The organism is Rhodoferax mekongensis (assembly GCF_032191775.1).
Lineage (GTDB): Bacteria > Pseudomonadota > Gammaproteobacteria > Burkholderiales > Burkholderiaceae_C > Allorhodoferax > Allorhodoferax mekongensis.
Genome location: NZ_CP132507.1, coordinates 1,268,154 through 1,715,639, shown reverse-complemented (window position 1 = coordinate 1,715,639; position 447,486 = coordinate 1,268,154). Strand labels below are relative to the sequence as shown.

Here is a 447,486-nt window from a genome sequence, read left to right as displayed (position 1 = left end):
GCGCCGGCCGACACGCCTGCCTCGGCCTTCAGCCGGGCCATCGATGCCCGTGGCGCCCTGCCTGCCAGTTTTGCCGACATTGCCGAGCAACAAGGCCCGGCGGTGGTCAACATCAGCGTGCAGGGCACGATCAAGACCAGCGCGCGTGGTGGTGGCCCGCAGCTGGACCCGCGCGACCCGTTTTATGAATTTTTCCGCCGCTTTCAGCCGCCCGCAGAGGCCGACGACGCGCCCACCCGTGGCACCGGTTCCGGCTTCATTGTGAAGGCCGATGGCGTGGTGCTGACCAACGCACATGTCGTGGCCGATGCCAGCGAGGTCACCGTCAAGCTCAAAGACAAGCGCGAGTTCAAGGCCAAGGTGCTGGGCATCGACAAACTGTCGGATGTCGCGGTGCTCAAAATCGATGCCAAGGACCTGCCCACCGTCAAAATCGGCGACCCAAAAACCAGCCGCGTGGGGGAATGGGTGGTGGCCATCGGCTCGCCCTTCGGATTTGAGAACACGGTGACAGCCGGCATCGTGTCCGCCAAATCGCGCAGCTTGCCCGACGAGGGCTATGTGCCCTTCCTGCAAACCGATGTAGCCATCAACCCCGGCAACTCCGGTGGTCCGCTGTTCAATATGGCCGGCGAGGTCATCGGCATCAACTCGCAGATCTACAGCCGCAGTGGCGGCTACCAAGGCCTGAGCTTCGCCATTCCGATTGACGTAGCCATGAAGGTCGAAGGCCAGTTGCTCGCGCACGGCAAGGTCAGCCGAGGCCGCTTGGGCGTGACCATTCAGGAAGTCAGCCCCGAGCTGGCCGAGTCCTTCGGGCTGGACAAGCCCGCCGGCGCCCTGGTGAACTCGGTGGACAAAGGCAGCGCCGCTGACAAGGCCGGTTTGCAGGCGGGCGATGTGATTTTGAAGTTCAACGGCACCGCCATCAGCCAGTCCAGCGAACTGCCGCCCTTGGTGTCTGACACTGCCCCAGGCAGCAAAGCGACGGTGAGTGTGTGGCGCCAGGGCAAGCCCAAGGAACTGAGCATCACACTGGGCCAGATGGATTCGGGCAAGGTCGCCGCTGAATCTGCCGCTCCGCAAGACAAGCAACTGGGCCTGGCGGTGCGCCCCCTGAGCCGTCAGGAACGCGCCGAAGCGCAAGTCGCCGGCGGTTTGGTGGTGGAGGAAGTGGCCGATGGCCCTGCCAAGCGTGCCGGCCTGCGCAGCGGCGATGTGATCCTGTCGGTCAACGGCGAGCTGGCCAGCTCACCCGACACACTCAAGAGCCAAATAGGCCAGGGGCGCAAGAAACTGGCGTTGCTGGTGCTACGCGGTGAAGATCGCCTGTTTGTGCCCGTGACCGTGGGGTAAGCACCCATTCAGCGCGAAATCGGCCTCCAGCGCCCGTCTGATGTGCGCGAGCAGCTATGCTTTCAGGAGCAACTGCGCAAGCACCAGGCGCGCGCTGGACAGGTTGGTGGCACAGGGCACGTCATGGACGTCACAGGCGCGCACCAAGGCATTGATGTCGGGTTCGTGCGGCTGCGGGGTCATGGGGTCGCGCAGGAAGATCACCGCGTCTACCTCGCCCACCGCAAGGCGCGCGCCGATTTGCAAGTCGCCACCCCAGGGGCCGCTGAGCATGCGCTCCACCTGAAGGCCCACCTCATCGACCAAGCGGCCGCCCGTGGTGCCGGTGGCCATCAGGGTGCAAGTTTTCAGGTAGGGGGCGAACTCGCGGGCGAGCGCCACCATGGTGTCTTTTTTGCGGTCGTGCGCAATCAGGGCGATGCGCGGGCGGTCAGACGGGGTGCGGGTAGCGGGCTTTTGGGCAGGGCTGGTACTCATGCCCGCATGCTAAACCAGCAAACGGGACGACGCCGGCACATGCGCCATCAAAAACTCCATCTGGTCCGCAAGAATGCGGCGGTTGCGCAGGATGAAGTCCTCCCACAAGCTGGGCACATAGGGCGTGTACAGCAGCGGCATGTTGGCCTGCTCGGGGGTGCGGTGGCTCTTGCTGTGGTTGCACGGGCGGCATGCGGTGACCACATTCATCCAGTTGTCGATACCGTTCTGGGCAAAGGGGATGATGTGCTCGCGCGTCAGGTCGTTTTCATGGAAGTGCCCGCCGCAGTAGGCGCACACATTGCGATCGCGGATGAACAATTTGGCATTGGTCAGGCCGGGGCGCAAGTTGAAGGGGTTGATGCGGGGCACGCCACGGGTGCCGATGATGCTGTTGACCCGGATGACAGACTGCTGCCCGGTGACCGCGTTATGGCCGCCGTGAAACACCGCCACCTCTGCGCCGGCTTCCCAGCGCACTTCGTCCGCGGCGTAATGGATCACCGCCTGTTCCAGCGATATCCAGGACTGGGGCAGCCCTTGGGCCGACAACTTCAAGACTTTCACGCAACGCCTCCATCAACGGTTCAAACAACCACCAACACAAGTCTGCAAAGGTCTGCAAGTGCGCACCGGACAAGCCGTCCGGGCCCTGCTAGGTCACAATATACCGTGTTTCCATGACAAATTGGCTTCAGGCGCTGATGCGATGTGCGCGGCCTGCTATCAAAAAGATAACAACTCCATGAAGGTTTTTCGCGGTTTCAAGCACCCCGGCGTGTCCGAGGCGTGCGCGGTGACAATTGGCAACTTCGATGGTGTGCACCGGGGCCACCAGGCCATGCTGGCCCTGCTCAAAAGCGAGGCGCAGCAACGCGGCGTGCCCAGCTGTGTGCTGACCTTCGAGCCCCACCCGCGCGACTATTTCGCCAAACTGCACCAAAAACCCGAGCTGGCCCCCGCCCGCGTAGGCACCCTGCGCGACAAGCTGGACGACCTGGCCAAGGCCGGTGTGGACCAGACTATCGTGCTGCCTTTCGACGCCCGGCTGGCCAACCAGAGTCCGCAAGACTTCATCCAGCAAGTGCTGCAAGTCGGCTTGGGCGCCCGCTACGTGCTGGTGGGCGACGATTTCCGCTTCGGCAAGGCCCGCGCTGGCGACTACGCCCTGCTGGATGCCACCGGCGAGGCCCATGGCTTCGACGTAGCACGCATGAATTCCTACGAGGTCCATGGCCTGCGCGTCTCCAGCTCTGCGGTGCGCGACGCCCTGGGCCAGGGGCGCATGCAAGATGCAGCCCGCCTGCTGGGCCGGCCGTATTGCATCAGTGGCCATGTGGTGCACGGGCGCAAACTGGGCCGCACCCTCGGTTTCAAGACCCTGAATTTGCGTTTTGCGCACTGGAAGCCTGCCGCCAGCGGCATTTTTGTGGTGCTGGTCCATGGTCTGGCCGCCAAACCCTTGCAAGGTGTTGCCAACCTGGGTGTGCGCCCTTCGCTGGACCCCAACGATGTGAACCGCGGCCGCGTGCTCCTGGAGACCCATTGCCTGGACTGGCCTGCGGAACTGGGCCCTGAGGGGGCCTACGGTAAAATCATTCGCGTGGAACTGCTGCACAAACTGCACGACGAATTGAAATACGACGGTCTGGACGCCCTGACGCAGGGCATTCAAAAGGACCGGGATGACGCGCGCGCCTGGCTCGCGGCGCACATCAGCCTTCCCGGCGGCACCCGAATTTGACGGGGCCGGCCCTCGCGGCCACCCGACGCACTTTGCCCCGCGTCACCTGCCCCTTCAGGCTGCCTTCGCCCGTGCGACGGTAGCCGCCTCCCCGAATTGCTTGTACAAAGCCTCCAAACCGAGAGTTGGCCATGACAGAACCCGTTGATTACCGTAGCACCCTGAACCTGCCCGATAGCGCCTTCCCCATGCGCGGCGACCTGCCCAAACGCGAGCCGGCCTGGGTCAAGACCTGGAACGAAGAGGGTTTGTACAAAAAACTGCGCGACGCCCGCGCCGGCCAGCCCCTTTTCGTGTTGCACGACGGCCCGCCCTACGCCAACGGCAAGCTGCACATCGGCCACGCGCTGAACAAGGTGCTCAAGGACATGATCGTCAAGAGCAAGCAGCTCGCAGGGTTCGATGCGCAATACATCCCCGGCTGGGACTGCCACGGCCTGCCCATCGAGAACGCCATCGAAAAGCTGCACGGCCGCAACCTGAGCCGCGACGACATGCAGGCCAAGAGCCGCGCCTACGCCACCGAGCAGATCGACCAGCAGCGCGAGGATTTCAAGCGCCTGGGCGTGTTGGGTGACTGGGAGCGCCCCTACAAAACCATGAACCCCGCCAACGAGGCCGGTCAGATCCGCGCCTTCAAGCGCGTCATCGAACGTGGCTTTGTGTACCGGGGCCTGAAGCCGGTGTACTGGTGCTTTGATTGCGGCTCCAGCCTGGCCGAGTTCGAAATCGAATACGCAGACAAGAAGAGCGACACGCTGGACGTGGCCTTCGAATCCAACGACGCGGCTGGATTGGCAAAAGCCTTCGGCCTGAGCGCCCTGCCTGCGGGCAAGCAAGCCTTCGCCGTCATCTGGACCACCACCGCCTGGACCATCCCCGCAAACCAGGCACTCAACGCCCACCCCGAGCTGGAATACGCGCTGGTGGACACGCCCAAGGGCGTGCTGCTGCTGGGCGCCAGCTTGGTAGAAAAATGCCTGGAGCGCTTCGGCCTGACTGGCGCCGTGCTGGCGACTGCCAAGGGCGAAGCCCTGCGCGGCCAGGTGTTCCGCCACCCGCTCTACGACTTGCCTGACAGCGGTAATGAATACAGCTACAAGCGCCTCTCCCCGCTGTACCTGGCCGACTACGTGAGCGACGGCGACGGCACCGGCATCGTGCACTCCTCGCCCGCCTACGGTGTGGATGACTTCAACAGCTGCATCGCCAACGGCCTGAAATACGACCAAATCCTGAACCCCGTGCTCGGCAACGGCGTGTACGACGCCGAGCTGCCCCTCTTCGGCGGCCAGCACATCTGGAAGGCTTGCGCGAACGTCATCGACACTCTGCGCGAACACGGCCGGCTGATGGCCACGGTGGGCATCACCCACAGCTACCCGCACTGCTGGCGCCACAAGACGCCGGTGATCTACCGTGCCGCTGCCCAGTGGTTCATCCGCATGGATGAAGGTGCGGGCGTATTCACCCAAGACAAAGCACCCAAGACCCTGCGCCAACTGGCGCTGGACGCCATTGAACAGACCAGCTTCTACCCCGAAAACGGTCGCAGCCGTTTGCGCGACATGATCGCCAACCGCCCGGACTGGTGCATCAGCCGCCAGCGCAGCTGGGGCGTGCCCGTGCCCTTCTTTTTGCACAAAGACAGTGGCGAATTGCACCCCCGCACCATGGAAATCCTGGACCAGGCGGCGGACATTGTGGAGCAAGGCGGTATCGAGGCCTGGAGCCGCGTGACCGTAGAGGACATTCTGGGCACAGCCGACGCCCCCAGCTACACCAAGAGCACCGACATTCTGGAAGTCTGGTTCGACTCCGGCTCCACCTTCCAGCATGTGCTGCGCGGCAGCCACAAGGATGCCTACGCCGTGCCCCCTTTCCACGCTGAAGGGCCTGAGGCCGACCTGTACCTCGAAGGCCACGACCAGCACCGCGGCTGGTTCCACAGCTCGCTGCTGCTGGGCTGCGCACTCTACGACCGCGCACCGTATCGCGGCCTGCTGACCCATGGCTTTGCCACCGACGGCCAAGGCCGCAAGATGAGCAAGTCGCTGGGCAACACCGTCGAGCCGCAAACCATCACCACCAAGATGGGCGCCGAGATCGTGCGCCTGTGGGTAGCCAGCACGGACTATTCCGGCGACCTGAACATCGACGACAAGATCCTGGCCCGCGTAGTGGATACCTACCGCCGCGTGCGCAATACGCTCAAGTTCTTGCTGGCCAACGTCTCCGACTTTGACCCGGCCAAAGACGCGGTGCCTGCGGAACAGTTGCTGGAGATCGACCGCTACGCGCTGGCCCGCGCTGCCCAATTGCAGGCTGACATCCTCGCGCATTACAAGGTGTACGAGTTCCACCCCGTGGTGAGCAAGCTGCAGGTGTATTGCAGCGAGGACTTGGGCGCGTTTTATTTGGACGTGCTCAAAGACCGCCTGTACACCACCGCAGCCAACTCCAAAGCCCGCCGCTCGGCACAAACCGCGCTGTGGCAGATTACCCAAGCCATGCTGCGCTGGATGGCGCCCTTCCTCAGCTTCACCGCTGAAGAAGCCTGGGCGGTATTGGGTGCTGAAGGCAAAACGCCCGAAGCGACCAAGCTCTCCATCTTCCTGGATGGCTACTCCACGTTTGCCGCGCCGGACGAAGCTTTGCTGGCCAAGTGGGCCCGCATCCGTGCGGTACGTGAGGCGGTCAACAAAAACATTGAGACTCTGCGTGCGGCAGGCCAGGTGGGCGCATCCCTCCAAGCCGAGGTGACGCTCACGGTGCCTGCAGAAGAGTTTGCCATCCTGAGCAGCTTGGGCGAGGACCTGAAGTTTGTATTCATCACCAGCGCTATCACTTTGGTAGCTGGTGGCGCACAATCCATCAGCGTCGCAGCCTCCAATAACGTGAAATGCGAGCGTTGCTGGCACTACCGCGCCGACGTTGGAACAGATGCCGCACACCCCACCTTGTGCGGCCGCTGCACCAGCAATTTGTATGGCGCAGGTGAAGCCCGGAAGTTCGCGTAATGGCCCGCAACAACAAAGGCTTCGGCAAGACCTTCAGCAAGGGTTCCGGCAACAGCGGCGGCATGCTGCAGTGGCTGGGCCTGGCCTTTATCTTGCTTCTGGCGGACCAGTTCACCAAAACGCTGATCGTGGGTTACTACCATCTGGGTGACAGCACTTATGTCACCAGCTTCTTCAATATCGTGCGGGTCCACAATACCGGCGCCGCGTTCTCGTTCCTCGCTTCGGCGGGTGGCTGGCAACGCTGGTTTTTCACGGCATTGGGCTTTGTGGCGGCCGTGGTCATCATCTGGCTCTTGCGTTCGCATGCGGGACAAAAGCTGTTCAGCTTTGCCATGGCCTGCATTTTGGGCGGGGCTGTCGGCAACGTGATAGACCGCTTGATCCACGGTTATGTGGTGGACTTTCTGGACTTCCACTGGAATGGCATGCACTTTCCGGCCTTCAATGTGGCTGACTGTGCCATTTCAGTGGGGGCCATGTGCCTGATACTGGACGAACTGTTGCGGGTCAGAAAAACCTGATCCGGTTTCACTGCGAATTGCTTTAAGGACCCTGCGTGACCCACCTGCTGAATCTGTTTGCCGCGATAGCGTTGTTGGTGTGGGGGACGCAGCAGGTACGAACCGGGATACTTCGGGTGTTCGGTGCCAATCTGCGCACCATCCTGTCCCGCAGCGTCAGCAACCGGTTTGCCGCTGCCATCTCCGGCATCGGGGTGACTGCCGTGGTGCAGTCCAGCACGGCCACCGCGCTGATCGTCTCCTCGTTCGTAGGGCAGGGCCTGATCAAGTTACCCGCGGCACTCGCCGTAATGCTGGGCGCCGACATCGGCACCAGCCTGATGGCCGTCGTGTTCTCCCGCGACCTGTCCTGGCTTTCGCCCCTGTTTATTTTTGTGGGAGTGGTGCTGTTTATTTCCAAACAGTCCACCACACCCGGTCGGGTAGGCCGCGTACTGATCGGGCTGGGCTTGATGCTGCTGGCACTCAAACTGGTCACCCAATCCACCGCCGTCCTCACTCAGGCACCTGCCGTCAAAGCACTGCTAGGCAGCCTGAGCAGTGACCTGTTGCTGGAGCTGCTGGTAGGCGCCACCTTGGCCGTGGTGTCGTACTCCAGCCTGGCCATCGTGCTGCTGACTGCAACACTGGCCAGTACCGCGGTGATACCGGTAGATGTGGCCCTCGGGCTCGTGCTGGGTGCCAACCTGGGCAGCGGCCTGCTGGCCGTTCTGACCACGCTGAACACCAATATAGAAACCCGGCAGGTACCGCTGGGTAACCTGGTGTTTAAGGTTCTGGGCGTGCTGGCCGTGTCGCTATTCCCCGGAGTGTGGATGCGTGTAGCCGGCCCCTACATCAGTGATGCAGCCACTTTGGTGGTGGGCTTTCACCTCGCGTTCAACATCGGAGTGGGCATTGCGTTTATCGGCTTCACCCAGGTTGTGGCCGGGTGGGTGGAACACTGGCTGCCCAAGCCCGACAAAACCACCGTGGCCGGCCGCCAGCGCCACCTCGACCCCACGGCACTGGCCACCCCCAGCCTGGCGATTTCGTGTGCGGTGCGCGAAGCCATGCACCAGGCTGATGTGGTGGAAGCCATGCTGATAGGCAGCATCAAGGTCATGAAGGAAAGCGATGTGAATCTGGCGCAGGAACTGCGCAAAATGGACGATACGGTGGACGAGCTCTACAGCGACATCAAGTACTACCTGACCAAAATTTCCCGTGAGGCGCTGGGCGAGAACGAAGCCAAGCGCTGGACCGACATCATCAGCTTCACGATCAATATGGAGCAAATCGGCGACATCATTGAGCGGGTGATCCAGGACATTGAGGACAAAAAAATCAACAAAGGCCGCCAGTTCTCGGAAGCCGGTTTGGCCGAGATTTGCGAACTGCATGCCCGTCTGCTGGACAACTTGCGCTTGGGCATGAGCGTGTTCCTGAACGGCAATGTGCGGGACGCGCGCCGTCTTCTGGAAGAAAAAACCAAGTTCCGTGATCTGGAGCGCCAGTACGCTGCCACCCACATCGCCCGTCTGGCCGACAACACGCTGCCGAGCATCGAAACCAGCTCGCTGCATCTGGATTTGATCAGCGATCTCAAGCGCATCAACTCGCATATCTGCTCCATCGCTTACCCGATTCTGGATTCAGCAGGCGAGCTGGCCCCCAACCGTTTGCGCTTGCCACAGGAAACCTCGGGGCGCTGAAATAGCCGCCCGGTTTGAGGCGGATCAAAGTCAAGAAACCTCGATGGACAGGGGGATGACTTAAAATCGGTGCCTACTGGCGTGACCGGCTCTTCCGGTGTTGCGCACCTCTCGCACCCGAGTCCCCTATGAGCACCACAACTAGAAAAACCCTGATCCTGGCCGCCCTGTTGGCGCTGGCTCCTTGTACGGCCTCTTGGGCTCAAAGTGTGGTCATAGCCCAGAATGCCCAGCCTGCCCCGGAGGCAACCCCAGCTGCAAACGCGGTGACCACCAAGTTCGACAAAGCCATCAACAAGGATGAGAACTGGTACTTCTCCTGGGGCTACAGCCGACAGCAGTACGCACCATCGGACATCCGGGTTTCCCAACCTGAGCTGGGCAATGACTTCACCATTCGCAAAGCCAAAGGCAGCGACTTCCCTTCCAGCGTCGGCGACACCATCAGCTCGCTGTTCAACCTGGACTTCACCAATCCGCAAGAAAACATCCGGATCGGCAAATTCCTCAACCCCGAAAAAACATTTGCGGTCGAACTCAACATCGACCACAGCAAATACAACGTGGACTACGGCCAGACCGTGGCGGTAGACGGCACTATCAACAATGCCGCCGCGCCTTCCACTTTGGCCATCACACCGCAGAACTTCAACTACGCACTGCACAACGGCCTGAACCACATCATGATTAACGCGGTCTGGCTGCACCGCCTGCGGGGCCCGGAGCAAAAGCCGGGTGACTTGCAGCTGATCAGCCGTGTGGGCGCCGGCATCTTGCTGCCCCATGCCGATAACGTGATCTTCGGCAACGCCAATGAAGTGGGCCCCAAGAACGAAAACGTCTGCTGCTTCAAAAAGAACGATTGGTGGCAAATCAACGGCTGGACCGCAGGTGTAGAGGTCGGCCTGCGTTACCGCGTGTACAAATCCATGTACGTCGAACTGACCAACAAGATTGCCTACGGTGTGCTGCGTGGTGTGCCGGTCTACAAGGGCACAGCCGATCAGGAACTCTGGATGAACGAGCAGGTGCTTTCCGCAGGCTTCTTGTTCTAAAGGGTCAACACCCCAACAAAAAAGGGCACACCATACGGTGTGCCCTTTTTTTATCTATCTGGCTTTACAGGGTCAGAATAGTGCAGCCCGTCGTCAGGCGGGCTTCCAGGTCTTTGTGGGCCTGTTGCACATCCTCCAGGGCATAGCGCTGGGCGATGTGGATTTTGACTTTGCCACTGAGCACCATGTCGAACAAGTCGTCCGCCATGGCCTGCGTGCTTTCGCGCGTGGCAATGTGGGTAAACAGGGTTTGGCGCGTCACATAGATGGAACCCTTGGTCCCGAGGATGCCGGGCGAGAACGGGGCCACGGGGCCGGAGGCATTGCCGAAGCTGGCCATCAAGCCGAAGGGGGCCAGACAGTCCAGCGACTTGTCCCAAGTGTCTTTGCCCACCGAGTCGTACACCACTTTCACCCCTTTGCCGCCTGTGATCTCCTTGACACGGGCCGCAAAGTCCTCTGCTCTGTAATTGATAGCATGCTCCGCACCATTGGCGAGCGCCAGAGCACATTTTTCTTCTGAACCCGCAGTCGCAATCAGGCGCAAGCCCAACGCCTTGGCCCACTGACAGGCAATCAGCCCCACCCCACCAGCCGCCGCATGGAAGAGCACAAAGTCGCCGGCCTGCAAGCCGCCTTGAGGCAGCGTGCGCTTGAGCAGGTACTGAGCGGTCAGGCCCTTGAGCATCATGGCGGCACCGGTCTCGAAGCTGATGCCGTCAGGCAGCTTGCACACGCACTTGGCGGGCATCACCCGTACTTCGCAGTAACTGCCCGGCGGCTGGCTGGCGTAGGCGGCGCGGTCGCCCACCTTGAGATGACTCACGCCCTCGCCCACTGCCTCAATCACGCCCGCTGCTTCCATACCCAACTGCACCGGCAGATTCATGGGGTACAGGCCGGAGCGCTGGTACACGTCGATGAAGTTCAGCCCCACCGCATGATGGCGGATGCGCACCTCACCGGGGCCGGGTTCGCCCACAATGACCTGCACCAACTGCAGCTGTTCGGGGCCGCCATGCTGGGCGATGTGAATGGCGCGGGATGTCACTGAACTCATGGTTTTGTCTCCATCGATGGTGGTTGTTATGAACGCACAACATGGTGCCAGAAATCGGCAACAACCGCAGGCCGGCGACAGCTTTGCACTCCTTGCTACAGTGCAGGCCATGACTCAACGCCTGACCCCGACCGCCGCCCTCCTGTTGGTGATTCCTCCCCTGATGTGGTCCGGCAATGCAGTGGTAGGCCGTATGGTGGCGCCGGTGATTTCGCCCATGACGCTCAACCTGCTGCGCTGGGCCATTGCTTTCCTGATTTTGCTGCCCCTGGCCAGCCGCGTGCTGCGCGCTAACAGCGGTTTGTGGCCGCAATGGAAACGGTTTGCCCTGCTCAGCCTGTTCAGCATCGGTGGATACAACGCACTGCTGTATCTGGCGCTGAACACCTCCACCGCCATCAACGTCACGCTGGTGGGTGCCAGCACACCGGTGTGGATGTTGCTCATCGGCCGCCTGCTGTTCAAGGCACCGGTGTCGCGCAAGCAATTGTTGGGCGCGGTGCTGTCCATAGGGGGGGTGCTGCTGGTGCTGGGCCGTGGCGACTGGCAGGTCATCACCCATTTGCGCCTGGTGCCCGGTGATGTGTATGTGCTGCTGGCGTCCATCGGGTGGGCTGCCTATAGCTGGTTGCTGGCCCACCCCACCCCCGAGTCCGAAGACATCCGCTCCGACTGGTCCACCTTCTTGATGGGGCAGATTGTGTTCGGGCTAGGCTGGTCTCTGGCGTTTACCAGCGGTGAATGGCTGCTCACTCCCGCACACATCGACTGGAGCCTAGGGCTTGCCGCCGCACTGGCATTTATTGCATTGGGGCCCGCGGTCATTGCCTATGGCACTTGGGGGGCCGGCGTCTCTCGTGCGGGCCCTGCGGTAGCGGGGTTCTTCATCAACCTCACGCCCTTGTTCACGGCAGTCCTGTCATCCATCTTCCTGGGTGAAGCGCCCAAGTTGTACCACGCGCTGGCCTTTGTGCTCATCGTCTCCGGCATTGTTCTCTCTTCCCGCAAGTAAGCATCCATGAACGCCCTCACACGCACCGGTACCCCCTGGTGGAAGCAAAGCTCCGTCTACCAGATCTACCCCCGCTCGTTTGCTGACAGCAATGGCGACGGCATAGGCGACCTGCCGGGCATCACGTCCCGCTTGGACCATCTGCAAACGCTCGGTGTCGATGTGGTGTGGCTCTCGCCCATCTACAGCTCGCCCAACGACGACAACGGCTACGACATCTCGGACTACCTCAACATCATGGCCGAGTTCGGTACGCTGGCCGACTTCGACACCATGTTGGCGGCCATGCATGCACGCGGCATCAAGCTCATGATGGACCTGGTGGTCAACCACAGCTCGGACGAGCACCACTGGTTCACCGAAGCGCGCAAAAGCCGCGACAACCCGTACCACGACTACTACATCTGGCGCGAGCCGCAGGCGGACGGATCACCCCCCACCAACTGGGAAGCCGCGTTCACCGGTTCCGTGTGGGAGTGGAACGAGCCTACCGGCGAGTACTACATGCACATGTTCAGCAAAAAACAGCCTGACCTGAACTGGGAGAACCCTGCGCTGCGCCAGGAGGTGTATGCCCTCATGCGCTTCTGGCTGGACCGCGGGGTGGACGGTTTCCGCATGGACGTGATCAACATGATCTCCAAACCCTGGAATGCCGATGGCAGCCTGCCGCAAGCGCCGGTGGTACGCGAAGGCTTTTTGCAGCCGGGTTTCGCCCTGAGCTGCAACGGCCCCAAGCTGGGTGAATTCCTGCGGGAAATGCGCGAGCAGGTGCTGAACCACTACGACACCATCACCGTGGGCGAGGCACCGCTGGCCACCATCCGCCAGGGCGTGGAGCTGACCCACGCGCAGGAGGGCGCGCTCAACATGCTGTTCCAATTCGAGCACATGGACCTGGATTGCATCAGCGGCCACCCCAACGGCAAGTGGGCCCTCAAGCGCCTGCACCTGCCCGACCTCAAAGCCAGCATGATGCGCTGGCAGGATGCACTGGCCGAGCATGGCTGGAACAGCCTGTACTTGTGCAACCACGACCAGCCCCGCCCGGTATCCCGCTTCGGGGACGACGGTGTTTACCGGGTGCCAAGCGCCAAAATGCTGGCCACCTTTTTGCACGGCTTTCAGGGCACGCCCTATGTGTACCAGGGCGAAGAGCTGGGAATGACGAATGTGCAGTTCCCAAGCATCGAGGACTACCAGGACATCGAGATCCGCAATATGTACCGCGTGGCAGTGCACGAGCGCGGCCAGGACCCGCAGCAGGTGATGCAATCCATTTGGGCCAAGGGCCGGGACAACGCGCGTACCCCCATGCAGTGGAGCGATAGCCCCAACGCAGGTTTCACCACCGGTACCCCGTGGCTGGCGCTGAACCCGCGCTACCCGGAGATCAATGCAGCCCAAGCAGTGGCCGATGCAGACTCGGTGTACCACCACTACCGCCAGCTGATAGCCCTGCGAAAGCAGGAGCCTCTGCTGGTGCACGGCCGCACGGAGATGTTGCTGCCGGAGCACCCCCATGTAGTGGCCTACATGCGGACTGCAGAGAGCGACAGTGCCCGCCTGCTGGTGCTGTGCAACTTCAGCGTCGAGCCACAAACTGTGGTGTGGGATGGCGCGTTGAAGTTCGAAACCGCAGAGCTGCTGCTGGGAAACTACCCGACAGATAACGCTGAACTGGCGCAGCGGCTGCAGAGTCCGACCCTGCGCCCCTTTGAGGCACTACTGGTCAAGCTGCGCCCACACTGATCAAGCCGCCTTCTCCGGCACATATCGGGCGCTGAGGGCGAGGATGGTGGCAGCCACCACCACCACCGCCATGGCAGCGGTCAGCGATGCATGCTGCGCGATCACACCAATCAGCGGCGGACCGACCATAAAACCGGCATAGCCGATGGACGAGACTGCAGCAATCGCCGCCGCCGGCGTGGTGCCCGGCACGCGGCTGGCTGCACCGTAGAGGATGGGAACAATCATGGCCAGCCCCGCACCCACCAGCCCGCAGCCCACGATGGCCACCCACGGCTGCCCGACGATGAGCACCACCGCCATGGACACCGCAGTGATGGTGCCGCTCACCTGCAGCAGCCGCTGCTCGCTGTGACGGGCCCGCAGCCGGTCGGCGGCAAAGCGCATCACTGCCATGGCCCCGGCACAGGCGGAGTAGCCCAAGGCCGCCAGCTCGTGTGGCATGCGCACTTCCTGCTGCAGGTAGAGCACGCACCAGTCAAACATCACACCCTCGGCACTCATGCCTGCAAAGGTGAGCAAGCCCATGATGAGCAAGGCGCCACGCGGCCAGGTGAAATGCACTTTGGGCTGGGTGCTGGGCGTCGGCGTGGGCAGCATCCAGCGCGAGCCCACCAGAATGCACAGCGCCACCAACACGGCCACCACCGACAACTGCCAGGTGGCAGGAACCCCGGCGCGCAAGAGGCCGGACGCCAGCGCCGCACCACCCATGGCCCCCACGCTGAACATGCCATGCAAGCTGCCCATGATGGGCCGCCCCCCTGCGGTCTCCAGCACCGAGCCTTCGGTATTGATGGCCACGTCGTACACGCTGAGCGAAGCTCCAAACACCAGCATGGACGCCAACACCCACGGCAGCCCCGGCCAATGCAACACCATGCTCAACATGGCAGCCATTACCACCGCACAAGCCGCCGCAGCATTGCGCGCGCCCAGCCGGCCAATCACTCGGCCCGCGAAGAACAATGCTGCAATTGCCCCCAGCGCGGCCGCCACCAGCACCAGCGAGAGCGCTGCCTCGCCCAGGTCGTACTGACGCTTGACGGAAGGAATGTGCACGCCCCACACCGCGCTGAAGACGCCCAGCACGGTAAACAGCCCCCGCGTCGCCCAAATGGCGCGGCGGATTTGCGCGGGCGTGCCGTGATGTTCAGCTGCGTGCATGGGCAGCCTCCGAAACGAAAATAGCGAAATTCTTAGAAAATTGCGCAGAGTTCAAGATAACTGAGGCTCGCGAAAACAGGTTTTCCATCGCCATAGCGTAATCATTAGACTGATACTCTCGGTAGGAATTCGATACCACTCCCATGTCAAAAGTAGTAAAAATCCTCGATAGCATCGATGGCGATGGCCCCTGCATTGCCGCCATTGCCTGCGATCACCCGGATGCGCCCGTGCACGCCAGCCACATGCGCAGCGCGCTGGCCGGGTTTATCCACGAAGCGGCGTCCGGCACCCTGCCATTGCGTAACCCGCCGCCTTTGCCAGAGGACAGCCTGCGCGGCGCCGGGCACATGCATTTGCACGCGGAGGTGTTTTTGCAACTGCAAGGGCAAACGACATTTACCTTCCCGCACGCGCAGCTCACTCTCATGCCGGGCGAGGTACTGGTGGTACCGCCAAAGCTGCTGCACGACGAGTGGGTGAGCGGAAGTGAGGGACAGGCTTTTTCCAACATGGTGATCTCTGCGGACAGCCAGCGCATGTCCTGCCACCTGGCCCATGAAGACCGGCCCGGCCACCCCGCCAGCTTGTACCTGGAGACTTGCAGCCACCTGGAGGCCATGCGCATTGAGGGCTGGCTGCGCGATGCAGCCCGGCCGCCTGCGCAGGATTCACCCGGGTTGTGGCCGCTGCAACAACGGGCCTTGCTCGCGGCTGCGCTTAGCAGCGTGGCCCGCTTGCTGGATGCTCCGCAAAAGACCCTGTCGCAAGAGCCGGCCTTGTTGAGCCAGCTGCGCCGTTTGGTGCAAAACCGCATGGGCGAGGTGGACCTGACGGTCGCTTCATTGGCCCAGGAGTTGGGCTGCACGGCGGACTACCTGTCGCACCTTTACAGCAGCCACACCGGCGATCACCTGTGGCAGGTCATCCTGCAGCAGCGCCTGGCCCGCGCTGCCCGCTTGTTGACGGAAGGCGATGCTGCCGTCAAAGAGGTGGCATGGTGCTGCGGATTTGCCAGCGCCAGCTACTTCATCCGCTGCTTCCGCCAGCATTTCGGGCTCACGCCCAAGGCCTACCGCACGCGCCGTGTCGCTACAGCCTAGTCGTACACGCGCTCGAAGCAGGCTTTCACGTCCACCACCTGCACCAGCACATCGCCGCCATTGGCCTTGATGAAGGCCCTCACCAGCGCGGGCCGGCCAGCGCTGCCGCCGAAGGGCGTCGGAATGATCTGATCGGTGCGGAACTCGGTGACACCATGCAGGGCATCCACCAGCAGGCCGAGCAAGCGATCCTGATGGCGCAGCACAATGATCTGGCTGCTCTTTTGCACCACTGCGCGACGGCCGGTCAGCAACAGGCACAAGTCAAACACCCACACCGAAGCCTGCTCGCGGCCGTTTTGCGTCCAGGCCATCAGGCCTACCCGCCCGCGGCCATCGTCTACCGGTACCGAGGTGAGCTTGGCCGCCGACACGGCCTCTTGCACATGCTCTGCAGAGAGGGCAAACAATTTGCCATCGCCCCAGAAGGTGGCGTACTCCGCGCGCTCGCCACCTTGCAGGCCTACCAAGGGCAGCTCCAGGTCAGCGCTGCGGCTCTGGCCTTCACGCACTGCACCCAGAGCGTCGTACACCACGGCAATCACGTCATCTCGGTAGCCATCGCTGGTTTTGAACTCCCGGTAGCCCTGGGATGCGGCGCTGCCCATGATGGTGTAGTTGCCGCCGCGCTCCACTACTTTGGACAGGCTGCGCCCGGAAGGCAGCTGCTGCACCTCGGCCTGCAGAGCCAGTTGGCTGCCTACCGGCATGGCCGGGTCGGTGCTGGCAATGACTTTGCCTGCGCGGTCCACAAACAAGGCCTGCATGCCTGGGCGCTCGCCCACACCGCTGCGCAGCATGGCGGTGAATTCCGGTGCCGAATTGAACACAATACCCACACCCCCCACCACCCGGTCCGGGCGCAGCGGGTCGCGCACGGCCGCGTGGTAGGTGTAGGTGGACTGGCCGCCATAAAACGGGTCCGCGCCGAAAGGCGTAACGTAGTAGTCCTGCTCGGTGCGCAGCGCCTTGACCCGGGACAGCGTGAGCGCATCGAGTTGCTCACCGGCGATGCCGGGACCATGGGTTTCATCGAGCTCGGTACTGGCCACAATGCGCCCCTCCGCGTCGTACACAAACAAGCGGGTGTAAACGGTGTAGAGCGAATTGATGTAACGGAGGATGCCGGTCACCTCCTCGGCCAGCGCATCGGTCCACACCGGCGCACTCAGTGCCTGGCGCAGCTCCGGCGTCAGAGCCCACCAGCGGCAGTCGTCGGAGCGCTCGTACAAGTTGCGATCCAACAAATCCACCAGCAAGCGCGCCACAAACTCAGCCTTTTGCAGGCTGGTGTTGAGCACAGTTTCATACAAATCGCCAATTGACTTGGCAAACAGCGCGTTGCTACGCGCACCGGTTTCGCTGATCTGCGCGAGGATGGCCTTGAGCTTGCTCAGGTCGCCCTGCTGACCGGCCGACATGACCTGCCCGTTCCACACCACGCAGCGTATGGTCTCGGCCGCAGCCATGATTTCAAACAAAGGCCCCGAGAGGGCCTGCGCGTGCGACAGCAAACCGCTGCGCATGCCCGCATCCAGCGCGGCCAGGGCTTGGGTGTCGCGCCCGGTGAAGGCGATGTCCACCGGAATCATGACCTGCCCTTGCCAGCCCGGCGGGCCGGGGTAGCCCTGATAGCCGCCTGAGCGGAAGGTGCGTACCAAATACTGCCGCCCCATGAACACCCACAAACGTGGCGATGCGCTGTGATTCACCGGCACCACCGAGCCCAGCGGAATCCAGGTCGGATCTGCGGACTCGATAACCCGGTTATCGCCATCCAGCAGCAGCATGTTGGAGCGTTTGGCCGCATCGCGGTGCGAGCGGAAGATGCCCGCCATTTCCTGCTCGAAATGAAAGCACAGGCACAGCACGCCCACTACCCGCTGCGTCTGGGGGTGCAGCATGCGCTTGGAGTAAATCAGGGCCAGGCGCTTGTTGGGGCGAAGTTGGCTGAAACGGAATGTCTCCACAAAGCCGTCGCTGGCCAGCGTATGCGCGATCAGCGGGTCGTCGGAGCCCTCCATGGGCGTGGTCTCGTCGATCTGGACCAGCACGTTGCCCGCGGTGTCGAGCAACATGATTTCGTCATACACGGTGTATTTGGTGGCATAGGCCCGCAAGCGCGCGCGGGCGGCGGCCTGGTCGTCGGTGATGCCGGCCACAAAGTTGCACAGCTCGTTGTCGGTAGCCAGAAAGCCGACGTCGGCAGTGCGCTCGTACAGATTGCGCACCACGATGTCGATGACGTACTGCGCCTGGGTGCCGATTTCATCAAGCACCGTGCCCACTTTCTCACTGACCAGGCTGGCCACCAGCTCATGCTCCAGCCGGGTAAAGCCCTCGCGGGTGGCGGCCATGGTGGGGAGGATGGCTTGCGCCTCGTCCGGGCAGTTCATCTTGGCGGACGACTCGATCAGCCGCCACATCAGGTTGAGTTCGTGCAGGGCGCCTTCACACCGGATCACATCCCGCATGTAAGGCAAGAAGGTGTCGATATCCAGCCTGACTGCTTCGGTCATGGTTCCAACTCCCTGTGTTCGGGGCCTGGCGAGGCCGCTTGACCTCCATCAAGCAAGTCGGATGCCACAAGTTACAAACGACTAAAAGGTGCCGCCGAATGCCCCGCCGTCCACCAACACGTTTTGGCCCGTCATATAGCCGGCTTGCTGGCTGCACAGGAAAGCGCAGACCTGGCCGAACTCGGCCGGCGTGCCGTAGCGGCCCACGGGAATCTGCGCCTGCTGCAGGCGGCGGATGTCTTCCACGCTCTGGCCGGTTTTGGCCGAAGTGGCCTTCACGGTGGCGGCAATGCGGTCGGTGTCGAACTTGCCGGGCAGCAGGTTGTTGATGGTCACGCCCTTGGCGGCCAGGCTGCTGCGGGCCACGCCGGCCACAAAGCCAGTCAGTCCGCTACGCGCGCCATTGGACAGGCCCAGAATGTCGATGGGCGACTTCACCGCGCTGGAGGTGATGTTCACAATGCGCCCGAAACCCCGCGCGGCCATGCCGTCCACCGTGGCCTTAATGAGCTCGATGGGGGTGAGCATGTTGGCGTCTACCGCCTTGATCCAGGCCTCGCGGTCCCAGTCGCGGAAATCGCCGGGCGGCGGGCCGCCCGCGTTGGTGACCACAATGTCAAAGTCCGCGCGCATGGCAAATACCGCCTCACGGCCGGCCACCGTGGTGATGTCCTGGGCACAAAAAAGCACCTCAGCGCCCGTCTTGTCTGCGTAAGCAGCTCTCAAATTCATAGCGGATTGCTCCAAGGCCTCCGCACCCCGTGCCACGATGAGCAGGTTCACGCCCTCGGCGGCCAGCGCTTGCGCGCAGCCCAGGCCCAGCCCCTTGCTGGCGCCGCACACCAGCGCCCATTTGCCTTTGATTCCTAAATCCATGTCGAGTCCTTCTCTATTGTTGGTACGCGCAGCGTCAGCGCCGGCTGCTCACCACATACACACCCAGTAGCACCAAAACGGTGCCCGCCACCACCCACAGGTTCATGGGCTCGTCCAGCAGCAACACGCCCATAAGGATGGTGGACATGGGGCCCACCATGCCCACCTGCGCGGCCAGGCCCGAGCCGATGCGCTCGATCGCCATCATCACCATCAGCACCGGCACCACCGTGCAGGCCGTAGCATTGAGCAAGGAGAGCCACAGCACCTCTGGCGCCACGGCAAACGCAGTGTCCAGCGGCCGCAGCAGCACAAACTGCGCAATGCACAGCACGCAGGCCACACTGGTGGCCAGCCCCACCAGCCGCAGCGAGCCCAGGCGCTGCACCAGCTCGCCGCTATAACTCAAATACAGCGCATAGCTGATGGCGCTGCCCAGCACCAGGGCGGCGCCCAGCGCCACATGGCCGCCGGCCAAGGTCACTTCGTGGCCGAACACCAGCAGCACGCCGCCATAACTGATGGCCATGCCCACGCCCTGCGGCAGCGTCACCTTTTTGCCATACAAGGCCATACCCAGCAACACGACGAGCGTGGGGTTGAGATACAGAATCAGCCGCTCCAGCGAGGCCGAGATGTAGGCCAGCCCGGCAAAGTCCAGAAAGCTGGCCAGGTAGTAGCCGGTAATGCCCAGGCCCAGAATGCCCAGCTTGTCTTTGGGCGTCAGCGCCACCACGTCCTGGCCCCGCCGGCGTGCGCGCGGCCCGGTCCACCACACAATGGCCAGGAAGAACGGCAATGCCATCAACATGCGAAGCATGATGAGGCTGACTGCATCCACCCCGGGGTAGCGGTAGGCCAGCTTGACGATGATGGCTTTGCCACTGAAGGCAATGGCACCGGCAATGGCCAGCGCCAGACCGGTTGCTATGGATTTAGGAGCTGCTTGCGCAGATTGCACGGGCGCCAATGGCTAATTTCCCTTCGAACCCTGACGCAGGCGCTGCACCAGCGTTACACCTGCCAGCACCAGGGCGCCGGCCACGATGCCGACCAAACCGTCCCACACAAAGCCCAGCGGCAGACCATCCAGCAGGTGGTGCAAAAACGGCAAGCCGTGCACCAGAATGCCGCCGCCCACCAGAAACATGGCCGCGGTACCGGCCACCGACAGCACCTTCATCAGCACCGGTGCGGCGCGCAGCAAGCCGCGCCCCAGCGCCTGGGTGAAGCCGCCTTCGGGCGTGGCGGAGGGCCGACGGGTGAGGTAGAGGCCCAGGTCGTCAATCTTTACGATGCCCGCCACCAGGCCGTACACGCCCACCGTCATGATGAAGGCCACACCGGCCAGCACCATAAGCTGCGTCGTCCAGGCGCTGGTTTGCACCGTGCCCAAGGTAATGGCGATGATTTCGGCCGAGAGAATGAAGTCGGTGCGGATGGCCCCCTTGATCTTGTCATTCTCCAGCGCCACCAGATCCACTGCGGGGTTTTGCAGCGCCTGCAGAAGCTCGGCTTCATGGGCCTGATCGTCTTCCGCGCGATGCAGAAACTTGTGGGCCAGCTTCTCGAAACCTTCAAAACACAAAAAAGCGCCGCCCACCATGAGCAGCGGCGTCACCAGCCAGGGCGCCACGATACTGATGGCCAAGGCTGCGGGCACCAGGATCACTTTGTTCAACAGCGAACCCTTGCACACCGCCCATACCACCGGAATCTCGCGTTCTGCGGAAACGCCAGTGACCTGTTGCGCATTGAGCGCGAGGTCATCCCCCAGCACACCGGCTGTTTTCTTGGCGGCGACTTTGCTGAGTACGGCCACGTCGTCAAGGATGGTGGCGATGTCATCTAAAAGGGCGAGAAGGCTGCTGGCCATGCGGGTCCTGTAAAGCAAGAAAAGCTGGATTGTCACCCGTTTGGCGTACACCCATCAGGGCATACCCCATACGGGCTGGCGCAAAGCTTGCTGGAGAATGAAAAACACAGCGGTAACGCGAACACCATGCCCCCCACTGTCACCTTGGAACGCCCCACCTCCCAACTCATGCCCACGGTGCTCGACATCGAGGCCTCCGGCCTGGGCCGCAACAGTTACCCCATCGAGGTGGGCTATGTGTTGCCGGACGGGCACGCTTACTGCACCTTGGTGCAGCCCGAGCAAGACTGGACCCACTGGGACGACCAAGCCGCTGCCCTGCACCGCATCACCCGTGATCTGCTGGAGGAACGCGGCCTGCGCGCCCGTGAAGTGGCCACCCTGCTCAACACCCGGCTGGCCGGACAAACCGTGTACTCCGATGGCTGGGCCAACGATTTCACCTGGCTGGGCGTGTTGTATGAAGCAGCCGGCACGTCCCCTCGTTTCAAGCTGGAGAACCTGCGCAGCCTGCTCAGCGACGAGGAAGCGGACCAATGGCACGTCGTCAAATCCCAGATCGCCAGCGAGCGAGGCACCCAGCGGCACAGGGCGAGCTCCGATGCGCGCCTGATCCAGCTCACCCTGCAACGCATCAGGGCGCCTTGAAGTACCAGATTTGCCAAGGTCTGACCGGCAATCCTGATCGGCCTGCTGATTACTTCGTTTCAGCCAACTTGGTTTCCAACACGCCTTTCTTGCCAGCGCTTTCATCTACCAGTTGCAACTTGTTGCGCGCGTACATAAAGCCCATTTTGACTTCTTGCCAGATGTAGTAAGCCACTCCCGGCTTGGCATCAATTTCCAAGGTGTCGGTGTTTTCGGCCTTGGACGCGATCACGTGCTTGCCAGGGGCCACTTCCTTGTACAAATAGGTCTTGGCGGCAGTCTGACCAATGGCCTTGCCATCAACTTCCACATCCATCTTGACTGCTCCGCCCATCGACTCATTGCGATAGATATATAGGGCCGCCTTGTCAGCGGGAACAGCGAAGGACTTGACCGCTGCATCCTTGCCGGCGTCGCCCATCTTGACGGATGCGCAACCCACCAGACTGGCGGAAATGAATGCAATGAGAATAAACTTTTTCATGTATTTCTCCCTTGGGGAATGTGTCAACTGCAACGCGCAGCCCCGGCAGTGTAAGTGCGCTCCGATGCTCCAATTCCCCAATCTGGGTACGCGACGAAGCCTCTCTAGACACCAGCCCCCAGTCGGACTCAAAGCAAACAAAGTAACATGCGCCGACGTACCAACCACAAAGAGGAGACAGACCCATGGCCGTTACCGTAGAAATCAACTTGGGTTACGAATTTGATGTGAAGGCCAAGGCCAGCGAGGTCTTTGCGGTGCTGTCAGACGTACCCACCTCCGCCAGCCACTTCCCCAAAGTCGACCAATTGGTCGATCTGGGTGACAACACATATCGCTGGGAAATGGAAAAAATCGGTATCGCCTCCATCACGCTGCAGACGGTGTACGCCTCCAAATACACCTCCAACAAGTCCAAAGGCACTGTGACTTGGACACCCGTCAAAGGCGAAGGCAACGCTTTGGTGGCCGGCAGCTGGAAGATCACCGACAACAAAAAGTCCACCAACATCGTGCTGGAGATCCAGGGCGAACTCACCCTGCCCCTGCCCGGCCTGATGAAGATGGTGGCGGCGCCGGTTGCCGAAGCCGAGTTTGAAAAAATGGTGGAGCAGTACATCGACAACCTCACCAAACACTTCGGCGGGGAAGCGTAAGGGCCGAGAGATTAGGCCGCCAGGCGCTCGCTTCTTTAGCCGAAGATCAGGACAGGGGTACCGTTTTGCCTACCAAAGGCCCATCGCACATCGCGAGTACCTTGGTCCTTGCAGCAGCCCTGTTGTGTCTGGGCGTCTCACTCGCTTGTTGGTATATCTATTTCACGGTGTATTGGCCGTACCGGAACCTCTTCGACGAAACGGGTCGCTATTTCGATGCGCAAACCCTGGTCGTTCACCAGGAACAGAGCGGCTTGTTGATCTGGCCTGCATTGGCACTCTCCATGTTGACCGTCATGCTCGGAGTCGCGTGGAGAGCCATCCGCAGCACCAATGGACCACGCAATTTATAGTCAAAACCGCCGCTAGCGCTCACCGGATATGCGCAAGCAGCTACCAAATCAATAGCAAATTGCGTCAATCCACCCGCTTCTCATAGCGCTGCGCCAATACCGCGCAGACCATGAGCTGGATCTGGTGGAAGATCATGAGGGGCAGCAGCATCATGCCCACTTGCGGGGCTGCGAACAGCACCTTGGCCATGGGGACGCCGCTGGCAAGGCTCTTTTTGGAGCCGCAAAAGACGATGGTGATTTCGTCTTCTTTGATGAAGCCCAGCTTGCGGCTTCCCCAGGTGGTGGCGGCCAACACCAGCGCCAGCAGCACGCAGCACGCCACAGTAAGGGCCAACAGCATGGGCAAGGGCACGTGGCTCCACAAGCCCTCGATCACCGCCGCGCTGAAGGCGGTGTACACCACCAGCAGGATGGAGCTTTGGTCCACCATCTTGAGCGTGGCGGCATGGCGCTTTACAAAGACGCCCACCAGCGGCTGCAACAACTGGCCCAGCGCAAAGGGCAGCAGCAGTTGCTCCATGATATGGATCACCGCATCCAGCGCGCTGCCACCTGACAAGCCACCGGGCACCACAAACCAGCTCACCAGCAGGGGCGTGACAAACACACCAATCAGGCTGGAAGCCGACGCGCTGCACACAGCCGCCGCCACATTGCCGCGCGCCATGGCAGTGAATGCAATGGCCGACTGCACCGTGGCAGGCAAGGTGCACAAAAACAGCATGCCCACCGCCAGCTCGGGGCTCAGCGTCCAGGCGAACACCGGCTTGAGCAGCAGCCCCAGCAGCGGGAACAGCCCGAAGGTAAAGCCCAGCACCAGTAGATGCAGCCGCCAATGGCTCAGGCCCGCCACCACGTTGGCGCGGGAGAGCTTGGCGCCATGCATGAAAAACAGCAGGGCAATGGCGGCGGTGGTGATCCATTCAAATGCCTGGGCCACCGCACCTTGGGCGGGGAACAGACTTGCCAGCGTGACTACGCCGATCAGGACCAGGGTGAAGTCATCAGGGAGAAAGCGGGGGCGTTGCATGGGGGCAGAGCATACCTGTGCAGGCGGCTAGGCAAAGTCCGCATCCAGCACGACTCGGTAGCGGGCGTTACCACTGCGCAAATGGGCCACTGCGTCATTGACGCGGGACATGGGGAAGTGTTCCACCTGTGGCGCAATGCCGTGGCGGGCACAAAAGTCCATCATCTTCATGAGCGTGACCGGAGATGGCGTGGGCGATGCCGAAATGCTGCGCTGCCAGGACAGCAGGCTGCCGGTGCGCAGCTTCATGGCTTCAGTGACTACGCCCACCATGTGCATGCGCCCTTTGGGTGCCAGCGTGCCGAGCAGTGCATCCCACTCCAGGCTGGCACCCACCGTGACCAGCAAAAAGTCCAGTTGGCCTGCAAAGGCCTTAAGTTCTTTCACATCCACACTTGACACCGTGCGGTGCGCACCCAGCGCGAGCGCCTCTTCCCGCTTGGAGGGGCTGGAGGTGAACGCGGTCACATCACAACCCCAGGCTTTGGCGAACTTGACGGCCAGATGACCCAGCCCGCCTATGCCCACCACGCCCACGCGGTCGGTGGGTTTGATGTCGTTGATCACAAAGGGCAAAAACGCTGTACCACCACCGCACATCAGCGGGCCGGCAGCCGCGGGGTCCAGCCCCTCGGGAATGGGCAAGGCCCAGCTCCAGTGCGAACGCACCTTGTCGGCAAAACCACCATGGCGGCCGATGATGGTGGGCTGACGCGTGGCGCACAGGTTTTGCTCGCCCCCCTGGCAGAAGCGGCAGTGCTGGCAACTGTTGCTGTGCCAGCCCAGGCCCACACGCTGCCCCACACTGCGCCCCTTAACCTGCGGCCCCACCGCCACGATGGTGCCCACCACCTCATGCCCGGGCACGACCGGGTAGCTCACCGGAAACCACTCGCTGTCGACCATGGCGAGGTCGGAGTGGCAGATGCCGCAGTACTCCACCGCGATCTCCACCTCTTCAGCGCCCATGGTGCCGGGGTCGTAGTCCAGCCGTTGCAGATCAGCACTTTTGCCGGGGGCTGCCCAGCCGCGAAATGTAGTCATAGGGGTCTCCTGTATGGGTCGTGGCACGCGCGCCATGGCGCAGCGTACCGCGAAGAGGTGACGCCAACTGTCGGCCTTGTAACCCCCGCGACTGCCACCGCTTGAACAGATAATCCACCGGCACGGCCCGTTAGCCTGGCCCAAACCAACCCAGCCCGAGAAGACATTTATGCATCGCGTCGCCATCAGCAGCACCGGAATCTTCACCCCGCCCGAGGTCATTACCAATGCGGAATTGGTGGCCTCGTACAACGCCTATGCGGCCTTGCAGAACGCCCGCCACGCTGACGAGATTGCTGCGGGCACCCGGGTAGCACTCACGGACTCCAGCGTGGAGTTCATTGAAAAGGCCTCCGGCATCCAGCGCCGCTATGTGATGGAAAAAACCGGTGTGCTGGACCCTGAGCGCATGCGCCCGCACTTCACACCCCGGCCTGACACCGAGATTTCGCTGATGGCCGAAATTGCGGTCAAGGCCTGCCAGGACGCACTCACCGCTGCCGGCAAAACCGCAGCCGATGTGGACGGTGTGATTTGCGCCAGCGCCAACATGCAGCGCCCCTACCCGGCCATGGCCATCGAGATTCAGACGGCATTGGGTGTGCAGGGCTACGGTTTTGACATGAACGTGGCCTGCTCTTCCGCCACCTTTGCGCTGGAGCAAGCGGTGAACGCCGTGCGCTGCGGCAGCGCCCGCGCGGTGCTGGTGGTGAACCCCGAGATCACATCCGCCCACCAAGCCTGGATAGACCGCGACTGCCACTTCATCTTCGGCGATGTGTGCACGGCCATTCTGGTGGAGCGCCTGGACCTGGCACCCGCCGGCAGCTTTGAGGTGCTTGGCACCAAGCTGCTAAGCACTTTCAGCAACAACATCCGCAACAACAACGGCTTCATGTCGCGCTCGGAGGACCGTGACCCGGACGACCGTGATCAGCTCTTCCGCCAGGAGGGCCGCAAAGTGTTCAAAGAGGTGTGTCCCATGGCGGCCGAGCACATCGAGCAGCACCTGAAATCTCTGGACCTCACGCCGCAGCAGGTGCGACGTTTCTGGTTGCACCAGGCCAACCTGGGCATGAACCAGCTGATTGCCAAAAAACTCTTGGGGCGGGACGCTACGGTGGACGATGCGCCGGTGATTCTGGACGAATTCGCCAACACGGCGTCGGCGGGCTCCATCATCTCTTTCCACCGCCACCACGCTGACATTGCAGCGGGTGAGGTGGGAGTGATCTGCTCGTTCGGAGCAGGCTACTCCATCGGTAGCGTGGTGGTGAAGCGCCTGTAAGGCCGGGCGCTTCGGACGTGCGTCCCTTAGTTCAGGGGACGCTTGAGGCGCATTTCCTCAATCTTGACGGCACCGATCTGCACCGTCTTGGCCGTGTTCATTTCGCGCTTGAAACCGGCGAGCTCGTGAAAACGCATGGCGCGCTCGTTGGCAATCGGCAGCCAGATGCTCACGTTGGAGCAACCTTCTTCCATCAAACCTTCGCGGGCCGCATCCCAGAGGGCCAGGCCCACACCCTTGTCCCAGTGGCTGGAGGCCACGTAAATGGCCCAAATCTCGCCCATGGTGGGTGGGGTGCCTTTGTCACGGGAACGGTCAAACCCAACGAAACCAACAATCTTGTCCTCGTCCATAGCCACCTGAACCTGGGGCTCAGCGTACTCGATCGCTTCGCGCCAGTAAGCCTGGCGCTTGTCCAAGGGGGTCACGGGAACCGGTGTATCGGCCAGCATGCTTTTGAAGGCTTCGCGAACAGAAGAATTGTGGAGCTCAGCGATGGCTTTGGCATCACGTAATGTAGCGGGGCGAACCTTGAAAGTAGTCGTACTGGACATGTCTAACGCAAACTCAAGCAAAATTGAAAAAAAGAGCGTGATTGTCGCAGCATTCGACAAAGGTCTCTTGCGCTGCCATTTTTCAGGGCTTTGAGTGCCCGACTACCCACCGGATGACCATCCCACATAGTTCCGATTTACCTGCCGTAAAGCATCACGTATCCGTGCTGCCGGACGGTTTGCATTTTGCAAGCAATGGGGTGGACAGTGTGCTGGAGTCGGGTCTTCGCGCGGGAGTGGAGTTGCCAAGCTCCTGCCGCAATGGCACCTGCCGCGAATGCATGTGCCGGCTGGTATCGGGCAAGGTGCGTTACCGGATTGACTGGCCGGGCCTCAGTGCCGATGAAAAGGACGAGGGCTGGTTCCTTCCCTGCGTGGCCATTGCCCAATCGGATCTGCTGATCGAACAGCCTTTCGCGCAAGCACGCTGAATCGGTACAAACACGGGGGTCGCAGGCATGCGGCACCTAGGGTCATCACCATTGCCCCGTCTGTATGCCAAAAGAACAATGCCCTCAAACCACACAGGGACCACCATGACACCCATCACCGTACAACCTGCCGACCTGCCGCTGGCCTGCCTGTACCGCTGGGAGAGGGAGCGCCCCAACGAAATTTACCTCTCGCAGCCCATGAGCGGCGGGCAGGTGCTGGAGATCACCTGGGCCCAGGCCGCCAGACAGGTGCGTTGCATGGCCCAGTGGCTGCAGGCCCAAGGCTGGCCTGCCGGCAGCCGGGTTGCCATCATCGGCAAAAACAGCGCGCACTGGATTCTGGCGGACATGGCTATTGCCATGGCGGGATACGTGTCGGTGCCCATCTACCCGACCTTCAACGGTGAGTCTCTGAGCTACATCCTGCTGCACAGCGAGAGCAAGGCCTTGTTTGTGGGCAAGATGGATGACATTGCCAACCTGCGCACCGGCGTACCCCCTGAGCTGCCACTGATTGCCCTGCCCTTGGCACCCAATATGCATGCCCACCAGTGGCTGGAGCTGGTCAGCGCCACCAGCCCCCTGGCTGCGAGCCCTGAGCCCGCAGGAGAGAACACCAGCACCATCATTTACACCTCGGGCACTACCGGCAAGCCCAAGGGCGTGGTGCACACCTTCAACAGCATGGCCTGGGGCGTGAGCTGCGCCACCCGCCGCTTCCCCATGAGCAGCGCGGACCGCTACATCTCGTACCTGCCTTTGGCGCATGTGGCCGAGCGCATGTTGATTGAGCAGGCATCTCTGCGCTACGGCGGGCACATATTCTTTGCCGAGTCTTTGGACACTTTTTTGCAGGACCTGCAGCGCGCCCGGCCCACCATCTTTTTCTCGGTACCGCGCCTCTGGGTCAAGTTCCAGCAAGGTGTGCTGGGCAAGGTACCGGCCAGGAAGCTGCGCACCTTGTTGAGCCTGCCTGTCATCAGCACATTGGTACGACGCAAGATTCTCAAGGGCTTAGGGTTAGACCAATGCCGCATTGCCGCAGGGGGCGCGGCCCCCATGCCCGCCGATGTGCTGCAGTGGTACCGCAACCTGGGTCTGGACCTGGTCGAGGTCTATGGCATGACCGAAAACAGCGGCGTGTCGCACTCCACTTTGCCCGGCTCGCGCCAGACCGGTTCGGTAGGCAAACCCTATGACGGCGTGGAAAGCAGGACAGACACCGACAGCGGCGAGATACAGATGCGCAGTCCAGGTCTGATGAAAGCCTACTACCGCGAACCTGAGCTCACCGCAGAAACCTTCACCCCGGACGGCTGGCTGCGCACCGGGGACAAAGGTCACATGGACCGCGAGGGCTACCTCAGCATCACCGGGCGGGTCAAGGACATGTTCAAGACCAGCAAGGGCAAATACATCGCACCTGCGCCGATTGAGGACAAACTGGTCACACATAGTTCCATTGAAGCGTGTGCGGTGACGGGCGCCAACTTTGCCCAGCCGTTTGCTTTGGTCATGCTGTCACCCGAAGCCTTGGAACTCAGCAAAACACTGGAAGGGAGAAACACACTGGAGAGGGCGCTGGAGATGCACCTCCATGATGTCAACCAACAGTTGGAACCGCACGAGAAGCTGGATTTTCTGGCTGCTGTCACCACCACGTGGACCGCAGAAAACGGCATGGTGACCCCTACGCTGAAGGTCAAACGCCCTTGCATAGAAACCGCCTACGGCCCATCGTTTGAGCGCTGGTCCCACATGAAAAAAGGGGTAGTCTGGGCTGACAGCCCCGCATAAGGCAGCTGGGGTAAGCTCACCCCATGCGAGCAAGCCTGACCTTCCTCCAGCGCAGTGCGATCACTGCGCTTTTTTGTTTCTGTTGCGTACTACTCGCATGGCCTGAAGCGGGACATGCACAGCCCGGCGGCATGGCAGAACGGACGCGCGCCTGCACAGCCTGCCATGGCGAGCAAGGCAAGGCCGGGCCGGATGGTTACTACCCACGCATTGCGGGCAAACCTGCCGGCTACTTGTACAACCAGCTGCAAAACTTTCAGGAAGGGCGCCGCCAGTACAGCCCCATGCAGCACCTGATTGCCCCCCTGAGCGAGGATTACCTGCGCGCCATGGCGGACTACTTTGCCAGCCTGCATGTGCCCTACCCTGCGCCAGCCACTCCCACGGTAGCCCCTGATGTCCTGGCGCGCGGCAAGGCGCTGGTGCTGCTGGGCGATGAAAGCCGGCGCTTACCTGCCTGTATCGCCTGCCACGGCCAGGCCCTGACAGGACTACAACCCGGTGTCCCGGGTTTGCTAGGTTTACCACGCGACTACCTGAACGCCCAACTGGGCGGCTGGCAAACCGGCCAGCGCAGAGCCCACGCGCCTGACTGCATGGCAACCATCGCCAAGCGCCTGAGCGATGCAGACGTGAATGCCATCTCCCAGTGGTTGTCGTCCCAACCCGTGCCTGCCAATAGCACGGCGGTATCGGCGCGACCAGCGCGATCCGCCCAACTGAGCCCCCTGCCTGAATGCGGGAGTGCGCCATGAAAAAGATTTTTGCCGGACTCTTCGCTGCGGCTTTGTTGTTTGTAGTGGTAGCGGAATGGGTGGCCCCTGCGGTGCGCAAGTCAACGCCATCGCCACAAGCTCTACCCGCGATCCAAGACGCCACTCAGGTGCAGCGCGGCGCTTACCTGGCACGCCTCGGCAATTGCGCCCAATGCCACACCGCGCGCGGCGGACAGGCATATGCGGGAGGAGATGGTTTGCAAACGCCATTCGGTCGTGTTTATCCCGGCAATCTCACTCCCCACCCCACCGCCGGCATTGGGCAGTGGAGCGAGGGCGACTTCTGGCGTGCCATGCACCAGGGCGTGGGACCTCACGGCCGCGTACTGAACCCCGCCTTTCCGTACACCAGCTTCACCCGGGTGAGCCGCGCCGACAGCGATGCCCTATTTGCGTACCTGCGCACTCTGCCTGCAGCTGACACGAAGAACAAGTCGCACGAGTTACCTTGGCCACTCGGCACCCAGACCGCACTCACTGCATGGCGCATCCTGCATTTCAGCGAAGCGGAAACAACAACCATCGCCCGGGTAGATGCGCCCCCTTCGGCACGCCGGGGCTCTGAACTGGTGCAAGGCCTGGGACACTGTGCCGAATGCCACACCCCACGGAACCGGCTGGGCGGTCTGCGCACATCCGCCGCTTGGAATGGTGCCACCTTGCCCGATGGCCGCTGGTACGCGCCCGCCTTGAATGACCCATCGGAAGCCGGGCTCAGCAACTGGGACGCTGCTGACATTGTCACCCTGCTGACGCGGGGGCAGCACCAGCAAGCCTACGTGGCGGGCCCTATGGCCGATGTCGTACGCAACAGCACCCAGTACCTGGAACCCGGGGATGCCCTGTCCATGGCGCTGTACCTGCAAACGCTGAGCAAAGGAGCGGCCGCCCCCAAGCCAGCGCCTGCCTCAGTTCGCGAGAACGCCTTGGGCGCAAAGCTGTACGAAAACCAATGCGCCCAATGCCACGGCAAACGCGGGGAAGGGGTGGAGAACGCTTACCCTGCCCTGGCAGGCAACCGCGCTGTATTGATGGACAACACCAACAACCTGGTCCTGATCTTGCTCAAAGGGGCCTATGGGCCATCCACCACCGGCAAACCGCAACCCTTCGGCATGCCGCCGTACCAGTTTGCACTCAATGATGTGGAGATGGCCAACGTGCTCAGTTTCATTCGCAATAGCTGGGGCAATCACGCGCTGCCGGTGACTGAGTTTGATATAAACAAGATTCGCAATGCACCTGACCGATAGGCCCACCATGCACCCCTCTTTCCGACTGATTTCCCTTTGTTCCGCGCTCGTGTTGGCGGGCTGTGCAGGCCTCCCTTCAACGGGCCCTCAGCCGGACAAGGAGTACGCCATCACCATCCTCCACACCAACGACCACCATGGCCGTTTCTGGAAAAACCGGGATGGTGAATACGGCATGGCTGCTCGCAAAACCGTGGTGGATCAAATCCGCAAGGAAGTGGCGGCCGCAGGCGGCTACAGCCTGCTGCTCGATGGTGGCGACGTGAACACCGGCGTGCCCGAGTCTGACCTGCAGGACGCCGTTCCGGACTTCCGCGGGATGAATCTGCTGGGTTATGACGCGATGGCGGTGGGAAACCACGAGTTCGACAAGCCCCCCGTGGTGCTGCAGATGCAGCGCGACCTGGCGACCTTCCCGATGCTGTCAGCCAACATCTACCGCGATGGCAAGCGCATGTTTGAGCCCTACAAGCTGTTTAACCTGGGTGGAGTGCGCGTAGCGGTGATGGGATTGACCACCGAAGACACCCAGAAGATGGTGCACCCCGACAACATTCGCAATATCGAATTCCGCAATGCGCAGACTGAAGCTGCGAAGGTGGTTCCGGAGTTGCGCGGCAAAGCCGACGTCGTGATCGCTGCCACGCACATGGGGCACTACGAGAACGGCACCCATGGCACCCAGGCACCCGGCGATGTGGAACTGGCACGCGCGGTCAAAGGCATTGACATGATCGTAGGTGGCCACACCCAGAACCCCGCCTGCATGAAGGCTGAAAACGTACTTGACCGCGCGTACGTGCCCGGCAGCGACTGCAAGCCTGATCGCCAGAACGGCACTTGGGTCGTGCAAGCGCACGAATGGGGCAAGTACGTGGGCCGGGCCGACTTCACGTACAAGAACGGTGAGTTCAAGCTGGTGAAATACGCGCTGATCCCCATTAACCTCAAAAAGCCAGTCAAAACGGCGGACGGCAAAACCAGCCTGGTGACCTACACCCCGGAGATCGCAGAGTCCCCCGAGATGCTGCAAATGCTCAAGCCATTCCAGGAATTCGGGCAACAAAAGCTGATGATGGAAGTGGGTGACAGCGATGGCAAGCTCGAAGGCGATCGCAGTGTGGTTCGCAGCCAGCCCGCCGCTTTGGGCGTGATGATTGGCCGCTCCATGATGGAGAAAACCAAGGCGGACTTTGCCGTAGTCAACGCGGGTGGTGTGCGCGATTCGCTGCCGGCAGGCAAGATCACGTACAAAGACGTAGTCACCGTGCACCCCTTCGGTAACACCATTGCTGTGGTGGATTTCACCGGCAAGGAAATCATGGACTATCTGGGTGTAATCGCAAAAATGACTCCAGGCTCCGGTGCCTTCCCGCAATTTGCAGGCATACGCCTTGTGATTGACCAAGGGGTGGTGGTGCAAGCCTCTGTGGCAGGCAAACCCATTGACCCCGCCGGCAAGTACCGCATGGCCATCAACAACTTTGTTGCCGCTGGCGGCGACGGTTACCCCAAAGTGGTGGGGCACCCCAGCTACGTGGACACCGGCTTTGTGGATGCGGACGTGCTTCGTGGCTTTATTGCTGCACACAGTCCGCTGAAAGCTGCTGATTTCCAGCCGGGTGACCAAGTGGTTCGCCGCTGATGCCTTCGTTCCCCCGTAACCGCAGGCCGCAATTCAACCTGCGGACGGTGCCCGCGCCCTGGGCGGAAGGTCGTGCAGGCCAACACATGATCATCGACGGCTATGCGCCGTCTCAGATGATTGAGGACCTGCGCAAATACCAAGCCGAACTTGAAATCCAGAACAAGGCGCTTCGCTATTCGCAACAGGAAGCCGAAGGCGCCTCGGAACGATTTGCCACCCTGTTCTCCAATGTGCCGCTGGCCCTGATGGTGGTAGACGAGGGAGGCCTGGTGCTGGCGAGCAATGCCATGGCACTGCGCTTGTTCCAGCCGCTGGAGAATGACCCTCCGTTGAACTTCCTGCTGCCATTTGTAGGTCCCGAACACACGGACGAGGTGGCAGTGGCCTTCTCCAGCGCGCGCCAGGAGGGCACCAGCGAGGTCCATGAAGTGCAGTTCCTGTCGGGAACACAGGGCACGTTCACCGGCGACCTGCACATTGCCCGCATCGAGAACCCCAGCGATGACCTGGCGCACTTCATTTGCGCCGTGATTGACCAGGGACCACTGCTCACCCAGCGCCATGCTTTGCTGGAAAGTGCTGCCGTCTTGCGCCAGCGCAACGAAGACCTGCTGCTCAGCGAAAACCGCATGGCTGCCATCATCAACTCGTCGCTGGATGCCATTTTGTGCATCGATGACAAGCAGCTCATCACCGTGTTCAACCCGGCGGCTACCACCTTGTTTGAATGCCCGGCGGAACAAGCCTTCGGCGCCCGATTGGGACAATTCTTGCCGGATGTGGAAAAGGCCTTGAGTGAAGGCAACGTGCCGGCGCAAGCCATGCTGGGCGAATTCACCGCCATCACCTTGGGCGGCAAACAAATCTATGTGGAAATCAGCGTGTCGCTTGAGCGCCGCCTGCGGACCCGCACGCCCTTCCGCGCGGATGACCCCAATGCCATCGCCATGCGGGGGCAGCCCGGCATGCAAGGCTCCATCACCACCATTTTTGCGCGTGACCTCACCTCCAAAAAGCTGGCGGAGGCCCAACGTATTGCGCTGGAAACCCAGCTGCGTGAATCGCAAAAAATGCAGGCCATGGGCACCATGGCTGGCGGCATTGCACACGACTTCAACAACATCCTGAGCGCCATTCTGGGCAACGTCGATTTGGCCAAGCAGGACACTCCGGCAGGTTCTTCCGCCTTGGTCAGCCTGGTGGAAATCGAGAAAGCCGGCCGGCGCGCCCGCGATCTGGTACGCCAGATTTTGACCTTCAGCCGCAATGAGCCACCGAAGCGGGTGCCTATCCAGCTGGCCGAAGTGATCCACGAAACCCAGCGCCTGGTGCGCGTGGCCATTCCGCCGGGCGTGGATTTCAAACTGGTAGTGGCCGAGGGCTGCCCCTTGGTGCTGGCCGATGCGACCCAGGTCGAGCAGGCCCTGCTGAACCTGTGCACCAATGCCATCCTTGCGCTGGGACACAACAAAGGCTCCGTGACCATTGAGCTGGGTACTACGACCCTCTCGCTGCCGTTCAATGACCGCATCGGCGTTCCTCCGGGCCGCTATGTGACTTTGCGTGTGCGCGATACCGGCAGCGGCATGAGCCAGCAGACTATTGAGCGCATCTTCGAGCCCTTTTTCACCACCCGCCAGGTGGGCCAGGGCACCGGACTGGGCTTGGCCGTGGTGCACGGCATCATGCAAACCCACCAGGGGGGTATTGATGTGCAAAGCGCCCCCAACGAAGGCAGCGTATTCACGCTGTACTTCCCCGCCACAGGTGCCGCACCCGTAGAGGCACTGGAGCCCGAGCCAGTGACCGAAGTCGAGGGCCGTGGCCGGCACGTCATGTACGTGGATGACGACCAGGCTCTGGTATTTCTGGTGAACCGGGTGCTCACCCGCAAGGGTTTCAAGGTCACGGTGTTTACTGACCCTCTGGAGGCCGAAGCCGCCCTGCGCAGCCAACCCGAGATTTATGACCTGCTGGTCACCGACTACAACATGCCAGGCTACAGCGGCCTGGACCTGCTGCGGGATGCCAAAGCCATCCGTGCGGACTTGCCAGTAGCTGTGGCCTCCGGCTATGTCACTCCGGAAATAGAGCAACGTGCGCTCCAGGAGGGCGCCAGTGCACTTATCTACAAACCCAATGATGTGAACGAGCTGTGTGAAACCGTGCAGCGATTGATCAACCACCCCGATGCACAGCCCTGACGACCATTACAACCCGCCTGTCCAGACCGAGCTGCCTGTGGTGTACGTGGACGATGCGATGCTGGTGCTCAACAAACCCGCCGGCCTGCTGACCGTACCCGGCCGAGGGGAAGCCAAGCAAGACTGCCTGAGCAAACGCGCGCAAGACGTTTATCCGGAAGCCCTGATCGTGCACCGGCTGGACCGGGACACCTCGGGCCTGGTAGTCATGGCACGTGGTGTCAATGCGCAAAGGGCCATCAACCTAAGTTTCGAGAAGCGGCTGGTGGACAAGCGCTATGAGGCAGTAGTGATCGGCCTGCTGTCGGTGAGTGACGATTGGCAGGAGATTGACCTGCCCTTGCTGGTGGACTGGCCCAACCGCCCCAAACGCACTGTGAACCATGCCGAAGGCCAGCAAGCCCTGACCCGCTGGCGCTGCATCTCTGTGGATGAGGTCATTGGCTGCTCCCGCGTGGAGCTGGAGCCGGTCACCGGCCGCACCCACCAGCTGAGGGTGCACATGCAGGCGCTGGGCCACCCCATGCTGGGCGACACGCTATACGCCACTCCGGAGGCCCTGGCCCTGTCAGACCGGCTGCAACTGCATGCCCGCACCTTGTCCATCCCCCACCCGGTCAGCGCTCAGGTGGTGGAATTCACCGCGCCCGTGCCGTTTTAAGCCCCCTGCGGCAGTGCAGGCGGAGGCAGCGCCTAAAATGAAGCGGTGACCAACATACTCAACGCTGACCTCCATTGCCACTCTGTGGTGTCCGATGGCACGCTCACCCCGGAAGCCTTGGCCGAACGCGCCAAGTCCAATGGCGTGGAACTCTGGGCCCTGACCGACCACGACGAGATCGGCGGGCTGCAACGCGCCCGTGACGCCGCGCACGCCCAAGGCATGCGCTACCTCACCGGGGTGGAGATTTCGGTCACGTTTTTGCATCAGACCGTGCACATCGTCGGCTTGGGCTTTGATGCTGACAACGACGATTTGCGCCAGGGCCTGCGGCGCACGCGGGGCGGGCGTAAAGAACGGGCCATGGAAATGTCCGACGGACTGGCCAAAGTCGGCATCAAAGACGCCTTTGAGGGCGCCCTGAAGTTTGTCGGCAACCCCGATCTGATTTCTCGCACCCACTTCGCACGTTTTCTGGTCGAGACCGGAGCCTGCAAAGACACCAATGAAGTCTTCCGCAAGTACCTGACCGAAGGCAAACCGGGCTATGTGCCCCACCGCTGGGCGACCCTGAAGGACGCCGTGCAATGGATCACCCAGGCCGGCGGCATGGCCATCATCGCGCACCCGGCGCGCTACAAGTTCAGCCCGAATGAAGAGTTCGCCTTGTTCACCGAATTCAAGGGCCACGGCGGCCAGGGCGTGGAAGTCGTGACCGGTAGCCATTCCGCAGCCGAATACGTGACCTACGCGAGCACCGCCAGGGAATTCGGCTTGGCAGCTTCGCGCGGCAGCGATTTTCACAGCCCGCTGGAGAGCCACACCGAACTGGGCACCCTGCCCTATTTGCCGGGTGGACTGACCCCCGTGTGGGAATTGCTGAGCACACGCATCCAGTAACCCGACAACCTTTGAGGACCGGCGCTCACCCGCCACCCCGCCATGGCGCAGTATTTCGAAGTTCACCCCGACAACCCCCAGCCCCGCTTGCTCAAACAGGCCATCGCCCTGCTGGAAAAAGGCGGCATTCTGGCGGTACCCACCGATTCCAGCTACGCGCTGGTCTGCCACCTGGACGACAAGGCGGCTGCCGACAAGTTGCGCAGCATCCGCGGGGTGGACGACAAACACCACCTGACCTTGCTGTGCCGCGACCTGAGCGAGCTGGCCAACTACGCACGGGTCGACAACAAGCAATACCGCCTGCTCAAGGCCGCAACCCCCGGCGCCTACACCTTCATTCTGGAAGCCAGCAAGGAAGTGCCACGCCGGGTCAGTCACCCTTCCCGCAAGACCATAGGTCTGAGGGTGCCTGAGCACCAAGTGCTCCAGGAGCTGCTGGCGCACTACGGCTCTGCGCTGCTAGCTACTACTTTGATAGCAAAAGGTGAGGCCGAGCCACTCAACGACGCACAGGACATCCGCGAACGCTACGAACACCAGATCGCGGCCGTCATCGATGCAGGTGCCTGTGCACTGGAGCCCACCACCGTCGTTGACCTGACCGGCGATGAGCCGGAGCTAATCCGCCAAGGTGGCGGAGACCCCGCATTGCTCGGGCTCTGAAGCCGGCGGGGTATCCTGATTTCACCGCCCTCCCCTGACCAACTGAGAAAACCTCCCCTGTGGACATTGCCAACCTGATCCAAACTGTCGCCATCTATGCCTTGCCGGTGCTATTCGCCATCACCGTGCACGAAGCGGCTCACGGCTATGCGGCCCTCTACTTCGGCGACAAGACCGCCGCCATGCTGGGGCGCATCACTCTCAATCCGGCCAAACACATAGACCCGGTAGGCACCATCCTGATGCCGCTGCTGCTGTACTTTGCGACCTCGGGCGCCTTTTTGTTCGGCTATGCCAAGCCCGTGCCCGTGCGGTTTGGCAACTTACGCAACCCCAAGCGCGACATGATCTGGGTGGCCCTGGCAGGCCCGGGTGCCAACTTGGCCATGGCGCTGGCATGGGGTATAGGCATGTACCTGCTGAGCGGTGCCGGCGTGACCGAACCCTTCTTCCTGAAAATGTGCGAAGGCGGTGTGCTGGTCAACGTGGTGATGTTTGCGTTCAACCTGTTCCCCTTGCCTCCGCTGGATGGCGGGCGCATCATGGTCGGACTGCTGCCGCTCAAGCAGGCACTGACCTTCTCGCGCATTGAGCCCTGGGGCTTCTTCATTGTGATGGCACTGGTGATTGCGGGTGTGCTCAGCGCCGTGTGGATGCAGCCCGTGATGTCGCTGACCTTCGGCTTGCTGGACTTGCTGCTCACCCCTTTTTCCATGCTGGCGCGCTGAAACGTCACCCCCCAGATTCGACTGATAGATTTGCACCCATGAGTACTGTTCGCTTCCTCACCGGCATCACCACCTCCGGCACCCCGCATCTGGGCAACTACGTGGGCTCCATCCGCCCCGCCGTGCGCCACAGCAAGGCGCCGGGCGTGGAGAGTTTTTACTTTCTGGCCGACTACCACGCGCTCATCAAAATCGACGAGCCCGAGCGCATCCAGCGCTCCACGCTGGAGATTGCCGCGAGCTGGCTGGCCGCGGGCCTAGACCCCTCGCATGTGACCTTTTACCGCCAGTCGGATGTGCCTGAGATTCCGGAACTCTGCTGGTTCCTGACCTGCGTGACCGGCAAGGGCGTGCTCAACCGCGCCCACGCCTACAAGGCCTCGGTGGACAAAAACACCGCCGCCGGCGTAGACCCGGATGCCGATGTAAGCGCCGGACTTTTCATGTACCCGGTGCTCATGGGCGCGGACATTTTGATGTTCAACGCGCACAAGGTGCCCGTGGGGCGCGACCAGATTCAGCACATCGAAATGGCGCGCGACATGGCAGCCAGCTTCAACCACCGCTATGGCGAGCACTTCGTGCCGCCCCAGGCCGAGATTGAAGAATCGGTCGCCACCCTGCCCGGCCTGGACGGCCGCAAGATGAGCAAGAGCTACGACAACACCATTCCGCTGTTCAGCAGCCGCGAACAGCTCAAGAAGCTGATTGCCGGCATCAAGACCGATTCCCGCGCACCCGGCGAGCCTAAAGACACCGAGGGCTCGGCCCTGTTCCAGATCTACCAGGCCTTTGCCTCTGAAGAAGAGACCGCCAAGCTGCGCCAGGCGTATGCCGACGGTATTGCCTGGGGCGACGCAAAAACCATCCTGTTCGAGCGCATTGACCAGGAAATTGCCCCCATGCGCGCGGCATACGAGGACTACATGGCCCACCCTGAAAAGGTGGAGGCTCTGTTGCTGGCCGGAGCAGCCAAGGCACGCGCCATTGCCACGCCTTTCATGACCCAGCTGCGCAGCGCGGTGGGGCTGCGCCGCCTGAGTGCCGCTGCACAGACTGGTGCGGCCAAAGCAGACAAAGTGACGCTGGCATCCTTCAAGCAGTACCGAGAGAAAGACGGCCATTTTTACTTCAAGCTCGCCGCGGCAGATGGAACGGTGTTGCTGCAAAGCAAGGCCTTCGCATCCGGCAAAGACGCCGGGCAGACCATCGCGCAGTTGCAGCGTGAAGGCTCTGCCGGGCTCCCCGGACTGCAATCCTTGTTGGAGCCCGTGGATGCTGCAGGCGTGGCAGCCGCAAGCGCTGCCTTGGATGCACTAGCAGCCGCAGCCGCTGAAGCCGCCAAGGAAAAGGCCGCCAAGGCACAGGGCTGACTTGCTATTTCTTTGATAGCTACTCGCGCAATATCCACGGGCGCTACAAGCATATTTAACCCCCAACCGGACGGAGCAAGACCATGAGTGACTTTCCCAAAGACATTTACACCGAACCGCATCCGGTTGATGTGAACACATTGGCCAACCTCGGCCCGCTGCGAGGCATGGCAGGCGTCTGGGAAGGCATGCGGGGCCTGGACGTGAAGCCCAAAGCCGAAGGCCCCAAGAAACAGGCGTTTCACGAGCGTATCGAGCTGCAGCCTATCGACCCGCAAACCAACGGCCCGCAGCTGCTCTACGGCCTGCGCTACCACACCCATGTCACCAAGCCGGACCAGATCAAGACCTACCATGACCAGGTGGGCTATTGGCTGTGGGAGCCGGCCACCGGCACCATCATCCATACGCTGACCATCCCGCGCGGGCAGGTGGCCATGGCGGCAGGACAGGCCAGCGCCGATGCCACCGAGTTCGAGCTGGTGGCCACCCACGGGCTGGACACCTATGGAATTTGCTCCGCGCCGTTTTTGCAACATGCCTTCAAGACGACGGAGTTCCGCATCAAAGTGACCCTCCATGCGGATGGCACCTGGAGCTACGACGAAGACACGGTGCTGCAGATTCTGGGGCGTAACGAGCCCTTTCACCACACCGACCGCAACACCTTACACAAGGTAGCGGAGCCCACGCCCAACCCTCTCGCACGCTAAGCGGGCACGGGCATCCGGGCCCTGTCTGAACGCACTCAGGGTGCCAGCACCCGCACCTGCAACAGGCGGCGCGCCTCAGCGCTGCCCTCGCTACTGAAGTTGCCCTGACGGGCCGGCGCGTTGCCGGTAGCCGCAATCGTGACCCACTGGCCCAAAGGCGTGCTTACCGTGGTGCTGAGCTGGTTGCGGGTCTGGCGCGGCATGTCGGCGTTGTTGCGCACTGCCATATCGGCTTGCTGGACATCGACCTCCACCGTCGCATCCTTGTTGCCGCCAGGCCAGCGCGGAATCACGGTGATGCTTTGGCCCACGTCAAACCACTGCACAGATTGCGTGACGCCACCCCCGCTGCTACTGACCGAGGTGCCACCCGCGCTGATGCTGTTGCTTTGGCTGTTGGCGGACTGCACCCACTGCATGGGCACGGACTGGTTCATGCGAAGGCTACCCTTTTCGCCATTGCGGACCTGGATCTTCTGGGGTGCCATCAAAGGCGCATCGGGCTTGGTGCCCAAACGCATGGCGCCGTCTTCCCGCCCCTCTTCCACCTGGCGCAACTCGACCGTCAAATCCCGTTTGGGCAATTGCGCTTGTGCAGTGGCACCCAGCATTGGCAGCGATACCACCAGCGCACACAAGACAGCAGAAGGCAAGTTTTTCAACATGGTCATGGCCTCACAACTCCGGGGGAAGTCCGGTCTGGCTTTGAATGGACAGGCTCTTGAGCCACAAGTCATGCCCATCGAACATCCGGTGGGGCCGCAGAAAGTGCATCAAGCGGGCGCCCCAGCCATGTTGGCTTTCCTCGGTACGCACCAGGCAGCCGCCTGCTTTAGGAATGATGAGCCAAGCGTGGTACACATGCGCCCCCATGCCGGTGCCGTCCCAAGCGATACGCTCACAGGGCACAAACTCCTGAACCCGGGATGTGATGCTGACGCCAAAGGTCTTCCAGTGGAACTGCACGCCCAAAGTAAGGTCACGGCTTTTGTCGCGGATCCAGTCGACCTTGGAGTTGGCGTACCAGGTCGGCCACAAAGGCTCGCGCACCAGCCAGGCCCAGATGTGTTCTGCGCTGGCAGGAATGAACATCTCATTGACCACATGCACCGGCACATTCGCGGGGTGGAAATGCGCGGGCCAGTGGATAACAGGTTCAGAAGCGGGTGATGTCATGCGATAGCCCAGTAAAGAGTTGGCAGGCCTCAGGCCAAGCCGGCATTGCGCTCCAGTGACCAGGTCTGGAACTGCGAGAGCGGCAAGGCCTTGGAAAACAACCAGCCCTGCCCCAGATCGCACCCGGCCTCGCGCAGCAGGGTGCTAGTCATCTCGTCCTCAATGCCTTCAGCCAGCACCTTGAGGCCCAGGTCGTGCCCCAGTTCGATTGACGAAAACACAATCGCTTGCTCTTTGCTGCCAACCACCAGGTTGTCTATGAAGGACTTGTCAATTTTCATTTCCTGCGCCGGCAATTGCTTGAGGTAAGTGAGTGAAGAAAAACCGGCACCGTAATCATCGATAGAGAGCTGAACCCCCAAAGCCATGAAGCTGGCCATGCGGGCCAGGGCGTCCTCTGGGGACTTGAGCAGCACGCTCTCGGTCAGCTCAATGATCACCAGGTGAGGCTCCAGTCCGCTGTTCGTCAAGTGGCGCTGCACGGTTTGCAGCACTTCGGGCTCATGCAGCGCGTCGGCAGACAGGTTGATGGATACGCTGACCCCCGGCAGACGGGTTTGCCAGGCACTGCAGTCGGCCAATGCCCGGGCCACGGTCCAGACGGAAAAGCGGCGCAACAAGCCCGTGGATTCGATGATGGGAATGAACTTGTCCGGTGGAATCATCCCGCCTTGCGCATCACTCCAACGCGCCAGCGCTTCTGCCCCCACCACCCGCCCGGTGCGCAAGTCCAGCTGGGGTTGGTAATGCAGCATCAAGCTGTTTTGCAAGACGGCCTCACGCAGCTTTTCGTAAAGGCGGTTGCGGTCCACAAAATGACTGCGCAGAGCGGAGTCAAACAGTTGGTACTCCAGCCGGTTATCGATCGCAAACAGCAGGGCCTGGCCGGCGTTGCGCATCAATTCGTCGGCCGATGCGTCCCCGTCCAGGCGCTGGGCTGCCACGCCGAACGCCATCTCCACATGCACGGCAAACTCCCCCAGATCGGCGGTATCCCGGAGCTGCGCGATCGCCTGCAGGGGACGCAATGCGTCGGCATCCACCTTCTGGCTGCGCAGCACGATGGCCAACGTGTCCTGGCCCACGCGGCCCATGGCTTGGAGCCCGGCAAGGTGTTTTTCCAGCAAGGTAGCCAGCTGCCGCAAGGACTCATCCACCTTCTCCGAGCCCACAATGCTCACCAGCTCCGGCACCCTGAAAAACCGCACATGCGCCACCAACAAGTAGCCCACTTGGCCGGCATTCAGCGTAAGGCAGTCGGCCAGCTTCGCCGTCAGGCCCTGGCTGTTCAACAGGCCGGAGGGTACGTCATGCAGTGCGTTGTGCTGCAAAGCTTCCCAGTGCCGTTTGACTTCGCTGGTATGGAAGGCCACCTGATCCCACAAATGGGCCTGAAACCGGCTGCGCAATAGATTGAAGTACGCCGCAGTGACGACGTTGAAGAAATAGGCAATGCCGTAGTAGAAGCAATGTTCGTCAAGATAGCGCCAATAGTCCCAATGGTTGGAGCTGTAGTACATCAACAAAGGCACAAGCACTGCATACGCCACACCCACCACCCAGCCCGTCTTCTGGCCTCGCAAAAAGAATACGAGATAGGGAAACACGAAGGTCCAGTAAGGCGAATCACCCGTTTGCCCGCCAAAAACGACGTTGGATGCAAAGATCACAAAGCCCGCGAACACCAACATGTTTTCCGACACCACCGGCGGCGCGTTCCGGCTGGTCAAAAAGATGGCGGGAACCAACAGCAGCCCCACCTCCAGCAACTGAACCACGCCCAGAGTGAACAGGCGTGCATCGGACAGCTGCTGCACATTGCCGATGCCAAAAGCCAGCAAAGTGAGGGTACCAATGATGGTGAAAATCAGCGTATTGCTGCGCCGGCTCGCTGCCGGCATGATCTGCTGTTCACCCACGCCCAGCAGCTGCCACAGGGTCGCGCGCAGGCTTTGTGGCGGCGGTGGCGGGCTCTGCCCTAGCGGCAGTGGGTAGGCATTGGAGTCCATCTTCATCCCTGAACGACGTGTTTTTCAGACTTCCGGAGTGGCTCGGCCCGGTATTCAAAACCGGCGCCCTGTGCTAACTTACTCCGGCTGCGGTTCCATGTCCACCATCACCGCGGCACTACAGGGGAGATGCATGACACAAAAACGCTTTCTGGAAGCGATTATTGTCGGTAGCGGCTTTGGCGGCGCGGTGATGTGTTGCCGATTAGCCGCACGTTGGCCGGGCGAAGTGATGCTGCTGGAGCGCGGCAAACGCTACCCCAAAGGCAGCTTCGCGCGCAGCCCGCATGACTTTGCCAACAACTTCTGGTCCGAGGCCGAGCCGGGCCAACCCCGCAAGCTCAACGGTTTGTTTGATATCCGCAACTACCACCGCATGGACTCGGTGGTCAGCGCGGGCCTGGGGGGCGGCTCGCTGATTTACGCCAATGTGTTCATGCCGGCCCCGGCCTGGGTGTTCGAGACCCGGTGGCCGGCCCAAGTGAATGCAACAGCACTGGCGCCCTATTACCGCATCAGCCAAAGCGTGCTGGGCGCCCGCCCAGTTCCACCTGCCGCGGGAGACCCCCGGCGCACCATCCAGCGCACCACCTTGTACGCCGACTTTGCCAAGGCCGATGGCGCCACCAGCCAACCTGCGGACATCTGTGTGTTCTTCGGCAAAGGCTATGCCGCTCAAGGCAGCGCACCTTTGCCCATTGGCGAGCAGGAGCGCAACCGCTATGGTGCCAGCCAAACGTCTTGCACCTACTGTGGTGAATGCGATGTGGGCTGCAATGTGCACGCCAAAAACACGCTGGACCTGAACTACCTGTTTGCTGCCGAAAAGCAGCATGGCGCGCGGATAGAAACCAGCGCCGAAGCCACCCGCATTACTCCCCTCAACGAAGCCGGCATTGAGGACACCACGGCCGACGGCAGCCACGGCTACCGCGTGGACTTCCGGGACGATGCCGGCAACGCACGCCACGCCCTGACCCGCCGCGTGGTGGTGTCTGCCGGCACCTTGGGCAGCAACGAGCTGCTGCTGCGCTGCCGCGACGAACTAGGTACCCTGCCCAGGCTGAGTCGCAAGCTGGGCCAGGGCTTTTCCGGGAATGGCGACTTCCTTTCTTTTGTGACCGGGGGTGAGCGAGATGCCGACCCCAACTATGGCCCCGTCATCACCCAGTACATTAACTACGGCCTGCAGCAACCGGTGGATGGCAAGCCCGCTTTCCTGCTGGAAGACGCCGCCTACCCCGCATTTGCCGCCTGGTATGTGGAGGGGATTCGCCCTGCGTTGAGCCCGGGCTACATCTTCACCCGCATCGCCAGAACGCTGCGCCTGGCTTGGCGGTTTGCCGTGCAGTCTCTGGGCTCCGGCAAATGGGGCGGTTCAGTGGTGGCCTACTTCCATGCATTGCTTAAAGGCGATGTGTCGTACCGCAGCAGCGTGCTGCTTTTTATGGGGCGCGACGCAGCCGATGGCGTGTTGAGCCTGCGGGGCGGCAAACTGGCGCTGGACTGGCCACAAAGCACCAGCCGCCCGCTGTACGACGCCATCGTAGCCTGCGGCGAGCGATTCAAGCGATTCACCAAAGCCAAGAGCTACATCCCCCAGCCCACCTGGGCCTGGCCGGTGCGCAACAACGTGACCGTGCACCCGCTGGGTGGCTGCGCCTTGGCCGAAGACCCCGCGCACGGCGTCGTCAGCAGTGTTACCGGCAGTCGCGGGCAAGCCTTCGGCTACCGCGGCCTGTATGTAGCGGATGGTTCCATCCTGCCCACCGGCGTAGGCGCCAACCCCAGCGCCACGATTGCCGCATTGGCGGAATGGATTGCAGAAGACATCACCGGCAACACCCCCGACGACACCCTTGGAGTTCCCCATGCCTGAGCAGCACAGCGCGCCGGTCGGCTTCCGGTTTACCGAAGAGATGAAGGGCTTCATCAGCCCCGGCCAGCACACCTGCCAACAGGGTTACGACGAGGGCAAGGCCCAAGGGCTGGCGCTGATGTTCCACCTGACCATCGCCATGGAGGATCTGGACGCTTTCATTGCTGACCCGGACCACCAAGGCAAAGCCATCGGCTACCTGTACGGCAGTTACATCGGAGGGCAGCGTCCGGTACTGGCGGGCGAGTTCAACCTGTTTGCCAACAGCGGCGACGCCGACCGCAAAACCATGTTGTACCGCCTGCATTTCGAGAACGCGGCCGGTGAGCCACTGACCCTGAGCGGGCGCAAAGACATTCGCAATGACTTCGGTTTCGATGCCTGGTCCGATACCACCACGCTGTATGTGAACATCTATGCGGGCCATGTGCGTGCAGAGGCCGAGGGCGCTGCCACGCTGCTGGCCAGTGGCATTCTGCACATAGCGGTGCACGACTTTCTGCACCAGCTCACCACCTTCCGCGCCGATGCTCCCACCCTTTCCGGCAAGGTGGACGCTATCCAGCGTTTCGGCAGGCTGTTCATGGGCAAGCTCTGGGAGACGCACGGGCTGCCACGCCGCCATGGCCGGGAACCGCGCATACGTACCATCCCCCTGCACAGCCTGGAGGGCGTGAAAGGCGCCGAGGTCAGTACCCACTACGCCAGCACCGGCGATGGTCTGGGCATCAGCCTGCTGCGCTTTAAGCGCGCGCCTTGCAAAGATGTGGTGCTGCTGGTGCCGGGGCTGACCGCATCCAGCGACATGTTCATCATGCCCGAGCACCGCAACCTCACCCAGGTGCTGCTGGACGAGGGCTTTACCGATGTATGGACGCTGGACGGGCGCATCAGCAAGCGCCAGCCCTACAACCACACCCGCCACCGCTTCACCGTGGACGACGTGGCGCTCTATGACAACCCTGCCGCGCTCGAGGTGGTGCGTCGTGCCGTGGGGCCGGAGGCGCGCATCCACATCATCAGCCACTGCCTGGGGGCGCTCTCGGTGGCCATGAGCCTGTTTGGCAAGGCTATTCAGGGTGTGCGCAGCGTCATCGTGAATGGGGTGGCGCTCACGCCCAAGGTGGGCACCTTTGCCAAGGCCAAGCTGGCGGTGGGCCCGTTTCTGGCGGAGTCGGTATTGGGGGTGGACTACCTCAACCCGGAGTGGAATCAGCAGGCCGGCATCTCGCCGGGCAAGCTCTTGGCAAAAGGGGTGTCATTCATGCACCGCGAATGCGATGTGCCCGAGTGCCACATGACCAGCTTCATGTGGGGCTACGGCTACCCGGTACTCTTCCGGCATGAGAACCTGCACGAAATCACCCACCGCCGCACCGGAGATCTGTTTGGCGGCAGCGGGGTGCACTACTACCGCCACATCCGCAAAATGGTGGGCGCCAACAATACCGCAGTGAAATTTGACCCCAAAGACGTGCGCTACCGCCACCTGCCCGACAACTACCTGCAAGACGCCGCCGACATCACCACCCCCATGCTCTTGGTGACGGGCCAGGAGAACGCCCTCTTCCTCGACTCCAATGTGCTTTGTCACGAAAGACTGGAGCTAGTAGCGCCTGGCCGGCACCAGCTCGCCGTGATCCCGGGTTACGGACATGCAGACGTGATCATCGGCAAGAACGCCGCGCAGGATGTATTCCCGCGCTTTGTGGAGTTCTTAAAGCAGAACGCCCACTGAAACGACAGGGGCCCGGACGCTTTATTCGATCTTCAGGTTCTGGCTGCGCACCACATCGCGCCAAGCCTGGTAATCCGCCTCGATGAAGCGGGTCTGCGCAGCGGGGGTGCCGGGCATGGCATCTACCGCATCGAGCTTGAAGCGGGCCTGCACTTCGGGCAGAGCGACAACCTTGTTCAGGGCCGTGTTGAGTTTTTCAATCACCGCCGCCGGAGTTCCTGCAGGTGCAGCCAAAGCAAAGAAGTTCTGCACATCAAAGCCCTTGAAGCCGGCCTCCGTCATGCTGGGCACATCGGGCATGGCGCTGGAACGCTTGGCACTGGTCACAGCCAATGGCTTGACCCGGCCTTCCTTGATCATGGGCAGCAAGGCAGGAATGGTGCCGGTGACCAATTGCAACTGGCCCGAGATCATGTCCATGGTGGCAGGCGCCACGCCTCGATAAGGAATGTGGGTGATGAAAGTACCGGTGCGTGCCTTGAGCAGCTCCAGCACCAGATGGTTCACGCCGCCCGCGCCGGCAGAACCGTAGTTCAGCGCGCCGGGGCGGGCTTTGGCTTTGGCAACCAGGTCCTGCATGGAAGCAATGCCGGTCTGAGGCGTAGTCGCCCAGACCAAGGGGCCGCTGGCGATCATGCCGACCGGCGTAAAGCTCTTGATCGGGTCGTAGCCCGCTGTGGGCAAGGAGGCGGCCACCGTCGTGAACGGGGAGGCCACCAGCAGCAAGGTATAGCCGTCCGCAGGCTGCTGCGCCACATACTGGGTACCGATCGCGCCGGACGCACCGGTGCGGTTTTCCACCACGAAGCTTCCGCCCATCACTTCCCCCAGCTTCTGGGCCATCAGGCGGCCCATGGCGTCAGTGCCCGCACCGGGCGCAAAGGGCACCACAATTTTGACCGGCTTGTCGGGGAAGCCACCTTGCGCGAACGCTTGGACTTGGAAGAGTCCGGCACAAAGCATAGTCACCAGGCTGATACGACGAGAGATCGGTGTGTTATTCATGGCTCGAATCAAGTAAAGCGTGTGGGCAAACCCGCAACTGTGCACGTACAGGATTGCAGGGAAATGACAATGCCAGCTACACATGAAAAAAGCCTGCAACCCATTCAGGCTGCAGGCTTCATCATTTGGCGGAGAAGGTGGGATTCGAACCCACGGTAGGGTCGCCCCTACGCTTGATTTCGAGTCAAGTACATTCGACCACTCTGCCACTTCTCCTGAATTCGCATCGGTCGAAACGAAGCCGCGATTCTAGCAGGCTCCGCCAACCGACCACTGCTTCAGGCCTTGAGCACTTCCACACCGCCCATGTAGGGGCGCAGCACTTCGGGCACGGTGATGCTACCGTCGGCGTTCTGGTGGTTTTCCAGCACGGCCACCAGCGCGCGGCCCACGGCCAAGCCGGAGCCGTTCAGGGTGTGCACCAGTTCGTTCTTACCTTGGGCGTTCTTGAAGCGGGCTTGCAAGCGGCGGGCCTGAAAGGCCTCGCAGTTGGAGACCGAACTGATTTCGCGGTAGGTGTTTTGCGCAGGCAGCCAGACTTCGAGGTCATAAGTCTTGGCTGCGCCAAAGCCCATGTCGCCGGTGCACAGGCTCATCACGCGGTAGGGCAAGCCCAGCTTTTGCAGGATGGCTTCGGCGTGGCGGGTCATGTCTTCGAGGGCTTCGTAGCTCTTCTCGGGGTGCACGATTTGCACCATCTCCACCTTGTCGAACTGGTGCTGGCGAATCAGGCCGCGAATATCGCGCCCGCCACTGCCGGCCTCAGACCGGAAGCACGGGGTGTGGGCAGTCAGCTTGATGGGCAGGTCGCTCTCGGCAGACACCACATCGCGCACAAAGTTGGTCAAAGGCACTTCGCTGGTGGGGATGAGGTAGAGCGCGGTGTTGTCATCGCCGCCGTCCTGGCCGCCTTTTTTGGCAGCGAATAGGTCCTCTTCAAACTTGGGCAACTGGCCAGTACCGCGCAGGCTGTCGCCATTGACGATGTAGGGCGTGTAGCACTCGGTATAGCCGTGTTCGCCGGTCTGGGTGTCTAGCATGAACTGCGCGAGTGCGCGGTGCAGGCGGGCGATCTGGCCCTTCATCACGGTGAAGCGCGAGCCGGTGAGCTTGACGCCCATTTCAAAGTCCAAGCCCAGCGGCTGGCCGAGATCCACATGGTCTTTCACTTCAAAGTCGAAGGTCCTTGGCGTGCCCCAGGTACGGGCTACCACATTGCCGGATTCGTCTGCTCCCAAGGGCACGCTTTCGTGCGGCAGGTTGGGCACCGCCAGCAGCATTTTTTCCATCTCGGCCTGGATGGCGTCCAAACGGGTGGCAGAGGCTTCCAGCTCGGCTTTCAGGGTGCCGACTTCGGCCATGGCGGCGTCAGCTTCTGCGTGTTGGCCCTTGCCTTTGAGCATGCCGATCTGCTTGCTCACGCTGTTGCGCTTGGCCTGCATTTCTTCGGTGCGCATCTGGATGGTTTTGCGCTCGGCTTCCAGCGCCTTGAAAGCGTCCACATTCAGAAAAGCTTGGGGGTTCTTGCGGGTCAGCAGGCGGGCAACCACCGAGTCCAAATCTTTGCGCAGCAGGGTAATGTCTAACATGGTTTCTTGTATTCTTAAGTCAATTCAGGCCCAAATAGGCGTTTGGGGCCCTATTCTATTGCGCGAGCAGCTATGTTTTTCATAGCAACCCGCGCTGTGCTCACGCGTCCAGCTTCAGGCCCTTGGGCAGCGGGAACTTCACGGTTTCTTCAATGCCGTCCATCTTGCGCACCGACACGGCGCCCAGCGCCTTGATGCGGTCGATCACAGCCTTCACCAGTACCTCAGGGGCGCTGGCACCGGCAGTCAGGCCCACCCGGGATCGGCCCTCAAACCACTCGGGCTTGAGTTCGTCAGCATGGTCCACCATGTAGCTCTCGGTGCCCAGTTTTTTGGCCACCTCGCGCAGACGGTTGCTGTTGGAGCTGGTGGGGCTGCCCACCACGATCACGATGTCCACCTGCGGGCTCATCACCTTGACCGCGTCCTGGCGGTTCTGGGTGGCGTAGCAAATATCTTGCATCTTGGGCTTTTTGATCAGCGGGAAGCGGGCGACGACGGCAGCGGTAATGTCTGCCGCATCGTCCACACTCAGCGTGGTCTGCGTCACCACGGCCAGCTTGTCGGTCTGGCTGGGCTGCACCTTGGCCACATCGGCCACGTCTTCCACCAAGTGGATACCACTCTCCAGCTGCCCCATGGTGCCCTCCACCTCAGGGTGGCCCTTGTGGCCGATCATGATGAACTCATAGCCCTCTTTGTGCAGCTTGGCCACTTCCACGTGCACCTTGGTCACCAGCGGGCAGGTGGCGTCAAAAATCTGGAAGCCGCGGCGTGCGGCCTCTTTCTGGATTGCCTGGCTCACGCCGTGGGCCGAGAACACCAGCGTGGCGCCCGGGGGCACGTCGTCCAGCTCTTCGATGAAGATGGCGCCGCGTTCTTTCAGGTCGTTCACCACATAGGTGTTGTGCACGATCTCGTGACGCACGTAGATAGGGCGGCCGAACTTGGCCAATGCCTTTTCCACAATCTCGATGGCGCGGTCTACGCCGGCACAAAAGCCACGTGGCTCGGCCAGCAAAATTTCCTGGGGCATGGCAGGCGTTGTCATAGCACCCCGATCAGCTGCACTTCAAACGTGACCGGCTGACCAGCCAGCGGGTGGTTGAAGTCGAACAACACCGCGCGCTCTGCGCCTTCGCCCCGCAATTGCAGCACCACACCGGCAAACTGCCCTTGGCCATCGGGCGTGGGGAACTGCACCACATCGCCCACGTTGTAGGTCTCCAGCGGGTCGCCCATCTGGGTCAGCACCTTGCGGGCCAGCCACTGCTGCATGTCGGGGTTACGCTCGCCAAAAGCGGCCCCTGCGGGCAACTCAAACGTGGCGCGGGCGCCCTCTTCCATGTCCATCAAACAGGCTTCAACGGCGGGGGAGAGTTCGCCGGTGCCCAGACTCAGGGTGGCGGGCTTGCCGTCGAAGGTGTTGATGATGTCCCCGGCGGGTCCGCCCAGGCGGTAATGCAAGGTGAGAAAGGAACCCGGCTGAACCCGGGGAAGCGTGCTGGTCATAAAAGTCCCGATAAACTGCCCTCTATTGTAGAAAGCCAGGCCTGATGACCCCATCCGGCACTGGTTTGGCCCTGAATTCACACTTGCACAGCCTCTGCTGCCATGCCCCTCAAAGACCTCCCTCTGGAAGCCCAACCGCGCGAGAAGTTGCTTGCGCGCGGCGCCGGAGCGCTGAGCGATGCGGAGTTGCTGGCCATTTTGTTGCGAACCGGCATTGCGGGCAAAGGGGTGTTGCAGATGGCTGAAGAGCTGTTGCAACTCAAAAATGATAGCGCTTCACGCAGAGCTGACGGGCGCCAGGGCGGGTTTGGAGGCATAGCCGGCTTGCTGCATGCCACTGCCGACGACCTCAAGCGCGTCAAAGGGCTGGGGCCTGCCAAGCGGGCCGAGATTGTGGCGGTGCTCGAACTCGCGCGCCGCGCCATGGCCCAGCGTCTGCAAGAGCGCGAGGTGTTTGCCGACCCGCAGGCCGTCAAGCACTATCTGCAGCTGCACCTGGCCGCCAAGGGGCATGAGGTGTTTGCGGTGCTGTTTCTCGACAGCCAGAACAAGTTACTGGCCATGGAAGAGCTGTTTCGCGGCACGCTCACGCAAACCAGTGTGTACCCGCGCGAGGTCGTTATCCGCGCGCTGCACCACGGTGCGGCCGCCGTCGTGCTGGCCCACAACCACCCCAGCGGCAGTGTGCAGCCCAGCCGTGCCGACGAGGCGCTGACCCAAACACTCAAAGCCGCGCTCGCACTGGTGGACGTGCGGGTGCTGGACCACATCATCGTAGGCCCCGGCCAGGCACTGTCCATGGCCGAGACCGGACTCATTTAAAGGGCCATCATGAAGATCAACGCCCTTTCCGACCTGAAGCTGGTCAAAAAAGAAATCGAAGCCCAAGCCGCACGCGAAGCTGCGCTGGCCGCCCACAAGGCGCTGGAGGCCAAACGCAAAGCCGCCGCCAGCAACCTGTTTCAGGCGGCCATCGGCAAAGTGAAACCGCTGGAGCCGCCACAACGCGCCAAGCTGACGCCGGAGCCCCCCAAGCCCATTCCAAAGCAGCAAATGCTGGATGACGCGGCGGCGCTGCAAGAAGCGCTGAGTGACGAGGTCGACGTGACCACCCTTCTCGACACCGACGAGCACTTGAGCTTTCGCCGCCCCGGCGTGGGCACCGATGTGACGCAAAAGCTGCGCAAAGGCAAGTGGAGCATCCAGAAACAGATCGACCTGCACGGATACCGAAGTGACGAAGCGCGTGAAGCACTCAGCGCATTCATCCGCGACGCACACCGCAACGGCATACGTTGCGTGCGCGTGGTGCACGGCAAGGGCTTGGGCTCACCCGGCAAGGCTCCGGTGCTCAAGGAAAAAGTGCACAAGTGGCTGGTGCAAAAAAGCGAAGTGGTGGCCTTTGTGCAGGCGCAGCCCGCACAGGGCGGTGCGGGCGCGCTGGTGGTGCTGTTGCAGCCCCAGAACCGCGCTTGAACTGACGGTCGCTCAGTCCCCCGCGCGGGGCATACCGCACACCAAAGCGCCTCTGTCGTTGTGCGCCAAGGCCAGCCCGTCTTTGGCGACGGAGACTTCCATGTCGCGTGGCAGCTTGACGCCGTTCTTGACCGCCAGAATCTCGGCCATCACGCTCACGGCAATCTCGGGTGGCGTTTTGCTTCCGATGTAAATGCCAATCGGGCCGCGCAGACGGGCCAAAGTTTCGGGCGTCTGGTCCAGATGCTCGACCATGCGTTGGTGGCGCGCCTGGTTGTTGCGGCGGGAGCCGATGGCGCCAATGTAAAAGGCTTCTGACTTCAAGGCTTCCAACAGCGCCAAATCGTCCAGCTTGGGGTCGTGCGTCAACGCAATGACGCAGCTGCGCCGATCGGGTTGGAAGGCGGTGACCACGTCATCGGGCATGTCACTCACCACGGTGACACCGGGCACCGCCCATGCGCCGCGGTACTCCTCACGCGGGTCGCACACCGTCACAGCAAATCCATTGAACAAGGCCATGGTGGCGACGTATTCACTGAGCTGGCCCGCGCCGATCATGAGCATGCGGTATTCAGGCCCGAAAGTGTTAACCAGCTCCGTCGCGCTGACGCTCAGATCCGCCGGCTCGGTGCTGGCCTGCAAGCTTGCCGCCCCATCGTCCAGGCACACACTGCGGCGCACCAGTTGTCCGCGGGCCAACTGCTCCACCAATGCCTGCAAAGAGGCTGCATCGGGGTCGAACTCCAGCAGCAGCTCCAGAGTGCCGCCACACGGCAGGCCGAAGCGGTGTGCCTCGTCCGCCGTGATGCCGTACTTGACGAACTGCGGCGGACCACTCGGAATTTGCTGCGCATGCGCGGCCTCGCTGGAGGCTGGCGCCGTATAGGCGCGGGTGAAGCGGTAAATCAGGTCGTCTTCAATGCAGCCACCCGACACTGAGCCCACCACCGCACCGTCTTCGCACATTGCCATGATGGAGCCCACCGGCCTCGGCGAGGAGCCCCAGGTGCGCACCACCGTGGCCAGCAGCGCATGGCGCCCGGCACGCCGCCAGTCCAGCAGGGTGCGCAGCACCACCACATCGAGGTTTTCCATGCCCGGCTACCCGCTCAACGGAACAAGGCAATGGCCGCAATCACCACCACAGCAGCGCCCAAGGCCCACACCCAAGTGGGCATGCCGCTTGAGGCTTCAGCGCTGGCAGCCTCGGTGGGCGCTCCACCACCGGCCAGGGAATCGGCCACCGCCTGCGCAGCGTAAGCGCCGGGGTGTTGTTTCTGCATTTCGTCGTCAAAACGCTTGAAGAAATCTTCGGCCATGGATTTGGCCACGCCGTCGATCAGGCGCTGCCCCATCTGGGCGATCTTGCCGCCCACCGAGGCTTGCACGTTGTAGCTGAGCTCACAGCCGCGGTCATTGGGCGTGAGCTGCACTTTGGCATTCCCCTTGCCGAAACCGGCCGGGCCACCCTGCCCTTCAAAGCTGATGGTGTAGCTGTTCGGAGGCGCGATGTCCGACAGAGTGATCTTGCCGGTGAACTTGGCAGCGACCGGCCCGATTTTGAGTGCCATGCCGATGCTGAACTGGTTCTCACCGCTGGCTTCGACCTTGTCGCAGCCGGGGATGCAGGTCTTGAGCACCGCAGGGTCGTTGAGCGCGTCCCACGCTTGTTGCTGGGTGATGGCGAGTTGGCGGCTGCCTTGCATGTCCATGATGGTCTTCCTTCTTCAAAGTGGTGATTCGGGTCAGCGCCGCAGAATGCCGGCCACGCTGGCGGCCAGGTCTTCCAGCTTGCTGAGGTTGTGCACGGCCAGCATGCCGTGCGCGTAGCGGTTCAAGACGGCGGCCCCTTGTGCCAAGGGCGCATAACCGTCAAAGCGCAACAAGGGGTTGAGCCAGAGCAGGCGGCCAGTGCGGCGGCGCAGTTGGTCGAGCTCGTGGGCGAGGGCTTCAGGTTCGCCGGTATCCAGCCCGTCGGTGATGATGAGCACCAGCGTGCGGCGCCCCACCAGCTTGCGCTGGTGCAGGGCATTCAGTGTGGCCAGGCAGTTGCCCAGCTGGGTGCCACCGGCAAAGTCTTCAATATGGGCGCTCGCCTGGGCTAGCATGGCGTCGGTGTCTGCCTGCGCGAACGCGGCGTTCAGGTCGGTGAGCCGGTTGCCAAAGGCAAATACATGGCGTTGCAAGCGCACCGCACCGCCCAAGGCTTGGCGACTGGTGGCAGCGTGCAAAAAGGCCAACAGCAGTCGCGCATAACGCTCCATCGAGCCGGAAACATCCACCAATATCAGCAAAGGCACCGGCTGCTGCACCCGCTGCATGCGTGGCAGGTGCATGGGCTCGCCACCGGTGCGCACTGCGGCTTGCAACACGCCCGTCCAGCGCAGCTGGCGGCCGTGGGCGCCGGGTTTGTGCCTGCGGCTGGCAAAGGTGGGCAGAGGCAGACGGATATCGCGTGCCAGGCGCTCCACCAACCGGTATTCGCTGGCGCCCAGGGCATTGAAATCCGCATGCTTGAGGCGCTGCAGCTGGCTGGCCGTCATGGCGGCGTCAAAGTCCACCTTGTCGTCTTCCGGCTTGGGCTGTGCTGGCTTGCCGAAGGCGTGCTGGGGCGAGAGTGCTTCGCGCACGCGGGGGCGGCGCTTGCTGGGTTCCGCCTTGCCCTCGGCGCTGGGCAGGAGCTGCGACAGTAGCTTGTGCGCCATGTTGGGGTTGCGAAAAAACGCTTCAAACAACTCGCGGTAGACCACTCTGTCCTGCTCGCGGCTGATGAGCACGGCTTCCAGTGCGGCGCTCAGGTCTTCGCGGTGCTCCAGCCCCACGGTGAGGGCTGCCTCGGTAGCCAGGGCGATGCGGGCTGGGTCTACACGCACACCGGCACGGCGCAGCGTGCGACCGAACGCTGCGAGGTTGTCGCTGAACTTGCCAAGGCGCGCGTCACCGAGTTGCATGCTTCAACCCTCGTCCCCTTCTACAGGTGCGAGCAGCTGGTTGACCAACTGGTGGTTGAGCGCAGATACATCATCGCGCTGCTTGAAAAGAATGCCCGCGGTGTCGGTCAGCAGTTCGGGGTCCAGCACCAGAGTGTCCAGAGCCAGCAGGGCCTTGGCCCACTCCACGCTTTCGGCGATGCCGGGTGCGCGCTGAAAACTGCTCACAAAGGGTTGGCTGCGCAGCCGGCTCACCACGTCTGCCACCTGCGCAGTCAGTGCGTCAGATGCCTCGGGCACTTGTGCGCGGATGATGTCGAGCTCGCGCTCCCTCGCGGGGTAGTCCAGCCAGTGGTACAGACAGCGGCGCTTGACCGCATCGTTGAGTTCGCGCGTGCGGTTGCTGGTAAGGATGGTGACCGGCGTTACTTGTGCCTTGACCGTGCCCATCTCGGGAATGCTGACCTGGTATTCGCCCAGGTATTCCAGCAAGAAGGCTTCAAAGGGTTCGTCAGCGCGGTCCACCTCGTCTATCAAGAGCACCGCGCCCGGCGCCGGGGCCTGCAAGGCTTGCAGCAGGGGGCGGCGGATCAGGTAGCGGTCTTGGTAGACCTCGCGCTCCATGGCTGAGACGCTGATATCGGGGGCCAGTTCTGCCGCACGCATGTGCAGCAGCTGGGCGGCGTAGTTCCATTCGTACAGGGCTTCGCGTTGCTCCAGGCCGTCGTAACACTGCAGACGGATCAAGGCCCGCTGCAAGGCGGTTGCCAAGGCCTTGGCCAACTCGGTTTTGCCCACACCGGGCTCGCCCTCAAGCAACAAGGGGCGCTGCAGCTTGAGCGCCAGAAATACGGCTGTCGCCAGGCGCCGGTCCGCGAAGTAGCCGCAGGATTGCAAGGCGGTGATCAGGGCGTCGACCGTTGGAAACACCATCATGGACACTTTCTTGCTATGGTTTCAGGAGCTTCTCGCGCATATTCCATGAGCGCTGGAGTTAAAAAAGCCCCGCATCCACAAGAATGCGGGGCTTGTGCACTACGGGGCCTCAGCCCAGAAGCTTGGCCACCGCGCGCTGGGTTTGCACGCTGATCAGGTTGGCCCGGTAGGCGGCGGTTGCGTGAATGTCGGCATTGAGCTCGCTCGCGTCGATCTTCACGGCAGCCGCAGAGGCCACGGTAAAGCTCTGGTTGAGCGCGGCCTCCAGCCCTGCGTGGCGGAACACGCACTGGCCGGCACCGGTCACCGCAACCCGCACACCGCTATCGGTTTGCGCCACATACACGCCCACCAATGCAAAGCGCGAGGCCGGCTGGTTGAACTTCATGTACACGCTGCGTTTGGGGATGGGAAAACTGATCGCGGTGATCAGCTCGCCTTCGTCCAGCGCAGTAGTGAACATGCCGACAAAGAAGTCGTCTGCCGCAATCTTGCGCTTGTTGGTGTGGATGGTGGCACCCAGCGCCAGCACAGCGCTGGGGTAGCAGGCTGCAGGGTCGCTATTGGCCACGGAGCCGCCCAAGGTGCCCATGGCCCGGACCTGCTTGTCGCCGATGTGGGCAGCCAGGTCTGCCAAGCCGGGAATGGCGGCCTTGACCTCGGCGCTGTTGGCCACATCGAGGTGGCGGGTCATGGCACCGATGACGATGGCATTGCCCTCGCGCTTGATGCCGACCAGCTCCTTGATGCCGGACAAGTCGGCCACAGCGCCGGGTTGCGACAAGCGCAGCTTCATGGAAGCCAACATGGTTTGCCCGCCGGCCAGCACCTTGGTGCCGCCAGCGGCCAATGCAGCCGCTTCCTGCACGGTGGAGGGACGCTCTAGAGTGAATGCGTACATGGTCTGGTTCTCCTGTGCTTAAGCCTTGGCCGACTGAATGGCTTCCCACACGCGGTGCGGGGAGGCGGGCATGTCAAAGTCCTTGACGCCCACTTCGCGCAGTGCATCGAGCACCGCGTTGATAACCGCCGGCGGCGAGCCGATGGCGCCAGCCTCGCCGCAGCCCTTGGTGCCCAAGGGGTTGTGGGTGCAAGGCGTGCAGATGTTGTCGATCTTGAACTCTGGGAAATCGTCTGCCCGGGGCATGGTGTAGTCCATGAAGGAGCCGGTCAGCAGCTGGCCGGTTTCCTTGTCGTACACACAGTTTTCCAGCAGCGCCTGGCCGATGCCCTGCACCAGACCACCGTGTACCTGGCCCTCCACAATCATCGGGTTGATGATGGTGCCGAAGTCATCGACTGCCGTGAACTTGTCCACGCGGGTCTTGCCGGTCATGGGATCGATTTCGACCTCGCAGATATAAGTGCCGCTGGGGAAGGTGAAGTTGGTAGGGTCGTAGAACGCGGTTTCGTTCAGGCCCGGCTCCAGCTTGTCCAGCGGGTAGTTGTGGGGCACATAGGCAGTAAGCGCCACCTGGCCGAAGGTCACCTTTTTGTCGGTGCCCTTGACGGTGAACTCGCCATTGGCGAACTCCACATCGGCATCGCTGGCTTCCATCAAGTGGGCTGCAATTTTCTTAGCCTTGGTCTCGATCTTGTCCAGCGCCTTCATGATGGCCGCGCCACCCACCGAGATGGAGCGAGAGCCATAGGTACCCATGCCGAACGGCACGCGCCCGGTGTCACCGTGCACGATATCCACCGCGTCTACGGCAATACCCAGGCGTGCTGCCACCACCTGCGCAAAGGTGGTTTCGTGCCCCTGCCCGTGGCTGTGGGAGCCGGTAAACACGGTCACGCTGCCGGTGGGGTGCACACGCACTTCGCCGCACTCAAACAAGCCGGCACGGGCGCCCAAGGCTCCTGCGATATTGCTGGGTGCGAGGCCGCAGGCTTCGATGTAGCTGGAGTAGCCGATGCCGCGCAGCATGCCCTTGGCCTTGCTGGCTGCCTTGCGGGCCTCAAAACCGGCGGTGTCGCCCAGCGCCTGCGCCTTGGTCATGCAACCCAGATAGTCACCCGCGTCGTACTGCAGGGCCACCGGGGTCTGGTACGGCCAGCTGTTGATGAAATTGCGCTTGCGGATCTCTTCCTGCGACAGGCCCAACTCCCAGCCGCAGCGGGTCACCAGGCGCTCCAGCAGGTAGGTCGCTTCGGGGCGGCCAGCGCCGCGATAAGCGTCGACCGGGGCGGTGTTGGTGAACCAGGCGTCCACTTCCACATGGATGAGCGGGCAGGTGTACTGGCCGGCCAGCAACGTGGCATAGAGGATGGTGGGCACCGCGGTCGAGAAGGTCGACAAATAAGCGCCCAGGTTGGCATCGGTGTGCACCCGCATGGCGAGGAACTTGCCATCCTTGTCCATCGCCATTTCGGCGTGGCTTACGTGGTCACGGCCATGCGCATCGGTCAGGAAAGATTCGCTGCGCTCGCAAGTCCACTTGATGCTGCGGTTAATTTGCTTGGAGGCCCAGGTCAAGGCAACGTCTTCGGCATACAGGTAGATCTTGGAGCCGAAGCCGCCCCCCACATCGGGCGCAATCACGCGCACCTTGTGCTCGGGAAGACCCAGCACAAAGGCCGTCATCAGCAGGCGCTCGACGTGCGGGTTCTGGTTGGCCACATGCAAGACATATTCTTCAGTGGCGCGGTTGTAGCTGCCGATGGCCGCACGCGGCTCCATGGCATTGGGCACCAGGCGGTTGTTGGTCAGGTCCAGCTTGGTGATGTGGGCTGCAGTGGCAAAGGCGGCATCCACAGCTGCTTTGTCGCCCAGGCCCCATTTGTAGCAATGGTTGTTGGGCGCCTGCTCGTGCAGTTGCGGGCCGGTAGCGGCATCGCGCACGTCCACCACGGCGGGCAGCGGGTCGTAATCCACCACCACGGCTTCGGCAGCATTTTTGGCTTGCTCCAGAGTCTCGGCAATCACCATGGCCACCTGGTCGCCCACGTGGCGGGCTTTGCCCAGTGCCAGTACCGGGTGGGGTGGCTCGTTCATGGGCTTGCCATTCACATCCGTAATCAGCCAGCCGCAGGGCAGCCCACCCATCTTGCCTTCGAGGTCCTTGCCGATAAACACTTCCACCACGCCGGGCATGGCTTTGGCGGCCGCCAAGTCGATGCTGTTGATGTTGGCATGGGCATGCGGGCTGCGCACAAAAACCGCATAGGTCTGGCGCTCCATGGTGATGTCGTCGGTGTACTGGCCGGCACCGGTCAGGAAGCGGTAGTCCTCCTTGCGGCGGACGGACTCACCAATATGCGGAAGCTTGGAAAAATCTGATGCACCCATGGTGAGACTCCTTAAGTGTTGGCCATGGCAGCTTGACCCTGCTGCACGGCTTTGACGATGTTCTGGTAGCCGGTGCAGCGGCAGATGTTGCCTTCCAGCAGTTCGCGGATTTCGCCAGCCGATGCCTTGGGGTGGTGGGTGCACAGGTCGACAGCACTCATCACCATGCCGGTGGTGCAGTAGCCGCATTGCAGGCCATGGCACTCTTTGAAGGCGGCTTGCATGGGGTGCAGGGTGCCGTCGGGCTTGGCCAGCCCTTCGATGGTGGTGATGTCGGAGCCATTGGCCTGCGCTGCCAGCACATTGCAGGACTTGATGCTGCGCCCGTCCTTGATCACCGTGCAGGCACCGCACTGCGCGGTGTCACAGCCCACGTGGGTGCCGGTGAGGTGAAGGTGCTCGCGCAGCACCTGAACAAGCAATGTATGGGGGGGTACGTCCACCGTGGTGGGCTTGCCATTAACCTTGAGCTGAACCTGCATGGAATATGTCTCCGTTATGGTTGGTAAGGGGTAGCGCAGCAAATTATTGAAGCCGGCCCTGCCCCTGCCCCTAGGTAAAACCCTCGAACCCTTGCCAGCGGTGTCTGAAATTCTCAAAATGAAACACTTGCCAGGCCAAGCCCACTCCGGGCGACCGCAAGCCCCGGACCGGATGGCACCACCCCATGTTGCAAACCCTGATCGACGTTGCAGAGCAGCGCCTGCGCCATATCAGCACGGCCCGCCAAGCCATGCTGCTGGAGGGTCGTGCCCTGCCCGCGCCCTTGTCGTCACCATGGATCGAACGCAGCTGGCGGCGCTGCCTGGACGATGGACTGCGCCCCCAGGAACGCCTGAGTTTTGACATGGTGCCCAGGGCGGCGCTGCAGCGCATAGAAGAAGCCAACCAATCGCTGCTGAGTGCAGCGCGCCCTCTGCTCGGGCGCTTGGGGCAGGCCATTGCCGATACCCGCTACTTCGCCATCCTGACCAATGCAGACGGCGTGGTGGTGGATGTGAGCGGCAACATAGACCGCAGCGACCGCCGCGCTGATGTGATTGCCCGCGTGGGGGTGGACTTGTCGGAACGGCGGGTGGGCACTACAGCCATAGGCGCCGCCCTGAGCGAGATGCGCCCGGTGTGGCTGCACCGCGGCGAACATTTTTTTGATGACAACGCGGCCTACAGTTGCGCGGGGGCACCGCTGTTCGGGCCGGATGGCGCCTGCATCGGCATGCTGGATCTCACTGGCATTGACGCCATGGAGCGCCCCGAGCTGCGGCACCTGGTGGCACGCACCGCCAGCAAGATTGAAAACGCCCTGGTGCTGGCCAAGCCCCACTGCCTGCTGCTGCGCCTGAACTGGCCCGGCAACAGCCTGGGCGGCGATGGCGACGGCATGTTGTGTCTGGATGGTGACGGTTGGGTGACGGCCGCCAACACCACCGCCAGCACCATGCTGGCCGGGCTACAGCGCAGCCATGGCGAGACGGTGCATGCCAACGATTTGTTCGGCCTGCCCTACCAGGCCTTGTTTGATGCGGCAAAACGCCAGGAGCCGCTACCCGATGTACCCCTGTGGAGCGGCTTGCACATCCAGGTGCTGGCGATTCACAGCGCCAACGAGGCACTGGCCGTGCCTGCAACCGGCCGGCCTGCTGGCGCATCCGCAGTGCCACTGAAAGACATGGAAACCGCCCTGATCCGCAGAACCGTGGAGCAGTGCAGGGGCAATGTGTCGGAGGCGGCCAAGACACTGGGCATCAGCCGCGCCACCGTCTACCGCAAACTGGGCCGCCAGGTCTGAATTTCCAAGGTTACAACCACCGAGTCAGGCGGCAATACCCACTTGCAAGTTGGCTGTGTATCCTGCGCCGGCGCTGCCACTTAGGGTTGCCAACTGCAGTACGCCGCTGTCATTTCCGAACACATTGTCTGATGCAAGACTGATAGCAGCAAAGTTGCTAACGCTGGCGGAGTAACCCGTCGTGGCGTAGACAGCGTTGCAGGCAGCACTGGGCAGAGCCAATTGCGAAGTTTTCACTTGGTCACTCGCAGGAGTGCTCGTGGCAGCGGTGAGGCTGCTGTAAACCTCAAAGTGAATGTGCGGCCAACGCCCCGAGTAGCAAGCTGGAAATATGGTGGTAAATGTCACCTCTCCGTTTGCATCGGTAACCTGCACGCCGCGCAAGTAATTCTCAGACGTGACTCCCGACGAATACATGGAGTAGTTGCCATCCCGATCGCAATGCCAAAGGTAAACCGCATACCCGGCCAGATTGGCGCAGCTCGCATTGGTATTGACCAACTTAAGCGTCACCGTCAGGCCCACACCAGGAGCCGTGGTGGTGGTGCCTCCAAAGCTGCTGCGAATGTCAGAGCGCACAACACCGGATTGAATCAGCACATTGGCAATCGTGCCGCCAGAGCTGTTGGAACCGTCCCCCGGATAGGGGCCCGCTGTCTCTGTGGGAATCACCGAACATCCGGATGTGGAGGTACTGCCAGTTGTCGAGACTGCATTGCTGGCTCCCCCTTCACCCCCACCACCACAGGCCACCAGGCCCGTGGCTGCTGCAGCGGCAGCACAAAGCCAGTTCAATGTGTCGCGACGGCTACTAACCGACTGCAATATATGTGGAAGATCGTGACCAAGACGAGTGCCAAAAGGGGGATGTAAGCGAAGTCTTTTTGTCATGCTCCCGACACTACTAGAGCGCGTGCACGCCTCTTTGAACCGCAAGTAAAGTTCAAGTAAATGACCCGGCTCCTCCTTATTGACCTACGTTACGCATCCAGTCAGCGGTCTGGAAGAACGAGGTTTTCAGCCGCTCGCGCAGCACCGGGTCTATGCCCGTGTCACCCATGGACTGGTCCATGCAGGCCAGCCACTGATCGCGCTCCAGAATGCCGATCTTGAACGGCATGTGCCGCGCCCGCAGCCTTGGGTGGCCGAAGCGCTCCACAAAGTAATCGGGCCCGCCCATCCAGCCGCACAGAAACCAGAACAGGTGGTCGCGCGCCTTGTCCAGCGAGCTGCCGTGGGCCGCGCGCAAGGCGGCGTATCCGGGCTCCAGATCCATCAGGTCGTAAAAGCGGTCCACCATGCTGCGGATCACGGGTTCGCCCCCTATCCATTCAAACGGGGTTTTGGCGTTGGGTTCTTGAATCTGCATGTTCTGTAACAAAAAGTACCGCCAGCGCTCATGGAATTGCGCGAGCAGCTATCAAAACCAGAGCAATCAGCTCGCGGCGCGGCGCAGGGTTTCGACTACCGGGCGGCGCAGCACATCGCGCAGCCCCCACCATCCGGCGGCCAGCGCCAGCACGGCACCGGCCAAGGCGCCTACCAGCGGCACCCAGAGCTGCACGGTCCAGTCAAATTCAAACACGTAGCGCGCCAAGGCCCAACCCACGGCTGCTGCCACGATGGAGGCCAAAAAGCCCGCCAGCAAGCCCACGCCTGCCAACTCGGTGCGTTGCACCTGGCGCAGCAAGCTGCTGCCCGCGCCCACGGCCCGCATGATGGCGAACTCGCGCGCGCGGTCTTCACGGGTGGCCGTCACTGCGGCAAACAGCACCACCAGCCCCGCCGCCAGCGTGAAGCCGAACAAGAACTCCACCGCACGAATCACCTGGTCCAGCACGCGCTGCACCTGGTTGATGGTGCTGGTCATGTCCACATTGGTGATGTTGGGGAATTCGCGCACCAGCGCGTTATCGAACCCTTTGGTCTCTGGCGCCTTGAAGGCACCCATGTAGGTGCTGGGCACATCCTTGAGCGTGCTCACCGGAAACATCACGAAGAAGTTGGCGCGCATGGAGCCCCAGTCCACCTTGCGTAGCGAGGTGATCTTGGCTTCGGTCTGCACCCCGCCGATGTCAAAACGCAGGCTATCGCCCAGCTTCAGGTTCAAGGTCTTTGCAATGCCCTCTTCCACGCTGATGGCACCGGCCTCTTCTTCGGTCCATTGGCCGCCCACAATGATGTTGTGCTGCGGATTTTTGGCGCTGTGGGAAATGTTGAACTCGCGGTCCACCAGGCGCTTGGCTCGGTCCTCGGTGTAGTCGTCGGGCGATACGGCCTTGTCATTCACCGCCACCAGCCGGCCGCGGATCATGGGGTACCAGTCGAACTTGGCCACGCCCTTGTCAGTGAGGGCTTTCTGGAAGGCGTCGGACTGCTCGGGCATCACGTTGATCACAAAGCGGTTGGGCGCATCCGGCGGTGTGGCCTTGCGCCAGCTGCTGATGAGGTCAGTGCGCAAAAGCACCAACAGCACCAGCGCCAACAGGCCCACCGACAATGCACTCACTTGCACCACGGTATAGGCGGGGCGTGCAGAAATCTGCCGGGTCGCCAGCACGAGCCAGCGCGGGGCAGTGGTTTCGTTCACGCTCTTGCGCAAGAGCTTCACTGCCACCCAGCTGAGTGAGGCAAACACCAGCACCGCACCGGCAAAGCCGCCCACGGCAATCAGGCCCAGCGTCAGGTCGCTGCTCACCGTGAGAAGCAGCGCCGCAAAGCCGGCCACGCCCACGGCCAGCACGCCCAAAGACGCAGGGCGCAGGTTGCCCACATCGCGGCGAATCACGCGCAGCGCAGGAACCTGGGCCAACTGCAATACAGGCGGCAGGCCAAAGGCCATGAGCAGCGTGAGGCCCATGCCCACGCCCAACAGTGCCGGCCAGATCGATGCTGCAGGTAAAGCGGCATCAACCAAGCCCGCCAACAAAGCCACGAACAGGTAATGCACCCCGAAGCCCACCGCCACGCCCAAGAGGCTGGCAAACAGGCCGACCAGCGCGAACTCAAAGGCATACGCGCTGGCGATAGTGCGCTGGGAGAGGCCCAACACGCGCAGCATGGCGCAGTCATCCAAATGGTTGGCCGCAAAGGCGCGCGCGGCCAAGGCCACCGCCACGGCGCTGAGCAATGCTGCCAGCAGGGCCACGAGACTCAAGAACTTGTTGGCGCGGTCCAGCGTCTGGCTCATCTCGGGGCGACCACTTTGCAGCGACTCCACCCGCACGCCACGCACGTTGCTTTTGACCTGGGCATCAGCCCATTGCACATAAGTTTTTACGGCAGCTTCCGGGCCGGCCACAGCCATACGATAGTTCAGACGACTGGCGGGTTGGATGAGCCCGGTGGCCGCAATGTCTGCCTCGTTGAGCATGACGCGGGGCGCGAAGTTCATGAAGCCGCCGCCACGGTCGGGCTCAATCACCAGAATGGCGCTCACCTTGAGCTGCACATCACCCAGCAAAATCGGGTCCCCCACCTGGATGCCGATGGCGTCCAGCAAGGCTGCGTCCACCCAAGCCTGCCCGGGAGCAGGAATGTCTTTGGTCGGTGTATCGGGGGTGTCAGGGGCCGGGCTGATGCGCAAGGTGCCGCGCAGCGGGTAGCCGTCCTCTACGGTTTTGAGCGCCACCAGCTTGGCCGCCCCGCCCTGCGCGTCACTTGCGCGGGCCATGGTGGGGAAGCCCAGGGTGTGCACCACCTGCAAGCCGAGGGCGCGGGCACGCTCCTCAAAGGCAGCCGGTGGCTTGTTGTCGCTGGAGATGACGGCATCACCCCCCAACAACTGGCGCGCATCGCGCTGGAAGCCGCCCTGCAGCCGGTCGGCAAAAAAGCCCACCGCGGTCAGTGCGGCCACGGCCAATGTGACCGCCAGGATGAGCAAACGCAGCTCGCCGGAGCGCAGATCGCGCCACAAGGTGCGCCAACCCAGGCGCCAGAAAGAAAGGTTCATACCGCAACCTTATCAGCTTGGCAAAAGCCACAAACAATGCGGGTGAGGTTTATGCGGTGCCTCATGCGGTCGCGCACGTTGCCCACTACCCATTGGTCATGACGCGGATACCGATTTCATTAGGGCAAGTTTTTTGCACACCTGAAGCCGATGTAGACAACCGCAGTTGAGGCCGGTTTGGTTTGTAAATGATCGCTATGCATCTGGGTCGCCCCGTACCACCATGAACCGCCGCGCGTCGGGCGATCGGTATCTGCTGCAGGGGACTTACCGTCATCGGTCCACTCCCAGACATTGCCGCCCATGTCCCATAAGCCATTGACGCCAGCTCGCGTACTGCCCACCAAGACATGACCGCTACCTCGGGAAGTGACCAAGCCACCGGAATAGGCTGCAAGCGTATTGGTGGTCCCGCAATCTCCCAGGCAGTTGGCGCCTTCAGGACTGATTCCGGTTGGGTACGGGTAGCGCACATCTTTCACAAAACCAGCAGGTGGTGCGGCCCGTCGTTCCGTGTAGGCGGCCTCCATCCATTCGGAATCATGGGGAAGCCGTTTTCCTGCCCATTGGCAATACGCTTTGGCTTCGTGGAACGTGATGTGTACCGCGGGTTCTCTGTCGTTTGCAGGAACACCGTAAGGACTGCGCCAAGTCCACCCTTTGCGTTGCACCCAACCCCCCTCATAAGTGCTACCGCCCCCGGCTCTTTCGGCAGTGGTCACGACGCCGGTTGCCTGAACGTAGCGCCCAAACTGCGCGATGCTCACTTCACTACGGTCCATCGAAAAACCTCTTATGGGCTGCATGTCATCGTTCGCCGCCCTGGCCATCGAAAAGGCCGACAACCCAAGCAGTGAGAACAGCAGTAGATTTTTCATGGCGGCAATTCTGGAGTCAGTCCAATAACCCGATCATTTGTGGTGGCGAGCAAAAAATAGAGGCTTGGTGTTTATCCCCACCAAAAAGCTCCGGGCAAATTTGGCAAATGGGTATTCCGACAACCCAACGAGCGCACGTCACGTGTGTCTGCTTTAAGTCGCAGAAATTTCAGCGACGGAGGACCGCTTTGGGTCGACCCCTAATTCCAAGGGAGCGTCAAAGGTTGGCTAATAGACAAACGGCAGATTCAGCCACGTCTGCACCAGACCAGCTATTTGGGTTTGGCAGGCTGATCGGAAAATAGGGCTTTTGGTAAGGCGGGAATAGGCTTCGCTCCGCCTCACATTTCCCAGTAACGATACATTATCCGAATGCGAAGAACACTCGTGATCACCCTCATTGCTTTGGCCTTGGCCTTCGGTGCATTGAGTAGCAGCGCCCACAGTACAGCGCGATCTATGCAGAGTGATTGCTGTGAAGATGTGTGTCACGACATGCTCGCTTGCGCCAATATGATATTGTGCCAAGACTGCTCGGCCACAGCGGCTGCGTTGCCTCCAATCGAAGTTTTGGCGTCAGCTTATCGACCATTTCTTACGACCCCGGACCAAGACCGTGTCTACGAGGGCGCGGCCTGGCCCATTTGGACTCCGCCGGACTAACTCATAGTGGTCTTTTCTAGCCCATTTTTTTCAATTTTCGGATAACCACTATGAAAAACAATTTTCTTAAAGTCGCATTTGGCGCTTGCTTGATGTCTGCGTCTGCTCTGGCTTTTGCTTCGAGCGATTGCTGCGGCGAATTGATGGAATGCTGCCTGCAAATGTTGGCTTGCTGCCTGTAGGGTCCATACGCTGAAGGCGGAATACCGCTTAAAGAGATAAGGCCAGTCCACATGGACTGGCCTTTTTCACGCCCGATCAGCGATGAATTCAAATTTAGGTGCGGAGGCATGAGCTACCCACGCGAGGGAGCTACCCGTCACCTGCCGTTTTATGCCTCAGTAGCTGCGGTAATCCATTGATATGCAGAGGTGGGAGATGCATTCAATTGAGCGTCTGCTCTGGAGCGTTTATTTCGAGTCCCGGCACTTCCGCTCTGGGTTAACAGCCTCTTTGTGCGGTGGATTCAACAGGAGAGGAGCAGCCTTTAAGCAATTGGCTATCGCCGCAAGAAATGACAGTAGACAAATTTTTGCTCTGAACCCCACGGAGTTGTATGCACCTCACTCGTATGCTCGAGCAAATCAAATGAAGCACCGAATTCCTGATGAAGGGCTTCGGGTGAATATCTGGCTACAGGCAATCCGCTGCATTGTTCTGGTCCGTCCGGTGCAAACGTAGCGACGATCAAGTGTGCCCCCGGTTTCACTGACTTCAGAACTTGTCCCACATAGGCTGCGCGATCTGAGGGTGTCGTCAGAAAATGGAACACAGCGCGGTCATGCCAGACATCAAACTTTTGGATTGGCAGATCCACATGACAAATATTGCCAGTTATCCAACTCACGCTCTCCCCCGAGGCCCCCAAGCGCAGGCGTGCCACTTCCAGCGCACTACCTGACAAGTCCAAGACAGTGAGATTTCTATAACCGTTCCCGAGTAAGTCATCGACCAATGTCGAGGCTCCGCCTCCAACATCGATCATGTCAGCGCTTAAAGGCGCTCCAATCGAACGAATGAGTTCCAGCGAGCGCGTCGCGTGCTCTTGAAACCAGCTAACTGCAGTTGCCTGCTTGGTGCGGTAAACCTGTTCCCAGTGTTCTTTTTGGTCTTGCATCTGGTGCCTCTTTTCGATGGGTGTTGGTTGCTCAGTGTTTCTTACTGCCAATGTGACCTGCGTGTCCTGCTTTCGCGTCTTTGCCATGGTCGGATAGCAGTGCATCAAACCACTTATGTAATGCCGATACCAATACAGAGTTGGCAGTTTTATAGGTCAGTTGAGCCCCACCCTCGATTTTTTTGTATGAGATGTCCAGTTGCCCCAGCTTTGCGTCTCTCAATTCCGACAGACCAGGCATGTCCTCACCAAGAATATGACCCGGTCCAGAAAAGTCACCATTCAAGAACTGCATCCGAATCTCTTGGAGATGCTGTCGAATCAGCTGCACCTGGGCAGTGTCACTGGCCTTTTTGGCAACCACTTGCTGAGTACCGCCGGCGGCTGTTTTGGAAAAAATATGGGTGGTGGCGGACAGGCTGAAGGGCATCACATCCTTGCCTCTTTTGGACACATCCACCTGACGCTGGGCATCCGCCATCATTTTCATGTCCGCTGCATGATCCATTTTGGTGTGATCTATCGTCTGACTTTGGGAAAGCCCCGCGACAAAGAGCATGAAGATTGGCAGGGCAGGTAGTTTGGGCATGACTTTGTCCAATGATGTTGTTCACCCATGCTAGGTCCCAAGTGTGTTCTGTTTGTATGATTTAAATCATATGAAAGTCAACATCAAGACTCTGGACTGGCCTGAGCTCATCGCATCAACCCCATGTGCGGGATTTGTTCCAAACGCCTTGGGCGCCCTAGGCCAAAGAGTCGATGCGGAAGCTGGCACCAATCTGTTTCGGATTGGGGAAGCCGTTCGCTATGTTTATTTGGTAGTTCGGGGAGAGGCACGACTCATCCGTCGGACAATTCACGGTCAAGAAATCATCTTGCAGCGTTCTCGTTGCGGCTTCATAGCAGAGGCAAGTCTCGAGACAAAGTCATATCACTGCGATGCAATTGCAGCGGAGCCGACCACCTTGCTGCAATTCCCTGTCGGGGCATTCAGAAGCGCACTGGACGATGAGCCTATGTTTTGTCGCGGATGGCAATCGTTATTGGCGAAGGAAGTGCGCAAGCTACGCGCCCAATGCGAGCGGCTTAGCCTCAGTAGTGCCGCTGATCGTATCAACCATTACATTGAATCAGAGGGATCCAACGGTGTCGTCAGCTTGACTCAGACGAAGAAAGCTTGGGCCTCCGAGCTTGGCTTGAGTCATGAAGCGCTTTACCGGGCACTACGAAAGATGCAGGACAAAAACTTGCTGAGAGTAGATGGCAACCAGCTCATTTCTAATCCAGTTCCAGGTAGGTAACTTTCTCTCGTACCAATTTAGCTGTGGCTATAAGGACACCGGCAAAGTCGAAATCTCTTTTTAACAGATGTCTGCTTTGGGGCGCTCGCATTTAGTAGGTGTACTTCCGCTTTGGGTCAACAGCCGTCAGCTGAGCCACTCAGACTTTCAACTAAGCACCTCGCGGAATGCTGCCCAACGAGAGCAAGTGACCGCGTTAGATCACGCCGTCAAACATCATCACGCTGACCAGATCACCCTCTGCCACATTGCCCTGCTCGTGCCCCAGTACGATGAGGCCATTGGCCTGCACCATGGAGCTGAGAACGCCCGAGCCCTGGTTGCCGGTGGTGCGCACCTGCAGCTGCCCGTCGGGGGCGACGGTGACAATGCCGCGTTGATATTCGGTGCGGCCGGCTTTCTTGCGCATGGGCTCCTGGCTGTGGGCCTGTAGCAAAGGTAGCGGCTTGGGGGTAGCACCCATCATCTTGAGCAGCGCGGGGCGTACCAGTGACAGGAAAGTCACCATCACCGCCACCGGATTGCCCGGCAGGCCGAACAGCACGGTGGTGCCGATGCGGCCCAGCGCGAAGGGCCGGCCGGGCCGCATGGCGATACGCCAGAAGGCTACATCGCCCAGCTTGGCCATCATGCCTTTGGTGAAGTCGGCCTCCCCCACGCTCACGCCGCCGCTGCTGATGATCACATCGGCCTGTGCTGCCGCGCTGCGGAATGCAGCTTCGAGCGCAATTGGCTCGTCGCGCACCACGCCCAGCTCGATCACTTCGCAGCCCAGGCGCTCCAGCAAGCTGGTCACGGTGTAGCGGTTGCTGTCAAACACGGCGCCCTCGCGCAGCGGCTCGCCGGGGGACATGACCTCGTCGCCGGTGGACATATAAGCCACTTTCAGCCGACGCAGCACCGGCAAGGTTTGCAGGCCCAAACTGGCCGCCAGCCCAATGGATGCAGGCGCGAGCAGCTCTCCTTTTGATAGCGCAACACCGCCGAGCTGCAGGTCTTCGCCGCGCAGGCGGCGGTTGTCGCCGGCACGCAAACGGTCGGCGGGGATGTGAACCTGATCACCTGCTACGGTGGTCATTTCATGGGGCACCACGGTGTCCAACCCTGCGGGCAGGATGGCACCCGTCATGACCTTGAGGCATTCGCCCGCCTGCAAGCTGCCAGCCCAAGCTTTGCCGGCGAGTGCGGTGCCGGCGATGCGCAGCGTAAGCGTAGCTTGGCCGGCGAGTGCTGCGCCGCTAAAGGCGAAGCCGTCCATGGCCGAGTTGTCGTGCGCGGGCACGGCCATGTTGGAAATCAAATCTTCAGCCAACACTCGGCCCAAGCATTGGCGCAGCGGCAGCCGCTCGATGCCCTGAACGGGCGCCACCAGGCGGTCAATAAAGGTGTTGGCATCTGCCATGCGCAGAGCCTGCGAGTCGTACCCCTGCAGGGAGCGGGCAATGTCGTCCAGCGTTTTCATCAGGATTCGAGCTGGCGCAATTCGTCCAGCGTGTTGGCATTGGCAAAAGCGCGCGGGTCATCACCCGGCGCATCGAAAGGAACTTGCACCAACCGCAAGCCGGCAGTCCATGCATCCACCTTGCGGCCACCAGCAGCCAAAAAGGCGTGCAGACCGGGGGCTACGGCGGTACACATCAAGCAAAATACCGGCTGGCTGCGCAGGGCCATTTGCCCATCGCGCCCGGCCTCGGGAGCCATGACCACGGCCATATCGGCATCGGCTTGCAACAGTGCTGCCAACAGACGCTGCGCCAAGTCCAACGGGAACAGCGGGCTGTCGCATGGCACCGTGAGCATGAGCGCAGTGCTACAAACGTCCAGCCCCGCCTGAAAGCCGGCCAGTGGGCCTGCAAACTCGGCATCGCGGTCCGGTACGACCTGCGCGCGCCCGGCTCCGAAGGTGGCTTCACTCATGGCGAGGTACACGTCGGGGTTGCGGTTGGCGTTGACGATGGCGCCCGCCAAAGCTCCACCGTATACCCCACGCTGCTGGGTGGCCAGGCGCTGCAAGGCGTGCTGAGCCATGGGCACGCCATGCAAGGGTTGCAGCCCTTTGTCCACCCCACCCATGCGCATGCCGCGCCCGCCTGCGAGCACCAAAGCGGTGATGTCAGACAGCGTCAAAGCAGAGGCGTGGGCCATGGAGGCAGACTCAGTTTTTGGCATGGGGGAAGAATAGTTGCTCACCCCCGATTTTGTAGCCAGCGATGACACCTTGGCCGGCTGCCGACGTCACCCAATCCACAAATTTCGCAGCGTCCGCCGCGTTGACGTGCGGATGCTTCGCGGGGTTGACCGGCAACACGCCGTACTGGTTGAAGAGTTGTTTATCGCCCTCCACCAGCACGACGAGGCCGGCGCGGTTCTTGAAGTTGAGCCAGGTGCCACGGTCGGTGAGCACATAGCCTGCGGTGGACGCGGCGATGTTCAAGGCCGGGCCCATGCCGCAACCGCATTCGCGGTAGCCGGCGAACTTGGGTGCTTCGGTGCCTATGGCTTTCCAGTAGCGTAGCTCGGCGGCATGGGTGCCACTACGGTCGCCGCGGGAAATAAAGCTGGCTGGCGACGCCGCGAGCTTTTTGAACGCAGCCAGAATGTCCTTGCCACGCACGCCCACCGGGTCTGCCGCAGGCCCTACCAGCACAAAGTCGTTGTACATGACGGGCAGACGCTTGGTGGCAAAGCCTTCTTGCACCAGCTTTTCTTCGGCTGCCTGGTCGTGCACGAAAAGCACATCCGCGTCCCCACGGCGGCCCATGTCGATGGCCTGACCCGTGCCCACGGCCACCACTTTCACATCTACCCCTGTGGCCGCCTTGAAGGCGGGCAACAGGTGGGCGAACAGGCCGGACTGCTCGGTCGAGGTGGTGGAAGCCATCACCAAGGCCTGGGCGTGCACCGCACCGCTTGCTACCAAAACAATAGCTGCCAGCGCAGAAAACACGGGCGCCAGGGCACCAAAAGACATCAAATTCCTCATGTAACTCCCTCTCCTTTTACAAAACTCGCGGCGTCGGCAGAACGGGTCTGCAACAAGGCATGATCAAAAAACTCATGCACCGGTAGATCCACCAACAGGCGCCCCTGCTCCAGATAGACCACCCGCGTGGCCAGGCGCTTCACCTGGCCGAGGTTGTGGCTGGCAAACACCATGGTGCCTGCAAAGCCCTGCACGGTGGCTTCTACCAGGCGTTTCGAATGCGGGTCCAGGCTGGCGGTGGGCTCGTCCAGCAACAGCAACTCGGGCTTCAGGGCCAGGGCGCGTGCCAGTGCTACCCGCTGCGTTTGGCCGACCGAGAGCTGGCGCCCGCGCCGTTGGGCTACGTCGTCCAGCCCCGCATCGCCCAACACCTGCATCGCACGGCTGCGGGCCTGTTGCCAGGGCGTGCCTTGCAGCCAGAGGCCCAAGGCCAAGTTGTTTTGCACGGTCAAGCGGAGCAATACAGGGCGCTGGAACAGCATGGCCTGGCGCAAAGCGGCATCCAACACAAGCTGGCCGGATACCGGCTGTTGCAAACCGTGGATGACCCGCAGCAGCGTGGACTTGCCACTGCCGTTGGACCCTACCAGCGCCACCCGCTCACCGGCCTGGATGTTGAGACTCACGCCCTCCAGGGCCAAGGGCGCACCGTGGCGCGGGGTGAGCGCTACCGATACTTTGTTCAGCCTGATCAGGCTTGAAGCGCTCATGCGCGCGTCCCTGCGGAAGGGGCGGCTACCGGCACGGCCGCATCCACCTTTTGCAGCCAAGCCCGCAGACCGGCCAATAGCAACTGCAAAAGCAAGACCACGCCCAGCAGCACCAGCCCCAAGCCCATGGCCAGCGGCAGGTCGCCCTTGCTGGTTTCCAGCGCGATGGCGGTGGTCATCACCCGGGTGAAACCGTCCATATTGCCGCCCACCAGCATGACAGCGCCCACCTCGGCGATGGCGCGCCCGAAGGCAGCCAAGGCCACGGTCAACAAAGCGCTGCGCTCATCCCACGCCAGGAGCAAGCCGCGCAGGCGCGGACTGGCGCCCAGGGACCGAAGCTGCTCGCCATGGGAAGCGTCGGCGTCTTCCACCACCTGTCGCACCAGCGCGATCACTATGGGCAAGACCAGCACGGTCTGCGCCAGCAACATGGCTTTGAAAGAATAGAGCCAACCCAGAAAGCCCAGCGGCCCGGAGCGGGAAAGCAACAGGTAAACGCCCAATCCCACCACCACGGAGGGCAAGGAAAGCAGGGTATTGAGCACCGCCAGCACCAGCCCGCGGCCAGGAAAGCGGCTCACTGCCAGCCACGCCCCCAGCACAGTACCCACCACAAAAGCCAACGCACTGGCGGCCGCACTCAAGGCCAGGGAACGCCAGACGATGGACCACAGCACCGGGTCCGCATCTGCAATCAGCCGTACAGCGGCCAGCCCGCTTTCCCCCAAAGAACTCAAACCCCGGCCTCTACAGGTTCAGCCAGGGGCGCAGGTTCCAGCTGCAAGCGGTGCGCACCGCTGAAGCACAGGAAGCGGGTGTTCAGGGCGCGGCCAATGGCGCACAACCCGAGGTCGGTGGCGACGGCGTGGCCCATTTGCGTCATGCCGCTGCGGGAGATGACCACGGCCACGCCCATCTGGGCGGCTTTCATCACCATCTCGCTCGTCAAACGACCGGTGGTGTAAAAGACCAAGCCATTCACGTCCAGCGGCTCCGAGGCCAGGGCTTGCAAAGCCATCCAGCCGGCAATGGTGTCGATGGCATTGTGGCGACCTACGTCTTCCACAAACAGCAATCGCTCGCTGCCACGGAACAGCGCACATCCGTGCACCGAACCGGCAGACTTGTAAGTGCTGTCTTGCAGGCGAATGGTGTTGACGATGGCATAGACCTGCGCTTGGGTGACCACCGTGGGCGGCAAGTCTATGCCTTCGATATGCGCCATGACCTCGCCGAACAGGCTGCCCTGCCCGCAACCGGTAGTGACCACCCGCTTGGCGGTTTTGGCTTCGACGTCCACGATGCCTGCCCGTGTTTTGACGGCGGCGGCGCCCACTTCCCAATCGACAGTGATGGAAGCTATGGCCGCCGCATCCGGCACCAGGCGCTGATTGATCAAATAGCCCAACACCAGCCACTCAGGGCGCTCGCCCAAGGTCATCAAGGTGACCAGCTCCCGCTTGTCCACATACACGGTGAGCGGACGCTCGGCCGGTATATCCAACAACTGGCGCTCGCCATGCTGATTCACCACCTCGATGCTGTGCGTCAGAGGCGCACGCGCTTCGGTGAGGTAGGGAATGGCAGTCATGGGCATCGCTCAGGTTAAAAGGTCACGCAGCCGCTGGTGCAGGGTTGGTCCCGTAGCCGCTGACTGCGGCTGGCTTGCCACCGCGTCGGATGGCCACTGCGCAGTACTTGAACTCCGGGATTTTGCCGAAGGGGTCCAGCGCAGCATTGGTCATCAGATTGGCCGCGGCTTCGTAATAGGCGAAGGGCACGAACACCGCACCACGGGGGGTACCGTCGTCACGCCGCACGTGGATGGCCACGTTGCCACGGCGCGAGGCGATGGTAATGACATCACCCGCCTGCAAAGACATGGCTTGCATGTCGTCCCCGCACATGGAGGCGGTGGCCATGGGCTCGATAGCGTCGAGCACTGTGGCGCGGCGCGTCATGCTGCCGGTGTGCCAGTGTTCCAGCTGACGGCCGGTGATCAGCACAAACGGGTACTCCGCATCCGGGCGCTCATTGGCCGGAATGATGTCCGCAGGCACCAGGTGCACGCGGCCGTCATCGGTGGCGAATTTCTCGATGAACACGGTAGGGGCGCCGGGGTCTTCTGCGGTCAAGCAAGGGTAAGTCACGCTGGATTCGCGCTGCAGGCGTTCCCAGGTGATCCCGGAGATGGCAGCGTGCATGGCCTGGCGCATTTCTTCGTACACCGCAGCCACGCCATCGCTTTCGCCGGCGTAGTTCCAGTTCAGGCCCATGCCCCTGGCGATCTCTTGAATGATCCACAGGTCAGGCTTGGCCTGGCCGGGCGGGCTCACCGCTTTTTTGCCCAGTTGCACCATGCGGTCGGTGTTGCTGACGGTGCCGTCTTTTTCAGGCCAGGCGGTTGCCGGCAACACCACGTCGGCCAGCCAAGCGGTTTCGGTCATGAAAATGTCCTGCACCACCATGTGCTCCAGAGACGCGAGCGCGTGGCGTGCATGGTTCAGGTCAGGATCGCTCATGGCGGGGTTCTCACCCATGATGTACATGCCGCGCACCTTGTGCGGGTCGCTGTCATCGGCCAAGGCCTTGTGCATGATCTCCACCACGGTGTAGCCGGGCTGGTCGTCGAGCTTGGTATTCCAGAAGTCCTCAAACCACGCGTGGGCTGCCTTGTTGGTGACGCGCTGGTAGTTAGGGAACATCATGGGGATCAGGCCCGCATCGGATGCGCCCTGCACGTTGTTCTGGCCGCGCAGCGGGTGCAAACCGGAGCCGGGCTTGCCGATCTGGCCGGTCACGGTGACCAGCGCGATCAGGCAGCGTGCGTTATCGGTGCCATGCACGTGCTGGCTCACACCCATGCCCCACAGAATCATCGCGCCCTTGGCCTTGGCAAATTCACGGGCCACTTCGCGCAGGGTTTGCGCCGGGATGCCGCAAATCGGCTCCATGGCTTCAGGGCTGTAGCCCTTGACGTTTTCGCGTAGCGCTTCAAAGTTGCTTGCGCGCTTGGCGATGAAGTCTTGATCTGCCAAGCCCTCTTCAATCACCACATGGATCAATGCATTGAGCATGGCCACGTCGGTATCGGGCTTGAACTGCAGGGTGCGCCAGGCGTGCTTGCCGATATCGGTAATGCGCGGGTCTGCCAACACAATCTTGGCGCCCTTCTTGGACGCGTTCTTCATCCAGGTCGCAGCCACCGGATGGTTGGCAGTAGGGTTGGAGCCGATCACAAAGATCAGGTCCGAGTGCTCCACGTCATTGACCTGGTTGCTCACCGCGCCGGAGCCCACGCCTTCGAGCAGCGCCGCCACGCTGGAGGCGTGGCACAGGCGTGTGCAATGGTCGACGTTGTTGCTTCCGAAGCCGGTGCGCACCAGCTTCTGGAACAAATAAGCTTCTTCGTTGCTGCCCTTGGCAGAGCCGAAACCAGCCAAGGCCTTGTTGCCGTAGGTGTCCCGCAGGCCGCGCAACTTGCCGGTGGACAAGGCAAGAGCTTCCTCCCAAGTCGCTTCACGGAACACCTCAGACCAGTCGGAAGAATCGCGATTCAGCTTATTGAGCATCTCGGGATCTTTGGAGACGCCGGGCCGGCGGATCAGGGGCACCGTCAGACGCTGAGGGCTGTGCGCGTAGTCGAAGCCGAAGCGGCCCTTGACGCACAAGCGGTTGTGGTTGGCAGGGCCATCGCGCCCTTCCACACTCACGATGACGTCGTCTTTCACGTTGTAAGTCAACAAGCAACCCACGCCACAGAACGGGCATACCGAGTCGACTTTTTTGTCGACCACTTGGGTGCCGATGTGCGACTTGGGCATCAACGCGCCGGTCGGGCAGGCCTGCACACATTCGCCACAGGCCACACAGGTACTGTCCGCCATGGGGTCGTTCAGGTCGAACACGATCTCGGCATGGGCGCCGCGATTGGCGTAGCCGATCACGTCATTGACTTGTTCTTCGCGGCAGGCGCGCACACAGCGGTTGCATTGGATACAGGCGTCCAGATTGACGGCCATGGCGGGGTGCGACACATCCGCCTTGGGTTGCTCGCGTCGCAAGGCTTTGAGTTCGGGGCGCACAGACACATCCATGCGCGCAGCCCAGGCGCTCAGCTCGCCGTGCTGCTGCGATGCATCAGGGGTGGCAGCTGCCGAATCATTCCACTTGTAGCCCTCGTCCGGCATGTCGGAGAGCAGCATTTCCAACACCATCTTCTGGCTTTTGACGGCGCGCTCACTCTTGGCCTGCACTTCCATACCGGCGGTGGCACTGCGGCAGCAGCTGGGGGCCAGCGTCCGCTCGCCTTTGATCTCAACCACGCAAGCGCGACAGTTGCCGTCGGCGCGCAGGCCGTCCTTGTAGCAAAGGTGGGGGATACACACACCACTGCGTTCCGCCGCTTTCAAAATGGACTCGCCTTCGAAGGCTTCCACAGGTTTTCCGTCCAGATGGAAGGTAATCACCTGGGGCGTGAATTCAACGTGTTTGGCAGGCGCGTTCATTTAGCTCACCTCGTGTGCAAAGTATTTCTGGACGCAACGCACCGGATTCGGGGCCGCCTGGCCCAGACCGCAGATGGAGGCATCCGTCATCACCACGTTCAAGTCTTCCAGTGTGGTGTGGTCCCACACGGGCGATTCCATCAGCGTAGCGGCCTTGGCCGTACCTACGCGGCAGGGCGTGCATTGACCACAACTCTCGTGGGCATAAAAACGCATCATGTTCAAAGCGGCATCGCGCGCCTTGTCGTGCTGGCTCAGCACGATGACCGCAGCCGATCCGATGAAGCCGCCGTGCGGCTGCAAGGTGTCAAAGTCGAGCGGCACATGCGACAAGCTGGCCGGAAAAATGCCACCGGACGCGCCGCCCGGCAGATAGGCATACAGCTTGTGCCCGTCGAGCATGCCGCCGCAGTATTCGTCCACCAGCTCAGCCACCGAAATACCGGCAGGCGCCAGCTTCACGCCGGGGAACTTGACGCGACCGCTGACGCTGAATGAGCGCAGGCCCTTGCGACCGTTGCGGCCGAAACTGCTGAACCAGGAGGCACCCTTTTCCACAATGTCTCGCACCCAATAAAGGGTCTCGAAGTTGTGCTCCAGGGTGGGACGACCGAACAGGCCCACCTGGGCGATGTAAGGCGGGCGCATGCGGGGCTCGCCGCGCTTGCCCTCGATGCTTTCGATCATGGCGGACTCTTCGCCGCAAATGTAGGCACCTGCGCCACGGCGCAGTTCAATGACGGGCAAGGGGCACGGCGGGTTGGCCTGCAGCTTGGCGATCTCGGTTTCCAGAATGGCACGGCAGCCGTGGTACTCGTCCCGCAGGTAGATGTAGCAGGCTGTCGTGCCGACCACTTGGGCTGCCACCAACAGGCCTTCCAGGAAGCGGTGCGGGTCGCGCTCGAGGTAGGTACGGTCTTTGAACGTGCCGGGCTCGCCTTCGTCAATGTTCACAGCCATCAGGCGGGGGGCAGGCTGATCGCGAACGATGCGCCACTTGCGCCCGGCCGGAAAACCAGCGCCACCCAGACCTCGCAGACCGGAATCTTCCATGGCCTTGATGACGGACTCGGCGTCCTGTGTGCCCTGGCTCAGGGCGGCGGCCAGCGCGTAGCCTCCCTTGGCCTTGTAGGTGTCGTATCCGGTGTAGCCGGGGGCTACTTCCACCGCATGGGGTTCCGGGGACACGGCGCGTTCCGCATAGGCGGACGCTATAAATTCTGTAGCACCTTCCGCAGAGGGGTGTCCGCCTTTGGCGTCTTTCACCAGCTGCGCAATGGACTCCTCGGTCGCCCGGGGCACAGGGTGCTGATGCACGACTGCGGCAGGCGCCTGTTCGCAACGGCCGATACACGGCGCGGGAATCACGCGAACATCTTCATTTCCCAATAGGGAGGGCAGGCGCGCAAGCAAATCCTTGGCGCCGGCCATCTCACAACTCAAACCATCGCACACCCGCACAGTCAGCTGCGGCACGGTCTCGTCACCCCGCACCACTTCAAAGTGGTGGTAGAAGGTGGCGACCTCGTACACCTCAGCCATGGGAATGTTCATCTCCTTGGCCAGGGCCACCAGATGCCTGTCGTGCAGGCAACGGTAGGCGTCGTTGAGCTTGTGCAGGTGTTCAATCAACAGGTCACGCCGGTGAGGCGCTGCGCCAATCAACGCCCGGACCTCCGCCACAGAAGCGTCATCGGCCTGACGACCTTTGAGTTTGCTTTTGCGACGGATGCGTTCCCGCATGTCTTCCACCGTGGCCAATGCCACTGTGGTGGTCTGCGGAGCAAGGCTGGATGCTGTCATGGCGTTCCTGTTGGTATTCTTGAAAAATTAAGCGAAGAACTTGGCGACGCTCTGCAGGGTGCGATACACGCCCCATGCCAAAGGCAGGCCCACAGCCAACCAAGCGAATGCCACTACCCATGTAGGGATGGTGTCTGCGCCACCGGAGCTCGTACCAACTTCGGCCGCAGCCGCGCGCTCGTGCGCCAGCTTCTTCTCTTCGGCCAGTTCGGCATCGGTCATGAACCACTTGTTGTCCAGCGGTTTGACCAGCAAATTGCAGATCAAGCCCACCACCAGCATGCCCACCAGGATGTACATGGTCTGGTTGTAGACCTGCTCACGCGGCAAGCCCAGGCCCAGCTGGTATTCGCGCATGTAGTTCACCACCACAGGGCCCAACACACCGGCGGTAGCCCAAGCAGTCAACAAGCGACCGTGGATAGCGCCCACCATCTGGGTACCGAAGATGTCAGCCAGGTAAGCCGGCACAGTGGCAAAGCCCCCGCCGTACATGCTCAAAATTACACAGAAGGCACCTACAAAGAGCACGATGCTGCCTGCCGCCGCGCTGCCTGGAACGCTGAAGTACATCAGCCCGCCCAGCACAAAGAACACGACATAGGTCATTTTGCGACCCATCTTGTCGGACAGGCTGGCCCAGAAGAAGCGGCCGCCGATGTTGAACAAACTCAACAAAGCGGTAAAGCCGGCAGCCACCGCTGCAATGGCAGCCATTTGCTTCTTGGCAACATCCACTTGTGCGGCGTCTGTGGACTTGACGAGTGCATCAAGCTCGCTGAATTTGGCTTGCACACCGATCAGGGTGCCGCCGAACACTTCCTGCAACATGGGAGATGCCATACCGATCACACCGATACCGGCGCTCACGTTCATGCACAACACCATCCAGATGAGCCAGAACTGGGGAATGCCCCACACCTTTTTCACGTGCACGTGCTTCTGGGTGATCATGGCATTGCTGGTTTGGGCAGGAGGAGGAGTCCAGCCTGCAGGCTTCCAGCCGGTTTCAGGAACGCGATAGCCGAATGCGCCGGCCATCATGAACACGAAGTAGATCAGCGCCATCACCACGAAGGTCTGCATCACACCCACGTCGGTGGGCGTTGCGAAGTACTTCATGAGGTCAGCAGCCAAGGGGGAGCCGATCATGGCACCACCGCCGAAGCCCATGATGGCCATGCCGGTGGCCATGCCACGACGGTCAGGGAACCACTTGATCAAGGTCGACACCGGAGAGATATAGCCCAAGCCCAGACCGATACCACCGATCACGCCGGAGCCCAGAATCATCAGCCAGAACTGGTGAGTCTTGATGCCGATTGCAGAGATCAACATGCCACCGCACCAGCACACCGCTGACACCACACCGGCCTTGCGCGGACCGGCACGTTCCAACCAGCCACCCCAAGTGGCAGCGCTGGAGCCCAGCAGCACGAAGAACAGGGTGTACATCCAGCCCAGCGTGGAAATCTGCCAGTCGCAGCTGGTAGTGAACAGCTGCCCCCAGAAACCTACGTCAGGTCCGCACTTGATGGCTTCCTTGATGCCCAAAGCTTTGGACAAAGGCAGCCAGAACACGGAAAAGCCATACGCCATGCCGATGCACAGGTGAATAGCGAGGGCGGCGGGCGGTACCAGCCAACGGTTAAAACCGGGACCGGCAATGATCCGTTCCTTGTCGAGTAGTCCAGACATATTGTCTCCTTAAGGATTTATATAAACACTGGCTCGCCGCTGTCCAACGGGGCGGGCGAAGTGTCACAGGTCAAGCAGGATGAGTCCAATGGATTCATCACATGCATTGATTCAAAAACTAAATGCTGCAGTGCCGCATTCAGGGTTGGGTCTTGAAGGTATTCACCGCTTCGATCAGCGTGTGTGCCTGATCACGCATGCGCATGGCCGCAGCGGCGGCCTCTTCCACGAGCGCAGCGTTCTGCTGCGTCATCTGGTCGATCTCTGACACGCTGCGGTTCACGTTCTCAATGCCGGCCCGCTGCTCCTGGCTGGCGTGGGCAATGCCATCGATGTAGTGCACCACTTCGGCGATGGAGCCGGTGATTTGTTCCATAGACTGGCGCGTTTTTTCGACCAGTACGCTGCCGGCGGCGACACTGCTGACAGATGCACTGATCAGGTCTTTGATTTCGTGCGCTGCAGTGGAAGATCGCTGTGCAAGGCTGCGAACTTCGGATGCCACTACTGCGAAGCCGCGCCCTTGCTCTCCAGCGCGCGCGGCCTCTACCGCAGCGTTCAGGGCGAGGATGTTGGTCTGGAAAGCAATGCCCTCAATCAGGGCAATGATGTCGTTGATCTTGTTCGCACTGGCCGATATCTGCCCCATGGTGCTCACCACGTCTTGCACCACGGCGCCTCCGCCACTGGCCACCGACGACACCGAGCTGACCAACTTATTGACTTGCGCCGCCTGCTCTGCGGTTTGGGCCACCGTAGTCGTGAGCTCGTGCACCGCTGATGCTGCGGAATTCACTTCGCCTGCCTGTTTCTCCGTGCGGTTGGCCAGGTCCACATTGCCGTCAGCAATTTCATTGGTGCCCATGGACACCACGTCAGATGCACTGCGCACCTTGCCGATCAAGGTGGTCAAGCCGACATTGATACTGTTGATGGCCATCAGCACCTGCCCGATGTCATCACTGCTGCCCACATGGATTTGGCGCGTCAGGTCACCAGAGGCCATGCGCTGCGATGCACTGCGTCCGGCCTTCAAAGGTGCCGCCACGTAGCGGTTCATCAGGGCGTAGGTGGTGATCCACAACAAAGCGATCATGAACAGGCCCATGCCTACTTCCGCCACACTGTCGAACTTGCCACTCAAGGCAAGAAAGATCACCTCGCCAAAGCCATAGACGGCGGAAATACGCCATGCCATCGAAGCCGAAAGACCCATGCCCGGTGAGGCAGTGATGTCCAGCCCCACGAACAAAACGCCGATCACCTGACCGCTGTTGTCACGGATGGGCTCGTAATGGGTAATGTATTGCTTGCCGAAAATGATGGCGTAGCCGACATGGGCACGCCCCTGCATGACATCGGTGTAGGCAGGCTGTGAGCGGTCGAGAGGGGTGCCCACGGCGCGTTCGCCGTCCAGTTTGCGAACCGACGTGGTCACACGGATGAAATCGTCGCCGTCCCGTGCAAACACGGTGGCAACCATGCCCGTCTGTCCGGTAAAGCTATCGGGCAGTGCGAAATCCAGATTCAAGACCCGGGAACCATTGCGCAAGGTTCCGACGTTACGGCCCTGCACATTCACGCGCTGCGCCGTGTCCAGTGTGAAGGCACCGTTCAATCCTGCGGCCAATTTGCGCGCGCCGTTGTCTACACGGCGCTGTAGCCCGGTGAAAAAGAGCATCGGTGTTGTTCTCCAAAACTGTAGGGGCTTTGCACATCGTAGGAAGCCCCTACAAAATTCCCGACTTAAGGAATTTTGGGTTTGTACACCAATTTCACTGATCTAAATCAAATTAAAGCGAGGTTAAGAGTCCCGTGTGCGTCGCAGCATGACGCAGCCAAGCGCCATCCTGTGCGAGGGAAATAGCTGCCTCCATGGCCCGCGACGGACGCACCGCCGCATGCGCCATGAAGCTGATGGGGGTGAGCACCTGCGGCGTGACAAGCGGTAGGGCTTCCAGCTCGCGATAACCGCGTACGGCCGACACAAGAGCGCCGGGCATCACGCTGCACACCTGCCCTGCCACCACGCTCAGCGCCATGGTGAGGATGGAGTTGGTCTCAATAATGGCGCGTGGCTTGCAACCCGCGGCCGCAAAGGAAGCGTCGACGATCGTGCGGTTGTGCATTTCCGGCGTCAGCAGGCACAGAGGCAGCTCTGCCGCATCCTTCCACCGGATGGGTTCGCCGATCTGCAATTCAACAGCGTGCACGCGCGCAGCTTTTCGTAACAAAAAGTAGTGTTCGTTGTATTGGGGATACGCGGTGAGCTGAACCTCGCGTTGGTCCATGCGCTCGGTGTAGCCCAGAGCCAAGTCGATGGACAAACTCTCCAGCCGCTTTTCCAGTTCGGTCGAACTCAAGGACAACACGACCGGCATCACCTCAGGGTACTTGGCCTGCAACATGGCCGCGAACCGGGCCGCAACCGGTACCGCGGTAGGAACTGCCCCGACCATCAGGCGCCCGGTAGGCTGGTTCGCTGTGCTGCGCAATGACTGCGCCAACACCTTGTGCTCATGCAGCATGCGCCGCGCAGATTCCAGCACCTGCTCGCCTTCGGGTGTAAAGCCCACAAAAGTGCGCCCCCGCCGAACGATGACCACCTCGAACTCTTCTTCCAATGCACGCAGCGCATTGGAGAGCGCCGGCTGGGTGATGTGGCATGCCTGCGCCGCCCGGGCAAAGTGGCGGTGCTCATCGAGCGACACCAGGTACCTCAGGGAGGAGAGCAGGTTCATGCCGCGTCCAGTCCGGTCAGCTGTTTTTGCTGATGGTGATGGTGGGAAACTTGCTGGAGAAGTCTTTGGACTGCGCCGCAATCTTCACAGCGACCTGGCGGGCGATGCCCTTGTAAAGTCCTGCTACTTCGCTCTCCGGATCTGCAATTACCGTCGGGCGTCCACTATCCGCCTGCTCACGGATGTGCAATGCCAGAGGCAACGCGCCCAGGTAGTCCATGCCATACCCGGCTGCCATTTTCTTGCCACCATCAGCACCGAAGATGTGTTCCACATGGCCGCAGTTGCTGCACACATGCACCGCCATGTTTTCCACAATGCCCAGAATCGGCACGCCCACCTTCTCAAACATCTTGATGCCCTTTTTGGCGTCCAGGAGGGCAATGTCTTGCGGAGTGGTCACCACCACGGCACCGGTCAAGGGCACCCGCTGGCTCAAGGTGAGCTGGATGTCGCCGGTGCCGGGGGGCATGTCCACGACGAGGTAGTCCAGGTCTTTCCAGTTGGTCTGGCGCAGCAGCTGCTCCAAGGCCTGGGTCGCCATGGGGCCGCGCCAGATCATGGCCTGGTCGCCATCCACCAGAAAGCCGATGGACATGACCTGCACACCGTGGTTTTCCATGGGCTCCATGGTTTTGCCATCTGCCGTGTCGGGTCGTCCTTCAATGCCCATCATCATGGGCTGGCTGGGGCCGTAAATGTCTGCGTCGAGCAAACCGACGCGCGCACCCTCGGCCGCCAGCGCCAATGCCAGGTTGGCCGCAGTCGTGCTCTTGCCCACGCCGCCCTTGCCGGATGCCACAGCCACAATGTTTTTCACACCGGGCAGTAACTGCACGCCACGCTGCACCGCATGGGGCACGATGTTGAGCTTGGGGGTGACGGTCACAGTACCCACGCCAGCTACCGTGCGTGCTGCCTGGCTTACCAGTTCCACCAGCGCTGGCCATTGGCTCTTGGCGGGGTAGCCCAGCTCCAAGTCCAGGTGCACGTCAGTGCCTTGAAGCTTGATGTTTTTGAATGCTTTGGCGCTGGAAAAGGTGGCGCCGGTGTTCGGGTCGATCAGGCTCTGCAAGGCCTGGGTGATGTCTTGTTCGGTAAACGCCATAAAAACTCCTGAATCCGGCGAGTCTATCCAAGGGACCAAACCCGCGACAGCCCGAGGTGCAATCTGTAGTCCGGATATCGAGGGTTAACCCCGCACACTTTTCTATTTACAAGCGCACCGGGCTTTTCATAATGGACACCATGAGTGCTGCCACGCCCGCTGTCCCCATGACCGGCCTGCTGCTGACCGGAGGGGGCGCACGTGCCGCCTATCAGGTGGGGGTCCTCGAGGCGATCGCCGATTTGCGCCTGGCCTGCGGTGCCGGCTGGCAACCCAACCCCTTTCCCATCATTGCCGGCACATCCGCGGGCGCCATCAACGCCTCTGCGCTGGCTTGCGGGGCAGACGATTTCGACGGGACCGTCCGCAAGATTGCCCATACGTGGCAGAACTTCCACGCCCATGATGTGTACCGTGCGGACCATCTGAGCATGTTGCGCTCCGGAGCCACCTGGATCACCCTGCTCTCTCTGGGCTGGGTGCTGGCGAAGTGGCGGCGCATCAAGCCCCGGTCTTTGCTGGACAACGCGCCGCTGGGCCAACTGCTCCAACAGCTCGTCCCGCTCGAGCGCTTGCCTCAGCTGTTGAGACAAGGCCACCTGCAGGCACTTGCGGTGACTGCATCCAGTTACAGCACCGGAGACCACGTCACTTTTTATGAGGGCGACAAAAGACTGATGCCTTGGGTGCGGACCCAGCGCTACGCCGTGCGCGACCGTATTACCCACGCGCACCTGCTGGCGTCGAGTGCGATCCCCTTTGTGTTTCCGGCCACGCAATTGCACATCAACGGCCGGGAGGAGTATTTCGGAGACGGCTCCATGCGCCAGAGTGCCCCGGTGGCACCCGCTATTCATTTAGGAGCAGAACGCATATTGGTGATAGGCGCCGGGCGCATGCATGAGCCCAAAGAAGAAGCCCACCTGCACATCACCAGCAGCTACCCCAGCATTGCCCAGATTGCGGGGCATGCGTTGTCCAACATCTTTTTGGACGCTCTGGCAGTGGACGTAGAGCGGGTGCAGCGGATTAACCAGACCATCAAACTGGTGCCGGAGGAAGCACGCAAAGGCAGCACATTGCGCCCGGTGGAACTGCTGGTGATTGCGCCCAGCCAGCGCTTGGATGCCGTCGCATCCCGCCATGTGAAGGATTTGCCTCACGCGGTGCGCACCATGCTGGGCGGCGTAGGCGTGTCGTCCGCCAAGGCTGACGTCAAAGGCGCAGCACTCGCCAGCTACCTGCTGTTTGAGAGCGGCTACACCACAGAGCTGATGGCCCTGGGCTATGCGGACGCCCAGAAGCAGCGCGCCGAGGTCTGCAAGTTTTTCGGCTGGAAAGACCCTGCCAACGGTGACCCTGAGCCTGGCGACACAGGGTTCGTGGAACGCCGCAAAGACCCGCTTCGTTTGCGCTGAACCATAGCTGCCAAGCTGCGTCCGGACGCAAAAGGCATAGAAAATAGTCGTTTTGACGTCGAGACACCCCGTGAACCCATCAGCCACCTACCCCGAACTGATAGCCACCTACCGCAGGGCCGCAGCTGATGCGGCTCACAAGCAGGGCTTGATTCAGGCCGTAGCAAAAAAGGGCCCTGCGGCTATCAAAGCAGCCATTGAGACTGCCGCCAAGGCAGAAAAGCGCAAAGCCACATTCGCCAAGAAGCTGGCGGATCTGGGTATCAGCGTTCCGAAATAAATAGGCTCGCACCGCGCTTGCACTGATTTAAAACGGTCTCAGCCGATAGACGGGCAGCCCTCCGGCAGCACGGGCATGCCTTCGTTACTGGTGTGTTCGCCCAGAAAGTCCAAAAACCGCCGTACCGCCGGCACCATGCCGCGCCGTGAGGGGTACACCGCATGGAATATGCCGCGAGGCGGTGCCCAGCCCGGCAAAACATGCACCAGCCGACCTTGTTCTATCTCACGCTGGCACATGTAGTCAGGCAAAAAACACATGCCCGTACCCTGCAGGGCGGCAAACTTGAGCGTTAACAGATCATCAGCCACATAACGCGGCTGGTGCACCAGGGTGTGTGTGGCGCCAGCCCGACCTTGTAAGACCAAGCTGGCACGGCCGTCTACCGCGGACATGGAAATCGTGTCCATGCGCGCCAGGTCATCAATCGAAACAGGCTGCCCCTGCCGCGCCAACTGCAGCGGGCTGGCCACCAGCACCGTGTTGGACTCGCCCAACTTCTTCACCACCAGGCTGCCGCTGTCGTCCAGCGAGGGACGCACACGCAGCGCTACATCCACACCCTCTTCCACCAAGTCCACCACGCGGTTGCTGATCCGCATGTCCACCTTCACCAGCGGGTGGCGCGCCAAAAACAGCGCCATGATGGGCCCCACCGTGCTTTGGGCCAGCGTCACCGGGCAGGCAATCCGAATCGTGCCGCGTGGCTCGGTCTGCACCTGCTCCACTGCCTCGGCGGCCGCCTCGGCTGCATCGCGCATGGCAATGCAGTGGCGCAAATACACCTCGCCCACCTCGGTGACTGAAAGCTTGCGCGTGGTGCGCTGCAGCAGGCGCACACCCAGCCGAGTTTCCAGCTCGGCCACGCGGCGCGAGAGCTTGGATTTGGGAATGCCCAAATGCCGCCCGGCAGCGGCAAAGCCGCCCCGCTCCACCACCTCGGCAAAGTACAGCATGTCATTGGTATCTTGCATTTGCGCCCTTTATCGTCCCATTTTCAGGACAATCTAACGCAAATATGCTGACTTATCAAACATTAAGCTTTCAATGACACTAGTTCCATCGAACCAACCCCATCAAAGGACCTGTCATGAAACTCTTGCACATCGACTCCAGCATCCTGAGCGCTAACTCTGTCTCCCGCCAACTGACCAAAGACACCGTGACCCAGTGGGTCAGCAAACACCCCGGCACCACCGTGGAATACCTGGACCTGGCCGTGGACACGCCCAGCCACCTGTCTGCCGACTCCCTTAGCTTCCGCGCTCCCGCTGGTGCCGAACTATCGGATGTGCAGAAGCGTGAAAACGTCATCTCTGAGGCGCTGGTGACCCAGTTCCTGGCCGCCGATGTGATCGTGGTGGGTGCCCCGCTGTACAACTTCAGCATCCCCAGCCAGCTCAAGGCCTGGGTGGACCGCATCGCCCAAGTCGGCCGCACCTTCAAGTACACCGAAACCGGCCCCCAAGGTCTGGCCGGTGGCAAAACCGTGATCGTGGCCTCCACCCGCGGCGGCGTCTACTCCACCAACGACTGGGGCCGTGCTGCTGAACACCAAGAGAGCTACCTGCAAACCGTGTTCGGCTTTTTGGGCATCACCGATGTACGCTTTGTGCGCGCTGAAGGTGTGGCCATGGGCGACGCAAAGAAGGCGGAAGCATTGGCCGAAGCGGCCAATGGCATTGCCAAGCTGGCTGCGTAGTTAAGCCCCGGCAATCGCTATCAATTCAGGAGCTGCTTGCGCTTTATTTATAAGCGCTAGCAGCTCTTTTCGCTGCTGAAATCGACTGATTCCCCAACGCTTCGAAAACCTTCGCCGCTGCGTCCGCCGCGCTCCAGATTGCGGAATCAATCACGAGCCGCTCACCGGACCATGGCTCAAAGGCGAGCTGTTGAACAGCACTCCAGGTTGGCAGACTGTGCCCCGGAATATCCGCCACACGCGACTCCACGCGCCTGCGGTGTTCACGCGGGTCCGAGCACACCACCTCCACCTCGGTAATGCGGGAACCTGCGCCCTCTGCCACCGCACGCCAGGTTTGGCGCACCACTTGCACAGGGTTCACGGCGTCCACCACCACGGTAGACCCCAGCATGAGATTGGCCTTGGCAATTTGGTAGGCCACGAGATAGCCCCCGATGCCCACCTCCCCGTGCTCCGCCATCGAAGATTTCATCGCCTGCTCGATCGAGTCCATGCGCAAATAGGTAGCGCTGCACCTTCGCGCTAATAGTTGGGAAATGGTAGTTTTACCGGTCCCCGGCAGGCCACTGAAAACGATAAGCATGCCCGTGATTCTGCGCCAGTGGAGCGGTTGAAGACCTTCTTACCGGCAGCGTTACGCAAAGGCGGCTGTTTAATCCTCTTGCAGCACCGCCAACGCCTCCTGCGCCCAGGCAATGCTGCCTTCTTCAAACATGATGCCTTTCTTCAGGATCAGATGCTGCAGCCGCTTGGCGCGTGGCATGGCCTCTTTTCGGGCAAAGTCCCGGGCTTCGATGGCGCGGTAATGCGCCAGCCGTTCGGTGTGCTGGGCAATGCGGGCGCGCAATTCATCACTCAAGTCCACTTCATTCAATGCGGCATCCGCGCGGATTTTGACGGTGAACTCGTCCCGCAAATCCATGGGCGCAGCAGGCTCGCTGGTCCACCGCACCAGTTCGGCCCGGCCGTCCGGCAGCACCTTGTACTCCCGCTTGCGAGTGGCACCGGCGTCGGGCGCGCTGTCAGAGACGATCCAACCCTTCTCTTCCATGCGGGCCAGTTCGCGGTAAATCTGCTGGTGCGTGGCGTGCCAGAAGTAGCCAATGGACTTGTCAAACCGCCGCGCCAGCTCGTACCCTGAGGACGGTTTTTCAATCAGCGAAGTGAGCACGGCGTGGGCAAGCGACATGCGAGCGAGTCTAAGGGCAGCACTCTAACTATGCAACCAGTTGCATAAATCTGGCTAGACTTCTACACTGCAACTGGTTGCATAGCCGCGCGTGCCTTGGTAACGGCCGGCCACCCGAACACATAACAGGAGACACCCATGACTGCTACGCTCACCTACCCCCACATGCTCGCCCCTCTGGATTTGGGCTTTACCATCCTGAAAAACCGGGTGCTCATGGGCTCCATGCACGTGGGCCTGGAAGAAGCCAAAGACGGCTTTACCCGCATGGCCGCCTTTTACGCAGAGCGCGCCAAGGGCGGTGTAGGCCTGATCGTGACCGGCGGCATTGCGCCCAACGACCGCGCCCGCCCCATGCCCGGCGGCGCGGCCATGACCACGCAAAAGGAAGCCGACAAGCACAAGGTAGTAACCGACGCCGTACATGCCGCGGGCGGCAAGATTTGCATGCAGATCCTGCACTTTGGCCGCTATGCATACCACCCTGAGCTGGTGGCACCCAGCGCCCTGAAGGCGCCCATCAGCCCCTTTCGCCCCCATGCGCTGACCACTGAAGAAGTGAGCCAGACCATCGAGGATTACGCCAACGCTGCGGCCCTGGCCCAAAGCGCGGGCTACGACGGCGTGGAGATCATGGGTTCTGAGGGCTACCTGATCAACGAATTCATTGCCAAGCAAACCAACCAGCGCGACGACGAGTGGGGTGGCAGCTATGAAAACCGCATCCGCTTCCCGCTGGAAATCGTGCGCAAGACGCGCGCACGGGTGGGCGCCAACTTCATCATCATCTTCCGCCTCTCCATGCTGGACTTGGTGGAAGGCGGCTCAACCAAAGAAGAAGTGGTGCAGCTCGCCCAGGCTTTGGAAGCCGCTGGCGTCACCATCCTGAACACCGGCATTGGCTGGCACGAAGCCCGCATTCCCACCATCGCCACCAAAGTGCCACGCGCCGCGTTTGCCTGGGTCACCGAGCAGCTCAAAGGCAAGGTGAAGATTCCGCTGATTGCCACCAACCGCATCAACACGCCTGAAGTGGCCGAGCAAATTCTCAGCGGCGGCCAGGCCGATATGGTGAGCATGGCCCGCCCCTTCCTGGCTGACCCGCTGTTTGTGCAAAAGGCGGCCGAGGGCAAAGCCGACCAGATCAACACCTGCATCGGCTGCAACCAGGCCTGCCTGGACCACACCTTTGGCGGCAAGATCACCAGCTGCCTGGTGAACCCGCGCGCCTGCCACGAAACCCTGATGGTGGATAGCCCCGCCCCCAGCAAAGAACGCATTGCCGTGGTGGGCGCAGGCCCTGCAGGTTTGGCCTTTTCGACCGAAGCGGCCAAGCGCGGCTTTGAGGTGACGCTGTTTGATGCAGCCAGCGAAATCGGTGGCCAGTTCAACGTGGCCAAGCAAGTGCCCGGCAAAGAAGAGTTCTACGAAACCCTGCGTTACTTCGGCAAGCAGATTGAGCTGACCGGCGTGAAGCTGCAGCTGAATCAAAAAGTCAGCGCACAAGACCTGACAGCCGCCGGCTTCAAGCACGTGGTGCTGGCCACCGGCGTAACACCGCGCATGCCGGAGATTGAAGGCATCCAGCACCCCAAAGTGCTGGGCTACCTGGACGTGCTGCGCGACAAAAAGCCCGTCGGCAAAACTGTGGCACTGATTGGCGCAGGCGGCATCGGCTTCGATACCGCCGAGTTCTTGCTGCACGAAGGCACCAGCCCCAGCCTGGACCAAGCCAAATTCTTCGCTGAGTGGGGCGTAGACACCACTTATGCCAGCGCTGGTGGCTTGAAGCCAGCGCACATTGAGAAGACACCGCGCAAGGTCTACCTGCTGCAGCGTAAGACCAGCAAAGTGGGCGACGGCCTGGGCAAGACCACAGGCTGGATTCACCGCACCTCGCTCAAGAACCGCGAAGTGGAAATGATCAACGGCGTGACCTACCGCAAGGTGGACGATGCCGGCCTGCACATCACCGTGGGCGACAAGGACATGGTGCTGCCGGTGGACAACGTGGTGGTCTGCGCGGGCCAGGACCCGCAGCGCGCACTTCAGGCTGAGCTGCAAGCCGCAGGCGTGAATGTGCACCTGATTGGCGGCGCCGATGTGGCTGCCGAGCTGGATGCCAAGCGCGCCATCAAGCAGGGCACCGAGCTGGCCCTGGCCTTTGGCGCTGTGCCCGCGCAAGTGGCTGAAGCAGGCGCCGCACCCACGCTGGCGCAGACCCTGCCGGCACCGGTGGCCGCCAGCCTCAAGCTGTGGCACCAGATGATTGCCGAGAACAACCTCGCCGAGCTGCCCACCATCCTGCACCGCAAGGCCGTGTTCCGCTCGCCCATGGCGCACACGCCCTACCCCAGCGCGCAAGCCGTGCAAGTCATCTTGACCAACGTGGTGCAGGTGTTTGAAGACTTCAAGTACCACCGCGAACTGGCCAGCGCCGACGGCCTGAGCCTGGTGCTGGAGTTCAGCGCCAAAGTCAATGGCAAAGAACTCAAGGGCATCGACATGGTGCAGTTCGACGCCGAGGGCAAGATCACCGACTTTGAGGTGATGGTGCGCCCCATGAGCGGCCTGCAAGCGCTGGGCGACGAGATGGGCAAGCGCCTGGCGCCCTACATGGCCATGATGAAACCGGCCAAGACCTGAAGGCTGGATTCATCAACACTATAAAAATAATAGCTGCTCGCGCAGATTCCACCTGCGCTAGCGGTCTATTTGGCACATAAAAGGAGACACACATGGAGTTTGAAACCCTGAAGGTCACGCTGGACGCGCACATTGCCACCATCCGCCTGAACCGCCCCGACAAAGCCAACGCCATGAACGCCACCATGTGGCAAGAGATCCGGCAAGCCTTTGAGTGGGTGGACCGCACGCCAGAGGCGCGTGTGGCGGTGCTGCAAGGCGAAGGCAAGTTGTTCTGCGCGGGCATCGACCTGCAAATGATGATGGGCATCGGCCCGCAGATCGCCAACGACTGCGACGGCCGCATGCGCGAGAGCCTGCGCCGCATGATTCTGGACATGCAAGACACGCTGACCAGCCTGGAGCGTTGCCGCAAGCCGGTGCTGGCTGCCATCCATGGTGGCTGCATCGGGGGTGGCATCGACTTGGTCACCTGCGCGGACATGCGCTACGCCAGCGCCGATGCGTTCTTTACCATCAAAGAGATCGACATCGGCATGACCGCCGACGTGGGCGCCTTGCAGCGTTTACCGAAGCTAGTGGGCGATGGCATCACCCGCGAGCTGGCTTACACCGGCCGAAAGATGGAAGCCGAAGAAGCCAAGAGCATCGGCCTGGTGAACCGCGTGTTTGAAAGCCGCGAGGCGCTGTATGCCGGAGTGCAGGAGATTGCAGCCACTATCGCCGCCAAGTCGCCTCTGTCGATCCGCGGCACCAAAGAAATGATCACCTACGCCCGCGACCACAGCGTGGCCGACAGCCTGAACTACATCGCCACCTGGAACGCCGCCATGCTGATGAGCCAGGACCTGACCGAGGCGATGACGGCGAACATGCAGAAGCGGGCGCCTGTGTTTAAGGACTGAGCTTCCTTTCTAGCGCTTAGTCTTTGCTGGACTCACAGCAGGCTGGGGGTACGTACCTCCGCTCGTGTCCCCCGCCCGCTCCAGCGGGCTCCTCCTTGACCTCGCTGCGGCACGCACCCCCAACCTGCTGCTGCGAAGTAAGGCGAGGCGAGGTGAACTATGTATATTTGCAAGTCACAGCACTTAAGGAGTGGGGCGGCTGCCTGTTTTGCGCAGGTCAAGGAGGAGCGCGCAGCGCGGGGGACACGGAGCAAAACAGGCAGCCGCCCCGCTCCGGCACCTACGTAGCAAAACGCCCAGCCCGACTGATCCCACCACAAAGCTGGCCTACACAACGGCAATCCCCGCCCCGACTAAAATCACCGGTTCCTCTGTGAAAGTCGATTCCCCATGCCTCGCCAACTCTTTGTTACCACCGCCCTCCCCTACGCCAACGGCAACTTCCATATCGGCCACATCATGGAGTACATCCAGGCCGACATCTGGGTGCGGTTCCAGCGCATGCAGGGCAACGCGGTGAACTTCGTAGGCGCGGACGACACGCACGGCGCGCCCATCATGATTGCGGCTGAGAAAGCCGGCGTGACGCCCGAGCAATTCGTGGCCAACATCGCCGCCGGGCGCAAGCAGTACCTGGATGGCTTTCACATCAGTTTTGACAACTGGCACAGCACCCACTCGCCCGAAAACACCGAGCTGGCCCGCCAGATTTACCGCGACCTGCGTGACCGCGCCGATGGCAGCCTGATCGAAGTGCGCACCATCGAACAGTTCTTCGATCCCGAGAAGAACATGTTCTTGCCGGACCGCTACATCAAAGGCGAGTGCCCCAAGTGCCACGCCAAGGACCAGTACGGCGACAACTGTGAGGTCTGCGGCTCGGTCTACGCGCCCACGGACCTGATCAATCCTTACTCTGCTTTGTCCGGCGCAAAGCCTGAGCTCAAGAACTCCGAGCACTACTTCTTCAAGTTGTCGGACCCGCGCTGCGTGGAGTTTCTTGAGAACTGGACGCAAGACGGCAAGCTTCAACCCGAAGTGGCCAACAAGATCAAAGAGTGGTTCTCCGTACGCACCAACCCGGACGGCACCCAGAGCGAAGGCTTGGGCGACTGGGACATCAGCCGCGACGCACCTTACTTCGGTATCGAGATTCCTGATGCGCCGGGCAAATACTTCTATGTGTGGCTGGACGCGCCTGTGGGCTACCTGGCGTCGCTCAAAAACTGGTTCGACAAAGGCGGTCCCAAGGCTAAGCACGGCGACACCCGCAGCTTTGACGAATACATGGCAGCAAGTGATACCGAGCAGTACCACTTCATCGGCAAAGACATCGTCACCTTCCACACGCTGTTCTGGCCCGCGATGCTGAAGTTCAGCGGCCGCAAGACACCCAACAATGTGTTTGTGCACGGCTTTTTGACCGTCAACAACGGCGAGAAGATGAGCAAAAGCCGCGGCACCGGTCTGGACCCGCTCAAGTACCTGAGCCTGGGCATGAACGCCGAGTGGCTGCGCTATTACCTTGCCGCCAAGCTGTCGGCACGCAACGAAGACATCGACTTCAACGCCGACGACTTCATGGCGCGGGTGAACAGCGACCTGATTGGCAAGTACGTGAACATTGCGTCGCGCGCTGCGGGCTTCATCACCAAGCGCTTTGACGGCAAGCTCACGAGCGACTTCGGCTCGCAAGGCTTTGCGCTTGTAAATGAATTGCGCGAAGCAGCTGACAACATCGGTCGCCTTTATGAAGACCGCGATTACAGCAAAGCCACTCGGGAAATCATGCTACTGGCCGACAAGGTGAATGCCTATGTGGACCAGAACAAACCATGGGACTTGGCCAAAGATGCGGCGAATAACCAAGCACTGCACCAAGTCTGCTCTGTGCTTATCAACTGCTTCACCGTATTGACACGCTACTTGGCACCTGTATTACCAAACTTGGCAAATGCTGTAGAAACGTTTACAGGTGCCAACCTGCGAGAGTGGCACTTGGTTCAGCACGACGTAGCAGCCATCCAGCCCTACCAACACCTGATGCAACGCGTGACCCCCGAGCAGCTGGACGCACTTTTTGAACCCAAAGAGCCTCTAGCGCCCGCGGAACCTGCGCAAGCAGCTCCTAAAAAAGTAGCAAAGTCCGCTCCTGCGGCTGTGCCGGCTGATCCCAACGCCCCTGGCGGCGAGGCCTTGGCGCCCACCATCAGCATTGACGACTTCGCCAAAATCGACCTGCGCATTGCAAAGATCGTGAACTGCGAAGCTGTGGAAGGCTCCACCAAGCTGCTCCGCCTGACCCTTGATGTGGGTGAAAAAAACGCCGAGGGCCAACCCACCACGCGCAATGTATTCAGCGGCATCGCCAGCATGTACCAGCCCGAAGAGCTGGTGGGCCAGCTCACCGTGCTGGTGGCCAATCTGGCGCCGCGCAAGATGAAGTTCGGCATGTCCGAAGGCATGGTCATGGCGGCCAGCCATGCAGATGAGGGCGCCAACCCCGGCATCTACATCCTCAACCCCTGGCCCGGCGCCCAGCCCGGCATGCGCATCCACTAAAGCACAGTCGCTTTATCCATCAGGCACAGCACACACCGGTCCCACAGCATGATCCCCCTGATCCGTGGTTGGACCGATGTGCAACGTACCCCGCAAGCCAACACGCGCTTGGGCGTGACCCTCGCCGCCGTGGCTGGGGCTGCCAATGCAGGTGGTTTTTTGGCGGTCAACCAGTACACCTCCCACATGACCGGCGTGGTGTCGGGCATAGCGGACGCTTTGGTGCTGGGCCACACCGGCACTGCACTGGTCGGCTTGGCCATGCTGCTGGCCTTTGTGACCGGCGCCATGTGCACTGCCCTGTTGGTGAACTGGGGCATGCGCCACCACTTGCACAGCGCGTATGGCCTGCCACTTTTGCTGGAGGCAGCTTTGCTGTTGGTGTTCGGCTTGTTTGGTGGTGCCATTGCCGTCGCCGCCCACCTGTTTGTGCCGCTCACGGTGGTGCTGCTCTGCTTCATCATGGGCCTGCAGAACGCGGTCATCACCAAAATCTCGCGCGCAGAGATTCGCACCACCCACATCACCGGTTTGGTCACCGATATGGGCATTGAACTGGGCAAGCTGCTCTACATCAACCCCGCTCCTTCTGAACACCCCGTGCGCGCCAACCGCGACAAGCTGCGCCTGCAGGGCAAGCTGATTGGCGCCTTTGCACTGGGGGCGCTGGCCGGGGCACTGGGCTTCAAGCATGTGGGCTACATCGCCACCCTGCCCTTGGCCTTGGCGCTTTTGGCACTGGTAATCAAACCCTTGTGGAAGGACCTGCACCCTTCCGCTTACCCTGCCGCCTGACCCCGCCATGGCTGCACCCCGCTTTTTCCACCCGCGCCTGATGGATGCCCTGCAGGGCTACAACCGGCAGCGCCTGGCAGGGGACATTGGCGCGGGCCTCACGGTGGGTGTAGTGGCGCTGCCCTTGGCCATGGCCTTTGCCATCGCCAGCGGGCTCAAGCCCGAGGCAGGTTTGTTCACTGCCATCATTGCCGGCTTTTTGATCTCTGCGCTGGGTGGCAGCCGGGTGCAAATCGGCGGGCCGGCCGGTGCATTCATCGTCATCGTGTACGGGATCGTCGAGCGCTATGGCTATGCCAATCTGGTCATTGCAACCGCCATGTCTGGCGTGATGCTGTTCGCCTTCGGTTTCTTCCGGCTGGGCACGCTGGTGCGCTTTATCCCGATTGCGGTGGTCATCGGCTTTACCAATGGCATTGCAGTGCTGATTGCGCTCTCGCAGGTCAAAGACTTTCTGGGTCTGAACACCGGACCCATGCCGGGCAGCTTCTTCGGCATCCTGCACACGCTGAGTGCTTCGCTCTCCACCATCAACCTGCAGGCGACGGCACTCGCATTGGCCAGTCTGGCGGTCATCGTGGCATGGCAGTTCGGTCTCACCCGCCTGGCCAAAGCCAATGCGTGGGCTGCCAAGTTGGCGCTGGTGCCTGGCGCAGTGGTCGCACTGATTGGAGCTACTCTCGTAGTGGGTCTGGCGGGATTGCCCGTGGAAACCATCGGCAGCCGCTTCGGCGGCGTGCCCTCTGCATTGCCCGGCTTTGCCTTGCCCGATTTCAGCTGGGAGACCGTGCGCTTTCTGTTCATTCCTGCCACCACGCTGGCCATGCTGGGCGCCATTGAATCCCTGCTCTGTGCCCGGGTGGCCGACGGCATGATCGGCGACCGGCACGACCCCAACCAGGAGCTGATGGCCCAGGGCATTGCCAACCTGGTCACTCCCTTCTTCGGGGGCATGCCGGCCACTGGCACCATTGCCCGTACGGTCACCAACATCAAGAGTGGTGCCAGCAGCCCGGTGGCTGGCATGGTGCACGCCCTCACCCTGATGCTGGTGGTGCTCGTGGCAGCGCCCTTGGCCAAAAACATTCCGCTCGCTGCCATGGCCGCCATCCTCATGTTTGTAGCCTGGAACATGGGCGAATGGCGTGAGTTTGTGCACCTGCGGCAATACCGCCTCCCTTACCGCGCGACCCTGCTGGCCGTGTTTTTCCTGACGGTAGTGTTTGACCTGACAGTCGCCGTAGAAGTAGGGCTGGTCGCCGCCTGCCTCACCTTCATCTACCGCATTTCCAGCCTCTCGCGTTGCGAGCAACTCAGCGCGCAGGACTACCCGCCGCTGGTGGGCCTTGAACGCGATGTCGCAGCCCATCGATTGCATGGCGCCATCTTCTTCGGCGCGGTCAAGCTGATTGAAAACCTCGAAGACCACCTGCCCACCCGGGTTCTGGTGCTGGACTTCAAAAACGTGCTCTACATAGACTCATCCGGTGCGGACACTGTGCTGGACTTGGTGCACACCTGCCACAAGCGGGGTGTGCGCCTGATTGCATGCGGGCTGGCCTTCCAGCCACAAGACATCCTGCTGCGCTGCGGGGTTACCGAGGCCCTGGGCCCAGCCAACCTCAACCCCACGTTGGCGCAGGCGCTGGAGCTCGCCGTGCATGATGCACAAGCTGCCCGATGCCCGCCACACCCTGATTTTTCCCGACCCTATTAAATGACATCCACGACAAAAACAAGCGCACCCCTGCACTTTGATGTGCTCATCGTTGGCAGCGGCCTCGCCGGCCTGAGTGCGGCGCTGTTGCTCTCACAGCAACACCGTGTGGCTATCCTCACCAAACGTGCGGTGCGCGAAGGCAGCAGCGGCTGGGCCCAAGGCGGCATTGCCGCCGTGTGGGACAAGGACGACAGTTTTGCCGCCCACGTGGACGACACGCTGATTGCCGGTGCCGGCCTGTGCGACCTCAAAGCCACGCAGTTCGTGGTGGAGAACGCGCCCCAATCGATTGCTTGGTTGCAAAAGCTGGGCGTGCCGTTTTCGGAAGAAGCGGGCCACGCGGGCCAACTGCACCTCACGCGCGAAGGCGGTCACAGCGCACGGCGCATCGTCCACGTGACAGATGCCACCGGTGCCGCGGTGCAGCAAACCCTGATCGAGAAGGTGAAAGCCAGCGCCAATGTGACGCTGTTTGAGCACCACACGCTGGTGGACCTGATCACCACCACCAAGCTGGGCCAGGCTGGCCCCAACCGCTGCGTAGGCCTGTACGCGCTGGATGACGACACCGACGAAGTGCTCACCTTCCAGGCGCCCCACACCATCCTGGCCACAGGCGGCGCGGGCAAGGTTTACCTCTACACCACCAACCCCGACACCGCCACTGGCGACGGCATTGCCGCCGCCTGGCGGGCAGGCTGCCAGGTGCAGAACATGGAATTCATCCAGTTCCACCCCACCTGCTTGTTTCACCCGCACGCCAAGAGCTTTTTGATCACCGAAGCGGTGCGTGGCGAGGGCGGCCGCCTTCTGCTGCCCACCGGCGAACGCTTTATGCCTAAGCACGACCCGCGCGCCGAGCTGGCGCCGCGCGACGTGGTGGCCCGCGCCATCGACTTCGAGATGAAGAAAGGCGGCTTCGACTGCGTTTACCTCGACATCTCACACCAGCCGCTGAGCTTTATCCAAGAGCATTTCCCCAACATCTACGCCCGCTGCCTGGAGCTGGGGATCGACATGTCCAAGCAACCCATCCCCGTGGTGCCAGCGGCCCACTACACCTGCGGCGGCGTGGTCACCGACCTGGATGCCCGGACCGATGTGCAAGGCCTGTATGCCGTGGGCGAGACCGCCTGCACGGGCTTGCACGGCGCAAACCGCCTGGCATCGAATTCGCTGGTGGAGTGCATGGTGTTTGCGCGAGCAGCTACTGCTTTGATAGCAAGTGAACTCGCCAATGGCAGCTCTGAGGCACCACGCCTCTTGCCCGCCTGGGACGACAGCCGCGTGACCGATGCGGACGAAAGCGTGGTCATCTCCCACAACTGGGACGAGCTGCGCCGCTTCATGTGGGACTACGTCGGCATCGTGCGCACCAACAAACGGCTGGAGCGCGCGGCACACCGCATCGCGCTGCTGCAAGGCGAGATTGCCGAGTTTTATGCCCACTTCCATGTCACCCGCGACCTGCTGGAACTGCGCAACCTGGTGCAAGTGGCCGACCTGATTGTGAAGAGCGCCCAAGCCCGCCACGAGAGCCGCGGTTTGCACTTCAGCCGCGACTACCCCGGCATGCTGGATGTGGCGGTGCCAACTACGCTCGCGCCTTGAGCTTCTTTTTGGCCTGGAGCGCCGTGCGCAGGTGCTCGTAAAACACCTGTGATGGCGCACTCAGGGTGGCGCCATGCAAAGTGGTGAGGCCCAGTTGTCGCGAGACCGCGGGCTGTCGCAAAGACACCCCCACCAGCGTGGGGTGGTTTGCGGGCAAAGCCAGCCGTGGCACAGCTGCCATGCCCAAACCTGCCTCCACCATGCCCAGCAGCGTGGCAATGTGGCTGACTTCAAAGCGGTAGGAGGGGTTGCAGCCGGCGCGGGCCAATGCGTCGTCCAGTAACTGGCGGTTGCCGCTGCTGCGCGCAACTGCAATCAACTTTTCATCGGTCAAGTCAGCCCACGCGACAGAGCGGCGCTTGGCCATGGCATGCCCGCGGGGCATGGCCAAGACAAACTCATCATCATGAATGGGCAGAAAGTCCACCCCCGGCACCTGGTTGCCCATGAAGGCGATGCCGAAATCGCACTCGCCCGCCAACACACTGGCCACGACTTGGCCGGCCGCCTCATCCATCAAGCGGATGCGGATCTTCGGAAACTTGTCGCTGAAGGAGCTCACCACCGAAGGCAGGAAATGCAGCGCTGCTGAGGGCACGCAGGCCACAGTCACACGCCCGATTCGGCTTCCGGCGATGTCAGAGATGCCGAGCATGGCGGCTTCCAGATCGTCCAGTGCAGCACGGGCGCGCTCCAGAAAAGTGCGTCCCAGCGGCGTCAACTTCACATCGCGGGTGGTGCGGTTGAACAGTTTGGCGCCCAGAATGGACTCCAGCCTCTCGATGCGGCGGCTCAGCGCTGGAGACGACAGGTGAATCTCGTCCGCCGCAGCGCGAAAGCTGCCCCGTTCCGCGACGGCCACAAAAGCCTGAAGTTGCTGCAAGTCGAAATTGATGCGCGCCATGCACCAATACTAGCAAAAGTTGCAATTCACAAAACGACTGGCGAAGCGCAACATCTGCTCCATAACGATCTGGAGACAAGGCTATGCCCATGAAAAATTTGCTCACCGCGACAGTCGCCCTCGGCGCACTGTTGACACCGCTTGCCCAGGCACTTGCCCAAGCATGGCCTGATAAAGCCATCACCATCGTGGTCCCGACAGCGGCAGGCGGCGCCAATGATGCCATCGCCCGCATCATCGGCCAGGGCCTCAGTGCCAAGCTAGGCCAACCGGTGATTGTGGAAAACAGAGCCGGTGCGGGCGGGGCCATCGCATCTGAATATGTCGCCAAGGCTGCACCGGACGGGTACACCATCATGCTTGGCTACATCGCCACACATGGAATCAACCCTGCACTACAAAAGCTGAAGTACGACCCGGTCACCGACTTTGAGGCTATTGGCATGATTGCCGCCTCTCCGACCGTGCTGGTGGTGAACAACAACGTGCCCGCCAAAAATGCCAAAGAGCTGGTCCAGCTGATCAAAGCCAAGCCCAACACCTTCAACTACGCCAGTGCGGGCAATGGCACCGCCCCCCACATTGCAGGCGAGCTGTTCCGCATGTCTGCCGGCCTGGAGATTCAGGGCATTCCTTACAAGGGCTCTGCACCCGCCGTGGTGGACACCATTGCGGGCAGCACCCAACTGATGTTTCCCAGCATGTTTACCGCCTACCCCCAGGTCAAGGGCGGCAAGCTGCGCGCCTTGGGTATCGCCGGCGAGAAGCGCTCCATCGTGATGCCCGAATTGCCAACGCTGGCTGAGCAAGGCATTGCCAACGTGAACATGTCGCAGTGGTACGCGATGTTTGCCCCCGCCAAAACACCCAAAGCCGTCATCGACAAGTTGAACAAAGAGATGAACGCCATCCTGACCGACAAAGCGACCGAGAAGAAGATTGAGGACCAGGGCGCAGAAGTCGAAACAGGCACTCCAGACCAGCTCAAAGCCTTCGTCAAGAAAGAAGCTGCACATTGGAAAGCAGTGGTGACCGCGGCCAAGATTCAAATCGATTGAGCCGGGGAGCACGGAGCATGAATTTGCAAGACTGGATCGGCCGCAGCGAAACCGTGGACGACATCGCGACTGCGACGCCCTACGCAGCGCTGTCCGCCACCCTGGACTGGCCCCCACCCTTGGCAGGGCAACGCCCCGCCCCCGGCACCCCCCTGCCGTACCTCTGGCACTGGCTGTATTTCTTGCCGATGTACGCCCAATCAGAAATCGGCGCCGACGGCCATGCCAAGCGCGGCAGCTTTTTGCCCCCCGTGCCCCTACCCCGCCGCATGTGGGCGGGCAGCGACTTCACCTTTCACGCGCCTTTGTTGGTAGGTGATGCGCTTCGCCGCACCTCCACCATCGTGGACGTGAAGGAAAAATCCGGACGCACCGGCAACCTGATCTTTGTAAAGGTGCGCCACGAAATCAGCCGTAACGGGGAAGGTCAACCGGCCCTCACCGAGCACCACAACATCGTTTACCGAGATGCCCCCAAGCCGGATGACGTGGTGCCCGCACCCACACCGGCCCATGCAAGCTCTGCGTGGGAGCGCCGCATCGTGCCGGACGACGTGCTCTTGTTCCGCTACTCCGCGCTGACATTCAACGGCCACCGCATTCACTACGACCGCAAATACGTCACCGAAGTCGAGGGCTACCCCGGCCTCATCGTTCACGGCCCGCTGATTGCCACCTTGCTGATGGACCTGTTACGCAGCAACAAGCCCGGTGCGGTGGTCAGCCATTTCGAATTCAAGGCCGTACGGCCCACGTTTGACATTCACCCCTTCTCCGTGCACGGAGAGCCGTCTGTAGACGGCAAGACGGTGCGCCTGTGGGGCAGAGACCACGAAGGGTTTCTGACCATGGATGCCACTGCCACGCTTGCCTGAAACCCTGATCCCTCTATCTCATCGCTATGCAACCTCTCAAAGGCATTACCGTTGTCACGCTGGAACACGCCATTGCAGCGCCCTTTGCCACCCGCCAGCTGGCCGACATGGGAGCCCGTGTCATCAAGATTGAACGCCCCGGCACCGGCGACTTTGCCCGGGGTTATGACGAGCGTGTGCGCGGCCTGGCCTCGCACTTTGTCTGGACCAACCGCTCCAAAGAGAGCCTGACCCTGGACGTCAAACACGAGGAAGCGCAAAAGATCCTGATGCGCCTCATCATCGAAGAAGCTGATGTCGTGGTGCAGAACCTGGCGCCCGGCGCTGCCTCACGGCTGGGCTTGTCGTATGAAGCGCTCTCCAAGGTCAAGCCCGGCATCATCGTCTGCGATATCTCCGGCTACGGCAGCGATGGCCCCTATCGCGACAAAAAAGCCTACGACCTCTTGATCCAGAGCGAAGCCGGTTTCGTCTCTGTCACCGGCACCCCCGACACGCCGTCCAAAGCCGGCCCATCGATTGCCGACATTGCCGCCGGCATGTATGCCTACACCAACATCCTGGCCGCGCTGATGCACCGCCAGCAAACCGGCCAGGGGCAGCGCATCGACATTTCCATGCTCGAAGCACTGGGCGAGTGGATGAACTACCCGCTGTACTACGCGTTCGAGGGCGCTGCACCCCCGGCACGCACCGGTGCCAGCCACGCCACCATTTACCCCTACGGGCCCTTTGCTGCCGGTGATGGCAAAACCGTCATGCTGGGCCTGCAAAACGAACGGGAATGGAAAATCTTCTGCGACAAGGTGCTGCTGCAACCGCAACTCGCCAGCGAAGAACGCTTCTCCAGCAATGCAAAGCGCAGTGCCCAGCGCGCAGAACTGTCTGCCATGATTCTGCAAGCGTTCTCCAGTCTCACCGCCGCTGATGTGGCGCAGCGCTTGGAAGAAGCTGGCATCGCGAATGCCCAGGTCAACACCATGGCTGAAGTGTGGGAACACCCCCAGCTAGAGGCACGCCAACGCTGGACCACAGTGGAAACCGCCAAAGGCACCGTCCCCGCCCTGATTCCACCCGGCAGTTGGCAACACGGCGCAGCGCGCATGGACCCGGTGCCAGCCCTGGGCCAGCACACCGATGCCATCCTCGCGCAACAGGGTTACAGCACTGCCCAGATAGACGCCCTGCGCACCGAAGGTGCAGTCTGAGTGCTGCATGAGCATGGCAGCCCCCTACACCTACCTCTTCGTTCCAGGCAATCGCCCGGAGCGCTTTGCCAAAGCGGCAGCAAGCGAGGCCGAGCGCGTCATCCTGGATCTGGAAGATGCGGTTGCGCCTGCGGACAAAGCTGCAGCACGACAGGCGATCCACACCTGGATGCACGCCGCCTCCACCAACTTGCCACCGCAGCGACTGATGGTGCGCATCAACGACGCGCGCAGCGACTTCTTTGCTGACGACCTGGCCCTTCTGCGCACCTTGCCCGCCTGCGGCGTCATGCTGGCCAAAGCGGAACGCGCTGCAGACCTGCAAACGGTCCGTAACGCCATGCATCTGGACACAGAGTTGCTGGCTTTGGTGGAAACCGCAGCCGGTATCGCAGCCTGCCCATCCATCGCCAGCCACGCATCAGTCACCCGGCTCGCGCTGGGCGCCTTGGATCTGATGGTGGACCTGAACATCCCAGCGGACAGCCCTACGCTCACGCTGGCAGCCTCTCAGCTGGTGTTGGCCTCGCGGGCCGCAGGGATTGCCGCACCGGTGGCGGGCGTTACGCCCTCGGTACTGGCCGAGCACACCCTCGCCGATATGCAAGACGCCCTGCGCCTCGGCTTCGGCGCCAAGATGTGCATCCACCCCGCCCAACTGACAGGCGTACGCCGTGCCTTGGCTCCGCTGCCTGCGGAGGTCGATTGGGCGCAGGAAGTTATCACCGCCTGGGATGCAGCTCACGCAGGCAATGGCCCCACGGGTGCGCTCCAAGTGCAGGGAAAGATGGTGGACAAACCTGTCTACCTGCGCGCCCAACGCATCCTGAACCTCCAACAGTTTTCCCAAGCGGCCGCCTGAAGCCGCTCCAAACCCTATTCATTACGTCTCAACAGAAGGAACAACAAAATGTCTTCCACCATCATCGACTCCAAGATCTTCACCGACATGTTCAGCGACACCGCGATGCGCCAAGTCTGGTCGGACGAAAACCGCACGGCCAAGTACCTCGACATCGAGCGTGCCCTGGCCAAAGTGCAAGGCGAGTTGGGCATCATCCCGAAAGAAGCAGCTGACGAAATCGTGAAGAACTGCGAACCCAGCCAGATCGATTGGGTGAAGCTCAAGGCCAAAACCGAGCAGATCGGCTACCCCATCATTGCGGTGGTCAACCAGATCAACGCCAACTGCCGCGACAAGCTGGGTGAGTATTGCCACTGGGGCGCAACCACCCAGGACATCACCGACACCGCCGCCGTGCTGCAGATCCGCGAAGCTTTGGCCCTGGTCGAAGCCGACTTGAAAGACATCTCGGGCTCGCTGGCCAAGCTGGCCAAAGCGCACCGCGACACCCCCATCATCGGCCGCAGCAACCTGCAACAAGCCACCCCCATCACCTTCGGCTACAAAATGGCCAGCATTCTCGCGGGCATTGAGCGTCACCGCGAGCGTTTGGAGCAACTCAAGCCCCGTGTGTTGGTCGGCGAATTCGGCGGCGCATCGGGCACCTTGTCCTCGCTGGAAACCGGCGCCATGGAAACCCAGGCCGGATTGATGAAAGAACTGGGCCTGGGCCAACCGCTGATCTCCTGGCACACCGTGCGTGACAACTTTGCAGAGGTGGGTGCGTTCCTCGGCATTGTGGGTGGCTCGCTGGGCAAGATCGCCATGGACGTGAAGCTGCTCATGCAAACCGAAGTGGCCGAGGTGTTCGAGCCCTATGCCCCCGGCCGTGGCTCGTCCTCCACCATGCCGCAAAAGCGCAACCCGATTTCTTGCCTCTACATCCACGCCAACATCTCGGTGGTGCGCCAGTTGGCCGCGTCCCTGATGGACGCCATGGTGGCGGACCACGAGCGCTCCACCGGCCCGTGGGAAATTGAATGGGTGGCCATGCCCGAGATCTTCTGCCTGATGTCCGGCGCACTCAAGCAAACCAAGTTCATCCTGGCAGGCCTGGAAGTGGACGCCGCCCAGATGCGTAGCAACATCGACATGACCCATGGCCTCGTCATGTCCGAAGCCGTGATGATGGGCATGGGCCCCTACATCGGTCGTGAGTACGCGCACGACCTGGTCTACGACATCTGCCGCGAAGCACTCAAGCAAAAGCGCCACCTGATTGAGCTGTTGGCTGAGCACCCAGAGATCAACAAACACGTCACCCGCGAACAGCTGGAGGGCTTCTGCGATCCGATGAACAACCTCGGCCAAGCCGGCGTCATGGTCGACCGGGTACTGAACTCTTTGAAGGACTGAACACTTTCACGTTTCCAAAAATAATGAGTGAGACATAACGTGAAAATCCAAAGTCAAAAAGACTTCTTTGCCGGACTGATGTTCACGGTGGTGGGAGGCAGCTTTGCTGCCGGCGCCAGCCAGTACACGCTGGGCAGCGGAGCAAAAATGGGACCGGGCTACTTCCCGCTCATTCTGGGCATCCTGCTCGCCGTGCTGGGCTGTGCCATTGCCGTTAAAAGCATGATCACCCCCACGCCTGACGGCGACAAGATAGGCAAATTCGCCTGGAAACCCCTGTTCTTCATCATCGCTGCCAACCTGGTGTTCGGCGCATCCATCGGCGGACTGCCCGTGATTGGCCTCAAACCCCTGGGCCTGATCGTGGGCATCTATTTGCTCACCTACATCGCCAGCCACGCAGGTGAAGAACACAAGTTCAAGGAAGTCGCCGTGCTGGCCACCATCCTGGCGCTCTTGAGCTATGTGGCCTTCATCGTTCTCCTCAAGCTGCAGTTCCCCGTTTGGCCTGCGTACTTCACTGCCTGATCACCGCTTAATCACGGCTTATTGAGACTGCAACATGGAACTCTTTGAACACCTCTCCTTAGGTTTCGGTGTGGCCTTCACCGGCCAGAACCTGATTTATGCCTTCATCGGCTGTCTGCTGGGTACCTTGATCGGCGTTTTGCCCGGCATCGGCCCCTTGGCCACCATTGCCATGCTGCTGCCCGCCACCTATGCCTTGCCTCCTGTGGCGGCATTGATCATGCTGGCCGGTATTTACTACGGCGCCCAGTACGGAGGATCGACTACCGCCATTCTGGTGAACCTGCCCGGCGAGTCTTCGTCGGTGGTGACCGTCATTGACGGTTACCAGATGGCCCGTAATGGACGCGCAGGTCCTGCGCTGGCTGCAGCGGGCTTGGGTTCTTTCTTTGCCGGTTGCGTGGGTACCCTGATCCTGGCGGCCTTTGCAGGCCCCTTGACCGAGCTGGCCTTCAAGTTCGGCCCTGCCGAGTACTTCAGCCTGATGATTCTGGGCTTGATCGGTGCGGTGGTGCTGGCTTCGGGCTCCCTGCTCAAGGCCATTGCCATGATTGTGCTGGGGCTCTTGCTGGGCATGGTGGGCACCGATGTGAACTCCGGTGTGGCCCGTTTCAGCTTTGATATCCCTGAGCTCACCGACGGTATCGGCTTCATCGTGATCGCCATGGGCGTGTTCGGCTACGGCGAGATCATCAGCAACCTGGCCAAGAGCGAGAGTGAACGTGAAGTCTTCTCGGCTTCTGTTTCCGGTCTCTTGCCTACCAAACAGGACTTCAAGGACATGTTCCCCGCTGTGCTGCGGGGTACCGCTTTGGGTTCGGTGCTGGGTATCTTGCCCGGTGGTGGTGCGGTGATGGCGGCCTTTGCGGCCTACACCCTGGAGAAGAAGACCAAGCTGCGTCCCGGTGAAGTGCCTTTCGGCAAGGGCAACATCCGCGGGGTGGCCGCGCCTGAGTCGGCGAACAACGCAGGAAGCCAGACTTCTTTCATTCCTCTGCTGACCCTGGGTATCCCACCGAATGCGGTGATGGCCCTGATGGTGGGTGCGATGACCATCCACAACATCCAGCCCGGACCGCAGGTGATGACAAGTAACCCCGAGCTCTTCTGGGGTCTGATTGCTTCCATGTGGATCGGCAACCTGATGCTGGTGATCCTGAACCTGCCTTTGATCGGGATCTGGATCAAGCTGCTTACTGTGCCTTACAGCTGGTTGTTCCCTTCTATCGTGCTGTTCTGTGCGATCGGGGTGTATTCGACCAACAACAACACCTTCGATATCTGGATGGTGGGTCTGTTCGGGGTGATCGGGTATCTGTTCATCAAGCTGGGCACAGAACCCGCTCCGCTTTTGCTGGGCTTTATTCTGGGGCCGATGATGGAGGAGTACTTGCGCCGGGCGCTTCTGCTCTCCCGTGGGGACTGGAGTGTGTTCGTCACCCGGCCACTCTCAGCCAGCCTGTTGGTGGCGGCGCTGGCTCTTCTGGTGGTGGTGATGCTGCCTTCCATCAAGGCCAAGCGGGAGGAGGCGTTTGTGGAGGATTGATTTCAAGCCAGACCGCTATGAAATCAGGAGCTGCTCGCGCACATCCCACGTGCGCCAGCAGCTCTTTTTGCATCAAACCGTATGCTTGCGAAGCATATTGGCCAAGCTGGCAGCGGAGTACGGCTTCGCCAAATGGTCGTCCATCCCGGCGCTTTGGCAATCCAGGAGGTCCTCATGCAAGGCGCTGGCTGACAGGGCAATGATGGGGGTTCTGCGCCCGGCAGGTTCTATCTGGCGAATCAGGAGGGTAGCTTCTTTGCCGCCCATGACCGGCATTTGCAGATCCATCAAAACCAGATCCCAGGGCTTGGTCGGGAAGATGTCCACGGCCTCCTGGCCGTTCTCTGCAATGGTCACGGCATGCCCCCACCGGCCGAGCAGTGTCTTGGCCAGTATCTGGTTCACCTTGTGGTCCTCCACCAGCAGCACCAGCAAGGGCCTGTTGAATACCGGCACTTCGTCTGCCGGCTTTTGCGGTGCGGGGTCTGCCAGCGCCTCCGGCAAGTTGGCATTGGCACCACCAGGCTTCAAGGCAGGCTGCAGGGGCACTTCCAGACAAAAGGTGCTCCCCTGGCCGGGCGCGCTTCGCACTGTCAAAGCGCCCTGCATCAAGCGGGCCAGCTCCGCGCAAATGCTCAACCCCAATCCCGTGCCACCGAAGCGCCGCGTGGTGGACGCATCTGCCTGCTCAAATGCCTTGAATATGCTGGCCTGTTGATTCAGCGGCACCCCGATACCGGTGTCTTTGACCTCAAAAACCAGCGTGTCCTTCGCTTTGGAATACTTGCCCACCCGCACACTCAGGTGCACATGCCCAACTTCGGTGAACTTGACCGCGTTCTCCAGCAGGTTGGTAAGAATCTGGCGGGTTCGCAGCGCATCACCCACGACACATGGGGGTACCTGCGCATCGAGATGGAGTGCGAATTCAAGCTGCTTCTGCACGCAGCGGTTGGTATAGACGACCTTGAGCTCTTCAAGCAACGCGCGCAGATCCCATGCACTGCTCTCGAGTTGCATGTGGTGAGCCTCCAGCTTGGAGTAATCCAGAATCTCATTCAGGATTTTGAGCAAGGCACTCGCGGAGTTTTGCGCCGTAGCCAGGTAATGCTGCTGCTCCTGGGCATCTGAGGAACCCCTAGCCAACTCCAGCATGCCCAGCACGCCATTCATCGGCGTGCGTATCTCGTGGCTCATGTTGGACAGAAACTCACTTTTCACCTGACTGAGACGCTCTGCGTTCACCTTGGCGTGCCGCAGCTCAGAGTCGATCTTGCGCTGTTGCTCAATGTCGCGGACCGTGCCCTCGTAAAACACATAGAAACAGACCACACAGGCCAGCAGTGAGAAACCAACCAAAAACGCCAGCCACAGGTTTCTGGACAGCAAATCCCGCTGGCGCTTGGCCAAGGCAATCTCGAGGGTGTTGGTAACCAACAGGACCCTCGCCTCCAGAAAACCCTGCAAGCCAACCAACGCATCCTGACCCGGGCCAATGGCCTGATTAGCCGGATTCTTGAGCGCCAACAAAGCCTGACGGACCGGTTGAATCGCAGCGGTGTCCAGTGTGACGAAACCCAGGGTGTCGTTCGCCGTACGGGTGTAGCGCTCCAGCGAATCGATTTGCCCCAACACCACCGACACCCAAAACGCGGGGCCCTGCGGGTTGGCTACCCCGCGCTGTATGGCTTTGAGCTCTGCACTGGCGTTGATCAGGCGGGGCATGACCTGGACCGTGATCAGGCTCAGGTACAGGGTGTGCAGTTCGGTGTCGAGAATCAGGCCGGATTCATCACCGATACGGTAGGCCGCCTTCTCCATGCGGGCCAATTCCATCGAGCGGCGCTGCCACTCGTCTCTGGTCATCGGCTCTGCGCCACCAGCCAAGTCAGCGGCCTTCAGTTGGTCCAGAAGCAGTGGCCGGAGGCTTTGTGTTCCCTGAACTTCCGCGGCAAGGGTGTTGCTCTCCTCCAGGTACCTCGCGGTGCTGATCACCGTGAAGAGGAGGAGCGGCACACAGAAGAACGCGAGGACGACCCTCGCCTTCCCTTTGAAAGACAGCGCCCGCATTCGGCGGATGAGGAAGCTGTCATTTTCCATGCTTCAGTGCCTTGGTTGAAAAACCATCAAATTACCTTCCGAGACTGAAGAACTGCTTACTAAGCGACCCGGAAGTTGGCAATTTCGCGCATCAGGCCGTCCGACTGGTCGCTGAGAGCGCCGGCAGCCGCACTGGTTTCTTCCACCAGAGCGGCGTTTTGTTGCGTGCTCTGCTCCAGCAACTGGATGGCGGATACCGATTGGCTCACGCCGTTAGCCTGCTCGCGGGAACCCACAGCGATTTCATTGAGCAGGTCGTTAATGCGATTGGCGTTACCCAGAATTTCGTCCATGGTCAGGCCGGCACCGCTGACCACTTTGGTGCCCTGCTCCACGTTTTGCACGCTGGTGTTGATCAAATCCTTGATTTCCTTGGCCGCCGCCGCAGAGCGCTGGGCCAGCACCCGTACTTCGCTGGCCACCACGGCAAAGCCACGGCCCTGCTCGCCGGCACGGGCGGCTTCCACCGCCGCATTGAGCGCCAGGATGTTGGTCTGGAAGGCAATGCCGTCGATCACCGAAATGATGTCGCCGATCTTTTGCGAGGAGCTGTTGATGGCGCTCATGACCGACACGACATCGCGGATCACCTCGCCACCCTTCTGCGCGACGCTGGCGTTTTCGCGGGCCAGCACGGCGGCATCTTTGGAGTTGTCTGCCATAGCTTGCACCGAGGAGCCAATCTCCTCCATCGTGGCCGCCTGCTGCTCCAGCGCGGCTGCAGCGGACTCGGTGCGCTGTGACAAATCAAGACTGGCGCGCGCGATTTCGCCGCTGGTGCCAGTCAGGTCGCGCGCAGAGTGGCGCACCTTGCGAATCAGCAGGTGCAGCGAGTCGTAGGCCTTGCGCAAATCCACAATGACCGCAGCCGGCTCATCTTTACCCCAAGGCTGGCTGGGTGCGCGGCGCAAATCGCCTTCGGCCATTTCCTGCAGGTGCTGGCTGATCAGGCGCAAACCGCCGCGGGTGACGAGGTAGAAGGTGTAGAAGGCATAACCCGCAAGCAACAAGGTCACGATCAGGATGACGATGGTGATGTTGACCTGACGCTGGGCTGCGTCCACACGCTTCTGAATCAACTCGTCCAGAATGGGCAGCAAGCGGTCCAGCAATGCAGACTGGGCGGCAAAGGCCGCATCCCCTTGGGCGACAAACACCGCCAAGCCTGCAGGATCGCGCTCCGCGGCCATCAGCAGGCCGTTGCTCACTGTGTCCAAAAACTTCTGGGCGCTGTCACGCGCTTCGCCGATCTGGATGCGCGAGCTCAACTCGGGGGTCTGCAAAATCGACTTACCCAGCCCGGCCAGCATATTGGTCTGGTGGAACTCCGAGATAGCCATCGCCTTGTCGATCGCACTATGGAACTCGGGACTGAGCTTGCCATCCCGCAAGGCAGCCGCACCGGCTGCACGGATCAGGCCGATGCGCTCCATCAGGTCCGGCAGGCGGAAGGCTGCCGCGTCCATCACGTAGTAGCTGTCGATGTCCGGGTCCAAGGTCAGGTTGGAGCCATCGGTGGCGGTGGTCATGACCGCGATCAGGGCCTGGATGTGGGCCGTGTTTTTGATGAAGCGCTCCAAGGCTTCGCCACCCTGGCTCTTGGCGGCAGTGCGCGCTTGCTTGAGTGCATCGAATGCACTGGCAGTGCCCAGGCTGTCACCCAGCTCGGATTGCACTTTTTCCAGGTTGGCGTAGGCCTTGTCCATGGCATCCGCCAACGGGGCACTGGCTTCGGCCGGCGTGGCCCGCAATTGCAGCGCCTTTTGCAGCACCGGGCTGGCGGCCTGCAAATAGCGCACGCCGTCCCGCTCTTTCATGGAAAAGTCGATAGCCGCCTTTTGGGCCGAAAAATAGCTCCACGACAGCCAGGCAATGGGGAGCGCGAACAAAAGAGAAACGATCAGTGCCTTGGCTGCGAAGTTGATGCTTCGCATGATGTGAACACCCAAGGCCCAGATGCCATGGGCGCCAAAAAGGCCGATGGGGGCAGGTTTGCTGGCAGGCGCAGCCGATACGAGGCTGACGGAGGTCTTATTCATTGATCACGGCTCCAAACGATGACTCAATCTAAGCAAAAACTGTGACAACTAACACTCAACCGTACACAAGCTTACGTGGATTAAATCACTTTAGGTGAAATATGTGACTCAAAACTGACGGGGTTTGCCCCTATGGTATTTGCCTTATCAAAGAGAGCCCGCGTTGCAAATTTTCCCGGGTAAGTGGCTTGGGAATCAGCCCTTTGGCGCCAAGTTCGCGGAAACGGGCCACATCTGACGGTAAATCGTTGCCAGTGACCATCATGATGGGGGGTACCAGTTTGCCGGTGGCTCGCCACTTGGCCACTTCCTTGAGCACACCGGTACCGTCCAGGTTGGGCATGCTCTCGTCCAGCAGCACCCCGTCAAACTGGTGGGCCTGCAGGGCGGCCAGCGCCTTGAGGCCGTCGTCCACCAGCATGCCGGTGTAACCGGCCTCCTTGAGCAGGCGGGCGGCCATCATGCGGTTAATGGGGTTGTCATCCACCACCAGGATGTGCGGCGCCTGCGCACTCATGCCGGAACCGCCAAGCCCCGCACCACGGCAGGGCGTGCCACAAACGCAGCCAGTACGCGGGCCACTTCAGGGAAATCGGCAAAGCCCACCAGATCGCCCGCTTCGTAGAACCCCACCAGGTTGCGCACCCACGGGAAGATCGCAATGTCGGCCACGGTGTAGTCGTCCCCCATCAACCAGGTGCGGCCCTTGAGGTGCTGGTTCAGCACGCCCAGCAGGCGCTTGCTCTCGGCAACATAGCGGTCGCGCGGGCGCTTGTCTTCATAGTCTTTGCCGGCGAATTTGTGGAAGAAACCCAGCTGCCCGAACATGGGCCCCAGGCCGCCCATCTGCCACATGAGCCACTGAATGGCCTGGTAGCGCTGCGCAGGGTCGGCAGGTAGCAGCTTGCCGGTTTTGTCGGCCAGATAGATCAGGATGGCGCCGGACTCAAACAGCGCCAGCGGCTGGCCACCGGGGCCTTGCGGGTCCAGGATGGCGGGGATTTTGTTGTTGGGGTTGAGGGACAAGAACTCCGGCGTGGTCTGGTCGTTGGTCTGAAAGCTGACCTTGTGTGCCTCGTAGGGCAGGCCCAGCTCTTCGAGCGCAATGCTCACCTTCACGCCGTTGGGCGTGGGCAGCGAGTACAGCTGCAGGCGGTCGGGGTGTTGGGCGGGCCATTTGGCGGTGATGGGGAAGGTAGATAAATCCGTCATAAGAACATTCCAAATTTGCTCTGTTTTTGATAGCTGCTCGCGAACATTCTACGGGCGCCATAGGCCTAAAAGCCTTAAACTTTTGACCTTGGCCTTCCCTGGGCCTGCACCGCAAACCTTATGCCAAGCACCCCAACTCCCCACAGCCCCGACGCCCCGCAAGCGGTTTCTTTCTGGCAGGCATTGCTGTTCTGGTGGAAGCTGGGTTGGGTGAGCTTTGGCGGGCCCGCTGGCCAGATTGCCATGATGCACCAGGAGCTGGTGGAGCGCAGGCGGTGGATTTCCGAGAAGCGCTTTTTGCACGCCCTGAACTACTGCATGGTGCTGCCCGGCCCGGAGGCGCAGCAGCTGGCCACCTACATAGGCTGGCTTATGCACCGCACTTGGGGCGGCGTGGTGGCAGGTGGCTTGTTTGTGCTGCCCTCGCTGTTCATGCTGGTGGGCCTGTCATGGGTGTACATCGCGTATGGCGATGTGGCCTGGGTGGCGGGCATCTTCTACGGCATCAAGCCGGCGGTGACGGCCATCGTGGTGCAGGCCGCTCACCGCATCGGCTCGCGCGCCCTCAAGAATGGCGCGCTCTGGGCGATTGCAGCGGCATCGTTTGTGGCCATCTTTGCCTTGCAGCTGCCCTTCCCGCTCATCGTGCTGTCTGCGGCTGCCATCGGCTGGGCGGGCGGGCGCTGGGCGCCGCAACTGTTTCAGCTGGGCGGCGGGCACGGCGCTGGCAAGGCCAGCCAGGGCCCGGCGCTCATTGATGACGACACCCCCACACCGGCGCACGCGCTCTTTCGTTGGAGCCGGCTCGGCGTGGTGGTAGCAAGTGGTGCCGCGCTGTGGGCACTGCCCATGGGCTGGCTGAGCCTGCAGTTCGGCTGGGACCACACACTGACCCAGATGGGCTGGTTCTTTACCAAGGCCGCGCTGCTCACCTTCGGCGGGGCCTATGCGGTGCTGCCCTATGTGTTTCAGGGCGCGGTGGGCCACTACGGCTGGCTCACCCCCACCCAGATGATGGACGGATTGGCCTTGGGCGAAACCACGCCGGGCCCGCTGATCATGGTGGTGGCCTTTGTGGGTTTTGTGGGGGGCTATGTGAAAGCGGTGTTCGGGCCGGACCAGCTGTTTCTGGCCGGCGCCGTGGCGGCCACGCTGGTGACCTGGTTCACCTTTTTGCCCTCGTTTGTGTTCATTCTGGCTGGCGGCCCGCTGGTGGAGACCACCCACAACAAGCTCAAATTCACCGCGCCGCTCACTGCCATTACCGCTGCCGTAGTGGGTGTGATCCTGAATCTGGCGCTGTTCTTCGGCTACCACCTGCTGTGGCCGCAGGGCTTTGCCGGCCGGTTTGACGCGGTGTCTGCCGCGATTGCCATTGCGGCGGGCGTGGCGCTTTTCAAGTACAAGCGCAGCGTGATGCAGGTGATTGCTGCGTGCGCCCTTTTGGGGCTGGCGCTCAGCGCAGTGCGAGCACTGTAGGTGCCTGCAGTGTGGGGTGCTGCTTGCTCAGTTTGAAGAAGGCCACCGACTCCACCAACTGCTGCGCCTCATGCCGCAGGCCGCTGGCCGCAGCGGCTATTTCTTCCACCATGGCGGCGTTTTGCTGCGTAGTCTGGTCGATAAGCGCAATCGCTTGCCCCACCTGTTGCACGCCGGTGCTTTGCTCCGTACTGGCTGCGCTGATCTCGCCCATGATGTCGGTCACATGGCGGATAGAGCCCACCACCTGCGACATCGATTGCCCTGCCTTGGCCACGAGCGCGTTGCCACGCTCCACCCGCTCCAGGCTCGCGTCGATCAGGCTTTTGACTTCTTTGGCCGCAGCCGCAGAGCGACCGGCCAACGAACGGACCTCAGAGGCCACGACTGCAAAGCCCCGCCCTTGTTCACCGGCACGCGCTGCCTCCACCGCGGCGTTCAGCGCCAGGATGTTGGTCTGGAACGCAATCCCGTCGATCACACTGATGATGTCCACAATGCGGCGCGAGCTGTCGTTGATTTCCTGCATGGTGCTCACCACATTGGCGACCACTTCGCCGCCTTGGGTGGCTGCGTTGGACGCAGTGCGCGCCAACTCATCTGCACGCGCAGCGCGTTGGGCATTCACCCGTACGGTATCGCCCAGCGCCTCCATGGAAGCGGCCGTTTGCTGAATGGCCCCCGCTTGCTGCTCGGTGCGACTGGAGAGGTCGTGGTTGCCGGAGGCGATTTCGACACTCGCACCCGACACCGCTTCGGACGACTGGCGCACACGCGCCACCACCTCGCTCAGGCTGTGTTGCATCTCTCCGAGTTGTGCCATCAGGCTGTGGGGGGCCGCCGCGGTGCGCAAATCCGCGCTGAAATCGCCTGCGCTCAAGCGCTGCGCAACCTCGTTGGCTTGCGCCGGCTCGCAGCCCAGTTGTGCGGTGATGCTGCGCACGGTGCTCCATCCGAACGTGATGGCGCAGAGCAGCCCGAAACCGATCAGACCCACACTGCCCCACCACAGCGCACGATAGCGGGTGCCAGCGGCTTCAAACTCCGTCCTGGCGCCTTCAATCTGGATTTGTTGCAGCGCCTGAATACTGCGGTTCACGGGCGCAGACAAGGGCGTCATTTTCTCCACCATGGCGGCCTGCGCGGTGGTGATGTCGTTCTCCAGCAAGGCGGTCAGGGCGGGCTTGAGGCCTTGATCGTCATACGCTTTGAATGCTTTTTCCCAATCAGCGGCCAAAGCCTCAGCCTCTCCATCGAGCGGGTGCTCGCGGTACTGGGCCCAGGTACCGGCAATTTGTTTTTGGTTGGCGGCAATTTCTTTGACGCTGAACGCAATCACATCGGGCAAGGGGTTGGCCAAGGCCTGTGCCACATGCATGCGGCTGCTGAAGGTCAGCGCATCAATCTGCCCCAGTGCCACTGCGGGCACCGTGCGCTCCTGGTACACCATGCGCAACGCGTCGTTGGACTGCCGCGCCCCATAAACACCAAAGCCGCCTATCACCAGTAACAAGGCCGCCAGACTGGCAACCAACACAAACAGCCGGGTGGATACGCGCATGGCAAACCTCAAGGGTGGAAGCACCCCAGATCGGGGCGGGTAAACCCTATTGAATGACTAGTTTGTGAAGGTTGTATGACGCTTCACCCATTGGTAATGCGCGAAATGCTGAAATCGAATCAGGCTTAGATGAGCACCGGAGGCGGTTGCATTGCGGGTTGTGTCGCCAAATAGCTGTGCAGCGCTTCGCCGGACATGGGCCTGGCAAAAAAGTAGCCTTGGGCGAAGTCGCACCCGGCCGAAAACAAAAGGTCCCGTTGTTCTTGGGTCTCCACACCTTCAGCGATCACCTTGAGGTTGAGTTTGTGGGCCATCACCACAATGGCCTCGCAGAGTGCCAGTTCCTTGGATCCCGGAGAGAGGTTGCGAATGAATACTTGGTCGATCTTGAGGTAATCGATATCGTATTTTTGAAGATAAGCCAGCGACGAAAAGCCGGTTCCAAAGTCGTCCAGAGCAACTTGAACACCTGTTTGCTGAAACTCTTTGAGCCGTGTAGCCACGATTGGCTTGTCCTCGAGCAGCAGCCCTTCAGTAATCTCGGCAATGATGCTGTCACAGGGTAAGCCGAGATGCTCCAGGTGTTGTGACCAAGGGATGTGGGTCTTGTCCACATCATTGAACTGAACGGGCGATTTGTTGACGCTGATTTGGAAACGCCTATCCAACGCCCCACGGATACGTTGAACCTCCAGCGCCGCTTGGCTAAAGACCCATTGCCCCAGCGGCACGATGAGGCCACAGGATTCCGCAACGCCAATGAACTCCGCAGGGCTGATGTTGCCCCGGCTCGGGTGGTGCCAGCGTACCAAGGCTTCTGCTTTGTGGCACGTGCTGGTAGCCAGCTCCACAATGGGTTGGTAGACGACTGAAAACTGCTCGGTCCGCAAAGCCTCATACAACGCACTGGTCAGCCATTGCCGGTTTTGCGCTTGGAGTTGAAGCTCACGGGTAAAAAAGTTAAAGCGGTTTCGTCCCGCCGATTTGGCTGCGTACATCGCTTGATCCGCCGCCTTGAGCAAATCATCAATCTGCGTTTCATCACTGGGGTACAGGGCGATGCCAATACTGGCGGAGACATAGCCTTTGCCAGCGTTGAGTTGAAAGGGGGCCGTGAATGTATCCAAAATCTTCTCTGCGATCCGCTCAACGTCAGGTACATCCTCAATCGCGGTCACAATCACTGCGAACTCATCGCCGCCCAGCCTCGCTGCAACATCAGTCTCCCGCAGGCAGCCACTGACCCGCAAAGCAGCCTGCTGCAGGAGCAAGTCACCTTCGTCATGACCCAACGTGTCATTCACCTCCTTGAAGTGATCGATGTCCAGAAGCAGAACACCCACCTGATGCCCCGTTCGTTTGCCGCGCTGCACTTCAATCTGCAAGCGATCCATGAAAAGGAGCCGGTTGGGCAGGCCTGTCAATTTGTCGAAGTGGGCCAGCCGGCTCACGGCATCCTGCGCGCGTTTTTTCTGGGTAATGTCTTTGCCGATGCCATAGTAGCCCGTGAACGTGCCATCAGGATCGCGGATCGGGATTCCACTGATGCTGGACCAACGCACTTCATTCGACCTGTCTTTTCGAGCAATCTCAAAATCATAAAAAGGCAAATGGGCGGCAAGAGTGGCCTTGTGCGCGCTCCAAGAGGCTTCATCCAGGTTCACAGCGGGTATGTCCCATCGCGTGTGCCCTATGAGTTCGTCTTTGGCCAAGGGATAGGAATTCCGGGATTCATCAATGATCCGCACGAACTTGAACTCGGCATCCTGTTCCCAATACCAATCTGCGGACAGTTGGGTCAGGCTCCGGAACCGCGCCTCGCTGCGCGCAAGGCTTTGGTACACATGTCCCCGCTCGGCATTCAAGGCGGATACCAGCAACACCAGAATGGCCACGGTGTTCATGTATGCCCAGAACTTGGTAATAGCCAGATACAGCTGGGGATCGGCGAAAGGCCCCCACCCATTCACCAAAGCCCATGAGCCGAGTATGGAAAGCCCCAGCACAGCAGAGGCCGCTGGCGACGGTCCGAGCTGAAATGCGATCCATACCAACACCCCCACTGGAAAGGTCAGCGACAAAATCTGGCCAACGGGGTGGTTAGGCACAGTCATCCAGGCGATGCCGATGAACGCAACCCACAGAACAGACACCAACAAGACCTTGCGTTTTGAGCCCCTGATGAGTCGTTTGTAGTGCTCGTGGCGGTATGTCACGAGTGCCATACCCGCCAATACGACTCCCACAGCATCGCCCAGCCACCAAGTGAACCAGGCATATCCGACTTGGGTGGCTGCAATGCTCTGACCGACAAGCAAGGTCATTGCTCCGCCAGACGCGCTTACTGTCATGCTCAAAAGGGATGCGACACCCACAAAAACCAGTACGTCACGCGCGCTACCGATGTCAGGATTGAATCGCCATCGTTGAAGTGCCTTTGCCGCGATCAACGGGGCCAGGGTGTTGCCGATGGATACACCCAAGCTGAGGCCCAGACTCGCACTCACCGAAAAATTGACGGCCAGAGCGCCCAGCCAGATGGCAGGCCAGTACTGCCATCCCCATCGGAAAAGTGCAGCGACGGCGATGCCCGTAGGCATCCACACCAGCGTGACGAGAGTACCGAATGTCGCGAGCTCCAGACCCACTCGGCCCGCCAGGAAATAGCAAACCGCGAGTACCAGCATACGCAACCCGAATTCCCGGGAGAATTGCCAACCGCTTAACCCGCTGATTGAACTCTGATGCGTGACCATGCCCGCCTTTTGGAACGCCGAAAAAGAGGCATGATAGGCGGTAACAACCGCAATTGGGAAGCTAGCCTTACGAGTTGAGTGGACAGTATGTGCAAGACGTCGGCGTTATCCCGTCGGCAAAGAGGACTACCAGAGCACGCCTAGAAAACACCTCGCAATGCTCCATAAACCAGCGCAGCCGCCGCCATCCAAACGGCGACAACCAAGACCAGCCCGGCCGTGCTGCGAGGTTTGGAGCCTTGTTTTTGCATCCATGCATCAGCTTGCTGACGACAGTCGTTCAAAACTTCCTCTGGCAATAACTTGACCGTCAGCCAGATCAGTACCGGCAGTAACAGAACATCATCAAGATAGCCGAGAACCGGAATGAAATCCGGAATCAAATCGATAGGACTCAGTGCATATGCCACTACGAAGGCGCCCAGTGCTTTGGCGTACCAAGGTGTCCCCGGACATTTTGCGGCAAACCACAGGGTGACTCCATCCCGCTTCACCCCCTGCGCCCATAGACGCAGCTGCTTTCCCGCTTCCCACGCCACAATGACCTCAGGCCGCCCCGATATTCGGGATCAATCCGCCCACCGGCTGCCCATTTTTCAGCGCAGCGGTAAACGCCAGCATCCGGTCAATCGGCAGGCGCGCGCGGTCGAGGTAGCGGGCTTCCACATGGACTTCATTCAGTCCGTGTTCCAGCACCCGCGCCACACCGGCCAAGCCGTTCATGGCCATCCAGGGGCAGTGGGCGCAGCTTTTGCAGGTGGCGCTGTTGCCCGCTGTGGGGGCTTCGATGAAGGTCTTGCCGGGGTTGAGCGTGCGCAGCTTGTGCAGCATGCCGTTGTCGGTGGCCACGATGAAGGTTTCAGCGTCCAGGGTCTGCGCGGCCTTGAGGATGGCGCTCGTGGAACCCACGGCATGCGCCAGGGCCACCACCTCTTTCGGCGACTCGGGGTGCACCAGCACCTTGGCTTGGGGGTGCTCCTTGATCAGCGCTTCCAGCTCAAAGGCCTTGAACTCGTCATGCACGATGCAAGCGCCTTCCCAGAACACCATATCAGCGCCGGTCTCGCGCTGGATGTAACCACCCAGGTGCTTGTCGGGCGCCCACAGAATCTTCTGGCCCTTGTCTTTGAGCGCTTTCACGATATCCAGCGCACAGCTGCTGGTCACCAACCAGTCGGCACGCGCCTTCACGGCCGCGCTGGTGTTAGCGTAGACCACCACAGTGCGGTCGGGGTGGGCGTCGCAAAAGGCGTTGAATTCACTGATAGGGCAGCCTAGGTCCAGCGAGCAGGTGGCATCCAGGTCTGGCATCAGCACGGTCTTGTGCGGCGACAAAATTTTGCTGGTCTCGCCCATGAACTTCACGCCTGACACCACCAGCGTTTGCGCGCTGTGGTCGCGGCCGAAGCGGGCCATCTCCAGCGAATCGCTCACCAGGCCGCCGGTATCTTCGGCCAGATCCTGCAGGTCGGGGTGCACGTAATAGTGCGAGACCATGACCGCATTCTTTTCTTTGAGCAGGCGCTTGATCTTGTCTTTGAGCGCGCTGCGTTCATCCGGGGTGGGTTCCACGGGCACGCGGGCCCAGGCATGCTTGGTAGAGCAGGCTGGCTGCTCGTACTCCACGTCGATCACATCACTGGCGCTCATCACAGGTCCTCAAATCGCATGGAAAAGTCGGTCGCCTTGACATCTTTGGTGAGCGCGCCGATGGAGATGCGGTCCACGCCGGTGGAGGCAATCGCCCGCACGGTGTCCAGGTTCACGCCGCCGGACACTTCCAGAATCGCGCGGCCGGCATTGATGGCCACGGCCTGAACGAGGTGGGCCAGCGTCATGTTGTCCAGCAGCACCATCTTGGCGCCGCAATCCAGCGCTTCGCGCAGTTGTTCTAGCGTCTCCACTTCCACCTCGATGAACTTGGCGGTGGCGGCAAACTGGGTGGCGCGTTGCAGTGCTGCGGTCACGCCACCAGCAGCGGCGATGTGGTTTTCCTTGATCAGCACGGCGTCATGCAGGCCGATGCGGTGGTTGGTGCCGCCACCCATCTTGACGGCGTACTTCTGCGCCAAGCGCAAGCCGGGAATGGTTTTGCGAGTGTCCACGATGGCGGCACGGTTGCCGGGCACTTCGTCAACTGCATCCACAAAAGTGGCGGTTTTGGTGGCCACTGCGCTGAGCAGCTGCAAAAAGTTCAGCGCCGTGCGCTCCGCGGTCAGCAGGGCTTGTGCGTTGCCTTCCATCTCGACCACCACTTGGTCTTGCTGGCAGCGTTGGCCTTCGCGCACATGCCAGATGAGGGCGGCCGAGGGGTCCAGAGCCCGCACGGCGGCGGTGGCCCACGGCTCGCCGCAAATGACGGCCGACTCGCGGGCCAGAACGCGCGCACGGGCACGGCGGGTGGGGTCGATCAACGAAGCGGTCAGGTCGCCAGCGCCCACGTCTTCAGACAAAGCGCGCGCCACATCAGCCTGCGCCAGGGCAGCAATGTCGGCAGAAGAAAAGTCAAAAGTGCTCATACATCCGAGGATAACCCGCCTGCCTTGCACCCGGATTGCAGCCACAGGGCATGCCAGAATGCACTCTCTTTTGACTCGCGCACTCGAGGCCCCCATGAAACATGGTTTTTTGAAAGCATTGTTCGCGTTGGCGTTCATCTGGCACGCCACGGCAGGCGCACAAGCTATCAGCAAGGAAGAATCAGAACGCATCTGGGCGGAAGCCAAAGCGGCTGCCCAGGCGGGCCCGGCGCAAATTTCGCTCAAGGTGCAGGACACCGTGCAAGGCACCTTGGCACTGCCCGCGGGCCACACCTACATTCCCCAGCCCCACGCCGCCAGAGTGCTCAATGCCATGGGCAACCCCGGCAATGACGAACGTCTGCAGGGCCTGGTGTTTCCCGATGGCGACGCGCCCTGGTTCATGACCATCCGCTTTGAGCGTTCAGGCTACGTCAAAGACGACGATGCCAAAAACTGGGATGTGGACGAACTGCTGCAAAGCTACAAAGACGGCACCGAGGCCGCCAATGCCGAACGCAAAAAGATGGGCGTGCCCGAGATGGAAATTCTGGGCTGGGCACAAAAGCCCACGTATGACGCCAAGACCCACCGCCTGGCCTGGGCCATGTCGTCCCGCGACAAAGGTGCCGCGGAGAGCGAGCCCCAAGGCGTGAACTACAACACCTTCGCCCTGGGCCGAGAAGGCTACTTCAGCATGAACCTGGTGACCGACCTGAACGTGCTGCCGACCTACAAACCCGCCGCCCACACGCTGCTGGACGCGATGCAATTCGCCGAGGGCAAGCGCTACGCCGACTTCAATTCCAGCACCGACCGCGTAGCCGAATACGGTCTTGCAGCCTTGGTGGTGGGCGCTGTCGGCAAAAAACTGGGCTTGTTTGCCACGCTGGCCGTGTTTCTGGCCAAGTTCTGGAAAGTGGCTGTCATTGCGGTAGTGGCGTTTGGAGGCGGCATCCTGAACTGGTTCAAGAAACGTAAAGCCACATCCGCCAACGATGAGTTCGCCAACACGGTGATGGTGGACCGCGACGCCCCCGAACGCACCGTACCCCAGCCCCTGGCCCCACACCCACACGCAGACCAGGTGCGCAGCGGCCAGAGCACTGACAAAGTCTGAAGCAACTGCAACCGTTAAAATGCCTGCCAACTAGGACATTGCCATGAACATCTTCCGCCGCCCCGACTACCGCTCTGACGCCACCCAGTTCATCGACCAGCTCAAGGTCGCCAAGCCGACCCTGGAAGCCGAGCAGCGCAAGGGCCGCGCCCTGCTGTGGGACAAAGTGGTAGACCGCATGGCCTGGAAAGGCTTCCGCAGCGCCCAAGTCGCGCAAAAGCCTTACGTCTACCAGACCAAGAACGACTAAGCATCCAATCAGGCCCCAGCGCCCGCAGAATCTGCGCGAGTAGCTCCTGATTTAATAGCAACATGACTTCCAGCACCGAAGGCGCATCCTCCGGGGGCGCCGAACTCGGGCACATGCCTGACGTGGTGGACCAGGTGGCTTTGGCGCGCCTGTATGGCGAGCCCCTGTTCGCCATGCCGCAGGACCTGTACATCCCACCCGACGCGCTGGAGGTGTTTCTGGAGGCCTTCGAAGGCCCGCTGGACTTGCTGCTCTACCTGATCCGCAAGCAGAATTTCAACATCCTCGACATCCCGATGTTGAGCGTGACCAAACAGTATCTGGTCTACGTAGACCAGATCCGCAAGCGCAATCTGGAGCTGGCCGCCGAATATTTGCTGATGGCGGCCATGCTGATCGAGATCAAATCGCGCATGCTGCTGCCCCCCAAAAAGACCGCAGAGGGCGAAGAGGCCGAAGACCCCCGGGCCGAGTTGGTGCGGCGCCTGCTGGAATACGAGCAGATGAAGCTCGCAGCCGCGCGACTCAATGCCATTCCCCAATACGGCCGCGACTTCCTGAAGGCCAACGCCTACATCGAACAGAGCCTCAAGCCCCGATTCCCCGATGTGTCGGTGGACGAGCTGCAGAGTGCCTGGCGCGACATCCTGAAGCGGGCCAAGCTGGTGCAGCACCACAAGATCAGCCGGGAAGAGCTCTCGGTGCGCGAACACATGAGCATCGTGCTCAAAAAGCTGCAGGGGCAGCGCTTTGTAGGGTTTGAGAACCTGTTTGATACGACCCAGGGCGTGCCGGTGCTGGTAGTGACCTTTATCGCCCTGCTGGAGCTGGCCAAAGAAACCCTGATCGAAATCACCCAGGCCGAAGCCTTCGCGCCCATTTACGTACGCTTGGCGTATTCACCTACCTGAGAGAAGCCCTCTAAATCGCGGCGGGCAACTGCGGTTAGTATTCGCCCCACTTTCGCCAAACCCTTGGTATTCCCGTTTTTTGGAGTCCTCCATGGCCCTGAACCCGACCGGTGAACAAGCCTCCAGCGCAACCAACGCGACTCCCTATGGCACGCTGCCCCCGGCATCTCCGCCCTCCACGCGCAAGCCCATCAGCCTGCCACGTATCCAGGAGATGCACACCCGTGGTGAAAAAATCACCATGCTCACCGCGTATGACGCGACCTTTGCCGCTGTAGCAGATGCCGCAGGTGTGGAGTGCATTCTGGTGGGCGACTCGCTGGGCATGGTCTGCCAGGGCCGCCACAGCACCGTGGGCGTCACGCTGGACGACATGGCCTACCACACCGAGAGCGTGGCCCGCGGCCTGCGCCGTGCGCAAGGCACCGCCTGGCTGATCGGCGACCTGCCCTTTGGCAGCTACCAGGAATCCAAAGAGCAGGCCATCCGCAGTGCCAGCGTGATCATGCAAGCCGGCGCCCACATGGTGAAGCTGGAAGGCGGCGGCTGGACCACCGAAGTGGTGCAGTTTCTCGTGGAGCGGGGCATTCCGGTCTGCGCCCACTTGGGGCTCACCCCGCAAACGGTGCATGCCTTGGGTGGTTATCGCGTCCAAGGCCGTGGCGATGCCGCTGCCGACGTGATGAAAAAGCAAGCCCACGAATTGCAGGATGCAGGTGCATCGCTGTTGGTGCTGGAAATGGTGCCCGCCCCCTTGTCGGCAGAGCTGACCCGCGAACTGCCGAACTGCGCCACCATAGGCATTGGTGCCGGCAAAGGCACCGCCGGCCAGGTGCTGGTGTTGCACGACATGTTGGGCGTGAATCTGGGCAAAAACCCGAAGTTCGTGCGCAACTTCATGCTCGAGGCCAGCAGCATCCGCGGCGCCATGGAAGCCTATGTGGCCGCTGTGAAAAACGGCAGCTTCCCGGATGACGCTGTTCACGCGTGGTGAGAAACGATGCAACTGATTCACACGATTGCCGAGCTGCGCGAGGCGCTCAGCCAGTACCGTCACCCTGCCGTCGTGCCCACCATGGGCAATTTGCATGCGGGTCACTTGGCGCTGGTGCGTCAGGCCAAGCCACTGGGGGACGTGACGATTTCCACCATCTTTGTGAACCGCCTGCAGTTCGCGCCACACGAGGATTTCGACACCTACCCCCGCACCTTGGAAGCCGACTGTGAACATCTGGAAGCGGCGGGCTGCGATATCGTGTTTGCACCCAAAGAGTCCGAGCTGTATCCGCAGGCGCAAACCTTCAAGGTGCACCCGCCCACCGAATTGGCAGACATTCTGGAGGGCCACTTCCGTCCCGGCTTTTTTATCGGGGTGTGCACCGTGGTGATGAAGTTGTTGGCAGTGACACAGGCCCGCACTGCCCTCTTCGGCAAAAAGGACTACCAGCAGCTGATGGTGATCCGGAATATGGTTAAGCAATTCGCCCTGCCGATTGATGTGATCGGTGGCGAAACCCAGCGCAATGAGGCAGGCCTCGCCCTGTCAAGCCGCAATGGCTACCTGACCCCGGCACAACGCGAAGAGGCACTGCTCTTGTCCCGGACCTTGCGCTACATCGTGGACACCGTGCGTCAAGGAGAGACCGACCTGGCCCGCCTGGAACAGGAGGGTATGCAAACCCTGCGCGCCGCAGGCTGGTTACCCGACTATGTGGCCGTGCGCCGGCAAAGCGATCTGCAGACGCCACTGGCAGGTGATGCCAAAGTCGTACTGGCCGCAGCGCGGTTGGGCACCACCCGCCTGATCGACAACATGGAAATCTGACGCACTGACCCACGTATGACAACACAATTCAACCCCGAACGCCGCGCCTGCCTCACCCGCGGCGCCGCCCTCTCTGTTCTGGCTACAGGCGGCATGCTCACCGCCTGTGCCGCAGGCCAGGACCGCGGTTTGCAGTTCAGCACACTGGCCGCTGCACAAGAAGAGGTGATGCGACTTGCACAGGCGCCGGCCCTGGACAGCGCCGCTGTGTTCAGCTGGAGCCAAACGCTGGAGCATTGCGCCCAGAGTATTGAGTTTTCGATGAGCGGGTTTCCCGAACCCAAGTCGGCCCTGTTTCAAAAAACTGTGGGTGCTGCCGCATTCAGCGTGTTCAGCTGGCGCGGCAAGATGAGCCACAACCTGGCGGAACCCATTCCCGGCGCACCGGTGCTGGCAAGCGATACCCCTGCCGCCGCGGCGGTGGAGCGTTTGCAAAAAGCCATCACAGCGTTTGCACAATCGAGTGGAGAGCTCAAGCCTCACTTTGCCTATGGCGCACTGACCAAACCCCAATATGAGCAGGCGCACGCCATGCACCTCGCGCAACACCTGTCGGGCTTCACCATCAAAGCCTGAGCATCCCAGACCTCATGAGAAAAGGCACCCTCGGGTGCCTTTTTCCTTACAGGAAGCGGTCCAGTACCCGCTTGCTATGGGTATCCATAGCAAACTGGTCGCGCACCAGGTATTGAATGCCGTGGGCATCTGCAATCAGCAAGGCGTTGTCTTTGCCGATACGGCGAATGTCTTCATCACCGCGCAGCACAAACTCCGTGGTACCACGGTCAGTTTCCACGGTCCAGGTACAGGGTGTGGAGTAGCTGGTAACGGACACGATACGTTCAATCACCGGCATGAATTCACGGGTGGCGAGTTCCGCCCTGATCAGGTCTTGGGCGGACTGGGGCACATCGGACAGCAGGTCCACCCAGGCGACCTCCTTGCCATCGGTGCTGACCAGCGAAATACCGTCTTCCGGCGACTGGATCGGGAAGGCGCGCACGGGCACCACGCCCTCAAAGCACTCACCCGACTCATTGGTGAGCACCAGCTTGCCAAAAGGTGTGCGCTCCAAGGTGAAGCGGCTGGCGGTTACGGTGTAGAGCGCGCTCATGCCGCCTCCTCCATCATGTTGTTGCGGGCCTGGGCCTGGTACAGGTTGAAATAGGCACCAACGCTTGCCATCAGAGCGTCATGGGTTCCTTCTTCCACTACCTTGCCGCGGTCCAGCACCACCAGGCGATCAGCCCGGTGCAGCGTGGAGAGCCGGTGGGCAATCGCAATGGTGGTGCGGCCTTGCACCAGGTTCTCCAGCGCCTTCTGAATTTCCTTCTCGGTCTCGGAGTCCACCGACGAGGTAGCCTCGTCCAGGATCAGGATGCGCGGGTCAATCAGCAAGGCACGCGCAATCGAGATGCGCTGACGCTCCCCGCCGGACAAGCCCTGACCGCGCTCGCCGACCATGGAGTCATAACCCTGTGGCAAACGCAGGATGAATTCATGCGCATGCGCAGCGCGGGCGGCGGCGATGATCTCGGCACGGGTCGCATCCGGCTTGCCGTAGGCGATATTGTCGGCGATGGTGCCGAAGAAGAGGAAGGGCTCTTGGAGCACCAAACCGATGTTCTGCCGGTAGTCTGAAATGGCGTAGGAGCGGATATCCACCCCATCCACCAGAATGGCGCCTTCGGACACATCGTAAAAGCGGCAGATCAGGTTGACCAGCGTACTTTTTCCCGAGCCGCTGTGTCCGACCAACCCCACCATTTCTCCGGGCGCGATTTTGAGATTGATGCCACGGTTGACTTCGCGATTACCGTAACGGAATCCCACATCTCGCACCTCTATGCTGCCCTTAACTTTGTCCATGGGCACCGGGTTGACCGGCTCAGGCACGCTGGAGACGTGATCCAGAATGTCAAAAATGCGCTTGGCGGCGGAAGCCGACTTTTGCGTGACCGAGACAATGCGGCTCATGGAATCCAAGCGGCCGTAGAAGCGACTGATATAGGCAATGAAGGCCGTCAACACACCGACAGTGATCTCGCCTTTGGACACCTGCCAAATACCGAAGGCCCAGACCACCAACAAACCCAACTCCGTCAAGAAAGAAACGCTGGGGGAAAACAAAGACCAGATTTTGTTGATGCGGTCGTTCACCGCGAGATTGTGTTTGTTGGCCTCGCGGAATCGGGTGGCTTCGCGACGCTCCTGCGCGAAGGCCTTGACCACACGGATGCCGGGAATGGTGTCAGCCAACACGTTGGTCACTTCACCCCATACCCGGTCAATTTTCTCGAAACCCGTGCGCAGACGGTCCCGCACGAAATGGATCATCCACGCAATGAATGGCAGGGGCACCAAAGTCACCACCGCCAGCCACGGGTTGATGGAAAACAGGATGACTGCCGTCATGGTGAGCATGATCACGTCGGTCGCAAAGTCCAGCAGGTGCAAGGACAGGAACACGCAAATCCGGTCACTTTCGCTGCCGATGCGCGACATCAGGTCGCCCGTGCGCTTGCCACCGAAATACTCCAGCGACAAACGCAGCAAATGCTCGTACGTGGTGGTGCGCAGATCAGCGCCAATGCGCTCAGACACGAGCGCAAGAATGTAGGTCTTCGCCCAGCTCAGCACCCAGGCCAGCAAGGCAGAGCCCAGCAGTCCGCCCATGTAAATGCCCACCAGCATGGGGTCGATCTTCTGGCCGTTCTGGAACGGGATCAGCACGTTGTCCATCAAGGGCATCGTGAGGTAAGGCGGCACCAGGTTAGCGGCAGTCCCTAACAAGGTCAGCACAAACCCCAGCAGTAACTGGCCTTTGTAGGGCCGGGCAAAACGCCAGAGGCGCAAGAGCGTCCAGGTACTGGGCGGGGTATGAACCACCTTGGTACAAACCGGGCACTCTTCCTGATCGGGCTCCAGCGGCGCTTTGCAGCTCGGACAGACGTTGGTCAAAGCCTGCGCGAGCGGCCGGCCTGAAACCGTGCTTTCCAGTTGAGCTTGGAATTGGTCCACCAAACGTATGGCCAGCAGGTTCTGTCCCAGCGTGAAGCGCCAGCTGCCCAACAAGGCATTGGCATCCAGCAAATCCATATGACCCACACCCGCGTGGTCATGATGGAGCAGCTTTTGGCCTGCCTGCAAGTCCCAGGATGTCCACACCTTCTGGGTACCCGCACAGGACAGCAAACGCTGGTTGGTCAGCACGACCAGACCTTTGACAAAGCGCAGCTGCTGGTCAAGGTCAACCTCCAGGGTGGCCAACACGTTCTCTTGGGGGCGGAGTTGTTTTAGGACCGCTTCACGCCAAATGGACGGCATTTCGCCGGACAGCGTGGTTAAAGCAGGGGCTTCTGTGGTCATGGATCGCAAAAAGGGTGAATTTGAATCAGTTTTCTAGGGTGACATGCCCTGCGGCAAGTCCAACTACAGGCCGTAGATACTACGCGCTAGCGTAATCAGGCAGGTTTGCGCATCATCAGTGAGCGAAAATACACAACGCATAAAGCGTAACAATGGTGGACCGCTCTTTTCCCACATTCCAATGACAGCCAAGAAAAATATCGAAATTCTTCGGGTGACCCACCTCCGCGGGCCCAACATCTGGACCTACCGCCCGGTCATCGAGGCCTGGGTTGACATTGGTGAACTGGAAGATTACCCCTCCAACACCCTGCCCGGCTTTTACGAACGCCTGACCACTTGGTTGCCCGGCTTGATTGAACACAAATGCAGTCCCGGTGTCCGTGGCGGATTTCTCGAGCGCCTGCGTGAAGGCACATGGGCGGCGCACATCATGGAACATGTGGCGCTGGAAATCCAGAACCTGAGCGGCATGCAAACCAGCTTTGGCAAGGCCCGCCAGATGTCCAAGCCCGGTGTTTACAAGATTGCATTCCGCACCCGGCAGGAACAGATCGGGCGTAAGGCTTTGGTGGTGGCACGGGACCTGATCATGGCCGCCATCAACGACACCGCTTATGCGCTGGACGCCCAAATCACCGAGCTGCGTGACATGGTGGACTCCCTGTGCCTCGGGCCCAGCACTTCCAATATTGTGGATGCAGCGACCGACCGCAGCATCCCCTCTATTCGCCTCACAGAAGGCAACCTCGTGCAACTGGGCTATGGCATAGCACAGCGCCGCATCTGGACGGCTGAGACAGACCAGACCTCTGCGATTGCCGAAGAGATTGCCAGCGACAAGGACCTGACCAAAAGCTTGCTCAAATCCTGCGGTGTGCCAGTGCCTGAGGGTACTTTGGTCAATTCGCCCGAGAAAGCCTGGGAAGTAGCCCAGGACATCGGTCTGCCTGTGGCCGTCAAACCCTATGACGGCAACCACGGCCGCGGCGTCACTTTGGACTTGTCCGACAAAGCCAGCATCGAAACAGCCTTCCACGTGGCCAAAGAACAAAGCGGCGGCAGCGTGATCGTGGAAAAGTTCATACCCGGCAACGAGCACCGCCTGCTGGTGGTCGGCAAACGGGTGGTCGCAGCGGCACGCGGTGAATCTGCTTGGGTCATCGGCGATGGCACCAGCACCGTGACAGAGCTCGTGAATGCGCAAATCAACATCGACCCCCGCCGCGGCGAGGCTGAAGAACTGCCCCTCTCCCCTATCGAGCCTGAAAAGAGCCCGGAGGTTCAACTGGAATTGCGCCGCGCCGGACTGACGCCCACCTCTGTACCCGCCAAAGACCAGAAAGTCCTGATCCAGCGTAATGGCAATGTGGCATGGGATGTGACCGACGAGCTGCACCCCACCGTGGCAGCTACCGCTGCCCTTGCGGCGCGCATTGTGGGCCTGGATATAGCCGGCATTGACATGGTGATGGAGGACTGCTCCAAACCCATGAAGAGCCAACGAGGCGCCGTGATTGAGGTGAATGCCAGCCCCGGTTTGCTGTTCCACATCAAGCCTGCCATCGGCACCCCGCGCAATGTGGGCAAAGCCATTGTGGAACACCTGTTTGCCCCGGAAGCCGATGCGCGAATTCCGGTCATCGGTGTCACAGGGACCCAGCACACCGGCCGCCTGGCGCGCCTGATCGCCTGGCTGGTGCACATCAGTGGCAAGCATGTGGGCCTGGCTTGCAGCGAAGGCCTGTACCTGGATGGTCGCCAGATCGACGCCAAAGACAGTGCCCATTGGGAGCCCAGCCAGCGCCTGTTGATCAACCGCTCGGTGCAAGCCGCAGTGTTTGAAAACAGCAGCCGCATGATCCTCACGGAAGGTCTGGCCTATGACCGCTGCGCGGTGGGCGTGGTGACCGACATCAGCTGCACCCCTGATCTCGCAGAGTTCGACATTCTCGATGCGGAACAAACCTACAAAGTGGCGCGTACGCAAGTGGATGTGGTTTTGGCAACCGGCACAGCTGTGCTGAATGCGACCGATCCGCAAGTGGTGGAACTGGCCGATCTCTGTGACGGCAATGTTATCTTCTACGCACCCGATGCAGACAACACGGCCATCGTCGCCCACCGCGCCAAACAAGGCCGTGCCTTGTTTGTACGGGATGGCGAAATTGTTCTGGTGGAAGGCACCCACGAAATGGCAGTGCTGCCCCTTGCGACCCTCAAACCCGCCAAGGCCGCCAAACCTGAAATGGTGATGGCCGCCATCGGCGCAGCTTGGGCGCTTGATATCCCCGTGGAATTGATTGGCGCCGGACTGCGCACCTTCGAATCCAACCCCAAGAAAACTCCTTACTGAGCCCACCATGGAAGTCACCCGTATCCGCGCCCTGCGCGGCCCCAATCTGTGGAGCCACCACACGGCCATCCAGTCTGTGGTGATCTGCACTGCCCAAGAGGCAGCGGTATCGTCCATTCCCGGGTTTGAAGACAAGCTGCGCGCCCGATTCCCCGAAATCAGCCCGTTCCAACCGGTAGGCCACGCGGAAAGCGTGTCACTCGCCCGGGTCTTGGAATTGGCAGCCCTGGGTTTGCAGGCGCAAGCAGGATGCCCCGTCACCTTCAGCTGCACGACACCTACGGTGGATGAAAACACCTACCAGGTCGTCGTGGAATACAGCGAAGAAGAGGTGGGCCGCCTGGCCATGGAGTTGGCTGAAAAGCTGTGCAACGCTGCGCTGAACGACACCCCTTTTGACTTGCCGGCCGCGTTGGACGAACTGCGTGAATTGGATGAAGACGTACGCTTGGGGCCCAGCACCGGCTCCATAGTGGACGCAGCAGTAGCACGCGGCATTCCCTACAGCCGGATGACCGAGGGCAGCATGGTGCGCTTCGGTTGGGGCAGCAAGCAACGCCGCATTCAGGCCGCCGAAATGGACGTGACCAGCGCGATTGCCGAAGCCATTGCGCAGGACAAGGAGCTGACGAAAAAGCTGCTGTCCGCAGCGGGCGTGCCGGTCCCCGGTGGACGCTCGGTAGCCGATGCAGAGGACGCATGGGCCGCAGCACAGGAAATCGGTTTGCCGGTGGTCGTGAAACCCAACGACGGCAACCAAGGCAAGGGCGTCACGGTCAACATCACCAGCAAAGAGCAATTGCTCAAAGCATTTGCCGTGGCCAAGGAATTCCGCGACGACATCCTCGTCGAGCGCTTTATGCCTGGCAACGACTTCCGCCTGCTGGTCGTGGGCGACAAGTTGGTCGCCGCGGCACGCCGAGACCCCCCTAAGGTGGTCGGCGATGGCGTACACACGATTGCAGAGCTGGTGGCCCAAGTGAATTCCGACCCGCGCCGCGGATCGGGGCATGCCACGTCGCTGACCAAAATCCGCTTTGACGAGATTGCCAAAGCCACACTGGCGACCCAAGGCTTCAATGCCGAATCTGTGCCTGCCAAGGGCCAACGCGTGAACTTGCGCAACAACGCCAATCTGTCCACCGGAGGTTCAGCTACCGATGTAACAGACGATGTGCACCCTGAAGTGGCCGCTCGCGCCATTGCCGCAGCACACATGGTGGGCTTGGACATTTGCGGTGTGGACGTGGTGTGCGACACCATCCTCCGCCCTCTGGAAGAGCAAGGCGGCGGCATCGTGGAAGTGAATGCGGCACCCGGTCTGCGCATGCACTTGTCGCCTTCCTTCGGCAAAGGCCGCGCGGTGGGCGAAGCCATCATCAGCAGCATGTTCAAAAAAGGACAGGACGGACGCATTCCCATCGTGGCCGTGACCGGCACCAATGGCAAGACCACCACCGTTCGCCTGATTTCGCACCTGCTGACACAAAACGGTTTGAAGGTCGGCATGACCAACACCGATGGCGTGTACGTGAACGGCGACTGCATCGACACCGGCGACTGCAGCGGCCCCAAAAGTGCCAAGAGTGTCCTGTTGCACCCCGATGTGGATGCGGCTGTGCTGGAAACTGCACGGGGCGGCATCTTGCGCGAAGGCTTGGCCTTCGACAAATGCGATGTCGCCGTAGTCACCAATGTCGGAAGCGGCGACCACCTCGGGCTGAACTACATCACCACGGTCAACGAACTCGCAGTGCTCAAACGGGTGATTGTGCAAAACGTGGCGTCCACCGGTGCGGCGGTGTTGAATGCGGCCGACCCCATCGTCGCGTCCATGGCGGCCAAATGCAAAGGGGAAGTCATCTTCTTTGCCGCCGACAAAAATAACGCGGTTATGGCCACCCACCGGGCCCAGGGGCAAGCGGTGGTTTACGTGGAAGGCAAGCACCTGATCGCCAGCAAAGGCGACATGCTGCAATCCATTCCCTTGGAAGATGTGCCCATCACCTTGGGCGGAGCGATCGGCTTCCAGGTAGACAACGTCATGGCCAGCGTGGCCGCGGCCTGGTCACTGGGATTGGACTGGGACGTGATCCGCAAAGGCTTGGCCAACTTTTCGAACGACAGCCACAACGCAGCGGGGCGTTTCAATATGTTCAAGTTCCGCGGTGCTACCGTGATTGCTGATTACGGCCACAACCCGGACGCCATGCTGGCTTTGGTGCAAGCTGTTCAAGCCCTGCCTGCGAGTCGCCGCTCGGTGGTGATCAGCGGCGCCGGCGACCGGCGTGACCAGGACATCCGCCAACAAACCGAAATTCTGGGTGACGCTTTTGACGAGGTGGTGATGTTTGAAGACCAGTGCCAGCGTGGCCGCAATGACGGCGAAGTGTTGGCACTTCTACGGGAAGGCTTGGCAAATGCCAAGCGCACCAAACAGCAATCCGAAGTGTTCGGCGAGTTCCTGGCGATTGATACCGCCATGGACAAGCTCCAGGCCGGCGAGCTCTGCTTGGTGCTGGTGGACCAGGTTGAAGAAGCCATGGCCCACATCGCCGCCAAAGTGGCTGCAGCCCTGTAAGGCCTTGCGCAGCGGGGTTTAGTAGACCTCGGCTGCCGGACCCCGGCCCATCAGTGCCATGACCGCCTGGTGGGCCTGCAGTTTTCCATCCAGAAGATCGACCACGCCTTGGGTAATCGGCATAGCGACCCCGAGGCTGGCTGCGCGCTGCCAGACGGTACGAGCGCTGTAGACGCCCTCTGCCACATGACCAAGCTCTGCCACTGCCTGGTCCAGCGTTTTGCCTTGGGCCAACGCGAGGCCGACTTTGCGGTTGCGGGACAAGTCGCCAGTCGCCGTCAGCACCAAGTCACCCAAACCACTCAAGCCCATAAAGGTTTCGGCTTTGGCACCCAAAGCCATACCTAGCCGGGTGATCTCTGCCAAGCCCCGTGTGATCAATGCAGCACGCGCGTTCAGGCCGAGATTCAAGCCGTCGCACAGGCCGGTGGCGATCGCGAGCACGTTCTTGACGGCACCGCCCACCTCCACGCCCACTACGTCATCATTGGCATACACACGCAAGTCCGCGCTGTGGAAAGCATCCACCAACGCACGACGCACGCTCTCATGCGCACTCGCCGCCACCAGTGCCGTAGGCATGCCGGTTGCGACTTCCTGGGCGAAGCTGGGGCCACTCAAAACGCCGGCGAGCAATCTGGGTGCTACCGCGTGTTGCACCTCATGGCCCAACAAGCCCATACCCTCAGCGACAGGTGCCTCAAAGCCCTTGCACAGCCAGGCAACCGGGCATTCCAGATCTGCGACCAACTGCAAAATACTACGCAGGGCTGCCATAGGCGTGGCAATGATGACCAGGCCCACGGCACGGACACCCTCCCCAAGGCGGGTGAGATCGCGCAACGGCGCTGAGCTGACCGTGAGGCCGGCGGGAAAGCTGCAATCGGGTAGGTAGCGCGCATTGACCCGCTCGGCATTCATGGTGGACGCCGCTTCTGCATTGCGGGCCCACAAGGTGACGTCGTGGCGGTTGCGCGTGTTGCGCGCGGCGCTGATGGCCAGCGCCGTACCCCAGGCGCCGGCGCCGATTACTATGATTTTCATAGCTGCTCGCGCTTATTCAACGGGCGCCAGGGGCCAAAACCCCTGGCAAAAGCTTACTGGGGCAATGTGCCGGCAGCTGCACCTGCAGCTTCCACTTGCTGCTGTTCGTACATGGCCTGGAAGTTGATTTCCGACAGGTGCACGGGGGGGAAGCCGCCGCGCTGAATCAGGTCCGCCACGTTACCGCGCAGGTAGGGATAGACGATTTGCGGGCAAGCAATGCCCATGATTTGGCCCAGTTGCTCTTGCGGCAAGTTGCGGATTTCGAAAATGCCAGCTTGCTTGGCTTCGACCAGAAACACGGTCTTGTCCTTGATTTTGGTTTGCACAGTGGCGGTCACGCACACTTCAAACACGCCTTCAGCCACAGGAGCAGCTTCCACACCCAACTGGATATCTACAGTGGGTTGTTCCTGTTCCAGCAGGATGGCGGGGGAATTGGGTTGCTCCAGCGAAGCCTCTTTCAAATAGACGCGTTGGATTTGGAATACGGGATCTTGGTCAGCCATGGCTATAGTCTCTCTAGATAAACAGAAGCCCGCCGGCACAACACCGACGGGCTACGAAAACAAAATTCGCTGAGGGGAATTATGTCAGGCCGCAGCGCCCAACAATGGCAGCAAGCCGCCTCGGCTGTCCAGCGCCATCAAATCATCACAACCACCGACATGGGTGTCTCCGATAAAGATCTGGGGCACCGTGCGCCGACCGGTGATCTCCATCATTTTCATGCGCTCTTCGGGATTCGCGTCCACCCGGATCTCTTCAATGGTTTCCACGCCCTTGGATTTAAGGATGCGCTTGGCCTGCACGCAATAGGGGCAGACAGCGGTGGTGTACATCTTGACGGCTTGCATATTCCATTTCCTAGGTTCTGGGGCCTGAATCAGGCCTTTTCCAGCGGCAGATTAGCGCCTTTCCAGGATTTGAGCCCGCCCTGTAGCGATTGGGCCTGCTCGTAACCCAGTTTTTTGGCAATGTCGACCGCTTTGGCGGAGCGCGCACCCGACTGGCAGACCAGTACCAAGGGAAGTGTCTTGTTCTTGACAGCGCCTGCAAGCTTGGCTTCCAGCTCAGCCAAGGGAAGATTCTTGGAGCCCACGATATGCCCGGCTGCAAACTCGGAGGCGTCGGACACGTCAACCACATTGGCCTTTTCCCGGTTGATCAACTGAACGGCACCTGCGGGGTCTATGCCCACTGCGGTTGCACCCTGCAAAACCGGCCACATCAGCAAGCCACCGGAGGACAGCGCGATAGCAATCAGCATCCAGTTATTGGTAATAAATTCCACTTTGTTCCTTCTTGGTTACTTCACGCGAAGCTGACATTTTAGAATGACGCGTCTTGACCCGCCGGCCCCCGAGGCTGGTTTTCTCAACCCTTGATCCCTGCACCATGTACAAACTTGTTCTCGTACGCCACGGCGAATCCACCTGGAACCTGGAAAACCGCTTCACCGGCTGGACCGACGTCGACCTGACCCCCACCGGCGTTGAGCAAGCCAAAACTGCCGGACGCCTGCTCAAAGCGGAAGGCTATGAATTTGACGTGGCCTACACCAGCGTCCTCAAGCGCGCCATTCGCACGCTGTGGCACACCTTGGACGAAATGGACCGCACCTGGTTGCCTGTGGTGCACAGCTGGCGCTTGAACGAACGCCATTACGGCGCTCTGCAAGGCCTGAACAAAGCAGACATGGCCAAGCAATACGGCGATGCGCAAGTGTTGGTCTGGCGCCGCAGCTACGACACACCTCCACCCGCTCTGGAAGCCACTGATCCCCGCAGCGAACGCTCCGACATCCGCTACGCCAAGCTGCCGGCCGACCAAGTGCCCTTGACCGAATGCCTGAAAGACACGGTGGAACGCGTGATTCCGTTCTGGAATGAATCGATGGCGCCCGCGATCAAGGCCGGCAAACGCATTGTAGTGGCGGCCCACGGGAACTCCATCCGCGCCCTGATCAAGTACCTCGACAACATCTCTGACGACGAAATCGTCGGCGTGAACATCCCTAACGGCATCCCTTTGGTGTACGAATTGGATGCTGACTTGAAGCCGATCCGCCACTACTACCTGGGCGATGCCGAAGCAGCCGCAAAGGCCGCTGCAGCTGTCGCTTCCCAAGGCAAAGCCTGAGTTTCTGGAGCTCCCTGTTAAAAACGCCCGCCATTGCGGGCGTTTTTGCAGGACATCGTGGGAACCCAGACGAACCAGCGCGCTCCAAGGTGTATATTGGCGCGGCACAGGAAGAACTATGGGTCACAAACTGAAAATCACAGGCTGGGTTGCATTGGGCGTTGTTGCCGGAGCTCTGACAACAGTCTCACTGCAGACGGTTGCGCGCAACTCACTGGCGCCGCTTCCCTTGGAGGAGCTTCAGCAGCTCGCAACCGTATTCGGCATGGTCAAAAGCGACTATGTGGAGCCGGTCGACGAAAAGAAGCTGATTACTGACGCCATCACCGGCATGGTGGCCAGCCTGGACCCGCACTCCCAGTACTTCGACAAGAAATCGTTCAAAGAATTCCGCGAAGGCACTTCCGGCAAGTTTGTGGGTGTCGGCATTGAAATCACCCAAGAAGACGGCTTGGTCAAAATCGTCTCGCCGATCGAAGGCTCCCCCGCTTTTCGCGCGGGTCTCAAAACCAACGACCTGATCACCAAGATCGATGACACTGCGGTCAAGGGCCTGACGCTCAATGAAGCAGTCAAGCGCATGCGCGGCGAACCCAACACCAAGGTTCTGTTGACCATCTACCGCAAAGATGAAAACAGGACTTTCCCCGTCACCATCACGCGGGAAGAAATCAAGCAGCAATCGGTTCGCGGCAAGGTGGTAGAGCCTGGCTATGCATGGATACGCGTCAGCCAGTTCCAGGAACGCAGTTTTGAGGATTTCGCCAAGAAAGTGGATGAGATCTACAAACAGGACCCCAAGATCAAAGGCTTGGTACTGGACCTCCGCAATGATCCGGGTGGTTTGCTGACGTCCGCTGTCGCGATGTCTGCCGCGTTCTTACCCGAAAATGTGACCGTAGTCTCCACCAACGGCCAAACGCCTGAGAGCAAACAAGTCCTGCGTGCCACAGCATCTGACATACGCGGCCTGGCAGGCGCAGACGCCCTGAAGACTTTGCCTGCAGCACTGAAAAAGGTACCCTTGGTGGTTCTCGTCAATGAAGGCTCTGCCTCTGCCAGTGAAATCGTGGCCGGGGCTTTGCAGGACCACAAACGCGCCACCATCATGGGAACCCAGTCATTCGGCAAGGGCTCTGTTCAAACGTTCCGACCTTTGGGACCGGACACCGGCCTCAAGATCACCACGTCGCGCTACTACACACCAAGCGGGCGTTCCATCCAAGCCAAGGGCATCGTGCCTGACGTGATGGTGGATGAAACCGAAGAAGGCAGCCCATACGCCGCACTGCGCATGCGCGAAGCGGACCTCGAGAAGCACCTGTCCAGCGGTCAGGGCGAAGAGAAGAAAGATGCCGCCCGTGAAAAAGCACGCGAAGACGCATTGAAGCGTCTGGAGGAAGAGTCCCGCAAACCAGCCGCGGACCGCAAGGTGCCTGAATTCGGTTCGGACAAGGACTTCCAACTGATCCAGGCGATCAACCACCTCAAAGGCAAGCCTGTGCTGGTGAGCAAAACGCAAGTTGAGCGCAAAGAAGAAGTCAAAGACAACTGATTCCCCATGCAGGACACCGAGCTGCTTCGGTACTCGCGGCACATTCTGCTGGACGACATCGGCATTGAAGGCCAAGAGCGCATTTGCGGCGCCCACGCACTGATCATCGGAGCCGGTGGCTTGGGCGCACCCGCCGCGATGTACCTTGCCGCAGCGGGTATCGGCAAGATCACGTTGATTGACCCCGACACAGTAGATCTGACCAACCTCCAGCGGCAAATCATCCACACCACCCACAGCGTGGGGCAAGCCAAGGTCCTGTCTGCTTCAGCAAGTCTGCAGGCAATCAACCCACTGACGCAGGTTGAGGTGGTTCAAAGCCGTGCCGACGCTGCTTGGCTGGCGGATAACCTCGAGTCGGTGGATGTCGTCCTCGACTGCAGCGATAACTTTACGACACGTCAAGCCGCTAACAAGGCATGTGTGCTCGCACGTGTTCCTCTGGTCTCTGGAGCTGCCATACGGTTTGATGGGCAAATCTCTGTCTATGACAGCCGTGCAGACGATGCCCCCTGCTATGCCTGCGCCTTTCATCCAGACGATGCCCCCCCGCCCACACAGTGCTCGACCATGGGCGTTTTTTCTCCGTTGGTGGGCGTCATCGGCGCCATGCAGGCTGCCGAAGCTTTGAAGCTGGTGCTGGGTATCAGCACCACACTGCGCGGCAGATTGCTGCTTTTGGATGGCTTGCGCATGGAGTGGACGGAAATGCGGCTACCCCGCAATCCCTCGTGCCCTGTCTGCGCCCATTAGCAAACGGCGAATTGCGTCTTCCAAACCTGCCAATTGCAGGCTTTCGCGGTCTGAGCCCCCTCCAACGAACTCAGGCTTCCTGTTAGACTTTCCACACACCATCCGATCTATCGTGGCTAAACCGTTTCCACCGTCTCTCGTCGATCTGCAGCGCCTGCGCTTGGATGATGCACGTGCGCTGTTGGAACACGATGCCACCGTCTCGCTTCCTTCCCCTGAAGAATCGCCCACGGCGTACCTGCAAGCGGTGATTGACGGACTGTGCGAACTCTCCTTGAAAGATCCCCTCACGGGTCTGGCCAACCGTCGCCACTTCCGCGGCGTTCTGGAACGTTCCATTGATGTGGTTGCCCGCTCCGGTGAGCCTGCCCTGCTCTTGATGCTGGATATTGACCACTTCAAAAAAGTGAATGACACCTACGGACATCAGGCTGGAGATCAGGTGCTGCAAGCGATTGGGAAAGCGCTCACCGGCTGTGTGCGCCCCATGGACACGGTGGCCCGGTTCGGCGGTGAAGAGTTTTCTGTCATGCTTCCCAGCTGTCATACCGGTTTCGGCACTGCTGTGGCAGAGCGCATCCGTGCGCATATCGAAGCAATGTCCATTCCCATCGCACCTGGCTTGTCCATCAAGGTCACTGTCAGTATCGGTGGTGCCTTCGCCCCTGAGTGGGTGCGATCCACCGCCACCTTATGGACCGAAAGGGCTGACATGCAGCTCTACCGCGCCAAGAGCGAAGGTCGCAACTGTGTTTTCCTGGACCAACAACAAGAGATTTATGTCAGTGCAGAAGAGAAGAATCTCTTGTTCGGTCACCTGTCCTTGGGTGACCCGGCATGGATTGAGAGCGTTTCCAGCGACGCACAAGGCAGCCATGCCACCGGTGCCATGCAGAGGGTATTTTGATGTCTGACGTGCTGAATCCACCCGAATCCGCCGAAGGCAACCCAGGAGTGCCGCTCAAACCCATCGGTAAAGTCATTGCCGTGACCAGCGGCAAGGGCGGAGTCGGTAAAACTTTTGTCTCCGCCAACCTGGCAGCGGCCATGGCCAAGCGTGGCCAACGGGTTCTGGTGTTGGACGCAGATTTGGGCCTTGCCAATCTGGATGTGGTGCTGAACCTCTACCCCAAGATCACTTTGCATGATGTGTTCACCGGAAAAGCCAAACTGGAAGAAGCCATCATCCGGGCGCCGGGCGGCTTCTCGGTGTTGTTGGCAGGCTCTGGCATGGTCGAGTATTCGCGCCTGACACCGGAAGTGCGGGGTGACTTTCTGCGCATCATGAACGGGCTAGTGCCGCATTACGACGTAGTGATACTGGACACGGGTGCAGGCATTTCCGACGTGGTTTTGTTCGCCGTGTCTTTGGCATCTGAGGTACTTGTGGTGGCAACCCCCGAGCCCACATCGCTCACCGATGCTTATGCCACCATCAAAGTACTGGTGGGCCAACAGAAACGACAAACCATCCGCCTGGTAATCAATCAAACAGCCCGCTTGGGTGACGGCCGGGCTATTACCACCCAGTTGCAACAGGTGCTGGACCGTTTTGTCACCACCGACACCGGCAAACCCGTCCGTTTGGTGCATATGGGCGATATCCCTGCAGACCCCGCTGTACGCCAAGCCGTCATGCGCCGGCAATTGCTACTGCAAGCGATGCCCGGCAGCCCTGCAGCTTTGGCGATCTCCCAGTTGGCGGTCAAAGTGGAAGAAACTGTCGGCCTGCGGGTCAACTAAGCGGAGACGATCCACCCTTCCAAAGGATCCATATCCTGTGGAAGGCCGTACAACAAGTGACCTTGTTGGTGCTGGACTTCCGCCCATGCCGCCAAGAACAAGCACAACACTGCATCGAGACTGTCCCCACTGGCATCGTCGACGAGCGCATCGCGCTGGGCGTGACTCAGCTTCAAACGCACATCCCAACGGGTCTGTCCGGTTTCCAGGGCATTGAGCAAATCTTTGCGGGCGATGAGACGGTCAGGTGTCTGCTTGGCTTTGTCGTCGCTTTTGTAGCTGCGATTGCCCAGAACGGATCGCGCGATCAAGCCGGGGTAAGCCTCCAGCCCTACGCGGACCGATTCCTCCGTCGCAGGAACGGGCCTGGGCTGCAAGCCGGGCAAATAGACACCCGCCTCCAGCAGACGAGGAACGCCCGCGTGCAGCATGAATGCGACGGGCGGGTTGACCCATTTCATGGAAGGGCTGGACTGAGCGGGTGCATCAGTAGCACGGTGGGCGAACTTGCCTCCAGCAGGGCGTGCGTCACAGAAAGCAGCAAACACGCGCCTGATTTCATCCCGCGACAGGCCAGCGTAATGACGCATACAGGCCTCCCATTCGAGAGGCCAGCCCAGCGCAACAACGAGTTCACGCGGCAGGCCGAAGGGAAGGTCAAACGCACCGATCCATGCCGGGTCTTTGCGCAGCCATTGCGAGAAGGCCTCCAGAGAATGGAGCTTGTCCAGTCCTTCCAGCACCAACCGCCCCCGAGCCTGGGAACCCCTTGCACAAACAATTGCTTTACGCGATGTGGGACTGCTCGAAAAATCACACCCGACCAACAAACCCATGGCTCACCCTAACGCCAAAGCGAACACGCCGAAGGCAATGCAGGCGGCACCTGCGAGCCGCGCCATCCGATCGCCCTCGCCCAGCAGTTGCCCACCCAGAAGTGCCGCAAACAACATGGATACCTCACGCGCGGGGGCCACATGGCTCATGGGTGCTGTTTGCATGGCATATAAAACAAGCACATAGGAAATGGGGCTGACGATTCCCACCATCGCTGCGTATTTCCATTGCGCACGCCAGAGCAACCGGGCAGCGGGCAGGTCGCGAACTACCGGCGGGAAGAGAAACACCAATCGCACAAAATTGCCCATGTAATCCAGCAGGATGGGCGACAGTAGCAGCACCTTGACCGCATAGCCGTCCACCACGGTGTAGCTGGCAATAAAGACACCCGTTACCAAGCCGTAGACCACTCCTTTACGCACGCGCGCATTGCGGGCAGGCTCATCTGAGCGGCGGAACAGTGCGGGCCCGCCAGCCACCATGAATACACCACCGACAACGGCCAAGACTCCTGTCATTCCCAGTGCGGAGATATGCTCGCCCAGCACGAGAATGGCAAACAATGAGGACATCAAGGGCCCTGAACCACGTGCAAGGGGGTACACGACCGTCAAATCTGACTTGCGATAGCCGCGTAACAGCACGGTGTAATAACCGACGTGAATGATGCCGCTGGCAATGATAAAGACCCACGCCAGCGCGTCCCACTGAGGCACTTGTTGCCAGCCCAGCCACAGGCCGACAGGTGCCCAGAAGACCATCATCACCACGGCGGTGAAAAACGCAAAGCGGGAGTCACCTCCCGCTTTTTTGGCTGCAATATTCCAACTAGCGTGGATCAGCCCTGCAAAGATCACCAGCCCCAGGGCTGTGAACGTCATGCGCTCAGATCAGGCGCGCCCGATGATGGACGCGGTTGCCATCAGCTCTTCGAGCAAGGCCAGCGACACCTTGCCGGACACCGAATACGGGTCCAGCTCAGGGCGCTCTGCATACTTCAACAAGATATTAGTGTTGATTTTGGACATATTCACTTGCCCCATGGTCCAGCCCCCGAAGCGGCGCTCGGTGATCTCTTCATAGTGCAATAGCACGACATCTTTGTGGCGCGCGTCTTTCTGGATGTGGCCATACAGCTCGCTGACCGCCATGCGGCCACCTTCAATCGCCTGCAGGAAAATGCCGCCACCGTAGCAAAGAATGCCGGTGATGCCGCAGGTAGGGTTGTAATTGCGGGACTGGGCCAGAATGGCTTCGATCGCATCAGGATTGGAATCGATAGCGCGACTGGCGTAGAGCAAACGGACCAACATGGCATTAGCCTTTCTGGGGAATGAGAGAGAGAAATTCGCGGCGCAGATTGGGGTCTTTCAGGAACACGCCGCGCATGACCGAGTTGATCATCTTGCTGTCCATGTCCTTAACACCGCGCCAGGCCATGCAGTAGTGGCTGGCTTCCATCACGATAGCCAAGCCGTCCGGCTGGGTTTTTTCCTGGATCAGGTCAGCAAGCTGCACCACGGCCTCTTCCTGGATCTGGGGGCGCCCCATGATCCACTCAGCGAGGCGCGCATATTTGGACAAACCAATCACATTGGTGTGCTCATTGGGCATGACACCGATCCAGATTTTTCCGATGACCGGGCAGAAGTGGTGGCTGCAGGCACTGCGAACCGTGATGGGGCCGACGATCATCAACTCATTGAGGTGGCCAACGTTGGGAAACTCGGTGATCGTGGGTGCGGGTACGTAGCGGCCGCGGAACACCTCATTGAGGTACATCTTGGCAACACGGCGGGCTGTGTTGTCTGTGTTGTGGTCGTTTTCGATATCGATGACCAGGCTGTTCAAGACGCCACGCATCTGGACTTCGACCTCGTCCAACAAGGTCTCCAGCTCACCAGGCTGGATGTATTCGGCAATGTTGTCGTTGGCGTGAAAGCGCTTGCGGGAAGCCTTCAACCGTTCTCGGATTTTGACGGAAACCGGCGTTCCTTCAAATGTGTCAGAGGAGCTCATAGTAGATTTCTTTTTCATAAAAGTCCGGCCATGGTACCAGCGATTGGCTTTTAGGGTTTTTTGAAATCAGCGCGCATAAACACTGCGCGAGCAGCTATCAAATCAATAGCGGGAACCACTAAAGAAGAGCAAAACCCGCATCAGTCCGAAAGCGAGACGGTCCCGCACCCGCTGGTGCCAGGGTCGTTTTGCGTCTGCCGCCAGATCCCAGCGGCGTGTTGACGTTTGAATGACAGCACACAAGGCTGTATCCAGTTGCTGGGCGAAATCCACGTCATGGACCACCACATTGGCTTCACGGGCTAACAAGAGACTCAAGGGGTCCAGATTGGACGAACCGACCGTCGCCCAAATGGTATCCACCACTGCCACCTTGGCATGCAGAAATCCCGGGGTGTATTCGTACACCTCCACGCCTGCCTGCACCAGCTCGCTCAACACCGGCCGGGAGGCGTGGTACTGCATAAAGTATTCGTACTGTCCTTGCACCACCACCTGTACGCGAACACCACGGCGCACCGCGTGCTTGAGCGCTCTGCGAAGGCGGACACCCGGCAGGAAATAAGCATTGGCCAGGACGATATCGTTCCGGGCCTCACCGATCGCTTTGAGATAGGCCCGTTCAATTCGCGTACGGTTCCGGACATTGTCCCGCAGCACCAACGCAGCCATGCTGCCGGCCAGCGGAGTTGCCACCAGAGGCAGAGCCGGCCTGGGTAGCCACGCCAACACAGGCCAATTCTTGCGTATCTCCCTCCAGTGCAGTTGCTCCAGCTGCAGTTTGGCCTCCAATCGGGCCCAAAACTGCACCATCGCCTGCCTGCATTGCGTCACCAAGGGGCCGCGCACCCGAACCGCATAGTCCAAGCGTGCCACCCGCAGCGGTCCATGGTTGGGGTCTAAGAAATCATCCACCACGTTGATGCCACCGCAAAACGCCCAGTCGCCGTCCACCACACACAACTTCCGGTGCATTCGCCGCCAGCGCCCCGGAATCAACAAGCCCAAATAACCGAGAGGGGCGTATTGATGCCAACGCACTCCACTGGTGTTCCACCGGAGTTGCCAATCCAACGGTACATCCGGTGTGCCCACGCCATCCATCACCAGATACACAGCAACCCCCCGCAATGCAGCGCGCTCCAAAGCCTCTGCCACTTGGATGCCTTGGACATCGAAATGGAAGATATAGGTCTCCAAGCGAACTTCATGCTGCGCGGCATCGACAGCGCTGATCAACGCAGGGAAGTATTGCCCCCCACCCTGCAAAAGCTGCAGCTCGTGACCTGAGGCAAAAGCGGCAGACCTCAACATGCGGGCGTTTCCGATGCCAGCTGCCACTCCGTGATCAAGGGCAGATGGTCCGACATACGCGCCCAACTCATGCCCCGGGGCGCTGTAGCACTTACAGGTGTGAGTCCTCGCGCCAGCACGTGGTCGAGTTGCACCAGCGGCAGGCGGGACGGGAAGGTGACACATGGCTTGCTCACAGGCGCTTTTAATCCGGCAGGGGCCAGTTGCCGGGCCACCCAGGCGGGCAAGTCATTGAAATCGCCAGCCACCAAAAGGGGGACGTCCGGTGGAATCTCCCGTTGAATGAACTGCGTCAGTTGTTGCAATTGACGCCCTCGCCCCGCACGGATAAGCCCCAGATGCACCACCAGCACATGCACCCTCTGCCCCGCCACATCCAGCTCCACATGGAGCAAACCCCGCTGTTCCAGGCGATGGTCCGACATGTCTTCATGCTGGTGCTGCACCACCGGCCACTTGCTCAGCAAGGCGTTGCCATGCTCCCCATGGCGTGTGATGGCGTTGGTGCGGTAGATGGCCTCGTAGCCTGCGGGGGCCAGGTAGTCCGCCTGCGGAGCTTGCGGCCAATGCGGAAAATGACGCGCCTCGCGGTGGTGCAGCTTGCGGACCTCCTGCAGGCACAGCACATCCGCATCCATGAGTTGCATGGCGTGGCTCAGGTTATGGATCTCCAAACGACGCAAAGGCCCCAGGCCCTGAACACCCTTGTGGATGTTGTAGGTCACCACCCGCAAGGTCTTCATGCGCGCTCCCCCTGACCGGCGGATGGCATGTGCATCAGTTGCAATACCGCTTCGGCATTGGATGGAGAAAAACACAAATCGGCTGCCTCTGTATGAGGCAGCCAGCAATAGTGAGTGTGCTCCCGAGGTGCGAGGGTTACTTCACATACTTCAGGAACGAGCAAACCGAACACCCTCTCGGTGTTGTGTGTGACTCCGGGGGCGTAGCGGTGCAGCCAGCGCGGATAGATGGGGTACACATTCTCCAGCTCCCAGTCCGTCAAGTTGTGTTGCAGGGGACCGCCAGTTCTGCAATCCAGCCCTGTCTCTTCCCACACTTCCCGGGCGGCCGTAAACGCCCAGTCCTCTTCCTCCGTGTCTTTGGCGCCGGTTACCGACTGCCAGAAAGGCGGCGCGGCGGGATCAGACTCCACCCGTCGAATCAAAAGCACCTGACGCTGCGGGGTATGGATCACCACCAATACCGACTGGGGAATCTTGAAGCGGTTCGTCATGGGTCTCGCAAAGAAAAAGGGCACTCCAAGAGTGCCCTTTCATTGTGCATGACCCGCCAGAGGTCCTGTTGGGTATCAGGCTGTTTTGGCCAGATCCACATTGCGCAAGCGGATATGCAATTCACGCAGCTGCTTTTCATCCACCGGGCTCGGAGCCTGGGTCAGCAAGCACTGGGCACGTTGGGTCTTGGGGAAAGCGATCACGTCACGGATAGATTCCGCGCCGGTCATCAGAGTCACGATGCGGTCCAAACCGAATGCGAGACCACCGTGGGGTGGGGCGCCGTATTGCAATGCATCGAGCAAGAAGCCGAATTTGAGCTGGGCTTCTTCCGGTGTGATCTTCAGGGCATCAAACACCTTCTGCTGCACGTCTGCACGGTGAATACGGACGGAACCGCCACCCATTTCCCAGCCATTCAAGACCATGTCGTAGCCTTGGGAAATGCACTTCTCAGGTGCAGAGACCATCCAGTCCTCATGTCCTTCCTTGGGCGCCGTAAACGGATGGTGTACCGCGGTGTAACGCTGGCTTTCTTCGTCAAATTCAAACATCGGGAAGTCCACCACCCACAATGGCTTCCAACCGCCGGTGAACAAGCCGTTCTTCTTGCCGAACTCGCTGTGGCCGATCTTGATACGCAGGGCACCGATGGCGTCGTTGACGATTTTTTCCTTGTCGGCACCGAAGAAAATCAGGTCGCCATTTTGTGCACCTGTGCGCTCCAGCACTGCATTCAAGGCTGCGTCGTGGATGTTCTTCACGATAGGGCTTTGCAGACCATCACGGCCCTTGGACAGGTCGTTCACGCGGATGTAGGCCAAGCCCTTGGCACCGTAGATCTTGACGAACTCGGTGTAGGCGTCGATTTCGCCACGGCTGATACCGCCGTTTTCAGCAGAACCACCGGGGATACGCAAAGCCACCACACGACCACCCTTCATGGTGGCAGCGCCGGAGAACACCTTGAAGTCCACGTCCTTCATGACGTCGGTGAGTTCGGCGAATTGCAGGTTCACGCGCAAGTCAGGCTTGTCAGAACCGTACAAACGGGCCGCATCCTGGTAGGTCATGACCGGGAACTCGCCCAAGTCCACACCGATGGTGTTCTTGAACACCGTGGTGATCATGCCTTGGAACATGTCACGGATGTCCTCTTCGGTCAGGAAAGAGGTTTCGATATCGATCTGGGTGAATTCTGGCTGACGGTCCGCGCGCAAGTCTTCGTCGCGGAAGCACTTGGTGATCTGGTAATAGCGGTCAAAGCCCGCCACCATCAGCAGCTGCTTGAACAACTGGGGCGACTGGGGCAGCGCGAAGAACTGGCCATCATGCACACGGCTGGGCACCAGGTAGTCACGCGCGCCTTCAGGCGTGCTCTTGGTCAACATCGGGGTTTCGATGTCCACAAAACCGTTGGCGTCCAGGAACTTGCGCACTTCCATGGCCACGCGGTAGCGCAGCATCAGGTTGTTTTGCATGTAAGGACGGCGCAGATCCAACACGCGGTGGGTCAGGCGGGTGGTTTCAGACAGGTTGTCTTCGTCCAATTGGAACGGAGGAGTCACCGATTCGTTCAGTACGATCAGTTCATGGCACAGCACTTCAATCTTGCCGCTCTTGAGGCTGTCATTGGTGGTGCCTTCGGGGCGCGCACGCACCAAACCCTTGATCTGCACGCAGTATTCGTTACGGATGTCCTCGGCCACCTTGAACATGTCGGCACGGTCCGGATCGCAAACCACTTGCACGTAGCCTTCGCGGTCACGCACGTCCACAAAAATCACACCACCGTGGTCACGACGACGATTGACCCAACCACACAGAGTCACGGTTTGGCCCAACAGGGCTTCGGTCACGAGACCGCAATAATGAGAACGCATAGCCATAGAGTGCTTTCAATTCGCCGCTTGGAGTGCGGCGGGTTAGTAATAAGGTTATTGAGGGGCTGTGGCGGCAGAGGGAACAGGCGCGCTGGGCGCTACCGACCCCATGGAAATGACATAGGTCAATGCCTCATCCACACTCATTTCGAGTTCGATCACGTCTTTGCGGGGCAGCATCAAAAAGAAACCACTGGTCGGGTTAGGCGTGGTCGGTACGTAAACACTGACAAATTCATCCCCCAGATGTGATGCAACTTCTCCGCTGGGCGTACCGGTCTGAAAACCGATGGTCCAGCTTCCTTGACGGGGATACTGGATCAACAATGCAGTGCGGAAGGCATTTCCATTGCTGGAGAACAGGGTGTCAGACACCTTCTTCACGCTGTTGTAGATGGATTTGACGATGGGAATGTTGGTGAACAATTTGTCCCATTGCTTCACCCACCAGCGCCCTGCCACATTGGAGACCAGCGCGCCGGTCACCAACAATGCAGCGAACACCAAAACCACACCCAAGCCTGGAATGCCATGCAGTCGCTCAATGGTTGGCGCGGAGGTCGTAGGTGTGATGGCGGAGATCCCATTCAAGAAACCTGCGAATACCGCGTCCAGCAGACCGACAAGCCACAACAACACCCAAATGGTGATGGCCAGCGGCAACCAGACCATCAGGCCGGTAAGCAGGTATTTCTTAATGGGCACAGGTGCTCCGCTTCACGAGGTGGATGAGGGGGTGCTGGGCGCTGCAGGGGCTGCTGCAGGCGCTTCAGATTTGGCTTCTGCAGGCTTGGCCGCTGGGCTATCGCCTGTGGCTGGAGCCACACCGGTCGCCGGCGCGCTGCCGCCTTTGAAATCTGTCACGTACCAGCCGGAGCCCTTGAGCTGAAAACCGGCGGCCGTCAGTTGTTTCTTGAATGCAGGCGCTTGGCACTGCGGGCAATCCTGCAGCGGTGCATCGGAGATTTTCTGCAATACATCCTTGGCAAATCCGCAGGACTCGCATTTGTAGGCGTAAATGGGCATGGAAGTAGAGCTCAGACCTGAAGTTGCAAAACCCTCAATTATAGGTGCCGCATCAAAACATCCGAATACGCGCCCACAGCTGTACGAGCACCAATCCTACGGAGAAACCGATGACCACTGCCACCAAGGTTTGCAACAGGCGGTTGGTACGTTTTTGCTCTTGCAGCAGCTCTCGCATCAGCTCTTCGTTGCCACCACCTTGGCGCTGGAGATACTGATGCAGCAACCCCGGTAGCTCCGGCAACAATTTGGCATACCGCGGGGCTTGGGCTTTGAGCTCGTGAATCAGCTTTTGCGGCCCCACCTGCTGCAGCATCCATTGCTCCAGGAAGGGCTTGGCCGTCGCCCACAAATCCAGATCCGGATCCAGATCCCGGCCCAAACCTTCGATATTGAGCAGGGTTTTTTGCAGCAAAACCAACTGAGGCTGAATCTCCACGTGGAAGCGGCGGGAGGTCTGGAACAAGCGCATCAGCACCATGCCCAGAGAAATCTCTTTGAGCGGCCGGTCAAAATACGGCTCACACACAGCGCGGACAGCGGCTTCCAACTCATCCACCCGAGTGGCAGCGGGCACCCAGCCGGACTCAATATGCAACTCCGCGACACGCTTGTAATCCCGGCGGAAGAAGGCCGCAAAGTTCTGCGCGAGGTATTCCTTGTCCACTTCGGTCAAAGTGCCGACGATGCCGAAATCCAGCGAGATGTAGCGACCAAAGGTCTCCGGCGCGAGACTGATCTGGATATTGCCCGGGTGCATGTCGGCATGGAAAAAGCCATCGCGAAAGACCTGGGTGAAAAACAAGGTCACTCCATCACGGGCCAACTTGGGTACATCCACCCCGGCCTCGCGAAGTTTGTCGATATGGCTGATCGGCACACCATGCATGCGCTCCATGACCAGCACTTCGGTCGTGCAAAAGTCCCAGAGCATCTCCGGGATCAGGACCAATTCCAGCCCCTCCATATTGCGCCGCAGTTGTGCGGCACTTGATGCTTCACGGACCAGATCCAGCTCATCATGCAGGTACTTGTCGAACTCGGCCACCACCTCGCGGGGTTTGAGGCGCTTGCCGTCTGCCGACAGCCCCTCGACCCAGCCGGCCATCATGCGCATGAGTGCCAAGTCTTTGTCGATCACACCCAGCATGTCGGGTCGCAGCACCTTGACAGCGACCTCGCGCTCACGGCCGGCACGATCCTTCAACACCGCAAAGTGCACCTGCGCAATCGATGCACTGGCCACCGGCGTACGCTCGAACGACACAAAAATCTCGGACACCGGCTTTCCCAGAGCGCGCTCGATGGTGGCGACCGCCACCTCCGAGTCGAAGGGGGGCACGCGGTCTTGCAGCTTGGCAAGTTCGTTGGCGATGTCCAAGGGCAGCAAATCCCGGCGGGTGGAAAGCACCTGCCCGAACTTCACGAATATGGGCCCCAACCGCTCCAGCGCTTCGCGCAAACGCTGCCCGCGCGGCTCATCCAGAGAACGGCCGATGGAGACAATGCGGGCAATCAAGCGCAACCAGGGCTTCTGGAAGCTGGTAAGCACCAGCTCGTCCAGCCCGTATCGCAGAACGACCCAGACGATGAACAGCCCGCGGCCGAGGCGGCTCATGGAGCTTTGCCGCTGGATTCCGACGACGCAGCGCCGCGCTTGCCGACAAACTGCTGCAGGGCTTGGCCCATGGTGCGGCAGGTCTGCATCAGCATGTGGGCAGGAGCATCACCCAAGATCTTGGAGAGATCCTCCTCCACATCCCAGCGCACATGGTCTGCCAGCCAGTTCACTTCGGCTGCCAACTGGACATCACCTTCAATGCGCACAGACGGCTTGCCACCCTGCATAACCGCTTGTGCGATCACAAAAGGTGAGTCTTCAGTAATCGTGAGGGTCAGGTCGGGCTTGGCGTCCGCCCCTGCCAGATCCAGCAAACCGGCGGGGGTAGCCTGCACACGGAAGGTAAATTCACGCCACTGGGTGTGAATGACGCAGCCTTTCTGGCGCGCCAGCCGTTCCATTGCCTGAGGCTCCTGCTGCAGCACATGGTTGAGCAAGAGCACCACCCGGCGGTGACTTTCTTCGATGGCCCAAGCCGGTGGGGTCAGGGCGGAGGGAAGGTTCTGGAAGAGACCTTCCAGCATGGAAAAGGGGGACTGTGTTGCCATAAGGGAATTATGGCGCACCCCCGTGGCGGCGCGCACTACGTGTCGCTTCGCCCTCCCCCTTGCAGGGGGCAACACCTGCGGACCAGCGAAGCCGGTTCCGCGGTGTTTCAGGACGAGGCAGGCGAGCCAGAGAAGTTTTACTGTAAAGCCTGCACACCTGCCACTAACCAGCCACTGCTGCCGTTTTTGGCCTTGGTCATGTTCCAGACTTCGCGGAAAGGGCTCGGTCCTGCAGACGGCTCTTCACGGATCATGCCGGAGAACTCCACGCTGGCCATGTACTCATCAGGCAGCTCTTCAATCCCCAGCAAACGGGCATCAATCATGACAACATCGGTGTGGTTCACGCCGGCACCCGTGTGCGTCTCGCGCTCGGCCAATTGGGTCTGGATTTCGCGGGTCATGTCGTCCGTCATCATGGCGCGAAGCGCTGCCACGTCGGACCGGTCCCAGGCCGCTTGCAGCGTCACAAAATTGGCTTTGGCCGATTTGAGGAAACCCTCAGTATCAAATCCAGCTGGTACGCCCCAGGTTTGCGAACCCATCAACGCCGAGCCGATCATGGAGCCACCTTGGGCCGCAGGCTGCGGCGCCTCGAAAACCATGCTGCTCCGCTCCCAGGGCCGGGCAGAAGCATCATTACCCACGTTCTCGGCCCGGTACTGTTTCAAATCCTGCACCGGAGCTGGGCCAGCACCCTGAAAGGCAAACGGGGAAGCAGCCTGTGCCGCAGGCTTGCGGCTGCGCATGAACATGCCGATGAGCATCATCACACCCAGCGCCAGCAAACCGAACATCAGCACGTTGCCGAAAGCTTCGCCCAGCCCCAGGGAACTTGCCAGCCAGGCCAAGCCCAACCCGGCCGCGAGCCCGCCCAACATGGCACCCCAAGGACGCTTGAGCGCCTGCGCGGCGGCGGGTGCTGCCGCAGGTGCCGGTTTGGCGGCTGCGTTATTCACGTTCTGACCGGGCGCAGCGGGAGATGCCGGCGCCGGACTGGCTGCATCGCGTTGTGTGACGTTGCTCGACTGCTTGCCCAACGACTTGCCTCCGCCCAGGCGTCGGGCGGCTTCTGCGTCAAAGCCCGAGAGGGTCAGCGCGACTGCCAAAGCCAATGCCCAAAGTTTCATGTCTTCTCCAAAATTTGTAGTTATCTCAGCACTTGATTCCAACATGCAAGGCGGCAATGCCGCCAGTCAAATTGTGATAGTCCACATGTCCAAAGCCCACTTTGTGCATCATGGTCTTTAGCTCTTGCTGGCCCGGATGCATGCGAATGGACTCCGCCAGATAGCGGTAACTTGCGTCATCTCCGGCGATCATCTTGCCCAAGCGCGGCAACACCTTGAAGGAGTACCAGTCGTACACTTTCTCCAAGGGGGGCGCCACCTTGGAAAACTCCAGCACCAGCAGCTTGCCACCCGGTTTCAAGACCCGTTGCATTTCTGCCAATGCCACGTCTTTGTGGGTCATGTTGCGCAAGCCGAAGGCCACGCTGACCACATTGAAGTAGTTGTCGGGGAAGGGTAACTTCTCTGCATCGCAAACCAGCGTGGGCAACACGATGCCCGCGTCCAGCAAACGGTTGCGGCCGGTGGAGAGCATGGCCTCGTTGATATCTGTGTGCACCACCTGGCCCGACTTGCCGACTTTCTTGGAAAAAGCCATCGCCAGGTCACCGGTGCCGCCGGCAATGTCCAAGGCCTTGTCGCCCTCTTTGAGGTTGGCAACCAGCACGGTGTAAGCCTTCCAGGCGCGGTGCAGGCCGGCTGACATCAGATCGTTCATCAGGTCGTATTTGGGGGCGACGGAGTCAAATACACCGCGCACATGGCGGGCCTTCTCCGACTCATCGACCGCCTTGAAACCGAAATGGGTAGTACTCATAGTTTTAGTCCAAATGGGGCTCTAGCGCTCATGGAATATGCGCGAGCAGCTCCTGAAACAATAGCAAACAGGTCGAAGCTTAGTGGCTGGCACAGCCGTGGCCGCCCTTGGGAGCCATGACTGCATCGCGCCCAACGCCCGCGGCCTTGAGCTTGTCTTCGTAATCCTGCCACAGGCGAGCCTGCTGGGAACCCAGAAAATACAGGTAGTCCCAGGTGTAGATACCGGTGTCATGTCCGTCGGAAAAGCGGGGCTGCACCGCGTAGTTGCCCACCGGGTCCAGCGCTTCCAGCTCCACGTCGCGCTTGCCGGTTTGCAGGGTTTCCTGGCCCGGGCCATGGCCCTGCACCTCAGCAGACGGCGAGTAGACCCGCATCAGCTCAAACGGAATGCGAAAGCGCGCCCCGTCCGAGAAGCCCACTTCCAGCACGCGGCTTTGGCCGTGGACGGTGATGTCCTGCGGGGTCGGCGCGCCAGCGGTCAAACCTGCCATGGCGCCCCCTTAGACCAGCACGCGCTCAATGCCACCGGCATTGGCGGTTTGCACGTATTCGGGCAACCATTCCTTGCCCAGAATCTGGTTGGCCATCTCCACCACGATGTAGTCGGCCTCCAGCAAGCCGTTGTTCAGGTCGTTGCCGTAGCGGCTCAGACCTTGCAAGCAGCTCGGGCAGCTGGTCAATATCTTCACATTGCCTTCCGCCTTGGGCGACTGTCCCTCGGGCGCGGTCAGGGCACGCAAAGCGGTTTCTCCCTTGCGCAACTCCTCTTCCTTGCGGAAGCGGATTTGGGTGGAGATGTCGGGGCGGGTCACGCCCAGCGTGCCGGACTCGCCGCAGCAGCGGTCATTCTTCAAAACTGCGTCGCCCACGAGGGCCTTGACCGTCTTCATCGGGTCCTGCAGCTTCATGGGGCTGTGGCAAGGGTCGTGGTACAGATAACCGGCACCCGCGCCACCCTCCGGAACCAGGGTAATGCCCTTCTCCAGCAGGTACTCGTGGATGTCGATGATGCGGCTGCCAGGGAAGATTTTGTCGAACTCGTAGCCCTGCAACTGGTCGTAGCAGGTACCGCAGCTCACCACCACCGTCTTGATGTCCAGGTAGTTCAGCGTGTTGGCCACACGGTGGAACAGTACCCGGTTATCGGTGATGATTTTTTCGGCCTTGTCCGCCTGGCCGGACCCGCGCTGGGGGTAACCGCAGCACAGGTAGCCCGGTGGCAACACGGTTTGCACACCCGCATGCCAGAGCATGGCTTGGGTTGCCAAGCCCACCTGGCTGAACAGGCGCTCCGAGCCGCAGCCGGGGAAGTAGAACACCGCCTCGGTCTCTGCCGTGGTGGACTTCGGGTTGCGGATGATGGGCACGTAATCCGCATCTTCAATGTCCAGCAAGGCGCGCGCCGTTTTCTTGGGCAGGCCGCCAGGCATTTTCTTGTTGATGAAATGGATCACCTGCTCCTTGATGGGCGCGGTGCCCACCGTGGCTGGCGGCTTCGCGGTCTGCTTTTTGGCAGCTAGGCGCAAGACCTGATTCGCCAAGCGCTGGGCCTTGAAGCCCACGCCCACCATGGCCGAGCGCATCAGCTTGATGGTCTCGGGGTTGGTGGCGTTCAAGAAGAACATGGCGGCCGCGTTGCCGGGGCGGAAGGACTTCTGCCCCATCTTGCGCAACAGGTTGCGCATATTCATGGTCACGTCACCAAAATCGATCTTCACCGGGCAAGGTGATTCGCACTTGTGGCAGACCGTGCAGTGGTCAGCCACGTCCTCAAACTCTTCCCAGTGCTTCACGCTGATGCCTCGGCGCGTCTGCTCCTCATAAAGAAAAGCTTCCACCAGCAACGAAGTCGCCAGAATCTTGTTGCGCGGGCTGTACAGCAGGTTGGCACGCGGCACGTGGGTGGCGCACACGGGTTTGCACTTGCCGCAGCGCAGGCAGTCTTTCACCGAATCGGCAATCGCGCCAATATCGCTCTGCTGCATGATCAGGGACTCGTGCCCCATCAGGCCGAAGGAGGGCGTGTAGGCGTTGGTCAAGTCGGCGTAGATGGTGGAGCCATCTGCGGTCAAATGCGGTGCAAAGCCTTCCCCATCCTGCGCGGGCAGCTCCTGATTCCGTAGCAGCTTGCCTTTGTTGAAGCGGCCTTCGGGGTCTACCTTGGCTTTGTAGGCAATAAATGGCGCCAGCTCGGCTTCGCTCAAAAACTCCAGTTTGGTGATGCCGATACCGTGCTCGCCGGAGATCACGCCGTCCAGGCTGCGGGCCAGCGCCATGATGCGTTTGACCGCGCCGTGGGCGGCTTGCAGCATGTCGTAGTCATCGCTGTTGACGGGGATGTTGGTGTGCACATTACCGTCGCCGGCGTGCATGTGCAGCGCTACCCAGACGCGGCCTTTGAGCACGCGCTTGTGGATGGCGGTGCACTCCGCCAAGATCGCATCAAACGCCGCACCCGTAAAGATGGCTTGCAGCGGCGCACGCAACTGGGTCTTCCAGCTGGCGCGCAGGCTGTGGTCTTGCAGCTGGGGGAACAGGGTTTCCACCCCATCCAGCCAGCCCTGCCACTGGCTGCGTACTTGCGCGACCAAGTCCAGCGCCTGGGCCACACGGTCTTCCAGCAGCTCGGCCGACGGAATATCGTTGGCGTCATCTGTCTTGCCCAAGGGCAAATCGCTGCGCTCGAAAAACTCGGTCAGCGCGTCGCACAGGGCCAGCTTGTTCTGCAGGCTCAGCTCGATGTTGATGCGCTCGATGCCGTCGGTGTACTCGGCCATGCGGGGCAGCGGGATCACCACGTCTTCGTTGATCTTGAAGGCGTTGGTGTGCTTGCTGATGGCCGCAGTGCGCTTGCGGTCCAGCCAGAATTTCTTGCGGGCTTCGGGGCTGATGGCTACAAAGCCTTCCCCGCTACGACCGTTGGCCAGGCGCACCACTTCGCTGGTGACCCGGGCCACATCGTCGGCGTTATCGCCGGCAATGTCGCCGAACAACACCATCTTGGGGAAGCCGCCGCGCTTGCTCTTGGTGGCATAGCCCACCGCTTTCAGGTAGCGGTCGTCCAAGTGCTCCAGGCCGGCCAGCAACACGCCGCTGCGCTTTTGCTCGGCGAACATGAAATCCTTGATGTCCACGATGCTGGGCACCGCGTCCTTGGCGTTGCCAAAGAACTCCAGGCACACCGTGCGGGTGTGCGCAGGCATCTTGTGTACCACCCAGCGCGCGCTGGTGATCAGGCCGTCGGTGCCCTCTTTCTGAATACCGGGCAAGCCGCTCAGGAACTTGTCGGTGACGTCCTTGCCCAGGCCTTCCTTGCGGAAGGTTGCGCCGGGAATGTCCAGGCGCTCTTTGCGGATGGGCGTTTTGCCGTCTGCCTTGTAGTACTGCAACTCGAAGCTAGCCACTTCCACGTCATGGATCTTGCCCATGTTGTGGTTGATGCGGGTCACTTCCAGCCACTCGGCCTGCGGCGTCACCATGCGCCAGCTGGCCAGGTTGTCCAGCGCAGTGCCCCACAGAACGGCTTTTTTGCCGCCCGCATTCATGGCGATGTTGCCGCCAATGCACGAGGCCTCGGCGGACGTAGGGTCCACCGCAAACACATAACCGCCGCGCTCGGCGGCATCCGCCACGCGCTGGGTGACCACACCGGCTTCCGACCACACGGTGGCCACGTCACGGTCCAGACCGGGGAGGCGTTTCATCTCCACCTCGGTCATGGCTTCGAGCTTTTCGGTGTTGATGACCACGCTCTTCCAAGTCAGCGGAATCGCGCCGCCCGTGTAGCCGGTGCCGCCTCCACGGGGAATGATGGTCAGCCCGAGTTCGATACAGCCCTTCACCAAACCGGCCATTTCCTCTTCCGAGTCCGGGCACAGCACTACAAAGGGATACTCCACGCGCCAATCGGTTGCGTCGGTCACATGGCTTACGCGCGAGAGACCGTCAAACTTGACGTTGTCTTTGGCGGTGAGCTTGTAAAGCAGCTTCTGGGTCTTCTTGCGCAGGGTGGCCACTTCCACAAAGGCGGCATCAAACGCTTTGACGGCTGCTCGGGCAGCCACCAGCAGCTGGCCGACCATGGCGTCCCGCTCGGGGTCGGCCTCTGGGGTGCGGCGCTTTTCCACCTCGGAGAGGCGGTGGTTCAAGGCGTCGACCAACTGGCCGCGGCGCTTGGGGTTGTCCAGCAGGTCGTCCTGCAGGTAGGGGTTGCGTTGCACCACCCACACATCGCCCAGCACCTCGTAGAGCATGCGGGCGGAACGGCCGGTCTGGCGTTCGCCACGCAGCTGGTTCAACAGCTCCCAGCTGTGAGAGCCCAGCAAACGAATCACGATTTCCCGGTCGGAAAAAGACGTGTAGTTGTACGGAATTTCGCGGATGCGCTCTTGCGCGTGAGCGCCCGGCTTGGCGGCGCTGAGGAGGTGGTTGAGCGAGGTGGGAGCGTTCATCAGGGTGTTTAGTAGCTGCCAAAGGCCCCAACACGGCCTTTTTTGGTAGGTCTGCGATGGTACCGCACCGCCTATACACGGGGTTTTCTAATGGAAACCCCTGACCAATCGGTCAAAATTATCAGGTTGTAATGAGAGTGACACATTTTTGACATGCAGCGCATCTAGCATCGCCGCATTCGACATTCAGGAGGCAACCATGTCCATGACCCGCAGAGCTCTTTCCATTGCTGCCGTATCCGCGGCCGCATTCGCCATCCCTGGCATCGCCCAAGCCCAGACCGAAATTCAGTGGTGGCACTCCATGACCGCCGTGAACGGCGAATGGGTGAACGACCTGGCCAAGGAATTCAACGCCAGCCAGAAAGACTACAAAATTGTTCCTACCTTCAAGGGGACCTACGACGAATCCATGACCGCTGCGGTTGCCGCTTTCCGCGCAGGCAACGCACCCCACATCCTCCAGGTGTTTGAAGTGGGCACTGCCACCATGATGGCCAGCAAGGGCGCCGTGGTTCCCGTCGGCAAAGTCATGGCAGACGCGGGCTACAAATTCGATCCCAAGGTGTACGTGCCTGCTGTAGCCGGCTACTACACCGCGCCCAATGGCCAGATGTTGAGCTTCCCTTTCAATAGCTCCACCACCATCTTCTATTACAACAAGGACGCCTTCAAGGCAGCCGGCCTCAACCCAGACCAAGCCCCTTCCACCTGGGGCGATGTGGCTCTGGCAGCCGCCAAGCTCAAAGCCAGTGGCCACAAGTGCCCTATTTCGATTGCATGGCAAGGCTGGACCCAGCTGGAAAGCTTCTCTGCCTGGCACAACGTCGAATTCGCGACCAAGCAAAACGGCCTGGCCGGCACAGACGCCCGCCTGAAGATCAACTCCCCCCTGCACGTGCGCCACATCGAAAACCTGGCCAACATGGCCAAGCAAGGCTTGTTCGTGTACAAGGGCCGCGGCAACGTGCCCGAAGCCAGCTTCGTCTCCGGCGAATGCGCCATGATGACCACGTCGAGCGGCTTTTACGGCAACGTGAAGAAGAATGCCAAGTTTGCCTACGGCATTGCCCCCCTGCCCTACTACAAGGACGTTCCCGGCGCGCCTCAAAACACCGTCATCGGCGGTGCCAGCTTGTGGGTCATGGCCGGCAAGAAAGCGGAAGAGTACAAAGGTATTGCCAAGTTCTTCGACTTCATCTCCAAGCCCGAAGTGCAGTCTGCCAGCCACAAGCGCACCGGCTACCTACCGATCACGACTGCGGCCTTTGAGCTGACCGAAAAGTCCGGCTTCTACAAAGAAAACCCCGGTACCGATGTGGCCGTGAACCAGATGATCCGCAAGGTGACGGACAAGTCCCGCGGCATCCGCTTGGGTAACTATGTGCAGATCCGAGCCATCGAAGACGAAGAACTCGAAAACGTCTGGGCCGGCAAGAAAACTGCCAAAGAGGCCTTGGACGCCATCGTGACCCGTGGCAACGAATTGTTGGCACGCTTCGAAAAAGCCAACAAATAAAGCGTTTTTTGAATGAACGGAGTGGCCGCTGCGGAGGCTACTCCGTTTTTCTATTTCCGGAATCCCAGTTTGGGTCCCCACACCTTGCATAACAACTATGGCTAACGAAAAACGGGTGGTATTCAAATCCGCGTGGCTACCCTGGGTGCTGATTGCACCGCAGGTCATCGTCATCTCGGTCTTCTTTTTCTGGCCGGCGGCGCAAGCGCTGATGCAATCGGTGCAGCAGAGCGACGCTTTCGGCACCTCAGTGGAATTTGTCGGGCTCGACAACTTCCGCAACCTCTGGAACGACGCCTCCTACCTCGCCTCCTTCAAGACCACTGCGGTGTTCTCGGCATTGGTGGCCGTGTTGGGCCTGAGCATCTCGCTGATGCTGGCGATCTTTGCCGACCGCGTGGTCAAAGGCTCGGGCATTTACCGCACCTTTCTGATCTGGCCCTACGCCGTAGCCCCTGCGGTGGCCGGGGTTCTGTGGCTCTTCATGTTTGCGCCCAGCATCGGCATCGTGAGCTACGGCATACGCGCCTTGGGTGCCAACTGGGATCCGCTGCTCAATAGCAACCATGCCATGGCGCTGATCGTGATGGCCGCGGTATGGAAACAGCTCTCCTACAACTTTTTGTTCTTTCTGGCGGGCTTGCAGAGCATCCCCAAATCGCTGATCGAGGCCGCATCCATGGACGGTGCGCGCCCCTGGCGCCGGTTCTGGACCATCCAGTTCCCGCTGTTGTCGCCCACCACCTTCTTCCTGCTGGTGATCAATGTGGTGTATGCCTTCTTTGACACCTTCGCCATCGTCGATGCGGCCACCAAAGGTGGCCCGGGCAAAGACACTGCCATTCTGGTCTACAAGGTGTATTTCGACGGCTTCAAGGCCATGGACCTGGGTGGCTCGGCAGCCCAGTCAGTGGTGCTGATGGTGATCGTAGTCGCATTGACGGTCGTGCAGTTCCGCTTTGTTGAAAAGAAAGTGAATTACTGAAATGACACGCCCCCACGCTCATCACTACGTGTATTCGCTGCCCCCCAAGGGGGCGCATGGCTCCTTTGGGGCGGCCCTGCAGGAGCCATCTCATGGTTGAACGTCGCCCCTGGCTGCACTTTTTGTCGCACGCCATTCTCATCATCGGGGTGCTTATCGTGGCATTCCCCATCTACATCACCTTTGTGGCTTCCACACACACGGCGGACGCGGTGGTGCAATCCCCCATGCCGCTGTGGCCCGGCGCCCACATGTGGGACAACTACGTCACAGCCCTCACCGGTGGGCGCGAGGGCAGCGGCAGCCACGCCTCCGTGGGCCGCATGATGATGGTCAGCCTGATTACCGCGCTGGTCATCTCCATCGGCAAGATCGCCATTTCGCTGCTGTCGGCCTTTGCCATCGTGTACTTCCGCTTCCCGGCGCGCATGTTTTTCTTTTGGGCCATCTTCATCACATTGATGCTTCCGGTAGAAGTGCGCATCGGCCCCACTTACCAAGTAGTGGCTGATCTGGGCATGCTCAACAGCTATGCCGGCCTCACGGTGCCGCTCATTGCGTCGGCCACGGCCACCTTCTTGTTCCGCCAGTTTTTCCTGACCGTGCCGGATGAACTGGTGGAAGCCGCGCGAGTGGACGGTGCGGGCCCCATGAGATTCTTCAAAGACATTCTGGTGCCTCTGTCGGCCACCAGCATGGCGGCACTGTTTGTCATCCAGTTCATCTACGGCTGGAACCAGTACCTCTGGCCGCTGCTCGTCACCACCAAGGAAGACATGTACCCGGTGGTCATCGGTATCAAGCAAATGATCTCTGGCGGCGACGCCCAGACCGAATGGAACATCGTCATGGCCACCGCCATGCTGGCCATGCTGCCACCCGCGTTGGTGGTCATGCTCATGCAGAAATGGTTTGTCAAAGGCCTCGTGGACACCGAAAAGTAATAGGAACAAAGATTTATGGCTTCCATCGAACTCAAAAACGTCATCAAGCGCTACGGCAGCGGCAAGTCGGCCAACCAGGTCATCCATGGCGTGAACGCCCAGATTCAGGATGGTGAATTCATCGTCATCGTCGGGCCCAGCGGCTGCGGCAAATCCACGCTCTTGCGCATGGTGGCCGGCCTGGAAGAAGTCAGCGACGGCCAGATTTCTATCGGTGGGCGGGTGGTGAACGACCTGGAACCCAGCGACCGCGACATCGCCATGGTGTTCCAGAACTACGCGCTCTACCCGCACATGAGCGTGTTCGACAACATGGCCTACGGCCTCAAGATCGCCAATGTGCCCATGGACGAGATCAAGGCGCGAGTCGACAAGGCCGCCAAGATTCTGGAATTGGCCCCCTACCTGGAGCGCAAACCCAAAGCCCTGTCGGGTGGACAACGCCAGCGCGTAGCCATGGGCCGGGCCATCGTGCGCCAGCCCCAGGTGTTTTTGTTTGACGAGCCGCTCTCCAACCTGGACGCCAAGCTGCGCGCCCAGACCCGGCTGGAAATCCAGAAGCTGCACCGCGAGCTAGGCATCACCAGCCTGTTTGTGACCCACGATCAAGTGGAAGCCATGACGCTGGCCCAGCGCATGATCGTGATGAATGGCGGCGTGATGGAGCAGTTCGGCACGCCCGAAGAGGTCTACACCCGCCCGGCCAGCACCTTTGTGGCGAGCTTCATCGGCTCGCCGCCCATGAACCTGCTCAAGAACGCGCCAGACGCCAAGCCCGGCGTCATCACCGGCATCCGCCCCGAGCACCTGGACATCACGTCTGGCGGCTGGGCCCTGCAAGTGGAAGCCGTGGAAATGCTGGGTGCCGAGCGCCTGATCTACGGCAAATGGGCGCATAAATTGAACGCCGTGGATGCGGATGAGACCGTCATCATCCGCATTGAAGAGTCGGCCGCAGTGCCTGCCTTGGGCAGCACCCTGCATGTGACACCGCGCACAGACCGCATCCACCACTTTGACGCTGCCACCGGTAAGCGAATGGAGTCGGTATGAGTGCGGAAAACGTGTTCGACCTCCCCGCCTGGCCCTACCCGCGCTGGGTAGCCCACCGGGGTGCCGGCAAGCTGGCTCCGGAAAACACACTAGCCGCCTTCCGCCTCGGGGCGGGCCACGGCTACCGCATGTTCGAATGCGATGTGAAGCTCAGCGCCGATGGCGTACCGTTTTTACTGCACGATGCCACCCTCGCCCGCACCACCAACGCATCAAATCAGGTGCTGGCGCCCGTGAATCATGCGCAAGTAGCTATCAAAGATGTAGCAAATGAGGCCATCGCTGGCAACCACCCTTGGGCCACATTGAGCCGGCTCGATGCCGGCGCTTGGCACAGCCGCGCCTACGCAGGTGAGACCATTCCCACGCTGGACGGCATTGCCGCCTACTGCATCCGCAACGGCTACTTTCTGAACATCGAGATCAAGCCCACCCCGGGTACCGAACGCCACACCGGCGAAGTGGTGGCACAGCACGCCGCCCGTCTGTGGGCGGGACAGTCCGTGCCACCCCTGCTGACTTCTTTCGCGCCCGACGCACTGGAAGGCGCCCTGGACACACAACCTGAGTTGCCCCGTGGTTTATTGCTGGACGAACTCTGGAGCGGCTGGCTGGAAACGGCCCTGCGCCTGGGATGCCAGGCCATCGTGTGCAAGCACACGCTCTGGGACACCAGCACCGTGACGCAAGCCAAAGCGGCCGGCATGCGCACCCTGAGCTACACGGTGAACGACGAGTCCGCTGCGCAGCGTCTGATCGACTTGGGCACGGACGGCATCATCACCGACCGGGTGGATTTGTTCAGCCCTGCCTGAGCACCCAATCCACCGCAAAAGCCATGTCCGGCACCACCACGGTGGCGGCACTGAAGTCCTGCACCGCAGACATGGCGGTGGGTATCGCCACACAGGCCAGCCCCGCCGCAATCGCCGAGGCTACGCCGTGCTCAGTGTCCTCAAAGGCCACTGCTTCATGGGCCTGCAAGCCCATCTTTTCCAGCGCAAGCAAGTAACACTCGGGCGCCGGCTTGCTGTGGACGACCTCGTCCGCAGATATCACGATCTCAAACTCCGGAGCCAGCGCGTGCGAGCGCAAGGTGGCGGCAATGGCGAACATCCGCGCCCCGGTCACCACGCCCTTGCGTAGACCGGCTGCATTCAAACGGGTCAATGATTCGCGCACGCCGGGCATCAGCGGGAAGGCGTGGGTTGCAAGGTATTCGGCCGTTATGCCGTTTTTGGTATCGGCCAGTTCGGAGGCGTCCGGGGCCAGCGCATAGCGCTTCTTGATGTCATGGCCGTTGGTGATGGCGGGCACACCCGAGAAGTCCGCCATGAACAACTCCACCGGAATCTGCACGCCATAGGGCTGCAGCACCTGATTCCAAATCGCATGGTGCACCGCTTCGGATTCGACCAGGGTGCCGTCGTGGTCAAACAGAACGGCTTTGAAACGTGCGGGCATAAAGCTCCAAAAAATTTGCGGGCTGGGATCAGCGGCGCATCGCCCACCACTGGCTGACGGCACAGGCCAGCACCATGGCGGCGTAGCTGGCCATCTTGCCATCGCGCCCGAAGAATACGAGCCCGCCCACCAATGCCCCCAGACCCGCTACAAAATTAATAGCTGCCTGCGCATATAGACTGCGCGCTACTGGCACTTTTCTATACAAAAGAGGCGCCAGAAGCGCCAGCAACACCCCGACCACCAAGGCAGGAGCCGCAAAATTCAACAGGTGGTTCAGGAGATCGAGTGGGCCCATGGCGGTCATTGCAAAGGCCAATCGAGGCTTTGGCGGGGTGAGTAGACGCTGGATTTTATAATCGGCATCTAAACATATGGCAGTCTGGGCATTAGGCATCAACCACACCACCGCACCGCTGGATATGCGGGGTCGGTTTGCGTTCGCCAGTGACCAGATTGCGCCGCAGCTCCATGGGCTGCGCCAGAGCATGGCACGCCCCCCGGAAGCGGCCATCGTCTCCACCTGTAACCGCACCGAGATCTACTGCGCAGGCGATGAAGCCGCGCTGGACCACACCCTCGCCTGGCTGGCGCAAAGCGGTGGCGTGTCCGCCAACGAACTGCGCTCCCACACCTACCGCCTGGAAGACCAGGAAGCCGCTCGCCATGCGTTCCGCGTGGCCAGTGGCCTGGACAGCATGGTGCTGGGCGAGCCGCAAATTTTGGGGCAGCTCAAAGACGCCGTTCGCGCCGCTGACGAGGCGGGCGCCTTGGGCACCACGCTCTCCCAGCTCTTCCAACGCTCGTTCGCGGTGGCCAAGGAGGTGCGCACCTCTACGGAGATCGGCGCGCACAGCATCAGCATGGCCGCCGCTGCCGTGCGCCTGGCCGGCAATTTGTTTGAAGACCTGGCCAAGGTCAAGGTGCTGTTTGTGGGTGCGGGGGAAATGATCGAGCTCTGCGCCACGCACTTCTGTGCCAAGAATCCCAAAGCCATCGCGATTGCCAACCGCACGCTGGAGCGCGGCGAAAAGCTGGCCAGCCGCTTCGGGGGCGAGGTCATGCGCCTGGCCGACTTGCCCGAGCGGCTGCACGAGTTTGACGCTGTCATCAGCTGCACTGCCAGCACCCTGCCCATCATCGGCTTGGGCGCCGTTGAGCGCGCACTGAAAAAACGCAAGCACCGCCCCATGTTCATGGTGGACCTGGCCGTGCCGCGCGACATTGAACCCGAAGTCAAAGCCTTGGGTGATGTGTACCTCTACACTGTGGACGACTTGGCCGGCGTGGTGCAAACCGCCCAAGCCAACCGCCAGGCCGCCGTGGCTCAAGCCGAGGCCATTGTGGACGCCGGGGTGCAGAGCTTCATGCACTGGGTGGACCAGCGCAGCGCCGTTCCGCTCATCCAACAGCTCAACGCCCAGGCCGAAGAATGGCGCGCAGCCGAACTCGCCCGCGCCCGCAAGGCCTTGGCCAAGGGTGACGACGTGGATGCGGTGCTCGAAGCACTGGCCCGCGGGTTGAGCCAGAAAATGCTGCACGGCGCCATGGCCGAACTCCATGCCGGCGACGCCGCAGCGCGCGACCGGGCGAGTGCGGCGATTCAGCATTTCTTCTTGCGCAATAGCCGTTAGCTGGGCTGAAGCCTTGGGGTCTCCCCCTCTCCCCCACCCCTCTCGCCCCGCCGGGCGAAAGGGGAGCTTGAACAGCCACATTTTGTTTTTTCGCTTCGGCTAGGGCCTTACTGGCGTTGCGATGTTCACTCTCCGATTTTTTGCTTATGAAACCGTTTCTTCGCCAACAACTTGCACGCTACGTTGACCGCCAAGGGGAGCTGGAGTTTTTGCTTTCGCGCGAGGACATCATGAAAGACATGGAGCAGTTCCTCAAGCTCTCGCGCGAGCACACCGATGTGGCAGCCGTGGCGGGACGTTGGGAGCGTTTCCAGCAGCGTGAGGCCGATCTGGCCACGGGACAGGAAATGCTGAGCGACGCAGCGGGCGATGAAGACATGCTCGCCATGGCGCAAGAAGAAATTGACGGCGCAACCGCGGAGATGGCCCAGTTAGAGGCCGAGCTGCAACGCATGTTGCTGCCCAAGGATCCGGACGATGCGCGCCCTGCGTTCGTGGAAATCCGTGCCGGCACGGGGGGGACGAATCCGCCCTGTTCGCCGCCGACCTGGCCCGCATGTACACCCGCTACTGCGACGCCATCGGCCTGAAAACGGAAATTGCCAGTGCATCGGAAAGCGAGCTGGGCGGCTACAAGGAGGTGGTGTTGCGCATTGAGGGCAGCACCCAGACCAGCAGCGGCAGCTGCGGCGCCTACGGCATGTTGAAGTTTGAAAGTGGCGGCCACCGCGTACAGCGTGTGCCGGCCACCGAAACCCAAGGCCGCATCCACACCAGCGCCTGCACCATTGCCGTGCTGGCCGAGCAGGACGAAGTCGAGGCCGCCAAGATCAATCCGTCAGACCTGCGCATCGACACCTACCGCGCCAGCGGTGCAGGCGGTCAGCACATCAACAAGACCGACTCGGCGGTGCGTATCACACACATCCCCACCGGCATCGTGGCCGAATGCCAGGACGGCCGCAGCCAGCACAGCAACAAGGCCCAGGCCCTGAAGGTGCTGACCGCCCGCATCCACGAAAAAGAACGCTCCGAGCGCGCCGCCAAAGACGCTGCCGAGCGCAAGAGCCTGGTGGGCAGCGGTGATCGTAGCGACCGCATCCGCACCTACAACTACCCGCAGGGCCGTTTGACCGACCACCGCATCAACCTGACGCTCTACAAGCTGGACCGAGCGATGGAAGGAGACTTGGGGGACGTGATTGAAGCCTTGCAAGCCTATGAGGCGGCCCAACAACTGGCTGCGCTGGAAAACAGCCTGAATTGAAGTTGCTTGTGGGGGCCGAGTTGAGCCGGCTGGGCGCTCACTGCAAATCACTGAGGGCGTTGGGGCGGCAGCGCGTTTTGCGCAGGTCAAGGAGGAGCCCGCACAGCGGGTGGGGGACACGGAGCAAAGCGCGCTGCCGCCCAAAAGCGCGGCGAGGCACCAATGAGGCCCCTACTTTCGTCAGAGCTTGAACACCCCCACCACCTGCACCAAGTCGTTGGCCTGACTCTTCAAGCTGCTGGCAGCCGCAGCCATCTCTTCCACCAAGGCGGCGTTTTGCTGCGTCGCTTGGTCCATCGAAGTCACAGCCTCACCCACCTGCGCCACACCGGCACTTTGCTCGTTGCTGGCGGCGCTGATCTCGCCCATGATGTCCGTCACGCGGCGGATGCTGCTGACCACCTCGGTCATGGTTTCGCCCGCCTTGTCGACCAGGGCGGTGCCTTGCTCCACCCGTTCGACGCTGGCGTTGATCAGGCTCTTGATTTCTTTGGCGGCCTCTGCACTGCGGCCTGCGAGAGAACGGACTTCGCTGGCCACCACCGCAAAGCCGCGGCCTTGCTCACCCGCACGAGCGGCTTCCACGGCTGCATTAAGCGCAAGAATGTTCGTTTGGAAGGCGATGCCGTCGATCACGCTGATGATGTCGCTGATCTTGCGGCTGGCTTCATTGATGCCCTTCATGGTGTCCACCACCTGCCCCACCACCTCGCCGCCTTGCACCGCCACCGTGGAGGCGCTCATGGCCAATTGGTTGGCTTGGCGTGCGTTGTCGGCGTTTTGTTTGACGGTGCTGTTGAGCTCCTCCATGCTGGCAGCGGTTTCCTCCAGCGCGCTGGCCTGGTGCTCGGTGCGGGCACTCAAGTCATTGTTGCCTTGGGCAATCTCGGCGCTGGCGTTGGCCACGCTGTCGGCACTGCTGCGCACTTGGGCCAAAACCCCATGGATTTTGGCGACGAACTGGTTAAACCCGTTGCCGATGGCGGCCAGCTCGTCATTGCCATGCACAGCGATTTTGGTACGCAGGTCTGCATCCCCGCTGGATACATCGGCCATCGCACGACTCAAAGCCCGCAGGGGTTGCATCAACCGCGACACCACCATAACCAGAATCACCGCTGTGGCCAAGGCGCATACCAATGCGGCACCCAGGGTGTAGAAAGTCAGTTGGCGCGACGCTGCGGTTGCCACGCTCTGCGGAAAGCTCATGCGCACGGCCCAAGGTGCAGTGTCCGGGTAGATCACCAAGGGCTGCAAGAGATGAATGACCTTGCTGCTGTCGGTGTACTCGTAGGTCTGACCTTTTTGCACCGCCTCCAAACCGGCTGCAGGGATGTCCTCTGCCTTCTTGTTCACCAATGCCGCATCGGGGTTGGTGGCGTACAAGCCGCCGTTCGAGATCAGTACCAGGCTGCCGCCATTCATGACTTTCACATCCGCCAGGATGGTGTTCAGCTGTGTGAGCGCGAAGTCGGCACTGGCCACACCTTGAAACTTGCCTTCCACCAGAATGGGCGCCACCAGCGATGCCATCAGCACATCTTTGCCTTCTATCGGGTAGATGTAGGGCTCGGTGAAAAACACCTTGCCGGTTTTCTTGGGTATGTCGTACCAATCATTGGCCCCCGGCGCGGGGTCGAACACAATAGGATCCACATGGAAGCCGCCACCGGCCTTGCGGGTCCAGTAGGGCATATGGCGGCCGGTTGCATCGTAGAGCGGCGCTTTGCCCGCGAACTCGGCATCTTTTCCATCCAGTGCGTTGGGCTCCCAGGTGACGGCGGCGCCCACGAAGTCCGGCGAGCTCATCAGGGTGGACTTCACCATTTCGTCAATTTGCGGTCGTTGCAAAGGCAAGCCAGCCGCCTTGGTAGTGGTCATGGCGCCGGACAGCGCCATCACGGAATACAGATTGGCCTTGATGCGCGATTGCAAGGCCCCCGCCGCTTCGCGGGCAGAGGTGCGGGCCAGCTCCATGGTTGCAGCTTCTGCGGTGGAACTGCTTTTGAAGCCGATCACAGTGGCTGTAATAGCCAGACTGGCGACCACCAGGGCAGTGGCCGCCACACAAATTTTGGCGTTGAGCGACAAGCCACTCAGGCGTGCAGGGCGCGCGGACGAACCGGAGGACAATACAAGGCTCATTTTGAGAACACTCCAACGAAACGGCGCCTCGCCAACGCCAGCTCCAGCCAAGAACGGCCTTATCTATTTGTGGATTCACTGTACTTTATTTGGGTCGAAAGCGCAGCGGGAAATAAGCGGTCTTTCAAACATTTCGTGCATTCATCCATACAAAATATGCGCGAGCCGCTATCAATTTAAGAGCAACCATGCCCACCATTGCGCAAGCGATTTCTCAGCTCCAAAGCCAGGGGCTGGACCTGACAGACAGTCGGCTACTGCTTTTGCATGCAGTCGGGCAGGCCCGGGCGGGGCGGGCCTGGCTGCTGGCACATGACACCGACCTTCTGAGTGAGCAAGCGCTCACCGCGCTGTCGCGGCTGGCAAATCGACGGCTGGCGGGCGAACCCGTCGCCTATCTGACCGGCCACAAAGAGTTTTACGGGCTGAACTTGCAGGTCAGCGCCGATGTATTGGTACCCCGCCCTGACACCGAGACGCTTGTGGAGTGGGCACTGGAAACCCTGGAGCCTACCCCCCATGCCCGGGTGGTGGACCTGGGCACCGGCAGCGGTGCGATTGCGCTGGCCCTCAAGGCCACGCGGCCGGAATTGCAGATGGAAGCCGTGGACTTCAGCCACGCGGCACTGGCTGTGGCGCAAGGCAATGCGCAACGTCTGGGGTTGGAGGTGACTTTTGGCCAGGGCTCCTGGCTCAGCAGCGCAGAAGGAAAGTTCCAAGTCATTGTGTCCAACCCACCCTACATTCGCGAAGACGACGAACACCTGCCTGCCCTGCGGTTCGAGCCCCGGCAGGCATTGACCGCCGGTGCCGATGGGCTGGACGACATACGCACCATCATCCGCCAGGCCCCAGTGCACCTGCTTGCCGGCGGCTGGCTGCTGTTCGAGCACGGCTATGACCAAGCGGGTGATGTGCGCGGCCTCTTGGCTGCCGCCGGTTTCAGTGACGTGCAGAGCCGCCGCGATCTGGCTGGCATTGAGCGCTGCAGCGGCGGCAGATGGTCGCCAACACCACTATAAAATCAGTCGCCAGCGCCCATATATATTGCGCAAGCAGCTACTGAAATCATAGCATTCAGGCTGCTACGGGCTCTGCCGCACCCACGTCCATCAGCCCCAGGCGGTTCACACCGCTGAACAGGGCCTTGACCGAAGCGGTCACGATGTTGGTGTCCATGCCGACGCCGAAGCGCTCACCGCCTTTGCCGGTATCGCCATTCGTCGCTACCAGCTCCAAGAAGGCACAGGCTTGTGCATCACCCGCATCGGTGCTGGCTTTGGTACTACGCTCTTCATAGCTGCGCACCTGCACCTTGACGCCAATCGTCTGCAAGGCATGGACTGCTGCGTCGATGGGGCCGTTGCCCTCACCGCTGATCAGCATGGGCTGGCCGTCCACTTCCACACCAATGCGGATGCCCTGCACATGGGCTTTGCCGGTCTGGCCGGGGTGGTCAAACAGGTGATGCTCCACATAACGCACTTTGGCGTCTGCCGCGTTCAGGTAGGTGGCGTCAAACAGGTTCCAGATGTCTTGCGCGCTCATTTCGCCGCCATGGCTGTCGGTGTAGCTTTGCACTTCGCCCGAAAACTCCACCTGCAAACGGCGCGGCATGACGACGCCGAACTCGGCTTCCATCAAATACGCCACGCCGCCCTTGCCGGACTGGCTGTTCACGCGGATCACCGAGTCGTAGCTGCGGCCCACGTCGGCGGGGTCGATGGGCATGTAGGGCACATTCCACATCGCATCCGGGCCCGCTGCCTTTTGGGCGGCAAAGCCTTTCTTGATGGCATCCTGGTGGGAGCCACTGAACGCGGTGAACACCAGGTCACCCACATACGGGTGGCGTGGGTGGATGGGCAACTGGTTGCAATGCTCGACGGTACGGGCAATGGCGTTGATGTCCGAGAAATCGAGGCCTGGGCTGACACCCTGTGTGTACATATTCAGGGCCAAGGTCACAAGGTCCACGTTACCGGTGCGCTCGCCGTTGCCGAACAAGCAGCCTTCCACGCGGTCGGCGCCGGCCATCATGCCCAGCTCCGCCGCAGCCACGCCAGTGCCCCGGTCGTTGTGCGGGTGCAGACTCAGGATGATGCTGTCGCGGCGGGCCAAATGGGTGTGCATCCACTCGATCTGGTCAGCATAGATGTTGGGGGTGGACACCTCCACGGTGGCCGGCAAATTGAGGATCACCTTGTTGGAAGGTGTGGCGCCCCACTCGGCGGTGACGGCATCACACACTTCGCAGGCGAATTCGAGTTCGGTGCTGGTAAACACCTCAGGGCTGTACTGCAGCACCCACTCGGTCTCAGGCATGGTGGCGGTGATTTCTTTGATCAGGCGCACCGAAGACACGGCAAGCTCTTTCACCTCCTGTTTGCTCATGCCAAACACCACGTCGCGGAAGACGGGGGCGGTGGCGTTGTAGACGTGCACGATGGCGCGACGGGCGCCTTGGAGGGACTCGATGGTGCGGCGGATCAGGTGCTCGCGGGACTGGGTGAGCACTTCAATGGTCACATCGTCGGGCACATGGCCACCGACGATCAATTCGCGGACAAAGTCAAAGTCGGTTTGCGATGCGCTGGGGAAGCCGACCTCGATCTCTTTGAAACCCACTTGCAGCAGCGTGCGGAACATACGCATCTTGCGCTCCGCATTCATGGGCTCAAACAGGGATTGGTTGCCGTCCCGCAAATCCGTGCTCATCCAGATCGGCGGCTGGGTGATGGAGCGCGTGGGCCATTGGCGGTTGGGCAGGTCAATGGCGGGGAAGGCGCGGTATTTGGTAGCGGGGTTGGACAGCACAGTAAAAACTCCTGAAGGGCAAGACACCAATTTCTAGATTGGTATCGTAGCCCCGCAGGACCGGCAGTCGATTGCGTTGTTTGCCTCTATTTCAAAATACTTGGTGATTTATGCCAATAATAATACGAATTCAGCAATCCAAATCATGCAGAGACTAAAGAAAGGCAATCAGTGATGATGGCCGTGGGCACCATGCACGTGTCCGTGGGCGATTTCTTCTTCGCTGGCAGCACGCACTTCCAACACCTTCAGTGCAAATCGCAGTGTTTTGCCGGCCAGGGGATGGTTACCGTCGAGGTGCACCACAGGGCCCTTGATCTTGACCACGGTGAACACGATGGTTTGGCCATCTTCGGCACGGCCTTCCAACTGCCCGCCGACTTTGACGCCCGGGGGAAACTGGGTCTTGGGGATGGTTTGCAACAGCGCTTCGTTGTACTCACCAAATGCATCGGCAGGTGCAAGCTCGATGGTGGTAGCAAATCCGGCAGCTTGGCCTTCCAACGCCTCTTCAATCTTGGGGAAGGTGTTTCCGTAGCCGCCGTGCAGGTAAGCGATGGGTTCCTGGCTTTGATCCAGCAGCTTGCCGGTAGTGTCGGAAATCTTGAATTGCAGGGTGACTGCGGTGTTTTTAGTGATGTTCATGCCCCCAATTATCGTAAAAAGCCTTACCGGCTGTGCGCTGAGGCCACGGAAGGGCGACAAGCAGGGACGAAGGTGAAATAATTAGGGTATCTATTTACTCGGAATTTTTGACATGAGCGACGCACAACAACGCATTGACGAACTGGTGAAGTCCAACGACATCCTGCTGTTCATGAAGGGCACTGCCAGCTTCCCCCAGTGCGGCTTCTCCGGCCGCGCTATCCAGATCCTCAAGGCCTGCGGCGTGGATACCAAGACCATCAAGACCGTGAACGTGCTGGAAGACGACGGCATCCGCCAAGGCATCAAGGAATACAGCAGCTGGCCCACCATCCCCCAGCTCTACATCAAGGGTGAGTTCATCGGCGGCTCGGACATCATGATGGAGATGTACGAATCCGGCGAATTGGTCCAAGTGCTGGGCACCCAAGCCAGCTAACCGCCTCCAGCGGCAAGCCCGGCGCCAATGACCGGGCCACCGCACCCCATGAGGCTTGCAGGGAGTCTGCTGTGTCCAACACCCGTCTTGACGATATGGAGGAGGCGACTATCCGAAGTCGCCGTGTTTTCCAGTTTGCGCTTCTGGTGTTCATTGCCTTCAGCGGCACGGCAGCCCAGTACGGTCTGCAATCCCGCTGGGATGTAGTGCTCTCACTGGGCTTGGGTGCAGCTCTGATGCTGCCCAGTCAGTGGCTCAACCACCGCGGGCATCACGAAGCCGCTGCCGGCATGGTGCTGGCGGTAGCCACACTCTCCCTGTTCAGCATCATGTGGTTCAGCGACGGACTGCGCGACTCCTCACTATTGGGCTATCCGGTCATCCTGATCGGCGCGGGGCAGTTGCTTAGACCTCGGCACTTCTGGTTGCTACTGGCCTTCATGCTCGGATGTGTGGTGTTGTTGGGCCTAGGCACCCTCAACGGCTGGCGCACCGGCATCACGCCGGGCACCGAACTGGACCGCTTGACGGACAGTGTTTCCATCTTGTTGATCAATGGTTTTCTGGTCTGGTTCCTGACCTACGACATGCAAAACGCACTGGTCCGATTGCGGGCCCAGATCGCGCGTTTTCATGCTTCCGAAAAGAACCTGACCTACCTGGCACAGCACGATGGCTTGACCCGCCTGCCCAACCGCATACTGGGCAACGAGCTCTTGACCGAGGCAATGCGCGTAGCCGCCGAAGAGAAAAATCTGGTGGCCATGCTGTTTGTGGATCTGGACAACTTCAAAGACGTCAACGACTCCTTGGGGCATTCCGCTGGCGATGACTTTCTGGTGCAAGTGGCCCAGCGATTGCGTGAGTCGGTGCGCCAAACGGACATTGTGTGCCGGCAAGGCGGGGATGAATTTTTGATCGGCCTGACCGGTCTCCAACACCCCGATGCGGTGGCGAAAGTCAGTCAGGACATCCTGCAGAAGATGCAGGCCCCGTTTCAGTTGCGAGGCATAGAAGTGCTCGCTTCCTGCTCCATCGGTATCGCCCTGTATCCCCAACACGGCAACTCTTTCGACGAATTGATGCGGCACGCTGACCTGGCGATGTATCACGCCAAAGAAGCCGGGCGCAACACCTTCCGATTCTTCAGTGAAGACATCCGCAGCAGTGTGACGGAGAGCCTGCACCTGATTTCCAGCCTACGGCAGGCTGTCACGCAAGAAGAGTTTGTATTGCACTACCAGCCGGTGTATGACCTGCACAGCGGCAGGCTGCTGGGGGCGGAAGCGCTGGTGCGCTGGCAAAACCCCAAGCTGGGCATGGTGTCACCAGGCTTGTTCATCACCTTGGCAGAAAAATCGGGCTTGATTGTGGACATCGGTCAATGGGTGTTGACTGAAGCCTGCCGGCAAATGCAGGCCTGGCGGCAGGAAGGTGCGACGGATCTGTTTGTGTCGGTCAACCTGTCGCCGGTTCAATTCAGTCGGGGCAATGTGGAAGCCGTGATTGCACAGGCTCTACGGGAGACCGGTCTGGATCCACGGCAATTGGAGTTGGAAGTGACGGAGTCCACCCTGATCCATGACACCGAGAAATTCATCACCACGCTTGGCCGGATTCAGCACTCCGGCATCCGGATGTCCATCGATGACTTCGGCACCGGCTATTCCAACCTGTCTTACCTGCAGCGCTTTCCAGTGCATAAACTCAAGATTGACCAGTCATTTGTCCGCCGCTTGATGCAGGGACAAAAAGATGTGGCCATGGTGAGCGCCATCATTCACTTGGCCAAAAGTTTGCAGCTCACCGTGACGGCCGAGGGCGTGGAAAACGAAGCCACCCGCGAAGCGCTTACCCGCATGGGCTGTGATCAGGCTCAAGGCTATTTGTTCGCGCGGCCCATGCCCGCCAAAGACTTCGAGGCCTACTGGCGGACCCGCCCCACCCTGACTCCGATTTCCCGCCAGATTTAGCCCGCCCACTCCCAGTTGCGGCGGGCGCCGAGCACAGCATTCGGATACGGTGCTTTGCCTCGCGAGCCGTTGTAACGACCGAGAGCCATGAACAGGTCGCCGCGCTCCCGCTCCAGGTAGTGGCGCAGAATCACACAGCCGAAACGCAGGTTAGTCTGCATATGAAACAGTTTGCCGGCATCGCCGTCGCCCAGAACGCGGGTCCAGAACGGCATGACCTGCATGTAGCCGCGCGCCCCCACGCTGCTGACTGCAAATTTGCGGAAGTTGCTCTCCACCTGAATCAGGCCGAGTACCAGGGCCACATCCAGACCGGCACGCTTGCTCTCGTACCAGACCGTTTGCAGAAACTCCCTGCGCACGTCCCACTCAGGCTTTTTCTTCTTCAGACGCTCGCTCATGGCCCCCAACCAGCGCAGGTATTTAAGGCGCGACTCGGTGTCCTGAAATTCAGGTATGGGCGGCGCAGAATTGGTAATGGCGGACGACAGAGCGGTACGCACTGAATCCACCAAAGGCTCCTCCACCTGCGCGCCCGCCCATGCGCGTTGCTGCGAAAAACAGAGCAGCCCGCACACGACGGATAAGCGCTGCAGCCCGATTCGCCTTGAAACCAGCGAATCGGAGAGCGGAAGACTCATGCCTTGAGGCGGCCGAGCAACAGCGATGCGATCTCAGCCACGGGCACGCTGGTTGCGGCACTTTCACGGCGGTGCTGGTACTCCACCACGCCTTCTTTCAAGCCACGGTCGCCGATGTTCACGCGGTGCGGTACACCGATCAGCTCCCAATCCGCAAACATGGCGCCGGGGCGCTCATTACGGTCGTCGAGAATCACGTCAACACCCGCAGACAGCAGTTCTTCATAGAGCTTGTCGGCCGCTGCTTTCACATCAGGGAAACGATCCGGATTGATCGGGCACAAGACCACAGTAAACGGCGCCAACGCATCGGGCCAGATGATGCCCTTGTCATCGTGGTTCTGCTCAATCGCAGCGGCGGGCAGGCGGGTGATACCGATGCCGTAGCAGCCCATCTCCATGAACTGGGGCTTGCCGTTCACATCCAGGAAGGTGGCGTTCATCGCCTTGCTGTACTTGGTGCCCAGGTAGAACACATGGCCAACTTCGATGCCACGCTCAATCGCCAGCACGCCCTTGCCGTCGGGCGAGGCATCGCCCTCCACCACATTGCGCAGGTCCGCGACCATGTCGGGTTCCGGCAAATCACGACCCCAATTTACGCCCCGGATGTGAAAGCCTTCTTCGTTGGCGCCACAAATCCAGTCGGCCATGACCGTCACATCACGGTCAGCCACGATCTTGAGTGGCTGCTTGAGGCCGATGGGGCCAAGGTAACCGGGCTTGCAGCCGAAGTGCTCTTCAATCTCACCTACAGTGGCAAATCGGAACTCGGCCAGCCCCGGCAACTTGCCGACCTTGACCTCATTCATGTCGTGGTCACCGCGCAGCAGCAAGAGCCAGACTTGGGTCTTCTTGACCACGCCGTGCTCATCTTTCTCGTCTGTCGCCAAGACCAAAGACTTCACGGTCGTATTCAGTGCCACACCCAATAAAGCAGCCACGTCCTCACAGGTGCTCTTTCCGGGCGTTGCTACTTTTTCCATAGCAGCTTGCGCAGACGCTCTAGGCGCTACCGGCGCTAATGCCTCTGCTTTTTCCATATTGGCAGCGTAGTCACTGGTCGGGCAGTAGACGATGGCGTCTTCACCGGTAGCCGCAATCACCTGAAACTCTTCGCTCAAGTCGCCGCCGATTGCGCCGCTATCCGCCGCCACGGCACGGTAGGTCAGGCCGAAGCGGTCGAAGATGCGGCGGTAGGCCTTGGCCATGACCTGGTAACTGGCCTTCGCCGAAACCTGATCACGGTCGAAGCTGTACGCGTCCTTCATGATGAATTCGCGACCGCGCATCAAGCCGAAACGGGGGCGGCGCTCATCACGGAATTTGGTCTGGATCTGGTACAGGTTTTTGGGCAGCTGTTTGTAGCTTTTGATCTCCTGGCGGGCGATGTCGGTCACCACCTCTTCGCTGGTGGGCTGCACCACATAGTCGCGCTCATGGCGGTCTTTGATGCGAAGCAGCTCAGGGCCCATCTTGTCAAAGCGGCCGGTCTCCTGCCACAGCTCTGCCGGCTGAATCAGGGGCATGGTCAGCTCAACCGCACCGGCACGGTTCATCTCTTCACGAACAATGGCTTCCACCTTGCGGATGACCCGCAAACCCATGGGCATGTAGTTGTAAATGCCGGCCCCCAGCTTTTTGATCATGCCTGCGCGCATCATGAGCTTGTGGCTCACCACTTCGGCATCGGTGGGCGCTTCTTTCAGGGTGGAAATCAGGAATTGGGAGGCTTTCATGGGTCGCTCGGTGAACTACAGGGAGCTTCAGACCTTGATGCACTGCATTCGCTGTGCATAATGAATGAAGTTTAAAAATTGGGGTTTGATTATGCTTGACCGGGACGGATTTCGACCCAACGTCGGCATCGTCCTGCTCAACCAGCGAAATCAGGTATTTTGGGGCAAACGCATACGCACGCATTCGTGGCAGTTCCCGCAAGGTGGCATTGACCGGGGGGAAACTCCCGAGCAGGCCATGTTCCGGGAACTCCATGAAGAAGTGGGCCTCCTTCCGGAGCATGTAAGCATTGTGGCCCGTACCCGGGACTGGTTGCGCTACGAGGTGCCGGACAGGTATGTGCGCCGTGACGCGCGGGGCCATTACAAAGGACAAAAGCAGATCTGGTTTCTGCTGCAATTGGTCGGTCACGATTGGGACCTGAATCTGCGCGCTACGGACCACCCTGAGTTCGATGCCTGGCGTTGGAATGACTACTGGGTGCCGCTGGACGCTGTCGTGGAATTCAAGCGTGGTGTCTATGAAATGGCGCTGACTGAACTGTCACGCTACCTGCCCCGCCATGAGCCGCGCAACCGCTTCTTGCGCCACGGCGGCCCTCGCCAACGGGACGCAGACAGCGGTTTTGACCGACTGCAACCCAACCACATGGAGCTGCCCCCGGGCGCGTCCTTTGAACCGGATCCGGGCACCAACCTGCCCTCCACATCATGAATTTCCCGAAACTTGCAGTAGCGGGGCACGCCCTGATACTGCTCAGCGGCCTGGTCTGTGCGCAAAACGCCCTGGACAACCCCGATTGGGTGGAAGAGAAGGAGCCGCCCGCTCCTGCGTTTTCCGTCACCAAGGTGTTGCCCTTGGAGATGCCGAACTTTGTGACCGTCAAAGTCGGCATAGACCCGAACACCATTTACGTGGGAAATGATGGCATCGTCCGCTACGTGGCGGTAATGACGAACTCCACGGGGACCAGCCATGCGGTGTACGAAGGCATTCGGTGCCTGACCGGCGAAGTCAAAACCTATGCGCGCGCCGGCTCCAGTGGCACCTGGTCACCCGTGGCAACTCCGGTTTGGCGTGACTTGATGGACAACATGGGCTCACAACACCCACGCATGTTTGCCCGACAGGCGGCCTGTTACGCACGTGTGACAGTCAGCAAACCCGAGATCATCAAGGCACTTCAAACGGGCATCAAACCCGGGAACCAGAAAAACGACAACCCGGCATAGCGGGTTGTTCGGCATAGGTTCAGCGGCTGAGTACCAGATTGTCCCGATGCAGCATTTCGGGCTCAGCCGCATAACCCAATAATCGCTCGAACTCGGACGAGGGTTTGCGACATAGCAAGCGCGCTTCTGCACTGGCGTAGTTAGCCAGACCACGGGCAATTTCTTGCCCCGCTTCGTCCCGCACTGCGATGACATCGCCCCGGGAAAAATCGCCTTCCACCTGCACCATCCCAATGGGGAGCAGGCTCTTGCCCTCCTCCAGCACTTTGGTGGCGGCCCCAGCGTCCACTATGACGGCGCCACGCATTTGCAGGTGATCCGCCATCCACTGTTTGCGGGCCTGATTTTTCTGGGTCTGGGCAATCAGCAAGGTACCAATCGCATCGCCCTGCGTGAGGCGGATCAAGGCGTCTGGTTCTCTGCCCCAAGCAATGACCGTGGAAGCTCCGGATCCAGCCGCACGTTTGGCCGCCAGAATTTTGGTGAGCATGCCGCCGCGGCCTATGCTGCTGCCTGCGCCACCTGCCATGAGTTCCAGCTTCGCATCACCCGCAGAGGCTTCACTCACAAAAGTCGCTGAAGGGTCTTTGCGAGGGTCTGCGGTGAACAGCCCTTTTTGGTCGGTGAGGATGACCAAGGCATCCGCCTCCACCAGGTTCGCCACCAACGCACCAAGGGTGTCGTTATCGCCAAACTTGATTTCGTCATTCACCACGGTGTCGTTTTCATTGATCACCGGGACAACGCCCAGCTTCAACAAAGTCAGCAAGGTCGAGCGAGCATTCAAGTAACGCTCCCGATCAGCCAAATCAGCATGGGTGAGCAAAACCTGTGCGCTTCCCAAACCATTCGCACGGAGTTTGGTCTCGTACATCTGCGCCAAGCCCATCTGCCCCACCGCAGCCGCGGCCTGCAGCTCTTGAACTGCCTTGGGGCGAGAGGTCCAGCCCAGCCGCTTCATGCCTTCAGCAATGGCGCCGCTGGACACCATGATGACCTCGCGTCCATCGCGGATCAAATGCGCCAATTGCCGGCACCATTCGCCAATGGCCTGCTCGTCCAGCCCACGACCATCATTGGTGACCAGGCTGGAGCCCACTTTGACTACGACACGCCGGGCATCGCGCAACACCATCGAACTGAATTTAGGGTTCATTTGTGCTTGTAGCGCCCGAGATGTATGCGCGAGCAGCTATAAAAATAGGAGCAAATCAGGCGGCAGAATCAGCCTCAGGATCGGACGATCCGGGGGCGAAGCGGGGATCGACTTCCACGTGCGGCATTTCAGCGATTTGCTGCGCCTTGATGTGCTTGTAGATTTCTTTGATCAGCGGCTCGCAGCCTTCTCGGGTCAGCGCCGAAATCTCGAACACCGGGCCTTTGAACTTGTAGCGCTTCACAAAGTCTTTCACCAATGCCGCACGATCATCCGCCGGCACCATATCCAATTTATTCAGAACCAGCCAGCGGGGCTTTTTGTACAACTCTTCGTCATACTTCTTCAACTCATTCACGATAGCTTTGGCCTGTGCAACCGTGTCTACGCCCTCATCAAAAGGCGCCATGTCCACAACGTGCAACAACAGGCGCGTACGCTGCAAATGGCGCAAGAACTGATGTCCCAAGCCTGCACCTTCCGCCGCGCCCTCAATCAGGCCGGGCAGGTCAGCAACCACAAAGCTTTGCTCAGGGCCTACGCGCACCACCCCCAAGTTGGGGTGCAGGGTTGTGAAAGGGTAGTCCGCAATCCGCGGACGCGCGTTGGAGACGGCAGAGATAAACGTGGATTTGCCCGCATTGGGCATGCCGAGCAGGCCAACATCCGCCAGAACTTTGAGCTCCAACTTCAGGTTACGCTTCTCACCAGGCCAGCCGGGCGTCTTCTGCCGAGGGGCCCGGTTAATCGCGCTTTTGAAACGCAAGTTACCGAATCCGCCGTCACCACCTTTGGCAATGGTGATAACCTCACCGGGCTGCAACAACTCAAACAGAACTTCACCGGTTTCCGCGTCGGAAATGATGGTGCCCACCGGCATTTTGAGGGTAATGTCATCGCCAGCTGCACCGAACATATCGGAGCCCATGCCGTGCTCGCCCCGCTTGGCGTCATAACGACGCGCAAAACGGTAATCAACCAGCGTATTCAGGTTGGGGTCCGCAACGGCGAACACATGCCCACCGCGGCCACCGTCGCCCCCGTTGGGGCCACCAAATTCTTTGTACTTTTCATGCCGGAAAGAGACGCAACCCGCGCCACCGTCTCCCGCGGAGATATCAATGTAGGCTTCGTCAACAAACTTCATGGTCGTACACCGAGGTTAGAAATGAAAAACCCCGCGCGAAGGGCGCAGGGTTTCTCGGGGGAGCCTGTGCAGTTTACGCTGCAGTAATGCTCACTGTGTGCTTGTTCAACGCACCCTTCACTGCGAACGACACTTTGCCGTCCACCAGTGCAAACAGGGTGTGGTCCACGCCCATGCCGACGTTGTCGCCAGCGTGGAACTTGGTGCCGCGTTGACGCACGATGATGGAACCAGCGCTGATCAATTCACCGCCGAAAGCCTTCACACCGAGCATCTTTGGCTTGGAGTCACGTCCGTTGCGCGTAGAGCCGCCGCCTTTTTTCTGTGCCATGACCTATTCCTTTAAGCCTTGATCGCGCCGATTTGCAGTTCGGTGAACTGTTGACGGTGACCTTGACGTTTTTGGTAATGCTTACGACGACGCATTTTGAAAATGCGCACTTTGTCGTGCTTTCCGTGGGAAATTACTGTGACCGTAACGGTCGCACCGGACACCAAGGGTGTGCCAACCTTCAGTTCAGCGCCGTTTCCGACTGCCAGAACCTGGTCGATCACGATCTCTTGGCCTACGTCCGCAGCAATCTGTTCTACTTTAATTTTTTCGCCAGCAGCAACGCGATATTGCTTGCCGCCGGTTTTTATGACCGCGTACATGTTGACCTCTTCGACTAGGAAATTCTGCAAATGAATTTTCGCAGAGCCTTGGAGTATAACATTTCAGCGCCAAAGGTCAAAACCCAAGCTGCAGGATTGGCACGGGGGTAACGGAGCCTCTCTATAATCCTGCAAAACAAACCGGTCTAACGCCTTGCAAGTCTCTACCCCTGCTTCTTCGACGGGCCTTTCCATCGTCGAGTCCGACATGCGCGAAGTTGACAGGGTCATCGCCCAGAGACTGGACTCTGGCGTTCCCCTCGTTGGCAGCGTCTCCCAGTACATCATTTCAGCTGGAGGCAAGCGTTTGCGCCCGGCCCTCTTGCTGCTGTGCTGTGGTGCGCTCGGGTTCAAGGGCGAGCAACGCTTCAACATGGCTGCTGTGGTTGAGTTCATTCACACGGCGACCCTGCTGCATGACGATGTTGTCGACGATTCCGACCTGCGGCGCGGAGCCCCCACGGCCAACGCCCGGTTCGGCAATCCGGCCAGCGTACTGGTGGGCGACTTCCTCTACTCACGGGCTTTCCAAATGATGGTCGATGCCCAAAGCATGCGCATCATGCAAGTGCTGGCCGATGCCACCAACATCATTTCCGAAGGGGAAGTGATGCAGTTGATGAACATGCATAACGCGGCCCTCGATGAGGCAGGCTATTTGCAAGTCATCCGCTCCAAAACCGCCAAGCTGTTTGAAGCCAGCGCGCGTGTGGGTGCCATTCTCTCCCAAGCCTCTGAGGCCCATGAGGAAGCCTGCGCGGAGTTCGGCCAAGCCATGGGAACCGCATTCCAGGTCATCGATGACGTGCTGGACTACGCCGGCGACGCCACGGTTATGGGTAAAAATCTGGGCGACGATCTGCGCGAAGGCAAAACCACGTTACCTTTGATCGCCGCCATGCAGCGCGGCACAGACTCTGAGCGGAGCACGATACAGACCGCAATCGAAACCGGCGACCTCACCATGCTGGAGTCTGTCGTTGCAATTGTCAGAAAAACGGGCGCTCTGGATGTGGCCAAGGCTTCCGCAAGATCAGAGGCAGCCCGTGCCATAGAAGCAGCAAAGCGGCTGCCAGCGAATGAATATTCCGAGTGCTTGATAAACTTGGCGAATCAGCTGCTGGAGCGAAACCACTGAAGAGCCCGGCAGCTTGATTGCTCACTCGGGGTGTGGCCTAGTCCGGTAAGGCGCTTCGTTCGGGACGAAGAGATCGGAGGTTCGAATCCTCTCACCCCGACCAAATTCAATTCGTTCAAATAAAAAAGGCTTGCCCAATGGCAAGCCTTTTGTGCTTTAGCGCCTAAAGATCAGGCAGCGTTTTGCTTACGGCGACGGGCAATGGCGCCCATCACACCCAAACCGGCCAACAGCATGGCGTAAGTTTCGGGCTCTGGAACTGCTGCGACCTGCAAGCCCACAGCGTAGGTACCACCGAATGCGCCTGTTGCAGTGCCAGTGATATCCACATGATAGTCACCAGCAGTAGGCAGGTTAAACGTGTACGAACCTGTACCACCTGCGAAAGATCCGAAGTTAGTTGTGCCAAACGGATGGCTGTTGTTCCAAACGTTCACGGTCAAGCCAGCGATATCCAACAAGCTCAACGAGCCGAAGTTCAATTTCAGGCTGGCTGCTGTACCCGTCAGAGTGGACGGGGAGGCTATAGAGAAATTGACCGTGTCGGCAAAAGAAACGCCTTGAGCAACATTAAATACTGTGGAGTAGCTGCCACTGATCGTGCCCGCGTTCACGGTTGCGGCTTGCACGGAACCTGCCGCCAAAGCAGATACCGCGATGGCGAGCGCTACGCCTGTTTTTTTGAAGTTCATATAAATCCCTGTAGAGTTGAATGCGACTGCAGCAAACATTGCCACCCATCGCAACTCCATTATCAAAAAAAAGCGGATTTCTAACGATAGTCCAATGTGACTACACAGCACGAGTCCGGCACAACGACATGCGCGCGCCTGGATCAACGGCCATAAACGTCCTCAAACCGCACGATATCGTCTTCCCCCAAATAGCTACCGGACTGCACTTCAATCATTTCCAGGGCCAGTTTGCCGGGGTTCTCCAGACGGTGTGTGGTCCCCAAAGGGATATAAGTGGACTCATTTTCAGAGAGCAACACGGTTTTATCCCCAACGGTCACCTTGGCAGTGCCGCTCACCACAATCCAGTGCTCCGCCCGGTGATGGTGCATCTGCAATGACAGGGCCGCACCCGGCTTCACCACTATCCGCTTCACCTGGAAGCGTTCACCATGGTCAATGCTGTCATACCAGCCCCAAGGACGGAACACTTTGCGGTGAGCCTGCCCCTCACTGCGACCGGCTTGCTTGAGGCGGTCCACGATTTTCTTGACGTCTTGTGTTTTGTTCTTGTGCGCTACCAGTATGGCATCTGCGGTTTCCACGACAATCAGATCATCCACCCCCACACAGGCAATCAGACGCCCCTCAGACAAGGCCAACGTGTTGCGGCTGTCTTGCATCAGCACATCGCCCTGCGCCACATTGCCGGCATCATCTTTGGGCAGCACATTCCACAGGGCCTCCCAAGCCCCCACATCCGACCAGCCTGCGGACAATGGAATTACAACCCCCACAGGAAGCCCCTTAACAGCCGCCCCCTTCTGGCCTGCCAAACGCTCCATCACCGCGTAGTCAATCGAGTCACTGGGGCACGCACTGAAAGCCTCTTTACCCACGCGCACAAACTCGCCATCCGTCTTGCCCTGGTCCCACGCAGTCTCACAAGCTTTGGCAATGTCGGCCCGGCATAGCTCAAGGGCGGTCAGCCACACAGATGCTTTCATCATGAACAAGCCGCTGTTCCATGAGTACGTCCCTTCACGCAAGTAAGCCTGCGCAGTTTCCAGATCAGGCTTCTCGACAAAGCGTGCGATACGCTTGGCGGCGCCCGCACCAAAAGCCTCGCCAGAATGGATATACCCATACCCGGTTTCAGGCGCATCCGGCGTGATACCGAAGGTCACCACCGCGCCCTCCTGCGCCAAGGCAGCGCCTTGAATTACAGCGCCCCTGAAAGCTTCTCCATCCATGATTACATGGTCCGCGGGCATCACCAGCAACACCGGATCTGCTCCGTTTTTGATAGCTGCCCGCGCAGCAAGGGTAAGCGCTGGAGCCGTATTTCTACCCAAGGGCTCCAGAATGACAGAACCCGGCTTGCCCATGAGCCGCATCTGCTCAGCGATCACAAAGCGGTATTCCTCATTACACACCACCATGGGCGGCGCAAGCTCAGCCCCCTGGACGCCATCTACACGGCGAATCGTGGCCTGCAACAAGGAGTCATCACCAATCAAAGGCAACAACTGCTTGGGGTACTTTTCACGCGAAAGCGGCCACAAACGCGTACCGGAACCTCCGGACAAAATTACGGGTTGAATCAACATAGGAACTTTCAAAAACAAAAATCAGGCCCGGGCATCGCCCCAACGCAAGCGTGACGTATCGTCTCCCGAATACAGAGTTTCACCGTGACGGTTCACGCAGTACAAGCGGGAAATAATCATCTCGTGGAAATGCATGTCTGGCGCGATACGGGTGTACTCAAACAGAATGCCTCGCGTAATTCGTGCTCCAGACCGGATCACGCTCCCGTGCCCTATCCACGAGGGTCCAATAATGGTCGCCCCCTCTTCAATCTTGACACTGGAGCCGATGTACACCGGCCCTTCAATCTTTACCTTGTCCCAGGGAATGCTGGTATTCAGCCCCACCCACACACCGGGCTTCACTTCCTTGCCTGGCATGGGCATGTTCTCCACTTCGCCTTTGAGCACCCGCTGCAGGACTGTCCAGTAGTCGCTCACGCGCCCGATATCAATCCAGTGGAAAGGCCGGTTCTGCACATAAAACGGCGAACCATCCTGCGCCAGCTGCGGAAACAGCTCGGACCCGATGTCATACACCTTGCCCTTGGGCACCTTCTCCAGAATGGCCGGCTCGAAGATGTAGATGCCAGTACTGGCAAGCGTAGATTTGGCCTCTTCAGGCTTGGGTTTTTCCTGAAAGGACTGAATACGCCCTTCGCCATCGGCCACCACCACTCCGTAGTTCTGCACTTCTTCCGGGGGCACATCAAGGGCCACCACACTTGCCAACGCACCTTTGGCCTTGTGCTCTGCAATGGCTGCGGTAATGTCCAGGTCAATCAGCGCATCACCACAAAGCACCAGGGTGGTGTCATCGAAGAAACCACTGAAATCCTGGATGCGTCGCATGCCCCCTGCAGAACCCATGGGCCTAGGCAGAATGTCCCCGTGCTCGCGCACGCCTTCGTAGGAGTAAGCAATCTCCACCCCCCAACGACTGCCATCCCCAAAATACTGCTCGATACGCTGGTGGTGGTACGCCACATTCACGATGATCTCGCGGATCCCGTGCCGGGCAAGATGCTCAATCAAGTACTCCATCACCGGCTTGCCCAAGATAGGCACCATCGGCTTCGGCAGGTCCTTGGTCAGTGGACGTACCCGTGTGCCTTGGCCAGCAGCCAAGATCATTCCTTTTGCCATTCAATTTACTCCCTTGTAGCCATTCGGATTATTTTTTTGCCAGTTCCACGTGTCTGCACACATGGCATCCACTCCACGCTCGACGGACCAGCCCAGCAATTCCCGAGCCAACGCAGGGTCCGCCCAATAAGCGTCCAAATCCCCGGCGCGGCGTGGTCCTATCTTTACGGGCACGGCTTTGCCACTCGCAAGTTCAAAGGCACGAACCAAATCCAAAACACTGTGGCCCACGCCTGCACCAAGGTTGATGGCATTGCAGCCGGCACTTCTCGCCAGATACTGCACAGCCTTCACATGCCCAAGGGCTAAATCAACGACATGGATGTAATCCCGAACCCCAGTGCCATCAGGCGTAGGGTAATCGTTGCCCCATACATTCAAAAACTCACGCCGCCCCACAGCCACTTGGGCCACGTACGGCATCAGATTATTCGGAACCCCTTGAGGATCCTCCCCCATGCGACCAGACGGGTGGGCACCTACCGGGTTGAAATAGCGCAATATCGCAAAACGCCAAGTCTCATCACTCCGGTACAAATCCCGCAGCATGTTTTCTACGGCCAGCTTGGTTTGACCATACGTGTTTGTCGCAGACAAAGGGTGTTTTTCTGTGTAAGGCAAAAATTGCGGTACACCGTACACGGTAGCCGACGAACTAAACACCAACTGCTTGATGTCGAGCGCCTTCATGGCTTCCAACAATCGCATGGTTCCCACCACGTTGTTGTCGTAATAACGCAAAGGGTCCGACTCTGACTCGCCCACAGCTTTCAAGCCAGCGAAATGGATCACTGCTGTAGCTCCGCTATCGGCCAAAGCGCTGCGCAAAGCATCTCCGTCACGAATGTCACCCGCTATCACCCTCACCGTTTTGCCTGTGATCAACTGCACCCTGTCGAGCGCTTCAATCTGGCTATTGGCAAAGTTATCAAACACGGTCACATCCATGCCTGCGTTCAACAACTCCACGCAGGTGTGCGAGCCAATGTAGCCAGCACCGCCGGTGACAAAAATCATTCTTCACTCCCGTTTTGTTGAGGTGGAGTTTAGCGTTTCGGTCGCAATCCAAATGGACTACGAATAAGCCGTTTGCGCCATGGCACGGACACCAAGAAGGGAGACCCCGTCCACCATTTACGGCTTTCCCCGATCTCTTCTGTGCGCCGCATTACACAAGAGCCTTGGCACTTAAAAACTATAAAAAAATGTGAATTAGTTCACATTGTTTGTTGCGAATAGCACCAATGACTAAAAAATCACCCATTTGGGGGATAGGCGGGTCCGAATGGACTACGTACCATCGCGCACTTGTTACTAAATCAGCAATAACCCTTAGTTATTTTGTTACCTGCCATGTCTTTTCTGCCCTCGCTCTCTACCGAGGAACTCCATCACTACCACCGTGTGGTCACCCACTCGGTGGAGGTGCGCAGCCATTTCGACATGCTGATCTGGCTGCAAGGTGACATGCAAAAGTACCTTCCGCATGACATCCTGATCGCCGCCTGGGGGGACTTTTCTACCGGTGCGGTACAACACGACATCATCTCCGCCATGTCGGGGGTGCGCTCACATGCTGCACACACCGAGCCCCTGACTCCGCTTCTGACCCGCCTGTTCGCCCGCTGGACGGAGTTCGGCAAAAAGCCTTTCAGCCTGAATGCAGGTCAATCCGGCTTCTCTGTGGATGACGCTGGCCTGAAAAGTGCATTGGGTAGCGCTCTGCTCAAAATGCGTTCGGCCACGGTGCACGGCATTACAGACGAACGTGGCAGTCACGATTGCCTCTACGTGGTTTTCAGTACCAAGGAACATTTCACGGAAAAAGAGCGTAGCACCATGGCCATGGTCCTGCCCTACATCGACACTGCCCTGCGCCAGGTTGAGCATCTGCCGCACCAGGCAAGTGTGCCGCCTGGTGCACCTATCACCCCAAACACCAGCCCCATGCCCACAGAGGCAGAAGTCCTGACCGAGCGGGAGGCAGAGATCCTGAAGTGGGTAGCCCTCGGTAAAACCAACCCCGAAATCGGCAGCATTCTGGAAATCAGTGCATTCACCGTCAAAAACCACATGCAGCGAGTCTTCAAAAAGCTCGATGTTTCCAACCGCGCCCAGGCAGTGGGCAAATTCCGTGCTTGGGTCAACCATGTCTAAAGCACATGTGACGTTTTCCGCGGCCGAATTCAACAGAGGAAATGAGCATGCCTCCATGGGACGCGACAACCTGCTTGGCATCCTCGAATCCTGCATCTGCCCCGCGGCACTGGTGGGCTCACTCTGGGCGCTCGCTTTTTTATACGAGGGCGACATACCGCCCGCCTATCTGCTGCTGGCAGTGCTGACTTTTGCACTGACCTTCCCAGGTGAAGCCCGCTTGCAGGCATCCAAAGCAGGAAGCCTGCTCGATATCGGAGTCAACTGGTTCTGGATTGCCGGGCTTCTTGGAATGACCGGCTATGCCACCGGCTACATCCGCCAATTCGACCTGCAAGCACTCGCTGCTTGGTTATGGTTAGCCCCTTGTACGGAAATCGTGCTGACTTTCGGTCTTCGCATCGCAGCGCCTGCCATCATCTCCCTGCAGGGTCCCAGACAAAGGGCACTCATTGTCGGCATGAACGAACAGGGACTAGCCCTTGCCAACAAGTTGAAGGCGTCGCCCTACACCCGCATAGAGGTGGCAGGCTTTGTGGACAGCCGCAGTACAGACCGTCTGAATCGCGACGCCAGCTTTCCACTATTGGGCAAACTCGACCAATTGGCTGCCATCGCCAAAAATGACCGCATCCAGGTCATCTACCTGTCACTACCCATGGCGTCGCAACCCCGCATCCTTCACATCCTGGACGAGCTCAAAGACACCACGGCATCCATCTACTTTGTGCCAGACATGTTCGTCACCGACCTGATTCAGGGCCACCCTAGCGCAGTGTGCGGCATGCCGGTCATTTCCGTATGCGAGACCCCGTTCCGCGGCACCAACGGCATGGTCAAGCGCCTGAGTGACATAGTTTTCTCCCTATGCATCCTGATCCTTATCGCGCCGGTCCTGTTGGTCATTGCCCTGGCCGTCAAATTCACGTCTCCGGGGCCGGTGATCTTCAAACAGCGCCGCTACGGTCTTGATGGCGAAGAAATTCTTGTCTACAAGTTCCGATCCATGACCGTCACGGAAGACGGTGGCGTAGTCACCCAAGCTACAAAGAACGACAGTCGCATCACCCCGCTGGGTGCGTTTTTGCGCAAAACCTCGTTGGATGAGTTGCCACAGTTCATCAACGTTCTGCAGGGGCGCATGAGCATCGTAGGCCCCCGCCCCCATGCCGTCGCGCACAACGAGCTGTACCGCAAACTCATCAAGGGCTACATGGTGCGCCACAAGGTCAAGCCCGGGATTACCGGCTGGGCGCAGGTCAATGGCTACCGGGGCGAAACTGACACCCTCGAAAAAATGCAAGGTCGTATTGACTACGACTTGGACTACCTGCGCAACTGGTCCCTGCGCTTGGACATTCACATCATCCTGCGCACCGTGCGCCTGGTGGCCAAAGACCAACAGGCTTACTAGATCATGCGCAACGTCATTTCCCTTTTGCCCGTGGCGCTGGTCCTTGCGGCTGCGCAAGCGGTACAAGCCCAACAAGACCCGCTGACATTGAGCGCCGGCTACACCCTGCAAAGCGACAGCAACCTGTTCCGCTTGCCTGCCAACGCCAACGTCCAAAACCTGACTGGACAAAGCAGTGCTTCAGAAACCATCGGAGTCACGACCGTAGGCCTCGGATTCAACACACGGCAAAGCCTGCAAACGCTGTCCGTCAACCTCGACCTCGTGGACTACCAGTATCAAAAGTTCAGCTACCTCAGCTTCACGGCCAACAACTACAACGCCAGCTGGCAATGGGCCATCACCCCCCGCGTCACCGGCACATTCAGCACAGACCGCAAAGAAACGCTCAACAGTTTTGCGGACTTTACCGGCTACCGGCAGCGCAACCAGCGACTGGACACCAGCACCCGTTTTGATGCCACCATTCAGCTCGATGGCCCTTGGCGCCTGATTGCGGGCGCCAGCACCACCCGGCAGGAAAACCAGCTTGCGCAAGTCACAGGCAGCGATTTCACCACCAACGCCGTGGATGCCGGTGTGCGCCATGTGTTCAGCTCTGGTAGCTCTCTCAGCTACCAGATGCGGGTTGGTAAAGGCAATTACTTGAACCGCACCGTGCCCAACACGAGTGCCTTGGATGACCAATACACCCAGATCGACAATGACCTGCGTCTGCGTTGGGACCTCGGGGGTGGCACTTCCGCCAGCGCCAATCTCACCCACATCAACCGCACCCACCCGCTGTACGGCCAGCGTGACTACAGCGGCTTCAACACAGGTGCGGGCCTGAACCTCGCACTCAGCGGCAAAACCAGTATCAACCTGGCCTACAGCCACGTGTTGGATGCCTATGCCGCGAACAACAGCAACTACAGCAGCACCGACCGCATCAGCGTCGGGCCCGTCTGGCAGGTCAGCCCCAAGGTAGGAGTTCGCTTCAAGCACGAGTGGGCTCAACGCAGCTACCTCGGCAGCCCCACAGCCGGTACCAGCAGCAACCGCCAGGACATGACCCGGGACACAACGCTCTCAGTGAACTGGCAACCCCATGACCAATTGGCCCTCAGCGCAGCCCTGCAAAGCGCCAGCCGTGGGGTTAACCAAGCCGGCCTCGACTACGACAGCACCATGCTGCTCTTCACCGCACAACTTACCTACTAAGGCAACCGAACCATGAAAAACACCCGTTTTACCGCCACCTTGTTGGCCGCCGCCATCGCAGTCACCCTCGTCGCCTGTGGAAACAAAGACGGCAAGAAAGCCGCCACCCAAGTGGCCGCCAAAGTGGGCAGCGAAGAGATTTCCGTGCACCAGATCAACCAAGTGCTGAGCCGCACCAATACCAATGGTGCCAGTCCTGAGGCAGTGCAAGCCATGGGTAAAGAGGTACTGGAAAAACTCATAGACCAACAATTGGCCGTCGACCAAGCCACCGAGAACAAGCTCCATCGCTCCCCCGATGTGGTGGCTCAAATCGAAGCCGCCCGACGCGACATCCTGGCCCGCGCCTACATTCAACAGGTCAGCGCCAGCGTTGCCAAACCCACCCCTGAAGAAATCAAGAAATACTTCACTGAGCACCCACAGCTCTTCAGCGAGCGACGCATCTTCAATGTGCAAGAGATCGTGGCACCGAACCAGCCCGAAGTTGCAGCACTGCTGAAGAGCCTTGTTGCCAGCGGAAAAACTCCCGAAGAAATTGCTGCCGCGCTGAAAGCCAAAAACATCCAATTCAATGGTGGCAGCAGTACCCGCGCAGCAGAACAAATTCCCCTGGACGTGCTCCCCAAAATCCACACCCTCAAAGATGGGCAGGCTACCGTTCTTGAAGCACCGCAGGCCATCACCGTCGTGCGGGTGGTGTCATCCCAGGCTTCTCCTGTGGGGCAAGAGGCCGCACTCCCGCGCATTGAACAGTTTCTGATCAACCAGCGCGCCGGTGAGGCAGTGGCCGCCAACCTCAAGCAATTGCGCAGCACCACCAAAATTACGTACATGGGCGAGTTCGAAAACGGCGCGGCAGCAGCCGCTGCACCGGCAGCGCCCGCCACCCCTGCCCCCGACGCTGCCCCCACTGACGACAAAACCAAATCTGTGATCGAAAAAGGCATATCCGGTCTGAAGTGAACCTCATACCCCCTGCCCGTCTCCATCCGATGAACACACCATCATGAAAAAACTCTTCACCCTGTTTGCCGCTGGTCTGCTCGCCCTGTGCAGCATGGTCACCCACGCGCAAGACGGCAAGTCCGACTACCCGCTGGGCGCCGGCGACACCATCCGTGTGCAAGTGTTCCAGAACCCCGACCTCACCATTGAAACCCGGGTGTCTGAGAGCGGCATCATCACCTACCCGCTGATCGGTGCGGTACCACTGGGCGGTCTCTCGGTTGCAGCGGCCGAGAAGAAAATTGCGGATGCCCTGCAGACTGGCGGCTTCATCCAGAAGCCCCAAGTCAACATTGCGCTCATCCAAATCCGCGGCAACCAGGTCTCAGTACTGGGCCAGGTAGCACGCCCCGGCCGCTTCCCGCTGGAAACTGTCAACACCCGCCTGAGCGACATGCTCGCCAACGCAGGTGGCGCCACCGCTGCGGGCGATGATGTGGTGGTGGTCACCGGCATTCGCGACGGCAAAGCCTTCCGCAAAGAGATCGACATTCCCTCCATCTTTTTGGACAACAAGGCCCAAGACAACCTGCTGCTGCAGGGTGGCGACACCATCTATGTGCACCGCGCCCCGGTGTTCTTCATCTATGGCGAAGTGCAGCGCCCCGGGTCGTTCCGCATCGAGCGCGACATGACCATCATGCAAGCCCTGGCCCAGGGCGGCGGCCCCAACGCCCGCGGTTCTGAAAAACGCCTGCGCCTGCACCGCAAACTGCCCAACGGCACGGTGCAACAAATCGAGCCCCAGCTCACCGACGCCGTGCAGGCCAATGACGTGCTTTACGTCAAAGAAAGCATCTTCTAAAGAAGGCTCCTGACCATGACACTCCAACAATTTCTGCTGATTTTGCGTGCACGCTGGACGGTTGCGCTACTCGTCTTCGTATTGACGGTGGCCACCACCGTGACGGTGAGCCTGCTGTTGCCCAAACAATATACCGCCAGTGCTGCAGTGGTGGTGGACGTCAAGTCCCCCGACCCGGTCAGCGGCCTCATGCTGCAAGGCATGATGGCTCCAGGCTATATGGCCACCCAGGTAGACATCATCAACAGTGACCGCGTAGCCCAAGCCGTGGTGAAAAACCTGCGCATGGACACCAGCCCCGCTATCCAAGCCCAGTGGCAAGAAGCCACCCAAGGCAAGGGCCAGTTGCGTGATTGGCTGGCCAATTTGTTGCAGAAGAATCTGGACGTCAAGCCCAGCCGCGAAAGCAACGTCATCAGCATCAACTACACCGGTGCAGACCCCGAGTTTGCAGCTGCAGTCGCCAATGCCTTTGCCCAGGCCTACATGGACGTCAACCTCGACCTGCGTGTAGCCCCTGCCCGCCAGTTCGCGGCCTTCTTTGACGAGCAAACCAAAGCGGCCCGCGGCAAGCTCGAAGCCGCACAGCAAGCGCTGTCGGACTACCAGCAAGCCAACGGCATTACATCCGCCGACGAGCGCATGGACTTTGAAACCGCCAAACTCAATGAGACCAGCAGCCAGCTCACCGGCGTACAAGCACTGACTACCGACAGCTCCAGCAAACGCCAGACTGCCAAAGCCGACACCATTGCAGAGGTCATGCAAAGCCCGCTCATCAACGGCCTGAAGGCCGACATCGCCCGCCTGGAAGCCAAGCTGAACGAGTCCAGTGGCAATCTGGGCAAAAACCATCCGCAAATTCAGCGCACCGAGGCGGAACTAGCCACCCTCAAGGCCCAGCTGGACGCAGAGACCCGCAAGATCACTGCGTCGATTGACACGACCTACCAGGTCGGCAAGCAGCGCGAAGCCCAGCTGCAAGGCGCCTTGGCCGCGCAAAAAGCCCGTGTGTTGCAACTCAACAAGCAGCGCGACGAGCTGAACGTGCTGCGCCGTGATATTGAATCTGCTCAGCGGGCGTTTGAGATCGTGAGCCAACGTGCCTCACAAACCAACATCGAGAGCCAAACCAACCAAACCAACATCGCCGTGCTGAACCCCGCCAGCCCGCCACCCACCCCCTCCAAGCCACGTGTGCTCATCAATGTGTTGGCGTCCGTTTTTCTGGGCACGCTGTTGGGGGTGGGTTTGGCATTGACTCTTGAGATCCTGAACCGCAGGGTCCGATCTACAGAAGACCTCGTTGAAGCACTGGAGTTGCCTGTGCTGGGCGCTATCAGCTCCGCATCGGGCATGTTCAAACGCACCGCCATCGGAGTAAGCGCATGAATGCCAATACCAAAACCATTGGCGACATTCTGGTCGCCACCGGCCGCCTGACGGCAGAAGACGCAGCCCGCATCGTCGAGCGACAGCGTAAGGACCAGGTGCAGTTCGGCAAGGCCGCCTTGGCCCTGAAGGTACTGAGCAAAGACGACATTGACTTTGCCCTGAGCAAACAATTCGACTACGCCTACCTCAGCGACCAGGACCAAACCGTCAGCCCCGAGTTGGTGGCAGCCTACAAACCCTTCAGCCGCGTGGGCGAAAACCTGCGCGCGGTGCGCAGCCAACTCATGCTGCGCTGGTTTAACACCGACCCCGCCCGCAAGGTCATGGCCATTGTGAGCCCTGGCAGCGGCGAAGGCCGCAGCTTTGTGGCCGCCAACCTCGCTATCGTTTTTGCCCAACAAGGTGAGCGAACATTGTTGATCGATGCCGACATGCGCTCCAAACCCGAGCGCAGCCAGCACAGTTTGTTCAAGCTGGGCAAGAGCGCAGGCTTGTCTGCCATTTTGGCTAACCGGGCAGGGCTTGAAGTAGCCCAACTCATCCCGGGGCTGCCGGGCTTGGCGGTGCTGCCAGCGGGTGCCACGCCCCCCAACCCGCAAGAGCTACTGGGCCGCCCGGCTTTTGGCGACCTGTTGCGTATTGCCAGCCAGCAGTTTGATGTGATCATCATCGATACACCTGCCGGCGCCGAATTTGCAGACGCAGAAATCACCGCCGCTCGTGCGGGCGCTGCCCTGTTGGTAGCCCGCAAAAACAACAGCCTGGTACCGCTGGCCAGCCAACTTGGCCAACGCCTGCAGGATAGCGGCGTGGCGTTGGTTGGCTCCGTGTTGAATGACGCCTGACAGGTATTGATGTGAGCTCCGTTACCCCCAACGTCTACACGGGCAAGCCCAGCTTGCGCGAGTCTTTTGTGCATTGGTCACCCCTCATCATCGGGCTGGCCGTGCTCTATGTGCCCAGCCTCTATGAGCTGTTCACGGGCATTTGGGCCAAAGACGAACAAATGCATGGCCCCATTGTGTTAGGTATTTCGTGTTGGCTTATTTACCGCAACTGGCCCACCATGCTGGAGGCCAGCTACGGCAACAAAGGCAGCGCCTGGGGCTGGGTGTTTTTCGTGTCTGGTCTCCTTTTGTATGCGCTTGGCCGATCGCAGGACATCTTGCTTTTTGAAATCGGCTCCGTCATCTGGCTGCTGATTGGCATTGCGCTACTGAACTTGGGCCCCCAAGCACTCAAAGCGCAGTGGTTTGCGCTGTTCTTCATGCTGTTCATGGTGCCATTGCCCGGCGCCGTGGTCGACACGGTTACCATGCCCATGAAGATGGCGGTGTCCTATGTGGCCGAGCATGTGCTGTTTTGGGTGGGGTACCCCATAGGCCGCAATGGCGTAATCCTGCAAATCGGTCAGTACATGCTGCTGGTGGCAGATGCCTGCGCTGGCCTGCACACCCTGCTCACCCTGGAAGCACTGGGCCTGTTGTACCTCAATCTGGTGCGCCGCGACTCGCTGTTTCGCAACGTGAGCTTGGCAATTCTGATCGTCCCCATCTCGTTTACGGCCAACGTCATCCGCGTGATGGCACTCAGCCTGATCACCTACCACTTTGGCGATGAAGCCGGCCAAGGCTTTTTGCACGGCTTTGCCGGCATGGTTTTGTTCCTGAGTGCCTTGTTGCTGATCATCAGCTTTGACAACTTGCTCATCACTTTCGAGCAGCTCAAACGCCAGCGCCATTCAACCCTCAAAGGTGCTGTATGAAGCTGCAATTCAAAACCCTTTTGATGCTGGTGCTCATGGTGCTTGCCGCCTGGGTTGCACACGCGAGCAGGCCCACAGAACTCATGGCCAAAACTCGGGGCAATCCCAAGCTTGAGGCCATCGTTCCAGCCAACTTTGGAACATGGCGCCAACTGCAAATGTCAGCAGGGCAAGTGATCAACCCCCAGCAGACTGAGTTGCTCAACAGCCTTTACTCCCAAATCCTGACCCGCACCTACGTCAATGACCAAGGTTCCATGGTCATGCTGTCGATTGCCTATGGAGAAAATCAAAGCGATGGGCTGGCACTCCATATTCCCGATGTGTGTTACCCCGCCCAAGGCTTCAAAGTCAATGGCAGTGGCAACACCCTGCTATCCACCAAGCACGGAAACATTCCTGTCAGGCGCCTGCAAACCGAACTGGGGCAGCGCAAAGAACCCCTCACCTATTGGACGACAATCGGCAACCAAGCAGTTCAGGGCGGCACTGCCCGCAAACTGGAGCAATTGCGTTACGGCTTCCGTGGTCAAATTCCGGATGGCTTGATTTTTCGAGTCTCGAGCATTAACAGCAACACACCCATGGCCTATGAATTGCAAGCGCAATTCATCAGCGAACTGCTGGACGCCATCCAACCCCCACAACGTCAATTTTTATCGGGCCTTTTGTAAGCAAACACTATGAAAAAAGTAGCACTCATCACCGGCGTAACCGGCCAAGACGGTTCTTATTTGGCAGAGCTCTTGCTCAAAAAAGGCTATGAGGTGCACGGCATCAAACGCCGCGCGTCCAGCTTTAACACTGACCGTATCGACCACCTGTACCAAGACCCCCATGTATCTGAGCGGCAGTTCACCCTGCACTATGGCGACCTGACCGACAGCAGCAACCTGATCCGCATCATTCAGCAGGTGCAGCCGGACGAAATTTACAACTTGGGCGCCATGAGCCATGTGGCCGTGTCGTTTGAATCGCCCGAGTACACCGCAGACGCCGACGGCATGGGCACCTTGCGTATTCTGGAAGCTATTCGCATCTTGGGCCTGGAGAAAAAAACACGCTTTTACCAAGCGTCTACCTCTGAGCTGTATGGCCTGGTGCAAGAGATTCCGCAGAAGGAAACCACCCCCTTCTACCCCCGCAGCCCCTATGCGGTGGCCAAGATGTATGCCTACTGGATCACGGTGAACTACCGCGAGGCCTATGGCATTTACGCTTGCAACGGCATCTTGTTTAACCACGAAAGCCCGCTGCGCGGCGAAACCTTCGTCACCCGCAAGATCACCCGCGCCATCAGCCGCATTGCGCTGGGCCTGCAAGACTGCCTGTACCTGGGCAACCTGAGCGCCCTGCGCGACTGGGGCCACGCCCGCGACTATGTAGAAATGCAATGGCTGATGCTGCAGCAAGACAAGGCAGAAGACTTTGTGATTGCCACCGGCGTGCAATACAGCGTGCGCCAGTTTGTCGAGTTTGCAGCGGCCGAGTTGGGCGTCAAGCTCGCATGGAGCGGCGAGGCAGAAAACGAAATCGGCACCGTGGTGGCCGTGACCGGTACGGATGCCAAGTGCAAGGTGGGCGATGTGATTGTGAAGGTAGACCCCCGCTACTACCGCCCTACCGAAGTGGAGACCCTGCTGGGCGACCCCGCCAAGGCCAAGGAAAAGTTGGGCTGGGTGCCCACGACCAGCCTGCAAGAGCTGGTGGCTGAAATGGTGCAAGCCGACTTTACGGCCGCCAAGCGCGATGCGCTGGTCAAGCTGGCCGGCTTCCAAACCTACGACCACCACGAGTAAGCCATGGCAACGATTGCAAAAGACGCGCCCATTTTCGTGGCTGGTGCACGCGGCATGGTTGGCAGTGCCCTAGTGCGCCGACTTCGGGCAGGAGGCTACACCAAGGTTCTTGCGCCCTACCGCGCCGAGCTGGACCTTACGCAGCAGGCCCCAGTTGAAAGGTACCTAGCGCAGCACCAGCCTGCCTATGTCTTCATCGCGGCAGCTAAAGTAGGCGGAATCCACGCTAACAATATCTACCGCGCGGACTTCCTCTATCAGAACCTGCTTATTCAGAACAACCTCATCCACGGTGCGCATCTTGCCGACGTGCAGAAGCTCATGTTCCTGGGATCTAGTTGCATTTATCCCAAGCTGGCGCCGCAGCCCATCAAGGAAGAGTACCTGCTGACCGGTCTACTCGAGTCCACCAACGAGCCCTATGCGATCGCGAAGATCGCTGGCATAAAAATGTGCGAAGCCTATAGCGCACAGCATAAACGCGAATACATCAGCGTTATGCCGACCAATCTGTACGGTCCCAACGACAACTACGACCTGGCCAACAGTCATGTGCTGCCTGCACTAATCCGCAAGGCGCACGAAGCCAAACTGCGTGGTGATAAGCAGTACGTGGTCTGGGGTAGCGGTCAGCCGCTGCGAGAATTCCTCTATGTTGATGATCTGGCAGATGCCTGTGTGTTTCTGTTTGAGAACCAACATACCGACACCCTCATCAACATCGGCTCAGGCAGCGATGTCAGCATCGGCGAACTCGCCGAGACCGTCATGAAGGTCGTGGGTTTCGAAGGTGAGATCGTCTTCGACACGAGCAAGCCCGACGGCACGCCGCGCAAGCTCATGGACTCTTCGCGGCTACGGAAACTCGGCTGGGCACCCAAAGTCACGCTCGAAGAGGGCATCGCCCTGGCCTACCGCGACTTCATGGCCACCATCGCCAAACAAGAATAGGCATGAAGACGTGTTCGGCATCTCTCCAGTGTGGTCTTTGCGCGCGCCCGCCCTATGACAGGAAATGAGCAAAACGATGCATCGGCCTCAAAGTCCAGCTTGGGACACAAAACGGCAGTCGCTTTTAGCTGGGGAGTGTTTGCCAATCTCCTGAAAATCGCTCTGACGCTGGTCGTACAAGGGGCGATGGCCCGCTTCCTAGGCCCAAGTGCATTTGGTCTTTTCGCCATGGGCATCATGGTCATGGGGCTGGCGAGCTACTTCGCAGATATGGGCATCTCGACGCGTCTGGTGCAGCAGCAGACCATCGACAATGACGACATCGCATTCGCGCTAGGCATCAATCTCATGATGTCAGGCCTGATTGCGTTTGGCGTCGTGGCCGGCTCGGACTATTTGGCGCTATTCTTTGGTGCGCCAGAGGCATCGCTCATCTTTAAGACCATGGCCCCTGTTTTCGTCATCAATTCCGTGGCATCGGTCTCAGTGAGCCTGCTGCGGCGCAACCTCGACTACCGCACAATACAACTTGCCAATTTGGGTGGCTATGTCGTGGGCTTCGCGATTGTCGGGATGCTGTGCGCCATCTTTCTGGCCTCGGCCTACGCCTTGGTCGCAGCCTACCTTACGCAGGCACTGGTCAATTTCCTTATGCTGTATCGCAACACACGCCATGCGTTCCGGCTGGATTTCTCCTTTCGGAAGCGCGGCGAACACCTTGCTTTCGGCGGCACCGTGCTGGCGACTAACCTCATCAACTGGTGTGGTGGCTCGATCGACAAGCTCATCGTCGGACGCACCTTCAATGTCCAGAGCTTGGGCCACTATTCGGCTGCCTACAACCTGATCTTCGCCCCGATCGGTGCGCTCTATCAGAATCTCCAATCAACGGTCTTTTCTTCAATGGCGCGCATGGACGCCGACAAGCCACGCATGCGGGAGGCCTACTTGGAACTTGTTCGGGCAATATCGCTGCTAGTCCTGCCGGCCTTTGTCTGCGCCTACATGCTGGCGCACCCGCTCGTTCTTGTCGTCTATGGCGCCCAGTGGAGCGCATCGGGCGCGTTTGCTCAGGTGTTCTGCCTCATGGCACCGCTGCAACTACTTTGGGGCATCTCCACCCCTGTGCTGTGGAATACGGGGCGCAAGTCCGTCGAGGCCAGCGTTCAGATCCCGTTCATCCTGCTCTCCGCAGTGTCCATGGGGCTGGCCGCCAAACATTCTTCGCTAGCAGTAGCGCAAGTGGCCGCCGTCGCCTTCTGCCTAAGAACCGTGACGATAATGATGTTGGCCTGCCAGACGCTGCAGATCGGCGCCCGGCAGTTCGCGCTGGCAATTCTGCCCGCATTGGTTCTGAGCGCCTGCACCGGCGTTGTCGCCTGGCTGGTCGAGACGCAACTCGCTGCGCTGCATGTCCTCGCACTGCTGCGGCTCGTCATCGGGGGACTGGTCTTCGCCGGTACCATGGTGCTGGCTGTTCTGATGGTCCCCAGCCTCATTCCACGTACCCTGGCGGCTATCTTGCAGCGCCTGAGCGCACGTGCACCGCAATGGGCGCATCCCATCCTTAAGCGTATGAACTCGGGCCAGACATGAGCGAAATCGACACCGTCCTGCGCTCTTGGCCATTGCTTGCAGGCGCAATGTTGTTCGCGCTGGCGCTAGTGCTGGGCTTCGCGAGCTTCGTCCATCTGGGCTCCAATACGCGAATGGAACTCCTGGGCGTGTATTTCGTGGGAGTGCCTCTGGCCATGGCGACGGCCGTCATCTTGGGCGGACGCGACCTCACCCGCATGGCTGACTCGCCATTTGAAATCGATCTGAGCGCGGCCGAATCTGGCAATTGGATTTCCAGAGGCCTAACCTTACTCTGTCTCGGTATAGCTGCCGAGCGCCTAGTCAGGTATTACTTAAAAAAGGACTATCGGCACGCGAAAGGCAAGGGCTTGGTATGGGCTGCCCTGTTCTATATCCTAGGATCGAACATGATGCCCGCGCTGCTGGGCACCGCCCGTGGGTTCACCCACCAGACGCTCTATGCGCTGCCCATTTTCATGGCCATCTTCGCCTATGCACAGGGGGAGACCGTTCAGATTCTGCGCTGGACCAGAAACACGCTGCTGGGCTTTCTCGCGCTGTCCCTGCTCTGGCTAGCCATCAACCCAACGCTCGTGGCAGAAACCAACTACCGCGCCGGCATCATTCCCGGCGCCACGCTGCGCTTCTACGGCTTCGCAACCCATCCGAACACCCTGGCGCCGCTGTGCTTGGTGTTGCTGGGCTGCCTACGCCTGCAGCCCTTTGCGCGGACCTCGCTCAACGCCCTGAGCTGGGCCGTGGCCGGTCTAGCGCTGGCTCTGACCCAGTCCAAGACCTCGTTCTTTCTCGTCGGCCTCGCACTGCTGTATTTCTGGTACTTCGATTCCAAACGCCTGCTAGTCGCGCGCGGCTCCATGCACTACCAACGTTGGTCACTCAAGCTGGTCACACTGGCCGTAGGAGGCGCCGCAGCGATTGCGGCCTTTGTGCTGTACTCCTCGCTCAGCGGCGGCTCGATCGGTGACCGCCTTGCCGATTTCTTCGACAATAACCAGTTCGGTACCTTGACGGGACGTACCCAAATCTGGACCGCGACCTTCCAAGCGCTCGCTGACAACCCGGCATTCGGCTATGGCCCCGGGCTCTGGGGCATAGAGTTTCGGAACAAGACCGGCCTGCAATTCACCCATGCGCACAACCAGTACATCCAGACGCTGGGCTCTGCGGGCATCGTCGGTCTGGTCACTTTGATCATCTACCTGGCAGCCTTTGGTCTTTTTGCTTGGCGCGCTAACCGGTGCACCCGGGGAGTCTCAATTGGCCTATTCCTTTTTATCGTTTTTCGCGGTATCACCGAAGTGCCTCTAAAGATGGATAACCCGTTCCAGAGCGAATTCCTTACGCAGATGTTCCTGCTTGCGCTATGCGTCGGTAGTTTCCCCGCTCCCCCTGCCTCGGAGGCAACAGTGCGGTGCGCAGAGCCCGAGTGCGCGTCCACCCCTTCCTAGTCCTTCCATGACTTCCGTACCCACCTTTCCCCAGCGTGCGCCCGGCAAAACCAAGCGCCCTTGCTTTTCCATCATCACCGTCTGCTGGAACGCGCAGGATTCGATTCGCGAGACGGGCAACTCGCTGGCTGCGCAGTCGTTTGACGACTACGAATGGCTGGTGGTCGATGGCGCCTCAAGCGATGGCACGCTCGCTGAAGTCGAGCGCGTAGCGATCCCCAACAAACGCGTTCAGTCCCAGCCCGATGCCGGCATCTACGATGCAATGAACAAGGCCATCCGACTCGCAGAGGGCGAATGGCTCTACTTCCTGAATTCGGGCGACCAGCTTCACGATTCTGACGTACTGCAGGACATCCACGCCTTTGTGCAGACGCGTCCCGACAGCACACTCATATTCGGCAATGCTCGCTACACTGGCCATGGCACAAGTTTCATCAAGCGCTTCTCGCACATCAACAGATGGATGCTGGTATTCGAGGACCTCAACCACCAAGCGACTTTCGCCCATCGCACTCTGTTCGAGCGCATCGGAGATTTCAAGCTGGAGTTCCGCTACAGCGCTGATTACGATTGGTTTTTGCGCGTCTTTCGCTCGGACGCAAAGACACATTACATCGACCGCACTCTGTGCCGCTTCCTCGTAGGAGGTGCGCATTCAGCCAATCTGGAAAAACTAGGACAGGAACGCCAGGGCCTGCGCCTTCAGTATGTTTCGCGACCTTCGCTTTGGCTAGGCAAGCGCCTCGCGGGAATTCGCCGCCACTACTACGAATGGCGGGATGCGCAACTGTCTAAGCAAGAGCAATTGAAATGATCACCGTGTTACCCGAAGGCGGACTCTGCAACCGCATGCGCGTCGTGGCATCGGCTTGGCTGCTGGCCAAGGAAGCAGGCCAGCCCATGCGTGTGCTCTGGCACAGGACACCCGATTTCAATTCCCGCTTCGATGCGCTTTTCGAGAGCCGAGGCCTGCCTTTCGAGGTTGTCGAAAAGAAAGCCATGCTGCGGCCGCAACGCGCAATGTTCCGTGTCTTCGATACGCTCGCTGGTCTGCGTGGCCAGCGCGTGCTCACGCAGGACAATACGAGCCCCGGCCATTTCGACATGGCCTCTTTCGTTTCCACGCTGTCTGGGCGCGACGTGTGGGTGCGCACCAACTCCAGACTCGCCGTAGCGCCTGGCATGTTCTCCCTGTTCCAGCCGACCGGCGAAGCCGCGCAGCGTATCGCGGAATTGCAACCGCAGCTCCAGGGCAGCATAGGAGTGCACATCCGTGGTACGGACAACGTGAAAGCTAGGTCGGAAAGCCCTTTAAGCACCTTTCTGGCGCACATGCACGGCGCGCTGCAAGCCACGCCTGATACGCGCTTCTTTGTCGCAACCGATGAACCGGCAGCGCTCGCTGCGGTGCAGAAGGATTTTGGCGATCGCGCTTGGGAATACCGTAAGCGCGCCTATGCACGCGACGACCAGACCGCCATCGTCGATGCTGTGGTCGACCTATTCGCCCTCGGCGCGTGTGACGCGTTGATTGGAAGCTACTGGAGTTCCTTTACTGATACAGCAGCAGATCTACGAGGTATCCCATGCACCATCGCCAGAGCATGATCACCCTCCCCGCCCTGCTCAGGGTCCTATTGCTGCCGCCCCTGTTTGCGTTGTGGCCCCTAATATCAATGGCCGCGATCACGGCTGAAACTCTAGTTCCCCCCGGCGGAAATGCAGTTTTCGGCAAGGCCTATTTTGGTGGACATGTGCACAACGCGGACAAGCAACGCAACTGGCCAGATGTTCCGCTTGGATCACTGCGCCTATGGGACACGCGCACAGGCTGGCTGCATGTGGAACCGCAGCGCGGCAACTGGCAATTCGAAAGGCTTGACGAGTTTGTCGGCTGGGCCGAGTCGCGCGGTGTCAAAGTTGTGCTGCCGCTGGGCATTACACCGCGCTGGGCTTCGGTACGCCCCAACGAAGAGGGCGCGTATGGTTTGGGCACAGCTGCGGAGCCCGCAGACCTCGAGACCTGGCGCAACTATGTGCGCACTGTGGCAGCGCGCTACCGGGGCCGCGTGGAGGCCTACGAAATCTCGAATGAGGCGACGGAGAAAAATTTCTACTCCGGCTCCATCCCCATGATGGTCGAGCTGGTCCGCTCGGCCAGCCAAGAGATCCGCAAGATCGACCCGTTGGCAAAAACCATACTGCCCTCCGGCGTAGGACTGGATCAGCGACTCGAATGGCCAGCGCAACTCCTGGCGGCGGGCGCAGGACCCTATGTGGATGCAGTCGCATACCATCTCTACCACGGCGGCAGCCCGCCAGAGACGCTGATTGCTCCAATTCGGCGCTTGCGGAGTAACCTTGCAGCGGCCGGATACGAAAAGCTTGAGCTCTGGAACACCGAGTCCGGCTACTGGATGCCAAATGAGACGGCCACCTGGTCGCAATGGGAGCGAAACTGGATGGTGTCCGAGGAGACCGCACAAGCCTATCTGCCGCGCGATCTGCTCCTCGTACGGGCCATGGGATTTGAGCGCTTCTTTACCTACTCTTGGGACAACACCAAGATGGGAATGATCAACCCTCAGACACGAAAGCGCCGGCCGCTTGCCGATGTGTTTGGACAAACGATTTCCATGCTGCTACGCAGCACCCTGCATCGCTGTGACCGCGATGTGCAAGGTATTTGGCAATGCCAGCTCACCGCAGCCAATGGCAAGCGCCAAATCGCCATGTGGCTGGACCCATCTGCCCGCAAGGCCGAGCTGCAGATCGCCCCGCCACTGCCAGGCAAATGGATGGCCCTGGACGGCACGGCCGTCTGGCATGCGCCCACGACATCCACCACAGCCGGCCCGGTAGTGAAACTTTTCACAGAACAACCATGACCCCAACAGCCTCCATCCACATGGCATCGTCTCCGAAGCAAAAGCTCAGTAGCATGCACAGCTCCATTCTCGTATCGCACGGCTTTCAGTCGCACTACGAACTGGGCTTTGCCAATGGCCTGGCCCAGAACCATGTACAGGTCACACTGCTGGGCTCAGACACCACTCTCGCAGACAAGCTTGCCGAGCAGGTTGAGTTCATTAACATCCGGGGCCCGCAATCTCCCAACCGTAGCCGCTGGGCAAAGCTCAAAAACATGGTGGGATACCACTTCAAGTTGCTACGGCATGTGGCCACCCACCGACAAGCCCAGGTATGCGTCATCGGACTGACAAACCCCGAACTACTGGTCGGGATTCTCGAAGGCTTTTTTTTGCGCGTCGTCGCACGGCGCTATTGCCTCACAGTACACAACATCCTGCCCCACGACAAACACACGGCGTGGATGAAATGCCTCTACTGGCTCATCTACCGCCTGCCGCACTTGTTGCTCGTCCATACCCCGGAGACTGCCCAGGCGCTGACACGCGAATTCGGCATCGATAGCCGCAAGATTGTGGTGGTGGAGCATGGGGCCAACGACGCAGTGGAAAAGTCCAGCCTGACCCCTGCACAGGCCCGCGAGTCGCTGGGCTTTGAAGCAAACGACCGCGTGCTTTTGTTCTTCGGCGGAGTGGCTCCCTACAAAGGCCTGGACCTGCTGCTCGACGCACTCGAGCGCCATGCCGGAACCCGACTGCTCGTCGCTGGACGCTGTCCGGACTCCGAGTACGGCCGGGCGATGCGTGACCGCCTGCAGACCCTGGTGCAGAACAAGAAAGCCATCTGGAGGAACGGCTACCTCGATGAATCCGCAATTAGCCTGGTGTTTGCCGCTGCAGACGCCATTGTGCTGCCGTACAGGCATATCGACCAAAGCGGTGTATTGCTGCTCGCACTGACTCTGGGGACGCCATTGATCACCACTCGCGTAGGCAGCTTCAGCAGCCTAGTGACACCGGCGACCGGAGTACTTGTAGAGCCCTTCGACAGTAATGCACTGGCACGGGGAATCACCGAGTTTTATGCGGCCTTGCCGACACTGCAGCCCGAGCACATGGTTGCAATGGCTGAGACCCTGGCCTGGAAGAACACGGTCAAGCCCTTGTTGTTTTGGCTAACTTGACCATGCTGGGTAAACCATTTTTCGCAACACCGCGTTGACGCCTCGAGACCAACCCACAATGCGCGACATCCTTCAAGACTGGAAAGTCAATACCGGCAACACCAAAGGGCGGCTCGTTCTACTTAGCTTTCGCCTGGCCCAAAAAATCAGGAGAGCACCGAAACCCATCTTTTGGCTCGGGATTCCCTATCTGGTCTTCTACCGCTTACTCATTGAGTGGGTGCTCTGCATCGAACTTCCTTGGAACACCCAAGTCGGCCCAAGTCTGCGCCTTTATCATGGTATGGGTTTAGTTGTAAACGACCAAACCGTTATTGGCCGCAATGTAGCCTTGCGCCACAACACCACCATTGGCGTAAAGGAAACCTTACCTTTTGGTACACGGGCTGCACCCACCATCGGGGACGATGTTGATATTGGCGCGCATGTAGTGATACTGGGGCCAATCACCGTAGGCAGTGGTGCACGTATCGGCGCAGGCTCGGTGGTTGTCAAAGACGTGCCGGAGGGGGCCACCGTTGTAGGTAACCCGGCAAGGGTCATACACATTGCGACGATGCCGGAGGCTACTTGTGCATAAAAAAATAGTGGTCGTTCAACGCCGCATGACGCATTACCGCTTAGCGTTCTTCGAGAGCCTTCGCCAGCAAATGACGGAGCGTGGTTTGGAGCTCGTGCTTGCTTACGGAGTTGGCACAGCTGAAGAGCAAGGCAAAAACGACAGCGCAGAGATCGCTTGGGCACACAAGTTAGCCACCAAATACTTCTGGGGTGGGCGCATTTGCTACCAACCACTAAAGAGCGTTTGTAATCAGGCAGAGATGCTCGTCATAGCCTTAGAAAACAAGCTGGTTTGCAACCTGTGGCACCAATTCGCACCCGTACCTTACAAAGTGGCTTTGTGGGGTCATGGTGCGAACCTGCAAGGTAACCCAGGCTCCTGGCGCGAAAAATTCAAGCGCCGCGTGGCTCGCCGGGCAGATTGGTGGTTTGGCTACACCGAGCACAGCAGACCTTTGATCGCTCAAAGTGGCTTCCCAGCCGACCGAATCACCGTATTGAACAACGCAATCGATACGGCGGAAATGCGTAGTCAGTTTGAATCGATCACCCCTTCAGAACTTGCTAATTGGCGTGCAGCCCAAAAAATAGGCAATGGCCTTCTAGGAATATTTCTAGGCTCTTTTTACCAAGAGAAGCGGCTCGAATTTCTGTTCGAAGCGGCAGGGGCCATGCGATCACAGGTACCTGACTTTGAGCTTCTGCTGGTCGGTGCGGGTCCGCAGAAATCATTGGTTGAGGATTTTTGTGCCAAGCACGAATGGGCGCACTTTGGCGGCATGCTGAAAGGTCGCGACAAAGTGCTCGCTTTGGCCAGCGCCACTGTGATGCTCAACCCTGGTTTGGTGGGGCTGGGCATATTAGATTCGTTTGTGTGTGAAGTGCCAATGCTCACCACCGACTGTGGCCTTCATAGCCCCGAGATTGTGTATTTGGAGCCCGGCGTTAATGGCTTAATGACGACAAATTGCCTAGACGACTACGTCAGACAAGCCATTGCTCTTCTCACCGACCCTGCCAGGCTGAATGCCATGAAGCTAGGTTGCAGGAAAAGTGGGGGCGAATACACGGTAGAAAACATGGCTCGTAATTTTGCGGATGGCGTAGAGCGCTGTCTAAAAGTGGGCGATCCAAAATGAAACAAGTTCCTCAAAATGTTGATGCACGTGACGTGCGCAGTGACCCCCTAGGGGGAATGAATAAATTAATCAACTGGGTATTTACAGGCAAGAAGCCCAGTATTTTCCGAAAGCTGGTTGGTCTCGTTTTGCATATTGAATTACCAGCACTCCAAAACCCCGTGAGAATCGCGCACCCTTTCGGTATCACCATCAATCCTGGGGTCAGAATTGGAAAAAACGTAACGCTTTTCCAGTGTGTCACTATAGGCTCTAAGCGCCATGGCAGAAATGCGGGTGTGCCCATCATTGAAGACAACGTAGTTCTCTACCCAAACGCTGTTGTTGTGGGGGGGGGTAGTTGTAGGAGCCGGGGCAACGATAGGACCTGGCGCCGTCGTCGTAACCGACATTCCTGCTGGCTCGACGGCAGTCGGCAATCCTGCACGTGTACTCCAGCCGTCCAATGAGTAATAGAAGTTTGTTACGTGCATTAATGGTCCACAACGCCTACCAGCACAAAGGCGGTGAAGACACGGTCATGGAGGCCGAAGTTGCCCTGTTGCGTAGTAAGGGCCATGAGGTTGAGCTATTCACCCGCCACAACGATGCCATAACCTCAATGTCTAAGGTCGCAGCCGCTGCAAACACCGTTTGGGCGAAGGACGTGGCTTCCGACTTTGAAAACACCGTACGCACCTTCAGGCCAGACGTAGTGCATGTCCACAACACGTTTCCGCTGATATCGCCCGCTATTTACTGGGTTGTAACACGGCTACGGGTGCCGGTGATTCAAACCCTGCACAACTTCAGACTCATGTGCCCCCAAGCCATGTTTCTGCGCAACGGTAAGGTGTGTGAGGACTGCTTGGGCACTGTGCCATGGCGTGGGGCCGCCAGGGGCTGCTACCGTGGCTCGGTGTTGCAGAGCACCGTGCTGGCCGGCATGGTCACGGTGCACCGTGCCATGGGCACCTGGCAAAACAAGGTAACCCGCTACATCGCACTCAACGAGTTTTGCCGCGGCAAGTTTATTGAAGGCGGCCTTCCTGCAGAGCGGATTGCCATCAAACCCAACTTTGTGGACTTCGAACCGCCAGCTCCTGCTGCGCGGCAGGGCTTTTTGTTTGTGGGCCGCCTTTCATCCGAGAAAGGAGTCGATGTGCTGGTCAACGCCCAACGCCAGTTGGCTGGCAGCACGCTTCGAGTTGCTGGCACAGGGCCAGATGCGCCCTTATTAAACGAGGTGCCGGGGCTGACTGCACTCGGCGCCCTTCAAATGGAGCAAGTGCGCCATGAGATGAGTGCGGCCATGGCAATGGTGTTGCCCAGCATTTGGTACGAGAATTTTCCTCGAACGCTGGTGGAAGCGCTGGGTTGCGGCCTGCCGGTGATCGCCAGTCGAATCGGCGCGCTTGCTGAGTTGGTCAAAGACGGCGAAACCGGTCTGTTGTTTGAGCCGGGTAATGCTGACGACTTGGCCCAAAAAATGCGGTGGGCGATGGCCAACCCGGAGGCCATGGCAAGCATGGGCCATAAGGCACGCAAACAGTACGAGGCAGAGTTCACTGCTGAGCGCAATTACCAACAGTTGATAGAAATTTATGAGTCCGCTATTGCGGAAGTGAAAGCCGGGTTGAACCCATGACGATGCTGAAAACAACAGTACAAGTTCTTCGGGCACCGATCGACGCAGTCACTTGGCCCGACGCCCTCTCGCGCATAGCGACTTGGGCTGCCGCACGCGAAAGCCGCTATGTGTGCATCTGCAACGCGCACTCGGTAGTAACCGCTGGGCAAGACCCGGCATTTGGCACCGTGGTGGCGCAAGCCGATATGGCAACACCCGACGGGGCCCCGGTCGCCTGGATGATGCGCAAGCTGGGTTTCGCAAACCAGCAGCGCATTAATGGGCCGGACCTGATGTGGAAATACTGTGCAGAGGCGGCCGGGCGCAACGAGTCGATTTACCTGTACGGCGGCACCGAAGAAACGCTCACCATCTTGCAAGCCAAGCTGGCAGCGACTTACCCGGCACTGCGGGTGGCGGGGGCATATTCGCCGCCGTTTCGCGCACTCACCGCTGAGGAAGATGCTGCGGTGGTAGAGCGCATCAATACATCGGGCGCGGGCACGGTGTGGGTGAGCTTGGGTTGCCCCAAGCAAGAGTTGTGGATGGCTGCGCACCGCGGGCGCATTCAGGCGGTGATGATTGGGGTGGGCGCTGCGTTTGATTACCAGGCAGGCACCATTCAGCGTGCACCGTTATGGATGCAAAACGCGGGCTTGGAGTGGCTGCACCGCTTGGTGTCTGAGCCACGCCGCTTGTGGCGACGGTACTTGGTGACCAACACTTTGTTTATTGCGGGTGCTGCCCGCCAACTGCTGACGCGCCGCCATGCTGAGTAAAGACGTTTTTTTGGGCGTAGTAGACGCGGCACCCCTGGTGGCCATGGACCTGGTGGTGGTGCGCGGCGGCACCGAGATATTGTTGGGCTTGCGTAACAACCGGCCGGCACAGGGCTTTTGGTTTGTGCCGGGCGGGCGCATCCGCAAAAACGAAACCATGCAGGCAGCACTGGCCCGGGTGGCGCACGACGAGCTGGGCCTGCTGCTGGCTGATTTGCCGGTGCCGCCCCGTCATATGGGTGCCTTTGAGCACTTTTACACTGACTGTTTTGCGGGGGATGTGGGGGTGTCCACCCACTATGTAGTGATGGGCAACCTGGTGCAACTGCCTGCTGGCACCGAGCTTGCTGCGGCCGACGCCCAGCACAGCGCGCTGCACTGGTGGCCGCTGGCCGAGGCACAGGCCTCTGCCGAGGTGCACCGCTTCACCAAAGACTATGTGGATACCATATTGCTATCAAAAATATAGCTTCTCGCGCATGTTCCATGGGCGCCATTGGCCAATTTTGTTTAAATTTGAGAGGGAGTGACAGATGAAAATTACTGTGATTGGAACCGGCTACGTGGGCCTGGTGTCAGGCGCGTGTTTTGCGGATGTTGGCAACGATGTGCTGTGCCTGGATGTGGACCCGGCCAAGATCAAGATTTTGGAGGACGGCGGCATTCCCATCTACGAGCCGGGCCTGCAAGAGATGGTCAAGCGCAATGTGGCGGCAGGCCGCCTGCACTTCACCACCGATGTGGAAAAAGCCGCGCACTTCGGCACGGTGCAGTTCATTGCGGTGGGCACCCCGCCCGATGAAGATGGCTCAGCCGACATGAAATACGTGATTGCGGCCGCCCGCAACATCGGCAAGTACATGACCGACTACAAGGTGGTGGTAGACAAGAGCACCGTGCCCGTGGGCACTGCAGACCGCGTAAAGGCCGCCATTGCCGACGAGCTGGCCAAGCGCGGGGTGAACACGCCTTTCAGCGTGGTGAGCAACCCCGAATTTTTGAAAGAAGGCGCTGCCATTGATGACTTCATGCGGCCGGACCGGATTGTGGTGGGCTGCGATGACGAGCAAGCTGCGCTCAATATGCGCGCCCTCTACGCCCCCATTCAGCGCAACCACGACCGCTTGATCGTGATGGACATTCGCAGTGCCGAGCTGACCAAATACGCCGCCAACGCCATGCTGGCCACCCGCATCAGCTTTATGAACGAACTGGCCAACCTGGCCGAAAAGCTGGGTGCCGACATTGAAAACGTGCGCAAGGGCATTGGCTCTGACCCGCGCATTGGCTATGACTTTTTGTATGCCGGTGCGGGTTATGGCGGGTCGTGCTTCCCCAAAGATGTGCAGGCGCTCATCAAGACTGCACAAACCGATGCGGGCATCAACCTCAAGGTGTTGAACGCAGTTGAAGAAGCCAACGACGCGCAAAAACGGGTGCTGGGTCGCAAGGTACTACAGCGCTTTGGTGCGGACCTGAAAGGCAAGCACTTTGCACTGTGGGGCTTGGCTTTCAAGGCCAACACCGACGACATGCGCAAGGCCACTAGCCGGGATGTGATTCAGGACCTGCTGGACGCGGGCGCCACCGTGACGGCCTATGACCCGGTAGCCATGAAGGAGGCGCAACACTGCTTCCCCAATGAGGCCCGCCTGAGCTATGCCGACAACCAGACCGCGGCACTGGAGGGGGCGGATGCGCTCATCATCGTGACCGAGTGGCGCGAGTTCCGCAGCCCCGACTTCGACACCATCAAGGCCAAGCTGAAGCAACCGGTCATCTTCGACGGCCGTAACCTGTACGACCCCAAGATGATCCGCAGCATGGGGATTGAGTACCAAGCGATCGGGCGCTGATCAAGCGGGGTAGTTATGACAGTACTGACCCTCCAAGACATGGCCACGCAGTCCGGCGTGGCCTTCGGCACCAGTGGTGCACGCGGCAAGGTGGCCGACATGACGCCCGACCTGTGCCACGCCTACACCACGGCCTTCCTGAATGCGGTGGTGCCCAAAGCGACCTCCATCGTGCTGGGGCATGACCTGCGCCCTAGCAGCCCGGAAATTGCAGCTGCATGTGCAGCCGCCATCGAGAGCCTGGGCATGACGGTGATTTACGGTGGCGCCTTGCCCACCCCAGCGCTGGCTTTGTACGCTGCGCAGTGTGGCTCGCCAGCGATTGTGGTCACGGGCAGCCACATTCCGTTTGACCGCAACGGCATCAAGTTTTACCGGGAGGACGGCGAGATCACCAAGGCGGATGAGCGGGCCATGCTCGACTTTCTGGTGGGCCTGCCCAAGCAACTCACGCTGCCCAAACTGCCCGCTCCTGACCCGCGGGTGGAGCAGGCGTATCTGGATCGCTACATCCGTTTTTTTGGTGCCAACGCCCTGGACGGGGAGACGATTGCCGTTTACGAGCACAGCAGCGTGGCTCGGGATGTGTTGCGCAAAATTCTGGAGGCACTGGGTGCCGAGGTGATTTCTCTGGGGCGCACCGATGTGTTTGTGCCCATAGATACCGAAGCCGTGCGCCACGAAGACATTGAGCAGGCCCGTGAATGGGCAGAGCTGTATGACTTTGACGCCATTGTCTCGACCGACGGCGATGCAGACCGCCCTTTGATCGGCGACGAAAAAGGCGAATGGATGCGCGGCGATGTGGTAGGCATTTTGACTGCCCAGTACCTGCATGCCACCGCAGTGGTAACGCCGGTGAGCAGCAACAGCGCCTTGGAGCGCACCGAGAGCTTTGCTCAGGTGGTGCAAACCCGTATTGGGTCGCCCTATGTGATTGAGGGCATGCAACAGGCGGCTCATGCAGGTGCGGAATTGGTGGTGGGCTACGAGGCCAATGGCGGCTTTTTGCTGGGCAGCCAAGTGCTGCGCAACGGGCAGCGGCTTGGCCCCCTGCCCACCCGGGATGCGGTGTTACCCATGCTGGCGCTGCTGTGTGGCGCCAAGGCGCAAACGCTCAAAATGTCAGAAGTGGGCTACCGCCTGCCCAAGCGCTTTACGGCCAGCGATCGTATTCAGAACTTTGCGACCTCTAGCAGTCGCGATCTGATTGCAAGCTTGCGCAATGACCATGTGCTGCTGCGCAATGTGATGGCGCCCCAGGCAGGGCCGGTAGAAGCCATTGATGAAACCGATGGCCTTCGAGTGCATTTTGCGTCGGGCGACATTGTGCATTTGCGCCCTAGCGGCAACGCCCCTGAACTGCGCTGCTACGCCGAAAGCACCAGTGTTCGCAGTGCCAAGCGACTGTGCGATGAGTGCCTGCTGCGCATTTTGAAGACCGCCAGCAAGCTGTAAAGCGGATTGGCGGGCCTTCGATCAGTCCGCCCTGCGCCTGCGGCTTGCCGCCGCCAGCAGCCCCAAGCCGGCAAGCAACAATGCATAGGTCTCGGGCTCAGGCACGGGGCTAATGGTGAGCGCAATATTGTCCACCCCCACGTAGCGGGCCGCGTCGGTGCCTATACCGCTGAAGGTGACGGACTTCAGCCCCGTAAAGCCGGTGAAGTGGTTGCTGCCATAGTGGGTGAAGGTGCCGGGGGTCAAACTGAAAGCGTGCAGCCCTCCGACCTGGGTGCCGTCCATGCGGATGCCGCTGATACGGATGGAGAATTGATCCGACAGTTGCCCACCGCCGCTGCCCATCAGGCCGGCCAGGTCCAGACTGTTGAGCGAAAAAAGTGAATTGAGGCTGGGGAGCAGGGTAAGGGTTTCACTGTGGGCTCCGAGCCCATAGTAGGCCAGCACACTGCCACCGCCGGCGTTCGAGACAAAGCCTGCACTCGGCACCACGTAGTGATTGTCGCTGCTGTGTTGTAGCACCACGCCGTAGCTTGCGGCATCAGCGGGGCTGCTCATTTCGTCAAATGTAAGCGTCAACGCGTTGGCGCTGACCGCACTACCCAGTGCGAGGGCTGCGGCGCATAGGGCTTGCATGTATTGAAGTTTCATTTTTCATCTCCCTTATTCAAAGTATGCCGGTCAAGGTAGCGCTGGCAGTGGATCCGTTCGGTCCGTTGAGGGTGCACATCACCTCCGTGCCGGCCGGAACCGGCAAAGGCAAACTGCCACCCAAGCTGTAACCTGAGGGCAAGCCGCCTTCAATGAGCCTCGCGCCGTGGGTGCAATCGCTCACGACTTGACCCTTGCCAGGGTTGACCCTTCGCACGGACACGTTAATGACAGACCCGGTGGTAATGGCGCCCGCCAAGGCTTGCGTGGCTGCCGTTTGCGCATCACCACGCAAATCCACAAACTTGGGGATGGCCACCGCCGACAAAATGCCGAGGATGACAATGACCATGACAAGCTCAATGAGCGTAAAGCCGGACTGACGGATGGGAGTGGAGGGCATTCACTGACACTGGCGGTAACAAGTTGTTACACAATGATAGAGGAAAGCCTTCGGTTTTGGAAATAGTCCGGACGATTGGCCCATACGGACTGACTGGCTAACTGCGGCTGAGGTAAGTTGGGTCAGAAGATAATCAGGACCATTTCCACGTTACGACGCAATTCAATATGACCATTCTGGTAACGGGCGGCGCCGGCTTCATCGGCAGCAACTTTGTGCTGGACTGGCTGAGCGGATCATCAGAAACCGTCGTCAACCTGGACAAGCTCACCTATGCGGGCAATCTGCAGAATCTTGCCTCCTTGGCAGGCAACCCCGCCCACGTGTTTGTGCAAGGCGACATCGGGGATGCAGCACTGATGAACCGCTTGCTGCAAGAAAACCAGCCGCGCGCCGTGCTGAACTTTGCCGCCGAGAGTCATGTGGACCGTTCCATTCATGGCCCAAGCGAGTTCATCCAGACCAACATTGTGGGCACCTTCCACCTGCTGGAGAGTGTGCGTGCGTATTGGGGCGCGTTGCCCGCGGAATCCAAGACGGCTTTCCGCTTTTTGCATGTTTCCACCGACGAGGTGTACGGCTCACTCTCGAAGACTGACCCGGCCTTCTCAGAATCGAACCGCTACGAGCCCAACAGCCCCTACAGTGCCAGCAAGGCGGCTAGTGACCACCTGGTGCGCGCGTACCACCACACCTACGGCCTGCCGGTACTCACCACCAATTGCAGCAACAACTACGGCCCCTATCACTTCCCCGAGAAACTGATCCCGTTGATGATCGTCAACGCCCAGGCCGGCAAGCCCTTGCCGGTGTACGGCGACGGCCAGCAAATCCGCGATTGGCTCTATGTGAAAGACCATTGCAGCGCCATCCGCCGCGTGCTGGAGGCCGGTGTTTTGGGGGAGACCTACAACGTGGGCGGCTGGAACGAAAAACCCAACCTGGACATCGTGCACACGGTGTGCGACCTGCTGGATGAGCTCAAGCCCCGCGCGGACGGCAAACCCTACAAAGAGCAGATCACTTATGTGACCGACCGCCCCGGCCATGACCGGCGCTACGCCATTGACGCCCGCAAGATCGAGCAGCAACTGGGCTGGAAACCCGCTGAAACCTTCGAGACCGGCATCCGCAAAACCGTGCAGTGGTATCTGGACAACCCGCAATGGGTGGAGAACGTGCTCAGCGGTGGCTACCGCGATTGGGTGAGCAAGCAATACGGCCAAGACGCAAGCAGCAAGGCCGCAGCATGAAGATTTTGCTGTTCGGCCGAGGAGGCCAGGTGGGCTGGGAATTGCAACGCTCATTAAGCATTCTGGGAGAGGTGGTGGCGCTGGACTTTGACGCCCGCCACAACCCGCAAGGCCTGTGCGGCGACTTCACCGACCTACCCGGACTGGAGCGCACGGTGGAGGCTGTGCAACCCGACGTGATCGTCAATGCTGCAGCCCACACTGCGGTCGACAAGGCCGAAAGCGAGCCCGAACTTGCAAGAACAATTAACGCCCTGGCGCCCGCAGCACTTGCGCGAGCAGCTATCAAAACAGGAGCATGGCTGATCCACTACAGCACGGACTATGTGTTCGATGGCAGCGGCAACGTGCCTTGGAAAGAGACCGACGCCACCGGCCCCTTGAGCGTGTACGGCCAGACCAAGCTGGAGGGTGAACAAGCGGTGGCAACCTGTCCCAAGCACCTGATCTTGCGTACCAGCTGGGTGTACGCCGCCCGGGGTGGAAACTTTGCCAAGACCATGCTGCGCCTGGCCGGCGAGCGGGATACGCTCACCGTCATCAACGACCAGTTTGGCGCGCCCACCTCGGCAGAGCTGCTGGCCGATGTGACCGCGCATGCCATCCGCAGCCTGCAAACCCAACCTGAGCTGGCCGGGCTGTACCACTGCATTGCTGCAGGCGAAACGACTTGGCACGGGTACGCGCAGTTCGTCCTGGAGCAGGCGGCAGCATTGGGGCTGCCGCTCAAAGCCACCGCAGACAGAGTGGCACCGACGTCCACCAGCAGCTACCCCACACCGGCCCAGCGCCCGCTGAACTCGCGCCTGGATACCCACAAATTCCAAACCGCCTTCGGACTGCGGCTGCCCCTTTGGCAGGAGGGCGTGAAGCGCATGTTGATCGAGATCGCAGGGAAATAACCATGAGCACCACGATTACAAAGCCCCGCAAAGGCATCATCCTAGCTGGAGGCTCGGGCACCCGCCTGTACCCGGCCACCCAGGCGGTCAGCAAACAACTGCTGCCCATCTACAACAAACCGATGATCTACTACCCCTTGAGCGTGCTGCTACTGGCGGGCATCAAGGACATCCTGGTCATCAGCACCCCGCAGGACACCCCGCGCTTTGAGCAACTCTTGGGTAATGGCAGCCAGTGGGGCATTCACATTGAATACGCAGTGCAGCCTTCGCCGGACGGTCTGGCACAAGCCTTCCTGATCGGCGAAGCGTTTCTGGAGGGTGCGCCCAGCGCACTGGTGCTGGGCGACAACATCTTTTACGGGCATGACTTTGCAGGCCTGCTGCAAAGCGCTACGGCGCAGACCACGGGCGCCACCGTATTTGCCTACGCCGTCACCGACCCCGAACGCTATGGCGTGGTGGAATTTGATGCCCAGGGTAAAGCGATCAGCCTGGAAGAAAAGCCCAAGACCCCCAAGTCGCGCTACGCGGTCACCGGCCTGTACTTTTACGACGCGAATGTGGTGGAGATGGCCAAACAGGTGAAACCCTCCGCCCGGGGCGAGCTGGAAATCACGGACCTGAACCGGATGTACCTGGAACGCGGTGCGCTGGACGTACAAACCATGGGCCGCGGCTACGCGTGGTTGGATACGGGCACACATGAGTCCATGCTGGAGGCCAGCCAATTCATCCACACGATTGAGAACCGTCAAGGCCTGAAAGTGGCCTGCCCTGAGGAGATCGCTTGGCGCAGTGGCTGGATTGACGATGCGCAGCTGCAAACGCTGGCGCAACCCTTGGCGAAATCCGGCTACGGTCAGTACATGCTCCGCTTGCTCAAAGAAAAGGTGTTTTGATGCACGTGACGAGTACCGCCATTGCGGATGTGCTGCTGCTCGAACCCAAGGTGTTCGGAGATGAGCGTGGTTTCTTTTTTGAGAGCTTCAACGAACGGGTGTTCCGCGAGGTGACGGGAGTGAGCTTGCCCTTTGTGCAGGACAACCACTCCAAATCCGGATACGGCGTTTTGCGTGGCTTGCACTACCAAGTGCAACAGCCCCAAGGGAAGCTGGTCCGGGTGGTGGCGGGGGAGGTGTTTGACGTGGCGGTGGACATACGCCCCGACTCCCCCACCTACGGCAAATGGGTCGGCGAAATCCTGTCTGGCTCCAACAAGCGACAGTTGTGGGTGCCGCCGGGCTTGGCGCATGGCTTTGTGGTGCTCTCGGAAACTGCGGAGTTTTTGTACAAGACCACCGACTACTACGCCCCGGAGCATGAGCGCTGCATCGCTTGGAACGACCCCACCTTGGCCATTGCGTGGCCTGCCATGAGTATTGCACCCAAACTTTCCGCCAAGGACGCAGCGGGAGCAGCTTTTGGTGGCGGACTGAAAAAACCTTAATCGCGTGCCCGTGGTGTGAAAATCACCACGTTCTGCCTGCGAAAATTGGTAACCGCTTGATTCCGGGGCCCTGAAGGTGCGTGGCTTCGGCTATCCTTGAAGACTTATGGCATCCGCAGACTCCACGACCCGCGACCCCGCTTCCGTAGCCCTTCCGGGCATTGGCCGGGCACTGGTAGCCGCCGGCAAGATTCAGCAAAAAACCGCTGAAGACATTTACCGGAAAGCAGTTTCCGGCAAAAGCAGCTTTATGGCGGAGCTGGTTGGATCGGGAGCGGTATCAGCGGGTGATCTGGCCCAGACGTTGTCGAACGCTTTCGCGGCCCCATTGATTGACCTCGATGCGGTGGACGTGCAAAGGCTTCCCAAAGGCCTGCTCGATGCCAAGATCTGCACCGAATTCAGGGTGTTGGTTCTGAGCAAACGGGGTAACCGGCTGATCATCGCAACCGCAGACCCCTCTGACCAGCAAGCCGCCGAGCGGATCAAGTTCTCCACCCAGATGGGTTTTGACTGGGTCATCGCCGAGTACGACAAACTCTCCAAAATGGTTGATGCCAACACGGTGACTGCCAGCGAGGCGATGGAAGAGATCATCGGGGGTGATTTCGAGTTTGATGAAACGGCCGCTGAAGCTGCGACCGAGACTACACAAGCCGCTACGGCGGAAGTGGAGGACGCGCCGGTTGTCCGCTTCCTGCACAAAATGCTCATGGATGCGTTCAGCATGCGAGCTTCGGACTTGCATTTTGAACCCTACGAGCACCATTACCGGGTGCGCTTCCGGATTGATGGTGAGTTGCGTGAAATTGCGAGCCCGCCGATTGCGATCAAGGACAAGCTGGCCTCCCGCATCAAGGTGATATCCCGCATGGACATCTCCGAAAAGCGGGTACCCCAGGATGGTCGCATGAAGCTCAAGGTGGGCGCAGACCGGGTGATTGATTTCCGGGTCAGTACCCTGCCGACACTTTTCGGCGAAAAGATTGTGATCCGTATCCTGGACCCCAGCAGCGCAAAGCTGGGCATTGATGCCCTTGGATATGAAGCCGAAGAAAAAGAGCGTTTGCTCAAGGCCATCGGCCGCCCCTACGGCATGATTTTGGTTACCGGGCCTACAGGTTCAGGCAAGACGGTGTCTTTGTACACCTGCCTGAACCTGTTGAACCAGCCGGGCGTCAACATCGCCACAGCGGAAGACCCGTCTGAAATCAACCTTCCCGGCGTGAATCAGGTCAATGTGAATGAGAAGGCGGGCCTGACCTTTGCTGCCGCGCTGAAATCCTTCTTGCGACAGGATCCGGACATCATCATGGTCGGCGAAATCCGGGATTTGGAAACCGCAGACATTTCCATCAAGGCAGCACAGACGGGGCACTTGGTACTGTCGACACTGCACACCAACGATGCACCGACAACGCTGACCCGCATGCGCAACATGGGTATTCAGCCCTTCAACATCGCATCCAGCGTGATTCTGATCACGGCACAGCGGTTGGCGCGTCGCTTGTGCCTGAACTGCAAACAACCAGCAGATGTCCCCCAAAAAGCACTGTTGGATGCGGGCTTCAAAGAGTCCGAGTTGGACGGCAGCTGGAAGCCCTACCGCGCTGTCGGGTGCTCGGCTTGCAATAACGGCTACAAAGGTCGGGTGGGTATCTACCAGGTGATGCCGATCAGCGAGGAGATCCAACGGATCATTCTCCGTGACGGTAGTGCCATGGACATTGCGGCCCAGTCCGAATTGGAAGGCGTGCGATCCTTGAGGCAAGCGGGCCTGCACAAAGTGAAACAAGGGCTGACTTCGTTGGAAGAAGTACTTGCTGTGACCAACGAATAAAGATAACCCGGGGGAACTATGGCAACAGCGAAATCTGCGGATACCAAAGACGCAGTGTTTGAATGGGAAGGCAAGGACCGTAACGGCAAGCAAGTGCGGGGGGAAGCCCGCGCCGTGGGTGAGAACCAGGTCAAGTCCATGCTGCGCCGCCAGGGCGTCACACCCACCAAGATCAAGAAGCGCCGCATGCGCTCGGGCAAGTCCATCAAGCCCAAAGACATGGCGATTTTTACACGCCAACTGGCGACGATGATGAAGGCCGGTGTCCCCTTGCTGCAGGCGTTTGACATTGTGGGGCGTGGCAACCCTAACCCGAGCGTAACCAAATTGCTCAACGACATACGGTCCGATGTGGAGACGGGTACCTCGCTGAGCGCTGCATTCCGCAAATACCCACTTTACTTTGACAATTTGTATTGCAACTTGGTCGAGGCAGGTGAATCCGCGGGTATTCTGGACCAGTTGCTGGACCGCTTGGCCGTTTACATGGAGAAGACAGAGGCCATCAAGTCCAAAATCAAGTCCGCATTGATGTACCCGATTGCCGTGCTGGTAGTGGCTTTTGTCGTGGTTTCGGTCATCATGATTTTCGTGATTCCATCCTTTAAGCAAGTGTTTACTTCCTTCGGTGGGGAGTTACCGGCGCCGACACTGTTTGTGATCGCCATGAGTGAGATATTCATTGAATATTGGTGGCTCATTTTTGGTGGGCTCGGCGGCGGCATCTACTTCTTCTTGCAGGCTTGGAAGCGCAATGAAAAAGTACAGGCCTTCATGGATCGACTGATGTTGAAATTGCCCATCTTCGGGGTAATGGTTGACAAAAGCTGCGTGGCTCGGTGGACCCGGACACTGTCCACCATGTTTGCAGCCGGAGTGCCTCTGGTCGAAGCCCTGGACTCTGTAGGAGGCGCTTCAGGGAACATTGTTTATCAAAGCGCTACACAGAAGATTCAACAGGAAGTTTCTACAGGTACATCTTTAACGGCGGCGATGACCAATGCCAATCTATTCCCGTCCATGGTCCTGCAGATGTGCGCAATCGGCGAAGAATCCGGCTCGATTGATCACATGTTGGGCAAGGCTGCCGACTTTTTTGAGGCCGAAGTGGATGACATGGTCGCAGGCATTTCCAGTCTGATGGAACCCATCATCATCGTGGTGTTGGGTACCGTCATTGGAGGCATTGTGGTGTCGATGTACCTGCCGATTTTCAAGTTGGGCCAAGTGGTTTGATGATGACCGGTGTGCAATGGATGGACGCAAGTCTGGTCGGCCTTCTGGGGCTTTTGATCGGCAGCTTTTTGAACGTGGTGATCCATCGCTTGCCCAAGATGATGGAACGCCAATGGGCCGTTGAATGTGCGGAGCTCTCCGGTATTGAGGCCCCTGAGACTGAAAAATTCAATCTAGTGGCACCACGATCGCGTTGCCCCCACTGTGGTCATTGGATAAGGTGGTATGAAAACGTTCCGCTGTTCAGCTATCTGGCATTGCGCGGAAAATGCGCCGAATGCAAAAAACCAATCAGTATTCGCTATCCCATCGTTGAGTTAGTAACCGGCGGTCTTTTCTTCTATTGTGCGTGGCAATGGGGCCCCACACCCACCGGGTTTGCTTGGTGCGCTTTCAGTGCGTGCCTGCTGACTCTGGCATTGATAGATTGGGACACCACACTACTGCCCGATGACATTACCCTGCCACTGTTGTGGCTGGGCTTGGTGGCGGCTGCATTGCAATGGATACCGGTGGGCCTGAGCACCGCTTTGTGGGGTGCCGTGGCAGGCTATTTGTCCCTTTGGTCCGTTTATTGGCTGTTCAAGCTGGTCACGGGCAAAGAGGGTATGGGCTATGGTGACTTCAAGCTCTTTGCCGCTCTAGGAGCGTGGTTCGGGTGGCCGGTTCTCATTCCTATGATTTTGATGGCCTCGGTCATCGGGGCGGTGATAGGTATTGGCATGAAATTCACTTCCGGACTACGGGAAGGTGGATACGTACCCTTTGGCCCGTTCCTGGCGGGTGCAGGCTTTACCGCCTTGTTGCTTGGCCCACAGAACCTGCGCAGCCTGGTAAACCTTTAGCGACATGCACAAGGGTTTTCGCGTCGGACTTACCGGAGGGATGGGTAGCGGGAAAAGCACCGTGGCCCGGTTCCTCAGCCAACGCGGTGCCTACCTGATTGATGCAGATGCCATTTCACGCGAAACTACCTCACGAGGAGGATCCGCCCTCGACGAATTGGTTCTGGCTTTCGGTCCAGACATCATCGGGACTGACGGCGGTCTGGACAGGGTAAAAATGCGGGAATTGGCATTCAATAATCCGGATGCCAGACGGCGCTTGGAATCCATTGTTCACCCCCTGGTCAAAGCATCCATAGAACTGGCCACATTGAGGGCGGACGCCATGTCCGCGCCTTGCCTGGTTTACGACATCCCTCTCCTTATCGAATCCCGCCATTGGCGCCAAACCCTCGAAACCATTGTTGTAGTGGACTGCACCGAAGGCACGCAGATTGACCGGGTGCGGCAACGCAGTGGTCTTACCGAAACGGAGGTTCGTGCCGTGTTGAGGGCTCAAGCCGTACGCGCGAGGCGACTCCGTGCTGCGGATTATGTGATCTTCAATGACGGGATCACATTGAACGAACTTGAGGCCCTGACGCAGCAAATAAGTGTGCAGTTCGGGCTATGATTCGACGTCCGGAAAAAATAGCGTGATCCTCTACGAATACCCCTTCAACGAACGCATTCGCACCTATTTGCGATTGGAGCATTTGTTCCTCCGTTTGGCTGAGTTGATGGGTCGCGCCTCTCCACTGGATCACCATTACGCGCTCACCACGATTTTTGAAGTGATGGATGTCGGCGCTCGCGCGGACTTGAAGTCCGATGTCCTCAAGGACCTGGACAAACAAAAGCAGACGCTCAATGGATACCGGGGCAACCCTGCAATTTCTGAAGCAGTACTGGACAAAGTGATTGCACAATTGGATGGTTGCTTTACGGCGCTGAATGCACTCACAGGAAAAGCCGGGCAGTCGCTGACGGAAAACGACTGGCTCATGAGTATCCGTAGCCGGGTAGGTATTCCGGGTGGAACCTGTGAATTTGATTTGCCCGCCTATTACGCTTGGCAGCATAGAAGCGCAGAGTCTCGTCAACAGGACCTGCAACGCTGGGCCTCCACCCTGGCCCCCTTGGCCGAGTCCATTCACTTGCTGCTCAAAATGCTCCGGGATTCTGGAGCACCACAGAAAGTAATGGCAATAGGTGGCCAGTTTCAGCAGAATCTTCCGCAGGGTCGGACATTTCAGTTATTGCGCTTGGCACTCGAACCCGAGTTGCAAGTCATACCTGAGATCAGCGGCAATAGACTGATGGTGTCCATACGCCTGATGCGACACGATGCAGACGACCGCTTGCATGCATGCGGCCAAGACACCGCTTTCGAGCTCACGCTCTGCTCATAAGAGCCGTGCTGTTTGCAACCCAATGAAACATGGCAGCGACTGAAAAAATCGTCCGATGCCCTGGATGTGGCGGGGACAGCGTTTTTGCTCCGACCAATTTGTACCGGCCTTTTTGTAGCGAACGCTGCAAAAACCTCGATCTGGGTGCTTGGGCCAGTGAGGCCTTTCGCGTCCCCACCGAGGCGCCTCCGGAAGATTTGCCTTTCGGGGATCCGAAACTGCAATAAATCAGGCCCTGCCGCCCGAACAATCTGCCTCAGTAGCTACAAAAACTGTAGCATCAACAAAGTTGCGTTCCTGCGCAAACCAGTCCAATACTGGTATGGTGCCAGGCAGTACCGGGTGCACTCGGACAGGTAATTGTTGCCACGAACACGCTTGGCCCTCACGCATGTCAAGCTCGCCAGTCCAATCACGTACTTTGCAAAAGTGAAGCCGAACCAACGCGTGCGGATAGTCCACCAGCTCCACGCGCCAAGGCGTGGCATTCGCAATCGTGACACCGATCTCCTCTTGAAGCTCGCGACGCAAGGCCTGCTCAATCGATTCATCCGACTCCACTTTGCCGCCCGGGAACTCCCAGTACCCCGCATACGCCTTTCCCTCAGGACGTGAGGTCAGCAGAAAAGCGCCATCAGCTCGGATCAGAACGCCTACCGCCACCTCCACCACTTTGCGATTGCTCCCGCCTTCACGGGCCAGCAAGGGATCAGCGACCAAAGGCTGACTCATGACAAGACGCGCCGGCCGGCAAAGTCACGGGCAAATTGATAGGCGACGCGGCCACTGCGGGCTCCCCGCTCCAGGGCCCAGAGCAAAGCCTCGGACCTGGCTGCAGAAATTTGCTCAGCGCTGAAACCAAGATTGCCGAGCCATTGGCTGACGATTGACAAGTACTCTTCCTGGCTGAAGGGGTAGAAGCTCACCCATAAACCGAAGCGCTCTGAGAGGGAGATCTTCTCCTCAACACCTTCACCAGGGTGCACTTCGCCGTCTTCGGTGTGCTTATAGGTCTGGTTTTCAGACATGTATTCAGGTAGCAGGTGGCGACGATTACTGGTCGCATAGATCAGCACATTGGGCGTGGATGCTGCCACCGACCCATCGAGCACGGACTTCAAAGCTTTGTAACCAGGTTCACCATCATCAAAGCTGAGATCATCACAAAAAACAATGAATTTCTCAGGCCGCGAAGCAATGAGCTCAATGATGTCCTGAAGGTCCATCAGATCCGCTTTGTCGACTTCAATCAACCGCAGACCTTGCGGCGCAAAGGCATGCAAACAAGCACGGATCAGCGATGATTTTCCGGTTCCACGTGCCCCGGTGAGCAACACATTGTTCGCTGAGCCCCCTCGGACAAACTGGGCCGTGTTGCGATAAATCTTCTCCTTCTGATCATCGATTTCGCGCAAGGAGTCGAGGTCCATAGCCCCCACATGGGCAACTGGACTGATAACGCCTTGGCCGGAGGTACGGCGACGGTATCGAAACGCGATTGACGCGGTCCAGTCCGGTGCTGTCAGTGTGTGAGGGAGAGATGCCTCCACACGCTGCATGAACAGTTCAGCACGTGCGAAAAATCGCTCCATGGCATCTGTCATGGTGCCTCCGCTCAGGACCGGTAGTCGGCGTTGATCGTGACGTAATCGTGGCTCAGATCACAGGTCCATACGGTCTGAGTCGCATTGCCACGGCCCAAATCGACGCGCACGGCAATTTCACTCTGCTTCATAACGCGCTGACCATCTTCTTCACGATACGCAGGGTTCCGTCCACCGTGTGTCGCCACATGGACATCATCGAGATACAGATCGATCAGGCCCTGATCTAGATCGTCTATCCCGGCATAACCCACCGCTGCGAGGATACGCCCAAGGTTAGGGTCATTGGCAAAAAATGCCGTCTTTACCAACGGGGAGTGCGCGATGGCATAAGCCACGGACCGGCACTCCGCCTCTGTACGCCCGCCATCGACTTGTATGGTAATGAACTTGGTGGCACCCTCGCCGTCTCGCACAATGGCTTGGGCCAGGTTGCGGGCCACCTCCAGCAGTGCCGATTTCAACGCCATGGCTGCGGGCGAACTCAAATCGGTGATTGGGGAATTGCCTGCCTTATTGGTGGCGATCACGAGCAGGGAGTCGTTGGTCGATGTATCGCCGTCCACCGTGACGCGGTTGAAAGAGCCCTCTGCCAATTCACGTGCCAATGCATACATCACCGACGGGTCAATGCACGCATCGGTGGCGATGAATCCCAACATGGTTGCCATGTTGGGGCGAATCATGCCCGCGCCTTTGCTTATGCCCGTGACAGACACCTGGTGGCCATCTACCACCGCCGTCGCACTGAATGCTTTGGGCTGGGTGTCGGTAGTCATGATGCCTTCAGCGGCCTTCAACCAGTGATCTGCCCGGGCATCTGCAATGGCTGCATCCATCCCCGCCACAATGCGGTCTACCGGAAGTTGCTCCATGATTACGCCGGTCGAAAATGGCAAAACCTGTTCCGCTTGAATACCAAGCTTGGATGCAAGGGCCGCGCAACTTTGTTTTGCGCGAGCCAATCCATCTGCGCCGGTGCCTGCATTGGCATTCCCGGTGTTGATCAAGACGGCACGTGCGGCAGACAAGCCAATGTGCTCACGACAGACTTGGACTGGCGCTGCGCAAAAGCGATTGGCGGTAAACACACCACCCACGCTGCAGCCTGCATCCAACAACATGACCGTCAGGTCTTTTCTGCCTGCTTTGCGTACACCGGCCTCCGTCACACCGATACGGACACCCGGAATTGCCAAAAGATCTGCAGCAACGGGCAAAGGAAGATTGACTGGCATGTAGGGAGTCTCAGTTAAGTTTTCCGTGGCACTGCTTGTATTTCTTACCGCTGCCGCATGGGCAGGGATCGTTGCGTCCGACCCGGGGCACATCGGCTGCTGTGGCCTGAACAGTGCTGGGGTCTACCGTGGTCTCCACATCACCGCTTTCCGTTGGTGCTGTGTAAGTCACATTCGAGAGGCTTTCTCCACGGGTCTCAATAGCGTCGGCCGCCTGCTCCAGCTGTTCGCTGGATTGGACTTTGACCGTCATCAGGATTTTGGTAACGTCGTTTTTTACTGAGTCCAACAGCTGGCCAAACAACTCAAAAGCCTCGCGCTTGTATTCCTGTTTGGGCTGCTTTTGGGCATATCCACGCAGGTGAATGCCTTGGCGCAGGTAGTCCAAAGCACTCAGGTGATCGCGCCAGTGCGTGTCAATGCTTTGCAGCAACACCATGCGCTCGAACTGGGTGAAGTTTTCTTTGCCGACCAAGCCAACTTTTGCCTCGAATGCAGCATTTGCAGCGTGAGTGACCGACTCGACGATTTCCTCATCCGTGATGGAACTGGCGTCTGTGACTTGCCTCTGCAAGTCCAAGTCCAATTGCCAATCATCGACCAATACCTTTTGCAGGGCGGGAATGTCCCACTGCTCCTCAACCGACTCGGCCGGCACATATTGACGGACGATGTCTTCAAAGGCGCCTTCCCTCAGACCCGCAATTTGCGCAGTAAGATCCTCTGCATCCAGTATGGCGTTGCGCTGCTGGTAGATGACTTTGCGTTGATCGTTCGATACGTCGTCGTACTCCAGCAATTGCTTGCGCATATCAAAATTCCGCGCCTCCACCTTGCGCTGCGCACTTTCAATGCTACGCGTCACGATGCCGGCCTCAATGGCCTCGCCCTCGGGCATCTTCAACCGATCCATGATGGCCTTGACGCGGTCACCTGCAAATATGCGCATCAGGGAATCATCAAGACTCAGATAAAAGCGTGAAGAGCCGGGGTCACCCTGGCGACCGGACCGACCACGCAATTGGTTATCAATGCGACGGGACTCATGACGTTCCGTGGCAATGATGCGCAGGCCGCCCAATGCCTTGATCGCTTCATGGTCCTTTTGCCATTGCGCGCGCAGTTCCGCAATTTTTGCCTGCTTCGCCTCTGCAGTGAGCGATTCATCGGCGTCCACTGCTTCGATGGCTTTGTCCATGTTGCCGCCCAACACAATGTCAGTTCCACGGCCTGCCATGTTGGTCGCAATCGTGATCATTTTGGCTCGGCCTGCCTGCGCCACGATATCCGCCTCACGAGCATGCTGCTTGGCGTTAAGCACCTGGTGTGGGAGCTTCTCTTTTTCCAACAACTGCGCGATGATTTCTGAGTTCTCGATAGACGTGGTGCCAACGAGAACCGGCTGACCCCGCTCGTAGCACTCACGGATATCTTTGATCGCAGCTTCGTATTTTTCGCGGGTGGTTTTGTACACGCGGTCCAACTGGTCTTCACGACGGCTGACCCGGTTCGGTGGAATGACTACCGTTTCAAGCCCGTAGATTTCCTGAAATTCGTAGGCTTCGGTATCGGCAGTACCGGTCATACCCGCCAGTTTGTTGTAAAGACGGAAGTAATTTTGGAAAGTGATGGAAGCCAGAGTCTGGTTTTCCGCCTGAATTTGCACACCCTCTTTGGCCTCAACAGCTTGGTGCAAGCCATCACTCCAACGCCGGCCTGTCATCAATCGCCCGGTGAACTCGTCCACAATCACAATTTCACCGTTTTGGACCACGTAATGCTGGTCGCGGTGATACAGGTGATTGGCTCGCAGCGCTGCATACAAGTGATGCATCAGCGTAATGTTGGCGGGGTCGTAGAGCGAAGATCCCGCAGGAATCAAGCCCAATTCAGCAAAAATGGCCTCCGCAGCTTCATGTCCTTGTTCTGTCAAAAAGACTTGATGGCTCTTTTCGTCCAAAGTGAAATCGCCGGGCTTGGTGATGCCTTGTCCCGTGATGGGATCCGCTTCGCCTTCTTGCTTCACCAGACGGGGAATGGCCTTGTTAATAGCAATGTACAGATCCGTATGGTCTTCAGCTTGGCCGCTGATGATCAATGGTGTACGCGCTTCATCAATCAGAATGGAGTCCACCTCATCAACGATGGCGTAGTTCAGGCCGCGTTGCACGCGGTCGTGCGCCTCGTACACCATGTTGTCACGCAAATAGTCGAAGCCGTACTCGTTGTTGGTACCGTAGGTGATGTCGGACGCGTACGCCTGCTGCTTTTCTTCCCGCGGGGCCTGCGGCAGATTGATACCAACGGACAGACCCAGGAAGTTGTACAACCTGCCCATCCAACGGGCATCACGGCTTGCCAAGTAGTCATTTACCGTTACTACGTGAACACCCTTGCCGCTCAACGCATTCAGGTAAACCGGCAATGTCGCTGTCAGCGTCTTGCCTTCACCAGTGCGCATTTCGGAAATCTTGCCGTAATGCAGCGCCATGCCACCCAGCATCTGAACGTCAAAGTGGCGCATTTTCATGACGCGTTTGGAACCCTCGCGAACGACGGCAAAAGCCTCAGGAAGAATGGCATCCAGAGACTCACCCTTGGCCACGCGCTCTTTGAACTCCTGTGTCTTCGCCCGAAGACCGTCATCCGTCAGTGTTTCAAACTGCGATTCAAGTGCATTGATTCGGGCCACTACAGCACGGTATTGCTTGAGCAAGCGGTCGTTGCGACTGCCAAAAATTTTGGTAAGGATGTTAATGGCCATCTATGCAAGCCTGAGTCAAAAGCCCACCATGGGCTCTGTAAACGGCGCTGTCCTTTTACTAATCAGATTGATTTGGTGGCGCGGTTCCGGAAGTCAAGGCTCTCAGTGTGAGGCTCCTACCTGCCGCGCTTAATCTGCCATTTTAGCGTTGCGCTGTGGCAGTCTTTGAACCGGCGACCTGGGATGCAGCCAATCCTTTGCCAGCGTTCAAAAACTTCTGGGGGTCTTGGGGAACGCCCTGTACCAAAACCTCAAAATGGAGATGTGGCCCGGTAGATCGGCCTGTGTTGCCGACCTCTGCAACTCTCTGTCCACGCTTGATCAGATCGCCCTTTTTCACAAGAATCTTCGAAGCATGGGCATAACGCGTTATCAGGTTGTTGCCATGATCCACTTCCAGCATGTTCCCGTATTGCGGATGAAACTCTTGCGTGACGACCATTCCGCCCGCCGCTGCATAGATCGGAGTACCGGGTGCGGCTGGAAAATCCAAGCCAGTATGCAGCGCAGACCGCCCTGTGATGGGATCGATACGCCAGCCAAATGTAGAACCCAAGTTGGCGTCGGGTACTGGAATTTGGGTGGGCACCATCATTTTCTTGATCTTCTGTTCGAAGAGGCGGGACTCTATTACCGTCATAACATCCGTCCGCTGACTGGCAAGTAGATCCAGGGCTGAAAGAGTGGCGTCCAGTTCTTCAATCGTCAAATCGCGTCCACCGATCAAAGCCCCTCCCTGACCTGGCTTGATGGCTATGTCGGCAGGGTTGATGCCGGCCAAACCGGAAACCCGCTCTCCGAGCGACTCCAACTGCAACATTTTGGCCTGCATCTCACCCAAACGTTTGGCCAAAACCTCAATGTTTTCCTTTACGTATCGATCACGTTGTGCAAATTCATCTTTCACAACCAGTCGTACTAGCGAACCAATGATTGGCCACCCCTCACGAGCACCTTTCATGAACACCCAGTGATACATGCCCGCCGATATCAACATCAAGCAAACAGAAAGCAGCAATAGCGAGAACAACAACTTGACGCCGCTCAGGTGAAAAGCCCGCGTTCTGGCCATCCACGCATCCGTGATAATCACTTGCATCCAACCATTCCTTTGTTTTTTAGATTGCTGTCATGATCAGAAACCACCGTTCCGTGACCGCACTGCAAGCCGCACACGAATCACCCACCTTGGCGCATTTGGCACTTTTGGCCGACGAATCAGCCGCGCGACTGAAAAGCATTCAAAGTTTGATTCCCAATTCCTTGCTAAACAGTATCAAGGCCGGACCCATTGACGGACCAGTTTGGTGCTTGATACTGGATAACAATGCAGTCGCCGCGAAGTTGCGCCAACTCATGCCCGCTCTGCAGGCCCACTTGCGATCCAAGGGGTGGGAGGTTACCTCAATACGCTTGAAGGTACAAATGTCGTCGTCATCACTGCAAAGATAACGAGAGGGAGAATGGTGCCGGTTATCGGATTCGAACTGATGACCTACCGCTTACAAGGCGGTTGCTCTACCAACTGAGCTAAACCGGCACGGGCTGGATTCTACCTCAGCCAAAAGCAAGTTCTGGAAACTACGCTTATTTAATTCGCGTTAAAGCCGGGCGTCCGGCTGACGAACCGGACTTGGGTGGCGTGGGTTCAGTACCCGCGCCAGCTGTACCAGCATCCACAGAGGCAATCGCCGGCGATGGAGTATGCACAGCATCTGTGCCAGCTGGCTTCGTTTGCGACTCCTGTTTCATCGCTGGATTGACCGGAAAGGCCATACCCTGGCCGTTCTCACGTGCATAAATGGCCAGCACCCGGCTGACCGGCACCAAAATGTCTCTTGCAACGCCCCCGAAGCGGCCCTTGAACTCGATGTAATCGTTACCCAACTTGAGAGCGCTGGTGGCATCGAAACTCACATTGAGCACTATCTCGCCATCTTTGACGAACTCCATGGGCACGCGGACAGTTTCATCAACCTGGACGGCAATAAATGGTGTGAAGCCATTATCGGTGCACCACTCATAGAGCGCACGAAGGAGATAAGGCCGTGTCGAGGGTGTATCCATGGAGTCCATCATAAGAGTCCACGCAATTACTTGCGCATTACCTTTTCTGATGGTGTCAAAGCTTCGATGTACGCAGGACGGGAGAAGATGCGTTCGGCGTATTTCAACAAGGGGGCCGCATTCTTGCTCAGGTCAATTCCGTAGTAGTCAAGGCGCCACAACAATGGTGCAATGGCCACATCCAGCATCGAAAAATTCTCACCCAGCATGTACTTGTTCTTCAAGAAGACGGGGGCCAACTGGGTAAGACGGTCACGGATGTGGGCGCGCGCCTTTTCCAAGGCTTTTTCGTTGCCCTTGGACGCACGTGCCTCCAACGTGTTGACGTGTACAAACAGCTCTTTCTCAAAGTTCAACAGAAACAGTCGTACGCGCGCGCGGTCAACAGGGTCACCAGGCATCAACTGTGGATGGGGAAAACGCTCATCAATGTACTCGTTAATGATGTTGGACTCATACAAGATCAGATCGCGCTCAACCAAGATAGGCACTTGCCCATAGGGGTTCATCACACTGATGTCTTCGGGCTTGTTATAGAGATCCACATCACGGATCTCAAAATCCATACCTTTCTCAAACAAGACAAAACGGCAACGATGAGAAAACGGGCAGGTTGTTCCTGAATACAGCACCATCATGGCGAGAGACTCCTAAAAAATGAAAAAGAGTGGGACGCGTCAGCGGACCCACTCTGGACCTGTCACTGCCCCCGCCAAGGACGGCAGGACAGCCGGAAGATTTACTTGACGTCTTTCCAGAACGCGGCATTCAAACGCCATGCAAACAGGGTCATAACCGACAAGAACAACAGCACCCACACACCTACACGAACTCGGGTGTTTTGCGCAGGCTCTGCCATCCACTGCAGGTAGTTGACCAAATCACCGATGGTCTGATCGTACTGGGCTGGTGTCATGGTTCCGGGCGTGACTTGCTGCCAACCCTTGAAAACATGCTCCTCATGACCGTGGTTCTCTACAGTTTCATAGATCGGAACACGCTTGCCTTGCAATTCCCAGAGAACATGGGGCATACCCACATTCGGGAATGCCAGATTGTTCCAACCGGTAGCCTTGGTGTCATCTGCATAGTAGGTGCGCAAGTACGTATAAAGGTAATCGGCTCCAGTGCCACCAGAACCTGCACGCGAGCGGGCAATCACAGTCAGATCAGGGGGATTAGCACCAAACCACTCTTTTGCTTGGCGGGGATCAATGGCAGCCTTCATGGTTTCACCCACCTTTTCGGTCGTGAACAAAAGGTTGTCCTTGATCTGCTGATCCGTAAGCCCAATATCCTTCAAGCGGTTGAACCGCATGAATGCAGCGGAGTGGCAATTCAAGCAGTAGTTCACAAACACTTTGGCGCCATTTTGCAAGGAGGCCAAGTCGTTCGTCTTGGAAGGCGCCTTGTCCCACGCTATGCCACCACCGCTGGCCTGCACTCCGGACACCACACCCAAAGCCAATGCCAAAGACAAAATAATTTTTTTCATAATTCGTTTCTCCGGCACTCAGTGAGCAACAAATGTCACGCGGGACGGCACAGGCTTGCTCTCACCCACCGTGCTCCACCAAGGCATCAACAAGAAGAAGCCGAAGTAGAACAAGGTACCCACTTGAGAAACACGCTCACCGATCGGTGAGGGAGGCTGAACACCCAGGTAAGCCAAGATGACAAAGTTAATCACGAAGATACCGTACAGGTATTTATGCCAGTCGGGGCGATACCGGATCGACTTGACGGGGCTGTTGTCGAGCCAAGGCAAGAAGAACAGGATGACCACGGCACCACCCATCACCACGACACCCCAGAATTTGGCGTCGATAGAGAGCATCGCGGCAGAGACCACCACAGCAGCGCCGACGATTGCGCCCTTAAAGATGTTGGGCAACTTGGCTTTGAGTACACCAAAAGCTGCAGCGCCGATCACGCAGGCAATCAGTGCATACATCATCTCGCTGGTAATGGCACGCAGCATGGAATAGAACGGAGTGAAGTACCAGACAGGTGCGATGTGCGCTGGGGTCTTCAGCGGGTCCGCTGGAATAAAGTTGTTGTATTCCAAGAAGTAGCCGCCAAATTCGGGAGCGAAAAAGATGATGGCAGTGAACACCATCAGGAACATGCTGACTGCAAAAATGTCGTGCACGGTGTAGTAGGGATGGAAAGGAACACCGTCCAAAGGATGACCTTGTGCGTCGCGAGGCGCATTCGGCCCCTTGATTTCCACGCCATCAGGGTTGTTGGATCCCACATCGTGCAGAGCCAGCAAATGAGCGACCACCAGGCCCAACAAAACCAAAGGCACCGCGATCACATGGAAGCTGAAGAAGCGGTTCAAGGTGGCATCACCAACCACGAAGTCGCCACGGATCAACAGAGCCAGGTCCGGCCCAATCAAGGGCACGGCGGCAAACAAGTTCACAATCACTTGCGCGCCCCAATACGACATCTGGCCCCAGGGCAACAGGTAGCCCATGAAAGCTTCCGCCATCAGACACAAGAAGATTGCGCAACCAAAGATCCAGACCAATTCACGGGGCTTGCGGTAGCTGCCGTAAATCAAACCGCGGAACATGTGCAGGTACACCACAACAAAGAAGGCTGAAGCGCCTGTCGAGTGCATGTATCGGATCAACCAGCCCCACGGAACATCGCGCATGATGTATTCCACAGAACCGAAGGCCAGATTCGCATCGGGCTTGTAGTGCATCACTAGGAAGATGCCCGTTACGATCTGAATCACCAGCACCAGGAGTGCCAGCGAGCCGAAGATGTACCAGAAGTTAAAGTTCTTCGGAGCGTAGTACTCCGACATGTGCACCTTGTAGGCGTCGAAGGCGGTAGGAAACCGGTTTTCAAACCAGTTGGTGACCTTTTCGCCGGCAGACGCGTTCGGGGAAATGTCCTTGAATTCACGGGCCATGTCTTGATCCTCAGGCTTTCTTGTCTTCACCGATCAGCAACTTGCTGTCGGACAGGAACATGTGCGGCGGCACTTCGAGGTTGTCGGGTGCAGGCTTGTTTTTGAACACGCGACCGGCCATATCGAACGTGGAACCATGGCATGGGCACAGGAAACCACCCGCCCAGTTGTCCGGCAAAGAAGGTTGGGCTCCGGGCTGGAACTTGTCCGACGGCGAGCAACCCAAGTGGGAACAAATGCCGACTGCAACAAAAAACTCGGGCTTGATGGAACGGCCTTCGTTGCGCGCGTACTCGGGGGTCAATTCAGAGGGTTTGCGCTCGGACTTCGGGTCAGCCAGCAAAGCATCATTGCCCGGAAGCGCAGCAACCTGCTCCGGCGTACGACGAACAATCCAAACCGGCTTGCCGCGCCACTCCACGGTAATCTTTTCACCGGGCTTGAGCCCTGCAATGTCCACTTCCACTGCAGCACCGGCCGCTTTCGCGCGCTCCGAGGGCTGGAATGTACTCACGAAGGGAATGGCGGTGGCTACACCGCCTACTGCACCAGCGCAACCGGAGGCTATCAACCAAGTCCGTTTGCTGGAGTCGATCTTTTTGCTGTCGACAAGTGTTTCACTCATGAGAATCCTCAATGAACATCGCTAGTTGGGTAGTCGGGAATTGTAGCTGAGTGCAGTAGGGTTATTCAACGCAACTCAAGGCAGCTTCCGCCGTGTCAATGGCCCCGATTTTCGGAGATACTGCTAGGCCGAACATTTAGAGGAGCTTCAATTCATGAGCATGTTGCAAGAATTTAAAGAGTTTGCCATCAAAGGCAATGTGGTTGACTTGGCAGTAGGTGTGATCATCGGCGGCGCTTTCGGCAAGATCGTCGACTCCGTGGTCGGCGACCTCATCATGCCCCTGGTCGGTGCAGTGGTCGGCAAACTGGACTTCTCCAACCTGTTTTTGGTCCTCGGTAGCGTACCTCCCGGCACAGGAACCACACTGGATGCACTCAAGAAAGCCGGTGTCCCTGTATTTGCTTATGGCAGCTTCATCACCGTTGCCGTGAACTTTGCCATTCTGGCGTTCATCATCTTCCTGATGATCAAGCAAATCAACCGCCTGAAGAAGGAAGCTCCCGCACCGGTAGCAGAACCCGCACCTGTGGTGACTCCGGAAGATGTGCTGTTGCTCCGCGAAATCCGCGACAGCCTGAAAAAGTAATTCGGTACCCAAGGGCAGCTGCTATAAATTTAGTAGCTGCCTACGCATTATCCATAGGCGCCGGAAGCCGATTTAAGTCAAATTAGCGAGGCGCTTGGCCATGCGGACTGCCTCAATCAGGCTTTCCGCACTGGCGAGCCCCCGGCCGGCAATATCAAACGCTGTGCCATGGTCCGGGCTGGTACGGACCAGCGGCAAGCCCAGGGTTACGTTCACCCCCTGCTCTACGCCCATGTATTTCACAGGGATCAATCCTTGGTCGTGGTACATCGCCACGACCACGTCAAACTCAGCAGGATGATCTTCAGCGTGCCTTGCGCGCATGAATACGGTATCCGGCGCGATCGGCCCGTGGACATCAGCCCCATCTGCGCGTGCCGCTGCAATCGCTGGGAAGATCGTCTCGATCTCTTCCCGGCCGAACAAGCCGCCCTCCCCCGCATGCGGATTCAAACCGGCCACCGCGATACGCGGCTCGCGCCCCAGCACATCCCGCAAAGCAATGCGGGTAATGCGTATGGTTTCCAGGACATTGTCAAACGTCACTGCATCCAAGGCATCCCGCAGCGACACATGGATGCTGACGAGTACGGTCCGCAAAGCCTCGTTGGCCAACATCATGCGCACAGGCATTTCTGCCACGGATAAGCCACGGGCTTGCGCCGCCCGCGCCTGCAAAAGCTCGGTATGCCCGGGGTAGTTGTCGTAGGGCGCGCCTGCAGCACTTAATGCCTCTTTGTGCAAGGGCGCAGTGACCAGAGCCGCAATCTCGCCTTTCAAGGCGGCATCAGCCGCCCATGTGACGCAGCGCCCGGCAAACTCTCCGGCGCAAGCCTGCACTTGCCCCATGGCAACCGGCGCCAAGGCATCACCGATCTGCAAAACGGGAATGCATTGCGGGGGCGCAAGCAGCGCCTCCTCAGGAAAACTGATGTGCAAGACCGGCAACTGCAAATGTCCAGCGGCCACCTGCTGCGCAGCCTTCCGCATGGCGTGCACATCCCCGGCCACAAAACAGGCGCGCAGGACTTCAGGCTCCTCGCGGAAAGCCTTGGCGATGATTTCAGGGCCTATGCCTGCCGCATCGCCCATGGTGATGGCAATAGTGTGCGATTTCATGCGGGGTTCGGAATATCGATAAAGGTGTGACGGATTCCGAAATCCGTCGCCATTTTGGACGCCACAGCGGGTGCTCCGTAGCGCTCACTGGCGTGGTGCCCGCAGGCAATGTACGACACACCGCATTCGCGTGCATAGTGGGCTTGAGGCTCAGAAATTTCCCCGGTAATGAATACCTGCGCCCCGGCTGCAATGGCGGGTTCAAAGTAGCCTTGCGCCCCGCCTGTGCACCAGCCCACCTGGCTCACGGGACCAACCCGGCCAGACACCAAGGTTACCGACCGCCCCAGAGCTGCTTCTACGTGCTGTGCCAGTGCGGCGTCTGACTCCCACCCGCCAGAAAGTGTCGTCCCCAACAGCCCCAGCGATTGCTCCCCAAAACTGGCGTGTGCCTGAAGGCCCAAAAGCCGTCCCAGCTGCGCGTTGTTGCCCAGCTCCGGATGTGCATCCAGGGGCAGGTGATAGGCGAACAAATTGATGTCATGAGAAAGCAGCAAGGAAAGGCGTTTACGCATCCAGCCACTCACCTGGCCGTCAAAGCCTTTCCAGAACAAACCATGGTGCACCAGGATGGCATCTGCGCCGCAGTCTATGGCTGCCTGGATCAACGCCTCGCTCGCCGTGACGCCGGAAACCAAGTGTCGAATGTCTGTTCGTCCCTCCACCTGCAGCCCGTTATGGCAATAGTCCTTGAAACGCTCGGGTAGCAGCAGCGTCTGAAGGGATTGGAGAAGTGCGTGACGTTCAATCATGAGTTGGCGGACTAATTTGTCTCTGCTTTGTTCTGCTGGATTGTCCCAGACGGACCCGCCACTTCCAGCGTGCTGTCACACCCCGAGCCGGCCGATATCCAACGGGGGGCGAGCTTTCGCAGCAAAGCAGCCAATGGTTTCTTTGCAAACTGCATCCACCTCGGCAAGCAATGACCCAACATGTGTTGAGGCTCGGTCAACGCGCCACAGCGGTAAACATGCGCTTCCTCCACCCAAAGAAGCGCCTCGCACGCTCCCGTTCGACGCCTGCTCAACACCATCCCCACAGGACAGGGTTCCGCCAGGCAGCAAACGCCGCATCCATTGCAGACCGCACCCCATGCCGGCTTGGCAGGGGCCTCAGGCAGGATAAAGATGATGCTGCGGGGTTTCGCCATAGATCAGGGTAAATGCAAAGCTTAGCAGCCTACAATTTGCCCAAAGCACGCACGGTTGTGTGCCTCTTGCCGAGTGAATGCATGAAAAGACTTTGGTTGCTGTTTTCTCAAACCTGCACGGTGCTGTTGGCAGCCTATTTTGTGGTGGCCACCTTGAAACCGCAGTGGATAGGCCATGGCAGCGGCGCACGGGGCTCGATCTCCCTCTTTGAGACACCTGCTCCGGCTGCTGGTGAAATTCCTCCCGGCAGCCTCCGCGCGGCAGCACAAAAAGCTTCTTCGGCTGTGGTGAGCATCAACACCAGCAAAGCGGCCGTCAAGAACCCCAACGCCAACGATCCGTGGTTCCGCTTCTTCTATGGCGACCAGGGTGACGAACCACAGGGAGGACTGGGCAGCGGCGTCATCGTCAGCCCGGAAGGCTACATCCTGACCAACAACCACGTGATTGAAGAGGCCGACGAGATTCAGGTGTTCTTCAATGACGGACGTAAGGCACCCGCCAAGGTCATCGGTACGGACCCGGATAGCGATCTTGCCGTGCTGAAAGTGGAAATGGACAAACTGCCCACCATCGTGCTGGGCAATTCAGACTCCTTGCAGGTCGGTGATCAAGTGCTCGCCATCGGGAACCCTTTCGGTGTCGGCCAGACCGTGACCAGTGGCATCGTCAGTGCACTGGGCCGCAACCAACTCGGCATCAACACCTTTGAAAACTTCATTCAAACAGACGCTGCCATCAACCCCGGCAACTCCGGCGGCGCATTGGTAGACACCAACGGCAATTTGCTGGGTATCAACACGGCCATTTATTCACGCTCAGGCGGCAGCATGGGCATTGGCTTTGCCATTCCGGTCGCTACCGCCAAGCAAGTGCTCGAAGATATCGTGAAAGACGGCAAAGTCACCCGTGGCTGGATCGGTGTGGAGCCCAACGACCTGTCAGCCGAATTGGCTGAGACCTTTGATGTCAAAACCAAAGAAGGGGTCATCATCACCGGCGTTTTACAGAATGGCCCGGCCGCCCAAGCAGGCATCCGCCCTGGCGATGTCATCGTGAGCATTGCCGGAAAGCCGGTGCCAGACGTAACCCAACTGCTGTCTTTGGTATCTTCGTTGAAGCCAGGCACAGAGGCGAGCTTTGTGGTCCAACGCAAAGACGAGACCTTGAAGCTCAAACTCATACCCGGTGTCCGTCCCAAGCCCAAAGCGCAGAAGCGCTAGACAAAAAAGCCCCCGATTCCGGGGGCTTGCGACCTACGTTGTGGAGGTTGTCTCTTCGGGGGCTTGGGTGTGTTTGATAAACACCTGCGCTGCCCAGATGCCGATTTCGTACAAGATGCACATCGGGATGGCCAGTGCCAGCTGGGACACCACATCCGGCGGCGTCACGATGGCCGCCACCACAAAAGCCAATACAATGAAGTAGCTGCGGAAAGCCTTGAGCTTTTCGATGCTCACCAAGCCCATGCGTGCCAGCACCACCACGACAACAGGCACCTCGAAGGCCAGGCCGAATGCCAAGAACATCGACAGTACGAAGTCTAGGTAGTACTCAATATCCGGAGTGGCTGAGATGCTCTTGGGCGCAAAACTTTGAATGAACTTGAAGACCTGCCCGAAAACGAAGAAATAACAGAACGCGACACCCACGAAAAACAACAAGGTGCTGGATATCACCAAAGGCAAGACCAGCTTCTTTTCATGGCTGTACAAACCCGGAGCCACAAAAGCCCAGAGCTGCCAGAGGACTACCGGCAAAGCCAGCAAAAATGCTGTCATCAGCATGATCTTCAGCGGCACCAGAAACGGGGAGATCACCGACGTCGCAATCAGTTTGCCGCCTGCGGGCAAGGAGGCCACCAAGGGCTGTGCGAGGATGTCATAGAGTGCCGCTGGACCGGGGTACAAAGCCAAGAGGGCTAACGCAACGCCCACCGCAATCAGGGCTTTGACCAGACGGTCGCGGAGCTCCATCAAGTGCTGGACGAAAGGCTGCTCGGTGCCTGCAAGCTCGTCTTGCGGTTGATTTTCAGTGGACATGGGAGAAAAGTTGGGCGCCGCTCAATGGGCGCGAGGTGGACGGAACCGGGCCACCCGTGCAGCCCCTGACAACGCGCGGGTGCGCACACCATTGCGGGCCTTGTACCAGTGCGGCATGGCTCCCTGCTTGAGGCGCCACTTCTTGTTCGGGTGTTTGTAGGCGGGCGCTTCAGGCTCCAGCGCCGCGTCAGTCGCATCGGTCCATGACTTCTCAAAGTCGCTGGCCGAGGTCTGGATCGAGTTCTCTACATTGCGCGCCGCGTCTTCCACGGTGTCGCGCATCTTTTTCAACTCTTCCAGATCCATGGAGCGGTTGACCTCGGCTTTCACGTCGGCCACATAGCGCTGCGCCTTGCCGAGCAAGGCGCCCACGGTGCGGGCGACGCGGGGAAGCTTCTCCGGCCCGATGACGATCAGCGCCACCGCGCCGATCAGCGCCATTTTGGATATTCCTAGATCAATCATGTTTTACCGCCGGGCCGTCCCAAGGTAAAACGCAACCCCTTGGGGGGGCAGCGCAGTACACAGAGTGACAAGCGTGGGGGCCATGTACCTTTAGCTCAGTTCTTTTGCTTGGCTTCCACGTCGATCGTGGTTTTTTCAGAAGCGTTGGCCACTTGCTGCGCAGGGGCTGCAGGCTTGTCTTCCGGCGTAGAGCCGTCTTTCATGCCGTCTTTGAAACCCTTGACTGCACCGCCCAGATCGGAACCGATGTTCTTGAGCTTCTTGGTACCAAAGACCATGACGACGATCAACAGAACAATCAACCAGTGCCAGATAGAAAATGAACCCATGATGTACTCCTAACAATTAATTGAATTCTAGTCCCCACGGGGGAGACTCAACCCCGCAGCCAAGGGCGCGGACCGCCCATGACATGAAAATGCAAGTGATGGACTTCCTGCCCGCCTTCCACGCCGGTATTGGTTACCAGACGGTAGCCGCCTTCGGGGTAAGGGTTGCATCCCTCCTGCAAAGCCAGTTTGGGAACCAGGGCCATCATGTGACCCATCAGGGCACCATGTTCGGCGCCCACATGGGCCATGCTCGGAATGTGCGTCTTGGGGATGAGCAAAAAATGCACCGGCGCCCACGGGTTGATGTCGTGGAAGGCATAGACGTGCTCGTCCTCGTACACCGCCTTGGACGGAATCTGCTTGGCCACGATTTTGCAAAAAATGCAATTTGGATCGTGGGCGCTGTGGGTGTGCTCGCTCATGCACCAATCTCCTGACCTTTGTTCATGGCCACAAAGCCCGTCACGATACGGTAGAGAAACCACACGGATATGACAGCCCAGGCAATCGCTCCGGGAAAGTAGAACAACAAAAACAGCGGGAATGTCAGCAAGTAGGCCAGCCCCGCAAAAATGACAGAACGGATGCGCCACCGGAAGTGGGACGCATGCCAGGTGCCCGCCGCGTCATCGCGTTTGACCATGTCCAGAATCAAGGCAACAACCAGCAAGGTCATGCCGAACTGCCCGCCGGGAATGAAGGCTGCCACAGCCACGATAAGGTGCAGCACATAGCTGATGGTCCCTATGGTGTTGAGCGCCTGCAACTTGAGCAACAGGGCTTGGTCCGGCGTGGTGGGAGTGGTGAAATCCTGGCTCATGGCGACTCCTTACTTGGATTCGGCTTCGCGGGCGACTGCCTTGCGCAAGGCCTTTTCTTCCAGGCCGCTGGTGCCCAAGCGGCGCTCCAGTTCGGTGATGACGTCAGCAGGGCTCAGGCCGTAATGGGATAGCGCCACCATGCTGTGGAACCACAGGTCTGCCATTTCGTAGACGATCTTGGCTTTGTCACCGCCATGGTCCGCGTCTTTGGCGGCCAGCACCACTTCGGTGGCTTCTTCGCCGATTTTCTTCAAAAAGGCGTCAGGGCCTTTGTGCAGCAGGCGGGCCACATAGCTGGCTTCCGGGTCACCCCCATTAGCGGCTTTGCGGCTCTCGATGACTGCCGCCAAATGGGCCAGCGAGTCTTGAGAAGTGGGCTTGTCATGCATAGCTTGAGTACGCGCTTTATTTGTAAATGGATTCAGGGTCTTTGAGCACAGGGTCCACCGCCTGCCATACACCGTCTTTCAACACACTGAAGAAACAGCTGTGGCGGCCGGTGTGGCAAGCGATGCCGGGCTCGTGGCCAAGCTGGGTCACTTTGAGCAAGATAACGTCACTGTCACAGTCCATGCGGATTTCATGGACTTTCTGCACATGGCCGGACTCCTCGCCCTTGAACCAGAGCTTGTCCCGCGAACGGCTGAAATACACCGCCTGCCCCAGTTCCACCGTCTTTTGCAAAGCTTCGCGGTTCATCCACGCGAACATAAGCACATCACCGCTGCTTTGCTCTTGGGCGATGACAGGCACCAGACCCTTGGAGTCCCAGCGGATGTGCTTGATCCAGCTCACTGGAGGGTTTGTCGGAGATTCCATTTGCTATTTCTTTGATAGCTGCTCGCGCAGCATTGACGGGCGCCAGAGCACCAAAAGACTTAAATTCTGACCGGAATGCCCCGCTCCGCCATGCGCGCTTTGGCTTGGCCTACTGTGTATTCACCGTAGTGGAAAATGCTGGCAGCCAACACCGCATCGGCACCGCCCTGCTGCACACCGTCTGCCAAGTGATCGAGGTTGCCTACGCCGCCGCTGGCAATTACCGGCACGCTGACCGCATCGGCCACTGCGCGTGTCAGAGCCAGATCGAAACCACTCTTGGTGCCATCGCGGTCCATGCTGGTCAGCAGGATTTCGCCAGCGCCACGCCGGGCCATCTCTGTCGCCCAAGCAACTGCGTCGAGGCCGGTGTTTTTGCGGCCGCCATGGCTGTACACATCCCAACCGGGTCCACGGACCAAGGCGTCTTCTTCGGAGCGGCGCTTGGCATCTATGGCCACCACAATGCACTGCGCGCCATACTTGAGCGAGGCGTCTTCAATGACTTGCGGGTTGGCTATTGCCGCGGAGTTGAAACTGGTTTTGTCAGCGCCGGCATTCAGCAGACGGCGTACATCGTCCACAGTACGCACCCCGCCACCGACAGTGAGCGGAATGAACACTTGGGAGGCCACCGCCTCGATGATGTGCAGGATCAGGTCACGGCCATCACTGGTCGCGGTGATGTCGAGAAACGTGAGTTCGTCAGCGCCCTGGTCATTATAGCGGGCGGCAATTTCTACCGGGTCCCCGGCGTCCCGCAGCTCGACAAAGTTGACGCCTTTGACGACACGACCGCCGGTCACGTCCAGGCAAGGAATGATGCGTTTGGCTAACACTGTTTAGCCGTTCAACTCGTCAGCGCGTTGCTGTGCTTTTTCGAAGTCGAGATCGCCGCTGTAAATCGCGCGGCCACAGATCACACCTTCCACGCCTTCATCCTCCACTTCGCACAAAGCTTCGATATCAGCCATGTTGGACAGGCCACCGGATGCGATCACGGGGATGGTCAGCGCTTGGGCAAGCTTGACCGTGGCTTCGATGTTGATGCCCGAGAGCATGCCGTCGCGGCCAATGTCGGTGTAGATGATGGACTCGACACCGTAGTCCTCAAATTTCTTGCCCAGGTCCACCACATCGTGGCGGGTGAGCTTGCTCCAGCCGTCGGTGGCTACTTTGCCGTCACGGGCGTCCAGGCCCACGATGATGTGGCCGCCGAACGCGGTGCAGGCGTCCTGCAAGAAACCGGGGTTCTTGACTGCTGCGGTGCCGATGATGACGTAGCGCAACCCGGCGTCCAAGTAGCGCTCGATGGTGTCCAGATCGCGAATACCGCCGCCCAGCTGCACGTCGATTTCGCTGCCCACTTCCTTGAGGATCTTGCGGATAGCCTGTTCGTTCTTGGGGTGACCGGCAAAGGCGCCGTTCAAATCCACCAGATGGAGGCGGCGCGCGCCCTTGTCGACCCAGCTCCGGGCCATGACCGCAGGGTCTTCGCCAAAGGTAGTGGATTGGTCCATATCGCCTTGTTTGAGGCGAACGCAGTGGCCGTCTTTGAGGTCAATCGCAGGAATTAAAAGCATGGTGCTTCAGGGTTGGAGGGAAAAGAGAGTCGCTTTGCCAGGTGCAGAGATGCGGCAAGGATAAAGATTCAAGGATTCCAGTGCAGGAAGTTGCGGTACAGGGCCAAACCGTGTTCAGCGCTTTTCTCGGGGTGGAATTGTGTTGCGAAAATATTATCGCGCGCAATCGCACAGGAGAAGCGTTGGCCATAGTCGGTCTCGCCCGCGCTGTGGCGCGCATCTGACGGTCGGGCGTAGTAGCTGTGCACAAAGTAGAAGTAGCTGCCATCCGGCACATCGCCCCACACCGGATGGCGCGTGGCCGCATCTTGGCCGCCGGTTTGCCACACGCGGTTCCAGCCCATTTGAGGTACCTTGAAGCGGCTGCCGTCAGCCTGCATCTGACCGGCAAGGTCGAACTTGTCCACTTCGCCAGGAATCAAGCCCAGGCAAGGCGTGTCCAGCTCTTCCGAGTGATCCAGCAGCATTTGCATGCCCACGCACACCCCCATCAAGGGTTTGTGCGCTGCAGCGTGCATCACGGCATCGAACATGCCGGAATCATGCAGCTCGCGCATGCAGTCACGCATGCCACCCTGGCCGGGCAGCACCACGCGCTCCGCATCCATCACTTCTTGCGGGGTGCGGGCCCAGACGACCTCGACACCGGTGCCCTCGGCCACATGCATCACCGCCTGGGTGACGGAGCGCAAATTGCCCATGCCGTAGTCAACGACAGCGACCTTTTTCATCAGAGCGAACCTTTGGTGGAGGGAATCACACCCAATGCGCGCGGGTCGAACTCCAGCGCGGAGCGCAGGGCGCGGGCAAAGGCCTTGAACACGGTCTCGGCCTGGTGGTGGGCGTTTTCGCCCTTGAGGTTGTCAATGTGCAGGGTCACCGAGGCGTGGTTCACAAAGCCTTGGAAGAACTCGTGCGTGAGCTGGGTGTCAAACGCGCCGATCATGCCGCTCTTGAAGGGCACATGCATTTCCAACTGCGGGCGGCCGGAAAAGTCGATCACTACGCGGCTCAGCGCTTCGTCCAAGGGCACATAAGCGTGGCCATAACGGCGGATGCCTTTCTTGTCGCCCACCGCCTTGGCAAGGGCCTGACCCAGGGTGATGCCCACATCTTCCACCGTGTGGTGCCCGTCGATGTGCAAGTCGCCTTCGGCTTCGATGTCGAGGTCAATCAACCCGTGGCGGGCGATCTGGTCGAGCATGTGGTCGAAAAAGCCGATGCCGGTGGACAGGCGGCTCACACCCGTGCCGTCCAGGTTCACGCGCACGCGGATCTTGGTTTCCGCAGTGTTGCGGGACACTTCGGCAATGCGCGCGGGCATGGAGGCGGGGACTTCGGTGATCGGGTAATTGGTGCTCATAAGGTTTCCTGCAAGGCCTGAATCAGTCGGGCGTTTTCTTCGGCGGTGCCGACGGTCAAACGCAAACAGCGGGCCAGCAATGGGTGCATTTTAGAAATGTTCTTGACCAGCACCCCGCGCGCCTTCAAACCATCGAATATTTTTTGCGCCGCATCGTCCGCGCCGGGGAAGCGCACCAGCACCATGTTGGCATCGCTGTCCCACGCTTTCACACCGGACATGGCGCGCAATGCTCCTAAAAGAATAGCGCGTTGCGCACATATCTCTTGGGCTTGCACGGCAAAAGCATCTTGATGCTCTAGGGCAAACAAGGCGCACTCGTAATTCAGCACGCTGATGTTGTACGGCGGGCGCACCTTGTCCACCTGGGCAATCAGGGCAGCGGGGCCAGTCATGTAGCCCAGGCGCACACCGGCCAGGCCAAACTTGCTCAGGGTGCGCATCAGCACTACATGGGGGTGGGCGGCAGGGTTGGCGCGGATCACGTCCATGTAGGTGCGGCTGGAAAACGGCTGGTAGGCCTCGTCCACCGCCACGATGCTGCCCGCTTGCCTGGCTGCGGCAATCACGGTGGCCATGGCGTCGGCGTCCCACAAATTGGCGGTGGGGTTGTTGGGGTAGGCCAGATAGACGATGGCGGGCTGCTTCTCGGCAATGGCCTGCACCATGGCATGCACATCGAGGGCAAAGTCTTCGGTGAGCGGCACGCCCACAAAGTCCAGCCCTTGCAACTGGGCGCTCATGGCGTACATCACAAAACCGGGCGTGGGCGCCAGCACCACGGGGCGGGCCGCGCCGGGCTGGGCGGGTACATCGCAGGCCATGGAGAGCAGAGAGATCAGCTCGTCAGAGCCATTGCCCAGCATGATGTCGTGACCAGCGGGCATGCCCACGTACTGCGCCAAGGCTGCGCGTAGGTCGTTGACCCGGCCATCTGGGTAGCGGTTCAAGGCCAGTGCGCCCAGGCGTTGGCCCAGCGCGGCTTGCAGGTCAGGTGGCAGGGAAAACGGGTTTTCCATGGCGTCGAGCTTGACCATGCCTTTGGAATCCTGGACCGCGTAGGCATGCATGCCCTGCACGTCCTGGCGGATGCGGTGCGCAATAAGCGCCTGAACTTCAGCAGCAAAGTCGGCAGAGGTAGTCATGCGAGGGCTTTCAAAAAAACTAGTCGGCCAACGCCAAGTCGGCAGGCGTGGCTTGCAAAGGGTTCAGGATGGTGATGCCGTCGATCTGCTGACCGTGTTGCAGATCGAACGACAGCACATGGCTCGCACCGCTCTGTGCGGCGGCGGCAACGATGAGCGCATCCCAATACGGCAGGCCGAAGCGGGCTTCCACGCCCCAGGCGGTTTCCACCGTCTGGTGGTCAATCTGCCAAGGCTGCCAGAGCTGGTAGCGGCGCAGCTTGGCGCGCGCGTCGCCCTGCGGCATGGCGAAGTGGCGGGTGGCGCCCACGTAATAGGCATTCAGCACCTGCGTGCTCAAGCGCCCTGCCCTGTGCTGCCACAAGGCTTGGAGCCATTCGCGTACGCGGGTTTGGCGAGGAGCATCGAACGCATCATCGGCGGCCAACAGCACGTTGGTGTCTACAAAGACGATGGCGCCGGAGGTGTCGAGCGGGCTAGCCATTGTGTTGCTGGCCCCGTGCCGGGTAAGCCTTGCCACCCGAGCTAAAGCTGGAGGTATCCGCCACCCAATCGCGCTGGGCGCGGGCATACGCGTCGTCATGTTGCATCTTCTCTGTCAACATCTCGCCCACCAGCCGCGACACACTAGTGTTGCGGCGCGCCGCCTCGATCCGCACCCATTCCAGGGTGGCGTCTTCGACGGTGATGGTGACGTTTTTCATCTTGAAGCCAGTTTACACGAAATTCGTGTTGCACGAAGTTCGTGTTAATTTTCAACTGTTTGTTTTCGTTGACATTCCGTTCCGTATCAATGGCTCGTCGGCAAGGTTGGGCATGCGTTTCGCAATGACCACTCATCTGAACCAAGGCTCCACTCCGAATGAGCGCCTGAACAAAGCAAAAGTGGGTTTGTCGCCGGAGATTCATCAAGCCCGGATACCCTACCGGGTTGCAGCCGCTCAGATCAGAGAGTGACCTCTGCATGCAAAACCGACGATCCACATCGACCCGCGAAGGCCCCCATGACCAGACAAGTAGGCTCCGTTGAGATCAGGGCCCAGCACCGTGCCTCATGCCACTGTGGAGCCGTGGTACTCGAGCTTGATTTGCCGGATGGAATCGTGAATGCGCGGCGTTGCAACTGCTCCATCTGCAAGCGAAAAGGCGCTGCGGTGGCATCGGTACCCGTCACGGGCCTGAGAGTTCTTCAGGGGGCGGAATCACTCCAGCTCTACCAGTTCAACACACGGTCTGCCAAGCACTACTTTTGCAAGGTATGTGGCATCCACACGCACAACCAGAGCCGCTCCCAGCCCGGACAGTACGCCTACAACGTGGGATGCTTGGAAGACGTCAATCCACATGAGCTGGGAACGCTACCCGTCAGTGACGGGGTGAACCATATCTCCGACCGCAAGGCCTGAAAATCTACTTCAACCGTTGGAAAACGAATATCTTCTTTAGCCGCTAGCGCCCAGCGCATATGCCGGGGTAGCTACCGAATTGATAGCAAATCCATTACCCCAACACCTCAGAGGCAGGGGTACACCGTCCCCAGCGCATTCACCATCACCAGCTGCACCGGCATGTCGGCCTCATACAGGTCGGCATTGCGCTTCAGTTCGGTGGTGTACAGGTTCTTGGCCATGCTGGGCTCCAGACGGCGGCCATTGAGGCAGATGCCGGCGCTGGCACCTGCGCGTACCGCTTGGGTGTGGGCCTCGAGCGCGCCTTCCATGACACCGACCAGGTAGTAGTCGGTATAGGTGCTGCCTTGCTTTTCCGTCTTCTCCAAGGCCCGCATTTCGCGGATCGTCATGGCTTGGGCCGTCGAAACTGCGACAAGGCCCAGAACAAAACACGCAGCCGCTTGCCGCAGTGTGGAGAAGGCGTGGGGAGTATGAAGTGTAGTGCGCATGTGGATTGGTCGTCCTGATGCGCCCATTCTTACTTCAATCGCATTTCCGCCGCACGTGCATGGGCTTGCAGGCCCTCGCCATGCGCCAGCACAGAGGCAATCTGCCCCAACGCTTGGGCGCCTTGCTCGCTCACCTCGATGAGGCTGCTGCGCTTCTGAAAGTCGTATACGCCCAGCGGGCTGCTAAATCGCGCAGTGCCACTGGTAGGCAGCACGTGGTTGGGGCCGGCGCAGTAGTCGCCCAGGCTCTCGGAGGTGTAGGCGCCCAAAAAGATGGCACCGGCGTGCTTGAGCAAGGGCTCCCAGCGGTGCGGGTCGTTGCTGGAGACTTCCAAGTGCTCGGGCGCAATGCGGTTGCTGATTTCGCAGGCCTCTTCCATGCTGCGGGTCTGGATCAGCGCGCCACGGCCGGTGAGGCTCTTGGCGATGATCTCGGCGCGCGGCATTTCATTGAGCAATCGATTGATCGAGGCTTGCACCTGATCGATGTAGGCCGCGTCCGGGCACAGCAAAATGCTTTGCGCCAGCTCGTCGTGCTCGGCCTGGCTGAACAAATCCATGGCCACCCAGTCAGGCGGTGTGGTGCCGTCTGCCAGCACCAGTATCTCGCTGGGGCCGGCAATCATGTCGATGCCCACGGTACCGAACACGCGGCGCTTGGCGGCGGCCACATAGGCGTTGCCGGGGCCGGTGATTTTGTGCACGGCAGGGATGGTGGCGGTGCCATAGGCCAATGCGGCCACCGCTTGCGCGCCGCCGATGGTGAACGCACGCGTCACGCCGGCCACATAGGCGGCGGCCAGCACCAGGGCATTCTTTTCACCTTTAGGCGTAGGTACTACCATGATGATTTCGCCGACCCCTGCTACGTGGGCAGGGATGGCGTTCATCAACACACTGCTGGGATAAGCCGCTTTGCCGCCGGGCACATAAATGCCCACACGGTCCAAAGGCGTGACCTTTTGGCCCAAGAGCGTGCCGTCCTCATCGCGGTAGCTCCAGCTCTCGCCAGAGGCCTTCTTTTGCGCTTCGTGGTAGCTGCGCACCCGCTTTGCGGCCGCCTCCAGCGCAGCACGCTGATCTGCGGGAATACTATCGAAAGCCGCCTTGAGCTCGGCCTGGGTCAGCTCCAACGCCTTCATGTCGGTGACGTTCAGGCCATCGAAACGGGCGGTGTACTCCAGCACCGCCGCATCGCCACGCTGCTGCACGTCAGCCAGGATGTCGGCCACACGCTGCTCGATAGCCGCATCGGTATCCGCAGACCAATGCAGGCGCGCCTTGAATTGCGCTTCAAATGCGGCATCAGCGGTGGATAGACGTGCGGGAGCAGCTACAAAAGTCATAGCAAATGGAATTCCGGGGTTATGGGGCTACGGCGCCTGCAAAGGCGTCGATGATTTTGCGGATCGGTTCTTGTTTGAGCTTGAGCGCAGCTTGATTCACCACCAAACGGGAGCTGATGTCCATGATGCGCTCCACCTCGACGAGGTGGTTGGCCTTGAGCGTGTTGCCGGTGGACACCAAATCCACAATCGCGTCGGCCAGCCCGACCAAGGGAGCCAACTCCATGCTGCCGTAGAGCTTGATCAGATCCACGTGCACGCCCTTGCTGGCGAAGAAGTCGCGGGCAATGGCCACGTATTTCGTTGCCACTTTCAGGCGGGAGCCCTGCTTGACGGCAGACGCATAGTCAAAGTCCGCGCGCACGGCCACGCTGATGCGGCACTTAGCAATCTGCAAATCCAGCGGCTGGTACAGGCCTTGGCTGCCATGTTCCAGCAATGTGTCTTTGCCGGTAATGCCGAGGTCGGCGCCACCGTACTGCACATAGGTAGGTACGTCGGTTGCACGGACCACCAGCACACGCACGTGGGGCTGGTTGGTTTCCAGAATCAATTTGCGGGACTTCTCGGGGTCGTCCAGCACTTCAATGCCAGCAGCTTTGAGCAGCGGCACGGTTTCTTCAAAAATGCGGCCTTTGGACAGGGCCAGGGTGATCATGTCTGCGCTCATGGCGGGCTCTCGGGGTTGCGTGCGCCTCAGGCGGACTGGGCTGCCCATTCGGTGGGCGAGAAGGTTTTCATGGACAAGGCGTGCACCTCGTCGGTTTGCATGCGGTTGCCCAGGGTGGCGTATACCAGCCGTTGGCGCTGCACGAGGCGTTTGCCTTCAAATTCAGGCGACACGATGGTGGCGTACCAGTGGCGGCCATCGCCTTCGAGCGCGCAATGGTCGCAGGCGAGGCCGGCGGTGATGATGGCTTGGAGTTGGTCTGCGGTCATAGGAATCTCAGCTGCGGATTTTGTAGCCGCTGCGCAGCAATTGAAGGGCAATCAGGCTCACAGCAACGGTCGCGCCGCCGACAACAGACAAGCTCATCCAGGGGGACACATCGCTGATGCCGAAGAAGCCGAAACGGAAGCCGTCGATCATGTAGAAAAACGGATTGAAGTGACTCACCCCTTGCCAGAAAGCAGGCAAGGAATGGATGGAATAAAACACGCCGCTCAAGAACGTCATGGGCATGACCACAAAGTTCTGGAAGGCGGCAAGCTGGTCAAACTTCTCTGCCCACAGGCCTGCAATCAAGCCCAGTGCGCCCATCAAGGTGGCGCCCAGCACAGCGAACACCAGAATCCACAGAGGCGCTGCATAGCTCATGGGCGCAAAAAACGCTGCCACCACGAACACGCCAAGCGCCACGACCAAACCGCGGATCACGGCGGCACCCACGTAGGCTACAAACCAGTTGAAATACGAGAGGGGCGTCAGCAACAGGAACACCAGATTCCCCATGACCTTGCTCATGATGAGCGAGGACGAGCTGTTGGCAAATGCGTTCTGCAACAGACTCATCATGGCCAGGCCCGGCACCAGAAAGGCGGTGTAACTGACCTGGTCGTACACCTTCACATGGCTTTCCAGGGCGTGGCCGAAGATCAGCAGGTACAACATGCCGGTCAGCACGGGCCCGGCAATGGTTTGGGCCGCAACCTTCCAGAAGCGCAGGGTCTCTTTGTAGAGCAGAGTTTGCCAGCCGTTCATGCCTGTGCTCCTTGCTGGTTCATGACATCGAGGAACACATCCTCCAGATCGGCTTTGCGGATCTCCACGTCATCCACCGTGACGCCGGCCTGACGCACCGCAGCGAGGTAATTTTCAATTTCGAGCGCGTTGTTGGCTGGCAACTGAACAATACGGCCGGTGATGCGGGCACGTGCAGCGAGTTCAGGGGGCAGCATATCGGCGGTCTTGAAGCGCAGCACATTGCTGCTGGCCGCCTTGAGCAGGTCGCTGGTTTTGTCCAAAGCCACGATGCGGCCGGTCTTGAGCATGGCAATGCGCCCACACAACGCTTCGGCCTCTTCCAAATAGTGGGTGGTCAGCAACACGGTGCTGCCTTGCTTGTTGAGGTTGGCGACAAACTGCCAGAGCGTCTGGCGCAGCTCCACGTCTACACCGGCGGTGGGCTCATCCAGCACGATGACGGGTGGCTTGTGCACCAAGGCCTGCGCCACCAACACACGGCGCTTCATGCCGCCAGACAATTGGCGCATGTTGGCGTTGGCCTTGTCGGCCAGGCCCAAGCCTTCCAGCAGCTCATCGACCCAGGCGTCGTTGTTCTTGAGCCCGAAGTAACCGGACTGGATGCGTAGCATCTCGCGCACATTGAAGAAGGGATCAAACACCAGCTCTTGTGGCACCACACCCAGCTTGCGGCGGGCGTCGGCGAAATCGCTTTGCACGTCGCTGCCCAAGACTTGCACACTGCCACTGGTGGGGCGGGACAAGCCGGCCAGCATGCTGATCAGGGTGGTTTTGCCAGCACCGTTGGGCCCGAGAAGACCAAAAAATTCGCCCTCTTCGATGTTGAGACTGACGTTATCGACTGCCTTGAAGGTGGTGCCTTTCGGCCCCTTGGGCGAGGGATACGTCTTGGAGATGGATTGGAAGGAGATGGCGGGCATAAAGAACCCGCGATTTTACGCTGCTGCCCTCAGGCGGGCTTGAGCAGTGCGTCAATCCCGTACAGGGCGGCCAGATCGCGCAAACGGGCGGGGAGCTTTTGCACCGCAAATACCTTGCCCGCCTTGGCGCACTCGCGCCGCAGTTCCAGCAAGACGGCCAGCGCGGAGGAGTCAAAGCGCTGCAAACGCTCGCCATCGACAACGACGGTCGCAGCTTCGTGCTGCAGTCCGTCGCGAAGCTCCGACAGACAGGCCGGGGCGACTTCATGTGTCATGGTGGCGGGCAGGTTCAGCACATCAGCCTTTCTTGGCGTTGGCCTTGTTTTGTTCGGCCAAGGCGTCAATCAAACCATCAACACCCTTGGCATTGATCTGCTGGGCAAACTGGCTGCGGTAGGTTTCCACCAGCCAGACGCCCAGAACGTTCAGGTTGTAAATCTTCCAGCCGGCGCCCACTCCGGGAGTTTTCTCAAGGCGGTAGTCCAGCTGGATGGGATCACCCTTACCTTTGATTTCGGTACGAACGATGACTTCTTTATCTTCAGGCGCCATGCGCATCGGCTTCATGGCGATAGTTTGGTCATTGACCTGAGCCAACGCTCCGGCATAAGTGCGAACCAACAGAATCTTGAATTCGTCTTGCAAGCGCTTTTGCTGCTCGGGCGTCGCCTGGCGCCAACCCGGGCCCACTGCGGAGGCCGTCATGCGCTGGAAGTTCACGTTGGGCATGATGCGCGTGTCCACCAATGCCACGATCTTTGCGGTGTCACCAGTGCGGATCGATTTGTCTGCCTTGATGGTATCCAGCACATCGACCGACAAGCGCTTGATCAGTGCGTCAGGAGCCTCGTCATCGGCATGGGCCGCAGGGGCAAAAACCACGCCTGCAACCAGAGCCAAAGAGCTTGCCAACCCCAGAAAACCACGTTTACTCAACATTTTTCATTCCCATCAAACAAGTGCAAATTATGCACATCACCCGATCAGTCTGCACCTGCAGCCCCTAACCCTACGGCTCCTGGGGCTCTTCGTCCGGCGGATTGCCGTCATAGACCTGGTAACGCTGTCGCTGCAAGTAACTGTCACGAATGAAAGAGTACCGGTCCAGTGCCGCACCATTGACGACACCCTCTGAATCCAAAAACGTGGAACGTGTGTCCACAAGATCGACCACAGTCAGGCCGGTTCGCGTACCTTCATCAGCCACCTGATTCACCAAGTTCCCCTGGCGATCCACAGGAAGTGCCGCCACTTCCCGCAAAGTGAAGGGGCCGAGCAAGGGCAACACCACATAAGGACCAGCCCCTACGCCCCAATGCCCCAAGGTGATGTTGAAGTTCGCAGGATGCTTCTCAATATTCAAATCGCTGGCCACATCAATCAGCCCACCCAAACCAAGGGTCGTATTTACCATGACCCGACCTACGCTATCCCCGAAGGCTTGGCGTCTTAACGTCAGCGCGTTGTTAACCGCCGACCAGACATCGTCAAGATTGGCAAAGAAATTGTTAATGCCTGTACGCGTCCACGATGGCAAGGTTTGTTTGTATGCCACTGCAACCGGCTTGACGACCGCGCGATCCACCGCATCGTTGAACCCGAACACCGACCGGTTCATGGACTCCCAAGGGTCACGGGGATCCGGGCTGGCCACCGTAGCGCAGCCTTGCAGTGTGGCGAAAAGGGCCAGCAACGCCAGCCAGCGGAGCGATAAGCGCATCATTTGGCTGATTTGTCAGTGGGGCCGTCCGCCGCCTTGCTGTAAAGAAACTGGCTGATCAGGTTTTCCAGCACTACGGCACTTTGGGTGGTGCCGATCACGTCGCCAGCAGCCAAGTTGGCTGCATCAGCACCTGCTTCGATGCCGATGTACTGCTCACCTAACAAGCCGCTGGTCAAAATTTTGAGGGAACTGTCTTTGGGAAAGGCAAAGCGCTTGTCCATGGACAGCTGGACTTTGGCCTGAAAGGTTTTGTCATCGAAGCCAATGGACTCCACACGCCCCACCACCACACCGGCGCTTTTGACTGCTGCTTTGGGCTTGAGACCGCCGATGTTGTCAAACTTGGCCGTCACAGAGTAGCCTTTGTCCACGGTGAAAGACAGGAGGTTTGCAGACTGCAGCGCCAAAAACACCAGCGCCAAAGCCCCCAGCAGCACAAACAGGCCTACCCACACATCATTTTTGGAGCGTTGCATTTTTCTTCCCCTAGATACTGAACATCATGGCGGTAAGGACAAAGTCCAACGCCAGCACGGTGAGCGATGCCACCACCACGGTACGCGTCGTGGCCCGGGCAACACCCTCGGGTGTTGGCTGCGCCTCAAAGCCCTGCAGCAAAGCAATGAAACTCACGGCAAAACCGAACACCACGCTCTTGATGACGCCATTGCCCACGTCGACCCAGACATCGACACCGCTTTGCATTTGGCTCCAAAACGCGCCGGAGTCAATGCCGATCATGGGCACGCTGACCACCCAGCCTCCCAATACGCCGACCGCACTGAACACCGCTGCCAGTATGGGCATGGCGATCACCGCACCCCAGAATCGCGGCGCAAGAATGCGCGACACGGGGTCCACCGCCATCATCTCCATCGCGCTGAGTTGTTCACCCGCCTTCATCAGGCCGATTTCGGCGGTCAAGGAAGTTCCAGCCCTTCCCGCAAACAGCAAAGCAGTCAGCACCGGCCCGAACTCCCGTACCAGGCTCAGGCTAATCAGCATGCCTACCGAGTCAGCTGCACCGAAGCGCTGCAAGCCATAGTAGTACTGCAAGCCCATAACAAAGCCGACAAACACGCCGGATACCGCGATGATGGCCAGCGAATAGTTGCCCATGAAGTGGATCTGGTCACGCAGCAATGCCGGCCTGCGCAACACCGCGCCCAGCGAGGCCACGAGTCGCCCCATCAGGCGCGCACCCGCACCCCAATCCGCCAACTTGCTACGGACAGCGAAACCCAGCTCGGCGGGATGCAAAAACTTCATCGCGCTACCTCTGTGGAGAAGTCAGCCTCTACCGGCACTGCGGGGTAATGGAAGCGTACAGGTCCTTCAGGCAAAGCATTCACAAACTGGTGCACCAATGGATCCGTACTGGCACGCACCTCTTGCGGCGTGCCCTGGGCAGCAATCTTGCCGTTGGCCAACACAATGACCTGATCGGCAATGTGAAAGGTTTCCTCCAGATCGTGCGACACGATGATGCTGGTCAGCCCCATGGCATCGTTCAGTTGGCGGATGAGCCGCGCAGCAGTACCCAGGGAAATCGGATCCAGGCCGGCGAAGGGTTCGTCATACATCACCAACTCGGGGTCCAAGGCAATGGCACGCGCCAGTGCGACGCGCCGCGCCATGCCACCGGAGATTTCAGAGGGCATCAAATCCCGCGCGCCCCGCAAGCCCACCGCGTTGAGCTTCATCAGGACGATGTCGCGAACCAATGCTTCCGACAGACCGGTGTGCTCCCGCAAGGGGAAAGCCACATTGTCAAACACACTCAAATCCGTGAACAAGGCACCGAACTGGAACAACATGCCCATACGGCGGCGGGCGGCATACAAGGCCTCAGAGCCCAGATTAGAAATGTCCTGTGGCACATCACCCGCGTCGGGGCCGTGGAGCAGCACCTGCCCGCTTTGCACCCGGATTTGCCCGCCGATAAGACGAAGCACCGTCGTTTTGCCGCCACCAGACGCGCCCATGAGGGCCGTCACCTTGCCGCGTGGCACTGTCAAAGACACGCCATCGAGGATGCGCCGCTCCCCGTATCCGAAGGAGACGTTTTTCAGTTCAACCAGAGCAGAGGAAGGAGTGGTAGCCATAAAAGCAACAAGGCCGGGATGTGCCCGGCCTTGGAATGATAAGGGGGAAAACCCTTATCAGCGTGGCAGGTCGGTAAAGCCCATCAAGAACTCGTCCACCGCACGTGCGGCTTGGCGGCCTTCGCGGATGGCCCACACCACCAGGGATTGACCGCGGCGGATATCGCCAGCTGCGAACACCTTGGGCACATTGGTGGCGTAGCCACCAGCGATGTCGGTCGTGGCTTTGGCGTTGCCGCGGGCGTCTTTGTCAATGCCAAAAGACTCCAATACGGTAGCGACCGGATTGACGAAACCCATGGCCAGCAACACGAGGTCGGCCTTGAGCACTTTCTCCGTGCCGGGTACGTCCACCAACTTGCCATCCTTGAACTCGACTTGCACGGTCTTTAGACCCGTGACTTTGCCCTTTTCGCCGATGAACTCTTTGGTGGAGATGGAGAACACGCGCTCGCAACCTTCTTCATGGCTGGAGCTGGTGCGCAGTTTCAGGGGCCAGTAAGGCCAGGTGAGCGGGCGATTTTCTTCAGCCGGAGGCTGGGGCATCACCTCGAACTGGGTCACGCTGACCGCGCCATGGCGATTGGAGGTACCCACGCAGTCGGAGCCGGTGTCACCACCGCCGATGACGATGACGTGCTTGCCGTCAGCACGCAGCTGATTTTTGAGTTTGTCACCGGCATTCACCTTGTTTTGCTGGGGCAGGAACTCCATGGCGAAGTGGATACCGTCCAAGTCGCGGCCGGGCACAGGCAAGTCGCGGGACTGTTCGGCACCACCGGTCAGCAGCACGGCGTCGAAGTCCTTCTTGAGCTGCTCGGGGGAGATGGTTTCCTTGGCCCAGTTGGTGACCTTGGAGCCCTTGGGCATTTCACCTACCAACACACCGGTGCGGATGGTCACACCCTCGGCGACCAACTGCTCTGCACGGCGGTCGATATGGGACTTTTCCATCTTGAAGTCTGGAATGCCGTAGCGCAGCAAGCCACCAATGCGGTCGTTCTTTTCAAACAAGGTCACATCGTGGCCAGCACGGGCCAGCTGTTGGGCAGCGGCCATGCCGGCAGGGCCGGAGCCCACGATGGCGACCTTCTTGCCGGTCTTGACAGCCGCTGGCTGGGGCTTGACCCATCCTTCGTGCCAGGCGCGGTCAATGATGGCGTGCTCGATCGACTTGATGCCCACCGCTTCTTCGTTGACATTCAAGGTGCAAGCTGCTTCGCAAGGTGCGGGGCAGATGCGGCCAGTGAACTCGGGGAAGTTGTTGGTGCTGTGCAGCGTATCGATCGCGGCCTTCCAGTCCTTGCGGAAGACGAGGTCGTTGAAGTCCGGAATGATGTTGTTGACCGGGCAGCCGTTATTGCAGAACGGCGTACCGCAGTCCATGCAGCGCGCAGCTTGCTTGTTAGCCTGTGCATCGTCCAGACCGATAACGAACTCTTTGTAGTTCTTCAGGCGCTCAGTAACGGGCTTGTAGCCCTCTTCGATGCGCTCAAACTCCATGAAGCCAGTGACTTTTCCCATGATGTACGTCCTTGTGCGTTAGATCAGGCTCGCCTTACTTGGCAGCCGCTGCTTCTTTTTTGGTAGCTGCTGGCGCAGACTTGGCGGGCGCTACAGCCGATTTTTGCAAAACCCCAAGTCCGCGTGCATGAATCTCACCCAAGGCACGCTTGTACTCGTTGGGGAACACCTTCACGAACTTGGCGCGGGAGACGTCCCAGTTGTCCAACAGTTCGCGGGCGCGCTTGCTGCCGGTCCAGCGGTTGTGGTCTTCCAGCAGCTTTTTCAGCTGGGCCTCATCGGTTTCACCACGGTGCCAGATGCCCTTGTCGAGGGTGGCTTCCTGCTCGGCGGCAGTCAGCACCTTCTCCAGGCTCACCATGGCGGTGTTGCAGCGCTTGGCGAATTGGCCATCTTCGTCGTAGACGTATGCGATACCGCCGCTCATGCCGGCTGCAAAGTTGCGGCCGGTCTTGCCCAGCACAGCCACCGTACCGCCGGTCATGTACTCGCAACCGTGGTCGCCGGTACCTTCCACCACGGCAGTGGCGCCCGACAGCCGGACCGCAAAGCGCTCACCCGCTACGCCGCTCAGGAACGCTTCGCCGGTGGTCGCACCGTACATCACCGTGTTGCCCACGATAGTGTTGCGGATAGCTTCGCCACGGAAGTCGATACTCGGACGCACCACCACGCGGCCGCCGGACAGGCCCTTGCCGGTGTAGTCGTTGGCGTCACCGATCAGGTACAGGGTGATGCCCTTGGCCAGAAAAGCGCCGAAGGACTGACCGCCGGTACCTTCCAGTTGGATGCGGATGGTGTCGTCCGGCAAGCCTTCGGGATGTACCTTGGTGACCGCGCCGGAGAGCATGGCGCCCACCGAGCGGTTCACGTTGCGGGCCACTTCCATGAACTGCACGCGTTCGCCTTTGTCGATGGCGGCACGGCTCTTGGCGATCAGCACGTTGTCCAAAGCTTTTTCCAGACCATGCTCCTGGGTCAGCACCTGGAATCGAGGCACGTCAGCAGGAACCTGCGGCTGCGCAAACAAACGACCAAAGTCCAAACCTTGTGCCTTCCAGTGTTCGATGCCCTTGCGGGTGTCGAGCAGATCAGAACGGCCGATCATGTCGTCAAACTTGCGGATACCCAGCTGGGCCATGATCTGGCGCACTTCTTCAGCGATGAAGAAGAAGTAGTTCACCACGTGCTCCGGCTTGCCGGAGAACTTGGCGCGCAACACGGGGTCTTGGGTCGCCACGCCCACGGGGCAGGTATTCAGGTGGCACTTGCGCATCATGATGCAGCCTTCGACCACCAACGGTGCAGTGGCAAAGCCGAATTCATCCGCACCCAACAAGGCGCCAATAGCGACGTCGCGGCCAGTCTTCATTTGGCCGTCAGCCTGCACGCGGATGCGGCTGCGCAGACGGTTCAGAACCAGGGTCTGCTGGGTTTCGGCCAAACCGATTTCCCATGGGGAACCCGCATGCTTGATGGAAGACCAGGGCGATGCACCGGTACCACCGTCGTGACCAGCGATCACCACATGGTCCGCCTTGCACTTGGCGACGCCCGCGGCGATGGTGCCCACACCGATCTCAGACACCAGCTTCACCGAGATGTCGGAGTGCGGAGCCACGTTCTTCAAGTCGTGGATCAGCTGGGCCAAGTCCTCGATGGAGTAAATGTCGTGGTGCGGAGGGGGCGAAATCAGGCCCACGCCGGGCACAGAGTGACGCAGCTTACCGATGTAGTCAGACACTTTGCCGCCTGGCAACTGGCCGCCCTCACCGGGTTTGGCGCCCTGAGCCATCTTGATCTGGATCTGGTCGGCACTGGACAGGTACTCGGCAGTGACACCGAACCGGCCGGACGCTACTTGCTTGATGCGGCTACGCAGGGAGTCGCCGGCCTGCAAGGGCAGGTCCACTTCCACGTTCTCGGCACCGATCACACTCTTGAGGCTGTCGCCCTGCTTGATCGGGATACCCTTGAGTTCGTTGCGGTAACGTGCCGCGTCTTCACCACCTTCACCGGTGTTGCTCTTGCCACCGATGCGGTTCATGGCCACAGCCAGCGTCGCGTGCGCTTCGGTGGAGATGGAGCCCAAAGACATGGCGCCGGTTGCAAAGCGTTTGACGATTTCCTTGGCGGGCTCGACTTCTTCCAGCGGAATGGCCTTGGCAGGGTCCACTTTGAATTCGAACAAGCCGCGCAGCGTCAGGTGGCGCTTGGACTGGTCGTTGATGATCTGGGCGTACTCTTTGTAGGTGTTCCAGTTGTTCGCACGGGTAGAGTGTTGCAACTTTGCAATCGCGTCCGGTGTCCACATGTGCTCTTCACCACGGGTACGCCAGGCGTATTCACCGCCAGCGTCCAGCGCGTTGGCCAGTACCGGGCTGTCACCAAACGCCAGCTTGTGCATGCGGATGGCTTCTTCAGCGATCTCGAACACACCGATACCTTCCACCTTGCTGGGGGTGCGGGTGAAATATTTGTCGATGGTTTCGGTGTTCAGGCCGATGGCTTCGAACAACTGGGCACCGCAGTAAGACATGTAGGTCGACACGCCCATTTTGGACATGATCTTGGACAGGCCCTTGCCGATCGCCTTGATGTAGTTGTAGATCGCTTTGTCAGCGCTCAGGTCACCCGGCAGGTCTTTATGGATGACCTGCAATGTTTCCATAGCGAGATAGGGGTGAACAGCTTCTGCACCGTAACCCGCCAACACCGCGAAGTGGTGGACTTCGCGAGCCGTGCCGGTTTCCACCACCAGCCCGGCGGTGGTACGCAAACCTTCGCGCACCAGATGCTGGTGGATGGCCGAGAGTGCCAACAAGGCAGGAATCGCCACTTGCGTGGGACTGATGCTGCGGTCGCTGATGATCAGGATGTTCTTGCCGCTCTTGATGGCATCCACCGCTTCGGCGCACAAGGATGCCAGCTTGGCTTCCACGCCCTCATGACCCCATGACAAGGGGTAGGTGATATCCAAGGTGTAGCTGCGGAACTTACCTTGGGTGTGGTGCTCGATGTCGCGCACCTTGGCCATGTCGGCGAAGTCCAGAATGGGCTGGCTCACCTCGAGGCGCATCGGCGGGTTCACCTGGTTGATGTCCAACAGGTTGGGCTTGGGTCCGATGAAGGACACCAATGACATCACGATGGCTTCGCGGATTGGGTCAATAGGCGGGTTCGTCACCTGCGCAAACAGCTGCTTGAAGTAGCTGTACAGCGGCTTGTTTTTGTCCGACAACACCGCCAATGGGCTGTCGTTGCCCATGGAGCCGATGGCCTCTTCGCCGGCGCTTGCCATGGGGGCAATCAGGAACTTCAGGTCTTCCTGCGTAAACCCGAAGGCTTGCTGGCGGTCCAGCAGACTCACTTGGTCGGTGACACGCTTGGGCTCTACGCCTGCCACTACCGCGGACAAGGCTTTGTCGGTGCGACGCTCGTCAAACGACACATCGTCCAGCTTGATGCGCAGGTTCTCAATCCACTGCTTGTAGGGCTTGCTGTTGGCGAGGCTGGCTTTGAGCTCTTCGTCATCAATCATGCGGCCTTGTTCCAGGTCGATCAGGAACATCTTGCCGGGCTGCAGGCGCCACTTACGCACGATTTTGTTCTCAGGTACCGGCAACACGCCGGACTCGGAGCCCATGATGACCAAGTCGTCATCAGTGATGCAGTAGCGGGATGGACGCAGGCCGTTGCGGTCCAGTGTGGCGCCAATCTGGCGACCGTCGGTGAACACAATAGAAGCCGGGCCATCCCATGGTTCCATCATGGCGGCGTGGTATTCGTAGAAGGCTTTGCGGCGCTCGTCCATGGTGGTGTGCTGCTCCCATGGCTCGGGAATCATCATCATCACGGCTTGGCTGATTGGGTAGCCTGCCATGGTCAACAACTCAAGGCAGTTGTCGAAGGTGGCCGTATCGGACTGGTCTGCAAAGCTGATGGGGTACAGCTTTTGCAGGTCGGCAGCCAGCACGGGAGACGACATGACGCCTTCGCGCGCCTTCATCCAGTTGTAGTTGCCTTTGACCGTGTTGATTTCACCGTTGTGCGCCACGTAGCGGTAAGGGTGAGCCAATGGCCACTCGGGGAAGGTGTTGGTGGAGAAGCGCTGGTGCACCAGTCCCAAAGCTGACACGCAGCGGGCGTCTTCCAGGTCCTTGAAATACACGCCCACCTGGTCAGCCAGCAGCAGGCCCTTGTAGACCACGGTGCGGCTGGACATGCTGGGCACGTAATACTCTTTGGAGTGCTTCAGGCCCAGGGCCTGGATGTTGGCACTGGCAGTTTTGCGGATCACGTACAGCTTGCGTTCCAGCGCGTCCTGCACGATCACGTCGTTGCCGCGGCCAATGAATACCTGGCGCAGGATAGGTTCTTTTTCACGCACGGTGGGCGACATGGGCATGTCACGGTTCACCGGCACATCGCGCCAACCCAACAATACTTGGCCTTCGGCCTTGATGGCGCGTTCCATCTCTTGCTCGCAAGCGAGTCGGGAAGCATGCTCCTTGGGCAGGAAGATCATGCCAACACCGTACTCGCCCTGCGGGGGCAAGGCCACGCCTTGCTTGGCCATTTCTTCACGGTAAAGCGCATCGGGCAGCTGAATCAAGATGCCGGCGCCGTCACCCATCAGGGGGTCCGCACCCACCGCGCCCCGGTGGTCGAGGTTTTCAAGGATCTTGAGTGCGTTCTTGACGATGTCGTGGCTCTTTTCGCCACGAATGTGCGCCACAAAGCCGACGCCGCAGGCATCGTGCTCGTTGGCGTTGGAATACAAACCGTGGTCTTTGAGGTGTTGGATTTCGGCTGCCGTAGTCATGGCGCACTCCTGAAAATTACAGTGGACTTGGAGAATACTGCAACGCAACAAAAGTGCCAAGAAATTTAAATGGGGTCAGACACTGTTTTCGTAGCTCATTAAACAAGTAAACATAAAATGGGGTCATATCAAATTCATAGCACATCGCGCAAATACAGCATTTGCCAGCACCGATATTTAGTCTGAAGCAGTTACCTTACGGGGGCGTCCTGGCGTTTTGCGCACCAAACGTCGCGTGGTACTTTTTTGCAATTCCGCAACGAAATCATCGTCCGCCAACGCCCATCCACGGGTCACCGAGTCGGTGATTTGCTGGAGTTGCACTGAATTGAGGCCCTCCCGGGCCGCCGCTTGGTAGGCTGCCTCGCGCGCAAAGGGCGTATTGCCCAATGCCCAATAGGCGGGGTGGGTCACGATACGCTTGTCGGTGATGACGCCGCTGTAATGCGAGTAGCTGGACCACGGATAGCCTGAAGGCGGCAATCCGATACCGGCGCGCGACGGATGCAGGTCCATAAAGGTCAGTACCGCCAAGGCGTGGCGTGGCTGCAAAACCGCGGATTTGAAGCGCCCCTCCCACAAGGTACCTTTGCGGTCGTATTTGCGGTTGAAGTAGCGCACATAAGTACGCCCCAAAGACTGCATCATGAGCGCCAAGCCCTGCTCGTTGGCAGGCGTCAACAACAGATGGAAGTGATCTTGCAACAGCACATAGCCATGCACAGCGACCTGATGTTGCCGTGCCGCGAGGTGTATCGCATTCAGCAGCTCTTCGTAATCCTCCGTGGCCGAGCAGATGGACTGGCCATGCGCACCGCGCTGCAAAACGTGGTGCAGATATCCGGCAATTGCCAAGCGGGGAAGTCGTGCCATGGGCCGCGATGGTAGCGGATCACAGCACCAAACCGCTTACAGACCCGTCACCGGCAATTGGTATTGAGGCGTGCCCATGAGATCAATGCCGCATGACAGGTTATCCAGCCAATCCAACAACTGGGCAATGGCAGCCCCTTGCAAGGGCGCGCCATGCTGCGGAACGATCATTGAAATCTCCAGCCCACGAACCATGCGCACCCACAGCTTGAGGATTTTGTTGCTGACCATGTAGCGGCGGTGAAACGCCTCCATGCCATGAGGCATAGGCATCAAGTTGGTGATGGGTTTGCGCGCGTCCTGTCCACTGAGCATGGAAACACCTAGGTCGCCGGAAAACAGGATCTTGCTCACGGGGTCATAAAACTGAAAATTGCCCTCGGCATGCAGAAAGTGCGCGGGTAACAGCCACAGCTCGGTTTTGCCGAAGCGGAGTTTGCCCCCCTCATCCGGAATGGGAATGATGCGATCCTCCGTCTTGCCGATTTTGCAGAAGTGGGGGGCGAAACGGGCCCAAAGCTGAGAAATCAACAACTTGGCCTGGGTGGAGGTCATCCAGCGGTCCAGGGAGGCAATGATGTCCGGGTCGGCGTGGGAGGCGATGATGTAGTCGAGGTGCTGAGGCGCTATGTACTTGCGCATCGTCAGATTCAACTCGTTGTAGGTCATATTGCCGCCCGGGTCCAGGATCACCCCTTCTCCATGGTCGACGATAAGAAACTGATTGGCCTGCACCGCTTCGGTTTCGTCGGACACGAGATCCGTGAACATCACACAGCAGTGATGGGCGTCTTTGTAGAGTTCAACAGCCATGGCGGGGCCCTTATGCAAAGTGGGCGCCTATGCGCCCACATGAACCCCGATTGTCAAATCAGCCCGACAACCGGGCTTTGATTCACATCAATTATTTGGGCGCTTTGGTCACTCGAACTTTGCCACCGGTGGTGACAATAATCACGGCATCACCCGCTGCCAATTGCTCTCCACCCTTGGCTTGAACGATGGCACGGCGATCGCCGCCTTTGAGCTGAACAAGGATTTCGACCGCATCTTCTTTGGTTGCCAAACGCTCCAATGCATTGCCCGCTGCGGCGCCCGCCACACCGGCCAATACACCCAGAACTTGGGCTTCGCGCTGCACACCACTGCCGCCGTAGCCGCCAATGGCGCCCACTACGCCGCCTACCGCTGCACCTACCCCGGACTGATTTCCATCCACCACCACATTGCGCACGGATAGGATGACCCCGTCTTGCACCTGGGCCATTCGCTGCGCATCACCGCGCTGGATGACATCTGGGCTGCTGCTCGCGCATGCACCCAAAGTGGCTACTACCAGGGCAATGCTTGCCCATTTCATGATCTGTTGCATATTTCTCTCCGGTTCTGGAACGGTTCACCTCAGCCCAGCTAACGCTTTAGACCACCGCTCCGTTGTCAGCCGTATTGTCAACCGGCAAGGTAAACCGCGTGTCAAGCAGGGATGTGAGCCCGAATTCGCCCAAAATCGCGCGCAAACGCTCCGCAGCAGCACGTTTTTTCTGACCCGTGTAGCGCGCCAGAATCAACTCATTTTTCATGCTGTGCTCCCAGCCCACCAGTTCAGTCACGGTCACCTGGTAGCCGTGAGCCTCCAGATACAGGCAACGCAGCACATTGGTGAGCTGGCTACCCATCTCACGGGTGTGCAAAGGATGGCGCCAGAGCTCGGCCAGCGGTGTGCGCGTCAGGTTCATGGCCTTGTTTTGGTTCAAGTGGCGGGCAAGCTCAGCCTGGCAGCACGGTACAAGTACAAACGCCCTCACCTTCTTCTCCAGTCCGAACGCAATGGCATCGTCCGTCGCGGTATCGCAAGCATGTAAAGCAGTGACGACATCGAAGCTGGGGGAAGCTCTTGCAAGCTGGTGGATTCCGCCACACTCACATTCAGAAAACTCATGCGTTCAAAGTGAAGCTTGGTGGCCAAGGCTCTGGATTTCTCCACCAGTTCAGCGCGGGTTTCAATTCCGTACAAGTGACTGTGCGGGAGGTTCTTGAAGTACAGGTCGTACAAAATGAACCCGAGATAAGACTTTCCTGCGCCATGGTCCGCCAACGTGAAACTGCGCCCTTCTGTTACCTGCAGTTCATTCATCAGTTTTTCAATGAACTGGTACAGGTGATAAACCTGCTTGAGCTTGCGGCGGGAGTCCTGGTTCAACCTTCCGTCGCGCGTGAGGATATGCAGCTCTTTGAGCAATTCCGCCGACTGACCGGGGCGGATTTCAGGCGCGATTTGCCCGGAGGGTTCGGCGCCGGCGACATGCGCAGGCTGTGCTTTGTTTTTTTTCATTGAATGTTTTTGCCCCATCACAAGGGCGCAATGTGAGGACCGACTTGCAGTGCTGCCCACCCTTCGGGGCCCAGCCGCTGCAGTGTGGCAATGTTCTTTTCGTAAATCTGCTCAGCAGCGGGGAATGCTTCTACCGCCTTATCGATACTGGCTTCACGCAGGAGATGAAGTGTCGGATACGGTGCCCGGTTGGTGAAGTTGCCGATGTCATCGGGCTCCGCGTCTGCAAACTGGAATTGAGGGTGGAAGCTGGCAATTTGCAGCTCCCCATCGAGCTTCAATTTGCGGAGTGCTTTGTCCGCGGAATACAAAAAATCGTTGAAGTTCACAAATTCCCGGAATGCATCCGGAAGGATCAGGAGCGTCGTGTCGCGCACCTGCGGGTCCGCTTGAGCGAGTCCCAGAAGCTCTTCGCGCAGCACATCCAGCACATCAGCTGGCTCGGTCGCACGACAAACCACATAGTGCACCTGATTCTTGACGTGCACGGCTTTGGCGAAAGGACACAGGTTGAGACCGATGACGGCCCGCTCCAACCACCGTTGCATAGACTTGACCACTGCGTCATCTGCACTGGGTTGCTGATTGCTCAATTCAGACATGGAACAACCTCTGCCCAGTGAGCCGCTCATGCTCCCGCAAGGCAAATCGGTCTGTCATACCCGCGATGTAGTCACTGACCTGGCGTTGAAGAGAGATGTCATTGATTGCCTCGTCATCCTGGTGCATTTCGGCGGGTGAAGCGACATAGGCATTGAACAACTCCCCCACAACACACTTGGCCTTCCCCATGGTGTCCATCACTTGCTCATGCCGATACAGGTGCTTGAACAAGAAGTGCTTGAGCTCCTGGGTTTGCGCGCGCATCTCGGCACTGAACAGCACTAGCGCCGGCGCTGCACGTACATCGTTCACGCTTTGGGGCCTTAGATCTTCCAATTGAGCGCGGGTTGCAGCCAACACGTCGTACACCATGTCACTGAGCATGAGTCGTATGGTCTCGTAGAGCCAACGCCGCTGTTTATTGGCATGCGCGAAATCCGACTGTTGACTTGCCGCTTGGTCCGCATACTTCCGAAACAAGGGCACTTCCAACATCTGGTCCATGCTGAGCAGTCCCGATCGGACTCCGTCATCAATATCGTGGCAGTTGTAGGCAATCTCGTCAGCCAAATTGCACAGTTGCGCTTCCAGGCTCGGTTGCCCACCTTGCAAGAATCGCTTGGCGACCCCGCCACTTTGCCCGGGGAAGTCAGCTTCCCATAGCTCCAAGGACATCGCATTGTTTTTGGAGCAATGCTTCAAAATGCCTTCGCGGGACTCAAAACAGAGATTCAACCCGTCAAAACCCGGGTATCGGGCCTCCAGATGATCCACTACGCGCAGACTCTGGAGATTGTGCTCAAAGCCACCGTATGAGGCCATGCATTCATGTAGCGCGTCTTGTCCGGCGTGGCCGAAAGGCGTGTGGCCCAAGTCATGCGCCAAAGCAATGGTTTCCACCAGATCCTCATTCAAGCCTAGGGTTCGCGCCATGGACCTGCCCAGCTGAGCGACTTCCAGCGAGTGGGTCAAGCGGGTTCTGAACAGGTCTCCTTCATGATTAATGAAGACTTGGGTTTTGTAGACCAGCCGACGAAAGGCCGTGGAGTGAACGATGCGGTCTCTGTCGCGCTGAAACGGCGTACGCGTGGGGGCTGCCGCCTCAGCAAACCGCCGGCCTCGACTCTGGTCCGGTTGGCAAGCATATGGTTGTAACTTAGACATCAAATCATTCGCCAACGCCCGCTCAATATGCGCGAACAGCTATGTTTTCGATAGCAATCAGGCGCAACATACATCGATCACTTCACGCACCAAGGCATCAGGCGCTGCTCGCATGACCGCGCGACCAGGGCCGTCAATCAAGACGAACCGGATTTCACCGGCCTCGGACTTCTTGTCATGGCGCATGAGTTCAAGATAGCGACCGGCGTTGTCGGAGGCATCCAAGCTGGGGCCACAGATTGGTAATCCGGCCGATGCAATGATCCGGGTAAGCCGTTCGACAAAGGCTATATCCACCAAGCCCAGGCGCTGTGACAGGTGAGCAGCCATGACCATGCCACAGCCAACGGCCTCGCCGTGCAACCATTCGCCATAACCCAAGCCCGCCTCGATTGCATGCCCGAAGGTGTGGCCGAAATTCAAAATGGCACGCAACCCGGACTCACGCTCATCTTGCCCCACAACCCAGGCCTTCAACTCACAGCTGCGCTTTACTGCGTGCGCTAGCGCCTGCGTATCCAGTCGCACCAAACTCTCCATATGGCTCTCTATCCAAGACAGAAACTCCATATCGGCGATGGGACCGTATTTGATAACTTCCGCCAGTCCAGCGCTGACCTCCCTTGACGGCAGACTTTTCAACGCGTCAAGGTCACACACCACCATTTGGGGTTGGTAAAAGGCACCCACCATGTTTTTGCCAAGTGGATGGTTTATTCCGGTTTTTCCGCCCACTGAGGAGTCCACTTGTGCCAAGAGGGTGGTCGGCACCTGAACAAAAGGCACGCCGCGCATATAGCTTGCGGCGGCGAATCCTGTCATGTCTCCGACGACCCCGCCCCCCAAAGCAAACAAGACAGTTTTTCGATCGCAGGTGTTCTGCAACAGCACATCGAAAATCAAGTTCAAAGTTTCCCAATGCTTGTAGGACTCTCCATCAGGGAGTTCCATGGCCAGCACTTTGGAATATTTTCCAGCAAGAGCGACCTTTAGCTTCTCCGCGTACAACGGGGCCACAGTAGTGTTACTCACAATGACTGCTGTGCTGCCATTCGGCAAGCCAGCGAAGATCTCTGGGTTGCCAATGAGTTCGCCACCGATGTGAATCAGGTAGCTGCGTTCGGCCAATGAAATATTTACGGTTTGGTGCGCCTGAATTGTCATAGCCGCTTAGTTTAGGGCTTTCAGGTGCTGGAATAGTGACGCTAAACGTCAGCGGAAGGAAGCGCCCCTGAAAGCTCAAGCTGCATGACGATCATGTTCACCAAGGTCGCCACTGAGGGACGACCGGTCTCCAATACAAAGTGTGCAGTTTCACGGTACAAAGGATCACGAACTGAAAACAGCTCCCGCATTCGAGACAATGGATCAGCAACCTGGAGCAGTGGTCGACTCACATCGTGCCGGAGGCGACGAAACAACTCTTCGGGTGTGGATTTGAGATAGATCACTTTACCTCGCGAATGCAAATGATGCCGATTGTTCGGTCTTAGGACTGCGCCGCCTCCGGTGGAGAGCACGCAATTCACATCTGCCGAGAGGGTATCAAGAACCTCTTCTTCGATATCGCGAAAACGAGACTCTCCCTCGCGGTCAAAAAACTCACGAATCGAGCAACCGATACGCGCCTCAATGGCGTGATCCGAATCTACGAAAGGGATGCGCAAGCGGCGCGCCAACTGACGCCCCACTGTGGTCTTCCCTGAACCGGGAAGACCAACAAGACTGATACTCAAGTGAGGCCCATCTCAACCAAAGCCAGAGTTACCGGCCAACCACCTTGTCTGCAATGACCTTAGGTGTGATGAACACCAGCATTTCACGCTTGGTGATTTCCTTTGCCCGGTTGCGAAACAAGACGCCCAATCCAGGCAGGTCACCGAAGAATGGAACCTTGGTTTCGCTGTCGGTCGAGCTTTCTGTAAAGATGCCGCCGATAACCACGGTGCCGCCGTTCTCAACCAGTACTTGCGTTTGCACGTGCTTGGTATCAATTGCAAATCCTGCTGGAGTGCTTTGGCCGACAGTGTCTTTGGTCACATCCAAGGTGAGGATGATGTTTCCTTCAGGGGTGATCTGCGGCAGTACTTCCAGTTTCAAGTTAGCCTTCCGGAACGCGATCGAAGTAGCACCGCTAGACGAGGCCACTTGATATGGCAATTCCGTGCCCTGTTCAATCAGCGCCTTGATCTGGTCTGCAGTCACGACTCGAGGACTGGACACCACCTTGCCTTTGCCTTCAGCCTCGAGAGCGGAAATCTCGAGGTTCAAGAACCTGTCCGCGCCAGCGCCAAAAATGGAAACAGCAAATTGTCCAGGGGTACTGGAGCCAAGTGCACCCGTAGACGGGAGATTTACAAAGTTGCCAGAAGTTGTCGCTGCCGAACCCACCACATAACTTGAGCCCAGTGCAAATCCGGGCTTATCGCCGGAAGCAGCTGCAGTGCCGCCTCCACCCAATTTGACACCCAGCGATTTTCCGAAACTATCGGAGGCCTCAACGATTCGCGCCTCGATCAAAACTTGTCGAACAGCAATATCGATCTTTGCAATCAACTGTTGAACTTGCTCCAATTTACTAGGAATATCCGTTACGAATAGTTGATTTGTGCGTGTTTCAAAAATCACGCTCCCTCGAGAACTTAGAATTCGACTTGCAGTAACGCCTTGGCCCGGTCCGGAACCAGCTGCAATCAGGCCCGCCGCAATATCTGCTGCTTTGCCATAATTGATTTGGAATGCTTGGGTACGCAGGGGTTCAAGATTCTGTACTGCAACAACGGTTTCAAGATCTAACTTTTCTTTGGCCGCAATCTCATCCTTCGGGGCAACCCACAGAACATTGCCCGTCTTGCGCATACCTAGGCCCTTAGCCTGCAAAATGATATCCAGTGCTTGATCCCAAGGCACATCTTGCAGTCGCAAGGTTACGGACCCAGATACGGAGTCAGACGTAACGATATTGAAGTTGGTGAAATCAGCAATCACTTGCAGGAGAGACCGCACTTCAATGTTTTGGAAGTTCAAGGAAAGCTTCTGACCGTTGTAACCAACACCCTGCGTCAGCTTCTTGGGATCAACCTTCACTTCCTTGATTTCAACGACGAACTGCTCGTCGCTCTGATAGGCGCTGTGCTCCCAATCTCCTTTGGGTTCGATGACCATCCGGACCCGATCACCCGACTGCGTTGTAGAGACAGTCTTTACTGGGGTTCCAAAGTCCGCGACATCCAGTTTCCGGCGCAAGCCATCAGGCAAACTGGACTTCATGAATTCAACAACCAGTCCTTGGCCTTGCTGACGGATGTCTACCCCCACTTGATTGTTGGGCAAAGTCACCACCACCCGGCCCGAGCCATCGTTACCGCGCCTGAAGTCAATATCCTTCAAAGGCGCTGACACCCTGCTGGTCGTTTCAGAAAACGCATTGACGGGTTTGGCGTTGGCGGACTCTGTGGCTTCCAACGAAACCAGAAGAGATTTCCCCTGGATTTCAGCCTTGTACGCAGCAGCCTGCTTCAAGTTCAAAACTACGCGGGTACGCTCTCCCGCTTGAACCACGCTCACCGACTTCAGGTTGCCTTGGTTTATCTCCACGGTGGAGCGGCCCATAGCGTTGGTCACACCGGGAAAATCCAACGCAATACGTGCAGGCGACTGAATCGCAAATCCCGTTGGAAGTGTAGTGAGCGCCTGAGACAAGTCTATTCTCACCACCTCACTTCCGCCCTGAACGGACCCAGACACGGCTTCGATAGACCCTTGGGCAAAAACCGTATGACCAAGCAACATGGACAATACAAAGCCGATTTGTTTCAACATGCGCATTCCAATTAAATTATTTCGGTTTGTCATTTCGCCCTCTCTTGCAACTCAAGAGTCGCGCTACGCTCTATCCATTCGCCCACTGCATCTTGCACAATTTCCCGTAGCAGAACTTGCGTTTCTGTAATCTTGGTCACCTTGCCGTAGTTCTGCCCCAAGTAACTGCCTAATTTCACCTGATACAGCAAGTTATCAACCTTCACCAAAGCGACCGGTTGCCCCGCTTTTGTGAGATTTCCAACCAGAGACATGGCATCAAGAGGAAAAGCTTCCAGTGGCTCTTTGCGCCTTGCCAACTCAGGAGCCACCAAGGCTCCGTTTGTGACGGCCTGTGAAGACTCCCGTTTTAGCGCTTGAGTCAATTTGACATTACTGAAGGGTTCAATAGCCGCTGTGTTGGTATAAGCCTCGGGCACAAACTGTTTTGGAGCAGGTATCGGAGCAACTTTGGGGCGCGTTTGGTTTCGCTCCTCGACAATCCATTGACGGAGCTCGTCCTCACTGCTCGAACCACAACCGGAGAGCAAAGCACCCAAAGTCAAAGCAAACAAACCCAGAAATCTAATCACTTTTTGGCTCCAGTCGCTTTGCGTTGAGCCTGAACTTCGTCCGGATCCAGATACCTAAAGGTCTTCGCTGTGGCATCCAATGTAAGCGTTCCGTCTTGCCGAGGCCCAAGCGCAAGATTGTTCAAAGTAACAATGCGCGAGAGGTTTGCAATATCCGACGCAAAACTACCTATGTCGTGATACTTGCCCGTGACGCGTATGGTAATGGGAAGTTCAGCGTAATATTCTTTGACTGCAACTTGCCCGGGTCGGAACAATTCGAACTGCAGACTCCGACCCAAACCAGCTTGATTAATATCCGAAAGCAGGGCATCCATTTCTGCCTTGCTCGGCAATTGTTTTTCCAACTGTGTCACATACTGCTGGACCTGCTCACGCTGCTTTTTGAGAACATCAAGATTAACCGCCTTGGTTAACTTGGTTTTGTAATCTTCGCGAAGCTTTACTTCCTTGTCTTGTTCCTGTTGCAAAGCCTCTTGAGATCCTGTAAGCCACGTAAACCAAAGTACAACAACGATCGCAACTGCGGCAAAGACAAACAATGCGTAACGCGGGGCAGACGGCCAGAGTGAAGGATCCTTGGGATCCAAATCACGAAACTGCGATGCCAACTTTTGTTGAATCGCTGCAAAATCAAATGAAGGGTTGAGGCTAGTGGCCATAAATACCTATATCGGAGATTTCGCTTTGGTACCAGAAGCAGCGATAGCCGGACCACTGCTGGGAGGTGCCGCGGCTTCGGCGGTTTTGGCACCCAGCTTTTCAGCCTCACTGGCACGCATCAACTTCACTTTGATGGTGAAGTTGTAAACTCTTTTCTGCTCTTTGGGGGATATGTTCGCTGATCCCGACGTGATTTCAATCAATTCCGGCTTGCTGAACCAGGGGGTGTTATTTGCCAGATTACGAAGCAGTTCGGATACGCGCTCATTAGACTGCGCCACGCCGGTAAGGGATACTTGCTGCTCCAACTGAGTCATCTTGTTGATGTAAACCCCGTCCGGCAGCTGATTTACCAGTTCTGTCATTAAATGCACTGGCAAATTTCTGTCGGACTGCAAATCTTCAACGGCTTGCTGCCGAGCTCTCAATGCAGCGATTTCGGCTTCCAAGCCTGCGATATCTTTAATCTGCCCCTCTAATTTTTTAATTTCGGTCTCCAAGACCAGATTATTCCCTTGCTGCTGGGTAATCGCCGCCTGGTACCACAGGAATATGGTGCCGGCAACAATACCTCCCAGTAGCGCTGACACCCCCAAGGAAACGTTGAATAAATCCTTGCGTCGCTTACGAGCCGCCTCGCGATGAGGCAAAAGGTTAATCAAGATCATTGCGAAAACCTCCGCAATGCCAATCCGCACGAAGTCAAGTAGGACGGCGCTTCCCTTGTCATCCGCTTCAGCCGGACGCCGTCTCCGATTTCCATTCCGTCGAATGGGTTCAATAAACTACAGGGGAAAGTGGTGTGCTGAGTAACCGCATTGGTCAAACCCGGTAACGCTGCAGACCCACCGGCCAGCATGATGTAGTCCACTTTATTATGAGGAGTACTGGTAAAAAAGAATTGCAGGGCTCGACCCAGTTCTTGAACCATGGTGTCAATAAATGACTTCAAAACCGTGGATTCGTAATCATCCGGTAGTTCCCCGCTGCGTTTTTTAGTCTCAGCTTCTTCTTGCGAAAAACCATACTGCCGAACAATAAGTTGCGTCAGTTGCGCGCCACCAAACGCCTGATCACGATCGTACAAGACCTCATCATCCCGCATCACCTGCATGCTGGTGGTCATTGCGCCAATTTCAAAAAGCGCCACGATCAAGCCAGCACCTTTGCTGGGCAGGTTTTCAATGAGCCGACCCGCCGCCAAGCGTGAGGCATAGGACTCCACATCCACAATCACCGGAGTCAGACCGGCGGCCTCTGCCAACCCCTGGATGTCTTGCACTTTTTCACGACGGGATGCGGCGATCAGTACCTCTATATCACCCGCCGACGCTGCACTCGGCCCGATCACACAAAAATCCAAGCTCACCTCATCCAGCGGGAAGGGAATGTATTGATTGGCCTCAGACTCGACCTGCTGCTCAAGCTCCAGGTCAGACATACCACCCGGTAAAATGATCTTTTTAGTGATGACCGCGGAGGGCGGCAGTGCCATCGCCACATTTTTGGTCTTGGTTCCACTCTTTTTGACCAGCTTCCTCACAGCGTCTGCGACTTCGTCGAATTTTTCGACGTTGCCATCCGTAATCCAACCGCGCTCCAATGGTTCGATGGCGCAGCGCTCCAGAACCAGATTGCCGGCTTTGTCTCGCCCCAACTCGACCAACTTTACGCTGGATGAGCTGATGTCCAACCCCAGCATCGGAGCGGGTTGCCGGCTGAATAAAGACCCCAATGAGATCAAAATGGTCCCCTGAAACGGACTGACAACAGGCCAGTCAAACTTAAGAATTCACTTGAATGCTATCAGCAAGAGTATTGAGCGGCAAAGGTTTTTTCACTTTCTGACAATTTATAACGTTGCCAAAAGCAGACGTTAAACGCCACCTTTCGGCTACGATTTCACCTTTGCGGCGTCACTGGCATTTCAGAATGCAGGATGTGGACCGCCATCGATCCCAGCCCACTACCCCTCAACGGTGTCATTTTTATAATGGGCCGAACATCCCTGAGTTCTATGTCAGATCCACAAGACGCCGTCAAAACCACCAAACCCCAAAAACGGCATTGGGCATTGGTCAGTCTCTTTTGGCTTGTGGGGCTCACCGCCGCTGGTGTTGTTTCCGTCCTTGCCTTGGTCGCCCTCGCTCTGGCCATGGCCTACCCCAATCTGCCGGACATCAGCGACCTTTCTGATTACCGCCCCAAGCTGCCTTTGAGAATCTACTCCGCCGAGAGTGACCTCATAGGAGAGTTCGGAGAAGAGAGACGAAAGCTCACCCCCATCAAAGAGATACCCAAAGCCATGACGGATGCGATTCTGGCTGTCGAGGATGCCCGGTTTTATCAGCATGGTGGCGTGGACTACATCGGTGTGATCCGGGCAGGTTTGGCAAACGTGGGGCGCGTCAAAAGTCAGGGGGCATCCACTATCACCATGCAGGTAGCCCGCAACGTCTACCTGACTTCAGAGAAAACATTCACCCGCAAGATTTACGAAATATTGCTCACGTTCAAGCTGGAACATCTGCTGACCAAGGACCAGATTCTCGAGATTTACATGAATCAGATCTTCCTGGGGAATCGGGCTTACGGTTTTGCAGCCGCCGCTGAGACCTACTTCGGGAAACCACTGAAGGACATTTCAATTGCGGAGGCTGCCATGTTGGCGGGACTTCCCAAGGCTCCCTCGGCCTATAACCCGATCAGCAATCCGAAACGCGCGAAAGCACGCCAGCAGTACATCATCGACCGGATGCTGGAAAACGGATTCATCACAGAGGCGGAAGCTGAAGCTGCCCGGAACGAAGAACTCAAAGTGAAGAACGGCCAAGCAGCCAATCCGATTCATGCGGAATACGTGGCAGAGATGGTCAGGCAACTGGTGTTCTCGCAATACGGTGACGAGACATACACACGTGGACTGAATGTCTTCACCACTCTCAAATCGGAACAGCAAATCGCAGCCTATCGCGCGCTTCGGCGAGGCATCATGGACTTTGAGCGTCGTCAGGTTTACCGCGGCCCTGAGAAGTTTCTGGAACTACCCGCAAAGGGCCAGGAACTGGAAGATGCAATTGATGAAGCCTTGGACGAACACCCCGACAACGGAGACGTGATGGCTGCCGTCGTGCTGGAGGCAGACGCAAAGCACATCAAAGCACAGCGTCAAGGTGGAGAGATTGTGGAGATCACTGGTGACGGCCTGAAGCCAGCACAGTCCGGCCTTTCCGACAAAGCGCCCCCTAACATCAAACTGCGTAAAGGAGCGTTAATCCGGGTTGCAAAAACGGCCAAAGGAACTTGGGAAATTACCCAACTACCCGAAGTGGAAGGGGCATTCGTCGCCCTGGATCCCCGTGATGGATCGATCAAAGCCTTGGTCGGCGGCTTTGACTTCAACAAAAACAAATTCAATCACGTCACACAAGCGTGGCGCCAACCCGGCTCCAGCTTCAAACCCTTTATTTACTCTGCAGCCTTGGAGAAGGGTTTTGGTCCGGCAACCGTTGTCAACGACGCGCCGCTATTTTTTGATGCAGGCGTAACCGGCGGTCAGCCTTGGGAACCCAAAAACTACGATGGTACTTTTGAAGGTCCCATGACCCTGCGACGCGGCCTGGCCAAATCCAAGAACATGATTTCCATCCGGGTTCTCAACTCCATAGGCGCACCCTACGCCCAAGAGTGGATCACCCGTTTCGGCTTTGAAGCAGACAAGCACCCTGCGTATCTCACCATGGCTCTGGGTGCCGGCGCGGTGACACCGATACAAATGGCAAGCGCTTACTCTGTGTTTGCAAACGGTGGCTACAGAGTGAACCCATGGCTCATTACCAAAATTAGCGAACAACGTGGCAAAGTGTTGGTAGAAACAGCGCCGCCGGTTTTGGCAGACACAGAGCGTGCCATTGACGAACGCAATGCCTTCATGATGAGCAGCTTTTTGCAGGAAATAACCCGTTCCGGAACTGCTGCGCGTGCACAGGCCACCTTAAAGCGACCAGATTTGTACGGCAAAACCGGCACGACCAACGACTCCATGGACGCGTGGTTCGCTGGCTATCAGCCCACCCTTACGGCCGTCACCTGGATAGGTTACGACACGCCCCGTAAGCTGGGTGACCGCGAAACCGGTGGTGGCCTGAGCCTGCCGGTCTGGATCAGTTTCATGGAAACTGCATTGAAAGGCGTACCTGTTTCAGAGCCCACGGCACCGGAAGGCGTCGTGAGATTGGGAAATGAGTGGTATTACGAGGAATTCATACACGGAGCTGGCGTCAGTACTCTGGGATTGAGTGATAAACCGGAGACACCTGCTGAGGCTCCTGCCGCGGCGGACGAAAAGAAAAAAATCCTCGATCTTTTCAAGAACTAGACAGGTTTGAACACCAATGTCATGCCAGCCTGCTGGCTGGCGTTGGCGCTCAAAGCTGCAAAAAATTCACCCTGCCCTTTGGTGTCCAGCCATTCGGTGCCAGACCATTTGTAATGGTAGCCGCCGGACTTGGCCGCCATCCAGACTTCATGCAGGGGTTTCTGCAAATTCACGATGATCTGTGAGCGATTGGCGAAGGTCAGTGTCACCATGCTCCCGACCCGCTGGTTGTCCACATCAGCATCCGATTCGTCGTTGATGCGATCGCATGACAACTCCAAAGCACGCAACAAAGACTCGGCAAGGCTCATGAATTCTGGGTCGGTCATTACAATTTCACTATGTTGAATCGAACGCGAATTCTAGTCAGAGGCTTGATCCCGCTGACTTGTGTGCTTACTTTGGGGGCATGCGGCCAAACAGGCCCGCTATTTCTGCCCAAAGTTCCACCCAAAGTGTCGCCGGCCAGCAGCACAACGCCCCTTCCCGCCACCAAAGCTTCAGACACCACACCTGCACCATGAGCGCCACTCTTCTACCCGGCCAGCCCCACGTTCATTACGAGAACAGCCAGCTCCACGTGGAGGGCTGCTCGCTGGATGCGTTGTCCATCACCCATGGTACGCCGCTGTTTGTGTATTCCAAGGCCTCCATGCTGGACGCACTCGCGGCCTACCAGCGCGGCTTTGCAGGGCGCAATGCCCGCATCTGCTATGCGATGAAAGCCAACTCTTCCTTGGCCATTCTGCAATTGTTCGCCAAAGCCGGATGCGGCTTCGACATCGTGTCCGAAGGCGAATTAGCGCGCGTCCTGGCTGCCGGCGCAGATGCCAGCAAGGTCATCTTTTCTGGCGTGGGAAAAACACGTGCTGAAATGGCCTGCGCCCTGGAGGCAGGCATCGGCTGCTTTAACGTGGAAAGCGAAGCCGAGATCGATGTCTTGAACGAGGTCGCGCTCGGCATGGGCAAGCAGGCCCCTATCAGCATCCGCGTCAACCCCAACGTCGACCCCAAGACGCACCCCTACATCTCCACCGGTCTCAAAGGCAATAAATTCGGTATCGCGCACGAACGCACGCTGATGACCTACCAGCGGGCTGCGGCGCTGCCCGGCCTGAAGGTCGTGGGTATCGACTGCCACATCGGCTCCCAGATCACGGAAGAAACGCCTTACCTCGACGCCATGGACCGCATGCTGGATCTGGTGGAGTCGATTGAAGCCGCAGGCATCCCCATTCACCACATCGACTTCGGTGGGGGCTTGGGTATCAACTACAACGGAGACACACCTCCGGCAGCCGACGCCCTGTGGCACAAGCTGCTCGGCAAGCTCGACGCACGTGGCTTCGGCCAGCGGCAGCTCATGATTGAGCCCGGGCGCTCCCTGGTAGGTAACGCTGGCGTCTGCGTGACGGAGGTGCTTTACATGAAGCCCGGTGAGCAGAAGAACTTCTGCATCGTGGACGCGGCCATGAACGACCTGCCCCGCCCGGCCATGTACCAGGCCTTTCACTCCATCGTGCCTGTGAAGCAGGCGGCCTCTCAATCATCGGGGGCTGAAGTGTTTGACGTAGTGGGGCCCGTGTGCGAAAGCGGGGACTGGATCGGTCACGACCGCACGCTGCAAGTGCAGTCAGGCGACAAGCTGGCCGTTCTGTCGGCAGGCGCTTACTGCATGAGCATGTCGAGCAACTACAACTCCCGCCCCAAAGCAGCCGAGGTGTTGGTGGACGGTGCGCACAGCCACTTGATCCGTCAACGCGACAGCTTTGCCGACCAGATCCGCGGCGAAAAGCTGCTCTAAACGCTATAAAAAGAATAGCTGCTCGCGCATATTCAACGGGCGCCAGCAGTCCTTTTTATCCAAAAATTCCGGGCACGCCACCCGAGCAAAGCACTCAGAATGGCGGCATACACCGCCACCTCGGCAAAGTTGTTTTTGCCAGCGCGCATCCAGAAGAAGTGGAGGATGGCGAATACAGCAATCGCGTACACACTGCGGTGCAATGCCTGCCACCGCCTTGCCCCCATCGCTTTGATCGCCCGGTTGAAGGAGGTGGCAGCCAAGGCAGTGAGCAACACCATCCCTGCAAATCCGACCAGAATAAATGGCCGCTTTACGATGTCGGCAACGATGTCAGCAATCTCCATCCCCATGTCCAGCCAACTGTAAGCAGCCAAGTGGAGAAGTCCGTAGCAAAAAGTCGACACGCCCACCATGCGGCGAATGCGGGCTAATCCGGTCCAGCCAGTGATGACCCGCAGTGGGGTGATCAACAGCGTCAGGCAAAGCAAACGCAAGGTCCAATCCCCGGTGGATCGAATCAAAGCTTCAGCCGGGTTTGCACCCAACTGATCGGCCACCGCTGCCCATACCAAGTAGGCTACGGGAGCGCAAAGCGCCAAAAGCAGGCACGGTTTGGCACCGCGGTGTAGCAACCACGTATTCATCAACGTCTGCCGGATTTAGAAAAACTTCTTCAAGTCCATGCCGGCATACAACTGACCCACTTGGGCCTCATAGCCGTTGAACATCAAGGTCTTGCGCTTTTTGGCAAACAAGCCATCTTCGCCAATGCGACGCTCGGTGGCCTGGCTCCAACGTGGGTGATCCACGTTCGGGTTGACGTTGGAATAGAAGCCATATTCATTCGCCGCAGCCTTGTTCCAAGCGGTGGCCGGTGGCTTCTCGGTGAAACGGATCTTCACGATGCTCTTGCCGCTCTTGAAACCGTATTTCCATGGCACCACCAAGCGCACCGGAGCCCCGCTCTGGTTCGGCAATATCTCACCGTACATGCCAAAGGTCAGCAAAGTCAGTGGATGCTGGGCTTCATCCAAACGCAGACCCTCCACGTAAGGCCAATCCAGGACTCTGGAACCTACAAAAGGCATGGTTTTGGGGTCTGCCAGCGTCACGAACTCCACATACTTGGCACTCCCCAAAGGCTCGACCTTCTTGATCAGCTCAGCCAGTGAATAGCCCACCCAGGGGATCACCATGGACCAGCCCTCAACGCAACGCAAGCGATAAATCCGCTCTTCCATGGGGCTGAGTTTGAGCAGGTCTTCCATCGCAAACTTGCCCGGTTTTTTGACGAGGCCCTCCACCTCCACCGTCCACGGCGTAGTTTTGAGGGTATGGGCGTTGACCGCAGGGTCCGCCTTGTCGGTACCGAATTCGTAGAAATTGTTGTAGGTGCTGGCGTCTTTGTAGAGCGTGACCTTCTCGGACGTGACCGCCCCGTCTACCGACGTGGCTTTGGTGTTGAGCGCAGCCAGCTTGCCGGGCTTTGCGCCCCACCCTGCACCTTGAGCGATGGCTTTGCGAGAAGCCCAGGTCGCCAAACCTGCGCCTGCGACGCCCGTTGCCATGTGTTTGAGCAGGCGGCGCCGGTCTTGATAGACCACCTGCGGTGTGATTTCGCTGGAAACCGGATGTTCGAACCCGTTAGAGGAGGACTTGATATGCATGGTGACTTCCTTGTTTCCAGTTTGGTCGTGGGAGACCGTGTTTTCTTACAAAGTTCCGTAGCTGTGCAACCCGCTAAGGAACATGTTCACCCCGATAAAGGCGAAGGTGGTGACTGCCAGCCCCGCCAGTGCCCACCAGGCGGCTACCGTGCCACGCAGGCCTTTCATCAGCCGCATATGTAACCAAGCGGCGTAGTTCAGCCAGACGATCAGGGCCCAGGTTTCTTTGGGATCCCAGCTCCAATAGCCACCCCAGGCCTCTGCAGCCCACAAGGCGCCCAGCACGGTAGCGATCGTGAAAAATGCGAATCCGACCGCGATGGACTTGTACATCACGTCGTCCAGCACCTCGAAATCGGGCAACTTGGCTGCGATTGCTTTGCGCCCCAGCAATATGCCGGCGACGATCAAGGCAGAAATGCCGAAGTACATGGCCCAGTAGTCACTCAAGCCGGTGACCGAAGACTTGCGAAACACGATGGGCTCAAAGCACAAGACCACGCCTAAGAGCCAGAGTGGCGCCATCCGGTACCACTTGGTCTCAGACGCTTGCTGCTTGATCAGGTAGGCAAAAGCCACCATCGCGGCCAAAGCAAAGGTACCGTAGCCAATGAAGTTGGCAGGGACGTGCAGTTTCATCCACCAGCTTTTCAAGGCCGGAACCAAAGGCTGGATTTCTTGGGCTTGCCTCTCCACGGTGTACCAGAGCAAGAAACCGACCGCAGCACTCACCACCAGCATGACGAAGGCACCCAGCGCGCGGGTGTTGTATTGCGCCTCGAAATACAAGTAAAACACCGCTGTCATCCAGCAGAACATCACAAATACTTCGTAGAGGTTACTCACCGGAATGTGGCCGATATCTGCACCCAGCAGATAGCTCTCGTACCAACGCACCATGGTGCCGATGAGTGCCATAGTCACCGCGGCCCATACCAAGCGGGAAGCGACCAGCTCCAAACCGTCAGCCCGCCCCTTGGCGAACACACCAATCCAATAGAAGAGCGTCGCCATAAAAAACAACATGCTCATCCACAATATCGCCGACTGGCTGGACAAGAAGTACTTCAGCCAGAACACCGTCTCTGCGCGTGCAAGGTCGTTCTGGTAAGTGTTAATTCCTAGCAAAGAGAAAGCGGCAACCACCAGCATAAGTCGTTGCAGTGGCTTCCAAAGCCATCCCAGCCAGATGGCAGCAGGCATGGCCCCCAACAAGATGCCTTTTTCGTACACGTCCATGGCGGACTGGTATTGCACAAAGGCAAACACACCGCCTGCAATGACCAGCACTGCAAACAGCCATTCCCACACCGAGCGCTTGAAATAGCTGGCGTTCAATTCCAAGGTCACCGACCCATCGGTACCTACTGTTTCGTTGGCGGGTAGTGCGCTCATTTCTTATTCCTTCCAGGCTAACAGGCGACGTTTCAGGTGGTCGAACTCTTTGTCGCCATCCATGGTTTTTCTGTTGGTCGACAGGGCCATCGTGGCCGCAGTCACGCCGGAGCCTGTTTCTGCAGGTTCCAACCATATCCACAAACGGCGCTCACGCACATACAACATGGCAAAGACCCCGAGAATCAAGAGTGCACACCCCAGATACACCACGGTCTTGCCCGGCGCCCGGGCCACCTGAAACACGCTGGCCTGGACTTGCGTGAAATCGGTCAACGAGAGCACGAATGGCGCCGGGTACAGAGGCACATCACTCAGGGCCAGCACGGCTTGGGTCATGAAGGTCTGCGTCGCGGCATCAGCAGGCAAGGGCTTTAACCCCGCTTTTTCACGGCTGAGTTGAGCCAGCTCATAAAGGACACCATTCAATATGCGCACCAATACTTCGCCGGCCTTGTTGCGCTCGGTTTCCGGCACATTCCCCTCAATAAAGTCAGAAATCGCTTGTAAACCTGCAGTCGACTTGTCTGTGCCGGCAAACAAGGTCAACGCGCGATTCGCCGAGCCGGCGAGCTGCTCCACCAAGTCCGGACGCTTGGAGTCGATTGCTTTGGTCGCATAGCGCCTGACTGCTTCCTTGCGCAGGTCAGTGTCTGCCAAGGCACGGCTCAAACGCAGGAATCCATCCATGCTGCCATCCGCATCGGCAGGGACCCGGAGATAACGGAATGGTTCCGCAGGGCTCTCCCGCATCCCCAGCAAGAACACCGACGTGCCATCACCCAGATCCACCGGCAGCATGTAGTTGTTAAATTCCCGCGCCTGTCCCGCATTGTCACGAAGCTTGTAGCTGAAGCTTGGGCCGACATTGCGCAGGCTCTTGTTCTCTTTGTGTTTGTTGGCAGCGCCCAGCTGGGCATCTACCGCCGAGCGCAAGTCCACACCTCGCACATCCGTTTTGGCACCGGCATCCGCAGACAGGTTTTCAACGTTGATCACGCGCAGCCCCGTGTATTCCACCGTCAAGTCATCTGTATTGCCGCTGTCGCGGCTGGCAATGGCGCTGCTGCCCCCCACAATACCCTGCAGGTCAAACGCAGCACCTGCGGCACGCAGAGGTTGTGCTTTGAACTTCAGGGCCGAACCACCGTCATCAAAACTGGACTGGTAAATTTCAACGCCCTTGTAGCTCGCCGGATGATTCACTTCCACGCGGGCAGGGATCTTTTCTCCAGTGGCTTTATCGTGAATGACGATGTCACTGGCAAACAGCTTGGGCATGCCGGTGGAGTAGTACTCCACAATGAATTTTTTGAGCTCTACTGCGAAGGGGAGCTCCTGCAACAGAATGCCGTCGGACTGGCTCAGGATGGCAGTGCTGGACTGGGTCCCTTCCGCCACCATCAGGTTACCCCGGAATGTCGGGTTGCGTTCGCTCAGGCGGTGCTCAGGCGGTACATCCGCAATCATCCCGCCGCCCTTGAAAGGAACTTTGCCGGCAAACAGCATTTGCGCACGCACCACCAGATCACCATCCAGCAAGCCCCCCAGGCACACCAGCACGATGGCACTGTGGGCAGCGATGTATCCCAGTTTGTTGGCAGCGCCCGCTTTGGCGGCCAACATCCACCCAGTGCCCTTGGAAGTCTCGCGGGACTGGAGCTTGACCTTCCAGCCACCACCTGCCAGCAAGCCTCCCAAACGACGGGCGGCTGCCTCCGGCGACTCTTGCAGCTGCGCCTGCGCCTTGTGTCCGAAAGCCTTCAGACTTTGCTCCCGGATGTTTTCCTTGTAGGAGCGCAGATCCGCTAGGATTTTGGGGGTGTTGCGAGCTACGCAGAGCGAAGTGCTCACCACCAGAAACGCCAGAATCAGCAAAAACCACCAAGCGCTGTACACATTGAACAAACTGGCGCGCTGAAACACTTCGGCCCAAAACGGGCCGAACTGGTTGACGTAGTTCCCCACCGGTTCATGCTGTTTGAGAACAGTTCCGATGATCGAAGCAATGCAAATCACCGTCAAAAGTGAGATGGCAAACCGCATGGAGGACAGCAGTTCCACGGTGGCACGCCAGGCCCGGGAACCGACATGGAGCTCAATGCCTTGGGTTGAAACAGTCATGGGGAGGTCATCAAAAAAAAGCGGGCCATCAAGTTGATGGTCCCGCCTGTTGGGTTGTCTGCGCTCTCTTTGGTTCCCTCAAGAACCCCAGAAAGCCGACGTCTTAACGCAGCCCGGCGATGTAGTCGGCCACTGCCTTGATTTCGCGGTCATTCAGCTTCGCAGCCACTTGTGTCATTTGCAGGTTGTTCTTGCGGACTCCGTCGCGGAATGCTGTCAGTTGGGCCACGGTGTAATCAGCATGCTGGCCGCTCAAGCGGGGGTATTGGGAGGGAATACCGGCTCCGTTCGGGCTGTGGCAACCGGCACAGGCAGCGACCTGACGGTCTGCAATGCCACCACGGTAAATCCGCTCACCCAAAGTCACGAGCTCTTTGTCTTTCGCGAAGCCGGGCTTGGCTTTCTTGCTGGTCACCCAGTAGGCAATGTTTTTCATGTCCTCGTCACTCAACGCAGACGCAAAGCCTTTCATGACCGCGTTGTTGCGTTTGTCGGACTTGAATTCCTGCAGTTGCTTCACCAGGTATTCGGGGTGCTGTTGGGCCAGCTTGGGGTAGGCGGGCGTACCGGAGTTGCCGTCGGCGCCGTGACAAGCGGCGCAGACGGCGCCATAGCTTGCCTCACCCTTGGCCAGATCGGGCTTTGCAACTGCAGCAGCCTCTTTTTTCGGCTCTTCCGCAAAGGAAGAAACAGCGAGCGTAGCCACGGAGGCTGCGAAGATCAATTGAGCAATCAACTTCATAGGGATGTTGTGTCTGGTGGGCGGAACGGCCCCATTCTACAATGCAGCTCTGGGTTTACCTTCCAAATCAATGACCACAACACAAAACCCAAAGGGCACGGGCCCATCCAAAACGATTCCGGCCTCTCCTGAAAAAAGCGCAGCCACCATCGCACTGGGCTGGCTTCACACCGCCCGATTCCTGACCACGGCTCCCCAGCTGCACTTTTTGCCCGAGCTGGACGTACCTGAAATTGCGTTTGTCGGACGCTCCAACGCGGGCAAGTCCACCTGCATCAACACATTGACACAGCAAAAACAGCTGGCATTCGCCTCCAAGAAGCCCGGGCGCACCCAGCACATCAACTTGTTTGCCCTCGGCAAACAAGGCGCTACCGACGCCGTGCTGACCGACTTGCCGGGTTATGGCTATGCGGCCGTTCCCAAGCAGGACAAAATCCGATGGCAACAGGTGATGGCCAATTACCTGGTCACGCGCAAGAACTTGAAAGGCATTGTGCTCATGTGCGATCCGCGACATGGCATGACGGAATTGGATGAAATCCTACTCGACGTTATTCGCCCCCGCGTAGCAGAAGGCTTGAAATTCCTGGTGGTTTTGACCAAGGCCGACAAGCTGACCCGCTCCGAAGGCGCCAAAGTGCTGTCCATTACCAAGCTGCAAGCAGGCGGGGGGAAGTTCGCTTGTTTTCTGCGACCAAACGCACCGGTATCGACGAAGTGGCAACGCTGCTGTGGGACTGGGCGCACCCCGATACCCCCTCCCCGGAGGCACCAGCAATCCCTGCCACCGACGCTCAGTAAGGCGGCGTCATGCCCAAAGGCTGGTCTTTAAACCGTTTGTGCACCCAGTAATACTGCTCGGGCATCTGTTTGATGTAAGTTTCCAGCGTGCGGTTCATGTGGGCCGTATCTGCCTCCATGTCCCCACTGGGAAAATCCATCCACGCTGGCAGTACTTCGATCTCATAGCCGGTGGACGTCAGTCGGCAAAGAATGGGCACCACCTTTGCCCGCGACAAACGGGCAAAGCGCGACAGGGATGGAACGGTGGCAGCCGGGCGACCAAAAAACGGTACGAACAAGGACTCTTCCGGACCGAAATTCATATCGGGCAAGAGATACAGCGGCTCTCCCGCCTTCAGTCCCGCAATGATGGGCTTCACCCCCTCAATCCGCCCGAACAACCGTCCGCCGAATCGCTTGCGCCCGGCCAATATCCAAGCGTCAGCAACTCTGTTGGCCTGGTCGGTATAGATGGTCGTAAAACTGCGCTTGCCCTGCTGGGTCAAGGCTGTCCATCCGGCATCCAAGCCGACGAAATGCGGGGCGAACAAAACAGTGGGTGCTTCACCTGCCAATTCTTCGAGCGCTCCGCACAAGCGTAAGCGCGCCTGGAGTACCTCAGGACTTGCATGCCATAACCAGCCGCGATCCAGCCACGCTTGGGCGAACGCGACAAAAGTGCGGATCGATTGCCTGCGACGGAATGAGGGTGTCCATTCGGGGAAGCAGATTGTCAGGTTGATATCCACCACCCTCCGCCGTGAGCGAACCAGCAGGTACAAAGCCCAACCAAGCACGACCCCCAAGCCCCGAAGCAAAGGCAGCGGCAACCGGCCCAGTACCTCCATGCAACGCAATATCCAACGACTCATTCTTTTTTGCTTTCCTGTCCGACTGCCAGGTCCGGCCGCCGGGGTTGTTTATAGCGCGCGTAGCCCCACAGGTATTGAGAAGGCAATTCCCTGATGACCTGCTCCATGGCGGCATTGATCTGGGCGGTGGCTTCCGTCAAGTCCAGTGACAAAACCAGTTCGTAGGGCCGCACACAGACCTTGTAACCTGCGCCGGCCGGCAAACGCTCACCCCAAGCCAAGACCAGTCGAGCACCGGTTTGCTGAGCCAACCTCGCGGCCAACGTCATGGTGTAGGCATCGCGCCCAAAAAAAGGAACCCAAGCGCCCTGCCCCTCCGGGGGCACCTGGTCGGGCAACAGACCCACGCACTGCCCTGACCGCAGGGCTTTGATCAGTTGCTTCACCCCTGCCAGGTTGGCTGGGGCCGTGTGCAGACCCGGTCGCGCACGACTGGCCTCAATAATCCGGCGCAACCAAAGCTGGCGGGCGGGCCGGTAAAGTACCGTCATGGGAGCGCCGGATGAGCCAAAGCGGCTCGCATAGGCCTGTGCCGTCACCTCAAAACTGCCCAAATGCGGCGTCAAAAAAATGATGCCGCGTTGCTCAGCCAGCGCTTGCTCAATGTGATGGGCACCGTCCCACATCACCGGCACTAGGGCACCCAGCCATAGCCGGGGAAGCTCCATCACCATTCGACCGGCAGCTGCCACTGCATTACGCCGGTCAGCTTCGTGGACACCTGCTTGACGGGCGTGGTCCTGCAAGCGTTTGCGGTAGCCAGGGGACAGCACGTAAACCAGCCAACCGCACACAGTCCCCAGGCGGTGCAACAACCACAAAGGCCAGCGGGACAGGAATTGAAATACAAAGGCCATGGGTGGGCTAAAATTCACAACGTCACCGAGTTATAGAACTACTTGCAGGGTGACTTCACAGGGGCAACTGATCAAAAAGAAGCCATTGTGCCTCGCCGATTCCGGCGTATCTGCTAAAGCGTTCGCTGAAAGCTCCAAAGCTCAAGCAACGCGTCTTGATGTTTATTTTGGAGAACTACTATGGCGAACGATTTCCTCTTTACCTCTGAATCCGTATCTGAAGGTCACCCTGACAAGGTGGCAGACCAGATTTCCGATGCAATTCTGGATGCAATTTTCAAACAAGACCCCCGCTCCCGCGTAGCTGCCGAGACCCTGACCAATACCGGTCTGGTGGTGCTCGCAGGTGAAATCACCACCAACGCGCATGTGGACTACATCCAGGTGGCGCGCGACACCATCAAGCGCATCGGCTACGACAACACCGAATACGGCATCGACTACAAGGGTTGCGCCGTGCTGGTGGCGTACGACAAGCAGTCCAACGACATCGCCCAAGGCGTGGACCACGCGTCTGACGATCACCTCAACATCGGAGCCGGCGACCAAGGCCTGATGTTCGGCTACGCCTGCGATGAGACGCCCGAGTTGATGCCTGCACCCATCTACTACGCCCACCGCTTGGTAGAACGCCAGGCGCAGCTGCGCAAAGATGGCCGCCTGCCCTTCCTGCGCCCGGATGCCAAGAGCCAGGTGACCATGCGCTATGTGGACGGCAAGCCCCACAGCATTGACACCGTGGTGCTGTCTACCCAGCACAGCCCTGACCAGTCCGAAACCCAGCACAAGATGAAGGCCTCGTTCACCGAAGCCATCATTGAAGAAATCATCAAGCCGGTATTGCCCAAAGAGTGGCTGCAAAACACCCGCTACCTGATCAACCCCACCGGCCGTTTTGTGATCGGCGGACCCCAGGGTGATTGCGGCCTGACCGGTCGCAAAATCATTGTGGACACTTACGGTGGCGCCTGCCCCCACGGCGGTGGCGCATTCTCCGGCAAAGACCCGTCCAAGGTGGACCGTTCTGCCGCCTATGCAGCCCGCTATGTGGCCAAGAACGTGGTGGCCGCCGGTCTGGCGCGTCAGTGCCAGGTGCAAGTGGCCTACGCCATCGGCGTGGCCAAGCCCATGAACGTGACCGTGTACACCGAAGGCACCGGCGTCATCCCTGACGACCAGATCGCCGCCCTGGTGAACGAACACTTCGACCTGCGTCCCAAGGGCATCATCCAGATGCTGGACCTGCTGCGCCCCATCTACGAAAAGACCGCGGCGTACGGCCACTTCGGCCGCGAAGAGCCCGAGTTCACCTGGGAGCGCACTGACAAGGCAGCTGCGCTGCGCGCCGCTGCCGGCCTGAAGTAAGCACGGCCCATGAACATCCAGACACAACGCTTCATTGACCGCTGGGCCGGCCAGCTACTCTGCGGCGGTGTGTCTGCATGGGTTCGCTTGACAGGGCTTTTCGGCACACCGGCCCGTATGCCGGCTGCGCCGAAAAATATCCTGGTCATCCTGCTGTCTGAGATGGGCAGCATCGTGCTGGCAGGCCCCATGTTTGCGGAGTTGCGCCGCAAGTATCCCGGTGCTGCCATCCACATCCTGCAGCTTAAAAAGAACCAGGAAGTCTCCAAGCTGCTGTCGCTCACGGACGTGGAGCACATGCACACGCTGGACGACAGTTCCGGCGGCTCGCTGATTTCGGACATTCTCAAAGTCAGCCTGAAGTTTCGCGGCATCGGGCTGGATGCGGTGATCGACTGTGAGCTGTTTTCGCGGGTGAGCGCCCTGCTGTCTTTCAGCACCGGTGCGCCGGTGCGGGTGGGGTTCACCCCGCACACGCAGGAAGGCCTGTACCGCGGCAGCTTCATCAACTACAGCATTCCGTACAACCCCTACCAGCACATCAGCAAACAGTTTTTGTCCCTAGTCGATGCTTTGGATGCACCGGACAGCATGCCGCGCAACCGCGCCGCTGCGATCCGGAACACACCGGTGGACACCGAGCTTTCCGTCAAGTTCACCGATACCGAGCTGGAAACTTACCGCAGCAAGCTGGAGAGCGACCACCCTGTGACCCGCGAACGGCGCCTGGTGCTGGTCTATGCCGGCGGCGGCATCCTGCCCGAGCGGGCCTGGCCTGCCAGCCACTATGCGCGCGTGGCGCAAGGGCTGTGCAACGCCGGCTATGCGGTGGGCCTGATCGGTCTGAAAGACGACGCCGTGCTGGCGCGTGACCTGCAAGCCCAAGTGGGCGACGCGGCCTGCCTGAACCTGACCGGCTACACCAAGAGCATCCGCGAGCTGCTTATGCTCATGCACGCCAGTGCCCTGCTGATCACCAATGACGGCGGCCCCAGCCACTTCGCCACGGTCACTCCCATCCAGACCATGGTGTTCTTCGGGCCGGAAACCGGCAAGCTGTATGGTCCCTTGGGGCATCGCACCATCATTCTGGAAAGCGGCATTGCCTGCTCCCCGTGCCTGACCGCCTACAACCACCGCCTGACTTTTTGCGATGGCGACAACCAGTGCCTCAAGCGCATCGCGCCCGATCCGGTGCTGGACCAGGCGCTGGCATTTTTGAATAGCGCGTCTGCGAGTGCAGGTGCCGCAGCATGAGCGCTACGCAACGTTTGGTGCTCTGGGCACTCGGGCTTCTGGAGCGCTACCGCTACATCAAGTTCGGCATCGTGGGCGCCAGCGGCACGGTGGTGAACTTGGCAGTCTTGCACTTCGGGCACGAGTACCTGTTCAACCACATTGAAGCCGGCTACAACAAGCCCTACTTCTCGCTGGCTCTGGCCATCGCACTGGCCACCCTGAACAACTTCACCTGGAACCGGCTGTGGACCTGGTCCGACCGGGTCAAGACCCTGGAAGCGGGCGAGGTGCAACCGGTGAGTCTGCGCCTCTTGGGCATGGAATTCGGACAGTACGTCACCGCTTCGGCATTCGGAAGCGGCATGCAATATGTGCTGACCCTGTTGCTGTCTGGCAGCATGGATTACCGCTTGGCGAACATCATCGCCATCGTGGCCGCCAGCGTCAGCAACTTTCTAGCCAACGACCGTTGGACCTTCAAAAAATGATGCCCCCACGCTCCGCCGCTGCGCGGGTCGCTGCCCCCCTAGGGGGCGCGTTTTTGCTTGGGGCGGCCCAGCGCAAAAACCTATGATGCGCCCGCGCTCCAGCACTGCGCACTGGCCCTGGCTGCTGCTGGTCGCGCTCGTCGCCTTGCTCTACCTGTTGGGCTTGGGCAGCAGCTATGCGCCCACCAACGGCGACGAGATGGTGTACATCCACATCGCGCGCATGACGGCCGAGAGCGGCCACTGGCTGCCACTGCAGTCCGAACTGGTGGGCACCCGCAATACCAAGCCGCCCTTGCTGATCTGGCAGGCCATGGTGGCAGGTGGCTGGGGCCAAACCTGGAGTCTGTTCGCACTGCGCTTGCCCAGCATCATTTACACCTTCGCCACCACCGCCTTGCTGGCGTTTTTTGCCTATCGCATGAGCGAGGCATCCAACCGCCTGCGCACTGCCTGCGTGGCGGCTGCCTTGTATCTGCTGTTTTTCTGCACCTTCCGCTACGGGCGGGTGTACCTCACTTCCGCACCCGAAACCTTCTGGCTGGCCTTGCCCATGTGGTGGGTGCTTTGGCTGCGCTTGCGTGACAGCACCACGGGCATGGGGCACCCGGCAGACGCCACGCCCGGCCCGCTCGCCTACACCTTGTTCGGCATCGCGATGGGCTTGGGTGCAGCCTACAAGTCTTTTGCCCTGGTCGCGCCCGCTGCTGCCGCTTTGTGGTGTGCCGTGCTGCTAAGCACGCCCTGGAGCTGGCGCACGGCCATTCGCACGACCATAGGCGCAGGCTGGAGCACGCTGATTGGCGTTGGCATCTTTGCCTTGTGGTTCGTGCTGGACCCGGACCCGGCCAGCGTCTGGCAGGAATTTGTCGTGGCCGAGAACGCGGGCAAGATGTCCAGCAGCATGGGCTACTGGCAAGCTGCCCTCTCCGGCCCTTACCCCATGTGGACCCAGTTGCTGGCTTACCCGGCCAACGGCGGCCTGCTGGCTCTGCCGGTGTTGGGCTTTTGCCTGCTGGCCTTGCGTCACACCGGCAAGCTGCTACAACCCGCCCGCCTGAGCCCGGCGCTTTGGATCTTGCTGGCCTGGGCGGTGGTGTGGCTGGTGGTGTTCACCATCCCCAACCAGCGCTCGGAGCGCTATGTGATTCCGGCCATGCCTGCGGTGGCCATAGCCATGGCGCTGGTGTGGGATCGGCTACCGCGCGTCTGGTTCTGGCTGACGTTGCTGATTACCCTGCCCGCACTGGTGATGCTGGGGCGTATCAGCTGGGTCATGGGCTCGCTGGGAATGGCCTCGACCACTGAAGTTGCTATTACTTTGATAGCTGCTGGCGCAGGTATCGCGGGCGCTATCTCAGGTTTTTATCGTAAATCATGGGCTGCCAACGCCAGCTTGGTGGCCGTGCTGGCGGTGTATGGCTGCTTCACGCTGATGGTGCAACCGATATCTAAAGACGAAGCAGGCTACAGCTCCGCCATCGAAGCGCAGATGAAAAGCCAGCGGGTCGCTGTGCCCAACGGCTTTACCGGGCAGTACGAGCGCTATCACTTCCAGTTGCATGGCGCCCGCATCACGCCCTATGACGCTGAAGGCCGCAACACCGGGGCGCTCTATCCCGAGATGCCGCCCAAGGAACGCTTGGCACGCTTACTGAATGAATTTGATGCCGTGATCTGGCTGCAGGAGGACTTGAACGAGCCTCCGTCTTGCCTGCCCCAGTGCACCCTGCTGGCGCAGCGCTGGCACGTGAAGAGCCGGCACAAGGACGGCGAAGTCACGCTGGACAACCTCTGGCAGGTACAGGACTGGCTGTTCCGCCGCGAGTGGCTGCTCACAGCCACCCGATAACCAACTGCAAAAAGGCCCGCGTGCAGGCCTACTGGTATTGCAGCGTTGCCAGCAAACGCAGCTCATCGGCGCTGGTGCTCGGCAGGCCGAAGAACTCCAGATACGCCGGAATCTGCTCAAACAGCATGTCCGAGCCCACCTGCACTTTGCATCCGCGCAGAATGGCTTCAGCGAGAAACGCCGTAGTTTCGGATTTCATGACCACTTCACCCACAAAGGTGCTGGCCGACAGGCGTGACACATCCAGGGGCATGGGGTCGCCCTCGTTCATGCCCAGAGGCGTGGCGTTCACGACCAGGTCAAATCCTGCCGGATCGGTCGACCCGGTGCTGACGTCAATCTGTGGGTAGTGCTGGCGCAAACGTGCCGCCAACCCCTCCGCGGCCTCTGCATTCACATCGAACAGCGCCAACGCCGACAAGCCCTCGGCTGCCAGGGATGCGGCAATCGCACAGCCCACGCCACCGCTTCCCACCACCAAGGCACGAGCGCCCTTAAGAACCAAGCCTTTACGCAGCACCCCGCGCACGAAGCCGGCGCCATCGAACATGTCGCCTTGCAACTGGCCTTGGGGCCCCAGGCGCACGGCGTTACAGGCTCCTGCAATCTGCGCCGTGGGGGACAGTTCATCCACCAACGTGGTCGTCACCACCTTGTGCGGCATGGTGATCAAAGCGCCCCGGATGTTGGAGAGCTGGAACACGCTGCGCAAAAAGCCGGGGAAGTCTTCGGGCTTGGAGCCCATGGGGACCACCACGGCATTGACCCCGGCTTTTTCAAACCAGGGGTTGTAGATCATGGGCGCCTTGAAGGCGTGGGTCGGGTAACCGAGATGAACAATGAGCTCTGTATTGCCGTTGATGATCATTTTTTCGCAGCTTTCGCCGCAGATACCCCGGCGCGCAGGGCCAGCAGATAGCTGTCCACGCCGAAGCCTGCGATCTGGCCCTTGACGATTTCCGCGAACACTGACTTGTGGCGGAATTCCTCACGGGCATGAATATTGGACATGTGCAATTCCACGATAGGGCAGGTCAGGATGGCCAGCGCGTCGCGGATGCCGTAGCTGTAATGCGTCCAGGCACCGGCGTTGATGAGGACCGCGTCCACACCATCGGTATAGCCCTGGTGAATGCGCTCGCACATGGCGCCTTCATGGTTGGTTTGAAAGGTCTCCACGTCCACACCCAATTCGCGGCCCAAGGCCGTCAGGTCGGCGTTGATTTCATCGAGCGTGATGGTGCCGTACTGCACCGGATCGCGCTTGCCGAACATGTTGTGGTTAATGCCGTGGAGCATCAGGACTTTCATACAAACCTCTAGAGAAGATGGAATCAAACGTGGAGCGCCCCTCGCGGGCCGCTCCACACGGTGTGATTACTTGCGCATCTTGGCCAACTCGGCCTGCACATCAGCCACCACGGTGCCCAGGGCAGCGCTGTGCTTGTCAATCACGGGCTTCATCTTCTCACGCAGCTTGGCGATTTCGGCCGCAGGCAGGGTCGTAATCGTCATGCCGTTCTTCTTGAGCAACTCGAGGTTGTTGTTCAAGGCAGCACGGTTGGCCTCGCGCTGCGCCTTCACGGCTTCGTCTGCGGAGTCGTCGATGATTTTCTTTTCAGCGGGAGACATGGTGTCCCACACCTTCTTGCTGAAGATCACAGACTGGGGGTTGTACTGGTGGTTGGTCAGGGCCACGTTCTTCTGCACTTCCCAGAACTTGTTGGCCGCAATCACGGCAATCGGGTTCTCTTGGCCGTCAATCGCGCCCTGCTCCAATGCGGCGTACACCTCAGGGAACGGCAGGGGTGTGGGGTTCGCGCCCAGTGCTTTCACCCAGTCCACGTTGATCGCGTTGGGAATCACGCGCAGCTTGAGGCCGGCAATGTCGTCCACTTTGGTGATCTGCTTTTTGCCCGTCGTGATGTTGCGGAAGCCCAGTTCCCAATACGACAAACCGATGATGCCCTTGTCGGCCAAAGCGGCGTGCATCTTCTGGCCGATGGGGCCGTCCACGATGGCATCCGCTTCTTTTTCATTGGCAAACATGAATGGGAAGTCGAACACTTCGAGGGCTTTCACTTCGCTGGCCAGAATGCCGGAGTTCATCACGGCCATTTCCACGGTGCCGCCCTTCAGAGCAGAAAGGGTCGCCTGGTCGCTGCCGAGCGCGCCGTTCAGGAACAACTGCACCTTCATCTTGCCGCCGGATTTGGCTTCCACGGCAGATGCGAACTTACGCATGCCGGCCACAGCGGGGTGACCTTCAGGGCTGTTCAGGCCGAACTTGATCGTGCGTTCCTTGATGTCCTGGGCAGATGCCAGCCCACACGCGGCCAATGCCACGGTTGCCAAGACGGATTTGATAAACAGTCGCTTCATGAGTTGTCTCCTGGACAGTTAGTTGGGTAAAAACAGGCGTACGCGGTGAATAAGAATCCTGTGCGTGGCGTACCCATCACGCACAGGCTTGGAATGGGGTCAATAGAACCAGCGGGCCGGCACCATCACCAGCTGCGGGAACAGCACCATCAAAAACATGATGGCGAACTGGGCAATCATGAAAGGCACCACGCCTTTGGTCACCTCGTCCATGCTGACCTTGCCCACACCGGCCACTGCATTGAGCACCGTGCCCACCGGCGGCGTGATCAGGCCGATGGCGTTGTTGATGATGAACAGCACGCCGAAGTACACCGGGTCTATGCCTGCCGCTTTGACCACTGGCATCAGCACAGGGGTCAGCAACAGAATGGTCGGAGTCATGTCCAGTGCTGTACCGACTACGATCACCAGCACCATGATCGCAAACATCAGCAGCTTGGGACTGTCCAGCAGGGGTTCCAGCAAGGCCACCACTTGAGCGGGCAGGTTGGCCACGGTAATCAACCAGGCAGACACCATGGCAGCTGCGACCAGGAACATCACCACGGCACTGGTCTTGGCGGCTGTGATGAACAAAGGCACCAGCTTCTTGAAGTTCAACTCACGATAAATCACGGTGGACACAAACAGCGAGTACACCGCCGCCACTACCGCCGCTTCCGTGGGGGTGAAGACGCCGAACTTCAGGCCGAACACGATGATGAAAGGCAGCACCAGCGCCCAGGTGGCCAGACGCATGGCCTCCAGAACTTCGGCCAGGTTTTTTCGGGGCGGAGGTGTGATGTGCTCTTTGCGAGCCAGCCACCACCACGTCCCGACCAAAGACAGAGCCAACATCAGGCCGGGAAAAATGCCCGCCATGAACAGCTTGGAAATGGAGACATTGGCTGCCACACCGAAGATCACAAATCCGATGCTCGGCGGGATGATGGGGGCGATGATGCCGGCAGAGGCAATCAAGCCAGCAGAGCGCGCTCTGTCGTGGCCGGCCGCCACCATCATGGGCAGCAACAAGGCGGTGAGCGCTGCCGCATCTGCTACTGCGGAGCCGGAGAGCGAGGCCATGATCACCGCGGCCACAATGGTCACATAGCCCAGGCCGCCTTTGACGTGGCCCACCAGTGCCATGGCAAAGTTCACGATGCGGCGGGACAAACCGCCTGCGTTCATGATTTCACCGGCCAGCATGAAAAAGGGCACCGCCAGCAACGGGAAGCTATTGGCACCTTCCAGCAGGTTCTGCGCGAGGATTTGCGCATCGAACATGTTGAGGTGCCACATCAAGGCAGCACCGCACAAGAGCAGAGAGAAAGCGATGGGCACGCCGACAGCCATGGCCGCCAGCAAGGAACCCAGAAAAATAATGATCGTCATGTCAAAGGGCTCCGGGGCTTAGTGAGGGGCTTCTTCAGATTCCTGGATCAGCATCAGGTCTTGGTCGGCGATCTGGCCGGTCACCAGGCGGAACAGCTCCAGTGCCAGGATCGGGAAGCTCAAGGCCGAGAACACCATGCCACCCGCATAGAACCAGCCCATGGACACTTCCATCACCGGGCTCTCAGAGTCCTTATTCACCAGAAATTGGTCGTAGGTGCCTTTGAAGATGAGCCACAGGCAATAGATCATCAACAAGAGCGAGATGCCCATGAAGATGCGCTTGCCGGTCGGGCCAAACTTGCTCACCAGCATGTCGGTGCCAAGGTGGGCGTTATCGCGCAATGCGATCACTGCGCCCAGGAAAGTCACCCACACAAACAGCCAGCGCGACAGCTCTTCGGACACGGTCAAGCCGGAGTTGAACGCATAGCGCATGAACACGTTGCCGAACACCAGCACCACCATCAGCGCTAGCGCGGCGGCGATGACGTAGCCGATCCAACGGCAGTAGGCATCGATGAATTTTTTCAACACAGAAAGCTCCTCAGGGTCGTACCTTCAATAATGTACGAACTAGTTAGTTTTTAAGTTTGCGGGTTTTCCCTAAACCGGTCGGGCATAACCGGGAAAGCTGTTATGCCGGAAAGGAATTACTTGCGCACGAAGCGCACCACCATGTCGGTGATGCTCGCGCGCCGGTCTGCAGAGCGGGCGTTGCGGGCTTTGTCCTTGAAGATCAGCCCGAAAGTGTGGCGGTTGGACACATTGAAGAACGTGAGCGCGGAGATGGAGGCGTGAATATCCACCGGGTCCAGCCCCTCGCGGAACACACCCTGCTCCACGCCCCTTTGGTAAAGCCGGCGAATGGACTCGATGGCCGGCACGTTGAGCTGCTGGATGGACGTGCTTTGGGCCAGATAGGTGCCTTGCTCGATGTTTTCGTTCATCACCAGGCGGATGAAATCTTCGTTGTCGGCGTGCCGGTCGAAGGTGAACTCCACCAGCCGCCGCAAGGCCGCCTCGGGCTCCAAATCTTCCAGGTGCAGCTCCGCCTCGATCTGCCGCATGCGTCGGTACGACTCCTCCAGCACAGCGAGGTACAAGCCCTCTTTGCTGCCGTAGTAGTAGTAAATCATGCGCTTGCTGGTGTGGGTAGCCTCGGCAATCGCGTCGATGCGGGCGCCGCTCAAGCCCTTGTCGGCAAACTCTTTGGTCGCCACTTCCAGTATCCCGGCCATGGTGCGCGCCGGGTCGTTGGTGCGGGTGGGGGCCTTGGCACCGCTGGCCTTGCTGGCTGCCGGAGCAGCACTCGCAGCAGCTTTGCGACGGGTGGGTTTGTCTGTCTCTTTATTGGAATGTACTAACTCGTTCATTCAGCCAGTATAGGAGGGAGCACAGCGCTGCTACAAGTGCGGCGATTCCGGCCACCGTCACCGGACTTATGTATTTAATCAGTGCCTGGCGCCCGTGGAATATGCGCAAGCAGCTATCAAAACAGGAGCGTTTTCGGATTAACCCCAGATCACCGAACGCATGGAGATGGATGCGGACTGAAACCCGGTGTTGAAAAACCGGGGCATCTCGTCCGGACGCGCGGCCCCGGCGGCTACCAGCAAGGGCAGATAGTGGTCATGCGAGGGGTGCGACTGCTGCGCGACCGCACCCAGCGACTGGAATTTGTGCAGCTGGTCGAGCTGGCCCTTTTTGATCTGGTCCTGGACCACCGTATCGAACTCGCGGGCCCAGTCGTAGGTTTCGTTCGGGCCGCTGCCGTTGCGCGTGGCACCCAGGTTGTGCACGATGTTGCCGCTGCCCACCACCAACACCCCGCGGCTGCGCAGGGCATGCAGCTGCCACCCCAAGGCAAAGTGCTCAACCGGCGGGCGGCTGTAATCCATGCTGAGCTGCAGCACCGGTATGTCCGCTTTGGGAAACATGGGCTTGAGTACGGACCATGCCCCGTGGTCCAAGCCCCAGTGGTCCGGGTCCAGCGCCAGTTTGTCACCCGAGGGCACCTTGATCTCTTGTGCCAGAGCGCGGGCCACCGCCGGCGCACCGGGTGCGGGGTACTGCACGTCCTGCAGCGCCTGCGGAAAGCCGCCGAAATCATGGATCGTCTGCGGCTGTGCCATGGCCGTGACCTGCCAGCCCTGGGTCAACCAGTGGGCCGAAATGCAAACAATCAGTTGCGGCGCCGCCTGCCGCGCCAACAGCTCTTTGCCCATGGCCTGCCAGCCCCGGCGCCATGCGTTGTCTTCGATCACATTCATCGGGCTGCCATGACCGACAAACAGCACCGGCATGCGCGGCGAAGGTTTGAGCGACTGCAACAAAGGCTGGGTGGCAGCACCTGCCAGACTGCTGCGAAAAAGGGCGGAGAAAGCGGCAAGCGTTGCCAGGGCGGATCTGCGGTGCATAAAGAAATGTTGAGCGATGGCAGTGATGGAGTCTTTCCTCGGGCCTGAGTTCCTTGCGAATGACATTCCGCCCAGCAACTCACTCTGTGCCCTGCCACACAGCCAGCCAGTCCGGGGAGTTGGACACTGGAATGCCGCGCAGTAGCGCACGCCATTTGAAAGCTCCCCATGCTCTACACCATCGCTCTTGTACTCATCGTTTTGTGGCTTCTAGGGCTGGTCAGTGCCTACACCATGGGGGGATTTATCCACATCCTTCTGGTGGTTGCTGTGGTGATGATCCTGGTGAACCTCATCAACGGCCGCAAGCCGCTATGAAAAAAGGGCCCCTCCGGGCCCTTTTGCTTTGCTGTCAGGTCGCCATCAGCGAGCGTCTGCAGGCACCGCCATGGTGGCCACCTTCTGGTCCAGCAGCACTTCAGGCTCCTGGACTTCGATGGTCGTGGGGTTCGCCAATCCTTGGGTCAGGCGTTCCATGTCGAGGTCGCCAGTCCACTTGGCCACCACCAGGGTCGCCACACCGTTGCCCACCAGATTGGTCAGCGCACGGGCTTCGGACATGAAACGGTCTATGCCCAGGATCAGCGCCAGGCCCGCCACCGGCACATGGCCCACGGCAGACAAGGTGGCTGCCAGCACAATGAAGCCGCTGCCGGTAATGCCCGCCGCGCCCTTGGAGGTGAGCAACAACACCGCCAGCAAGGTCAGCTGCTGGGTCAGGTCCATGGGGGTATCAGTCGCTTGGGCGATGAACACCGCCGCCATGGTCAGGTAAATGGAAGTGCCATCGAGATTGAAGGAGTAACCGGTGGGGATCACCAAGCCGACCACCGACTTGCGGGCACCCAGGTTTTCCAGCTTTTCCATCATGCGGGGTAGCACCGATTCAGACGACGAGGTGCCCAACACAATGAGCAACTCTTCCTTGATGTAGCGCACAAACTTCACGATGCTGAAGCCATGCAGGCGGCTAATGATGCCCAGCACGCCGAACACAAAAACCAGGCATGTCACGTAGAACGCGCCCATCAATTTGCCCAACGAAAACAACGAATCCACGCCGTACTTGCCGATGGTGAACGCCATGGCACCGAAAGCACCGATGGGCGCGACCTTCATGATGATGGCCACGATATCGAACAGCACATGCGATGTCTTTTCGATCAAGTCAAACACCATGGTGCCCCGGCCGCCGAACTTGTGCAACGCAAAGCCGAACAACACCGAGAACAGCAGCACCTGCAGGATTTCACCCTTGGCGAAAGCATCGATCACCGAGGTCGGAATGATGTTGAGCAAAAAGTCCACGGTGCCCTGCATCTTGCCCGGTGCGGTGTAGGCCGCAATGCCCTTGGTATCCAGCGACGCGGGGTCTACATGCATGCCGGAACCGGGCTGCAACAAGTTGACCACCACCAGACCGATGATGAGCGCCACCGTAGAAACCACTTCAAAGTACAGGAGCGCCAGACCGCCGGTCTTGCCGACTTTTTTCATGTCTTCCATGCCGGCAATACCCACCACCACCGTGCAGAAAATGATGGGGGCAATGATCATCTTGATCAACTTGATGAAGGCATCGCCCAGCGGCTTCATGTCTGCCCCGGTTTGGGGAAAAAAGTGGCCAAGGAACACGCCCAGTGCCACCGCGGTGAGCACTTGGACGTAAAGGGATTTGTAGAGCGGTTTGCGCCCGGGAGTGGATGACATGAGGGGTCTTCTGGAGAGGGGTTGATTTGCCGATGCAATGAGCACGAAGCGGGCACGCGCCAGGGCGCGCCGCAGGCTTCAAAACAGGGCGCAACGATACGGCGCCCACCCCTCCACGCCTACTGTGGCGTTCAACAGTAGGGTTAACCCTTAATTTTCCAGTGGCAATACAGCCAGCGCAAAGCCACCGCGTGCAAGGCTACCCACAGCCATGGGTCCAGCACCGCATCAAATGCATTGCCTGTGGGCAGACGCAGCAACACAAACAGCGCCAATGCCACCGGCGCCAACCAGGCACCCACCCGTCGAACGGCACCCACTTGCAGCAGCGGCAGCACCGCCACTACCGACAAGGCCAGCAATACCGCTTGCCCGAAACCCAGCGGGTACAAGGCCGACGGCAACTGCGCAAAAGTATCGAGCAGTAACGCCCAGCCCAACAGCACGCCGCACACCACCAGCCCGGCCTCCCAGCGCAGAGGGCGAGCTGCGGTTTCCGCAGCGCGTGCCACCGTTGGACGCAGTGCCGCCCAGCCCACATACGCGCACGCCAGCGCACCCAACACACTGGGTGCCTGAAAGGCCAGGCCCAGCCAAAAGGCCGGAGACAGGTTTCCGGGCATTAGCACCCACAGCCCCAGCACTAGCGCAATCACACGACGGAACAACAGAGGCATAGAAAGTTGCGCCAGCACTGCAGCACCACCGCCAGCGAGCACCAGCGCCCAGCCCACATGCAGCCACAGCTGCATCACCACCAGATCAGGCAAAGCCGGTGCGCTCATGGTTTGCCTCCCACCGCGAAGCGCTGCCACGACAAGGTAGCCCGGTCTACGGTGTATGCGATCCACAGCGCGTCATCCGCCCAAGCCATGGCGGGGTAAGAAAACTCGGCTTCCTCGCTGCCCTGCCGCAAGGTTTGTTGCGGGGTCCATTGCTGGCCATCCTGGCTACGGCTCAACTCCAGCTTGGCGCGCCCTTCCGGCGTCGGGTTGTGGGCCAGCAGCATTTGTTGCGGCCCCAGCCCGAAGGCGGCTACCGCAGAGTCCGGGTTACCCAGCGCAAGGTCCGGCAGGTCCTGCCAATGGGCGCCACCGTCCTCGGTGCGCACAGCAGTTACTTTGCCGTTATGGCGTTCGTCACGCATGAGCGCTATCCATTCAGAAGGGCTGCGCGCCAGCAGAGAAGGCTGCAGTTGGTAGGCGAGTTGCGACATGCGCGTCAAGCCAGCGAACTCACCGTTCGCATCCAGCCGCACCGCGCTGGGGTACTTGAGCCCCAGCTCAAAGTGAACAGGCAGAACCGCGCCGCCATCCTGCAAGGGCATGACCGCGTTGCGCGCCAGAAAGCTGGTGTTCCACAACCACGACAGGGGCAGCACCCGCACCGGCTCAAACGCCAGGTCATTCAGGTCTTGCGAGGCACTGCTCTGGCGCAGGTGCAGCACGCGGCTCGCAGCCCAGCCGCCCCAGCCGGTCGCCACCACAAACAGGTGCATGCAGCCTTGTCCGTCCATCCATGCCACCGGGTTGCCCAAGCGCCGCAAGCCGTGGCCCAGCACATCGCCCATGGTGTGGCGGTTGACCACAAAGCGCGGCTCACGCCAGCGGCCGTCCGCGCGGTCCCATTGCGTCGCGGCAATCTGCACCAAGGGGCCGCTTTCGCGCTCACCAGAAAACCAGAACAGGCTCAGCGTTGACGGACTTCCGGCAGGCATGGGCAGCAAGCTGCTGGCGTGCGCCGCCGTCGTACCGGGCGGCATGGGCACGTCGCCCATCGCCACACGCTGTAATTTAGCCGCCTCCACCGGCTGGCCTTGCACACTGATGGCCGGCATGACAGCCTGGGCCGGCGGCATGGGAGCCGGACGCACCCGCGCATCCAACGCCCAGAGGCCGACTACCAGGGCAGCCGCCAGGCCTGCACGTGCGGTGAAAGAAGAAAACAACATGGGGGGTGATCTTAGTGGGCGCCGGCAAGGCCTTGGAACTGGCGCGACAATGCGCCCTTATGAAAACCTTGCTCTCCATCGCCCCCTTGGGTTTCCCCTGGCAGACCCTGGACCCCTTCTTGTTTTGCGTGCACCACAACGACGCCTATCCTGCAGGCAACGCACAGCTGGCGCCGGACCCGGCGCTGCTTGCCGGGCGCCACATCGGCCAGGACTTTGCCGGCAAAGACGGCTGGAGCATGTACCACGGCGATACGGTGCCGGGCTTTCCCTCACACCCGCACCGGGGCTTCGAGACAGTCACCATCGTGCGCAATGGCCGCATCGACCACTCTGACTCGCTGGGCGCCACCGCCCGCTTTGGCGGCGGCGATGTGCAGTGGCTCACGGCGGGCAAAGGCATCGTGCACTGTGAAATGTTTCCACTGCTGCATACCGATGCGCCCAACCCCACCGAGCTGTTCCAGATCTGGGTGAACTTGCCGGCCAAAAACAAAATGGCCGAGCCGCACTTCACCATGTTTTGGCATGAAGACATCCCCCGCCTCACTGCCACCGACGCGCTGGGCAAGACCACCGAAGTGGTTTGCATCGCCGGTAAGCTGGACGACAGGCAAGGCCTGCCACCGCCCCCCGATTCGTGGGCGAGCGAGCCCGGCAGTGACCTCGGCATCTACACCATCAAACTCAGCCCGGGAGCAAAGTGGACGCTGCCCGCCGCCCAGAGCGCGGACACCCGGCGGGTGCTGTATTTCTTCAAAGGCGGCGCTTTGCAAGTGGCAGGAGAAGACGTGCCTGTGAAGTCCGTGATGGTGGTGCAAGCCGACCACGACTGCACTTTGGCGAATGGCGATGCCGAGAGCGAGCTGCTGGTGCTGCAGGCCCGCCCCATTGGCGAGCCGGTCGCGCAGTACGGCCCGTTTGTGATGAACACCCAGGCCGAAATCCACCAGGCCTTTGCGGACTATCGCCGCACCGAATTCGGCGGCTGGCCCTGGGGCGCCAACGACCCGGTACACCCGCGCGAGAAAGGCCGCTTCGCCAAGCACGCGGACGGGAAAGTCGAAGAAAGAGGCTAATTCTCCGAAGCACTTTGCGCCCCACGCTCCACCGCTACGCGGGTCGCTACCCCCGTGGGGCCGTGTTTTGCCTTGGGGCGGCCCGGCGGCAAAACCCCTGTTCAGGAGCGTGGAATCAGTCCCGCCATGGTGCGGGCAGCGTCGGTTGCCTGATGCTCCAACCCTTCGCGCACAGTGGTCTGGTTGGCGGGCGGCTGGTTCTGGCTGACCTTCCATTTGCCCACCCATTCGTCCACCACGATCTCAATGCCGACCACCGCTGAAATCATCTTGTCGGTGTAGTCGCGCGGCGCATCGTCCACGGCCCATGGCTTGTCCATGGGCGCTTCCTGTTGGGTCGTGATCTGTTGCATCTGGCTGCGGACCCATGCCGCATCGTCGTGCACGGTCAGCAGGCCTTTGGCATGGACCACCGCGTAGTTCCACGTGGGCACCACCTTCCCGTGCTCCGCCTTGGTGGCATACCAGCCGGGGCTGATGTAGTGCTGCGGCCCCTGGAAGATGGCCAGTACCGGCACGCTCAGGTCCGTGTCTTTCCAGATCGGATTGACCCGGGCTACATGCCCCACCAGCGATGTGCGGCCATCCGCCGCCACCCGCAGCAGCAAGGGGATGTGGTTCGCATCCATGCCCTTGTCGGACAGGGTCACCAGCGTCGCCAAGGGGTGGCTTTGCACTAGTGCATGCAGTACCTCGGGGCGGTTCTCAATGAAGTGGGAGGGTTGGTACATCACAGGCTCCGACGTAGGAAGAGTGGCCTCAGTGTAGCCGCCGATAAATCAACAGATTTGACAAACATTACCGATCAGTTCAGTTTAAATACCGTACAGTTCAAAGGGATACTAAATGGGCTATATTTCGGTCACGTCAGTATTTTCTGACGTTAAACATCGAATTCAACCTCTTGGAGATTCCAATGAAAAAACTGTTGATTGCTTCCGTTCTGGCACTGGGTGTGGCTGTTTCTGCACAAGCTAAAGACATCGTTGACACCGCCGTAGGCGCGGGCAACTTCAAGACCCTGGCTACCGCGCTGGGCGCAGCCGGTCTGGTCGATACGCTCAAGGGCAAGGGCCCCTTCACGGTTTTCGCACCGACTGACGAAGCATTTGCAAAAGTGCCCAAGGCCGACCTGGAAGCCCTGCTCAAGGACAAGGCCAAGCTGACTGCCGTGCTGACCTACCACGTGGTCCCCGGCAAAGTGATGGCGGCTGATGTGAAAGCCGGCAAGGTCAAGACCGTGCAAGGCAGCGAAATCACCGTCAGCACCACCGGTGGTGTGAAGGTAGATGCCGCCAACGTGATCAAGACCGACATCGTGGCTGACAACGGCGTGATCCACGTGATCGACTCCGTGATCATGCCCAAGTAAGACCTTCGCAGGCCTCAACAAAAAGCCCCGGCAGTTTCGGCTGCCGGGGCTTTTTTGTTCTCTGGAGTGAGCTGTCGGTAAGCGAAAGACTTAGTTGCCACCGATCTCCAGCTCGGCTTGCGGTTTGGCTTCCGACGCGGGGCCGCCGGTCTTCACCGCGCCCAGGAACAGGCGCTCGGCGGCCAGCTTTTTGCCGGCGAGATACTCCTTCACCGTTACCGCTCGCTGCAATGCCAGGTTGCGGATGTCATCCTCATTGGCGCTCAGGTTGGCCAACAACAAGGCCTCCATGTCGGCCACCGCGATGTCTTTGGTCAGGCCCACCAGGTTGCGGGGTTTGGTGATGTCGGAGCGGCGGTACACCGAGCGCAGCAACACCGGCATTTCTTCAGTGGTGTAGCTGGCGACCGCAGCGGCATCTTTGCCCTGTGCGCTGGTGGTGCGGCGCTTTTCTGCCAGCAGCAAAGCCTTGAGCTTCTCACGCTTGGCGGCTTCGCGTTCGGCCTCCAGGTTGGCGGAGCCCACCACCGTGAGTTTGAGTGCCGGCCGGTCTTGCAGGGCCTGCGCCACCTTGTCCAGGCCGGCTCGGGCTGAATCACTCAAGCCTGCACTGCCTGGCGCAAACGCCACGCTGCTGAGCTCGGAGCCACCGGCCCCGCCCCCGAAGGCATTGGCCAGCAAGCTGAAGGGCGCGGTAATCGCCTTGGTCACCAGGTTGGTGATCACCTTCCAGATCACCGGGCCGATGCGGAACTGCGGGTCGTTGAGCGAGCCGCTAATGGGCAAGTCCAAATCAATCACGCCATTGCGGTCTGCCAACAAGGCCACCGCCAGCTTCACCGGCAGGCTGGCGGGCGCACCCTCCACCTTGTCACCAAAGGTCAATTGGTTGAGCACCAGTTTGTTGGTCGCGGTGAGCTGGCCATCGGGCTGTACGGTGTAGTGCACATCCACACTCAGCTTGCCGCGCTCGATGCCGTAGCCGGCGTACTTGACCGCGTAAGGTGACAAAGGCGAGAGCTCCAGATCGCGCACCAGCCCCTTCACATCCAGGGCCAGCGGCTGCGCCAGCGGATTGAGCTTGCCCAGAATCTCCAGCGACGCGGTGCCCTCCGCACGGCCCCGCAGTTCCAGGTCGGCCAGTTGCACCACGCCACCGGTGGGCTGGTTGGAGAAGCGGCTGAGCTTACCGGTCAGGTCGGTCAAGTTGGCCGTGTAGTTGGGCTGGATAAAGCGGTCCGAGAACAGCACCCGGCCGTTGACCATGCTGATGGGCCCCATCTGGATGATGGCGGCCGGGCCGGCCAGTGTCGTGCTGGTGGCAGACGCAGCGGCCGCAGGAGCCGCGGCACTGGCCGCCGCCGTTGCAGGCTTGGCGCCATCTGCAGCTGGCGGGGCGGTCTGCCCCAAATCTTGCAGGTTCAGGCGGCCCTGCGGGCTCACGATCAGGCGGGCATAAAAGTCGGACAGTGCAGCCTCGCGCACCTGCACTTTGGTGGCGGTGCCGGGCGCCATGTTGAAGTCGATGCCCGGCACATTCAGCGCCTTCCAGCTCAGTAGTTCTTCGCCCAGGCTCTCTGCGCCTTTGCCGGTGGTGTTGGCCTTGAAGTCTTCCAGCGCGGCATCGCCCTTCACGCTCACCTCGGGGCCATTGGGCAGCGCGGCATACCGCACCTGGCCCTTGAAGCTGGTGTCAGCGCGCAACACATCAAGTTTCAGGACGCCGCCGGCGTAGGCGGCAAAGGCGTGGGCAGGCAAGTCGGTGATGTCCACCTCGCCTTGGGCGACCACCGGGTCCCACATCACGTTGCCGGTGTAGCGCAGGCTGCCGGCCTCGGCCTGGCCGGATTTCAGCTTGGCGGCTACTTGCAGCGGCATGGGCTTTTTGCCGTCGGGTTGTATGTTTTTGGCTTGTACCTGCAGGCCGCTCAGCTCCACCCGCACCGGGCGCTCAGGCAAGCGGTCTGCAAACACCACGTGGCCTTCTTCGAGCTTGAACTCACCTACATTCAGCTTCCAGGGTGCGGGTGACTTGGCCACCTCAGCCTTGGTGCCGGCAGGTTTGCCGGCAGCAGCCTCTGCCACCGGTGCAGCTGCAGCCTCGGTGGGCTTGAGCCAGCTTTCAAACATCCAGTGGCCATCTGCATCGCGGCGCACGCCGCTGCTGGGCTTTTGCAGCAGCACCTTGCTCACCGTCGCACTGCGCGCCAGCGTGTCTACCCGCACATCGCTCACTTCCAGCAGCTTGAACTGCGGCATGTCCGCCGAGCTGGGCCCGTTGTTGGTGGCATTCGCGTTCCCATCCACGCTCCTGTTCGCACGGGGTTCTGCGGCCGGCTTGTCGCTGATCAAAGCCACATCCCGCAAGGCCAGCTTTTGCACCACGGCCGTCTGGCGCTGGCCGTCCCAGGTGATGTTCATACGGGTGTCCGCCTGCCCGCGCAAGCTTGGCACCAGGTAGGGCGACACATAGCCCGACACCAGCCCCAGCCCGAAGTCCGACACGCTGGCCTCGGCTCTGCCGGCGTCCACCGTGCCTTCGCCTTGCAAGCTGATCTGGGTAGCGGGTGCTTTGGCGCCCGCAGCAAGGCTTTGCAAACGCGCCTTCAGGTCCAGCGTGGCGGCTTCCTTCATGGGCCACTGCAACTTGGAGATGGTGACCTGGAAGTCCCGCAGCCCCAGGCGCGTGGCCGGCGCGGTGACCTGATCTATCCAATCCACCGAAGCGTCCTTCAGTGCCAGCGTATCCAGCTGCAAGGCCCAAGGCGTCGGCGCTGGTATTTCAGCATCTTTTTGACCACCAGCGCCCGTGGAATCTGCGCGAGCAGCTACGTTATCAGGAGCGGTTTGTTTTGCCGGCGCAGGCGGCAAAAGATTCAGGCTGCCATCCGCGGCGCGCACCACGTTGAGCACGGGCGCATTCAGGGTGATGCCCGAGAGCTTCACGCTGCGCTCCAGCGGGCGCACATCTGCCAGGCCCACCTGCAGGCTGTCAGCCGAGAACAGCGGCTTGCCCTTGGTGTCTTGCACAGCCAAGCGGCTCACGGTGACTGAGCCGGACAAAGTCACTGCGGTTTGCGGGCTCTGCACAAAGCCCAGTTTGATGTCCGCATCCACCACCGCGCTTTGGGGCTTGACCGGCAAGTTGGCCGGCAGATAAGGCAAATAAGGCGCCAGGTCCAGCTGGCTGATCTTGAGCTCCGCATCCCCCTTGCGGCTTTGCGCGAACGGCGTACCTTCGGCCTCCGAGTCGAAATGGCTGCCATTGAGCACAAAGGCCAGTCGGGGCGACACCAGCGCATCGCGCTTGGAATCGAAGCTGCTCAAAAACGGCAGGCTGATCTGCAAGTCCCGCAGGGTGTGCACACGCTCAGCGCCGCCGGCGCGGTCGGTGTAGTCCACACTGCCCTGGTTCAGGGTGAGGTTGTAGACCGCAAACTTTGGCGTAGGTCCGGCAGGTGTGTCGTCGGGCTTGTTCAGGCGCTGGATGATGTCGTCAATGTCGTAGCGGCCCGCGCCCAGGTGGGTAAGCTGCACCTTGGGCGCATCCACGGTGACTGCGTCAATCACCGGTGCCAGCCGGAACAGCGACTGCGCCTCGGCATCCACATACACCCGGTCCAGCGAGACCTGCACGCCCTTGCCGTCCGCGGTGGCCACCGCAAATTCGCGCACCGTGAGCTCCAGCGACCAGGGCGAAAACGCAATGCTCCCGATGGTCACTTGCCGGCCCAGCAGCTCGCTCAGGCGGCTTTGCGCCTGGCTTTTGGCCAGCGGTGGCACCGCGGCCCAGGCCAGCGCCCACAAAGCCAGCAAACTGCCAAGCCCCCAGGCCAGTCGGCGAAACCAAGGGGAAGAAACAAGAGCGCGTGGATTCATAGGACAGCAAGTTCGTGGAGTAGCGTGCCCCCTGATGGTACCCAAGCCACTGTGGCAAAGCAGCGCCCTGTTGACTTGCATCAAGCTGCCACAGCCCCCGCCATGGGAAGCTCGCGCCCAGCCTGAGGAGCACCCCATGAAACAAAGCAGCCTTCAAATCATCAAAGACGAGCACGCCGCGTTGCGCGCCATGTTGCAGTCACTCACCATGATGCTGGACCGCGGCCCGGGCGATGAGCCCGAAGGCTTTTTTGACGTGGTGCGCGCCATGCTCTTCTACATTGACGAGTTCCCCGAAAAGCTGCACCACCCCAAAGAGTCCAACCTGCTGTTCCCGCGCGTGGCGCGGCTGGCCCCGCAGGCCATGGAAGCCATCGTCCAGCTCGAAGAAGACCACGCGCACAGCGAAGCATCTGTGCGCGACCTGCAGCACCTGCTGCTGGGCTGGGAGCTGATCGGCGAGAGCCGCCGCGCCGCTTTTGACACCGCAGTGCGCCGCTACGTGCAGGCCTACCTGGCCCATATGCAGCTGGAAGAAACCGCCATCTTGCCGATTGCCCAGACCACCCTCACCGACCAGGATTGGGCCGAACTGGACGCCGCGTTTGAGGCCAACCGCGACCCTCTGGCCACCAAAGGCCAGCGCGATCCGGTGTACGACCGGCTGTTCACCCGCATCGTGATGCGGGCACCTGCGCCTATCGGGGTGGGCTGAGCTCGCTCTTGTTAGGCCACCCTAAAGTTGGCGATTTCGCGCATCAAACTTTCTGACTGTTCGTTAAGTGCACCAGCTGCCGCACTTGTTTGCTCCACTAGCGCCGCGTTTTGTTGCGTGTTTTGCTCCAGCAGTTGTATCGCGTGAACGGTCTGGGTAACACCATCTGCCTGCTCTCGCGAGCCGACAGCAATTTCGTTAAGCAAGCCGTTGATCTTCTGAGCGTTTGACAGGATTTCTCCCATTGTCATGCCAGCGCCGCTCACCACGCGCGTTCCCTGCTCGACGTTTTGCACGCTTGCATCAATCAAATCCTTGATCTCTTTGGCGGCGCCCGCTGACCTTTGTGCCAACACACGAACCTCGCTCGCCACGACCGCAAAGCCACGACCTTGTTCACCTGCACGTGCAGCCTCTACCGCAGCGTTGAGTGCAAGTATGTTGGTTTGAAACGCTATGCCGTCAATCACCGAGATGATGTCACTGATCTTTTGAGATGAACTATTGATAGCACTCATCACGTTGACCACGTCTGCGATCACTACACCGCCCTTTTGCGCCACATTTGCGTTTTCTTGGGCGAGTAGCGCTGCATCTTTGGAGTTATCTGCCATGGCCTGTACCGACGTACCGATTTCTTCCATGGTTGCAGCTTGCTCTTCAAGTGCAGCGGCGGCGGATTCTGTGCGTCCGGAAAGATCAAGGCTGGCCCTCGCAATTTCACTGCTGGTGCCACTGAGGTCTCTGGCGGAGTGACGGACCTTGCGGATCAGAAGGTGTAATGCGTCGTAAGCTTTACGTAGATCCGCAATAACCTCGGCGGGCTCATCACGCCCCCAAGGTTGGCTAGGCGCACGTCGCAAGTCGCCCGCGGCCATCTCCTGCAGGTGCTGGCGAATCAGGTTCAGCCCGCCCTTGGTCACCAAGTAGAAGCAAAAAAACAAATAAAAGGCACTACCAACTGTAAATACAATCACAGCAGTTGACACATTGCGTTGCCAAAGCAATTTGTCAATGCGCTGATCCAGCATGCCTTCAAGAACTGGAATCAAATTCTTGGATAACTCAAACTGTGCCGCAACGGCAGCGTTGCCCAAGGATAAAAGTTCGCTCTGGGCCTCTTGCGGGTATTCGGTCGCCGCCAACAACTTGGATTGGGCGGCTTCAAAAAACGCTTTGTCGGCTAAATCCACCTTACCCAAATTGAACGATTTTGAAAGTGATGGCTCTTTGCCAATCACTTTGCCCAAGCCGCTATCCATCGAGTCGCTGTGGAATCTGACGATAGCCATCGCCTCGCTCAAGGCTTGCCGGGTGGTGCTGTCCATGCTGCCGCTTTTCATCGCCGCTAGGCCAGCCCCTCTGAGCATGCCTGTTCGCTCCAGCATTTCTGGTATGCGGAATGCAATCGCGTCCATGACGTAGTAGCTCTCCAGCTCCGGATCCAGCGTCAGGTTAGAGCCGTCGGCAGCAGCCACAATTAGGGCAATTACAGCTTGGGCATTTTGGGTATTTTTAGCAAAAACCGCTTTGGGATCCCCCTTAAATTCCAGCGTAGATCGGTATGTCTGATCAAGCGCCTTAAAGGCCTTGTCCGTACTAATTTGGCTTCCAAGTTCTTGCTCTACCTTACTCAAAGCCGAAATAGCTGCGCTAAGCCGCGTTTTGACATCTTCATACGTAGCAGGAACATTTCCTTGGGCAGCTTGGGTGGCGTCCCTACGTAGCTCCAGTGATGCCAAGAGCACCGGGTAGGCCGCTTGAACATATCGAATGCCCAGTCTCTCTTGCCTAGAAAATTCAATGTTGGCGTTCTGCAGACTGTAATAACTCCACATAAGCCAGAGAATAGGGAGTAAAAAGATAGCGGAAATAATCAGCGCTTTGGACTGAAACCCTATGCGCCGCATCATCAAAACTCCGGGTGCCCACACGCCGTGAGCCCCAAATAAACTGACACTTGCCTTAGCGCTGACAGGGGGAACATCCAAAATCTGCTCTGTTGAAGCTTGGCGTGTTGTCATCATGATTTTCATATTCAGTGGTCCTTCGTTCGCGGGTCGCAGTGCCGTGATATTTCCCAACAAAATTCACGCTATTTAGTTTTTGATTTGGAGGCCATTAGCAAATCAGAAACAACTTTATTGTTGTCGTTGCCACTTTCAACGGATTCATCAAATCGCGCATCCTTGAGGGCGAGAGACAACCTAGTGAGACTGTCCCTCAACCCAAACAACAACTCCGAAAACTGCTGAGCTTGTTGGGTGGAAGCTGCCGATAGATCTTCTTCGTTCATGTCTGATTGCCTCTTTGAGAACTGTGATGTTTTATTGAACGATGGCAAATTTCAATACGTACCGATGCGTACTTTCAATCGACATCGCTCTATCGGCCCCAAAAAGGTGCGAAGCTAATTCCTTGATATGACGAACCAAGTACCCAATCCCATGCAAATGCCGGAAATACATGACGCGCCGAGTGAACTGGCACGACTCGCTCTGGAGCTTCCGGGCTCTGGATCGTTTGATTGGAATTTACTGACCGAAGACCTCACTTTCGCTGGAGCCATAGCCAATGACATGGGCTTGCCAACAAAGACCAAACGGCGACTCCTTGATGGGTTGTTTCCGCAATCGCTTGAACCACACTCAGATTGGTTGGTGTTGCTCCTTGCGAGGATTCCTTCATTTAATGGAATAGCTGCCTTTGACCGTTACCTGAAATGCAAACAGGTGGATGGACATTTTGTATGGCTACGGATTCGAGGTCAGATTGTGTTCACCGATGACACCGTGCGCAGGCGCCCCATACATTTACGCGGCGTAGTAGACGACGTGACCGACCTTTACTCGAAAATCGATCAGTACCACGTCATATTTGAGAGCATTGGCGAGGGGGTCGTTTCGTTTAACAGCGACTGGGCGTATGTCTATGTCAACAAGAACGCTGAAAAACTTCTCGGGCGAAGCGCCGAACAATTGATCGGGAAAGTGTTCTGGGATGTATTTCCCGAAGTCTTGGGTAGCCCGCTCGAAAAAGTCTTCAGGGCTGCGATGGCAGGCGAACACACTTTTTATGAGCACTTTTATGAACCCTGGAATCGGTGGTTCGGAAACTACTGCTCAAAGTCTGCAACCGGTGGTGTCACCGTTGTATTTCAGGACATCACTGACAAGAAGCATGCTGAACAAGCAAGGCAAGCGGCAGAGCACAAAGCTCTGGTTGATCAAACAAGCGTGGCAGCACAAACTGTGGCGGCATTGGCGCATGAACTCAACCAACCCCTCATGGTTTTGGAGGCTAATTCGTCGAGCCTGGCCCGTTTACTCAATGACAAAGAAATCAATCGTGACGTTCGCGCCATCATTTTGGAAAATGAAAAGCAAACTAAAAGAGCTGGCGACATTTTTAAAGACCTAGTCGTCAAAATTAGTGGTTGGCGGAACACTCAAAAAGTCGAGGCACATTACGATGTTCATGCGCTCATTGAAGCCTGCACCCGAGCGACTATGGCGCGGTTCCCTGACACGCACATTCACTTGGATCTGAGCGCAACCCAGCACCACGCTGCTGGAGATCAAATCAAGATTGAAAAAGCGCTTTTGAATGTGCTTGCCAATGCAGCTGAGTCCTTGGGCCCACATGCCATAAAGCCCCCAAAAATCTATGTGATGAGCGCCAGCAAACTATCGAAGCTGTTCATACATGTCTGTGACACGGGCGCTGGATTGAGTGAAGAAGCCAAGGCTGCGTTGTTTACTGAATTCGCATCGACCAAAAAGAATGGGCTGGGGCTTGGCTTGAGTATTGCCAAAAGTCTTTTTGAGGATCAAGGTGGCAAGATTTGGTTTCACGGAAACCTGAGCCCTGGTGCGGAATTCAGGATGGAGCTACCACTCGCCGATGAACACTAAGATCATTTATCTGGTTGATGACGATGAGGCTGTTCTGACTGCCATGGAACGGCTATTGCGCCTGGAAGGCTATGCGGTGCGATCTTTCAATTCAGCGGAGTCATTCCTTAAGAAGTTCGAAAGCACAATGACCGGTTGCGTTGTCTCAGATGTGAGGATGCCACCTGGAATGACTGGCATTGACTTGTTTGTGACACTGCGCAAGCTTCAATCGTCAATGCCAGTCATTTTTTTGACTGGCTACAGCGATGTACCTGCAGCGGTACGAGCCATGAAAACGGGTGCAGTGAACTTTCTTATCAAGCCTGCGAGGATTACTGACTTGCTCTCAGCAATCAGGGAGGCGTTCGAGCTGGATGAGTCGGCCTCGCCGAGCCTTGATGCGCAAGAAAACGGTCAGCGTGCCTCATTACAACTAAGCCGTCGTGAGAGCGAGGTCATCAATCTTGTTGTCGCTGGCGAATCCAACAAAATGATTGCCTCTTTGTTAGGCATTAGCCCAAGAACGGTGGAGATTCACAGGGCCAACGGAATGCGCAAGCTGGGCACAAATACCTTGCATGGACTCATGACGACCTTGGCACCCCAAAACACGACTCCGAACTCAAAAAATCGCACTTCAGCCATCTGAAATTGACGGTCTGCCGTCAGCCAATTGACCAGAAAGTGAACAATGACACGCACTAAATGGCATCAAAAACTGGCCGTCAGGCTGGTCATCTTGGGTACCTTGGCTGTGACTTTCTCGGTACTCTGGACCGTTGCCGTACTGGTTGCACTTGCAGAAGAGGACACATTAAAGCAGCGGCAAGCGTTGGAAGTTTTAGAAGCTGAGCGGACGGCAGCACTGCTGAACGAGAAAACTCGTCAGTTAATCGGCATGTTGGAGATAGTGGCCGGTCAACTACCGATGCAATCACTGAATCAATTTCAAGAAGTTCAATCGCTTTTAGCTCAGCGTCCCCTATTGATTGCTGCTTTTGACACCGTTTTTTTTGCGAGCAAAGACGGTCGCATGCGGGTTGTTCATGACGATCGAGGATTCCGCACTACAGAGATATCGCTTCAAGATCGCTCGTACTTTACCGAGGTGTTGTACTCCGGCCGCCCCGCTATTTCTGAACCGGTCATGGGCCGGCTGAGTGGGGAACCCGTAGTTGTTATTGCAGTCCCCGTCGTGCACGAAAGCCGAGTGGTCGGAGTGCTCGGGGGTGGTATTCGAGTTAGGACTCACCCTTTATTAAATGGGCTACAAGGGCGTGGGTCAGTCGCAGACTATCAGCGCGACAACACTGCCCAGCTCGTCATGGTGACCGATTCCCAAGCCAATATTGTTTGGCATCCGGATGCACAAAAAGTAGGCCGGGGCATAGATCAGGAGCCTGTTGTTGCCGCACTGATGGCAGATTGGACTAGGTCAGGGGGACCTATCAACGCGATTGGAACAGCCGTTTCTTTGCCTGAACAGTTAGGTGCTTATGCGGGAATGACTACGGCTAACTGGATTGTTTGGCGGATCCAATCAAAGGCTAGCGTATTGGAGCCCATCAACCAAGCAAGGTGGATAGCCCTGCGGGCAGGCGCATTTGTGACCCTGACTCTCACTGTGGGTTTGGCTATCCTTCTTTGGTGGCTTCTTGCTCCTCTTCGCCTACTTCAATTGAGAGCATCCAAGATGTTTGACACTCAGTTAAGTATTGAGGAAGGGTGGCCAAAACCAGTTGGCGAAATAGGAGAACTGGGCTCTCTCATCCAGCGAGTTCTTCGGGAAAAAGCGGCCATTGATCTGCAGGCTGATATCAAGGCGGCTCAACTTCAGTCGGTCCTGGGGGCAGCGCCCATCGCCATCCTGCTGACACGAAATCGTTGCTTTGAGCTGGTGAGCCCTGCGGCATGTCGCATTCTGAGACGCACAGAGAATGAACTTGTTGGTCAACTGGCCAGAGTGATCTACTTCTCCAATTGGGAATACGAAAAGCTCGGGCCGCTGGTCGGTGAGGCATTTTCAAACCAACGCGAATTTGAAGGCGAGTTGGAATTCATTCGTGGAGATAGCACCACATTCTGGGGACGCTTGATTGGCAGACCTGTGAGCTGGAGCGATTCTTCAGCCGGAACCATCTGGACCGTCTTTGACATATCCGATGAAAAACGGGAGCGAGAAGCCTTGGAGTGGAAAGCAAATCACGATGCACTGACTGGGCTGGCGAACAGGGCAGCTCTTATCCGCCAACTCGAACGGCACATCGTAGACAGGGGAATGCAAAGGCCCTCTGCATTACTCCTGATGGATTTGGATCGCTTTAAGCCTGTCAACGACCAGCATGGACATGCTGCGGGTGATGCAGTTCTGAAAGGTGTTGCGCTTGCCTTGGTGTCATGCGTACGTGGAGGTGATCTTGTCGCTCGACTTGGCGGTGACGAATTCGCAGTTTTGCTCCGCGACTGCACAACCGAGGTTGCGCTGCGTGTGGCCTCGTCAATTTGCGAGACCATAAAGAACCAAAAAATCCCTTGGGGCGGCTTGAACCTAGAGGTTGGCATCAGCGTCGGGGTCGCGCCACTGTTAGAAGAAGTAACGGAATTTGCTGATTGGATGGCCTGCGCAGACCAAGCCTGTTACACGGCAAAAGAACTCGAAAGAGGAACCGTTGCGCTGTACAAATCCACCGCAGGTTGACACCGCAAGCAGAAAAAACTTGGCAACTGTGGCATCTACAGACCCCGATGTGGAGCCTGCGAGCCCCAAAAAATTAGCCGCTTGTTTTGGCGAACCGCCAGTCGGGTAGACCCCTTGCCACCGTATGGCAAACCAAGGCGCACAACACACACTTCACTAAATCGCCCGGAACAAAAGTGCTGGTCGCTACGAGTGCTTGGGTTGCCGTCATTCCCGCGATCTTCATCAGACCGATCACGCCACTGGCATGTACTACAACAAGTCCACCAGCCAGAGAAGCAATACCTGCTTTGATGGCAATACGATGGGGCGTGTCACCGGAAAGTGCGCGCATGAACCAACCAGTCACGAAAGCACCAACAGGCCAAGCCAAGAGATACCCCGCTGACGGTGTCAAAAAGACCCCGAATCCACCACGCCCGCCAGAAAGCAACGGCAGGCCGATGGCTACAGCTGCCAAGAAAAGCACTAAAGCCTGGAACGCTAGTCGGGGCCCCAACAAACAACCTGCCAGCATGACACCCAAGGTTTGAAGCGTAATGGGTACACCAAATGCAAGATCAATTTTTGGAATTAAACCCAACACGGCCATCAAGGCAGCGAAGAGAGAGGCCAACGCCAAAGAGTGAGAACGCTGCATGATTTTTTCCTGTCTTATAGGTAGTTTGTTTGAGCTGAACAGTTCCAACGATGCCGAGCAGTGTAGTTGCTTTTGTAGGCTCGACAGTGAGTCAAGAGAGGGACGCATTCATGCACCTTTAAGAACCATCAAATCAGACTCCAGCGCCCATGGAATATGAGCGAACAGCTATCTTTTCAATAGCAACCCCACCATCACCACACCCACCCCCGCCGCAAACCACATCAGCGCCACGCTGCTGGTCGCGATCATGGCGCTGCCGGCCACCACCGGGCCGACGACGGCGCTGAGTGAATAGGCCATCGATAGGCTGCTGACGTTCCAGGCCATGTCGCGCGTGGGGGTCTTGGTGGCGGCAATGAGTGACAGCGTGAGGAAGGCGGTGATGAGCCCGAAGGCTTTTTTGACGTGGTGCGCGCCATGCTCTTCTACATCGACGAATTCCCCGAAAAGCTGCACCACCCCAAAGAGTCCAACCTGCTGTTCCCGCGCGTGGCGCGGCTGGCCCCGCAGGCCATGGAAGCCATCGTCCAGCTCGAAGAAGACCACGCGCACAGCGAAGCATCTGTGCGCGACCTGCAGCACCTGCTGCTGGGCTGGGAGCTGATCGGCGAGAGCCGCCGCGCCGCTTTTGACACCGCAGTGCGCCGCTACGTGCAGGCCTACCTGGCCCATATGCAGCTGGAAGAAACCGCCATCTTGCCGATTGCCCAGACCACCCTCACCGACCAGGATTGGGCCGAACTGGACGCCGCGTTTGAGGCCAACCGCGACCCTCTGGCCACCAAAGGCCAGCGCGATCCGGTGTACGACCGGCTGTTCACCCGCATCGTGATGCGGGCACCTGCGCCCATTGGCGTGGGCGAAGCCTGAACCTTTTTGCCCCCGGCCGCCCCTGGGCGGCAAATAAGTAGGCATTTCTCGCACCACAGGCGGTGTGAAAACCCTAGTTGTTGGCATGATCGCCGTTGGTAAATAATTCGACGGTTCAACAAAAGCCTTCGCATCCTGTGCGAGCGGCTCCCCAGATCATGAAAACAACAGGCGACCAACAGCTAGTCAAGCGCATCAACCGCAGTGTGCTGCTGCGGCAGCTGCGGGCGCAACCCGGCCTCTCGCGTGCCCAACTGGCCACGGAAAGCGGGCTCACCAAGTCCACCGTCAGCCTGCTGGTGCGCGAGCTGATTGACGAAGGCTGGGTCACCGAGACCGACGTCACCACCACCCAAAGCCAGGGTCGCCCCTCCACGCCCCTGCACATCGACACCCGCTCGCGCGGGCTGATCGGGGTGGAAGTCGCAGTGGAGGCCCTGCGCGTGGTGGGCGTATCGCTCACCGGCCAGGTGCTGTGCGCAGCCGAAGAGGCACTCAACGGCACCAAGCCTGAAGACGTGTGCCGCCAGGCCGCCCGGCTGATTGCCCGCACCTACAAGCAACTGCAGCAGCGCAATATCGAGGCGCTGGGCGTGGGCGTGGGCTTGCCCGGCGCATTTGACGAGGCCACCGGCATGCTGCGCTTTGCCCCCAACCTCGGCTGGCGCAATGTGGACCTCATGCCCCCCATTGCCGAGGCGCTGGCCAAAGCCAAACTGCCCGAGCTCAAGGTGCACCTGCAAAACGAGGCCGACACCGCGGCGCTGAGCGAATACGAGTTTTCTGATGGCGATGCCAAAGACTCGCTGATCTTTGTGACCTGCGGCGTGGGCGTGGGCGCCGGCATTGTGCTCAATGACCGGCTGTTTACCGGCGTGCAAGGCATGGCCGGCGAAATCGGCCACAACATTCTGCAGATCGACGGCCCCTTGTGCTCCTGCGGGCGTCGGGGTTGTGCCGAAACTTTCTTCGGTGCCCGCACCCTGGCCAAGCTGCCAGACCCCACCCAAGGCGGCCACTACCTGGGCGTGGTGTTGCAAAACCTTTGGACCACCTTCAACCCCAGCACCCTGGTGGTGGGCGGCCCCTCGTGCGACACCTACCCCGGCATCGTCAAAGCCGCGCAAGACACCCTGCAGCGCTACGCCGATGCAGCCGGCATGGCTGCCCCCACCGTGCGCCCTGCGCGTTACGGCCTGCTGGCATCCGCCGTGGGCGCTGCCGCGCTGGTGCTGCACCACGAGCTGCGCCCCATGCACACCGGCACCCCTTTGGCCGCTGCGCGCCAGGCCGACAGCGAACCCCTTTCTCACACCACAACGACAACCGCGGACTAACTATGTTTCTTGGAATTGATATCGGCACCTCCGAGGTGAAGGCCCTTTTGCTCTCCGATGACCATCGCATCATCGGCTCGGCCGGCACATCGCTCAGCGTGTCGCGCCCGCACCCCGGCCACAGCGAGCAAAACCCGGCCGACTGGTGGTCTGCCACCCAAAGCGCCCTGCTCAAACTGCAAGCAGCCCACCCTGCCGACTACGCTGCGGTGCGCGCCATCGGCCTGTCGGGCCAGATGCACGGCGCCGTGCTGCTGGACGCGCAAGACCGCGTGCTGCGCCCCGCCATTTTGTGGAACGACACCCGCTGCGCCCTGGAGTGCACCGAGATGATGGACGCCCTGCCCGGCCTCACCGACCTGGCCGGCAGCCTGGCCATGCCCGGCTTTACCGCGCCCAAACTGCGCTGGGTGGCCAAGCACGAGCCCGAAGTCTTCCAACAAGTGGCCAAAGTGCTGCTGCCCAAAGACTATGTGCGCCTCATGCTCACCGGCGAATACGCCTGCGACATGTCCGACGCCAGCGGCACCCTCTGGCTGGATGTGCAAAAGCGCGACTGGTCTGACGCACTGCTCGCCCTGACCAACCTGAACCGCAGCCACATGCCCCGACTGGTAGAAGGCAGCGCCCCCGGCGGACTGCTCAAAAACGATGTAGCCCGCCTGCTGGGCCTGCACCCCGGCATCGTGGTAGCAGGTGGCGCGGGCGACAACGCCGCCAGCGCCGTGGGCATGGGCGCGGTGGACAGCGGCCAGGGCTTCTTGTCGTTGGGCACCAGCGGCGTGCTGTTTGTGGTAACGCCCAGCTACCAACCCAACGCGGCCAGCGCAACCCACGCGTTTTGCCACGCGGTACCCGGCCGCTGGCACCAGATGAGCGTAATGCTCTCAGCCGCCAGCAGCCTGCAGTGGGTGACCGACCTGCTGGGCGCGCCCAACGCCGGTGTGGTGGCCGAAAAAGCCGGAGCCTTGAGCGCGGCGCAGCGCGCCGCAGCGCCCCTGTTTTTGCCCTACCTGGGTGGCGAGCGTACCCCGCACAACGACGCCAATGTGCGCGGCAGCTTCCACGGCCTGAGCTTCGACACCGACGCCGCCCGCCTGGGCTACGCCGTCATTGAAGGCGTGACTTTCGGCCTCAAAGACGGCCTGGCCGCCCTTAACGCGGCTGGCAGCACCGTGAACCGCCTCTCGCTGGTGGGCGGCGGCGCGCGCAGCACCTTCTGGGCACAGCAGCTGGCCACCGCGCTGGATGTGGAAATCGTCACCCATGGCAGCTCGGCCGTAGGCGGCGCCCTGGGTGCAGCCCGCCTGGGCTGGCTGGCCACAGGCGCTGCGCAGGCCGATGTGTGCCTGAGCCCCGAAGTGGACGCCACCTACCGCCCCGATGCCGCCGAGCAGCCCCTGCTGCTGGAACGCTACGCCACCTTCCGCAGCCTGTACCGCTGATACGGGTAAGCCCTTGATCCACAAGGGCGCCCTTTCATGATTTAATTCGACCACACAACTAAACAACCCCGAGGAAACGCCATGAGCAATTACTTCCCCACCGTCGCGGCGCCCGTTGCCTATGAAGGCCCGCAGTCCACCAACCCGCTGGCCTTCAAGTGGTACGACAAAGACCGCATGGTCCTGGGCAAGCGCATGGAAGAGCACCTGCGCTTTGCCAGCTGCTACTGGCACACCTTCTGCTGGAACGGGCTGGACCCGTTTGGTGGCGACACCTTCCAGCGCCCCTGGCACTCCATGACCGACCCCATGGCCGCTGCCAAGGCCAAGGCCGACGTGGCGTTTGAGTTTTTTGCCAAGCTGGGCGCGCCCTACTACTGCTTCCACGACCGCGACGTGGCCCCCGAAGGCGCCACCCCGCGTGAGAGCGTGAACAACCTGCGCGAAATGGTCGACATCCTGGGTGCCAAGCAGCAAGCCACCGGCATGAAGCTGCTGTGGGGCACGGCCAATCTGTTCAGCCACCGCCGATTCATGTCGGGCGCGGCCACCAACCCCAACCCCGAAATTTTTGCCATGGGCGCCCTGCAGGTGAAAGAAGCCATGGACGCCACCCTGAAGCTGGGCGGCGAAAACTACGTGCTGTGGGGCGGCCGCGAAGGCTACGAAACCCTGCTCAACACCCGCATGGGCCACGAGCTGGACCAGATGGGCCGCTTCCTGAACATGGTGGTGGAGTACAAGCACAAGATCGGCTTCAAGGGCACCATCCTGCTCGAACCCAAGCCCCGCGAACCCTCCAAGCACCAGTACGACTTTGACACCGCAACCGTATACGGCTTCCTGTGCCGCTACGGCCTGGAGAAAGAAATCAAGGTCAACATCGAAGCCAACCACGCCACCTTGTCGGGCCATAGCTTTGAGCACGAAATTGCCACGGCCATTGACCTGGGCATCTTCGGCTCCATCGACATGAACCGTGGCGACATGCAGTGCGGCTGGGACACCGACCAGTTTCCCAACAACATCCCCGAAACCGCGCTGGCGATGTACCTGATCTTGAAAGGCGGCGGCTTCACCACTGGCGGCCTGAACTTTGACGCCAAAGTGCGCCGCCAGAGCATCGACCCCGAAGACATCTTCCACGGCCACATCGGCGGCATGGATGTATCGGCCCGCGCCCTGCTGATCGCCGAGAAGATGATCACCGACGGCAAGTTCGCCCAAGTGACCGAAGACCGCTACGCCGGCTGGAAAGGCAGCTTCGGCCAAGACGTGCTGACCGGCAAACTCGGCCTGGACGCCGTGGCCCAACGCGTGCTGGACCAGAACGTGGACGTGCAACCCGTCTCCGGCCGCCAGGAGCGGATTGAGAACTTGCTGAACAGCTACATCTGAGTTGAGCCGCTAGACAGCGGAAACAAAAAGGCCCCGCAGGTGCATGCCTGCGGGGCTTTTTTTGTCTGCTTTGGGCGGCGGATTCAACCGGTCGATGCAACACACTAAAACCTGCGCGAGCAGAAGGAGTGTTGCAGATGAAGTATCGAACGCGAACCTACTACACAGACAGTCAGAAGGCGCTCATGTGGGAGCGCTGGAAGCAAGGGTGGACGCTGCACGAGATTGGCAAGCTATTTGATCGCCACCATGGATCGGTGCGCCAAATCCTGGCAGAGACAGGTGGAATCCGCCCACCAGAGCGTCGCCGTTCCTGTCTTGCACTGACGTTGGCAGAGCGTGAGGAGATTTCGCGTGCGGTGGTGGCTGGCTTGTCGATTCGAGCGATAGCGACGACGCTCGGACGTGCCCCTTCGACTGTCAGTCGTGAAATTAAGCGTAACGGCGGCCAAGAGAACTACCGCGCGAATCAAGCCGACCAAGCTGCATGGAATCGGGGGCATCGCCCCAAGGTCTGCAAGTTAGTGCATAACCGTGCCTTGGCTCGCATCGTGGCAATGAAGCTGCGGATGCTCTGGTCACCGGAACAGATCGCAGGCTGGCTCAAGCATACTTATCCGTGCGACGAAAGCCATCACGTGTCACACGAGACCATCTACCGCAGCCTGTTCATCCAAGCACGTGGCGCCTTGAAGAAGGAGCTTTTGGCCCATCTGAGGCGTACTCGTGGCATGCGTCGGTCTCGTCACTACACGCAGAAGACGGCAATCCACGGACAGATCATCGACGCTGTCTCGATCAGTGAGCGGCCACTCGGCGTTGAGGATCGAGCAGTACCTGGTCACTGGGAAGGGGACTTAGTCTTTGGCAGTGGCAATAGCCAGATCGCAACACTGGTTGAGCGTCAGACGCGGTACGTGATGCTAGTCAAACTCGATGGAAAAGACTCGCAAACAGTTGTCAGCGCGCTAATCAAGAACGCTCAAAAACTGCCGCAAGAGCTCTATAAGTCATTGACTTGGGACAGGGGTACGGAAATGCATGGACACAAGAAGTTCACCGTAGCCACCGACATCCAAGTCTACTTCTGCGATCCGCAAAGCCCATGGCAACGTGGAAGCAACGAGAACACGAATGGGTTGCTAAGACAGTACATGCCAAAGGGCATGAACCTCTCGGGTTTCTCTCAGGTTCAACTCAATGCAATTGCCAGACAATTGAATGAGAGGCCGCGCAAAACGCTCGGCTTCCATACACCCGCTGAAATGTTCAGCGAATGTGTTGCATCGACCGGTTGAATCCGCCGCCAGATGCGGGTATTGGCGAGTGACTGCTTCGGAGCGGTGCGATCTAAGCTGAAACTTCGCTCATTCCACTAGACCGAGAGTCCGAGTAAGGCTGAAAGCAGTCGTTAACTGCCAAGGTAAGCGGCCCGCAGAATGCGGGTCTGCTTGAGTGATGGGATGGACTCCCCCGTCTTTTTGCGCAAGAGTTGCGTACTGGTCGTCATGGGGATGGGGATCAGATCTTTCAACGTAAGGAGTCCGACATGAATGCTACTACCGTTGCAGTCGATCTTGCAAAGTCCGTCTTTCAACTCGCAGTTGCCGATGAGCACTGGTGCGTGGTGGAAACCCAGCGCCTCACGCGCACCCAGTTCGAGCGCTGGTTTCTCAACCGGGAAGTGAACCTCGTTGTCATGGAAGCCTGCGGCTCAGCCCACCACTGGGCCCGCTGGCTCAATGGCCTAGGCATTGAAGTTCGCCTTCTGCCTGCTCAGTACATCCGTGCCTACGTCAAACGCAACAAGACTGATGCCACCGATGCTGCGGCGTTACTGGAAGCTGCTCGCTGCGCCGATATTCGCCCGGTTCGGGTGAAGTCTGTTGAACAACAAGCACTGCAAGGCATGCACCGCATCCGCAGTCTGTGGATGGGAACGCGCACTTCCCGTATCAATGCTTTACGGGGCTTCTGCCGGGAATTCGGGATTGCGATTCCTGTGGGCGCGCGCACTGGCGTGGAGTCAATCAGCCGGGTACTGGCCGATCCCAACACGGCGGTGCCCGAGCTGATCCGGGGTACTGCCAAACTGCTGGTGGAAGAAATTCATTTGCTGGAGGCACGCATTGCCCAACTGGAACGCGAACTGGCTCGTCTGGCCAAGCTCAGCCCAGCTTGCACCACGTTGCTGTCGATTCCTGGCATTGGATTGCTTACGGCTACTGCGCTGGTGGCGGCAACATCAGGTGATGTGAGCCACTTTCAGGATGCGCGGCATTTCTCCAGTTGGTTTGGCCTGACGCCCAAGGAGTACAGCTCGGGCAATAGCCGTTATCTGGGACGCATCTCCAAGAAGGGGGACCGCTACCTGCGCATGCTGCTCACGCACGGGGCCAGGAGTGTACTGCGCTCAGCCAAGGTAGCCGAAGGCGCAGGCAAGGAGGTGTGTGGGGTCCGTCGCTGGGCGCTGGATGTGCAGTTCAGAAGCAATCACAACAAGGCTGCGTGCGCGCTGGCCAACAAGCTGGCGCGGATTTGTTATGCCACGCTCAGAGACAAGGAGCCGTTTGGCGAACAAACCGTGCGGCTATCCAAGAAGGTCAACAGGGAGACTTTCGTGATGCCGGTTTGACTGCCAACATCCAAAACAGCCGTCAACAAGAAGAAGCTTTGAAAACCCATCACGCGTTGCGACGAGATTGATCGACCATCATGGCCAACCGGGTTCACCCCACACCGATAGACGCCGATAACTCTTCCGGCAGCTTGCCTGCCGCTTGTAGCGTGTGGCGCATCGGTGACGCAGATTCCATGTCGGCACGGACCACAACAGAGTCCACTTTAGATGCCGGATATACGACTGCAGGCGCTTCCCCAACAGCCAAACTATCGATCAGTTTCTTGCGCTTGTGGGGGAGTCCATATACGCAGAGTTAGACCTGCTGGGTTGGGCTCTATCGCGCAAATTCATGCCTCTGGCGAACGAGCGTGCGCAAATTTTTTAACTTACGTGGAGTTCGTTCACGCCACATGATTTCAGCACCGTCTTCAATTTCTTCGTAAATCGGCAGAACCTGAGTTATGCCTTCAAATACCCATTGCACGTCAACTCCCTCTGTGCCGCCTTTGTAAGGATGAGAAGCTTCTTTGGCAATAGCAACGGTTTTGTCATAGGCCTCATCGATTGAGTTGGCTCGGACCAAGACTGTGTTTTCCCAAGAAAGGAATTTTGCTTCGATATCTTCCTTGTGAGGCCAAGCTAACTCCACAAATCGGAGCAAATACGAGCACACATACCAACCGACAGGCGAGATGTTTTTGTCGTGCATGTTCGGTGTCACATCGGGAAGTGAGCAGGCTAACTTGATATAGACCGCAAAAGTGCGGAATAACATGGCTGATGTGTCATGGTGCGCGCCTCCCTTGCAGCAGCTAAGTGATTGTTATCACTGGATTTTTGCCAGTATATGGCCTGCTATGCAATTCATTAACAAACCGTGTAACCCGGCAAAAGCGCCGAATAACATGGCGGGCCGCAGACCGCTGTTTCAGTGTCAGTCCGCTAAGCGTTTGATCTGTATGGGTATTTTCCCGTTTTGCGAGGGTGGTTCACAAATAACAATCTTGCAAACCACGCAAACTCGCTCGCCAGAAGACACGTTGGCAAGCCGAAGGAAACGTCGGCTTCCGCTGCAAAGGGGACCTCGGTAAGCCCGCCTCATTTTTAACAGATCGGATGTCCGCTTTTGGGCAGCTACTCAAGGAGTGCGGAGGACCGCTTGGGGTCGAAAGCAAGCATCAAATTCGACTCCAGCACCCACCGAATATGCGCAACCAGCTATCTTTTCAATAGCAAACCCATCATCACCACACCCACCGCTACCGCAAACCACATCAGCGCAACGCTGCTGGTCGCGGTCATGGCGCCCCCGGCTACCACCGGGCCGACGACGGCGCTGAGCGAATAGGCCATCGATAGGCTGCTGACGTTCCAGGCCATGTCGGGTGTAGGGGTCTTGGTGGCGGAAATGAGTGCCAGGGTGAGGAAGGCGGTGATCAACCCGCCCAGCACAAACATGGTGGCAAACGCCACAGTCACACCGGGCAAGCCCGGGACTTGCGAAGCAAGGGCCAACAGCGCAGCAGCCAAGGCGGTACCCAGCGCGGCCAGTGCGCCGGCGGCGCGCAGGCCCCAATGGTCGGCCATCCAGCCTACGGGGTATTGCAGCAGCAGGCCACCCAACCCGAAAGCCGTGAGCAAATGGGCAATGCCTTCTGCCTCAAACCCGCGGTCGCCCGCGAACACGGCAAACAAACCGGCCAGCGCCGACTCCAGCATGCCACCGCACAGCGCGATCAGCAGCCCCTGCCGGAAGATGCGGTGCGGCCACGCCGCTTGGGCGGACTGGCGCCAACTGTTGACGTGGTGTGCCTCCTCCACGGGCGGTGTGCGGGCAAATGCCAGCGGCACCAGTGCTGACACGGTAAAGCCCACGCCCACCCACAAAATGGTGTGACCTTGCACACCCACCCAGGCGGCAATGGCCGGGGCCACTACGGGGGCCGCGGCAATCAGCGTTTCATGAAAACCCACCAGGCGCCCGCGCGCATGAGCGGGGGCAATGTTGTAGAGCCAGGGCTCCAGCCCCACCCAGCGCAGTCCCATGCCCAAGCCGGCCAGCACGCCGCAGGCCAGATATGCAGGCCAGGGCAAAGACGCCATGGGCACCCAAGCAATGCCCACCAGCGCCACCACCGAGCAGGCCAGCCCCGCCACCACCACGGTGCGCGCACCCCAGTGGCGGCACAGCCAGGGCGCCAGAACCAGACCGGGCATTTGCCCCATCCACAACGAAGCCGCAAAAAAGCCCAGCTGCGCGGCGCTCAAACCCTGCAGGGCCAGCCACACCGGCACGATGACAAAGATGATGCCGAACTGACCGATCTGGGCCAGGGTAGACACGATGTTGAGCGCGGTGATGGTGTGCCAGTCGTAGGCGCTCTGGGTGGGATTGTTGCTGGACATGGAACGAAACCGAAGGCGGGGTTGGGAGTCTAGCCGGTTCAAAAGCCGGGCTGACTCATGGATTTTTCGATCACAGATGATCAATTTAAATCTAAATTTCGGCTAATTCTACTATTTGTGATCACAAATTGACTTTGACGCACTAGAATTTGGCCATCTCCACTCCCGGCCATTCGCATGTCTACACCCAGCGCCATTGAAGCTTTTTTGACCCAGCACCGCATCCACGAGGTGGAGTGCGTCATCCCCGACATGACGGGCATTGCACGCGGCAAGATCCTGCCGCGCAACCTGTTTTTGGCGGCGGGGGAAATGCGCATTCCCAAAAGCGTGCTGCTCAACACGGTGAATGGCCAGCAGCCGGACAACGGCCCCTATGTGGGCGACACCGACCCCGACATGGTGTGCCTGCCCGACGTGAGCACCGCCCGCGTGGTGCCCTGGGCGGCCGAGCCGGTGGCGGTGGTGATCCACGACTGCCAGGAGTGGGATGGCAGCCCAGTGCAAATCTCGCCACGCGGCGTGCTGCGCCGCGTGCTCAAGCTGTTTGACGAGCGCGGCTGGACGCCGGTGGTGGCGCCTGAGATGGAGTTTTATCTGGTGGCCCGCCAGCAAAACCCGCACGAGCCGCTGCAGCCGCCCCTGGGTCGCACCGGCAAGCCCGAGGCGGGGCGGCAGAGTTATTCGATTGACGCGGTCAACGACTTCGACCCCTTCTTCATGGAGCTGTCGAGCTTTTGCCAGCAGCACAACCTGGGCGTGGAGACGCTGATCCACGAGGCCGGCCCCGGCCAGATGGAAATCAACTTCAGCCACGGCAATGCGCTGGAGCTGGCGGACCGCGTGTTTTTGTTCAAGCGCACGGTGCGCGAGACGGCGCTGCGGCACGGCATTTTTGCCACCTTCATGGCCAAGCCCATGGAGCAGGAGCCGGGCAGCGCCATGCACATCCACCAGAGCATTCTGGATGCCGGGGGCAACAACATCTTCAGCCTGCCCGATGGCTCGGCCAGCCCGCTGTTCGGGCAGTGCATTGCGGGGCTGCAGGCCTACATTCCGCAGCTCATGCCCATGTTTGCGCCGTATGTGAACTCGTACCGCCGGCTCTCGCCTTTTATGTCGGCGCCCATCAATGTGCGCTGGGGGCATGACAACCGTACTTGCGGCATCCGCATCCCCAAGTCCAGCCCCGCCAATCGCCGGGTGGAAAACCGGGTGCCGGGCGTGGACGTGAACCCCTACCTCGCCATGGCCGCCACGCTGGCCTGTTGCTATCTGGGCATGACCGAAGGCCTGACGCCCAGCGCCCCCACCACCGACAGCGCCTGGAACGTGAGCCACGAGCTGCCCCGCCACTTGGAAGACGCGATTGCCTCCATGCGCAGCTGCGCGCCCATGCGCGAGGTGCTGGGTGCCGGTTTTGTGGATGCCTTTTGCGCCGTGAAAGAGCTGGAATACGCGACCTACAACCGCGTGATCAGCTCCTGGGAGCGCGAGCACTTGTTGCTGTTGGTGTAAAGGGGGGGACTTGCCATGACACAGACCTCCACACCTAAGTTTCGCCACATCGACCCGCAACGCCTGGCCGCCGTGCGCGAGCGCGAGCGCGCGGCCTACGCAGCTGCCAACCCCACGTCGCACGCCCTGTCACAGCGGGCTGCCAAGCACCTGATGTTTGGCGTGCCCCTGCACTGGATGAGCGACTGGTCCACTCCCTTCCCGCTGCACCTGGCCCACGCGCAGGGCGCGCGGCTGACCGACGCCGACGGCCACCGCTATGTGGACTTTTGCCTGGGCGACACGGGTGCCATGTTCGGCCACAGCCCGCCAGCGATAGCGCGCGCCATTGCAGCGCAAGGGGCGCAAGGCATTACCACCATGCTGCCCGGTGAAGACGGCGTGTGGGTGGCAGAGGAGCTGGCCCGCCGCTTCGGGCTGCCGGTGTGGCAGTTTGCGCTCTCGGCGTCGGACGCCAACCGCTTTGCCATCCGCTGGGCGCGCGCGCTCACGGGGCGCACGCAGGTGCTGATCTTCAATGGCTGCTACCACGGCACGGTGGACGATGTGTTTGTGGACCTGGTGGACGGCCAGCCCCGCACACGCGACAGCCTGCTGGGCCAGGTGGTGGACATCACCCGCACCACGCGCAGCGTGGAGTTCAACGACCTGGCCGCGCTGGAAGCGGCACTTGCCGACGGCCAGGTAGCCTGCCTGCTGGCCGAGCCGGCCATGACCAACATTGGCATGGTGCTGCCCGAGCCCGGCTTTTGGGAGGCAGCGCAGGCCCTGTGCCGCCGCTACGGCACGCTGCTGCTGATGGACGAAACCCACACCATCAGCACCGGGCCCGGCGGCTACACCCGCGCCCACGGCCTGCAACCTGACTTGCTGGTACTGGGCAAACCGGTGGCCGGTGGCGTGCCCTGTGCGGTGTATGGATTTAGCGCCGACGCGGCTGCCCGCGCCGAAGCCGCCAAGCGCAACGCACCGCCCGGCCACAGCGGCATAGGCACCACGCTCACCGCCAATTTGCTGACCATGGCCGCCATGCGCGCCAACCTGGCAGAGGTGATGACGGAGGCGGCCTACGCCCACATGTTCACCCTGGCTACCCGCTTGGCGGATGGCCTGCGCGCCATGATTGCGCGCCACGGCCTGGGCTGGTGTGTAACGCAAGTGGGTGCGCGCACCGAGTTCCAGTTCACCCCCACGCCACCGCGCAACGGCAGCGAGGCGGACCGCATCTTGAACCCGGCGCTGGAGCAGAACATTCACCTCTACCTGCTGAATCGGGGCCTGGTGATCACGCCCTTTCACAACATGATGCTGGTGTGCCCCGACACCACCGCCGACGATGTGGACCGCCTGGTGGCCGGCATGGAGGCGTTTGTGGTGGACACTATCGCCCCATGAGCGAAGCCCCCACCCCAGAGAACGGCACCAGCACCGACCAGGACCGCGTGTACACCACGCTGCGGCAGTGGATCACGGTGGGGCGCTTTCTGCCCGGCGAGCGGCTCAAAATCCGCAATGTGGCGGCCGACATGGGCGTGGGCCAGATGCCGGTGCGCGCCGCCTTGCAGCGCTTGGCTGCAGAGGGGGCACTCATCAACGTGCCGAACGCGGGTGTGACCGTACCCCGCCTCTCGCTGCCCGAGTTTGACGACCTGATGCAAATGCGCTTGCTGCTGGAAGGCGAAGCCGCCGAGCGGGGTTGCCTGCGGCTGGATGCGGCGCAAATTGCCACCCTGCAAGGCTGGAGCGCCGACATGGCCGCCGCCTTGCAAGCGGGTGAAGCCAAGCGCTACCTGGACATCAACGATGACTTCCATGTGATGCTCTACAAGGCTGCCGGCTCACCCCTGCTGTATCAGCTGATAGACACCTTGTGGCTGCGCGCCGGCCCCATCTCCAACCGCCTGTTTGACACCCCGGATGCGAGCGCCGTGCTCAACGACGCCCACGACGATCTGGTGCGAGCCCTCGCCCAGCGCGACAGCGCCGCCGTGCGCCGCGCGGTGGAACGCGACATCTTTGTAGCCGGCCAGTTTTTGCGCGCGGCGTGCGTGGACAAGAAGCGGAAATAAAAAAGGCGACCCGCCGAGTCGCCTGTTTGCTTTCAAAACAGAAGCTGCCCGCGCACATTCCATGAGCGCCAGAGCACGATTTTGCTTGTGATTACTTGGCTGGCAGTTATTTGGCGGTGGGCATCACAAACTCCGCCCCCTTGCCAATGCTCTCGGGCCAGCGCTGCATGATGGACTTTTGCTTGGTGTAGAAGCGCACGCCTTCTTCGCCGTAGGCGTGCATGTCGCCGAACAGGCTCTTCTTCCAGCCCCCAAAGCCGTGCCAGGCCATGGGCACCGGAATCGGCACATTGATGCCCACCATGCCCACCTGCACGCGGCGGCTGAACTCACGCGCCACATTGCCGTCGCGGGTGAAGCAGGCGACGCCGTTGCCGAATTCGTGGTCGTTGATGAGCTGCAGCGCTTGGGCAAAATCGGGAACGCGCACGCAAGCCAACACGGGGCCAAAGATTTCTTCCTTGTAGATGCGCATCTCGGGGGTCACGTGGTCGAACAGCGTGCCGCCGAGCCAGAAGCCACCGCCACAGCCTTCGCCCGCTTGTGTGCCGTCAAAGCCCCGGCCATCGGCCAGCAGCGTGGCGCCTTCTTGCACACCGAGGGCTATGTAGCCGCTGATGCGCTTGTGCGCGGCCTGGGTGACGATGGGGCCCATCTCAGCCGCGAGGTTGGTGCCGTTGAGCACCTTGAGCGTCTTGGTGCGCTGCAGCAATTTGGGGATGACCTTGTCGGCCACATCGCCCACCAGCACCGCCACACTGATGGCCATGCAGCGCTCGCCGGCGGAGCCGTAGCCTGCGCCGATGAGGGCGTCCACCACCTGGTCCACATCCGCATCGGGCATGACCACCATGTGGTTCTTGGCGCCGCCCAGGGCCTGCACGCGCTTGCCGTGGTGGGCACCGGTCTCGTAGATGTAGTTGGCAATGGGTGTGGAGCCCACAAAGCTCACGGCCTTCACATCGGGGTGCACCAGCAGGGCGTCCACCGCTTCTTTGTCGCCCTGCACCACGTTGAACACGCCATCGGGCAGGCCGGCTTGCTTGAGCAAATCGGCAATGTAGAGGCTGGGGGACGGGTCAATCGGACTGGGCTTGAGCACAAAGGTGTTGCCCGCAGCAATGGCGACGGGGAACATCCATGCCGGCACCATGACCGGGAAGTTGAACGGCGTGATGCCGGCCACTACGCCGAGTGGCTGGCGCAGGGTCCAGTTGTCGATGCCGGTGGAGACCTGGTCGGTGAAGTCGCCCTTGAGCAGCTGCGGAATGCCGCACGCGAATTCGACGATGTCGATACCCCGGGACACCTCGCCTTGCGCATCGGTAAACACCTTGCCGTGCTCGGCAGTGATCATGCGGGCCAGGGCGTCTTTGTGCTCGTTCAACAACTGCAGAAAGTTGAACATGATGCGCGCGCGGCGGATGGGCGGTGTGTCCGCCCAGGCCGGGAATGCCGCTTGCGCTGAAGCCACTGCAGCGTTGACCTCTGCCCCGTTGGCAAGCGCTACCGAGCCGGTGACCTGGCCGGTGGCGGGGTTAAAGACATCCTGGGCGCGGCCGCTGGTGCCGGGGGTAACCTGGCCTTGGATGTAGTGGGAGATGGCAGTAACTTGGGACATGGAATGTGTTTCTCTAAAAGGGTCAGGTACCGGCAGCAGGGGCCAGCATCCATTCGTGGGCGGGGTCGTTCTTGAAGACCCAGAAGCGGTTGGGGCCCGCCATCACGTTCAGGTAATACGAGTCGTAGCCGTGGGGTGCCACCACCGGGTGATAGCCCTTGGGCACCATGACCACATCGTGGTTCTCGACGGCGCAGGCCTCGTCGATGCTGCGGTCGTCGGTGTACACGCGCTGAAAGGCAAAGCCCTGTGGCGGGTTGAGGCGGTGGTAGTAGGTTTCTTCCAGCAGCGTCTCCACGGGTGGCTGCTCCACGTCGTGCTTGTGGGGCGGGTAGCTGCTGCTGTGGCTGGCGGGGGTCATCACCTCCACCACCAGCAGGTGGGCTGCGGTGGGGTCGTCGTGCGGCAGGATGTCGCACACATAGCGGGTGTTGGTGCCCTTGCCACGCACACTGCGGCGCATGGTGGCGGGGTCTATCACCCGCACGGTGCGCTCTTGTGAGTCAGTGGGTGCGGTGCACAGGCCGACTTCGGCATTGCGCACACCGCGCAGCGTGACCGTCATGCCCGCAGGCACGTACACAGCGGCGGGGGACTTTTCGTCAAACACGCTGTCGCGGGTGCCGAGGTTGGCATAGGTGGTGCCGTCCACCGTCACGTCCACAGAGCCTGTGAGCACCACCACGCACAGCTCACGTGCGCCGGTAGCTACGATTTCGATAGCACCAGCTTCGAGGCGCACGGCGCGGAAGCCCACGTGCGTCCAGCCTGCGCGCTCGGGAGTGACGTTGACAATCTCGCGACCCGAGGGCGCGGCCTTGGCTAAGAGGGGGCTGACCATGGTGATGTCCTTTGCAAATCAGGCGATGCTTTTGACCAGAGCGCTGAGGGTCTGGTAGCCCTTTTGGGCGTACTGGTAGCTGGGGGCAACAGCAGGGTCTTGTTCGGCCTCAACCACCAGCCAGCCTTCATAGCCCGCGTCGCGCAGCACTTGCAGGGCGGCGGCATAGTCGATGGTGCCATCGCCGGGCACGGTGAAGGTGCCGTTGAGCACGCCGTGCAAAAAGCTCCAGCCATCATTGCGGGCTTGGGCAATCACGGGGGTACGCACGTCTTTGCAGTGCACATGCACCACGCGTTTGACGTGCTTTTTGAGCAAGACCACCGGGTCGGTTGCGCCCCCGAAATAGGCGTGACCTGTGTCGTACAGCAGGAAAACCTTGGCGGGGTCAGTGAGCGTCATCAGCTTGTCGATGTCAGCCGGGGACTCCACATAGGCACCCATGTGGTGGTGGTAGGCCAGCTTGATGCCGTAGGTCTGGATGAGGTGCTCGCCGAATGCGTTCAGGCGCTCGGCGTAGCCTTGCCAGAGGGCCTCGCTTGCGAACTGGGGGCGCTTGTTGACGGGGGTGCCCATCTGGCCTTGCACAGTGCCTGCGCACTCGCCATACACCACCACGTTCACGCCGTTGTATTGCAGCTTGCTCATGTGGGCCTTGCAGCGCTCGATCTCGGCGGCTACGGCGTCGGCATTGCTCTGGCCGGGTGCTACTTCGGCCAAAAAACCGGAGTACCAGCCGGACACGCAGGCCAGGCCGTACTCATCAAGCTTGGCTTTGAGCGATGGGCCGTCTTTGGGGAATTTGTTGCCCAGCTCAAAGCCGACGTAGCCGATTTCTTTGCCTTCGCGCAGCGCGGTTTCCAACGGAGTTTCGCCGCCCAGGGAGGGCATGTCGTCGTTGAACCAGGAGATGGGGTTGATGCCGATGCGGACGTTCCAGGTCATATCAATGCTTCTTTCTGAATCTAAAAATCAAACACGTTGTTCTTGCTTGCCGGCGACATAGCGGGCATGGGCGTCCAGCACCTCGCTGCGCGCGGACACTTCGGGAATCGCCACCTCCCACCAGCAGCCGCCCTCGGTGGTACGGGTGTGGGTGGTGTCGATCACCAGTACCTGGCTGCGTGTGGCAGCGCGGGCTTTGACCATGGCGGCCTTGAGCTCGGCCACGTTGGCCACATGCACGGAGTCTGCACCCATGCTGCGGGCGTGGAGCGCAAAGTCGATGCTGCTGGCCTCGCCGCCCTCGCCAATGCAGTCGTCCAGCAGGTTGTTGAAGGCCGGGCTACCCGACGCGGTTTGCAGGCGCTGGATGCAGCCGTAACCGCGGTTGTCCAGCACCACGACAATGATCTTTTTGCCCAGCATTACGGAGGTGGCCAGCTCGGAGTTCATCATCATGTACGAGCCATCGCCCACCAGTACGATGACCTCTTGCTCAGGCCGGGCCAGCTTGACGCCCAGGCCGCCTGCAATCTCGTAGCCCATGCAGGAATAGCCGTATTCCATGTGGTAGTTGCCGGGCCGGCTGGCGCGCCAGAGCTTGTGCAGCTCGGCAGGCAGGGTGCCGGCGGCGCAAATGGCCACGTCGTGCACACCGCTGTCGCCACCTGCGTCGTTGAGGGAGTCGCGCACGGCGCCAATCACCTCGGCGTCGTAAGGCAGCACGCCTGGCTGGGGCGCGGCGGTGGTGAGCTCGGTGACCCGCGCGTTCCACAGCGCTGCTTGTTGTTGGGCGCGCGCAGTCCAGGCGCTGTCTGCCGCCCATGTGCCCAGCGCTGCGCTCAAGGCTTGCAGACCCACCAGCGCATCGGCCACCAAGGCGGTGCCACTCCACTTGCTGGCGTCAAAACTTTGCACGTTGAGGCTGAGCAACCTGGCGTTGGCAAACAGGGCGTGCGAGCCGGTAGTGAAGTCTTGCAGGCGGGTGCCCACGGCAAAGACCACATCGGCCTCGCGGGCCAGCACATTGGCATTGGGCGCACCGTCCACGCCGATGGCGCCGAGATTCAGGGGGTGGTCCCACGCCAGGCTGCTCTTGCCGCCATGCGACTCGACCACGGGCACACCATGCGCTTCGGCAAAGGCACGTAGCGCCTCGCCCGCGTGGCTGTAGAGCACACCACCACCGGCCACGATGAGGGGCTGCTTGGCTGTCTTCAGCAAAGCGACTGCCTTTTGCAGTTCGCGCGCATCAGGGGGCGGGCGGCGGAACTGGATCAGCTCGGGGTGCAAGAAGCTCTCGGGGCAATCAAACGCATGGGTCTGGATGTCCTGCGGCAGCGCCAGGCACACCGGACCGCAGGCTGCAGGGTCCGTCATGATCTGGATGGCACGCGGCAAGGCGGTAAGGATTTGCTCGGGGCGCGTGATGCGGTCAAAGAAGCGCGTCACCGGGCGGAAGCAATCGTTGGCGCTCAGGTCGCCCTGCTGAAAACTCTCGACCTGCTGCAGCACCGGATCCGGCGCGCGGGAGGCAAAGGTGTCGCCGGGCAGCAGCAGCACGGGCAGACGGTTCACATGCGCTACGGCGGCAGCGGTGACCAAATTTGTGGCGCCGGGGCCAATGCTGGTGCTGACTGCCATGATGCGCTGGCGCATGTGCGCCTTGCTATAGGCGATGGCGGCATGGGCCATGCCCTGCTCGTTATGGGCGCGGTAGGTGGGCAGCGCCTGGCGCTCGGCCCACAAGGCTTCGCCGAAACCGGCCACATTGCCGTGCCCGAAGATGGTGAACACCCCGCCGCAGTAGGGCTGGATGCTGCCGTCATGCATTTCCACCTTGAGGGCGGCGAGATGCTTGACCAGAGCTTGCGAGAGCGTGAGTCGTTGGGTTGTCGTCATGTAAATCTCCGTCCTGCGGGGTTCAGGCTGCTGCCGCTGAAGAAGCGTGGCTAGAACCACGACGTGCTCGCCATGCGTTCACCAGGGTGGTGAAGTTGCCGGCAACCTCGGTCACAAATTCTTCGTCAGACATGCGGCCGGACAGCCATGTTAATGAGGCGTCGGCCCAGAGGCTACGGCCCACCATAAAGCCCTTGACTACCGGGTTGGTGGCCAGCTTGAAGCTCTCTACCAAATGGGGAATGGGCTGGTTCAACCCGAGGATGACGGCCCCACGGCAATACGGGTCGCGCTCGTCGATCAGCGCCTTCAATTCGGCCCAGCCGCTCTCTTGCATGGGGGCCAGCTTCCACCACTCGGGCTTGACGCCCAGGTTGTAGAAGCGCTTGACGGCGCGCAGCACGGCGGCGTCTTCCTCGCCCGCGACCACCAGGGCCTTGGGCAGGATGATTTCGAGCAGCAGTTCATTGCCGCTGGCGCGGGTGGCTTCCCACAGCTCCAGTACTTTTTGCTCTTGCTCCAGGCGCAGGGTGTAGTGGTCGTCCGGGTGGTAGTGCACGAGGCACTTGACCACTTGCTGGGTGGGCCAATGGGTAAGTGCAGTGCCAATGGAGCGGGTGCCGTCAAACCGCAAGGGGCGCGAGCCGGGCAGCTCCACCGGGCGACCTACCCACCAGCCCCGGCCTGTGGCGCTGGCCAATGCGTCGGCACCGTAACTGCCGCCATCCACTAGCACGCCGGTGGCGCCTTGCAAGCAGCTGCCCTGCTCCACACGCTCTGCAGCGGTGACCAGCAGCTTCTTGAGAGCCGGAATGCGGGACTCGGGGGCGCCTGCCTGGCGGCACAGGTCGTAAAACTGGCTGCGGTGGTCAAAGGCCATAACGCACAACTCAATCCACACCGGGCGTGCCGCGGTGACGCGGTGCAGGTGGGCCAATTGCTGGTCCGCATCGACCTGCGGGTTGCGGCTACCGCCGAACCAGTGCACCAGCTCGGGTGGCGTGGGCATGGCGGCAGAGCAGGCGTGGCGGGACACCACGATGGCGCCGCAGGCATTGGCCGTCTGGGTGGATTGCGCCCAGTCTTTGCCCTGCAAGAGGCTGGCCATGAGGCCGGAGAGAAACGCATCCCCCGCGCCGAGCACATTGAGCACTTCAACCCGCTCGCCCTGGAAGGTGGGCGCATCGTCAATCGCAGCGGGAATGGCGCCTTCAATCACGGTGCAACCTGCAGCGCCCCGCTTGACCACCAGCACGGCCTGGCTGTGCGCACGCACAGCGCGCAGACTGGCCATGAGGTCGTTGGGCACGCCACCCGCAATGAAGAACTCTTCTTCGGTGCCGACCAGCAGGTCGAACTGCGGCAGCATTTCTTGCAATTGCCGGGTGACAGCGGCATCGGCCACATAGCGGTTTTCACCTGCGCCGCGGCTGGTCAGACCCCAGAGCACGGGGCGGTAGTCGATGTCCAGCACGCGCACCACGCCATGCTTGCGGGCGAACTCCAGAGCGCGGGTAGACGCAGCACGGGTACCGGTGGTGGAAAGGTGGGTGCCGGTGATGGCCAGTGCACGGCAGCGGGCGATAAAGGATTCATCGATCAGCGCCGCGTCTACCGCCATGTCAGCGCAGTTTTCTCGCACGAACAGCAAGGGGAAGGTGTCGCGGTCCTTGATGCCCAGCAGAACCAGGGCGGTAAGGCGCTGGGGGTCGATCTGCACCTGGCTCACATCGCAGCCATTGGCCTGCAAGGTGGAGGTGAGAAAACGGCCCATCTGTTCGTTGCCCACGCGGGAGATCATGGCGCTCTTGCAACCCAGGCGGGCTACGCCAAAGGCCAGATTGGCGGAGCTACCACCCAGGTACATGGCCATGCTGCGCGCGTCTTCCAGGGCGCTGCCGAATTGCTCGGCGTACAGGTCCACGGCCAGCCGGCCTAGGCAGGCCAGGTCGATGTCGCGCCCCTGCGGAAATTTCAGTTGTGTCATGGTGCTTCCTGATCGAAGAACTTTAGAAAATAGAATTATTTTTCGATTTAGTATAGTTCAATGAACAAATTTTCGTTTCAAAGTTTTTTATTGATGGATAATTTGTTTCAATTACCGACAGCACATGAGCCCCACCACCCCCACCGCCCCCGATAGCGAAGAAGCTCTGATCGCAGCGATTGCGGCAGGCTACGCGTCTTTAAGCCGGCAGCTCAAGCAGATCGGTACGTACGTGGAGCAGCACCGTGGGCAGCTGGGCATTCAGTCCATCCAGCAGGTGGCGGAGCAGTGCGAAGTGCAGCCCAGCGCGGTGATCCGGTTTGCCAAGCACTTCGGGTTTACCGGCTTTACGGAAATGCAAAAGCTGTTCCGGGACGGGCTGGCGCGCCATATCTCGCCCAGCAGGGATTACCAGTCGCGCATCCGCAGTGCCATTGAGTCCGAAGCCAAAGACCTGACAGGTGCTGACATCGTGCATGCCGTCATTGGCGGCGGGATTGCCGGAATGGAAGAGCTGCAAAGCAGCTTGCAGGAGCCCGCGTTTGAGGAAGCGGTGGACCTGCTGTTCCATGCAGACACGGTGTGGCTGATGGCCTCGCGCCGCTCGTTTGCCATCTCCACCTACTTGGCCTATGCCCTGCAGCACACCGACAAGCGGGTGCAGCACATCACCGCCCTGGGCAACATGCAGGACGGGCAGCTGCGCGGCCTGCGGCCCGGGGATGTTATGGTGGCCATTTCATTCGCACCCTATGCGGCGGAGACCGAAAGCATCGTGGCGGACGCCCACGCGCGTGGCGCCCGCATCATTTGCATTACCGACAGCAGCCTGAGTCCCATGGCGCGGTTTGCACAAACCTCGATCCTGGTGAATGAAACCAGCGTCTTCGGATTCCGTGCGCTGACCAACACCATGGCCGTCGTGCAAAGCCTGTTCATGGCATTGGCCTACCGGCTGGAGCTGCAGTACGAACCCACCCGTCCGCGCGCAAGCTGAGCTGCGCGCGTTTTTGTTTTTCCCCTCCACTTACACCCAGACCCCACCATGAAAAAAGTTGCTCTCTTCGGTGCCGGCCGTATCGGCCGCATCCACGCCGCCAACCTCGCCGCCATGCCCGGCATTGAACTCACTGCGGTGAGTGACCCGATGGCCGCCAACGCGGCATCGCTCGCCCAGGAACACGGCGCACGCGTGGACAGCGTGGAAGCCATCTTTGCGGACAAGTCGATTGACGCGGTCGTCATCGGCAGCCCCACCACCACGCACAGCGACCTGATCACCCGCGCGGCCCAGGCCGGCAAGCACATTTTTTGTGAAAAGCCTGTGGACCTGTCTGCCGAGCGCGCACGTGCTTGTGCGGCTGTGGTGGCCCAGGCCGGTGTAGCTTGCATGATCGGTTTCCAGCGCCGCTTTGACCCCACCTTCAATGAAGCCAAGACCCGCCTGGACCGTGGCGACATCGGCAACCCCGAAATGCTGGTCATCACCAGCCGCGACCCCGGCGCGCCACCCGTGGAATACATCCAGCAGTCCGGCGGCATCTTCCGCGACATGCTGATTCACGACTTCGACGTGTTCCGCTGGATTTTGTGTGGCGATGGCGACAAGGCCGCTTGGCTGAGCGCCACCGGCTCCTGCCTGACGGACCCTGCCATCGGCAAAGCCGGCGACTTTGATTGCACTGCAGTGACCATCAAGACCGTCAAGGGCCGCCTGTGCCAGATCAACACCACGCGCCGCGCCGCCTACGGCTACGACCAGCGCTTTGAAGTGATCGGCTCTCAAGGAATGCTGCAATGCGGCAACCACAAGCCCAGCGAAGTAACGCAGGCCACCGCCCAAGGCACCTCGCAAGACAACCCCGAAGCTTTCTTCCTGCAGCGCTACGCAGCGGCTTACCGTCTGGAGATTGAGCACTTCTTCACCCAGCTGCAAAACGGTGGCAGCTTCCGCACCTCGGTGCAAGACGGTGTCGATGCGCAGATTCTGGCGGACGCGGCGGCAGAGAGCGCGGCTGGCAACCGCATCATTACGTTCTGACAATGAAGGAACCTTTCACCACACGCAAGCTGTGGTGAAAGGTTCGTCGCGTGATAGACAGCGGCAAGGGTCTCTCCCTACATACAAGCCCTTTACGTGGCGAAAACCTTTGCTAGCATCCTGACCCAAATAAAAGGGGGGCTGTGTGCGAGGTTTATTCATTCGTTTCGTAGGCGTGTTTCTCGCCTTTTTTGTCCTTGCACTGGCGCTCCCCCATACGTCCCGGGCACAGGACTTGGACAGGGCCAACAAACTCAGTACGGGGCCGGAGCCGGAATGGGTCGAGGCCCGAGAGGCAGTGCCGGCCTCTGTGGTAGCTGTCCCCCCTGGCATTGCGACATTGGGCGCATACATCGAATATTGGGGAAGCGAAATTCTGGCCAGCGGCTCCAGATCAGTGACGTATGAACGCCGCATCACTAGGATCCAGCAAACATCTGCGCTAACCGATGTAGGGGTTTTCCGCCTGGACTATTCGCCGGATTACCAATCGGTAAAGATTCACCGGATTGACCTGATCCGGGGCGGCCAGAGAATCCCGGTCCTCAAATCCATGACCTTCCGCGTCTCCAAGGTGGAAAGCGGGCTTGAGCGGCTGATGTTGAGTGGTAAGTCTGCAGCCATAGGCCAAATCCCAGATGCGCGTGCAGGTGATGTGATCGATGTCGCCTACTCGGTGACAGGCCAGAACCCCGTGTTTGGAGAACATTTTGTTGCCAATGTGAATTGGAACCATCCGCAGTACGTGCACAAGCGCCAAGTGCGCCTACTACACAGCCCGGAAATCAAAATTGCCAGCCAATTCATGGGGCCGCAATTCAAAGAGGCACCGTCCAACGGAAGTGTTTTCGGTGGCCGGTACAAGGAGCAGGTCTTTACCCAGACCCAAGTACTGCCCGCCTTCTACGACAACAAACTACCGAAAGACTACTCTCCGTTTCTGATTCTCCAACTGAGTTCCATGGGAAGTTGGTACGACGTGCACCAGTGGGCCGCGGAGCTCTTCAGGACGGAACCGGCCTCCCCAGCCATCAACTCTCTGGCAAAAGCATTGTCTGCCGGCGTCTCGCAAAAGCAGGCGATCGCCAAAGCTGCCAAGTTTGTCCAAGACGATATTCGCTACTTTTCTGTCTCAATCAGCGAGAACACTCACCGGCCACAGCAACCCGACGTAACACTGGAACGGCGTTTTGGTGATTGCAAAGACAAGGCGCTTTTGTTGGTCACGCTGCTTCGCGCGATGGGTGTCCGGGCCAATCCGGTACTGGTATCCGATTCCATGGGAAGACGCATTTTGGGAAGCCTGCCAACACCATTGGCATTCGATCATGCCGTGGTACAGGTGGTCTACAGCGACCGCTCGGAGCAAATGATTGATGCCACGCTCAATGCCGAGGATTTGCCCCTGGAACACCAAAGCGGAAAGCTGCAACGCAGCGTCGGTCTGGTTATCCAGCGTGATGCTCCCTATTACGTTCACCTCAAGGCCCTGGGCTACAGCCAAGCCAACCTGCAACTCAGCATTCTGGAATCCGTCAAGGTAGGTGGACTGGACAAAGAGTCCACCACAACCATCTCCACCAGTCTCCAAGGAGCTTTGGCGGAAATTACCCGTCAGTCACAAAAACAGCAGCCCGAGTCAACCCGTCTGCAGTTCCTGACCGACAATTACCTGCAACGGTACCCGAGCGCACGCAAGCGCAACGGGTTTCCGGTCAGCAAAGACATTCAGGCCTTGAACCAGTTTGAAATTGAAGAGGCCTACACCATTGAACGATTATTGAGTCGGGACAACACCAGCGGAATCTGGTTCGCGCGCTTCAACGCGCAACAGTTGCTCGGTGCGCTGAGTCAGGGCGGTTTGGACAAAGACCGATGGCTTCCCCTAGGCCTGCCGATGCCTGGCTCCATCCAGACGTACAGGGTGGAAGTTGAGTTTCCGCCGGAAATCCAAGGACAAGACGACCCCATCGAAGACAAGATGGACACCCCTTTTTTCCAACTCAACACTTTCCGCAGCTTTCGGGGCAACGTCTTCACATTTCAAGCGGACCTGAAGGTAATGGCGGACGAAATTCTTCCCGGAGGCATGGCGGACTTCGTCAAGGCCTACCAGGATGCCCAGAAAAAGTTGACAGATATCGTGATCGTTAGAGAAGACAACGTGTCGGCCAGCGTCAACAGCCGGGAAAACTATCGCGACCAAGCGGAAGCCAATCGCAAGAGGGCCATCGTAGCGGCAAGCAAAATCATTGACACAGGAAAGATCGCAGATGAAGACATGGCAGAGGTCTATCTGCAACGAGCCGCTGCGTACATGGACCTGGGTCAGATGCCGGAGGCCGAGGCTGACATCACCCAGGCCGTGCGACGCAGCCCGAACCTGGGGATTGCGTTCCAAGTTCGAGCCACTTGGAACATGCGGAACAAGCGATTACAAGCAGCAGAGAGCGATCTGAACAAGGCCATCGGAATGGGTAGTGAGCCAAGTTCAGCTTATTTGCGACGAGGCCAAGTCCGCTATGTTTCCGGAAACTACGCAGGAGCGTTAAGAGACTTCGAACAGGCGGAAAAATCTTCAGAAAGCGGCCTGAACAACGGCTTCATGCGGGTCTGGCAAGCACTCGCCCGAAAGCAGCTTGGATTGCCCGGCAATACTGATGTGACACAGGCTGGTTGGCCGAATCCCTTGCTCAAGGTGATATCGGGCATTGAGTCTCCTCAGGCCATGCTCCAAAAAATTGAAGCGACAAAATCACGCGAAGAGCGCACGCTCAACCTGTGCGAAGCCTACTTTTATCTGGCGCTGTGGTCTCAGACATCAGGCCGCGAAGGGGACTACCGTCGCTATCTGCAGAAAACCCTGGACACAGGCGTCATTCATTTCATGGAATACGAACTCGCCACGGTGCTGCTTAAGTAATGCCGCAGAACTTCTTGAATGGCCCGAGTACCGCATCACCGCGGAAGGGCTTGACGATCCATCCGGTCACGCCGATGGCACGGCCGCGCTCGCGCATGACCGGGTTGTCCTCGGTGGTGAGCATGATGATGTGCACTGACTTGTTGCCCAGCTCGTTGCGGATTTTGTCGGCCATGGCCAAGCCGTCCATGTTGGGCATGTTGATATCACTGACCACCAGCTTGATGCCGGGGTCAGCCTTCAGCTGGACCAAACCATCGCGACCATCCGTGGCAAGTGCCACATCAAAACCGTGTTTGTTTAAGTAGCCGGAAACGATTTCCCGCATCGTGCTGGAATCGTCCACCACCAGAACATTCGCCATCTCTACCCTCTTCCCATCCGCACCGAAGTTGACGCTTTGAGTTGCTTAAAACAGATCCAGTTCACCGGCATCGCTGGAGCTTGACGCTGCGTATTCTGCGAATTGCTCGGGTGACCAATGGAGGTTGAATATAAACCGCTGCACGATCACCAGCGGCTGGCCACCGCGCCGACCGGACTCCGACAGCGAATAGCGAATACACAACTGCGGATCGGGCGACCCGAAAGAGATGTATTTGTGCGCATGGTTGATCACAATCGGCACCTGGGCCAGCTGCGTGGCAGTACCTACAGGGGCAATGTAGCGGTTTTTGAAAGCACCCCAGATCAGATTGGTGGTTTCGCCCAGCATGTTGTTGAGGTCGCGAAAGTTAAGCTCACCGCCCACCCCCTCGTAGCTGAAACCCTTGAGCATGCCCTGGCGCAGTGCACTTTCTTCGGTTTGCAACATCATGTAGCCGCGGCACCAGGTGCTTTCGATCGGAATGATGGTGGACACTTCGCCATGGATGATGCGGTCGTGCACTACATAAGGTGGCTCGGCCGTCACGTTGGCGTTCGGGAACATGGAGCGCATGGAAGTCAGCGTCAAATCCACAATGCCTTCCACCAGAGCAGTGGGGTAGCGCAGGCTGAATATCGACCGCTCCACGCCGGCGCGTAATTGCTCGACGTCGCCGGTGCTCCATGGGTAACGGATGAATTCACGGTACAGCGCATCCAGGTCTCCACTGGCGGTACGACGGAGAAAGATGGGCAGCTCAGGCCGCAAGCGGTGAATGGACTCAGCCAAGTGCAGCGCGTCACGGTTACCGCAAGGCAGGTCTTCGGCCAGCAGTACACCAGCCAAGTCCTTGTGCTGCTCCAGGCATGCAAGGGCATCGTGCGAGGTACGCAACAAGGGCATCAGGCCCACGGAATCACAAAAATCGGTAAGCACTTTGCACTGCTGGGCATCGTGCTCCAGCAGCAACACCTTGGCTTCCAGTTGGGTGGTATCAGTCATCGCGCAGGCCTCGCAGAGTGGGTGGGACTCCCTGTGGGCATCCTACACCGGCAACAGTGGGCGGCCGTGAAAAAAGCGGGCCGGATGGCCCGCTGATGAGTAAGGCGCAGGTTTGCAGCTTACATGTTTTTGGCCTTACGGCGGCGGGCAATGGCACCCATCAGCCCCAGACCCGCCAACAACATGGCATAGGTTTCAGGCTCCGGAACGGCAGTGATAGAAATCGAACCGTGATATCCCGCCATGGGCGCATTGGTGTAGCCGTTGATATTCAAGATAAAGGGCGGCTGTGTGGTGCCATCCACGTCGAATGAACGCTTGGCGATGTAGCTCACCGGAATCGAGTTCAGGGTCGCTGATGTCACCGTGATGGGATCGATGGTTGGTGTGCTGCCACTCGCCTTCTCCATGAAATTCAACTCGACGTAGTACTGACCGGCCTCCCATGGCACATTGTTTCCCTGGAATGAGATGGTGTCCGTGCCGGGAACACCCACGAACCCGCCCAACAACGGACCGGTCAAATTGTTAGAGTAAAAATCCGCCTGCCAATAACCGGGCGCCGTTTGGTTCAGGGACACGTTCATGGTGCCGGCTTGTACATTGGCCGCAAGGCAGAGCGCCGCTGTGGCGGCAAGGGTGAGGGCTTTCAATTTCATGGGGAGCTCCGGAGGATGGGTTGGTTGAGCTGGCATCAAGGTGGCACCTTGAGCACTCGTGATCATTGTTTTGCCCAGGGCTTGTTGCCTCCGTGCGCTTGCGCACTCTCAGTCTGTCCGTTTGGACTAGGGCAGGCTTCTCCCCGACGAATATGCGGACATTGGAAGTTCCATTTGCGCTAGCCCTTGATGTCTGAATAGCATCCTCCCTATCAACTGCCAATTGCACCTATGCTTCATTTGCTCCGGCCATCGTTGTCCTGGTTGGTATGGATGTTTGTCCTATCAGCTACTACTGCTGCCCATGCCGATGAATCAGACTGGAGCATCGGCGTCTATGCGGGCAAATATCACGATGCGGAGCCCGCCGGTGCACTGGCAGGACGCGCGAACTATGCGGAGCACTACATGCTGGCTGTGACTGGCAGCAAAACGCTGTGGAGGCATAGCGAGTGGCCGATTGCCATTGAACTTGACGGCATGCTGGGTCAGCAAGCCGGCATGGCCAATCTGACCGAGATCGCAGTGGCGCCCGCCCTGCGGTGGAGCGGGCTGCCCTGGCGCGACACGCTACGCACAGACATTCGTCTGGCGCCCTTGGGCTACTCCTATACCAGCCAAGTCGGCCCGATGGAGCGGGGACCCGATGGGCGCGGCAGCCGTACGCTGAACTTTTTGTTTGTAGAAGCCGCGTTTTCGCGCCCTCAATCCAAAGACAGTGAGTTCTTTGTGCGCTTGCACCACCGCTGCGCCATCTACGACCTGCTGAACAACTATGGCGCCAACGGGGAAGATTTTTTGAGCTTCGGCTTCAGGCGCAAGTTCTGATCCGGCGCATACGCCGCACTCAGTGAAAGTCTCGGCTAGTCGTCGCCAGTTCACCCAGCAGGTGCGTCATGTCCACCACGCGCTTGGCAATCACATGGCGGACTTGGCCGCCGGTGGCCTCGTCACGCTGCCACACGCCGTAGACCGCCATCAGCCGGGCGCGGTACACCGCGTCGCGGAACTGCTCTTTCACCGCTTTCCAGACGATGATGTTCACGCTGCCGGTCTCGTCCTCCAGCGTCACGAACACCACGCCTTTGGCGGTGCCCGGTTGCTGCCGTGCGGTGACGATGCCGCAGGCGCGCACCAGGCGACCGCTGGGGTAATCGCGCATCTGGGCCGCCGTGAGCAGCTTCTGTTTTGATAGCTGCTCGCGCAATAGTAGCAAGGGGTGGGAGCGCAAAGTGAGGCCGGTAGCCGCGTAGTCGAAGGTCACTTCTTCGCCCTCGTCGGCCGGGGGCAGCGCCAACACCTCTTCCTCAATCGGCACCCCTTGTAGCAGCGCGGGCGCGGGGCGCAGCGCGGAGGCGTCCCACACCTGCTGGCGGCGGTGACCGCTGAGGCTGATGAGGGCATCGGCACTGGCCAGCGCTTTGAGGTCACCTGCATCGAGGGCGCAGCGCAGAGCCAGGTCTTGGGTGCTGTTGAAGAGTCCGTTTTTCCGCTCCGCGCAGATGCGCTCGGCCACTTCTCTCTGCAAGCCACTCACCATGCGCAGCCCCAATCGGATGGCAGGTTGGGTTTGCAGCGCCCATCCATTTGCGGTGGGGCGTTGCGCTTGCGGCTGTTCCAGCGTGCAGTCCCACGCGCTGTGCAGCACATCGACCGCACGCACTTCCACGCCATGGCGGCGGGCGTCTTGCACCAGCTGTGCTGGTCCGTAAAAGCCCAGCGGCTGGCTGTTGAGCATGGCCGCCAGAAAGCAAGCTGGCTCATGCCGCTTGAGCCAGCAGCTCACGTACACCAACAGCGCAAAACTGGCTGCATGGCTCTCAGGAAAGCCGTATTCGCCAAAGCCCTCAATCTGCTTGAACAGCGTGTCGGCAAAGTCTTGCGTGTAGCCGTTTTTAAGCATGCCGCCCACCAACCGTTCGTAGAACTTGCCCACACCGCCCTTGCGCTTCCAGGCGGCCATGGAGCGGCGCAGCTGGTCGGCCTCGCCCGCCGTGAAGTCGGCAGCCGCCATGGCGATTTGCATCACCTGCTCCTGAAAAATCGGCACACCCAAGGTGCGCTTCAACGCCTCTTCCAAGCCGGGGGATGCATACGTCACCGCCTGCGGGTTGGCACGCGCCTTCAGATACGGGTGGACCATGCCCCCCTGAATCGGCCCTGGCCGCACGATGGCCACCTCCACCACCAGGTCGTAAAAGCACTGCGGCTTCAGGCGCGGCAGCATGCTCATTTGCGCGCGGCTCTCAATCTGGAACACGCCCACCGTGTCCGCCTGGCAAATCATGGCGTAGGTGGCAGGGTCTTCGGCGGGCACGTCTTGCATGCGCATGGGCGTGCCGCGCCACTGGCCGATCAGGTGCAGGCAGCGGCGTATGGCGCTGAGCATGCCCAGGGCCAGCACATCCACTTTCAAGAGGCCCACCGCGTCCAGGTCGTCCTTGTCCCACTGAATGACAGAGCGGTCTGGCATGGACGCGTTTTCCACCGGCACCAGCCGCGTCAGCGGGCCTTGCGTGAGCACAAAGCCGCCTACGTGTTGGCTGAGGTGGCGAGGGAAGCGTTGCAGCTGTGTGGCCAGGTCCAGCCAGAGTTGCAGGCGGCGCAAAGGCGGCAGGGGCGAACCGTCCACCAGCAGACCGCGAGGGGCCGATGCTTGCGAACCAGTCCCAAAAGAACCACCCCGCTCAGCGACGCCACCTGAGGGAGCCAGAGCGGCAGGGCGTTCAGCGTAGGTCAAGGAGGAGCCCGCAACGCGGGCGGGGGACACGGAGCTGGGCGCCCTGCCGCTCTGGCTCCCGGCCCCCACGCTGCACGCCGGAGATTGAGCATCAAAACCACCCCTAGCGCCCGCAGAATCTGCGCAACCAGCTACTTTTTCGATAGCATCCTGCAGCCGCTCCACCAGTACCGCACGGCTGTACATGCCGGGGTGCTCCTTGGCCATGGCCGTAATCAGCACCTCAGGAATCTCCAGCGCCCGCCCCACATCGCGCAGCGCGCTGCGCGGGCGGTAACTTGCCACCACGGCGGTAATGGCGGCACGCTCGCGGCCATATTTGGCGTAGATGTACTGGATGACCTCTTCGCGCCGCTGGTGCTCAAAGTCGACGTCAATATCGGGTGGCTCGTCGCGCTCCTTGGAGATGAAGCGCTCAAACAGCACGTTCATGCGGCTGGGGTCCACCTCGGTCACGCCCAGGCAGTAGCAGACCGCAGAGTTCGCCGCCGAGCCGCGCCCCTGGCACAGAATGCCGCGCCCCCGCGCAAAGCGCACCAGGTCGTGCACGGTCAGGAAGTACATCTCGTACTGCATGTCGGCAATCAGGGCCAACTCATGCTCTACCTGCGTGCGCACGTTGGGTGGCATGCCATGGGGGTGCGTGGCTGGTGGGTAGCGCTCCAAAGCGCCCGCTTCGGTGTACTGGCGCAGGGTCTGCGCCGGGGTGTGGCCGGGCAGCACCGCCTCCATGGGGTACTGGTAGCGCAGCGCATCCAGCGTGAAGCTGCAGCGCCCCGCCACCACCAGCGTGTGGGCCAACTCGTCGGGGGTGAATAGGGCCGCGAGCCGGGCGCGACTGCGCAGGTGGTGCTCGGCATTGGCCTGCAGCGCAAAGCCGCACTGCACCACCGGCAGGCCGCAGCGCACGGCGGTCAGCACATCGTGCAGCGGCTTGCGCGAGCGGGTGTGCATGCGCACCTGCCCGGTGGCAAGTGGGGCCAGCCCGCTCACCGCCGCAATCTGCTGCCAGTGCGCCCGCTCCCAAGCCTGCATGCCGCCCAGACCCGCAGTGACCGACAGCCAAGAATTGATACCAAAAAGGCCTCTAGCGCTCATCGCTATTGCGCAAGCAGCTTCTGTTTTGATAGCAAGGGGCAGATGCAGCAGCACCTCGCAATGCCGCAGCGTGTGCCAGGGCGAGGCGTCTGGCTGCCCCAACCAAGCGACCCGGTAATCGCCCTTGGGCGCCGCCATGCGCGCGCGGGTGATGAACTCGCACAGGTTGCCCCAGCCCTGCAGGTTGTGCGGCAACACCACCACGGTGAAGCTGGCCCCCACCGCCACACCACCCTGCGCAGCCGGGTAAGGCACTGCAAACTCCGCCCCCGGCAGCAGCTGGAGCCCCAAGCGCTGCGCCTCGCCATGCGCGCGCACCACCCCGGCGACCGAACACTCGTCGGTAATGGCCAGCGCCGCATACCCGAGCCGGTGCGCCCGCTCCACCAGCTCCTCCGGCTGCGAGGCACCGCGCTGGAAGCTGAAATTGGAGAGGCAATGCAGCTCGGCATAGGCCGGTGGCGTGGTGGCTACCGGCGGCTGGGGCTTGATGGGCTTGGGGGCTTGCATTTAAACTGTATAAAAATACAGTTTACTAGCGAGGTGCATGCTATGCAAAACACACTTGGAAATCTAAAATACACACAATATCGTGTGTACAAGGGGATTTCCATGACAGCCATCAGCCGCGTCTTCATGAACGGCAACAGCCAAGCCGTGCGCATTCCGCAAGAGTTCCGGTTGGACACCAGCCGCGTCGAGATTTACCGCAACACCGATGGCGACTTGGTGCTGCACCCGATTCCGGCTGACCGAGGCGCGGCACTCCTGCAAGCGCTGGAGGCGTTTGACGACGACTTTGCCAACCTGCTGCTAGCCGACCAAGAGGCACCGCTACCGCTGCAAGACCGGGAGCCGCTGTGAGGTACATGCTGGACACCAACATCCTGATCTACCTGATCAAGAACAAGCCCCCCGCGATTGCAGAGCGCATCAACGCACTCAACCCCCTTGATGCGCTGTGCATGTCCTTTGTGACCTATGCAGAACTGCTCAAGGGCGCGGAGCGCAGCACCCGCAAACCCGAAGTGCTCAAACGACTGACAGACCTCACCCGCTCCATCCCCGTGCGCTACGGCACCAGCGCCAGCTTGTGCGAACACTACGCCACGCAATTCACCCGACTGCGCGCCGCAGGCACCCCCATAAGCGCCAACGACCTGTGGATTGCTTGCCATGCACTTGCAGACGATTGCACGCTGGTGACCAATAACGTCAGTGAGTTTGAGCGGGTGCAGGGGCTCAGGTTGGAGAACTGGGTGGGGTGACGGGGTAAGCTTGACTGCCGGAATACATCGAAAGTCGCACTTATGTTGCGAGGTCCGGTTAGCTATAGTTCCCAACAGCTTTCCCTTTTATGCATCTTTAGATCACATTGAGACCATGATTTTTCTTGACATCCTTGCTCTAGCAGCAGCCTGGAGAATTGTGCTCAGTTGCTTGATTGGTGGTCTCATTGCCTATGGGCTGCATCAAATTGCTCCAGCATTGACTTTTTTCCATCTCCTCGGGATCACAATCCTTGGCCTTGCGGTTGGCGTCGAGTGGCAATCGTTTTCCATGCCACGCCAGTGGGCACACGGGACGCCAAACTTTGAAATTCAACCGACGCCCATGGCACTACTAGCGGCAGTCACTGGATCAATTTGGGGGTTCTTCAATGCTAGTTCGATTAAGGATTTTGTTATCGGCTTCCTTTTGTTTCTAATTGGTGCCATAGCATGGAGACGCTTCTTTATCCGTGAGGGTCTAGAGACGCACATCGCCAATCAATGTGCTGCAATCTCTTGCGTCGCGCTTTTTTTCGGAGCAGGTCTGGCCTGCACTGTTTACTAACCGTAAACGGCATCCAACTTGAGTCCGTCTCTGCGCCCAACTCGTCGGCCGGCAAACCCTCAGCATCCGCTTTGCAAAAAGTCCTCTTCATCTGCAGCATGAACCGCTGGCGCAGCCCTACGGCGGAGCAGGTTTTTTCTGAGCATCCAGGCGTCGAATGCACATCCGCCGGCTTGAATCGTGGGGCAGAGAACCCGCTCACCGCTGAACTGGTCGATTGGGCTGAACTCATTTTTGTCATGGAGCGCAGCCACAAAGCCAAGCTCTCGGAAGAGTTCAAACCCCACCTAAAGGGAAAGCGAGTGTTCTGCCTCGACATTCCCGACAACTACCGCTTCATGGACCCGGCTTTGGTCAAGCTACTGCGCACCAAGGTCACGCCTTTTCTAGCACGCGACTAGCTGCCCCTGCAAGGGGTTACGCCTCAGTACAGCGCCCGCCTGAACAACCCAATCGCCATCTGGTAGCCCAGCAGTTGCAGCTCCGCGTCATAGCGCTCGCCTTCGTCGCGCATGAAGGCGTGCACGCCATTGAACTCGTGCCATGTGAAGTTCACGCCGGCTTTCACCAGCGTGCTGTAGACCAGCGCGCGGCCTTCGGGCGGGATGTGGGGGTCTTGCTTGCCCCAGACCATTTGCAGCTCGCCCTTGATCTCGGGCGTGCGGGTCAGGCTGTCGTTGCCGGTGTTGGAGGGCACCATGCCGGAGTGGATGTCGGTGGCGTAGAAGCAGGACGTGGCGCGGATGGCCGGGTTCATGGCCGCGCGGTAGGCCAGCCCGCCCCCTAAGCAAAAGCCCATGGCGCCCACGCGGCCCGTACAGTACGGCAGCGTCTGCAGGTGGTCGAGGATGGCTTGCGCATCGCTGTCGTGCGCCTCCAGCGTCTTGGCCACTTTGTCGGCATTGCCCTTGTCGCGCCCGGCGTTGTCATAGCCCAGCACGGTGCCTATGGGGTTGAGCTCATGGAACACCTCCGGCACCACCACCACAAAGCCGTGCCCGGCCATGATCTGCGCGCTGCGGCGTATGGGGCCGGTCTGCTGAAAAATTTCGGAATAGAGAATGATGGGCGCGTACTGCTTGGGCGCTGCGGCATCAAGCTCTTTGGGGCGGTACACATAGCAGCGCATCACGCCGGTGGGGGTGGAGAGGTCGACTTCATGAGACTGGATTTGCACAGCAATAACTCCGGTAAACAAACTGCACCGAGTATGACCTCCGCCCTGTCGCGCGGGTTACGCCTGCGGTACAAGAAACGCAGACCGCCACCTAAGATGCCAAGCTCTCATTTGCGGCAAAGGACGATTTCATGCAGATCCGATTCGACAACAAAGTGGTGCTGCTCACCGGCGGTGGCGGTGGCATAGGGCGGGCCAGTGCGCTGGCGTTTGCGAGTGCAGGTGCCAAGGTCGCAGTGACCGACCGCGACGTGGCAGCAGGCGAAGAAACCACCGCACAAGTCAAAGCGCTGGGGGCCGAGGCGCTGTTCATTGCGGCGGATGTCATGCAGGCCGCGCAGGTGCAAGCCATGGTGGCCCAAGTGGTGGCGCACTTCGGGCGGCTGGACTGCGCCTTTAACAACGCCGGCATTGAAGAAGAACACATGCGCCTGGCCGACTGCGAAGAGGCCACTTTCGACCGCATCATGGGCGTGAACGTCAAGGGCGTGTGGCTGTGCATGAAGTACCAGATTGCGCAGATGCTTGCCCAAGGTGGCGGCGCCATCGTCAACACCGCATCGGTGGCCGGGCTGGTGGGCGCACCCAAGATGTCAGCTTACAGCGCGAGCAAACACGCGGTGATTGGCCTGACCAAATCGGCCGCGGTGGAATACGGGCGCAAAGGCATTCGCGTGAACGCGGTGTGCCCCGGCGTGATTCGCACGGTGATGCTGGAGCGCGCCGTGCAAGCCGACCCCAAGGTGGCCGCCACCGTAGCAGGTGCCCACCCGATCGGCCGCATCGGCGAGCCCGATGAAGTGGCTGCCGCCGTGCTGTGGCTCAGCTCGGATGCGTCCAGCTTTGTGACTGGCCTGGCCCACACGGTGGATGGTGGGCTGACCTCGATTTAAGCCGCTGTTCGGCGACGCACCCAACCCACAATGGCCGGGCCGTACATGATCATGGCCAGCGCACCGGCAATCAGCGGCAGTGCCAGGAACACCCAGCCGGTGAGCACTTCTTTACCGATAACTACACCCACCACCAAGGCTACGGCGGGGTTCACAAAAGAGTAGCTGCCGGCCACGGCAGCCGTAGTGTTTTGTAGCAGCCAGAGGTAGGCATTGAGCGCTATGAGCGTGCCGAACACCAACAGGTACCACCAGGCCAACCAAGCTTCATGGGTCACATTGCCCAGCGCACCTTGCGGCTCGATGAGCGAGGCTGCTACCACGCCCATCAACCCGCCGGCCAGCCACTCGGTGGCTGAGGCCATGGCAGGGCCGGGCAAGTCCAGCTTACGGGATGCGTAGGAACCCACGCTCCAGCACAGCGGTGCGCCAAAGGCGGCCAGGGCCCCCAGCCAGCTGGCAGAAAAGTCGCCCTCCATGGCCAGCAACAAAGCCCCCGCCACACCCAGCACCAAGCCTACCCAGCTGGTAGTGGGCACACGTTCGCCGCCCAGGCGTGTCCACAGCGCCAGCCACATGGGCATGGTGGTGATGACGGTGGCCATGAGCCCGGAGCCAATGCCCTGCTTTTGCGCAAACACCACCAGGTTCATGGACACAAACACCATCAGCCCGCCCACCAGCGCGGCATTGCGCCACTGGCGCCAGCTGGGCAGCTTTTCGCCGCGCCACAAAGCCCAGGCCAGCATGATCACGCCGGCCAGCGTGAAGCGGGTGGCATTCATCCACAGCGGGGGAAAGCTGTGCACCGCCACGCCGATGGCAAAGTAGGTGGTGCCCCAGACGATGTACACCAACCAGAGCGCCACCATGAGGCGCCAGAAGGGGGATAAACGCCAGCCTTGCTGAATATTGAGTGCCGAAATCATGAATAGTCCGTAAAATTTACGGCAACTAGCGCCGTTGGGCGTGATATTACCGAAAAACCAGCCCAATGCAAGCAAATATTCAGACAGATGCCATCGACGCAAAAATTCTTACGGCCTTAGGCGAAGACGGCCGACGTTCTTACGCCGAGGTGGGTGCGGATGTGGGCTTGTCTACCGCTGCGGTGCATGAGCGGGTCAAGAAAATGCTGGAGCGCGGCGTGATTCGCCGTTTCTCAATCAGCGTGGACCCGCACACCGTGGGGCTGAACTTCACCGCGTTTGTGGCGATTCGCAACGATGGCGGCGCCCACTGCCGCGACATTGCACCCCGCCTGCGCGAGCTGCCCTCGGTGCAAGAACTGCATAGTGTGGCCGGCGAATACGACCTGCTGGCCAAGGTGCGCACCCCGCATGCCCGCGACCTGGAGGCGGTGCTGCTGCAGATCAAGGCCATCCCCGGTGTAGCGCGCACCACCAGCACCGTGGTGCTGAACACCGAGTTCGAAGACCAGCCCCTGCGCCTGCCCGGCGCCTGAGGCGCAGCCCCTTTGCAGTGTCAGGCTGCGTCGGTGGCCTTGGGGTGTTTGATGCCGTGGAACTTGGCCTCCAACTCCTGACGCAGGGCTTTGCGCATCTGGGCTTCGGCAAAGCGACGCACCTCGTCGGGCGTTTGGGGCTGCAACGGCGGCACCGGGGCGGCCTTGCGGTTATCGTCCACTGCCACCATGGTGAAGAAGCAGCTGTTCACATGGCGCACCTCTTGGGTGCGGATGTTCTCGGCAATCACCTTGATACCCACCTCCATGGACGACTTGCCGGTGTAGTTCACGCTGGCCAGAAAGGTCACCAGCTCCCCCACATGGATGGCCTGCAAAAACAGCACCCGGTCCACACTCAGCGTCACCACATAGCGCGAGGCATAGCGGCTGGCACAGGCATAGGCCACCTGGTCAAGCAGCTTGAGAATGGCGCCGCCGTGCACATTGCCGGAAAAATTGGCCATGTCAGGCGACATGAGCACGGTCATGGAGAGTTGGTGATTGGGGAGGTTCATGGCTTGCGGGTAGCGAAAGGCGTGCCAGTGTAAAGGGATGATTTATCCAGGAATATTCTAAAAATGTGATTTTTTTCACAAACAGGTTTTGAGGACCATCCATTCGGACTATGGGATGAAAGGCGCGGGTCAACGACAATCTGTTACAGATTTACACAAAGGGTGGTTCTTATGAAAAAACTTGCTTCCGTATTCGCCACGCTCACCATGGGTTTGATGTCCTTGGGTGCTCAAGCAGCCAATTCCCTGACCTACCAAGGCGTTACGTTTGAATCCCGTGCACTGGATGCGGACACTCTGGAATTCTCCATACTGAACGCGACCCACGCCACCGGCGATTGGTTCGGAATTAGCTTCCTCAAAGCTTTTGAAATCAAAAACCTTGGCCCTGAAGTGACTAGCGCATCTGTCGTGAGCGGCCCCGGCACATCTGTCTCTACGACCATTAAGGGCTTGGCTGGTAACGGTTTGGGTTGCAATACCGGCAACACAAACGGCGCTTGCTTCTCTTTCGCTGCCCCCTTGAGCCTGACTGACAGCATGACTTGGCGCATCGACTTTTCAGCCAACGGCGCGTTGAATTTCAATACCCCTCATGTCAAAGTGCAATTTATGGACGAATTGAACAGTCGTCGCAAGCAAGGCGACTTGTTGTCACAGAACTTGCCTGTGAGCGCAGTTCCAGAGCCTGAAACCTATGCGATGCTGCTTGCAGGCTTGGGATTGATGGGCGCAGTGGCTCGCAAGCGCAAAGCTGCATAAGCGTTTGTCCTCGAGACAACCGACAAAAGGCCCTTCGGGGCCTTTTTTATTTAATGCGTTAACCCACGAGGTAGGATGGCACGCATGGCTGCCTGTTCATTATTCGATGCCAGCGTGCCGGTGTTCGCCCGCTACCTCCTTCAGCTGCAGGGCTTGCTGGCAAAGGCCGCCGCACACTGCGCACTGCAAGGTACCCCGGAAGCGGCGCTGCTGCAGGCCCGCATAGCGCCCGACATGCTGCCACTGGGCGTGCAGGTAGAGATTGCGGTGAACTTTGTGTTCCGGGCGTGTGCTCCACTGGCCGGCCAGCCCGTGCCACATTTTGGAGAACACCATGAAAGCCTGGCCCGCCTGCAGGCGCGGGTGGAGGCAGCACAAGCATTCCTGCGCACGCTACAGCCTGAGGACTTTGTCGCAGCCGCTAAACGCACCATTCACGACCCGGCCGGCGAAACAACTGTGGCGCTGGATGGCAGCACCTTTTTGCAGCAGTACGCGCTGCCCAACTTCTTTTTCCACCTCAGCATGGTCTACGCGCTACTGCGCCAGCACGGCGTGCCACTCAGCAAAGGTGACTTTGACGGCTGGCATGTGTACCGGGGCTGAGCCGCGCGCCGGGCCGCTGAAGCTGGCGGATTGCTGACTGCGAGACCCGTCCCTTTGCCCCTTCACCAAGGAGGGGATTTATTTTCACAGTGCCGAAAAATTCTTTTCACGCCAAGCCGCGTGTGAGCTTCTTACATTTGCCGCACTGCACAAACAGCCCCATTTTCAGGCGGTGTGCTTCTGCATTCAAAAGTACTTCGGAGACACACATGGTCTGGCAACAAATTTACAACCCCTTTGGCAACATGATCATCTCCACCTTGCTGGCCGCCGTGCCAGTGGTGGTGATGCTGGTGTGCCTGGGCTTTTTACATATCAAGGCACACATTGCGGCTGGCCTGGGCCTACTCAGCGCATTGGCCATTGCCGTGCTCGGCTACGGCATGCCGGCTGAAATGGCAGGCAAAGCAGCCCTACTGGGTGGCTTCACCGGCCTTCTGCCCATCGGCTGGATCGTGCTCAACATCATCTTCCTGCAGCAGCTCGCCGAGCAGAACGGCAGCTTCAAAGTGCTGCAGGACTCGCTCTCGGGCATCACCGAAGACCGGCGCCTGCAACTGCTGCTGATTGCCTTTTGCTTCGGTGCCTTCTTTGAAGGTGCAGCGGGCTTCGGCACCCCGGTAGCGGTGACGGCAGGCATCTTGATCGGCCTGGGCTTTTCGCCGCTGGCCGCCTCGGGCCTGTCACTGATTGCAAACACCGCGCCTGTGGCCTTCGGCGCGCTGGGCACACCGGTGATCACGCTGGCCAAAGTGCACGGCTACGACCTGATGGAAGTGACTGCCATGATCGGCCGCCAACTGCCGCTGTTCTCGTTGATGGTGCCGTTCTGGTTGATCTGGGCCTTTGCCGGGCGCAAAGCGATGACCGAGATCTGGCCCGCCATTCTGGTGACAGGCCTGTCGTTTGCGATTCCGCAGTATCTGGTGTCCAACTTCATCGGACCGGAGCTTGTGGACATCATTGCAGCCATCGTGTCCATGGTGTCGCTGGTGTTATTCCTGCGCGTATGGCAGCCCAAGAAAATCTGGCGCTCCACCTCGCTCAGAGGTCATGAGCACGATGGCGGTGAAGCCAAACCCGCTGCCGCCATGGTGCGTCACTCCAAGGCGGCACTGGTCAGCGCATGGACACCTTGGCTGATCCTGACGATTTTTGTGTTTGTGTGGGGCCTGCCCCCGGTCAAGGCTTGGCTCAACAGCCTGTTTGCCCCCGCCTTCCCCATGGCCGGACTGCACAACCTGATTGAAAAAGTGCCACCCGTGGTCACCCAGCCCACCAAGGAAGGTGCGGTCTACACCCTGAACCTGCTGTCTTCCACCGGCACCGGCATTTTGCTGTCGGCCATCGTGGGCGCCTTCTTCATGAAGTACAAGCCGCTGGAAATCGTGCTCACCTTCGGCCGCACGCTCTGGCTGGTGCGCTACTCGCTCTTGACCATTGTGTTGATGCTGGCCCTGGGCACCTTGACCCGCTACTCCGGCACCGATACCACGCTGGGCCTGGCCTTTGCCAACACCGGTGTGTTCTACCCCTTCTTCGGTACCCTGATGGGCTGGATCGGCGTGGCCATGACCGGCTCAGACACGGCTTCCAACGTGCTCTTCGGCGGCATGCAAAAAGTGGCTGCAGAACAACTGGGCTTGTCCGCCAACCTCATGGGTGCGGCCAACTCGTCGGGCGGTGTGATGGGCAAGATGATTGACGCACAAAGCATCGTGGTCGCATCGACAGCTACCAAGTGGTTTAACCACGAAGGCGACATCCTGCGCTTTGTGTTCTTTCACTCGATTGCGCTGGCGTGCCTGGTCGGCATCTTCGTGACACTGCAGGCCTATGTGTACCCCTTCACCTTGATGGTGGTGCACTAAGCGGCATCAAGTGACGCTGAGGGCACGGGCTACTACGCGAAGAGCCCGTGCAAAAACCAGGCAGCATCCTCTGCCGCCTCCAGCCGCTCGCAGTACACCCACACCAGCCCCGCCTGCGGGCTGCGGGCCATGTAGTAGTCGCGCAAGGCGGGCTCACCTTCGAGCCAGCCCGTCTCCAGACGCTGCGGGCCTGCCAGTAGCGTGAGTTCGCCGTGGTAGTGGGGAATGCTTTGGCGCACCACCAAACGCTGCGGCACCGGCAACAGCCAGGTGGGATACAGGTCTGCCGCGGGCAGCACATCACGCTCTGATTCAGAGTCTTTTGGGCCTCTAGCGCCTATGGAATGTGCGCGAGCAGCTCCTGATTTCATAGCACCTTGGTTTTCCTTGCGTGCAGCATCCGCCCGCCACGGCTGCCAGCGCTGCATGTGTTCGGGCCGGTGGTCGGCCTGGGGAGTGGCGCATTGCACGCTGTGCGCGCCCAGCCGGGCGGCCAAGCGCTCCAGGGTCTGGTGCAGGCTGTCGCCCTTTCGCACATCTTCAGGCAGCAGGCTGTGGCTCTCGCCGCCCAGCGGCTGGGTCTGCAGGCTGCGCAGGCGCAGGTACAGCACCGGCGCAGGCAAGGTCACGCGGGCCAGATGCTCACCCAAGATGCGCTGCAGGTGGCTCATGTCCTGCGTGGCCTCGGCGGTGCGTAGCTCCAATCGGCCTTGCTGGCCGCCCTGGTGGTGGGCGTCCACATGGCGGGTGTTGGCGCGGCGCGCATCCAGCTCCCACAGCAGCTCCAGCGCCAGCACCCCGGACTGGCGGGCGCGCAACCACACCAGCAGCTGCGCCAGCAGGCGGCGCGCGCCGAACAACAAGGCCGGCGCTGCATCCACACTCGCCGCCAGCTCCAGCGGGGCGTCAAACACATCGGGCAGCGTAAGCCAGGGGTAGACCTCGGGGCGCTGGCCATAGGCGCGGTCCAGCGCGTCCACCACCTCGGCCCCAAAGCGCCGCACCACGCCCCCGCGCGGCAGGGCCCGTAGCTGCCCCCAGGTGCGCACGCCCAAGCGGGCCAGCGTGGGCAGGTGGGCCTGGGCCGCCGCCAGGGTGTGCACCGGCAAGGCATCGGGCAGCACCCCACGCACCGGCGCGGCCTGCCCCACCCGGCAGGTGTGCACCTGCAGCGCCGCCAGCGCTATCAAAGAAGTAGCGCCTTGCGCATATTCCACCTGTGCTAGCGGCCTGTTTGGCTCTAAAAGTTGCTGCAGCAAGGCGGTGCGCCCGCCGAACAGGCGCTCGCTGGCAGACACCTCCAGCACCAGTGCTTCGCCCACGCGGGCCACCAGCGGCGTGAAACGCAGGGCCCACCATGCCAGCGCGGTGGAAGCATCCACCAGCGCAGGCTCGGTCGGGGCGGCCGCTGCATCAGGCGACGGCCGCAGTGCGATCCAGTGCATGGCCCGCCTCCGCTTCCATAAGCCCAACCGCATCGGCCCTACCGCGCGCCGCCACGGCCAGCTCGCCCTGCGCGGGCGGCAGCGGCGGCCACGGGAACGCCTGGCTCTCCACGCCGCCCAGCGCCTGCTGCTGAAATGCAGCGCGCGCGGCCTGTGTATCCAACGGCGTGGCAGACAACATGCTCCACGCTGACGCGCCGTTCTGCTCCATGCCCTCTGTCAAGGCACGGTTGGCGGCCAGTAACAAACCCAAACGCGGGCTGCGTGCCTGCAAATGCAAGGGCTCTGCCAAAGGCGGGCCGCGCCGCTTGAGGATGTCGACCTCCAGCCCGTCCAGCAACAGCCCTTGCAGCGGATGCCGGGCGCGGGCTATTGGCTGCACCAAGAGGCGCAACACGGCGGGTGATGCATCACTGCGCGCCCGGTCCGGCCGCATCACAAACAGCAGCTTGTGGTGCTCAGCCGCAGCCAGGTGCAGGCGACGCAGCTGGTCGCCCCGGGCCTGCGGTAACCAGGCCAGCACGGCGTCCACCTCGGCGCAACGCAGCAGCTGCTCGGTAGCCCAGAGGCGACCGCTCGCTTCATCTTTGACGCGCGTGCTCGCCCCTGCCGTGACCGACGCCAGCACCGACAGCAGCCGCCCCGAGCACAAGCCCAGCCGGGAGAGCGCCGGCGCAAACGGCAGCTGCGGCGGCCCCACCATCACCACCGGGCCACGCCCGCACGCCGCCAGCGCAGGCAGCAACAGACGCCACTCGCTGTGCGCACCGGCGGGTTGCAGCAGCTCCACCAAGGCACCCACCGGCCAACCGCCGCCGGGCAAATGCGCATCCAACAAGGCATCCCCTGTGGCCTGCACCGACTGCACCGGGCTCGCCAGAGTGTGCGCGTGCCAAACACCGGCGTGGATGTCCTGAGGGTCCGGCACACCGGTGGCAGAGGTAGTGGAATGGCGCGCAGCGCTAGTCATGGCAAGGGCTTTGACAAATTACTGTATTTTTAAACAGTATATGGAAAAGACCCCTGCTATCAAAATCAAGAACAGGGTTTGCAGGCCTGGCGGGCGCTGGCGGCTTGGCCGGTTTTGCTAGAGTGCCTGCCATGAACACCGCACCGTCTTTGGCCGCCCTGAAACCCCTGTTTGCATCGGCCTGGCACGATGCCGGCGCGCGCACCGACGGCACCGTGTTGTGCGACGCTCTGTTGGCCGCCTACTCCGAGCCGCACCGGCACTACCACAGCACCCAGCATCTGGCCGAATGCCTGCAAGGGTTTGAAGCCGTGCGGCATCTGGCACAGCGGCCTGCCGAGGTGGCGCTGGCACTTTGGTTTCACGACGCGGTGTATGACGTGCAGCGCCACGACAACGAGGCCCAAAGTGCCGCCTGGGCGCGGAATGCACTCACCACCGCCGGTGTGCAGGTCGAGGTGGCAGAGCGCGTCTACGAGTTGGTAATGGCCACCCGCCACACCAGCGTGCCCGCCGCGGGCGATGCGCAGTTGCTGGTGGACATTGACCTCTCCATCCTGGGCGCCGACGTGCAGCGATTTGCCCAATACGAGCAACAGATCCGCGCGGAATATGCCTTCGTGCCCGAGGACCTGTTCCGCACCAAGCGCAAAGAGGTGTTGCAGTCGTTTGCCGACCGGCCCCGCATTTATGGCTCCGACCATTTCCACGCCGCGCTAGAGGTCCGTGCGCGGGCGAATCTGGCGCGGGCGGTGGCTTAACCACACACCTCCATGAACACCCTGCCCGACTTCTGCTCCCCCGTCCCGCCGAACAAGGCGTACCGCCTGCTGAACCATGGCCCCACGGTGTTGGTGTCATCCGCGCACGCTGGCGAACACAACGTGATGGCCGCCGCCTGGTCCATGCCACTGGACTTCCAACCTCCCAAGGTGACAGTGGTCATCGACAAGGCCTAACTCGCAGACATTCCTTCCTAACGGAGCACCATACGTTTCATGCGCCTTCTCACTGTTTTTGTTGTACTACTCGTCTGCTTCATACTGGTTTTTGCTGAATTCAGTGACGGAGTCGTCGGAGATGGTCCCGGCGACTTTTATCGCTTCACCGCGGCGATCATCGCGATTGCATATGGTCTATTCGCCTACTTCCGGAAGATGTAGAAGAAATCAGATCGCCTCTCACGGCCTGCGGTAACTCACCTGCTGCTTGGCCCAGTACGACGAATTCAAGCTATCCAGCCGCACCGTGCCGCCGGTAGACGGCGCGTGCACAAAGCGGCCCTCACCCACGTAGATGCCGGCATGGTTGGCACGGCCGTTTTGCACGAAGACGACCAAATCACCCGTGCGCAGGCTGGGCTCGGGGATGCTGGTGCCCCAATCGATCAGGCCGCCGGTGGTACGCGGCGCCACGACACCGGCGCGTTGTTTGTAGACATAACCGATCAGGCCACTGCAATCAAAGCCGCTGGCGGGCGTGTTGCCGCCGTAGCGATAAGGCGTGCCCACGAGGCCGATGGCCATGACGGTGACGTCATTGGCTTGCTCCACGGTCAAACGGGCAGCAGATTGCGGTGCTGCTGCGGGCGCTGAGGGTGTCGTAGGCGCACTGGAACAACCCACCAACACCATCACTGTGCTGGCAAGCAGCAAACCCCACAGTGTGCGCATCACAGCTCCTCCACGCGCCGTCCGATCTCGGGCCAGCGGCTGCGAATGAACACCCAGGAGCACAGGCCCACGCACATCATCAGCACCGAGGCACTGGCCAAGCCGATGGTGGAATGCATGACCAGAGGCGACACCACCCCGGCCACGATGCCGTTGGCCGTAGAGCCCACAAACATCTGCAAACTCGACGCCATGCCCCGGCGATCCGGGTGCAGGTCCAGCACCAACAAGGTCACCACCGGCACCATGAGCGCCCAACCGAAAGCGAAGATGGCAATGGGAAATAGCGCCCAGCTCACATGTGCCTTGAACAGCAGATTGGCCAGAAGGTTGAGGACGCCAATGGTGAGCATGATGGAAAAGCCGTTACGGATCTGGCGCTTCGGGCTGATCTTGCCGGCCACCCGGCCGCTCACAAACGCGCCGCCCATGATGCCGCCGATAGTGAGCACAAAAAACCAGAAGAACTGCTGGGGCTGCAGCCCCAGGTGTTCGCCCAGAAACACAGGCGCACTCAGCACGTACAAAAACATGCCGTTGAACGGTATTCCGCTGGCCAGCGCCAGCAACAAGAAGCGCGGGTCGGAGCCCAGCTTCCAATAGCCAGCCAACAGGTTTTTGACATGGAAGTGCTGGCGCTGTGCCGGTGGCAAGGTTTCTGGCAGCAGGAAATAGTTGGACGTCCACAGCGCAACGCCGACTGCGGCCAGGAACCAGAAGATGCCGTGCCAGCTGGCGTGAATCAGCAACCAACCGCCCACCATAGGTGCGATCGCAGGCGCCACCCCGAAGAAGATGGTGACCTGGCTCATGACCTTTTGCGCTTGCGACGGCGGGTACACATCACGAATGACCGCGCGCGAAATCACAATGCCCGCACCGGTGCACAAGCCCTGCATGGCCCGGAAGAAAATGAGCTGGCCTATGGTCTGCGACAGCGCACACCCCACCGAGGCAATGGTGAACGCTGCCAGCCCCCACAGCACCACCGGGCGCCGGCCGAAGCTGTCGGAAATGGAACCATGGAACAGCGCCATGAAGGCGAAGCCGAACAGGTAGGCCGACAGCGTTTGCTGCATCTGCACCGGCGTGGCCCCCAGCGACTGGCTGATGCCGGCAAACGCAGGCAGGTACGTATCAATGGAGAACGGCCCCAACATGCCCAGCAAGGCGAGCAGGATGGAGAACGCCCATTGCGGGGCGCGCCAGAGTTTTTGGGCTTCGGGGGTCATGGGTGCAGCAGGCAGATACAGGCTGCTATTGAAACACGCTCCGTGCTGTGACCGGAGAACCCGCCTCGTATTTCCGCCACACGCGACGCAGGTCACGTGCCGACGCAAAACCACAAGCCTCGGCCACCCGCTCCACCGACAGGCCCTGACGTGCCAGCAAGTCTTTGGCGCGGGCAATGCGCAATTGCTGCTGATACACCACCACACTGATGCCGGTGTGCTGCGCAAAGAGGCGGGTCAGGTGACGCGGGCTGACGCAGGCCACGTCGGCCAGATCAGCCAAGGTCCAGTTGCGCTGGGGCTCCCGGGCCATGGCGTCTTGCGCGCGGTGGACCGCAGGGTGCATGTGGTTGCGGTGTGCCAGCCAGGGTGACATTTGGGGGTCGTGGGTGCCGCGGCGCTGGTACATCACCAAGCGGCGGGCCACGCGCGCCGCCAGCTCTGCGCCAGCCTCCTGTTCAATCAAGTACAGCGCAAGGTCAATACCGGTGGTGATGCCCGCACTGGTAAGCACGCCGCCATCGTCCACAAAGATGCGGTCAGACACCACCTGCGCGCTGGGGGCCAGCGCCTGCAAATCGGCAATCAGGGTGTGGTGGGTGGTGCATTGCCGCCCATCCAGACAGCCGGCTTGCGCCAGCAACAAGGCCCCCGAGCAGATGCTGGCCATGCGTGTGCCCGCTTGGGGTACGGCGCGCAGCCACTGCACCACGGAGCGGGCCTCGGGGGTGGCGTAGTCCACCACCTCGTTGCTGTTGCCCACCACCAAGATCAGGCTGCACGCTGGCAGTGTGGCGGGTAGCGCCTCCAGCCCGGACAGGCCCGTCCCCAGAGAGGTCGGGATGTCATTCTGCGGGCCACAGGCATGCAGAACGATAGGTGCCCCCATGTCGCGCGCCATGCGCAGGGCCTCCGCCGGACCGGCATAGTCCAGCATCAGCACATTGGGCGTGAGCACCAGATAAATATGGAGTACTGCGTCGTTCATCCCGCGTTCCGGTGTTGCTGTACACGCGCCATCCACCGCGTCATCAAGGGTCCACCCAATACATTGAACAGCAAGCCCGCCATCAACAGCGCGCCACCGGCAAAGTGCACAGGACGCAAGGCCTCGCCGAACACCAGCCAACCCGTGGTCAAGCCGACCACCGGCACCAGCAGTGTGAACGGCGCGACCCGGTTGGTCGCGTAGCGGGACATGAGATGCGTCCACAAGCCATAGCCCAGCAAGGTGGCTGCCCAAGCGAGGTAGGCGATGGCCGCGAACGTGCTCCAGCCGATGTGCTGCATGGCAGAGGCTATTGCGTCAGGCCCCTCTATCACCACGGAGAGCGCCAGAAACGGCAAGGGCGGCACCAAACTGGCCCACACCACAAAGGCCAGTTGGTTCATGGGGCCGTAGCGGCTGACGGTGCGGGTCACGATATTGCCGCAGGCCCACATGACGGCCGCTGCCACGGTAAGCAAAAAGCCCAGCAGCGGCATGGACACGCCAGCGCCTGCCGGCCCTGCGGCGCTGCCAATCAACACCAAGCCGCAGGCGGCCAGCAACAGCCCGGCCATCTGGTTGGCCTGCCAACGCTCTTTGAGCCACCAGGCCGCCAGCAGCAGGGTGAAGAACGATTGCGACTGCAGCACCAGCGACGCCAAGCCAGAAGGCATGCCTACGTGGATGGCCGTGAACAAAAATGCAAACTGCCCCACCGAAATGGTGAGGCCATAGGCCAGGTACCAGCGCAGTGGCACCTTGGGCGGCTTCATGAATAACAGCGCCGGGAATGCCGCCAAGGCAAAACGCAAGGCACCCAGCAACAAAGGCGGCACCCCGACCACCCCCACCTTGATGACCGCAAAGTTCACTCCCCACACCAGGATAACCAGCAGCGCGAGCGCCAGGTCTTTGGGCCGCATGGGTATGGCCGCGCTCATGCGGATGCCGCCGAGTCAGCCTTCTGTGCGCACCCCAGGGGCTTGAAGACCCGCTCGGTAGAGGGCGGGTTATTGGCCAACTTGGCGGCCGGACGCACCGGGCGGCGCACCAACTCACCTCTGCAATTGGGGCAAATGCCGTTCAACTTGGTATCTGCGCAGTCCGCACAAAACGTGCATTCAAACGAACAGATGCGGGCATTCAGGGCGGCGGGCGGCAAATCAGTATTGCAGCATTCGCAGTTGGGGCGGAGTTGGAGCATGGCGGTTTCGACTGCAAGGACGGCGATTTATTGGGCGGATGGCAAACCGGCTAGGCAGGTAGTTACATCCACGATACGCGCAAACCGGTCTTGCAAGACCAGCTCGGTGCGGGTGGTGATCTCTTCGGCACTGAACGTCCGGCCGCTGCCAGCGTGGGACATAGGGAAGGTCAGGGTGGCTTCAGACACAAAGTCCACTGCATAGCCCAGATCCGAGCCCACACGGGCTGTGGTCTCGCAGCATTGCTCTGTACGGATGCCGGAGATGATGAGCTTGCCCACACCCTGGCGGCGCAGCCACAGATCCAGCCCTGTATCGGTAAAAGCGTTGTGGGTGTGTTTGTCGAAGCGCACATCCGGGTTACCGGGCAACCAGGGCAAGGGCTTCACAAACCCGGAGTCCTCACGGAAGGGGCCGGCCAGCCCCACATGAAAAATGTGCACCACCGGAACACCGGCTGCGCGACAACCGGCCTCCAGACGCAGCAAAGCAGACTCAAACGGGGCATGAATGCCCTGCGACCAGAAGGGCATTTGGGCGAAAGATTGCTGCACATCAATGATGATGAGTGCGGGCTTCAGGGTAGATACGGAGGACATGGAAGGACACCTTTCATTTAACAGTGCCTCAATGGTATTCCTTGCCAAATATGCGCGAAACCACGTTACACGACAAGCAGAGGACAAAAAGCGCCAAACTCATATCTGCCGGATAGACCTACAAATAGTAGCCCCCCTCTATTCAAGGGGGGCTTGGTCACTTAAAGCTCTCTTTTGCGCGCAAAAGCCCAGACAATGCGGCAAACAAACCATAACGAGGAGACAAAAATGGCTCAAGCCAAACTCATGCTGGACTACGTCTATGAGCACGAAATCAACCATGCGGATCAGATTTTTCTGACCCAGCCCACCGGGGGCGGTCAGGTGGTGGACTACACGTGGAAGCAGACACTGGACCAAGCCCGCCGTATGGCCGCGCACCTCAAGGCCCAGAATCTGGAACCGGGTTCGCGCGTTGCTATCCTGTCCAAAAACTGCGCCCACTTCATCATGGCGGAGTTGGCTATCTGGATGGCGGGCTGCACGACCGTGGCCATTTTCCCGACCGAAACAGCCGACACCGTGCGCTACGTGCTGGAACACAGCGAAGCCAGCCTTCTATTCGTCGGCAAGCTTGACACCTTTGACCAACAGCAGCCCGGCATTCCTGCCGGCATGCCCATCATTGCCTTCCCGCTCGCCCCAAAGAACAGCTACGAGGCGTGGGATGCAGTCACCGCACGCACCAAGCCCCTGACCGGTAAGCCTGCACGTGGCGGCAAGGACATCGCCATCCTGATGTACACCTCCGGCTCCACCGGCCAGCCCAAGGGCGTGATGCACAGCTTTGAGCGCATTACCGCCGCAGCTGAAGGCATCAACAACGACACCCAGGCTCGCATCGGCACCAACACCCGCAACCGCATGTTGTCCTACCTGCCCTTGGCGCACGTGTTCGAGCGCGCATGGGTGGAGTCCGCCTCGCTGGTGAACGGCAACACCCAGTTGTTTTTTGCAGAGTCACTGGACACCTTCATTCAGGACTTGAACCGCGCCAAGCCGGTCACCTTTATCTCCGTACCCCGCCTCTGGCTGAAGTTCCAGCAAGGCGTGTTTGCCAAAATGCCGCCCAAGAAGCTGGACCGGCTGCTGAGCATCCCCATTCTGGGCAAGATCGTGGGTCGCAAGGTGCTCAAAGGCCTGGGCCTGGACCACGCTTTGCTGGCCGGCAGCGGCTCTGCGCCCATTCCGGCAGAGCTGATTGCCTGGTACCGCCGCTTGGGCCTGAACCTGATTGAGGGTTATGCCATGACGGAGGACTTTGCGTATTCGCACAACTCCACCGACAAGATCAATGCCCCCGGTTGCGTGGGCGTGCCGCTCAAGGGCGTGGAAGTCCGCATCAGCGAAGAAGGCGAAGTGCTGATCAAGTCTCCAGGACAGTTTGTGGGCTACTACAAGCGCCCTGATCTGGACGCAGAGGTGTTCACGGAAGACGGCTTCTTCCGCACCGGCGACAAGGGCGAGCGCCGCGCTGATGGACTGCTCAAGCTCACCGGCCGGGTGAAGGAGCTGTTCAAAACATCCAAGGGCAAGTATGTGGCCCCCGCACCGATTGAGAACCGCTTGAACGCCTGCCCCCGCATTGAAACCAGCATGGTGTCCGGTGTGGGCCAGCCTTCCGCCTACGCCATCGTGGTGCTGGCAGAAACCGTGCGTCCCCAAGTGAAGGCCGACCCGGCCTTCAAAGCCGAGGTTCACGCGGAACTGGAGCAACTGCTCGATAGCGTGAATGCCGAACTGGCGGACTACGAAAAGCTGCAGATGCTGGTGGTAGCACCGGAGCCTTGGTCCATTGAGAACGGCATGCTGACTCCCACCATGAAGATCAAGCGTGCCCGCATTGAGTCTGCGGTGGAGCCACAATTGGCCAATTGGTACTCCGGCAAAGACAAAGTCCGCTGGGCGTGATCCGCGCTGGGTCACTCCACTGGGGCCTTCGGGCCCCTTTTTCATTTGCGATGCAGCAAACCCTACTTCAATCATTGGATTGAACTAATCAATTAGCACTCGACTCTATCGAGTGCTAATATTGAATCCGAACACAAGGAGGTTCTACATGTCCGCATTGATTGCTGCCCCCCGCACCGCCCTGGCCACCGCCAATCCGTGGTCTTTGGTGCCGCCACTGGGGAATCTGGACGCCTATATTTCTGCTGCCAACCGGCTGCCCATGCTTACGCTTGAAGAAGAGCAGGAATATGCACGCAAATTCAAAAACGAGAACGATCTTGAAGCTGCCGGTAAGTTAGTGCTCTCTCACTTACGTTTGGTCGTGTCAGTGGCCCGCCAGTACCTCGGTTACGGCCTGCCCCACGGCGACCTGATTCAAGAGGGCAACGTGGGCCTGATGAAGGCGGTTAAACGCTTCGACCCCGACCAAGGCGTGCGCTTGGTGAGCTACGCGCTGCACTGGATCAAGGCCGAAATCCACGAATACATCCTTAAAAACTGGCGCATGGTGAAGGTGGCGACCACCAAAGCCCAGCGCAAACTGTTTTTCAACCTGCGCTCCATGAAGCAACGCTTCAAGGGAGAAGACGCTGCGGCTGACTTGGACACCCACCGCGACACGCTGAATACCGAGCAGGTGAACACCATGGCCCGGGAACTGAACGTGAAGCCCGAAGAAGTACTGGAGATGGAAGCACGCCTTGCCGGTGGCGATGTGCTGCTGGACCCCACTCCGTCTGATGATGGCGAAGACGCCTTCGGCCCTATCGCTTACCTGACGGATACCAATCACGAGCCGGTGGCGATGATCGAAGCGCGCCAGCGCGACGTGTTGGCCACCGACGGGATTGCGACTGCCCTAGCCAGCCTGGATGAGCGCAGCCGGCGTATCGTGGAGGAGCGCTGGCTCAAGGTGAATGACGACAACTCCGGCGGTATGACCCTCCACGACTTGGCCGCCGAATACGGCGTAAGTGCCGAGCGCATCCGCCAGATCGAAGTCGCTGCCATGAAGAAGATGAAAGCAGCGTTGGCCGCCTACGCCTGATTGCACAGCTCACGCGCCGCATAACTTCACGCACAATGCCCCTGCCGGCCCCGCCTGCAGGGGCTTTTTCTTGGACACCAAGCTGATGACACACACACGCCGCACCGCCGCTTTTGCTATGCTTTCCATAGTTGCTTGCGCAATATCCACGAGCGCTAACGCCCAAAAAACCTCTCAAACTGCCGCATGGCCGACCAAGCCGGTGCGCATCATCGTTGGCTTTCCCGGCGGGTCTTCGCCCGACCTGACGGCGCGAGCATTCGCAGAGCCGCTCTCCAAAGCCCTCGGCCAGCCTGTGATCGTGGAAAACAAGGTGGGCGCAGCGGGCAACATCGCCGCCGATGCGGTTGCCAAAGCTACCGATGACCACACCCTCGGTCTGATGATCAACGGCAACATGACGATTGCCAAGCTGCTCAACCCCAAGCTGAGTTACGACCCGCTCAAAGACTTGACGCCGGTGAGCCTGCTAGGCGTATCGCCCTTGGTGCTGACCGCACCCGCCAACGCGCCGGGCAACAGCGCGGCTGAGTTTCTGTCCGCAGCACGTGCCTCCGGCGACAGGTGGAATTACGGCACACCCGGCGTGGGCACCGTAGGCCATATCGGCATGGAACTACTCAAAGCCAAAGCCCGCATGGCGCCCCTGCATGTTCCCTATGCCGGCTACCCGCAAGTCGCCACCGCGATGATCGCGGGTGACTTGCAGCTCAGCCTGTTGCCCCCTGCCCTGGCTTCCGCCCAGATCAAAGCGGGCAAGCTCAAAGCCATCGGCATCACTGCCAGCGTGCGCAGTGCGCTGGTGCCGGAGATTCCCAGCCTGTCAGAGGCTGGGGTGAAAGACCTGAATCTGGAAATCTGGAACGCGGTAGCCGCCCCCAACAGCATGCCCAAACCGGTGGTGATGCGGCTGTCTGCTTTGTTCAGCGAGATTGCCCGCAGTCCGGAGATGCGCCAGAAGATGTTTCAGCAGGGTTGGACCGTGCAAGGCACTTCCGCGGAAGGACTGGCTAACCGGGTGAAGGCCGACACGGCTTTGTTGGGCGGCATCATCAGCCAACAGAGCATCAAGACAGATTGACTCCTGCACCACGCGCAGCCGGTCTGCCTTTCAGGCCGGCTGGCAACAAGCGTCAGCCAGCGTCCATCAAGACTTCAGGAGCTGCTGAATATCTGCAGCCAGCACTTGTGCACCACTGCCGTAGCGGGTGAACAGGCGCAAATTGCCCTGGGTGTCGTAGATGTAGCTGCCCGCCGAGTGGTCCATGGTGTAGCTGGTGGTGGTCTGGCCATTGACGCGCTTGTAGTACACCTTGAAGTCTTTGGCCAAAGCTTCCAGCTTCTCGGGCGTGGTGTAGAGCGCCAAGAAAGTCGGGTCAAAGTTTTCCATATAGCCCTTGAGCACTTCCGGCGTATCGCGGGCAGGATCTACCGTGACAAACAAGCCCTGAAGCTTGTCGCCATCGGCCCCCAATGCCTTCTTCACTTCGGCCAGTTCTGCCATCGAAGTCGGGCAAACATCCGGGCATTGGGTGTAGCCAAAGAACATGACAACCACTTTGCCTTTGAAGTCCGCCAGGTGACGGACCTTGCCATTGTGGTCAGTCAGCTCGAAGTCTTTGGCGTAGCTGGCGCCGGTGACATCCACCGAGGAGAACTTGGGCTTTGATTCAGAACATGCACTCAACATGCCTCCAGCGCCCGCCAACAATGCGCCAGCAGCTATGAATTGAATAGCGGAACGTTTATTCATATGAGGTAATGGTCCAGCAGCAAGGCTGCGAAAAGCACGCTCAGGTGAATGAGCGAAAAGCGGAAAGTCGCGCGGGCAAGCTCATCCGAGTAGTTACGCAACAGGCGCACGGCGTACCAGCAAAACCCCAGGCACAAAGCCACTGCCACGATCAGGTAGGGCCAATGGCTCATGCCATACACAAACGGCAGCAGACATGCCGCAAGCAACATGAAGGTGTACAGCAGGATCTGCAAGCGGGTGAACTCACTGCCATGGGTGACAGGCAGCATGGGCAGGCCGGACTTGCGGTAATCCTCCACCCGGTACAAGGCCAGCGCCCAGAAATGCGGGGGCGTCCACAGGAAAATAATCAGAAAAAGAATCAGGGCCTCCGGCCCCACATCACCCGTCATGGCGGCCCAACCCAATACCGGCGGCATGGCGCCCGAAGCGCCGCCGATCACGATATTCTGGGGAGTCAGAGGCTTGAGGATCACGGTGTAGATCACCGCGTAGCCCACAAAGGTGGCAAAGGTCAGCCACATGGTGAGCGGGTTCACCCAGACATACAGAATGGCAGAACCGGCAGCACACAGCATGGCCGAGAAGATCAAAGTCTGGGTGTCGCTGAGTTCCCCGCGAGCAGTGGGCCGCCACGAAGTGCGCTTCATCTTGGCATCAATACCTTTTTCCACAATGCAATTGAAGGCCGCTGCTGCACCGGCCACCAGGTAAATGCCGAGGCAGGCTATCGCTGCCAGCATGACTTGGGCGCCCGTGGGTGCGCCGGGCACGGCTAACACCATGCCGATGAGCGCGCAGAACACAATCAACTGGATGACCCGCGGCTTGGTCAGTGCATGGAACTGGGCCAGCACAGAGGGCTTGGGGGCTGCTACTTGTACGGTCATTCGAATTCTCTTTTTTTCAATTTTTCAGCGGCCGACGGGTCGGGTGCGGGATGCCACGATGACCCAGACCAGCACCATGACCATGGCGCCGGCACCGCCGGTGTGCATGACAGCCGCCAAAAGGGGCCAGCCCAACACCACGTTGCTCAAGCCGGTAGCCAGTTGCATTACCAGCAAGGCGGTGAGCCATTGCGCGGGCTTCTTCAAGGCGGGCTGTTTCCAGAGTGCCCACGCCAGGCTGCCCAGCACCAGCACCGTGAACCCTGCGAGCAGACGGTGCGCCATGTGGATAGCGGTCAAGGCCTGAAAGCTCAGATGGTCGCCAGAGGCTGTAAGCCCCAACGGACGCCAGATCTCCGTCGCAGCCTTCCAATCCATGGGGGGCCACATCACCCCCTGACAACCGGGAAATTCGGCACACGCGAGTACCGCGTAGTTGGTGCTGACCCACGCTCCGGATGCAGCTTGTACCGTCAGCATCACCAAGGCTGCCCAGGCCCAGCGGTGGATCCAAGACGGTGCGGCTTGCGATATGGTTGCCGTAGCAGCTCGGGACACTGCACCCATTGCGACCTGCGCCATTAGCAGGGCCAAAAGCACATAGCCCCCCAGCAGGTGCAGGCTCACAATGGCGGGAAACAGCTTCATGGTCACCGTCAGGGCGCCGAAGGCTCCTTGAATACACACCCAAACCAAGGTCGCTGTGGGCCACCATGGGCTGAGGGCAAATGGGCTTTCCTGTTTGCGACCACGCCACGCAAGAATCACCATCAGCGTAATCAGTGCGCCCACCGAGGTGGCCATATAACGGTGCACCATCTCAATCCATGCTTTGCTGTGGGTGACCGGACCACTGGGTAGAGCACTCTGGGCCATGGCGATCTCATGCGTCGCGCCTAAAGGACTGGCGTTGCCATAGCAACCGGGCCAGTCAGGGCATCCAAGGCCGCTGTCAGTCAATCGGGTAAATGCACCGAAAAGCACAAGATCAAAGGTAAGAAACAGGGTAATCACCACCAGCGCGTGGTACCGGCTGAGTGAACTGCTGCGGCGGTTTCGCAAATACACCCACAGCGCCGGCACAGAGGCCACCAGCGCTCCGATCAGGAGTACCTGGAAAATGGGCGATAAATCGTACAAGGTCGTTTGCATGAGCTTCAATCAGTCACGGCCCGGGCGATCCCAGAATTGGGCAGCCCGCATCAGACGGTCAAGGTCGCGCTTGGCCTTGAGGGCGGTCTCTGTGTTCATTCCGGCAGGGAAACGCATCATCAAGTTACCCAGTGGATCGACCAGAAACAGGTGCTCTTGGATCTCATAGCCTGTTTCGGCAGGCAGCCACTGCGCTAGATCCGCAGCGGGCAAGCGCAAGACGGTCGCGCCTTTGAGCGCTGGCAAGAGTTCCGGCTTGACCGGAGCGTCGTCATTGATCAGCCATACCCAGTCAAGGCGGTCTTTCTCCTTGCCCAGGCCTTCGCGCAATTGGCGTTGGATATACAAATGTTGTTGACATGCAGCGTCACATGCGCCGCCGGCCACACTCACAAAGAGCCATTGGCCTTTCAGGCTAGGCAATGCCACCATCTCTTTAGCCAACCCCTGCGCTTGTACAGCCGGCAAGGGGCGCTGCGGATCGATCAGTTCACCGAAATTCCGGCGACCTTCAGGCCGAATAACGTAGTAAGTGAAATATGACGCGATGACAGGAGCTGCGCACACCAGCATCACCAGCAGCATGCGGATTCTGCCCGCGCGCGTGTCAACAGCGGCTGACTGGAGTTGGCCGGAGGGCTCCGGCAATGAATGAACGGTTAAACCAAGGGGGCGATCGTCGGGGACTGGAGCGCTAGACATGGGTAGAAGAATCCTTGGAAGATACGAAAAGCGGTCGCAATTGAAACCAGACAAACAAACCCACGATTAGCGCTGTCAGTGCAAACCATTGCACGGCGTAACCATAGTGTTTTTCGACACCGATATTGATCGCCGGCCATTCCCGAAGTAATCCTTCGGAAGCTGCACCAATTTGGACGATGGACAAATCGGTTCTCAGTGCTAATCCTGATTCCTTCTGGAATTGCTGCAAGTCCAGATTTTGCCGGATCGGCCCGGTCGATGCCGCTCCGGGCTCGTAAAGCTTGGAAGGTGGCAAGGCGATTCGGCCTGTAATTTCTGCTGGGCCAGAAGTGGTTTGTACCTCTGGCAATCGATCACGCTCAACAAAGTTGCGTGGAATCCATCCTCGCTGGACCATGACGACTGCATCGGAGCCCTCCAGACGCAAAGGCGTCAGGACATAAAACCCTGCTTTGGCCTGCATCTGCCGGTTGTCGAGGTAAACGGTCTTGTCGACCACCCACTGCCCCCGCAAGTTGACCATTTGATGGAGAAGCTGCTCAGATGCTTTGCCCGTGATGACGGAGGAACTCGCGACCGATGGGCCTGACGCACCTGCCGCCATCTGGGCAGCCAAAGCCTCCTTCTGAGCAGCCCGGCGGAGTTGCCAGAAACCCAATGAGACAGTGAGCGCCGTAGCAAGACACGCGGTTATCGCAATCAGCAACCATCGCATTCGGCGGTTCACGTAATAATTCTCCGCATGACGTATCTCGTAATCATCGCTTTCATAGCCATTCTGGGCAGCCTGGCAGCAGCCCTCTATTTCATGTTACGCGGAGGCTCTTCACGAACCGCCAAGTCCCGGAATATGGCAAGGGCATTGGGGATGCGCGTTGGAGTTTCGATCTTCCTGTTTCTGTGCATATTGCTGGCTTGGAAGTTGGGCTACATCCACCCGACCGGCATCCCCGAGGGGCATTGAATACGCTGCAGCAAAAAGGGCACCCGAAGGTGCCCTTTTTTCATCCCGGCAAGGCTTACATCCAGTACACCAAAACGTACAGACCCAACCAAACGACGTCCACGAAGTGCCAGTACCACGCTGCGCCTTCGAAACCGAAGTGACGCTCCGGCGTGAAATGGCCCTTTTGCAGGCGCAAGGTGATGAACAACAGCATCAACATGCCCACAAACACGTGGAAACCGTGGAAACCGGTCAACATAAAGAAGGTGGAACCGAAAACACCGGAGTTCAGCTTCAAGTTGTAGGCCGTGTACGCATGGTAGTACTCGTAGCCTTGCACAAACAAGAAGGTGATACCCAGCAGAACTGTCGCCCACATGAAGGCAATAGTCTTGGAGCGATTGCCATCAATCAACGCATGGTGTGCGATCGTCAATGTCACGCCGGATGTCAGCAACAACGCTGTGTTAATAGTAGGCAACCAGAATGGACCCATGGTGGTGAAAGGCTCGACGATTCCGGCAGGAGAAGCAGTCATGCCAGCAGCCACGCTGGGCCATACCGCCTTGAAGTCAGGCCATAGCAGCGAGTTTTCCAAGCTGCCGAGCGCGGGTACAGAGTGCGAGCGTGCCCACCAAAGTGCAGTAAAGAAGGCACCGAAGAACATCACCTCGGAGAAGATGAACCAGCTCATGCTCCAGCGGTAGGAGATGTCGATCTTGCGGCCGTATTGACCACCTTCACTTTCAGTGACCGCATCGCGGAACCACTGATAAAGAACGAACAACCACCACACCATGCCAAGCAGCAAAGAGTATTTGCCCCACGCGGAGCCGTTGATCCATTGGCCGGCACCGAGAATGACGAAAAACAGACCTGCGGCAGCCATGACCGGATGACGCGAAGGTCCGGGCACAAAGTAATAAGGCGTTCCGCCATGTGTTGTTGAACTCATTTCTGCTCCATTTCTTCTCAAATCCAAATTTGTAATGCGTGACCTGCTTCTTAAGAGCCGACCACCCATTTTGCAAGACTGATCAAGCCTACGACCAGCAGCAACGCGCCAACAATACCAACAAGTACGACATGCAAAGGATTCACCTTCGCCAGGTCATCCCGATAACCCTTGTTGCTGCGAATACCGATAAACGACCAAGCCACCAGTTTGACGCTGTGCAAAAAGGAGGACTTTCTTTGCACCTCTCTCGTCGCCATCAAGAGCCCGCACTTTCCGCTATCACCGGCTTCACGCCTGCAACGGGTGCAGCAGGAGTTTTTCCACCCACCTCGAAGAAAGTGTACGAGAGGGTAATGGTGGTGACGTCTTTCGAAAGCTTGGGGTCAATCACAAACACCACCGGCCAGGATTTCTTTTCTCCCGGCTCCAAGGTGTATTGGTTGAAGCAAAAGCATTCCAATTTGTTGAAATGCGCCGAGGCCTGCATGGGCGCATAACTTGGGATCGCTTGTGCTGACATCCGCCGGTTCTGCACGTTCTGGAACTCATACACCACCGTAGTCATTTCACCGGGGTGAACGGTCAAAGAACGCTGCGCAGGCTTGAATTCCCAAGGACCGCGGGAATTGGCATCAAACTCCACAGTGATGGTGCGGCTAGTGTCTACTTGTGAATTGGCAGGCATTGCCTTATTGCCGGACAAGACTTGTTCACCCAACGCCAGTATGTTGATACCGGTCATCTCGCAAATAGTCTTGTACAAGGGGACCAGTGCATAACCGAACGCGAACATGCCCACCGTAATCACGGCGAGCTTGCCCAACATGCGGCGATTTGCACTGAGATTGGCCATGCCTTACTTACCCAGAAAAATCATTTTGGCCATAAAGCCGATAAAAAAGACCGCTGCGATCGAGGCCAGAATCAGCCCCAAGCGCACATTAGCCTTTTTCTGATCTGCGTTGGCCATTAACCGATCACCTTGGTCGCAGTAGCGTCCAACTTGGGTGGGTTTTCAAAAGTATGGAAAGGGGCTGGAGAGGGGACTTCCCACTCCAAACCTTCTGCAGCTTCCCAAGGCTTCTGGCTGGCTTTCTCGCCTTTGCCCAACATGGCAGGCAAGACAACTCCGAAGAAGAAGTAGACCTGAGCCAAACCAAATGCAAATGCACCCACCGTAGCAATCGCATTGAAGTCAGCGAATTGCATGGGGTAGTCTGCATAACGGCGAGGCATGCCCGCCAGACCCAAGAAGTGCATGGGGAAGAAGGTTACGTTGAAGGCAATCAATGACCACCAGAAGTGCAAGCGACCTTTCCACTCAGGAATCATCACGCCCGTCCACTTGGGAGCCCAGTAATAGAAGCCGGCAAACATGGCATACAAGGAGCCGGCAACCAGCACGTAGTGGAAATGAGCCACCACATAGTAGGTGTCTTGCAGCTGGATGTCGATAGGCGCCATGGCCAGAATCAAGCCGGTGAAGCCCCCCATCGTGAACACAAAAATGAAGCCCACTGCAAACAACATGGGGGTTTCAAAGGTCATGGAGCCCTGCCACATGGTGGCGATCCAGTTGAAGATCTTCACTGCAGTTGGCACGGCAATCAGCATCGTGGCATACATGAAGAACAGCTGACCGGTGACAGGCATGCCGGTAGTGAACATGTGGTGAGCCCACACGATGAACGACAGGATCGCAATCGAAGAAGTGGCATACACCATGGAGGCATAACCGAACAGCTTCTTGCGCGCGAAAGCCGGGACAATCTGGCTGATGATGCCGAATGCCGGCAAGATCATGATGTACACCTCTGGGTGACCAAAGAACCAGAAAATGTGCTGGTACATGACGGGATCACCGCCACCTGCGGGGTTGAAGAAGCTGGTACCGAAATGGCGGTCTGTCAGCGTCATGGTGATAGCGCCCGCCAACACCGGCATCACTGCGATCAGCAAATAAGCCGTGATCAACCATGTCCAGCAGAACATGGGCATCTTCATCAAGGTCATGCCAGGAGCGCGCATGTTCAAGATGGTCACGATGATGTTTATGGAGCCCATGATGGACGACGCGCCCAGGATGTGCATCGCGAAAATGCCGGCATCCATCGAAGGTCCCATTTGCAAAGTCAGAGGGGCATACAAAGTCCAGCCGGCTGCGGGTGCGCCACCAGGCATGAAGAAAGAGGACACCAACATCAACGCAGCAGGAATCATCAGCCAGAAGCTGAAGTTGTTCATGCGGGCAAATGCCATGTCGGATGCGCCGATTTGCAACGGGATCATCCAGTTCGCAAACCCCACAAAGCCCGGCATGATGGCACCGAACACCATGATCAATCCGTGCATGGTGGTCAGTGAGTTGAACAGCTCAGGATTTACCAGTTGCAAACCGGGCTGAAACAATTCGGCGCGAATCAGCAGCGCCAAGATGCCTCCGATGATCAGCATGGTGAAGCTGAACAAGAGGTAAAGAGTACCAATGTCTTTGTGGTTGGTCGCGAACACCCAGCGCTGCCAGCCGGTAGGGGCGTGATGGTGATCGTCGTGGGCGTGATCGTGATGGTCGAGTACGGCGCTCATGGTGAGGTCCTTTTTAATTTTCTAGGTTCTGCCTGAGGTGCATTACTTGCGCAATGCCAGCACTTCAGCGGGCTGCACCAATTGACCGGTCTTGTTGGACCAGTTGTTCTTGGTGTAGCTGATAACAGCGGCAATATCGGTGTCACTCAACGCCTTCCAAGCCGGCATTGCACCGTTGTTCTGTCCATTCAACAAGATGGCAATCTGCTTGGTTTTGTCAGCATCCAGTACCACAGCGGATCCATCCAATGGCTTGATGGGACCGGCGCCCTTGCCATTGGCTTGGTGACAGGCCGCGCAGTTCTGGGCATAGACCTTCTCGCCACGCTTGGTGATGTCTTCCAAAGTCCACACCTTGGTCGGATCATCTGCCTTGGCAGCCATTTTCTTCTGTTCAGCTGCAACCCACTTGGAATAATCCTCAGCGGACAGCACTTTCACGTGAATTGGCATGTACGCATGCTCTTTGCCGCACAACTCCGCACATTGACCGTAGTAATCACCAACCTTCTCAGCACGGAACCATGTGTCACGGACAAAGCCCGGGATCGCATCTTGTTTGATACCAAAAGCCGGGACCATAAATGCATGGATCACATCGTTGGCCGTTGTGATGATGCGGACTTTTTTATCCACCGGAACCACCAACGGGTTGTCAACCTTTAGCAGGTAGTTGTCGACAGACTCACCCTTCTTGGGGCCACCGGCATCTGACATGGCGCGCTGGTCGCTGTCCAGTGTGGAAACGAAACCAATCCCTTCGCCTTCCCCCTTGATGTAGTCATAACCCCACTTCCACTGCATGCCTGTGGCCTTGATGGTCAAGTCAGCATTGGTCGTGTCTTTCATGGCCACCACCACCTTGGTGGCAGGCAAGGCCATGAGAATCACGATGATGAAGGGGACGATGGTCCAGATCACCTCCACAGTGACCGACTCGGAAAATGTAGCAGGCTTGTGCCCGACTGATTTGCGGTGCTTCCAGATGGAATAAAACATGACGGAAAAAACCGCCACAAAAATCACCGAACACACGATCAGCATGAACCAATGCAACCACTGTTGCTCTTGTGCGATCTTGGTGACCGCAGGGGCCAGATTCAGCTGATTCACTGCCGGCCCACCCGGCAGATCGTTCACAGCATGCGCTTGCGTCAACAGGGAAGTGCCGGCAAAAGCACCAGCCGCCCACAGCATAGACGCCAGTTTTTTCGTTGTGTTCTTCATCTCGCTCACTTTTTGATGCCCCAAAATAATCCAACGCACCGGGCTCGCACGCGACCCTCAGACCGCCCGCAAAGCCGAACGTATTTCCTTGGCCAGCTGCGGACGCAACTCCGGCCTGATATAGCGCCCGACCCGGATGGTTCTCCCCCGCTCTGATAACTCAATCAACGATGAGTCATCCGCCCGAGGCTCCACCCTCACCCAGCTCCTTTGAAATTCCGCACGTTCCAATCGCCCCGCACACTCCAACTCCACAACCAGCCGATTTTCCTGCAAGGAAATATGCTCGCCATCAGTCGAATGTCGCGCGTAAAGCAAAAACGCCAGCCCCACAGCAATCAACTCGAGTGACGCAAAAGGGATCACCAGCGTTGCGCCTTGGAACCAGAAGAAAAGCCCGATTCCTATAGACACCGCGCAGAGCGAAACGTAAGTCCATACCAGCTGCAGGGGCGTTACAGAACAGTTTCGCCTTAGAAGCCAATGAACATGCTGCCCTTGTACTGTCGCAAAGCGAAAAACCATATTCGTCATGCGTGTCACCCGAAATTGACCAGCCGTGCACAGGCCCGGTCAAGATTGGAGGGGGGAAATGCCGTCACCTCTTTACATACCATTGTATGACAGTAACGGACTTGACCAGCATCAGCCGCTCGCATCGGCCGAGCGAATCTGTAGGGGTTTTGCCTACTTCTTCAAGACGGCACGCATGTCATCCAGAGAAACCCTAGTTTCCGCTTGCAGCTTGACTTTGGGCTTGGGCTTGAAGGCGTGCCCGTAGACCACCTCGAAGGTCAAGCTCAGCCGGCCATCCTTGGACCGTGCGCCCAAGCGCTTGCGTATCCGATCGAGCAGATCCTGCCTCCAGGATCTGGATCGCAAACCTTGGAATCGGGCAACATGCAAATTACGCCCCAAACCCCGCAGCTCGTCGAGCAACTTTTCAGCCGTGGAGTAACTCAGTGTTATCCGCTCCATGTCCATGACGGGCTCGGCAAAGCCGGCATGCACCAGCATGTCACCCCAATCATGCATATCGGTGAACTGATGGTGAGGTTGTGGCCAACCTGCATCAGCGTAAACGTCCCGAATTTCACGCAAGGTGTCCGGCCCGAGGCAGGAGAACATGGCAAAGCCATCTACCGCCAAAGCCTGGTGCCACCGATTTATCAGCGCTTGGGGGTCTGCGGCCATGTGCAAAGCCATATTGGCCCACAGCATCTGCACCGGCTCGGCGGGCAGCCCGAACTGAACAGTCCCGCTCCCCCAGCGTGCAGGACTCCACCATGGGGGCGACAAGGCATCGCGGCTCATGGCCAAGCCCGAAGGCGATTCCTCATGAACAAATGCCTTGGCTTGCGGGTAACGCTTCCTGACCAACGCATGCGCTTCCAGGCCGCCCCTGGCGGGCGTCCAATCCAGCCATGCGGACGGTTTTTGCACGATCCATTGCAGGCGGTCTTCCATGCGCCGTGCAACCTCCTCGTGCAACCAAGGCGACTGCATGGCAGGCACACAAGCCCAGCGGGCAGCGGCAACGGGATCGATGGTGGGAGGCTTGTGGGTGGTCATGGGCCGGGGATAAGCAAAGCTGGGCGAGTATATTGGGCGGATGTTCAGCGCATGGGCTCGAGGGTTAAGCCGCGCAGTGCCCAGCACCTGCGCCGTCTGTCATGCGTGGCCCGCGCAAGCGGTTTGCGAAGACTGCATTCAGGCATTTGGTCAACCGGTCCACCGTTGCCCGACATGCGCACTGGCCATTCCGTACACACTCCATCAATGTCGCGCGTGCACCCACGCGCCACCACCATGGGACAGCGCCCTGGCAGCCGTGGACTATGCCTACCCGTGGGACCGGCTGATCGCTCACTTCAAGTTTCAGGAGAACCCCGCTTGGGCGGGCCATTTCGCCGCACTCATGCGCAGCGCGCCTTGGGTAGAACCGGCGCTGGAAGCGGCAGACTTTGTCATCCCCATGCCTTTGGCCAGAGAACGTCTGCTGCAAAGAGGCTTTAACCAATCCGCCTTGCTGGCGCGTCACCTCAGCCCTGACAAAACACTGGAGCAAGTGCTCCTGCGCGTTATCAACACGCCCGCACAAAGTGCACTGGACCGCAAAGACCGCCAAGACAATGTACGACATGCTTTTGCCATGGAACCCCTCCGCCAGGGCGCTGTGTCGGGTAAGCGCATCGTGCTGCTGGATGACGTGATGACCAGCGGCGCTTCCATGAGAGCGGCGGCGACAACCTTGCGGCACGCAGGCGCAGCACACATCACGGCACTGGTCTTTGCTCGCACCGGTGTGGATGCCGCTACTGCGTAGACAATGACGGCATGTTTCATATTGTTTTGGTTGAGCCCGAAATCCCTCCCAATACGGGCAACGTGATCCGCCTGGCGGCCAATACCGGCTGTCGTTTGCATTTGGTGGAACCTCTGGGTTTCTCCATGGACGACAAGCACATGCGCCGCGCCGGGCTGGATTACCACGAGTACGCCGAGCTCAAGCGCCACGCCAGTTGGCAGCATTTTCTGGACACAGAACGGCCGGCGCCCGACCGCCTGTTCACTCTTACGACACGCGGAACCCGCAGCCCGTTTGAGGTGGCGTTTCAGCCCGGGGATTGGCTGGTGTTCGGTTCGGAAACCAAAGGCATCTCTGATTTCGTACGTGTGTCCTTCAGCCCGGAACGCAGCCTGCGCCTGCCCATGCGGCCGGATCAGCGCAGCCTGAACCTCTCCAACGCAGTCGCCGTAACGGTATTTGAAGCCTGGCGGCAGAACGGCTTCGGCGCCTGAAGAGCGTCAAATCGCCCTTATTCAGGGGTATTGGCGCACCAAGGCTTCAGCCACACACGCAGGTTTAGCGGCGCCCTCTCGCTCAATGGTGACTTCCCAAGCCTGCTGTACGCCACCGTTGTCGACCGGCAGCACCTCCAGCAACTTGAGATGCGCGCGCAAACGGCTGTTGACCGGCACCGGCGAAATAAAGCGGACTTTGTTCAGGCCGTAATTCACCCCCATCCGCACATGGAGCACGTTCATGCTGGATTCCATAAACCGGGGAATCAGCGACAGGGTGAGAAAACCATGGGCAATCGGTGCGCCGAAGGGGCCTTGCGCTGCACGTTCCGGATCCACGTGGATCCACTGGTGGTCACCGGTTGCCTGCGCGAATTGGTTGATCTGCTCCTGGCTGATGGTCAGCCATTCGCTCACCGCTACGGTGGTACCGACGTGGGCGGACAACTCCGCCAAGGTGTTGAATGTTTTCATGCCGCCACTCTAGCCAGCCGGCACCTGCTCCCTTGTTGCCACGGTGACAGGTGACGGGCAATTACGCATCCAGCCACTGGCAAATGGCTTGCCACTGCTGCAAATCCCGCTCGACTTTGCCGGGCGCGACATCAAAAATGGTCAGCCCCCGTGCAATGGCCTGGATGTAGTTTTGGGTATCGCGTACAAAACCCAGCACCGGCAGGTCCAAACCGTCGACAAAGTGCTGCAGCTGATCAGAAGCCAGCGTCCGCTCATCCACGCGCATGCCGACAATGCCCACCTTGAACTTGCCCGCCCGCGAACTGGCGGCCAGCTCATCCAGGAAAGGCTTGGTTGCAAAGATATCAAACACACTGGGCTGCAAAGGCACCACCACATGGGTGGCAATCTTCAGTATTTCCTTCAGGCGCTTGCCGTGCAGGCCGGCCGGGGTGTCGAGCACCACGTGGCTGGTGCCCTTGGGCGGCTTGGCAACGCCCTCCTCGTTCAACTCCCATCCCGTAATGGGTTTGGCTACCGGCGGGCGAAGCCCCAGCCACAGCCTGGAAGATTGCTGGCGATCCGCGTCGCCCAGCATGACGGCATGCCCCCTCGAGGCAAAGTAACCGGCAATGTGGGTCGACATTGTGGACTTTCCGACGCCCCCCTTGGGGTTAGCAACAACAACCACGGGCATAGACAGCTCCTCCACTCCATGAACTGCGCTATGTTACGGCCATGGTCACTGAAAACCAATCTCACCCCATCTATGTCGTTGCCGCCCACCCCAACTGGCGGAACTCCCACGTCAACCGCCAACTCCGCCAGGCCGCTGCCTCTGCCGAAGGTGTGGCGCTGTGCGACCTGTATGAGAGCTATGCCGACTACGCCATCGATGTGCAAGCTGAACAGGAAAAACTCGCCGCAGCCCGTCTGGTGGTGCTGGTGCATCCGGTGCAGTGGTACTCCATGCCTGCACTACTCAAACTCTGGCTGGATGAAGTGCTGAGCTACGGCTGGGCCTATGGCCATGGCGCCAAAGCGCTGCAAGGCAAAGACTTGTGGCTGGTCGCCAGCACTGGCGGCCCCGAGGCGTCTTACCACCCCCAGGGTTACAACCGCTATTTCTTCGACGCTTTCCTGCCCCCCTACGAGCAAACGGCTGCTTTGTGCGGCATGCGTTTTCTGCCGCCCATGGTGCTCCATGGTGCACATAGCGCGCCGCAAGCCGACGTAGAAAGCCACGTCGCTACCTTCGCAGAGCGGCTGCGCAGCTACCCCGAATGGCCGGAGTTAGCAGAACTGGAAAGCACTGCAACATGCGATGTGCCGGATGCAGACCGGCCTGCCGGCTCAGCATCAGCGCCCTTGCAAGGAGACCTGTGACATGGAGCACGCACCGGCCTGGCTGATCAACAGCCTGATTTACTTGAGTGCAGCGGTGATTGCCGTTCCCCTGTCCAAAGCAGTCGGGCTGGGAGCCATCATCGGCTACCTGGCCGCGGGTATTGCGATCGGCCCCTGGGGCGCCGGGCTGGTCAACAACGTGGAAGACATTCTGCACTTTGCCGAATTCGGCGTGGTGCTGATGCTGTTTCTGGTGGGCCTGGAGTTGGAGCCGCGGCGACTGTGGAGTCTGCGTCGCTCCATCTTCGGCTGGGGCGCCCTGCAGGTGCTGGGTTGCACGGCCTTGCTGATGCTGGTAGCCATGGCCTGCGGTGTGGGCTGGCGCCTGAGCCTGGTGGGGGCGCTGGGGCTGGCGCTATCCAGCACCGCTATCGCGCTGCAGGTGATGGGTGAACGCAATCTGATGCCGACCCAAAGCGGCCAGGCCGCTTTTTCCATCCTGCTGTTTCAAGACGTGGCCGCCATCCCTATTTTGGCTTTGCTGCCCCTGCTGGGTGCAAGTTCAGGGTCAAATGAAGGCCTGGCGCCCATGGAATATGCGCAAGCAGCTATCAAAATCATAGCGGTTATTGCGGGTATTGTGCTCGGCGGCCGCCTGCTGTTGCGCCCCTTGTTCCGTTGGATCGCCCGGTCACGCACCCCCGAGATCTTTACCGCGGCAGCGCTCTTGTTGGTGGTGGGTATCTCGGCGCTCATGTTGTTGGTGGGCCTCAGCATGGCGCTAGGCGCTTTTCTGGCCGGCGTTCTGCTGGCCGAAAGTGAGTACCGCCGGGAACTGGAAACCGATATCGAACCATTCAAAGGATTGCTGCTGGGCCTGTTCTTTATTGCGGTGGGCATGAGCATTGACTTTGGCGTGCTCCTGGCCTCCCCGGGCACCATGGCGCTGGTGGTGGTGGGTTTTCTGGTGGTGAAGGCCGTGGTGATTTACGGGCTGGCCCGCCATATTCAACTGCCGGGGCCGGAGCGCCCGGTGTTCACCTTGCTGCTGGCGCAGGGCGGGGAATTTGCCTTTGTGGTGTTTCAGGCCGCGGCCGGGGCAAATGTGTTTTCTGCGCCAACGGCCTCACTACTCATAGGCGCCGTGGCCGTCTCCATGCTGCTGAGCCCTCTGGTGCTGGTCGCGGTGGACCGGTTGGTACTGCCCCGCTTTGCCGGGCGCAAGGGGCCGGCGCTGGAAGAAATTGCAGAGCCCCAGAGCGCGCCGGTCATCATTGCCGGATATGGGCGATACGGGCAGATTGTGGGCCGCGTCTTGCTCGCCGAGGGCATTCCCGCCACGGTGCTGGACCACGATGCCGACATGGTCGAAGCCGCCCGCAGCTTCGGCTACCGGGTGTTCTTTGGGGATGCCACCCGCCTGGACCTGCTCCGCACGGCCGGCGCCGGGACCGCGCGTGTACTGGTGGTGGCGGTAGACGATGTGGAGCAATCCCTGGCCATTGTGGATCTGGCGCGTGAACACTTTCCCACCCTGCCCATCGTGGCCCGCGCCCGCGATGTGACCCACTGGAACCAGCTGCGCGAACGGGAAGTCACGTTGGTCGAACGTGAGTTGTTTGAGTCCAGCCTGCGCAGTGCCCGCAGCGTGCTAGAGGTGCTGGGCCAACCCGCCCATGTCGCCCGCCAGAGCGCCATGCGCTTTCGCCAACACAACCTGAAGTTGTTCGAGAAAATGCGACCCCATTTCAAGGACCGCACCAAGCTGATTGCAGCTGTCAAACAAGGCCGTCAGCAGCTGGAGGAGCAAATGGCCCAGGAACGTGCTGAACGGGAAAAGCGCAGGGGCCCCGACTGGAGCGGGCAGTAAAGCCCGTGCTAACCTCTGGCCATGTTCAATCCATCCCAAGAAGACGTACGTCGATTTTTCTGCTCCGTTTACGCCAAGTCCCGCGCCGGACAGGCGATGGAAGCTATTGAAACCATAGCAGCCCAATGGATGGACGAGCATCCTGAATACCAGGCGGACTTTGCGGATGTTGATCGGGCCTTGTCGACCATGTACGAGGCGACCGAGGGGCGTACCAACCCCTTCCTGCACGTGAGCATGCACCTGTCCATCAGCGAACAGTGCAGCATCGACCAGCCCCGGGGCATCCGTCAGGCAGTAGAGCTGTTGACGCACAAGCGGAACTCTTTGCACCAGGCACACCACGAAGCCATGGAGTGCCTGGGTACCATGTTGTGGGAAAGCCAGCGCGCCGGACGCCCGCCGGATGGCGATGCCTACATCGCCTGCGTGCAACGCCACGCCACCAAAGACTAGGCCCGCGTTTTCACCAAACCGTCACAGGTCTTGTCACGGCTCTGCCATCAAGTCTGGGTAGCATGAAATTTCCGTTTCCTGGAGACTTCGTGCATGCAAGACTTTCTCACACAACTCAAGATCCAGCGCTGGGATGACCACCGCTATTACCACCACAGCCGCATCAACCAGTCCCTGCACTTGTTGAGCGCGATCAGCTTTCTGGTCGCTTATGCGCTGGTATTCAAAGACCCGGCCATCGCGGCTCTGGTCGCATGGCTGGTGTCCATGACATCCCGCCAGGCAGGGCATTTTTTCTTTGAGCCATTGGGATATGACCATGTCAACAATGCCACCCACGAATACAAAGAAGAGATCAAGGTCGGCTACAACCTCCAACGCAAAGTAGTGCTCATGGCCATCTGGGCCGCAGCCCCGGTGATGCTCTGGATCGACCCTACCCTGTTCGGCTACTACGAAGCCACCACCGGCCTTGAAGCATTTGCCCGTCACACCGGCGAACTTTGGCTGGCAGTGGGCGTGGGCGGATTGATTTTCCGCACCGTGCACCTCTTCTTCATCAAAGACGTGATGTCCGGTCTGGTGTGGATGACCAAAATCATCACCGACCCCTTCCACGACATCAAGCTCTACTACAAGGCACCTCTGGCCCTGATGCGCGGCGAACTTATCGAACCCCGCGGCAACATGGATCACGCACCTACCTGACCGGAACCCGTCGCCAGGTTCCGGCCCTCTGAGGCTCAGAACTTGGCGGCCAGCATCTCCCGCAGGATGCGGCGCTTGATGACCTTGTGCGTCTGGGCGCTATCGGTCCACCACCAACCATCCTGCTGCATCGCCTGACCCGCCGCCACAAACCGGCGGGTTACCTCCTCAAAGTCCGCATCGCTGAAATTCAGGCTGAAGATCATGCGACCGGTTCCCACCCAGCTCAAGGCCAGCCCTTGCAAACGCAAATAGTGCTGAAACAACCAGTGGTAGCAGCCGGGCTGCGTGTAGGTCACGGTCCAGATGGTCGACAGATTGGCCACGCGTGCCGGCAGACCCGCTACCTCCATGGCATGGTTGAGCTGCGATGCTCGGCGGTTCCAGACACCGTCCAGATCGGTGTAGAGCGCTTGTACCTCGGGTGTTTCGAGCCTGCGCATAAAGGCATTCATGGCGCCCATCACATAGGGGTGCGAATTGAACGTGCCGCGGGCAAAGCAGATATCTGCTGGTGCTTCATCGCGGAAGCGGCGCATCCATTCGCGCTTGCCGCACAACACGCCGATGGGCAGCCCGCCGCCCAGTGTCTTGCCATAGGTCACCATATCAGCACGCACGCCGAAGTATTCCTGAGCGCCACCGGGCGCCAGGCGGAAGCCGACAAACACCTCGTCAAAGATGAGCGCAATACCGCGCTCATCGCAAATCGTGCGCAGGGTTTTGAGCCATTCTGTGTAGGCCGCTTTGTCGAATCCGGCTTTGCGCGAACCGTCCAGCAAGGAGCCGTCGCTGGGCGCCGGCATGTTGGGGTGCAGGGCCTGCAAGGGGTTGATCAAGATGCAGGCAATGTCACGGCGCTTGCGCAGCACGCGCAGAGTGCCCTCGCCCATTTCAGACAAGGTGAAGGTGTCTTTGGCCGTCATCGGATTGCCGATGCCGGGCTGCACATCGCCCCACCAGCCGTGGTAGGAACCGCAAAACCGCACCAGCTTCTTGCGGCCGGTGTGGTAGCGGGCCAGGCGCACGGCTTGCATCACTGCCTCGGTGCCGGACATGTGGAAAGACATCTCGTCCATGCCCGAGGCTTTGCGCAGGCGCTGCACGTTGTCCACCATGACCGGGTGGTATGCGCCCAGCACCGGACCCAAATCACGCGCGATGGCAGCGCCTTCGTCAATGCACTCTTTGTAAAAGTCATTGCCCATCAGGTTCACGCCATAGGAGCCGGTCAGGTCGATGAACACATTGCCGTCCAGATCGGTCACGGTGACGCCGGAAGACGACTGCAAAAAGGAACCGATCTTCAAGCCCTGCTTGACCATGGCCTTGAATTGGTAGGGCACGCGGTAGGCACTGACGAACTGCATGTCCGACAAGCCATCGAACACCGAAGCGCCCGCCTCCAGGGTCTTGGGGTGACGCTGTGCAATGCCTTTCACCAGCGCGGCGAACGCCGCTTTGCGTTGCGCCACCACATCGACTGGTGCGCCGTCTACGGCGAGAACCTGGTGCTCGTCGTAGCTGTAGTTGGGCAGCAAAGAAGCCAGCAAACGCGCATTCCGCGGATGGCCTGCCAGCGAGCGGTGCTTGGCCAGCGAGAGCTCGGCGCGCGCCTTCAATTTGCGCAAAGCCGCTATGGCAGCCGCCGTGCCCACGCCGGCCAGCAGCAGGGTTTGCAGTTCTAGAGATTCATTCACGACATTCACCTTTCAATCCAACTTCACTATCAACAATCACCATGCAACTACGTGCACAGATTCAAAAAATCCTCAGCCAGGAAGACTTGAACTTCCTGCTGACCAACCGAATTCCGCGCCAGGCTCTCACCCGCTTTCTGGGATGGTTCAGCAAGATCGAGCAGCCGCTGGTGCGGGATGCCTCTATCGGCATCTGGAAGTTCTTCAGCGACCTGGACTTGAGCGAAGCCAAAAAGCAGCGCTTTTCCAGCATGCATGACTGCTTCACCCGCGAACTCAAAGATGGCGCCCGTCCCGTGGCGCAAGATGTGGATGCCATGACCAGCCCGGTCGACGCCATCATTGGCGCGAGCGGTCCCATTGAAGGCACCCGCGTGTTCCAGGCCAAAGGCTTTCCGTACACCCTGGAAGACCTGCTGGGCCCGGACGCGGACATCGACGAATGGCGCGACGGCAGCTTTGTGACCTTGCGCCTCACATCTAGCATGTACCACCGCTTCCACGCCCCGCACCACTGCACCGTGGACGAAGTGCGCTACTTCTCGGGCGACACCTGGAACGTGAACCCGATTGCCCTCAAGCGGGTGGAAAAACTGTTCTGCAAAAACGAGCGCGCCTTCATCGGTACCCGACTGAGCGGCCCCGGCCCGCTGCAGGGGCAACGCGTGGCACTGGTTCCGGTGGCTGCAGTGCTGGTAGCCAGCATCCGGCTGCACTTTCTGGATGTGTTGTTCCACCTGAAGTACACCGGCCCCAAGAAAATTGCCTGCCACGCAACCTTCGAGCGCGGGCAGGAAATGGGCTGGTTTCAGCATGGCTCCACCGTGATCGTGCTGGCGCCCAAAGGCTTTGTGCTCGATGCGGGCCTAGAGCAAGGGTCGCGCGTGCGAATGGGCCAGCCGCTCCTTCGCTGGCAATCCTGAGGCGTTTGCCCTGCTCGCGGGGACGGAAGCAAACGGCCGGCCGTGGCGCTCCAGTACCGCGCGCAAGGTGTGCAAAAACGTATCGGCCACCGCATCCCAGCTGCGGTCGGCCACGGCCTTGGCAGCCGCCGCGCGGAAACGCGCGATGCGTTCAGGGTCCACCGCCAGTTGCACTGCGGCATTGACGAAAGACACGTCGTCGCCTGTAGGCACCAGTACCCCGTTGTCACCGCTTTCAATCAGTTCCAGCGCTGCGGCACAGTCGTACGACACCACCGCCAGCCCACTGGCCAATGCTTCTGGCACCACGTTGCCGTAGGTCTCTGTCATGCTGGGGAACAAAAACAGGTCGGCCGAGGCATAGTGCGCCGCGAGGTCGCCGCCTTTTTGCACACCGGCAAAGTAGGCTTCCGGGCACGCCTCGGTCAGCGCCTTGCGCAGAGGGCCATCGCCCACAAACACGAGTTTTACGTCCGGCACACGGGCTTTTATGGCGCGGAACGCGGCCACCACCAGTCCCACATTTTTTTCCTTGGCGAGGCGCCCCACCAGCAGAATGACCGGCTCATCGCCCTGCACGCCCCATTGGCGGCGCAGCACATCAGACCGGTGTTGCGGGCCGAACTGCTCCAGCGCAACGCCGCGCGACAGCAGGGTCACGTTCTCGTAGCCACGTGCGCTCAGGTCCTGCACCAGGCTGCGGGTGGGCACCATGGTGGCTTGGGTGCGGTTGTGCAGCTTGCGCAGGTAAGACTCGATCGGCGTCTTCAAGAGGCCAATGCCGTAGTGCTGCGAATAGCTCTGAAAATTGGTGTGGAACGAACTGGTGATGGGCAGCTGCAACTTGCGCGCTGCCGCTACCGCAGACCAACCCAGCGGGCCTTCGGTGACCACGTGCACGATGTCGGGCCGACGCTCCCCCCACAGCTTGAGCAGGCGGTTTTTGGAGGGCATGCCGAACCGCAGCTCGCCGTACGCCGGCAAAGGCACGCCTTTGGAGAGCACTTCATCCAGCCCCTCGTGCTGCAAGGTGGCCTGCTCGCGCGATTGGCGCGGTCGCACCACTTGGACCGAATGCCCCTTTTTCAGCATGCCGTTGACGAGCCATCCCAGCGTCATGGCCACGCCATTGACTTCGGGGGGAAAGGTTTCTGTCACAACGGCAATCCGCAAACTGGAAAGATGCGGGGCGAAGGACTCGATGAGGAGGTCGTCGGAGGTTTTCACAAGCCCGAGACTAGGCACCCCACATAACAGCTTGATGATGCTTTTTTGACAGTTTGACGTCTATCAAGCCAGTCGCGCCGGCATCCACTGCCCACGATAGGCAACGCACACCAGCACCATGCCCACCGTCACCAAAGCACCGAACCCCAATACCAATGTGCTGAGCTGCAAGTGCAGCGCGGTGGCGCCTGCATAGACCGCCAGCATGACCAGCATGCCCGCGTTCTCATTGAAACCCTGGACCGCGATGGAGCGACCTGCCGTCAACAAGGTGTAGCCACGGTGCTGCAATAGGGCATTCATGGGCACCACAAAGAAACCGGCCATCGCACCGACCACCACCATCAACACAGCGGCCATGGGGATGGATTGAACCCACAGCATGAGCGGGATGACCAACCCCAACAGCAATCCCAAAGGCAAGAGGCGTACCGCCCGGTCCAGTGCCACATAGCGGCTGGCGGCTATGGCGCCGGCCACGACACCCATTGCAGTGACACCCTGCAAGTAAGCCGCTTTGTCCAGTGGTAAACCCAGGGCCTCATTCGCCCAACGCAGCACCACCAATTGCAAGGTCGCCCCTACCCCCCACAGCAAGGTGGTCACCGACATGGACATGCCGCCCACGGCATCCCGCCACAAAAGAATGTTTTCACGCCAGAAACGAACCGCAAGGGCACGTGGGTGAATCGAATACGGGTCATACCGCGCACCACTGTCAGGAATGACAAAGCACACCAGCATGGCCACGCTATTCAAAGCCAGCAACACCAGCATGCCCGTCAACAGGGCGGTGCCAGTAGCCCCCTGCCAGCTCCACAACAGTGGCCCTTGCAACACCGGCAACAGCGGGCTGATCAATACACCGCCCAGCACGGTCCCAAAAATCACGGCGCATACCGTGGCACCTTCAAAGAAACCATTGGCCCGCACCAGCTCACTGGACGGCAGCAACTCCGTCATCAAGCCGTATTTGGCAGGGGCATACAGCGCTGCGCCCCAGCCCGCCACCACAATGGCCAAGAGCGGATCCACCCCGTGAAGCAGCAGCACCATAGCCACCACCTTGAGGGCATTCGACAGGACCATGACCCGCCCTTTGGGGAAGGCGTCAGCCACCGGCCCCACCAGAGGAGCCAGCAACACATAAAACAAGGTGAACCCGATTTTCAGAAGGGGGATGCGCCAATCCGCCTCGGCCAGCTCCATGACGCGGGCAATCGCGACGATCAGGAACGCGTTATCCGCCAGGGTAGAAACGAACTGCACCGCAAGCAGCACATAGAAGGCACGGGGCATAGTTCGGGATGTGGCGTGCATGGTTCAGCAAAAGTTGAAGCTGCGCATGCTGCCGTTTGCATGTGAAGGCACAGTGACACCGGATGTGAAAAGGCCATGTCACGGTTTTGCCGCAAAGCTTGCCTAGCATCCGGCATCCAAGACAAAGGGGGCGACTTTGCGACATCACTTGGCACGATGGGCCGCCAAAGCACTGATAGGCTGTGCGTACGTCAGCATTCCAATTGCACCGGCCCTGGCCAGCCTGGTGTTCTGGCGCAAGCGCTACCTGCGGGACTACCGGGGCACCATGCGCAACGCGCACCGCCATATCCGGGCCATACAAGCCGGCCCCGCTTTGCATTACTTTCAAGACGTGGCCGGACGCGAGCGCCAGGTGCCGGAGCACATTGAGGGCGAATGCATCCAGTGCGGCAACTGCTGCATGGACCATCAATGCATGTTTCTGGAACCCGCCGGGCCAAAGCGCTTTCAGTGTGGCATTTACCACTCGCCTTTGCGCAAGGCGTCGAATTGCGGGTCCTTCCCGCTGCACAGCCACGACATTGCGCGCTACCAATGCCCCAGCTACTTTGTGGTGGACACGCGCAAGCCGGTGATCCCTATCGTGCCGGTCACTGCGCACTAGCCGGAAACGAAAAAGCCGCTCATCGAGCGGCTTTTGAATGGGGTAGACGCCAGCGGCTTACTTGAAGCGGCTCTGGGGAACCACTTTCAACTCGGTGGGCAGGGAGCCAATGTAGTTGGCCAGCTCCTTGAGCTCGGCATTGCTGAACTGCTTTGCCACACCGCCCATGATGGCGTTGCCGCGGCCAATGTTGGCATTGCCTTCCACCTTGTAGGCCTTGAGGGCGACATACAGGTAGTCGCTGTGCTGGCCGGCAATCTTGGGGTAGGTGGGGTCGATAGGCTTGCTCAAAGATTCACCGTGGCAAGAGGCACAGTTGCCTTTGGTCAGCAAGGCGTTGACCTTTTCAGAGCCAGGAGCTGCCTTCTCAAGTGCAGGGGCACCCTCTACCACGCCGCTGGCTTCGTAGTAGGCAGCCAAGTCAGCGATGTCCTGGTCGGTCAAAGAGGCTGCGATGCCCTTCATGGAGGGGTGCTTGCGCTCGCCTTTTTTGTATGCATTGAGGGCAGAAGCAATGTACTTGCCGCCTTGGCCCGAAATCTTGGGAACCTTGTGAATTTCGGGGAAGCTGGACTGATAACCCACGATGCCGTGGCAGCCGATGCACATGGCATTCTTTTTGGCGCCAGCCTGCACATCACCCTGCACGCCCTCGGCATGAGCTGCAAAAACGGTCACAGAGGCGACAAGCGCGGCGGACAGCGACAAGAGAATTTTGTTCATTTTGCGAGGACAATCACAGAGTGATGACGTGGTGGTTGTATCAAACCATTATATCGACAAGGCCCTCCGTAGAACCCCTATGTTTGATCCCCATCAAGCGGTAACGCCGAAGCATTTGCTATGAAATTCACTGGTACCTCCAACTACGTTGCCACCCAGGACCTGATGCTGTCGGTCAATGCCGCCATCACCCTGCAGCGCCCCCTGCTCGTCAAGGGCGAACCCGGCACCGGCAAAACCATGCTGGCCGAAGAGGTGTCTGAAGCTTTGGGCATGCCTTTGTTGCAATGGCACATCAAATCCACCACCAAAGCCCAGCAGGGCCTGTACGAATACGACGCCGTGAGCCGCCTGCGCGACTCGCAGCTCTCAGATGTGGACGGCGGTGAGCGCGTCAAAGACATCAACAACTACATCATCAAAGGCGTGCTCTGGCAGGCCTTTACCGCTGACCAGCCGGTGGCGCTGCTGATTGACGAAATCGACAAGGCCGACATCGAGTTCCCCAACGACCTGTTGCGTGAAATCGACCGCATGGAGTTCTATTGCTATGAGACGCGCCAGCTGATCAAGGCCAAGCACCGGCCGCTGGTGTTCATCACCTCCAACAACGAGAAGGAGCTGCCTGACGCCTTCTTGCGCCGCTGCTTCTTCCACTACATCAAGTTCCCGGATGCCGCCACCATGCAAAGCATTGTGGATGTGCACTTCCCCGGCCTGAAAAAAGAGCTGGTCAGCGCTGCCATGAAAACCTTCTTCGAAGTGCGCAACCTGCCCGGCCTGAAGAAAAAGCCCTCCACCAGTGAACTGCTGGATTGGCTCAAGCTGCTGCTGGCCGAAGACATTCCCGCTGAAGCGCTGCAAAGCAAAGACGACAAAATGGCCGTCCCCCCGCTGGTGGGCGCACTGCTGAAGAACGAACAAGACGTCACGCTGTTTGAAAAGCTGATGTTCATGCAACGCCATAACCGCTGATCGCCATGAGTTCCAAACTTCTCATTGAAGGCATTTCGGATGCCGTGGGCTTTGTAGGCGGTGCCTTGGCGGGTTTCTGGATCGGGCGCCTGTTGGGCTTGGACCTGTTTGCACCCGGCTATGGCAATGCCAGCGTGGGCGCGATCGTGCTGGTGGGCTTGGGCGGAGGCATCGGTTTGCAGCTGGCGCGCAAATGGCGTAACCGCCAGTCCGACACCCCCAAGGAATGAAAATGGCATTCGTAGAGCCTGTCACCCTGAGCGCCCGCGGCGTCACCTTGCTTCCGCTGGCGCTGGAACACGAAGCCGGACTGCGGGCCGCCGCCGCGGACGGTGAACTTTGGAAGATCCGTGTGACCTCGGTGCCCGAGCCGGAGAACACACGCAAGTACATTGAAGACGCACTCGCCATGCGCGAAGCCGGTCACCGCTTCGCCTTCGCCGTCACTGAAACGGCCACCGGCAAAGTACTGGGGTGCACCAGCTATCACGACATCGTGCCGGCCATCAAGCGTGTCGAGATCGGCTGGACCTGGTATGCCAAAAGCAGCCAGCGTAGCCACGTCAACACCACCGCCAAGCTGCTGCTGTTGACCCACGCCTTCGAGACTCTGGGCTGCCATGTGGTGGGCTGGCGCACCGACAACTTCAACTTTGCTTCCCAAGCCGCCATCGAACGCCTGGGCGCCAGACGAGACGGCGTCATCCGTGGCCACGCCTTGCGCCGCGACGGCACCATCCGCGACACCGTGATGTACAGCCTGCGCAGCGGCGAATGGCCTGAGGTGAAAACCCAGTTGCTGTATCTGCTGGACAAACCCCGCACCTGAGGGCACCGCCATGCTGCTGGACTTCTTCTACACCCTGCGCTCTGCCAAGCTGCCGGTCTCGGTCAAGGAATACCTGACCCTGCTGGAAGCACTGCAAAAAGGGGTGGTAGGGCCCAACACCCTGCCTGCGGATGGTGAGGGCGAGGTCAGCGGCTACAGCATTGACGACTTCTACTTTCTGGCCCGCACCACGCTGGTCAAGGATGAGAAGCACTACGACAAGTTCGACCGGGCCTTCGGGGCTTACTTCAAAGGCATCGAACACGTCAGCGATTTCACCAAAGACATTCCGGCCGAATGGCTGCGCAAAAACCTCGAGAAGTTTTTGACGCCTGAAGAACAAGCCAAGCTGCAGGCCATGGGCTGGAACGAGCTGATGGAAGCGCTCAAAAAACGCCTTGAAGAACAAAAAGAACGCCATGAGGGCGGGAACAAGTGGATAGGCACGGGCGGCACATCCCCTTTTGGCGCTTACGGACAAAACCCGCAGGGCATCCGCATCGGGCAGGACAAGAGCCGCAACCGCAGCGCCGTGAAGGTCTGGGACCAGCGCGCCTACAAAGACTACGACGACACCCAGGAACTCGGCACCCGCAACATCAAGGTGGCGCTGCGCCGTCTGCGCAAGTTTGCCCGCGAAGGCCATGAAGACGAGCTGGACCTGGAGACCACCATCAGCAAGACGGCGGCGAATGCCGGCTTTCTGGACATCAAGATGCGCCCCGAGCGGCACAACAACGTCAAGGTGCTGCTACTGATGGACGTGGGCGGCACCATGGACGACCACATCCAGCGGGTGGAAGAGCTGTTCAGCGCGGCCAAGACCGAGTTCAAGCACCTGGAGTTTTATTACTTCCACAACTGCGTCTATGACTTCATGTGGAAGAACAACCGCCGCCGCTTTGCGGAGAAGTTTGATACTTGGGACATCATCCGCAAGTACAACAAGGACTACAAGCTGATCTTTGTAGGCGACGCGACCATGAGCCCCTACGAAATTTTGCAGCCTGGCGGCAGCGTGGAATACAACAATGAAGAGCCCGGAGCCGAATGGCTGCAGCGGCTGATGAGCGCCTTCCCCAAATTCGCATGGATCAACCCCGAGCCGCAAGGCGTCTGGCAGTACCGCCAGAGCATCGCGGTCATCCAGCAGCTGGTGCAAAACAAGATGTACCCCCTCACCCTCAAAGGCCTGGAAGAGGCCATGCGGCAGCTGACCAAGTAGGCATCACTCCGCAAAGGGAGATGCCCCGCGCGCAGGCCGATACAATCCCGCGTCCGGTCTCCGTAGTTCAAGGGGTAGACTCCCTCGGGAATCCACCCCTACGACTCACTTTACGACTCACTTCTTCACGTCGCGCATCTGCCCCACGTAGGTTTCATTGAAGGCCCGGGCCAGATCCCCGCGCTGCTTTTCGATCTCCTTGCGAGCGACCATCTTCTCGGCCCGGGTCATGCTTTCGTCCTCGGCAATCTCGATCTCGCGCTTCTTCAGCTTCGCGTAGAACTTGGTGTAGGACTCAGCTGCCTTGGCCAGTGAGAGCTTGGCCATCTGCTCTTCGGTGTAGTCCACCTCGATGCCGGCCTTCATCTCCGCCTCGGCTGCCTTCAGCTCTTTCGTAACCTCTGCCCGGCGCTCGTAGAACAGGCCCATCTCGGTGATGTCATCGATCTGGCCGTAGAAGTTGCGGGCCAGCGGAATGTCGCGGGTGGTTGTCTCGATGGGGGACATCACCTTTGTCGGCAGGTTGACGAAGGTGTCAGCCAAGAACACACCCAGACCGCCGGTTGCGTTGCGCACCAGATTGTCCAGCGTGCCCGGCATCACGTCGATGGCGCCGGAGCGAGCCTGATTTCCGCCTGTCACGGAGTTGAGCCAGCGCGCCACGTGCTGCGATGCGGTTCCGGCCTGACGTGCGGAGAAGTTCTCGCTGTCTGGCTTTTCATCAAACGGCGACTTCTCTGGCCCCACCGGGCGACCAAAGGCATTCACCCCGGCGCCCATCTGGATCGCAAAGTCGATGGCCGTGGGGGCGGCTGCCATGGACAGCTGGATCGGATCCGTTGGATCCAGAGATCCGCCGAATGGGTTGATGGATCCGAACACAGCGGAGGTCAGGCGCACACCAGACTTGGCCGGACTCGCGCCACGGTTGCGGTCCTTGGCCCATCGAGCGGAGTCCGCCAGCGCGTTGCCAAGCACGGCGAACACGTTGATGCCGTAGGCCATGGGGATCTTCACGTAGCGACCATTCTTGCCGACCACGTGCGAACCATCCATCTCCACGCCGGGTGGCAGCATGAAGATCAGGTTGCGCTCTTTCTCAAAGTCTGGGATTTTGTCCCAGTAGGCTTCGCCGTCATCGTCATCGCCCATGCCTGCATTCATCAGGGCCAGTGTCATGGCGGCAGCAGTGGCGCCTGCCATCATGTACTGGACCCGGCGGTTGCCAAGCGCCTGAAGGATTCGGGCGGAGCCCTGCACGCCGGCATTAAAGAACAGGAACAGCTGGTTCAAGGTGCCACCCCACTCGCCCTTGCGGTTGAAGTTGGTGGTCAGGTTCTTGGCGATGCTGGCTGCCTCTGCCGGGGTCTTGCCGACCTCGCGGGCCGCGCGGTATGCGGCTGCCCGGGCTGCGTCTTCAGATGTGGATCCAATGATCTCCAGCCAGCGAAGCGCAATGGAGCCAGCTTGATACGCCTTGGATGCGCGCAAGGACTCCTTGATTCCCTTGGGCGCGGCGCCGGCAGCCAGCATCATGTCGCGCATGGTTTCGGTGATCTCACTGGTGTCGCGCAGGTAGTAGCCGCCAGTGGTTCCGCCGGCAAAGCGCATTTCCATGATCCACTTGTCCATCACCTTGTTCGCAGGGTCTGGCTTGCCGCGCTCCTTGCGGAAGGAGGCCGCCAGAGATGGGCCGAGGTACTTGGCGTACAGGGCCGCGCCCTTAGCGCCCAGTGCATCGTAGGCAGACACGGCGCCCATTTGCGCATCACGCACCGCATTGAGCGCCCCGAAGATTGGGTTGTAGCGGGTGAGTGTGTTGCGCATCAGGGTGGTGTAGGTGCCAAGCGTTGCAGCCAGAATGCGCTCCAGCTGGCTCGTTTCATCCTTGGCTGCCAGCTTCATGGCGCGCAGGATCAGCGGGTCATGGATCTTCACGCGCACGTCTTGGCCGGCCACCTTGATGTTGATGGTGTCCTCGCCTGTGTCGCGCGAGGAGCGCATCAGAACCAGTCCGCGCTTCTTGTCGAAGGCGGGGGTGCGCTTGGTGGGTTGCACTTCCCACAGATCCGGATCAGGGTTGTTCAGCGCCAGATCGAGGAAGGTCTTGGAAACCTGATTGCGCTCACTGCGGATCACCGCGCGCTCGTAGTCGCGGATGATGTTTTCGATGATCTCTCCAGCCTTGGACTTGCGGCCCAGCGCCTTGATGGATTCCTTGCCGGTGGTGCTGAAGCCACGGCCTACGCGAAGCATGCCTGTCTTGGCGCCATCTTCATCGACTTGCTCGAAGCCGCGCAGGGGAACGTAATTCTCGTACAGGTTCTCCCAGCCATCGTACTCGTCCTGAGTGATCAGACCCTCATCCAGCAGCACCCGGCGCGTGGTCGAGGTGATGCCCATGAGATCCTTGTGCAGCTCCTCAAACTTGGCTTCGTCGCCGGCCAACTTCACCATCTGGATGATGTTCTGCGCTTCGACGTTGGACATGCCGGAGCCTTCGCCATTGAGCTTTGGGTTGATGCTGTCGATGTGCTGGTTGCGCTCCTCGGCATGTTTGGCGTATGCGTACAGGGAGATCTCATCCAAGCCCACCTTCATCGAGGCAGCCTTCTTGATGAAGGGCTCGATCTGGTTGTTGGCGAAATCTGTCAGCAGCTCCTGAGTGCGGCCGTGCATGCGCTCCTCGGCGCCATACACATCCTGCTCCTCGTTCACCGTTCCGCCGTTGGCCAGCAGGGTGTCCTGCAGGTTGCGGATCTGGATGAACTGGTCTTGGAAGCGGCGGCGCTGGCGCTCGAACCACGTCTCATCCTCAAGACCCTTGGCGCGCTGGATCTGACGCGCCTGAAGCATGGGCAGGCCATCTTCGATTTTGCGCACACGGTAGCGATAGCCACCGTACTGGTTGTCAAGTCGGTCACGTCCACGGCGAGCAGCTTCCGCGCTCTGGTACTTACCCACCACCTTGTTGCCATCGCGGGGGTCGATCACCTCATGGGTGTAGACCTTCTCGCCTTCTCGCTTCTGGAATGCGGGCGCATCAGCCCATCCGTCAGGCGAGGATGCGGGGTCGTAGCGGTTGCCTATCCACTTGAGCAGATCCACGTCAGACTTGATCTTGCGCTCGGAAATTCCACCCATGATGATGGGGCGCACCCGATCCCAGCCAACAAAATTTGGATTGAGGGGCTTGACAGCAAGTTCAGCATTTGCTACATTGAAAGCCGGTCCAGCCAACCGGGGAGCATCGGAGAATCGTGCCTCCCATTCGTTGATCCGGCTGGTCCGACCAGAATCTTCAGAGCCTCCCGTGAGAGCGCTCGAACCCAGCTGCTGTGCCGAGGGGGGAGAAACAGGGAATTGCGCCCCTCTTTTGTCGATCCCCTCGGATGCTGCAGACACCTCTGCCCTACCAGTTACAGCGATTTGCGTCAGAGCAGGATCCGCATACATGACGCGACCATTCTTGATACGGTTGAAAATGGTGTTTCCATCGCCTCCAACTGGCCGCACATAAATAGACTTGATGGCAGATGATTTAACACCCACCTTACCACCCACGGACGGAGTGCCAACTGGTTTGCTCTGAACGATTGGAACGATCACCACGCCCTTCAGTGCGGATGTGATGGGCAAGACAAGCTCAAACTCATTTGGATCATCTGCGCGCAGCACCATGGCAGGGTTGTAGATGGCATTCACAAGATCTCGCGGCGTGATGTTTGGAAACTCTTTTGAGTGCTTCTCAAAGAAAACCTTGCGGACAATGCTGGAGTCAACGCGAAGCATTTGTGAGCTGGCTCCCATCATCGTCAGAACATGAGGCACCCGACCAATCGGAATTGGCAGCACATCACGCGACCCGGAGGCAATGTCTTCGCTTGCGGCCTCAATCGCCTTGACTGCCAGCTCGATGTCCGCCATCTGCGCACTCTGCGTAGACACAAGAGGCATGCTCTTGTTGCGCTGGTCGATGTAGCTCTCAAGCGGGCTTGATGGCTCGCGCTTCTGGAAGCTGATGCGTGGATCTTCCTCGGACCAGCTGCCGCTGTTGAAGACAGACTTGATTTGGCCGCGATCCACAGGCACAGCCCAGCGAACCTTACCGCCTTCGGTGACGATCACGCCATCGATGTCGCGGTCACTCAGCGCGTCCGCAATCACATCTCGCGGGGTTCCGCGCATGGACTCAGACTCAATGACTCGCGGGCTCTTAATGGTCAGGAATGCGGGCACAACATTGGCGCCGGCAGTGTTCATGCCGCCGTACATATTGGCCTCATCAGGGATGGCGGTGAAGTACCCGGTGCCCGGCGCGAACTCCTCGAATGATCGGGTGGTGCCGTGGTACATGACCTTTGGCAACCCATCTTCATCGACCACCTTGGATCCATCAAACCACTTCACGAAGTTGGGGTTGACTGCATCCTTTCCGCCCCAGCCTTCGCTCAGGGAGGACTCCATGCCGCGCTCGCGCTTCTGGTACGCCACGGGCACTGCAAACTGCTCGATGGCATCAACGTCGATCTCGTCTCGGATGATCTGGTTGGTCAGCGCGGCACGTGCCAGTGTGGAGCGACCAACGCCGTAGGCGCGCACGTCCTGCTTGGCCAAGAACTCTTTGACCCATGGCTCGCCATCCTTTCCGCCCTGCAGGCTGAAGCGACCAGTCTCCGGGTCGTAGCGCAGCCGAGAGAAATCTGGGTCCAGCTCCAGCATGTTTCGCATGTTGGCCAGCGCCAGACGTGCGATGTTCATGTCGTGATCCTCTTGGGTCTTCGGATCCTCGTTGTAGCCATACACCCGGTTCTGCGAGCCGGGCATGATGATGCCGGTTTCACCAGTCTTCAGGGAGTAGCTGAGTGCCTGCTCGGTGCGGCGCGCTGTGTTGATAGAGGAGAGTGTTTCTGCGGACTTGAACTTGTATCCGTTGACGCGCGCCCACTCGGATGCGACTGCGTAGAACTCAGTGCCCAAGCCCTTGGATCCAGCAAGGTTCATGGTGCAGCACTCCATGTACCCGCGACGAAGCTCCACCTGAGCCTCGTAACTCCTTGAGGTTGACTTGTCGAGAAAGCTCACGTTGAAGCCCTCTCCAAAAACATCCATGGAAACCGTGTAGCCGGCAAATGCCTTCAGCTCGCGCGCAACATACTCAAACTGCTTGTTGACTGACTTGCCGGGGAGGGAGAAAACGCCCTTCGCTTTCGCAAGCTCTTTCCACTTTTGAGCGATCTTGAGCGCGGTTCCCTTGCGGTAGGCGGATGTGATGTCGAATCCGCTATCGTGAATCAGTGGGGCTGCCAGCTGCGCCTTGGTGAAGCGCACGATCTCGCTGTAGCTCATGGCGTTTCGACTCTCGACAAACGAGATGCCGTATCCCACTTGGCCACGGTATCCGTTGCCGGTGGGGATCACTTCAATCTCATGCTGGCCGCTATCAGCGTAGGTGCGAGGAACCACGATGTTCACAAAGCCGCTCTCATCCTCGCTGTCCTTGCCGAATGGCATGGCCTTCTCTGGGAATAGGCCATGCTCCTGCATCTGCTCTGCAGTGATCTCCCGAGGGTTTGGCAGCGCGACGGCCTTGGCGCGTTCAGCAAGCCTGTTCCGGAGGATTTGCTCCTCGCGCGCAATCTCGGCCTGCAGCTCTGCCCGCTTCTCCGCCTCAGACATGGCAATGCCTTCTGTCTTGGCATTGATGAAGTCTTCCATGGAGATCTCTTTGGCCTCGATCTTGTCGGTGAAGTCAAGATCAAAGTCATCAAAGGAGACATCGGAGACATCGAGGTTGAAGTTGCCCAGACTGTTGATGTCTCCAATGGATTCGCGGCGCTGGAAGGATGGCGCAGACATCGAGATGTCGTGCTTCCCAAGCAGGACTGCGAAGGCTTGGTTGCCGCCGTTGTCTGCGGTCCATCCATCGAATCCCGCATCGCGCACCATGCGCTCCCAGTTGTTTGCGAACTGCAGTGGGTCCGGGTTGCTGGCAGCCTTCTTGAAGCCGTACTCGTCCTTGTTGATGTCGTACAGGTTGTTGAGCTTGATGGTGTGCTTGACGCCGCCTACGCCGGCCTCTGGAACGACGCCAGTGCCCTTGTCCACGTAGAAGTACAGACGATCCTTGATGGCGCCCGGCATGGCCATGCGGTCACGCTCGGCACCCTTGAGCCCGGTGCCATGGAAGGCGGAGCTTAGGGTGTTGCGTCGCTGCTGGCTGAAGTGGACGCCGACTCGGGAGACTGCGCCTTCTCGGGCGCTGCCGTACTCCCGTTCTGCCTTGCCCACTCCTTCGAGATTTCCACTGCTAGGTCTTGGGGTTGGGTTTGCTCGGTAGTAGTCGGTGTACTTTCGGAGCTTTTTGTCGGTTGATTCCGCAAGGCGTCGTAGCTGCGCCAAGTCGCCACCCCCGCTCCGCCCCCGAAGATCGTCTCCCCGGGTTTCAGTTCCCTCTTGATTGCTGGCATATCGTGTTCCTTCCAAGTATTTGTTGCGGTTGGTCGGCTTGTAGACCGGACCCCAGCTGCCCTGCATGTATTCGCTGTGAAACTTCTTCGGTGCAGTGACCTCGAAGTCCTCTGGCATCTGGTTGACAACATCGAAAATCGCATCCCTGAACTGCTCATCGGTCAGGGTCTTGACATCACTGTCATAGGCGGAGAAGTTGCCAAACACCAGAGCGCCCTCGCGCAGGCTGTCGCCATTGGCTTGGGGCACCGCTTTAGCGATTGCTAAACGAACTTGGTCAATTCTCTCCTGATTCATGCCCTCTGGCAAGACCACCTTTACGAAGGAGAACTGGCTGTCGGATGTGGTGTTGTTTTCGTCGAACGCTACCATGCCCATCTGATCAAGCAGGTAGCCCATCACGCGAGCCACTTCATTCAGCTGCTCGGGAGCCACGCCCTCTGGCGCGGACAGGAAGACGCTCGGGTTCACGCCACCCTTGAACATGCCGGTGGTGTACTCGGCGTTCCAGCCATCCAGACCCATCATGCGCTGCACGTTGGCAAACAGTGCGTCCATCACCTCTTTGGTGGTCTTGGCCTTATCCACGGCGGACAGGTCATTCCACTCGTCGGCAATGGTGTCCGCCATGGGAACCTTGCGGCGCGGATCCGGTGCGACCTCTGCATACACGCCTTGGCGATTCTGATTGCTTGGCTCTGCTACAGAATTTGTAGCTGCATCACCAGTATCCACGCCGCCCTGCTTCAGCTCAATCAGCGCCTCGGCAAAAGTCTGTCGGGCCTTCTTCAGGTTGGTGACATAGGAGTCAACCGCATTGGACTCCTTGTTCTTCCCGTTGCCGCGCAGGCTTGCGATCAGGTCATCGAGAACCTTGATCCAGCGCTGCACCAGAGACTTGAATCCATTTGGATCTGCCTTGGCCAGTTGCTCCAAAAACTTCTTGTCATTGAAGCGGTTGCCCGCGAAGTCGGCCACCATCTCCGACTTGGTGAGGCTGGTGTTCAGGCGCTTGTTGACCTCTTGCTGACGCAGTACGCGCGCCTCGGCAGCAGTCTTGCCAGATGCGATAGCCTTTTTCTCGATGGCATCCAGCTCCTCTTTGTAGAGGAAGTTGTCGATGTACGCCTTCTTACCTTTGTCGGACATGCCATCGAAGATGGTGGACACCTTCTTGACGTAGCGCTGGGCGGGTGTGTTGGTCTTGCCGGCCTGATCATCAGCCTTGGCCAACTGCTCAAGGATGTGGTGGCCTTCGTGCCCGGCGGTCTGGGTTGCATCACTGCTCAGGCCGCGAGTGTTGACCCATGCGGTGCCGCGATAGGTGAAGCCGTTGGCGGCGCCCGGGCTGTTGTCGCTGTAGAACTGGATGCGATTGCGGTCTACGCTGTAGGCTTCAGAGATACCGCTTGCGATCTCATTGAGCTGAGGCTCAAGCTCTGGCGCCGGGTTATCCAGCTTTGCTTCTGGCCAACGCTCCGCAAGGATCTGGCGCTCTTGCGCGGTTTTGCCTTGAGATAGGTACTGCTCTCGATCCAGCTTCAGGCTGGTGATTGCTTCTTGCCGGGCAAGATCTCTTGATTCATCCTGCGCGACTTTTCCTGCAGATACCGGCTGTACTCCTTCTCGCCCATTTGGCTGAGAAGTTTCGACTCCATTTGATCCTCGATCTCCTGCAGTCGCGGTGTCAGGCAGTGCGTTCTTTGTGGTGCTTGTTCGGACATTGGTGCCTCCTTGAGGCGCGTATCCTGCCACCCGGAATCGGCCAGTGTCAAGGCGCTCGGGTGCCCACTCGATGTCGCTGTTGCGCTGCTGGTACGCAGAGGCGACACGCTTGGCGTCATCCTCTGTGGCGTATCCGGTGCCATCGTCGCCCAGAACGATCTGCGCTGGCTCGCGCTCCTGTGGAACCTTGCTCAACAGGTCGGAATCCGATGTCTTCTTGAGTGGGTTTGCTACAGGATTGATAGCTGCCGACGCAGACTCTGTGGGGGCTACACCGGCATTTTGTTCAGAGGTTCCTGATGGAACAGATGGATCAGTGCTGACGCTTGGTGCAGGTGCTTGGGCAGCATTACCCACTCCCCCTCCGAGTGCTCCATCGACACGTCCTGTATCTCCCACGCTTGGGATTCCGGAATTACCCCCGCTGACACCGGGGCCTGCAGCCAATCCTGCAGAACTATCTGTTGTGCTGACACTTGGGGCTCCTGCTGGCTTGATGGCCACGGTGACTGGGGTGATGCCTGCCTGAGATGCCGGGCCGCTTGGATCCGCGAATGTGCGCAGGAAGCCCTTGGACTTGGCCAGCTCCTCGGCCGACATGGTTTGCCGGCCAGAGCCTGCCAGACGCGATGCGGCAGCACCAGCGGTGCCCAGTGCGCCACCAGTACCTGCAGACACAATCGCAGTGTCCAAGGCGCCTTGGCCAAACTCTTGCAGGGTGTCTGTAGGATTGACGCCGAAGTAGTTGTCCGTGGCCACTTGGCCAACGTAGGTCGCCTCTTCGGAGGGGATCTCGCGCAGGCCGGTGGAGACTGCGGCGCCACCCAGATCGCGGACCGCATTCTTGCTGAAGCCGCTGGCCAGAGCTTTCTCGAAGGCATCAGCCAGCTTGCCGGTGCCGCCCACCTTCTCGCCCAATGCCTCGAAGCCGCCCATGGCGGTTGCGTACTTGGCCGCATCCACTGGGGACAGGCCCTTCTCGCGGGCATCTTGGTACGAGGACAAGCCCTGCATTACGGCAGGAACTGTGATGCCGCCCGTGGAGATGGCAATGGCCAGCTGTGGAACCTGAGCCACGATCTGCGGCAGGTACTTGTCGCCAAAATTCTGCAGCCCGGAGCGGGTTGGATCTGCTGCATTGATCTCGGTACGCATGGCGGTGCCAGTGTCGAGATTGCGAGCGATGCGCGAGTTGCCGCGCGCAGACGCATCCAAGGCGTCAGAGACGGAGTTGGGGCCAGCTACTCCGGTCACATCGGACAGGAGCTTTGCGCCACCGGCTGCAGTGGAGCGAGCAAAGGATTCCACCTGACGGCCGGCGGACGCCATGATGCCGTTCTCTGGGATGGCTTGGCTGTCGGTTGCGGCGCGCACCACGGGCGCCTTGTTGACAGGGTTTGCGGGGTCGTTGGCTTCTGCGTAGGAGCGGCGCGACAGACGCTCTGCCTCGGCTGCATTGAAGCCCGGATCCTTGAGCTGCACGCCTTCCAGCACGGAGCCCGACTGGGGCTTCACGCGCCCGCGCACGGCGTCGAGGATCAGCCCGGTCTTGCCGGGCAGCACATTGTCGGCCAAGCCATCAAGAATCTGGTTCTTTGCATCGACCATGTTGTCGGCAAAGGACTTCGCCGGCTGCGGTTCCGTGGCCTCAATAGGGCGGAACGTGAGCTGCTTATCTTCAGTTGGTTCCGCAACCTGATCGATTGGTACAAAGCGCATGTTTTATTCCTGTGCGTAGCCGATTACTTTGCCCTTGGAGTCTCGAACTTCCCACCCCTTGCCGCTCACAAACGAGCCCATGGTTGAGCCTGATGGAGCACCTTTGACTCCGGTGATCGAAGGGGGTGCCTTGGGCTTGTTTGATTGTGCTGGTGTAGCTGCCGGTTTGTCACCAGTGTCAGGCTCACCGAGCTTGCCCTTGATGGCGCGCGATGCGATGTCGGAGATCTCCTGCGCGCTGCGGATGCGCTCGACCAGAGCGGTGTACTCCGGGGTTCCCTTGCGGGTGGTCTTCAGCTCCTCTTGGCCATCCTTGATGATGCGCTGCTGGGTGCTGACGGTGGTGTTCAGGTTCAGCATGGCATCCTTGGAGCCCTGCCTGTCGCCACCAGAGTTGGCCGCGCGCAAGTTGGCGATGGCCAGAGCGGTGTCGAGCTTGGCTTGAGCCATCTCGCGTAGCTGGTCGTTCTTTGCGTTCTGAACGTCCGCGCGCATCTGTGCGATCTCCGCGCTGCCGGCCATGGTTGCAGCCTCTTTTGGGGAGATCTGGCCAGACTCCAAGCCCGCCTCGCGCATGACGGACGAGTCGTTGCGCATGCTCTCGCGGAGCTTGTCGCCCTTGGCTTTGCGCTCGGTGGACATGCGCTCGATATCAGCCACTTGCCTGTCATTCATGACGGATGCGTTGCCTTGAAACTCTGGCCCAAGTGCTGCGTCCACGCGCTTGTTGATGATGCCGTCGCGGGCCTTGTTGAAGCGCTCTGCACTTGCAGCTTGGCTTGCGGCTTCCGCCTCGTCCCGGGCCTTGGCTTCGAGCGGGATGTTCTCCAGCTTGAGTCGCTGGATCGCCTCTTGCCGGCGCATCTCCAGCTGGCTTGAGTAGTCGGCTGCGGCCTTCTGGTTGTTGAGGTTTGTCTCTGCCCGGCGCTCTTCGCCGTAGATGTCGCCAGCTGCGCCTGCTGCGGAGCCGATTGCGTTGAGAATGAATCCGGGCATGTCAGCCTCCAAAGTACGTTGATTCGATCCAGTGCCCTTGATGCACGTCCCACATTGAGGAGACTGGATTCCAAGTGAGCTGCGGCTCTCCGTAGCAGAGCAACAACACAGCCCTGTTCACGGGAGTGCGTCGCATGTCAGCCGCCCATTGCCCGGCCAATCACACCCTTCATGGGGATCTCGGTGCCGGCTTGCTGCTCTTGCATCTGCTCGGGTGCGGGCTCGCCCGACTCGGCCTGCATGGTTTCCTGCTCTTCGGGGTGGGTGCCACTCACCATCGTCAGCAGCTCTGCCACCACAGATTTAACGATCTCTTTGTCTGGATCTTCGCCAGTTATGTTGTGAGCCATGTCAACCAGCAGCATGTAGATGTTGACGGCCAGATACGGAGCCACAGCAGGAGGGATGGGCTTCTTCTGCTCAATCACAGACATGATGGTCTGCACGGCCTGCATGGCGCCATGACGGCTCTCCAGCATGGGCAGCAACTGACGCAGCCGTTGCTCGTTGTAGATGATGGCCTTGGCGCCGTTGGTGAACTTGAGCAGTGCGCCCTTGGTGTTTGGGTCTAGTGTTGCCATATCAGCCCTTGTAGATTTTGCCGTTGGTGTAAATGCCGGAGCCATCAGTGCGCTTGAGCTGGGCCTGACGATTGATGATGCCCGGGCCGCGCAGCCCGCTCACAGAGGCGCTGACGCGAGCGCTGGCCTCCTGATCCATCTGATCCTTGGCGCGCATCTCCTTCATGCGCTGCTCGGCTTGGTTCTCGCTGGCGATGCCGCCGGAAATACCCTTCAGCACAATCTCCGTGAGCCCCTTGTTCTTGTTGGCAAAGTCCATGACCTTGCCAATGATCCCGCCGGATGCGGACTCTCCCGACTCAACCGGGCGCTGTGCGAAGCTGCGACCCTCGTTGCTGTAGTTTTCGTTGGAGCCTCCGCTCGAAGAGGGCTGACTGCCTTGGTTGGGTTGCGCAAAGTTGTTGAACGCTGTGCTGAGGCCATCAGAAACGAAGTCGCCAAACTTGCCAAAGGCATCACCCACATCATCGAAAATTTCTTGCCACCAGCTCATGATGTTCCTTTCTTGCGCGACTGCGCTAACTTGGATGTTGCAGAGCGCCATCCGCTTTGATCAAGATTTCCAAACAGGTTTGCATCCACATCAAGACCTTGGACTACCGGGGCAGCCGGTGCTTGTCGTGCCGAAGTGGATGTAGCCGATGGCGATGAGTTGCTACTGGATCCCCTGTAGACAGGAGTGCTGTCTGGGTACAGGTATGGCTTGCCTGTGTCGGGGTTGTTCACCGTCTCTTGGCCCGTTGGTTGACCGCCACCAACGGCACTCCAAGCTGCATCGCCAATGCTCTTGACGCTCGGACCACCGAAGGCTGCCGATGCTGCGTTGCCGATGTTGAAAGCTGTTACTGCGCCACCAGTAGCCCTGTTTAATACGGGCGTTGCGAAACGATTGATGAGCCCCGGAACCAGCCTGCTACCAGCTTCGTTAAAGGGAACTCCTTTGCTCATTTCGTAGACCATTTGCGCGCCATTCTTTAGAATGGAGAAAGGCGCTGGCGACAAGGCATCTGCAACTTTTCCGATGATCGAACCATTCAGGCTTCCTCTTGCGTCGCGTTCTTCCGGAGTCTCGTTGTCAAAGTATTGATCAGAGCTTGTGCCGCCACCCACGCCACCAAGCGTGCGCCACGCGCTGCCCACTTTGCCGGTGGTCATGTCTGTCCACTTCTCTCGGAGCCCCTTGTTCAGCGGGTCGTATGTGTAGACATCACTGACTGGCTTGTGCGTCTCCAGCAGGTACGCCTTTTTGTCCTCGTCGGAAAGGCTTTCATAAGCCGCCCGGAGATCGTCTCCAATAGCTCCGGACTTGCCGTTCACAAAGTCTTGATGCTGCTGTGCAATCGCTGCATTGATCAAGCCGTTGCGACCAAGAACTCTTCCGGTGTTGTTGACAAGAATGGATTTGATGCCACCCTCCGCCTCTTCGGATTGGCGCTGCTCTACTGTCCTGTTTTCTCCGCCATAAGAGTCTGCAACTCGACTTGAGCTTGACCCGGATGATCCGCCTTGAGATGAGTTGCTTCGCCCCTCATTGCTGTAGCCACTTGAGCTTGAGCTACTGCCATACCCGTACCCACCAGCCCTCTCGGCAGCCTCGCGTCCTGATCCATACGATGCGTACTGAGACGCAAAGCTCCCATTGGAGGAAAAGCCGCCACTTGGCGGCGTGTAGTTCCTGCCCTCGTTGCTGTAATTGCTTGAGCTTGAGCTGGAGTCGCTGGAATCACTGGAATCGTCCGACATTACGCAAGCACCTCATCAAGGTAAGAGCTGAGATCCACGTCGCCAGCCAGAGCGCCAATCAGCTGCAGTGACTTCTTCGCGTTTGCGTTGTAGGTGTCGATAGCCTTCTGCTTGGCAGCCGCATCGAGCGTGGTGTTCTGCATGATCGAGTTGACCATTTCAGTGGTCTTGTTGATGATGCTCGCGGCCGACGAAGATGCGGTGGTTAGGTTCTTGTACTGCGCCTCAATGCTCGCCAGATTGGTGTTGCTGGCAGCTGTCAAGTTGGCAGTATTGGTTTTGATCTGCGCATCCTGATTGGCCAGCTGCATGTCGTTGGCAGCCTTGGCGTTGGCGGTTGCCGCATTCGCCTCGGTGGCTGCGTCCTGCTTGGCGATCCCGGTGGCCGCATCGAGCACCGCAGTCTGGCCGGCGCCGGCCGCGATGGTGGAGTTGATCAGGCCACGGGAGTTGGCTTGCTGCTCCGCCCGGCTGCGCGCGAGCTGCATGATGGGGCTATCTTCAGCCACGATCTTCGCGGTGCGGTCCTCGACCATCTGGCCGGGCGTCACGTTGACGGCCTGCGGCGTGGCGGTGGGAGTGCTCGCAATCTGAGGAGCAGGATTCGCCTCGGTAGGCGTAGTGGCCTGCGTTGCGGTAGTGGCTGCGGCCTGTTGCGTGTCGAATGGATTGGGGATTGCAGATGCCATGCTTGGCTCCAGAAATGAAAAAAGCCAGCTCGGGAACCCGGCTGGCTTTGATTACGGAAACTGCAGACGCAATTCCGCCGCAGTCATTCTCTCAGAACGCACACCTCAAGGCAAGGGCTGGGAGGCTGCTTGGGGGTCTGGCCGACCAGTGGAAGCCTTGGTGGACTGGTACTTGTCCCAGCCTGCGTGGCCAACGGCAAAGCCGCCGTACACCATCCACACCTCGACGTCGAAAACGAAGTCCTTGACTACGGTGTGGGCGATCACGGCCAACATGAGCAGGAGGTGGAAGCAGGCGGCCGCCAGCTTGGTCTGAGAGACGCTGCCATCCTTGGATAGAACCAGCTCAGGCAGGCGATCCATCACCTTGGCGAGGCTTGTACGAAAGCTCATTTGGCAGCCCGGTAGGGGATGATCTCAATGGTCACGCGCTCTTGCCGCTTGAGCGCCGGCAGGATCATGGCCTTGAGCTTGGCCAAGTTGTCGCGCGAGCTGGCCACGCTGTTGGGGCCGTTGCGCATGCCGGGCAGCAGGCAGCCCTCGGTGTCGGTGGAGCGATTGCCGCCATGGATGCGGATGTACTTGTAGCCGGGCACGCCAATCAAGGTCAGCGTCTCGGGGCCAAAGCGCCCGGATGTCTCGGCAATCACTTGGTAGACGCCAGACGGAATGGCCGTGACGCCATGGATCTTCCACTTGTCAACCGGCACACCGGGCAGCTCGCGCACCTCATCCTCAAGGATGTCGCACACGAAGTCGAGCCCGAGGTACAGCTTGGACAGGGTGGCCGCGCCCACCGACTTTTCGCGGAACATGGTGAAGTGCATGGTGACTCCTACTTGGCCGCGACTGCGGCAGGTTTTCCGGCAACGAGGTCGCGGATCTTGTCGGTTCCACCAGTGACAACCAGACCGATGATGAATGCGACCACGTAGCCCAGCACCTTCTTGACGGCCTCAGTCTTGTAGGTATCCATGACCTTCGCGGCATGGATCATCCCGAGGTGCGCTTTGCGATGACCATCAAGATCTGGTTTGCCGAGATCGTTGGTAGTGAATGCGGTCAGGGTCGCATCGTGGCCGCGCTTGAGATCCATCACTGCAGCATGGATCTCCGTCAGCATCTTGTGCAGCTCGGCGTTGCTTGGCTGGTCAGAGGCCCGGCGGCGCTCTACGAGAGGATCAGATGAGTTCCCTGAATGCACGGCGGTATCCTGCGGAAAGAATGAAGGGGCGAACGAAGATCCAGAGTGCGGCAATGGCGAGAGCAATTTCACCTCCTACGGCAGCCGGCGGCGGGTAAACCGATATCAGCATGGAGACGACCACGAAGATCCAGAGAGCGGCATTCCACCCAGCGAAGTACCGGGCAAACCTTGAGTCAAAATCATCAAGAAGAACAATGGCCAACTGGGTCACGCCAGAGAGCATGAAAATCGCAGCCCACGCCTCCTCGACGGTGACGTGAGACATCACGGTGTACGTGGGTCTGGCAAAGCTCTCGCCCGGCCAGATGAGCATGACTGCCCACATGAGTTCACCAATGGCCAGAGTGATGCGGGTAGCGATCAGGTCGCTATCGAATAGGGCTCGGCTTGTGGCCTGCCAGTATTTTTCACTCACTTTGATTCCCCCTCTGATCTGGCGGAAGATTGAGGACGGCGCGATCAAATGCAGCCCTGCAGTGTTCGGGCTCAAACCAAAACAGCGCATCAATAATGGGCCTTGCCTTGCCGTAGAAAAGCCCCATTTTCTCGGCCCTGTAGGCGGCGCTGCTGAATGACTCGAATGGATATGCCTTGCCCAAAGTAAGCACGGTGAAGGCAAAGCAATCGAAGGAGAAGAAGATGTTGATGGCTCGCATAGCAAGCCCTTCTTTGAGCGTCATGCTGAGATGCCTGATGCAGCAATGAACAGCTGGTCAACCTGCTCAGAGGTGAGGCCAAGGATTTGGGATAGCGCTTGGACCGTAGATGAGTCGCGGCGAAACTCCTGCGCATCCTGCCACGCCAGCTTCATGAGCATGGGGGTTGCAGGGTTGGACATGATCTCGGTTACAGCATCGAAATATCCAGCCTGATACAGAGCTGCCCGAGCTTGGAATCTCGTCACGGACTCCGGCACAACCTGTGCAGCAGAAGGAGTTGGTGGTAGCTTTATTTTTTGATCTGCAGGATCAAAGTAGCACTTATCAGGGGCTACCCAATCCTCCGAATCAACCCAGAAAAAAGGAGCCGCAACATCAAAGGCTGTGTCGCAAACGTCTGCAACCCGGTATCCACCGAAAGACCGCTCTTCTGGGGAGATAAGTGCTTTTTTCATTTAGAACTCCACAAGAACTACGCCAGCACCGCCAGCGCCGCCATTGAACGACCCGCCATTAAAAACGCCACCAGAACCGCCTCCACCAAGGGTGCCGCCATTACCACTGCCACCACCAGTATCGGTCCCCGGAATGCCGCCAGAGAAATACGAAGATCCGCCAAAATTGAAGCCGCTTGTTCCGAAGCCCCCAGTGCCTCCTCGCATGTTTAAGGAGCCCCCAGAGCCCAATCCTCCAAATGCGCAACCCGTACCTCCGCTTGTTGACCCTCCGCCCCCTCCGGTTGCAGAGCAAAATGCTCCAAAGGAAGATGTGCCTCCGCCGCCTCCGGCAGAATTCACTCCGCCTGCAGCTCCGCCCGCTCCAACCGTCACCGCAACAGTTCCTCCGGGTGTCAAGCCAGTAACTATCCGAACGGATGCGCCGCCGCCGCCGCCGCCGAAGCCGATTCCGCCACTGCTGCCACCACCGCCACCACCGCCACCAACAACAGTGACTTTTGCAGTTGTTACCCCTGCGGGGACGGTGAATGTTCCAGATGCTGTGAATACCTGCAAGTTAGAAAATCCTGCAGCGACGATGGGGTGAGCGTGATCTTCTCTGGCGTACTTGGTTGAGACACCAACAACACCAGACCCAGAGCCGGCCAGTGGGGTTGCGGTTGCTGGCGTTATGGCAGCAACAGTGGTAAGACCCAGTGTTGCAATGGCAGATGCCACGTTTGCTGCCGTAAACAGGGCGTCACCAGTTGCGCCGGCACCCAATGCCGTTCTTGCTGCGGTGGCTGTACCAGCTGTGAACAAGGTGTCGCCAGTTGCGCCGGCACCTGCCGCAACCCGGACAGCAGCTGCATCTGCTGCGATCATGATTGCAGAACCCACTGTACTAGCGCCAATGGCGGTGCGCGCAGCTGACTGGCTGGCTGCCGTGACAACCGCATCACCCGTGGTAGTAATGCCAATGTCGATTCGACTCTGGCTGGCAGAGAAGCCAAAGCCAGCGAAGGTGGTTGGCTTTCCAGTCAGCGTACTCCATGAGGCGGTGACACTTTGCCAGCTTGCATTGGTTCCGTCAGTGACCAATGCCTTGCCAGCGTTGCCAGCCTGTCCGGGCAAGGTTGTGCTGAGTGCCTGCTGCAACACAAACTGGCAAGTGGCAATTTGAGTGGTGTTGGTTCCGCCGGGTGCGGTTGGAGCAGTTGGAGTGCCGGAGAAATTTGGACTCGCAAGTGGCGCCTTGGCATCCATCTCGGCCTGAACAATATCAAGCCCTGCAGACACGGCAGTGAAGTCAGCCTCAACATCTGCTGCCCGGGCCTTGGTTCCGGTGAGGAGGTTGATGATGTTGTTGAAGTAGCGATTCGGCATTTGTTACCTCTGTTGCCTGCGCATGGTGTAGTGAATGATTGCGCCCTGCAGGGTGTGCCCAAAGTCCAGCTTGGTGTTGCTCTGGAACTGCAGTGCGATGTTGAGCCCGGTGCCTTCGAGCGGAACCTCTGGGACGATCACGTCTTGAGAGTCCCAGAAGAACTCATCCCAGTTGGCGTCATCCCAGCTGCCACCAGATCCGCCTGTCTCAAAGGATCTGGCTTGGGTTTGCTGAACATCCGGGTCGCCGTATGTGAGGTCGGCGCGGAATTGAATCTGCGAGTACAGGACCGCAGACATCTCGACCACCATCTTGCGGTAGCGCTTCCTGATGCGCGGGCTCTTGGAGCTGTAGTAGTAGATCTTGATGTACGAGGGGATTGCAGCGCCATCGAATGTCGATCCCTTGTCCATCTCGTAGACGAAGCCGTTGTCGCCACCAAGGAAGGTTTGCTCGGCGCCGTCTGTGTCTTCACCTGACCACGCACAGTTGGGATTGAACCCGAGCTGACCATCCAAGAATCCGACCAGCTGCTTGTTGAGCATGGCCATCCACAGGATGCCGCCATCGTTTGTCACCAGCACATAGAGCCCGCGAGAGCGGGAAACATAGGAGCCTGAGACCTTGTTGCGGATGCGATTGATTAGCGGCTGGATCTTGCGGGACAGCGTAGCGTCCTCGAAGTTGCCAAAGTTCTGGACGGCCTGAATGGATGTGACCCCACGGTCATCAAGCATGTAGGTGTCACTCATGGTCTGCAAGGTGTACGGAACACAACCCACGTCATCGCGGATGGTGTTTATCACCCAGTCAGTCTGACTCGAACCTGACAGGAGGTAGCTGCTGTTGCGGCACTTGACGCCCAGCGAGTCTCCAGTCAAGCCGCACAGCCCAGTGATCGTGTCGCCCATGCCATTCTCGACAGCACCCTCGCCGCTCACGAAGCGGTAGGGGTTGCCCACGGATCCGTTGATCAGGCTGGATCCGATGGCGAGGTACAGGTACTTGCGGTTGGCCTTGATGAAGGCCGGTGTATCTACGGCTGCCCCGGTGCGCAATGGCACGAAGACGGTGCCGTCGAACTCGAAGGCCCGGCCAACACCGTTTACGCCGTACAGGCGGCGCGTTGCAACGCCACCAAAGAAGTTGTACTGGTCGAATTGGTACTTGCCGCCGGGCGGCAGGGTGATGGCGGTCTGCACGCCGGACAGGGTGAGAGATCCTGAGCCTGTTGATGTGGCTGCACCAGATGCAAGGTTGCCGCCAGTACGCCCGGTCAGGATGAGTCGACCGGTGTTGACGCCGCTTTGCAGGCTGCCAGTCTCGACCACCACGCGCTGCACTGTCGCGGTCACGCCGCCTTGTGTTAGCACGTCGCCATCTGTCACGTTGGTGTTGGCGTTGGTGAATACCACCTCTTCACCCAAGGCTACTGCTTGCCATCCAGAGGTGGATGACACGTACATCACGCCAGCTGTGGCGCCTACGTTGTCACGGAAGGCGTACACCTTGCCGGCGTACAGGACCACACCACGGACAGGGCCTGAGCCCGGTACGGCAGCAATCAGGGCTCGGCGGATGTCAGCCTGATCCACAAGGGACTGGGCCTCCTGCGCGGCCGTCACGGCGCCCGTGGCCACCGATGGAGCCCCACTGGGGCTTGGCCGGCCATCGAAGCGCTCGTAGCCCTTCATGCGGGAGTAGCCACCGTTCTGGTTGGGCTCGTAGTTCAATGCAGAGATGGCCACGCCCGGGGGCATGCGAAGGGCTGGAGACTGGGTATCGAGCCCACCAGTGAATGCGAAGAACTCCGTCTCCGTGCGGACCTGTGGCATCCGGAAGTTGGTCATGCCAGTGGCACTCCAAGTCCGACCTGATCCAGTTGATCTTCGGTCAGCGCGTTCATCATGGAGTTGCCATCAGCCATGGCCTCAGCCAGCACCTCGGCAGCGTTCTCGTAGGCTGCGTACTTCTGCCGAGCCATGTGTACGATGAGCATGTGAAACTCATCCGGCATGTCTGGCACGTCAGTGTTGGATGATAGGCGATACGGAGAGCGCTGGTAGTCACCGAACACATCGTAGAAGTCATCCGGCGATGGGCCCAAGACCAAAGCGCTGGTGCGCGGATGAATGCCGAATGCGGCCGGGTACTGAGGCTGGACCGGGGCAAAGATGTACTGAGCCCGGAAAGTCGGCCAATCGACCTGCGTGAAGTCGTGGTTGTCAGCCAGACCAGCGGATCGCTTCTGGATCCGGAAAGTGTCAGGGCGCCAGCGGCGGAATCGGGTCAACCCGAGCAGAGGGTCTGTCGGGTCGTAGGTGGCGACGCCAACTTGCGTGGTGAACTGGAACTCATAGGTCATCCAGCGCCAGTTGGTGTTCTTGAGCTGGATCTCCCACCATGCTTCATTGATCCAGTTGACCACGCGCAGCATCTCGCCGCGCTGGTTCTCGACGGAGGAGATCGCACCAGTGATGGAGGACTTCTCCACCAGCGAGCGGCACAGCTCAAGGAACGTCATTAGCGTGCGTTGGCCAGCTGTTGCTTGATCCACTCAGCGCCACGGCGCCCAGCGGGGTCACTCACGATGCTGAAGGGGTACATCTGGCGGGACACCATCTTCTCCTCGAAGCCCATGGAGCCGTCGCCATTGACGATCTTCTTCTGCTGCAGGCGCTGATCCTTGGCCTGAGCAAGCACAGCCACGTGGTAGCGGCGAACCATGTGAGTCTCGCCACGCACCAGCATGCGGTAGTGGCCATTCACGTTCACTTCGACAAACTGGGGCTCATCTTCTGTGGCCGCATCCATCAAGTGAATTTCCAGCTCCTGAGCCATGAAGGCTTCCAATGGGATCTGGTCTGGGGAGATGATCTTTTCGACGGCGATTTCTTGCGCCTCGAAGGGGGCGTCGCCAGTTTGCAGGGCCTTGGCCACATTGACCTTCACGGCACCTTGGATGATTTGTGCTGCAGCCGCATCCATCGCGCCCTTGCGCTCAAAGGTGTTGGTCTGGATGGTGGTGCCGCGCTTGCGGGGTGATGTTGCCATTGTGGCTCTCCAAAGTAAAAGGCCCCGCCTGAGTGAACAAGCGGGGCCAGTAATGCAGCCGAAGCTGCGGGGATTACACCGATGCGCCGGGGTGCTGCGCCAAGTTGATGTAGGTGGTGGTCACGCCACCGCCCACGTTGAACGCTGTGGTGCCGGGCACGAAGGCTGAACCAGATGCGTTATTCACCTTGATGGCGCCAACGATGGCCTTGCCTGCGGGAGCTTGAGGCACGGGGCACAGGGAACCAGCTTCAACGATATCGCCTTGGGCTACGGTGAAGGCACCAGCGGAGTCCAAGATCACGGCGAATGCGCAAGCGCGGCCGGCAGGGATGCTCTGCAGCGTGTTGGGCGCTGTGGGCACGATGCCGGTGTTGGGCTCAATCACCAGAGCTTGAGAGGCGATGATGCCCCGGTTGAAGAAGCGGCCGTTGATCGCATAGTTGATCGCGGCTGCGTTGGTGAACTGGGAAGCGGTGGAGCCGCCAGCCAGAGCACCAGAGTTTATCGCCATGGTTAGCGCATTTGCGCCTTGCAGTTGAGAAGACATAGCAGTTTCCTTTCAGGAAAAGCGGTTTTAGTTCGGGGTGAAGCGGCGTTGGCCGAGGGCTGTGACCGTTTGGCCAGCCAAGCCTGTACCAGTGCTGTAGCCTGCGCCGAGCGCAGTACCAGCAACCAGCAAGGCAACCAGAGCGGTGTACTTGGTGCGAATGTCAGAAATGTCAGTCAGCAAGGCTGCGTTCTTGGTTCGCATGTCATCCAGCTCTGCGCGCAGCAGATCGAACTCGCGGTTCATATCCTGAGCCTCAGAGGCGGTCAGGGCAGAGCGGTTGTTCAGAACAATGGTGTATGGCATGTTTTGATCCTTCAGGTGAAGGACTGGGCCGAAGCCCAGTCACTCAATTACAGGCCAGACGCCGCGCACTCAAGGCGGACGATCCAGTTCTCGTTGGTCCGGACTGCGTTCTTCCAGAAGTTCGCGCCCACATAGCCGAATTGGCCCATGGGGTTGGCGTGGTTCTTCTGCTTCGCAGGCAGGTAGATCGGATCGATGGAGCCCATGCCCTTCAAGGCAACCTGACCCCAAGCGTCCTGTGCGACCACCATCACGGGGTACACGTCAGCTGTGGTGCCTGCAGTACCACCGTTGGACAGGAATGTGCCCGCAGTGATAGTGCCGCCGGCCTGCAGCCATGGACGGAAGTAAGGGCTGGTCACGAAGCGGAAGCCTTCAACGGCACCCACTTCACGCTCATGCACAGGCTTCTGCTGACCGTACTCCACCACGGGGGTGAAGCCGGGCAAGTTGCGCACGTCTGCTTCCATGTCGGTGTGGATGAACACCAAGTAGGCAGCGGCCACGGCAGAAGAGCCGAAGTTCACGCCAGACTGCAGCTTCTGTGTCACCTTCTTGCCGTGAGCGGCTTCGATGATACGAGCCACTTGACGCAGCTTGTTCAAACTGATGGTGCTGGTCACAGCGGTACGCACGGTGCCGTTAGCAAACACCACGTTGGTGCCACCGCGAACCACGCCATAGGAGATCATCTCCTCGATGGTGCCCATGTGGTCGCCCACCAGATCCACCATGTCGCCGGGGATGTCGTCTTCGTACAGCAGTTCGGACTTGGCCGACAGCTTCATCAGCACGCCGTACTGCTGCAGAGTGGCCTGCACGTCTTGGTACTGGATGGTACGTGCAGTGGGCGTAACGCCTTCCTGCATCAGGTAGTCAGTCGAGGTGACTTGTGGCGCGCCGTTGGCGGCAGCGTCGATAGGCAGAGCGCGGCGATACACAACGGTATCGGTCTTGTTCTGCGGCACTTCTTTTTGCGTACCGAAGGTGGAGATCACCTTGATGGGGTCCGCGCGCTTGAGCATCTGGCGCTCGGCCATGATGAGGTTCCGCGATGGAACGGTGGAGTAATTTTGCATTTAAAGCCTCATTTCCTGTTAGCTTCAAGTTGATCAAGGTGACGCCAATACTCTTGCGGTGTCATGTCATCTACGCTTTTCGTAGTGACCATGGAGCGGCGACCAGTTGGGATGGTCGATGCCCGGACCAAGGATCTCGGCGTCGTGCGTTCTGTTCTTTCTTCCTTCGCCTGAGCCTTGATTGCCTCTGCGCGCAGATCCAGCAGGCGAATTGCGTCCTGCGGGTCTTCACTCGCGGCGAGAGCTTTGATCTCGCGCGGTGCGTTGGAGAGCCACCCAATAAACTCAGGCGATTGCACTGTCTTCTGCCACCCGGGGTGAACGGCGTTGATGGCCATCTCAGCCTTCATTTCAGCCAGCTCCTCCTTCGTCACCACGTTAGAGGTGTCGAGTGGGTTTGCGGCAGCTTGAGGCTGGTTTGTGCGCAAGCGCGCAATCTCCTGCTCCAAGTTGGCCATCGCCGGCTTCAATGCCTTAGCAAACTCCGGGTAGTCACGCTCAAGCGCGGCAAATGCTTCAGGGCTGGCTTGCGCCTTGGTGATCTCAGTGGTCGTTGGCGCTTCGCCTCCGGCCTGAGTAACCGATTTCGCAGCTTCGAGCTGAGTCTTCAGGTTGCTCTTGAGTCCACCAATGTTCCCCTCTGCACTCCGCAAGCGGGCGCTGAGTCCTTCAACCTGCTGGCTCAAGCCCGCGATCAGGTCGCGGTACTTGGGAGGCAGGTCGTCTTCGTCATCAGCGTTGACAGATTCGCCTTCTGTCTGAGCTTGGCGATCACCTTGAGTGCGTTGCTCCGGGGCGGCTTGCGCGGTCCCTTCATCGCTTGCATCTTCATCGGTGAATCCACCGTTATCGCTTGGCAGCTGGCCGTTGTCAGCTGCATCAAGCTCCGCCCAAATGCGTGCTGCTTGTTCCTGTGCGTTGAGTTCAGTGCTCATGTTTCATTGGTCATTGGTCGTCAGGAAAATCTGACAAATTGGCATCGCCTGCGAAGGGGGTGCCGCTCATGCCGGCGCTCTCCGTGGAGAGGGACAGCAATCTTTTGACCTCCTTGATCTGACCCCGGATCAAGAGGGTTTGGTCTTGTGACAACTGGGTGTTGTCATTCGACTGGCGAAGTTCCTGCAAGCGCTCCTGCAAGTCCTTCGTCAATCGGCTCCACACTTGGGAGCGGAAATCAGCTTCGGTAAGGGCTGGTTTGTTCATGTCTGGCCAAGAAAAAAGCCGCTGGCATTGCTGTCAGCGGCTTTCGGTTTGGGCTGGTTCGTCTGGACGCACCTGCCCCTACGAAGTATTTAACTAAAAATCGAACAGATCGTCAAGCATTTGCAGAACAATTTTTCGCACTATTTGGTGAATGCCACGATCTGATCTGGCGCGAGCTGAGTGTCAAAGTAGGCAATGCGTCTGATATAACCGTTTAGTTGTTGCGATGCACCACCATCAAGACCTCCAATCTGCAACTGCGTCACGGCCGGAAGTGTCGCGGCCGCTGCTGCGCTTGGTGCCAATCCGTCGGCAGCCACTAATTGCGAATTGGCAGAAATCGAAAGCGCAATCTTGTGCATTTTGGCATCGGAGATGACTGGCCCAATCGCCCAAATGCCAGAGCCTGCAATGGTTCCCAGTGTAGATGAGCTGCGAAATCTAATATCAAATTTGTTATTCGATGTGCCATCGTTGACCGACAGAACCCCACGGGCACTTGTGGTTGCGAAGGTGCTTGCCTCAGCAAAAAGCGCTCCTCTGGATTGGTTGTACCAACTCGAAAAGTTGGCGCCAGTCATTAAGGCTGAGTCTGCTGCGCGCGTTGCTGTGGACGCCCCGGTCAGGATGAAGCTGGTTGCGAATGCGCCTACTTCGAGCTGGGCCGCATCCATGATGTAGGTAGCGTTATTAACGCGAGCTGTCACGGAGTTTGCCGATGTAGCGTAGATGTTGTTGTTGCAATCTGTATCAGCACCTCCGATTGTGGCGGTTATGGTAAGTCGATACCAGCCATTACCCACGTTCTGAACACTTGCACTGCCAGCACCAGCGCCAAGCGCACCAGATGTGCCAAGCGCTCCGGTGGCCAAATTGAGCCAAGCCTGCCAGCCATTGCCTCCGCTACTGGCAACGGCAAGCCGAATCCAGTCATTGTTGCCACGTTTGAGGTAGCGAGATGATGTGACGGTGGCCCCTGCGGGTAAACCGGCGAGACCTTGATTTAGGTCAGATGTACCAGCCACTCCCTCGGTCATTAGGCATGCGGTGTTCGCCACACCATCAATTCCAACCTGATTGCGGGTTGGGGTTACATCCGTCTTTGACCAGCTTGCCGTGGTCATGTCTCGGCTGTCGATGAATAGATTGGTGCGCGACTCCTCAATTAGCAGTCCGCTCGGCTGAAGTGTCGCTGGATCGTAATCGAATCTCGGCGAGTTCGGCGCCAAAACCTGAAGCAGACCCTGCGCATTGAAGCGCGTTGCGCACGATGTTGCATCTGGTCGCGTGAACGTCACGCGAGGGTCAAGCGATCCCCTTGTGAAGTCGAGCGACAGAGCCGCCACCAAAGGGTCGAGTGCAGGCATGCCGCGCTGCATGTTGCGAACCCGCTTGCGCCACGATGCGCTGTACCCGCTATCCCGAGCCGTGCTTGGAAAATTCAGTGACATTTAGATTCCCTCTCCGGTGTTGACTCGCAGTGCTGCCTCAGCGTTGAAGAGCTGGTGCTGGGAGTCGATCTTGATTGCGTTCATGCGCTCGCGCGACTGGATCTCCGCCTCAGTCAGGATGCCGTCTTGCTGCATCTTGGCGATGGCCAGCTCTCGGTCCATCTGCATCTGCACTTGGCCCTGCTCGCCTTCTGCCCGCTCGCGCTCGATGTTGTAGGCGATCTGTGCGCCCTTGAGTTGCTGCTCGCCTTGTGCCAGCTGCATGTCCGCCGCGCGCTGCTCCTGACGGTCTGCGATGTCCATCTGCTTGCCTTGCAATGCCAGCTGTGCGGTCACGATGCGTGGGTCTTGAGGCTGTGCCTGAGCCGCCTTCTTCAGGTTCTCATCGATCTTGTCATCGGGGAACATCACGTCATCAGGGTTGATGCGGAATGCCTTGAGCATGACCTTGAGTTCCTTCTTCGGATCCACCATGCCTGCGTAGCGCGGGTTGCTCGTCACGTTGGACAGGTTGAGTGTGGCTTGGTTCTGGATGTCCTTCTCCAGCAAAGCCGTGGAGCCGCGCGCATCGATCTGCATGTCGCCCTTGATCTCTGGCTTGGGGTTGTAGGCCATCTGCCAGTCGAAGTGCCGGCCGATGTGTGGCTTGGTGATGTCATCGTCGTAGAGCTTCACCCGGTAGCGCAGCACCACGTTGGCGTTGTTGAACAGCATGACCATGCCGCCCACCGTCTCAGGGGCCGTGCCCTTCTCGCCACCCAAGATCTGAGGCATCGATGTCTCTTGATCTGCGAACTGCATGGCAGCTGCAGACACCTTGAGCATGGCTTCCAAGTTGTTGGCGAACTGGAAGACGTGCATGGCCTTGGTCACGTCCACCGTGTCATCCAAGCCCAGCCACACCTTGTTGGGATAGATGTCGTAGTTGCCGTCCTGCGGAGCGATGAGCTTCTTGTTGATGACGATCTGGCCACCGGCCGTGATCTTGCCGTTGTCCATCACCTGACGCCATGCGGAGATGATCACGCGCTGCTGGCTCTCCAGCTCCTCTGGCAGGCTGTGGCCTTGAGGCGTCTTGTCATCCTTGCGCCAGTTCCAGATGTCCAAGGGCAGGGAGCCATCAACGATCCACGACTCCATGGCGCCGATCACAGTCTCGCCAATCATGATGATGACGCCCGAGGTCACATCCACCAGAGGATCCTGATCCTCAGCGCACATGGATTCACTCAGCAGCTCCATCTCCACGGGGTCCACCTCGCCGTAGTAGAGCCACATCTCGTAGCTCTCCTCTTCGCACATGTTGCGGGTGACGCGACCCTCGGCCACGGTGGTGCGTGTAGGCTTCTCGCGCAGCACCTTGCGGATGGCTGCCTCGTCGTAGCCTTCGACCCCGGCCAAGGCCCGGATCTCCTTCTTGGTCACGAAGCGGCGATGGAAGAAGCCCGAGCCGCGCTGGTGATCGTTGCCGCATGCGGGATCCGTGAAGATGTCCCATGGGTCAGCACTCATGCTGGCGCCCACCATGTCACTGGAAATCTGCAGTGACATCGATCCGTCCGGGTTCGGGATCCACGCGCGCTTGGCGTTAGTCGTGGGGAATGGTCCCAGCAGGCAGCCGGTGCCCAGCTTCACACCGTTCTCGATGACCTTGCGCTGCTCGCCGTTGTAGTTGCACTGGGTCAGCACGTCATCGATCTCGGTCTCCATGGCTGCAGCCGCGCGCTTGGCGTACTCCATGACGCGCTGTGCCTGAATGTTCGGCGTGAGCCCGGTGTCCTGCCCCATCTCATCCACGATGGGCGTGTGGTCGCCCAGCATCTTTGACACGGACTGAGGCACGGGCGTGGGCTTGATGCCCCAGTTGCGGTCATCGACAGGCAGCAAGATCTCGCACATGCGCGCGATGGCCTGATCCACCTTGGGGCGCACGATGTTGACCACCACCTTCGAGCGGTTGTCCTTCGGCCCCTTCTTCACACGGTTGCCCTGCAGTGAGTTGGCCAGAGTGTTCTCAATGGCCTCGGCATCCTTGCCTTCGTACAGCTCAAGCGACGTGCGCCAGCGAGTCTCGACCCCGCTCTGAGCGCGCCAGCGCACCCAGTCGTCACGCATCTTGGAGAAGCCAGCCTTGAAGCCTTCGAGCTTCGCGGTCCACATCTCCTGCTCTTGCTCAGGCGTCAGGTAGCCCTCCTCTGCCAACTTCTCCAGATGGCCAAGGGTTTGATTGGAGGTGTAGTCCGTCATAGTTTTCTCTCTCAGTAGCCAGTGATCTCATCCAGCGCTTGCCATGCGGCCATGCCCGGCTGCATCAACTCGTCTTCTTCTGGATATGGAAGGGTTAAGCCCGGCTCCGCCAAGCGGGCCAAGCAGTCAAATGAGTCGTCGTTGCGACCCACTGGGAAGGTTGCGTATTCGTGCTCGATGAAGTCCGAGATCACGTCATACGAGGTGCCAAGCACCGTCTCGCGTCGCATCTCCATGGGCAGCCAGATGCGGCCACCCTCGAACCATGGGATCAGGCGCCGGATGCGCGCGTTCTTCTCGACCTTGCCGCCCACCTCTTTGATGGCGAAGCGGTACTGCCGGCGCTCCATCTCGGTCTTGATGTGCTCGACATCAGCCTGCAGGCCGTACTGCTCGTAGCGCGTCTGCATGGGCTTGTGCTTCTTGTGCAGCGCGAACACAGCGTCGGCACGTTGCGTGAGATTGAGGCGATCTCTCAGGCCATCTAGCAGGTATGCGTTCTCGTCCGAGCCCAGACCCACGACCCACATGGCTGTGAAGTCGCTCTTCTTGCGGTTACCCTTGGCCTTGGCTGGATCCCCTGCGGGATCGACCAGCAGGATTTTGTTCATGATCTTCGGTGGCGAGGCGTAGCGGTTGATCCAGCTGCGCTTGAACTCGGCACCTTCAGTGGGCCGTGGCTCTTGTTGGTACAGCGAGATCCATGAGCGCGCGTCTGCCTGAGCCGCTTCAATCATGTCGTCGGTGAACCACTCTTTCCAAAGGCGCTCACCCTCCTCGCGGCCCAGTAAGTCCTTGGGGCCGGCGATCATCGGGATCTTGATGACCAGCCACTTATCCTTCTCGCGCTCAAGGAGACGGCCAGCAAGGTCATCTTCGTGCCAGCGGGTCATGATGAGCACCTGCTTGGCCCCGGGCTTCAGGCGCGTCAGGAAGTCGTTGGTGTACCACTCCCATGTCTTCTGGCGGATGCGGTCACTGTCGGCGTCCTCCCGGTTCTTCACCGGGTCATCGATGATCCCCAAGTCGGCACGGCGACCCGTGATGGATCCGCCTACGCCAGCAGCAAAGAATTCACCATCCTTGTTGGTAGCCCAGCGCCCGGCGCTCGCGTTGTCACCAGCCACACCAATGCCGGGAAACACCTCGGCAAACTCTGGATCCTGCATACCGTTGCGGATCTTGCGCCCCCATGCCTCTGCCAGCTCACCAGTGTGTGAAGCCAGAATGGCCGAGAGCTGAGGGTGCCGGCCGAGGAAATACTGGGGGAACAGGCGAGAGCCATAGCTCGACTTCGCGGAGCCCGGCGGCAGGAAGAGCATGACCCGGTTGTTCGGGATGTCACCCCTCTCCAGTGCGTCCAAGGCGTTGCAGATGACCAGATGGTGCAGCGCGGGCTGCATGTCCATGGGCTGCCGGAACTTGGCAAATTCGACAAAACTGTTACGAGCCGCACGGGCGAGCTTTTCCCGGCCAAGCGCGATGGCCTCGATCATCTCTTCGCGGGTCATTTCTTCAGGGTTCCGAGGCGATTCATCGTCTCAATGAGACGAGCTTCAAGCTCTTCGTCTGGCAGGCGCTCCAAGCCGACCTTGCCAGAGTGCTCCAGATCCACCTTGTCGCGCCAGATAGTTGGCTGGCGATTCTTGAGCCACAGAGTTGCGGCTGCAGTGTCAGGTGCATAACGCTTCACAGTGGGTGTGATCACGATGTCCGAGCGCCCGCCACCCACGGAAACAGTGCGGATGTCATCCTCCGGATGCTCGTAGCCGATTGCGCGGTGGTACAGGGAATTGGCAACATTTGCATCAGCAATCTCCCTTCCACGCTTGAGCGCATCCGAAAATTCCTCAATTTCAGCAATCCACTTGCCCACCGTGGAGTCTGCGACCTCAAACAATTCCGCCAATTTCTTGTTGTTCGCCCCCAGCAGGCAGAACTTGTACGCGAGATCCGCATACTCAGGCTTGTATGAGGTTGGGCGCCCCACTGAGCGCTTCTCTGGCTCAGGCTTCTTCTCTGCGTTCACAGTGATGCGAGCCAGCTTCTTCCCCGCTGCCTTCTTGGCTGGGGCTTTCTTTGCTGGGGGCTTCTTGGCTGTTGCCATTACTCTGCTACCTCGTAGGCCAGCGCAAAGATCTCCGGCTTGCAGGGATACAGTTCGCCCTTCACGCCCTTGATGATCCAGTCACCCATGGATGCGACGTGCTTGGCTTCTCCATTGGGACCATCCTCAAGCGTGCGGATGATGGCGCCACCCTCACAGGGTTGAATCACTCCGGTGCGGCGAGCCTCAAGCATCCAGTCAGGCATCACGGTGCCCTCAATGAGCTGCCATGCCTCTACGACTACTGGCTTCTTGCGGTACTTAGCCATTAGCGTTTGCCTTTCGAGCGTTTCACATTGCGGGCTTTGGCAGCTGTGCGCTGTACGTGCCGATTCGACCAGCCCGGGCCCGCCTTCTTGATGCGGGTGTCGCGCCGAATCCGTGAGCGTGAGCGCAAGGTGTTGGTGCGCGTGTCTGTGGGTGCGTTGGCCGGGAGCCCTCCTGACTGGCCACCACTGGCGTTGGCCAGCTTGTTGATCTCGGTTTGCGCTCGTTGCGCTTGCGAGCCAGAGGTAGCTGGGGCCAAGGAGGCACCCAGAGCTGCGACTGTGGCCAGTGACAGGAGGGCCGCTCTCATTCCAGCACCACCCAGTCTTCCGCCAAGCAGTCATTCACGCTCGGAACCCATGTGCTCACGGATTCGTTGACGTTTTTGATTGCGAAGTAGGCGTTGTATGGGACCATGGCTTCGTTGCCAAAGTGCTCTTTGGCAGCCCCGGTCTGTGCCTTGTAGGAGGCTGGGGGGACGTAGTAGACAAACATGCCAACTCCATTCCAGCCCTTGCGAGCCACGCGCTTGCCCGCCTTGAGGGCAAGCAGGGCGCAACCGAAGTCGGTTTCCTGCCCAGGCTCAACGCCCAGTAGGTGCTCGATCATCTCGCGGGCTTGACCTGCGTGGAGCAGGTTGGTGCCCGATGGCCATGTGCCACCCAGAGCTTTGTCGTGGTCAAAGGTGATGTGGCAGTCAGGTGCGAATGCCAGTGGCAGCTTCCAGCTCAGGAAGCGGTCAACTGCGCGTTGGATGGTGACGCTCATGGCTTGGTGATCTCTAAGGGTTTGGAGTTCGCCTTGAGGACAGCGATTCCGACTTGAACAAGTTTCGAGTAAGCCTTTTCCATGTCGCTGACGTTGACCTTCTTGCCATCTCGAAAGATAAAGTCAGTGCCGCCGAAGGCGCTTGGGCCACTGGAAACCACGTCATGCGAGGTCTATTCGCGCTTGACATCCTGAGCCTGAATGGCGGCTTGCTCGCCAGCTTCGGCACGCAGCTTCTCCTTCAGGGCATAGCCCATCAGTGGCCACAGCTTCTGGATTGCGTTCTCCCGGGCGATCTTGCGGCCGATCTCGGCATTGAAGTTCTCGGGACTGGCGCATGCGCTCTCACCCGTGACGGTGAAACCGTTGCGCAGCACCAGTACGCAGAAGGTCAGCAGGTCGAGTTCTTTGGGCGTTGCCTGCCACTCTGGGCCTCGCTCTTGTCCGACTAGCGCCTCAGTTGCCGTGAAGTAGTGCTCACTGACAATGCTCGACTCAATGTCGGCAGGCGTCACGCGCGGGGCCTTGTCAGCCCCGGCGGCTTTGATCTCAGCTTCCCCGATCATGCTGCAATCTTTGTGGCTTGCGCCAGCTGGTAGCCCATCCACTCGGCATAAGTGCCTTCAGGGCGGGTCAGCTCGTTGCCGGTCAGCAGAGTCACGCGAGTGGCAGTGAATGGGTAGCCGTACTGGTCGTAACCTGCCAAGTTGACAGTGTAGGAGTCATGCACGTACACGATCTGCGCAGACAGGGGTTGGGCAGTCTCGGGATCGCTATCGACCATGTTGATGCCACGGGCGGCAATCAGCGCGGCATCGGGGCGCAGCCACACCATGCGGCCAATCGTGGGCTCAATGATGACGGCCGGGCCACCGGGCTCAGTCACGACAGCAGCTTCAGTCGATCCCACCAGCTCAGTAGAGCCTGTAACGCCAGTGTCAGCCACCACAGTATCGCCAAGACTAGCAGCGCTCACGATGGCCACGTCAGTCAGAATATCGCTGGTTGTTGCTACAGTTTGAATAGCAGTCTGCGCAGTATCCACGGGGGCTTCTGCCTCATTTTGTGTGGAATTTTGGGTTGCTTCGTCGCTCATGGAATCTCCTGTGAATTAGCCGGCTCTAAGGCTTGCCGGCAGTGCCGAAATTGGGTTTGCACACGTCCCTGACGTATGACTGGAGGCTGGTCAGCTTTATTGCTGTGGCGTCAGCTTCAGCCGCCATTCCTTGATGCTCTGTTGCGCACGCAAGGAGTAGTCCGCCTTCACTGGCTCCATCAACTCCGCTGCCGGGGGTGGCAGCTCGACCTTCTCGGGCGGCGTCGAGGGCTGCTTGAAGCAGCTGCAGCTCGCCAGCAGCAGCGTCGCGGTCAGCAGCAGCGCGCTTTTTGCTCGCTTGATACTTGGTGTCAACATCGTTGGCCTTTCGAGTTAATTCAGCCTGCTCTGCCCGGTGTGCCTTGGCCAGCTCCAGCATGTCATTGGCCCGGTTCTCGCGCTCCTGCGCCCAGTCGCCAGCCACCAGCGCGCGGCCGGTCTTGTAGGCGGTGTAGTGGGTGACTGCCAGCGCAATGGCCAGAATCAGGTATCCGAACTGGCGAGCAGTGAAGGGCAGCATCAGGATCTCCATTGAGGGTAGATGGCAGCCAAGAACCCTTAGCCCTGCGCAACCCCTACAGCTTCCGCACGGGGCTGTTGCGCTTAACCATCTGGAATGGACCCTGCCTTCAGCTGCATAGCGGTAAAGATATGCACAGGGCCCATACCGGATGGGTTGATGGTTGGGGCAAAGAGGCTGGGAATCGAACCCAACTACCATCTCTCTTGAAGCCATCCAGTGTTGCAACACCATCAAGCCTGCTGGCCAGCATCCCCAGAGTACGGCGCTAACCGCACTCACCATCGCGGCTGCGGACTGGACGCTTAACCGGCTCTCGCTTTCCGGTAGCGAACAATTTGATTAGCGCAGGAACCGATTACTCAGTCACCCTTTCTACGCGCCAATCCGCATGCGTGATGGCTCCGGGCCTCTCACCCGGAAGGTTGTCTGGAATTCCACCAGCTTTAGCCGCCGCCCTTTCAGGCCAGCCTTGGATTGGAAGCGGGGGCGAGATTTGAACTCGCGTCCTCTGGGATATGAACCCAGCAAGCTACCGGGCTGCTCCACCCCGCTGAAACCAAGGGAAAGAACGCCCTATGGACGCACCTACCCCACAGACATCATTTTGATGTCTGCCTAACGCAATGTCAACAAGTGCTTGCGTATTTGTTTGATGTTTGCTAAATTCCATTCCGTCAAGCGTAGCGGCAAGGCAAAAATCACTCACCCAAGAGCCCCTAAGCCTTGGTCTTCTACCTCCCTCGGGAGGCACGCCGCTACGTGGAGGACCGGGACTTAGGGGTTTTTGTTTTTGGAGGTCTGGATGGCTGGAGACTGGATAAAGATGAGGACAAATCTGCTGACACACCCCAAGGTTGTCCGCATGTCGTCCGCATTCGGTGCGGACAGAATTAAGACGGTTGGCGGAATTTATGCGGTCTGGTGTCTGTTTGACATGCACTCAGAAGACGGACATCTGGACGGATACACGCAGGAAGCGCTCGATGGATTGGCCGGATTACCCGGAATTTCAGCTGCAATGGCGTCCGTTGGCTGGCTGGAAATCACTGAAACAGGCATCGCAACTCCCGAGTTTGACACTCACAACGGCCAGTCTGCCAAGCGGAGAGCGCAGGAAAGCGAGCGCAAACGCAATGAGCGCAATTTGTCCGCAAGCAATGCGGACAAAAAGAAGACAAAAAGCGGACCAGAGAAGAGAAGAGAAGAGAAGAGTGATACAGAAGGTAAACCTTCTGTAGGACGCGCAGCAAAGAAGTGCCCTGACTCTTTCGTCCTGAGCGAAGCCCTGCTCGCATTCGCCAAGGCCAATGCACCTCTGGTCAACGTCGAGCTGGAGACAGCCACATTCCGCGACCACACCTTCTCCACCGCCCGCTCGGACTGGGATGGCACGTGGCGCAACTGGATCCGCAAGGCGCAACAGATGGCGGAGGCCAAGCGCAACGACCTGATCCGCAGGAACGGCACCAATGGACAGCCCAAGAGCTTCCAGCAGATCAACCAAGAGGCAGGCTGGGCTCGCTGGGAGCAGATGACCGGGGAGGTTCACCCTGATCGCATCAAGGCCCAAGGTGGCCAAGTCATCGAAGCACCAACCGAATTTCTGGAGATTCCCCAATGATCGAGTTTTCTGGCACCACCCCTATTGCAGCCGTGGACTACGTGTTCAAGGTCATGTTTGCCACCTACGGCGCTGGCTGGTCACGATCCATTGGCGACGCCCCCATCGCGGACGTGAAGACCGTCTGGGGTCAGGTTCTGGCCGACTATGTGCCCAACAGTGAGACAGCTGATCCGGAGGCAACAAGGCGCCCGGTCATCTGGGCGCTCAACAACCTGCCCGAGTTTGTGCCCAATGCGCGCCAGTTCAAAGCTCTGCTTCGCAGCGCACCCAGCAAGCCTGCGCCCCAGCTGCCGGCGCCCACAGTCAATCCCGAGATCGCCGCTCGCGTTCTGGATGGATTGCGGGCCAATCCAAAGCGCGGGTACGACCACAAGGGCTGGGCGCACCGCATCCTTGATCGCAAGAAGGCTGGCGACAAGGTTTCCCCGACAGTCGTGGCTATGGCCAATCGCGCACTGGGGGTCGAGGCTTGACACCATTCCTGAAGATCCACGAAGAGTTGCGCCATGGGCCCAAGTCCTACGCGCAAATTCTGGCCGGCACGGGCGTCAGGAAAACGGCGCTCACGGATGCGCTGAATCAGATGCACATCCGTGGCGACATCAAGCGGATTGCGCGCGGCGTCTACGCGCTTCCGCCGAAAGAAAAATCCGTCTCGCTACAAAAATCATAGCTACTCACGCACGACACACAGCCACCCGCAACTGATTAGGTATTTCGGGATGCGGGCAAGCGCCTACACACACGTTGGAATCGACGTGGCAAAAATACAACACAATCCCACCCTTTAGGGTGTTTAGCAATTTACGACAATTTGTCAGATTTTTGTTGACAGGTCTGTTAGGCATTTGCTAAAGTTCACCCCATCAAACGGCATCGACCGGATTGACAGACAGCCAAACGTCGCCCCGCCATCCACGGCGGAAAACAAGTGAGTGGACACCCCTGCATCCTCTGTGGCTTGTACCCACGGCAGGAAGCGCAAGTAGCTAGGGCATCACCCTAGTGAAACCCCACAGCAATGTGGCGTCAGAGCGGCGGTGCGGAGAGCGGCTTTCAGTGGCCGGAAGAACTGAGAAACGCCGGGACCGTACCAACGGGCTATATCGGCACCCCTCCAACGAGGGGACAGGAGTAAGCGTCGGTGTTCGGCGCTTATCACTGGAGTACATACAAGATGGCAACCTTACAAAAAGTTCCCGGCCTCGTTGCGGCACGTCAAGAGTTTGACTGCAACGGAACGCTCTTCGGCTACACCAAGGGCGATCTCTACATCGTCTACAGCTACGGCACACACTTCCCCGTGGCCGTATTCAAGGACGGCGGCTGGCTGGTCAACAAAGACAAGTACAGCCGCACCACCAGCAAGCACCAAAGCAAGGTGCGACAGGGCATCGGTGGCCCGCTCAACCCCGAGCAGTTCCGCACCACTGAGGAGCTGGTGGAGATCACCTCTGCCTCTGGCCGTCAGCCTGCCTCGTATCACAAGATCGACGGCTGGCGTGGCTACCAGATCCCCTTCGGCGCTGTGATCGGCGCATCTGACACCGGCACATGGTCTGACTCACCTTGCCCCTCTGACAAGGTGGAAGCCGAGATCAAGCAGGTGCAAGCCGAGCTGCGTAAGCAAGGCATCCGCTCACGTCAGAAGACTGGGCAGACAAGCAACGTGTTCTGCGGCAAGCGCTGGCTCTGTGTCGGCCCAAAAGACTGGGACCGTGCGGTGGAGATCGCTGAGAGCTTCATCCCCCGCTTCCGCTTCATTCACGACGCAACTTGAGGAGATCACCATGGCACGAACTACCAATCGCTTTGAACGTGGATCCGGCGCTTACCAGTGCCGTTGCTGCAAGCGAAACACACGGTCTACCGGCCGGGGTGACAACGAGATGATCCGCCTCTGCGCCGAGTGTTACGACTTGGGTGGCGAAGAAAACCACCTGAGTGACAACGGCGGCAAGTTCTACGACTCCCCGGAAAACGTGCTGGCCATGATCGCTGCGGTGGCGAACAAGGGTGGTGACGCAAGCAACTGGGATGACCTGAAGGCCCACGCCGAGAAGGCGATTGCAGAAAGGACAGCAGCATGACCTACCAAGGACACCTGAGTGACGGATCCAGCGTACAGAAGCACAGCGCTGGCGGCCTGTACCCATACGTCATCTTCGCCAAGGACACACCCCACGGCCTGCGCTACGGGGTGCTGTGCCCCAATGGCCATGAGACGGCGCTCTACCCGTACTACCAAGCGGAGGCTACGGCGGAGCGCTTCAAGGAGCGACGAATGTTTTTGAGCTGATCGCAGCGACATGGGGTGAGGCCCATGTCAGTGTGATTAACCAAGGAGCAAGCATGCGACAAATTGAGGCTTACCAGTGCTATGACGGCCAAATTTTCTCCGACGAAAGCAAAGCCAAGGCACACGACGAAGACCTGCTTGGACAGGAGCTTGATGGCCTTCTCAAGCTGTTTGGCTTCGGCGGGAAGCTCACTCGAAACGATGAGTGGCGTGGCCTGATGAATCTGATGCAAAACCGCAAGGAGTTGCGCAAATCGGTTGATCTGATTGCGGCAATTCTTGCCCATGGCGATGAAGAGTGATCAACAAGGAGCAAGCATGTACCTGATCCGCATTAACAGGGGTTACTTCTCTGCTCGCCGGGGCTACTGGGGCGGAGTTGTTCGCCGCAGTGATGCAACCCTCTTTAATCTGCGAGACGCCACAGAGCGTGCCGCAAACATCGTTGGTGCCAGTGTGGTGCCAGCGTGAACACAAACCAAGGAGTGAGCATGACCAAAAAGCACATCTTCAAACCTACCTGCGTCGAAGGTCGGCAACTGCCTGACATCGAGTACACGCCGTTCATCTACATCGCCGGCACAGAGGCACACCGCCTTGCACTGCACAAGGAGCCCAACAGCAAGCCTGAGCCGTACAAGGAATGGCTTGTGTCTGACCCGGTGAGTGGCAAGCAAGTGTGCCGGGTGTATGCCTCTTACCAAGGCGTTCCCTGCAGCTCCAAGGGCTTCGGCCTGAAGCAAGCCCGTGACTTTGCGAATGCAACGCTGGATGCGCTGCTCAACCGAATTGGCTCTGACAAATTCAACGCCACCATCAAGGCGGCAAGCAAGGCTGCGGCCTGAGAGGATCCCATGAAAATCAAAACATCTGAACTGACCGGCGCGGCCCTTGATTGGGCAGTGGCGAAGTGTGAAGGGGTAGGGGACTCGGAATTTGTCCGCACCCACATGGATGCATGGCCTTACTCAACCAACTGGGCACAAGGCGGGCCGATCATTGAGCGGATGATGCGCGACGGACTGCGACTGACCGGGTACACATGCCTACCAACAGACCCAACACACTGCCAAGCGCAGATAAAGGGAATTGTCACTGGTGGCCCAACCCCACTAATCGCCGCCATGCGCTGCCGCGTGGCCAGCAAGCTCGGTGACGAGGTGGATGTGCCAGACGAGCTTTCCGCCTAAGCATCAAACAAACGAATCAACCAGCCCGCCAAGTGCGGGCTTTTTCATTGGAGCGACTATGAAGATCAAGCCAGAGCACTTGGATACGCTGCGCCAACACATTGCAGCACTCGACACACCGGAGCGCCGCGAACAGTACCGCAAGGGAGACTTCCCACGGGCTGAAGCTGTAAAGGATCTCAACAAGCGTTACCGCTGGGATCTGTTCAATGCCGCAGTACCCGCCAAGTGGGTGTGCGATGTGCTCTACAAATACTCACACGACGAGCACATCGATACGGCACTTCGCAACATCGTTAAGCCACTGGAGGTGTGACATGGGATGGTCATTTGAGATTTGCCCCCGGAGTCGCAAAGACTTCATCGAAAGCCTGACAGGCGACAAGCACTTCAGCGAAGACTACAAGGCGCTGGAGCACCGGGTTGTCGGGAATCATGTGTGGCAGCTTGTACGCCAAGTGTCTGCAAACCGCACATTCATCTGCTTGGATCTAATTGCCAAGGAGCGCAACGGTGGCTGGGGCTACAAGGGCTTGAGCGAAGACATGGGGCCTTACCACTACGACTGCCCTCTGGCGCTTCTGGATAAGGCATCTGAGCCTGTCAACGAGACTGCGAAAGAGTGGCGGATCAAGGTGCGAGCCTTCCATGCCAAGAAGGCAGCAAAGCTCAAGCCGAAGGTTGGCCTGATTGTGAAGTCTGGATCCGCAAGCTATGAGCTGCTTGAGCCATGCGCCCCTCGAAGGGGTTGGCGAGTCAAGGATGTTGAAACCGGACTCACCTACCGGATGCCAGCTGCGCAGCTTTCGAGGGCTCTGTCGTGAACCACATCCACAAGCTGCAGAACGAAAACCGCGAGCTGAATGACCAAGTGCTGCGAAAGAACGAGCGCATCGCTGAGTTCCGGGCTCACTTGCAGTCACCCAAGTTCCATGCCGTACAGGGCGATGGCGAGCGCGGTGACTGGATCAGCACTGGCGATGTCCAGCGCTGGCTTTTGTATATCGAAGATCTAGGAAGGATGTATCCATGAAAACAATTCGAGTGTGGGATGTTCAGTCTTGGGATGGTGGTGAGCGTCACAACCATGACTTCTATTTGAACTACGAGTCAACCACTGAAGAGCAGCTGAAGATCTATGACAAGCACGGCTGCTTCATTGACCGGACGCTGATTATTGTTGAGCAGCTGAGTGAAATTCCCGAGCTGCGCAAAGAGAAGATCCGGCAGCGTGCATTGGCAAAGCTCAATGCACAAGAACGCCAAGCGCTTGGATTGGAGTAGCCATGAAAGAGATCACCGTCCGAATCCGCAACAACTACGGCACCACCGTGTACTACCCGGTCTGCATCAACGCTGCGCACTTTGCACAGATAGCCGGCACGAAGACGCTGGGCATACAGACCATCGCTCACATCAAGGCGATGGGCTACACCGTGAAGGTGCAACAGACAGAACCACAGGAGCTGTGATGCGAATCATCGGATACACCTATGAGGCTGATGTGCATTGCCCGGCCTGTACGGAGCACAGGGCTGCGATTGGGGTGCTGAAGCGACAGCCGCCATTGCAAATGCGAACAGATGAGCACGGCATTGCAATGGATCTGATTGATCGCCAAGGCAATCCGGTTCACCCGCTGCACGACATCGATGGGGCTGCCACCGAGTTGACACACTGCGGCACTTGTTACGAGGAGCTGTGATGGCACGAATTACCAAGGAAGAAGTGAGGGTGATGCACCGCAATGGCGAGTCACCTACCGACTGCCTGATAGCCGCAACAAGCAGCGGCGTCGAGTACCCAGATGCGGTCTGGCTTGTTACCGATGCGCTAAAGTTGAAGAGCGACGAGGTTGATGAGATGGAAGAAAATTACATGGAGCAAACATGATCCTGAGCAAGACGCAAGCGGAAGCTATTTACAGCGCAGCAAGCCAAATAAACAATCTTGGCGGAAGAATGAACATGATGCTGAACACCAAGAGTGATCGTCCAATCTCAATAGCGGCCGGTGGCGATGGTGGCGGCATAGCAGTGGTGGCTGGATTTTCTCCATGGCAAATTGAAAGCTATCTCACCAACGCAGACTTTGCTGCAGCCTACGGACTGGAGTGATCGTCAGCGACAAGGGATAGGCCCCTTGTCAGTGTCATCACCAAGGAGAAGTCATGAAATTCAAAAACCAAGCGGACATCAAAGTGGGCACCCTAGTGGTGTTCAATGAGTTGCCAGACGCCACGGTGTTCAACGTGATTGAGCGCAACGGCTTTGCCATCCGCATCGTTGAGGCAGGCACGGATCACAATCCGCAGGAATCGGATGTCAGCCTGTGCCATGTGCCGACAGCTGCGCAGCTCACAGCTCACGATGGCCACCCCCGCATTAAGCTGGGCGAAGGCACTGATGCCCGGAATGCCCGGCTGAACCGCGAAGCCTTGAAGCAGCACGAAGTCAAGGGTGAGGACGGCAACTGGCATCCAGTCACCGGCATGCAGGCTGCGTCCTACCGGGCCGCAGGAGGCGAGGTTCGAGTCAAGAACAACTAGGAGCCACCATGGCAATGTTCGGAGTTCGAGAGCTACTGATCCGGGCCGGCATCAAGATACCTGCCGGTGCCGTGAGCTACCACACGGAGCGAGAGGGCAATGGCCCACGTCAAGTCGTGTTCTCTGTGCAGGGCGACCAAGGCGCCAGCATAGAGCGGGTTGACATCACATACGAGCAGCACTGCGTCCTGTTTCAACAGGGGCGAGCAGGCTCATTTGGCTGGGATCTTGAGAAAGAGCACTGAGCAAACCAATCACCAGCACCAACCCGCTTCGGCGGGTTTTTTATTGCAAGGAAGAAACATGGATCTGACAGGACTGAAGGTGGGCGACTACGTTGCCATACCCAATCGCAACAGCCACTACAACAAGCTGGCAATCACTCACTCGCTCAAGCAAATTGAGCGCGTTACCGGGACTCAGCTGGTGTGCGGCACCTACCGCATCCGCCGCTCTGATGGGCATGTGATTGGGGAAACATACCGGTACGCAGTGATTGCAACCCCGGAGCTGATTCGAGAAAACATCGAGCAGACCAAAACCCGTGATCGTTGGTACGCAGCAACGAGACGTTGCACGCCGATTGAAGATGCGCTGGCCAAGCGCAAGCTCACCGTCGAGCAGATGGAAAAGCTGGCGGATCTGTACGAGTCATTCAAAACAACTTGACCTCAGCGACAAGGGTTGAAGCCCCTTGTCAGTGGAGTCCAAACCACAGCCACCTTCGGGTGGCTTTTTACTTTCACACAGGAGTGAACTATGAGTCAGGCATTTTGGTACGTGGACGGCGAGCCCACTAAAGGCAAGTGGATCGACATGGATCTCATCGACAGCACTGACGAAGTGCTCGAAGAGCTGGCAGAAGCGGGCTTCATTCCCCGCGATGAGGATGGCGGGCCTGAGTACGGCGGCGACCTTCTGGTGGCAGATGCGGAGGATCTGGCCAAGGCATTCCTTGGGCGCCATGGCACCTTCGATCTCGATGACTTCGTTGAGGCCCGCGACCACTGCTCCCGCAACCACGTTGATGAGGACGCCGTGGTGGCCTACATCTCCATGGCCGGGAGCTGGAGCAAGAGCGACTTCGAGGAGTCGTATGTCGGGGCCTACGACAACGAGCAGTCCTACGCCGAAGAGTATTGCGATGAGTGCATGGAAGTGCCTGAAGCGCTGCAGGGCTACATCGATTACGAGAAGCTGGCCCGAGACTTGTTTATCAACGATGTCTATTACTCGGACGGCTACGTCTTCCGGAGGATCTGAACATGAGCAAACGCATCAAGTGCGCTTGGTGTGGCTTTGAGTTTGACCTCACAAAAAAAGGCAGGCCAAAACAGCACAAAGACGGCATCAAAACCTGCTCTGGCAGTGGCCAGCATGCAGACACACACAAAAGACTGCGTGATGCAGCGCAGAAAAACGCAAAGGATAGACATGAGCAAACCAAGCGGACAACGCCTACTCATTGACTCACGCCATGGCATCTACGTGCCGAAGCGGTTTGCCGAGGACTTCGATCACAGCAAGTGGCAAGGGCTCGACAACGTGGACTGGGATGTGCTCAAGAACCCGGACCATGAGCACTACTGGGAAGAGTGGGAAACGGTACTGCAGAAGGCTACATGCCTACAGGATGGCCACACATACCGCCTGCATCAAGACGGAGACCTGTGGGCCTACTGCGATGAGCTGATGACTGACGAAGAGTACGAAAACTTCTGGGGAGAAAAGCGAGATGAGTGAATGCGACAAGCGCAAGTGCATCGTTGAAACGCAAGACGACAAAGGCGAATGGAAGTCGTTTGGCTACATGGATCTGGAGCGCCAGCATCCGGTGGTGTTTGAGTGCAGCTGCCAAGCGAAGTTCACGCTGACTGCGGTGCTGCGTGCCGGGCGCTATGAGGCGCTGCAGATGGGTATGGATCCCCGCGAGGTGGTTAAGTCGGAGAGCGACTTCCGCATCACCCATGTCGATGTGGAGCCGCCTGAGCCCGTGGTCACAAGCACGGACCAAGCGGATGACCTGCTCGACCAACTGCGAAAGCGAGGTGTCATTTGAACAAGCTGATTTACCCCATTGTCTACACGGCTGTCATCCTGACGGCCGTTGTTGTTTTGGGGTTTGACGTTTTCATCTGGAGGCCCTGATGAGCAACGTCCACCCGACCTTCGACGCCATCTTCAAGAGCTTTGGCATCAAGCCGGAGCCCATTGAGATGCAGACCTACCGTGCTGCCCTCAAGAACATGGACTGGCAGTACGAGTACGCAGACGACTCTCTGGCCTACACCAAGGGCAAGCTGCAATTCAACGAGCTGAAGCGACAACAACAGCTGCTCGACCCGGATGCACGTATCTGGAACGAGTATGCACACCCTGAGAAACGGATCACCAATGACCATCTTTTACAAATCCAACAGCCTAGTGCTGCACGCTGATGTGAAGCCTGTCGAGGCACTGCCCGGCCAGCATCACCTCAAGATCCAAAGCCAGCTGCTGCACTCGAAGAACCCCGACGAGCGCCGCGATGTCTTCGCCTTCACTGGCGGTGGCGAATCGCTGCGTCTGCTGGGCGACATCCTGCACAAGGCTGCGTCGTGAGACAGGCTGCATCTGAGGTCTGCGCTGCTCTTGCACTCGCCGTAGTGCTGGGCGGCATCAACGACCAGAACCCACATCAAAACCTCTGTCTCGCACTGGCTGCCATCTTGGCCATTGCGAGCATCAAGCTAGGAAGCAGACGATGAAAAAAATCCCCGTGTTCTACCGCACCGAGCAATCCAGCAAGGATGCTGCCTCCTACTCCCCGTCTGCAGGCAAACCCCTGCTGGCCGTGAGCGACTGGATCTCCCGCTCCGACATCCATCCCCACATCGAAGTGCGCTCGTTTGAACCAGCGACCCGTGAGCAGCTGAAGGCAGCTCATGCACCCGGCTTTGTGGATGGCGTGCTGGACGGACGAGTGCCCAATGGCTTTGACAACACAAGTGACGGCGTGGCCCGGTCCCTGCCCTACACCACCGGATCCCTGATCGCTGCGACTGAGCATGTGCTGGAGCACGGCGGCGTGGCCATCTCCCCCACCTCCGGCTTCCACCATGCTGGCCACGGCTTTGCCGGCGGATTCTGCACCTTCAACGGACTGATCGCTGCCGCACTGAACGCCAAGGCCAAAGGCTTGGCAGAGCGCGTGCTGATCCTCGACTTCGATGCCCACTATGGCAACGGCACTCAGGACATCATTGATCGTCTGGGCCTCGACTGGATCACCCACATCACCGCATACCGCAGCTACGAAACCCGTGCGGAATGCCTGAAGGTGCTGGATCAGATCGACGGCCTGCTGATGGAGTGCAAGCCGGATCTGGTGATCTACCAAGCCGGCGCCGACATCCACGTCGATGACCCGCTGGGCGGCATCCTGACCACCCGCGACATGGCCTACCGCGATGAGCAGGTGATCGAGTCCTGCCTGACCCGCAAGGTGCCTCTGGTGTGGAACTTGGCCGGGGGCTACCAGCGCGACACCAAGGGTGGCATCGAGCCGGTGCTCGCACTGCATCGCCAGACTGTTTACACAACCATCGAACTCACGAAAGAAGCAGTATGAAAATTGTCATCGAACTCAACGACAACGACCTCCGCTTGGCCATCAGCGAGCAGGTTGGCAAGGCCATCTCCGGGCTCGCCACAGAAGCGATCCAGAAGCAAGTGGATGACATTCTGGAGAAGAAGTTTTCCCGCATCGGCAAAGGCGATGTTGATTCCGCCGTGAAGGACGCGGCCACCAAGCTGGTGCGTGGAGACAACAACCAGTGGCGCCTCGATGGGATGGTCAAGACGGCTCTTTCGGATGCGGCGCGAGCACTCATCAAAGGCGGTGGAGAATGACCAAGCACACACCAGCACCGTGGCATTGGGTCAATTCGCAAACAGATGAACCGTTTGATTTTGATGTGGAGTGGGATGGGTATGGACGGCCATCTTTGCGCACGGTCGCAGAAACAAAAAAATCAACTTTCAGTTTGCCCGAATGGATATTGGACGCAGAGCCTATGCAGAACGGAAACGATGCTGCAAACGCCCGACTGATAGCCGCCGCACCTGAGCTGCTGGAGGCTTTGAAGCAGGCGGTTGATTGCGGGATGGTTCCGAAAACCAGCGCAAGTGAAAGTGGTGCAAGCAAACACTCAAGACAAGTGCAAGTGGCCGACATGATCCGCGCGGCTATCGCCAAAGCAGAAGGGAAAACACATGTCACTCATCTCTGAAGCGGGTGACTCAACCCGCCTCATCAAGTACCTGAAGGATGCGATCCCACTGGGCGAGCGCCCGACTCCTCATGCTGAGTGGGTGAGTGTGCGACTCGATGCGTTACAGGCAGCAATCGACTACATCGAGCAGGCCGAGGAGTTTCGGCGGAGGTTCGATCAATCAGTTGAACGCCTCAAAGCAAACAACGCAAAAGCTCTGGCATCGATTGGCCAGATGGAAAAAATTATCAAGGAAGGCAGGACAGGAAAATGAGCAAACATTCACCCGGACCATGGAGAAAACAGGGCAGCATGCTTGTGGCCAATGACGGCACGGACGTGGTGGCAGCCGGGCTTGGGCTCGGGCTTGGCGCAGACAATGGCGACGGAGTACGTGAAGCAAACTCTCGCGTCATCAAGGCATCACCCATGCTCTACATGGCGCTTGTCTGGCACCGCGATGCACTCGATCTGGGCGACGTTGCCTTCTACGTGAAGCACGGATTCAACATATCCGAGATCATGCCAAAGACGCGAGAGCTGCTGCGTCAGGTCGATGACATCGAGGACAAGCCCCAATACCTCATCGCACACATTGGGCATACCAAAAAATCCGATGAGCACATTACTTGGTGGAGGCCAGACAGTAAAGGCTACACCTACTGCATCGACAAAGCCGGGCTCTACACGGAGCAGAAAGCCCGTGACATTTGCTTTTATGGAGCGTGCATCGCAGTCACCAAGAACGTGGCTGAGGCGCTATTCCGGACCACACCCTACTACCGGCGCGAGAACGGATCTCTGAATCGCCTGTATGACGGTGGAAGCATGCGCGTCGTTGAGAACAGCAGCGAGTCATGGGCCGCACTCATGGCCAAGCGCCTGAAGGTTGGCGATGGCAAGTGCGAAAAGCCAACCCCTATCGGCGCCAAGCGTCGTGCAATTTACCTGCCTGAAGGAGTGTCACTGTGAGCAAAGAAATCAAGCCCGGCCAGTGGTTTGCGACTGGCACATACCTGATCAATGGCTTTGGCGGACACCCAAAGCGCTGCACTCGCGTCAGCAAGTCTCGCGTCTACTACGTGCGGTGGTACGAGGATCCGGAGCGCTATCTGGAGAGTGAAAAGCGTGAGCAGTATTGCGACATCAGCTCATGCCAATTCATCTCCGACACCCGCGAGGAGGTTGAGGCCATTCATGCGCTTGGCATCAAGCAATACGATGAGATCAACGAGACAACAGCCGCTATCCGTTTGCGCTATCAAGAGCAGCTGAAGGCGCTGCGAGAGTCTTTCCGGAAAGGTGGTGGGGAATGAGCAACAAAGAAACAGGTGGACCGGCATTCCCATCTGAGCACTCCCGGTGCCAGAACGGACGCGAGGATGGCATGACCCTGCGCGACTACTTTGCCGGTGAAGCGTTGTCTGGATTGGTCGCAAGCTGCACCAATGATCAGGAGGTGACGCCTCGCTTGGCTGCTAAGTGGTGCTACGAAATGGCCGACGCAATGCTGGAGGCTCGCAAGCAATGACCCTGAAAGAACTGCGCAAGCAGATCCTCAAGTTGACCCAAGCCGAGTTCGCAGAGCAGCTTGGGGTTTCGGTGCGTACCTACATACGCTATGAGCACGATGGCGCTCCTGAGCCCATCCTGAAGCTCGCCGGGCACATTGCCGCAGAGCACCTAGCAAAGGCGAAAGATGACAACTGAAAAACAATTTTTGGAAGACGTTGCCAATCACAAAATGGCGGTCATCAAGGATGATGGCGTACACCGGCACATTCGCTTCTCAAGGGTGGATACGATGTTCATGCACTTCGATCTGATCACTTGGCCGGGCTACCTCTGCTACACAGGGGACATGGGCACCTACGTGTTCACTCGGCTGCGGGATATGTTCGAGTTCTTCCGCACTGACCGCGACTCCCCATGGCTCAAGAGCAAGGGTCTGATGCTGGGTATCAACCCTCAATACTGGGGCGAGAAGCTGGAGGCCGTTGACAAGCATGACGGCTTCAAGAAGTTCAGCGAAGAAAAATTCGATGCCGCAATTCGGCGCTACTTTGTCGAGTGGATCCGCAATCACCGCGATGAAACCAGCAAAGATGAGCGGCGCGAACTATGGGAAACCATACAGATCGAAGTGCTTGAGGCTGATGGCGATGAGGGCGGCTACCGAAAGCAGTGTGCCGCCCATGATTTTGGGCACCAAGTTCACGCAGGTCTTTACTTCCGCTTCAAAGACTTCTGGGAAACCAATGTCGAGGAGTACAGCGGCCGCTTCATGTGGTGCTGCTACGCCTTGGCGTGGGGCATTCAGCAATACGACGACTACAAGGGGCGTGCAAATGGCTGATCAAGAACTTCGACGACTTGCGGAGGATGCTACTCAGGGTGAGTGGCACTGGGATTGCGACGAAGTTAAGGGCGACCCGTTCGGCAGGGTTAGATACCAAGTAATAACGTCTGGCAAGACGATTACGAAGATTTATTACAGCAGCTATGAGGGCGGGCCAACTAATGCAAAAGATGACGCCGCCTACATCGCAGCAGCAAACCCCGCCGCAATCCTTGAGCTGCTAGATCGGCTGGAGAAGGCTGAGAAAGATGCGGAGCGGCTTGTATGGGCTATGCACAACATGAGCAACCCGTTTGGACGGCACGAGTTTGGATTCAGCCAGCATGTGCTTGAGCAGGGAAGCACTGGCGACATCAACGATTGCCGCACGTATATCGACGCCCAAATGGAGGCAAGCAAATGACTGACATCATGAAATTGGCAGAAGCATACGCATGGCATTCAGTGCATGGTGCCGCAACAACCGGCGAGTCCGTGATTGGCGCAAGAGACGCACTGCAAGCTGCTATTGAGGCTCTGCAATGTGAGAATGAACTGCTGAAGCGACAGCTTGATGCTGCCAAGGACGTGTTTCGTCAAGATCAAAAATGTATCTTGAAGGCTGTAGCCGATCGCGACGCCCTGCAAGCCGAGCTGACAAAGCAGGAGCCGGTGGGGTACACGGATAACACCGGTATTGCATTCGCCGTGAAATGGAGCGGCGCACTGCCACCGAACCTCACTCTCTACGCAGCACCCAAGGCGCTGGAGACGCTGCGCTCGGCTTTGAACGCAATGCTTACCCAGTTTGGCATGGATGAGGATGAATTTAATAAGGATACTTTTGATAAGGCTCGCCTTGCCCTCGCTGACACGAACACAGTGGAGCCTCTTACAGAAGAACGAATTAACGAACTAGCTCTTGTCCGATTGGTTGAGGCCGAACTAAAGAAGGTAAACGTATGACAACACCATTTACACGAGAAAACCGCTACATCGTCATCAAGCGCAGTGATGTGGCTGCGTATCACGACGACACAAAGAAGTTGCTAGACGCATTACCGCAACTCGATGTCGTTGTTGTAGAGGCCGATTGGCCTGAGTACGAACCAACTTGGAGGGCTATTGAGGAACGGGTAAATGCAGAAAAATCAATTGGCGATGCAGTTCGTGGGAAACTTGTATCGTTGGCCGATAGCCGTATTGCTTGGATGGAAGCGGAGTTAACTAAGGTGCGCAAAGAGTCTGCACTCAACGCACATGCGTACACCGGATTGCTGCTGAAATTTCAGCGCATAAACAGCGCATTGGAGAGTGCGGAAAAGAGCTTGATTGAAGCTATTGATGCTCTTGAACTTCATGCGGAATACCAGCAAGCGCCTCAGGAGGCACATAAAATTCCGATCAACAGAGCAGCGCTAGTCCTTGATGATGTTGATAGCGTTTTAACTTCGGTCCAGAAAGCTCTTAAGGAGCCGACATGACCCAGCACCCTACTTGCCCGCATTGTGGACATGAGTTGAACCACGACGAAATGTACGACGCAAAGGTCGATCTGTATGCACTTGCTCCCAATGAGGGGACGGAGTGCATTGAATGCCCAGCTTGCGATAAAGAGTATTGGGTACAGGGATGCTATACGCCGCACTACAAAAGCGCATTTGCAGAGGAAGAACTATGACCGAGCAAGAACAAAAAGCATTTGACCAGATGCGGGAGACGCTGGAAGAAATCATATGCGCTCACCCTGTAACCAGCACCATGCGACAAGTACATGCAATCGTTGCAGGCCGCAACGCCCTCGCCGCAGCAAATGCCGTATCACACACGAAACCGGAAACAACCCCATTACCAGAGGGCGGGGCTATCACATCCGAATCCGCAGCCAATGCCGTGCAGCCGCAAGCGCAGGGGGAGTGGAAGCACTGCACACCCGAGTTGCTTTCCTCTGGCGTGAGCTGCAAAGACACACCTCGCCGCCCTTGCGAGTGCGAGCATGGCGGCTCTCACGATCATTGGATTGCCCACCCCCAAGCCACCGAGCCGCAAGCGCAGGTAAAACTCAATCCCGCTGACCTTGTGTTCACAGTTGAGGTGCAGCACATGGGAGGCTTTGCTCGGGTCAACACAAGCGGGGTTCGAGTTACCCATGTGCCAACTGGAATTTCAGTCGTCTCCACAAGAGAGAGAAGTCGGCATGCGAACCGGCAGATTGCGATTGATTGCTTGAAAAAAGCTCTTGCGGCAACACCGGAGGCGCCATGAAGCCAAAGCCCCAAAGCGATGGCGAGATCATCGCCTACATCGTGATCATGTGCATTGCGTTTCTGGTGATCAGCTGGGCAACCAAGCCTGAGCCCTGTCAGTGCGCGTGCAGAAAGGAGAGCCATGAAGCCCAAACTTGAAGACATCCGCTTCGTCAACCAGTGCGCCCGCAATCAGTTCAAGCGAGAACTGGGGCGCACGCTGTCTCGCCCGGATCCACAAAAGAAAAGGGGAAGGCAAGAGAAAAATACTTTGTGGAATATTCGATTCAAGGAGGTTAATGATTGAGCATTGAAGCACACAAACTCATTGCCGAAAACAAGCTACTCAGCGAAGTTATAGATCTCAAGAAGGAGCTGACTGCAGCAAAGGTCAAGGCCGGAACGGCAGTCATGCTAAAAACCAGAGCCCAAAGGCAAAGGGATCTTGTGAGGATGCAGTTGATAGCAACCAAAAGAGAGCTGGCCGAAAAGAAGAAGATAGTCTCTGCGCTTGAAAAAGAAAATCTCAAGCTACGACGATCCCTTCTTGAGGCTAGTCTTTAAACATCAACCCCCTCTCGCCGAGCAGCCATAGCCAGCGAGAGTAAGGCCCCCTCGTAGCGCGTCTGAGCACGCAGGGGGTCCATGTCACTTACCCAGCTACTGTGCTGCCCGCACAGGCCGTAGGTGACGAGAGCGCGCTCGACGTGCTCCAGTCTATCCATGCACGATCCGATGATGTCGGCCGTGTTCTTTTCCAGCTCGTCATCCAGCACGGATGAAGCTGAGTCCCATTGCCGGCTAGAGACAGCGTTCTTGTGGCCCGGCGCGCAGCTTGAGTACCCCTTGGCAACCCAAGGCTCGGATTTCTCAATGCTCCACCACACGCTTACAGCATGAGCGAGAGCTTCGTAGTTGTACTGCTTTGTGACAGGTGGCATCAGTTCCAAAATAATCTCCCGAGAGTTATGGCGAGCGCATCAAGCTCGTCCAATTTTTTCAAAGTCCACATTTGCCTCTGGCCATGGATGCCGTTTCGAGATCCTTGGTGGCAGTCTTTGCACAACGCGATGCTGGTGATCCACTGGCCTTGCTTGATCTCATGGCAGTCGCTTGGGCCGTGCTGGTCGCACACGGAGCAAGGCAGATCCTTGACCCGCTCAATGTGCTCGCGCTCGGCCTTGGTCGGGGCTTTTTTATTCTTGCTTTGCAAGGATCTCTCCAATCAAAACCTCAGCCCGGCCACCAGAGACGATGGCGCCGCGCATGATGTGCAACTCATCGATCTGGCTGTCGTTCTCAAATGCGCCCGCGATCTGCAGCGCGTCCTGCAGCGCCTTGATGCGGTTGTCAATGTCGGTGATCCGCTTGTCCTTGGGGAAGATCCGGGCGACCAGACAGATGCGCCCCTTGAGCTTGGGCATCTTGCTTTGCTTGACCGCTTGCATGACCTGCCAGCGGAAGTCCTCACCCTCAACGGAAACGCGCATACCTCCCTGCTTGTTGCGCAAGTAGTAGTGGTTCACCGATGGGGGGAGTGGGAGTGTCAGGGAGTAGGTGTCAATCATGCGAATCTCAGGAGGTTGTCAACCGCGCGGTCAAGCTCTTCGCGGCTGATGTTCTTGTGCGCCAGTACCTTGCTCAGGACGGCGGTGATGGTGGCTTGGTACAGCTTGTCGAATGTCTCTTCGGACATCTTCGACCACTGCAGCGAGTCGGCTTCCAGAGTGAAGCTGCCATCGATGCTGTAGACCGGGTGAAAGTAGCCGGCCATGATGGTCAGCTCTTTCCTGAAGCGCTCCTTGTTGGGGAGCACGTCACGCCCTTCGTACTGCATCAGGTCTATGCCATCGCTCCACAGGTCGAAGGCGTAGTCCACAAGGGTCCACCACTTGCGGAAGTACGAGCCATTGCGCATCTCTTTGAAGTCTGCCCGGATGACGGCGCCGGGCTTAAACTTGCGCACCTTGTCGGCTTGGTCATCATCGAATGGGATCAAGGCCCCGCCGGGAGCCTTCATCATCACCAGCTCCATTACTCAGCCTTCTTCTCGACGGTGTAGCAATTCATCCAGCCAGCCTTCTCAGCCAGCTCGCAAGCCTCGCGCGCAGATGATGAGCTGAAGTAAGGCTTGGTCCGGATCTTCTCGCGCTTGGCGGTGCGCAGGAAGTGCTGCAGATCGAAGTCTCGCTTCTCAAACTTGGCCTTTTCCTTGGCCAGCTCAACCGCCGCAGGGCTCACGCCTGTGGCCAGCCATCCATCGTGATGCGCCTCTTTCTCCTTGGTGACGCGCTTCTGTTTGACGGGCGTGACATCAACGGCCTGACCGTGAATGTTCACAAATGCAAGTGCTGTGTTCATTGCTCTTCCCCTTTTGATTCGTAGTCTTTATCCAATCGCTCCTTGACCCCGGCAACCAGCCTCATGTGCGGCAGTGTTTCCGAGTACCAGCGGAGCGCCTTCTTTGCGAGTTCGTGATCGATGCCGTTCATCCACACGATGTGGTCGATCAGTCCCTCGCGCGTCACATTCCCAGTGCTCGCCATTCGCGCTCGCTGCGTCCCGTTGCGCTTGGCACACGCTTGCCTGTTGGCTCTGCAAGGCCAGCCGTCTCAAGCTCCTTCATGCGCCGGGCTACCTGCACACCATCAAGCCCAGTTCGGGTTGCGATGCTGTCCTTACCCATGGGACCGTGCTTACGCAGTGCTTCGAGGATCATTTTTTTGTGGCGCTCCGCCAGATCTGTGGCACTCTCAGCCGCTTCGTGACTGGTCATGGGGTCTGTTGCGCGAGCGCTTGGCTCAGTGCGGAATGCGTAGCTAGTCATGGCTGCCCTCATCTACCCTATTCGCCCCGTTGCCACTTGACTTGTCAGAGCCGATAGTTCCGTACATGGCACGACGCACAATCACTCTCACCAACTCGCCCGGCTTGCGGTCCTCGCGCGCAGCTATGCGGCAGATGTCCAAGAACTCACGCTCGGTGAAGAAAGCCTTGATGGCCTCCGTGTGCTTGGTGTCATCAACCATGCTTGGCTTTCGACTTGGCGCGACGTTTGCGCGCCTGCAGCTTGCCCTTGGCCTGCATCTCGACCATGCCTGCGACGGTCAGCTCACCACTGGTGAACTCTTCGATGTAGGGCATCCAGTCTTGGGGAATGGGGCGGTGCTTGTTTTTCACCTGACTCAGCGTGGAGACGCTTACGCACAAGTGAGCAGCAAGATCTTTAGAGCGGCCAACCTCTTCATCCAGCCATTGCTTCAGTGTTTTCATATCGCTGAATTTAGCAGATGTC

General features: G+C 59.5%; 461 protein-coding genes, 4 tRNA genes and 5 pseudogenes (1 of these 470 cut by a window edge). 212 read left to right on the top strand and 258 right to left on the bottom strand.

Features of this window, described 5'->3' with window-relative positions:
• A protein-coding gene (locus tag RAN89_RS08355) for a DegQ family serine endoprotease (RefSeq protein ID WP_313869125.1) crosses the window boundary here: on the top strand, positions 1-1,356 show its 3' portion. 108 nt of this gene lie to the left of the window's left edge; 1,356 of the gene's 1,464 nt are visible here — the last part of the coding sequence; its start codon lies off the left edge, out of view; its stop codon occupies positions 1,354-1,356.
• A gap of 54 nt (positions 1,357-1,410) precedes the next feature.
• On the opposite strand, the gene RAN89_RS08350 is transcribed toward RAN89_RS08355, so the two are convergent.
• Together RAN89_RS08350 and RAN89_RS08345 are read right to left on the bottom strand one after the other, a co-directional pair.
• Positions 1,411-1,833 (bottom strand): methylglyoxal synthase, encoded by a 423-nt coding sequence (locus RAN89_RS08350; protein WP_313869124.1) that lies wholly within the window; start codon positions 1,831-1,833, stop codon positions 1,411-1,413.
• Between the two features lie 9 nt (positions 1,834-1,842).
• A complete protein-coding gene (locus tag RAN89_RS08345; protein ID WP_313869123.1) occupies positions 1,843-2,400 on the bottom strand; it encodes an HNH endonuclease in 558 nt (185 codons plus the stop codon).
• A gap of 178 nt (positions 2,401-2,578) precedes the next feature.
• Between RAN89_RS08345 and RAN89_RS08340 the strand changes: the two genes are divergently transcribed.
• From RAN89_RS08340 to RAN89_RS08320, 5 genes are all read left to right on the top strand, one after another.
• Positions 2,579-3,577: a bifunctional riboflavin kinase/FAD synthetase gene (locus RAN89_RS08340; protein WP_313869122.1), complete on the top strand. Its 999-nt coding sequence runs from the start codon at positions 2,579-2,581 to the stop codon at positions 3,575-3,577.
• 131 nt (positions 3,578-3,708) lie between these two features.
• Positions 3,709-6,597 carry an isoleucine--tRNA ligase gene (gene ileS, locus RAN89_RS08335; protein ID WP_313869121.1) on the top strand — a complete coding sequence of 963 codons (2,889 nt, stop codon included), beginning with the start codon at positions 3,709-3,711 and terminating at the stop codon, positions 6,595-6,597.
• Positions 6,597-7,121, top strand: a complete 525-nt coding sequence (gene lspA, locus RAN89_RS08330) for a signal peptidase II (RefSeq protein WP_428984491.1) — start codon at positions 6,597-6,599, stop codon at positions 7,119-7,121. The genes ileS and lspA overlap by 1 nt, the downstream gene beginning before the upstream one ends.
• A gap of 35 nt (positions 7,122-7,156) precedes the next feature.
• Positions 7,157-8,815: a Na/Pi cotransporter family protein gene (locus RAN89_RS08325; RefSeq protein WP_313869120.1), complete on the top strand. Its 1,659-nt coding sequence runs from the start codon at positions 7,157-7,159 to the stop codon at positions 8,813-8,815.
• Between the two features lie 128 nt (positions 8,816-8,943).
• Positions 8,944-9,870, top strand: coding sequence for a hypothetical protein (locus RAN89_RS08320; protein WP_313869119.1), 927 nt, complete (start codon positions 8,944-8,946; stop codon positions 9,868-9,870).
• Positions 9,871-9,934: 64 nt separating this feature from the next.
• Here RAN89_RS08320 and RAN89_RS08315 read toward each other — a convergent pair whose 3' ends face one another.
• On the bottom strand, positions 9,935-10,930 hold the full coding sequence (locus tag RAN89_RS08315; protein ID WP_313869118.1) for a quinone oxidoreductase family protein: 996 nt from the start codon (positions 10,928-10,930) through the stop codon (positions 9,935-9,937).
• A gap of 109 nt (positions 10,931-11,039) precedes the next feature.
• On the opposite strand from RAN89_RS08315, the gene RAN89_RS08310 reads away from it, so the two are divergent.
• Positions 11,040-11,942 carry a DMT family transporter gene (locus RAN89_RS08310; protein WP_313869364.1) on the top strand — a complete coding sequence of 301 codons (903 nt, stop codon included), beginning with the start codon at positions 11,040-11,042 and terminating at the stop codon, positions 11,940-11,942.
• Positions 11,943-11,948: 6 nt separating this feature from the next.
• Positions 11,949-13,694, top strand: coding sequence for a glycoside hydrolase family 13 protein (locus RAN89_RS08305; protein ID WP_313869117.1), 1,746 nt, complete (start codon positions 11,949-11,951; stop codon positions 13,692-13,694).
• Here the strand turns inward: RAN89_RS08305 and RAN89_RS08300 are convergent, their stop codons facing one another.
• Entirely contained in the window at positions 13,695-14,861 is a 1,167-nt protein-coding gene (locus RAN89_RS08300; RefSeq protein WP_313869116.1) for an MFS transporter, read from the bottom strand.
• Between the two features lie 143 nt (positions 14,862-15,004).
• Between RAN89_RS08300 and RAN89_RS08295 the strand changes: the two genes are divergently transcribed.
• Positions 15,005-15,964, top strand: coding sequence for a helix-turn-helix transcriptional regulator (locus RAN89_RS08295; protein WP_313869115.1), 960 nt, complete (start codon positions 15,005-15,007; stop codon positions 15,962-15,964).
• On the opposite strand, the gene RAN89_RS08290 is transcribed toward RAN89_RS08295, so the two are convergent.
• From RAN89_RS08290 to RAN89_RS08275, 4 genes are all read right to left on the bottom strand, one after another.
• Positions 15,961-18,483 (bottom strand): chemotaxis protein CheW, encoded by a 2,523-nt coding sequence (locus RAN89_RS08290; RefSeq protein WP_313869114.1) that lies wholly within the window; start codon positions 18,481-18,483, stop codon positions 15,961-15,963. The two genes, RAN89_RS08295 and RAN89_RS08290, sit on opposite strands and share 4 nt — an antisense overlap.
• An 81-nt stretch (positions 18,484-18,564) precedes the next feature.
• Positions 18,565-19,359, bottom strand: a complete 795-nt coding sequence (locus tag RAN89_RS08285) for an SDR family oxidoreductase (protein WP_138516414.1) — start codon at positions 19,357-19,359, stop codon at positions 18,565-18,567.
• 34 nt (positions 19,360-19,393) lie between these two features.
• Positions 19,394-20,329 (bottom strand): DMT family transporter, encoded by a 936-nt coding sequence (locus RAN89_RS08280; protein WP_313869113.1) that lies wholly within the window; start codon positions 20,327-20,329, stop codon positions 19,394-19,396.
• Between the two features lie 3 nt (positions 20,330-20,332).
• On the bottom strand, positions 20,333-21,235 hold the full coding sequence (locus RAN89_RS08275) for a DUF808 domain-containing protein (protein ID WP_313869112.1): 903 nt from the start codon (positions 21,233-21,235) through the stop codon (positions 20,333-20,335).
• Positions 21,236-21,361: 126 nt separating this feature from the next.
• On the opposite strand from RAN89_RS08275, the gene RAN89_RS08270 reads away from it, so the two are divergent.
• Positions 21,362-21,883, top strand: coding sequence for a 3'-5' exonuclease (locus tag RAN89_RS08270; protein ID WP_313869111.1), 522 nt, complete (start codon positions 21,362-21,364; stop codon positions 21,881-21,883).
• A gap of 49 nt (positions 21,884-21,932) precedes the next feature.
• Here the strand turns inward: RAN89_RS08270 and RAN89_RS08265 are convergent, their stop codons facing one another.
• Entirely contained in the window at positions 21,933-22,367 is a 435-nt protein-coding gene (locus RAN89_RS08265) for a DUF2846 domain-containing protein (protein WP_313869110.1), read from the bottom strand.
• A 185-nt stretch (positions 22,368-22,552) separates the two neighbouring features.
• Between RAN89_RS08265 and RAN89_RS08260 the strand changes: the two genes are divergently transcribed.
• Entirely contained in the window at positions 22,553-23,023 is a 471-nt protein-coding gene (locus tag RAN89_RS08260; RefSeq protein ID WP_313869109.1) for an SRPBCC family protein, read from the top strand.
• A gap of 65 nt (positions 23,024-23,088) precedes the next feature.
• A complete protein-coding gene (locus tag RAN89_RS08255; protein ID WP_313869108.1) occupies positions 23,089-23,376 on the top strand; it encodes a hypothetical protein in 288 nt (95 codons plus the stop codon).
• Between the two features lie 64 nt (positions 23,377-23,440).
• Here RAN89_RS08255 and RAN89_RS08250 read toward each other — a convergent pair whose 3' ends face one another.
• Entirely contained in the window at positions 23,441-24,409 is a 969-nt protein-coding gene (locus RAN89_RS08250) for a bile acid:sodium symporter family protein (RefSeq protein WP_313869107.1), read from the bottom strand.
• A gap of 27 nt (positions 24,410-24,436) precedes the next feature.
• The gene (gene ahr, locus RAN89_RS08245; RefSeq protein ID WP_198301855.1) at positions 24,437-25,453 is read right to left on the bottom strand and encodes an NADPH-dependent aldehyde reductase Ahr; all 1,017 of its coding nucleotides are present in this window, start codon (positions 25,451-25,453) and stop codon (positions 24,437-24,439) included.
• 169 nt (positions 25,454-25,622) lie between these two features.
• Between ahr and RAN89_RS08240 the strand changes: the two genes are divergently transcribed.
• Positions 25,623-26,741, top strand: coding sequence for a beta-ketoacyl-ACP synthase III (locus RAN89_RS08240; protein ID WP_313869106.1), 1,119 nt, complete (start codon positions 25,623-25,625; stop codon positions 26,739-26,741).
• A gap of 26 nt (positions 26,742-26,767) precedes the next feature.
• Here RAN89_RS08240 and RAN89_RS08235 read toward each other — a convergent pair whose 3' ends face one another.
• Positions 26,768-27,295 carry a GNAT family N-acetyltransferase gene (locus RAN89_RS08235; RefSeq protein WP_313869105.1) on the bottom strand — a complete coding sequence of 176 codons (528 nt, stop codon included), beginning with the start codon at positions 27,293-27,295 and terminating at the stop codon, positions 26,768-26,770.
• A 113-nt stretch (positions 27,296-27,408) separates the two neighbouring features.
• On the opposite strand from RAN89_RS08235, the gene RAN89_RS08230 reads away from it, so the two are divergent.
• The 12 genes from RAN89_RS08230 (at position 27,409) to RAN89_RS08175 (ending at position 40,448) form a co-directional block, all read left to right on the top strand.
• A complete protein-coding gene (locus tag RAN89_RS08230; RefSeq protein WP_313869104.1) occupies positions 27,409-27,726 on the top strand; it encodes a 2Fe-2S iron-sulfur cluster-binding protein in 318 nt (105 codons plus the stop codon).
• A gap of 105 nt (positions 27,727-27,831) precedes the next feature.
• Positions 27,832-29,526, top strand: coding sequence for an AMP-binding protein (locus RAN89_RS08225; RefSeq protein ID WP_313869103.1), 1,695 nt, complete (start codon positions 27,832-27,834; stop codon positions 29,524-29,526).
• A 131-nt stretch (positions 29,527-29,657) separates the two neighbouring features.
• Positions 29,658-30,281: a c-type cytochrome gene (locus RAN89_RS08220; protein WP_313869102.1), complete on the top strand. Its 624-nt coding sequence runs from the start codon at positions 29,658-29,660 to the stop codon at positions 30,279-30,281.
• Entirely contained in the window at positions 30,278-31,555 is a 1,278-nt protein-coding gene (locus RAN89_RS08215) for a c-type cytochrome (protein ID WP_313869101.1), read from the top strand. Before RAN89_RS08220 ends, RAN89_RS08215 begins: the two co-directional genes overlap by 4 nt.
• 7 nt (positions 31,556-31,562) lie before the next feature.
• Positions 31,563-33,200 carry a bifunctional UDP-sugar hydrolase/5'-nucleotidase UshA gene (gene ushA / locus RAN89_RS08210; protein ID WP_313869100.1) on the top strand — a complete coding sequence of 546 codons (1,638 nt, stop codon included), beginning with the start codon at positions 31,563-31,565 and terminating at the stop codon, positions 33,198-33,200.
• Positions 33,200-35,407, top strand: coding sequence for an ATP-binding protein (locus tag RAN89_RS08205; RefSeq protein WP_428984490.1), 2,208 nt, complete (start codon positions 33,200-33,202; stop codon positions 35,405-35,407). The genes ushA and RAN89_RS08205 overlap by 1 nt, the downstream gene beginning before the upstream one ends.
• Complete coding sequence (locus RAN89_RS08200) at positions 35,394-36,068, top strand: RluA family pseudouridine synthase (RefSeq protein ID WP_313869099.1); 675 nt, start codon at positions 35,394-35,396, stop codon at positions 36,066-36,068. The genes RAN89_RS08205 and RAN89_RS08200 overlap by 14 nt, the downstream gene beginning before the upstream one ends.
• 45 nt (positions 36,069-36,113) lie before the next feature.
• Positions 36,114-36,968 (top strand): 3',5'-nucleoside bisphosphate phosphatase, encoded by an 855-nt coding sequence (locus RAN89_RS08195; protein ID WP_313869098.1) that lies wholly within the window; start codon positions 36,114-36,116, stop codon positions 36,966-36,968.
• Positions 36,969-37,010: 42 nt separating this feature from the next.
• Positions 37,011-37,634, top strand: coding sequence for an L-threonylcarbamoyladenylate synthase (locus tag RAN89_RS08190; RefSeq protein WP_313869097.1), 624 nt, complete (start codon positions 37,011-37,013; stop codon positions 37,632-37,634).
• Positions 37,635-37,693: 59 nt separating this feature from the next.
• A complete protein-coding gene (locus RAN89_RS08185; RefSeq protein ID WP_087496696.1) occupies positions 37,694-38,362 on the top strand; it encodes a site-2 protease family protein in 669 nt (222 codons plus the stop codon).
• A 38-nt stretch (positions 38,363-38,400) separates the two neighbouring features.
• Positions 38,401-39,735 carry a tryptophan--tRNA ligase gene (locus RAN89_RS08180; protein WP_313869096.1) on the top strand — a complete coding sequence of 445 codons (1,335 nt, stop codon included), beginning with the start codon at positions 38,401-38,403 and terminating at the stop codon, positions 39,733-39,735.
• A gap of 83 nt (positions 39,736-39,818) precedes the next feature.
• Positions 39,819-40,448 carry an FABP family protein gene (locus RAN89_RS08175; RefSeq protein WP_313869095.1) on the top strand — a complete coding sequence of 210 codons (630 nt, stop codon included), beginning with the start codon at positions 39,819-39,821 and terminating at the stop codon, positions 40,446-40,448.
• Positions 40,449-40,483: 35 nt separating this feature from the next.
• Here RAN89_RS08175 and RAN89_RS08170 read toward each other — a convergent pair whose 3' ends face one another.
• The 3 genes from RAN89_RS08170 to RAN89_RS08160 are packed head-to-tail and all read right to left on the bottom strand — an operon-like array spanning position 40,484 to position 43,639.
• A complete protein-coding gene (locus RAN89_RS08170) occupies positions 40,484-41,119 on the bottom strand; it encodes a hypothetical protein (protein ID WP_313869094.1) in 636 nt (211 codons plus the stop codon).
• Positions 41,120-41,123: 4 nt separating this feature from the next.
• Positions 41,124-41,624 (bottom strand): SRPBCC family protein, encoded by a 501-nt coding sequence (locus RAN89_RS08165; protein ID WP_313869093.1) that lies wholly within the window; start codon positions 41,622-41,624, stop codon positions 41,124-41,126.
• Between the two features lie 29 nt (positions 41,625-41,653).
• On the bottom strand, positions 41,654-43,639 hold the full coding sequence (locus RAN89_RS08160; protein ID WP_313869092.1) for a putative bifunctional diguanylate cyclase/phosphodiesterase: 1,986 nt from the start codon (positions 43,637-43,639) through the stop codon (positions 41,654-41,656).
• Positions 43,640-43,766: 127 nt separating this feature from the next.
• Here RAN89_RS08160 and RAN89_RS08155 point away from each other — a divergent pair, with 127 nt between their 5' ends.
• A complete protein-coding gene (locus RAN89_RS08155) occupies positions 43,767-45,512 on the top strand; it encodes a GMC oxidoreductase (protein WP_313869091.1) in 1,746 nt (581 codons plus the stop codon).
• On the top strand, positions 45,505-47,250 hold the full coding sequence (locus tag RAN89_RS08150) for an alpha/beta fold hydrolase (protein ID WP_313869090.1): 1,746 nt from the start codon (positions 45,505-45,507) through the stop codon (positions 47,248-47,250). Before RAN89_RS08155 ends, RAN89_RS08150 begins: the two co-directional genes overlap by 8 nt.
• 21 nt (positions 47,251-47,271) lie before the next feature.
• Here RAN89_RS08150 and RAN89_RS08145 read toward each other — a convergent pair whose 3' ends face one another.
• The 5 genes from RAN89_RS08145 to RAN89_RS08125 form a co-directional block, all read right to left on the bottom strand.
• A complete protein-coding gene (locus tag RAN89_RS08145; protein ID WP_313869089.1) occupies positions 47,272-48,255 on the bottom strand; it encodes a tripartite tricarboxylate transporter substrate binding protein in 984 nt (327 codons plus the stop codon).
• Positions 48,256-48,381: 126 nt separating this feature from the next.
• A tRNA-Ser gene (locus tag RAN89_RS08140) sits at positions 48,382-48,471 on the bottom strand.
• Positions 48,472-48,533: 62 nt separating this feature from the next.
• Positions 48,534-49,844 carry a serine--tRNA ligase gene (serS, locus tag RAN89_RS08135; protein ID WP_313869088.1) on the bottom strand — a complete coding sequence of 437 codons (1,311 nt, stop codon included), beginning with the start codon at positions 49,842-49,844 and terminating at the stop codon, positions 48,534-48,536.
• Between the two features lie 100 nt (positions 49,845-49,944).
• Positions 49,945-50,895 carry a 4-hydroxy-3-methylbut-2-enyl diphosphate reductase gene (gene ispH, locus RAN89_RS08130; protein ID WP_313869087.1) on the bottom strand — a complete coding sequence of 317 codons (951 nt, stop codon included), beginning with the start codon at positions 50,893-50,895 and terminating at the stop codon, positions 49,945-49,947.
• Positions 50,892-51,356, bottom strand: coding sequence for an FKBP-type peptidyl-prolyl cis-trans isomerase (locus tag RAN89_RS08125; RefSeq protein ID WP_087496686.1), 465 nt, complete (start codon positions 51,354-51,356; stop codon positions 50,892-50,894). Before RAN89_RS08125 ends, ispH begins: the two co-directional genes overlap by 4 nt.
• A gap of 102 nt (positions 51,357-51,458) precedes the next feature.
• On the opposite strand from RAN89_RS08125, the gene radC reads away from it, so the two are divergent.
• Together radC and RAN89_RS08115 are read left to right on the top strand one after the other, a co-directional pair.
• Complete coding sequence (radC, locus tag RAN89_RS08120) at positions 51,459-52,178, top strand: RadC family protein (RefSeq protein ID WP_313869086.1); 720 nt, start codon at positions 51,459-51,461, stop codon at positions 52,176-52,178.
• 9 nt (positions 52,179-52,187) lie between these two features.
• Positions 52,188-52,832 carry a Smr/MutS family protein gene (locus RAN89_RS08115; RefSeq protein ID WP_087496684.1) on the top strand — a complete coding sequence of 215 codons (645 nt, stop codon included), beginning with the start codon at positions 52,188-52,190 and terminating at the stop codon, positions 52,830-52,832.
• 12 nt (positions 52,833-52,844) lie between these two features.
• On the opposite strand, the gene RAN89_RS08110 is transcribed toward RAN89_RS08115, so the two are convergent.
• The 7 genes from RAN89_RS08110 to RAN89_RS08080 form a co-directional block, all read right to left on the bottom strand.
• Entirely contained in the window at positions 52,845-53,930 is a 1,086-nt protein-coding gene (locus RAN89_RS08110; RefSeq protein ID WP_313869085.1) for an XdhC family protein, read from the bottom strand.
• A gap of 14 nt (positions 53,931-53,944) precedes the next feature.
• Positions 53,945-54,547 (bottom strand): SRPBCC family protein, encoded by a 603-nt coding sequence (locus tag RAN89_RS08105; protein ID WP_313869084.1) that lies wholly within the window; start codon positions 54,545-54,547, stop codon positions 53,945-53,947.
• A gap of 33 nt (positions 54,548-54,580) precedes the next feature.
• Entirely contained in the window at positions 54,581-55,786 is a 1,206-nt protein-coding gene (locus tag RAN89_RS08100) for a vWA domain-containing protein (RefSeq protein WP_313869083.1), read from the bottom strand.
• Positions 55,787-55,789: 3 nt separating this feature from the next.
• Positions 55,790-56,698 (bottom strand): AAA family ATPase, encoded by a 909-nt coding sequence (locus RAN89_RS08095; protein ID WP_313869362.1) that lies wholly within the window; start codon positions 56,696-56,698, stop codon positions 55,790-55,792.
• A gap of 112 nt (positions 56,699-56,810) precedes the next feature.
• Positions 56,811-57,602, bottom strand: a complete 792-nt coding sequence (locus RAN89_RS08090) for an FAD binding domain-containing protein (RefSeq protein ID WP_313869082.1) — start codon at positions 57,600-57,602, stop codon at positions 56,811-56,813.
• Between the two features lie 18 nt (positions 57,603-57,620).
• Positions 57,621-59,993, bottom strand: a complete 2,373-nt coding sequence (locus tag RAN89_RS08085; protein WP_313869081.1) for a xanthine dehydrogenase family protein molybdopterin-binding subunit — start codon at positions 59,991-59,993, stop codon at positions 57,621-57,623.
• A gap of 11 nt (positions 59,994-60,004) precedes the next feature.
• A complete protein-coding gene (locus RAN89_RS08080; RefSeq protein WP_087496678.1) occupies positions 60,005-60,475 on the bottom strand; it encodes a (2Fe-2S)-binding protein in 471 nt (156 codons plus the stop codon).
• A 185-nt stretch (positions 60,476-60,660) separates the two neighbouring features.
• Between RAN89_RS08080 and RAN89_RS08075 the strand changes: the two genes are divergently transcribed.
• Positions 60,661-61,782, top strand: coding sequence for a sigma-54-dependent Fis family transcriptional regulator (locus tag RAN89_RS08075; protein ID WP_313869080.1), 1,122 nt, complete (start codon positions 60,661-60,663; stop codon positions 61,780-61,782).
• A 24-nt stretch (positions 61,783-61,806) separates the two neighbouring features.
• Here RAN89_RS08075 and RAN89_RS08070 read toward each other — a convergent pair whose 3' ends face one another.
• From RAN89_RS08070 to RAN89_RS08045, 6 genes are all read right to left on the bottom strand, one after another.
• Entirely contained in the window at positions 61,807-62,577 is a 771-nt protein-coding gene (locus RAN89_RS08070) for a dioxygenase family protein (protein WP_313869079.1), read from the bottom strand.
• Between the two features lie 172 nt (positions 62,578-62,749).
• Complete coding sequence (locus tag RAN89_RS08065) at positions 62,750-63,151, bottom strand: group II truncated hemoglobin (protein WP_313869078.1); 402 nt, start codon at positions 63,149-63,151, stop codon at positions 62,750-62,752.
• A 66-nt stretch (positions 63,152-63,217) separates the two neighbouring features.
• Positions 63,218-65,734 (bottom strand): ABC transporter permease, encoded by a 2,517-nt coding sequence (locus tag RAN89_RS08060; RefSeq protein WP_313869077.1) that lies wholly within the window; start codon positions 65,732-65,734, stop codon positions 63,218-63,220.
• A 119-nt stretch (positions 65,735-65,853) separates the two neighbouring features.
• On the bottom strand, positions 65,854-66,612 hold the full coding sequence (locus RAN89_RS08055) for a formylglycine-generating enzyme family protein (RefSeq protein WP_313869076.1): 759 nt from the start codon (positions 66,610-66,612) through the stop codon (positions 65,854-65,856).
• Positions 66,613-67,774: 1,162 nt separating this feature from the next.
• Entirely contained in the window at positions 67,775-68,392 is a 618-nt protein-coding gene (locus RAN89_RS08050) for a class I SAM-dependent methyltransferase (RefSeq protein ID WP_313869075.1), read from the bottom strand.
• A gap of 31 nt (positions 68,393-68,423) precedes the next feature.
• Positions 68,424-68,981, bottom strand: a complete 558-nt coding sequence (locus RAN89_RS08045) for an aspartate carbamoyltransferase (protein WP_313869074.1) — start codon at positions 68,979-68,981, stop codon at positions 68,424-68,426.
• 70 nt (positions 68,982-69,051) lie between these two features.
• Here RAN89_RS08045 and RAN89_RS08040 point away from each other — a divergent pair, with 70 nt between their 5' ends.
• Positions 69,052-69,696 (top strand): Crp/Fnr family transcriptional regulator, encoded by a 645-nt coding sequence (locus tag RAN89_RS08040; RefSeq protein WP_313869073.1) that lies wholly within the window; start codon positions 69,052-69,054, stop codon positions 69,694-69,696.
• A 196-nt stretch (positions 69,697-69,892) separates the two neighbouring features.
• On the opposite strand, the gene moeA is transcribed toward RAN89_RS08040, so the two are convergent.
• The 12 genes from moeA to apbC all read right to left on the bottom strand — a co-directional run bounded on the left by moeA (position 69,893) and on the right by apbC (position 85,250).
• Positions 69,893-71,158 carry a molybdopterin molybdotransferase MoeA gene (gene moeA, locus RAN89_RS08035; protein ID WP_313869072.1) on the bottom strand — a complete coding sequence of 422 codons (1,266 nt, stop codon included), beginning with the start codon at positions 71,156-71,158 and terminating at the stop codon, positions 69,893-69,895.
• Complete coding sequence (mobA, locus tag RAN89_RS08030; RefSeq protein WP_313869071.1) at positions 71,158-71,865, bottom strand: molybdenum cofactor guanylyltransferase MobA; 708 nt, start codon at positions 71,863-71,865, stop codon at positions 71,158-71,160. Before mobA ends, moeA begins: the two co-directional genes overlap by 1 nt.
• On the bottom strand, positions 71,852-72,679 hold the full coding sequence (locus RAN89_RS08025) for an ABC transporter substrate-binding protein (RefSeq protein WP_428984489.1): 828 nt from the start codon (positions 72,677-72,679) through the stop codon (positions 71,852-71,854). The genes mobA and RAN89_RS08025 overlap by 14 nt, the downstream gene beginning before the upstream one ends.
• Positions 72,676-73,389, bottom strand: coding sequence for an ATP-binding cassette domain-containing protein (locus tag RAN89_RS08020; protein ID WP_313869069.1), 714 nt, complete (start codon positions 73,387-73,389; stop codon positions 72,676-72,678). The genes RAN89_RS08025 and RAN89_RS08020 overlap by 4 nt, the downstream gene beginning before the upstream one ends.
• Positions 73,386-74,129: an ABC transporter permease gene (locus tag RAN89_RS08015; protein ID WP_313869068.1), complete on the bottom strand. Its 744-nt coding sequence runs from the start codon at positions 74,127-74,129 to the stop codon at positions 73,386-73,388. The genes RAN89_RS08020 and RAN89_RS08015 overlap by 4 nt, the downstream gene beginning before the upstream one ends.
• Entirely contained in the window at positions 74,126-74,983 is an 858-nt protein-coding gene (locus RAN89_RS08010; protein WP_313869067.1) for a formate dehydrogenase accessory sulfurtransferase FdhD, read from the bottom strand. The genes RAN89_RS08015 and RAN89_RS08010 overlap by 4 nt, the downstream gene beginning before the upstream one ends.
• A gap of 22 nt (positions 74,984-75,005) precedes the next feature.
• On the bottom strand, positions 75,006-77,900 hold the full coding sequence (gene fdhF, locus RAN89_RS08005; protein WP_313869066.1) for a formate dehydrogenase subunit alpha: 2,895 nt from the start codon (positions 77,898-77,900) through the stop codon (positions 75,006-75,008).
• Positions 77,901-79,703 carry an NAD(P)H-dependent oxidoreductase subunit E gene (locus RAN89_RS08000; RefSeq protein ID WP_313869065.1) on the bottom strand — a complete coding sequence of 601 codons (1,803 nt, stop codon included), beginning with the start codon at positions 79,701-79,703 and terminating at the stop codon, positions 77,901-77,903.
• Positions 79,704-79,730: 27 nt separating this feature from the next.
• Positions 79,731-81,401 (bottom strand): OFA family MFS transporter, encoded by a 1,671-nt coding sequence (locus RAN89_RS07995; RefSeq protein ID WP_313869064.1) that lies wholly within the window; start codon positions 81,399-81,401, stop codon positions 79,731-79,733.
• Positions 81,402-81,540: 139 nt separating this feature from the next.
• On the bottom strand, positions 81,541-83,082 hold the full coding sequence (locus tag RAN89_RS07990) for a methyl-accepting chemotaxis protein (RefSeq protein WP_313869063.1): 1,542 nt from the start codon (positions 83,080-83,082) through the stop codon (positions 81,541-81,543).
• Between the two features lie 112 nt (positions 83,083-83,194).
• Positions 83,195-84,142: a LysR family transcriptional regulator gene (locus RAN89_RS07985; protein WP_313869062.1), complete on the bottom strand. Its 948-nt coding sequence runs from the start codon at positions 84,140-84,142 to the stop codon at positions 83,195-83,197.
• Between the two features lie 16 nt (positions 84,143-84,158).
• The gene (gene apbC, locus RAN89_RS07980) at positions 84,159-85,250 is read right to left on the bottom strand and encodes an iron-sulfur cluster carrier protein ApbC (RefSeq protein ID WP_313869061.1); all 1,092 of its coding nucleotides are present in this window, start codon (positions 85,248-85,250) and stop codon (positions 84,159-84,161) included.
• A gap of 131 nt (positions 85,251-85,381) precedes the next feature.
• Here apbC and RAN89_RS07975 point away from each other — a divergent pair, with 131 nt between their 5' ends.
• Positions 85,382-86,668: a patatin-like phospholipase family protein gene (locus RAN89_RS07975; protein ID WP_428984488.1), complete on the top strand. Its 1,287-nt coding sequence runs from the start codon at positions 85,382-85,384 to the stop codon at positions 86,666-86,668.
• Between the two features lie 70 nt (positions 86,669-86,738).
• Entirely contained in the window at positions 86,739-86,948 is a 210-nt protein-coding gene (locus RAN89_RS07970; RefSeq protein WP_313869059.1) for a hypothetical protein, read from the top strand.
• Between the two features lie 38 nt (positions 86,949-86,986).
• Here RAN89_RS07970 and RAN89_RS07965 read toward each other — a convergent pair whose 3' ends face one another.
• A complete protein-coding gene (locus RAN89_RS07965) occupies positions 86,987-87,922 on the bottom strand; it encodes a LysR family transcriptional regulator (protein ID WP_313869058.1) in 936 nt (311 codons plus the stop codon).
• A 116-nt stretch (positions 87,923-88,038) separates the two neighbouring features.
• Between RAN89_RS07965 and RAN89_RS07960 the strand changes: the two genes are divergently transcribed.
• Positions 88,039-88,650, top strand: a complete 612-nt coding sequence (locus RAN89_RS07960; protein ID WP_313869057.1) for an FMN-dependent NADH-azoreductase — start codon at positions 88,039-88,041, stop codon at positions 88,648-88,650.
• A 43-nt stretch (positions 88,651-88,693) separates the two neighbouring features.
• On the opposite strand, the gene RAN89_RS07955 is transcribed toward RAN89_RS07960, so the two are convergent.
• Together RAN89_RS07955 and RAN89_RS07950 are read right to left on the bottom strand one after the other, a co-directional pair.
• The gene (locus RAN89_RS07955; protein WP_313869056.1) at positions 88,694-89,236 is read right to left on the bottom strand and encodes a P-loop nucleotide/nucleoside kinase family protein; all 543 of its coding nucleotides are present in this window, start codon (positions 89,234-89,236) and stop codon (positions 88,694-88,696) included.
• Between the two features lie 69 nt (positions 89,237-89,305).
• On the bottom strand, positions 89,306-89,842 hold the full coding sequence (locus RAN89_RS07950) for a PadR family transcriptional regulator (protein WP_313869055.1): 537 nt from the start codon (positions 89,840-89,842) through the stop codon (positions 89,306-89,308).
• 138 nt (positions 89,843-89,980) lie between these two features.
• Here RAN89_RS07950 and RAN89_RS07945 point away from each other — a divergent pair.
• The 6 genes and pseudogenes from RAN89_RS07945 to nadB form a co-directional block, all read left to right on the top strand.
• Positions 89,981-91,999 (top strand): annotated as a pseudogene (locus RAN89_RS07945) (oxidoreductase); the annotation flags it as partial.
• Between the two features lie 581 nt (positions 92,000-92,580).
• Entirely contained in the window at positions 92,581-93,393 is an 813-nt protein-coding gene (locus RAN89_RS07940; protein ID WP_313869054.1) for a crotonase/enoyl-CoA hydratase family protein, read from the top strand.
• Between the two features lie 390 nt (positions 93,394-93,783).
• Positions 93,784-95,955, top strand: a complete 2,172-nt coding sequence (gene metG / locus RAN89_RS07935) for a methionine--tRNA ligase (RefSeq protein ID WP_313869053.1) — start codon at positions 93,784-93,786, stop codon at positions 95,953-95,955.
• A 48-nt stretch (positions 95,956-96,003) separates the two neighbouring features.
• Positions 96,004-96,750: a YoaK family protein gene (locus tag RAN89_RS07930; RefSeq protein WP_313869052.1), complete on the top strand. Its 747-nt coding sequence runs from the start codon at positions 96,004-96,006 to the stop codon at positions 96,748-96,750.
• A gap of 7 nt (positions 96,751-96,757) precedes the next feature.
• On the top strand, positions 96,758-98,467 hold the full coding sequence (locus tag RAN89_RS07925; protein ID WP_313869051.1) for a SulP family inorganic anion transporter: 1,710 nt from the start codon (positions 96,758-96,760) through the stop codon (positions 98,465-98,467).
• Complete coding sequence (gene nadB, locus RAN89_RS07920) at positions 98,468-100,081, top strand: L-aspartate oxidase (protein WP_313869050.1); 1,614 nt, start codon at positions 98,468-98,470, stop codon at positions 100,079-100,081. It abuts the gene before it with no gap.
• Here the strand turns inward: nadB and RAN89_RS07915 are convergent.
• The gene (locus RAN89_RS07915) at positions 100,065-100,985 is read right to left on the bottom strand and encodes a LysR family transcriptional regulator (protein ID WP_313869049.1); all 921 of its coding nucleotides are present in this window, start codon (positions 100,983-100,985) and stop codon (positions 100,065-100,067) included. The genes nadB and RAN89_RS07915 overlap by 17 nt on opposite strands.
• A gap of 83 nt (positions 100,986-101,068) precedes the next feature.
• Here RAN89_RS07915 and RAN89_RS07910 point away from each other — a divergent pair, with 83 nt between their 5' ends.
• Genes RAN89_RS07910 through RAN89_RS07880 form a run of 7 tightly spaced genes read left to right on the top strand, consistent with a single transcriptional unit; the run spans position 101,069 to position 108,460 of the window.
• The gene (locus RAN89_RS07910; protein WP_313869048.1) at positions 101,069-102,043 is read left to right on the top strand and encodes a Bug family tripartite tricarboxylate transporter substrate binding protein; all 975 of its coding nucleotides are present in this window, start codon (positions 101,069-101,071) and stop codon (positions 102,041-102,043) included.
• A 17-nt stretch (positions 102,044-102,060) separates the two neighbouring features.
• Positions 102,061-102,918, top strand: coding sequence for an HTD2 family dehydratase (locus RAN89_RS07905; RefSeq protein WP_313869047.1), 858 nt, complete (start codon positions 102,061-102,063; stop codon positions 102,916-102,918).
• Between the two features lie 26 nt (positions 102,919-102,944).
• The gene (locus RAN89_RS07900; RefSeq protein ID WP_313869046.1) at positions 102,945-104,126 is read left to right on the top strand and encodes a CaiB/BaiF CoA transferase family protein; all 1,182 of its coding nucleotides are present in this window, start codon (positions 102,945-102,947) and stop codon (positions 104,124-104,126) included.
• Positions 104,127-104,133: 7 nt separating this feature from the next.
• On the top strand, positions 104,134-104,988 hold the full coding sequence (locus RAN89_RS07895; protein ID WP_313869045.1) for an HpcH/HpaI aldolase/citrate lyase family protein: 855 nt from the start codon (positions 104,134-104,136) through the stop codon (positions 104,986-104,988).
• A 48-nt stretch (positions 104,989-105,036) separates the two neighbouring features.
• Positions 105,037-106,386, top strand: coding sequence for a class-II fumarase/aspartase family protein (locus RAN89_RS07890; RefSeq protein ID WP_313869044.1), 1,350 nt, complete (start codon positions 105,037-105,039; stop codon positions 106,384-106,386).
• A gap of 39 nt (positions 106,387-106,425) precedes the next feature.
• The gene (locus RAN89_RS07885) at positions 106,426-106,914 is read left to right on the top strand and encodes a tripartite tricarboxylate transporter TctB family protein (protein WP_313868128.1); all 489 of its coding nucleotides are present in this window, start codon (positions 106,426-106,428) and stop codon (positions 106,912-106,914) included.
• 34 nt (positions 106,915-106,948) lie between these two features.
• Entirely contained in the window at positions 106,949-108,460 is a 1,512-nt protein-coding gene (locus RAN89_RS07880; RefSeq protein ID WP_313869043.1) for a tripartite tricarboxylate transporter permease, read from the top strand.
• Positions 108,461-108,532: 72 nt separating this feature from the next.
• Here RAN89_RS07880 and RAN89_RS07875 read toward each other — a convergent pair whose 3' ends face one another.
• The 4 genes from RAN89_RS07875 to RAN89_RS07860 form a co-directional block, all read right to left on the bottom strand.
• Positions 108,533-110,560, bottom strand: a complete 2,028-nt coding sequence (locus RAN89_RS07875) for an ATP-binding protein (RefSeq protein ID WP_313869042.1) — start codon at positions 110,558-110,560, stop codon at positions 108,533-108,535.
• 59 nt (positions 110,561-110,619) lie between these two features.
• Positions 110,620-112,599, bottom strand: coding sequence for a methyl-accepting chemotaxis protein (locus tag RAN89_RS07870; RefSeq protein WP_313869041.1), 1,980 nt, complete (start codon positions 112,597-112,599; stop codon positions 110,620-110,622).
• A gap of 130 nt (positions 112,600-112,729) precedes the next feature.
• Positions 112,730-113,116, bottom strand: a complete 387-nt coding sequence (locus RAN89_RS07865) for a response regulator (protein WP_313869040.1) — start codon at positions 113,114-113,116, stop codon at positions 112,730-112,732.
• On the bottom strand, positions 113,113-113,811 hold the full coding sequence (locus tag RAN89_RS07860; RefSeq protein ID WP_313869039.1) for a glutathione S-transferase N-terminal domain-containing protein: 699 nt from the start codon (positions 113,809-113,811) through the stop codon (positions 113,113-113,115). Before RAN89_RS07860 ends, RAN89_RS07865 begins: the two co-directional genes overlap by 4 nt.
• Positions 113,812-113,931: 120 nt before the next feature.
• Between RAN89_RS07860 and chrA the strand changes: the two genes are divergently transcribed.
• Positions 113,932-115,290, top strand: coding sequence for a chromate efflux transporter (gene chrA, locus RAN89_RS07855; protein WP_313869038.1), 1,359 nt, complete (start codon positions 113,932-113,934; stop codon positions 115,288-115,290).
• Here the strand turns inward: chrA and RAN89_RS07850 are convergent.
• The 5 genes from RAN89_RS07850 to nadC form a co-directional block, all read right to left on the bottom strand.
• Entirely contained in the window at positions 115,268-116,851 is a 1,584-nt protein-coding gene (locus RAN89_RS07850) for a methyl-accepting chemotaxis protein (RefSeq protein WP_313869037.1), read from the bottom strand. The genes chrA and RAN89_RS07850 overlap by 23 nt on opposite strands.
• A gap of 125 nt (positions 116,852-116,976) precedes the next feature.
• The gene (locus RAN89_RS07845; protein WP_313869036.1) at positions 116,977-119,538 is read right to left on the bottom strand and encodes a bifunctional diguanylate cyclase/phosphodiesterase; all 2,562 of its coding nucleotides are present in this window, start codon (positions 119,536-119,538) and stop codon (positions 116,977-116,979) included.
• Positions 119,539-119,747: 209 nt separating this feature from the next.
• Positions 119,748-120,146 carry a YkvA family protein gene (locus tag RAN89_RS07840; protein ID WP_313869035.1) on the bottom strand — a complete coding sequence of 133 codons (399 nt, stop codon included), beginning with the start codon at positions 120,144-120,146 and terminating at the stop codon, positions 119,748-119,750.
• A gap of 7 nt (positions 120,147-120,153) precedes the next feature.
• Entirely contained in the window at positions 120,154-121,257 is a 1,104-nt protein-coding gene (nadA, locus tag RAN89_RS07835) for a quinolinate synthase NadA (RefSeq protein ID WP_313869034.1), read from the bottom strand.
• A complete protein-coding gene (nadC, locus tag RAN89_RS07830; protein ID WP_313869033.1) occupies positions 121,257-122,126 on the bottom strand; it encodes a carboxylating nicotinate-nucleotide diphosphorylase in 870 nt (289 codons plus the stop codon). The genes nadA and nadC overlap by 1 nt, the downstream gene beginning before the upstream one ends.
• A gap of 94 nt (positions 122,127-122,220) precedes the next feature.
• Here nadC and RAN89_RS07825 point away from each other — a divergent pair, with 94 nt between their 5' ends.
• The 6 genes from RAN89_RS07825 to RAN89_RS07800 all read left to right on the top strand — a co-directional run bounded on the left by RAN89_RS07825 (position 122,221) and on the right by RAN89_RS07800 (position 126,808).
• A complete protein-coding gene (locus RAN89_RS07825) occupies positions 122,221-123,246 on the top strand; it encodes a DUF2167 domain-containing protein (RefSeq protein WP_313869032.1) in 1,026 nt (341 codons plus the stop codon).
• A 43-nt stretch (positions 123,247-123,289) separates the two neighbouring features.
• A complete protein-coding gene (locus RAN89_RS07820; protein WP_313869031.1) occupies positions 123,290-123,496 on the top strand; it encodes a DUF3460 family protein in 207 nt (68 codons plus the stop codon).
• Positions 123,497-123,558: 62 nt separating this feature from the next.
• On the top strand, positions 123,559-124,407 hold the full coding sequence (locus RAN89_RS07815; RefSeq protein WP_313869030.1) for a segregation and condensation protein A: 849 nt from the start codon (positions 123,559-123,561) through the stop codon (positions 124,405-124,407).
• A 91-nt stretch (positions 124,408-124,498) separates the two neighbouring features.
• Positions 124,499-125,401, top strand: a complete 903-nt coding sequence (gene panB / locus RAN89_RS07810; RefSeq protein ID WP_313869029.1) for a 3-methyl-2-oxobutanoate hydroxymethyltransferase — start codon at positions 124,499-124,501, stop codon at positions 125,399-125,401.
• 6 nt (positions 125,402-125,407) lie between these two features.
• Complete coding sequence (panC, locus tag RAN89_RS07805) at positions 125,408-126,232, top strand: pantoate--beta-alanine ligase (protein ID WP_313869028.1); 825 nt, start codon at positions 125,408-125,410, stop codon at positions 126,230-126,232.
• A gap of 15 nt (positions 126,233-126,247) precedes the next feature.
• On the top strand, positions 126,248-126,808 hold the full coding sequence (locus RAN89_RS07800; RefSeq protein WP_313869027.1) for a DUF1569 domain-containing protein: 561 nt from the start codon (positions 126,248-126,250) through the stop codon (positions 126,806-126,808).
• A gap of 46 nt (positions 126,809-126,854) precedes the next feature.
• Here the strand turns inward: RAN89_RS07800 and RAN89_RS07795 are convergent, their stop codons facing one another.
• Positions 126,855-127,346: a cyanophycin metabolism-associated DUF1854 family protein gene (locus RAN89_RS07795; protein WP_313869026.1), complete on the bottom strand. Its 492-nt coding sequence runs from the start codon at positions 127,344-127,346 to the stop codon at positions 126,855-126,857.
• Positions 127,343-129,601 carry a cyanophycin metabolism-associated ABC transporter gene (locus RAN89_RS07790; protein ID WP_428984487.1) on the bottom strand — a complete coding sequence of 753 codons (2,259 nt, stop codon included), beginning with the start codon at positions 129,599-129,601 and terminating at the stop codon, positions 127,343-127,345. The genes RAN89_RS07795 and RAN89_RS07790 overlap by 4 nt, the downstream gene beginning before the upstream one ends.
• Positions 129,602-129,782: 181 nt before the next feature.
• On the opposite strand from RAN89_RS07790, the gene RAN89_RS07785 reads away from it, so the two are divergent.
• Both RAN89_RS07785 and cphA read left to right on the top strand, forming a co-directional pair.
• Entirely contained in the window at positions 129,783-131,957 is a 2,175-nt protein-coding gene (locus RAN89_RS07785) for a cyanophycin synthetase (protein ID WP_313869025.1), read from the top strand.
• A gap of 7 nt (positions 131,958-131,964) precedes the next feature.
• Entirely contained in the window at positions 131,965-134,538 is a 2,574-nt protein-coding gene (gene cphA, locus RAN89_RS07780; RefSeq protein WP_313869024.1) for a cyanophycin synthetase, read from the top strand.
• An 18-nt stretch (positions 134,539-134,556) separates the two neighbouring features.
• Here cphA and RAN89_RS07775 read toward each other — a convergent pair whose 3' ends face one another.
• The 4 genes from RAN89_RS07775 to RAN89_RS07760 form a co-directional block, all read right to left on the bottom strand.
• Positions 134,557-135,582 (bottom strand): NAD(P)H-dependent glycerol-3-phosphate dehydrogenase, encoded by a 1,026-nt coding sequence (locus tag RAN89_RS07775; protein ID WP_313869023.1) that lies wholly within the window; start codon positions 135,580-135,582, stop codon positions 134,557-134,559.
• 53 nt (positions 135,583-135,635) lie between these two features.
• Positions 135,636-136,091: a protein-export chaperone SecB gene (secB, locus tag RAN89_RS07770; RefSeq protein ID WP_313869022.1), complete on the bottom strand. Its 456-nt coding sequence runs from the start codon at positions 136,089-136,091 to the stop codon at positions 135,636-135,638.
• An 84-nt stretch (positions 136,092-136,175) separates the two neighbouring features.
• Positions 136,176-136,439 carry a glutaredoxin 3 gene (gene grxC, locus RAN89_RS07765; RefSeq protein ID WP_313869021.1) on the bottom strand — a complete coding sequence of 88 codons (264 nt, stop codon included), beginning with the start codon at positions 136,437-136,439 and terminating at the stop codon, positions 136,176-136,178.
• A gap of 29 nt (positions 136,440-136,468) precedes the next feature.
• Positions 136,469-136,876: a rhodanese-like domain-containing protein gene (locus RAN89_RS07760; RefSeq protein WP_313869020.1), complete on the bottom strand. Its 408-nt coding sequence runs from the start codon at positions 136,874-136,876 to the stop codon at positions 136,469-136,471.
• A gap of 104 nt (positions 136,877-136,980) precedes the next feature.
• On the opposite strand from RAN89_RS07760, the gene gpmA reads away from it, so the two are divergent.
• The 5 genes from gpmA to RAN89_RS07735 all read left to right on the top strand — a co-directional run bounded on the left by gpmA (position 136,981) and on the right by RAN89_RS07735 (position 141,775).
• Entirely contained in the window at positions 136,981-137,724 is a 744-nt protein-coding gene (gpmA, locus tag RAN89_RS07755; protein WP_313869019.1) for a 2,3-diphosphoglycerate-dependent phosphoglycerate mutase, read from the top strand.
• Positions 137,725-137,842: 118 nt separating this feature from the next.
• Positions 137,843-139,279 (top strand): S41 family peptidase, encoded by a 1,437-nt coding sequence (locus tag RAN89_RS07750; RefSeq protein WP_313869018.1) that lies wholly within the window; start codon positions 137,843-137,845, stop codon positions 139,277-139,279.
• Between the two features lie 6 nt (positions 139,280-139,285).
• Complete coding sequence (locus RAN89_RS07745; protein WP_313869017.1) at positions 139,286-140,032, top strand: HesA/MoeB/ThiF family protein; 747 nt, start codon at positions 139,286-139,288, stop codon at positions 140,030-140,032.
• 112 nt (positions 140,033-140,144) lie between these two features.
• Entirely contained in the window at positions 140,145-140,939 is a 795-nt protein-coding gene (locus tag RAN89_RS07740; RefSeq protein ID WP_313869016.1) for a GGDEF domain-containing protein, read from the top strand.
• Complete coding sequence (locus tag RAN89_RS07735) at positions 140,939-141,775, top strand: MinD/ParA family protein (protein ID WP_087496609.1); 837 nt, start codon at positions 140,939-140,941, stop codon at positions 141,773-141,775. The genes RAN89_RS07740 and RAN89_RS07735 overlap by 1 nt, the downstream gene beginning before the upstream one ends.
• Here RAN89_RS07735 and RAN89_RS07730 read toward each other — a convergent pair.
• The 16 genes from RAN89_RS07730 to RAN89_RS07655 all read right to left on the bottom strand — a co-directional run bounded on the left by RAN89_RS07730 (position 141,772) and on the right by RAN89_RS07655 (position 158,604).
• Positions 141,772-142,611: a DUF429 domain-containing protein gene (locus tag RAN89_RS07730; RefSeq protein ID WP_313869015.1), complete on the bottom strand. Its 840-nt coding sequence runs from the start codon at positions 142,609-142,611 to the stop codon at positions 141,772-141,774. The two genes, RAN89_RS07735 and RAN89_RS07730, sit on opposite strands and share 4 nt — an antisense overlap.
• Positions 142,612-142,614: 3 nt before the next feature.
• On the bottom strand, positions 142,615-143,496 hold the full coding sequence (locus tag RAN89_RS07725) for a DMT family transporter (RefSeq protein WP_313869014.1): 882 nt from the start codon (positions 143,494-143,496) through the stop codon (positions 142,615-142,617).
• Between the two features lie 9 nt (positions 143,497-143,505).
• Positions 143,506-143,928, bottom strand: coding sequence for a BLUF domain-containing protein (locus RAN89_RS07720; protein ID WP_313869013.1), 423 nt, complete (start codon positions 143,926-143,928; stop codon positions 143,506-143,508).
• Between the two features lie 4 nt (positions 143,929-143,932).
• Positions 143,933-144,634 (bottom strand): GTP cyclohydrolase I, encoded by a 702-nt coding sequence (gene folE / locus RAN89_RS07715; RefSeq protein ID WP_232459865.1) that lies wholly within the window; start codon positions 144,632-144,634, stop codon positions 143,933-143,935.
• Positions 144,635-144,736: 102 nt separating this feature from the next.
• Complete coding sequence (gene clsB, locus RAN89_RS07710; protein ID WP_313869012.1) at positions 144,737-145,948, bottom strand: cardiolipin synthase ClsB; 1,212 nt, start codon at positions 145,946-145,948, stop codon at positions 144,737-144,739.
• A complete protein-coding gene (locus tag RAN89_RS07705; protein ID WP_313869011.1) occupies positions 145,942-146,691 on the bottom strand; it encodes an endonuclease/exonuclease/phosphatase family protein in 750 nt (249 codons plus the stop codon). The genes clsB and RAN89_RS07705 overlap by 7 nt, the downstream gene beginning before the upstream one ends.
• Positions 146,688-147,185 (bottom strand): dihydroneopterin triphosphate diphosphatase, encoded by a 498-nt coding sequence (gene nudB, locus RAN89_RS07700; protein ID WP_313869010.1) that lies wholly within the window; start codon positions 147,183-147,185, stop codon positions 146,688-146,690. The genes RAN89_RS07705 and nudB overlap by 4 nt, the downstream gene beginning before the upstream one ends.
• Before the next feature lie 75 nt (positions 147,186-147,260).
• Positions 147,261-149,075 carry an aspartate--tRNA ligase gene (gene aspS, locus RAN89_RS07695; protein WP_313869009.1) on the bottom strand — a complete coding sequence of 605 codons (1,815 nt, stop codon included), beginning with the start codon at positions 149,073-149,075 and terminating at the stop codon, positions 147,261-147,263.
• Between the two features lie 48 nt (positions 149,076-149,123).
• Positions 149,124-149,768: a DUF502 domain-containing protein gene (locus RAN89_RS07690; protein ID WP_313869360.1), complete on the bottom strand. Its 645-nt coding sequence runs from the start codon at positions 149,766-149,768 to the stop codon at positions 149,124-149,126.
• An 18-nt stretch (positions 149,769-149,786) separates the two neighbouring features.
• Entirely contained in the window at positions 149,787-150,095 is a 309-nt protein-coding gene (locus RAN89_RS07685) for an FmdB family zinc ribbon protein (RefSeq protein WP_313869008.1), read from the bottom strand.
• 52 nt (positions 150,096-150,147) lie between these two features.
• Positions 150,148-151,713, bottom strand: coding sequence for a ubiquinone biosynthesis regulatory protein kinase UbiB (gene ubiB / locus RAN89_RS07680; protein ID WP_313869007.1), 1,566 nt, complete (start codon positions 151,711-151,713; stop codon positions 150,148-150,150).
• A complete protein-coding gene (locus tag RAN89_RS07675; protein ID WP_313869006.1) occupies positions 151,710-152,264 on the bottom strand; it encodes a ubiquinone biosynthesis accessory factor UbiJ in 555 nt (184 codons plus the stop codon). Before RAN89_RS07675 ends, ubiB begins: the two co-directional genes overlap by 4 nt.
• A gap of 137 nt (positions 152,265-152,401) precedes the next feature.
• Positions 152,402-153,394: a Tim44 domain-containing protein gene (locus RAN89_RS07670; protein ID WP_313869005.1), complete on the bottom strand. Its 993-nt coding sequence runs from the start codon at positions 153,392-153,394 to the stop codon at positions 152,402-152,404.
• A 25-nt stretch (positions 153,395-153,419) separates the two neighbouring features.
• The gene (ubiE, locus tag RAN89_RS07665) at positions 153,420-154,151 is read right to left on the bottom strand and encodes a bifunctional demethylmenaquinone methyltransferase/2-methoxy-6-polyprenyl-1,4-benzoquinol methylase UbiE (protein WP_313869004.1); all 732 of its coding nucleotides are present in this window, start codon (positions 154,149-154,151) and stop codon (positions 153,420-153,422) included.
• Positions 154,152-154,230: 79 nt separating this feature from the next.
• Complete coding sequence (locus RAN89_RS07660; RefSeq protein WP_087496595.1) at positions 154,231-154,644, bottom strand: gamma-butyrobetaine hydroxylase family protein; 414 nt, start codon at positions 154,642-154,644, stop codon at positions 154,231-154,233.
• Positions 154,645-154,653: 9 nt separating this feature from the next.
• The gene (locus RAN89_RS07655; RefSeq protein ID WP_313869003.1) at positions 154,654-158,604 is read right to left on the bottom strand and encodes a DUF3683 domain-containing protein; all 3,951 of its coding nucleotides are present in this window, start codon (positions 158,602-158,604) and stop codon (positions 154,654-154,656) included.
• A gap of 205 nt (positions 158,605-158,809) precedes the next feature.
• On the opposite strand from RAN89_RS07655, the gene ugpB reads away from it, so the two are divergent.
• From ugpB to ugpQ, 5 genes are all read left to right on the top strand, one after another.
• Positions 158,810-160,123 carry a sn-glycerol-3-phosphate ABC transporter substrate-binding protein UgpB gene (gene ugpB / locus RAN89_RS07650; RefSeq protein ID WP_313869359.1) on the top strand — a complete coding sequence of 438 codons (1,314 nt, stop codon included), beginning with the start codon at positions 158,810-158,812 and terminating at the stop codon, positions 160,121-160,123.
• 97 nt (positions 160,124-160,220) lie between these two features.
• Positions 160,221-161,108, top strand: coding sequence for a sn-glycerol-3-phosphate ABC transporter permease UgpA (ugpA, locus tag RAN89_RS07645; protein WP_313869002.1), 888 nt, complete (start codon positions 160,221-160,223; stop codon positions 161,106-161,108).
• Between the two features lie 92 nt (positions 161,109-161,200).
• Positions 161,201-162,052: a sn-glycerol-3-phosphate ABC transporter permease UgpE gene (gene ugpE, locus RAN89_RS07640; RefSeq protein WP_313869001.1), complete on the top strand. Its 852-nt coding sequence runs from the start codon at positions 161,201-161,203 to the stop codon at positions 162,050-162,052.
• A gap of 15 nt (positions 162,053-162,067) precedes the next feature.
• Positions 162,068-163,105: a sn-glycerol-3-phosphate ABC transporter ATP-binding protein UgpC gene (ugpC, locus tag RAN89_RS07635; protein ID WP_313869000.1), complete on the top strand. Its 1,038-nt coding sequence runs from the start codon at positions 162,068-162,070 to the stop codon at positions 163,103-163,105.
• Positions 163,102-163,920 carry a glycerophosphodiester phosphodiesterase gene (gene ugpQ, locus RAN89_RS07630; RefSeq protein ID WP_313868999.1) on the top strand — a complete coding sequence of 273 codons (819 nt, stop codon included), beginning with the start codon at positions 163,102-163,104 and terminating at the stop codon, positions 163,918-163,920. The genes ugpC and ugpQ overlap by 4 nt, the downstream gene beginning before the upstream one ends.
• Here the strand turns inward: ugpQ and RAN89_RS07625 are convergent.
• A complete protein-coding gene (locus RAN89_RS07625; protein ID WP_313868998.1) occupies positions 163,907-164,569 on the bottom strand; it encodes an HAD family hydrolase in 663 nt (220 codons plus the stop codon). The genes ugpQ and RAN89_RS07625 overlap by 14 nt on opposite strands.
• A 28-nt stretch (positions 164,570-164,597) precedes the next feature.
• Positions 164,598-164,867 (bottom strand): hypothetical protein, encoded by a 270-nt coding sequence (locus RAN89_RS07620; protein WP_313868997.1) that lies wholly within the window; start codon positions 164,865-164,867, stop codon positions 164,598-164,600.
• 76 nt (positions 164,868-164,943) lie between these two features.
• On the opposite strand from RAN89_RS07620, the gene hemA reads away from it, so the two are divergent.
• The gene (gene hemA / locus RAN89_RS07615; RefSeq protein ID WP_313868996.1) at positions 164,944-166,203 is read left to right on the top strand and encodes a glutamyl-tRNA reductase; all 1,260 of its coding nucleotides are present in this window, start codon (positions 164,944-164,946) and stop codon (positions 166,201-166,203) included.
• A gap of 146 nt (positions 166,204-166,349) precedes the next feature.
• Positions 166,350-167,470 (top strand): annotated as a pseudogene (gene prfA, locus RAN89_RS07610) (peptide chain release factor 1).
• 180 nt (positions 167,471-167,650) lie between these two features.
• On the opposite strand, the gene RAN89_RS07605 reads toward prfA, so the two are convergent.
• Positions 167,651-169,615, bottom strand: a complete 1,965-nt coding sequence (locus RAN89_RS07605) for a methyl-accepting chemotaxis protein (RefSeq protein WP_313868995.1) — start codon at positions 169,613-169,615, stop codon at positions 167,651-167,653.
• 188 nt (positions 169,616-169,803) lie between these two features.
• On the opposite strand from RAN89_RS07605, the gene prmC reads away from it, so the two are divergent.
• The gene (gene prmC / locus RAN89_RS07600; RefSeq protein ID WP_313868994.1) at positions 169,804-170,637 is read left to right on the top strand and encodes a peptide chain release factor N(5)-glutamine methyltransferase; all 834 of its coding nucleotides are present in this window, start codon (positions 169,804-169,806) and stop codon (positions 170,635-170,637) included.
• Between the two features lie 55 nt (positions 170,638-170,692).
• Here the strand turns inward: prmC and leuA are convergent, their stop codons facing one another.
• Both leuA and RAN89_RS07590 read right to left on the bottom strand, forming a co-directional pair.
• On the bottom strand, positions 170,693-172,432 hold the full coding sequence (gene leuA / locus RAN89_RS07595) for a 2-isopropylmalate synthase (RefSeq protein ID WP_313868993.1): 1,740 nt from the start codon (positions 172,430-172,432) through the stop codon (positions 170,693-170,695).
• Between the two features lie 168 nt (positions 172,433-172,600).
• Complete coding sequence (locus RAN89_RS07590) at positions 172,601-173,077, bottom strand: FKBP-type peptidyl-prolyl cis-trans isomerase (RefSeq protein ID WP_313868992.1); 477 nt, start codon at positions 173,075-173,077, stop codon at positions 172,601-172,603.
• Positions 173,078-173,189: 112 nt separating this feature from the next.
• Between RAN89_RS07590 and grxD the strand changes: the two genes are divergently transcribed.
• Positions 173,190-173,516, top strand: coding sequence for a Grx4 family monothiol glutaredoxin (gene grxD, locus RAN89_RS07585; protein ID WP_313868991.1), 327 nt, complete (start codon positions 173,190-173,192; stop codon positions 173,514-173,516).
• Positions 173,517-173,587: 71 nt separating this feature from the next.
• A complete protein-coding gene (locus RAN89_RS07580) occupies positions 173,588-175,489 on the top strand; it encodes a putative bifunctional diguanylate cyclase/phosphodiesterase (RefSeq protein ID WP_313868990.1) in 1,902 nt (633 codons plus the stop codon).
• On the opposite strand, the gene RAN89_RS07575 is transcribed toward RAN89_RS07580, so the two are convergent.
• On the bottom strand, positions 175,486-176,130 hold the full coding sequence (locus RAN89_RS07575) for a lytic transglycosylase domain-containing protein (RefSeq protein ID WP_313868989.1): 645 nt from the start codon (positions 176,128-176,130) through the stop codon (positions 175,486-175,488). The genes RAN89_RS07580 and RAN89_RS07575 overlap by 4 nt on opposite strands.
• Complete coding sequence (locus RAN89_RS07570; protein ID WP_313868988.1) at positions 176,127-177,869, bottom strand: proline--tRNA ligase; 1,743 nt, start codon at positions 177,867-177,869, stop codon at positions 176,127-176,129. Before RAN89_RS07570 ends, RAN89_RS07575 begins: the two co-directional genes overlap by 4 nt.
• Positions 177,870-177,960: 91 nt before the next feature.
• Here RAN89_RS07570 and RAN89_RS07565 point away from each other — a divergent pair, with 91 nt between their 5' ends.
• Together RAN89_RS07565 and RAN89_RS07560 are read left to right on the top strand one after the other, a co-directional pair.
• A complete protein-coding gene (locus RAN89_RS07565; RefSeq protein WP_313868987.1) occupies positions 177,961-178,584 on the top strand; it encodes an RNA pyrophosphohydrolase in 624 nt (207 codons plus the stop codon).
• Positions 178,581-179,102 carry a CNP1-like family protein gene (locus RAN89_RS07560; protein WP_313868986.1) on the top strand — a complete coding sequence of 174 codons (522 nt, stop codon included), beginning with the start codon at positions 178,581-178,583 and terminating at the stop codon, positions 179,100-179,102. Before RAN89_RS07565 ends, RAN89_RS07560 begins: the two co-directional genes overlap by 4 nt.
• A gap of 19 nt (positions 179,103-179,121) precedes the next feature.
• Here the strand turns inward: RAN89_RS07560 and proB are convergent, their stop codons facing one another.
• The 4 genes from proB to rplU form a co-directional block, all read right to left on the bottom strand.
• Positions 179,122-180,258, bottom strand: coding sequence for a glutamate 5-kinase (gene proB, locus RAN89_RS07555; protein ID WP_313868985.1), 1,137 nt, complete (start codon positions 180,256-180,258; stop codon positions 179,122-179,124).
• 55 nt (positions 180,259-180,313) lie between these two features.
• Complete coding sequence (gene cgtA / locus RAN89_RS07550) at positions 180,314-181,405, bottom strand: Obg family GTPase CgtA (protein ID WP_313868984.1); 1,092 nt, start codon at positions 181,403-181,405, stop codon at positions 180,314-180,316.
• Positions 181,406-181,478: 73 nt separating this feature from the next.
• The gene (gene rpmA / locus RAN89_RS07545; RefSeq protein ID WP_087496571.1) at positions 181,479-181,736 is read right to left on the bottom strand and encodes a 50S ribosomal protein L27; all 258 of its coding nucleotides are present in this window, start codon (positions 181,734-181,736) and stop codon (positions 181,479-181,481) included.
• Positions 181,737-181,747: 11 nt separating this feature from the next.
• Positions 181,748-182,059 (bottom strand): 50S ribosomal protein L21, encoded by a 312-nt coding sequence (rplU, locus tag RAN89_RS07540; protein ID WP_087496570.1) that lies wholly within the window; start codon positions 182,057-182,059, stop codon positions 181,748-181,750.
• A gap of 208 nt (positions 182,060-182,267) precedes the next feature.
• Between rplU and RAN89_RS07535 the strand changes: the two genes are divergently transcribed.
• Positions 182,268-183,197 (top strand): polyprenyl synthetase family protein, encoded by a 930-nt coding sequence (locus RAN89_RS07535; RefSeq protein ID WP_313869358.1) that lies wholly within the window; start codon positions 182,268-182,270, stop codon positions 183,195-183,197.
• 26 nt (positions 183,198-183,223) lie between these two features.
• Positions 183,224-183,300: transfer RNA gene (locus RAN89_RS07530), tRNA-Pro, on the top strand.
• A gap of 67 nt (positions 183,301-183,367) precedes the next feature.
• Here RAN89_RS07530 and RAN89_RS07525 read toward each other — a convergent pair.
• The 4 genes from RAN89_RS07525 to galE form a co-directional block, all read right to left on the bottom strand.
• Positions 183,368-183,889, bottom strand: a complete 522-nt coding sequence (locus tag RAN89_RS07525) for an FxDxF family PEP-CTERM protein (protein WP_313868983.1) — start codon at positions 183,887-183,889, stop codon at positions 183,368-183,370.
• Positions 183,890-184,032: 143 nt separating this feature from the next.
• Complete coding sequence (locus tag RAN89_RS07520; RefSeq protein WP_313868982.1) at positions 184,033-185,481, bottom strand: mannose-1-phosphate guanylyltransferase/mannose-6-phosphate isomerase; 1,449 nt, start codon at positions 185,479-185,481, stop codon at positions 184,033-184,035.
• A 21-nt stretch (positions 185,482-185,502) separates the two neighbouring features.
• Positions 185,503-186,606: a nucleotidyltransferase family protein gene (locus RAN89_RS07515; RefSeq protein ID WP_313868981.1), complete on the bottom strand. Its 1,104-nt coding sequence runs from the start codon at positions 186,604-186,606 to the stop codon at positions 185,503-185,505.
• Positions 186,607-187,623, bottom strand: a complete 1,017-nt coding sequence (galE, locus tag RAN89_RS07510) for a UDP-glucose 4-epimerase GalE (protein ID WP_313868980.1) — start codon at positions 187,621-187,623, stop codon at positions 186,607-186,609.
• A gap of 336 nt (positions 187,624-187,959) precedes the next feature.
• On the opposite strand from galE, the gene epsA reads away from it, so the two are divergent.
• From epsA to RAN89_RS07390, 24 genes are all read left to right on the top strand, one after another.
• Positions 187,960-188,763: an XrtB/PEP-CTERM-associated transcriptional regulator EpsA gene (gene epsA / locus RAN89_RS07505; RefSeq protein WP_313868979.1), complete on the top strand. Its 804-nt coding sequence runs from the start codon at positions 187,960-187,962 to the stop codon at positions 188,761-188,763.
• Positions 188,756-190,177, top strand: coding sequence for an undecaprenyl-phosphate glucose phosphotransferase (locus RAN89_RS07500; protein ID WP_313868978.1), 1,422 nt, complete (start codon positions 188,756-188,758; stop codon positions 190,175-190,177). The genes epsA and RAN89_RS07500 overlap by 8 nt, the downstream gene beginning before the upstream one ends.
• 3 nt (positions 190,178-190,180) lie before the next feature.
• Positions 190,181-191,380 (top strand): XrtB/PEP-CTERM-associated polysaccharide biosynthesis outer membrane protein EpsL, encoded by a 1,200-nt coding sequence (gene epsL / locus RAN89_RS07495; RefSeq protein ID WP_313868977.1) that lies wholly within the window; start codon positions 190,181-190,183, stop codon positions 191,378-191,380.
• Between the two features lie 12 nt (positions 191,381-191,392).
• Positions 191,393-192,346 (top strand): EpsD family peptidyl-prolyl cis-trans isomerase, encoded by a 954-nt coding sequence (locus RAN89_RS07490; RefSeq protein ID WP_313868976.1) that lies wholly within the window; start codon positions 191,393-191,395, stop codon positions 192,344-192,346.
• Between the two features lie 43 nt (positions 192,347-192,389).
• Positions 192,390-193,193, top strand: coding sequence for a polysaccharide export protein EpsE (epsE, locus tag RAN89_RS07485; protein ID WP_313868975.1), 804 nt, complete (start codon positions 192,390-192,392; stop codon positions 193,191-193,193).
• A 15-nt stretch (positions 193,194-193,208) separates the two neighbouring features.
• Positions 193,209-194,585, top strand: a complete 1,377-nt coding sequence (gene epsF, locus RAN89_RS07480) for a chain length determinant protein EpsF (protein WP_313868974.1) — start codon at positions 193,209-193,211, stop codon at positions 194,583-194,585.
• Positions 194,582-195,433 carry a chain length determinant protein tyrosine kinase EpsG gene (gene epsG / locus RAN89_RS07475; protein ID WP_313868973.1) on the top strand — a complete coding sequence of 284 codons (852 nt, stop codon included), beginning with the start codon at positions 194,582-194,584 and terminating at the stop codon, positions 195,431-195,433. The genes epsF and epsG overlap by 4 nt, the downstream gene beginning before the upstream one ends.
• An 11-nt stretch (positions 195,434-195,444) precedes the next feature.
• Positions 195,445-196,353 (top strand): exosortase B, encoded by a 909-nt coding sequence (gene xrtB, locus RAN89_RS07470; protein WP_313868972.1) that lies wholly within the window; start codon positions 195,445-195,447, stop codon positions 196,351-196,353.
• Positions 196,350-197,027 (top strand): exosortase-associated protein EpsI, B-type, encoded by a 678-nt coding sequence (gene epsI / locus RAN89_RS07465; protein ID WP_313868971.1) that lies wholly within the window; start codon positions 196,350-196,352, stop codon positions 197,025-197,027. Before xrtB ends, epsI begins: the two co-directional genes overlap by 4 nt.
• 9 nt (positions 197,028-197,036) lie before the next feature.
• Positions 197,037-198,152 (top strand): GDP-mannose 4,6-dehydratase, encoded by a 1,116-nt coding sequence (gene gmd / locus RAN89_RS07460; RefSeq protein WP_313868970.1) that lies wholly within the window; start codon positions 197,037-197,039, stop codon positions 198,150-198,152.
• 3 nt (positions 198,153-198,155) lie between these two features.
• Positions 198,156-199,103 (top strand): GDP-L-fucose synthase family protein, encoded by a 948-nt coding sequence (locus RAN89_RS07455; protein WP_313868969.1) that lies wholly within the window; start codon positions 198,156-198,158, stop codon positions 199,101-199,103.
• 54 nt (positions 199,104-199,157) lie between these two features.
• Positions 199,158-200,699, top strand: a complete 1,542-nt coding sequence (locus RAN89_RS07450) for a lipopolysaccharide biosynthesis protein (RefSeq protein ID WP_313868968.1) — start codon at positions 199,158-199,160, stop codon at positions 200,697-200,699.
• The gene (locus tag RAN89_RS07445) at positions 200,696-202,150 is read left to right on the top strand and encodes an O-antigen ligase family protein (RefSeq protein ID WP_313868967.1); all 1,455 of its coding nucleotides are present in this window, start codon (positions 200,696-200,698) and stop codon (positions 202,148-202,150) included. The genes RAN89_RS07450 and RAN89_RS07445 overlap by 4 nt, the downstream gene beginning before the upstream one ends.
• 7 nt (positions 202,151-202,157) lie before the next feature.
• On the top strand, positions 202,158-202,967 hold the full coding sequence (locus tag RAN89_RS07440; protein WP_313868966.1) for a glycosyltransferase family 2 protein: 810 nt from the start codon (positions 202,158-202,160) through the stop codon (positions 202,965-202,967).
• Entirely contained in the window at positions 202,964-203,761 is a 798-nt protein-coding gene (locus tag RAN89_RS07435) for an O-fucosyltransferase family protein (RefSeq protein ID WP_313868965.1), read from the top strand. The genes RAN89_RS07440 and RAN89_RS07435 overlap by 4 nt, the downstream gene beginning before the upstream one ends.
• 68 nt (positions 203,762-203,829) lie before the next feature.
• Positions 203,830-205,041 carry an endo-1,4-beta-xylanase gene (locus RAN89_RS07430; protein ID WP_313868964.1) on the top strand — a complete coding sequence of 404 codons (1,212 nt, stop codon included), beginning with the start codon at positions 203,830-203,832 and terminating at the stop codon, positions 205,039-205,041.
• Positions 205,038-206,207, top strand: coding sequence for a glycosyltransferase (locus RAN89_RS07425; protein ID WP_313868963.1), 1,170 nt, complete (start codon positions 205,038-205,040; stop codon positions 206,205-206,207). Before RAN89_RS07430 ends, RAN89_RS07425 begins: the two co-directional genes overlap by 4 nt.
• A gap of 58 nt (positions 206,208-206,265) precedes the next feature.
• Positions 206,266-206,787: a serine O-acetyltransferase gene (locus RAN89_RS07420; protein WP_313868962.1), complete on the top strand. Its 522-nt coding sequence runs from the start codon at positions 206,266-206,268 to the stop codon at positions 206,785-206,787.
• Positions 206,780-207,907 carry a glycosyltransferase family 4 protein gene (locus RAN89_RS07415; protein WP_313868961.1) on the top strand — a complete coding sequence of 376 codons (1,128 nt, stop codon included), beginning with the start codon at positions 206,780-206,782 and terminating at the stop codon, positions 207,905-207,907. The genes RAN89_RS07420 and RAN89_RS07415 overlap by 8 nt, the downstream gene beginning before the upstream one ends.
• Before the next feature lie 475 nt (positions 207,908-208,382).
• Positions 208,383-209,534, top strand: a complete 1,152-nt coding sequence (locus RAN89_RS07410; RefSeq protein WP_313868960.1) for a glycosyltransferase family 4 protein — start codon at positions 208,383-208,385, stop codon at positions 209,532-209,534.
• Positions 209,531-210,295: a WecB/TagA/CpsF family glycosyltransferase gene (locus tag RAN89_RS07405; protein ID WP_313868959.1), complete on the top strand. Its 765-nt coding sequence runs from the start codon at positions 209,531-209,533 to the stop codon at positions 210,293-210,295. The genes RAN89_RS07410 and RAN89_RS07405 overlap by 4 nt, the downstream gene beginning before the upstream one ends.
• Positions 210,285-210,764, top strand: a complete 480-nt coding sequence (locus RAN89_RS07400) for a GDP-mannose mannosyl hydrolase (RefSeq protein WP_313868958.1) — start codon at positions 210,285-210,287, stop codon at positions 210,762-210,764. Before RAN89_RS07405 ends, RAN89_RS07400 begins: the two co-directional genes overlap by 11 nt.
• Before the next feature lie 64 nt (positions 210,765-210,828).
• On the top strand, positions 210,829-212,151 hold the full coding sequence (locus tag RAN89_RS07395; protein WP_313868957.1) for a UDP-glucose dehydrogenase family protein: 1,323 nt from the start codon (positions 210,829-210,831) through the stop codon (positions 212,149-212,151).
• 15 nt (positions 212,152-212,166) lie between these two features.
• Positions 212,167-213,609, top strand: coding sequence for a phosphomannomutase (locus RAN89_RS07390; protein WP_313868956.1), 1,443 nt, complete (start codon positions 212,167-212,169; stop codon positions 213,607-213,609).
• A gap of 21 nt (positions 213,610-213,630) precedes the next feature.
• Here the strand turns inward: RAN89_RS07390 and RAN89_RS07385 are convergent, their stop codons facing one another.
• Together RAN89_RS07385 and RAN89_RS07380 are read right to left on the bottom strand one after the other, a co-directional pair.
• On the bottom strand, positions 213,631-214,260 hold the full coding sequence (locus RAN89_RS07385) for a PEP-CTERM sorting domain-containing protein (protein ID WP_313868955.1): 630 nt from the start codon (positions 214,258-214,260) through the stop codon (positions 213,631-213,633).
• Positions 214,261-214,276: 16 nt separating this feature from the next.
• Positions 214,277-214,663 (bottom strand): pilus assembly FimT family protein, encoded by a 387-nt coding sequence (locus RAN89_RS07380; protein WP_313868954.1) that lies wholly within the window; start codon positions 214,661-214,663, stop codon positions 214,277-214,279.
• A gap of 167 nt (positions 214,664-214,830) precedes the next feature.
• On the opposite strand from RAN89_RS07380, the gene rfbB reads away from it, so the two are divergent.
• The 10 genes from rfbB to RAN89_RS07330 all read left to right on the top strand — a co-directional run bounded on the left by rfbB (position 214,831) and on the right by RAN89_RS07330 (position 223,807).
• Positions 214,831-215,916 carry a dTDP-glucose 4,6-dehydratase gene (gene rfbB, locus RAN89_RS07375; protein WP_313868953.1) on the top strand — a complete coding sequence of 362 codons (1,086 nt, stop codon included), beginning with the start codon at positions 214,831-214,833 and terminating at the stop codon, positions 215,914-215,916.
• A complete protein-coding gene (gene rfbD, locus RAN89_RS07370) occupies positions 215,913-216,818 on the top strand; it encodes a dTDP-4-dehydrorhamnose reductase (RefSeq protein WP_313868952.1) in 906 nt (301 codons plus the stop codon). The genes rfbB and rfbD overlap by 4 nt, the downstream gene beginning before the upstream one ends.
• A 14-nt stretch (positions 216,819-216,832) precedes the next feature.
• The gene (gene rfbA / locus RAN89_RS07365; RefSeq protein WP_313869357.1) at positions 216,833-217,720 is read left to right on the top strand and encodes a glucose-1-phosphate thymidylyltransferase RfbA; all 888 of its coding nucleotides are present in this window, start codon (positions 216,833-216,835) and stop codon (positions 217,718-217,720) included.
• A complete protein-coding gene (gene rfbC, locus RAN89_RS07360) occupies positions 217,720-218,268 on the top strand; it encodes a dTDP-4-dehydrorhamnose 3,5-epimerase (RefSeq protein WP_313868951.1) in 549 nt (182 codons plus the stop codon). The genes rfbA and rfbC overlap by 1 nt, the downstream gene beginning before the upstream one ends.
• 106 nt (positions 218,269-218,374) lie before the next feature.
• The gene (gene pilB, locus RAN89_RS07355) at positions 218,375-220,108 is read left to right on the top strand and encodes a type IV-A pilus assembly ATPase PilB (RefSeq protein WP_313868950.1); all 1,734 of its coding nucleotides are present in this window, start codon (positions 218,375-218,377) and stop codon (positions 220,106-220,108) included.
• Positions 220,109-220,126: 18 nt separating this feature from the next.
• The gene (locus RAN89_RS07350; protein ID WP_313868949.1) at positions 220,127-221,344 is read left to right on the top strand and encodes a type II secretion system F family protein; all 1,218 of its coding nucleotides are present in this window, start codon (positions 220,127-220,129) and stop codon (positions 221,342-221,344) included.
• Positions 221,345-221,346: 2 nt separating this feature from the next.
• A complete protein-coding gene (locus RAN89_RS07345) occupies positions 221,347-222,189 on the top strand; it encodes a prepilin peptidase (protein WP_428984501.1) in 843 nt (280 codons plus the stop codon).
• A gap of 4 nt (positions 222,190-222,193) precedes the next feature.
• Positions 222,194-222,802: a dephospho-CoA kinase gene (gene coaE / locus RAN89_RS07340; RefSeq protein WP_313868947.1), complete on the top strand. Its 609-nt coding sequence runs from the start codon at positions 222,194-222,196 to the stop codon at positions 222,800-222,802.
• 22 nt (positions 222,803-222,824) lie between these two features.
• A complete protein-coding gene (zapD, locus tag RAN89_RS07335) occupies positions 222,825-223,580 on the top strand; it encodes a cell division protein ZapD (protein ID WP_313868946.1) in 756 nt (251 codons plus the stop codon).
• A gap of 29 nt (positions 223,581-223,609) precedes the next feature.
• Positions 223,610-223,807 (top strand): DNA gyrase inhibitor YacG, encoded by a 198-nt coding sequence (locus RAN89_RS07330; RefSeq protein WP_313868945.1) that lies wholly within the window; start codon positions 223,610-223,612, stop codon positions 223,805-223,807.
• Between the two features lies 1 nt (position 223,808).
• On the opposite strand, the gene RAN89_RS07325 is transcribed toward RAN89_RS07330, so the two are convergent.
• The 5 genes from RAN89_RS07325 to RAN89_RS07305 form a co-directional block, all read right to left on the bottom strand.
• Positions 223,809-224,312, bottom strand: coding sequence for an NUDIX domain-containing protein (locus tag RAN89_RS07325; protein ID WP_313868944.1), 504 nt, complete (start codon positions 224,310-224,312; stop codon positions 223,809-223,811).
• The gene (locus RAN89_RS07320; RefSeq protein WP_313868943.1) at positions 224,309-225,184 is read right to left on the bottom strand and encodes an ATP-binding protein; all 876 of its coding nucleotides are present in this window, start codon (positions 225,182-225,184) and stop codon (positions 224,309-224,311) included. Before RAN89_RS07320 ends, RAN89_RS07325 begins: the two co-directional genes overlap by 4 nt.
• A gap of 11 nt (positions 225,185-225,195) precedes the next feature.
• On the bottom strand, positions 225,196-226,422 hold the full coding sequence (gene argJ, locus RAN89_RS07315) for a bifunctional glutamate N-acetyltransferase/amino-acid acetyltransferase ArgJ (protein ID WP_313868942.1): 1,227 nt from the start codon (positions 226,420-226,422) through the stop codon (positions 225,196-225,198).
• Positions 226,423-226,432: 10 nt separating this feature from the next.
• Positions 226,433-229,186 carry a preprotein translocase subunit SecA gene (gene secA / locus RAN89_RS07310; protein ID WP_313868941.1) on the bottom strand — a complete coding sequence of 918 codons (2,754 nt, stop codon included), beginning with the start codon at positions 229,184-229,186 and terminating at the stop codon, positions 226,433-226,435.
• 142 nt (positions 229,187-229,328) lie between these two features.
• The gene (locus RAN89_RS07305) at positions 229,329-230,285 is read right to left on the bottom strand and encodes a M23 family metallopeptidase (protein ID WP_313868940.1); all 957 of its coding nucleotides are present in this window, start codon (positions 230,283-230,285) and stop codon (positions 229,329-229,331) included.
• 32 nt (positions 230,286-230,317) lie between these two features.
• Between RAN89_RS07305 and RAN89_RS07300 the strand changes: the two genes are divergently transcribed.
• Entirely contained in the window at positions 230,318-230,638 is a 321-nt protein-coding gene (locus RAN89_RS07300; protein ID WP_313868939.1) for a hypothetical protein, read from the top strand.
• Between the two features lie 12 nt (positions 230,639-230,650).
• Here RAN89_RS07300 and RAN89_RS07295 read toward each other — a convergent pair.
• The 6 genes from RAN89_RS07295 to petA all read right to left on the bottom strand — a co-directional run bounded on the left by RAN89_RS07295 (position 230,651) and on the right by petA (position 234,807).
• Positions 230,651-230,726: transfer RNA gene (locus RAN89_RS07295), tRNA-Thr, on the bottom strand.
• Positions 230,727-230,773: 47 nt separating this feature from the next.
• Positions 230,774-231,253, bottom strand: coding sequence for a ClpXP protease specificity-enhancing factor (locus tag RAN89_RS07290; RefSeq protein WP_428984486.1), 480 nt, complete (start codon positions 231,251-231,253; stop codon positions 230,774-230,776).
• Positions 231,254-231,279: 26 nt separating this feature from the next.
• Positions 231,280-231,891: a glutathione S-transferase N-terminal domain-containing protein gene (locus RAN89_RS07285; RefSeq protein WP_087496521.1), complete on the bottom strand. Its 612-nt coding sequence runs from the start codon at positions 231,889-231,891 to the stop codon at positions 231,280-231,282.
• Between the two features lie 101 nt (positions 231,892-231,992).
• The gene (locus RAN89_RS07280) at positions 231,993-232,748 is read right to left on the bottom strand and encodes a cytochrome c1 (RefSeq protein WP_313868937.1); all 756 of its coding nucleotides are present in this window, start codon (positions 232,746-232,748) and stop codon (positions 231,993-231,995) included.
• Positions 232,749-232,766: 18 nt separating this feature from the next.
• Positions 232,767-234,182, bottom strand: a complete 1,416-nt coding sequence (locus RAN89_RS07275) for a cytochrome b (protein WP_313868936.1) — start codon at positions 234,180-234,182, stop codon at positions 232,767-232,769.
• A gap of 10 nt (positions 234,183-234,192) precedes the next feature.
• Entirely contained in the window at positions 234,193-234,807 is a 615-nt protein-coding gene (gene petA, locus RAN89_RS07270; RefSeq protein ID WP_313868935.1) for a ubiquinol-cytochrome c reductase iron-sulfur subunit, read from the bottom strand.
• Positions 234,808-234,961: 154 nt separating this feature from the next.
• On the opposite strand from petA, the gene mscL reads away from it, so the two are divergent.
• Positions 234,962-235,396, top strand: a complete 435-nt coding sequence (gene mscL / locus RAN89_RS07265; protein ID WP_313868934.1) for a large conductance mechanosensitive channel protein MscL — start codon at positions 234,962-234,964, stop codon at positions 235,394-235,396.
• A 72-nt stretch (positions 235,397-235,468) separates the two neighbouring features.
• Here the strand turns inward: mscL and pdxA are convergent, their stop codons facing one another.
• Together pdxA and RAN89_RS07255 are read right to left on the bottom strand one after the other, a co-directional pair.
• Positions 235,469-236,515 carry a 4-hydroxythreonine-4-phosphate dehydrogenase PdxA gene (pdxA, locus tag RAN89_RS07260; RefSeq protein WP_313868933.1) on the bottom strand — a complete coding sequence of 349 codons (1,047 nt, stop codon included), beginning with the start codon at positions 236,513-236,515 and terminating at the stop codon, positions 235,469-235,471.
• The gene (locus tag RAN89_RS07255; RefSeq protein ID WP_313868932.1) at positions 236,512-237,267 is read right to left on the bottom strand and encodes a Nif3-like dinuclear metal center hexameric protein; all 756 of its coding nucleotides are present in this window, start codon (positions 237,265-237,267) and stop codon (positions 236,512-236,514) included. The genes pdxA and RAN89_RS07255 overlap by 4 nt, the downstream gene beginning before the upstream one ends.
• A 479-nt stretch (positions 237,268-237,746) precedes the next feature.
• Here RAN89_RS07255 and RAN89_RS07250 point away from each other — a divergent pair, with 479 nt between their 5' ends.
• On the top strand, positions 237,747-238,889 hold the full coding sequence (locus RAN89_RS07250) for a S1C family serine protease (RefSeq protein WP_313868931.1): 1,143 nt from the start codon (positions 237,747-237,749) through the stop codon (positions 238,887-238,889).
• 33 nt (positions 238,890-238,922) lie between these two features.
• Here the strand turns inward: RAN89_RS07250 and tatC are convergent, their stop codons facing one another.
• The 14 genes from tatC to RAN89_RS07180 form a co-directional block, all read right to left on the bottom strand.
• Positions 238,923-239,708, bottom strand: coding sequence for a twin-arginine translocase subunit TatC (tatC, locus tag RAN89_RS07245; protein ID WP_313868930.1), 786 nt, complete (start codon positions 239,706-239,708; stop codon positions 238,923-238,925).
• Between the two features lie 21 nt (positions 239,709-239,729).
• Complete coding sequence (tatB, locus tag RAN89_RS07240; RefSeq protein WP_313868929.1) at positions 239,730-240,173, bottom strand: Sec-independent protein translocase protein TatB; 444 nt, start codon at positions 240,171-240,173, stop codon at positions 239,730-239,732.
• Positions 240,174-240,268: 95 nt separating this feature from the next.
• On the bottom strand, positions 240,269-240,502 hold the full coding sequence (tatA, locus tag RAN89_RS07235) for a Sec-independent protein translocase subunit TatA (RefSeq protein WP_313868928.1): 234 nt from the start codon (positions 240,500-240,502) through the stop codon (positions 240,269-240,271).
• Positions 240,503-240,549: 47 nt separating this feature from the next.
• Positions 240,550-240,927: a histidine triad nucleotide-binding protein gene (locus tag RAN89_RS07230; protein WP_313868927.1), complete on the bottom strand. Its 378-nt coding sequence runs from the start codon at positions 240,925-240,927 to the stop codon at positions 240,550-240,552.
• Complete coding sequence (locus RAN89_RS07225) at positions 240,924-241,325, bottom strand: DUF4870 family protein (protein WP_313868926.1); 402 nt, start codon at positions 241,323-241,325, stop codon at positions 240,924-240,926. Before RAN89_RS07225 ends, RAN89_RS07230 begins: the two co-directional genes overlap by 4 nt.
• Before the next feature lie 9 nt (positions 241,326-241,334).
• A complete protein-coding gene (locus tag RAN89_RS07220; RefSeq protein ID WP_087496507.1) occupies positions 241,335-241,715 on the bottom strand; it encodes a phosphoribosyl-ATP diphosphatase in 381 nt (126 codons plus the stop codon).
• 16 nt (positions 241,716-241,731) lie between these two features.
• Entirely contained in the window at positions 241,732-242,145 is a 414-nt protein-coding gene (hisI, locus tag RAN89_RS07215; protein ID WP_428984485.1) for a phosphoribosyl-AMP cyclohydrolase, read from the bottom strand.
• A 59-nt stretch (positions 242,146-242,204) separates the two neighbouring features.
• Complete coding sequence (gene hisF, locus RAN89_RS07210; RefSeq protein WP_313868925.1) at positions 242,205-242,984, bottom strand: imidazole glycerol phosphate synthase subunit HisF; 780 nt, start codon at positions 242,982-242,984, stop codon at positions 242,205-242,207.
• 3 nt (positions 242,985-242,987) lie between these two features.
• Entirely contained in the window at positions 242,988-243,728 is a 741-nt protein-coding gene (gene hisA / locus RAN89_RS07205) for a 1-(5-phosphoribosyl)-5-[(5-phosphoribosylamino)methylideneamino]imidazole-4-carboxamide isomerase (RefSeq protein WP_313868924.1), read from the bottom strand.
• 68 nt (positions 243,729-243,796) lie between these two features.
• The gene (gene hisH / locus RAN89_RS07200) at positions 243,797-244,459 is read right to left on the bottom strand and encodes an imidazole glycerol phosphate synthase subunit HisH (RefSeq protein ID WP_313868923.1); all 663 of its coding nucleotides are present in this window, start codon (positions 244,457-244,459) and stop codon (positions 243,797-243,799) included.
• Positions 244,459-245,091 carry an imidazoleglycerol-phosphate dehydratase HisB gene (hisB, locus tag RAN89_RS07195; protein ID WP_428984484.1) on the bottom strand — a complete coding sequence of 211 codons (633 nt, stop codon included), beginning with the start codon at positions 245,089-245,091 and terminating at the stop codon, positions 244,459-244,461. The genes hisH and hisB overlap by 1 nt, the downstream gene beginning before the upstream one ends.
• Positions 245,088-246,236 (bottom strand): histidinol-phosphate transaminase, encoded by a 1,149-nt coding sequence (gene hisC / locus RAN89_RS07190; protein WP_313868922.1) that lies wholly within the window; start codon positions 246,234-246,236, stop codon positions 245,088-245,090. The genes hisB and hisC overlap by 4 nt, the downstream gene beginning before the upstream one ends.
• Before the next feature lie 19 nt (positions 246,237-246,255).
• The gene (locus RAN89_RS07185) at positions 246,256-246,720 is read right to left on the bottom strand and encodes a PIN domain-containing protein (RefSeq protein WP_313868921.1); all 465 of its coding nucleotides are present in this window, start codon (positions 246,718-246,720) and stop codon (positions 246,256-246,258) included.
• Positions 246,713-246,940: a CopG family transcriptional regulator gene (locus RAN89_RS07180; RefSeq protein ID WP_232459861.1), complete on the bottom strand. Its 228-nt coding sequence runs from the start codon at positions 246,938-246,940 to the stop codon at positions 246,713-246,715. Before RAN89_RS07180 ends, RAN89_RS07185 begins: the two co-directional genes overlap by 8 nt.
• Before the next feature lie 25 nt (positions 246,941-246,965).
• On the opposite strand from RAN89_RS07180, the gene RAN89_RS07175 reads away from it, so the two are divergent.
• Positions 246,966-247,193 (top strand): hypothetical protein, encoded by a 228-nt coding sequence (locus RAN89_RS07175; protein WP_313868920.1) that lies wholly within the window; start codon positions 246,966-246,968, stop codon positions 247,191-247,193.
• A 47-nt stretch (positions 247,194-247,240) separates the two neighbouring features.
• Positions 247,241-247,642 carry a GFA family protein gene (locus tag RAN89_RS07170; RefSeq protein ID WP_313868919.1) on the top strand — a complete coding sequence of 134 codons (402 nt, stop codon included), beginning with the start codon at positions 247,241-247,243 and terminating at the stop codon, positions 247,640-247,642.
• Positions 247,643-247,749: 107 nt separating this feature from the next.
• Here the strand turns inward: RAN89_RS07170 and RAN89_RS07165 are convergent, their stop codons facing one another.
• The 28 genes and pseudogenes from RAN89_RS07165 to RAN89_RS07035 form a co-directional block, all read right to left on the bottom strand.
• The gene (locus RAN89_RS07165) at positions 247,750-248,136 is read right to left on the bottom strand and encodes a hypothetical protein (RefSeq protein ID WP_313868918.1); all 387 of its coding nucleotides are present in this window, start codon (positions 248,134-248,136) and stop codon (positions 247,750-247,752) included.
• A gap of 29 nt (positions 248,137-248,165) precedes the next feature.
• Positions 248,166-249,482 carry a histidinol dehydrogenase gene (hisD, locus tag RAN89_RS07160; protein ID WP_313868917.1) on the bottom strand — a complete coding sequence of 439 codons (1,317 nt, stop codon included), beginning with the start codon at positions 249,480-249,482 and terminating at the stop codon, positions 248,166-248,168.
• 19 nt (positions 249,483-249,501) lie between these two features.
• On the bottom strand, positions 249,502-250,140 hold the full coding sequence (gene hisG / locus RAN89_RS07155; RefSeq protein WP_313869355.1) for an ATP phosphoribosyltransferase: 639 nt from the start codon (positions 250,138-250,140) through the stop codon (positions 249,502-249,504).
• A gap of 38 nt (positions 250,141-250,178) precedes the next feature.
• Entirely contained in the window at positions 250,179-250,421 is a 243-nt protein-coding gene (locus tag RAN89_RS07150; RefSeq protein WP_087496497.1) for a BolA family protein, read from the bottom strand.
• A gap of 7 nt (positions 250,422-250,428) precedes the next feature.
• Positions 250,429-251,184 (bottom strand): ABC transporter permease, encoded by a 756-nt coding sequence (locus RAN89_RS07145; protein WP_313868916.1) that lies wholly within the window; start codon positions 251,182-251,184, stop codon positions 250,429-250,431.
• Complete coding sequence (locus tag RAN89_RS07140; RefSeq protein ID WP_313868915.1) at positions 251,181-252,107, bottom strand: ABC transporter ATP-binding protein; 927 nt, start codon at positions 252,105-252,107, stop codon at positions 251,181-251,183. Before RAN89_RS07140 ends, RAN89_RS07145 begins: the two co-directional genes overlap by 4 nt.
• A 29-nt stretch (positions 252,108-252,136) precedes the next feature.
• Positions 252,137-252,403, bottom strand: coding sequence for an STAS domain-containing protein (locus RAN89_RS07135; protein WP_087496494.1), 267 nt, complete (start codon positions 252,401-252,403; stop codon positions 252,137-252,139).
• Position 252,404: 1 nt separating this feature from the next.
• Positions 252,405-253,046, bottom strand: coding sequence for an MlaC/ttg2D family ABC transporter substrate-binding protein (locus RAN89_RS07130; protein WP_313868914.1), 642 nt, complete (start codon positions 253,044-253,046; stop codon positions 252,405-252,407).
• Between the two features lie 70 nt (positions 253,047-253,116).
• A complete protein-coding gene (locus RAN89_RS07125; protein ID WP_313868913.1) occupies positions 253,117-253,830 on the bottom strand; it encodes an MlaA family lipoprotein in 714 nt (237 codons plus the stop codon).
• Complete coding sequence (gene mlaD / locus RAN89_RS07120; RefSeq protein ID WP_313868912.1) at positions 253,827-254,306, bottom strand: outer membrane lipid asymmetry maintenance protein MlaD; 480 nt, start codon at positions 254,304-254,306, stop codon at positions 253,827-253,829. Before mlaD ends, RAN89_RS07125 begins: the two co-directional genes overlap by 4 nt.
• Positions 254,307-254,316: 10 nt before the next feature.
• Positions 254,317-255,099 (bottom strand): lipid asymmetry maintenance ABC transporter permease subunit MlaE, encoded by a 783-nt coding sequence (mlaE, locus tag RAN89_RS07115; protein WP_313868911.1) that lies wholly within the window; start codon positions 255,097-255,099, stop codon positions 254,317-254,319.
• Positions 255,096-255,935, bottom strand: a complete 840-nt coding sequence (locus tag RAN89_RS07110; RefSeq protein ID WP_313868910.1) for an ABC transporter ATP-binding protein — start codon at positions 255,933-255,935, stop codon at positions 255,096-255,098. The genes mlaE and RAN89_RS07110 overlap by 4 nt, the downstream gene beginning before the upstream one ends.
• 57 nt (positions 255,936-255,992) lie before the next feature.
• Positions 255,993-257,459 carry a glutamate synthase subunit beta gene (locus tag RAN89_RS07105; RefSeq protein ID WP_313868909.1) on the bottom strand — a complete coding sequence of 489 codons (1,467 nt, stop codon included), beginning with the start codon at positions 257,457-257,459 and terminating at the stop codon, positions 255,993-255,995.
• A 34-nt stretch (positions 257,460-257,493) separates the two neighbouring features.
• Entirely contained in the window at positions 257,494-262,284 is a 4,791-nt protein-coding gene (locus RAN89_RS07100) for a glutamate synthase-related protein (protein ID WP_313868908.1), read from the bottom strand.
• Positions 262,285-262,461: 177 nt separating this feature from the next.
• Positions 262,462-263,157 (bottom strand): transposase, encoded by a 696-nt coding sequence (locus tag RAN89_RS07095; protein WP_313868907.1) that lies wholly within the window; start codon positions 263,155-263,157, stop codon positions 262,462-262,464.
• Positions 263,158-263,193: 36 nt separating this feature from the next.
• Complete coding sequence (locus tag RAN89_RS07090) at positions 263,194-263,970, bottom strand: oxygen-binding di-iron domain-containing protein (RefSeq protein ID WP_313868906.1); 777 nt, start codon at positions 263,968-263,970, stop codon at positions 263,194-263,196.
• A gap of 91 nt (positions 263,971-264,061) precedes the next feature.
• Positions 264,062-264,529, bottom strand: coding sequence for a hypothetical protein (locus RAN89_RS07085; RefSeq protein ID WP_313868905.1), 468 nt, complete (start codon positions 264,527-264,529; stop codon positions 264,062-264,064).
• A 46-nt stretch (positions 264,530-264,575) separates the two neighbouring features.
• Positions 264,576-264,893 carry a hypothetical protein gene (locus RAN89_RS18620; protein ID WP_428984511.1) on the bottom strand — a complete coding sequence of 106 codons (318 nt, stop codon included), beginning with the start codon at positions 264,891-264,893 and terminating at the stop codon, positions 264,576-264,578.
• Between the two features lie 81 nt (positions 264,894-264,974).
• Positions 264,975-265,291 (bottom strand): annotated as a pseudogene (locus tag RAN89_RS18615) (class I SAM-dependent methyltransferase); the annotation flags it as partial.
• Between the two features lie 215 nt (positions 265,292-265,506).
• Positions 265,507-266,091: a DUF1415 domain-containing protein gene (locus RAN89_RS07075; protein WP_313868904.1), complete on the bottom strand. Its 585-nt coding sequence runs from the start codon at positions 266,089-266,091 to the stop codon at positions 265,507-265,509.
• The gene (locus RAN89_RS07070; protein ID WP_313868903.1) at positions 266,084-267,256 is read right to left on the bottom strand and encodes a deoxyguanosinetriphosphate triphosphohydrolase; all 1,173 of its coding nucleotides are present in this window, start codon (positions 267,254-267,256) and stop codon (positions 266,084-266,086) included. The genes RAN89_RS07075 and RAN89_RS07070 overlap by 8 nt, the downstream gene beginning before the upstream one ends.
• Before the next feature lie 57 nt (positions 267,257-267,313).
• Entirely contained in the window at positions 267,314-268,420 is a 1,107-nt protein-coding gene (aroB, locus tag RAN89_RS07065; protein ID WP_313868902.1) for a 3-dehydroquinate synthase, read from the bottom strand.
• Positions 268,421-268,461: 41 nt separating this feature from the next.
• Positions 268,462-268,992, bottom strand: a complete 531-nt coding sequence (locus RAN89_RS07060; RefSeq protein WP_313868901.1) for a shikimate kinase — start codon at positions 268,990-268,992, stop codon at positions 268,462-268,464.
• A gap of 28 nt (positions 268,993-269,020) precedes the next feature.
• Positions 269,021-271,078 (bottom strand): type IV pilus secretin PilQ, encoded by a 2,058-nt coding sequence (locus tag RAN89_RS07055; RefSeq protein ID WP_313868900.1) that lies wholly within the window; start codon positions 271,076-271,078, stop codon positions 269,021-269,023.
• A gap of 29 nt (positions 271,079-271,107) precedes the next feature.
• Complete coding sequence (locus RAN89_RS07050) at positions 271,108-271,650, bottom strand: pilus assembly protein PilP (RefSeq protein ID WP_313868899.1); 543 nt, start codon at positions 271,648-271,650, stop codon at positions 271,108-271,110.
• A complete protein-coding gene (locus RAN89_RS07045; RefSeq protein WP_313868898.1) occupies positions 271,647-272,312 on the bottom strand; it encodes a type IV pilus inner membrane component PilO in 666 nt (221 codons plus the stop codon). Before RAN89_RS07045 ends, RAN89_RS07050 begins: the two co-directional genes overlap by 4 nt.
• A gap of 6 nt (positions 272,313-272,318) precedes the next feature.
• Positions 272,319-272,981: a PilN domain-containing protein gene (locus tag RAN89_RS07040; protein WP_313868897.1), complete on the bottom strand. Its 663-nt coding sequence runs from the start codon at positions 272,979-272,981 to the stop codon at positions 272,319-272,321.
• The gene (locus RAN89_RS07035) at positions 272,978-274,057 is read right to left on the bottom strand and encodes a pilus assembly protein PilM (RefSeq protein ID WP_313868896.1); all 1,080 of its coding nucleotides are present in this window, start codon (positions 274,055-274,057) and stop codon (positions 272,978-272,980) included. The genes RAN89_RS07040 and RAN89_RS07035 overlap by 4 nt, the downstream gene beginning before the upstream one ends.
• A 273-nt stretch (positions 274,058-274,330) precedes the next feature.
• Between RAN89_RS07035 and RAN89_RS07030 the strand changes: the two genes are divergently transcribed.
• Positions 274,331-276,691, top strand: a complete 2,361-nt coding sequence (locus tag RAN89_RS07030; protein ID WP_313868895.1) for a penicillin-binding protein 1A — start codon at positions 274,331-274,333, stop codon at positions 276,689-276,691.
• Here RAN89_RS07030 and cyaY read toward each other — a convergent pair.
• Positions 276,688-277,020 (bottom strand): iron donor protein CyaY, encoded by a 333-nt coding sequence (cyaY, locus tag RAN89_RS07025; protein ID WP_313868894.1) that lies wholly within the window; start codon positions 277,018-277,020, stop codon positions 276,688-276,690. The genes RAN89_RS07030 and cyaY overlap by 4 nt on opposite strands.
• Positions 277,021-277,032: 12 nt before the next feature.
• Here cyaY and lptM point away from each other — a divergent pair, with 12 nt between their 5' ends.
• Positions 277,033-277,215, top strand: a complete 183-nt coding sequence (gene lptM / locus RAN89_RS18610) for an LPS translocon maturation chaperone LptM (RefSeq protein ID WP_428984483.1) — start codon at positions 277,033-277,035, stop codon at positions 277,213-277,215.
• Positions 277,212-278,495 carry a diaminopimelate decarboxylase gene (gene lysA, locus RAN89_RS07020; RefSeq protein WP_313868893.1) on the top strand — a complete coding sequence of 428 codons (1,284 nt, stop codon included), beginning with the start codon at positions 277,212-277,214 and terminating at the stop codon, positions 278,493-278,495. Before lptM ends, lysA begins: the two co-directional genes overlap by 4 nt.
• A gap of 32 nt (positions 278,496-278,527) precedes the next feature.
• Here the strand turns inward: lysA and RAN89_RS07015 are convergent, their stop codons facing one another.
• The 5 genes from RAN89_RS07015 to RAN89_RS06995 all read right to left on the bottom strand — a co-directional run bounded on the left by RAN89_RS07015 (position 278,528) and on the right by RAN89_RS06995 (position 284,426).
• Positions 278,528-279,142 (bottom strand): protein-methionine-sulfoxide reductase heme-binding subunit MsrQ, encoded by a 615-nt coding sequence (locus RAN89_RS07015; protein WP_313868892.1) that lies wholly within the window; start codon positions 279,140-279,142, stop codon positions 278,528-278,530.
• A 15-nt stretch (positions 279,143-279,157) separates the two neighbouring features.
• Entirely contained in the window at positions 279,158-280,165 is a 1,008-nt protein-coding gene (gene msrP, locus RAN89_RS07010) for a protein-methionine-sulfoxide reductase catalytic subunit MsrP (RefSeq protein ID WP_313868891.1), read from the bottom strand.
• 45 nt (positions 280,166-280,210) lie between these two features.
• Positions 280,211-281,560: a c-type cytochrome biogenesis protein CcsB gene (gene ccsB / locus RAN89_RS07005; RefSeq protein WP_313868890.1), complete on the bottom strand. Its 1,350-nt coding sequence runs from the start codon at positions 281,558-281,560 to the stop codon at positions 280,211-280,213.
• Positions 281,561-281,563: 3 nt separating this feature from the next.
• The gene (locus RAN89_RS07000) at positions 281,564-283,684 is read right to left on the bottom strand and encodes a cytochrome c biogenesis protein ResB (protein WP_313868889.1); all 2,121 of its coding nucleotides are present in this window, start codon (positions 283,682-283,684) and stop codon (positions 281,564-281,566) included.
• Between the two features lie 103 nt (positions 283,685-283,787).
• Positions 283,788-284,426: a c-type cytochrome gene (locus RAN89_RS06995; protein WP_313868888.1), complete on the bottom strand. Its 639-nt coding sequence runs from the start codon at positions 284,424-284,426 to the stop codon at positions 283,788-283,790.
• A gap of 70 nt (positions 284,427-284,496) precedes the next feature.
• Between RAN89_RS06995 and yihA the strand changes: the two are divergent.
• Positions 284,497-285,230, top strand: a pseudogene (gene yihA / locus RAN89_RS06990) (ribosome biogenesis GTP-binding protein YihA/YsxC).
• Here yihA and RAN89_RS06985 read toward each other — a convergent pair.
• Both RAN89_RS06985 and RAN89_RS06980 read right to left on the bottom strand, forming a co-directional pair.
• Positions 285,224-286,084 carry a lysophospholipid acyltransferase family protein gene (locus RAN89_RS06985; protein ID WP_313868887.1) on the bottom strand — a complete coding sequence of 287 codons (861 nt, stop codon included), beginning with the start codon at positions 286,082-286,084 and terminating at the stop codon, positions 285,224-285,226. The pseudogene yihA and the gene RAN89_RS06985 overlap by 7 nt on opposite strands.
• Positions 286,081-286,941, bottom strand: a complete 861-nt coding sequence (locus tag RAN89_RS06980) for a lysophospholipid acyltransferase family protein (RefSeq protein WP_313868886.1) — start codon at positions 286,939-286,941, stop codon at positions 286,081-286,083. The genes RAN89_RS06985 and RAN89_RS06980 overlap by 4 nt, the downstream gene beginning before the upstream one ends.
• 180 nt (positions 286,942-287,121) lie before the next feature.
• On the opposite strand from RAN89_RS06980, the gene metK reads away from it, so the two are divergent.
• The 4 genes from metK to RAN89_RS06960 all read left to right on the top strand — a co-directional run bounded on the left by metK (position 287,122) and on the right by RAN89_RS06960 (position 291,885).
• Positions 287,122-288,306 carry a methionine adenosyltransferase gene (gene metK, locus RAN89_RS06975; protein ID WP_087496465.1) on the top strand — a complete coding sequence of 395 codons (1,185 nt, stop codon included), beginning with the start codon at positions 287,122-287,124 and terminating at the stop codon, positions 288,304-288,306.
• 9 nt (positions 288,307-288,315) lie between these two features.
• Positions 288,316-289,563: a glycosyltransferase family 9 protein gene (locus RAN89_RS06970; RefSeq protein ID WP_313868885.1), complete on the top strand. Its 1,248-nt coding sequence runs from the start codon at positions 288,316-288,318 to the stop codon at positions 289,561-289,563.
• A complete protein-coding gene (locus tag RAN89_RS06965) occupies positions 289,560-290,033 on the top strand; it encodes a GtrA family protein (protein ID WP_313868884.1) in 474 nt (157 codons plus the stop codon). The genes RAN89_RS06970 and RAN89_RS06965 overlap by 4 nt, the downstream gene beginning before the upstream one ends.
• 82 nt (positions 290,034-290,115) lie before the next feature.
• Positions 290,116-291,885: an ArnT family glycosyltransferase gene (locus RAN89_RS06960; RefSeq protein ID WP_313868883.1), complete on the top strand. Its 1,770-nt coding sequence runs from the start codon at positions 290,116-290,118 to the stop codon at positions 291,883-291,885.
• A gap of 28 nt (positions 291,886-291,913) precedes the next feature.
• On the opposite strand, the gene RAN89_RS06955 is transcribed toward RAN89_RS06960, so the two are convergent.
• The 7 genes from RAN89_RS06955 to ygiD form a co-directional block, all read right to left on the bottom strand.
• Positions 291,914-292,750: a shikimate dehydrogenase family protein gene (locus tag RAN89_RS06955; protein WP_313869354.1), complete on the bottom strand. Its 837-nt coding sequence runs from the start codon at positions 292,748-292,750 to the stop codon at positions 291,914-291,916.
• Complete coding sequence (gene aroQ, locus RAN89_RS06950) at positions 292,750-293,196, bottom strand: type II 3-dehydroquinate dehydratase (protein WP_313868882.1); 447 nt, start codon at positions 293,194-293,196, stop codon at positions 292,750-292,752. The genes RAN89_RS06955 and aroQ overlap by 1 nt, the downstream gene beginning before the upstream one ends.
• Before the next feature lie 66 nt (positions 293,197-293,262).
• Positions 293,263-294,267: a TRAP transporter substrate-binding protein gene (locus RAN89_RS06945; protein ID WP_313868881.1), complete on the bottom strand. Its 1,005-nt coding sequence runs from the start codon at positions 294,265-294,267 to the stop codon at positions 293,263-293,265.
• A gap of 99 nt (positions 294,268-294,366) precedes the next feature.
• Positions 294,367-295,644 carry a TRAP transporter large permease subunit gene (locus RAN89_RS06940; RefSeq protein ID WP_313868880.1) on the bottom strand — a complete coding sequence of 426 codons (1,278 nt, stop codon included), beginning with the start codon at positions 295,642-295,644 and terminating at the stop codon, positions 294,367-294,369.
• A gap of 18 nt (positions 295,645-295,662) precedes the next feature.
• On the bottom strand, positions 295,663-296,181 hold the full coding sequence (locus RAN89_RS06935; RefSeq protein WP_313868879.1) for a TRAP transporter small permease: 519 nt from the start codon (positions 296,179-296,181) through the stop codon (positions 295,663-295,665).
• A 116-nt stretch (positions 296,182-296,297) separates the two neighbouring features.
• Positions 296,298-297,020, bottom strand: coding sequence for a TetR/AcrR family transcriptional regulator (locus RAN89_RS06930; protein WP_313868878.1), 723 nt, complete (start codon positions 297,018-297,020; stop codon positions 296,298-296,300).
• Between the two features lie 138 nt (positions 297,021-297,158).
• A complete protein-coding gene (gene ygiD, locus RAN89_RS06925) occupies positions 297,159-298,064 on the bottom strand; it encodes a 4,5-DOPA-extradiol-dioxygenase (RefSeq protein ID WP_313868877.1) in 906 nt (301 codons plus the stop codon).
• A 168-nt stretch (positions 298,065-298,232) separates the two neighbouring features.
• Between ygiD and RAN89_RS06920 the strand changes: the two genes are divergently transcribed.
• Positions 298,233-298,382, top strand: coding sequence for a lmo0937 family membrane protein (locus RAN89_RS06920; RefSeq protein ID WP_313868876.1), 150 nt, complete (start codon positions 298,233-298,235; stop codon positions 298,380-298,382).
• Between the two features lie 45 nt (positions 298,383-298,427).
• Here the strand turns inward: RAN89_RS06920 and RAN89_RS06915 are convergent, their stop codons facing one another.
• The 3 genes from RAN89_RS06915 to RAN89_RS06905 all read right to left on the bottom strand — a co-directional run bounded on the left by RAN89_RS06915 (position 298,428) and on the right by RAN89_RS06905 (position 301,725).
• On the bottom strand, positions 298,428-299,774 hold the full coding sequence (locus RAN89_RS06915; RefSeq protein ID WP_313868875.1) for a dicarboxylate/amino acid:cation symporter: 1,347 nt from the start codon (positions 299,772-299,774) through the stop codon (positions 298,428-298,430).
• A 143-nt stretch (positions 299,775-299,917) separates the two neighbouring features.
• A complete protein-coding gene (locus RAN89_RS06910; RefSeq protein ID WP_313868874.1) occupies positions 299,918-300,559 on the bottom strand; it encodes a hypothetical protein in 642 nt (213 codons plus the stop codon).
• On the bottom strand, positions 300,556-301,725 hold the full coding sequence (locus RAN89_RS06905) for an exo-alpha-sialidase (protein WP_313868873.1): 1,170 nt from the start codon (positions 301,723-301,725) through the stop codon (positions 300,556-300,558). Before RAN89_RS06905 ends, RAN89_RS06910 begins: the two co-directional genes overlap by 4 nt.
• A 59-nt stretch (positions 301,726-301,784) precedes the next feature.
• Here RAN89_RS06905 and RAN89_RS06900 point away from each other — a divergent pair, with 59 nt between their 5' ends.
• On the top strand, positions 301,785-302,804 hold the full coding sequence (locus RAN89_RS06900; RefSeq protein ID WP_313868872.1) for a pirin family protein: 1,020 nt from the start codon (positions 301,785-301,787) through the stop codon (positions 302,802-302,804).
• A 101-nt stretch (positions 302,805-302,905) separates the two neighbouring features.
• Here the strand turns inward: RAN89_RS06900 and RAN89_RS06895 are convergent, their stop codons facing one another.
• Positions 302,906-303,535, bottom strand: coding sequence for an FMN-binding negative transcriptional regulator (locus RAN89_RS06895; protein WP_313868871.1), 630 nt, complete (start codon positions 303,533-303,535; stop codon positions 302,906-302,908).
• A gap of 185 nt (positions 303,536-303,720) precedes the next feature.
• Here RAN89_RS06895 and RAN89_RS06890 point away from each other — a divergent pair, with 185 nt between their 5' ends.
• Entirely contained in the window at positions 303,721-304,176 is a 456-nt protein-coding gene (locus RAN89_RS06890) for a fasciclin domain-containing protein (protein WP_313868870.1), read from the top strand.
• Positions 304,177-304,266: 90 nt separating this feature from the next.
• Here RAN89_RS06890 and RAN89_RS06885 read toward each other — a convergent pair whose 3' ends face one another.
• On the bottom strand, positions 304,267-308,055 hold the full coding sequence (locus tag RAN89_RS06885; protein WP_313868869.1) for a DUF748 domain-containing protein: 3,789 nt from the start codon (positions 308,053-308,055) through the stop codon (positions 304,267-304,269).
• A gap of 136 nt (positions 308,056-308,191) precedes the next feature.
• On the opposite strand from RAN89_RS06885, the gene RAN89_RS06880 reads away from it, so the two are divergent.
• Positions 308,192-308,770 (top strand): hemerythrin domain-containing protein, encoded by a 579-nt coding sequence (locus tag RAN89_RS06880; protein ID WP_313868868.1) that lies wholly within the window; start codon positions 308,192-308,194, stop codon positions 308,768-308,770.
• 11 nt (positions 308,771-308,781) lie between these two features.
• Here the strand turns inward: RAN89_RS06880 and RAN89_RS06875 are convergent, their stop codons facing one another.
• Positions 308,782-310,806: a methyl-accepting chemotaxis protein gene (locus tag RAN89_RS06875; protein ID WP_313868867.1), complete on the bottom strand. Its 2,025-nt coding sequence runs from the start codon at positions 310,804-310,806 to the stop codon at positions 308,782-308,784.
• 59 nt (positions 310,807-310,865) lie between these two features.
• Positions 310,866-311,066 carry a hypothetical protein gene (locus RAN89_RS06870; protein WP_313868866.1) on the bottom strand — a complete coding sequence of 67 codons (201 nt, stop codon included), beginning with the start codon at positions 311,064-311,066 and terminating at the stop codon, positions 310,866-310,868.
• 127 nt (positions 311,067-311,193) lie between these two features.
• Here RAN89_RS06870 and RAN89_RS06865 point away from each other — a divergent pair, with 127 nt between their 5' ends.
• From RAN89_RS06865 to RAN89_RS06855, 3 genes are read left to right on the top strand one after another with little or no spacing between them, the layout of a single operon-like run.
• Positions 311,194-312,684 (top strand): two-component system sensor histidine kinase NtrB, encoded by a 1,491-nt coding sequence (locus RAN89_RS06865; protein ID WP_313868865.1) that lies wholly within the window; start codon positions 311,194-311,196, stop codon positions 312,682-312,684.
• Positions 312,674-313,315, top strand: coding sequence for a response regulator transcription factor (locus tag RAN89_RS06860; RefSeq protein ID WP_313868864.1), 642 nt, complete (start codon positions 312,674-312,676; stop codon positions 313,313-313,315). Before RAN89_RS06865 ends, RAN89_RS06860 begins: the two co-directional genes overlap by 11 nt.
• A 42-nt stretch (positions 313,316-313,357) precedes the next feature.
• Positions 313,358-315,364, top strand: coding sequence for a sensor domain-containing diguanylate cyclase (locus RAN89_RS06855; RefSeq protein ID WP_313868863.1), 2,007 nt, complete (start codon positions 313,358-313,360; stop codon positions 315,362-315,364).
• Between the two features lie 73 nt (positions 315,365-315,437).
• Here the strand turns inward: RAN89_RS06855 and RAN89_RS06850 are convergent, their stop codons facing one another.
• Complete coding sequence (locus tag RAN89_RS06850; RefSeq protein WP_313868862.1) at positions 315,438-316,004, bottom strand: biotin transporter BioY; 567 nt, start codon at positions 316,002-316,004, stop codon at positions 315,438-315,440.
• Between the two features lie 168 nt (positions 316,005-316,172).
• Positions 316,173-316,463, bottom strand: a complete 291-nt coding sequence (locus tag RAN89_RS06845) for a hypothetical protein (protein ID WP_313868861.1) — start codon at positions 316,461-316,463, stop codon at positions 316,173-316,175.
• Between RAN89_RS06845 and RAN89_RS06840 the strand changes: the two genes are divergently transcribed.
• The 6 genes from RAN89_RS06840 (at position 316,425) to RAN89_RS06815 (ending at position 323,692) form a co-directional block, all read left to right on the top strand.
• Positions 316,425-316,877: a hemerythrin domain-containing protein gene (locus tag RAN89_RS06840; RefSeq protein ID WP_313868860.1), complete on the top strand. Its 453-nt coding sequence runs from the start codon at positions 316,425-316,427 to the stop codon at positions 316,875-316,877. The genes RAN89_RS06845 and RAN89_RS06840 overlap by 39 nt on opposite strands.
• Before the next feature lie 158 nt (positions 316,878-317,035).
• Positions 317,036-318,214, top strand: a complete 1,179-nt coding sequence (locus RAN89_RS06835; RefSeq protein WP_313868859.1) for an ROK family transcriptional regulator — start codon at positions 317,036-317,038, stop codon at positions 318,212-318,214.
• A gap of 2 nt (positions 318,215-318,216) precedes the next feature.
• The gene (gene xylB / locus RAN89_RS06830) at positions 318,217-319,659 is read left to right on the top strand and encodes a xylulokinase (protein WP_313868858.1); all 1,443 of its coding nucleotides are present in this window, start codon (positions 318,217-318,219) and stop codon (positions 319,657-319,659) included.
• A gap of 81 nt (positions 319,660-319,740) precedes the next feature.
• Entirely contained in the window at positions 319,741-321,057 is a 1,317-nt protein-coding gene (xylA, locus tag RAN89_RS06825) for a xylose isomerase (RefSeq protein ID WP_313868857.1), read from the top strand.
• A 137-nt stretch (positions 321,058-321,194) separates the two neighbouring features.
• Positions 321,195-322,355, top strand: coding sequence for an IS30 family transposase (locus RAN89_RS06820; protein ID WP_313866236.1), 1,161 nt, complete (start codon positions 321,195-321,197; stop codon positions 322,353-322,355).
• Between the two features lie 251 nt (positions 322,356-322,606).
• On the top strand, positions 322,607-323,692 hold the full coding sequence (locus RAN89_RS06815) for an IS110 family RNA-guided transposase (RefSeq protein ID WP_313868584.1): 1,086 nt from the start codon (positions 322,607-322,609) through the stop codon (positions 323,690-323,692).
• 322 nt (positions 323,693-324,014) lie between these two features.
• On the opposite strand, the gene RAN89_RS06810 is transcribed toward RAN89_RS06815, so the two are convergent.
• Positions 324,015-324,455: a DUF4288 domain-containing protein gene (locus RAN89_RS06810; protein WP_313868856.1), complete on the bottom strand. Its 441-nt coding sequence runs from the start codon at positions 324,453-324,455 to the stop codon at positions 324,015-324,017.
• A gap of 443 nt (positions 324,456-324,898) precedes the next feature.
• Positions 324,899-326,086, bottom strand: a complete 1,188-nt coding sequence (locus RAN89_RS06805; RefSeq protein ID WP_313868855.1) for an MFS transporter — start codon at positions 326,084-326,086, stop codon at positions 324,899-324,901.
• A 177-nt stretch (positions 326,087-326,263) separates the two neighbouring features.
• Between RAN89_RS06805 and RAN89_RS06800 the strand changes: the two genes are divergently transcribed.
• The 3 genes from RAN89_RS06800 to RAN89_RS06790 are packed head-to-tail and all read left to right on the top strand — an operon-like array spanning position 326,264 to position 329,673.
• Positions 326,264-327,604: a glutamine synthetase family protein gene (locus tag RAN89_RS06800; RefSeq protein WP_313868854.1), complete on the top strand. Its 1,341-nt coding sequence runs from the start codon at positions 326,264-326,266 to the stop codon at positions 327,602-327,604.
• A 15-nt stretch (positions 327,605-327,619) separates the two neighbouring features.
• Positions 327,620-328,999, top strand: a complete 1,380-nt coding sequence (locus tag RAN89_RS06795) for an aspartate aminotransferase family protein (protein WP_313868853.1) — start codon at positions 327,620-327,622, stop codon at positions 328,997-328,999.
• A complete protein-coding gene (locus RAN89_RS06790; protein WP_313868852.1) occupies positions 328,996-329,673 on the top strand; it encodes a GntR family transcriptional regulator in 678 nt (225 codons plus the stop codon). The genes RAN89_RS06795 and RAN89_RS06790 overlap by 4 nt, the downstream gene beginning before the upstream one ends.
• Before the next feature lie 106 nt (positions 329,674-329,779).
• Here the strand turns inward: RAN89_RS06790 and RAN89_RS06785 are convergent, their stop codons facing one another.
• The 5 genes from RAN89_RS06785 to RAN89_RS06765 are packed head-to-tail and all read right to left on the bottom strand — an operon-like array spanning position 329,780 to position 336,966.
• Positions 329,780-331,294, bottom strand: a complete 1,515-nt coding sequence (locus RAN89_RS06785) for a CoA-acylating methylmalonate-semialdehyde dehydrogenase (protein ID WP_313868851.1) — start codon at positions 331,292-331,294, stop codon at positions 329,780-329,782.
• 22 nt (positions 331,295-331,316) lie between these two features.
• The gene (iolB, locus tag RAN89_RS06780; RefSeq protein WP_313868850.1) at positions 331,317-332,135 is read right to left on the bottom strand and encodes a 5-deoxy-glucuronate isomerase; all 819 of its coding nucleotides are present in this window, start codon (positions 332,133-332,135) and stop codon (positions 331,317-331,319) included.
• Positions 332,136-332,153: 18 nt separating this feature from the next.
• Positions 332,154-333,080 carry a myo-inosose-2 dehydratase gene (iolE, locus tag RAN89_RS06775; RefSeq protein WP_313868849.1) on the bottom strand — a complete coding sequence of 309 codons (927 nt, stop codon included), beginning with the start codon at positions 333,078-333,080 and terminating at the stop codon, positions 332,154-332,156.
• 27 nt (positions 333,081-333,107) lie between these two features.
• Entirely contained in the window at positions 333,108-334,979 is a 1,872-nt protein-coding gene (gene iolD / locus RAN89_RS06770) for a 3D-(3,5/4)-trihydroxycyclohexane-1,2-dione acylhydrolase (decyclizing) (protein ID WP_313868848.1), read from the bottom strand.
• A 22-nt stretch (positions 334,980-335,001) separates the two neighbouring features.
• The gene (locus tag RAN89_RS06765) at positions 335,002-336,966 is read right to left on the bottom strand and encodes a bifunctional 5-dehydro-2-deoxygluconokinase/5-dehydro-2-deoxyphosphogluconate aldolase (RefSeq protein WP_313868847.1); all 1,965 of its coding nucleotides are present in this window, start codon (positions 336,964-336,966) and stop codon (positions 335,002-335,004) included.
• Positions 336,967-337,090: 124 nt separating this feature from the next.
• On the opposite strand from RAN89_RS06765, the gene RAN89_RS06760 reads away from it, so the two are divergent.
• The 3 genes from RAN89_RS06760 (at position 337,091) to RAN89_RS06750 (ending at position 341,930) form a co-directional block, all read left to right on the top strand.
• Positions 337,091-337,963 carry a MurR/RpiR family transcriptional regulator gene (locus RAN89_RS06760; RefSeq protein WP_313868846.1) on the top strand — a complete coding sequence of 291 codons (873 nt, stop codon included), beginning with the start codon at positions 337,091-337,093 and terminating at the stop codon, positions 337,961-337,963.
• A gap of 48 nt (positions 337,964-338,011) precedes the next feature.
• Positions 338,012-339,007, top strand: coding sequence for an inositol 2-dehydrogenase (gene iolG, locus RAN89_RS06755; protein WP_313868845.1), 996 nt, complete (start codon positions 338,012-338,014; stop codon positions 339,005-339,007).
• 340 nt (positions 339,008-339,347) lie between these two features.
• Positions 339,348-341,930 (top strand): DUF3857 domain-containing protein, encoded by a 2,583-nt coding sequence (locus RAN89_RS06750; protein ID WP_313868844.1) that lies wholly within the window; start codon positions 339,348-339,350, stop codon positions 341,928-341,930.
• On the opposite strand, the gene RAN89_RS06745 is transcribed toward RAN89_RS06750, so the two are convergent.
• The 3 genes from RAN89_RS06745 to RAN89_RS06735 all read right to left on the bottom strand — a co-directional run bounded on the left by RAN89_RS06745 (position 341,923) and on the right by RAN89_RS06735 (position 343,958).
• Positions 341,923-342,294, bottom strand: a complete 372-nt coding sequence (locus tag RAN89_RS06745; protein ID WP_313868843.1) for a response regulator — start codon at positions 342,292-342,294, stop codon at positions 341,923-341,925. The genes RAN89_RS06750 and RAN89_RS06745 overlap by 8 nt on opposite strands.
• Positions 342,295-342,339: 45 nt before the next feature.
• Positions 342,340-343,299: a chemotaxis protein CheX gene (locus RAN89_RS06740; protein WP_313868842.1), complete on the bottom strand. Its 960-nt coding sequence runs from the start codon at positions 343,297-343,299 to the stop codon at positions 342,340-342,342.
• A gap of 119 nt (positions 343,300-343,418) precedes the next feature.
• A complete protein-coding gene (locus RAN89_RS06735; RefSeq protein ID WP_313868841.1) occupies positions 343,419-343,958 on the bottom strand; it encodes an FxDxF family PEP-CTERM protein in 540 nt (179 codons plus the stop codon).
• Positions 343,959-344,189: 231 nt separating this feature from the next.
• Here RAN89_RS06735 and RAN89_RS06730 point away from each other — a divergent pair, with 231 nt between their 5' ends.
• A complete protein-coding gene (locus tag RAN89_RS06730) occupies positions 344,190-344,786 on the top strand; it encodes a hypothetical protein (RefSeq protein WP_313868840.1) in 597 nt (198 codons plus the stop codon).
• Between the two features lie 19 nt (positions 344,787-344,805).
• Here the strand turns inward: RAN89_RS06730 and RAN89_RS06725 are convergent, their stop codons facing one another.
• Positions 344,806-348,306, bottom strand: coding sequence for an error-prone DNA polymerase (locus RAN89_RS06725; protein WP_313868839.1), 3,501 nt, complete (start codon positions 348,304-348,306; stop codon positions 344,806-344,808).
• 102 nt (positions 348,307-348,408) lie between these two features.
• On the opposite strand from RAN89_RS06725, the gene RAN89_RS06720 reads away from it, so the two are divergent.
• The 4 genes from RAN89_RS06720 to RAN89_RS06705 all read left to right on the top strand — a co-directional run bounded on the left by RAN89_RS06720 (position 348,409) and on the right by RAN89_RS06705 (position 350,033).
• Entirely contained in the window at positions 348,409-348,660 is a 252-nt protein-coding gene (locus tag RAN89_RS06720; protein ID WP_313868838.1) for an antitoxin, read from the top strand.
• 5 nt (positions 348,661-348,665) lie between these two features.
• The gene (locus RAN89_RS06715) at positions 348,666-349,064 is read left to right on the top strand and encodes a type II toxin-antitoxin system VapC family toxin (protein ID WP_313869353.1); all 399 of its coding nucleotides are present in this window, start codon (positions 348,666-348,668) and stop codon (positions 349,062-349,064) included.
• A 115-nt stretch (positions 349,065-349,179) separates the two neighbouring features.
• Positions 349,180-349,632, top strand: a complete 453-nt coding sequence (locus RAN89_RS06710; RefSeq protein WP_313868837.1) for a hypothetical protein — start codon at positions 349,180-349,182, stop codon at positions 349,630-349,632.
• A gap of 71 nt (positions 349,633-349,703) precedes the next feature.
• The gene (locus RAN89_RS06705; RefSeq protein ID WP_313868836.1) at positions 349,704-350,033 is read left to right on the top strand and encodes a low molecular weight protein tyrosine phosphatase family protein; all 330 of its coding nucleotides are present in this window, start codon (positions 349,704-349,706) and stop codon (positions 350,031-350,033) included.
• Between the two features lie 23 nt (positions 350,034-350,056).
• Here the strand turns inward: RAN89_RS06705 and RAN89_RS06700 are convergent, their stop codons facing one another.
• Positions 350,057-350,809, bottom strand: coding sequence for a dienelactone hydrolase family protein (locus RAN89_RS06700; protein WP_313868835.1), 753 nt, complete (start codon positions 350,807-350,809; stop codon positions 350,057-350,059).
• 131 nt (positions 350,810-350,940) lie between these two features.
• Between RAN89_RS06700 and RAN89_RS06695 the strand changes: the two genes are divergently transcribed.
• Complete coding sequence (locus RAN89_RS06695) at positions 350,941-351,702, top strand: SDR family oxidoreductase (protein WP_313868834.1); 762 nt, start codon at positions 350,941-350,943, stop codon at positions 351,700-351,702.
• Here the strand turns inward: RAN89_RS06695 and RAN89_RS06690 are convergent.
• Positions 351,699-352,631 carry an EamA family transporter gene (locus RAN89_RS06690; protein ID WP_313868833.1) on the bottom strand — a complete coding sequence of 311 codons (933 nt, stop codon included), beginning with the start codon at positions 352,629-352,631 and terminating at the stop codon, positions 351,699-351,701. The two genes, RAN89_RS06695 and RAN89_RS06690, sit on opposite strands and share 4 nt — an antisense overlap.
• 65 nt (positions 352,632-352,696) lie before the next feature.
• Here RAN89_RS06690 and RAN89_RS06685 point away from each other — a divergent pair, with 65 nt between their 5' ends.
• Positions 352,697-353,167 (top strand): Lrp/AsnC family transcriptional regulator, encoded by a 471-nt coding sequence (locus tag RAN89_RS06685; protein ID WP_313868832.1) that lies wholly within the window; start codon positions 352,697-352,699, stop codon positions 353,165-353,167.
• A 20-nt stretch (positions 353,168-353,187) separates the two neighbouring features.
• Here the strand turns inward: RAN89_RS06685 and RAN89_RS06680 are convergent, their stop codons facing one another.
• Complete coding sequence (locus RAN89_RS06680; RefSeq protein WP_313868831.1) at positions 353,188-353,685, bottom strand: acyl-CoA thioesterase; 498 nt, start codon at positions 353,683-353,685, stop codon at positions 353,188-353,190.
• A gap of 171 nt (positions 353,686-353,856) precedes the next feature.
• On the opposite strand from RAN89_RS06680, the gene RAN89_RS06675 reads away from it, so the two are divergent.
• From RAN89_RS06675 to RAN89_RS06665, 3 genes are all read left to right on the top strand, one after another.
• Entirely contained in the window at positions 353,857-354,447 is a 591-nt protein-coding gene (locus RAN89_RS06675; RefSeq protein ID WP_313868830.1) for a PEP-CTERM sorting domain-containing protein, read from the top strand.
• Between the two features lie 84 nt (positions 354,448-354,531).
• Positions 354,532-355,053 carry a DUF1993 domain-containing protein gene (locus RAN89_RS06670; RefSeq protein WP_313868829.1) on the top strand — a complete coding sequence of 174 codons (522 nt, stop codon included), beginning with the start codon at positions 354,532-354,534 and terminating at the stop codon, positions 355,051-355,053.
• Between the two features lie 209 nt (positions 355,054-355,262).
• Positions 355,263-356,924 (top strand): L-lactate permease, encoded by a 1,662-nt coding sequence (locus tag RAN89_RS06665; protein WP_313868828.1) that lies wholly within the window; start codon positions 355,263-355,265, stop codon positions 356,922-356,924.
• Positions 356,925-356,956: 32 nt separating this feature from the next.
• On the opposite strand, the gene RAN89_RS06660 is transcribed toward RAN89_RS06665, so the two are convergent.
• Positions 356,957-358,369 (bottom strand): Y-family DNA polymerase, encoded by a 1,413-nt coding sequence (locus RAN89_RS06660; RefSeq protein WP_313868827.1) that lies wholly within the window; start codon positions 358,367-358,369, stop codon positions 356,957-356,959.
• Positions 358,338-359,339, bottom strand: coding sequence for a translesion DNA synthesis-associated protein ImuA (imuA, locus tag RAN89_RS06655; protein WP_313868826.1), 1,002 nt, complete (start codon positions 359,337-359,339; stop codon positions 358,338-358,340). The genes RAN89_RS06660 and imuA overlap by 32 nt, the downstream gene beginning before the upstream one ends.
• A 131-nt stretch (positions 359,340-359,470) precedes the next feature.
• Here imuA and RAN89_RS06650 point away from each other — a divergent pair, with 131 nt between their 5' ends.
• On the top strand, positions 359,471-360,100 hold the full coding sequence (locus tag RAN89_RS06650; protein WP_313868825.1) for an HD domain-containing protein: 630 nt from the start codon (positions 359,471-359,473) through the stop codon (positions 360,098-360,100).
• Between the two features lie 12 nt (positions 360,101-360,112).
• Positions 360,113-360,295, top strand: a pseudogene (locus RAN89_RS06645) (flavin reductase); the annotation flags it as partial.
• Between the two features lie 225 nt (positions 360,296-360,520).
• On the opposite strand, the gene RAN89_RS06640 reads toward RAN89_RS06645, so the two are convergent.
• From RAN89_RS06640 to RAN89_RS06615, 6 genes are read right to left on the bottom strand one after another with little or no spacing between them, the layout of a single operon-like run.
• Positions 360,521-361,012 carry a C40 family peptidase gene (locus RAN89_RS06640; RefSeq protein WP_313868824.1) on the bottom strand — a complete coding sequence of 164 codons (492 nt, stop codon included), beginning with the start codon at positions 361,010-361,012 and terminating at the stop codon, positions 360,521-360,523.
• Positions 361,012-362,244: a multidrug effflux MFS transporter gene (locus RAN89_RS06635; RefSeq protein ID WP_313868823.1), complete on the bottom strand. Its 1,233-nt coding sequence runs from the start codon at positions 362,242-362,244 to the stop codon at positions 361,012-361,014. Before RAN89_RS06635 ends, RAN89_RS06640 begins: the two co-directional genes overlap by 1 nt.
• Before the next feature lie 25 nt (positions 362,245-362,269).
• The gene (locus RAN89_RS06630) at positions 362,270-363,232 is read right to left on the bottom strand and encodes a GlxA family transcriptional regulator (RefSeq protein ID WP_313868822.1); all 963 of its coding nucleotides are present in this window, start codon (positions 363,230-363,232) and stop codon (positions 362,270-362,272) included.
• A complete protein-coding gene (locus tag RAN89_RS06625) occupies positions 363,229-364,155 on the bottom strand; it encodes an EamA family transporter (protein ID WP_313869352.1) in 927 nt (308 codons plus the stop codon). Before RAN89_RS06625 ends, RAN89_RS06630 begins: the two co-directional genes overlap by 4 nt.
• A 14-nt stretch (positions 364,156-364,169) precedes the next feature.
• Positions 364,170-364,436, bottom strand: coding sequence for a DUF1272 domain-containing protein (locus tag RAN89_RS06620; protein ID WP_313868821.1), 267 nt, complete (start codon positions 364,434-364,436; stop codon positions 364,170-364,172).
• Positions 364,437-364,463: 27 nt separating this feature from the next.
• On the bottom strand, positions 364,464-365,036 hold the full coding sequence (locus tag RAN89_RS06615) for an isochorismatase family protein (RefSeq protein ID WP_313868820.1): 573 nt from the start codon (positions 365,034-365,036) through the stop codon (positions 364,464-364,466).
• A gap of 228 nt (positions 365,037-365,264) precedes the next feature.
• Here RAN89_RS06615 and RAN89_RS06610 point away from each other — a divergent pair, with 228 nt between their 5' ends.
• The 3 genes from RAN89_RS06610 to RAN89_RS06600 all read left to right on the top strand — a co-directional run bounded on the left by RAN89_RS06610 (position 365,265) and on the right by RAN89_RS06600 (position 369,118).
• A complete protein-coding gene (locus RAN89_RS06610) occupies positions 365,265-366,947 on the top strand; it encodes an AMP-binding protein (RefSeq protein ID WP_313868819.1) in 1,683 nt (560 codons plus the stop codon).
• Positions 366,948-367,095: 148 nt separating this feature from the next.
• Positions 367,096-368,037, top strand: coding sequence for an RNA polymerase sigma factor RpoH (rpoH, locus tag RAN89_RS06605; RefSeq protein WP_313868818.1), 942 nt, complete (start codon positions 367,096-367,098; stop codon positions 368,035-368,037).
• A 118-nt stretch (positions 368,038-368,155) separates the two neighbouring features.
• Positions 368,156-369,118 carry a Bug family tripartite tricarboxylate transporter substrate binding protein gene (locus RAN89_RS06600; protein ID WP_428984500.1) on the top strand — a complete coding sequence of 321 codons (963 nt, stop codon included), beginning with the start codon at positions 368,156-368,158 and terminating at the stop codon, positions 369,116-369,118.
• A 66-nt stretch (positions 369,119-369,184) separates the two neighbouring features.
• Here RAN89_RS06600 and RAN89_RS06595 read toward each other — a convergent pair whose 3' ends face one another.
• The 5 genes from RAN89_RS06595 to RAN89_RS06575 are packed head-to-tail and all read right to left on the bottom strand — an operon-like array spanning position 369,185 to position 373,255.
• On the bottom strand, positions 369,185-369,790 hold the full coding sequence (locus tag RAN89_RS06595; protein ID WP_313868816.1) for an SCO family protein: 606 nt from the start codon (positions 369,788-369,790) through the stop codon (positions 369,185-369,187).
• Positions 369,787-370,683, bottom strand: coding sequence for a heme o synthase (gene cyoE, locus RAN89_RS06590; protein WP_313868815.1), 897 nt, complete (start codon positions 370,681-370,683; stop codon positions 369,787-369,789). Before cyoE ends, RAN89_RS06595 begins: the two co-directional genes overlap by 4 nt.
• Before the next feature lie 24 nt (positions 370,684-370,707).
• Positions 370,708-371,835 carry a COX15/CtaA family protein gene (locus RAN89_RS06585; protein WP_313868814.1) on the bottom strand — a complete coding sequence of 376 codons (1,128 nt, stop codon included), beginning with the start codon at positions 371,833-371,835 and terminating at the stop codon, positions 370,708-370,710.
• Between the two features lie 9 nt (positions 371,836-371,844).
• On the bottom strand, positions 371,845-372,537 hold the full coding sequence (locus RAN89_RS06580; RefSeq protein WP_428984481.1) for a hypothetical protein: 693 nt from the start codon (positions 372,535-372,537) through the stop codon (positions 371,845-371,847).
• Complete coding sequence (locus RAN89_RS06575) at positions 372,530-373,255, bottom strand: SURF1 family protein (protein ID WP_313869351.1); 726 nt, start codon at positions 373,253-373,255, stop codon at positions 372,530-372,532. The genes RAN89_RS06580 and RAN89_RS06575 overlap by 8 nt, the downstream gene beginning before the upstream one ends.
• Positions 373,256-373,282: 27 nt before the next feature.
• Between RAN89_RS06575 and RAN89_RS06570 the strand changes: the two genes are divergently transcribed.
• On the top strand, positions 373,283-373,504 hold the full coding sequence (locus RAN89_RS06570; protein ID WP_313868812.1) for a twin transmembrane helix small protein: 222 nt from the start codon (positions 373,283-373,285) through the stop codon (positions 373,502-373,504).
• Positions 373,505-373,559: 55 nt separating this feature from the next.
• On the opposite strand, the gene RAN89_RS06565 is transcribed toward RAN89_RS06570, so the two are convergent.
• From RAN89_RS06565 to RAN89_RS06530, 8 genes are all read right to left on the bottom strand, one after another.
• Positions 373,560-374,441: a cytochrome c oxidase subunit 3 gene (locus RAN89_RS06565; RefSeq protein WP_313868811.1), complete on the bottom strand. Its 882-nt coding sequence runs from the start codon at positions 374,439-374,441 to the stop codon at positions 373,560-373,562.
• A gap of 50 nt (positions 374,442-374,491) precedes the next feature.
• Positions 374,492-374,665: a DUF2970 domain-containing protein gene (locus tag RAN89_RS06560; protein WP_313868810.1), complete on the bottom strand. Its 174-nt coding sequence runs from the start codon at positions 374,663-374,665 to the stop codon at positions 374,492-374,494.
• A 35-nt stretch (positions 374,666-374,700) separates the two neighbouring features.
• On the bottom strand, positions 374,701-375,297 hold the full coding sequence (locus tag RAN89_RS06555; RefSeq protein WP_313868809.1) for a cytochrome c oxidase assembly protein: 597 nt from the start codon (positions 375,295-375,297) through the stop codon (positions 374,701-374,703).
• A gap of 3 nt (positions 375,298-375,300) precedes the next feature.
• A complete protein-coding gene (locus RAN89_RS06550; RefSeq protein WP_313868808.1) occupies positions 375,301-375,414 on the bottom strand; it encodes a cytochrome oxidase small assembly protein in 114 nt (37 codons plus the stop codon).
• Positions 375,414-377,030 (bottom strand): cytochrome c oxidase subunit I, encoded by a 1,617-nt coding sequence (gene ctaD / locus RAN89_RS06545; protein WP_313868807.1) that lies wholly within the window; start codon positions 377,028-377,030, stop codon positions 375,414-375,416. The genes RAN89_RS06550 and ctaD overlap by 1 nt, the downstream gene beginning before the upstream one ends.
• Before the next feature lie 42 nt (positions 377,031-377,072).
• Positions 377,073-378,257 (bottom strand): cytochrome c oxidase subunit II, encoded by a 1,185-nt coding sequence (gene coxB, locus RAN89_RS06540; protein WP_313868806.1) that lies wholly within the window; start codon positions 378,255-378,257, stop codon positions 377,073-377,075.
• A gap of 57 nt (positions 378,258-378,314) precedes the next feature.
• Positions 378,315-378,791: a DUF2244 domain-containing protein gene (locus RAN89_RS06535; RefSeq protein ID WP_313868805.1), complete on the bottom strand. Its 477-nt coding sequence runs from the start codon at positions 378,789-378,791 to the stop codon at positions 378,315-378,317.
• A 153-nt stretch (positions 378,792-378,944) separates the two neighbouring features.
• Entirely contained in the window at positions 378,945-379,829 is an 885-nt protein-coding gene (locus RAN89_RS06530) for a methyltransferase domain-containing protein (RefSeq protein ID WP_313868804.1), read from the bottom strand.
• A 259-nt stretch (positions 379,830-380,088) separates the two neighbouring features.
• Here RAN89_RS06530 and RAN89_RS06525 point away from each other — a divergent pair, with 259 nt between their 5' ends.
• Both RAN89_RS06525 and trmL read left to right on the top strand, forming a co-directional pair.
• On the top strand, positions 380,089-380,583 hold the full coding sequence (locus tag RAN89_RS06525; RefSeq protein WP_313868803.1) for a ComF family protein: 495 nt from the start codon (positions 380,089-380,091) through the stop codon (positions 380,581-380,583).
• Positions 380,584-380,594: 11 nt separating this feature from the next.
• Complete coding sequence (trmL, locus tag RAN89_RS06520; RefSeq protein ID WP_313868802.1) at positions 380,595-381,059, top strand: tRNA (uridine(34)/cytosine(34)/5-carboxymethylaminomethyluridine(34)-2'-O)-methyltransferase TrmL; 465 nt, start codon at positions 380,595-380,597, stop codon at positions 381,057-381,059.
• Between the two features lie 21 nt (positions 381,060-381,080).
• On the opposite strand, the gene RAN89_RS06515 is transcribed toward trmL, so the two are convergent.
• Complete coding sequence (locus tag RAN89_RS06515; RefSeq protein ID WP_313868801.1) at positions 381,081-381,536, bottom strand: MaoC family dehydratase; 456 nt, start codon at positions 381,534-381,536, stop codon at positions 381,081-381,083.
• Between the two features lie 61 nt (positions 381,537-381,597).
• Positions 381,598-382,215 (bottom strand): nucleotide-binding protein, encoded by a 618-nt coding sequence (locus RAN89_RS06510; protein WP_313868800.1) that lies wholly within the window; start codon positions 382,213-382,215, stop codon positions 381,598-381,600.
• 41 nt (positions 382,216-382,256) lie between these two features.
• Here RAN89_RS06510 and kefF point away from each other — a divergent pair, with 41 nt between their 5' ends.
• From kefF to RAN89_RS06490, 4 genes are all read left to right on the top strand, one after another.
• Positions 382,257-382,904: a glutathione-regulated potassium-efflux system oxidoreductase KefF gene (gene kefF / locus RAN89_RS06505; protein WP_313868799.1), complete on the top strand. Its 648-nt coding sequence runs from the start codon at positions 382,257-382,259 to the stop codon at positions 382,902-382,904.
• 1 nt (position 382,905) lies between these two features.
• Positions 382,906-384,735, top strand: a complete 1,830-nt coding sequence (gene kefC / locus RAN89_RS06500; RefSeq protein WP_313868798.1) for a glutathione-regulated potassium-efflux system protein KefC — start codon at positions 382,906-382,908, stop codon at positions 384,733-384,735.
• Between the two features lie 21 nt (positions 384,736-384,756).
• Positions 384,757-385,191: a DUF1841 family protein gene (locus RAN89_RS06495; protein ID WP_313868797.1), complete on the top strand. Its 435-nt coding sequence runs from the start codon at positions 384,757-384,759 to the stop codon at positions 385,189-385,191.
• A gap of 93 nt (positions 385,192-385,284) precedes the next feature.
• Positions 385,285-385,899 carry a hypothetical protein gene (locus tag RAN89_RS06490; protein WP_313868796.1) on the top strand — a complete coding sequence of 205 codons (615 nt, stop codon included), beginning with the start codon at positions 385,285-385,287 and terminating at the stop codon, positions 385,897-385,899.
• 35 nt (positions 385,900-385,934) lie between these two features.
• Here RAN89_RS06490 and RAN89_RS06485 read toward each other — a convergent pair whose 3' ends face one another.
• Complete coding sequence (locus RAN89_RS06485) at positions 385,935-387,599, bottom strand: aminotransferase class III-fold pyridoxal phosphate-dependent enzyme (protein WP_313868795.1); 1,665 nt, start codon at positions 387,597-387,599, stop codon at positions 385,935-385,937.
• 41 nt (positions 387,600-387,640) lie between these two features.
• Here RAN89_RS06485 and asd point away from each other — a divergent pair, with 41 nt between their 5' ends.
• A complete protein-coding gene (asd, locus tag RAN89_RS06480) occupies positions 387,641-388,522 on the top strand; it encodes an archaetidylserine decarboxylase (protein WP_313868794.1) in 882 nt (293 codons plus the stop codon).
• Here asd and RAN89_RS06475 read toward each other — a convergent pair.
• Complete coding sequence (locus RAN89_RS06475; protein ID WP_313868793.1) at positions 388,466-389,680, bottom strand: glycosyltransferase family 4 protein; 1,215 nt, start codon at positions 389,678-389,680, stop codon at positions 388,466-388,468. The two genes, asd and RAN89_RS06475, sit on opposite strands and share 57 nt — an antisense overlap.
• A gap of 132 nt (positions 389,681-389,812) precedes the next feature.
• A complete protein-coding gene (gene lplT / locus RAN89_RS06470; RefSeq protein ID WP_313868792.1) occupies positions 389,813-391,069 on the bottom strand; it encodes a lysophospholipid transporter LplT in 1,257 nt (418 codons plus the stop codon).
• A gap of 148 nt (positions 391,070-391,217) precedes the next feature.
• Here lplT and RAN89_RS06465 point away from each other — a divergent pair, with 148 nt between their 5' ends.
• Positions 391,218-391,676, top strand: coding sequence for a hypothetical protein (locus tag RAN89_RS06465; RefSeq protein ID WP_313868791.1), 459 nt, complete (start codon positions 391,218-391,220; stop codon positions 391,674-391,676).
• 57 nt (positions 391,677-391,733) lie between these two features.
• Here RAN89_RS06465 and RAN89_RS06460 read toward each other — a convergent pair whose 3' ends face one another.
• A complete protein-coding gene (locus RAN89_RS06460; protein WP_313868790.1) occupies positions 391,734-392,399 on the bottom strand; it encodes a c-type cytochrome in 666 nt (221 codons plus the stop codon).
• Positions 392,400-392,519: 120 nt separating this feature from the next.
• Here RAN89_RS06460 and RAN89_RS06455 point away from each other — a divergent pair, with 120 nt between their 5' ends.
• Genes RAN89_RS06455 through RAN89_RS06440 form a run of 4 tightly spaced genes read left to right on the top strand, consistent with a single transcriptional unit; the run spans position 392,520 to position 395,428 of the window.
• On the top strand, positions 392,520-393,374 hold the full coding sequence (locus RAN89_RS06455; protein ID WP_087496369.1) for an AAA family ATPase: 855 nt from the start codon (positions 392,520-392,522) through the stop codon (positions 393,372-393,374).
• 5 nt (positions 393,375-393,379) lie between these two features.
• Positions 393,380-393,604 (top strand): hypothetical protein, encoded by a 225-nt coding sequence (locus tag RAN89_RS06450; RefSeq protein WP_313868789.1) that lies wholly within the window; start codon positions 393,380-393,382, stop codon positions 393,602-393,604.
• A 2-nt stretch (positions 393,605-393,606) separates the two neighbouring features.
• A complete protein-coding gene (locus RAN89_RS06445) occupies positions 393,607-394,203 on the top strand; it encodes a GNAT family N-acetyltransferase (protein ID WP_313868788.1) in 597 nt (198 codons plus the stop codon).
• 10 nt (positions 394,204-394,213) lie between these two features.
• Positions 394,214-395,428 (top strand): vWA domain-containing protein, encoded by a 1,215-nt coding sequence (locus RAN89_RS06440; RefSeq protein WP_313868787.1) that lies wholly within the window; start codon positions 394,214-394,216, stop codon positions 395,426-395,428.
• A 117-nt stretch (positions 395,429-395,545) separates the two neighbouring features.
• Here the strand turns inward: RAN89_RS06440 and RAN89_RS06435 are convergent, their stop codons facing one another.
• The 32 genes from RAN89_RS06435 to RAN89_RS06280 form a co-directional block, all read right to left on the bottom strand.
• Positions 395,546-405,343 carry an LPD38 domain-containing protein gene (locus RAN89_RS06435; protein WP_313868786.1) on the bottom strand — a complete coding sequence of 3,266 codons (9,798 nt, stop codon included), beginning with the start codon at positions 405,341-405,343 and terminating at the stop codon, positions 395,546-395,548.
• Between the two features lie 3 nt (positions 405,344-405,346).
• Complete coding sequence (locus tag RAN89_RS06430; protein WP_313868785.1) at positions 405,347-406,339, bottom strand: hypothetical protein; 993 nt, start codon at positions 406,337-406,339, stop codon at positions 405,347-405,349.
• A 137-nt stretch (positions 406,340-406,476) separates the two neighbouring features.
• Positions 406,477-406,920, bottom strand: a complete 444-nt coding sequence (locus RAN89_RS06425) for a hypothetical protein (protein ID WP_313868784.1) — start codon at positions 406,918-406,920, stop codon at positions 406,477-406,479.
• 1 nt (position 406,921) lies between these two features.
• Positions 406,922-407,413, bottom strand: a complete 492-nt coding sequence (locus tag RAN89_RS06420; protein WP_313868783.1) for a hypothetical protein — start codon at positions 407,411-407,413, stop codon at positions 406,922-406,924.
• Positions 407,410-408,663, bottom strand: coding sequence for a hypothetical protein (locus tag RAN89_RS06415; RefSeq protein ID WP_313868782.1), 1,254 nt, complete (start codon positions 408,661-408,663; stop codon positions 407,410-407,412). The genes RAN89_RS06420 and RAN89_RS06415 overlap by 4 nt, the downstream gene beginning before the upstream one ends.
• A complete protein-coding gene (locus RAN89_RS06410) occupies positions 408,663-409,352 on the bottom strand; it encodes a hypothetical protein (RefSeq protein WP_313868781.1) in 690 nt (229 codons plus the stop codon). The genes RAN89_RS06415 and RAN89_RS06410 overlap by 1 nt, the downstream gene beginning before the upstream one ends.
• Positions 409,353-409,457: 105 nt before the next feature.
• A complete protein-coding gene (locus RAN89_RS06405) occupies positions 409,458-409,745 on the bottom strand; it encodes a DUF2644 domain-containing protein (RefSeq protein ID WP_313868780.1) in 288 nt (95 codons plus the stop codon).
• The gene (locus RAN89_RS06400) at positions 409,742-410,179 is read right to left on the bottom strand and encodes a DUF5675 family protein (protein WP_313868779.1); all 438 of its coding nucleotides are present in this window, start codon (positions 410,177-410,179) and stop codon (positions 409,742-409,744) included. The genes RAN89_RS06405 and RAN89_RS06400 overlap by 4 nt, the downstream gene beginning before the upstream one ends.
• An 8-nt stretch (positions 410,180-410,187) precedes the next feature.
• Positions 410,188-410,475 carry a hypothetical protein gene (locus tag RAN89_RS06395; RefSeq protein WP_313868778.1) on the bottom strand — a complete coding sequence of 96 codons (288 nt, stop codon included), beginning with the start codon at positions 410,473-410,475 and terminating at the stop codon, positions 410,188-410,190.
• 58 nt (positions 410,476-410,533) lie between these two features.
• Positions 410,534-410,974, bottom strand: coding sequence for a hypothetical protein (locus tag RAN89_RS06390; RefSeq protein ID WP_313868777.1), 441 nt, complete (start codon positions 410,972-410,974; stop codon positions 410,534-410,536).
• A complete protein-coding gene (locus RAN89_RS06385; RefSeq protein ID WP_313868776.1) occupies positions 410,967-411,239 on the bottom strand; it encodes a hypothetical protein in 273 nt (90 codons plus the stop codon). Before RAN89_RS06385 ends, RAN89_RS06390 begins: the two co-directional genes overlap by 8 nt.
• Complete coding sequence (locus RAN89_RS06380) at positions 411,236-411,673, bottom strand: hypothetical protein (protein ID WP_313868775.1); 438 nt, start codon at positions 411,671-411,673, stop codon at positions 411,236-411,238. The genes RAN89_RS06385 and RAN89_RS06380 overlap by 4 nt, the downstream gene beginning before the upstream one ends.
• Entirely contained in the window at positions 411,674-413,041 is a 1,368-nt protein-coding gene (locus tag RAN89_RS06375) for a glycine-rich domain-containing protein (RefSeq protein ID WP_313868774.1), read from the bottom strand.
• A gap of 3 nt (positions 413,042-413,044) precedes the next feature.
• Positions 413,045-414,892, bottom strand: a complete 1,848-nt coding sequence (locus tag RAN89_RS06370; RefSeq protein ID WP_313868773.1) for a hypothetical protein — start codon at positions 414,890-414,892, stop codon at positions 413,045-413,047.
• On the bottom strand, positions 414,889-415,566 hold the full coding sequence (locus tag RAN89_RS06365; RefSeq protein ID WP_313868772.1) for a phage adaptor protein: 678 nt from the start codon (positions 415,564-415,566) through the stop codon (positions 414,889-414,891). Before RAN89_RS06365 ends, RAN89_RS06370 begins: the two co-directional genes overlap by 4 nt.
• Positions 415,566-416,096 carry a hypothetical protein gene (locus tag RAN89_RS06360; RefSeq protein ID WP_313868771.1) on the bottom strand — a complete coding sequence of 177 codons (531 nt, stop codon included), beginning with the start codon at positions 416,094-416,096 and terminating at the stop codon, positions 415,566-415,568. The genes RAN89_RS06365 and RAN89_RS06360 overlap by 1 nt, the downstream gene beginning before the upstream one ends.
• 73 nt (positions 416,097-416,169) lie before the next feature.
• Complete coding sequence (locus tag RAN89_RS06355) at positions 416,170-416,646, bottom strand: hypothetical protein (RefSeq protein ID WP_313868770.1); 477 nt, start codon at positions 416,644-416,646, stop codon at positions 416,170-416,172.
• A 27-nt stretch (positions 416,647-416,673) separates the two neighbouring features.
• Positions 416,674-416,952, bottom strand: coding sequence for a coiled-coil domain-containing protein (locus RAN89_RS06350; RefSeq protein WP_313868769.1), 279 nt, complete (start codon positions 416,950-416,952; stop codon positions 416,674-416,676).
• Positions 416,953-416,999: 47 nt separating this feature from the next.
• Positions 417,000-418,031 carry a N4-gp56 family major capsid protein gene (locus RAN89_RS06345; protein WP_313868768.1) on the bottom strand — a complete coding sequence of 344 codons (1,032 nt, stop codon included), beginning with the start codon at positions 418,029-418,031 and terminating at the stop codon, positions 417,000-417,002.
• Between the two features lie 8 nt (positions 418,032-418,039).
• Complete coding sequence (locus tag RAN89_RS06340) at positions 418,040-418,966, bottom strand: hypothetical protein (protein ID WP_313868767.1); 927 nt, start codon at positions 418,964-418,966, stop codon at positions 418,040-418,042.
• A 10-nt stretch (positions 418,967-418,976) separates the two neighbouring features.
• Positions 418,977-419,234, bottom strand: a complete 258-nt coding sequence (locus tag RAN89_RS06335) for a hypothetical protein (protein ID WP_313868766.1) — start codon at positions 419,232-419,234, stop codon at positions 418,977-418,979.
• 140 nt (positions 419,235-419,374) lie between these two features.
• Positions 419,375-420,685 carry a phage head spike fiber domain-containing protein gene (locus tag RAN89_RS06330; RefSeq protein WP_313868765.1) on the bottom strand — a complete coding sequence of 437 codons (1,311 nt, stop codon included), beginning with the start codon at positions 420,683-420,685 and terminating at the stop codon, positions 419,375-419,377.
• Entirely contained in the window at positions 420,686-422,932 is a 2,247-nt protein-coding gene (locus tag RAN89_RS06325; protein ID WP_313868764.1) for a hypothetical protein, read from the bottom strand. It abuts the gene before it with no gap.
• A gap of 11 nt (positions 422,933-422,943) precedes the next feature.
• Positions 422,944-424,443, bottom strand: a complete 1,500-nt coding sequence (locus RAN89_RS06320) for a terminase large subunit domain-containing protein (RefSeq protein WP_313868763.1) — start codon at positions 424,441-424,443, stop codon at positions 422,944-422,946.
• Positions 424,440-425,039, bottom strand: a complete 600-nt coding sequence (locus tag RAN89_RS06315; protein ID WP_313868762.1) for a hypothetical protein — start codon at positions 425,037-425,039, stop codon at positions 424,440-424,442. Before RAN89_RS06315 ends, RAN89_RS06320 begins: the two co-directional genes overlap by 4 nt.
• Complete coding sequence (locus RAN89_RS06310) at positions 425,039-425,308, bottom strand: hypothetical protein (protein WP_313868761.1); 270 nt, start codon at positions 425,306-425,308, stop codon at positions 425,039-425,041. The genes RAN89_RS06315 and RAN89_RS06310 overlap by 1 nt, the downstream gene beginning before the upstream one ends.
• On the bottom strand, positions 425,308-425,616 hold the full coding sequence (locus RAN89_RS06305; RefSeq protein WP_313868760.1) for a hypothetical protein: 309 nt from the start codon (positions 425,614-425,616) through the stop codon (positions 425,308-425,310). Before RAN89_RS06305 ends, RAN89_RS06310 begins: the two co-directional genes overlap by 1 nt.
• Positions 425,613-426,074, bottom strand: a complete 462-nt coding sequence (locus RAN89_RS06300; protein ID WP_313868759.1) for a DUF2829 domain-containing protein — start codon at positions 426,072-426,074, stop codon at positions 425,613-425,615. The genes RAN89_RS06305 and RAN89_RS06300 overlap by 4 nt, the downstream gene beginning before the upstream one ends.
• Before the next feature lie 173 nt (positions 426,075-426,247).
• The gene (locus RAN89_RS06295) at positions 426,248-426,640 is read right to left on the bottom strand and encodes a Gp49 family protein (RefSeq protein ID WP_313868758.1); all 393 of its coding nucleotides are present in this window, start codon (positions 426,638-426,640) and stop codon (positions 426,248-426,250) included.
• The gene (locus tag RAN89_RS06290; protein ID WP_313868757.1) at positions 426,637-427,170 is read right to left on the bottom strand and encodes a hypothetical protein; all 534 of its coding nucleotides are present in this window, start codon (positions 427,168-427,170) and stop codon (positions 426,637-426,639) included. Before RAN89_RS06290 ends, RAN89_RS06295 begins: the two co-directional genes overlap by 4 nt.
• A gap of 25 nt (positions 427,171-427,195) precedes the next feature.
• A complete protein-coding gene (locus tag RAN89_RS06285) occupies positions 427,196-427,690 on the bottom strand; it encodes a lysis system spanin subunit (RefSeq protein ID WP_313868756.1) in 495 nt (164 codons plus the stop codon).
• 478 nt (positions 427,691-428,168) lie between these two features.
• Positions 428,169-428,245: transfer RNA gene (locus tag RAN89_RS06280), tRNA-Met, on the bottom strand.
• A 250-nt stretch (positions 428,246-428,495) separates the two neighbouring features.
• Here RAN89_RS06280 and RAN89_RS06275 point away from each other — a divergent pair.
• The 43 genes from RAN89_RS06275 to RAN89_RS06065 all read left to right on the top strand — a co-directional run bounded on the left by RAN89_RS06275 (position 428,496) and on the right by RAN89_RS06065 (position 444,755).
• Positions 428,496-429,314: a hypothetical protein gene (locus RAN89_RS06275; RefSeq protein ID WP_313868755.1), complete on the top strand. Its 819-nt coding sequence runs from the start codon at positions 428,496-428,498 to the stop codon at positions 429,312-429,314.
• Positions 429,311-429,790, top strand: coding sequence for a hypothetical protein (locus RAN89_RS06270; protein ID WP_313868754.1), 480 nt, complete (start codon positions 429,311-429,313; stop codon positions 429,788-429,790). Before RAN89_RS06275 ends, RAN89_RS06270 begins: the two co-directional genes overlap by 4 nt.
• The gene (locus tag RAN89_RS06265; protein ID WP_313868753.1) at positions 429,787-429,990 is read left to right on the top strand and encodes a hypothetical protein; all 204 of its coding nucleotides are present in this window, start codon (positions 429,787-429,789) and stop codon (positions 429,988-429,990) included. Before RAN89_RS06270 ends, RAN89_RS06265 begins: the two co-directional genes overlap by 4 nt.
• A 504-nt stretch (positions 429,991-430,494) precedes the next feature.
• Positions 430,495-431,097 (top strand): DUF8033 domain-containing protein, encoded by a 603-nt coding sequence (locus RAN89_RS06260; protein WP_313868752.1) that lies wholly within the window; start codon positions 430,495-430,497, stop codon positions 431,095-431,097.
• Between the two features lie 10 nt (positions 431,098-431,107).
• Entirely contained in the window at positions 431,108-431,407 is a 300-nt protein-coding gene (locus RAN89_RS06255; RefSeq protein ID WP_313868751.1) for a hypothetical protein, read from the top strand.
• Entirely contained in the window at positions 431,404-431,616 is a 213-nt protein-coding gene (locus tag RAN89_RS06250; RefSeq protein WP_313868750.1) for a hypothetical protein, read from the top strand. The genes RAN89_RS06255 and RAN89_RS06250 overlap by 4 nt, the downstream gene beginning before the upstream one ends.
• A gap of 53 nt (positions 431,617-431,669) precedes the next feature.
• A complete protein-coding gene (locus tag RAN89_RS06245; RefSeq protein WP_313868749.1) occupies positions 431,670-431,918 on the top strand; it encodes a hypothetical protein in 249 nt (82 codons plus the stop codon).
• Between the two features lie 16 nt (positions 431,919-431,934).
• A complete protein-coding gene (locus tag RAN89_RS06240; RefSeq protein WP_313868748.1) occupies positions 431,935-432,087 on the top strand; it encodes a hypothetical protein in 153 nt (50 codons plus the stop codon).
• Positions 432,088-432,107: 20 nt separating this feature from the next.
• Entirely contained in the window at positions 432,108-432,461 is a 354-nt protein-coding gene (locus tag RAN89_RS06235; protein ID WP_313868747.1) for a hypothetical protein, read from the top strand.
• A gap of 9 nt (positions 432,462-432,470) precedes the next feature.
• Positions 432,471-432,806 (top strand): phage protein NinX family protein, encoded by a 336-nt coding sequence (locus RAN89_RS06230; protein ID WP_313868746.1) that lies wholly within the window; start codon positions 432,471-432,473, stop codon positions 432,804-432,806.
• A 58-nt stretch (positions 432,807-432,864) separates the two neighbouring features.
• Positions 432,865-433,122 carry a hypothetical protein gene (locus RAN89_RS06225; RefSeq protein ID WP_313868745.1) on the top strand — a complete coding sequence of 86 codons (258 nt, stop codon included), beginning with the start codon at positions 432,865-432,867 and terminating at the stop codon, positions 433,120-433,122.
• A gap of 1 nt (position 433,123) precedes the next feature.
• On the top strand, positions 433,124-433,630 hold the full coding sequence (locus tag RAN89_RS06220; protein ID WP_313868744.1) for a hypothetical protein: 507 nt from the start codon (positions 433,124-433,126) through the stop codon (positions 433,628-433,630).
• Positions 433,627-433,839, top strand: coding sequence for a hypothetical protein (locus RAN89_RS06215; RefSeq protein WP_313868743.1), 213 nt, complete (start codon positions 433,627-433,629; stop codon positions 433,837-433,839). The genes RAN89_RS06220 and RAN89_RS06215 overlap by 4 nt, the downstream gene beginning before the upstream one ends.
• Positions 433,836-434,090 carry a hypothetical protein gene (locus RAN89_RS06210; protein WP_313868742.1) on the top strand — a complete coding sequence of 85 codons (255 nt, stop codon included), beginning with the start codon at positions 433,836-433,838 and terminating at the stop codon, positions 434,088-434,090. The genes RAN89_RS06215 and RAN89_RS06210 overlap by 4 nt, the downstream gene beginning before the upstream one ends.
• Before the next feature lie 2 nt (positions 434,091-434,092).
• Positions 434,093-434,278: a hypothetical protein gene (locus RAN89_RS06205; protein ID WP_313868741.1), complete on the top strand. Its 186-nt coding sequence runs from the start codon at positions 434,093-434,095 to the stop codon at positions 434,276-434,278.
• On the top strand, positions 434,278-434,511 hold the full coding sequence (locus RAN89_RS06200; protein ID WP_313868740.1) for a hypothetical protein: 234 nt from the start codon (positions 434,278-434,280) through the stop codon (positions 434,509-434,511). Before RAN89_RS06205 ends, RAN89_RS06200 begins: the two co-directional genes overlap by 1 nt.
• Complete coding sequence (locus RAN89_RS06195; RefSeq protein ID WP_313868739.1) at positions 434,511-434,699, top strand: hypothetical protein; 189 nt, start codon at positions 434,511-434,513, stop codon at positions 434,697-434,699. Before RAN89_RS06200 ends, RAN89_RS06195 begins: the two co-directional genes overlap by 1 nt.
• Complete coding sequence (locus tag RAN89_RS06190) at positions 434,696-434,923, top strand: hypothetical protein (RefSeq protein ID WP_313868738.1); 228 nt, start codon at positions 434,696-434,698, stop codon at positions 434,921-434,923. Before RAN89_RS06195 ends, RAN89_RS06190 begins: the two co-directional genes overlap by 4 nt.
• A 53-nt stretch (positions 434,924-434,976) precedes the next feature.
• Positions 434,977-435,354, top strand: coding sequence for a hypothetical protein (locus tag RAN89_RS06185; protein WP_313868737.1), 378 nt, complete (start codon positions 434,977-434,979; stop codon positions 435,352-435,354).
• Positions 435,355-435,362: 8 nt separating this feature from the next.
• Positions 435,363-435,599, top strand: a complete 237-nt coding sequence (locus RAN89_RS06180; RefSeq protein ID WP_313868736.1) for a hypothetical protein — start codon at positions 435,363-435,365, stop codon at positions 435,597-435,599.
• A gap of 58 nt (positions 435,600-435,657) precedes the next feature.
• The gene (locus RAN89_RS06175; RefSeq protein WP_313868735.1) at positions 435,658-436,023 is read left to right on the top strand and encodes a hypothetical protein; all 366 of its coding nucleotides are present in this window, start codon (positions 435,658-435,660) and stop codon (positions 436,021-436,023) included.
• 90 nt (positions 436,024-436,113) lie between these two features.
• A complete protein-coding gene (locus RAN89_RS06170; RefSeq protein WP_313868734.1) occupies positions 436,114-436,617 on the top strand; it encodes an antirestriction protein ArdA in 504 nt (167 codons plus the stop codon).
• 2 nt (positions 436,618-436,619) lie between these two features.
• Positions 436,620-436,823, top strand: a complete 204-nt coding sequence (locus tag RAN89_RS06165) for a hypothetical protein (protein WP_313868733.1) — start codon at positions 436,620-436,622, stop codon at positions 436,821-436,823.
• Positions 436,789-437,097 (top strand): hypothetical protein, encoded by a 309-nt coding sequence (locus RAN89_RS06160; protein ID WP_313868732.1) that lies wholly within the window; start codon positions 436,789-436,791, stop codon positions 437,095-437,097. Before RAN89_RS06165 ends, RAN89_RS06160 begins: the two co-directional genes overlap by 35 nt.
• Complete coding sequence (locus RAN89_RS06155) at positions 437,090-437,413, top strand: hypothetical protein (RefSeq protein ID WP_313868731.1); 324 nt, start codon at positions 437,090-437,092, stop codon at positions 437,411-437,413. Before RAN89_RS06160 ends, RAN89_RS06155 begins: the two co-directional genes overlap by 8 nt.
• A gap of 88 nt (positions 437,414-437,501) precedes the next feature.
• Entirely contained in the window at positions 437,502-437,792 is a 291-nt protein-coding gene (locus RAN89_RS06150) for a hypothetical protein (RefSeq protein ID WP_313868730.1), read from the top strand.
• A complete protein-coding gene (locus RAN89_RS06145) occupies positions 437,749-437,955 on the top strand; it encodes a hypothetical protein (protein WP_313868729.1) in 207 nt (68 codons plus the stop codon). Before RAN89_RS06150 ends, RAN89_RS06145 begins: the two co-directional genes overlap by 44 nt.
• A 142-nt stretch (positions 437,956-438,097) precedes the next feature.
• Positions 438,098-438,964: an arginase family protein gene (locus tag RAN89_RS06140; protein ID WP_313868728.1), complete on the top strand. Its 867-nt coding sequence runs from the start codon at positions 438,098-438,100 to the stop codon at positions 438,962-438,964.
• Positions 438,961-439,245, top strand: a complete 285-nt coding sequence (locus tag RAN89_RS06135; protein ID WP_313868727.1) for a hypothetical protein — start codon at positions 438,961-438,963, stop codon at positions 439,243-439,245. The genes RAN89_RS06140 and RAN89_RS06135 overlap by 4 nt, the downstream gene beginning before the upstream one ends.
• A complete protein-coding gene (locus RAN89_RS06130) occupies positions 439,242-439,625 on the top strand; it encodes a hypothetical protein (RefSeq protein WP_313868726.1) in 384 nt (127 codons plus the stop codon). The genes RAN89_RS06135 and RAN89_RS06130 overlap by 4 nt, the downstream gene beginning before the upstream one ends.
• On the top strand, positions 439,609-439,881 hold the full coding sequence (locus RAN89_RS06125) for a hypothetical protein (protein WP_313868725.1): 273 nt from the start codon (positions 439,609-439,611) through the stop codon (positions 439,879-439,881). Before RAN89_RS06130 ends, RAN89_RS06125 begins: the two co-directional genes overlap by 17 nt.
• A complete protein-coding gene (locus RAN89_RS06120) occupies positions 439,878-440,579 on the top strand; it encodes a hypothetical protein (protein ID WP_313868724.1) in 702 nt (233 codons plus the stop codon). Before RAN89_RS06125 ends, RAN89_RS06120 begins: the two co-directional genes overlap by 4 nt.
• Entirely contained in the window at positions 440,576-440,923 is a 348-nt protein-coding gene (locus RAN89_RS06115) for a hypothetical protein (RefSeq protein WP_313868723.1), read from the top strand. Before RAN89_RS06120 ends, RAN89_RS06115 begins: the two co-directional genes overlap by 4 nt.
• Positions 440,920-441,138, top strand: a complete 219-nt coding sequence (locus tag RAN89_RS06110) for a hypothetical protein (protein ID WP_313868722.1) — start codon at positions 440,920-440,922, stop codon at positions 441,136-441,138. Before RAN89_RS06115 ends, RAN89_RS06110 begins: the two co-directional genes overlap by 4 nt.
• Positions 441,135-441,317, top strand: coding sequence for a helix-turn-helix transcriptional regulator (locus RAN89_RS06105; RefSeq protein WP_313868721.1), 183 nt, complete (start codon positions 441,135-441,137; stop codon positions 441,315-441,317). Before RAN89_RS06110 ends, RAN89_RS06105 begins: the two co-directional genes overlap by 4 nt.
• A 10-nt stretch (positions 441,318-441,327) precedes the next feature.
• Positions 441,328-441,963: a hypothetical protein gene (locus tag RAN89_RS06100; RefSeq protein WP_313868720.1), complete on the top strand. Its 636-nt coding sequence runs from the start codon at positions 441,328-441,330 to the stop codon at positions 441,961-441,963.
• On the top strand, positions 441,956-442,369 hold the full coding sequence (locus RAN89_RS06095) for an ead/Ea22-like family protein (protein WP_313868719.1): 414 nt from the start codon (positions 441,956-441,958) through the stop codon (positions 442,367-442,369). The genes RAN89_RS06100 and RAN89_RS06095 overlap by 8 nt, the downstream gene beginning before the upstream one ends.
• Entirely contained in the window at positions 442,366-442,911 is a 546-nt protein-coding gene (locus RAN89_RS06090) for a hypothetical protein (protein WP_313868718.1), read from the top strand. The genes RAN89_RS06095 and RAN89_RS06090 overlap by 4 nt, the downstream gene beginning before the upstream one ends.
• The gene (locus RAN89_RS06085; protein WP_313868717.1) at positions 442,908-443,429 is read left to right on the top strand and encodes a hypothetical protein; all 522 of its coding nucleotides are present in this window, start codon (positions 442,908-442,910) and stop codon (positions 443,427-443,429) included. The genes RAN89_RS06090 and RAN89_RS06085 overlap by 4 nt, the downstream gene beginning before the upstream one ends.
• Positions 443,430-443,622: 193 nt before the next feature.
• On the top strand, positions 443,623-444,210 hold the full coding sequence (locus tag RAN89_RS18605; protein WP_313868716.1) for a peptide chain release factor family protein: 588 nt from the start codon (positions 443,623-443,625) through the stop codon (positions 444,208-444,210).
• Complete coding sequence (locus RAN89_RS06075) at positions 444,207-444,350, top strand: hypothetical protein (RefSeq protein WP_313868715.1); 144 nt, start codon at positions 444,207-444,209, stop codon at positions 444,348-444,350. The genes RAN89_RS18605 and RAN89_RS06075 overlap by 4 nt, the downstream gene beginning before the upstream one ends.
• The gene (locus RAN89_RS06070; protein WP_313868714.1) at positions 444,334-444,498 is read left to right on the top strand and encodes a hypothetical protein; all 165 of its coding nucleotides are present in this window, start codon (positions 444,334-444,336) and stop codon (positions 444,496-444,498) included. The genes RAN89_RS06075 and RAN89_RS06070 overlap by 17 nt, the downstream gene beginning before the upstream one ends.
• The gene (locus RAN89_RS06065; RefSeq protein WP_313868713.1) at positions 444,495-444,755 is read left to right on the top strand and encodes a hypothetical protein; all 261 of its coding nucleotides are present in this window, start codon (positions 444,495-444,497) and stop codon (positions 444,753-444,755) included. Before RAN89_RS06070 ends, RAN89_RS06065 begins: the two co-directional genes overlap by 4 nt.
• Here RAN89_RS06065 and RAN89_RS06060 read toward each other — a convergent pair.
• The 9 genes from RAN89_RS06060 to RAN89_RS06020 are packed head-to-tail and all read right to left on the bottom strand — an operon-like array spanning position 444,752 to position 447,464.
• Positions 444,752-445,141 carry a hypothetical protein gene (locus tag RAN89_RS06060; protein WP_313868712.1) on the bottom strand — a complete coding sequence of 130 codons (390 nt, stop codon included), beginning with the start codon at positions 445,139-445,141 and terminating at the stop codon, positions 444,752-444,754. The two genes, RAN89_RS06065 and RAN89_RS06060, sit on opposite strands and share 4 nt — an antisense overlap.
• On the bottom strand, positions 445,132-445,404 hold the full coding sequence (locus tag RAN89_RS06055) for a hypothetical protein (protein ID WP_313868711.1): 273 nt from the start codon (positions 445,402-445,404) through the stop codon (positions 445,132-445,134). Before RAN89_RS06055 ends, RAN89_RS06060 begins: the two co-directional genes overlap by 10 nt.
• Positions 445,388-445,759, bottom strand: coding sequence for a RusA family crossover junction endodeoxyribonuclease (locus RAN89_RS06050; RefSeq protein WP_313868710.1), 372 nt, complete (start codon positions 445,757-445,759; stop codon positions 445,388-445,390). The genes RAN89_RS06055 and RAN89_RS06050 overlap by 17 nt, the downstream gene beginning before the upstream one ends.
• Positions 445,756-446,214 carry a DUF1367 family protein gene (locus tag RAN89_RS06045; protein WP_313868709.1) on the bottom strand — a complete coding sequence of 153 codons (459 nt, stop codon included), beginning with the start codon at positions 446,212-446,214 and terminating at the stop codon, positions 445,756-445,758. Before RAN89_RS06045 ends, RAN89_RS06050 begins: the two co-directional genes overlap by 4 nt.
• An 11-nt stretch (positions 446,215-446,225) precedes the next feature.
• A complete protein-coding gene (locus RAN89_RS06040; protein ID WP_313868708.1) occupies positions 446,226-446,552 on the bottom strand; it encodes a hypothetical protein in 327 nt (108 codons plus the stop codon).
• Entirely contained in the window at positions 446,549-446,683 is a 135-nt protein-coding gene (locus RAN89_RS06035) for a hypothetical protein (protein ID WP_313868707.1), read from the bottom strand. The genes RAN89_RS06040 and RAN89_RS06035 overlap by 4 nt, the downstream gene beginning before the upstream one ends.
• Positions 446,684-446,715: 32 nt before the next feature.
• Positions 446,716-446,967, bottom strand: a complete 252-nt coding sequence (locus tag RAN89_RS06030) for a winged helix-turn-helix domain-containing protein (RefSeq protein WP_313868706.1) — start codon at positions 446,965-446,967, stop codon at positions 446,716-446,718.
• Between the two features lie 43 nt (positions 446,968-447,010).
• On the bottom strand, positions 447,011-447,220 hold the full coding sequence (locus tag RAN89_RS06025) for a hypothetical protein (protein ID WP_313868705.1): 210 nt from the start codon (positions 447,218-447,220) through the stop codon (positions 447,011-447,013).
• Positions 447,213-447,464 (bottom strand): hypothetical protein, encoded by a 252-nt coding sequence (locus RAN89_RS06020; protein WP_313868704.1) that lies wholly within the window; start codon positions 447,462-447,464, stop codon positions 447,213-447,215. The genes RAN89_RS06025 and RAN89_RS06020 overlap by 8 nt, the downstream gene beginning before the upstream one ends.
• Positions 447,465-447,486: the final 22 nt, after the last annotated feature.

What these genes read in the sequence shown, in the direction of transcription:
- RAN89_RS06680 (WP_313868831.1), bottom strand. Translation starts at nt 353,685, where the DNA reads ATGAACCTCCCCAATCACCAACTCTCCATGACCGTGCTCATGTCGCCT.
- rplU (WP_087496570.1), bottom strand. Translation starts at nt 182,059, where the DNA reads ATGTACGCGGTCATAAAAACCGGCGGCAAGCAATATCGCGTTGCTGCT.
- aspS (WP_313869009.1), bottom strand. Translation starts at nt 149,075, where the DNA reads ATGGCTATGCGTTCTCATTATTGCGGTCTCGTGACCGAAGCCCTGTTG.
- epsE (WP_313868975.1), top strand. Translation starts at nt 192,390, where the DNA reads ATGAAAAAACTCTTCACCCTGTTTGCCGCTGGTCTGCTCGCCCTGTGC.
- RAN89_RS06895 (WP_313868871.1), bottom strand. Translation starts at nt 303,535, where the DNA reads ATGTACCAACCCTCCCACTTCATTGAGAACCGCCCCGAGGTACTGCAT.
- RAN89_RS07565 (WP_313868987.1), top strand. Translation starts at nt 177,961, where the DNA reads ATGCTTGACCGGGACGGATTTCGACCCAACGTCGGCATCGTCCTGCTC.
- RAN89_RS07845 (WP_313869036.1), bottom strand. Translation starts at nt 119,538, where the DNA reads ATGCTGGTACTCGCGGTTTGCTATTTCCTGGCGGGCCGAGTGGGTCTG.
- RAN89_RS06020 (WP_313868704.1), bottom strand. Translation starts at nt 447,464, where the DNA reads ATGAAAACACTGAAGCAATGGCTGGATGAAGAGGTTGGCCGCTCTAAA.
- nadA (WP_313869034.1), bottom strand. Translation starts at nt 121,257, where the DNA reads ATGAGCGCCAGTGATGTGATCGACGTGGAGTACGAGCAGCCAGCCTGC.
- hisC (WP_313868922.1), bottom strand. Translation starts at nt 246,236, where the DNA reads ATGACTACCTCTGCCGACTTTGCTGCTGAAGTTCAGGCGCTTATTGCG.
- RAN89_RS08075 (WP_313869080.1), top strand. Translation starts at nt 60,661, where the DNA reads ATGTTGCAAACCCTGATCGACGTTGCAGAGCAGCGCCTGCGCCATATC.
- RAN89_RS07775 (WP_313869023.1), bottom strand. Translation starts at nt 135,582, where the DNA reads ATGAAAATCATAGTAATCGGCGCCGGCGCCTGGGGTACGGCGCTGGCC.
- RAN89_RS07520 (WP_313868982.1), bottom strand. Translation starts at nt 185,481, where the DNA reads ATGTTGATTCAACCCGTAATTTTGTCCGGAGGTTCCGGTACGCGTTTG.
- RAN89_RS06595 (WP_313868816.1), bottom strand. Translation starts at nt 369,790, where the DNA reads ATGAATAAACGTTCCGCTATTCAATTCATAGCTGCTGGCGCATTGTTG.
- RAN89_RS06370 (WP_313868773.1), bottom strand. Translation starts at nt 414,892, where the DNA reads ATGACCAACTTCCGGATGCCACAGGTCCGCACGGAGACGGAGTTCTTC.
- hisB (WP_428984484.1), bottom strand. Translation starts at nt 245,091, where the DNA reads ATGAGCACCAATTACCCGATCACCGAAGTCCCCGCCTCCATGCCCGCG.
- RAN89_RS07625 (WP_313868998.1), bottom strand. Translation starts at nt 164,569, where the DNA reads ATGCCCGCACGTTTCAAAGCCGTTCTGTTTGACCACGACGGCACCCTG.
- RAN89_RS06070 (WP_313868714.1), top strand. Translation starts at nt 444,334, where the DNA reads ATGAAGCCCAAACTTGAAGACATCCGCTTCGTCAACCAGTGCGCCCGC.
- ugpC (WP_313869000.1), top strand. Translation starts at nt 162,068, where the DNA reads ATGGCTTCCATCGAACTCAAAAACGTCATCAAGCGCTACGGCAGCGGC.
- RAN89_RS06200 (WP_313868740.1), top strand. Translation starts at nt 434,278, where the DNA reads ATGCGAATCATCGGATACACCTATGAGGCTGATGTGCATTGCCCGGCC.
- RAN89_RS07105 (WP_313868909.1), bottom strand. Translation starts at nt 257,459, where the DNA reads ATGGGAAAAGTCACTGGCTTCATGGAGTTTGAGCGCATCGAAGAGGGC.
- RAN89_RS07280 (WP_313868937.1), bottom strand. Translation starts at nt 232,748, where the DNA reads ATGAAAAAAATTATTTTGTCTTTGGCATTGGCTTTGGGTGTGGTGTCC.
- RAN89_RS06250 (WP_313868750.1), top strand. Translation starts at nt 431,404, where the DNA reads ATGACCTACCAAGGACACCTGAGTGACGGATCCAGCGTACAGAAGCAC.
- ubiE (WP_313869004.1), bottom strand. Translation starts at nt 154,151, where the DNA reads ATGAGTACTACCCATTTCGGTTTCAAGGCGGTCGATGAGTCGGAGAAG.
- RAN89_RS07045 (WP_313868898.1), bottom strand. Translation starts at nt 272,312, where the DNA reads ATGGCCACTAGCCTCAACCCTTCATTTGATTTTGCAGCGATTCAACAA.
- kefC (WP_313868798.1), top strand. Translation starts at nt 382,906, where the DNA reads ATGGAGCACGCACCGGCCTGGCTGATCAACAGCCTGATTTACTTGAGT.
- RAN89_RS07850 (WP_313869037.1), bottom strand. Translation starts at nt 116,851, where the DNA reads ATGCGCGTATCCACCCGGCTGTTTGTGTTGGTTGCCAGTCTGGCGGCC.
- RAN89_RS06555 (WP_313868809.1), bottom strand. Translation starts at nt 375,297, where the DNA reads ATGGCCAATCTCAGTGCAAATCGCCGCATGTTGGGCAAGCTCGCCGTG.
- aroQ (WP_313868882.1), bottom strand. Translation starts at nt 293,196, where the DNA reads ATGAAAGTCCTGATGCTCCACGGCATTAACCACAACATGTTCGGCAAG.
- RAN89_RS06490 (WP_313868796.1), top strand. Translation starts at nt 385,285, where the DNA reads ATGCAAGACTTTCTCACACAACTCAAGATCCAGCGCTGGGATGACCAC.
- RAN89_RS07090 (WP_313868906.1), bottom strand. Translation starts at nt 263,970, where the DNA reads ATGGCTGTTGAACTCTACAAAGACGCCCATCACTGCTGTGTGATGTTC.
- RAN89_RS06435 (WP_313868786.1), bottom strand. Translation starts at nt 405,343, where the DNA reads ATGCGCTTTGTACCAATCGATCAGGTTGCGGAACCAACTGAAGATAAG.
- RAN89_RS06565 (WP_313868811.1), bottom strand. Translation starts at nt 374,441, where the DNA reads ATGAGTTCAACAACACATGGCGGAACGCCTTATTACTTTGTGCCCGGA.
- RAN89_RS06510 (WP_313868800.1), bottom strand. Translation starts at nt 382,215, where the DNA reads ATGCCCGTGGTTGTTGTTGCTAACCCCAAGGGGGGCGTCGGAAAGTCC.
- RAN89_RS07455 (WP_313868969.1), top strand. Translation starts at nt 198,156, where the DNA reads ATGGCAACGATTGCAAAAGACGCGCCCATTTTCGTGGCTGGTGCACGC.
- RAN89_RS07145 (WP_313868916.1), bottom strand. Translation starts at nt 251,184, where the DNA reads ATGAACGGCTGGCAAACTCTGCTCTACAAAGAGACCCTGCGCTTCTGG.
- RAN89_RS06355 (WP_313868770.1), bottom strand. Translation starts at nt 416,646, where the DNA reads ATGTCTTCTCAACTGCAAGGCGCAAATGCGCTAACCATGGCGATAAAC.
- RAN89_RS06795 (WP_313868853.1), top strand. Translation starts at nt 327,620, where the DNA reads ATGACACAGACCTCCACACCTAAGTTTCGCCACATCGACCCGCAACGC.
- cyaY (WP_313868894.1), bottom strand. Translation starts at nt 277,020, where the DNA reads ATGACCGACCCAGAATTCATGAGCCTTGCCGAGTCTTTGTTGCGTGCT.
- RAN89_RS06290 (WP_313868757.1), bottom strand. Translation starts at nt 427,170, where the DNA reads ATGAGCGACGAAGCAACCCAAAATTCCACACAAAATGAGGCAGAAGCC.
- RAN89_RS06885 (WP_313868869.1), bottom strand. Translation starts at nt 308,055, where the DNA reads ATGAATCCACGCGCTCTTGTTTCTTCCCCTTGGTTTCGCCGACTGGCC.
- RAN89_RS06170 (WP_313868734.1), top strand. Translation starts at nt 436,114, where the DNA reads ATGAGTCAGGCATTTTGGTACGTGGACGGCGAGCCCACTAAAGGCAAG.
- hisD (WP_313868917.1), bottom strand. Translation starts at nt 249,482, where the DNA reads ATGACTTTTGTAGCTGCTCCCGCACGTCTATCCACCGCTGATGCCGCA.
- RAN89_RS06735 (WP_313868841.1), bottom strand. Translation starts at nt 343,958, where the DNA reads ATGAAATTGAAAGCCCTCACCCTTGCCGCCACAGCGGCGCTCTGCCTT.
- RAN89_RS06670 (WP_313868829.1), top strand. Translation starts at nt 354,532, where the DNA reads ATGGCTGCCTGTTCATTATTCGATGCCAGCGTGCCGGTGTTCGCCCGC.
- ugpE (WP_313869001.1), top strand. Translation starts at nt 161,201, where the DNA reads ATGGTTGAACGTCGCCCCTGGCTGCACTTTTTGTCGCACGCCATTCTC.
- RAN89_RS06930 (WP_313868878.1), bottom strand. Translation starts at nt 297,020, where the DNA reads ATGAACGAGTTAGTACATTCCAATAAAGAGACAGACAAACCCACCCGT.
- RAN89_RS06960 (WP_313868883.1), top strand. Translation starts at nt 290,116, where the DNA reads ATGATGCGCCCGCGCTCCAGCACTGCGCACTGGCCCTGGCTGCTGCTG.
- RAN89_RS08235 (WP_313869105.1), bottom strand. Translation starts at nt 27,295, where the DNA reads ATGTCCAGTACGACTACTTTCAAGGTTCGCCCCGCTACATTACGTGAT.
- RAN89_RS06360 (WP_313868771.1), bottom strand. Translation starts at nt 416,096, where the DNA reads ATGGCAACATCACCCCGCAAGCGCGGCACCACCATCCAGACCAACACC.
- ccsB (WP_313868890.1), bottom strand. Translation starts at nt 281,560, where the DNA reads ATGAGCGCACTACCCGCCAACGAAACAGTAGGTACCGATGGGTCGGTG.
- RAN89_RS06185 (WP_313868737.1), top strand. Translation starts at nt 434,977, where the DNA reads ATGAAATTCAAAAACCAAGCGGACATCAAAGTGGGCACCCTAGTGGTG.
- RAN89_RS08190 (WP_313869097.1), top strand. Translation starts at nt 37,011, where the DNA reads ATGGCGCAGTATTTCGAAGTTCACCCCGACAACCCCCAGCCCCGCTTG.
- cgtA (WP_313868984.1), bottom strand. Translation starts at nt 181,405, where the DNA reads ATGAAGTTTGTTGACGAAGCCTACATTGATATCTCCGCGGGAGACGGT.
- serS (WP_313869088.1), bottom strand. Translation starts at nt 49,844, where the DNA reads ATGTTAGACATTACCCTGCTGCGCAAAGATTTGGACTCGGTGGTTGCC.
- hisG (WP_313869355.1), bottom strand. Translation starts at nt 250,140, where the DNA reads ATGATCACCCTGGCCCTGTCCAAAGGCCGCATTTTTGAAGAAACCGTG.
- metG (WP_313869053.1), top strand. Translation starts at nt 93,784, where the DNA reads ATGCCTCGCCAACTCTTTGTTACCACCGCCCTCCCCTACGCCAACGGC.
- RAN89_RS07990 (WP_313869063.1), bottom strand. Translation starts at nt 83,082, where the DNA reads ATGCTCTTTTTCACCGGGCTACAGCGCCGTGTAGACAACGGCGCGCGC.
- lspA (WP_428984491.1), top strand. Translation starts at nt 6,597, where the DNA reads ATGGCCCGCAACAACAAAGGCTTCGGCAAGACCTTCAGCAAGGGTTCC.
- RAN89_RS06285 (WP_313868756.1), bottom strand. Translation starts at nt 427,690, where the DNA reads ATGCTGCCCTTCACTGCTCGCCAGTTCGGATACCTGATTCTGGCCATT.
- RAN89_RS06535 (WP_313868805.1), bottom strand. Translation starts at nt 378,791, where the DNA reads ATGACGAATATGGTTTTTCGCTTTGCGACAGTACAAGGGCAGCATGTT.
- epsI (WP_313868971.1), top strand. Translation starts at nt 196,350, where the DNA reads ATGAAGCTGCAATTCAAAACCCTTTTGATGCTGGTGCTCATGGTGCTT.
- RAN89_RS07150 (WP_087496497.1), bottom strand. Translation starts at nt 250,421, where the DNA reads ATGACCGCAGACCAACTCCAAGCCATCATCACCGCCGGCCTCGCCTGC.
- RAN89_RS08060 (WP_313869077.1), bottom strand. Translation starts at nt 65,734, where the DNA reads ATGAACCTTTCTTTCTGGCGCCTGGGTTGGCGCACCTTGTGGCGCGAT.
- RAN89_RS08175 (WP_313869095.1), top strand. Translation starts at nt 39,819, where the DNA reads ATGAGTGACTTTCCCAAAGACATTTACACCGAACCGCATCCGGTTGAT.
- RAN89_RS07895 (WP_313869045.1), top strand. Translation starts at nt 104,134, where the DNA reads ATGAGCATGGCAGCCCCCTACACCTACCTCTTCGTTCCAGGCAATCGC.
- ugpA (WP_313869002.1), top strand. Translation starts at nt 160,221, where the DNA reads ATGGCTAACGAAAAACGGGTGGTATTCAAATCCGCGTGGCTACCCTGG.
- RAN89_RS06180 (WP_313868736.1), top strand. Translation starts at nt 435,363, where the DNA reads ATGGCAATGTTCGGAGTTCGAGAGCTACTGATCCGGGCCGGCATCAAG.
- RAN89_RS06105 (WP_313868721.1), top strand. Translation starts at nt 441,135, where the DNA reads ATGACCCTGAAAGAACTGCGCAAGCAGATCCTCAAGTTGACCCAAGCC.
- RAN89_RS07820 (WP_313869031.1), top strand. Translation starts at nt 123,290, where the DNA reads ATGAACATCTTCCGCCGCCCCGACTACCGCTCTGACGCCACCCAGTTC.
- RAN89_RS07735 (WP_087496609.1), top strand. Translation starts at nt 140,939, where the DNA reads ATGTCTGACGTGCTGAATCCACCCGAATCCGCCGAAGGCAACCCAGGA.
- iolE (WP_313868849.1), bottom strand. Translation starts at nt 333,080, where the DNA reads ATGACCTGGAACGTCCGCATCGGCATCAACCCCATCTCCTGGTTCAAC.
- rpmA (WP_087496571.1), bottom strand. Translation starts at nt 181,736, where the DNA reads ATGGCACAGAAAAAAGGCGGCGGCTCTACGCGCAACGGACGTGACTCC.
- RAN89_RS06650 (WP_313868825.1), top strand. Translation starts at nt 359,471, where the DNA reads ATGAACACCGCACCGTCTTTGGCCGCCCTGAAACCCCTGTTTGCATCG.
- RAN89_RS07075 (WP_313868904.1), bottom strand. Translation starts at nt 266,091, where the DNA reads ATGTCTGAATTGAGCAATCAGCAACCCAGTGCAGATGACGCAGTGGTC.
- RAN89_RS08265 (WP_313869110.1), bottom strand. Translation starts at nt 22,367, where the DNA reads ATGAAAAAGTTTATTCTCATTGCATTCATTTCCGCCAGTCTGGTGGGT.
- RAN89_RS06375 (WP_313868774.1), bottom strand. Translation starts at nt 413,041, where the DNA reads ATGCCGAATCGCTACTTCAACAACATCATCAACCTCCTCACCGGAACC.
- RAN89_RS08180 (WP_313869096.1), top strand. Translation starts at nt 38,401, where the DNA reads ATGAGTACTGTTCGCTTCCTCACCGGCATCACCACCTCCGGCACCCCG.
- gmd (WP_313868970.1), top strand. Translation starts at nt 197,037, where the DNA reads ATGAAAAAAGTAGCACTCATCACCGGCGTAACCGGCCAAGACGGTTCT.
- RAN89_RS07915 (WP_313869049.1), bottom strand. Translation starts at nt 100,985, where the DNA reads ATGGCGCGCATCAATTTCGACTTGCAGCAACTTCAGGCTTTTGTGGCC.
- RAN89_RS06985 (WP_313868887.1), bottom strand. Translation starts at nt 286,084, where the DNA reads ATGAGTCGTTGGATATTGCGTTGCATGGAGGTACTGGGCCGGTTGCCG.
- RAN89_RS07995 (WP_313869064.1), bottom strand. Translation starts at nt 81,401, where the DNA reads ATGTCTGGACTACTCGACAAGGAACGGATCATTGCCGGTCCCGGTTTT.
- RAN89_RS07660 (WP_087496595.1), bottom strand. Translation starts at nt 154,644, where the DNA reads ATGGCAGGTTTGACCGCTGGCGCGCCGACCCCGCAGGACATCACCGTC.
- RAN89_RS06085 (WP_313868717.1), top strand. Translation starts at nt 442,908, where the DNA reads ATGACAACACCATTTACACGAGAAAACCGCTACATCGTCATCAAGCGC.
- RAN89_RS06585 (WP_313868814.1), bottom strand. Translation starts at nt 371,835, where the DNA reads ATGCAAACGACCTTGTACGATTTATCGCCCATTTTCCAGGTACTCCTG.
- epsF (WP_313868974.1), top strand. Translation starts at nt 193,209, where the DNA reads ATGACACTCCAACAATTTCTGCTGATTTTGCGTGCACGCTGGACGGTT.
- RAN89_RS06995 (WP_313868888.1), bottom strand. Translation starts at nt 284,426, where the DNA reads ATGAAGTTGATTGCTCAATTGATCTTCGCAGCCTCCGTGGCTACGCTC.
- RAN89_RS06330 (WP_313868765.1), bottom strand. Translation starts at nt 420,685, where the DNA reads ATGTCACTGAATTTTCCAAGCACGGCTCGGGATAGCGGGTACAGCGCA.
- RAN89_RS07350 (WP_313868949.1), top strand. Translation starts at nt 220,127, where the DNA reads ATGGCAACAGCGAAATCTGCGGATACCAAAGACGCAGTGTTTGAATGG.
- RAN89_RS07000 (WP_313868889.1), bottom strand. Translation starts at nt 283,684, where the DNA reads ATGACTGTTTCAACCCAAGGCATTGAGCTCCATGTCGGTTCCCGGGCC.
- RAN89_RS07815 (WP_313869030.1), top strand. Translation starts at nt 123,559, where the DNA reads ATGACTTCCAGCACCGAAGGCGCATCCTCCGGGGGCGCCGAACTCGGG.
- RAN89_RS08220 (WP_313869102.1), top strand. Translation starts at nt 29,658, where the DNA reads ATGGCAGAACGGACGCGCGCCTGCACAGCCTGCCATGGCGAGCAAGGC.
- RAN89_RS07870 (WP_313869041.1), bottom strand. Translation starts at nt 112,599, where the DNA reads ATGAATAAGACCTCCGTCAGCCTCGTATCGGCTGCGCCTGCCAGCAAA.
- RAN89_RS06715 (WP_313869353.1), top strand. Translation starts at nt 348,666, where the DNA reads ATGCTGGACACCAACATCCTGATCTACCTGATCAAGAACAAGCCCCCC.
- RAN89_RS06025 (WP_313868705.1), bottom strand. Translation starts at nt 447,220, where the DNA reads ATGGTTGATGACACCAAGCACACGGAGGCCATCAAGGCTTTCTTCACC.
- RAN89_RS07515 (WP_313868981.1), bottom strand. Translation starts at nt 186,606, where the DNA reads ATGGCAAAAGGAATGATCTTGGCTGCTGGCCAAGGCACACGGGTACGT.
- RAN89_RS06855 (WP_313868863.1), top strand. Translation starts at nt 313,358, where the DNA reads ATGACACGCACTAAATGGCATCAAAAACTGGCCGTCAGGCTGGTCATC.
- secA (WP_313868941.1), bottom strand. Translation starts at nt 229,186, where the DNA reads ATGGCCATTAACATCCTTACCAAAATTTTTGGCAGTCGCAACGACCGC.
- RAN89_RS06210 (WP_313868742.1), top strand. Translation starts at nt 433,836, where the DNA reads ATGAAAACAATTCGAGTGTGGGATGTTCAGTCTTGGGATGGTGGTGAG.
- RAN89_RS06495 (WP_313868797.1), top strand. Translation starts at nt 384,757, where the DNA reads ATGTTCAATCCATCCCAAGAAGACGTACGTCGATTTTTCTGCTCCGTT.
- RAN89_RS08350 (WP_313869124.1), bottom strand. Translation starts at nt 1,833, where the DNA reads ATGAGTACCAGCCCTGCCCAAAAGCCCGCTACCCGCACCCCGTCTGAC.
- RAN89_RS06230 (WP_313868746.1), top strand. Translation starts at nt 432,471, where the DNA reads ATGAAAATCAAAACATCTGAACTGACCGGCGCGGCCCTTGATTGGGCA.
- iolG (WP_313868845.1), top strand. Translation starts at nt 338,012, where the DNA reads ATGAAAAAAGTTGCTCTCTTCGGTGCCGGCCGTATCGGCCGCATCCAC.
- RAN89_RS07165 (WP_313868918.1), bottom strand. Translation starts at nt 248,136, where the DNA reads ATGCGCACTACACTTCATACTCCCCACGCCTTCTCCACACTGCGGCAA.
- radC (WP_313869086.1), top strand. Translation starts at nt 51,459, where the DNA reads ATGCCCCTCAAAGACCTCCCTCTGGAAGCCCAACCGCGCGAGAAGTTG.
- RAN89_RS06685 (WP_313868832.1), top strand. Translation starts at nt 352,697, where the DNA reads ATGCAAGCAAATATTCAGACAGATGCCATCGACGCAAAAATTCTTACG.
- RAN89_RS06850 (WP_313868862.1), bottom strand. Translation starts at nt 316,004, where the DNA reads ATGCAGCGTTCTCACTCTTTGGCGTTGGCCTCTCTCTTCGCTGCCTTG.
- RAN89_RS07790 (WP_428984487.1), bottom strand. Translation starts at nt 129,601, where the DNA reads ATGACCACAGAAGCCCCTGCTTTAACCACGCTGTCCGGCGAAATGCCG.
- RAN89_RS07570 (WP_313868988.1), bottom strand. Translation starts at nt 177,869, where the DNA reads ATGAAAGCCTCCCAATTCCTGATTTCCACCCTGAAAGAAGCGCCCACC.
- RAN89_RS08300 (WP_313869116.1), bottom strand. Translation starts at nt 14,861, where the DNA reads ATGCACGCAGCTGAACATCACGGCACGCCCGCGCAAATCCGCCGCGCC.
- RAN89_RS06090 (WP_313868718.1), top strand. Translation starts at nt 442,366, where the DNA reads ATGACTGACATCATGAAATTGGCAGAAGCATACGCATGGCATTCAGTG.
- RAN89_RS06630 (WP_313868822.1), bottom strand. Translation starts at nt 363,232, where the DNA reads ATGAACGACGCAGTACTCCATATTTATCTGGTGCTCACGCCCAATGTG.
- ispH (WP_313869087.1), bottom strand. Translation starts at nt 50,895, where the DNA reads ATGACAACGCCTGCCATGCCCCAGGAAATTTTGCTGGCCGAGCCACGT.
- RAN89_RS06340 (WP_313868767.1), bottom strand. Translation starts at nt 418,966, where the DNA reads ATGAGCACTGAACTCAACGCACAGGAACAAGCAGCACGCATTTGGGCG.
- RAN89_RS08250 (WP_313869107.1), bottom strand. Translation starts at nt 24,409, where the DNA reads ATGCAACGCCCCCGCTTTCTCCCTGATGACTTCACCCTGGTCCTGATC.
- RAN89_RS08150 (WP_313869090.1), top strand. Translation starts at nt 45,505, where the DNA reads ATGCCTGAGCAGCACAGCGCGCCGGTCGGCTTCCGGTTTACCGAAGAG.
- xylB (WP_313868858.1), top strand. Translation starts at nt 318,217, where the DNA reads ATGTTTCTTGGAATTGATATCGGCACCTCCGAGGTGAAGGCCCTTTTG.
- proB (WP_313868985.1), bottom strand. Translation starts at nt 180,258, where the DNA reads ATGAACCCTAAATTCAGTTCGATGGTGTTGCGCGATGCCCGGCGTGTC.
- panB (WP_313869029.1), top strand. Translation starts at nt 124,499, where the DNA reads ATGGCCCTGAACCCGACCGGTGAACAAGCCTCCAGCGCAACCAACGCG.
- RAN89_RS07325 (WP_313868944.1), bottom strand. Translation starts at nt 224,312, where the DNA reads ATGAGTCAGCCTTTGGTCGCTGATCCCTTGCTGGCCCGTGAAGGCGGG.
- epsG (WP_313868973.1), top strand. Translation starts at nt 194,582, where the DNA reads ATGAATGCCAATACCAAAACCATTGGCGACATTCTGGTCGCCACCGGC.
- RAN89_RS06865 (WP_313868865.1), top strand. Translation starts at nt 311,194, where the DNA reads ATGACGAACCAAGTACCCAATCCCATGCAAATGCCGGAAATACATGAC.
- RAN89_RS06515 (WP_313868801.1), bottom strand. Translation starts at nt 381,536, where the DNA reads ATGAAAACATTCAACACCTTGGCGGAGTTGTCCGCCCACGTCGGTACC.
- tatA (WP_313868928.1), bottom strand. Translation starts at nt 240,502, where the DNA reads ATGGGTTCATTTTCTATCTGGCACTGGTTGATTGTTCTGTTGATCGTC.
- coaE (WP_313868947.1), top strand. Translation starts at nt 222,194, where the DNA reads ATGCACAAGGGTTTTCGCGTCGGACTTACCGGAGGGATGGGTAGCGGG.
- fdhF (WP_313869066.1), bottom strand. Translation starts at nt 77,900, where the DNA reads ATGAACGCGCCTGCCAAACACGTTGAATTCACGCCCCAGGTGATTACC.
- RAN89_RS18620 (WP_428984511.1), bottom strand. Translation starts at nt 264,893, where the DNA reads ATGAACCTGACGCGCACACCGCTGGCCGAGCTCTGGCGCCATCCTTTG.
- rpoH (WP_313868818.1), top strand. Translation starts at nt 367,096, where the DNA reads ATGTCCGCATTGATTGCTGCCCCCCGCACCGCCCTGGCCACCGCCAAT.
- RAN89_RS07880 (WP_313869043.1), top strand. Translation starts at nt 106,949, where the DNA reads ATGGAACTCTTTGAACACCTCTCCTTAGGTTTCGGTGTGGCCTTCACC.
- RAN89_RS06110 (WP_313868722.1), top strand. Translation starts at nt 440,920, where the DNA reads ATGAGCAACAAAGAAACAGGTGGACCGGCATTCCCATCTGAGCACTCC.
- aroB (WP_313868902.1), bottom strand. Translation starts at nt 268,420, where the DNA reads ATGACAATTCAGGCGCACCAAACCGTAAATATTTCATTGGCCGAACGC.
- hisH (WP_313868923.1), bottom strand. Translation starts at nt 244,459, where the DNA reads ATGAAAAAGGTCGCTGTCGTTGACTACGGCATGGGCAATTTGCGCTCC.
- RAN89_RS08105 (WP_313869084.1), bottom strand. Translation starts at nt 54,547, where the DNA reads ATGGACATGCAAGGCAGCCGCCAACTCGCCATCACCCAGCAACAAGCG.
- pilB (WP_313868950.1), top strand. Translation starts at nt 218,375, where the DNA reads ATGGCATCCGCAGACTCCACGACCCGCGACCCCGCTTCCGTAGCCCTT.
- RAN89_RS06050 (WP_313868710.1), bottom strand. Translation starts at nt 445,759, where the DNA reads ATGATTGACACCTACTCCCTGACACTCCCACTCCCCCCATCGGTGAAC.
- RAN89_RS06600 (WP_428984500.1), top strand. Translation starts at nt 368,156, where the DNA reads ATGCTTTCCATAGTTGCTTGCGCAATATCCACGAGCGCTAACGCCCAA.
- RAN89_RS06430 (WP_313868785.1), bottom strand. Translation starts at nt 406,339, where the DNA reads ATGCCCGGATTCATTCTCAACGCAATCGGCTCCGCAGCAGGCGCAGCT.
- RAN89_RS08125 (WP_087496686.1), bottom strand. Translation starts at nt 51,356, where the DNA reads ATGACCAGCACGCTTCCCCGGGTTCAGCCGGGTTCCTTTCTCACCTTG.
- RAN89_RS06980 (WP_313868886.1), bottom strand. Translation starts at nt 286,941, where the DNA reads ATGGCCTTTGTATTTCAATTCCTGTCCCGCTGGCCTTTGTGGTTGTTG.
- RAN89_RS07385 (WP_313868955.1), bottom strand. Translation starts at nt 214,260, where the DNA reads ATGAAACTTCAATACATGCAAGCCCTATGCGCCGCAGCCCTCGCACTG.
- RAN89_RS07390 (WP_313868956.1), top strand. Translation starts at nt 212,167, where the DNA reads ATGACAGTACTGACCCTCCAAGACATGGCCACGCAGTCCGGCGTGGCC.
- hisA (WP_313868924.1), bottom strand. Translation starts at nt 243,728, where the DNA reads ATGCTTTTAATTCCTGCGATTGACCTCAAAGACGGCCACTGCGTTCGC.
- RAN89_RS08110 (WP_313869085.1), bottom strand. Translation starts at nt 53,930, where the DNA reads ATGGAAAACCTCGATGTGGTGGTGCTGCGCACCCTGCTGGACTGGCGG.
- imuA (WP_313868826.1), bottom strand. Translation starts at nt 359,339, where the DNA reads ATGACTAGCGCTGCGCGCCATTCCACTACCTCTGCCACCGGTGTGCCG.
- RAN89_RS06445 (WP_313868788.1), top strand. Translation starts at nt 393,607, where the DNA reads ATGGCATTCGTAGAGCCTGTCACCCTGAGCGCCCGCGGCGTCACCTTG.
- rfbB (WP_313868953.1), top strand. Translation starts at nt 214,831, where the DNA reads ATGACCATTCTGGTAACGGGCGGCGCCGGCTTCATCGGCAGCAACTTT.
- RAN89_RS06040 (WP_313868708.1), bottom strand. Translation starts at nt 446,552, where the DNA reads ATGAACACAGCACTTGCATTTGTGAACATTCACGGTCAGGCCGTTGAT.
- RAN89_RS06840 (WP_313868860.1), top strand. Translation starts at nt 316,425, where the DNA reads ATGCTCTTCTACATCGACGAATTCCCCGAAAAGCTGCACCACCCCAAA.
- RAN89_RS07395 (WP_313868957.1), top strand. Translation starts at nt 210,829, where the DNA reads ATGAAAATTACTGTGATTGGAACCGGCTACGTGGGCCTGGTGTCAGGC.
- petA (WP_313868935.1), bottom strand. Translation starts at nt 234,807, where the DNA reads ATGAGTGAAACACTTGTCGACAGCAAAAAGATCGACTCCAGCAAACGG.
- ushA (WP_313869100.1), top strand. Translation starts at nt 31,563, where the DNA reads ATGCACCCCTCTTTCCGACTGATTTCCCTTTGTTCCGCGCTCGTGTTG.
- RAN89_RS06135 (WP_313868727.1), top strand. Translation starts at nt 438,961, where the DNA reads ATGAAAATTGTCATCGAACTCAACGACAACGACCTCCGCTTGGCCATC.
- RAN89_RS06790 (WP_313868852.1), top strand. Translation starts at nt 328,996, where the DNA reads ATGAGCGAAGCCCCCACCCCAGAGAACGGCACCAGCACCGACCAGGAC.
- RAN89_RS08000 (WP_313869065.1), bottom strand. Translation starts at nt 79,703, where the DNA reads ATGACAGCATCCAGCCTTGCTCCGCAGACCACCACAGTGGCATTGGCC.
- RAN89_RS07015 (WP_313868892.1), bottom strand. Translation starts at nt 279,142, where the DNA reads ATGAATACGTGGTTGCTACACCGCGGTGCCAAACCGTGCCTGCTTTTG.
- coxB (WP_313868806.1), bottom strand. Translation starts at nt 378,257, where the DNA reads ATGAAGAACACAACGAAAAAACTGGCGTCTATGCTGTGGGCGGCTGGT.
- nadC (WP_313869033.1), bottom strand. Translation starts at nt 122,126, where the DNA reads ATGAGCACTTTTGACTTTTCTTCTGCCGACATTGCTGCCCTGGCGCAG.
- lptM (WP_428984483.1), top strand. Translation starts at nt 277,033, where the DNA reads ATGTTGAATCGAACGCGAATTCTAGTCAGAGGCTTGATCCCGCTGACT.
- RAN89_RS06315 (WP_313868762.1), bottom strand. Translation starts at nt 425,039, where the DNA reads ATGGCAACAGCCAAGAAGCCCCCAGCAAAGAAAGCCCCAGCCAAGAAG.
- RAN89_RS07940 (WP_313869054.1), top strand. Translation starts at nt 92,581, where the DNA reads ATGGAGTTTGAAACCCTGAAGGTCACGCTGGACGCGCACATTGCCACC.
- prmC (WP_313868994.1), top strand. Translation starts at nt 169,804, where the DNA reads ATGCCCACCATTGCGCAAGCGATTTCTCAGCTCCAAAGCCAGGGGCTG.
- RAN89_RS08065 (WP_313869078.1), bottom strand. Translation starts at nt 63,151, where the DNA reads ATGCAGATTCAAGAACCCAACGCCAAAACCCCGTTTGAATGGATAGGG.
- tatC (WP_313868930.1), bottom strand. Translation starts at nt 239,708, where the DNA reads ATGTCCACTGAAAATCAACCGCAAGACGAGCTTGCAGGCACCGAGCAG.
- RAN89_RS06385 (WP_313868776.1), bottom strand. Translation starts at nt 411,239, where the DNA reads ATGACGCTCAAAGAAGGGCTTGCTATGCGAGCCATCAACATCTTCTTC.
- RAN89_RS08295 (WP_313869115.1), top strand. Translation starts at nt 15,005, where the DNA reads ATGTCAAAAGTAGTAAAAATCCTCGATAGCATCGATGGCGATGGCCCC.
- RAN89_RS07720 (WP_313869013.1), bottom strand. Translation starts at nt 143,928, where the DNA reads ATGTTGGTCCGTTTGCTCTACGCCAGTCGCGCTATCGATTCCAATCCT.
- RAN89_RS07800 (WP_313869027.1), top strand. Translation starts at nt 126,248, where the DNA reads ATGACAACACAATTCAACCCCGAACGCCGCGCCTGCCTCACCCGCGGC.
- RAN89_RS07345 (WP_428984501.1), top strand. Translation starts at nt 221,347, where the DNA reads ATGACCGGTGTGCAATGGATGGACGCAAGTCTGGTCGGCCTTCTGGGG.
- RAN89_RS07730 (WP_313869015.1), bottom strand. Translation starts at nt 142,611, where the DNA reads ATGGGTTTGTTGGTCGGGTGTGATTTTTCGAGCAGTCCCACATCGCGT.
- RAN89_RS06140 (WP_313868728.1), top strand. Translation starts at nt 438,098, where the DNA reads ATGAAAAAAATCCCCGTGTTCTACCGCACCGAGCAATCCAGCAAGGAT.
- RAN89_RS06740 (WP_313868842.1), bottom strand. Translation starts at nt 343,299, where the DNA reads ATGACTGATACCACCCAACTGGAAGCCAAGGTGTTGCTGCTGGAGCAC.
- RAN89_RS06145 (WP_313868729.1), top strand. Translation starts at nt 437,749, where the DNA reads ATGACCATCTTTTACAAATCCAACAGCCTAGTGCTGCACGCTGATGTG.
- tatB (WP_313868929.1), bottom strand. Translation starts at nt 240,173, where the DNA reads ATGATTGATCTAGGAATATCCAAAATGGCGCTGATCGGCGCGGTGGCG.
- RAN89_RS08145 (WP_313869089.1), bottom strand. Translation starts at nt 48,255, where the DNA reads ATGAATAACACACCGATCTCTCGTCGTATCAGCCTGGTGACTATGCTT.
- RAN89_RS06875 (WP_313868867.1), bottom strand. Translation starts at nt 310,806, where the DNA reads ATGAAAATCATGATGACAACACGCCAAGCTTCAACAGAGCAGATTTTG.
- RAN89_RS08055 (WP_313869076.1), bottom strand. Translation starts at nt 66,612, where the DNA reads ATGAAAAATCTACTGCTGTTCTCACTGCTTGGGTTGTCGGCCTTTTCG.
- RAN89_RS06325 (WP_313868764.1), bottom strand. Translation starts at nt 422,932, where the DNA reads ATGACGGACTACACCTCCAATCAAACCCTTGGCCATCTGGAGAAGTTG.
- RAN89_RS06175 (WP_313868735.1), top strand. Translation starts at nt 435,658, where the DNA reads ATGGATCTGACAGGACTGAAGGTGGGCGACTACGTTGCCATACCCAAT.
- RAN89_RS08045 (WP_313869074.1), bottom strand. Translation starts at nt 68,981, where the DNA reads ATGCCCAAACTACCTGCCCTGCCAATCTTCATGCTCTTTGTCGCGGGG.
- RAN89_RS07590 (WP_313868992.1), bottom strand. Translation starts at nt 173,077, where the DNA reads ATGAACATCACTAAAAACACCGCAGTCACCCTGCAATTCAAGATTTCC.
- RAN89_RS06970 (WP_313868885.1), top strand. Translation starts at nt 288,316, where the DNA reads ATGAACATCCAGACACAACGCTTCATTGACCGCTGGGCCGGCCAGCTA.
- RAN89_RS07930 (WP_313869052.1), top strand. Translation starts at nt 96,004, where the DNA reads ATGATCCCCCTGATCCGTGGTTGGACCGATGTGCAACGTACCCCGCAA.
- RAN89_RS06695 (WP_313868834.1), top strand. Translation starts at nt 350,941, where the DNA reads ATGCAGATCCGATTCGACAACAAAGTGGTGCTGCTCACCGGCGGTGGC.
- mlaE (WP_313868911.1), bottom strand. Translation starts at nt 255,099, where the DNA reads ATGAAGTTTTTGCATCCCGCCGAGCTGGGTTTCGCTGTCCGTAGCAAG.
- ileS (WP_313869121.1), top strand. Translation starts at nt 3,709, where the DNA reads ATGACAGAACCCGTTGATTACCGTAGCACCCTGAACCTGCCCGATAGC.
- RAN89_RS07725 (WP_313869014.1), bottom strand. Translation starts at nt 143,496, where the DNA reads ATGACGTTCACAGCCCTGGGGCTGGTGATCTTTGCAGGGCTGATCCAC.
- RAN89_RS06420 (WP_313868783.1), bottom strand. Translation starts at nt 407,413, where the DNA reads ATGAGCTGGTGGCAAGAAATTTTCGATGATGTGGGTGATGCCTTTGGC.
- RAN89_RS07900 (WP_313869046.1), top strand. Translation starts at nt 102,945, where the DNA reads ATGCAACCTCTCAAAGGCATTACCGTTGTCACGCTGGAACACGCCATT.
- RAN89_RS06410 (WP_313868781.1), bottom strand. Translation starts at nt 409,352, where the DNA reads ATGGCATCTGCAATCCCCAATCCATTCGACACGCAACAGGCCGCAGCC.
- RAN89_RS07140 (WP_313868915.1), bottom strand. Translation starts at nt 252,107, where the DNA reads ATGCCCGCCATCTCCTTCCAATCCATCTCCAAGACGTATCCCTCGCCC.
- RAN89_RS08230 (WP_313869104.1), top strand. Translation starts at nt 27,409, where the DNA reads ATGACCATCCCACATAGTTCCGATTTACCTGCCGTAAAGCATCACGTA.
- RAN89_RS08290 (WP_313869114.1), bottom strand. Translation starts at nt 18,483, where the DNA reads ATGACCGAAGCAGTCAGGCTGGATATCGACACCTTCTTGCCTTACATG.
- RAN89_RS07225 (WP_313868926.1), bottom strand. Translation starts at nt 241,325, where the DNA reads ATGAGCCAGGATTTCACCACTCCCACCACGCCGGACCAAGCCCTGTTG.
- RAN89_RS07290 (WP_428984486.1), bottom strand. Translation starts at nt 231,253, where the DNA reads ATGGATACACCCTCGACACGGCCTTATCTCCTTCGTGCGCTCTATGAG.
- kefF (WP_313868799.1), top strand. Translation starts at nt 382,257, where the DNA reads ATGGTCACTGAAAACCAATCTCACCCCATCTATGTCGTTGCCGCCCAC.
- RAN89_RS08090 (WP_313869082.1), bottom strand. Translation starts at nt 57,602, where the DNA reads ATGTACGCATTCACTCTAGAGCGTCCCTCCACCGTGCAGGAAGCGGCT.
- RAN89_RS07100 (WP_313868908.1), bottom strand. Translation starts at nt 262,284, where the DNA reads ATGACTACGGCAGCCGAAATCCAACACCTCAAAGACCACGGTTTGTAT.
- RAN89_RS07875 (WP_313869042.1), bottom strand. Translation starts at nt 110,560, where the DNA reads ATGGAAAATGACAGCTTCCTCATCCGCCGAATGCGGGCGCTGTCTTTC.
- ygiD (WP_313868877.1), bottom strand. Translation starts at nt 298,064, where the DNA reads ATGCACCGCAGATCCGCCCTGGCAACGCTTGCCGCTTTCTCCGCCCTT.
- RAN89_RS06405 (WP_313868780.1), bottom strand. Translation starts at nt 409,745, where the DNA reads ATGAGCTTTCGTACAAGCCTCGCCAAGGTGATGGATCGCCTGCCTGAG.
- RAN89_RS07750 (WP_313869018.1), top strand. Translation starts at nt 137,843, where the DNA reads ATGGGTCACAAACTGAAAATCACAGGCTGGGTTGCATTGGGCGTTGTT.
- RAN89_RS06120 (WP_313868724.1), top strand. Translation starts at nt 439,878, where the DNA reads ATGAGCAAACATTCACCCGGACCATGGAGAAAACAGGGCAGCATGCTT.
- RAN89_RS07085 (WP_313868905.1), bottom strand. Translation starts at nt 264,529, where the DNA reads ATGCAACAGATCATGAAATGGGCAAGCATTGCCCTGGTAGTAGCCACT.
- RAN89_RS07890 (WP_313869044.1), top strand. Translation starts at nt 105,037, where the DNA reads ATGTCTTCCACCATCATCGACTCCAAGATCTTCACCGACATGTTCAGC.
- RAN89_RS07950 (WP_313869055.1), bottom strand. Translation starts at nt 89,842, where the DNA reads ATGTCGCTTGCCCACGCCGTGCTCACTTCGCTGATTGAAAAACCGTCC.
- RAN89_RS06965 (WP_313868884.1), top strand. Translation starts at nt 289,560, where the DNA reads ATGAGCGCTACGCAACGTTTGGTGCTCTGGGCACTCGGGCTTCTGGAG.
- RAN89_RS07380 (WP_313868954.1), bottom strand. Translation starts at nt 214,663, where the DNA reads ATGCCCTCCACTCCCATCCGTCAGTCCGGCTTTACGCTCATTGAGCTT.
- RAN89_RS07445 (WP_313868967.1), top strand. Translation starts at nt 200,696, where the DNA reads ATGAGCGAAATCGACACCGTCCTGCGCTCTTGGCCATTGCTTGCAGGC.
- RAN89_RS06615 (WP_313868820.1), bottom strand. Translation starts at nt 365,036, where the DNA reads ATGTCCTCCGTATCTACCCTGAAGCCCGCACTCATCATCATTGATGTG.
- lysA (WP_313868893.1), top strand. Translation starts at nt 277,212, where the DNA reads ATGAGCGCCACTCTTCTACCCGGCCAGCCCCACGTTCATTACGAGAAC.
- RAN89_RS07425 (WP_313868963.1), top strand. Translation starts at nt 205,038, where the DNA reads ATGACCCCAACAGCCTCCATCCACATGGCATCGTCTCCGAAGCAAAAG.
- RAN89_RS07620 (WP_313868997.1), bottom strand. Translation starts at nt 164,867, where the DNA reads ATGGGCCCACTCGATCTCCTGAACCACCTGTTGAATTTTGCGGCTCCT.
- RAN89_RS08200 (WP_313869099.1), top strand. Translation starts at nt 35,394, where the DNA reads ATGCACAGCCCTGACGACCATTACAACCCGCCTGTCCAGACCGAGCTG.
- RAN89_RS06460 (WP_313868790.1), bottom strand. Translation starts at nt 392,399, where the DNA reads ATGAACAAAATTCTCTTGTCGCTGTCCGCCGCGCTTGTCGCCTCTGTG.
- RAN89_RS06915 (WP_313868875.1), bottom strand. Translation starts at nt 299,774, where the DNA reads ATGTCATCCACTCCCGGGCGCAAACCGCTCTACAAATCCCTTTACGTC.
- RAN89_RS06160 (WP_313868732.1), top strand. Translation starts at nt 436,789, where the DNA reads ATGAGCAAACCAAGCGGACAACGCCTACTCATTGACTCACGCCATGGC.
- RAN89_RS06760 (WP_313868846.1), top strand. Translation starts at nt 337,091, where the DNA reads ATGAGCCCCACCACCCCCACCGCCCCCGATAGCGAAGAAGCTCTGATC.
- mlaD (WP_313868912.1), bottom strand. Translation starts at nt 254,306, where the DNA reads ATGCAACGCTCCAAAAATGATGTGTGGGTAGGCCTGTTTGTGCTGCTG.
- RAN89_RS07040 (WP_313868897.1), bottom strand. Translation starts at nt 272,981, where the DNA reads ATGATCTTGATTAACCTTTTGCCTCATCGCGAGGCGGCTCGTAAGCGA.
- iolB (WP_313868850.1), bottom strand. Translation starts at nt 332,135, where the DNA reads ATGGTCAGCCCCCTCTTAGCCAAGGCCGCGCCCTCGGGTCGCGAGATT.
- RAN89_RS06815 (WP_313868584.1), top strand. Translation starts at nt 322,607, where the DNA reads ATGAATGCTACTACCGTTGCAGTCGATCTTGCAAAGTCCGTCTTTCAA.
- RAN89_RS06730 (WP_313868840.1), top strand. Translation starts at nt 344,190, where the DNA reads ATGCTTCATTTGCTCCGGCCATCGTTGTCCTGGTTGGTATGGATGTTT.
- RAN89_RS06785 (WP_313868851.1), bottom strand. Translation starts at nt 331,294, where the DNA reads ATGTCCCAAGTTACTGCCATCTCCCACTACATCCAAGGCCAGGTTACC.
- iolD (WP_313868848.1), bottom strand. Translation starts at nt 334,979, where the DNA reads ATGACGACAACCCAACGACTCACGCTCTCGCAAGCTCTGGTCAAGCAT.
- RAN89_RS07330 (WP_313868945.1), top strand. Translation starts at nt 223,610, where the DNA reads ATGGCAGCGACTGAAAAAATCGTCCGATGCCCTGGATGTGGCGGGGAC.
- epsA (WP_313868979.1), top strand. Translation starts at nt 187,960, where the DNA reads ATGTCTTTTCTGCCCTCGCTCTCTACCGAGGAACTCCATCACTACCAC.
- RAN89_RS07055 (WP_313868900.1), bottom strand. Translation starts at nt 271,078, where the DNA reads ATGTTGAAACAAATCGGCTTTGTATTGTCCATGTTGCTTGGTCATACG.
- RAN89_RS07500 (WP_313868978.1), top strand. Translation starts at nt 188,756, where the DNA reads ATGTCTAAAGCACATGTGACGTTTTCCGCGGCCGAATTCAACAGAGGA.
- RAN89_RS07955 (WP_313869056.1), bottom strand. Translation starts at nt 89,236, where the DNA reads ATGCTTATCGTTTTCAGTGGCCTGCCGGGGACCGGTAAAACTACCATT.
- RAN89_RS06720 (WP_313868838.1), top strand. Translation starts at nt 348,409, where the DNA reads ATGACAGCCATCAGCCGCGTCTTCATGAACGGCAACAGCCAAGCCGTG.
- RAN89_RS06035 (WP_313868707.1), bottom strand. Translation starts at nt 446,683, where the DNA reads ATGAACGGCATCGATCACGAACTCGCAAAGAAGGCGCTCCGCTGGTAC.
- RAN89_RS08160 (WP_313869092.1), bottom strand. Translation starts at nt 43,639, where the DNA reads ATGAAGATGGACTCCAATGCCTACCCACTGCCGCTAGGGCAGAGCCCG.
- RAN89_RS07275 (WP_313868936.1), bottom strand. Translation starts at nt 234,182, where the DNA reads ATGGCCCGTGAATTCAAGGACATTTCCCCGAACGCGTCTGCCGGCGAA.
- RAN89_RS06275 (WP_313868755.1), top strand. Translation starts at nt 428,496, where the DNA reads ATGGCTGGAGACTGGATAAAGATGAGGACAAATCTGCTGACACACCCC.
- metK (WP_087496465.1), top strand. Translation starts at nt 287,122, where the DNA reads ATGGCGAACGATTTCCTCTTTACCTCTGAATCCGTATCTGAAGGTCAC.
- RAN89_RS06665 (WP_313868828.1), top strand. Translation starts at nt 355,263, where the DNA reads ATGGTCTGGCAACAAATTTACAACCCCTTTGGCAACATGATCATCTCC.
- RAN89_RS06310 (WP_313868761.1), bottom strand. Translation starts at nt 425,308, where the DNA reads ATGGCTAAGTACCGCAAGAAGCCAGTAGTCGTAGAGGCATGGCAGCTC.
- xylA (WP_313868857.1), top strand. Translation starts at nt 319,741, where the DNA reads ATGAGCAATTACTTCCCCACCGTCGCGGCGCCCGTTGCCTATGAAGGC.
- RAN89_RS06580 (WP_428984481.1), bottom strand. Translation starts at nt 372,537, where the DNA reads ATGTCTAGCGCTCCAGTCCCCGACGATCGCCCCCTTGGTTTAACCGTT.
- RAN89_RS06345 (WP_313868768.1), bottom strand. Translation starts at nt 418,031, where the DNA reads ATGCAAAATTACTCCACCGTTCCATCGCGGAACCTCATCATGGCCGAG.
- ugpQ (WP_313868999.1), top strand. Translation starts at nt 163,102, where the DNA reads ATGAGTGCGGAAAACGTGTTCGACCTCCCCGCCTGGCCCTACCCGCGC.
- nudB (WP_313869010.1), bottom strand. Translation starts at nt 147,185, where the DNA reads ATGACGAACCGCTTCAAGATTCCCCAGTCGGTATTGGTGGTGATCCAT.
- msrP (WP_313868891.1), bottom strand. Translation starts at nt 280,165, where the DNA reads ATGCATATCAAGTCCTCCTCTAACGGGTTCGAACATCCGGTTTCCAGC.
- RAN89_RS07985 (WP_313869062.1), bottom strand. Translation starts at nt 84,142, where the DNA reads ATGAACCTGCTCTCCTCCCTGAGGTACCTGGTGTCGCTCGATGAGCAC.
- RAN89_RS06725 (WP_313868839.1), bottom strand. Translation starts at nt 348,306, where the DNA reads ATGCAAGCCCCCAAGCCCATCAAGCCCCAGCCGCCGGTAGCCACCACG.
- RAN89_RS07305 (WP_313868940.1), bottom strand. Translation starts at nt 230,285, where the DNA reads ATGCAAGTGATTATCACGGATGCGTGGATGGCCAGAACGCGGGCTTTT.
- ahr (WP_198301855.1), bottom strand. Translation starts at nt 25,453, where the DNA reads ATGACTACATTTCGCGGCTGGGCAGCCCCCGGCAAAAGTGCTGATCTG.
- RAN89_RS08225 (WP_313869103.1), top strand. Translation starts at nt 27,832, where the DNA reads ATGACACCCATCACCGTACAACCTGCCGACCTGCCGCTGGCCTGCCTG.
- RAN89_RS08165 (WP_313869093.1), bottom strand. Translation starts at nt 41,624, where the DNA reads ATGACATCACCCGCTTCTGAACCTGTTATCCACTGGCCCGCGCATTTC.
- RAN89_RS07435 (WP_313868965.1), top strand. Translation starts at nt 202,964, where the DNA reads ATGATCACCGTGTTACCCGAAGGCGGACTCTGCAACCGCATGCGCGTC.
- RAN89_RS07975 (WP_428984488.1), top strand. Translation starts at nt 85,382, where the DNA reads ATGGACACCATGAGTGCTGCCACGCCCGCTGTCCCCATGACCGGCCTG.
- lplT (WP_313868792.1), bottom strand. Translation starts at nt 391,069, where the DNA reads ATGCACGCCACATCCCGAACTATGCCCCGTGCCTTCTATGTGCTGCTT.
- RAN89_RS06225 (WP_313868745.1), top strand. Translation starts at nt 432,865, where the DNA reads ATGAAGATCAAGCCAGAGCACTTGGATACGCTGCGCCAACACATTGCA.
- RAN89_RS06820 (WP_313866236.1), top strand. Translation starts at nt 321,195, where the DNA reads ATGAAGTATCGAACGCGAACCTACTACACAGACAGTCAGAAGGCGCTC.
- RAN89_RS06900 (WP_313868872.1), top strand. Translation starts at nt 301,785, where the DNA reads ATGAAAACCTTGCTCTCCATCGCCCCCTTGGGTTTCCCCTGGCAGACC.
- RAN89_RS06455 (WP_087496369.1), top strand. Translation starts at nt 392,520, where the DNA reads ATGAAATTCACTGGTACCTCCAACTACGTTGCCACCCAGGACCTGATG.
- rfbD (WP_313868952.1), top strand. Translation starts at nt 215,913, where the DNA reads ATGAAGATTTTGCTGTTCGGCCGAGGAGGCCAGGTGGGCTGGGAATTG.
- RAN89_RS06320 (WP_313868763.1), bottom strand. Translation starts at nt 424,443, where the DNA reads ATGACCCGCGAAGAGATGATCGAGGCCATCGCGCTTGGCCGGGAAAAG.
- trmL (WP_313868802.1), top strand. Translation starts at nt 380,595, where the DNA reads ATGTTTCATATTGTTTTGGTTGAGCCCGAAATCCCTCCCAATACGGGC.
- chrA (WP_313869038.1), top strand. Translation starts at nt 113,932, where the DNA reads ATGCCAAGCACCCCAACTCCCCACAGCCCCGACGCCCCGCAAGCGGTT.
- RAN89_RS06335 (WP_313868766.1), bottom strand. Translation starts at nt 419,234, where the DNA reads ATGAACAAACCAGCCCTTACCGAAGCTGATTTCCGCTCCCAAGTGTGG.
- RAN89_RS08260 (WP_313869109.1), top strand. Translation starts at nt 22,553, where the DNA reads ATGGCCGTTACCGTAGAAATCAACTTGGGTTACGAATTTGATGTGAAG.
- grxD (WP_313868991.1), top strand. Translation starts at nt 173,190, where the DNA reads ATGAGCGACGCACAACAACGCATTGACGAACTGGTGAAGTCCAACGAC.
- RAN89_RS06395 (WP_313868778.1), bottom strand. Translation starts at nt 410,475, where the DNA reads ATGCTGACGGAGATCCATGCTGCAGTGATGGATCTCAAGCGCGGCCAC.
- RAN89_RS06220 (WP_313868744.1), top strand. Translation starts at nt 433,124, where the DNA reads ATGGGATGGTCATTTGAGATTTGCCCCCGGAGTCGCAAAGACTTCATC.
- RAN89_RS08025 (WP_428984489.1), bottom strand. Translation starts at nt 72,679, where the DNA reads ATGAGGAATTTGATGTCTTTTGGTGCCCTGGCGCCCGTGTTTTCTGCG.
- RAN89_RS06205 (WP_313868741.1), top strand. Translation starts at nt 434,093, where the DNA reads ATGAAAGAGATCACCGTCCGAATCCGCAACAACTACGGCACCACCGTG.
- RAN89_RS08170 (WP_313869094.1), bottom strand. Translation starts at nt 41,119, where the DNA reads ATGACCATGTTGAAAAACTTGCCTTCTGCTGTCTTGTGTGCGCTGGTG.
- RAN89_RS06450 (WP_313868789.1), top strand. Translation starts at nt 393,380, where the DNA reads ATGAGTTCCAAACTTCTCATTGAAGGCATTTCGGATGCCGTGGGCTTT.
- mobA (WP_313869071.1), bottom strand. Translation starts at nt 71,865, where the DNA reads ATGCCAAAAACTGAGTCTGCCTCCATGGCCCACGCCTCTGCTTTGACG.
- RAN89_RS08080 (WP_087496678.1), bottom strand. Translation starts at nt 60,475, where the DNA reads ATGCAGGTTCAGCTCAAGGTTAATGGCAAGCCCACCACGGTGGACGTA.
- RAN89_RS06570 (WP_313868812.1), top strand. Translation starts at nt 373,283, where the DNA reads ATGACGTATCTCGTAATCATCGCTTTCATAGCCATTCTGGGCAGCCTG.
- RAN89_RS06190 (WP_313868738.1), top strand. Translation starts at nt 434,696, where the DNA reads ATGATCCTGAGCAAGACGCAAGCGGAAGCTATTTACAGCGCAGCAAGC.
- RAN89_RS08215 (WP_313869101.1), top strand. Translation starts at nt 30,278, where the DNA reads ATGAAAAAGATTTTTGCCGGACTCTTCGCTGCGGCTTTGTTGTTTGTA.
- RAN89_RS07400 (WP_313868958.1), top strand. Translation starts at nt 210,285, where the DNA reads ATGCTGAGTAAAGACGTTTTTTTGGGCGTAGTAGACGCGGCACCCCTG.
- RAN89_RS06240 (WP_313868748.1), top strand. Translation starts at nt 431,935, where the DNA reads ATGTACCTGATCCGCATTAACAGGGGTTACTTCTCTGCTCGCCGGGGC.
- RAN89_RS07180 (WP_232459861.1), bottom strand. Translation starts at nt 246,940, where the DNA reads ATGAAAAACGTCACCATCACCGTCGAAGACGCCACCCTGGAATGGGTG.
- RAN89_RS07905 (WP_313869047.1), top strand. Translation starts at nt 102,061, where the DNA reads ATGAATTTGCAAGACTGGATCGGCCGCAGCGAAACCGTGGACGACATC.
- RAN89_RS07255 (WP_313868932.1), bottom strand. Translation starts at nt 237,267, where the DNA reads ATGATTGAACGTCACGCACTTCTCCAATCCCTTCAGACGCTGCTGCTA.
- RAN89_RS07125 (WP_313868913.1), bottom strand. Translation starts at nt 253,830, where the DNA reads ATGATGCGCTTATCGCTCCGCTGGCTGGCGTTGCTGGCCCTTTTCGCC.
- RAN89_RS06400 (WP_313868779.1), bottom strand. Translation starts at nt 410,179, where the DNA reads ATGCACTTCACCATGTTCCGCGAAAAGTCGGTGGGCGCGGCCACCCTG.
- RAN89_RS07525 (WP_313868983.1), bottom strand. Translation starts at nt 183,889, where the DNA reads ATGAACTTCAAAAAAACAGGCGTAGCGCTCGCCATCGCGGTATCTGCT.
- RAN89_RS08095 (WP_313869362.1), bottom strand. Translation starts at nt 56,698, where the DNA reads ATGGTGTTTCCAACGGTCGACGCCCTGATCACCGCCTTGCAATCCTGC.
- RAN89_RS06835 (WP_313868859.1), top strand. Translation starts at nt 317,036, where the DNA reads ATGAAAACAACAGGCGACCAACAGCTAGTCAAGCGCATCAACCGCAGT.
- RAN89_RS06260 (WP_313868752.1), top strand. Translation starts at nt 430,495, where the DNA reads ATGGCAACCTTACAAAAAGTTCCCGGCCTCGTTGCGGCACGTCAAGAG.
- RAN89_RS06095 (WP_313868719.1), top strand. Translation starts at nt 441,956, where the DNA reads ATGGCTGATCAAGAACTTCGACGACTTGCGGAGGATGCTACTCAGGGT.
- argJ (WP_313868942.1), bottom strand. Translation starts at nt 226,422, where the DNA reads ATGCCAGTCAATCTTCCTTTGCCCGTTGCTGCAGATCTTTTGGCAATT.
- RAN89_RS07095 (WP_313868907.1), bottom strand. Translation starts at nt 263,157, where the DNA reads ATGGCACGACTTCCCCGCTTGGCAATTGCCGGATATCTGCACCACGTT.
- hemA (WP_313868996.1), top strand. Translation starts at nt 164,944, where the DNA reads ATGGCAGTCTGGGCATTAGGCATCAACCACACCACCGCACCGCTGGAT.
- RAN89_RS06890 (WP_313868870.1), top strand. Translation starts at nt 303,721, where the DNA reads ATGAAAAAACTGTTGATTGCTTCCGTTCTGGCACTGGGTGTGGCTGTT.
- RAN89_RS06940 (WP_313868880.1), bottom strand. Translation starts at nt 295,644, where the DNA reads ATGACGATCATTATTTTTCTGGGTTCCTTGCTGGCGGCCATGGCTGTC.
- RAN89_RS06675 (WP_313868830.1), top strand. Translation starts at nt 353,857, where the DNA reads ATGAAAAAACTTGCTTCCGTATTCGCCACGCTCACCATGGGTTTGATG.
- RAN89_RS08085 (WP_313869081.1), bottom strand. Translation starts at nt 59,993, where the DNA reads ATGGGTGCATCAGATTTTTCCAAGCTTCCGCATATTGGTGAGTCCGTC.
- RAN89_RS07490 (WP_313868976.1), top strand. Translation starts at nt 191,393, where the DNA reads ATGAAAAACACCCGTTTTACCGCCACCTTGTTGGCCGCCGCCATCGCA.
- RAN89_RS18605 (WP_313868716.1), top strand. Translation starts at nt 443,623, where the DNA reads ATGACCGAGCAAGAACAAAAAGCATTTGACCAGATGCGGGAGACGCTG.
- ugpB (WP_313869359.1), top strand. Translation starts at nt 158,810, where the DNA reads ATGACCCGCAGAGCTCTTTCCATTGCTGCCGTATCCGCGGCCGCATTC.
- galE (WP_313868980.1), bottom strand. Translation starts at nt 187,623, where the DNA reads ATGATTTTTGTCACCGGCGGTGCTGGCTACATTGGCTCGCACACCTGC.
- RAN89_RS07745 (WP_313869017.1), top strand. Translation starts at nt 139,286, where the DNA reads ATGCAGGACACCGAGCTGCTTCGGTACTCGCGGCACATTCTGCTGGAC.
- RAN89_RS07785 (WP_313869025.1), top strand. Translation starts at nt 129,783, where the DNA reads ATGACAGCCAAGAAAAATATCGAAATTCTTCGGGTGACCCACCTCCGC.
- RAN89_RS06125 (WP_313868725.1), top strand. Translation starts at nt 439,609, where the DNA reads ATGTCACTCATCTCTGAAGCGGGTGACTCAACCCGCCTCATCAAGTAC.
- RAN89_RS06690 (WP_313868833.1), bottom strand. Translation starts at nt 352,631, where the DNA reads ATGATTTCGGCACTCAATATTCAGCAAGGCTGGCGTTTATCCCCCTTC.
- RAN89_RS07535 (WP_313869358.1), top strand. Translation starts at nt 182,268, where the DNA reads ATGCGCGAAGTTGACAGGGTCATCGCCCAGAGACTGGACTCTGGCGTT.
- RAN89_RS06880 (WP_313868868.1), top strand. Translation starts at nt 308,192, where the DNA reads ATGAAACAAAGCAGCCTTCAAATCATCAAAGACGAGCACGCCGCGTTG.
- RAN89_RS07070 (WP_313868903.1), bottom strand. Translation starts at nt 267,256, where the DNA reads ATGTCTAAGTTACAACCATATGCTTGCCAACCGGACCAGAGTCGAGGC.
- RAN89_RS07185 (WP_313868921.1), bottom strand. Translation starts at nt 246,720, where the DNA reads ATGGCTAGCCCGCTCGACACCTCCGGCGCCATCGTCTTTGTAGACACC.
- RAN89_RS06620 (WP_313868821.1), bottom strand. Translation starts at nt 364,436, where the DNA reads ATGCTCCAACTCCGCCCCAACTGCGAATGCTGCAATACTGATTTGCCG.
- RAN89_RS07430 (WP_313868964.1), top strand. Translation starts at nt 203,830, where the DNA reads ATGGCCGCGATCACGGCTGAAACTCTAGTTCCCCCCGGCGGAAATGCA.
- RAN89_RS07250 (WP_313868931.1), top strand. Translation starts at nt 237,747, where the DNA reads ATGAAAAGACTTTGGTTGCTGTTTTCTCAAACCTGCACGGTGCTGTTG.
- RAN89_RS08315 (WP_313869118.1), bottom strand. Translation starts at nt 10,930, where the DNA reads ATGAGTTCAGTGACATCCCGCGCCATTCACATCGCCCAGCATGGCGGC.
- RAN89_RS07110 (WP_313868910.1), bottom strand. Translation starts at nt 255,935, where the DNA reads ATGGCTACCACTCCTTCCTCTGCTCTGGTTGAACTGAAAAACGTCTCC.
- RAN89_RS07220 (WP_087496507.1), bottom strand. Translation starts at nt 241,715, where the DNA reads ATGCATGACAAGCCCACTTCTCAAGACTCGCTGGCCCATTTGGCGGCA.
- RAN89_RS06920 (WP_313868876.1), top strand. Translation starts at nt 298,233, where the DNA reads ATGCTCTACACCATCGCTCTTGTACTCATCGTTTTGTGGCTTCTAGGG.
- RAN89_RS07910 (WP_313869048.1), top strand. Translation starts at nt 101,069, where the DNA reads ATGCCCATGAAAAATTTGCTCACCGCGACAGTCGCCCTCGGCGCACTG.
- RAN89_RS06635 (WP_313868823.1), bottom strand. Translation starts at nt 362,244, where the DNA reads ATGACCCCCGAAGCCCAAAAACTCTGGCGCGCCCCGCAATGGGCGTTC.
- RAN89_RS08010 (WP_313869067.1), bottom strand. Translation starts at nt 74,983, where the DNA reads ATGACTGCCATTCCCTACCTCACCGAAGCGCGTGCGCCTCTGACGCAC.
- RAN89_RS06575 (WP_313869351.1), bottom strand. Translation starts at nt 373,255, where the DNA reads ATGCGATGGTTGCTGATTGCGATAACCGCGTGTCTTGCTACGGCGCTC.
- RAN89_RS06660 (WP_313868827.1), bottom strand. Translation starts at nt 358,369, where the DNA reads ATGCACTGGATCGCACTGCGGCCGTCGCCTGATGCAGCGGCCGCCCCG.
- cphA (WP_313869024.1), top strand. Translation starts at nt 131,965, where the DNA reads ATGGAAGTCACCCGTATCCGCGCCCTGCGCGGCCCCAATCTGTGGAGC.
- RAN89_RS06150 (WP_313868730.1), top strand. Translation starts at nt 437,502, where the DNA reads ATGAGCAACGTCCACCCGACCTTCGACGCCATCTTCAAGAGCTTTGGC.
- RAN89_RS08240 (WP_313869106.1), top strand. Translation starts at nt 25,623, where the DNA reads ATGCATCGCGTCGCCATCAGCAGCACCGGAATCTTCACCCCGCCCGAG.
- asd (WP_313868794.1), top strand. Translation starts at nt 387,641, where the DNA reads ATGCAACTACGTGCACAGATTCAAAAAATCCTCAGCCAGGAAGACTTG.
- RAN89_RS07865 (WP_313869040.1), bottom strand. Translation starts at nt 113,116, where the DNA reads ATGAGTGCGCAGGCGCCGCACATCCTGGTGGTGGATGACAACCCCATT.
- RAN89_RS08320 (WP_313869119.1), top strand. Translation starts at nt 8,944, where the DNA reads ATGAGCACCACAACTAGAAAAACCCTGATCCTGGCCGCCCTGTTGGCG.
- RAN89_RS06530 (WP_313868804.1), bottom strand. Translation starts at nt 379,829, where the DNA reads ATGACCACCCACAAGCCTCCCACCATCGATCCCGTTGCCGCTGCCCGC.
- RAN89_RS08100 (WP_313869083.1), bottom strand. Translation starts at nt 55,786, where the DNA reads ATGCAACTCGGTGACGCGCGCCTTGGCAAGTTCAGCGACAACCTCGCA.
- RAN89_RS07230 (WP_313868927.1), bottom strand. Translation starts at nt 240,927, where the DNA reads ATGAGCGAGCACACCCACAGCGCCCACGATCCAAATTGCATTTTTTGC.
- RAN89_RS06165 (WP_313868733.1), top strand. Translation starts at nt 436,620, where the DNA reads ATGAGCAAACGCATCAAGTGCGCTTGGTGTGGCTTTGAGTTTGACCTC.
- RAN89_RS06365 (WP_313868772.1), bottom strand. Translation starts at nt 415,566, where the DNA reads ATGACGTTCCTTGAGCTGTGCCGCTCGCTGGTGGAGAAGTCCTCCATC.
- folE (WP_232459865.1), bottom strand. Translation starts at nt 144,634, where the DNA reads ATGAGCTCCTCTGACACATTTGAAGGAACGCCGGTTTCCGTCAAAATC.
- RAN89_RS06380 (WP_313868775.1), bottom strand. Translation starts at nt 411,673, where the DNA reads ATGAAAAAAGCACTTATCTCCCCAGAAGAGCGGTCTTTCGGTGGATAC.
- RAN89_RS06860 (WP_313868864.1), top strand. Translation starts at nt 312,674, where the DNA reads ATGAACACTAAGATCATTTATCTGGTTGATGACGATGAGGCTGTTCTG.
- RAN89_RS08020 (WP_313869069.1), bottom strand. Translation starts at nt 73,389, where the DNA reads ATGAGCGCTTCAAGCCTGATCAGGCTGAACAAAGTATCGGTAGCGCTC.
- RAN89_RS06765 (WP_313868847.1), bottom strand. Translation starts at nt 336,966, where the DNA reads ATGACACAACTGAAATTTCCGCAGGGGCGCGACATCGACCTGGCCTGC.
- RAN89_RS07965 (WP_313869058.1), bottom strand. Translation starts at nt 87,922, where the DNA reads ATGCAAGATACCAATGACATGCTGTACTTTGCCGAGGTGGTGGAGCGG.
- RAN89_RS07170 (WP_313868919.1), top strand. Translation starts at nt 247,241, where the DNA reads ATGACCAGACAAGTAGGCTCCGTTGAGATCAGGGCCCAGCACCGTGCC.
- moeA (WP_313869072.1), bottom strand. Translation starts at nt 71,158, where the DNA reads ATGAAAACGCTGGACGACATTGCCCGCTCCCTGCAGGGGTACGACTCG.
- RAN89_RS08155 (WP_313869091.1), top strand. Translation starts at nt 43,767, where the DNA reads ATGACACAAAAACGCTTTCTGGAAGCGATTATTGTCGGTAGCGGCTTT.
- RAN89_RS06295 (WP_313868758.1), bottom strand. Translation starts at nt 426,640, where the DNA reads ATGATCGGGGAAGCTGAGATCAAAGCCGCCGGGGCTGACAAGGCCCCG.
- RAN89_RS06710 (WP_313868837.1), top strand. Translation starts at nt 349,180, where the DNA reads ATGATTTTTCTTGACATCCTTGCTCTAGCAGCAGCCTGGAGAATTGTG.
- panC (WP_313869028.1), top strand. Translation starts at nt 125,408, where the DNA reads ATGCAACTGATTCACACGATTGCCGAGCTGCGCGAGGCGCTCAGCCAG.
- RAN89_RS06550 (WP_313868808.1), bottom strand. Translation starts at nt 375,414, where the DNA reads ATGGCCAACGCAGATCAGAAAAAGGCTAATGTGCGCTTGGGGCTGATT.
- gpmA (WP_313869019.1), top strand. Translation starts at nt 136,981, where the DNA reads ATGTACAAACTTGTTCTCGTACGCCACGGCGAATCCACCTGGAACCTG.
- RAN89_RS06045 (WP_313868709.1), bottom strand. Translation starts at nt 446,214, where the DNA reads ATGATGAAGGCTCCCGGCGGGGCCTTGATCCCATTCGATGATGACCAA.
- ctaD (WP_313868807.1), bottom strand. Translation starts at nt 377,030, where the DNA reads ATGAGCGCCGTACTCGACCATCACGATCACGCCCACGACGATCACCAT.
- RAN89_RS06625 (WP_313869352.1), bottom strand. Translation starts at nt 364,155, where the DNA reads ATGCGGCCCAAAGACCTGGCGCTCGCGCTGCTGGTTATCCTGGTGTGG.
- RAN89_RS07675 (WP_313869006.1), bottom strand. Translation starts at nt 152,264, where the DNA reads ATGGCAACACAGTCCCCCTTTTCCATGCTGGAAGGTCTCTTCCAGAAC.
- RAN89_RS08050 (WP_313869075.1), bottom strand. Translation starts at nt 68,392, where the DNA reads ATGCAAGACCAAAAAGAACACTGGGAACAGGTTTACCGCACCAAGCAG.
- RAN89_RS06195 (WP_313868739.1), top strand. Translation starts at nt 434,511, where the DNA reads ATGGCACGAATTACCAAGGAAGAAGTGAGGGTGATGCACCGCAATGGC.
- RAN89_RS06905 (WP_313868873.1), bottom strand. Translation starts at nt 301,725, where the DNA reads ATGTTGTTTTCTTCTTTCACCGCACGTGCAGGCCTGGCGGCTGCCCTG.
- RAN89_RS07300 (WP_313868939.1), top strand. Translation starts at nt 230,318, where the DNA reads ATGATCAGAAACCACCGTTCCGTGACCGCACTGCAAGCCGCACACGAA.
- RAN89_RS06075 (WP_313868715.1), top strand. Translation starts at nt 444,207, where the DNA reads ATGAAGCCAAAGCCCCAAAGCGATGGCGAGATCATCGCCTACATCGTG.
- RAN89_RS06130 (WP_313868726.1), top strand. Translation starts at nt 439,242, where the DNA reads ATGACCAAGCACACACCAGCACCGTGGCATTGGGTCAATTCGCAAACA.
- RAN89_RS07450 (WP_313868968.1), top strand. Translation starts at nt 199,158, where the DNA reads ATGACAGGAAATGAGCAAAACGATGCATCGGCCTCAAAGTCCAGCTTG.
- RAN89_RS08310 (WP_313869364.1), top strand. Translation starts at nt 11,040, where the DNA reads ATGACTCAACGCCTGACCCCGACCGCCGCCCTCCTGTTGGTGATTCCT.
- hisI (WP_428984485.1), bottom strand. Translation starts at nt 242,145, where the DNA reads ATGGAATCTCCGACAAACCCTCCAGTGAGCTGGATCAAGCACATCCGC.
- RAN89_RS06030 (WP_313868706.1), bottom strand. Translation starts at nt 446,967, where the DNA reads ATGACCAGTCACGAAGCGGCTGAGAGTGCCACAGATCTGGCGGAGCGC.
- RAN89_RS07605 (WP_313868995.1), bottom strand. Translation starts at nt 169,615, where the DNA reads ATGAGCCTTGTATTGTCCTCCGGTTCGTCCGCGCGCCCTGCACGCCTG.
- RAN89_RS06945 (WP_313868881.1), bottom strand. Translation starts at nt 294,267, where the DNA reads ATGAAGCGACTGTTTATCAAATCCGTCTTGGCAACCGTGGCATTGGCC.
- ubiB (WP_313869007.1), bottom strand. Translation starts at nt 151,713, where the DNA reads ATGAGCCGCCTCGGCCGCGGGCTGTTCATCGTCTGGGTCGTTCTGCGA.
- RAN89_RS07420 (WP_313868962.1), top strand. Translation starts at nt 206,266, where the DNA reads ATGCGCGACATCCTTCAAGACTGGAAAGTCAATACCGGCAACACCAAA.
- RAN89_RS07925 (WP_313869051.1), top strand. Translation starts at nt 96,758, where the DNA reads ATGGCTGCACCCCGCTTTTTCCACCCGCGCCTGATGGATGCCCTGCAG.
- RAN89_RS06870 (WP_313868866.1), bottom strand. Translation starts at nt 311,066, where the DNA reads ATGAACGAAGAAGATCTATCGGCAGCTTCCACCCAACAAGCTCAGCAG.
- mscL (WP_313868934.1), top strand. Translation starts at nt 234,962, where the DNA reads ATGAGCATGTTGCAAGAATTTAAAGAGTTTGCCATCAAAGGCAATGTG.
- RAN89_RS07285 (WP_087496521.1), bottom strand. Translation starts at nt 231,891, where the DNA reads ATGATGGTGCTGTATTCAGGAACAACCTGCCCGTTTTCTCATCGTTGC.
- grxC (WP_313869021.1), bottom strand. Translation starts at nt 136,439, where the DNA reads ATGCAAGCCGTCAAGATGTACACCACCGCTGTCTGCCCCTATTGCGTG.
- RAN89_RS06805 (WP_313868855.1), bottom strand. Translation starts at nt 326,086, where the DNA reads ATGTCCAGCAACAATCCCACCCAGAGCGCCTACGACTGGCACACCATC.
- RAN89_RS06910 (WP_313868874.1), bottom strand. Translation starts at nt 300,559, where the DNA reads ATGAGCGCACCGGCTTTGCCTGATCTGGTGGTGATGCAGCTGTGGCTG.
- secB (WP_313869022.1), bottom strand. Translation starts at nt 136,091, where the DNA reads ATGGCTGACCAAGATCCCGTATTCCAAATCCAACGCGTCTATTTGAAA.
- RAN89_RS08115 (WP_087496684.1), top strand. Translation starts at nt 52,188, where the DNA reads ATGAAGATCAACGCCCTTTCCGACCTGAAGCTGGTCAAAAAAGAAATC.
- RAN89_RS07825 (WP_313869032.1), top strand. Translation starts at nt 122,221, where the DNA reads ATGAAACATGGTTTTTTGAAAGCATTGTTCGCGTTGGCGTTCATCTGG.
- RAN89_RS07655 (WP_313869003.1), bottom strand. Translation starts at nt 158,604, where the DNA reads ATGAACGCTCCCACCTCGCTCAACCACCTCCTCAGCGCCGCCAAGCCG.
- RAN89_RS06415 (WP_313868782.1), bottom strand. Translation starts at nt 408,663, where the DNA reads ATGTCGGACGATTCCAGTGATTCCAGCGACTCCAGCTCAAGCTCAAGC.
- RAN89_RS07670 (WP_313869005.1), bottom strand. Translation starts at nt 153,394, where the DNA reads ATGAAACTTTGGGCATTGGCTTTGGCAGTCGCGCTGACCCTCTCGGGC.
- RAN89_RS06300 (WP_313868759.1), bottom strand. Translation starts at nt 426,074, where the DNA reads ATGAGCGTCACCATCCAACGCGCAGTTGACCGCTTCCTGAGCTGGAAG.
- cyoE (WP_313868815.1), bottom strand. Translation starts at nt 370,683, where the DNA reads ATGACCGTACAAGTAGCAGCCCCCAAGCCCTCTGTGCTGGCCCAGTTC.
- RAN89_RS07575 (WP_313868989.1), bottom strand. Translation starts at nt 176,130, where the DNA reads ATGAGTCTTCCGCTCTCCGATTCGCTGGTTTCAAGGCGAATCGGGCTG.
- RAN89_RS08340 (WP_313869122.1), top strand. Translation starts at nt 2,579, where the DNA reads ATGAAGGTTTTTCGCGGTTTCAAGCACCCCGGCGTGTCCGAGGCGTGC.
- RAN89_RS06305 (WP_313868760.1), bottom strand. Translation starts at nt 425,616, where the DNA reads ATGAGAGCGGCCCTCCTGTCACTGGCCACAGTCGCAGCTCTGGGTGCC.
- apbC (WP_313869061.1), bottom strand. Translation starts at nt 85,250, where the DNA reads ATGGCGTTTACCGAACAAGACATCACCCAGGCCTTGCAGAGCCTGATC.
- RAN89_RS07960 (WP_313869057.1), top strand. Translation starts at nt 88,039, where the DNA reads ATGAAACTCTTGCACATCGACTCCAGCATCCTGAGCGCTAACTCTGTC.
- RAN89_RS07410 (WP_313868960.1), top strand. Translation starts at nt 208,383, where the DNA reads ATGGTCCACAACGCCTACCAGCACAAAGGCGGTGAAGACACGGTCATG.
- RAN89_RS06255 (WP_313868751.1), top strand. Translation starts at nt 431,108, where the DNA reads ATGGCACGAACTACCAATCGCTTTGAACGTGGATCCGGCGCTTACCAG.
- RAN89_RS07030 (WP_313868895.1), top strand. Translation starts at nt 274,331, where the DNA reads ATGTCAGATCCACAAGACGCCGTCAAAACCACCAAACCCCAAAAACGG.
- RAN89_RS07405 (WP_313868959.1), top strand. Translation starts at nt 209,531, where the DNA reads ATGACGATGCTGAAAACAACAGTACAAGTTCTTCGGGCACCGATCGAC.
- RAN89_RS06155 (WP_313868731.1), top strand. Translation starts at nt 437,090, where the DNA reads ATGAGTGAATGCGACAAGCGCAAGTGCATCGTTGAAACGCAAGACGAC.
- RAN89_RS07320 (WP_313868943.1), bottom strand. Translation starts at nt 225,184, where the DNA reads ATGACAGATGCCATGGAGCGATTTTTCGCACGTGCTGAACTGTTCATG.
- RAN89_RS06610 (WP_313868819.1), top strand. Translation starts at nt 365,265, where the DNA reads ATGGCTCAAGCCAAACTCATGCTGGACTACGTCTATGAGCACGAAATC.
- epsL (WP_313868977.1), top strand. Translation starts at nt 190,181, where the DNA reads ATGCGCAACGTCATTTCCCTTTTGCCCGTGGCGCTGGTCCTTGCGGCT.
- RAN89_RS06245 (WP_313868749.1), top strand. Translation starts at nt 431,670, where the DNA reads ATGCGACAAATTGAGGCTTACCAGTGCTATGACGGCCAAATTTTCTCC.
- RAN89_RS07705 (WP_313869011.1), bottom strand. Translation starts at nt 146,691, where the DNA reads ATGAAGACCTTGCGGGTGGTGACCTACAACATCCACAAGGGTGTTCAG.
- RAN89_RS06810 (WP_313868856.1), bottom strand. Translation starts at nt 324,455, where the DNA reads ATGTTATTCCGCACTTTTGCGGTCTATATCAAGTTAGCCTGCTCACTT.
- rfbC (WP_313868951.1), top strand. Translation starts at nt 217,720, where the DNA reads ATGCACGTGACGAGTACCGCCATTGCGGATGTGCTGCTGCTCGAACCC.
- RAN89_RS06350 (WP_313868769.1), bottom strand. Translation starts at nt 416,952, where the DNA reads ATGCCATACACCATTGTTCTGAACAACCGCTCTGCCCTGACCGCCTCT.
- RAN89_RS08270 (WP_313869111.1), top strand. Translation starts at nt 21,362, where the DNA reads ATGCCCCCCACTGTCACCTTGGAACGCCCCACCTCCCAACTCATGCCC.
- RAN89_RS08305 (WP_313869117.1), top strand. Translation starts at nt 11,949, where the DNA reads ATGAACGCCCTCACACGCACCGGTACCCCCTGGTGGAAGCAAAGCTCC.
- RAN89_RS07560 (WP_313868986.1), top strand. Translation starts at nt 178,581, where the DNA reads ATGAATTTCCCGAAACTTGCAGTAGCGGGGCACGCCCTGATACTGCTC.
- clsB (WP_313869012.1), bottom strand. Translation starts at nt 145,948, where the DNA reads ATGTTGAGGTCTGCCGCTTTTGCCTCAGGTCACGAGCTGCAGCTTTTG.
- RAN89_RS06425 (WP_313868784.1), bottom strand. Translation starts at nt 406,920, where the DNA reads ATGGCAACACTAGACCCAAACACCAAGGGCGCACTGCTCAAGTTCACC.
- RAN89_RS07685 (WP_313869008.1), bottom strand. Translation starts at nt 150,095, where the DNA reads ATGCCCATTTACGCCTACAAATGCGAGTCCTGCGGATTTGCCAAGGAT.
- RAN89_RS06270 (WP_313868754.1), top strand. Translation starts at nt 429,311, where the DNA reads ATGATCGAGTTTTCTGGCACCACCCCTATTGCAGCCGTGGACTACGTG.
- RAN89_RS06640 (WP_313868824.1), bottom strand. Translation starts at nt 361,012, where the DNA reads ATGCGCACACTGTGGGGTTTGCTGCTTGCCAGCACAGTGATGGTGTTG.
- RAN89_RS06800 (WP_313868854.1), top strand. Translation starts at nt 326,264, where the DNA reads ATGTCTACACCCAGCGCCATTGAAGCTTTTTTGACCCAGCACCGCATC.
- RAN89_RS06745 (WP_313868843.1), bottom strand. Translation starts at nt 342,294, where the DNA reads ATGGCGAATGTTCTGGTGGTGGACGATTCCAGCACGATGCGGGAAATC.
- RAN89_RS07130 (WP_313868914.1), bottom strand. Translation starts at nt 253,046, where the DNA reads ATGTTGAGTAAACGTGGTTTTCTGGGGTTGGCAAGCTCTTTGGCTCTG.
- RAN89_RS06440 (WP_313868787.1), top strand. Translation starts at nt 394,214, where the DNA reads ATGCTGCTGGACTTCTTCTACACCCTGCGCTCTGCCAAGCTGCCGGTC.
- RAN89_RS08040 (WP_313869073.1), top strand. Translation starts at nt 69,052, where the DNA reads ATGAAAGTCAACATCAAGACTCTGGACTGGCCTGAGCTCATCGCATCA.
- RAN89_RS06235 (WP_313868747.1), top strand. Translation starts at nt 432,108, where the DNA reads ATGACCAAAAAGCACATCTTCAAACCTACCTGCGTCGAAGGTCGGCAA.
- RAN89_RS08275 (WP_313869112.1), bottom strand. Translation starts at nt 21,235, where the DNA reads ATGGCCAGCAGCCTTCTCGCCCTTTTAGATGACATCGCCACCATCCTT.
- nadB (WP_313869050.1), top strand. Translation starts at nt 98,468, where the DNA reads ATGACATCCACGACAAAAACAAGCGCACCCCTGCACTTTGATGTGCTC.
- pdxA (WP_313868933.1), bottom strand. Translation starts at nt 236,515, where the DNA reads ATGAAATCGCACACTATTGCCATCACCATGGGCGATGCGGCAGGCATA.
- RAN89_RS08205 (WP_428984490.1), top strand. Translation starts at nt 33,200, where the DNA reads ATGCCTTCGTTCCCCCGTAACCGCAGGCCGCAATTCAACCTGCGGACG.
- RAN89_RS07860 (WP_313869039.1), bottom strand. Translation starts at nt 113,811, where the DNA reads ATGACGGATTTATCTACCTTCCCCATCACCGCCAAATGGCCCGCCCAA.
- RAN89_RS07440 (WP_313868966.1), top strand. Translation starts at nt 202,158, where the DNA reads ATGACTTCCGTACCCACCTTTCCCCAGCGTGCGCCCGGCAAAACCAAG.
- RAN89_RS08285 (WP_138516414.1), bottom strand. Translation starts at nt 19,359, where the DNA reads ATGGATTTAGGAATCAAAGGCAAATGGGCGCTGGTGTGCGGCGCCAGC.
- RAN89_RS07795 (WP_313869026.1), bottom strand. Translation starts at nt 127,346, where the DNA reads ATGAGCGCGCTCTACACCGTAACCGCCAGCCGCTTCACCTTGGAGCGC.